General features: G+C 68.4%; 446 protein-coding genes, 4 tRNA genes, 3 pseudogenes and 2 riboswitches (2 of these 455 running past the window's edge). Of the genes and pseudogenes, 171 read left to right on the plus strand and 282 right to left on the minus strand.

The window, feature by feature from the left end; translation table 11 throughout:
• A protein-coding gene (locus FHU38_RS15930; RefSeq protein ID WP_208416597.1) for an SDR family NAD(P)-dependent oxidoreductase crosses the window boundary here: on the minus strand, positions 1-394 show its 5' end (the start). It extends 515 nt beyond the left edge of the window; the window shows 394 of its 909 coding nt (coding positions 1-394); the start codon lies at positions 392-394; its stop codon lies beyond the left edge, outside the window.
• Positions 395-542: 148 nt separating this feature from the next.
• On the opposite strand from FHU38_RS15930, the gene FHU38_RS15935 reads away from it, so the two are divergent.
• Positions 543-962, plus strand: coding sequence for a MarR family winged helix-turn-helix transcriptional regulator (locus FHU38_RS15935; RefSeq protein ID WP_167172233.1), 420 nt, complete (start codon positions 543-545; stop codon positions 960-962).
• A 25-nt stretch (positions 963-987) separates the two neighbouring features.
• Here FHU38_RS15935 and FHU38_RS15940 read toward each other — a convergent pair whose 3' ends face one another.
• Positions 988-2,478 carry an aminotransferase-like domain-containing protein gene (locus FHU38_RS15940; protein WP_167172235.1) on the minus strand — a complete coding sequence of 497 codons (1,491 nt, stop codon included), beginning with the start codon at positions 2,476-2,478 and terminating at the stop codon, positions 988-990.
• 89 nt (positions 2,479-2,567) lie between these two features.
• Here FHU38_RS15940 and FHU38_RS15945 point away from each other — a divergent pair, with 89 nt between their 5' ends.
• Positions 2,568-2,792 carry a hypothetical protein gene (locus FHU38_RS15945; RefSeq protein WP_167172237.1) on the plus strand — a complete coding sequence of 75 codons (225 nt, stop codon included), beginning with the start codon at positions 2,568-2,570 and terminating at the stop codon, positions 2,790-2,792.
• Here FHU38_RS15945 and FHU38_RS15950 read toward each other — a convergent pair.
• The gene (locus FHU38_RS15950) at positions 2,780-3,556 is read right to left on the minus strand and encodes an NAD(P)H-dependent oxidoreductase (protein ID WP_167172239.1); all 777 of its coding nucleotides are present in this window, start codon (positions 3,554-3,556) and stop codon (positions 2,780-2,782) included. The genes FHU38_RS15945 and FHU38_RS15950 overlap by 13 nt on opposite strands.
• 70 nt (positions 3,557-3,626) lie before the next feature.
• Here FHU38_RS15950 and FHU38_RS15955 point away from each other — a divergent pair, with 70 nt between their 5' ends.
• From FHU38_RS15955 to FHU38_RS15965, 3 genes are all read left to right on the plus strand, one after another.
• Positions 3,627-4,628 (plus strand): GlxA family transcriptional regulator, encoded by a 1,002-nt coding sequence (locus FHU38_RS15955; protein WP_208415699.1) that lies wholly within the window; start codon positions 3,627-3,629, stop codon positions 4,626-4,628.
• 118 nt (positions 4,629-4,746) lie between these two features.
• Positions 4,747-5,718 carry a sigma-70 family RNA polymerase sigma factor gene (locus FHU38_RS15960; protein WP_167172243.1) on the plus strand — a complete coding sequence of 324 codons (972 nt, stop codon included), beginning with the start codon at positions 4,747-4,749 and terminating at the stop codon, positions 5,716-5,718.
• A gap of 62 nt (positions 5,719-5,780) precedes the next feature.
• Positions 5,781-6,860, plus strand: a complete 1,080-nt coding sequence (locus tag FHU38_RS15965; protein ID WP_167172245.1) for an ATP-dependent DNA ligase — start codon at positions 5,781-5,783, stop codon at positions 6,858-6,860.
• Positions 6,861-6,905: 45 nt separating this feature from the next.
• Here the strand turns inward: FHU38_RS15965 and FHU38_RS15970 are convergent, their stop codons facing one another.
• Complete coding sequence (locus FHU38_RS15970) at positions 6,906-7,343, minus strand: type II toxin-antitoxin system VapC family toxin (RefSeq protein WP_167172247.1); 438 nt, start codon at positions 7,341-7,343, stop codon at positions 6,906-6,908.
• A complete protein-coding gene (locus FHU38_RS15975) occupies positions 7,340-7,582 on the minus strand; it encodes a type II toxin-antitoxin system VapB family antitoxin (protein ID WP_243852270.1) in 243 nt (80 codons plus the stop codon). The genes FHU38_RS15970 and FHU38_RS15975 overlap by 4 nt, the downstream gene beginning before the upstream one ends.
• 85 nt (positions 7,583-7,667) lie before the next feature.
• On the opposite strand from FHU38_RS15975, the gene ligD reads away from it, so the two are divergent.
• A complete protein-coding gene (gene ligD / locus FHU38_RS15980; RefSeq protein WP_208415700.1) occupies positions 7,668-8,750 on the plus strand; it encodes a non-homologous end-joining DNA ligase in 1,083 nt (360 codons plus the stop codon).
• Positions 8,751-8,763: 13 nt separating this feature from the next.
• Here the strand turns inward: ligD and FHU38_RS15985 are convergent, their stop codons facing one another.
• The 3 genes from FHU38_RS15985 to FHU38_RS15995 all read right to left on the minus strand — a co-directional run bounded on the left by FHU38_RS15985 (position 8,764) and on the right by FHU38_RS15995 (position 10,811).
• A complete protein-coding gene (locus FHU38_RS15985; RefSeq protein ID WP_167172251.1) occupies positions 8,764-9,165 on the minus strand; it encodes a ChaB family protein in 402 nt (133 codons plus the stop codon).
• Positions 9,166-9,244: 79 nt separating this feature from the next.
• On the minus strand, positions 9,245-10,588 hold the full coding sequence (locus tag FHU38_RS15990) for an erythromycin esterase family protein (RefSeq protein ID WP_208415701.1): 1,344 nt from the start codon (positions 10,586-10,588) through the stop codon (positions 9,245-9,247).
• Positions 10,581-10,811, minus strand: a complete 231-nt coding sequence (locus tag FHU38_RS15995; RefSeq protein WP_167172254.1) for a hypothetical protein — start codon at positions 10,809-10,811, stop codon at positions 10,581-10,583. Before FHU38_RS15995 ends, FHU38_RS15990 begins: the two co-directional genes overlap by 8 nt.
• A 55-nt stretch (positions 10,812-10,866) precedes the next feature.
• On the opposite strand from FHU38_RS15995, the gene FHU38_RS16000 reads away from it, so the two are divergent.
• Positions 10,867-11,946 carry an isocitrate/isopropylmalate dehydrogenase family protein gene (locus FHU38_RS16000; RefSeq protein ID WP_167172256.1) on the plus strand — a complete coding sequence of 360 codons (1,080 nt, stop codon included), beginning with the start codon at positions 10,867-10,869 and terminating at the stop codon, positions 11,944-11,946.
• On the opposite strand, the gene FHU38_RS16005 is transcribed toward FHU38_RS16000, so the two are convergent.
• Entirely contained in the window at positions 11,947-12,528 is a 582-nt protein-coding gene (locus FHU38_RS16005; protein ID WP_243852271.1) for a ClpP family protease, read from the minus strand. It abuts the gene before it with no gap.
• Positions 12,529-12,710: 182 nt separating this feature from the next.
• Here FHU38_RS16005 and FHU38_RS16010 point away from each other — a divergent pair, with 182 nt between their 5' ends.
• Complete coding sequence (locus tag FHU38_RS16010) at positions 12,711-13,475, plus strand: tyrosine-protein phosphatase (RefSeq protein WP_167172258.1); 765 nt, start codon at positions 12,711-12,713, stop codon at positions 13,473-13,475.
• Positions 13,476-13,692: 217 nt separating this feature from the next.
• Here FHU38_RS16010 and FHU38_RS16015 read toward each other — a convergent pair whose 3' ends face one another.
• Both FHU38_RS16015 and FHU38_RS16020 read right to left on the minus strand, forming a co-directional pair.
• A complete protein-coding gene (locus FHU38_RS16015; RefSeq protein ID WP_167172260.1) occupies positions 13,693-14,598 on the minus strand; it encodes an SDR family oxidoreductase in 906 nt (301 codons plus the stop codon).
• Between the two features lie 2 nt (positions 14,599-14,600).
• The gene (locus FHU38_RS16020) at positions 14,601-15,374 is read right to left on the minus strand and encodes an SDR family oxidoreductase (protein WP_167172262.1); all 774 of its coding nucleotides are present in this window, start codon (positions 15,372-15,374) and stop codon (positions 14,601-14,603) included.
• A 77-nt stretch (positions 15,375-15,451) separates the two neighbouring features.
• Between FHU38_RS16020 and FHU38_RS16025 the strand changes: the two genes are divergently transcribed.
• The 4 genes from FHU38_RS16025 to FHU38_RS16040 are packed head-to-tail and all read left to right on the plus strand — an operon-like array spanning position 15,452 to position 18,880.
• Positions 15,452-16,210 carry an enoyl-CoA hydratase family protein gene (locus FHU38_RS16025; protein ID WP_167172265.1) on the plus strand — a complete coding sequence of 253 codons (759 nt, stop codon included), beginning with the start codon at positions 15,452-15,454 and terminating at the stop codon, positions 16,208-16,210.
• Entirely contained in the window at positions 16,210-17,073 is an 864-nt protein-coding gene (locus FHU38_RS16030; protein ID WP_167172267.1) for a CoA transferase subunit A, read from the plus strand. The genes FHU38_RS16025 and FHU38_RS16030 overlap by 1 nt, the downstream gene beginning before the upstream one ends.
• Complete coding sequence (locus FHU38_RS16035; RefSeq protein ID WP_167172269.1) at positions 17,070-17,819, plus strand: CoA-transferase subunit beta; 750 nt, start codon at positions 17,070-17,072, stop codon at positions 17,817-17,819. The genes FHU38_RS16030 and FHU38_RS16035 overlap by 4 nt, the downstream gene beginning before the upstream one ends.
• A 14-nt stretch (positions 17,820-17,833) precedes the next feature.
• Positions 17,834-18,880 carry an NAD(P)H-dependent flavin oxidoreductase gene (locus tag FHU38_RS16040; protein ID WP_208416602.1) on the plus strand — a complete coding sequence of 349 codons (1,047 nt, stop codon included), beginning with the start codon at positions 17,834-17,836 and terminating at the stop codon, positions 18,878-18,880.
• A 58-nt stretch (positions 18,881-18,938) separates the two neighbouring features.
• On the opposite strand, the gene FHU38_RS16045 is transcribed toward FHU38_RS16040, so the two are convergent.
• From FHU38_RS16045 to FHU38_RS16060, 4 genes are read right to left on the minus strand one after another with little or no spacing between them, the layout of a single operon-like run.
• Positions 18,939-20,090, minus strand: a complete 1,152-nt coding sequence (locus FHU38_RS16045) for an acetyl-CoA C-acetyltransferase (RefSeq protein WP_167172273.1) — start codon at positions 20,088-20,090, stop codon at positions 18,939-18,941.
• Positions 20,083-20,736, minus strand: coding sequence for a TetR/AcrR family transcriptional regulator (locus FHU38_RS16050; RefSeq protein ID WP_167172275.1), 654 nt, complete (start codon positions 20,734-20,736; stop codon positions 20,083-20,085). Before FHU38_RS16050 ends, FHU38_RS16045 begins: the two co-directional genes overlap by 8 nt.
• Positions 20,737-20,748: 12 nt before the next feature.
• Positions 20,749-21,525 carry an SDR family oxidoreductase gene (locus FHU38_RS16055; protein ID WP_167172277.1) on the minus strand — a complete coding sequence of 259 codons (777 nt, stop codon included), beginning with the start codon at positions 21,523-21,525 and terminating at the stop codon, positions 20,749-20,751.
• A complete protein-coding gene (locus FHU38_RS16060) occupies positions 21,522-22,676 on the minus strand; it encodes an acyl-CoA dehydrogenase family protein (RefSeq protein ID WP_167172279.1) in 1,155 nt (384 codons plus the stop codon). The genes FHU38_RS16055 and FHU38_RS16060 overlap by 4 nt, the downstream gene beginning before the upstream one ends.
• Before the next feature lie 80 nt (positions 22,677-22,756).
• Between FHU38_RS16060 and FHU38_RS16065 the strand changes: the two genes are divergently transcribed.
• From FHU38_RS16065 to FHU38_RS16085, 5 genes are read left to right on the plus strand one after another with little or no spacing between them, the layout of a single operon-like run.
• A complete protein-coding gene (locus FHU38_RS16065) occupies positions 22,757-24,316 on the plus strand; it encodes a FadD3 family acyl-CoA ligase (protein WP_167172281.1) in 1,560 nt (519 codons plus the stop codon).
• Complete coding sequence (locus FHU38_RS16070; protein ID WP_167172283.1) at positions 24,313-25,182, plus strand: enoyl-CoA hydratase; 870 nt, start codon at positions 24,313-24,315, stop codon at positions 25,180-25,182. Before FHU38_RS16065 ends, FHU38_RS16070 begins: the two co-directional genes overlap by 4 nt.
• A 2-nt stretch (positions 25,183-25,184) precedes the next feature.
• Positions 25,185-26,330 (plus strand): acyl-CoA dehydrogenase family protein, encoded by a 1,146-nt coding sequence (locus tag FHU38_RS16075; protein ID WP_167172285.1) that lies wholly within the window; start codon positions 25,185-25,187, stop codon positions 26,328-26,330.
• A complete protein-coding gene (locus FHU38_RS16080) occupies positions 26,327-27,346 on the plus strand; it encodes an acyl-CoA dehydrogenase family protein (RefSeq protein ID WP_167172287.1) in 1,020 nt (339 codons plus the stop codon). The genes FHU38_RS16075 and FHU38_RS16080 overlap by 4 nt, the downstream gene beginning before the upstream one ends.
• Positions 27,346-28,383, plus strand: coding sequence for an acyl-CoA dehydrogenase family protein (locus FHU38_RS16085; protein ID WP_167172289.1), 1,038 nt, complete (start codon positions 27,346-27,348; stop codon positions 28,381-28,383). Before FHU38_RS16080 ends, FHU38_RS16085 begins: the two co-directional genes overlap by 1 nt.
• Positions 28,384-28,564: 181 nt before the next feature.
• On the opposite strand, the gene FHU38_RS16090 is transcribed toward FHU38_RS16085, so the two are convergent.
• The gene (locus FHU38_RS16090) at positions 28,565-28,951 is read right to left on the minus strand and encodes a VOC family protein (protein ID WP_167172291.1); all 387 of its coding nucleotides are present in this window, start codon (positions 28,949-28,951) and stop codon (positions 28,565-28,567) included.
• 115 nt (positions 28,952-29,066) lie between these two features.
• Here FHU38_RS16090 and FHU38_RS16095 point away from each other — a divergent pair, with 115 nt between their 5' ends.
• Positions 29,067-30,425 carry an HNH endonuclease signature motif containing protein gene (locus FHU38_RS16095; RefSeq protein WP_167172293.1) on the plus strand — a complete coding sequence of 453 codons (1,359 nt, stop codon included), beginning with the start codon at positions 29,067-29,069 and terminating at the stop codon, positions 30,423-30,425.
• Positions 30,426-30,433: 8 nt separating this feature from the next.
• Here the strand turns inward: FHU38_RS16095 and FHU38_RS16100 are convergent, their stop codons facing one another.
• The 5 genes from FHU38_RS16100 to FHU38_RS16120 are packed head-to-tail and all read right to left on the minus strand — an operon-like array spanning position 30,434 to position 35,244.
• On the minus strand, positions 30,434-31,609 hold the full coding sequence (locus tag FHU38_RS16100; RefSeq protein ID WP_167172295.1) for a lipid-transfer protein: 1,176 nt from the start codon (positions 31,607-31,609) through the stop codon (positions 30,434-30,436).
• A complete protein-coding gene (locus tag FHU38_RS16105) occupies positions 31,606-32,019 on the minus strand; it encodes a MaoC family dehydratase (protein WP_279590183.1) in 414 nt (137 codons plus the stop codon). The genes FHU38_RS16100 and FHU38_RS16105 overlap by 4 nt, the downstream gene beginning before the upstream one ends.
• The gene (locus FHU38_RS16110; protein ID WP_167172298.1) at positions 32,016-33,113 is read right to left on the minus strand and encodes an acyl-CoA dehydrogenase family protein; all 1,098 of its coding nucleotides are present in this window, start codon (positions 33,111-33,113) and stop codon (positions 32,016-32,018) included. Before FHU38_RS16110 ends, FHU38_RS16105 begins: the two co-directional genes overlap by 4 nt.
• On the minus strand, positions 33,113-34,081 hold the full coding sequence (locus FHU38_RS16115; RefSeq protein WP_167172300.1) for a bifunctional MaoC family dehydratase N-terminal/OB-fold nucleic acid binding domain-containing protein: 969 nt from the start codon (positions 34,079-34,081) through the stop codon (positions 33,113-33,115). Before FHU38_RS16115 ends, FHU38_RS16110 begins: the two co-directional genes overlap by 1 nt.
• On the minus strand, positions 34,078-35,244 hold the full coding sequence (locus tag FHU38_RS16120; RefSeq protein ID WP_167172302.1) for an acyl-CoA dehydrogenase family protein: 1,167 nt from the start codon (positions 35,242-35,244) through the stop codon (positions 34,078-34,080). The genes FHU38_RS16115 and FHU38_RS16120 overlap by 4 nt, the downstream gene beginning before the upstream one ends.
• Positions 35,245-35,339: 95 nt before the next feature.
• Here FHU38_RS16120 and FHU38_RS16125 point away from each other — a divergent pair, with 95 nt between their 5' ends.
• Positions 35,340-35,969, plus strand: coding sequence for a TetR/AcrR family transcriptional regulator (locus FHU38_RS16125; protein WP_167172304.1), 630 nt, complete (start codon positions 35,340-35,342; stop codon positions 35,967-35,969).
• Between the two features lie 41 nt (positions 35,970-36,010).
• Here the strand turns inward: FHU38_RS16125 and FHU38_RS16130 are convergent, their stop codons facing one another.
• Entirely contained in the window at positions 36,011-37,693 is a 1,683-nt protein-coding gene (locus tag FHU38_RS16130) for a class I adenylate-forming enzyme family protein (protein WP_243852272.1), read from the minus strand.
• A 21-nt stretch (positions 37,694-37,714) separates the two neighbouring features.
• Positions 37,715-38,863, minus strand: a complete 1,149-nt coding sequence (locus FHU38_RS16135) for a steroid 3-ketoacyl-CoA thiolase (RefSeq protein ID WP_167172306.1) — start codon at positions 38,861-38,863, stop codon at positions 37,715-37,717.
• A gap of 140 nt (positions 38,864-39,003) precedes the next feature.
• Here FHU38_RS16135 and FHU38_RS16140 point away from each other — a divergent pair, with 140 nt between their 5' ends.
• Positions 39,004-39,348: a hypothetical protein gene (locus FHU38_RS16140; RefSeq protein WP_167172308.1), complete on the plus strand. Its 345-nt coding sequence runs from the start codon at positions 39,004-39,006 to the stop codon at positions 39,346-39,348.
• Positions 39,349-39,360: 12 nt separating this feature from the next.
• Here FHU38_RS16140 and FHU38_RS16145 read toward each other — a convergent pair whose 3' ends face one another.
• The 5 genes from FHU38_RS16145 to FHU38_RS16165 all read right to left on the minus strand — a co-directional run bounded on the left by FHU38_RS16145 (position 39,361) and on the right by FHU38_RS16165 (position 46,137).
• On the minus strand, positions 39,361-40,710 hold the full coding sequence (locus FHU38_RS16145; protein ID WP_167172310.1) for a flavin monoamine oxidase family protein: 1,350 nt from the start codon (positions 40,708-40,710) through the stop codon (positions 39,361-39,363).
• A gap of 179 nt (positions 40,711-40,889) precedes the next feature.
• Entirely contained in the window at positions 40,890-42,338 is a 1,449-nt protein-coding gene (locus tag FHU38_RS16150; RefSeq protein WP_167172312.1) for an Nramp family divalent metal transporter, read from the minus strand.
• A gap of 244 nt (positions 42,339-42,582) precedes the next feature.
• Positions 42,583-43,425 carry a class I SAM-dependent methyltransferase gene (locus FHU38_RS16155; RefSeq protein WP_167172314.1) on the minus strand — a complete coding sequence of 281 codons (843 nt, stop codon included), beginning with the start codon at positions 43,423-43,425 and terminating at the stop codon, positions 42,583-42,585.
• Between the two features lie 119 nt (positions 43,426-43,544).
• Positions 43,545-45,218 (minus strand): LuxR C-terminal-related transcriptional regulator, encoded by a 1,674-nt coding sequence (locus tag FHU38_RS16160; protein WP_313886796.1) that lies wholly within the window; start codon positions 45,216-45,218, stop codon positions 43,545-43,547.
• A 61-nt stretch (positions 45,219-45,279) separates the two neighbouring features.
• Entirely contained in the window at positions 45,280-46,137 is an 858-nt protein-coding gene (locus FHU38_RS16165) for a formate/nitrite transporter family protein (RefSeq protein WP_167172318.1), read from the minus strand.
• A 312-nt stretch (positions 46,138-46,449) separates the two neighbouring features.
• On the opposite strand from FHU38_RS16165, the gene cynS reads away from it, so the two are divergent.
• On the plus strand, positions 46,450-46,899 hold the full coding sequence (cynS, locus tag FHU38_RS16170; RefSeq protein ID WP_167172320.1) for a cyanase: 450 nt from the start codon (positions 46,450-46,452) through the stop codon (positions 46,897-46,899).
• Positions 46,900-46,932: 33 nt separating this feature from the next.
• On the opposite strand, the gene FHU38_RS16175 is transcribed toward cynS, so the two are convergent.
• The 7 genes from FHU38_RS16175 to FHU38_RS16205 all read right to left on the minus strand — a co-directional run bounded on the left by FHU38_RS16175 (position 46,933) and on the right by FHU38_RS16205 (position 53,017).
• Complete coding sequence (locus tag FHU38_RS16175) at positions 46,933-47,640, minus strand: alpha/beta fold hydrolase (RefSeq protein WP_167172322.1); 708 nt, start codon at positions 47,638-47,640, stop codon at positions 46,933-46,935.
• A complete protein-coding gene (locus tag FHU38_RS16180) occupies positions 47,637-48,503 on the minus strand; it encodes a class III extradiol dioxygenase subunit beta (RefSeq protein ID WP_167172324.1) in 867 nt (288 codons plus the stop codon). The genes FHU38_RS16175 and FHU38_RS16180 overlap by 4 nt, the downstream gene beginning before the upstream one ends.
• A complete protein-coding gene (locus FHU38_RS16185) occupies positions 48,496-48,840 on the minus strand; it encodes a protocatechuate 3,4-dioxygenase (protein ID WP_167172325.1) in 345 nt (114 codons plus the stop codon). The genes FHU38_RS16180 and FHU38_RS16185 overlap by 8 nt, the downstream gene beginning before the upstream one ends.
• A 2-nt stretch (positions 48,841-48,842) precedes the next feature.
• Complete coding sequence (locus FHU38_RS16190) at positions 48,843-49,730, minus strand: bifunctional 5,10-methylenetetrahydrofolate dehydrogenase/5,10-methenyltetrahydrofolate cyclohydrolase (RefSeq protein WP_167172326.1); 888 nt, start codon at positions 49,728-49,730, stop codon at positions 48,843-48,845.
• Between the two features lie 9 nt (positions 49,731-49,739).
• Positions 49,740-50,609, minus strand: a complete 870-nt coding sequence (gene purU / locus FHU38_RS16195) for a formyltetrahydrofolate deformylase (protein ID WP_167172328.1) — start codon at positions 50,607-50,609, stop codon at positions 49,740-49,742.
• Entirely contained in the window at positions 50,606-51,490 is an 885-nt protein-coding gene (locus FHU38_RS16200; protein ID WP_167172330.1) for a methylenetetrahydrofolate reductase, read from the minus strand. The genes purU and FHU38_RS16200 overlap by 4 nt, the downstream gene beginning before the upstream one ends.
• 180 nt (positions 51,491-51,670) lie before the next feature.
• Positions 51,671-53,017: a bifunctional folylpolyglutamate synthase/dihydrofolate synthase gene (locus FHU38_RS16205; protein WP_167172332.1), complete on the minus strand. Its 1,347-nt coding sequence runs from the start codon at positions 53,015-53,017 to the stop codon at positions 51,671-51,673.
• 227 nt (positions 53,018-53,244) lie between these two features.
• Between FHU38_RS16205 and FHU38_RS16210 the strand changes: the two genes are divergently transcribed.
• The 3 genes from FHU38_RS16210 (at position 53,245) to ligM (ending at position 56,148) form a co-directional block, all read left to right on the plus strand.
• Positions 53,245-53,967 carry a PIG-L deacetylase family protein gene (locus FHU38_RS16210; protein WP_167172334.1) on the plus strand — a complete coding sequence of 241 codons (723 nt, stop codon included), beginning with the start codon at positions 53,245-53,247 and terminating at the stop codon, positions 53,965-53,967.
• A complete protein-coding gene (locus tag FHU38_RS16215) occupies positions 53,964-54,659 on the plus strand; it encodes a 4-carboxy-4-hydroxy-2-oxoadipate aldolase/oxaloacetate decarboxylase (RefSeq protein WP_167172337.1) in 696 nt (231 codons plus the stop codon). The genes FHU38_RS16210 and FHU38_RS16215 overlap by 4 nt, the downstream gene beginning before the upstream one ends.
• An 85-nt stretch (positions 54,660-54,744) precedes the next feature.
• On the plus strand, positions 54,745-56,148 hold the full coding sequence (gene ligM / locus FHU38_RS16220) for a vanillate/3-O-methylgallate O-demethylase (RefSeq protein WP_167172339.1): 1,404 nt from the start codon (positions 54,745-54,747) through the stop codon (positions 56,146-56,148).
• Between the two features lie 64 nt (positions 56,149-56,212).
• Here the strand turns inward: ligM and FHU38_RS16225 are convergent, their stop codons facing one another.
• Positions 56,213-56,710, minus strand: a complete 498-nt coding sequence (locus FHU38_RS16225; RefSeq protein ID WP_167172341.1) for a DinB family protein — start codon at positions 56,708-56,710, stop codon at positions 56,213-56,215.
• A 33-nt stretch (positions 56,711-56,743) separates the two neighbouring features.
• Positions 56,744-57,205, minus strand: a complete 462-nt coding sequence (locus FHU38_RS16230; RefSeq protein ID WP_167172343.1) for a hypothetical protein — start codon at positions 57,203-57,205, stop codon at positions 56,744-56,746.
• A 98-nt stretch (positions 57,206-57,303) separates the two neighbouring features.
• On the opposite strand from FHU38_RS16230, the gene FHU38_RS16235 reads away from it, so the two are divergent.
• Positions 57,304-58,071, plus strand: a complete 768-nt coding sequence (locus FHU38_RS16235; protein WP_167172345.1) for a TetR family transcriptional regulator — start codon at positions 57,304-57,306, stop codon at positions 58,069-58,071.
• A gap of 15 nt (positions 58,072-58,086) precedes the next feature.
• Here FHU38_RS16235 and FHU38_RS16240 read toward each other — a convergent pair whose 3' ends face one another.
• Together FHU38_RS16240 and FHU38_RS27440 are read right to left on the minus strand one after the other, a co-directional pair.
• Positions 58,087-58,635 (minus strand): DUF1772 domain-containing protein, encoded by a 549-nt coding sequence (locus FHU38_RS16240; RefSeq protein ID WP_167172347.1) that lies wholly within the window; start codon positions 58,633-58,635, stop codon positions 58,087-58,089.
• Between the two features lie 105 nt (positions 58,636-58,740).
• Positions 58,741-59,094, minus strand: a complete 354-nt coding sequence (locus FHU38_RS27440) for a response regulator transcription factor (RefSeq protein ID WP_313886797.1) — start codon at positions 59,092-59,094, stop codon at positions 58,741-58,743.
• A gap of 95 nt (positions 59,095-59,189) precedes the next feature.
• On the opposite strand from FHU38_RS27440, the gene FHU38_RS16250 reads away from it, so the two are divergent.
• Positions 59,190-59,393 (plus strand): hypothetical protein, encoded by a 204-nt coding sequence (locus FHU38_RS16250; RefSeq protein WP_167172349.1) that lies wholly within the window; start codon positions 59,190-59,192, stop codon positions 59,391-59,393.
• A gap of 101 nt (positions 59,394-59,494) precedes the next feature.
• Positions 59,495-61,069 carry a GMC oxidoreductase gene (locus FHU38_RS16255; protein WP_167176157.1) on the plus strand — a complete coding sequence of 525 codons (1,575 nt, stop codon included), beginning with the start codon at positions 59,495-59,497 and terminating at the stop codon, positions 61,067-61,069.
• A gap of 22 nt (positions 61,070-61,091) precedes the next feature.
• Here the strand turns inward: FHU38_RS16255 and FHU38_RS16260 are convergent, their stop codons facing one another.
• Positions 61,092-61,262: a hypothetical protein gene (locus FHU38_RS16260; protein ID WP_208415704.1), complete on the minus strand. Its 171-nt coding sequence runs from the start codon at positions 61,260-61,262 to the stop codon at positions 61,092-61,094.
• Between the two features lie 571 nt (positions 61,263-61,833).
• On the opposite strand from FHU38_RS16260, the gene FHU38_RS16265 reads away from it, so the two are divergent.
• Positions 61,834-63,945, plus strand: coding sequence for a PQQ-dependent sugar dehydrogenase (locus FHU38_RS16265; protein WP_167172351.1), 2,112 nt, complete (start codon positions 61,834-61,836; stop codon positions 63,943-63,945).
• A 128-nt stretch (positions 63,946-64,073) separates the two neighbouring features.
• On the plus strand, positions 64,074-65,582 hold the full coding sequence (locus tag FHU38_RS16270) for an alpha/beta hydrolase family protein (RefSeq protein WP_167172353.1): 1,509 nt from the start codon (positions 64,074-64,076) through the stop codon (positions 65,580-65,582).
• A 31-nt stretch (positions 65,583-65,613) separates the two neighbouring features.
• Here FHU38_RS16270 and FHU38_RS16275 read toward each other — a convergent pair whose 3' ends face one another.
• The 17 genes from FHU38_RS16275 to FHU38_RS28020 all read right to left on the minus strand — a co-directional run bounded on the left by FHU38_RS16275 (position 65,614) and on the right by FHU38_RS28020 (position 83,022).
• Complete coding sequence (locus tag FHU38_RS16275) at positions 65,614-66,951, minus strand: flavin-containing monooxygenase (RefSeq protein WP_167172355.1); 1,338 nt, start codon at positions 66,949-66,951, stop codon at positions 65,614-65,616.
• A 14-nt stretch (positions 66,952-66,965) separates the two neighbouring features.
• A complete protein-coding gene (locus tag FHU38_RS16280; protein ID WP_167172357.1) occupies positions 66,966-69,251 on the minus strand; it encodes a DUF1989 domain-containing protein in 2,286 nt (761 codons plus the stop codon).
• A gap of 3 nt (positions 69,252-69,254) precedes the next feature.
• A complete protein-coding gene (locus FHU38_RS16285) occupies positions 69,255-70,229 on the minus strand; it encodes a heme-dependent oxidative N-demethylase family protein (RefSeq protein WP_243852274.1) in 975 nt (324 codons plus the stop codon).
• On the minus strand, positions 70,226-71,185 hold the full coding sequence (locus tag FHU38_RS28015) for a PDR/VanB family oxidoreductase (RefSeq protein ID WP_208415705.1): 960 nt from the start codon (positions 71,183-71,185) through the stop codon (positions 70,226-70,228). The genes FHU38_RS16285 and FHU38_RS28015 overlap by 4 nt, the downstream gene beginning before the upstream one ends.
• Positions 71,182-71,691: a dimethylamine monooxygenase subunit DmmA family protein gene (locus FHU38_RS16295; RefSeq protein WP_167172359.1), complete on the minus strand. Its 510-nt coding sequence runs from the start codon at positions 71,689-71,691 to the stop codon at positions 71,182-71,184. Before FHU38_RS16295 ends, FHU38_RS28015 begins: the two co-directional genes overlap by 4 nt.
• A gap of 7 nt (positions 71,692-71,698) precedes the next feature.
• Complete coding sequence (locus FHU38_RS16300; RefSeq protein WP_208415706.1) at positions 71,699-72,058, minus strand: cupin domain-containing protein; 360 nt, start codon at positions 72,056-72,058, stop codon at positions 71,699-71,701.
• Positions 72,059-72,102: 44 nt separating this feature from the next.
• Positions 72,103-72,351: a DUF4381 family protein gene (locus tag FHU38_RS16305; protein WP_167172361.1), complete on the minus strand. Its 249-nt coding sequence runs from the start codon at positions 72,349-72,351 to the stop codon at positions 72,103-72,105.
• A gap of 2 nt (positions 72,352-72,353) precedes the next feature.
• Positions 72,354-73,772, minus strand: coding sequence for an ammonium transporter (locus tag FHU38_RS16310; RefSeq protein WP_167172363.1), 1,419 nt, complete (start codon positions 73,770-73,772; stop codon positions 72,354-72,356).
• Positions 73,773-73,889: 117 nt separating this feature from the next.
• The gene (locus FHU38_RS16315; protein ID WP_167172365.1) at positions 73,890-75,095 is read right to left on the minus strand and encodes an NAD(P)/FAD-dependent oxidoreductase; all 1,206 of its coding nucleotides are present in this window, start codon (positions 75,093-75,095) and stop codon (positions 73,890-73,892) included.
• The gene (locus FHU38_RS16320) at positions 75,092-76,417 is read right to left on the minus strand and encodes an FMN-binding glutamate synthase family protein (RefSeq protein WP_167172367.1); all 1,326 of its coding nucleotides are present in this window, start codon (positions 76,415-76,417) and stop codon (positions 75,092-75,094) included. The genes FHU38_RS16315 and FHU38_RS16320 overlap by 4 nt, the downstream gene beginning before the upstream one ends.
• Before the next feature lie 29 nt (positions 76,418-76,446).
• Complete coding sequence (locus tag FHU38_RS16325) at positions 76,447-77,151, minus strand: glutamate synthase (RefSeq protein WP_167172369.1); 705 nt, start codon at positions 77,149-77,151, stop codon at positions 76,447-76,449.
• Positions 77,139-78,032, minus strand: a complete 894-nt coding sequence (locus FHU38_RS16330; protein WP_167172372.1) for a glutamine amidotransferase — start codon at positions 78,030-78,032, stop codon at positions 77,139-77,141. Before FHU38_RS16330 ends, FHU38_RS16325 begins: the two co-directional genes overlap by 13 nt.
• A 52-nt stretch (positions 78,033-78,084) precedes the next feature.
• A complete protein-coding gene (glnT, locus tag FHU38_RS16335) occupies positions 78,085-79,443 on the minus strand; it encodes a type III glutamate--ammonia ligase (protein ID WP_167172374.1) in 1,359 nt (452 codons plus the stop codon).
• 114 nt (positions 79,444-79,557) lie between these two features.
• On the minus strand, positions 79,558-80,220 hold the full coding sequence (locus FHU38_RS16340) for a helix-turn-helix domain-containing protein (RefSeq protein WP_167172376.1): 663 nt from the start codon (positions 80,218-80,220) through the stop codon (positions 79,558-79,560).
• Positions 80,221-80,365: 145 nt separating this feature from the next.
• Positions 80,366-81,358, minus strand: a complete 993-nt coding sequence (locus FHU38_RS16345; protein ID WP_167172378.1) for an NAD(P)/FAD-dependent oxidoreductase — start codon at positions 81,356-81,358, stop codon at positions 80,366-80,368.
• 104 nt (positions 81,359-81,462) lie between these two features.
• On the minus strand, positions 81,463-82,338 hold the full coding sequence (locus FHU38_RS16350; RefSeq protein WP_167176165.1) for an NAD-dependent protein deacetylase: 876 nt from the start codon (positions 82,336-82,338) through the stop codon (positions 81,463-81,465).
• A gap of 279 nt (positions 82,339-82,617) precedes the next feature.
• A complete protein-coding gene (locus FHU38_RS28020; protein WP_313886798.1) occupies positions 82,618-83,022 on the minus strand; it encodes a 3'-5' exonuclease in 405 nt (134 codons plus the stop codon).
• Positions 83,023-83,088: 66 nt separating this feature from the next.
• Here FHU38_RS28020 and FHU38_RS27455 point away from each other — a divergent pair, with 66 nt between their 5' ends.
• Together FHU38_RS27455 and FHU38_RS16360 are read left to right on the plus strand one after the other, a co-directional pair.
• Positions 83,089-83,931 carry an ATP-grasp ribosomal peptide maturase gene (locus FHU38_RS27455; protein WP_243852275.1) on the plus strand — a complete coding sequence of 281 codons (843 nt, stop codon included), beginning with the start codon at positions 83,089-83,091 and terminating at the stop codon, positions 83,929-83,931.
• Complete coding sequence (locus tag FHU38_RS16360) at positions 83,928-85,121, plus strand: methyltransferase domain-containing protein (protein WP_167172380.1); 1,194 nt, start codon at positions 83,928-83,930, stop codon at positions 85,119-85,121. Before FHU38_RS27455 ends, FHU38_RS16360 begins: the two co-directional genes overlap by 4 nt.
• Before the next feature lie 106 nt (positions 85,122-85,227).
• On the opposite strand, the gene FHU38_RS27460 is transcribed toward FHU38_RS16360, so the two are convergent.
• Positions 85,228-86,055 carry a hypothetical protein gene (locus FHU38_RS27460; RefSeq protein ID WP_243852276.1) on the minus strand — a complete coding sequence of 276 codons (828 nt, stop codon included), beginning with the start codon at positions 86,053-86,055 and terminating at the stop codon, positions 85,228-85,230.
• Positions 86,056-86,212: 157 nt separating this feature from the next.
• On the opposite strand from FHU38_RS27460, the gene FHU38_RS16370 reads away from it, so the two are divergent.
• Positions 86,213-87,544: a helix-turn-helix domain-containing protein gene (locus FHU38_RS16370; protein WP_167172381.1), complete on the plus strand. Its 1,332-nt coding sequence runs from the start codon at positions 86,213-86,215 to the stop codon at positions 87,542-87,544.
• Positions 87,545-87,579: 35 nt separating this feature from the next.
• Here FHU38_RS16370 and FHU38_RS16375 read toward each other — a convergent pair whose 3' ends face one another.
• On the minus strand, positions 87,580-87,810 hold the full coding sequence (locus FHU38_RS16375; protein ID WP_313886799.1) for a DUF6188 family protein: 231 nt from the start codon (positions 87,808-87,810) through the stop codon (positions 87,580-87,582).
• Positions 87,811-87,823: 13 nt separating this feature from the next.
• Between FHU38_RS16375 and FHU38_RS16380 the strand changes: the two are divergent.
• Positions 87,824-88,111 (plus strand): annotated as a pseudogene (locus FHU38_RS16380) (Cmx/CmrA family chloramphenicol efflux MFS transporter); the annotation flags it as partial.
• A 354-nt stretch (positions 88,112-88,465) separates the two neighbouring features.
• On the opposite strand, the gene FHU38_RS16385 reads toward FHU38_RS16380, so the two are convergent.
• A complete protein-coding gene (locus FHU38_RS16385) occupies positions 88,466-90,100 on the minus strand; it encodes an acyl-CoA synthetase (protein WP_167172385.1) in 1,635 nt (544 codons plus the stop codon).
• 150 nt (positions 90,101-90,250) lie between these two features.
• Here FHU38_RS16385 and FHU38_RS16390 point away from each other — a divergent pair, with 150 nt between their 5' ends.
• Both FHU38_RS16390 and FHU38_RS16395 read left to right on the plus strand, forming a co-directional pair.
• Complete coding sequence (locus FHU38_RS16390) at positions 90,251-90,916, plus strand: TetR/AcrR family transcriptional regulator (RefSeq protein ID WP_167172388.1); 666 nt, start codon at positions 90,251-90,253, stop codon at positions 90,914-90,916.
• Positions 90,917-91,023: 107 nt separating this feature from the next.
• Positions 91,024-91,872, plus strand: coding sequence for an SDR family oxidoreductase (locus FHU38_RS16395; protein ID WP_167172389.1), 849 nt, complete (start codon positions 91,024-91,026; stop codon positions 91,870-91,872).
• 10 nt (positions 91,873-91,882) lie between these two features.
• On the opposite strand, the gene FHU38_RS16400 is transcribed toward FHU38_RS16395, so the two are convergent.
• Both FHU38_RS16400 and FHU38_RS16405 read right to left on the minus strand, forming a co-directional pair.
• Positions 91,883-92,707, minus strand: coding sequence for a maleylpyruvate isomerase family mycothiol-dependent enzyme (locus FHU38_RS16400; protein WP_167172391.1), 825 nt, complete (start codon positions 92,705-92,707; stop codon positions 91,883-91,885).
• A 106-nt stretch (positions 92,708-92,813) separates the two neighbouring features.
• The gene (locus FHU38_RS16405; protein ID WP_167172393.1) at positions 92,814-93,416 is read right to left on the minus strand and encodes a TetR/AcrR family transcriptional regulator; all 603 of its coding nucleotides are present in this window, start codon (positions 93,414-93,416) and stop codon (positions 92,814-92,816) included.
• Between the two features lie 235 nt (positions 93,417-93,651).
• Between FHU38_RS16405 and FHU38_RS16410 the strand changes: the two genes are divergently transcribed.
• The 4 genes from FHU38_RS16410 to cbbX all read left to right on the plus strand — a co-directional run bounded on the left by FHU38_RS16410 (position 93,652) and on the right by cbbX (position 98,323).
• Positions 93,652-95,085, plus strand: coding sequence for a DHA2 family efflux MFS transporter permease subunit (locus FHU38_RS16410; RefSeq protein ID WP_167172395.1), 1,434 nt, complete (start codon positions 93,652-93,654; stop codon positions 95,083-95,085).
• Between the two features lie 378 nt (positions 95,086-95,463).
• The gene (locus FHU38_RS16415) at positions 95,464-96,912 is read left to right on the plus strand and encodes a form I ribulose bisphosphate carboxylase large subunit (protein ID WP_167172397.1); all 1,449 of its coding nucleotides are present in this window, start codon (positions 95,464-95,466) and stop codon (positions 96,910-96,912) included.
• A gap of 11 nt (positions 96,913-96,923) precedes the next feature.
• Complete coding sequence (locus FHU38_RS16420; RefSeq protein WP_167172399.1) at positions 96,924-97,355, plus strand: ribulose bisphosphate carboxylase small subunit; 432 nt, start codon at positions 96,924-96,926, stop codon at positions 97,353-97,355.
• A complete protein-coding gene (cbbX, locus tag FHU38_RS16425) occupies positions 97,352-98,323 on the plus strand; it encodes a CbbX protein (RefSeq protein ID WP_167172401.1) in 972 nt (323 codons plus the stop codon). The genes FHU38_RS16420 and cbbX overlap by 4 nt, the downstream gene beginning before the upstream one ends.
• Positions 98,324-98,387: 64 nt before the next feature.
• Here cbbX and FHU38_RS16430 read toward each other — a convergent pair whose 3' ends face one another.
• The 17 genes from FHU38_RS16430 to rpe all read right to left on the minus strand — a co-directional run bounded on the left by FHU38_RS16430 (position 98,388) and on the right by rpe (position 117,240).
• Positions 98,388-98,750 carry an NADH-quinone oxidoreductase subunit A gene (locus FHU38_RS16430; RefSeq protein WP_208415708.1) on the minus strand — a complete coding sequence of 121 codons (363 nt, stop codon included), beginning with the start codon at positions 98,748-98,750 and terminating at the stop codon, positions 98,388-98,390.
• 13 nt (positions 98,751-98,763) lie between these two features.
• Positions 98,764-100,236 (minus strand): NADH-quinone oxidoreductase subunit NuoN, encoded by a 1,473-nt coding sequence (nuoN, locus tag FHU38_RS16435; RefSeq protein WP_167172405.1) that lies wholly within the window; start codon positions 100,234-100,236, stop codon positions 98,764-98,766.
• A gap of 64 nt (positions 100,237-100,300) precedes the next feature.
• A complete protein-coding gene (locus FHU38_RS16440; RefSeq protein ID WP_167172407.1) occupies positions 100,301-101,806 on the minus strand; it encodes an NADH-quinone oxidoreductase subunit M in 1,506 nt (501 codons plus the stop codon).
• A 5-nt stretch (positions 101,807-101,811) separates the two neighbouring features.
• Positions 101,812-103,680: an NADH-quinone oxidoreductase subunit L gene (gene nuoL, locus FHU38_RS16445; protein WP_167172409.1), complete on the minus strand. Its 1,869-nt coding sequence runs from the start codon at positions 103,678-103,680 to the stop codon at positions 101,812-101,814.
• Between the two features lie 17 nt (positions 103,681-103,697).
• Entirely contained in the window at positions 103,698-103,997 is a 300-nt protein-coding gene (gene nuoK / locus FHU38_RS16450) for an NADH-quinone oxidoreductase subunit NuoK (protein WP_167172410.1), read from the minus strand.
• Entirely contained in the window at positions 103,994-104,674 is a 681-nt protein-coding gene (locus tag FHU38_RS16455; protein ID WP_167172412.1) for an NADH-quinone oxidoreductase subunit J, read from the minus strand. The genes nuoK and FHU38_RS16455 overlap by 4 nt, the downstream gene beginning before the upstream one ends.
• Positions 104,671-105,195 (minus strand): NADH-quinone oxidoreductase subunit NuoI, encoded by a 525-nt coding sequence (gene nuoI / locus FHU38_RS16460; RefSeq protein WP_167172414.1) that lies wholly within the window; start codon positions 105,193-105,195, stop codon positions 104,671-104,673. The genes FHU38_RS16455 and nuoI overlap by 4 nt, the downstream gene beginning before the upstream one ends.
• A complete protein-coding gene (nuoH, locus tag FHU38_RS16465) occupies positions 105,188-106,408 on the minus strand; it encodes an NADH-quinone oxidoreductase subunit NuoH (RefSeq protein ID WP_167172417.1) in 1,221 nt (406 codons plus the stop codon). The genes nuoI and nuoH overlap by 8 nt, the downstream gene beginning before the upstream one ends.
• 218 nt (positions 106,409-106,626) lie before the next feature.
• On the minus strand, positions 106,627-109,020 hold the full coding sequence (locus FHU38_RS16470; protein WP_167172419.1) for an NADH-quinone oxidoreductase subunit G: 2,394 nt from the start codon (positions 109,018-109,020) through the stop codon (positions 106,627-106,629).
• Complete coding sequence (gene nuoF, locus FHU38_RS16475; RefSeq protein ID WP_167176173.1) at positions 109,020-110,294, minus strand: NADH-quinone oxidoreductase subunit NuoF; 1,275 nt, start codon at positions 110,292-110,294, stop codon at positions 109,020-109,022. The genes FHU38_RS16470 and nuoF overlap by 1 nt, the downstream gene beginning before the upstream one ends.
• Before the next feature lie 20 nt (positions 110,295-110,314).
• Positions 110,315-110,899, minus strand: coding sequence for an NADH-quinone oxidoreductase subunit NuoE (gene nuoE, locus FHU38_RS16480; RefSeq protein ID WP_167172421.1), 585 nt, complete (start codon positions 110,897-110,899; stop codon positions 110,315-110,317).
• A complete protein-coding gene (locus tag FHU38_RS16485; protein WP_167172427.1) occupies positions 110,896-112,233 on the minus strand; it encodes an NADH-quinone oxidoreductase subunit D in 1,338 nt (445 codons plus the stop codon). Before FHU38_RS16485 ends, nuoE begins: the two co-directional genes overlap by 4 nt.
• Positions 112,233-112,937, minus strand: a complete 705-nt coding sequence (locus tag FHU38_RS16490; RefSeq protein ID WP_167172429.1) for an NADH-quinone oxidoreductase subunit C — start codon at positions 112,935-112,937, stop codon at positions 112,233-112,235. Before FHU38_RS16490 ends, FHU38_RS16485 begins: the two co-directional genes overlap by 1 nt.
• Complete coding sequence (locus tag FHU38_RS16495) at positions 112,934-113,485, minus strand: NuoB/complex I 20 kDa subunit family protein (protein WP_167176170.1); 552 nt, start codon at positions 113,483-113,485, stop codon at positions 112,934-112,936. The genes FHU38_RS16490 and FHU38_RS16495 overlap by 4 nt, the downstream gene beginning before the upstream one ends.
• A gap of 115 nt (positions 113,486-113,600) precedes the next feature.
• Complete coding sequence (locus tag FHU38_RS16500) at positions 113,601-114,545, minus strand: phosphoribulokinase (RefSeq protein WP_167172431.1); 945 nt, start codon at positions 114,543-114,545, stop codon at positions 113,601-113,603.
• On the minus strand, positions 114,530-116,551 hold the full coding sequence (tkt, locus tag FHU38_RS16505) for a transketolase (protein WP_167172433.1): 2,022 nt from the start codon (positions 116,549-116,551) through the stop codon (positions 114,530-114,532). Before tkt ends, FHU38_RS16500 begins: the two co-directional genes overlap by 16 nt.
• Positions 116,548-117,240 carry a ribulose-phosphate 3-epimerase gene (gene rpe / locus FHU38_RS16510; protein ID WP_167172435.1) on the minus strand — a complete coding sequence of 231 codons (693 nt, stop codon included), beginning with the start codon at positions 117,238-117,240 and terminating at the stop codon, positions 116,548-116,550. Before rpe ends, tkt begins: the two co-directional genes overlap by 4 nt.
• A 137-nt stretch (positions 117,241-117,377) precedes the next feature.
• Between rpe and FHU38_RS16515 the strand changes: the two genes are divergently transcribed.
• Both FHU38_RS16515 and FHU38_RS16520 read left to right on the plus strand, forming a co-directional pair.
• The gene (locus tag FHU38_RS16515) at positions 117,378-118,040 is read left to right on the plus strand and encodes a response regulator transcription factor (RefSeq protein WP_313886800.1); all 663 of its coding nucleotides are present in this window, start codon (positions 117,378-117,380) and stop codon (positions 118,038-118,040) included.
• Complete coding sequence (locus FHU38_RS16520; RefSeq protein WP_167172437.1) at positions 118,037-119,227, plus strand: GAF domain-containing sensor histidine kinase; 1,191 nt, start codon at positions 118,037-118,039, stop codon at positions 119,225-119,227. The genes FHU38_RS16515 and FHU38_RS16520 overlap by 4 nt, the downstream gene beginning before the upstream one ends.
• Here the strand turns inward: FHU38_RS16520 and FHU38_RS16525 are convergent.
• From FHU38_RS16525 to FHU38_RS16560, 8 genes are all read right to left on the minus strand, one after another.
• Positions 119,217-119,903 (minus strand): HAD-IA family hydrolase, encoded by a 687-nt coding sequence (locus FHU38_RS16525; protein WP_313886801.1) that lies wholly within the window; start codon positions 119,901-119,903, stop codon positions 119,217-119,219. The genes FHU38_RS16520 and FHU38_RS16525 overlap by 11 nt on opposite strands.
• Before the next feature lie 16 nt (positions 119,904-119,919).
• Complete coding sequence (locus tag FHU38_RS16530; RefSeq protein WP_313886802.1) at positions 119,920-120,945, minus strand: class I fructose-bisphosphate aldolase; 1,026 nt, start codon at positions 120,943-120,945, stop codon at positions 119,920-119,922.
• Entirely contained in the window at positions 120,942-121,973 is a 1,032-nt protein-coding gene (gene glpX, locus FHU38_RS16535) for a class II fructose-bisphosphatase (protein WP_167172441.1), read from the minus strand. Before glpX ends, FHU38_RS16530 begins: the two co-directional genes overlap by 4 nt.
• A gap of 56 nt (positions 121,974-122,029) precedes the next feature.
• Positions 122,030-122,935 carry a LysR family transcriptional regulator gene (locus tag FHU38_RS16540; RefSeq protein WP_167172443.1) on the minus strand — a complete coding sequence of 302 codons (906 nt, stop codon included), beginning with the start codon at positions 122,933-122,935 and terminating at the stop codon, positions 122,030-122,032.
• Between the two features lie 63 nt (positions 122,936-122,998).
• Positions 122,999-123,343: a HesB/IscA family protein gene (locus tag FHU38_RS16545; RefSeq protein ID WP_167172445.1), complete on the minus strand. Its 345-nt coding sequence runs from the start codon at positions 123,341-123,343 to the stop codon at positions 122,999-123,001.
• The gene (locus tag FHU38_RS16550; RefSeq protein WP_167172447.1) at positions 123,340-123,702 is read right to left on the minus strand and encodes a thioredoxin family protein; all 363 of its coding nucleotides are present in this window, start codon (positions 123,700-123,702) and stop codon (positions 123,340-123,342) included. Before FHU38_RS16550 ends, FHU38_RS16545 begins: the two co-directional genes overlap by 4 nt.
• Positions 123,703-123,808: 106 nt before the next feature.
• Entirely contained in the window at positions 123,809-124,768 is a 960-nt protein-coding gene (locus FHU38_RS16555; RefSeq protein WP_167172449.1) for an ACP S-malonyltransferase, read from the minus strand.
• A gap of 4 nt (positions 124,769-124,772) precedes the next feature.
• Positions 124,773-125,555, minus strand: coding sequence for an SDR family oxidoreductase (locus FHU38_RS16560; RefSeq protein WP_167172451.1), 783 nt, complete (start codon positions 125,553-125,555; stop codon positions 124,773-124,775).
• Positions 125,556-125,823: 268 nt separating this feature from the next.
• On the opposite strand from FHU38_RS16560, the gene FHU38_RS16565 reads away from it, so the two are divergent.
• Positions 125,824-126,903: an Mrp/NBP35 family ATP-binding protein gene (locus FHU38_RS16565; RefSeq protein ID WP_167172453.1), complete on the plus strand. Its 1,080-nt coding sequence runs from the start codon at positions 125,824-125,826 to the stop codon at positions 126,901-126,903.
• Here the strand turns inward: FHU38_RS16565 and FHU38_RS16570 are convergent.
• The 22 genes from FHU38_RS16570 to FHU38_RS16675 form a co-directional block, all read right to left on the minus strand.
• Positions 126,886-127,557: a Rieske (2Fe-2S) protein gene (locus tag FHU38_RS16570; RefSeq protein WP_167172455.1), complete on the minus strand. Its 672-nt coding sequence runs from the start codon at positions 127,555-127,557 to the stop codon at positions 126,886-126,888. The genes FHU38_RS16565 and FHU38_RS16570 overlap by 18 nt on opposite strands.
• Complete coding sequence (locus FHU38_RS16575) at positions 127,557-128,066, minus strand: DsrE/DsrF/DrsH-like family protein (protein ID WP_243852278.1); 510 nt, start codon at positions 128,064-128,066, stop codon at positions 127,557-127,559. The genes FHU38_RS16570 and FHU38_RS16575 overlap by 1 nt, the downstream gene beginning before the upstream one ends.
• Before the next feature lie 68 nt (positions 128,067-128,134).
• On the minus strand, positions 128,135-128,272 hold the full coding sequence (locus FHU38_RS16580) for a hypothetical protein (RefSeq protein WP_167172457.1): 138 nt from the start codon (positions 128,270-128,272) through the stop codon (positions 128,135-128,137).
• A gap of 13 nt (positions 128,273-128,285) precedes the next feature.
• Positions 128,286-128,741 carry a glycine cleavage system protein H gene (locus tag FHU38_RS16585; RefSeq protein ID WP_313886803.1) on the minus strand — a complete coding sequence of 152 codons (456 nt, stop codon included), beginning with the start codon at positions 128,739-128,741 and terminating at the stop codon, positions 128,286-128,288.
• A 5-nt stretch (positions 128,742-128,746) separates the two neighbouring features.
• The gene (gene gcvH / locus FHU38_RS16590; RefSeq protein WP_167172461.1) at positions 128,747-129,184 is read right to left on the minus strand and encodes a glycine cleavage system protein GcvH; all 438 of its coding nucleotides are present in this window, start codon (positions 129,182-129,184) and stop codon (positions 128,747-128,749) included.
• Positions 129,185-129,189: 5 nt separating this feature from the next.
• The gene (locus FHU38_RS16595) at positions 129,190-129,471 is read right to left on the minus strand and encodes a hypothetical protein (RefSeq protein WP_167172463.1); all 282 of its coding nucleotides are present in this window, start codon (positions 129,469-129,471) and stop codon (positions 129,190-129,192) included.
• Entirely contained in the window at positions 129,468-129,905 is a 438-nt protein-coding gene (locus FHU38_RS16600; protein ID WP_167172465.1) for a hypothetical protein, read from the minus strand. Before FHU38_RS16600 ends, FHU38_RS16595 begins: the two co-directional genes overlap by 4 nt.
• Positions 129,902-132,106 carry a heterodisulfide reductase-related iron-sulfur binding cluster gene (locus FHU38_RS28025; protein ID WP_167172467.1) on the minus strand — a complete coding sequence of 735 codons (2,205 nt, stop codon included), beginning with the start codon at positions 132,104-132,106 and terminating at the stop codon, positions 129,902-129,904. Before FHU38_RS28025 ends, FHU38_RS16600 begins: the two co-directional genes overlap by 4 nt.
• A 3-nt stretch (positions 132,107-132,109) precedes the next feature.
• Positions 132,110-133,075: an electron transfer flavoprotein subunit alpha/FixB family protein gene (locus tag FHU38_RS16610; protein ID WP_167172469.1), complete on the minus strand. Its 966-nt coding sequence runs from the start codon at positions 133,073-133,075 to the stop codon at positions 132,110-132,112.
• A 7-nt stretch (positions 133,076-133,082) separates the two neighbouring features.
• Positions 133,083-133,847, minus strand: a complete 765-nt coding sequence (locus tag FHU38_RS16615) for an electron transfer flavoprotein subunit beta/FixA family protein (protein WP_167172477.1) — start codon at positions 133,845-133,847, stop codon at positions 133,083-133,085.
• A 13-nt stretch (positions 133,848-133,860) separates the two neighbouring features.
• Positions 133,861-134,949 (minus strand): radical SAM protein, encoded by a 1,089-nt coding sequence (locus tag FHU38_RS16620; protein ID WP_167172479.1) that lies wholly within the window; start codon positions 134,947-134,949, stop codon positions 133,861-133,863.
• A 14-nt stretch (positions 134,950-134,963) separates the two neighbouring features.
• A complete protein-coding gene (locus FHU38_RS16625) occupies positions 134,964-136,076 on the minus strand; it encodes a lipoate--protein ligase family protein (protein ID WP_167172481.1) in 1,113 nt (370 codons plus the stop codon).
• A complete protein-coding gene (locus FHU38_RS16630) occupies positions 136,073-137,056 on the minus strand; it encodes a radical SAM protein (RefSeq protein ID WP_167172482.1) in 984 nt (327 codons plus the stop codon). The genes FHU38_RS16625 and FHU38_RS16630 overlap by 4 nt, the downstream gene beginning before the upstream one ends.
• Positions 137,053-137,532, minus strand: a complete 480-nt coding sequence (locus FHU38_RS16635) for a glycine cleavage system protein H (RefSeq protein WP_167172484.1) — start codon at positions 137,530-137,532, stop codon at positions 137,053-137,055. The genes FHU38_RS16630 and FHU38_RS16635 overlap by 4 nt, the downstream gene beginning before the upstream one ends.
• Positions 137,529-138,350 carry a lipoate--protein ligase family protein gene (locus tag FHU38_RS16640; protein ID WP_167172486.1) on the minus strand — a complete coding sequence of 274 codons (822 nt, stop codon included), beginning with the start codon at positions 138,348-138,350 and terminating at the stop codon, positions 137,529-137,531. Before FHU38_RS16640 ends, FHU38_RS16635 begins: the two co-directional genes overlap by 4 nt.
• Positions 138,340-139,638, minus strand: a complete 1,299-nt coding sequence (locus FHU38_RS16645; RefSeq protein ID WP_167172488.1) for a (Fe-S)-binding protein — start codon at positions 139,636-139,638, stop codon at positions 138,340-138,342. Before FHU38_RS16645 ends, FHU38_RS16640 begins: the two co-directional genes overlap by 11 nt.
• Positions 139,639-139,641: 3 nt before the next feature.
• Complete coding sequence (locus tag FHU38_RS16650; protein WP_167172490.1) at positions 139,642-140,370, minus strand: hypothetical protein; 729 nt, start codon at positions 140,368-140,370, stop codon at positions 139,642-139,644.
• 15 nt (positions 140,371-140,385) lie between these two features.
• The gene (locus tag FHU38_RS16655) at positions 140,386-141,450 is read right to left on the minus strand and encodes a CoB--CoM heterodisulfide reductase iron-sulfur subunit A family protein (RefSeq protein ID WP_167172495.1); all 1,065 of its coding nucleotides are present in this window, start codon (positions 141,448-141,450) and stop codon (positions 140,386-140,388) included.
• A 33-nt stretch (positions 141,451-141,483) separates the two neighbouring features.
• Positions 141,484-142,674 (minus strand): heterodisulfide reductase-related iron-sulfur binding cluster, encoded by a 1,191-nt coding sequence (locus tag FHU38_RS16660; protein WP_167172496.1) that lies wholly within the window; start codon positions 142,672-142,674, stop codon positions 141,484-141,486.
• Positions 142,671-143,384 (minus strand): 4Fe-4S dicluster domain-containing protein, encoded by a 714-nt coding sequence (locus FHU38_RS16665; protein WP_313886804.1) that lies wholly within the window; start codon positions 143,382-143,384, stop codon positions 142,671-142,673. The genes FHU38_RS16660 and FHU38_RS16665 overlap by 4 nt, the downstream gene beginning before the upstream one ends.
• A 12-nt stretch (positions 143,385-143,396) precedes the next feature.
• Complete coding sequence (locus FHU38_RS16670; protein ID WP_167172500.1) at positions 143,397-143,780, minus strand: DsrE/DsrF/DrsH-like family protein; 384 nt, start codon at positions 143,778-143,780, stop codon at positions 143,397-143,399.
• Positions 143,781-143,790: 10 nt separating this feature from the next.
• Positions 143,791-144,036 (minus strand): sulfurtransferase TusA family protein, encoded by a 246-nt coding sequence (locus tag FHU38_RS16675; protein ID WP_167172502.1) that lies wholly within the window; start codon positions 144,034-144,036, stop codon positions 143,791-143,793.
• Between the two features lie 143 nt (positions 144,037-144,179).
• Here FHU38_RS16675 and FHU38_RS16680 point away from each other — a divergent pair, with 143 nt between their 5' ends.
• Positions 144,180-144,533 carry a hypothetical protein gene (locus FHU38_RS16680; protein ID WP_167172504.1) on the plus strand — a complete coding sequence of 118 codons (354 nt, stop codon included), beginning with the start codon at positions 144,180-144,182 and terminating at the stop codon, positions 144,531-144,533.
• Positions 144,534-144,537: 4 nt separating this feature from the next.
• On the opposite strand, the gene FHU38_RS16685 is transcribed toward FHU38_RS16680, so the two are convergent.
• Together FHU38_RS16685 and FHU38_RS16690 are read right to left on the minus strand one after the other, a co-directional pair.
• A complete protein-coding gene (locus FHU38_RS16685) occupies positions 144,538-144,855 on the minus strand; it encodes an ArsR/SmtB family transcription factor (RefSeq protein WP_167172506.1) in 318 nt (105 codons plus the stop codon).
• Positions 144,856-144,920: 65 nt separating this feature from the next.
• Positions 144,921-145,250 carry an ArsR/SmtB family transcription factor gene (locus FHU38_RS16690; RefSeq protein ID WP_167172508.1) on the minus strand — a complete coding sequence of 110 codons (330 nt, stop codon included), beginning with the start codon at positions 145,248-145,250 and terminating at the stop codon, positions 144,921-144,923.
• Positions 145,251-145,659: 409 nt separating this feature from the next.
• Between FHU38_RS16690 and FHU38_RS16695 the strand changes: the two genes are divergently transcribed.
• From FHU38_RS16695 to FHU38_RS16705, 3 genes are all read left to right on the plus strand, one after another.
• A complete protein-coding gene (locus FHU38_RS16695) occupies positions 145,660-146,787 on the plus strand; it encodes a winged helix DNA-binding domain-containing protein (RefSeq protein ID WP_167172510.1) in 1,128 nt (375 codons plus the stop codon).
• On the plus strand, positions 146,762-147,235 hold the full coding sequence (locus tag FHU38_RS16700) for an LLM class flavin-dependent oxidoreductase (RefSeq protein WP_167172512.1): 474 nt from the start codon (positions 146,762-146,764) through the stop codon (positions 147,233-147,235). Before FHU38_RS16695 ends, FHU38_RS16700 begins: the two co-directional genes overlap by 26 nt.
• A gap of 289 nt (positions 147,236-147,524) precedes the next feature.
• On the plus strand, positions 147,525-147,899 hold the full coding sequence (locus FHU38_RS16705) for a hypothetical protein (RefSeq protein WP_167172514.1): 375 nt from the start codon (positions 147,525-147,527) through the stop codon (positions 147,897-147,899).
• Between the two features lie 316 nt (positions 147,900-148,215).
• On the opposite strand, the gene FHU38_RS16710 is transcribed toward FHU38_RS16705, so the two are convergent.
• The gene (locus FHU38_RS16710) at positions 148,216-149,070 is read right to left on the minus strand and encodes an SDR family oxidoreductase (RefSeq protein WP_167172516.1); all 855 of its coding nucleotides are present in this window, start codon (positions 149,068-149,070) and stop codon (positions 148,216-148,218) included.
• A 330-nt stretch (positions 149,071-149,400) separates the two neighbouring features.
• On the opposite strand from FHU38_RS16710, the gene FHU38_RS16715 reads away from it, so the two are divergent.
• The 19 genes from FHU38_RS16715 (at position 149,401) to FHU38_RS16805 (ending at position 171,122) form a co-directional block, all read left to right on the plus strand.
• Entirely contained in the window at positions 149,401-149,781 is a 381-nt protein-coding gene (locus tag FHU38_RS16715) for a VOC family protein (protein WP_167172518.1), read from the plus strand.
• Positions 149,782-149,921: 140 nt separating this feature from the next.
• The gene (locus FHU38_RS16720) at positions 149,922-150,383 is read left to right on the plus strand and encodes an ester cyclase (RefSeq protein ID WP_167172520.1); all 462 of its coding nucleotides are present in this window, start codon (positions 149,922-149,924) and stop codon (positions 150,381-150,383) included.
• A 16-nt stretch (positions 150,384-150,399) separates the two neighbouring features.
• Positions 150,400-151,224 carry an SAM-dependent methyltransferase gene (locus tag FHU38_RS16725; protein WP_167172522.1) on the plus strand — a complete coding sequence of 275 codons (825 nt, stop codon included), beginning with the start codon at positions 150,400-150,402 and terminating at the stop codon, positions 151,222-151,224.
• Positions 151,225-151,328: 104 nt separating this feature from the next.
• The gene (locus FHU38_RS16730) at positions 151,329-151,787 is read left to right on the plus strand and encodes an ester cyclase (RefSeq protein WP_167172524.1); all 459 of its coding nucleotides are present in this window, start codon (positions 151,329-151,331) and stop codon (positions 151,785-151,787) included.
• 43 nt (positions 151,788-151,830) lie between these two features.
• Positions 151,831-152,307, plus strand: a complete 477-nt coding sequence (locus FHU38_RS16735) for an ester cyclase (protein WP_167172526.1) — start codon at positions 151,831-151,833, stop codon at positions 152,305-152,307.
• Between the two features lie 126 nt (positions 152,308-152,433).
• A complete protein-coding gene (locus tag FHU38_RS16740) occupies positions 152,434-153,051 on the plus strand; it encodes a flavoprotein (RefSeq protein ID WP_167172528.1) in 618 nt (205 codons plus the stop codon).
• Between the two features lie 42 nt (positions 153,052-153,093).
• On the plus strand, positions 153,094-154,080 hold the full coding sequence (locus tag FHU38_RS16745; protein WP_167172530.1) for an ATP-binding cassette domain-containing protein: 987 nt from the start codon (positions 153,094-153,096) through the stop codon (positions 154,078-154,080).
• Positions 154,077-154,898: an ABC transporter permease gene (locus tag FHU38_RS16750; protein ID WP_167172533.1), complete on the plus strand. Its 822-nt coding sequence runs from the start codon at positions 154,077-154,079 to the stop codon at positions 154,896-154,898. The genes FHU38_RS16745 and FHU38_RS16750 overlap by 4 nt, the downstream gene beginning before the upstream one ends.
• A gap of 96 nt (positions 154,899-154,994) precedes the next feature.
• Positions 154,995-155,339, plus strand: a complete 345-nt coding sequence (locus FHU38_RS16755; protein WP_167172535.1) for a hypothetical protein — start codon at positions 154,995-154,997, stop codon at positions 155,337-155,339.
• 469 nt (positions 155,340-155,808) lie between these two features.
• The gene (locus FHU38_RS28200; RefSeq protein WP_390623324.1) at positions 155,809-156,687 is read left to right on the plus strand and encodes a DUF1702 family protein; all 879 of its coding nucleotides are present in this window, start codon (positions 155,809-155,811) and stop codon (positions 156,685-156,687) included.
• A 355-nt stretch (positions 156,688-157,042) separates the two neighbouring features.
• Positions 157,043-158,617: a CRTAC1 family protein gene (locus FHU38_RS16765; RefSeq protein ID WP_313886805.1), complete on the plus strand. Its 1,575-nt coding sequence runs from the start codon at positions 157,043-157,045 to the stop codon at positions 158,615-158,617.
• Positions 158,614-159,621 (plus strand): enediyne biosynthesis protein UnbU, encoded by a 1,008-nt coding sequence (locus FHU38_RS16770; RefSeq protein ID WP_208415711.1) that lies wholly within the window; start codon positions 158,614-158,616, stop codon positions 159,619-159,621. The genes FHU38_RS16765 and FHU38_RS16770 overlap by 4 nt, the downstream gene beginning before the upstream one ends.
• Complete coding sequence (locus FHU38_RS16775; protein ID WP_167172541.1) at positions 159,618-165,116, plus strand: type I polyketide synthase; 5,499 nt, start codon at positions 159,618-159,620, stop codon at positions 165,114-165,116. The genes FHU38_RS16770 and FHU38_RS16775 overlap by 4 nt, the downstream gene beginning before the upstream one ends.
• 29 nt (positions 165,117-165,145) lie before the next feature.
• Complete coding sequence (locus FHU38_RS16780; RefSeq protein ID WP_313886806.1) at positions 165,146-165,529, plus strand: acyl-CoA thioesterase; 384 nt, start codon at positions 165,146-165,148, stop codon at positions 165,527-165,529.
• Positions 165,529-166,965: an MFS transporter gene (locus FHU38_RS16785; RefSeq protein WP_167172544.1), complete on the plus strand. Its 1,437-nt coding sequence runs from the start codon at positions 165,529-165,531 to the stop codon at positions 166,963-166,965. The genes FHU38_RS16780 and FHU38_RS16785 overlap by 1 nt, the downstream gene beginning before the upstream one ends.
• 328 nt (positions 166,966-167,293) lie before the next feature.
• Positions 167,294-168,427, plus strand: coding sequence for an FAD-dependent monooxygenase (locus tag FHU38_RS16790; RefSeq protein WP_167172546.1), 1,134 nt, complete (start codon positions 167,294-167,296; stop codon positions 168,425-168,427).
• Between the two features lie 195 nt (positions 168,428-168,622).
• Positions 168,623-169,456, plus strand: coding sequence for an SRPBCC family protein (locus FHU38_RS16795; RefSeq protein WP_167172548.1), 834 nt, complete (start codon positions 168,623-168,625; stop codon positions 169,454-169,456).
• Between the two features lie 22 nt (positions 169,457-169,478).
• The gene (locus FHU38_RS16800; protein ID WP_167172549.1) at positions 169,479-170,324 is read left to right on the plus strand and encodes a helix-turn-helix domain-containing protein; all 846 of its coding nucleotides are present in this window, start codon (positions 169,479-169,481) and stop codon (positions 170,322-170,324) included.
• A 111-nt stretch (positions 170,325-170,435) separates the two neighbouring features.
• Positions 170,436-171,122, plus strand: a complete 687-nt coding sequence (locus FHU38_RS16805; RefSeq protein WP_243852280.1) for a winged helix-turn-helix transcriptional regulator — start codon at positions 170,436-170,438, stop codon at positions 171,120-171,122.
• A gap of 357 nt (positions 171,123-171,479) precedes the next feature.
• On the opposite strand, the gene FHU38_RS16810 is transcribed toward FHU38_RS16805, so the two are convergent.
• Both FHU38_RS16810 and FHU38_RS16815 read right to left on the minus strand, forming a co-directional pair.
• Entirely contained in the window at positions 171,480-172,745 is a 1,266-nt protein-coding gene (locus FHU38_RS16810) for a KR domain-containing protein (RefSeq protein WP_167172551.1), read from the minus strand.
• Positions 172,745-173,968, minus strand: a complete 1,224-nt coding sequence (locus tag FHU38_RS16815) for an ABC1 kinase family protein (RefSeq protein WP_167172553.1) — start codon at positions 173,966-173,968, stop codon at positions 172,745-172,747. Before FHU38_RS16815 ends, FHU38_RS16810 begins: the two co-directional genes overlap by 1 nt.
• 283 nt (positions 173,969-174,251) lie before the next feature.
• On the opposite strand from FHU38_RS16815, the gene FHU38_RS16820 reads away from it, so the two are divergent.
• The 6 genes from FHU38_RS16820 to FHU38_RS16845 all read left to right on the plus strand — a co-directional run bounded on the left by FHU38_RS16820 (position 174,252) and on the right by FHU38_RS16845 (position 182,225).
• Positions 174,252-175,571, plus strand: coding sequence for a HEAT repeat domain-containing protein (locus tag FHU38_RS16820; protein ID WP_167172555.1), 1,320 nt, complete (start codon positions 174,252-174,254; stop codon positions 175,569-175,571).
• A gap of 30 nt (positions 175,572-175,601) precedes the next feature.
• Positions 175,602-176,255, plus strand: coding sequence for a DUF6073 family protein (locus tag FHU38_RS16825; protein ID WP_208415713.1), 654 nt, complete (start codon positions 175,602-175,604; stop codon positions 176,253-176,255).
• Positions 176,256-176,473: 218 nt separating this feature from the next.
• Positions 176,474-177,802 carry a cytochrome P450 gene (locus FHU38_RS16830; RefSeq protein WP_167172557.1) on the plus strand — a complete coding sequence of 443 codons (1,329 nt, stop codon included), beginning with the start codon at positions 176,474-176,476 and terminating at the stop codon, positions 177,800-177,802.
• 201 nt (positions 177,803-178,003) lie between these two features.
• Positions 178,004-180,121 carry an SRPBCC domain-containing protein gene (locus tag FHU38_RS16835; RefSeq protein ID WP_167172559.1) on the plus strand — a complete coding sequence of 706 codons (2,118 nt, stop codon included), beginning with the start codon at positions 178,004-178,006 and terminating at the stop codon, positions 180,119-180,121.
• 20 nt (positions 180,122-180,141) lie between these two features.
• A complete protein-coding gene (locus tag FHU38_RS16840; protein WP_167172561.1) occupies positions 180,142-181,413 on the plus strand; it encodes an ABC1 kinase family protein in 1,272 nt (423 codons plus the stop codon).
• The gene (locus tag FHU38_RS16845) at positions 181,410-182,225 is read left to right on the plus strand and encodes an AraC family transcriptional regulator (RefSeq protein ID WP_167172563.1); all 816 of its coding nucleotides are present in this window, start codon (positions 181,410-181,412) and stop codon (positions 182,223-182,225) included. The genes FHU38_RS16840 and FHU38_RS16845 overlap by 4 nt, the downstream gene beginning before the upstream one ends.
• On the opposite strand, the gene FHU38_RS16850 is transcribed toward FHU38_RS16845, so the two are convergent.
• From FHU38_RS16850 to FHU38_RS16860, 3 genes are all read right to left on the minus strand, one after another.
• On the minus strand, positions 182,185-182,766 hold the full coding sequence (locus tag FHU38_RS16850; RefSeq protein WP_167172565.1) for a DUF5655 domain-containing protein: 582 nt from the start codon (positions 182,764-182,766) through the stop codon (positions 182,185-182,187). The two genes, FHU38_RS16845 and FHU38_RS16850, sit on opposite strands and share 41 nt — an antisense overlap.
• Entirely contained in the window at positions 182,750-185,284 is a 2,535-nt protein-coding gene (uvrA, locus tag FHU38_RS16855; RefSeq protein ID WP_313886807.1) for an excinuclease ABC subunit UvrA, read from the minus strand. Before uvrA ends, FHU38_RS16850 begins: the two co-directional genes overlap by 17 nt.
• Positions 185,285-185,410: 126 nt before the next feature.
• Positions 185,411-185,842, minus strand: coding sequence for an ester cyclase (locus FHU38_RS16860; RefSeq protein WP_167172567.1), 432 nt, complete (start codon positions 185,840-185,842; stop codon positions 185,411-185,413).
• A gap of 170 nt (positions 185,843-186,012) precedes the next feature.
• Here FHU38_RS16860 and FHU38_RS16865 point away from each other — a divergent pair, with 170 nt between their 5' ends.
• Complete coding sequence (locus FHU38_RS16865) at positions 186,013-186,387, plus strand: VOC family protein (protein WP_167172569.1); 375 nt, start codon at positions 186,013-186,015, stop codon at positions 186,385-186,387.
• Positions 186,388-186,759: 372 nt separating this feature from the next.
• Here the strand turns inward: FHU38_RS16865 and FHU38_RS16870 are convergent, their stop codons facing one another.
• Positions 186,760-187,920, minus strand: coding sequence for a cytochrome P450 (locus FHU38_RS16870; protein WP_167172571.1), 1,161 nt, complete (start codon positions 187,918-187,920; stop codon positions 186,760-186,762).
• A 402-nt stretch (positions 187,921-188,322) separates the two neighbouring features.
• Entirely contained in the window at positions 188,323-189,849 is a 1,527-nt protein-coding gene (locus tag FHU38_RS16875; RefSeq protein ID WP_313886808.1) for a DUF1349 domain-containing protein, read from the minus strand.
• A 132-nt stretch (positions 189,850-189,981) separates the two neighbouring features.
• Here FHU38_RS16875 and FHU38_RS16880 point away from each other — a divergent pair, with 132 nt between their 5' ends.
• The 3 genes from FHU38_RS16880 (at position 189,982) to FHU38_RS16890 (ending at position 192,451) form a co-directional block, all read left to right on the plus strand.
• Complete coding sequence (locus tag FHU38_RS16880) at positions 189,982-191,160, plus strand: sensor histidine kinase (RefSeq protein ID WP_167172576.1); 1,179 nt, start codon at positions 189,982-189,984, stop codon at positions 191,158-191,160.
• On the plus strand, positions 191,157-191,837 hold the full coding sequence (locus FHU38_RS16885) for a response regulator transcription factor (RefSeq protein ID WP_208415714.1): 681 nt from the start codon (positions 191,157-191,159) through the stop codon (positions 191,835-191,837). Before FHU38_RS16880 ends, FHU38_RS16885 begins: the two co-directional genes overlap by 4 nt.
• A gap of 380 nt (positions 191,838-192,217) precedes the next feature.
• Positions 192,218-192,451, plus strand: coding sequence for a hypothetical protein (locus FHU38_RS16890; RefSeq protein WP_167172578.1), 234 nt, complete (start codon positions 192,218-192,220; stop codon positions 192,449-192,451).
• Positions 192,452-193,105: 654 nt separating this feature from the next.
• On the opposite strand, the gene FHU38_RS16895 is transcribed toward FHU38_RS16890, so the two are convergent.
• Positions 193,106-193,288, minus strand: coding sequence for a MerR family DNA-binding transcriptional regulator (locus tag FHU38_RS16895; protein WP_167172580.1), 183 nt, complete (start codon positions 193,286-193,288; stop codon positions 193,106-193,108).
• Positions 193,289-193,420: 132 nt separating this feature from the next.
• Here FHU38_RS16895 and FHU38_RS16900 point away from each other — a divergent pair, with 132 nt between their 5' ends.
• Positions 193,421-193,633: a hypothetical protein gene (locus FHU38_RS16900; RefSeq protein WP_167172582.1), complete on the plus strand. Its 213-nt coding sequence runs from the start codon at positions 193,421-193,423 to the stop codon at positions 193,631-193,633.
• A 308-nt stretch (positions 193,634-193,941) separates the two neighbouring features.
• Here FHU38_RS16900 and FHU38_RS16905 read toward each other — a convergent pair whose 3' ends face one another.
• From FHU38_RS16905 to FHU38_RS16940, 8 genes are all read right to left on the minus strand, one after another.
• Entirely contained in the window at positions 193,942-195,078 is a 1,137-nt protein-coding gene (locus tag FHU38_RS16905; RefSeq protein ID WP_167172584.1) for a phage major capsid protein, read from the minus strand.
• A complete protein-coding gene (locus FHU38_RS16910; RefSeq protein ID WP_167172586.1) occupies positions 195,071-195,640 on the minus strand; it encodes an HK97 family phage prohead protease in 570 nt (189 codons plus the stop codon). The genes FHU38_RS16905 and FHU38_RS16910 overlap by 8 nt, the downstream gene beginning before the upstream one ends.
• Before the next feature lie 108 nt (positions 195,641-195,748).
• The gene (locus FHU38_RS16915) at positions 195,749-195,943 is read right to left on the minus strand and encodes a hypothetical protein (protein ID WP_167172588.1); all 195 of its coding nucleotides are present in this window, start codon (positions 195,941-195,943) and stop codon (positions 195,749-195,751) included.
• Between the two features lie 96 nt (positions 195,944-196,039).
• Entirely contained in the window at positions 196,040-196,705 is a 666-nt protein-coding gene (locus FHU38_RS16920) for a helix-turn-helix domain-containing protein (protein WP_167172590.1), read from the minus strand.
• Positions 196,705-197,244: a hypothetical protein gene (locus FHU38_RS16925; protein ID WP_167172593.1), complete on the minus strand. Its 540-nt coding sequence runs from the start codon at positions 197,242-197,244 to the stop codon at positions 196,705-196,707. The genes FHU38_RS16920 and FHU38_RS16925 overlap by 1 nt, the downstream gene beginning before the upstream one ends.
• Positions 197,241-197,516, minus strand: a complete 276-nt coding sequence (locus tag FHU38_RS16930) for a hypothetical protein (RefSeq protein ID WP_208415715.1) — start codon at positions 197,514-197,516, stop codon at positions 197,241-197,243. The genes FHU38_RS16925 and FHU38_RS16930 overlap by 4 nt, the downstream gene beginning before the upstream one ends.
• Positions 197,517-197,932: 416 nt before the next feature.
• Positions 197,933-198,883, minus strand: a complete 951-nt coding sequence (locus FHU38_RS16935; RefSeq protein WP_167172595.1) for a tyrosine-type recombinase/integrase — start codon at positions 198,881-198,883, stop codon at positions 197,933-197,935.
• A 74-nt stretch (positions 198,884-198,957) separates the two neighbouring features.
• Positions 198,958-199,034, minus strand: a tRNA-Ile gene (locus FHU38_RS16940).
• A gap of 193 nt (positions 199,035-199,227) precedes the next feature.
• On the opposite strand from FHU38_RS16940, the gene FHU38_RS16945 reads away from it, so the two are divergent.
• Complete coding sequence (locus FHU38_RS16945; RefSeq protein ID WP_167165481.1) at positions 199,228-199,404, plus strand: hypothetical protein; 177 nt, start codon at positions 199,228-199,230, stop codon at positions 199,402-199,404.
• Here the strand turns inward: FHU38_RS16945 and FHU38_RS16950 are convergent, their stop codons facing one another.
• Positions 199,405-199,872 (minus strand): MarR family winged helix-turn-helix transcriptional regulator, encoded by a 468-nt coding sequence (locus FHU38_RS16950; protein ID WP_167172597.1) that lies wholly within the window; start codon positions 199,870-199,872, stop codon positions 199,405-199,407.
• Between the two features lie 120 nt (positions 199,873-199,992).
• Here FHU38_RS16950 and FHU38_RS16955 point away from each other — a divergent pair, with 120 nt between their 5' ends.
• From FHU38_RS16955 to FHU38_RS28030, 3 genes are all read left to right on the plus strand, one after another.
• Positions 199,993-201,285: a chloride channel protein gene (locus FHU38_RS16955; protein ID WP_243852281.1), complete on the plus strand. Its 1,293-nt coding sequence runs from the start codon at positions 199,993-199,995 to the stop codon at positions 201,283-201,285.
• Positions 201,286-201,314: 29 nt separating this feature from the next.
• Positions 201,315-202,829, plus strand: a complete 1,515-nt coding sequence (locus FHU38_RS16960; RefSeq protein WP_167172601.1) for a serine/threonine-protein kinase — start codon at positions 201,315-201,317, stop codon at positions 202,827-202,829.
• 118 nt (positions 202,830-202,947) lie between these two features.
• Entirely contained in the window at positions 202,948-204,486 is a 1,539-nt protein-coding gene (locus FHU38_RS28030) for a 5-oxoprolinase subunit B/C family protein (RefSeq protein ID WP_167172603.1), read from the plus strand.
• Positions 204,487-204,898: 412 nt separating this feature from the next.
• Here FHU38_RS28030 and FHU38_RS16970 read toward each other — a convergent pair whose 3' ends face one another.
• The 4 genes from FHU38_RS16970 to FHU38_RS16985 are packed head-to-tail and all read right to left on the minus strand — an operon-like array spanning position 204,899 to position 208,148.
• Positions 204,899-205,162 carry a hypothetical protein gene (locus tag FHU38_RS16970; RefSeq protein ID WP_167172605.1) on the minus strand — a complete coding sequence of 88 codons (264 nt, stop codon included), beginning with the start codon at positions 205,160-205,162 and terminating at the stop codon, positions 204,899-204,901.
• A 30-nt stretch (positions 205,163-205,192) separates the two neighbouring features.
• Positions 205,193-206,086 carry a 5-oxoprolinase subunit C family protein gene (locus FHU38_RS16975; protein ID WP_167172607.1) on the minus strand — a complete coding sequence of 298 codons (894 nt, stop codon included), beginning with the start codon at positions 206,084-206,086 and terminating at the stop codon, positions 205,193-205,195.
• 51 nt (positions 206,087-206,137) lie between these two features.
• A complete protein-coding gene (locus FHU38_RS16980) occupies positions 206,138-206,911 on the minus strand; it encodes a LamB/YcsF family protein (protein ID WP_167172609.1) in 774 nt (257 codons plus the stop codon).
• 10 nt (positions 206,912-206,921) lie between these two features.
• Entirely contained in the window at positions 206,922-208,148 is a 1,227-nt protein-coding gene (locus tag FHU38_RS16985; protein ID WP_167172611.1) for an NRAMP family divalent metal transporter, read from the minus strand.
• A gap of 309 nt (positions 208,149-208,457) precedes the next feature.
• Between FHU38_RS16985 and FHU38_RS16990 the strand changes: the two genes are divergently transcribed.
• Both FHU38_RS16990 and FHU38_RS16995 read left to right on the plus strand, forming a co-directional pair.
• Positions 208,458-209,429, plus strand: coding sequence for a sigma-70 family RNA polymerase sigma factor (locus FHU38_RS16990; protein ID WP_167172613.1), 972 nt, complete (start codon positions 208,458-208,460; stop codon positions 209,427-209,429).
• 98 nt (positions 209,430-209,527) lie between these two features.
• Positions 209,528-210,145, plus strand: coding sequence for a hypothetical protein (locus tag FHU38_RS16995; protein WP_208415716.1), 618 nt, complete (start codon positions 209,528-209,530; stop codon positions 210,143-210,145).
• Between the two features lie 22 nt (positions 210,146-210,167).
• Here FHU38_RS16995 and FHU38_RS17000 read toward each other — a convergent pair whose 3' ends face one another.
• Positions 210,168-210,524 carry a DUF1918 domain-containing protein gene (locus tag FHU38_RS17000; RefSeq protein WP_313886809.1) on the minus strand — a complete coding sequence of 119 codons (357 nt, stop codon included), beginning with the start codon at positions 210,522-210,524 and terminating at the stop codon, positions 210,168-210,170.
• A 109-nt stretch (positions 210,525-210,633) separates the two neighbouring features.
• Between FHU38_RS17000 and FHU38_RS17005 the strand changes: the two genes are divergently transcribed.
• Positions 210,634-211,935, plus strand: coding sequence for a phosphoribosyltransferase family protein (locus FHU38_RS17005; RefSeq protein ID WP_167172615.1), 1,302 nt, complete (start codon positions 210,634-210,636; stop codon positions 211,933-211,935).
• 9 nt (positions 211,936-211,944) lie between these two features.
• On the opposite strand, the gene FHU38_RS17010 is transcribed toward FHU38_RS17005, so the two are convergent.
• On the minus strand, positions 211,945-213,630 hold the full coding sequence (locus FHU38_RS17010; protein ID WP_167172617.1) for a BCCT family transporter: 1,686 nt from the start codon (positions 213,628-213,630) through the stop codon (positions 211,945-211,947).
• A 284-nt stretch (positions 213,631-213,914) separates the two neighbouring features.
• Positions 213,915-213,987: transfer RNA gene (locus FHU38_RS17015), tRNA-Asn, on the minus strand.
• Positions 213,988-214,147: 160 nt separating this feature from the next.
• Between FHU38_RS17015 and FHU38_RS17020 the strand changes: the two genes are divergently transcribed.
• Entirely contained in the window at positions 214,148-214,411 is a 264-nt protein-coding gene (locus tag FHU38_RS17020) for a hypothetical protein (RefSeq protein WP_167176197.1), read from the plus strand.
• Positions 214,412-214,415: 4 nt separating this feature from the next.
• Here FHU38_RS17020 and FHU38_RS17025 read toward each other — a convergent pair whose 3' ends face one another.
• Genes FHU38_RS17025 through dnaG form a run of 3 tightly spaced genes read right to left on the minus strand, consistent with a single transcriptional unit; the run spans position 214,416 to position 217,650 of the window.
• On the minus strand, positions 214,416-215,180 hold the full coding sequence (locus FHU38_RS17025) for a trans-aconitate 2-methyltransferase (protein WP_167172619.1): 765 nt from the start codon (positions 215,178-215,180) through the stop codon (positions 214,416-214,418).
• Positions 215,181-215,195: 15 nt separating this feature from the next.
• Positions 215,196-215,717 (minus strand): hypothetical protein, encoded by a 522-nt coding sequence (locus FHU38_RS17030; RefSeq protein ID WP_167172621.1) that lies wholly within the window; start codon positions 215,715-215,717, stop codon positions 215,196-215,198.
• A 4-nt stretch (positions 215,718-215,721) separates the two neighbouring features.
• Positions 215,722-217,650 (minus strand): DNA primase, encoded by a 1,929-nt coding sequence (gene dnaG / locus FHU38_RS17035; RefSeq protein ID WP_167172623.1) that lies wholly within the window; start codon positions 217,648-217,650, stop codon positions 215,722-215,724.
• Positions 217,651-217,659: 9 nt separating this feature from the next.
• On the opposite strand from dnaG, the gene sigJ reads away from it, so the two are divergent.
• Positions 217,660-218,601: an RNA polymerase sigma factor SigJ gene (gene sigJ / locus FHU38_RS17040; RefSeq protein ID WP_167172625.1), complete on the plus strand. Its 942-nt coding sequence runs from the start codon at positions 217,660-217,662 to the stop codon at positions 218,599-218,601.
• Here sigJ and FHU38_RS17045 read toward each other — a convergent pair.
• The 9 genes from FHU38_RS17045 to FHU38_RS17085 form a co-directional block, all read right to left on the minus strand.
• On the minus strand, positions 218,582-220,375 hold the full coding sequence (locus FHU38_RS17045) for a glycosyl transferase (protein WP_167172627.1): 1,794 nt from the start codon (positions 220,373-220,375) through the stop codon (positions 218,582-218,584). The two genes, sigJ and FHU38_RS17045, sit on opposite strands and share 20 nt — an antisense overlap.
• On the minus strand, positions 220,372-221,487 hold the full coding sequence (locus FHU38_RS17050) for a serpin family protein (RefSeq protein ID WP_167172629.1): 1,116 nt from the start codon (positions 221,485-221,487) through the stop codon (positions 220,372-220,374). Before FHU38_RS17050 ends, FHU38_RS17045 begins: the two co-directional genes overlap by 4 nt.
• 9 nt (positions 221,488-221,496) lie before the next feature.
• Positions 221,497-222,783: a deoxyguanosinetriphosphate triphosphohydrolase gene (locus FHU38_RS17055; protein WP_167172631.1), complete on the minus strand. Its 1,287-nt coding sequence runs from the start codon at positions 222,781-222,783 to the stop codon at positions 221,497-221,499.
• 46 nt (positions 222,784-222,829) lie between these two features.
• Complete coding sequence (metX, locus tag FHU38_RS17060; RefSeq protein ID WP_167172633.1) at positions 222,830-224,032, minus strand: homoserine O-acetyltransferase MetX; 1,203 nt, start codon at positions 224,030-224,032, stop codon at positions 222,830-222,832.
• Positions 224,029-225,327, minus strand: coding sequence for a bifunctional o-acetylhomoserine/o-acetylserine sulfhydrylase (locus FHU38_RS17065; protein WP_167172635.1), 1,299 nt, complete (start codon positions 225,325-225,327; stop codon positions 224,029-224,031). The genes metX and FHU38_RS17065 overlap by 4 nt, the downstream gene beginning before the upstream one ends.
• A 107-nt stretch (positions 225,328-225,434) precedes the next feature.
• On the minus strand, positions 225,435-226,070 hold the full coding sequence (locus FHU38_RS17070; protein ID WP_167172637.1) for a YdcF family protein: 636 nt from the start codon (positions 226,068-226,070) through the stop codon (positions 225,435-225,437).
• Positions 226,071-226,072: 2 nt separating this feature from the next.
• The gene (locus FHU38_RS17075; RefSeq protein WP_167172639.1) at positions 226,073-227,473 is read right to left on the minus strand and encodes a glycine--tRNA ligase; all 1,401 of its coding nucleotides are present in this window, start codon (positions 227,471-227,473) and stop codon (positions 226,073-226,075) included.
• Between the two features lie 99 nt (positions 227,474-227,572).
• Positions 227,573-228,229 (minus strand): class F sortase, encoded by a 657-nt coding sequence (locus tag FHU38_RS17080; protein WP_167172641.1) that lies wholly within the window; start codon positions 228,227-228,229, stop codon positions 227,573-227,575.
• A 6-nt stretch (positions 228,230-228,235) separates the two neighbouring features.
• Complete coding sequence (locus tag FHU38_RS17085; protein WP_167172643.1) at positions 228,236-229,450, minus strand: hypothetical protein; 1,215 nt, start codon at positions 229,448-229,450, stop codon at positions 228,236-228,238.
• A gap of 159 nt (positions 229,451-229,609) precedes the next feature.
• Between FHU38_RS17085 and FHU38_RS17090 the strand changes: the two genes are divergently transcribed.
• On the plus strand, positions 229,610-230,005 hold the full coding sequence (locus FHU38_RS17090; RefSeq protein ID WP_167176200.1) for an ArsR/SmtB family transcription factor: 396 nt from the start codon (positions 229,610-229,612) through the stop codon (positions 230,003-230,005).
• Positions 230,002-230,451 carry a Fur family transcriptional regulator gene (locus FHU38_RS17095; RefSeq protein WP_167172645.1) on the plus strand — a complete coding sequence of 150 codons (450 nt, stop codon included), beginning with the start codon at positions 230,002-230,004 and terminating at the stop codon, positions 230,449-230,451. Before FHU38_RS17090 ends, FHU38_RS17095 begins: the two co-directional genes overlap by 4 nt.
• 31 nt (positions 230,452-230,482) lie before the next feature.
• Here FHU38_RS17095 and FHU38_RS17100 read toward each other — a convergent pair whose 3' ends face one another.
• The 4 genes from FHU38_RS17100 to era form a co-directional block, all read right to left on the minus strand.
• On the minus strand, positions 230,483-230,893 hold the full coding sequence (locus FHU38_RS17100) for a hypothetical protein (RefSeq protein ID WP_167172647.1): 411 nt from the start codon (positions 230,891-230,893) through the stop codon (positions 230,483-230,485).
• Positions 230,890-231,726 (minus strand): isoprenyl transferase, encoded by an 837-nt coding sequence (locus FHU38_RS17105; protein WP_167172649.1) that lies wholly within the window; start codon positions 231,724-231,726, stop codon positions 230,890-230,892. The genes FHU38_RS17100 and FHU38_RS17105 overlap by 4 nt, the downstream gene beginning before the upstream one ends.
• Entirely contained in the window at positions 231,671-232,522 is an 852-nt protein-coding gene (gene recO, locus FHU38_RS17110; protein WP_167172651.1) for a DNA repair protein RecO, read from the minus strand. Before recO ends, FHU38_RS17105 begins: the two co-directional genes overlap by 56 nt.
• 68 nt (positions 232,523-232,590) lie before the next feature.
• Complete coding sequence (gene era, locus FHU38_RS17115; RefSeq protein ID WP_208415717.1) at positions 232,591-233,568, minus strand: GTPase Era; 978 nt, start codon at positions 233,566-233,568, stop codon at positions 232,591-232,593.
• A 194-nt stretch (positions 233,569-233,762) separates the two neighbouring features.
• On the opposite strand from era, the gene FHU38_RS17120 reads away from it, so the two are divergent.
• Positions 233,763-235,034 (plus strand): IS110 family transposase, encoded by a 1,272-nt coding sequence (locus FHU38_RS17120; RefSeq protein ID WP_243852283.1) that lies wholly within the window; start codon positions 233,763-233,765, stop codon positions 235,032-235,034.
• 17 nt (positions 235,035-235,051) lie between these two features.
• Here FHU38_RS17120 and FHU38_RS17125 read toward each other — a convergent pair whose 3' ends face one another.
• The 6 genes from FHU38_RS17125 to FHU38_RS17150 all read right to left on the minus strand — a co-directional run bounded on the left by FHU38_RS17125 (position 235,052) and on the right by FHU38_RS17150 (position 239,347).
• Positions 235,052-235,387, minus strand: a complete 336-nt coding sequence (locus FHU38_RS17125; RefSeq protein ID WP_167172656.1) for a cytidine deaminase — start codon at positions 235,385-235,387, stop codon at positions 235,052-235,054.
• Positions 235,380-236,720, minus strand: coding sequence for a hemolysin family protein (locus tag FHU38_RS17130; RefSeq protein ID WP_167172658.1), 1,341 nt, complete (start codon positions 236,718-236,720; stop codon positions 235,380-235,382). The genes FHU38_RS17125 and FHU38_RS17130 overlap by 8 nt, the downstream gene beginning before the upstream one ends.
• Entirely contained in the window at positions 236,717-237,268 is a 552-nt protein-coding gene (ybeY, locus tag FHU38_RS17135) for an rRNA maturation RNase YbeY (RefSeq protein WP_167172660.1), read from the minus strand. The genes FHU38_RS17130 and ybeY overlap by 4 nt, the downstream gene beginning before the upstream one ends.
• Entirely contained in the window at positions 237,265-238,332 is a 1,068-nt protein-coding gene (locus FHU38_RS17140; RefSeq protein ID WP_167172662.1) for a PhoH family protein, read from the minus strand. The genes ybeY and FHU38_RS17140 overlap by 4 nt, the downstream gene beginning before the upstream one ends.
• 95 nt (positions 238,333-238,427) lie before the next feature.
• A complete protein-coding gene (locus tag FHU38_RS17145) occupies positions 238,428-238,793 on the minus strand; it encodes a histidine triad nucleotide-binding protein (protein ID WP_167172664.1) in 366 nt (121 codons plus the stop codon).
• 59 nt (positions 238,794-238,852) lie between these two features.
• Positions 238,853-239,347, minus strand: a complete 495-nt coding sequence (locus FHU38_RS17150) for a MarR family winged helix-turn-helix transcriptional regulator (RefSeq protein ID WP_167172666.1) — start codon at positions 239,345-239,347, stop codon at positions 238,853-238,855.
• Positions 239,348-239,478: 131 nt separating this feature from the next.
• On the opposite strand from FHU38_RS17150, the gene FHU38_RS17155 reads away from it, so the two are divergent.
• Positions 239,479-239,865, plus strand: coding sequence for a DoxX family protein (locus FHU38_RS17155; RefSeq protein ID WP_167172668.1), 387 nt, complete (start codon positions 239,479-239,481; stop codon positions 239,863-239,865).
• Between the two features lie 452 nt (positions 239,866-240,317).
• On the opposite strand, the gene FHU38_RS17160 is transcribed toward FHU38_RS17155, so the two are convergent.
• From FHU38_RS17160 to FHU38_RS17175, 4 genes are all read right to left on the minus strand, one after another.
• Complete coding sequence (locus FHU38_RS17160; RefSeq protein WP_167172670.1) at positions 240,318-241,070, minus strand: 16S rRNA (uracil(1498)-N(3))-methyltransferase; 753 nt, start codon at positions 241,068-241,070, stop codon at positions 240,318-240,320.
• Positions 241,070-242,227 (minus strand): molecular chaperone DnaJ, encoded by a 1,158-nt coding sequence (dnaJ, locus tag FHU38_RS17165; RefSeq protein ID WP_167172672.1) that lies wholly within the window; start codon positions 242,225-242,227, stop codon positions 241,070-241,072. Before dnaJ ends, FHU38_RS17160 begins: the two co-directional genes overlap by 1 nt.
• Before the next feature lie 25 nt (positions 242,228-242,252).
• Positions 242,253-243,278 (minus strand): heat-inducible transcriptional repressor HrcA, encoded by a 1,026-nt coding sequence (hrcA, locus tag FHU38_RS17170; protein WP_167172674.1) that lies wholly within the window; start codon positions 243,276-243,278, stop codon positions 242,253-242,255.
• 163 nt (positions 243,279-243,441) lie between these two features.
• Positions 243,442-244,764, minus strand: coding sequence for an aspartate aminotransferase family protein (locus FHU38_RS17175; protein ID WP_167172676.1), 1,323 nt, complete (start codon positions 244,762-244,764; stop codon positions 243,442-243,444).
• Between the two features lie 158 nt (positions 244,765-244,922).
• Here FHU38_RS17175 and FHU38_RS17180 point away from each other — a divergent pair, with 158 nt between their 5' ends.
• Complete coding sequence (locus FHU38_RS17180; RefSeq protein ID WP_390623300.1) at positions 244,923-245,297, plus strand: SSI family serine proteinase inhibitor; 375 nt, start codon at positions 244,923-244,925, stop codon at positions 245,295-245,297.
• 115 nt (positions 245,298-245,412) lie between these two features.
• The gene (locus tag FHU38_RS17185; RefSeq protein WP_167172678.1) at positions 245,413-247,515 is read left to right on the plus strand and encodes a catalase; all 2,103 of its coding nucleotides are present in this window, start codon (positions 245,413-245,415) and stop codon (positions 247,513-247,515) included.
• Positions 247,516-247,544: 29 nt separating this feature from the next.
• Here the strand turns inward: FHU38_RS17185 and FHU38_RS17190 are convergent, their stop codons facing one another.
• Both FHU38_RS17190 and FHU38_RS17195 read right to left on the minus strand, forming a co-directional pair.
• On the minus strand, positions 247,545-248,777 hold the full coding sequence (locus FHU38_RS17190) for a serine hydrolase domain-containing protein (protein WP_167172681.1): 1,233 nt from the start codon (positions 248,775-248,777) through the stop codon (positions 247,545-247,547).
• A 64-nt stretch (positions 248,778-248,841) separates the two neighbouring features.
• Positions 248,842-249,594, minus strand: a complete 753-nt coding sequence (locus tag FHU38_RS17195) for a siderophore-interacting protein (protein ID WP_167176206.1) — start codon at positions 249,592-249,594, stop codon at positions 248,842-248,844.
• 301 nt (positions 249,595-249,895) lie between these two features.
• Here FHU38_RS17195 and FHU38_RS17200 point away from each other — a divergent pair, with 301 nt between their 5' ends.
• Both FHU38_RS17200 and FHU38_RS17205 read left to right on the plus strand, forming a co-directional pair.
• Positions 249,896-251,605 (plus strand): GMC family oxidoreductase N-terminal domain-containing protein, encoded by a 1,710-nt coding sequence (locus FHU38_RS17200; protein ID WP_167172683.1) that lies wholly within the window; start codon positions 249,896-249,898, stop codon positions 251,603-251,605.
• A 13-nt stretch (positions 251,606-251,618) separates the two neighbouring features.
• Positions 251,619-252,242, plus strand: coding sequence for a TetR/AcrR family transcriptional regulator (locus FHU38_RS17205; protein ID WP_167172685.1), 624 nt, complete (start codon positions 251,619-251,621; stop codon positions 252,240-252,242).
• A gap of 195 nt (positions 252,243-252,437) precedes the next feature.
• Here the strand turns inward: FHU38_RS17205 and FHU38_RS17210 are convergent, their stop codons facing one another.
• The 4 genes from FHU38_RS17210 to FHU38_RS17225 form a co-directional block, all read right to left on the minus strand.
• The gene (locus FHU38_RS17210) at positions 252,438-253,376 is read right to left on the minus strand and encodes an SMP-30/gluconolactonase/LRE family protein (RefSeq protein ID WP_167172687.1); all 939 of its coding nucleotides are present in this window, start codon (positions 253,374-253,376) and stop codon (positions 252,438-252,440) included.
• Positions 253,377-253,386: 10 nt separating this feature from the next.
• Positions 253,387-254,049, minus strand: coding sequence for a histidine phosphatase family protein (locus tag FHU38_RS17215; RefSeq protein ID WP_167172689.1), 663 nt, complete (start codon positions 254,047-254,049; stop codon positions 253,387-253,389).
• A complete protein-coding gene (locus FHU38_RS17220; RefSeq protein ID WP_167172691.1) occupies positions 254,049-254,807 on the minus strand; it encodes an SDR family oxidoreductase in 759 nt (252 codons plus the stop codon). The genes FHU38_RS17215 and FHU38_RS17220 overlap by 1 nt, the downstream gene beginning before the upstream one ends.
• 82 nt (positions 254,808-254,889) lie before the next feature.
• Complete coding sequence (locus tag FHU38_RS17225; protein ID WP_167172711.1) at positions 254,890-256,095, minus strand: S8 family peptidase; 1,206 nt, start codon at positions 256,093-256,095, stop codon at positions 254,890-254,892.
• A 417-nt stretch (positions 256,096-256,512) separates the two neighbouring features.
• On the opposite strand from FHU38_RS17225, the pseudogene FHU38_RS17230 reads away from it, so the two are divergent.
• Positions 256,513-256,797: pseudogene (locus FHU38_RS17230) on the plus strand (hypothetical protein); the annotation flags it as partial.
• Between the two features lie 19 nt (positions 256,798-256,816).
• Here FHU38_RS17230 and FHU38_RS17235 read toward each other — a convergent pair.
• Together FHU38_RS17235 and FHU38_RS17240 are read right to left on the minus strand one after the other, a co-directional pair.
• Positions 256,817-258,436 carry an acyl-CoA synthetase gene (locus tag FHU38_RS17235; protein ID WP_167172713.1) on the minus strand — a complete coding sequence of 540 codons (1,620 nt, stop codon included), beginning with the start codon at positions 258,434-258,436 and terminating at the stop codon, positions 256,817-256,819.
• Positions 258,437-258,591: 155 nt separating this feature from the next.
• A complete protein-coding gene (locus FHU38_RS17240) occupies positions 258,592-259,482 on the minus strand; it encodes an Ig-like domain-containing protein (protein WP_167172715.1) in 891 nt (296 codons plus the stop codon).
• Between the two features lie 262 nt (positions 259,483-259,744).
• Between FHU38_RS17240 and FHU38_RS17245 the strand changes: the two genes are divergently transcribed.
• Entirely contained in the window at positions 259,745-261,415 is a 1,671-nt protein-coding gene (locus tag FHU38_RS17245) for a bifunctional 3'-5' exonuclease/DNA polymerase (RefSeq protein WP_167172717.1), read from the plus strand.
• Between the two features lie 16 nt (positions 261,416-261,431).
• On the opposite strand, the gene hrpA is transcribed toward FHU38_RS17245, so the two are convergent.
• Both hrpA and FHU38_RS17255 read right to left on the minus strand, forming a co-directional pair.
• Positions 261,432-265,322: an ATP-dependent RNA helicase HrpA gene (gene hrpA / locus FHU38_RS17250; RefSeq protein ID WP_167172719.1), complete on the minus strand. Its 3,891-nt coding sequence runs from the start codon at positions 265,320-265,322 to the stop codon at positions 261,432-261,434.
• Between the two features lie 48 nt (positions 265,323-265,370).
• Entirely contained in the window at positions 265,371-266,534 is a 1,164-nt protein-coding gene (locus tag FHU38_RS17255; protein WP_167172721.1) for a lactate 2-monooxygenase, read from the minus strand.
• Positions 266,535-266,636: 102 nt separating this feature from the next.
• Here FHU38_RS17255 and FHU38_RS17260 point away from each other — a divergent pair, with 102 nt between their 5' ends.
• The 3 genes from FHU38_RS17260 to FHU38_RS27480 all read left to right on the plus strand — a co-directional run bounded on the left by FHU38_RS17260 (position 266,637) and on the right by FHU38_RS27480 (position 268,336).
• Positions 266,637-267,668 (plus strand): DNA polymerase III subunit beta family protein, encoded by a 1,032-nt coding sequence (locus tag FHU38_RS17260; protein WP_167172723.1) that lies wholly within the window; start codon positions 266,637-266,639, stop codon positions 267,666-267,668.
• Between the two features lie 11 nt (positions 267,669-267,679).
• Positions 267,680-268,054: a hypothetical protein gene (locus FHU38_RS27475; RefSeq protein WP_313886810.1), complete on the plus strand. Its 375-nt coding sequence runs from the start codon at positions 267,680-267,682 to the stop codon at positions 268,052-268,054.
• 72 nt (positions 268,055-268,126) lie between these two features.
• Positions 268,127-268,336 carry a hypothetical protein gene (locus FHU38_RS27480; protein WP_243852286.1) on the plus strand — a complete coding sequence of 70 codons (210 nt, stop codon included), beginning with the start codon at positions 268,127-268,129 and terminating at the stop codon, positions 268,334-268,336.
• 16 nt (positions 268,337-268,352) lie between these two features.
• Here the strand turns inward: FHU38_RS27480 and FHU38_RS17270 are convergent, their stop codons facing one another.
• Positions 268,353-270,962 (minus strand): LuxR C-terminal-related transcriptional regulator, encoded by a 2,610-nt coding sequence (locus tag FHU38_RS17270; protein ID WP_167172725.1) that lies wholly within the window; start codon positions 270,960-270,962, stop codon positions 268,353-268,355.
• Positions 270,963-271,171: 209 nt separating this feature from the next.
• Here FHU38_RS17270 and FHU38_RS17275 point away from each other — a divergent pair, with 209 nt between their 5' ends.
• The 3 genes from FHU38_RS17275 (at position 271,172) to FHU38_RS17285 (ending at position 273,519) form a co-directional block, all read left to right on the plus strand.
• On the plus strand, positions 271,172-272,224 hold the full coding sequence (locus tag FHU38_RS17275) for an LCP family protein (protein ID WP_167172727.1): 1,053 nt from the start codon (positions 271,172-271,174) through the stop codon (positions 272,222-272,224).
• Between the two features lie 147 nt (positions 272,225-272,371).
• The gene (locus FHU38_RS17280; protein WP_167172729.1) at positions 272,372-273,145 is read left to right on the plus strand and encodes a GAF and ANTAR domain-containing protein; all 774 of its coding nucleotides are present in this window, start codon (positions 272,372-272,374) and stop codon (positions 273,143-273,145) included.
• Positions 273,146-273,159: 14 nt separating this feature from the next.
• A complete protein-coding gene (locus FHU38_RS17285) occupies positions 273,160-273,519 on the plus strand; it encodes a response regulator transcription factor (RefSeq protein WP_167172731.1) in 360 nt (119 codons plus the stop codon).
• Positions 273,520-273,540: 21 nt separating this feature from the next.
• On the opposite strand, the gene FHU38_RS17290 is transcribed toward FHU38_RS17285, so the two are convergent.
• Entirely contained in the window at positions 273,541-274,740 is a 1,200-nt protein-coding gene (locus FHU38_RS17290) for a PucR family transcriptional regulator (RefSeq protein ID WP_167172733.1), read from the minus strand.
• 159 nt (positions 274,741-274,899) lie between these two features.
• On the opposite strand from FHU38_RS17290, the gene FHU38_RS17295 reads away from it, so the two are divergent.
• Positions 274,900-276,150, plus strand: a complete 1,251-nt coding sequence (locus FHU38_RS17295) for a Bcr/CflA family multidrug efflux MFS transporter (protein ID WP_167172735.1) — start codon at positions 274,900-274,902, stop codon at positions 276,148-276,150.
• Between the two features lie 36 nt (positions 276,151-276,186).
• Complete coding sequence (locus FHU38_RS17300) at positions 276,187-276,486, plus strand: YrhK family protein (protein WP_167172737.1); 300 nt, start codon at positions 276,187-276,189, stop codon at positions 276,484-276,486.
• A gap of 11 nt (positions 276,487-276,497) precedes the next feature.
• Here the strand turns inward: FHU38_RS17300 and FHU38_RS17305 are convergent, their stop codons facing one another.
• On the minus strand, positions 276,498-277,718 hold the full coding sequence (locus tag FHU38_RS17305; protein ID WP_167172739.1) for an NAD(P)/FAD-dependent oxidoreductase: 1,221 nt from the start codon (positions 277,716-277,718) through the stop codon (positions 276,498-276,500).
• A 188-nt stretch (positions 277,719-277,906) separates the two neighbouring features.
• On the opposite strand from FHU38_RS17305, the gene FHU38_RS17310 reads away from it, so the two are divergent.
• Positions 277,907-278,152 (plus strand): hypothetical protein, encoded by a 246-nt coding sequence (locus tag FHU38_RS17310; RefSeq protein WP_167172741.1) that lies wholly within the window; start codon positions 277,907-277,909, stop codon positions 278,150-278,152.
• A gap of 30 nt (positions 278,153-278,182) precedes the next feature.
• Entirely contained in the window at positions 278,183-278,845 is a 663-nt protein-coding gene (locus tag FHU38_RS17315; protein ID WP_167172743.1) for an O-methyltransferase, read from the plus strand.
• Here FHU38_RS17315 and FHU38_RS17320 read toward each other — a convergent pair.
• From FHU38_RS17320 to FHU38_RS17380, 13 genes are all read right to left on the minus strand, one after another.
• Positions 278,809-279,897, minus strand: coding sequence for an ABC transporter ATP-binding protein (locus tag FHU38_RS17320; RefSeq protein ID WP_167172745.1), 1,089 nt, complete (start codon positions 279,895-279,897; stop codon positions 278,809-278,811). The genes FHU38_RS17315 and FHU38_RS17320 overlap by 37 nt on opposite strands.
• Entirely contained in the window at positions 279,894-281,372 is a 1,479-nt protein-coding gene (locus FHU38_RS17325) for an ABC transporter permease (protein WP_313886811.1), read from the minus strand. The genes FHU38_RS17320 and FHU38_RS17325 overlap by 4 nt, the downstream gene beginning before the upstream one ends.
• An 83-nt stretch (positions 281,373-281,455) precedes the next feature.
• Positions 281,456-282,481 carry an iron ABC transporter substrate-binding protein gene (locus FHU38_RS17330; protein WP_167172747.1) on the minus strand — a complete coding sequence of 342 codons (1,026 nt, stop codon included), beginning with the start codon at positions 282,479-282,481 and terminating at the stop codon, positions 281,456-281,458.
• 14 nt (positions 282,482-282,495) lie between these two features.
• A complete protein-coding gene (locus FHU38_RS17335; protein WP_167172749.1) occupies positions 282,496-285,057 on the minus strand; it encodes an AMP-binding protein in 2,562 nt (853 codons plus the stop codon).
• Between the two features lie 151 nt (positions 285,058-285,208).
• A complete protein-coding gene (locus FHU38_RS17340; RefSeq protein ID WP_313886812.1) occupies positions 285,209-285,961 on the minus strand; it encodes a FadR/GntR family transcriptional regulator in 753 nt (250 codons plus the stop codon).
• 86 nt (positions 285,962-286,047) lie between these two features.
• Positions 286,048-287,310, minus strand: coding sequence for a serine hydroxymethyltransferase (gene glyA, locus FHU38_RS17345; RefSeq protein ID WP_167172751.1), 1,263 nt, complete (start codon positions 287,308-287,310; stop codon positions 286,048-286,050).
• 1 nt (position 287,311) lies between these two features.
• The gene (gene gcvH, locus FHU38_RS17350) at positions 287,312-287,683 is read right to left on the minus strand and encodes a glycine cleavage system protein GcvH (protein ID WP_167172752.1); all 372 of its coding nucleotides are present in this window, start codon (positions 287,681-287,683) and stop codon (positions 287,312-287,314) included.
• 21 nt (positions 287,684-287,704) lie between these two features.
• On the minus strand, positions 287,705-288,808 hold the full coding sequence (gene gcvT, locus FHU38_RS17355; RefSeq protein ID WP_167172754.1) for a glycine cleavage system aminomethyltransferase GcvT: 1,104 nt from the start codon (positions 288,806-288,808) through the stop codon (positions 287,705-287,707).
• 10 nt (positions 288,809-288,818) lie between these two features.
• Positions 288,819-291,686, minus strand: a complete 2,868-nt coding sequence (gcvP, locus tag FHU38_RS17360; protein WP_167172756.1) for an aminomethyl-transferring glycine dehydrogenase — start codon at positions 291,684-291,686, stop codon at positions 288,819-288,821.
• A gap of 48 nt (positions 291,687-291,734) precedes the next feature.
• Positions 291,735-291,830: riboswitch (glycine riboswitch) on the minus strand.
• Positions 291,831-292,053: 223 nt separating this feature from the next.
• A complete protein-coding gene (locus tag FHU38_RS17365; RefSeq protein ID WP_167172758.1) occupies positions 292,054-292,821 on the minus strand; it encodes a 3-oxoacyl-ACP reductase in 768 nt (255 codons plus the stop codon).
• The gene (locus FHU38_RS17370) at positions 292,821-294,188 is read right to left on the minus strand and encodes an aldehyde dehydrogenase family protein (RefSeq protein ID WP_167172759.1); all 1,368 of its coding nucleotides are present in this window, start codon (positions 294,186-294,188) and stop codon (positions 292,821-292,823) included. The genes FHU38_RS17365 and FHU38_RS17370 overlap by 1 nt, the downstream gene beginning before the upstream one ends.
• Positions 294,185-294,901 (minus strand): gamma-glutamyl-gamma-aminobutyrate hydrolase family protein, encoded by a 717-nt coding sequence (locus FHU38_RS17375; protein ID WP_313886813.1) that lies wholly within the window; start codon positions 294,899-294,901, stop codon positions 294,185-294,187. The genes FHU38_RS17370 and FHU38_RS17375 overlap by 4 nt, the downstream gene beginning before the upstream one ends.
• Positions 294,882-296,246, minus strand: a complete 1,365-nt coding sequence (locus FHU38_RS17380; RefSeq protein ID WP_208415720.1) for a glutamine synthetase family protein — start codon at positions 296,244-296,246, stop codon at positions 294,882-294,884. The genes FHU38_RS17375 and FHU38_RS17380 overlap by 20 nt, the downstream gene beginning before the upstream one ends.
• A gap of 180 nt (positions 296,247-296,426) precedes the next feature.
• Between FHU38_RS17380 and eat the strand changes: the two genes are divergently transcribed.
• On the plus strand, positions 296,427-297,866 hold the full coding sequence (eat, locus tag FHU38_RS17385) for an ethanolamine permease (protein ID WP_167172763.1): 1,440 nt from the start codon (positions 296,427-296,429) through the stop codon (positions 297,864-297,866).
• Between the two features lie 44 nt (positions 297,867-297,910).
• On the opposite strand, the gene FHU38_RS17390 is transcribed toward eat, so the two are convergent.
• Positions 297,911-298,681 (minus strand): GNAT family N-acetyltransferase, encoded by a 771-nt coding sequence (locus FHU38_RS17390; protein ID WP_167172766.1) that lies wholly within the window; start codon positions 298,679-298,681, stop codon positions 297,911-297,913.
• A 422-nt stretch (positions 298,682-299,103) separates the two neighbouring features.
• Between FHU38_RS17390 and FHU38_RS17395 the strand changes: the two genes are divergently transcribed.
• A complete protein-coding gene (locus tag FHU38_RS17395) occupies positions 299,104-299,562 on the plus strand; it encodes a methyltransferase domain-containing protein (RefSeq protein WP_167172768.1) in 459 nt (152 codons plus the stop codon).
• A 57-nt stretch (positions 299,563-299,619) separates the two neighbouring features.
• Here FHU38_RS17395 and FHU38_RS27770 read toward each other — a convergent pair whose 3' ends face one another.
• Positions 299,620-300,849, minus strand: a complete 1,230-nt coding sequence (locus FHU38_RS27770; RefSeq protein ID WP_279590185.1) for a helix-turn-helix transcriptional regulator — start codon at positions 300,847-300,849, stop codon at positions 299,620-299,622.
• 272 nt (positions 300,850-301,121) lie between these two features.
• Between FHU38_RS27770 and FHU38_RS17405 the strand changes: the two genes are divergently transcribed.
• From FHU38_RS17405 to FHU38_RS17415, 3 genes are all read left to right on the plus strand, one after another.
• Positions 301,122-302,810, plus strand: coding sequence for a bifunctional metallophosphatase/5'-nucleotidase (locus FHU38_RS17405; protein ID WP_243852288.1), 1,689 nt, complete (start codon positions 301,122-301,124; stop codon positions 302,808-302,810).
• 76 nt (positions 302,811-302,886) lie between these two features.
• Positions 302,887-304,221, plus strand: a complete 1,335-nt coding sequence (locus FHU38_RS17410; RefSeq protein WP_167172772.1) for a YncE family protein — start codon at positions 302,887-302,889, stop codon at positions 304,219-304,221.
• Positions 304,222-304,335: 114 nt separating this feature from the next.
• Complete coding sequence (locus FHU38_RS17415) at positions 304,336-305,991, plus strand: multicopper oxidase family protein (protein ID WP_167172774.1); 1,656 nt, start codon at positions 304,336-304,338, stop codon at positions 305,989-305,991.
• Positions 305,992-306,026: 35 nt separating this feature from the next.
• Here FHU38_RS17415 and FHU38_RS17420 read toward each other — a convergent pair whose 3' ends face one another.
• The 9 genes from FHU38_RS17420 to FHU38_RS17460 all read right to left on the minus strand — a co-directional run bounded on the left by FHU38_RS17420 (position 306,027) and on the right by FHU38_RS17460 (position 318,817).
• Positions 306,027-307,244 (minus strand): CaiB/BaiF CoA transferase family protein, encoded by a 1,218-nt coding sequence (locus FHU38_RS17420; protein ID WP_167172776.1) that lies wholly within the window; start codon positions 307,242-307,244, stop codon positions 306,027-306,029.
• A complete protein-coding gene (locus FHU38_RS17425; RefSeq protein WP_167172778.1) occupies positions 307,241-308,689 on the minus strand; it encodes an amidase in 1,449 nt (482 codons plus the stop codon). Before FHU38_RS17425 ends, FHU38_RS17420 begins: the two co-directional genes overlap by 4 nt.
• 85 nt (positions 308,690-308,774) lie before the next feature.
• A complete protein-coding gene (locus tag FHU38_RS17430; RefSeq protein ID WP_167172780.1) occupies positions 308,775-309,914 on the minus strand; it encodes a barbiturase in 1,140 nt (379 codons plus the stop codon).
• A gap of 24 nt (positions 309,915-309,938) precedes the next feature.
• Positions 309,939-310,901, minus strand: a complete 963-nt coding sequence (locus FHU38_RS17435) for a carbamate kinase (RefSeq protein ID WP_243852289.1) — start codon at positions 310,899-310,901, stop codon at positions 309,939-309,941.
• Positions 310,902-311,000: 99 nt separating this feature from the next.
• Positions 311,001-312,944, minus strand: coding sequence for a hydantoinase B/oxoprolinase family protein (locus FHU38_RS17440; protein WP_167172784.1), 1,944 nt, complete (start codon positions 312,942-312,944; stop codon positions 311,001-311,003).
• Positions 312,941-315,064 carry a hydantoinase/oxoprolinase family protein gene (locus tag FHU38_RS17445; protein ID WP_167172785.1) on the minus strand — a complete coding sequence of 708 codons (2,124 nt, stop codon included), beginning with the start codon at positions 315,062-315,064 and terminating at the stop codon, positions 312,941-312,943. Before FHU38_RS17445 ends, FHU38_RS17440 begins: the two co-directional genes overlap by 4 nt.
• Positions 315,065-315,270: 206 nt before the next feature.
• A complete protein-coding gene (locus FHU38_RS17450; protein ID WP_167172787.1) occupies positions 315,271-315,906 on the minus strand; it encodes an SRPBCC family protein in 636 nt (211 codons plus the stop codon).
• Complete coding sequence (gene cutA / locus FHU38_RS17455) at positions 315,903-318,293, minus strand: aerobic carbon-monoxide dehydrogenase large subunit (protein ID WP_167172789.1); 2,391 nt, start codon at positions 318,291-318,293, stop codon at positions 315,903-315,905. Before cutA ends, FHU38_RS17450 begins: the two co-directional genes overlap by 4 nt.
• Complete coding sequence (locus FHU38_RS17460; RefSeq protein ID WP_208415721.1) at positions 318,290-318,817, minus strand: (2Fe-2S)-binding protein; 528 nt, start codon at positions 318,815-318,817, stop codon at positions 318,290-318,292. The genes cutA and FHU38_RS17460 overlap by 4 nt, the downstream gene beginning before the upstream one ends.
• A 194-nt stretch (positions 318,818-319,011) precedes the next feature.
• On the opposite strand from FHU38_RS17460, the gene FHU38_RS17465 reads away from it, so the two are divergent.
• On the plus strand, positions 319,012-320,283 hold the full coding sequence (locus FHU38_RS17465) for an IS110 family transposase (RefSeq protein ID WP_243852283.1): 1,272 nt from the start codon (positions 319,012-319,014) through the stop codon (positions 320,281-320,283).
• A gap of 17 nt (positions 320,284-320,300) precedes the next feature.
• Here the strand turns inward: FHU38_RS17465 and FHU38_RS28035 are convergent, their stop codons facing one another.
• From FHU38_RS28035 to FHU38_RS17480, 3 genes are all read right to left on the minus strand, one after another.
• Positions 320,301-321,185 (minus strand): FAD binding domain-containing protein, encoded by an 885-nt coding sequence (locus FHU38_RS28035; RefSeq protein ID WP_167172791.1) that lies wholly within the window; start codon positions 321,183-321,185, stop codon positions 320,301-320,303.
• Complete coding sequence (locus FHU38_RS17475; RefSeq protein ID WP_167172793.1) at positions 321,182-322,576, minus strand: uracil-xanthine permease family protein; 1,395 nt, start codon at positions 322,574-322,576, stop codon at positions 321,182-321,184. Before FHU38_RS17475 ends, FHU38_RS28035 begins: the two co-directional genes overlap by 4 nt.
• 143 nt (positions 322,577-322,719) lie before the next feature.
• Entirely contained in the window at positions 322,720-324,375 is a 1,656-nt protein-coding gene (locus FHU38_RS17480; RefSeq protein WP_167172796.1) for a PucR family transcriptional regulator, read from the minus strand.
• Between the two features lie 83 nt (positions 324,376-324,458).
• Here FHU38_RS17480 and FHU38_RS17485 point away from each other — a divergent pair, with 83 nt between their 5' ends.
• From FHU38_RS17485 to FHU38_RS17500, 4 genes are all read left to right on the plus strand, one after another.
• Positions 324,459-325,304, plus strand: a complete 846-nt coding sequence (locus FHU38_RS17485; protein WP_208415722.1) for an oxamate carbamoyltransferase subunit AllH family protein — start codon at positions 324,459-324,461, stop codon at positions 325,302-325,304.
• On the plus strand, positions 325,301-326,773 hold the full coding sequence (locus FHU38_RS17490; protein WP_167172798.1) for an FdrA family protein: 1,473 nt from the start codon (positions 325,301-325,303) through the stop codon (positions 326,771-326,773). The genes FHU38_RS17485 and FHU38_RS17490 overlap by 4 nt, the downstream gene beginning before the upstream one ends.
• Positions 326,770-328,206, plus strand: coding sequence for a YlbE family protein (locus tag FHU38_RS17495; protein ID WP_167172800.1), 1,437 nt, complete (start codon positions 326,770-326,772; stop codon positions 328,204-328,206). The genes FHU38_RS17490 and FHU38_RS17495 overlap by 4 nt, the downstream gene beginning before the upstream one ends.
• A 227-nt stretch (positions 328,207-328,433) precedes the next feature.
• On the plus strand, positions 328,434-329,705 hold the full coding sequence (locus FHU38_RS17500; protein WP_243852283.1) for an IS110 family transposase: 1,272 nt from the start codon (positions 328,434-328,436) through the stop codon (positions 329,703-329,705).
• Between the two features lie 304 nt (positions 329,706-330,009).
• Here FHU38_RS17500 and FHU38_RS17505 read toward each other — a convergent pair whose 3' ends face one another.
• The 5 genes from FHU38_RS17505 to FHU38_RS17525 form a co-directional block, all read right to left on the minus strand.
• On the minus strand, positions 330,010-331,119 hold the full coding sequence (locus FHU38_RS17505) for an NAD(P)-binding domain-containing protein (RefSeq protein ID WP_167172802.1): 1,110 nt from the start codon (positions 331,117-331,119) through the stop codon (positions 330,010-330,012).
• A gap of 46 nt (positions 331,120-331,165) precedes the next feature.
• On the minus strand, positions 331,166-331,855 hold the full coding sequence (locus FHU38_RS17510) for an SRPBCC family protein (protein WP_167172804.1): 690 nt from the start codon (positions 331,853-331,855) through the stop codon (positions 331,166-331,168).
• A gap of 105 nt (positions 331,856-331,960) precedes the next feature.
• A complete protein-coding gene (locus FHU38_RS17515; RefSeq protein WP_167172806.1) occupies positions 331,961-332,815 on the minus strand; it encodes an FAD binding domain-containing protein in 855 nt (284 codons plus the stop codon).
• Entirely contained in the window at positions 332,812-335,247 is a 2,436-nt protein-coding gene (locus tag FHU38_RS17520; RefSeq protein ID WP_167172808.1) for a xanthine dehydrogenase family protein molybdopterin-binding subunit, read from the minus strand. The genes FHU38_RS17515 and FHU38_RS17520 overlap by 4 nt, the downstream gene beginning before the upstream one ends.
• Complete coding sequence (locus tag FHU38_RS17525) at positions 335,247-335,783, minus strand: (2Fe-2S)-binding protein (RefSeq protein WP_167172810.1); 537 nt, start codon at positions 335,781-335,783, stop codon at positions 335,247-335,249. Before FHU38_RS17525 ends, FHU38_RS17520 begins: the two co-directional genes overlap by 1 nt.
• A gap of 290 nt (positions 335,784-336,073) precedes the next feature.
• Here FHU38_RS17525 and FHU38_RS17530 point away from each other — a divergent pair, with 290 nt between their 5' ends.
• Both FHU38_RS17530 and FHU38_RS17535 read left to right on the plus strand, forming a co-directional pair.
• The gene (locus FHU38_RS17530; protein WP_167172812.1) at positions 336,074-336,508 is read left to right on the plus strand and encodes a helix-turn-helix transcriptional regulator; all 435 of its coding nucleotides are present in this window, start codon (positions 336,074-336,076) and stop codon (positions 336,506-336,508) included.
• A gap of 39 nt (positions 336,509-336,547) precedes the next feature.
• The gene (locus FHU38_RS17535; protein WP_390623301.1) at positions 336,548-336,979 is read left to right on the plus strand and encodes a VOC family protein; all 432 of its coding nucleotides are present in this window, start codon (positions 336,548-336,550) and stop codon (positions 336,977-336,979) included.
• Between the two features lie 45 nt (positions 336,980-337,024).
• Here FHU38_RS17535 and FHU38_RS17540 read toward each other — a convergent pair whose 3' ends face one another.
• The 3 genes from FHU38_RS17540 to FHU38_RS17550 all read right to left on the minus strand — a co-directional run bounded on the left by FHU38_RS17540 (position 337,025) and on the right by FHU38_RS17550 (position 340,198).
• On the minus strand, positions 337,025-338,149 hold the full coding sequence (locus tag FHU38_RS17540) for an XdhC family protein (protein ID WP_167172814.1): 1,125 nt from the start codon (positions 338,147-338,149) through the stop codon (positions 337,025-337,027).
• Positions 338,142-339,254 carry a vWA domain-containing protein gene (locus FHU38_RS17545; protein ID WP_167172816.1) on the minus strand — a complete coding sequence of 371 codons (1,113 nt, stop codon included), beginning with the start codon at positions 339,252-339,254 and terminating at the stop codon, positions 338,142-338,144. The genes FHU38_RS17540 and FHU38_RS17545 overlap by 8 nt, the downstream gene beginning before the upstream one ends.
• A 68-nt stretch (positions 339,255-339,322) precedes the next feature.
• Positions 339,323-340,198: an AAA family ATPase gene (locus tag FHU38_RS17550; protein WP_167176220.1), complete on the minus strand. Its 876-nt coding sequence runs from the start codon at positions 340,196-340,198 to the stop codon at positions 339,323-339,325.
• A 193-nt stretch (positions 340,199-340,391) separates the two neighbouring features.
• On the opposite strand from FHU38_RS17550, the gene FHU38_RS17555 reads away from it, so the two are divergent.
• From FHU38_RS17555 to FHU38_RS17580, 6 genes are all read left to right on the plus strand, one after another.
• Positions 340,392-341,528 carry a sensor histidine kinase gene (locus FHU38_RS17555; RefSeq protein ID WP_167172818.1) on the plus strand — a complete coding sequence of 379 codons (1,137 nt, stop codon included), beginning with the start codon at positions 340,392-340,394 and terminating at the stop codon, positions 341,526-341,528.
• Entirely contained in the window at positions 341,521-342,633 is a 1,113-nt protein-coding gene (locus FHU38_RS17560; protein ID WP_167172820.1) for a hypothetical protein, read from the plus strand. Before FHU38_RS17555 ends, FHU38_RS17560 begins: the two co-directional genes overlap by 8 nt.
• Complete coding sequence (locus tag FHU38_RS17565) at positions 342,615-343,304, plus strand: response regulator (protein WP_167172822.1); 690 nt, start codon at positions 342,615-342,617, stop codon at positions 343,302-343,304. The genes FHU38_RS17560 and FHU38_RS17565 overlap by 19 nt, the downstream gene beginning before the upstream one ends.
• A 331-nt stretch (positions 343,305-343,635) precedes the next feature.
• Positions 343,636-344,673, plus strand: a complete 1,038-nt coding sequence (locus FHU38_RS17570; RefSeq protein ID WP_167172824.1) for a hypothetical protein — start codon at positions 343,636-343,638, stop codon at positions 344,671-344,673.
• Between the two features lie 19 nt (positions 344,674-344,692).
• Positions 344,693-345,862: a hypothetical protein gene (locus FHU38_RS17575; protein WP_167172826.1), complete on the plus strand. Its 1,170-nt coding sequence runs from the start codon at positions 344,693-344,695 to the stop codon at positions 345,860-345,862.
• Positions 345,855-346,319 carry a hypothetical protein gene (locus FHU38_RS17580; protein WP_167172828.1) on the plus strand — a complete coding sequence of 155 codons (465 nt, stop codon included), beginning with the start codon at positions 345,855-345,857 and terminating at the stop codon, positions 346,317-346,319. The genes FHU38_RS17575 and FHU38_RS17580 overlap by 8 nt, the downstream gene beginning before the upstream one ends.
• Here FHU38_RS17580 and FHU38_RS17585 read toward each other — a convergent pair.
• The 10 genes from FHU38_RS17585 to FHU38_RS17630 form a co-directional block, all read right to left on the minus strand.
• Positions 346,301-346,924: a nucleotidyltransferase family protein gene (locus FHU38_RS17585; RefSeq protein WP_167172830.1), complete on the minus strand. Its 624-nt coding sequence runs from the start codon at positions 346,922-346,924 to the stop codon at positions 346,301-346,303. The genes FHU38_RS17580 and FHU38_RS17585 overlap by 19 nt on opposite strands.
• Complete coding sequence (locus FHU38_RS17590; protein ID WP_167172833.1) at positions 346,921-347,727, minus strand: IclR family transcriptional regulator domain-containing protein; 807 nt, start codon at positions 347,725-347,727, stop codon at positions 346,921-346,923. Before FHU38_RS17590 ends, FHU38_RS17585 begins: the two co-directional genes overlap by 4 nt.
• A gap of 29 nt (positions 347,728-347,756) precedes the next feature.
• Complete coding sequence (gene pcaC / locus FHU38_RS17595) at positions 347,757-348,143, minus strand: 4-carboxymuconolactone decarboxylase (RefSeq protein WP_313886815.1); 387 nt, start codon at positions 348,141-348,143, stop codon at positions 347,757-347,759.
• On the minus strand, positions 348,140-348,910 hold the full coding sequence (gene pcaD / locus FHU38_RS17600) for a 3-oxoadipate enol-lactonase (protein WP_167172835.1): 771 nt from the start codon (positions 348,908-348,910) through the stop codon (positions 348,140-348,142). Before pcaD ends, pcaC begins: the two co-directional genes overlap by 4 nt.
• Complete coding sequence (locus FHU38_RS17605) at positions 348,907-350,244, minus strand: class-II fumarase/aspartase family protein (protein ID WP_167172836.1); 1,338 nt, start codon at positions 350,242-350,244, stop codon at positions 348,907-348,909. Before FHU38_RS17605 ends, pcaD begins: the two co-directional genes overlap by 4 nt.
• Positions 350,237-350,794 carry a protocatechuate 3,4-dioxygenase subunit alpha gene (gene pcaG / locus FHU38_RS17610; RefSeq protein WP_167172837.1) on the minus strand — a complete coding sequence of 186 codons (558 nt, stop codon included), beginning with the start codon at positions 350,792-350,794 and terminating at the stop codon, positions 350,237-350,239. Before pcaG ends, FHU38_RS17605 begins: the two co-directional genes overlap by 8 nt.
• A gap of 124 nt (positions 350,795-350,918) precedes the next feature.
• Complete coding sequence (pcaH, locus tag FHU38_RS17615) at positions 350,919-351,656, minus strand: protocatechuate 3,4-dioxygenase subunit beta (RefSeq protein ID WP_167172839.1); 738 nt, start codon at positions 351,654-351,656, stop codon at positions 350,919-350,921.
• 16 nt (positions 351,657-351,672) lie between these two features.
• Complete coding sequence (locus FHU38_RS17620; RefSeq protein WP_167172841.1) at positions 351,673-352,860, minus strand: thiolase family protein; 1,188 nt, start codon at positions 352,858-352,860, stop codon at positions 351,673-351,675.
• The gene (locus FHU38_RS17625) at positions 352,857-353,588 is read right to left on the minus strand and encodes a CoA-transferase subunit beta (RefSeq protein ID WP_167176224.1); all 732 of its coding nucleotides are present in this window, start codon (positions 353,586-353,588) and stop codon (positions 352,857-352,859) included. Before FHU38_RS17625 ends, FHU38_RS17620 begins: the two co-directional genes overlap by 4 nt.
• Before the next feature lie 44 nt (positions 353,589-353,632).
• On the minus strand, positions 353,633-354,460 hold the full coding sequence (locus FHU38_RS17630) for a CoA transferase subunit A (RefSeq protein WP_167172843.1): 828 nt from the start codon (positions 354,458-354,460) through the stop codon (positions 353,633-353,635).
• Between the two features lie 197 nt (positions 354,461-354,657).
• Here FHU38_RS17630 and FHU38_RS17635 point away from each other — a divergent pair, with 197 nt between their 5' ends.
• Positions 354,658-355,632 (plus strand): 2-hydroxyacid dehydrogenase, encoded by a 975-nt coding sequence (locus FHU38_RS17635; RefSeq protein ID WP_167172845.1) that lies wholly within the window; start codon positions 354,658-354,660, stop codon positions 355,630-355,632.
• A gap of 2 nt (positions 355,633-355,634) precedes the next feature.
• Entirely contained in the window at positions 355,635-356,777 is a 1,143-nt protein-coding gene (locus tag FHU38_RS17640; RefSeq protein WP_167176226.1) for a glycerate kinase, read from the plus strand.
• Here the strand turns inward: FHU38_RS17640 and FHU38_RS17645 are convergent.
• The 4 genes from FHU38_RS17645 to FHU38_RS17660 form a co-directional block, all read right to left on the minus strand.
• Positions 356,767-357,951, minus strand: a complete 1,185-nt coding sequence (locus FHU38_RS17645) for a zinc-dependent alcohol dehydrogenase (RefSeq protein WP_167172847.1) — start codon at positions 357,949-357,951, stop codon at positions 356,767-356,769. The two genes, FHU38_RS17640 and FHU38_RS17645, sit on opposite strands and share 11 nt — an antisense overlap.
• A gap of 353 nt (positions 357,952-358,304) precedes the next feature.
• On the minus strand, positions 358,305-358,598 hold the full coding sequence (locus tag FHU38_RS17650) for a HesB/IscA family protein (RefSeq protein ID WP_009153390.1): 294 nt from the start codon (positions 358,596-358,598) through the stop codon (positions 358,305-358,307).
• A gap of 88 nt (positions 358,599-358,686) precedes the next feature.
• Positions 358,687-359,340, minus strand: coding sequence for a UdgX family uracil-DNA binding protein (locus FHU38_RS17655; RefSeq protein ID WP_167172849.1), 654 nt, complete (start codon positions 359,338-359,340; stop codon positions 358,687-358,689).
• A complete protein-coding gene (locus FHU38_RS17660; protein ID WP_167172851.1) occupies positions 359,337-359,795 on the minus strand; it encodes a hypothetical protein in 459 nt (152 codons plus the stop codon). Before FHU38_RS17660 ends, FHU38_RS17655 begins: the two co-directional genes overlap by 4 nt.
• A gap of 270 nt (positions 359,796-360,065) precedes the next feature.
• On the opposite strand from FHU38_RS17660, the gene FHU38_RS17665 reads away from it, so the two are divergent.
• From FHU38_RS17665 to FHU38_RS17685, 5 genes are all read left to right on the plus strand, one after another.
• Positions 360,066-360,485 carry an anti-sigma factor antagonist gene (locus FHU38_RS17665; RefSeq protein WP_390623302.1) on the plus strand — a complete coding sequence of 140 codons (420 nt, stop codon included), beginning with the start codon at positions 360,066-360,068 and terminating at the stop codon, positions 360,483-360,485.
• A gap of 245 nt (positions 360,486-360,730) precedes the next feature.
• Positions 360,731-361,096 carry a YidH family protein gene (locus FHU38_RS17670; RefSeq protein WP_167172856.1) on the plus strand — a complete coding sequence of 122 codons (366 nt, stop codon included), beginning with the start codon at positions 360,731-360,733 and terminating at the stop codon, positions 361,094-361,096.
• Entirely contained in the window at positions 361,093-361,392 is a 300-nt protein-coding gene (locus FHU38_RS17675) for a DUF202 domain-containing protein (protein ID WP_167172857.1), read from the plus strand. The genes FHU38_RS17670 and FHU38_RS17675 overlap by 4 nt, the downstream gene beginning before the upstream one ends.
• Positions 361,393-361,601: 209 nt before the next feature.
• Complete coding sequence (shbA, locus tag FHU38_RS17680) at positions 361,602-362,243, plus strand: RNA polymerase sigma factor ShbA (protein ID WP_167172860.1); 642 nt, start codon at positions 361,602-361,604, stop codon at positions 362,241-362,243.
• Between the two features lie 711 nt (positions 362,244-362,954).
• Positions 362,955-363,467, plus strand: coding sequence for an ANTAR domain-containing protein (locus FHU38_RS17685; RefSeq protein WP_167172862.1), 513 nt, complete (start codon positions 362,955-362,957; stop codon positions 363,465-363,467).
• Here the strand turns inward: FHU38_RS17685 and FHU38_RS17690 are convergent.
• From FHU38_RS17690 to FHU38_RS17700, 3 genes are all read right to left on the minus strand, one after another.
• Entirely contained in the window at positions 363,464-364,450 is a 987-nt protein-coding gene (locus FHU38_RS17690; protein ID WP_167172865.1) for a TIGR03557 family F420-dependent LLM class oxidoreductase, read from the minus strand. The two genes, FHU38_RS17685 and FHU38_RS17690, sit on opposite strands and share 4 nt — an antisense overlap.
• A 39-nt stretch (positions 364,451-364,489) precedes the next feature.
• On the minus strand, positions 364,490-364,789 hold the full coding sequence (locus FHU38_RS17695) for a WhiB family transcriptional regulator (RefSeq protein ID WP_009153380.1): 300 nt from the start codon (positions 364,787-364,789) through the stop codon (positions 364,490-364,492).
• A gap of 75 nt (positions 364,790-364,864) precedes the next feature.
• Positions 364,865-365,056, minus strand: a complete 192-nt coding sequence (locus tag FHU38_RS17700; protein ID WP_167172867.1) for a hypothetical protein — start codon at positions 365,054-365,056, stop codon at positions 364,865-364,867.
• Positions 365,057-365,121: 65 nt separating this feature from the next.
• On the opposite strand from FHU38_RS17700, the gene FHU38_RS28040 reads away from it, so the two are divergent.
• Entirely contained in the window at positions 365,122-366,147 is a 1,026-nt protein-coding gene (locus FHU38_RS28040; protein ID WP_167172869.1) for a sodium:calcium antiporter, read from the plus strand.
• Here the strand turns inward: FHU38_RS28040 and FHU38_RS17710 are convergent.
• Complete coding sequence (locus FHU38_RS17710; protein ID WP_167172871.1) at positions 366,111-367,631, minus strand: flavin-containing monooxygenase; 1,521 nt, start codon at positions 367,629-367,631, stop codon at positions 366,111-366,113. The two genes, FHU38_RS28040 and FHU38_RS17710, sit on opposite strands and share 37 nt — an antisense overlap.
• Positions 367,632-367,706: 75 nt before the next feature.
• Here FHU38_RS17710 and FHU38_RS17715 point away from each other — a divergent pair, with 75 nt between their 5' ends.
• On the plus strand, positions 367,707-368,405 hold the full coding sequence (locus tag FHU38_RS17715) for a TetR/AcrR family transcriptional regulator (RefSeq protein ID WP_167172874.1): 699 nt from the start codon (positions 367,707-367,709) through the stop codon (positions 368,403-368,405).
• Positions 368,389-369,564 (plus strand): saccharopine dehydrogenase family protein, encoded by a 1,176-nt coding sequence (locus FHU38_RS17720; RefSeq protein ID WP_167172876.1) that lies wholly within the window; start codon positions 368,389-368,391, stop codon positions 369,562-369,564. Before FHU38_RS17715 ends, FHU38_RS17720 begins: the two co-directional genes overlap by 17 nt.
• 12 nt (positions 369,565-369,576) lie before the next feature.
• Here the strand turns inward: FHU38_RS17720 and hemW are convergent, their stop codons facing one another.
• The 6 genes from hemW to FHU38_RS17745 form a co-directional block, all read right to left on the minus strand.
• Positions 369,577-370,788 carry a radical SAM family heme chaperone HemW gene (gene hemW, locus FHU38_RS17725; protein WP_167172878.1) on the minus strand — a complete coding sequence of 404 codons (1,212 nt, stop codon included), beginning with the start codon at positions 370,786-370,788 and terminating at the stop codon, positions 369,577-369,579.
• A gap of 39 nt (positions 370,789-370,827) precedes the next feature.
• Positions 370,828-371,409, minus strand: a complete 582-nt coding sequence (locus FHU38_RS27490; RefSeq protein WP_243852290.1) for a hypothetical protein — start codon at positions 371,407-371,409, stop codon at positions 370,828-370,830.
• A complete protein-coding gene (locus FHU38_RS27495; RefSeq protein ID WP_243852291.1) occupies positions 371,358-372,056 on the minus strand; it encodes a methyltransferase domain-containing protein in 699 nt (232 codons plus the stop codon). The genes FHU38_RS27490 and FHU38_RS27495 overlap by 52 nt, the downstream gene beginning before the upstream one ends.
• A gap of 96 nt (positions 372,057-372,152) precedes the next feature.
• Positions 372,153-373,085, minus strand: a complete 933-nt coding sequence (locus FHU38_RS17735) for an ArsA family ATPase (RefSeq protein ID WP_313886816.1) — start codon at positions 373,083-373,085, stop codon at positions 372,153-372,155.
• Positions 373,076-373,348: a cory-CC-star protein gene (locus FHU38_RS17740; protein ID WP_167172880.1), complete on the minus strand. Its 273-nt coding sequence runs from the start codon at positions 373,346-373,348 to the stop codon at positions 373,076-373,078. The genes FHU38_RS17735 and FHU38_RS17740 overlap by 10 nt, the downstream gene beginning before the upstream one ends.
• Positions 373,345-375,075: a carbon starvation CstA family protein gene (locus tag FHU38_RS17745; RefSeq protein WP_167172883.1), complete on the minus strand. Its 1,731-nt coding sequence runs from the start codon at positions 375,073-375,075 to the stop codon at positions 373,345-373,347. Before FHU38_RS17745 ends, FHU38_RS17740 begins: the two co-directional genes overlap by 4 nt.
• Before the next feature lie 87 nt (positions 375,076-375,162).
• Here FHU38_RS17745 and FHU38_RS17750 point away from each other — a divergent pair, with 87 nt between their 5' ends.
• The 9 genes from FHU38_RS17750 (at position 375,163) to FHU38_RS17790 (ending at position 383,292) form a co-directional block, all read left to right on the plus strand.
• Positions 375,163-375,963 carry a hypothetical protein gene (locus FHU38_RS17750; protein ID WP_167172885.1) on the plus strand — a complete coding sequence of 267 codons (801 nt, stop codon included), beginning with the start codon at positions 375,163-375,165 and terminating at the stop codon, positions 375,961-375,963.
• Between the two features lie 291 nt (positions 375,964-376,254).
• The gene (locus FHU38_RS17755; RefSeq protein WP_167172888.1) at positions 376,255-377,937 is read left to right on the plus strand and encodes a nitrite/sulfite reductase; all 1,683 of its coding nucleotides are present in this window, start codon (positions 376,255-376,257) and stop codon (positions 377,935-377,937) included.
• A complete protein-coding gene (locus FHU38_RS27500; protein WP_167172890.1) occupies positions 377,934-378,107 on the plus strand; it encodes an Insertion element protein in 174 nt (57 codons plus the stop codon). Before FHU38_RS17755 ends, FHU38_RS27500 begins: the two co-directional genes overlap by 4 nt.
• On the plus strand, positions 378,104-378,808 hold the full coding sequence (locus FHU38_RS17765; protein WP_167172891.1) for a phosphoadenylyl-sulfate reductase: 705 nt from the start codon (positions 378,104-378,106) through the stop codon (positions 378,806-378,808). The genes FHU38_RS27500 and FHU38_RS17765 overlap by 4 nt, the downstream gene beginning before the upstream one ends.
• Before the next feature lie 90 nt (positions 378,809-378,898).
• A complete protein-coding gene (gene cysD, locus FHU38_RS17770) occupies positions 378,899-379,819 on the plus strand; it encodes a sulfate adenylyltransferase subunit CysD (protein WP_167172893.1) in 921 nt (306 codons plus the stop codon).
• Complete coding sequence (locus tag FHU38_RS17775) at positions 379,819-381,099, plus strand: sulfate adenylyltransferase subunit 1 (RefSeq protein ID WP_167172895.1); 1,281 nt, start codon at positions 379,819-379,821, stop codon at positions 381,097-381,099. Before cysD ends, FHU38_RS17775 begins: the two co-directional genes overlap by 1 nt.
• A gap of 9 nt (positions 381,100-381,108) precedes the next feature.
• A complete protein-coding gene (locus FHU38_RS17780) occupies positions 381,109-381,903 on the plus strand; it encodes a sirohydrochlorin chelatase (RefSeq protein ID WP_167172897.1) in 795 nt (264 codons plus the stop codon).
• Between the two features lie 236 nt (positions 381,904-382,139).
• Positions 382,140-382,394, plus strand: coding sequence for a hypothetical protein (locus FHU38_RS27505; RefSeq protein WP_243852292.1), 255 nt, complete (start codon positions 382,140-382,142; stop codon positions 382,392-382,394).
• Positions 382,395-382,521: 127 nt separating this feature from the next.
• A complete protein-coding gene (locus FHU38_RS17790) occupies positions 382,522-383,292 on the plus strand; it encodes an enoyl-CoA hydratase family protein (RefSeq protein ID WP_167172899.1) in 771 nt (256 codons plus the stop codon).
• 4 nt (positions 383,293-383,296) lie between these two features.
• Here FHU38_RS17790 and FHU38_RS17795 read toward each other — a convergent pair whose 3' ends face one another.
• The 3 genes from FHU38_RS17795 to FHU38_RS17805 are packed head-to-tail and all read right to left on the minus strand — an operon-like array spanning position 383,297 to position 384,307.
• Positions 383,297-383,668 (minus strand): barstar family protein, encoded by a 372-nt coding sequence (locus FHU38_RS17795; protein WP_167172901.1) that lies wholly within the window; start codon positions 383,666-383,668, stop codon positions 383,297-383,299.
• Positions 383,665-384,087, minus strand: coding sequence for a ribonuclease domain-containing protein (locus FHU38_RS17800; protein WP_167172903.1), 423 nt, complete (start codon positions 384,085-384,087; stop codon positions 383,665-383,667). The genes FHU38_RS17795 and FHU38_RS17800 overlap by 4 nt, the downstream gene beginning before the upstream one ends.
• A 13-nt stretch (positions 384,088-384,100) precedes the next feature.
• Entirely contained in the window at positions 384,101-384,307 is a 207-nt protein-coding gene (locus tag FHU38_RS17805; RefSeq protein WP_167172905.1) for a hypothetical protein, read from the minus strand.
• Positions 384,308-384,339: 32 nt separating this feature from the next.
• On the opposite strand from FHU38_RS17805, the gene FHU38_RS17810 reads away from it, so the two are divergent.
• Positions 384,340-385,305, plus strand: coding sequence for a zinc-binding dehydrogenase (locus FHU38_RS17810; RefSeq protein ID WP_167172907.1), 966 nt, complete (start codon positions 384,340-384,342; stop codon positions 385,303-385,305).
• A 111-nt stretch (positions 385,306-385,416) separates the two neighbouring features.
• Complete coding sequence (locus tag FHU38_RS17815; RefSeq protein WP_167172909.1) at positions 385,417-386,394, plus strand: alpha/beta fold hydrolase; 978 nt, start codon at positions 385,417-385,419, stop codon at positions 386,392-386,394.
• Between the two features lie 131 nt (positions 386,395-386,525).
• Here the strand turns inward: FHU38_RS17815 and FHU38_RS17820 are convergent, their stop codons facing one another.
• Entirely contained in the window at positions 386,526-387,578 is a 1,053-nt protein-coding gene (locus FHU38_RS17820; RefSeq protein ID WP_167172911.1) for an NAD(P)H-dependent flavin oxidoreductase, read from the minus strand.
• Positions 387,579-387,795: 217 nt separating this feature from the next.
• On the opposite strand from FHU38_RS17820, the gene FHU38_RS17825 reads away from it, so the two are divergent.
• Complete coding sequence (locus FHU38_RS17825) at positions 387,796-388,011, plus strand: hypothetical protein (protein WP_009153354.1); 216 nt, start codon at positions 387,796-387,798, stop codon at positions 388,009-388,011.
• 83 nt (positions 388,012-388,094) lie between these two features.
• Positions 388,095-388,541 carry a pyridoxamine 5'-phosphate oxidase family protein gene (locus FHU38_RS17830; RefSeq protein ID WP_167172913.1) on the plus strand — a complete coding sequence of 149 codons (447 nt, stop codon included), beginning with the start codon at positions 388,095-388,097 and terminating at the stop codon, positions 388,539-388,541.
• Between the two features lie 9 nt (positions 388,542-388,550).
• On the opposite strand, the gene lepA is transcribed toward FHU38_RS17830, so the two are convergent.
• A complete protein-coding gene (lepA, locus tag FHU38_RS17835) occupies positions 388,551-390,413 on the minus strand; it encodes a translation elongation factor 4 (RefSeq protein ID WP_167172915.1) in 1,863 nt (620 codons plus the stop codon).
• 111 nt (positions 390,414-390,524) lie between these two features.
• On the opposite strand from lepA, the gene FHU38_RS17840 reads away from it, so the two are divergent.
• On the plus strand, positions 390,525-391,124 hold the full coding sequence (locus FHU38_RS17840; RefSeq protein ID WP_167172917.1) for a class I SAM-dependent methyltransferase: 600 nt from the start codon (positions 390,525-390,527) through the stop codon (positions 391,122-391,124).
• Positions 391,125-391,232: 108 nt separating this feature from the next.
• On the opposite strand, the gene FHU38_RS17845 is transcribed toward FHU38_RS17840, so the two are convergent.
• Complete coding sequence (locus tag FHU38_RS17845; RefSeq protein ID WP_167172919.1) at positions 391,233-391,616, minus strand: VOC family protein; 384 nt, start codon at positions 391,614-391,616, stop codon at positions 391,233-391,235.
• A gap of 263 nt (positions 391,617-391,879) precedes the next feature.
• Between FHU38_RS17845 and rpsT the strand changes: the two genes are divergently transcribed.
• Positions 391,880-392,140 carry a 30S ribosomal protein S20 gene (rpsT, locus tag FHU38_RS17850; protein ID WP_009153345.1) on the plus strand — a complete coding sequence of 87 codons (261 nt, stop codon included), beginning with the start codon at positions 391,880-391,882 and terminating at the stop codon, positions 392,138-392,140.
• Positions 392,141-392,195: 55 nt separating this feature from the next.
• On the opposite strand, the gene holA is transcribed toward rpsT, so the two are convergent.
• Positions 392,196-393,176, minus strand: a complete 981-nt coding sequence (gene holA / locus FHU38_RS17855; RefSeq protein WP_167172921.1) for a DNA polymerase III subunit delta — start codon at positions 393,174-393,176, stop codon at positions 392,196-392,198.
• Positions 393,177-393,286: 110 nt separating this feature from the next.
• Positions 393,287-393,419, plus strand: a riboswitch (SAM riboswitch).
• Positions 393,420-393,432: 13 nt separating this feature from the next.
• Between holA and thrC the strand changes: the two genes are divergently transcribed.
• The gene (thrC, locus tag FHU38_RS17860; RefSeq protein ID WP_167172923.1) at positions 393,433-394,698 is read left to right on the plus strand and encodes a threonine synthase; all 1,266 of its coding nucleotides are present in this window, start codon (positions 393,433-393,435) and stop codon (positions 394,696-394,698) included.
• 179 nt (positions 394,699-394,877) lie between these two features.
• On the opposite strand, the gene FHU38_RS17865 is transcribed toward thrC, so the two are convergent.
• The 7 genes from FHU38_RS17865 to nadD all read right to left on the minus strand — a co-directional run bounded on the left by FHU38_RS17865 (position 394,878) and on the right by nadD (position 401,816).
• Positions 394,878-397,262, minus strand: coding sequence for a ComEC/Rec2 family competence protein (locus FHU38_RS17865; protein WP_167172925.1), 2,385 nt, complete (start codon positions 397,260-397,262; stop codon positions 394,878-394,880).
• Entirely contained in the window at positions 397,259-397,942 is a 684-nt protein-coding gene (locus tag FHU38_RS17870; RefSeq protein ID WP_390623325.1) for a helix-hairpin-helix domain-containing protein, read from the minus strand. Before FHU38_RS17870 ends, FHU38_RS17865 begins: the two co-directional genes overlap by 4 nt.
• Before the next feature lie 473 nt (positions 397,943-398,415).
• A complete protein-coding gene (locus FHU38_RS17875; protein WP_167172927.1) occupies positions 398,416-399,312 on the minus strand; it encodes a DegV family protein in 897 nt (298 codons plus the stop codon).
• Between the two features lie 9 nt (positions 399,313-399,321).
• On the minus strand, positions 399,322-400,092 hold the full coding sequence (octT, locus tag FHU38_RS17880) for a diglucosylglycerate octanoyltransferase (RefSeq protein WP_167172930.1): 771 nt from the start codon (positions 400,090-400,092) through the stop codon (positions 399,322-399,324).
• A 2-nt stretch (positions 400,093-400,094) separates the two neighbouring features.
• Positions 400,095-400,706 carry a histidine phosphatase family protein gene (locus FHU38_RS17885; RefSeq protein WP_167172932.1) on the minus strand — a complete coding sequence of 204 codons (612 nt, stop codon included), beginning with the start codon at positions 400,704-400,706 and terminating at the stop codon, positions 400,095-400,097.
• On the minus strand, positions 400,703-401,140 hold the full coding sequence (gene rsfS / locus FHU38_RS17890; protein ID WP_167172934.1) for a ribosome silencing factor: 438 nt from the start codon (positions 401,138-401,140) through the stop codon (positions 400,703-400,705). The genes FHU38_RS17885 and rsfS overlap by 4 nt, the downstream gene beginning before the upstream one ends.
• A 76-nt stretch (positions 401,141-401,216) precedes the next feature.
• Complete coding sequence (gene nadD / locus FHU38_RS17895) at positions 401,217-401,816, minus strand: nicotinate-nucleotide adenylyltransferase (RefSeq protein ID WP_167172936.1); 600 nt, start codon at positions 401,814-401,816, stop codon at positions 401,217-401,219.
• 184 nt (positions 401,817-402,000) lie between these two features.
• Between nadD and FHU38_RS17900 the strand changes: the two genes are divergently transcribed.
• Both FHU38_RS17900 and FHU38_RS17905 read left to right on the plus strand, forming a co-directional pair.
• Entirely contained in the window at positions 402,001-404,148 is a 2,148-nt protein-coding gene (locus tag FHU38_RS17900; RefSeq protein ID WP_313886879.1) for a RecQ family ATP-dependent DNA helicase, read from the plus strand.
• Between the two features lie 112 nt (positions 404,149-404,260).
• The gene (locus FHU38_RS17905; RefSeq protein ID WP_167172938.1) at positions 404,261-405,541 is read left to right on the plus strand and encodes an MFS transporter; all 1,281 of its coding nucleotides are present in this window, start codon (positions 404,261-404,263) and stop codon (positions 405,539-405,541) included.
• Between the two features lie 21 nt (positions 405,542-405,562).
• Here FHU38_RS17905 and proB read toward each other — a convergent pair whose 3' ends face one another.
• The 5 genes from proB to FHU38_RS17930 all read right to left on the minus strand — a co-directional run bounded on the left by proB (position 405,563) and on the right by FHU38_RS17930 (position 411,875).
• A complete protein-coding gene (gene proB / locus FHU38_RS17910) occupies positions 405,563-406,678 on the minus strand; it encodes a glutamate 5-kinase (RefSeq protein WP_167172940.1) in 1,116 nt (371 codons plus the stop codon).
• The gene (obgE, locus tag FHU38_RS17915; RefSeq protein WP_167172942.1) at positions 406,668-408,134 is read right to left on the minus strand and encodes a GTPase ObgE; all 1,467 of its coding nucleotides are present in this window, start codon (positions 408,132-408,134) and stop codon (positions 406,668-406,670) included. Before obgE ends, proB begins: the two co-directional genes overlap by 11 nt.
• A 115-nt stretch (positions 408,135-408,249) precedes the next feature.
• Positions 408,250-408,507, minus strand: coding sequence for a 50S ribosomal protein L27 (rpmA, locus tag FHU38_RS17920; RefSeq protein WP_009153330.1), 258 nt, complete (start codon positions 408,505-408,507; stop codon positions 408,250-408,252).
• Positions 408,508-408,522: 15 nt separating this feature from the next.
• The gene (rplU, locus tag FHU38_RS17925; RefSeq protein ID WP_040926200.1) at positions 408,523-408,837 is read right to left on the minus strand and encodes a 50S ribosomal protein L21; all 315 of its coding nucleotides are present in this window, start codon (positions 408,835-408,837) and stop codon (positions 408,523-408,525) included.
• 110 nt (positions 408,838-408,947) lie between these two features.
• Positions 408,948-411,875, minus strand: a complete 2,928-nt coding sequence (locus tag FHU38_RS17930) for a translation initiation factor IF-2 N-terminal domain-containing protein (protein WP_167172944.1) — start codon at positions 411,873-411,875, stop codon at positions 408,948-408,950.
• 476 nt (positions 411,876-412,351) lie between these two features.
• On the opposite strand from FHU38_RS17930, the pseudogene FHU38_RS17935 reads away from it, so the two are divergent.
• Positions 412,352-413,767: pseudogene (locus FHU38_RS17935) on the plus strand (S8 family peptidase); the annotation flags it as partial.
• On the opposite strand, the gene FHU38_RS17940 reads toward FHU38_RS17935, so the two are convergent.
• Genes FHU38_RS17940 through FHU38_RS17950 form a run of 3 tightly spaced genes read right to left on the minus strand, consistent with a single transcriptional unit; the run spans position 413,765 to position 416,317 of the window.
• Entirely contained in the window at positions 413,765-414,592 is an 828-nt protein-coding gene (locus FHU38_RS17940) for an ABC transporter permease (RefSeq protein WP_313886818.1), read from the minus strand. The pseudogene FHU38_RS17935 and the gene FHU38_RS17940 overlap by 3 nt on opposite strands.
• Before the next feature lies 1 nt (position 414,593).
• Complete coding sequence (locus FHU38_RS17945; protein ID WP_167172949.1) at positions 414,594-415,406, minus strand: ABC transporter permease; 813 nt, start codon at positions 415,404-415,406, stop codon at positions 414,594-414,596.
• On the minus strand, positions 415,403-416,317 hold the full coding sequence (locus FHU38_RS17950) for an ABC transporter ATP-binding protein (RefSeq protein ID WP_167176234.1): 915 nt from the start codon (positions 416,315-416,317) through the stop codon (positions 415,403-415,405). Before FHU38_RS17950 ends, FHU38_RS17945 begins: the two co-directional genes overlap by 4 nt.
• Positions 416,318-416,449: 132 nt before the next feature.
• Between FHU38_RS17950 and FHU38_RS17955 the strand changes: the two genes are divergently transcribed.
• Positions 416,450-417,379: a dihydrodipicolinate synthase family protein gene (locus FHU38_RS17955; protein ID WP_167172951.1), complete on the plus strand. Its 930-nt coding sequence runs from the start codon at positions 416,450-416,452 to the stop codon at positions 417,377-417,379.
• A 36-nt stretch (positions 417,380-417,415) separates the two neighbouring features.
• On the opposite strand, the gene ndk is transcribed toward FHU38_RS17955, so the two are convergent.
• The 4 genes from ndk to folC form a co-directional block, all read right to left on the minus strand.
• A complete protein-coding gene (ndk, locus tag FHU38_RS17960) occupies positions 417,416-417,826 on the minus strand; it encodes a nucleoside-diphosphate kinase (protein ID WP_009153323.1) in 411 nt (136 codons plus the stop codon).
• Positions 417,827-417,876: 50 nt separating this feature from the next.
• Positions 417,877-419,433: an alkaline phosphatase D family protein gene (locus FHU38_RS17965; RefSeq protein ID WP_167172953.1), complete on the minus strand. Its 1,557-nt coding sequence runs from the start codon at positions 419,431-419,433 to the stop codon at positions 417,877-417,879.
• A 78-nt stretch (positions 419,434-419,511) separates the two neighbouring features.
• On the minus strand, positions 419,512-419,925 hold the full coding sequence (locus FHU38_RS17970) for a DUF4233 domain-containing protein (RefSeq protein WP_167172955.1): 414 nt from the start codon (positions 419,923-419,925) through the stop codon (positions 419,512-419,514).
• Positions 419,922-421,400, minus strand: coding sequence for a bifunctional tetrahydrofolate synthase/dihydrofolate synthase (gene folC, locus FHU38_RS17975; protein WP_167172957.1), 1,479 nt, complete (start codon positions 421,398-421,400; stop codon positions 419,922-419,924). The genes FHU38_RS17970 and folC overlap by 4 nt, the downstream gene beginning before the upstream one ends.
• A 168-nt stretch (positions 421,401-421,568) precedes the next feature.
• On the opposite strand from folC, the gene FHU38_RS17980 reads away from it, so the two are divergent.
• Positions 421,569-421,760 carry a hypothetical protein gene (locus FHU38_RS17980; protein WP_167172959.1) on the plus strand — a complete coding sequence of 64 codons (192 nt, stop codon included), beginning with the start codon at positions 421,569-421,571 and terminating at the stop codon, positions 421,758-421,760.
• On the opposite strand, the gene FHU38_RS17985 is transcribed toward FHU38_RS17980, so the two are convergent.
• Together FHU38_RS17985 and FHU38_RS17990 are read right to left on the minus strand one after the other, a co-directional pair.
• Positions 421,741-421,932 (minus strand): ferredoxin, encoded by a 192-nt coding sequence (locus FHU38_RS17985; protein WP_167172961.1) that lies wholly within the window; start codon positions 421,930-421,932, stop codon positions 421,741-421,743. The genes FHU38_RS17980 and FHU38_RS17985 overlap by 20 nt on opposite strands.
• A 189-nt stretch (positions 421,933-422,121) precedes the next feature.
• Entirely contained in the window at positions 422,122-424,752 is a 2,631-nt protein-coding gene (locus tag FHU38_RS17990) for a valine--tRNA ligase (RefSeq protein ID WP_167172963.1), read from the minus strand.
• 84 nt (positions 424,753-424,836) lie between these two features.
• On the opposite strand from FHU38_RS17990, the gene FHU38_RS17995 reads away from it, so the two are divergent.
• Entirely contained in the window at positions 424,837-425,274 is a 438-nt protein-coding gene (locus tag FHU38_RS17995; RefSeq protein WP_167172966.1) for a MarR family winged helix-turn-helix transcriptional regulator, read from the plus strand.
• On the plus strand, positions 425,274-426,479 hold the full coding sequence (locus FHU38_RS18000; RefSeq protein ID WP_208415728.1) for an MFS transporter: 1,206 nt from the start codon (positions 425,274-425,276) through the stop codon (positions 426,477-426,479). The genes FHU38_RS17995 and FHU38_RS18000 overlap by 1 nt, the downstream gene beginning before the upstream one ends.
• Here the strand turns inward: FHU38_RS18000 and FHU38_RS18005 are convergent.
• The 3 genes from FHU38_RS18005 to FHU38_RS18010 form a co-directional block, all read right to left on the minus strand.
• On the minus strand, positions 426,472-427,146 hold the full coding sequence (locus tag FHU38_RS18005; RefSeq protein ID WP_167172968.1) for a GOLPH3/VPS74 family protein: 675 nt from the start codon (positions 427,144-427,146) through the stop codon (positions 426,472-426,474). The two genes, FHU38_RS18000 and FHU38_RS18005, sit on opposite strands and share 8 nt — an antisense overlap.
• 116 nt (positions 427,147-427,262) lie before the next feature.
• Entirely contained in the window at positions 427,263-427,391 is a 129-nt protein-coding gene (locus FHU38_RS27795; RefSeq protein ID WP_279590285.1) for an MFS transporter small subunit, read from the minus strand.
• A complete protein-coding gene (locus tag FHU38_RS18010) occupies positions 427,388-428,755 on the minus strand; it encodes an L-lactate MFS transporter (protein WP_167172970.1) in 1,368 nt (455 codons plus the stop codon). Before FHU38_RS18010 ends, FHU38_RS27795 begins: the two co-directional genes overlap by 4 nt.
• Positions 428,756-428,879: 124 nt before the next feature.
• Between FHU38_RS18010 and fdhD the strand changes: the two genes are divergently transcribed.
• Positions 428,880-429,707 (plus strand): formate dehydrogenase accessory sulfurtransferase FdhD, encoded by an 828-nt coding sequence (gene fdhD, locus FHU38_RS18015; RefSeq protein WP_167172972.1) that lies wholly within the window; start codon positions 428,880-428,882, stop codon positions 429,705-429,707.
• The gene (locus FHU38_RS18020) at positions 429,707-430,666 is read left to right on the plus strand and encodes an alpha/beta hydrolase (RefSeq protein WP_313886819.1); all 960 of its coding nucleotides are present in this window, start codon (positions 429,707-429,709) and stop codon (positions 430,664-430,666) included. The genes fdhD and FHU38_RS18020 overlap by 1 nt, the downstream gene beginning before the upstream one ends.
• 6 nt (positions 430,667-430,672) lie before the next feature.
• Here the strand turns inward: FHU38_RS18020 and FHU38_RS18025 are convergent, their stop codons facing one another.
• From FHU38_RS18025 to FHU38_RS18060, 8 genes are all read right to left on the minus strand, one after another.
• Positions 430,673-431,605 carry a sensor histidine kinase gene (locus FHU38_RS18025; RefSeq protein ID WP_167172977.1) on the minus strand — a complete coding sequence of 311 codons (933 nt, stop codon included), beginning with the start codon at positions 431,603-431,605 and terminating at the stop codon, positions 430,673-430,675.
• Between the two features lie 73 nt (positions 431,606-431,678).
• On the minus strand, positions 431,679-432,017 hold the full coding sequence (locus FHU38_RS18030; RefSeq protein WP_167172979.1) for a hypothetical protein: 339 nt from the start codon (positions 432,015-432,017) through the stop codon (positions 431,679-431,681).
• 28 nt (positions 432,018-432,045) lie between these two features.
• On the minus strand, positions 432,046-433,335 hold the full coding sequence (gene clpX, locus FHU38_RS18035) for an ATP-dependent Clp protease ATP-binding subunit ClpX (protein ID WP_167172981.1): 1,290 nt from the start codon (positions 433,333-433,335) through the stop codon (positions 432,046-432,048).
• 174 nt (positions 433,336-433,509) lie between these two features.
• Complete coding sequence (locus tag FHU38_RS18040) at positions 433,510-434,139, minus strand: ATP-dependent Clp protease proteolytic subunit (RefSeq protein ID WP_167172983.1); 630 nt, start codon at positions 434,137-434,139, stop codon at positions 433,510-433,512.
• 26 nt (positions 434,140-434,165) lie between these two features.
• Complete coding sequence (locus tag FHU38_RS18045; protein ID WP_009153305.1) at positions 434,166-434,765, minus strand: ClpP family protease; 600 nt, start codon at positions 434,763-434,765, stop codon at positions 434,166-434,168.
• 119 nt (positions 434,766-434,884) lie between these two features.
• Positions 434,885-436,330, minus strand: a complete 1,446-nt coding sequence (tig, locus tag FHU38_RS18050) for a trigger factor (protein WP_167172985.1) — start codon at positions 436,328-436,330, stop codon at positions 434,885-434,887.
• A 146-nt stretch (positions 436,331-436,476) separates the two neighbouring features.
• A complete protein-coding gene (gene nhaA / locus FHU38_RS18055; protein ID WP_167172987.1) occupies positions 436,477-437,841 on the minus strand; it encodes a Na+/H+ antiporter NhaA in 1,365 nt (454 codons plus the stop codon).
• 99 nt (positions 437,842-437,940) lie between these two features.
• On the minus strand, positions 437,941-438,225 hold the full coding sequence (locus FHU38_RS18060; RefSeq protein WP_167172989.1) for a DUF3040 domain-containing protein: 285 nt from the start codon (positions 438,223-438,225) through the stop codon (positions 437,941-437,943).
• 179 nt (positions 438,226-438,404) lie between these two features.
• Between FHU38_RS18060 and FHU38_RS18065 the strand changes: the two genes are divergently transcribed.
• From FHU38_RS18065 to FHU38_RS18090, 6 genes are all read left to right on the plus strand, one after another.
• Complete coding sequence (locus tag FHU38_RS18065; RefSeq protein ID WP_390623303.1) at positions 438,405-439,475, plus strand: sensor histidine kinase; 1,071 nt, start codon at positions 438,405-438,407, stop codon at positions 439,473-439,475.
• Positions 439,472-440,248, plus strand: a complete 777-nt coding sequence (locus tag FHU38_RS18070; RefSeq protein WP_167172991.1) for a LytR/AlgR family response regulator transcription factor — start codon at positions 439,472-439,474, stop codon at positions 440,246-440,248. Before FHU38_RS18065 ends, FHU38_RS18070 begins: the two co-directional genes overlap by 4 nt.
• 58 nt (positions 440,249-440,306) lie before the next feature.
• Complete coding sequence (locus FHU38_RS18075; RefSeq protein ID WP_167172993.1) at positions 440,307-440,690, plus strand: hypothetical protein; 384 nt, start codon at positions 440,307-440,309, stop codon at positions 440,688-440,690.
• A complete protein-coding gene (locus FHU38_RS18080) occupies positions 440,687-442,462 on the plus strand; it encodes a sodium/solute symporter (RefSeq protein ID WP_167172995.1) in 1,776 nt (591 codons plus the stop codon). Before FHU38_RS18075 ends, FHU38_RS18080 begins: the two co-directional genes overlap by 4 nt.
• Before the next feature lie 69 nt (positions 442,463-442,531).
• Positions 442,532-442,876: a DUF485 domain-containing protein gene (locus FHU38_RS18085; RefSeq protein ID WP_009153297.1), complete on the plus strand. Its 345-nt coding sequence runs from the start codon at positions 442,532-442,534 to the stop codon at positions 442,874-442,876.
• A complete protein-coding gene (locus FHU38_RS18090) occupies positions 442,873-444,480 on the plus strand; it encodes a solute symporter family protein (RefSeq protein WP_167172998.1) in 1,608 nt (535 codons plus the stop codon). Before FHU38_RS18085 ends, FHU38_RS18090 begins: the two co-directional genes overlap by 4 nt.
• Before the next feature lie 233 nt (positions 444,481-444,713).
• On the opposite strand, the gene FHU38_RS18095 is transcribed toward FHU38_RS18090, so the two are convergent.
• A tRNA-Pro gene (locus FHU38_RS18095) sits at positions 444,714-444,787 on the minus strand.
• Between the two features lie 80 nt (positions 444,788-444,867).
• Between FHU38_RS18095 and FHU38_RS18100 the strand changes: the two genes are divergently transcribed.
• A tRNA-Gly gene (locus FHU38_RS18100) sits at positions 444,868-444,941 on the plus strand.
• A gap of 68 nt (positions 444,942-445,009) precedes the next feature.
• Here the strand turns inward: FHU38_RS18100 and FHU38_RS18105 are convergent.
• Together FHU38_RS18105 and FHU38_RS18110 are read right to left on the minus strand one after the other, a co-directional pair.
• Entirely contained in the window at positions 445,010-445,456 is a 447-nt protein-coding gene (locus tag FHU38_RS18105) for a nuclear transport factor 2 family protein (protein WP_167173000.1), read from the minus strand.
• Positions 445,453-446,334, minus strand: coding sequence for a TIGR03619 family F420-dependent LLM class oxidoreductase (locus FHU38_RS18110; protein WP_167173003.1), 882 nt, complete (start codon positions 446,332-446,334; stop codon positions 445,453-445,455). The genes FHU38_RS18105 and FHU38_RS18110 overlap by 4 nt, the downstream gene beginning before the upstream one ends.
• Positions 446,335-446,672: 338 nt before the next feature.
• Here FHU38_RS18110 and FHU38_RS18115 point away from each other — a divergent pair, with 338 nt between their 5' ends.
• Together FHU38_RS18115 and FHU38_RS18120 are read left to right on the plus strand one after the other, a co-directional pair.
• A complete protein-coding gene (locus tag FHU38_RS18115) occupies positions 446,673-447,200 on the plus strand; it encodes a C40 family peptidase (RefSeq protein ID WP_167173005.1) in 528 nt (175 codons plus the stop codon).
• A gap of 72 nt (positions 447,201-447,272) precedes the next feature.
• On the plus strand, positions 447,273-448,043 hold the full coding sequence (locus FHU38_RS18120) for a hypothetical protein (RefSeq protein WP_167173007.1): 771 nt from the start codon (positions 447,273-447,275) through the stop codon (positions 448,041-448,043).
• Between the two features lie 3 nt (positions 448,044-448,046).
• Here the strand turns inward: FHU38_RS18120 and FHU38_RS18125 are convergent, their stop codons facing one another.
• Both FHU38_RS18125 and FHU38_RS18130 read right to left on the minus strand, forming a co-directional pair.
• Positions 448,047-448,856, minus strand: coding sequence for an Fpg/Nei family DNA glycosylase (locus FHU38_RS18125; RefSeq protein WP_167173009.1), 810 nt, complete (start codon positions 448,854-448,856; stop codon positions 448,047-448,049).
• Positions 448,856-449,329 carry a ribose-5-phosphate isomerase gene (locus FHU38_RS18130; protein ID WP_167173012.1) on the minus strand — a complete coding sequence of 158 codons (474 nt, stop codon included), beginning with the start codon at positions 449,327-449,329 and terminating at the stop codon, positions 448,856-448,858. Before FHU38_RS18130 ends, FHU38_RS18125 begins: the two co-directional genes overlap by 1 nt.
• 181 nt (positions 449,330-449,510) lie before the next feature.
• Here FHU38_RS18130 and FHU38_RS18135 point away from each other — a divergent pair, with 181 nt between their 5' ends.
• Positions 449,511-450,266: an MBL fold metallo-hydrolase gene (locus tag FHU38_RS18135; RefSeq protein ID WP_167176240.1), complete on the plus strand. Its 756-nt coding sequence runs from the start codon at positions 449,511-449,513 to the stop codon at positions 450,264-450,266.
• On the opposite strand, the gene FHU38_RS18140 is transcribed toward FHU38_RS18135, so the two are convergent.
• Entirely contained in the window at positions 450,252-450,875 is a 624-nt protein-coding gene (locus tag FHU38_RS18140; RefSeq protein ID WP_167173014.1) for a mycothiol-dependent nitroreductase Rv2466c family protein, read from the minus strand. The two genes, FHU38_RS18135 and FHU38_RS18140, sit on opposite strands and share 15 nt — an antisense overlap.
• Positions 450,876-451,034: 159 nt before the next feature.
• On the opposite strand from FHU38_RS18140, the gene pepN reads away from it, so the two are divergent.
• Complete coding sequence (gene pepN / locus FHU38_RS18145; RefSeq protein WP_167173016.1) at positions 451,035-453,599, plus strand: aminopeptidase N; 2,565 nt, start codon at positions 451,035-451,037, stop codon at positions 453,597-453,599.
• A 61-nt stretch (positions 453,600-453,660) separates the two neighbouring features.
• Here the strand turns inward: pepN and FHU38_RS18150 are convergent, their stop codons facing one another.
• From FHU38_RS18150 to FHU38_RS18165, 3 genes are all read right to left on the minus strand, one after another.
• Complete coding sequence (locus FHU38_RS18150) at positions 453,661-454,158, minus strand: DUF5130 family protein (RefSeq protein ID WP_313886821.1); 498 nt, start codon at positions 454,156-454,158, stop codon at positions 453,661-453,663.
• Positions 454,145-454,384, minus strand: coding sequence for an aa3-type cytochrome oxidase subunit CtaJ (ctaJ, locus tag FHU38_RS18155; RefSeq protein ID WP_167173019.1), 240 nt, complete (start codon positions 454,382-454,384; stop codon positions 454,145-454,147). Before ctaJ ends, FHU38_RS18150 begins: the two co-directional genes overlap by 14 nt.
• Positions 454,385-454,992: 608 nt before the next feature.
• Positions 454,993-455,706: an HNH endonuclease gene (locus FHU38_RS18165; protein ID WP_313886822.1), complete on the minus strand. Its 714-nt coding sequence runs from the start codon at positions 455,704-455,706 to the stop codon at positions 454,993-454,995.
• A gap of 187 nt (positions 455,707-455,893) precedes the next feature.
• Here FHU38_RS18165 and FHU38_RS18170 point away from each other — a divergent pair, with 187 nt between their 5' ends.
• Together FHU38_RS18170 and FHU38_RS18175 are read left to right on the plus strand one after the other, a co-directional pair.
• Complete coding sequence (locus FHU38_RS18170; protein WP_167173023.1) at positions 455,894-456,889, plus strand: mechanosensitive ion channel family protein; 996 nt, start codon at positions 455,894-455,896, stop codon at positions 456,887-456,889.
• A 31-nt stretch (positions 456,890-456,920) separates the two neighbouring features.
• Positions 456,921-457,252 carry the 5' portion of a globin gene (locus tag FHU38_RS18175; protein WP_167173026.1) on the plus strand. 70 nt of this gene lie beyond the right edge of the window, so 332 of the gene's 402 nt are visible here — the first part of the coding sequence; its start codon is at positions 456,921-456,923; its stop codon lies off the right edge, out of view.

The following is a 457,252-nucleotide window of genomic DNA, read 5'->3' on the forward strand; positions in this document are numbered from 1 at the left end:
CCTGCTCCCTCATCTGCCGTGCTGCCGCGCGGGCGCAGGTGAAGGTGCCCCTCAGGTGGACGTCGACGACGGTGTCGAAGTCGTCGTCCGACATCTTCCACAACACCTTGTCCCGCAGCACACCGGCGTTGGTGACGAGCACGTCGAGGCGGCCGAACTCGGAAACGGCGCGGGCGACGAGTGCCTCGGCGACCTCGGTGCCGCCCACGGCCCCGACCTCGGCGACGGCGATGCCGCCCGCGGCGGTGATCTCCTTGACGGCGGAGTCGGCGGTGGCCTCGTCGACGTCGTTGACGACGACCTTCGCACCCGAGGCCGCGAGTTCCTTGGCATAGGCCAGCCCGAGCCCACGACCGCTGCCGGTGACGATCGCGACCTTCCCGGTGAGGTCCATCGGAGACATCCCTTCCATCAGGTTTCCTGATATAAAGGTGTACTCATCAATCGTTATGGTTGTCAACCATTGTTTCCGTCATGTGGTTTGCTGGCAGAATGTGGTGACACCATCTGGACGAGGAGGAGCCATCGCCACCGCGGAGTCGATGCCCGAAGCCGTCCCGTCCGGCAGAGTCGGGTTTCTGCTTGCCCGCGCGGGCGGTCGCGCCATCCGTAATCTCAACCGCGCGCTGGAGCCGTTCGGCCTGCGCAGCAGGCACTACACGGTGTTGTCGGCCTCGGCGGAGCAGGGCGGGCTCTCACAACGTGAGCTCGGTGAGGTGCTCGGGGTGGACCCGAGTGCGGTGGTCGCGCTCGTCGACGATCTGGAACGTGCCGGCCTGGTGCGTCGCGACGCGCACCCGGACGATCGGCGCACCCGTGTCGTCGTCGTGACCGAGGCAGGCATGTCCACCCTTGACACCACCCGCGAACTGGCCAGAGGTGTCGACGACGACCTGCTCTCCGCCCTCAGCGACGACGAGCGCAGGACGCTGGAGCGGTTGTTGCTGCGGTTGGCCTCCTGACCGCGCCGCCTGCCACCCGCTCGCCTCAGACAATGGGGCAAAGCGGGGTCTCCTCGCGCGGCCCGTGCCTGCGCAGTTCGGTCCACGCCAGCGCCAGCCTGTCCACCAACTCCTCCAGTTCCCGCTGCGGGCGTGGGAACGGAATCCGCAGGTGATCGTCGTGCGCGCCGCTGGGGTCCATCGTCGAGCCCGGGATCACCTCGACGCCGTGCCGTAGCGCCAACTGCGCGAACACGTCGGCGCTGCTGCCGCCGGGAAGCCGCACCCACAACGACGAACCGCCGTCGGGGTGGCGCCAGGTCCACCCTGCCAGCCGGTCGGCCAGCAGCCGTTCCAGCAGCGCGCACCGCTGCCGCCGCAGCACCGCCTGCCGCTCACCGATCTCCTCCATGCGCGGCACCAGCCGGGCGGCCACCGCCTGCTCGAATACCGGACTGCCGAGATCGGCCAGCGCCTTTCGGCGAGCGCAACGCTCGATGATCCCGACCGGACCACGAATCCAGCCGATGCGCAAACCGCCCCAGATTCCCTTGAACGACTCCACCGTCAGCATCTCCGACCCGCCGCCGGCGTATGCGCCAAGCGGCGCGGGCAGTGGCGCGGTTCGCGACAGGTTCTGTCCGGCGTAGGCATTGTCCTCCACCACGGCGACGCCGTGCCGGGAGGCGAGTTCGGCGACCGTACGCCTGCGCGCGGACGACATCAGCACGCCTGCCGGGTTGTGGAACGTCGGCATCACATAAAGCAGCGCCGGCTCGTGTTCGGCCAGCGCGGCAGCCAACCCGTTGGGGTCGATCCCCTCCTCGTCCAGCGGGACCGCCACCAGGTTCACGCCTGCCTCACGGAAGATGTCCAGGCACGGCGACCAGCTCGGCGACTCCGTCACCACGGTGGCTCCTGGCCGCAGGTAGACCTGGGACAGCAGCACGAGCGCCTGGTGCGCGCCAGTGGTCACCAGTACCTCGTCCGCGGTGGTCGGCAGCCCGAAGTGGGTGTAGCGCTCGGCGACCGCCTGGCGCAGGGCGGGCAACCCGTGAGGGTGATACCCGGGCTCGGACAGCAACTCGTCCAGGTCTTCGGCGACCACCTCCCGCATGGCCTGCCCGACCTCTGCGGCAGCCTCGTCCGCGGCGCACGCCAGTGAGATCGTCGGACCGGGGCCGTCGATCAACCGCTGGAAGATGGCCGTGCCCTGGCCGCCCCTTACCCTCCCGTCACCGCGCGGGCCCCTGTTCCGCCCGTTGACCCGTGTGCCGCTGCCGCGCCTGCGGTCGAGTACGTCACGGGCGCGCAACTCGTCGTAGGCGGCCACGACCGTCGACCTGCTGACCGCGAGCGACCTCGCCAGCTCTCGCTCCGAAGGAAGCCGCTCCCCCACTTCCAGGGCGCCTTCCTCGGCGGCGCGAGCGAGCGCGTCGGCGAGCTTGCGGTACAGCGGGCCGGGCCCGGTACTCCACTCGCCGAGCAACGCCGCCAACGCGGCGCCCCGCTGAAATCGATCCACTTCCCCGCGCATTGGCCCTTCCTCGGAGTCCAATCTCCGCAGGAGTCTAAGAGGCATCGATCCAATCGCGAAGTGGACTGCCCATAGAAGAGGTATCTCTCATGCTCACCGCGTCGTTCATCCTCGTCGTCGCCGCCATGCTCGCCGGGATCGGCAGGGCCGTGTGGTTGCCCGGCCCCGCACCGGACGTGGAACCGCGGCTGGCGCGGGACGTCGTCGCGGGTCTGCTGGTGCTGTGGCAGGTGGGAGCCGCCCACGCCGAGCGCGTCGAGCACTACACCGCCGAGTTGAGCGGCAGGCCTGCCACGCGGCTTCAGCCCTGGTGACGGGAGTGGATGGACACGCCGGTCTCGCCGGGAGCCAGGTGCGGACGCAACACCAGGTCTGCGTCGTAGTCGCCACCGTTCTCGTGCCGAAACGGCAGACCGGGCAGCTCCTCCAGTTCCGCCAGCCGTTGCCGCAGCCGCTCCGCGGCGGCCGCGAAGTCCGCCTCGTCCGCCCGGTCAGCTCCGTAGACCGCCAGCGGTGGCAGTGCCTCGATACCGGAGTAGAAGAAGATGCCGTGGTGCACGCCGAAGAGCACCTCGCACAGTTCACCGTGGATGCCTCGTGGCCCGAATGACGACTCGCGCGCGCCGATCGTGGTGAGCACCATCGCCCGCTTGCCCGCCAGCCCGCCGTCACCGTAGCGCATGGTGCGGCCGGTGACGGGGTCGGCGACACCGAAGGCGAACCCGTTCACGAAGATCCGGTCGAACCAGCCCTTGAGTATCGCGGGCATCCCGAACCACCACATCGGAAACTGCACGATGAGGGTGTCGGCCCACCGCACGGCCTGCTGCTCGGCACGAATGTCGGGGCTGAGCCGGTTGGCGGCGTGCGCTTGCCTGGACACCTTGCTGACGAGCAGGCGTTCGTCGGGGTCGTGGCCGTAGTCGCACGGCTGCACCACCGGGTCCCACTTCATCGCGTACAGATCGTGCACACGGACCTGGTGTCCCAACTCGGTCAACGTTCGCACACCGTCGTTCTTCAGCGCCGCATTGAGCGAGCGCCGTTCCGGGTGAGCGAAGAGCCACAACACGTTCATGCCTCGATCATGTGCTCCGGCTGCCTCGCGATCGAGTGGCCCGAAAGCCAACCTATGCAAGAATCGGGCCATGAGCCGGTCGCACCGTGTCGCCGTACTGGCCCGCCACGGCGTCATGCCGCTGGAACTGGGTCTGGTGCACCAACTGTTCGGCGCCGCCCGCTCACCGGACGGCGAGCCGCTGTACGAGGTGGTGACCTGCGCGCTCACCCCCGGTGAGGTGCGCACCGACGCGGACTTCACCGTCACGGTGACGCAGGGTCCGCAGGCGCTCGCGCTCGCCGACACCGTGGTCATCCCGGCCACCCACGAGCCGGACGAGACCGAGCTTCACGGCAGACTCGGCCCCGCGCTGGCGGCGGCGCTGGCGCTCGTCCGGCCGGGCACCCGGATGGCGTCCATCTGCACGGGCGCGTTCGTGCTGGCCGCGGCGGGCTTGCTCGACGGTCGTCGCGCCACCACTCACTGGCTTTCCGCCGAGTCGTTCCGGCGGCTGTTCCCGTCGGTGGAACTCGATCCGGACGTGCTCTACACCGACTCCGGTGACGTGCTCACCTCCGCGGGCGAGGCGGCAGGGATCGACCTGTGCCTGCACCTGATCCGGCGCGATCACGGGGCGGCCATCGCCAACGAGGTCGCGAGGCGCACCGTCGTGCCCCCGCACCGGGAAGGCGGGCAGGCACAGTACGTCCAGCGGCCAGTGGCCTCGCCCCGCGAGTCGTCGACAGGGCGGGCACGGGCGTGGGCGCTGGCGAACCTCGACCAGTCGCTGTCGCTGCCCGACCTCGCCTCTATCGAGTCGATGAGCACCAGAACCTTCACCCGCCGGTTCCGGCAGGAGGTCGGCATGTCGCCGTTGCGGTGGGTGACGCAGCAACGCGTGGAGCGGGCACGGCAGTTGCTGGAACGCACCGACCTGCCGATCGACCGGATCGCGGCACAGACCGGCTTCGGCACCGCCGCCTCGCTGCGGCAACACCTGAACGCGGTGCTCGGCGTTTCCCCGAGTGTGTACCGGGGCACGTTCCGAGGAGTGCGCGTGGCGGAACAAGCCACGACTACACGGCGTTAATCAGATAGGTGGACTCTCCATCCAGCGACTGCCCCCATGACGGTGGTGAGCTCGCAAGCCTTCTCACGGAACGTGCCCGCCCTCGGACGCGTTGCTTCACCAGAAAGAGGGTGACGAATTGGCTAACGCCTCGACGACCGCGACCCGTCCCCGTTCCCGAGGTGCCACCGAAGAGCCTGACCTTGTCCGCTACTACCTCGACGAGGTGGGAGCGACCCCGCTGCTCACCGCGACCGAAGAAGTCGATCTCGCCAAGCGGATCGAGGCCGGTCTGTACGCTGCCGAGCTGCTGCGGCAGGCCGAGGACGGCGAGCTTGACCTGACGGCCCGCCACAGGCGTGACCTCGAGGTCATCGCCCGCGACGGTGTCCGTGCCAAGGATCACATGGTGCGCGCCAACCTTCGGCTGGTGGTCACGGCGGCACGCAAGAGCCGCAACACCTCGCTGCCGCTGCTCGACGCGATCCAGGAGGGCAATCTGGGGCTGATCCGCGCGGTCGAGAAGTTCGACTACCGCAAGGGCTACAAGTTCTCCACCTACGCCATGTGGTGGATCAGGCAGGCCGTGCAGCGCGGCAACGCGTTCCAGAGCAACACCATCCGGTTGCCCATGCACGTCGGCGAGCAGGTCGCCAAGCTCGACCGGCTGGAACGCACCCTGCAGGCCAGCGGCGACCACGAACCGACGGTGGAGGAGATCGCCGCCGCCGCCGAGATGCCCGTGGACAAGGTGGTGGCACTGCGCCAGGCGGGCAAGTCCACGGTCAGCCTCGACACGCCGCTGGACGAGAACGGTGACCTGAAGCTGGGCGACCTCGTCGCGGACACCACGGTGTCCGCCGTTGGCGAGGGTGTGGAGCGGCAAGCACTGCTCAACGAGGTACACACGGCGTTGGACAGCCTGCCCCCGGGTGAGGCCACGGTCGTGTCGCTGCGGTACGGGTTGCGGGACGGGCACCAGCACACCGTCGCGGAGATCGCCGAGCGCCTCGGCATCACGCGCAAGCGGGTGCGCACGCTGGAGCGCAAGGCACTGGAGCTGCTGCGCGAACCCCGTCGGCGCGCCGCGCTGTTCGACTGGGCGAGCTGACGCGCCCAGCCGAACAGCACAGTGGGGTGCCAAGCGTTGTCCCAGGTCATAGGATCGCTTGCGTGGACCTCCCCGTAACGCCGCCGGTGCGGCCGATGCTGGCCGCACTGGTACGTGAACTGCCGAGGGCGCCGGAACTACGGTACGAGCCCAAGTGGGACGGGTTCCGCTGCGTCGTGTTCCGCGATGGCACCGAGATCGAGCTCGGCTCCCGAAACGACCGGCCGCTGACCAGGTACTTCCCGGAACTGGTGGGGTTACTCGCCGACGCGCTGCCGAAGCGTTGTGTCGTGGACGGTGAGATCGTGCTGGTGACCGACGCGGGGCTGGATTTCGACGCGCTGCAAAACCGCCTGCACCCCGCGGCGTCCCGGGTGCGCAAGCTGGCCGAGGAAACCCCGGCCAGCTTCGTCGCGTTCGACCTGCTCGCGCTCGACGACCGCGACCTCACCGCCGCGCCGTTCGACGAACGGCGGCGCCTGCTCGAGCAGATCCTGGACACCGCGCCCGCCCGCGTGCACCTGACACCCATCACCAGCGACCCCGATGTCGCACTCGACTGGTTCAACCGGTTCGAGGGCGCCGGGTTCGACGGGGTCATGGCCAAGGCGGGCCCGAAGCCATACGAGCAGGATCGCCGCTCGATGTGGAAGGTCAAGCACGAGCGCACCGCCGACTGTGTGGTGGCGGGCTTTCGTTGGCACAAGGACGGTCAGGGAATCGGCTCGCTGCTGCTCGGGCTGTACGACGACGAGGGCACGCTGCACCACGTCGGTGTGGCGAGCAGCTTCGCCGCAAAGCGGCGCAAGGAACTGGTCGAGGAGCTGGCTCCGCTGCGGGAGGGGGCACTGCGGGAGCACCCGTGGCGTGACTGGGCGCAGGCGGCAGGCGAGGAAGGCGGCCGGATGCCTGGCGGGCTGAGCCGGTGGAGCGCGGGCAAGGACCTGTCCTGGGAGCCGTTGCGGATCGAACTGGTCGCCGAGGTGCGATACGAACACGTGCAGGCGGGCAGGCTTCGGCACGGCGGCAGGTTGGTCCGGTTCCGGCCGGACCGCAGGCCCGAGTCGTGCACCTACGCCCAACTGGAAGAGGTCCCGCCCGCCGAGTTGGAGGCGTTCTTCGACGAGGTGCGCGCCGGGTGAACGCGGCACGCGGCAGCGGACCCCGCGGCACTCAGTCGAGCGGACTCAGTCCAGCAGGGGGTTTCGCACCTTGACGGCACTGGTGAATCGGCTGAAGTCCCGGTCGGCCGACCACAGTTCACGTACGCCGTGCGCCACACAAAGCGCGGCGATTCGTGCGTCGTGGACCATGGGTCCGGCCACTCGTCCGCTGAGCAACAGCGGCGCGAGCTGGTCCCAGTAGCCCACCGGTTCGCGCAACACGGTCAGGGTCGGGGCAGCCAACCACGCGTTGACCTGCGCTACCGCCTGTTCTTGGGTGCTCGGCGGGTCGTAGATCTTCGGGTGCGTGCTGATGGCGTAGAACTCGTGCAAGCACGCCCAGGGAATCGCCCACGCCGACCGCCCTTCCGCGAGTTCCTTCACCAACTTGGCCGCGGGCGGGTGGAACTCGGCATCCCGCCGGTGTGCGTAGACGAGGATGTTCGTGTCCAGCGCGATCATGCCGACCGGCCGTAGATGACGTCTCTGATGTGTTCCCACCCCGCCCCACGGAACTCCGGCCGCAAACCGCGGCCGTCGACGCTGGCGTCCTCAAGCGTGAACCGCGATTCGCCGGTGCGTTGCTGGACGACGGTACGCAAGCCGCTCTCGATCAAGTTTCGCAGTGTCGTGCCTTCGCGGCGGGCGAGATTCTGCGCTTCCCGCAGTAGCTCGTCCGGAAGGTTCACCGTCGTCTTCATATGGCTGACCATACCATCCGAGCCATACAGCTGTAGAATTCCATCTTGCGGCCTTGCGTGGCTGGTGACGCAGGGATCGAGCGATATGCTGAATGCTGTGCCAGATGACGACGATTCACCGGAATCCGGCGCGGCAACCGGGCCGCGGCGCCGGGGTGCGCGCGGGAACGACGGCGTAGTAGTGGACGTCGCAGGCACACAGGTCAACATCTCAAGTCCCGGCAAGGTGTTCTTCCCCCAGCACGGCGAGACGAAGCTCGACCTGGTGCGCTACTACCAGGCCGTCGCCACACCACTGCTCGCCACGCTCGGAGGCAGGCCACTGCTCATGGAGCGCCACCCCAACGGCGCGGGCGGCAAGTCGTGGTTCCAGAAGCGCGTACCATCCTCCGTGCCGGACTGGTTGAGAACGACCGTGGTCGCCACGCCGAACGGCACCACGAGCGACGCGCTCGTCGCCGCCGACCTCGCGCACGTGCTGTGGGCGGTCAACCTCGGTTGTCTTGGCTTTCACGTGTGGCCCTACCACGCGGACGCTCCACAGATCACCGACGAGCTGCGGGTCGACCTGGACCCCTCCCCCGGGACCACGTTCGCCGATGTGCGGCACGCCGCCGTGTTGGCGCGGAGCCTGCTGCGGGAACTCGGCATCGAGGCTTTCGTCAAGACCACCGGTTCCCGAGGACTGCACCTGTACGTGCGACTTGAGCCGCGCTGGGACAGCTACCAGGTACGCGCGGGTGCCGTCGCGCTCGCCCGCGAGCTGGAACGCCGCCACCCTGAGTCGGTAACGGCGCAGTGGTGGAAAGAGGAGCGCGGCAGCCGGGTGTTCGTCGACTTCAACCAGAACGCGCCGCACAAGACGGTGTTCGGCGCCTGGTGTGTGCGCCCGCGCGTCGGTGGGCAGGTGTCGGCCCCGATCCGCTGGGACGAACTACCCGACATCGATCCGGAACGACTGACGATCGCGTCGGTACCCGCGCGGCTGGAGGCCGACGGCGATCCGTGGCAGGAAATGTACGAGCGCCCGCAGTCACTGGAACCGTTGCTGGAGCTGTCACGTCGGGACATGGACAGCGGGCTCATGGACGCACCATGGCCACCGGTGTATCCCAAGCAGCCCAACGAGCCACCCAGGGTCGCGCCCAGCAGAGCCCGACGCGAGTGAGCCGCAAGCCCCGCTACTTCTTCCTGGCCTTGGCCGTGCGCCTTCCGCTGGCCTTGCGCAGGGCGTCGACGAGTTCCTGCTTGTTCATCGAGCTGCGACCCGAGATGTCGAGCTCCCTTGCCCTTTCGTAGAGGTGCTGCTTGCTCGCGCCAGCGTCGACACCGCCCTGGGTCCTCGCAGGACGCTGGCCCGCACCACGCTTGGCCTGCTCGTCCGACGGTCCCTTGCGTTCCTTGGGCTCCCAGTGGTCGCCGACCTTCTCGAACGAGTGCTTCAGTGCCGCGAAGGCGGTCTGGTGGGCCCGCCTGCCCTCGCCGTAGGTCTCGACAGCCGAGTCGTGTGCCTTGATCCAGGTGCGCTGCGCCTTCTTCGGCGAGCGCTCGATCGTGCTCGGCAGCTCCTGACGTCCCGGCACGGCTACTCACCTCCACAACTCGATTCCTCACTCGGCCGGTGGTTTACCGCGTCACGGCGTGTCCAAACCGTTCAACCGTTCACCTGCCGCTGGGGTAGGTCCGTGCCGCCTCGGGAACGGGTTCGCGCTCCAGCGGCCGCAGCGGTGTGAGCGCGGAGGTCGAGTCGCAGTGCACCAGCGCGTCGTAGCGCTCGGCGAGCACCGTGGGCACGTAGTTGCCCGCCCGCTCGGCCTGCGGTCGGTACACCACACCGATGGCCCTGTGGTCACGTACCTGCCGCAACCACTCGTGCGAGCCGGCGCCGAAGACGAACAGTGAGTCTCGCTCTCCCACCGCCTCGTGCAGGAGTGCCTCCGTGCTGCCCGGCCTGGCGTCGGGCACGCGCATCCGTCGTGGCGGGGAGCCCCAGCTGTCCGCGGCGACCACGCTGCCGTGGTGGGTGGAGAACCCGACGGCCACCACGTCGTTGGCGGGGTGCCGCTCGCGCACGAGTTGGCCGAGGTTGACAAGGCCGGCCCGCTCCATGTCGGTGGCCCTGGCGTCGCCGATGTGACTGTTGTGCGCCCACACGACCGCCTTCGCACCGGGACCGTACACCCGCATCAGGCGCTCCAGGGTGTCTACCATGTGGCGGTCGCGCACGTTCCACGAAGCCGGACCGCCGGAAAGCAGCTCGCGGTAGTAGCGTTCGGCGCCCTGCACGATGCGGGCGTTCTGTTCGGCGACGAACCGCTCGTCCAGACCGGGCAGTGGTTCCTCGTCGCTGTCGCGCCTGAGTTCGGTGAGCAACCGCACCACCTCGTCGGCGCACCCGTCTGGCACCACGGCGATCCCACGTCCGTGGGCGACGGGGTCCTCGGGGTCCTCGCCGTAGGCGTCGAAACACCGCATCGCCGCGCGGGCCGCCTCGACCTGATCGGGTTCGTGCTCCGACAGGTAGCCCAGCACGGCCCGCAGTGAGTCCCACAGGCTGTAGACGTCGAGGCCGTGAAAGCCAACCGGAAGGTCGGCGAAGCGACTGGCGTTGAGCAGCCGCAACCAGAGCGCGAAGTCGGAGACCTCCTCGTTGGCCCACATCCACCGCGGCCACCGCTCGAAGGTCGCCAACACCTCTTGCGGGTCCGAAGGTGCACCGGGCGTACCGGCGAGGCTGCGGTGCAGGCGGTGGCAGTCGGGCCAGTCGCCCTCAACGGCCACGAAGGAGAATCCCAGCTCTGTGATCAGCCGCTTCGTCAGCTCCGCGCGCCAGCGGTAGAAGTCCGACGTGCCGTGCGAGGCCTCTCCGAGGAGCACGTAGCGCGCCGTGCCGATCCGTTCCACCACCGGGTCCAGGTCGTCGACCCGGCGCAACGCGATCGCTTCCCGCCGCACGCCGTCCACAGTGGAGCTGCGGCTACCCTTCGCGCTCGTGCGGTCACCCATCGTCGTCGAGGTTGGCCTGCTCGGCCGCGATCCGCCGCCACGATTCCACCTCGGCCAGCAGCCCGTCGAGGGTCTCCACGGCCGAAGCGGGCCTGCCCTCCCGCAGTTCCCGCTCCGCTCTGCCGCCCGCCTCGGCGAGCCGCTCAGCCAGCCCACCCGGCGCGACGACGCTGTCGTGCCGCCAGTCCTCCGGACGTACCGGGGCGGTCTCCCACTGGTTCATCGTTACGGTCAGTGCCCCATGCCCTCACCGACTAAACCTCATATATTGCCCGACTATGGGACGTCACCGGATCGCACTCATTCGAGGCGACGGCATCGGGCCGGAGCTGATGGACGCCGCGCTGCGCGTGCTCGACGCGGCGAGTGAGGTCGGCGGCGTCGAACTGGAATACGTCGAGGTCGACGCGGGCGCCGACACCTACCGGCGCACGGGGGCCGGGTGCTCCTCGGCGGACGTCGAGCGACTGCGACACGAGGTGGACGCGACGTTGAAGGGTCCGGTCGGGCTGCCTGACATGCGGTTACCCGACGGCACCGAGGCCGGGTTGCTCGGTGGCATCCTGCGCACCGGACTCGACACCTACGCCAACGTCCGCCCCGTCCTGCTGCTGCCGGGGGTCACCTCTTGCCTTTCGGGTAGGAAGGCGGGCGACATCGACTATGTCATCGTGCGCGAGAACACCGAGGGCCTTTACGCCTCGCGCGGCAAGGGCGTCGGTAACGAGTGGGCGGTGGCCGACACCCTGCTGGCCACGAGGGAAGGCACACTGCGTGTCGCGCGCAAAGCCTTCGAGATCGCCGCGGGCCGCGACGGCGCGCCAGGGGATGGCGTGCGAAGAGTGACGTGCGTGGACAAGAGCAACGTGTTGCGCAGCCACGCGCTGTTTCGCCGACTCGTCACCGAGGTCGCAGAGGACTGGCCCGGCATCGAGGTGGAGTACCTCTACGCCGACGCCGCGGCACAGGCGCTCGTGCTGCGACCCGAACACTTCGACGTGCTCGTGATGGAGAACTTCCTCGGCGACGTGCTCAGCGACCTCGGCGGAGCCACGGTCGGCGGCATCTCGCTGTGCCCCTCAGGGAATGTCGGTGCAGGCGCGGCCTATTTCGAGCCGATCCACGGCAGCGCGCCGTCACTGGCGGGCAGGGGCGTGGCCAACCCGGTCGGGCAGTTGCTTGCCGCCGCGATGATGCTCGACCACCTCGGGGAGCACACCGCCGCCGTGGCCGTCCGGTCGGCGGTGTCCGCCGCGCTTGCCGACGGCACCGCTCGTATCGAGCAGGACGGCTCGGCCCGGGGTGGGGCCGACACCGTCGCCGACGCGGTGGTCACCGCACTACGCGCGGGCCGCTGATCACCTCACCACGTGGTCGACGAAGCCGTAGTCGCGTGCCTCATCGGCGGTGAACCAGCGGTCCCTGTCGGCGTCGGCGAGGATGCGCTCCAACGGCTGGCCGGTCTGGCTCGCGGTGAGTTCGGCGATGTGGCGCTTCATGGCGCCGAACACGTCCGCCTGGATGCGAATGTCGGTGGCGGTCCCCTTGATGCCCGCCGAAGGCTGGTGCATCACCAGCCGGGCGTTGGGCAACGCGAACCGCTTTCCCGGCGTTCCCGAGGACAGCAGGAACTGTCCCATGGAGGCGGCGAAGCCCAGCGCCCACGTGGACACGTCGGGTTCGATGAGCCGCATGGTGTCGTAGATGGCCATCCCCGCGGTCACCGAACCGCCGGGCGAGTTGATGTAGAACTTGATGTCACGCTCGCTGTCCTCGGCGGCCAGCAGCAGCAACTGGGCGCAGATGCGGTTGGCGACCTGGTCGTCCACTTCGGAACCGAGGAACACGATCCGCTCGGTGAGCAGGCGTTCGAAGACGGGCTCCTGGGATTCGGAGGTTCCCGCCGATCGCAGTGACGGTGTTCGCAGCAGAGTGCTCATGTCCGCGACGCTAGCCTTAGCTGGGCCCGTTGTGGGCGTCGTTCGCCCACGGCGGAGCGTGCAGGGCGGTTGCGCTGTGAGCGGACACACCAACAGCCGGCGATGCTCACCCCCTGCGCAGCGGTTGTGATATAGGCGAAAAGGGCTCGGCGTGCGTGACCTCGTGCTGGGAGACTTGACCTGTGCGATGGCTGAAGCTTGAGGGTGCGGTGAATGTGCGGGACCTCGGTGGCATCCCCACCGAGGATGGTGCGACAACCGCCCCCGGCCGGTTGTTACGGTCGGACAACTTGCAGGACCTCTCCTCCGGTGACGTTTCCTACCTGCTTGGCACCGTTCGGCTGAGCACGGTGGTGGATCTGCGTACCAAGGCCGAGCTGCACGCGGAGGGACCCGGCCCGCTGACCAGGGTGGAGCAGGTGGTGCACGAGCACCACTCGCTGCTGCCCGAGCACGCCTGGAACGCCGCGGCCGAGGCGCTGCTGGTGCGTCGCCGCATGGAGGTGGAGCGCTACAGCGGTGACCCCGCCTGTGCCCACTACCTCGGCTACCTGGAGGAGCGCCCTGACAGCGTGGTCGGCGCGCTACGGGCGGTCACCCGGTCGCACGGTGCGGCGCTGGTGCACTGCGCCGCGGGCAAGGACCGCACAGGGGTGGTGGTCGCGTTCGCGTTGTCGGTGGCGGGAGCTCAGCGCGACGAGATCGTGCGCGACTACGCGGCCACCGGTGAACGGATCGCCGCGATCCTGGAGCGGCTGCGCGGGTCGGTGACCTATGCCAAGGACATCGACCGGGTACCGCTGGACAAGCATGTGCCGCGCGCGGAAACCATGGCGGAGTTCCTCGACCACATCGACAAGCGTTATGGGGGCGTGCCGGACTGGCTCGGCGAACACGGCTTCGCCGACGACGAACTGGAAGCGCTACACCGCAAGCTGCGGGACTGACCCCACCGTCAACCCCGCGAGTCCCCCGCTCAGGACCGCGAGTTCTGCACTCTCGCCCGCGAGTCCCTCAGTGCGGGCAGCGAGTTCCGCATTGCCAACGGCGAACCCGGCGAAACCCACCTGGCTGGGCCGCCCACCTGCGTTGCAGGAACGCAGAACTCGCGGGCAGGAACGCAGAACTCGCGGGCAGGAACGCAGGACTCGCGGGGTGGGTGGGTCAGGCGCCGTAGACCGGTTCCGGCTCCGGGGCACGCTCCAGCAGGCGGGCGACGACGGGGCCGAGCTCGGCGGGCTCCCAACGTGCTCCCTTGTCCTCCGAGGGGCCGTGCCGCCACGACTGGGCCAGCGACACCTGACCGCCTTCGACCTCGAAGACCCTGCCGGTCACCTTCGCCGACTCCTCGCTGCCCAACCACACCACCAGCGGTGACACATTCTCCGGCGCCATCGCGTCGAACCCGTCCTCAGGTGCGGCCATGTCCTCGGCGAAAGCCTGCTCGGTCATGCGCGTGCGCGCCGCGGGCGCGATGGCGTTCACCGTGACGCCGTAGCGAGCCAGTTCCGCGGCGGCCACCACGGTCAACCCCGCGATACCCGCCTTCGCCGCCGAGTAGTTGCCCTGCCCCACGCTGCCGAGCAGCCCGGCGCCGGAGCTGGTGTTGATCACCCGTGCGCTGGGGGTACGGCCCGCCTTGGCCTCGGCCCGCCAGTACGCGGCAGCGTGCCGCAGGGTCGCGAAGTGCCCCTTCAGGTGCACCCGGATGACCGTGTCCCACTCCTGCTCCGCCATGTTCACCAGCATCCGGTCGCGCAGGAAGCCCGCGTTGTTCACCAGCACGTCCAGCCTGCCGAACTTCTCGACGGCCGTGTCCACCAGTCGCTGCGCACCTGCCCAGTCGGCGATGTCGTCGGTGTTGGCCACGGCCGAGCCACCCGCGGCCTCGATCTCGGCGACAACCTGCTCGGCCGGGCCGCCGGAGCTGCCGCTACCGTCCAGCCCGACACCGATGTCGTTGACCACCACTCGGGCGCCTTCGCGGGCGAACGCCAGCGCGTGCTCGCGCCCGATGCCCCTGCCCGCGCCGGTGACGATCACGACCCGGCCTTCCACGATTCCTGTCACCGTCACTCCTTGTCATGTCGTGCGTTGGCGGCGGCGAGGAACGAGGGCACCTCTCCCCCGCCGTGTACCGCCAGCGTCGCGCCGCTGACGTAGGACGCCAGCGGGGAAGCCAGGAACGCCACGCAGGCACCAATCTCCTCGGGCTCGGCCAACCGTCCGAGCGGGACGGTCGCGCCGACGGCCTCGACTCCCTCGTTGTCGCCGTAGTGCAGTTCCGCCTGTTCGGTGCGCACCATGCCGACACGCAGGGCGTTCACCCGTACCTTGGGTGCCCACTCCACGGCCAGGCTCGCGGTGAGGTTGTCCAGTCCGGCCTTTGCGGCCCCGTACGAGGCGGTGCCCGGGGACGGTCGCGCGCCGCTGACGCTGCTGATGTTGACGATCGCGCCTCCGGACTCCTGCCGCTGCATCACCGCGTTGGCGCAACGTGCGACGGACAGCGGGGCGAGCAGGTTCAGGGCGACGACCTTGGCGTGGAAGTTGGCCGAGGCGGTAGCGGCGTCGGCGAACGGCGCACCACCGGCGTTGTTCACCACGATGTCGAGCCGCCCATGCTGCTCTGCGATCCGCTCGACCAGCCGCTCGACATCGGCGGGCTCTCGCACGTCGCACCGCTGGAACTCCACGCCCCGATCGAGCCGCTCCGGATCCCGGCGCGCGCAGGTGATGACCGTGGCGCCCGCATCGAGCAGAGCCCCGGTAATGCCTGCCCCTACGCCACGGACACCTCCGGTGACGAGCGCCACCGCGCCGTCAAGGCGCAAGTCGAGCGCCACGCCATTCCTCCTTCCGGCCTGTACTCGCGCCAGGCACACTGCTAACTTACCAAGCAAGTGCTAGGTTAGGAAGGCGTATGGCAGACGTCATCTCCACGAACCGCGTGGAGCCGGGAATCGCAGTGGTGACAGTGAATTCCCCTCCGGTGAACGCCCTCACCGTGCAAGGCTGGTTCGACCTCGCCGAGGCGATCACCGCGCAGGGCCGCGACCCGGAGTGCCACGTCGTGGTGCTGAGAGCCGAGGGACGTGGCTTCAACGCGGGCGTGGACATCAAGGAGATCCAGGCGGATTCCGCGTACGGGGCGCTGATCGGCGCCAACCACGGTTGCGCGGCCGCGTTCGCCGCCGTGTACGACTGTGCGGTGCCGGTGATCGCAGCGGTGCACGGGTTCTGCCTCGGCGGCGGGATCGGGCTCGTCGGCAACGCCGACGTCGTCGTCGCCTCCGACGACGCGACGTTCGGGCTGCCGGAGGTCGACCGTGGCGCGCTCGGCGCTGCGACGCACCTCGCCCGCCTCGTGCCGCAGCACCTGATGCGCACGCTGTACTACACGGCGAGCACGGTGGACGCCCACCAGTTGCACCACCACGGCTCGGTGTACCGGGTGGTGCCGCGCGCCGAACTCGACGAGGCCGCGCTTGCGGTGGCAAGGCAGATCGCCGACAAGGACACCAGGGTGATCCGCGCCGCCAAGCAGGCCCTCAACGGCATCGACCCACAGCCGGTGCACCGCAGTTACCGGTACGAACAGGGCTTCACCTTCGAGTTGAACCTGGCCGGTGTCTCCGACGCCGCGCGCCAGGACTTCCTCGACAACGGCAAGGGAGAGTGATGGCGGACAAACGGATGAGCGCCGACGAGGTCGTCGCCGAGCTTTCCGACGGCATGACCATCGGCATCGGCGGTTGGGGTTCGCGGCGCAAACCGATGGCGCTGGTGCGGGCCATCCTGCGCTCGTCGCTGACCGACCTCACCGTCGTCTCCTACGGCGGGCCCGACGTCGGGCTGCTCGCTTCCGCGGGTCGGATCCGCAAGCTGGTGTTCGGATTCGTGACGCTGGACTCCATCCCGTTCGACCCGTGGTTCGGCCGCGTGCGCGAGAGCGGGCAGATCGAGGTAACCGAGTACGACGAGGGCGTGTTCGGCACCGCGCTGTCGGCCGCCGCGCAGCGACTACCGTTCCTGCCCACCCGTGCCGGGCTGGGTTCGGACGTCATGCGGCTCAACCCGCAGCTGCGCACCGTCAGCTCCCCCTACCCCGACGGCGAGGAGCTGCTCGCCGTGCCACCGCTTCGGCTCGACGCCGCGCTGGTGCACCTCAACCGCGCCGACGCCCGTGGCAACGCGCAGTACCTCGGCCCTGACCCCTACTTCGACGACCTGTTCGCGTTGGCGGCCGACCGCTGCTTCGTCTCCGCCGAGCAGGTGGTGGACACCGCCGAGCTCACGGCTACCGCGCCGGTGCAGAGCCTGCTGCTGAACCGCTCCGCCGTGCACGGTGTGGTGGAAACCCCACGCGGGGCGCACTTCACCAGCGCCGCGCCCGACTACGGCCGCGACGAGAAGTTCCAGCGGCACTACGCCGAGTCCGCGAAGGACCTCGAGGTCTGGCCCAGGTTCGTCGACCGGTTCCTCTCCGGAGACGAACGAACCTACCTATCCGAAGTGGACAAGTTCACCCGGGAGGCGGCATGACGAACGCGACACGTGCCGAGGTCGCCGCGGTGGCCTGCGCGGAGCTGTTCCGGGGCGACGGTGAGATCGTGGTGAGTCCGATGGGCCTGCTGCCGTCGCTTGGAGCGCGGCTTGCCAGGCTCACCTTCGAGCCCGACATCCTGCTCAGCGACGGCGAGGCCTACCTGCTGGCCAGCACGCCAGGTGTCGGTGAGCCGATCGTTGAAGGCTGGCAGCCGTTCCGCAAGGTGCTCGACACCGTGGTGCCACACGGCAAGCGGCACGTGGTGATGGGAGCCAACCAGGTCGACCGCTACGGCAACCAGAACATCTCCGCGATCGGGGACCACGCACGGCCCAAGAAGCAGTTGCTCGGCGTGCGTGGCGGGCCGGGAAACACTGTCAACAATCGCACGAGTTACTGGGTTCCCCGACACAGCACACGGGTGTTCACCGAGCGGGTCGACGTGATCTCCGGCGTTGGCTACGACAGCGCACGCGCTGCCGGGCCGAGCGCACGCAAGTACCACGACGTCTACCGGGTGGTTACCAACCTGGCCGTGCTCGACTTCTGCGGGCCGGACAACGCGATGCGGCTGGTGTCGGTCCACCCCGGCGTTTCCGTGGACGAGGTGGTCGCCAACACCGGCTTCGAACTCCACACCGGCGACGTGGCAGAGACCAGGCTGCCCACCGACGAGGAGTTGCGGCTGCTGCGTGAGGTGATCGACCCCAAGTCCACTCGGGATCGTGAGGTGCCGTCGTGACCACCGCAGCGACGCTGCGGACCCCGCTGACCGAACTGATCGGCGTGCGGCACCCGGTGGTGCAGACCGGAATGGGCTGGGTCGCGGGGCCACGCCTGGTGTCGGCCACCGCCGAGGCGGGAGGGCTCGGCATCCTGGCCTCGGCCACGATGACCTACGACGAGCTGGAGCCCGCGGTCAAGGAGGTCAAGGGTCGCACCGACAAGCCGTTCGGGGTGAACCTGCGGGCGGACGCCGAGGACGCGGACCGCAGGGTCGAGCTGCTGATCAGGGAGCGGGTCAAGGTCGCCTCGTTCGCGCTCGCCCCGCGCAAGGAGCTGATCGCGAAGCTGAAGGACGAGGGCATCGTGGTGGTGCCCTCGGTCGGCGCGGCAAGGCACGCCGAGAAAGTCGCCTCGTGGGGCGCGGACGCGGTCGTGGTGCAGGGCGGCGAGGGCGGTGGGCACACCGGTGGCGTGGCCACCACGCTGCTGCTGCCCTCGGTGCTGGACGCGGTGGACATTCCGGTGGTCGCGGCGGGCGGCTTCTTCGACGGGCGCGGCCTCGCCGCCGCGCTGGCCTACGGCGCGGCTGGTGTGGCCATGGGCACCCGGTTCCTGCTCACCAAGGAGAGCACGGTGCCGGACGCGGTCAAGCGCGCCTACCTGGAGCGGGGTCTCGCCGACACCGTGGTGACCCGCAAGGTCGACGGAATGCCGCACCGCGTGCTGCGCACCGACCTCGTGGACTCCCTCGAACGCTCGGGCAACGTGACCGGACTGCTCAGGGCGGTGCGCAACGCCGCGAGATTCCGCAAGCTCACCGGAGTGTCCTGGCGGTCCATGGTCACCGAAGGACTCGCGATGAAACGCTCGGGAGACCGGACGTGGGCGCAGGTACTCATGGCCGCCAACACGCCGATGCTGCTGCGGGCCGGGCTGGTGAAGGGCGACACCGACGCGGGCGTACTCGCCTCCGGCCAGGTGGTCGGGATGCTTACCGACCTGCCCAGCGTGGCCGAGTTGATCGAAGGGATGGTCACCGACGCCCGAGCACGCATCGCCGAACTGGGCAAGCTGTAACGACGGCAGGCACCGCCCGTGCCCCGCGAGTGGTCCTCGCCGGGCACGGGCGGGTTAATCACAGCCGCTCGATGATGGTCACGTTGGCCGTGCCGCCGCCCTCACACATCGTCTGCAGGCCGTAGCGGCCGCCTCGGCGCTCCAGTTCGTGCAGCAGGGTGGCGAACAGCTTGGTCCCTGTGGCGCCGATGGGGTGCCCCAGCGCGATTCCGCCGCCGTTGACGTTGACCCTCATCGGGTCCGCGCCCATCTCGTCCAGCCACGCGAGCACGACGCTGGCGAACGCCTCGTTCACCTCGAACAGGTCGATGTCGTCCACGGTGAGCCCTGCCTTGCGCAACGCGAACCTCGTGGCGGGAATGGGGCCGGTGAGCATCCACACCGGATCGGCCGCGCGCACCGCCAGGTGGTGCACCCGCGCCTTCGGCGTGGTCCCGGTTTCCTTCACGAACGCCTCGGAAGCCAGCAGCGCGGCACTGGCACCGTCGGAGATCTGGCTGGCCACGGCCGCCGTGATCCGCGAACCCGGGCTCAGCGGCGAAAGTCCCGCCATCTTCTCCAGGCTGGTGTCCCTGCGCGGACCCTCGTCGTACTTGAGATCACCGAAGGGCACGGTTTCGGCGTCGAACCTGCCCTGGTCGATGGCGGCGATGGCGCGCTGGTGGCTGGTGTAGGCGAACTCCTCCATCGCCTCCCTCGAGATGTCCCAGTGTTCGGCGATCATCTGCGCGCTCTGGAACTGGGAGATCTCGGCACTGCCGTAGCGCTGCTGCCAACCCTTCGAGCCGGAGAACGGGTCGTCGATGCCGTACTCCCGCCCGGCCAGCATCGCCGCGCTGATGGGGATCTGGCTCATGTTCTGCACGCCGCCTGCCAGCACCAGATCCATCGTGCCGGACAGCACGGCCTGCGCGGCGAAGTGCACGGCCTGCTGGCTGGAACCGCACTGCCGGTCCACCGTCACGCCGGGAACGTGGTCGGGCCTGCCCGCTGCCAGCCACGCGGTGCGCGCGATGTTGCCCGACTGCGAGCCGAGTGTGTCGGTGCAGCCGAGAATCACGTCGTCGACCCGCTCGGGGTCCACCCCGGTGCGATCGAGGATCGCGTTGATGACGTGCGCGCCGAGGTCGGCGCTGTGCACGGCGGAAAGGCCACCGCCGCGCTTGCCGACCGGCGTGCGCACCGCGTCCAGAATGTATGCCTCAGCCATGGGTCTCTCCCGTTTTCTTGGTCCGCCTGCGGCGGGTGGCGATCCCGTCGAGCAGGATGCCGAGGTATTGCTGCGCCACGTCGTCGGCCGAGAGGGTGCCCGCCGGGTTGTACCAGCGCACCGCCACCCAGACCGTGTCACGGATGAAGCGGTAGACCAGTTCCACGTCGATGTCCTCGCGGAACACGCCCTGCCGCACCCCGTCGGTGAGGATCTTGCGCCAGAGGTTGCGGAACTCCACGTTTCGCTCGTCGATATAGGCGAAGCGCTCCAGATGAGCCAGGTGTTTGGCCTCGTTCTGGTAGATCGCCACCTCGGCCGGATGGTCGCGAATGGACCGGAACGAGGCGGCCACCACCGCTTCCAGCGTGTTTCGCGGTCCGAGGTCGGCGGCGACGATCCGCGCGTAGGTGTCGAACAGCTCGTCGAGGAACCCGCGCAGAATCTCGTCGGCCATCGACTCCTTGGAGTCGAAGTGGTGGTACAGGCTTCCCGAGAGGATTCCGGCGGCGTCGGCGATGTCGCGCACCGTCGTGGAGACGTAGCCGCGGTCGGCGAACAGGCGCGCGGCCAGTGCCAGTAGTTCGGCGCGCCTTCCGGACCCGTTGTTGCCCGCCTGTCGCTTCTTCACGGTTCTCGTGTTCATCCGACCCGTCCCCTATGCATGCTGACTGCTCACCGAGATCACCTCGCCGGTCAGGTACGAGGCGTAGTCGCTGGCGAGGAACACCATGACATTCGCCACCTCCCACGGTTGTGCCGCCCTGCCGGAGACTTCCCGCTCGGTCAGGTCCGCCAGCAGCTCCTCGGAGGTCACTTTGGCGAGGAACGGGTGCATCGCCAGGCTTGGTGACACCGCGTTGACCCTGATTCCGTGCTCGGCCACGTCCACGGCGGCACACCGGGTCAGCGCCATCACAGCTGCCTTGGCGGCAGCGTAGTGCGACTGATCCGCCTGCGCCCGCCAGCCGATCACCGAGGCGTTGTTCACCACGGCTCCGCCACCGCCCTGCTCGACGAACTGGCGCAGCGCCGCCCTCGTCATCCGGAACGTGCCGTTGAGCGTGACGTCGAGCACGCGAGACCACTGTTCGTCGGTCATGTCCAGGATCGACGTGCTGCCGCCGAGACCGGCGTTGTTGATGAGCACGTCGATGCGGCCGAACCGCTCCACCGCGGCGGCGATCAGTCCCCGCACCTGCTCCTCGTCGGTGACGTCGCAAGGGAAGGCGTGCACCTCACCGTACTCGGCGAGGCTCTCGGCCTTCTCCGCGAGCCGCCGCTCGTGCCAGTCACTGATCACCACCCTGGCGCCCTCCTCGAGGCTGCGCCGGGCCACGGCCGAGCCGATGCCCGTGCCCGCGGCGGCGGTCACCACGACCACCTTGTCGCGCAGCAGTTCGCGCCCCTGCGGGTAGTCCGGCAACGGAATCACTGTCGCTTCTCCCTCGGCAGGCCGAGCACCCGCTCGGCGATAATGTTGCGCTGGATCTCGTTGGAGCCGCCGTAGATGGTGTCGGCTCTGGTGAACAGGAACAGCCGCTGCCACTCGTCCAGTTCGGGGTCGGCCACCAGCCCCGCCGCACCGCGAACCAACATGGCCAGCTCGCCGAGCTCTCGATGCCAGTTGGCCCACACGAGCTTGGACACCTCGGCCACGCCGGGCGCGGGGTCCCCGAGTGTGCGCAGCGCATGCGCCCGCATCACCTCCAGCCCGGCCCACGCCTGAGCGAGGCGCTGGTCGACGATCGGGTCGTCGGCGGCGCCGGTTCGCCTGGCCAGGTCGGTCAGCGCCGCCAGCTCGCGCCGGAAGCCGACCTGCTGGCCCAGCGTGGCCACGCCACGCTCGAAGCCGAGGGTGCCCATCGCGACACGCCAACCCTCGCCGGGCTCGCCGACCACCAGGTCGGCGGGAGTGCGGGCGCCGTCGAAGAACACCTCGTTGAACTCCGAGGTGCCGGTGAGCTGCTGGATGGGCCGTACCTCGATGCCGTCCTGCCGCATCGGCACCAGCAGGTAGGAAAGGCCGCCGTGCCTGGTGGAGCCGGGTTCGGTGCGGGCGAGCACGAAACACCAGTCCGCGACGTGGGCCAGCGAAGTCCACACCTTCTGCCCTCGCAGTACCCACTCGTCGCCGTCCAGGCGTGCGGTGGTGGAAACGGCTGCCAGGTCCGAGCCCGCACCCGGCTCGGAGTAGCCCTGGCACCACAGCTCCTCCACCGACACGATCTTGGGCAGGAACCGGCGCTGCTGCTCGGGGGTGCCGAAGGCGATGAGCGTAGGGCCGAGTAGTTCCTGGCCGAGGTGGCTGACCTTCGCGGGTGCGTTGGCTCTGGCGTACTCCTCGTGGAAGATGACCTGCTGTTCCAGCGTCGCCCCCCGGCCACCGTGCTCGACCGGCCACCCGACGCAGGTCCATCCCGCCGCCGCGAGGTGCCGCTCCCAGGCAAGGCGTTCCTCAAATGCCTCGTGCTCCCGGCCGGGACCGCCGAGCCCCCGCAGCGCGGCGAACTCGCCCGTGAGGTTCTCGGCCAGCCAGGTCCGCACTTCGTCGCGAAACTCGCCGCCCGACGCCGTGTCGGACACTCGAAGACCTCCTCGGGATGTTTTCAACGCGGCCGTTGGTGCGTAGGCTACCCTACCAAGCACTTGCTAGGGAGGTTCTCGTGGAAACGGCACCAGCCACGGTTCCGGCGGCACTAAAGCGGGCGGCGCGGGAGTTCGGCGACCGGGAGGCCGTGGTCAACGACTCGGTGCGGCTGCGTTACGCCGAACTGTACGAGCAGGTCCGCCGATTCGCGACCGTGCTGTCCCGCCGCGGTATTCGGCCGGGCGACCGGGTGGCCATCTGCTCACCCAACACCTACCACTGGGTGGTCGCCTCGCTGGGCATCCTCTACGCGGGCGCGACCGTCGTCCCCATCAACACCCGCTTCACCGGCCCGGAGATGGCCGACGTCATCTCCCGCGGCGGTGCGCGGGGGCTCGTGGTCGCGGGTCCGTTCCTCGGCATGGATCGGCTGGCAGAGCTACGCAAGGCCGGGATGGGTGAGCTGCCGCTCGTCGTGCGAGTTCCGGTGGAGGGCGAGCCGGAACCGACCGACGGCGTCGTGGACTGGCGCGACCTGCCGCGGCTGACAGCCGACGCCGATGCCGCTGAACTGGCCGAGATCGATGCCCGCGCGGAGGCCGTTGCCCCCGACGATGTCGCCGACATCCTGTTCACCTCGGGCACCACCGGGCGCAGCAAGGGCGCGATGACCAGCCACCGCCGCACCATCGGCGTCGCGCGGGCCTGGGCGGAATGCGCGACCCTCTGCGACCAGGACCGCTACCTGATCATCAATCCGTTCTTCCACAGCTTCGGTTACAAGGCGGGCATCCTGGCGGCTCTGCTGCGTGGGGCCGCGATGCTGCCGCAGCTCACCTTCGACGTCGAGGCCACGATGCGGCTGGTCGAGCGGGAGCGGGTCACGATCCTTCCGGGAGCGCCCACGATCTACCAGGTCATGCTGGACGCGCCCAGCCGGTCTCGGTACGACCTCGACAGCCTGCGGGTCGCGGTCACCGGCGCCGCCACGGTGCCGGTCGCCCTGGTGGAGCGCATGCGTGCCGAGTTGAGCTTCGACATCGTGCTCACCGCATACGGGCTCACCGAGGCCGTGGTGGCCACGATGTGCAGGCCCACAGACGATGCCGAGACCATCGCCCGCACCTCCGGCAGGGCCACGGCAGGCTTCGATATCCGCATCGCGGACAACGGCGAGATCCTGCTGCGCGGGCCGAACATGATGCTCGGCTATCTCGACGACCCAGTCGCGACACGGGAGGCCATCGACGCCGAGGGCTGGCTGCACACCGGTGACGTGGGTCGGCTGGACGAGCGCGGCTACCTCACCATCACCGACCGGCTCAAGGACATGTACATCTGCGGCGGCTTCAACGTCTACCCGGCCGAGGTCGAGCAGGTGCTGGCCAGGCTCGACGGAGTGGCCGACTCCGCCGTGGTCGGCGTGCCCGACGCGCGGCTGGGTGAGGTCGGCAAGGCCTTCGTGGTGCGCAGACCGGGGGTGACGATGTCCGAGGAGGACGTCATCGACCACTGCAAACGCGAGCTGGCCAACTTCAAGGTGCCCCGGCAGGTGGAGTTCCGCACGGCGTTGCCCCGCAACCCTGCGGGCAAGGTTCTCAAACGCACGTTGCGGGACGAGGAGGCAAAACGATGAGCGCGCAAACCGATGAAGCCGAAGCGGAGGTCGTGCGTTACGAGCGCCGCGGCGCGGTGGCCGTGGTGACGATGAACCGGCCGCAGTACCGCAACGCGCAGAACTCCGCGATGACCTACGCGCTGGACGCCGCGTTCACCCGCGCCGTGGAGGACGACGAGGTCAAGGTGATCGTGCTTGCGGGTGAGGGCAAGCACTTCTCGGCGGGGCACGACATCGGCACCCCTGGCAGGGACGTGGACGCGCACTTCGAGAACAAGGCCGTGCTGTGGTGGGACCACGTCGGCAAGCAGGGCGGCGACCAGCGCTTCGCCCGCGAGTCCGAAGTGTACTTGGGGATGTGCAGGCGTTGGCGGGAGATTCCCAAGCCGATGGTCGCCAGCGTGCAGGGCGCCTGTATCGCGGGCGCGTTGATGCTGGCCTGGGTGTGCGACCTGATCGTCGCCTCCGACGACGCGTTCTTCTCCGACCCCGTGGTGCGCATGGGGATTCCCGGCGTCGAGTACTTCGCCCACCCCTGGGTACTCGGTCCACGCGCCGCCAAGGAGGTGCTGTTCACCGGCGAGCGCTTCAGCGCGCAGCAGGCCAAGGAGTGGGGCATGCTCAACCGGGTCGTGCCAAGGGACGAGTTGCACGAGCAGACCCTCGCGCTGGCCGAGCAGATCGCGCGGATGCCGTCGTTCGGGCTCGCGCTGACGAAGAAGGCCGTCAACCAGGCCGAGGATCTGATGGGCATGCGAGCCGGCATGGACTCGGTGTTCGGGCTGCACCACTTCGCCCACGCGCACAACGCCGAGGTCTACGGGGGCGACTCCCTGGGTGGCCAGGACGCCCGTTCGATGCGCGACGCCAACAAGAAGAGCTGAGCATGGACCTGGATCTCGACGAACGGACGACGGCATTCCGGGACGAGGTACGCGCCTGGTTGGCGGAAAACGTTCCGAAACGCCCGCTGGCCTCCTTCGACACCGCCGAGGGGTTCGAGCAGCACCGCCGCTGGGAAGCGAAGCTGGCCGACGCACGGTTGTCGGTGGTGTCGTGGCCGCGAGAGTACGGCGGCCGGGATGCGAGCCTGCTCGAATGGGTGCTGTTCGAGGAGGAGTACTACGCGGCGGGCGCGCCGGGCAGGGTTGGCCAGAACGGCATCTTCATGCTCGCGCCGACCTTGTTCTCCCACGGCACCCCCGAGCAGCGGAAGCGCATCCTGCCCGCGATGGCTCGCGGTGAGCAGGTGTGGGCGCAGGCGTGGTCGGAGCCGGAAGCAGGTAGCGACATCGCCGCCCTGCGCAGCACCGCCACCCGTACCGACGGCGGCTGGCTGCTGTCGGGGCAGAAGGTGTGGAGTTCCCGCGCCACCTATGCCGACCGCGCGTTCGGGCTGTTCCGCAGCGACCAGGACAGCGAACGCCACCGTGGGCTCACCTACGTGATGTTCGACCTGCGGGCCGATGGGGTGCGGGTGCGCCCCATCCCGCAACTGGACGGTGAGCCCGGGTTCGCGGAGATCTTTCTGGACGAGGTGTTCGTGCCCGATGCCGACGTGATAGGCGAGCCGGGCGAGGGCTGGCGGGTCGCGATGACCACCGCGAACAACGAGCGCGGGCTGTCGCTGCGCTCCCCTGGCCGGTTCCTCGCCGCCGCGGACCGATTGGTGCGGCTGTGGCGGGAAACCCATGGTGACACCGAGACCGCGCTCGCGGCTCGGGTCGCCGACGCATGGATTCAGGCGCGGGCCTACCAGCTCTACACCTTCGGCACCGTGACGCGGCTGGCCGAAGGCGGCGAGCTGGGGCCGGAGTCGAGCGTGAACAAGCTGTTCTGGTCACACCTCGACGTGGGTCTGCACGAGACGGCGCTGGAACTGCTCGGCCCGGACGCCGAACTGAGCGGCAAGACCGGCTGGCCGGAGGGCTGGCTGTTCTCGCTGGCCGGCCCGATCTACGGCGGCACCGACCAGATCCAGCGCAACGTGGTGGCCGAGCGGCTGCTGGGACTTCCGAGGGGACAACGGTGAGATTCGCGCTATCGGACGAGCAGCGCCAGTTCGCGGAAAGCATCGACCAGTTGCTGTCCGCTTCGGACCCGGCCAAGGCCAACCGGGCATGGGCACAGGGTCAACACGAGCCCGGGATGCGGATCTGGCAGGCGCTGGCTGAGCTGGGTGTGCAGGCGCTCATCGTCCCGCAGCAGTGGGGCGGGATCGAGGCGACGCCGGTGGACCTGGTCGTGGCTTTCGAGCGGCTCGGCTACCACGCCGTGCCGGGTCCGTGGGTGGACACCGTCGCGGCGCTGCCCGCGCTGCTGCCGGAGGACCATCCGCTGGCAGAGCGGTTCCTTCCTGGTGTGGCATCCGGCGAGACGCTGGCCTCTCTCGTGCTGCGACCCCACGTGCCGTACGCACTCGACGCCGACGTCGCGCAGGCTCGGCTGCTGCTGGACGGGGCGGCACTGCGGCGGTTCTCCCCTGGCCAGGTGCTGTCATCGATGGACGGCTCGAGGCGGCTGTTCGAGCCGGTCCCCGGAGCCGAGAACGAGGCCGACACCGGAGCCGACACCGGAGCCGGCACAGTCACGGCTGAAACGGAGGCCGCCTTCGACATGGGCGTGCTGGCGACGGCGGCGCAGTTGCTCGGCGCGGGCCAGTGGCTGCTGGACGCGTCAGTGACCTATGCCAAGCAGCGCAAGCAGTACGGCCGCGAGATCGGCCAGTACCAGGCGATCAAGCACCTGCTTGCCGACGTGGCCACGGAGCTGGAGCTGGCAAGGCCGCTGGTGCACGCCGCGGCGATTGCCCTGGGCGGCGACACCGCGGCCAGGGACGTGTCGGCCGCGAAGGTCGCGTGCGCGCGAGCGGCTCACCTCGCCGCCCGTACCGGATTGCAGGTGCACGGGGCGATCGGCTACACGGCCGAGCACGACCTGGGGTTGCGGCTGACGAAGGTGCGGGCCCTGGTGTCGGCGTGGGGAACCCAGGCCGTGCACCGCACCAGGGTGTTGCGCGGCATGCCGGAGCACGGGCGGGTGGGCTGATGTCCCTCACACCAACCGAGGAGCAGGTTGCCCTCGCCGAGACGATTCGAACGCTGTTGCGCAAGACCGAGCCTGAGGATGCCTGGTCACTGCTGTGTGAGCAGGTCGGGGTGTCGGGGTTGGCCGTTCCGGAGAGCTACGGCGGCGCGGGAGCGGGCCCTGCCGAGTTGGCCGTAGCGGCGCTGGAGACGGGCAGGGAGCTCACTCCCGCTCCCCTGCTCGGTTCGACCGTGCTCGCCACGCAGGCTCTGCTGGAGTCAGCGGACGAGTCGGCCTGTGAACGGCTGCTGCCACCGATGGCCGAGGGCAGGAGCGTCGCCGCGCTCGCGTGGACGGGCGCCGAGGGACGCTGGGACCCTCGGACGGCTACGTGTACCGCCGATGGCGCCGTTCTGGAGGGGACGGTGCACTTCGTGCTCGACGGCGACACCGCCGATGTGCTGCTCGTCGTCGCCCGCGTGGACGACGAGCTGGCGCTGTTCGAGGTGGAGCCCTCCGGGCAGGGGGTGAGCCGCAGGCATACGCCCACCATGGACGCCTCACGCAGGCTCGCCGAGGTGACGCTGACGAGGGCCGTCGGGCGCCGAATTGGCACCGGCGACTTCCGACCCGCGCTGCACCGCGTGCGTGATCTCGCCTGCGCGATTCTGGCCGCGGAGCAGGCGGGAGCGGCCGAACGAGCCTTGGAGATGACGGTGGCCTACACCAAGGAACGTGAGCAGTTCGGCCGCCCCATCGGCGGTTTCCAGGCGCTCAAGCACCGCATGGCCGACATGTACGTGCTCGTGGAAACCGCCCGCTCCGCCGCGCTGGCCGCCGCGACATTCGCCGAAGACCGCGAGCGACTCGCCGCCGTGGCGAAGGTGCACTGCTCGCGGGCGCTGTCGACCGTCGCGGCGGAGATGATCCAGCTACACGGCGGCATCGGGATCACCTGGGAACACCCGGCACATCGCTACTTCAAGCGCGCGCACTCCAGCGAGCAGCTGCTCGGCAGGCCGCACGAGCACCTTGCCAGGGTCACCGCCCGTCCCTGAGGTCAGCGCGCTGGGTTGTCGCCGCCGTGGCGACACAGCGCTCGGCCGAGCCCATGCTGCCCGCATGGCCCTTGCCATCACTGCCGCGCGAGGCGCTTGCCCAGATGCCCCCGCACTGGAAGCAGCCGACGCAACGATCGACCGAAAAGTCCTAACGGGACGATTCATCGTAGGGCACCGATCAGGGTTGGCGATCCGCGAGAACACAGAACTCGTTGCCCTCCGGGTCGGCGAGCACGACCCAGCTTTCGTCGCCCTGTCCGACGTCGACGGTTCGAGCACCCAGATCGAGCAGGCGGCCGACTTCTTCCTCCTGGCCTCTGTCGGTCGGGTTGAGGTCAATGTGGAGCCGGTTCTTGACGGTCTTGCCCTCTGGCACGTACGCGAACGTCAACGTCGGTGGCACCGGGCCAAGGCGGCTCCTGCCTTCGGGTACCGCGGCTGAGCCGATGGTGACGATTCCGTCCTCTTCGGCCTGGATCTGGTAGTCGAGCACCGAGCACCAGAACCGGGCCAGACCGCGGGGATCGGCGCAATCGATCGCGAGTTCGGTGAACTTGCTTGTCATGTCAGGCCTCCCAGTCAGGTATTGAGTCCACACTAACCGCCGTGTTGGGCGACGAGAGCCGTTGCCACCCGATCGTGTCGAACATATGTTCGACTCCCCGTGCTAGCTTTGCTGTGTGTCCGATACGCATTCCTTTGAAGCGACCGCCTCGCCCGAGGCCGTTGCCGGACTCGCCGACGGCGAGCTCCTCACAGCGCTGCGAGAGCTCGAGGTGTTGAGCCGGCGGGTATACGCCGCCTTGCTGCGGGTGATCGCCGAGATCGAATCGCGGGGAACGGCTCAGGCACTGGGCTACGCCGGAGCAGGCGCTCTGCTGCGCGATGTCGGCAACCACAACCCCGGCCACGTCCGACGGCTCCTCGCGCACACCCGTGCGCTCCACCGCTTGCACACGCCATCAGGCACACGAATCGAGGCGAAACTGCCGCACGTCGCGGCGGCGCTGGGGGAAGGCGAGCTTGGCGCCGAACACGTCGAGGCGATCCGGGCGGCGCTGGAAGCACTGCCGTCCGCGGTATCCACACCAGACCGCGCGATCACCGAATCCATTCTGTGCGAGGCAGCGACCAGCAGCGAGCCGCGGATCGTCACCAAGCTTGGGCGTGAGATCCGCGCGAGACTCGACCCGGACGGCGATCGGCCTGCCGAAACGGAACTGACGAGACCGGATCGTTGGCTGGAACTGCGTCCGCGTCCCGATGGTGGCGTCACGGGCATGTTCGGACTTGATCCAGAGGCTGGCGCATTGCTGACCGCGCTGCTGTCACCCCACACCGCGCCTCGCGTCGACGAGCAGGGACCGGACCGACGCGACCGTGACGAGCGCTACGGCGACGCCCTGGTGGACGTGCTGCATCTGGCCGCGCGCTGTCCCGAGGCGCCAAGCGAAGCGGGAGAACCGGTGACCCTACCGGTCACCACTCACCTCAGTGAGCTGCGGCAAGGGATCGGCCGGGGGCTGGTGGACGGTCACCCAAACCTGCCCGTGGCGCAGCTCCGGCGTATGGCCTGTGACTGCAATGCCTTGCCGGTTGTGCTCGGCAGTCGGGGAGAGACTTTGGACATCGGGCGTGCGAGCCGCACCGTTCCTCGCCGAATCCGCCGCGCGCTTGTTCATCGGGACGTCGGCTGCACCTTCCCCGGATGTGACCGGAAAGCAAAATGGTGCCAGGCGCATCACATCGTTCACTGGGCGGACGGTGGCCCCACGGCCCTGCACAACCTCGTCCTCGTCTGCTCGGCACACCATCGCGTGCTGCACCACACGGACTGGGAGGTCACCCTGATCAACGGGAGGCCTTGGTACCTACCACCCTCCTACGTCGATCCCGGTCGCCTACCTCGCCGCAACACACTGCACACGGTCCGCGCCGGTGCTGGGCCGCTGCCTTTCCGGCCACCCAACGACAAGGCTTCCTGCTACGGAGGGATTCACGAACCCGTTCACGACAAGAAAGAGGTGGCGCTCCAATGAACCCACACTCACACGTCCGCACTCAGGATGAGGCCGCTGGTCGGCACTCCGGTGCCCGCCGTGACCACAACGTTCGACACTTTGTCCGGCTGGTTCACCGAGGTGCCCCTGAGCAGCCGCACCGCCTCGGCGATGCCGTTCATCCCGTGCAGGTACGCCTCGCCCAACTGGCCGCCGTGAGTGTTGCACGGCAGCCTACCGCCGAGTTCCAGGTTGCGGTCGGCGACGAAGTCCTTGGCCTCGCCCCGCCCACAGAATCCCAACTCCTCCAACTGCGGAAGCAGCAACGGTGTGAAGTGGTCGTAGAGGATGGCCGCGTCGATGCTGTTCGGGCTCAGCCCACTCTGCTCGTAGAGCTGGGTGCCGACGAGTCCCATCTCGGGGATGCCGGAGATGGACGGGCGGTAGTAGCTCGTCATCATGTGTTGGTCCACGCCGGAACCCTGGGCCGCCGCGGCGATGTAGGCAGGTGGCTGCGGCAGGTCGCGGGCCCGCTCCGCGGACACCACCACGATCGCCTGCCCACCGTCGGTTTCCTGGCAACAGTCCAGCAGGTGCAGCGGCTCGGCGATCCACCTGGACGCCTGGTGATCGGCGAGGGTTATCGGGCGCTGGTAGAACCACGCCGCGGGATTGTTGGCCGCATGCTTGCGCATCGCGACCGCGACCCGCCCGAAGTCCTCGCTGGTGGCCCCGTACTCGTGCATGTAACGCCGCGCGAACATCGCCACCCACTGCGCCGGGGTGGAAAGTCCGAACGGGGTCATCCACGAGTAGGCCGCACGGTCGGCACTGCTGCCCAGCGGACGGTCAGCCTGGCCGAGCCCGTAGCGTTCCCCCGAGCGTTCGTTGAAGGCTCGGTAGCACACCACGACCTCGGCGACGCCGGTCGCGATCGCCATCGCGGCCTGGGCGATGGTTCCGCAGGCGGCGCCGCCGCCGTAGTGGACCCGAGAGAAGTGCTTCAGTTCCCCGATGCCGGTGTTACGGGCAATGTGGATCTCGGAGTTGGTGTCGGCCGTGAACGTGACCAGACCATCCACATCGGATGGTTCAAGTCCCGCGTCCGCGATGGCGGCCAGCACTGCCTCACATGCCAGCCGCAGCTCGCTACGGCCGGAGTTCTTCGAGAACTCGGTGGCTCCGATACCCGCGATCGCGGCGGCGTTGGAGATGCCGGTCACGCTGTCACCTCCTTGGCGAAGAACACCGAGACGGTGCCTTTCACGTGCGTGCCGAGACTGTTCTCGCCACGCACCGAGATCTCCACCGAGCCCGCGTCCTTGCCGGTCACCTCGCCGGTGAGCGTCATGGTTTCGCCGGGATAGTTAGGCGCGCCGAGGCGAATCTTGATGGCACGTACGGTCGCTTCGGGGCCAGCCCAGTCGGTGACGAACCGGCTGACCAAACCGTTGGTGGTGAGGATGTTCATGAAGATGTCCTTCGACCCACGCTCCCGCGCCAGTTCGGGGTCGTGGTGCACGTCCTGGTAATCCCTGCTCGCGATGGCGGTGGCCACGATCAGGGTGCGCGAAAGGGGGATCGCCAGTGCGGGCAGGGAGTCGCCCACCGCCATGTCGGAGTAGCTCGTCATGCGGTGGTCACCTCCGTGGTGGCCAGCACGGAGCCGAGCCGGGCGAGGTCGGCGCTCGGGCCGCCGAGGGTTCCGGCGATCTGCTTGCCCCACAGATAGTGGCGGTGCACCGGGTAGTCGATATCGACGCCGATGCCACCGTGCAGGTGCTGCACCCGATGCACCACCTGCTGGCCCGCGTCCGTGGCCCACCACTTGGCGACCAGGGCGACGCGCTCGGCGGGTTCGCCCGCATCGAGGTGGGTCGCCGCGTTCCACATGGTGACGCTCATGGCTTCGATGTCGATGTAGCAGTCGGCGAGTTGGTGAGCCACCGCCTGGAAGGTCGCCAGTGGCCTGCCGAACTGCTTGCGTTCGCTGAGGTAGCTCGCCGCGTGGCGCAGTGCGCCTTCCGCGACGCCGAGTTGCACTGCGGCGAGCGCCACATACGCGCGGTGCAGCGCGTCATGCAAGGCTGCGGGTTCCCCGACCGCATGCGCGGGTGCACCGTCCAGCCGTAGGTGTCCGCACGGCTGGTGGCTCGTGGTGTCTGCCGCCTCCCAGCTCAGCCCGGGGGCGGCGGGGTCGACGAGGAACAGCCTGGCGCCTTCGTCACCGGTGGCTGACACGAGAATCGCCCGCGCCCCCTCCGGCACGGGAACCGACGCCTTGTTTCCCGTCAGCGACCACCGGCTGCCTGCGCGCTCGGCGACGCACTCCGGGCTCGCCGGGTCAGCGGCGCCGAACTCCTCCAGCGCCAGCGTGAGCCTCGCCGAACCGTCCGCCACTGAGGACAGCAACTCGCGCTGCTGCTCGCTTCCGTGCGCGGCGAGCACCAGCGCGGCCACGGCCGAGGGCCACAGCGGAACTGGGGCCACCCGCTTTCCCTGCTCCTCAAGCACGACGCAAAGCCCGCCCATACCCAGGCCCGCGCCGCCGTGGACCTCCGGCAGTGCGATGCCGAGCAGACCCGCTTCGGCGAGTGAGTGCCACAGCTTCTCGTCCATCCCGGTGCTCTCGACGGCACGGACCCGTTCCGTGGTGGCGGTGTCGGTGAAGATCTCCGACGCGAGATCCCTCACCGCCGTGAGTTCCTCGCCCAGGGTGAAGTCCATCAGCCCTCCTTGCCAACGTGCGCCGAGCCCGGCGCCACGGGCCGGAACACCGGAAGCGTCAGTTCGTCGTCCGCGTCGAGCCATTCGAGCCGCACCGGCATGCCGATCTCGACCTCCTCGGGTGCGATGCCGACCAGGTTGGTGATCAACCGGGTGCCTTCCACGAGTTCGACGACCGCGACGATGAGCGGGTACTCGAACGCGGGGTGCTTGGGATGGTGTGCCACCACGTAGCTGTAGACGGTGGCCTGTCCGCTCGCCCGCACGGTGTCCCAGTCGAACGAACCACACTCGGGGCAGCACGGCCCTGGCGGGTGGCGCAGCGAATCGCAGGAGGTGCAACGCTGGATCAGCAGCCGGTGCTCGCGGCAGGCGTCGAACCAGAACACGTTGTCCTGGTTGAGCGCGGGGCGTGGCCGCGGTACCGAGGGTTCGTCGCGCTCGGGCTCGTCCGCGGGACGGAATCGCAACAACCGCCACCGTTGCGTAGCCACGACCGCGCCTGCGTCATCGGTGTAGGTGCGCAGACTGGTGAGGAAGTGGCCGGTTCCCAACGCCGTCCGCTTCTGCGGCGACACCGACTCCAGCGTCTCAGACACGCTCACCCGGTCACCGGGAATCAGCTCGCGGAAGAACTCGAATTCCGAGTCGGTGGCCACCACCGAGGTGAAGCCCGCCTCGTCGAGCAACGCGAACAACTCCGCCTGAGCATCCGTTCCACTGCTCGGTGCCTGGGTGGCCGCGTAACCGCGCATGGTCCAGGCCTGCATCATCGCCGCGGGCGCGACCACGTCCGGGCGGCCGGTGGCGCGGGCGGTGTGGGCGTCGAGGTAGATCGGGTTGGCGTCGCCCATGGCCTCGACCCAGTGCCGGATCATGGGCACGTTGACCTCGTCCTGCGCGCGCTGCACCGGACGCAGCTCGCGGCCGACGAACGACCGCAGCCGCTGCTCGAACGTCTCGCTCATGCGCCACGCCCCAGCCGAGGCAGGCCGAGCCCCTGTGCCGCCACCATGTCGCGGAGCACCTCGTTAACCCCGCCGCCGAAGGTGTTCACGATGCCCTGCCGGGAGAGCTGCTCGACCTGTCCGGACAGCACAGCACCAGGGGATTCGGGCCGGACCCGGCCTGCGGCGCCGAGCACCCCGAGCAGCAGCCGCTGCACCTCGATGTGCGTCTCGGTTCCGTAGACCTTCGTGCCGCCCGCCTCCGCGCCGGAGAGCGTTCCATCGCCCGCCGACCGGACCATCTTCCAGTTCATCAGCTGCATCGCCTCCAGCCGCGCGTGTGCCCTCGCCAGGTCCTGCCGCACCCACGGGGTGTCGATCGCGCCGTTGTCCTTCGCCCAGGCGAGCACCCGCTCCCAGAGTGCGGTCATCCGCCCACCCAACGCGGCAAGTCCCACCCGCTCGTGGTTGAGCTGCGTAGTCATCAGCTTCCAGCCACGGTTGACCTCGCCGACCAGATAGCTGTGCGGAACGCGAACCCCGCTGTAGTAGGTGGCGGTGACCGTCATGCCACCGACAGTCCGGATCGGACTCCAGGAGAAGCCGGGGTCCGCGGTGTCGACAATGAGGATGGAGATGCCCTTGTGCTTCGGCGCTTCCGGATCGGTGCGACAGGCCAGCCAGATGTAGTCGGCCGTGTTGGCACCACTTGTGAAGATCTTGCTTCCGTCCACCACCCAGTCATCCCCGTCACGCACCGCCCTGGTGGTCAGTGACGCCAGGTCGGTACCCGCGGCCGGTTCGGTGTATCCGATCGCGAACACGATCTCGCCCGCGAGGATTCCTGGCAGGAATCGCCGCTTCTGCTCAGGCGAGCCCTGCGCCATCAGCGTGGGCCCGACCGTGTTCACGGTGACGAACGGGAACGGCAGCCCGGCGCGCTGTACCTCGTCGAAGAAGATGAACTGGTCCTCCATCGACCGTCCCCGGCCGCCGTACTCGACTGGCCAGCCGATGCCGAGCCAGCCGTCGGCACCCAGCCTGGCCACCACGTCCCTGAAGTACTGACCGCCGACACCTTCCTCGCCCGCGCGGCGCCGCACTTCCTCGGGGAACAGCCCCGCGAAGTAGGACCTGAGTTCGGCGCGTAGCCGACGTTGCGCCGGTGTCTCGCGCAGTTGCATGTGCTCTCCGCCGTTGGTGAGTGAACGAGGTTCAGACAGCAGTCTGTCACTCGCATAGACACTTGTCTAGGCTCGTGGTCGAATAGGGTGTGGCCATGTCAAAGCACAGTTCCGCGGGCGGTACCCGGGTGGTACGCAGGGTGCTCTCCAGCAACCAGGCGGCCACCCGGGACAAGCTCATCGACGCGGCGATCGAGGTCGCCACCGAAAGCGGTTACGAGGGCGCGGGCGTTCGGGAGGTCGCGGCCCGTGCCGGAGTGTCGCCCGCCACCGCCTACCAGCACGTCAGCTCCAAGGACCAGTTGCTGATCGAGGCGCTGCTCGCGCTCGGTGACCGCGTCACCGAGAACGTGCGTGCCCGGCAGCCCTCCAGCAGCGATCCCGCGGGGCGGTTGATGGAGGTGTTCGCACGCATCATGCGGCAGGCGGCCCAGAAACCGCTGCTGTACCAGGCTCTCTTCCGGGCCTACGTCGGCGGCTATCCCGCGGTGGCGGGATCTGACGACTCGATCGGCTTCGGACCCGAACGTGCCGCGTGGATCGGGGCCGCACTGCGGGCGGGCGGCAGCGGTGGGTACGGCGACGCCGAGATCGACTCCGCAGCCCGGGTGCTGAGCACGATGTTCCTCGGCGCGATCGTCGGCGTCGCCGCGGGCCGTGACGCCGACGAGGTGACCGACATCCTGCGCGAGGCGGTTCACCGCCTGCTTCCGGACAGGACTTGACGGAACGAGGCTGCCGTAGCCACTCCACCCACTCCTCGCGGTTACCCGTCATCCACCACCTGGTGTTCCATGCTGTCGCGCACGCGGTGGCGCTCCACCTTGCCGGTGGCGTTGCGCGGCAGCGGCCGGGTCGTCAGCAGCCATCGCGTCGGTACCTTGTAGCGGGCCAGCCGTTCCGCCACGAACGCCGACAGCTCGGCCTGCCGCGCGGCGCCGGGTTCGGTTAGTACCACCACAGCCGCGACTACCTCCCCGAGGTCGGCGTGCGGCAGGCCGAGCACCACGCTCTCGGCGACGCAGGGATGCTCGGCGAGCGCGTTCTCGATCTCCACCGGGTAGACGTTCTCACCGCCGCGCAGGATGAGGTCCGCACGCCTGCTGCTGATCCGGAGGTGGCCGTCGGCGAGCATGCCGAGATCGCCGGTGCGCAGCCAGCCGTCCGGCCCGATCGCGGCAGCGGTGGCCTCCGGGTTGTTCCAGTAACCGAGCATCACCTGCGCGCCCCGCACGCAGATCTCGCCCTCCACGCCGTCGGGAACACGGTTGCCCTTCGCGTCGCGGATCTCGACGTCCACATTGATCACCGGCGTACCCACCGAGTCCGGATACCGTGCGAGGTCGGCGGCGGTGGCCAGCGTCGCAGCCGTGGACGTCTCGGTGAGCCCGTATGTGGTGCCCAGCGACGGCGCGGCGTGCGGCAACAACTCGCGCACCCTTTCCATCAGTGCGGGCGAGGACGGCGCGGAGTTCAGTGACAACGCGGTGAGGCTGGACAGGTCGTAACCGGAAAGGTCGCCGTGCTCGATCAGCCGGTTCGCCATCGTGGGCACCGCACCCCAGTTGGTGACGCGCTCCCGTTCTATCAGCCGCAGCACCCGCTCTGCCTCGAACCGTCCGGTGTAGATCACCGCGGTTTCGCCCGTCACGAGCCGGGGCACCGCCAGGTTGTGCAGCCCCGCGATGTGGAACAGCGGCGTGACGAGCAGGAAGCGACGGCGTGCCGGTGGCCTGCCGAGCGCCTCGGCGAGCGCGTCGTTGAACAGGTGGTAGTCGCAGGCGGCCAGCACATTGCGGTGGGAGTGAACCGCGCCCTTCGGGCGGCCGGTCGTGCCCGAGGTGTACAGGATCACCGCGGGGTCGTCCTCCGCGATGTCGCAGTCGGGCAGTTCCGCGTCGGGGGTTTGTGACGCCAGCGCAGGAATGTCGGTCTCCACCGAGAGCACGGTCGCGTCGGTCTGGCCGAGCAGTTCCCGCCGCCTGGCGTCCGCGACGATCACCGATGGCGTACTGTCGGCGAGCCCATATCCGATCTCGCGCGCCGACCACAACGAGTTCATGCCCACGGTGATCGCGCCGAGGGTGGTGGCCGCCCAGAACGTCGTGATCCATTCCGCGTTGTTCGCGGACAGGATGGCGACCCGGTCACCCTTGCCGATGTGATACCGCGCGCGCAATGCCAGTGCCAGCGAGGCCACACTCGCGTGGTGCTCGTCGAAGGTCCACCGGCCTTCCTCACAGACCAGGTATTCCGTGTCGCCGTGCCGCCTGGCGGTCAGCAGCAATTCACGCAGCGAACGCGGGCGACTACGAAAGACCCGCATCCGCCTGCCGAGCACCTCCTCCTCGACGACCTCGAAGCGACCGCCCGGTGCGGTCAGCGACGCCACCGCGGCATCGCGAGCCTTCCCCGGGTCAGCAGCGTTGCCGTTCATAAGTTCCCGCATCGAGGAGCGGCACGCGCTCGCTCACATCCGCTCGATGATGGCGCCGGTGGCCAGCGCACCGCCCGCACAGATGGCGATCAGAGCCGTCTGCTTGTCCCGCCGCTCCAGTTCGTCCAGAGCGGTGGCGATCAACCGGATACCGGTGGAACCGACGGGGTGGCCGACGGCGATCGCTCCGCCGTTGACGTTGAGCAGGTCCGGGTCGACGTCGTGCACCTGGCGCATCGACATCGGCACCGACGCGAACGCCTCGTTGACCTCGACCAGATCGATGTCGCCGATCTTCATGCCCGTGCGGTCCAGCACGCGTTGCGTGGCACGGACGGGCCCGTCGAGGTGGTAGTACGGCTCCGCGCCGACGAGGCACTGCGCCAGGATGCGCCCCCGCGGGCGAAGACCGAGTTCCTTGGCCCGGTCGGCGTCGGCCACCATCGCCACGCTTGCTCCGTCGGAGACCTGCGAGGATGTTCCGGCGGTGTGCAGGCCGTCGGGCAGTACCGGCTTGAGCCCGGCAAGCGCGTCCATGCTCGTGTCGCGCAACCCCTGGTCGCGCGTGACGCGGACGGGATCACCACCGTCGGGTGGGGCAGCCGTCACCGGGATGATCTGCCGATCGAGCCGCCCTTCGTCCCAGGCCTGCCTGGCCAGCCGCTGTGAACGCACCCCGAAGGCGTCCAGATCCTCGCGGCTGAATCCGCGTCGCGCGGCGATCCGGTCGGCGGCCCCGAACTGGTTGGGCATGTCGATGTCCCAGGAGTCGGGCTTGGGCATGCCGGCCTCGCCGCCCACGTTGGCGCCGAGCGGCACCCTGGACATCATCTCCACACCACAGGCCATGCCGACCTCGATCGCGTCGGTGGCGATCAGTCCGGCGACCAAGTGCACGGCGTGCTGGGCGGAGCCGCACTGCGAATCGATGGTGACCGCGCCGGTCTCCTCCGGGAGTCCGGCGTGTAGCCACGCGGTACGTGTGACGTTGCTCGCCTGCTCCCCCGCCTGCGTGACGCAGCCTCCGATGATCTGTTCCACGGCACCGGGATCGACATCCAGCCGCTGCAGCAGGCCGCGCTGCACCATGCCGAGCAGTTCGGCGGGATGCAGGCCGGAAAGCCAACCCCCTCGCTTTCCGAACGGCGTGCGAGCGGCGTCGACAATGACCGGGGTTCCCATGGCGTACTCCTGCGCTCAACGCCGGCCGGGTTCGTGCGGCCGGACACCTGCGGATCGGGGCGGTCGAACGGTACCGCTCCAACAACCAAGCAAGTGCTAGGTTTCCAACATGTGCCCGGCAAGTCAAGGTTGGAGTCGCGGTGAGTGAACTCGACTTCGCATCCCGACAGGGTGCGGCCGCCGACGCGGGCGAGTTGCGCGTGACCCCTGGCGCGGTCACCGGACTCGTCGACCGGCTGGCCAAACCGGGTTCGCACGCAGGGAACCGGACAGTGGTGACCGTCGCCGCATCCTCATCGTGCCCTCGGCCGAGGAGCTGGGCACCCAGCTCGCGGGCGCGTCCCGGCGGCATACGGGCCGCCGTCCAGGAACTGCTCGACGGCTACGAACCACCGCAGCAGGAAGCCATCGCCACGTTCCTGACGGGCCTGACCGACATCCTGCGGGAGCAGACCGCCCGCCTCACGGCAGCTGAGGGCGAGTGAACCTACCCGCCCTTAGCTCTCGACCTGACCCAGGATCTCCGCGGCCGCCCTGCGGCCGGACTCCACGGCGCCGTCCACGTAGCCTGCCCACCTGGTCGCCGTCTCGGTACCGGCCCAGTGCAGCGGGCCCACGGGCCCCCGCAGCCACTGGCCGAACCGCGTGAGCGTCATCGGCGTGGCGAACGCGCCGTAGCAGCCGCGCGTGTACTCCTCCGCCGCCCAGTCCCGCTCCACGTAATGCGCGGGCCGGAGGGCGTCCGGCCCGAAGTAGGCGGCCAGATCGTCCAGCACCGCCTCCCGCCTTGCCTCGGCGTCCATACGGGCAGCCACCTGGGCATGGCGTGCCTCAAGGAAGCCGACCAGCACGGCCGGGCCACCGTCGGGCCGGCCACCGTCGAACACGGTGCCGAGCATGCGCCGGTCGCTGTTGGCCTGCCCGGAAAGGCCCCGCTGCCGCCAGAACGGCTCGTCGTAGACAGCGTTGACCTTGATGGTCCACCCCATCGGCATGCGCTGCAGCAACTGTGCACGCTCGGCGGGCAGTTCCGGCTCGAACCGGAGCCGGGCGGCCAGCGGCGGCGGCACCGCTACCACCACCTGCTTGGCCCGCCACTGCCGCCTGCCCGCACGGACCCGAGCCCCGTCGTCGGTCCAGCGAATCTCGGTCACCGGTGCCGAGAGCACGACGCGCTCACCGAGTTCGGCGGCCATCGCGGTGGCGACACCCTGCATGCCACCGGTGACCCGATCCTGCTGCGCACCACCTGTGGTGTTGATGAGCGAATCGATTCCGCCGCCGGAGTGCAGGTAGAACTGTGCCCACAGCGCCGAGATCTCCTCCGGGTCGGCACACCACACCGCCTCGGTGACCAGCCGGAAGAACGCCCTGCCGGTGGCGGTGCGCACGTTGCGGCGCAGCCAGGTGGCCAGCGTCTGCCCGTCGGTACGCGCGGCGCCCTGTGCCAGCCAGGGTGACTCCAGCGGCACCCGGCGCGCCGCCCGGTCGAGCCGCGCCTGCGCCTGCGCGATGTCGGCGAGCACCAGCGGGTTCAGCCTCGGTACCCGGCCCCGGTACCGAAGCGTGCGACCACCGAGCTCGGCCACCTTCAGCCCGGTGTCGTAGGTCGGGTAGGTGTCGAGCCCCAACTCGTCCAGCAGGCGCCGTAGCCGGTCCTGGCCAGGGCCGATCCACTGGCCGCCGACCTCGACGAACTGCTCGGTGCCGGGCAGGCGCGCGTTCAGCACGCGGCCACCGACCCGGTCACGCGCTTCGGCGACCACGACGTCCTTGCCTGCCGCCACCAACTCGCGGGCCGCGGTCAGCCCCGCGATGCCCGCACCCACGATCACGACATCCGGCACCGTTCACCCACCTCGTTCCCACGGCAACGCCGGTACCACTATGCCGTATCCCGCCTCGCGGACCCCGCCACCTCCGCGCGAACTCAGTTGAGCAGCCCCACCGCCCACATAAGCATGATCAACACGATCCAGATCACCAGCGCGACCAGGACGCGCAGCCACAACCGTTTCAGCACCGATCACATTCCGAGGTTGTCGAGCACGAGCAGCACCGAGAGGAAGCCGAAGAACAGGAAGGAGATCCCGAGCACGGCAAGCCGCACACCGCTGATGCGCAACGGTTTCGGCAACGCCTTCCGGTTCAGCAACATGAGCAGTCCGGAGTAGATGAACATCTGCACGCCCGCGATGGACGAGGAGATCACCACGAGCAGGAACGGCTGGTCCACACCGGACATCAGGATCACCGAGCCGACCAGGATCATCAACCACACGAACGCCGCGTAGATCTTGCTCTCCGACCAGAACTGGCTGTCCTTGAGCGCGTTCACCTTGAGCTGGTCGGCCACGAGCCTGCAGGTGTAGTCGATGATGCCAAGGTTGGTCGAGAACAGCGCCACGGTGGCGGCCGCCCAGAACGCCGTGCCGAACCACGGTGCCACGCTGTCCTGCAGTGCCTGGCCCTCAACTCGCAGGAAGTCCAGATCCTGGGCCCCCACTTCGCCTACCGGCAGCGTCGAGTAGGCCAGCACCGACAGGATCACCAGTGAAAGCACACCGATCACGAAGAAGGTGATGAACTGCTCGATGTTCGCGACCTTCCACCAGCCGCGCCAGCGGCGCATGTTCTCCTCATCGGTCGGGAACATGTAACCGATCGAGGGTCGCGCCTCCTCGTGCCCGGTGATGGGCGAGACGATCCTGGGCATCCGCAGGCCCATTCCCATGCCCTTGTCCCGGATGTAGTTGCTCTGCACGAGGTTGTTCGCGCCACCGGCACCCGCGAACGCCAGCGCGCCGAGCAGCAGCGCGATGCTCAGGCTTTCGTGGCCGAGCGGGAAACCCATGTCCCCGACGCCCTCGGTGACCAGGGCGCTCCACGCCTCGCCGGTCGTGGCAACCGGGATCGCGACCACCACGAACAGCATGATCAGCCCGACCAGCACACCCTGGATCTTCTCGACCCACTGGTAGACCACCGGCGAGAGTGTCAGCGTGATACCGATCGCGATCAGCGCGGCGATCGTCATCGGGACGACCGGAGCATCCTCGCCCAGGCCGAGCGCGAACGACGCCGTCGTCGACGCACCCGTGGCCCACCCCGGCCAGAAGTTCTGCAACAGCGCGAAGACGATGAACAGCCACCACCACGGCTTCCACAGCCGGGCGAAGCCGGTGATCGCCGATTCGCCTGTGGCCAGCGTGTAGCGCTCGATCTCCATGTTCAGGAAGAACTGGATACCGAACCCCACGACGGCCGCCCACATGAAGACGAATCCGATCTGGGACGTGATGTAGGGCCACAGCACCGCCTCGCCGGAACCGATCGCGGTCGCGAGGATGATGACGCTCGCCCCGGTGATCCTGCGCAATGGCACGGGTTCCGGAAGATCCCGGAACTCCACTGCTGGCAGGTACTTGCTCGGAAGTGTCGTTTGGTCTCGCCCGGGACCAGTCTTCTCCGCCATACGGCTGCCTCATCTCGCCGTCGAGATTCACTTTGAGCCGGGAGCGCAAGCGCCCCGATAGAGTGACGGTCGTCACCCAGTGGTGTCAATAGCGATCTTGACTGACTTGCCCGGTAACCCGAACGGTGGTCTAGGCCGATCGAGTCACCCAGGCGGGGCCGGCAGCGTTGGCTCGCAGGGTCGGTTCACTGTCCTTGTCACTGTCCTTGTCACTGTCCTTGTCACTGTCCTTGTCACTGCCCTTTCACTTCGTGCCGGTACCGACGTTGATTCTGGTGTGCAGCACCGCCTCGGGCGCTCCACCGGAGCGTTCGCGAAGCACGCCATCCAGTACCCGCAGCACGTCGGCACGTTGCTGTTCGGTCAGGTCGGCGACCAGCCGGGCGCCGATCGGATTGCTGGAGGTCACCACGTTCCACAGCCGAGCGCCGGACTCGACCGTCAGCCGCCAGGTGATGGTTCGCACGGAAACGTCGCGCAGCCCGGCAGCGACCAACCGACGACGCAGCACACCGGGTCGCGCCAGCTGGAACGGCGGTGGTGGCGGGTCCGTCGGCAGACCGGCGAAGTCGGGCACCACCGCGCGGATCGCGCTGACGAAGAAGCCGAGGAACTCGGCCTCCCGCAGGTCGCCGAACGCGGAGACCAAGACCGTGCCGCCCGGCCGCGTCACGCGCGCCAGCTCAGCGAGCCCGGCGTCGACATCATCGAACAGCGACACCCCGTGCTGCGAGACGGCCACGTCGAAGCTGTCGTCGGGCAGATCGAGCGACTGCCCATCCATGATGGCGGTGTCGATACCCGTGACGCCCTCCGCTCGCGCACGCGCGGTGAGCCTTTCGAGCATCTCCTTGGAGATGTCGACGGCGAGCACCCGCGCGCCGCGCCGGGCGGCGGGCAGGCTCAGTGCACCGCTGCCCGAGGCGACGTCCAGCAGCCGGGTTCCCGGACCGACGCCGAGCGTACGGATGATGTCCTCGCCGTGGCGGGCGTTCTCGGGGGTGACGTAGCGATCGTAGCCGGACGCGATCCAGTCCCACGCGTCCCGCTGTGTCGTACGCGTCTGCGGTGTAGTTCGTGTAGTCATCTGTCGTTCTCCTTCCGGTACGGATTCCACGATCGTCGCTCGCCGGATGCGGGGTCCACATCGGTCGCGCCAACCAAATCCGCACCGAAGCGGGATGGGCAATTCTGTGTAGGCGCGGCCTATGCGAGGTCGTGACGGAAGGCGTAGGCGGTGGCCGCCGCGCGGGAGGACACCTCGAGCTTGCCGAAGATGTTGGCCAGGTGCCTGGCCACGGTCTTCTCGCTGAGCACCAGCGAGCGCGCGATCTCGGCGTTGGTCGCGCCGGTGGCGACCAGCCGCAGCACCTCCAGCTCACGCCTGGTCAGCGGGCCCCGCTCTCGCCTGGAGAGCTCGCGCACCCGCGCCAGCGCGGGTGCGGCACCCACTTGCTCGAATACCCGGCGGGCCGCGTCCAGCTCCAGCTCCGCGCTGTCGTGGTCGGCCAGTTGCCGGTACGCCTGCGCCATCCGCAACCGAACCCAGGCGGCCTCGTAGGGCAGATCGAGCCGCTGCCACGCGGGCCAGGTTCGCCGAAGTTCCGCGCAGGCCGCGGCCGGGTCGCCCGCACAAAGCGACACCGAGCCGCGCGCGTAACCCACCACGGCTCGCAGGTACGGCATGTCGAAGGCCCCAGCAATGTCGGCGAGCTCGGCCGCGGCGGACCTGGCAGAGGAAACCTCCCCAGCCGCGAGCATGATGTCGACGTGGGCGAGCAGCACCCTCGCGCGCTCCGCGGTGCCGCGTGCCTCCTCGACCGCCGTGCGGATCGCCGCGAGCGCGTCGCTTGTGCGGCCCTGCGCCAGCCGCAACAGCGCCAACCCCGGCTGCACCGAGTGGCCGGATGCGCTGGCCCTGCGGTAGCTGCGCTCGGCCTCGTCGAACTCGCCGCGTAGCCGCAGCAGCTCGCCCAGCTGGTAGTAGGCCATTCCGAGTGCCGGGTCGCCCGGCGGGTCGGCCAGCCGCTCGCAGGCGCGCCGGACCTCCGCCATGGCCTGCGACCACTCGCCGCGCGCCTGCATTATCTCCGAGCGGTGCACAAGACACTGCCCTCGGTAGGCTTTTAGGTCAGGCTGCTCAGCACACCAGCGGCTCAGCGCGGCCGTCCACTCCCTTGCCCGGCTCAGGTCGAAGATCTTGCGGTAGGTGAGGATCACCGCGCAGTAGATGATTCCCGATGGAATCGCCGACACCTCTTCCGCGGTGACCGCGACCATCGCCTCGTCAAGCAGACCGGTACCGGTGGAGAGTTGCCCGCCGAGGATGAGCGCCTGCCCCCTGCCGAGGTTTCCCAGCGCACGCAGGTCGGGGTCACCGAACCGCTCGGCCGTTCGCACCACCTCGGCGAACGCGGCCTCCGCCGTGGCCTCGTCGCCCCGCTCCAGCGCTTCCAGCCCGGCGGGGATGCCCAGGTAGCCGCACTCCACGCAGTCGCCCGCCTCGCCCGCGAGCCGCCGCGCCCGAGCCAGCCAGCCGCCGCCCCTGGCGTGCTCGCCGCGCTGCAGGAGCGTGACCCCCAACCAGAACGCCGACCGGGCGGCGCCGGCGGGCGCGCCTTGTCCCGCCCAGGCCTGGCTCGCCGATTCCCACGCTGCCGCGGCGGTGGCCTCCTCGCCGGTGAGGAAGGCGGCGACAGCGAGCCGGTCAAGGTCATGAGCGGCCAGCGGCCTGCGATCTCTGGCCGCCGACAGGTGCCTGCGGGCCTCACCCCATGCCCCGCGCAGATAAGCGGTGCGGCCCAGCGCGAGCGGGTCGTCGGGGACCTTGACGGTGAGCTGAACCGCGGGGCGGAAACCGCTGTGCCTTCCACCGGTCACCTCCCCAGTCTCGCGCATCACCGCAAGCCGGGGAAGTGCCGTGGCCGATCGTTTCCGCTGGTCAGGCGTTCACCTTGGCGGGCAGTTCCGCCGCGGGTTCGGAGGGCACCTTGCGGCTGCGCGGCGCACCGGTGCGAGCGTGAGTGGCGTACAGCGTGAGTCCGACGAAAGTCAGGCCGCCGACGAGGTTGCCGACCACGGTGGGGATCTCGTTCCACACGAAGTAGTCGGCGATGGAGAAGTCGCCACCGAGCATGAGACCGGAGGGGAACAGGAACATGTTGACCACCGAGTGCTCGAAGCCCATGTAGAAGAAGACCAGGATGGGCATCCACATCGCGATCACCTTGCCCGACACCGAGGTCGACATCATCGCGGCGACCACCCCGGTGGAGACCATCCAGTTGCACAGCACACCCCGGATGAACAGGGTCAGCATCCCGGCGCCGCCATGCTCGGCGTACCCCACGGTCCGCGACGAACCGATCTCGCCGAGCTTCTGTCCGACCTCGTTGGGGTCCATGGAGAACCCGAACGTCACGATGACCGCCATCATCAGCGCCACGGTGAGCGCACCGGCGAAGTTGCCGACGAACACCAGCCCCCAGTTGCGCAGTACCGAACGAACCCGCACGCCAGGCCGCTTGTCGATCAGCGCGAGCGGCACCAGTGTGAACACGCCGGTGAGCAGGTCGAAGCCCAGCAGGTAGAGCATGCAGAACCCTACGGGGAAGAGCAGCGCGCCGACGAGCGGCTGTCCGGTCTGCACGGTGATGGTCACCGCGAACGCCGCCGCCAGTGCCAGGATCGCACCCGCCATGTACGCACGGATGACGGTGTCACGGGTGGACATGAAGACCTTCGACTCGCCTGCGTCGATCATCTTCGTGGCGAACTCAGACGGATTCAGATATGACATGAAGTAGCTCTTTCGCAGCAGGGGCTGGGGACGTCGGCCTCGAAGGCCCGAGACTCAACCGGGTACGCAACGAAAGTCTCGGTAGCCGAAGTTTCCGGCCTGTGACGGGGCTGCGAGCATCGGGTCACATCGGCCTCACAGTGCGCCCGCGGGCTGCTCGGCTCGTGTTGCGGCGCTGTGACAGGCAGGCGTCGGCCGCGAGAACCCACCGTGCGGATGTGAACTTCTCGTGTCGGCGGCGGCGCGCGGATGGCTTCGCGCCGGGTCGGCGGCGAGTCTGGGGGCACTCACCCGCCCGAAAGGAGCACGCCGATGACCCCGATCATGAGCAAGTCCGACGCGGCCGAGTTGATCGTCGCCGCGCGAACCCGGCGCGGCATCTCCTGGTCGGAGATCGCGGACAAGCTGGGCGCGCCGGTGGTGTGGACTACCGCGGCACTGCTCGGTCAGCACCCGATGACCCAGGAGCAGGCGCGGCAGGTCTGCCAGTTGCTGGGCCTGGACGAGCCGGTCGAGGAAAGCCTGCGGTCGCAGCCCTACCGTGGCGGCGGCAAGGAGGTGCTTTCCGACCCCACGATCTACCGCTTCGTCGAGGCGCTGGCGGTCTACGGGCCCGCGTTGAAGGAACTGATCCACGAGGAGTTCGGCGACGGCATAATGAGCGCGATCAATTTCCGGGTCGACCTCGCCCGCAGGCCTGACCCCGACGGCGACCGGGTGGTCGTCACCTTCGACGGGAAGTTCCTCGACTACAAGTGGTGAGGCCGGGCCGGTGTCGCCGGCCCGGCGCCTTGGCTACGACCCCGCTACCGACAGCAACAGGTCGGCGAGCTCCTTCGGTGCGGTCACCATCGCCTCGTGGCCGGTACCGATGTTGTGCACCGGCCAGTCACGCGACGCGGCCCGCTCGGCGTGCGGCTGGAACGCCCGCATCCAGTCGACGCACTCGATGAACTCGGCGGGAACGCCGCGCTCCGCTCCGCTCAGCCGCAGCGGTTCGGTGTAGGTCAGCCACGGGTGCGGCGTCAGCCGCGGCGTGAGCCATTCCAGGTCCGCCTCCTCACTGACCCCGAGCACGCTCAGTGAGCGCACCGGGATGAGCCAGCCGAACCCCGGCCCGGCCACCGATTCCCGGTAGTGCCCTGCGATGGTCTCCGGCAGCAGGTCGATCGCCGCGTCCGCGTCGTCCCCTACGAACGCGTCGAGATACACCCGCTTGGCCAGCCGTGTTGGAACCCGGTCGGCGACACCGGTGACGACCTGCCCCGCGTAGCTGTGCCCGACCAGCGTGACATCGGTGAGGTCGTATGCCTCCAGCAACGCCACGACGTCCTGAATGTGCGTGCTCAACCCGACCGAGGGGTTGAGCAGGTGCGCACGGTCGCTCACCCCGGTGAGTGTCGGTGTGTGGACCTCGTACCCGGCCGCACGCAGCGTCGGCGCGACGCGCTGCCACACCCAACCGCCGTGCCAGGCGCCGTGAATCAGGACGAAACTGCTCATGCGGGTGCTCCATCGCCGTCGCCGAGGTCCTCGAACAGCGCCAGCGCGGCCGCGGTGTTCGACGCGGGGACATGGTAGGTGTCGTGCACGCGCAGGATCTTGTCGCTCAGCGCGCCGCGCATCACCAGCCACATGATCAGCTCGATGCCCTCGGTGCCCGCCTCCCGGACGTAGTCCTCGCGCGTCAACGCGGCGAGCGCCTCCGGGTCACCCTCCACGGTCTCCAGGAACATCCGGTCGAAGCGCTCGTTGATCAACCCGGCTCGCGCGCCCGCCAACTGGTGCGACATGCCGCCGGTACCGAAGACGGCGACCTTGAGGTCCTGAGGGAACGACCGGATGGCCCGACCGAGTGCCTTGCCGAGCGCGTAGCAGCGCGCCGCGGTGGGCTGCGGGTACTGGATGACGTTGACCAGCACCGGCACCACAGCGCACGGCCACGCCTCACCCGGGTCCGGGTAGGCCACCGAAAGCGGCACCGTCAGCCCGTGGTCGACGTCGAGCTGGTGGATGGTCGTGATGTCGAACGAGGAGTCGACGAGTTCGGTCACCAGGTGCTCGCTCAGCTCGGGCGCACCGGCCACCGGCGGCACCGGCCTGCGGCCCCAGCCCTCGTCTGCGACGGCGTAGGACTCGGCGGTGCCGATCGCGAACGTCGGCACCATGTCGAGGTCGATGGAGTTGGCGTGGTCGTTGTAGACGATCACCGCCACGTCCGGCCTGTGCTCCGCCAGCCACCGCCGCGCGGGCTCGTACCCGTCGAACAGCGGCTTCCAGTAGGGATCCTCGGTCTTGTGGTTGTCCATCGCCGCACCGATCGACGGCACGTGCGAGGTGGCGAGTCCCCAGACGACCCTAGCCAAATTTCCGCCCTCCCGAACGCATGGCCGCGGTGAACTCCTCGGCCGACATCCCGGTGAAGACCCCACCGAGGTACTGCATCGACTTGTTGTCCAACATGGCGAGCTTGAACGTGTAGAAGATCGAGCCGCCGAGTTCGAGCATCGCGGTCCAGTCCCGTTCGAGGACGGCCTTCTTCTGCTCCGGTGTCAACCCGTAGGCGTCGCAGTAGGCGGCTTCGTCCTCGCTGAACCGCCTGCGGTTCTCCTCGTCCTTCAACGAACCGCACAACCGGTTCAGCGCATATCCCCGCCTGCTGGCCCGCAGGTCCAGCACATAGTTGTCACGGGCCTTGGTCATGCTCACTCCCTTCCGGAACCGATCGTGGTCAGTTCGGGGTCCGCGCGGCGCGCGGCTTCGTGCTCACGCGCCGCGCGGATGGTCTGGTCGAGCAGGGTGGCGATGGTCATCGGCCCTACCCCGCCTGGAACGGGAGTGAGGTAGGACGCGCGCCGTGCTGCCGCCTCGTACTCCACGTCGCCTGTGTTGTCGGCGTATCCGGCGTCCACGACGACGGCGCCTTGCTTGATCCAGTCCCCCCGGATGAGTCCGGGCCGCCCGACGGCGGCGACCAGCACGTCGGCCCGCGCCACGTGCTCGGCGAGCTCGGTCGTGCGGGAGTGGCAGTAGGTGACGGTCGCGTCGCGACCGAGCAGCAGCATGCCGACGGGCCTGCCGAGGATGGCACTGCGGCCAACCACCACGGCGTGCTTGCCCGCGAGCGGGATGTCGTAGGCATCCAGCAGCGCCATGATCCCGCCGGGTGTCGCCGAGTTGAATCCTGCTTCGCCGAACGACATGGTGGCGAAGGAGGTGCGGGTGACGCCGTCCACATCCTTGGCCGGGTCGATGGCCTCGAAGGCGGCGCGCTCGTCGAGGTGGCCTGGTACCGGGTGCTGCAACAGGATGCCGTCCACCTCGGGATCGGTCGACAGCTCCCGCAGGTGACCCACCAGTGTGGCGGTGGTGATGTCACTGCCGAGCCGCACCTGCCGCGAGCGCATACCGACCTTCGCGCAGCGGTTCGCCTTCATCCGCACGTAGGTGTGAGAGGCCGGGTCGTCGCCCACCAGCACGGTCGCCAGCATCGGCGCCCGGTCGAACGACCCGACGAAGTCGGTGACCTCGCGGCGGACCCGGTCGAGGATGGTGGCGGCCACGGCTCGCCCGTCGAGAACTTGTGCGTTCACTGCCGACTCCTAGAACACCACGGTCGTGTTGCCGTCACGGATGACCCGGTCCTCGCAGTGCCATGCCACGGCGCGCGAGAGCACGAGTCGCTCGACGTCGGCGCCCTTGCGCTGCAGTTCGCGTACCGACTCGTCGTGCGAGACACGGATCACGTCCTGCTCGATGATCGGTCCCTCGTCGAGGTCCTCGGTCACGTAGTGCGCTGTCGCGCCGACGAGCTTCACGCCACGCTCCTTGGCCCGCTGGTAAGGACTCGCGCCCATGAACGCGGGCAGGAACGAATGGTGGATGTTGATGACGGGAACGCCGACCTCCTCCAGGAAGTCGCCGGAGAGGATCTGCATGTAGCGGGCGAGCACGACCAGGTCCACATTGCCCTTGAGCAGGTTGAGCTGTTCCTTCTCGGCGGCGGCCTTGTTGCCCTTCTCCACGGGTACGTGGAAGAACGGGATACCGAACCCGCGCACGTCGTCGCTGAGGTCGGAGTGGTTCGACACCACCATCGGGATGTCGATGCCGAGCTCCCCATCGCGTTGCCGCCACAACAGGTCGAGCAGGCAGTGGTCGGCTTTGGACACAAAGATCGCGACCCGTTTCCTGCGTTTCGCCTCGACCAGCCGGAACTGCAGCCCCAGTTCCTCACCCAGCTTGGCCTCCAGTGCCTCGTTGAGGCTTTCCAGCTTCGCAGAAAGGTCCGGCAGGTGGAAAACCGACCGCTGGAAGAACCTGCCACCGGAAGGATCACTCGAGGACTGGTCGAGCGAGACGATGTTCGCACCGTGCTCGGTGAGGATTCCCGAAACACTGGCGACGATCCCGGGCCGGTCCGCACCCTGCACGATCAACCGACCGTAGTCGGCGTCGTCACGCTGCTTCATGAACGATCCTCCTTTCCGGACAACGAAGCCAACAACTGCTGCCGCCACCGCTCGGTCCCGCGCAGTTCATTGAACGTGAAGATGTGCAGTCCGCGGATGTTGCCACCCGACTTCGGCGCCGACGCGGCGAGCCGCTTGGCGAGCCTGGTGGGGTTGTAGCCGCCCGGCAGCAGGAACCGCCACAACAGGTTCTGCTGCTTGCGCAGGAAGCGCGCCGACTGCCCCAGCCCGATCCCCGCGGAGATCCGGACGAGCTTCTGCCGGTTCACCGGGCCGGGAATGCCTACGTGGACGGGAAGGTCGATGCCCGCAGCCGCGATGCGCCCCGCCCAGGAGGCGGTTGTGTTGGCGTCGAAACAGATCTGGGTCAGGATGCGGGTCGCCATCGGTGCCTTCTGCTTCAGCGCGAGCTCGATCGACTCGTCCGGGATGATCGAGTGCCCTTCGGGGTAGCCGCCGATACCGACCTGTTCGAACGGGTGCCGCACGGCCTCCATCGCCTGTAGCAGCGAGTGGGCGTCCGGGTACGGCCCTGCCGGTTCCGGCGCATCACCACCGACCACGAACACCGACCGCGTACCCGCCGAACGCAACCGGTCGACCACCTCCGCGACGTGGCTCTCGCCGGTGAACTGCCGCGCGGGCAGGTGAGGTGCCACCTGGTAGCCGTGCCGCAGCAACTTCTCGGTGAGTCGCAGCGTCGTGTCGATTCCCTTTGCCTCGGTGACGGTCACGGTCAGCGGAACGTCGGTCGGCACGTGCGAGAGCACGGCCTGCTCGGTGTTCTTGAACGGCATCACTTCGTAGCTGATGTTGCGCACCAGTTCGGCGAGCTGCGAACGCCGGCCGCGCGGGCCGGCAACCTCCTGCTGGGTGGTCATGGTTTCCTCGTCTGTTCGCGCGGGCCTCGATGCTTCACGTGGCGGGCACCGCGGGCACCGCCCTGTCTTCAGTAGACCCGAAGGGCACGGTGCTTTTCGTGCGGCATCGGGGCTGAGTTGACCGCGACAAATGACCGATAACGCAGCGGCAACCTCGCCGGACGGGGAAGCAGGGCATCGTCATGGCGACTCCACGGAGCGCGTGACTCTCCCGGCTTCGGCGACGGCGTGGAAGGAGCCGGTGACGATCACCGGCAGGTCCGGTTGCGATATCGCCACCGCGCGGCGCAGCGCATCCGGTAACGAGGGCGCCACGATCACGCGCACGCCCTCGTGCACGGCGGCCGCGGCAACCTGGGCGGCGGGTGCGGGCACGGTTGGCCCCGCGTGCTGCCCCCCGGTCCGGAACTGGGCCGCCACCACGGCACTCGCGTTGCGGGCGAGCGCAGCGACGCCCGCGAGCAGGTCCTTGCCCTGCTTGCAGGCCAGCACCCACACCGGGGCACGACCAGGCCACCGCCGCTCGACGGTATCGGCCAGCGAGGCGAGCTTCATCGCGTTGTGCGCACCGTCGAGGATTACCGGGTGGCCGTGCCAGTGGCGGCGCTCCCACCTGCCGGGCAGGCGGGCCTCGCGCAGCGCCTGTTCGGTTCGCCGCTGCTCCAGCCGCCAGCCGTCCCTCGCGGCGAGGTGGCGCACCGCGCGCACGGCGAGCCCGGCGTTGGTCCTCTGGTGCTCACCGGGCATCGCGAGTTGGAGCCCGGCGGGCAGGCACGCCGCCAGTTCTGCTGAGGCGAGCTGTTCCAGTCGGCAGTCGCGCAGCGCCGCCTGCGTGTCGAGGGTGGCAGCCACCTCGGGAGCGCCACGCGACGCGAAGGCCGTGCCTGCACGCGGCAGGATGCCCGCCTTCTGCCTGGCGATCTCGGGCAGCGTGTCGCCAAGCACCGCCGTGTGATCGAGCCCGATGGCGGTGATGACGGCCAGCTTGTCCGACCGGGTCACCGTGTTCGTCGCGTCGTGCGACCCGCCGAGCCCGGTCTCGATCACCGCGTAGTCCACGGCACGCTCGCTGAACAGTCGAAACGCCGCCACGGTCGCGGCCTCGAACATCGTGACCTGGCCCAGCGGGCCCTGGCTGACGACGCGCTCCTGCTCGCGGACGGCGTCGAGCGCCGCCGCGACGGCGTGGGCCGGCGCGGGCCGACCGTCGAGCAGAAACCGCTCCAGCAGCGTGTGCGCGTGCGGGGAAAGGTAGGTGCCGACCCGGTGGCCGTGCGCGCGCAGCAGCGCCGTGATGAACGTCGAGACCGAGCCCTTGCCCGCGGTTCCGGCGACGTGCACGGTGCGCATCGAGTCCTGCGGGCTGCCGAGCATGCTGAGCAGCATCGTCGCCCTGCGGCGGCCCACCCCCGCGGTCATCACCGTGCCGCTCGACGAAGGCAGCTCGGTGAGCAGGTAGCTGGCCACGTCGTCGAGGTCGGCGATGGGCGCACGCGCTGCGCGCCGCGTGGTCTCCGTGGCCGTCATCGCCCCTCCGGCGGTTCGGGAAAGAGGTGGGGATTTCGCCCTGCGGCTACGCTATGTTCTTGTCAGCTCGCCCCGGCACGGCCTGATGACCGCCGTGGAATGGACACTCGGCCGGATCGGCTACGTCAAACGACGTATCACAGACAGGGCAGCGGGACGTCACGATCGCCGCCGCGCGCTCCTACTGTCCTCGGTAACGGCCGAGGACTGCAGAGGAGATGCCGGGGATGAGTTCATTGCTGGTGGTCAGCGCCCACGCGGGTGACTTCGTGTGGCGGGCGGCAGGAGCTATCGCGCTGGCGACGGCTCGTGGTGACCGTGCCAAGGTGCTGTGCCTTACCTACGGCGAGCGTGGCGAATCGGCGAAGGCATGGCGTGAAGGCAAGCAACTGGAGGAGATCAAGCAGCTCCGCCGTGCCGAGGCCAGCAACGCCGCCGAGGTGCTCGGCGCCGAGATCGAGTTCCTCGACGCGGGCGACTACCCGCTACTGGAGACGCCTGAGCTGATCGACCGGATCGTGCGGGTGTACCGCGAGGTCGAACCGTCGGTGGTGCTGACACACCCACTGGCCGATCCGTACAACCAGGACCATCCCGCGGCGGCGCGCATGGCTTTGCAGGCTCGGGTGCTCGCGCAGGCCGTCGGCTACGACGCGCCGGGCGAGCCGCTCGGGGCACCGCCGGTGTTCTTCTTCGAGCCGCACCAGCCCGAGCAGTGCGACTTCAAGCCGGATGTGCTGCTGGACATCACGCCGGTGTTCGACGCCAAGCGCAAGGCGATGGAATGCCTGCCCGCACAGCAGCACATGTGGGACTACTACACCGACCTCGCCAAGCGCCGCGGCGTGCAACTCAAGCGCAACGCCGGCCCGAACCTCGGGCTGCCGCACAACACCATGGGCGAGGCCTACATGCGGCTGTATCCACAGGTGACCGAGGTGCTCGCATGAGAAACGTCGTCGTCACCGACCCGCCGAAGGCGGATCTGGACAAGGTCACGAAACTTGCCGAGTACGGCGTGGCGACGGTGCACGAGGGTTTGGGACGCACCGGTTTCCTCGGCACCGGGTTGCGCCCCACCCACCTCGGCTCCCGCATCGGCGGCACCGCCGTCACCGTGCTCTCCTGGCCGGGCGACAACCTGATGATCCACGCGGCTGTGGAACAGTGCGGCCCCGGCGATGTGCTGGTGGTGACCACGACCTCGCCGTGCAGCGACGGCATGTTCGGTGAGCTGTTCGCCACCGCGCTGCAACTTCGCGGCGTGCGTGGACTGGTCACCACCGCCGGCGTTCGCGATGTCGCCGAGCTGCACGCGATGGGCTTCCCGGTGTGGTCTGGGGCAGTCAGTGCACAAGGGACTGTGAAGGCCACGGCGGGCTCGGTCAACGTGCCCATAACGGTCGGCGGCCAGCTCGTGCGCCCTGGCGACGCGATTCTTGCCGACGACGACGGCGCGATGGTCGTTCCCCGGCAGGACGTCGACCGCGCGCTCACCTCGGCGCAGGCACGCATCGACAAGGAAGAAGCCACCCGGCAGGCGTTCCGGGATGGACAGCTCGGCCTGGACCGCTACGGCTTGCGCGCCAAGCTGAGCGAACTCGGTGTCGAGTACATGACCGCCGAGGAGTACGGGAGCTGACCCAACTGGCGACACCGCACCTGCTTACCCACGACCATCTTGCTCTGCTGTCCCGGCGACGGCGCCGATCGAGAACAGGAATGAAATGAAAGCGAAGAATCTGCAGGAAGTACTGGACCAGGCGGGCAACACCGTGGAGCTGCTGCGCAACTCGCAGCTCGGTGCCTACATCTACCCCGTGGTCCCCTCGGAGTTCACGAACTGGCGCCGCGAGGTCAAGGCCTGGACGAAGACGGCGGTGCTGTTCGACCAGACGCACCACATGGTGAACCTGTTCATCTCCGGACCGGACGCACTGCGGCTCATCTCTGACACCGGAATCAACAGTGTCGAGAAGTTCGAAGTGGACAGTGCGAAGCAGTTCGTCCCGGTCTCGCCGGAGGGTGGAGTCATCGGAGACGGAATCCTGTTCCGGCTGGCGAAGGAGGAGTTCGTCTTCGTCGGCCGCGCGCCAGTGGCGAACTACCTGACCTTCCGCGCCGAGACGGGTGGTTACAACGTCGATGTCCGCCGCGACGAGCGCTCTCCCTCGCGGCCCTACGGCAAGCCGGTGACACGCGACGTGTGGCGGTTCCAGATCCAGGGCCCCAACGCGTGGCAGGTCATCGAGAAGGTCAACGGCGGCCCGGTCGAGAAGGTTCGCTTCTTCCGCATGGGATACATGAACATCGCGGGCGAGCGCGTTCGCACCCTGCGGCACGGCATGGCGGGTGCGCCCGGCCTGGAGATCTGGGGTCCTTACGAGAGCTACTTCAAGGTTCGCGACGCGATCCTGGAGGCCGGCCGCGAGTTTGGCATCGAGCCCGCCGGTGCCAGGGCATATTCGTGCAACACCCTTGAGTCCGGCTGGATCCCCTCTCCGCTTCCGGCCATCTACTCCAGTGAGGAGCTGCGCCCGTACCGCGAGTGGCTTGCCGCGGAAAGCTACGAGGCGAACAACGCGCTGGCGGGCAGCTTCGTCTCCGAAAAGATCGAGGACTACTACCTCAATCCGTGGGAACTCGGCTACGGCTCGTTCGTGAAGTTCGACCACGACTTCATCGGGCGAGATGCGCTGCGGGCCATCGACCCGGACAAGCAGCGTCGCAAGGTGACGTTGGCGTGGAACGCCGAAGACGTTGCCAAGCTGCTCTCCTCGCCGGTTGACCCGGATGGCCCCGGCTACCAGTTCTTCGACCTGCCCAACGCCAACTACGGTTCGTCCAACTTCGACTCCGTGCTCGACGCCGACGGGAATCTGATCGGGTTGTCGCTGTTCACCGGCTACAGCGCCAACGAGCGCGCGGCGCTGTCGCTGGCGACGGTGAACCCGGACGTGCCGCTCGGTGCAGAGGTGCGGGTGACGTGGGGCGAGCCCGACGGCGGCAGCCGCAAGACGACAGTGGAGCCGCACGAGCAGCTCGCCGTGCGTGCCATCGTCAGCCCCGCGCCGTACTCGGTGATGGCACGGGAAAGCTACCGGCCGGGCTGGCGCACCACCACGGCCTGACGGTTTCGGTGCCCTTCGTGGGTGGCGATCGACGCGCCCAGCTCGGTCGCCACCCGCGGGCCTACTACTGCGCGAGGATCTGCTCTCGCAGGATGTCGGCGTGCCCGCAGTGCTGGGCGAGTTCGCGAAGCACGTGCAGGTAGACCCAGCGAAGCGGTAACGGGCCGCGCCGGTTACCGTGCACCAGGTCGTCCAGCTCCAGCGCCGCCGTCGCACGCCGCGAGGCCTCACACGCCTGGAGATGCGCACGCTGCACGACCGCGATGGTGTCCTGCTCTTCGAGGACGAACGACTCGTCCGGTGTCGCGGGAATTCCGATCTCGGCGCGCGACCGGCAGGTGATGGCCTCGTCGAACCAGACCTTCTCCACGAAGGTCGCGTGCTTGACAAGCCCGAGCAGTGTTGTCCGTGACGGCACCAACGAGCGGCGAGCCTGTTCCTCCGTCAGCCCTGCGAGGCAGCCGTTGAGCAGCTCGCGATGCTCGTCGAGGAAGGCCTCGAACTGAGCGCGGATGGGCAGGCCGGTCATTACTTCCCGCAACGTCCCCGGGTCACCTGGCATGTGCGAATCATGCCAGACGACGCCGCGACCGGTTCACCACACGAGCAACTCGTGGCGCAGATTGCCGGTCGCCGCGATGGTGGCGAGCACGGCCGCGAGGCTGGGCAGCCAGCGCTGTCTCGGGTCGGGCTGGACCCGCCAGCGCGCGAGCGCGTTGGGGTTGTGCTCGTCGGGCAGCGGCACCGTGGACCCGGCGGGAAGCACCTGTACGCCCTCCGGAAGTGGCGCTTCGGCCACCGCGAAGTCGTCGGTCTCGACGAGTAGCACGGTGACCATCTCCCGCCGCGTCGGCAGGGTCAGTGCCGGACCGTCGCAGCCCTGCCTGGCGAGGCTCGCCAGCACGGCATCCGAGATCCGCCTCGGCACCACCACGGCGCCCACACCCGAACCGGTCACGAGCCGCAGCCCGCCACGGTCCCACTGCACCGGCCAGCCGAACGTGCCCCGGTAGTCCACCCGAGGCTGCTGCGGGGCCGTACCCACCTCCTGGCTCATGGCGTTCCTCTCTCCTGCGGCACCTCGTCGTCCACAACGATGGCATGCTAGTGGCACTGAGTGCCATTAGCAATGGTGCGCCTGCTACGTTTGTGAATATGGGCGCCGAAACACCGACAGCACCGCGCCAGCGAGCGGGCCGCACCGTTGCGGGCCGTCGCAGGCTGCGGCGGGCGCTGACCAGGGCCGCGATCGACCTGTTCCTCGAGCGAGGCTACGACGCCACGACCGTCGACGACATCGCGGCGGCGGCGGGCGTGGGACGGCGGACCTTCTTCCGGTACTTCCGGTCGAAGGAGGACGCCATCTTCCCCAACCACGACGAACTCCTGATCGACATCGAGCGCAAACTCGCCGACACCGACGAGCGGCGTGACCCGCTCCACGCGGTGTGCGAGGCGGTGCGGCTGGTACTCGACTTCTACCTGGACGACCCGGAGGTCTCACTGAAGCGCTACGCGCTCACCCGCACGGTGATGTCGTTGCGCGACAAGGAGGTCGCCAGTGTCGACCGCTACCAGCGGGTCTTCACCCGGTACCTGCGGGCCCGCTTCCACGCGGCGGGCGACCCGCTCGCGGAGATGCGGGCACCGATCGCAGGCGCGGCCGTGGCCGCGGCACACAACCACGTGCTGCGGCAGTGGCTGCGCGGCGACGGCGCCGTGGACGCCCACGCCCTCGCCGACAAGGCGTTCGCCATGGTCATCGACGCGTACTCCCCCTGCCCACGCGCCGATGGCGGGGCAGCCGAGAACGGCGAGGACACGGTGGTCGCCATCCTGCGCACCTCGACGCCTCCGGCCGAGGTCGCGCGGCTGATCGATGCCTCGCTGCGCCAACAAAGCGATCAAGGCGACCCGCTTTAACGGCACGCCGTGCCGTTAAAGCGGCTGCTCCTGAGACGCCGTCGTCCGATCGCGTTCCACGGTTGTCACACCCACGGAGCCGGGCGAGCGCAGCCACCGGATGAGCGCGGTGAACATCAGTCCCGCGGTGAGCGCGCCACCCGCGACCCGCGCCCAGTGACCTGCGACGAACTCACGCGCGGTGGCGCGCAGGAACTCCGCCGAGTGCTTACCGGCTGGGTCCACGAACATGATCTCGTTGCGCGGCCAGAACCAGACCATGGAGAACAGCAACTCGAAGCAGAGGTAGGCGACCGCCGCACCGATGACGTACCAGCGGATGGTCCTTCTTCGCCGGGTCAACAGCACCGTGACCGTTCCGGTAAGGATGATGAGAAACCCTAGTGGTGGAAAGAAGTCCGACGGACTGCCCTCGACCATGAACTCCCGCGCCCGCACCAGCGATCGCGGCGGGTCGTGGAAGATGTTCGGGTAGAGCAGGAAGGTCTCACCCAGGATGGCTCCGAACGAGATCGTCGTGGCCACGGTGAGCCCGATCAGCAGCGCAGTGACGAGTTTCCGCATGACCGAAACGCTATGCCGCCTCGCCTCGCCCGCCATCCCGCAGCAATCGTCGCCGATGTCGCAGTCCGGCGAACCAACCGTGCCCCGACCATCGACGCACGACGACTATCCCAACGCCCTCGGTTGCCGTGCGAGTCGTTCGGTCGCCCAACCGGTTCCTCCGGGACTCACCAATCCGCTCTCGTAGGCGATCACGACGAGCTGGGACCGGTCGCGCGCGTTCAGCTTGGAAAGCCGCCGGGAAACGTAGGTGCGAGTGGTCGCGGGCGACAGGAACAGTGCCTTCGCGATCTCCTGGTTGGACAGTCCGCTCGCGACCTGCTTGAGGACTTCCTTCTCCCGCTCGGTCAGCTCACGCAGCCGATCAGCGGAAAGCGAAGGCCGTGGCGCTTCGGCCAGTGACCGCAGCACCGTCCGCGTGACGGTCGGCGACGGCAGCGAGCCGCCCCCGGCGACCACGCGAACCGCCTTCCTGAGCTCATCCGGCGATACGTCCTTGAGCAGGTATCCCGACGCGCCTCGGGTGTGTCGGGTTCAGCCAGACTCCCCGGCCGGTGCTCACACTCGCTGTGGCGGGCACCGTTCACGGGGTCGTGCTCGTCGCGCAGTCGTTGACGCTCGGATCGCCTCCCGGCGCCGTCGATGGTGGCATGGCGGCCGTGGTGGCCCTGTTCGAGATCGCGCGTTCCGCACTGCTCGGCATGCTCGCCGGACTGGCGGCCATGGGGTTGCAGCTTGCAGGCGGAGGCCGCCGTTGAGCGTGCGGATCGGTGGAGTGCACAGCTCACCGATTGTTGACGGCTGACTGGTCAACTGTCTATGTTGGCTCGGCACCGAACCAAGATCACGTAGGAGCATGATGTCCGCATTCAGCCGTCGCCGCCTGCTCTCCGGTGCCGCCGCCACCGCCGGGCTGGCCGCGATGCCGATCTCGGCCTCGGCCTCCACCCGGGTTCCGGTGACCCGCGAGGAACACCGCGTGGTCATCGTCGGCTCGGGATTCGGGGGCGGCGTCACGGCACTGCGGTTCGCGCAGGCAGGGGTTCCTTCGCTGGTCCTCGAACGCGGAATCCGGTGGCCGACCGGACCAAACGCCGAGACGTTCCCGCGCGTGACCACATCTGCGGACAAGCGGATGTTCTGGCTGGGGTCGGGCCCTTCGCTGTTCGGGATCTCCGTGCCGCCCTTCGAGCGCTACACCGGGTTGCTTGAACGCGTTCCCGGCCACGGGATGGACATCATGTGCGCCGCTGGCGTTGGCGGCGGCTCGCTGGTGTACCAGGGCATGACCCTGCAACCCAGCCAGGAGGTGTTCAACGCCAACCTGCCCGAGCGGCTCGACTACTCACGCATGGACAGCGTGTACTACCCCAGAGTCGCGCGCATGCTGCGGTTGGAGACCGCGCCCGACGAGTTGGTCAACAGCAAGACCTACCTGCCTTCGCGCATCTTCGCCCGCAACGTCGAGCGCGCAGGATATGCGCTGGAGAAGGTCCCGATGCCGATCGACTGGACCTACGCGCTGCGCGAACTGGAGGGCGACATGAAGCCCTCCTACACCAACGGGGACTCTGCTTTCGGGGTCAACAACGGCGGAAAGCACTCTGTCGACGTCACCTACGTGGCGGCTGCCGAGGCCACCGGGCTCGCGCGGGTCGCGACACTGCACAACGTCACCGATGTCGCGATGGCGCGAGACGGTCGCTGGCAGGTGTTCGTGGATCGCATCAGCACCGACGGGACCGTGCTCGAAAAGAAGATCATCACGGCGAAGGCGCTGGTGATGGCGGCGGGCGCCGCCAACACCACCAAGCTGCTGATGCGGGCAGGAGCCAAGGGTGCGATCCCCGACCTACCCGACGGCCTTGGCACCAACTGGGGCTCCAACGGCGACCGCATCTACTTCTGGACGAATCTGGCCGACGACTTCGGAACACCCCAGGGTGGGCCGGTTGTGTACTGCAGCAAGGAATGGGACGACCCCGGCACGGCCAACACGATCATCCAGGCCTCGATCCCGCCGCTGCCCAATATCCGCTCCACGATGCTGGTCGGCTACGGCGTCAGCGAGGGCCGAGGCCACTTCGTGTACGACTCGGTACGTGACGACGCCGTGCTGCGATGGCCCTTCGACGGCGACGGTGTGCTGTACCAGCGCATTCAGCAACGGGCCTCGGACATCGTCGGCCCGGGGTCCACGCTGCTCGACACCACCGCCGTGTACCCCTCCACCTGGCATCCGCTTGGCGGCGCCTCGATGGGCACGGTGTGCGACCTCGCGGGCCGGGTGCTCGGACACCGCGGCCTCTACGTGCTCGACGGCGCGTTGCTGCCGGGCAACGCCGCCGCATGCAACCCGTCGATGACGATCGCCGCCGTGGCCGAGCGGGCAACCGACGAACTGATCGCCGAGGACGCGGGCGTAGTGTTCTGACGGTGAGCGTGCCCGCGCACCGCTAGCCGTGATGTCCACGTAGGAGCGAAGCGACGACCCCACCGTCCACCAGCAGATCGGCGCCGGTAATGAACGTGGCTCGCTGGCCGAGCAGGAACTCGGCCGCGTCGGCATGCGTGTCCGGCCGCGAACCGATCCCGCGCGAGTGAATCGGGTCGCCGTTCGATCCCACGGCCCTGCCGGGTATTCAGAACGGCACAACGTCGTCCACTGCCGCTGTCCATCCACATTGGTCATGGTCACGTTCACGCGTTCCTGGCTGACTCTCGGCTCACCGGCCAGCAGCCTCGTCGAAGGTCCGTCAGTGGAACGGGCGGCGCGGTCGGGATCCGAGGACCCGTGACGGTAGCGAAGCGATGCCGTCATGGCCGCTAGCAACTCCGCCAGATGCATCCATGTGGCCGCCATACCCCGCCTTCAGCACATCATAAACAATTGTCCGTTGACTCCGATCAAAAGTCAGCTTACTGTTCGATGCGGCGAAGACACCGGTGCATCGAGGCGTTGGGCGGCAATCCCGCCGGCTCCTCGATCGGAACAGGCTGGGGGCCACCGCGTGAAAAGGACTCGATGCGGAGTACCGAAGCTTCACCGTCGACCTCGTCCGCTGCGTCGCCCCGACGGTTACCGGGCGCTTGGCAGCGGCCTCACCTGGCGGACCCTCGGTCGGACCTGCGCACCGACGTGATCGCTTCCACCCACATCCCCATCCCCACCGAACCCTTGCAGAGAGGTAGGTGACCATGCGATTACCGCGCATGGTGGCACTGGTGGCCGCAGTGGGCACGGCACTCGCCGTCGCACCGGCGACCTCGGCGGCACAACCCGCACCGCCGGCCGATACGGAGTTTCAGAAGGTCACGCTCAACGACAGTCCCGGCGAACCCATCGATCTCGCGGTGGTGCCCGACGGCCGGGTGCTGCACACCACCCGTGCCGGCCAGTTGTGGCTGCACGACCCGCGAACCCGCCTGAACACGCTGGCGGCGGAACTGAACGTCTACACCCACGACGAGGAAGGGCTGCAAAGCGTCGCGGTCGATCCCGGTTTCGACGGCAAGACCAACAGGTGGGTGTACCTGTACTACGCGCCTCCGATGGACACCCCGCGCGACGACCCCTCGACCCCGGACGTCAACGAGGGTGACGCACCGACCAGCGGCAACCCTGCCGACTTCGAACCGTTCAAGGGTGTCCAGCGGCTGTCGCGATTCCAGTTGGTTGGCAACAAGCTCGACCTCTCCAGCGAGCAGCAGATCCTCGAGGTAGCGGAGGACCGGGGCATCTGCTGCCACGTCGGCGGTGACATCACCTTCGACGGGCAGGGCAACCTGTACCTTTCCACCGGCGACGACACCAACCCGTTCGAGTCCGACGGATACGCTCCTATCGACGAGCGAGCCGACCGCAACCCCGCGTTCGACGCCCAGCGCAGCTCCGCCAACACCAACGATCTGCGCGGCAAGGTGTTGCGGATCCGGGTGCAGCGGGACGGCTCCTACACCATTCCCGAGGGCAACCTGTTCGAGCCAGGAACACCGAAGACCCGTCCGGAGATCTACCTGATGGGGCTGCGCAACCCGTTCCGGATCGAGGTGAACAGCGACGGTGACCTCTACGTCGCCGACTACTCCCCCGACGCGGGCTCCGCCGACCCGCAGCGCGGTCCCGCCGGGCAGGGACGCTGGTTCGTGGCAAGCGAGTCCGGCAACTACGGCTGGCCCTACTGCGTCACGCCGGACATGCCCTACATCGACTACGACTTCGCCACGCGGGAGTCAGGCGAGGCGTTCGACTGCTCGGCGCCACGCAACGACTCTCCGAACAACACCGGCCTCACCGAGCTGCCACCGGTGGAGCAATCCGATGTGTGGTACGGCTACGGCGCCTCGGAACGGTTCCCCGAACTCGGTACCGGGGGCATCGGACCCATGGCGGGACCCGCGTACGACTACGACGCTGTCGACCGGCGTGGCAAGAACCCGGCGGCCTGGCCGAAGTACTACGACGGCATGCCGTTGTTCTACGAATGGACCCGCGACTACATCAAGGGGTTCCGCCTCGGCGAGGACGGCGAGGTGGCCTCCATCGAGGACGTGCTTCCGTCGATTCCGGTGTCCGGACCGATCGACATGGAGTTCGGCCCTGACGGGGCGCTGTACGTGCTCGAGTACGGCAAGGGCTACTTCGCGGAGAACCCGGGGGCGCAGTTGGCTCGCATCGACTACATCGGCCCGCGTGGCAACCACACGCCCGTGCCGAAGGTAGCGGTCGACACCGACAACGGGCGTACCCCGCTGACGGTCTCCTTCTCCAGTGACGGAACCCAGGACCCCGACGGTGACCGACTCCGCTACGAGTGGGATTTCGACTCCGACGGCCGGGTGGACTCCTGGCAGGCCAACCCGACACACACCTATCAGGAGAACGGCGTCTACACCGCGACGCTGAAGGTGACCGACGTCGGCGGCAAGCATCGAGGCCGGTCGGCGTCGGCTGAGGTCGACATCGTGGTGGGCAACGAGGCACCGGTGGTGGAGTTCGTCAGCCCCACCGACGGGCAGTCCTTCACCTGGGGTGACCTGATCGAGTTCGAGGTGTCGGTGACCGACGATCAGCCGGTGGACTGCTCGCGCGTCGAGGTGACCTACATCCTCGGCCACGACGAGCACGGGCACCCGCAGACCACCGCCTCCGGTTGCACCGGCTCGATCGAGACCACGGTTCCGGAGGGGCACGACCCCGCGCACGACGATCTGGCGGGCGTGTTCCACGCGACCTACACCGATCCGGGCGGCGATGGGGTGCCTTCGCTGTCCGGTGAGGCCGAGGTCGTTCTGCGACCCACACAGTGAGAACCGGCCCGTGGTGCCCCGCCCGGCGGCGGGGCACCACGGGTCTTTCCCTGAGCCGGACCGAACCCCTTTCGCGCCGCCGTCGTTGATGAGCACACGACGCGACGGTGCGAGCGGGAGGACTGCGGATGCGCACAACCAGCCTGGCGGCGGTGGTCGCCCTGACCGCCGGGATCGTGCTGGCAGCACCGGTTTCGGCCGGTGGCGAGCCTTCCGGGCCGGATAACGTCTGCATCCCCAGCGTGCCGGAGACCGACGTGCTCGAACCCGGCCCGGTGGACATCTGCGTCAGCGTGTTCAAGCCGGCGGACGCGTCGAGGGACAACCGGGTCCCCGTGTTGCTGCACAGCCACGGCTGGGGCGGCAGCCGCACCTCCGCGCCAGGCTCGTTCCAGCGTTACCTCGACGCGGGCTTCGGCGTGGTCAGCATCGACCAGCGTGGGTTCGGCGAGAGCGGCGGCAAGGCACACGTGGAGGACCCCGCCTTCGAGGGCGCGGACGTCATCGCCGTCGTCGACTACGTCGCGAGTCTGGACTGGGTGAAGCGCGACGGCCCCGACGACCCGGTGCTCGGCGCGATCGGCGGCTCCTACGGCGGCGGCTACCAGTTCGTGGGCGCGTTCACCGAACTCATGCTCACCGGCCGCACGCGCTTCGACGCACTCGCTCCGCAGATCACCTGGTACTCACTCAACGAAAGCCTCGCGCCGAGCGATGTGGTGCGCACCGCATGGACGGGCCTGCTCTATACCGCGGGCCTCGACGCGCACACCTCTACCGTCCACACCGGATTCGCCGAGGGAATGGCCACCGGTGACTGGCCCGCGAGCATGGCTGAGTTCTTCGGCGACAACGGGCCCGCCTTCCACGTCGAGCAAGGCGGGAAGCTGGACATTCCGGTACTGCTGCGGCAGGGCATCAGTGACAACCTCTTCCCGCTGGACCAGGCGATCAAGAACTTCGACACGGCGCTGACCGACCGCGCCCGCCGCGACAGCCTGCTCATCGGCTACAACGGCGGGCACGCGCTGCCGAACGTCCTTCCCGTCGGCACCGCCGTGTCCGGCGACGCGTGTTCGGCGCGGCTCAGCGGAGCCGGTTACGACGAGCTGGAGCTGCGGTTCTTCGCCGAGAACCTGCTGGGCGCGCCGCGCGAGCTCACCGGCCACGGCCGCTACCACCTGATGACCGCCCGCGGTGACTGCCTCAGCGTGGACTCGGTCGCCCCGACGGCGCGGTACTCGCTGCCCGACATCACCACCACGACGGCGGCGGGCGTGCCGCAGGCCATCAAGATCGCCGACGGCCCGCTGACCATCGCGGGCACCTCGCGCCTCGACGCGCTGGTCACCGCGCTGGGTGTGGACAGCAGGGCGTTCTTCGCGCTCAGCGCCGGCACCTCACCGCTGGACGCGCGGGTGATCCAGAACAACGTGCTGCCGCACCGCGAGGAGAGCCTGAACCTCGGTACCAGGCGCCAGATCGAACTGCCCTCGGTCGCCGCCACCGTCAAGGAAGGTGAGTCACTGTTCCTCACGGTGAGCCCGACCTCGGACATGTTCGCGCTACACGGCAGCCGCACGCCCGGCGCAATGGTGCTCAAGGACGTGGCGGTGAACCTACCGGTCGTCAGCTGACGCGGGTGAGGCCAACCGCAGGCCCGCGGATTCACGGGCGGAGGAAACGTGCCTGCGAGTCGTCGAGTTCGTTCCACCACGGCGTGTGGTGCAGCGGCGCCACCGTGCCGGTGCACGGCGAGCGGAACGAGCGGTCGCGGTAGCCGGTGATGCTCTCGTCCTTGTGGTGCTCCCAGGCGACGAAGTGCTCACGGACCAGGTCCAGATCGAAAGCGGGGTAGTCGGTGCGCCCGCACAGGTCGGCGACGTAGTCGGTCTGAAAGGCGATGTCGTCCATCGGACCCGTGAGCGTGTTCTGGCGGTCGAGCCAGCCCGCTATGTCGGCCTCCATCTCGGCGGCGGGTGGCAGGGCGATTCGTCCGAGCACCACGTCCCTGGCGAAGAACGCCTGCGCGTCGAACATCGTGAAGGTGTAGTACTGATCCTGCATCGCCAGGTACAGCAACCTGGGGTTGGCCGTGGACACGACACCCTTGTACAGCCCCGCCGGGTACAGCACGTTGGGGGTGCGCAGCCGGAGTTCGTCTCGCAGGAACGGGAAGTGGTGCCGATACCCGGTGCACATGATGATCGCGTCCACGGCGCAAGCCGTGCCGTCCACGAAGTGTGCCGTGCGGTCCTGCACGCGGTCGAGTGCGGGAACCTCGCGTATCCCGGCAGGCCAGTCGAATCCCATCGGTCGGGTGCGGTAGGAGATCGTCACCGAGCTAGCGCCGTACTTCAATGCCTGCAGGGCGATGTCCTCGGCCGAGTAGCTGCTGCCGAGAACGAGCAGGTCGCGTCCCGCGAACTCGCTCGCGTCGCGGAAGTCGTGGGAGTGCAGCACCCGGCCGGGAAACGTCGAGAAGCCCGGGTATTCGGGAACGTTCGGTGTGGAGAAGTGCCCGCTGGCGACGATGACCCAGTCGAACGTCTCCGTCCGCGTCACCGCGTCCGGACGAGTCTGCGAGGTCACGGTGAAGGTTTCGGTGGCCTCGTCGAAGTCGACCCAGCGAACCGCCGTGTCGAACCTGATCCGGGAGCGGATGTTGCTCTTCTTCGCTCTGCCGGTGATGTAGTCGTAGAGGACCTCGCGGGGTGGGAAGGACGGGATCGGCCCACCGAAGTGTTCGTCGAAGGTGTAGTCGGCGAACTCCAGACACTCTTTGGGGCCGTTGGACCACAGGTACCGGTACATGCTGCCGTGCACCGGGTCGCCGTACTCGTCCAGCCCGGTGCGCCAGGTGTAGTTCCACAGCCCTCCCCAGTCGCTCTGCTTCTCGAAACAGACGACCTCGTCGACGGCGGCGCCGTCGAGCCGGGCTTGCTCGAACGCGTGTAGCTGGGCCAGGCCGCTGGGCCCGGCGCCGATGATCGCGACGCGGGACATGGATGACCTCCTGGTCAGGATCGCGGGCGGGTCTTGCCCGGGTCGTAGAACGGGATCGGCACGACTTGTGCCGCTATGCGTTTGCGCAGGCCGTCGAGCTTGCCGACGGCCACGGCCGTGCCGGGCTCGGCATGCTCCACGGCGATCCGGCACAGTGCGATGTTGGCGCGCAGCACGGGCGAGCGTGCCGCGCTGGTGACGACACCAACGTTGTGGCGTCCCACGCGCACGCTGTCACCGTGCGCCGCGGGTTCGTTGCCTTCCAGTTCGAGGCCGACGAGCACCCGCTGCGGGTTGGCCTCGCGGGCGAGCAACGCCTGCCTGCCGACGAAGTCGTCGGGCTTGGACCGCAGTGGCACCGTGAAGCCGATGCCTGCCTCGAACGGGTCGGTCCGGTCGCAGAACTCGTGCCCCGCGAAGGGCAGTGCGGCCTCGATCCGCAGGGTGTCCAGGGCGGTGAGCCCCAGCGGTACGAGGCCGTGTCCCGCGCCCGCCTCCCACACGGCGTCCCACAGCGCGGGCGCGTCGCTGGGATGCACCCACAACTCGTAGCCGAGTTCACCGGTGTAGCCGGTGCGCGAAACCAGCAAGGGCGGGCCGAACTGGTCACCGACGCGGCCGATGGCGAAGCGGAACCAGGCCAGCTCGGCGAGGTCGGGCTCGTGTCGCGGGGTCCAGACGACCTCGGCGAGCAGGTCCCTGCTCGCCGGTCCCTGCACGGCGATGTTGTGCAGTTGGTCGGTCGAGTCCTTGACCCACACCCGGTCCAGCTCGAGCCGGGTGGCCTGTTCACGCAGCCAATCGCCGTCGTAGGCGTCGCCGCCGACGAAGCGGAAGTTGTCCTCCCCCAGCCGGAACACCGTACAGTCGTCGATCATGCCACCGGTGTCGTGGCACAGTGCCGAATAGCCGACCTGGCCTCGCGCGAGCCTGCGCACATCTCGGGTGAGGGTGGCCTGCAGCAGCGCCTCCGCGTCGGGACCGAGGATCTCGAACTTGCGCAGTGCGGAGAGGTCCTGCACGGTCGCGCGCTCGCGGCACGCCCAGTACTCGGCTCTGGGCCCGTGGTTGTCGAAGCTCTCGGGCAGCCAGTAGCCGCGGTAGTCGGTGAACCGGCGCGTCAGTCTCTCCGTTCTCGGCGCGAAGCCGGTGCTCCTGGTCAGGGTGGCGGGTTCCTCCGGTGTCACGCGGTGTCCGATGGCCATGGAGAAGGTCCTCCTCGCGTCGTAGACCCGGATGTGCACGTCGGTGGGCACCCAGGAATTGGCGGGATCGATGTCGTCCGGGCAGGCGGAGGAAGCACACACCAGGTCGGTCATGGCGCGCAGCAACACGTGGTCGCCCGGGCGCGACCACGGCTCGTCGAACACGAACAGGTTGTCGTCGTCGAATCGGGTGTTGTAGAAGAAGTTCAGTGCGGGCCAGCCCGCTCGTGCGGCGATACCGTACTTCGCCAGCCGAGCGTTGAAGTTGTCCGTGCAGTTGACGTGCCCGGGGTAGCCGAGGTCCTCGTAGTACTTCGCCGTGCAGGCCAGGCCGAACGCGTCGTGCCGCCCCACCGTGTCGCGCACCACCCGCACGAGTGGCTGGGCCCGCGCGTCGAAGAACACGCTCGCCTGTCCCGGCCTCGGGTACGCCGTACCCGTCACGGACCGGGTCGTCGTGGCATCCAGGCCCTGTTCCACGCCGTCCTGCAACCGCCTGGCGCTAAAGGCGAGGAAGTCGGAGCACTGTCCACCCTCGACGTCGATCACCTGGATGTACTGACCTTCCCTGACCTCGTAGTCCAGCGCCGTGGCCGCGTCCACCCGCAGGTCGAGCAGCGGCTCCGCCAGCGGCTCGGGAAGCACGGGCTCGGGCTTGCCCCGGAGAGTCGATCTGTGCACCTCCAGCAGCAGGTCCGAGGGCGGGTTCGCGAACCGGTCGTCCACCCGCATCGGGGTGGCTGGTGCGGCCACCACCACCGCGCACGGGTGGTCGGCCACGAACGCTTCCCTGGCACCCGCGGGCGAGGAAGCGCCGAACAACCGCGTGGCCGCGACCCGTAGCGGGTCGAGGCCGTGCTCGGCCAGCAGCGCGGGCACCGTGCTCTCACCACGCCGTGCCAGCTCCCGCAGCACCGTGGCAGGCTCGTCCGGCCGCACCCCGAGCGCCGCACCGTCGCTGAGGACGGTCAGTTCCGCCGGCTGCCTGCCGTGCCGGTCGACGATCTCCAGCCGGTCGCCACCGTGCAGCCGCAGTGCCGTGACGGCGCCCGGCCGCACCCGAAAGGTCTCCGCCGGCTGCCCTTGCGAGCGCATCCTTCAGCCCCCGGCCAACCAGTGTGCGGCGGCGTCGCGGTAGTGGCTCAGCCCCTTGTACTCGGTCAGGTCGTCAGGTAGTTCGGCCAGCACCGAGGCGAACCGGCTTCGCCACGCCGGGACCCGCGCGAGGTCGGTCAGCGAGAGCAGGTAGGTGCGGATGAGAAACAGGATCGCCCCGCTGCGGGGCAGCCGCAGCAGATGCTGCACCTCGACGCGCAGGTGCAGCCGGTCGGGCAGGGCGGGATCGGTGACGACGAGGCGGCGGTCGCGCCCCCACTCGGGGTAGGTCTCGGTGGAGGTGTCCAGCCGCCGGTCGACCGTCATCGTCCAGTTGGTGCGCCGGTACTCCTGACCGGCTTCGAGCCGCATCAGGAACCGCTCGGCCCTGGTGATCACCCGTTCCTCGTGGACTCGGGGAACGGGGCCGTGTATCTCGAGGAAGCGCATCCCGACGTCGAAGCCCAGTGACCAGTCGGCGGCGAACGTGACCAGCCCGGCATCGGCCCACAGCGCGTCCTCACGCTGGTCCAGCAGCACGATGTCCTCCTGCGCCTGGCTGCCCGCGAACAGCAGCGGGTCGCAGGGCAGCGAGTCCTCCTCGCCGAGCACGAACTCCTGTTTCACCCCGAGCAGGTCGTTGCGCCACCGGTAGGTGGTGCCGTCTCGATGCAGGCTCATCTGCCCGGGGTAGGTCGCCGCCAACTCGCCGAGCACGGTGAGCAGCGCGTCCCAGGTCGCGACCCGCATGTGCGGCAGCACCGTGCACCGGCTGGGGTCGCGCCGCAGGATCCGCTCCCGTTCGGTCAGTTCCGCCTCGTAGGTGGCATCGAGGTCGAGCACGTGCTCGCCCCACCCGCCTGCCTCCGTGGGTACGAACTGGCGAGCGGGCTCGACATTCGTGCTGTAGCGGTAGGTGTCCTCCCGAAACGGGAACGGGAATCGCGCGAGGTGCGACGAAAGCATCGTGTCCGTCATAGGTCGAGCTCCAACTCCTGGTCCAGACATCGCGAAACGCAGCACATAACCGTGTCGGCGGCCGCTCGTTCGGCTTCGGACAGGTACAGATCCCGGTGCAGCGGCCGTCCCCGCACCACACTCACCCGGCATTCGCCGCAGACGCCCTGCCTGCACATGTTGGGTACCGGGGTGCCCGCCTTCTCAAGTGCTTCGAGCAGGCTCACGCCCGAGGGCACGCTCACCCGCGTCCCGGACCTGGCGAGTGTGACGGTGAACGGCGCGCCCGGGTCGAGTTCCGCAGCGGAGAACCGCTCAACGTGCACCCGGTCGGCAAGCCAGCCCGCTTCGGCGGCGCCTGCCCGCACGTCGTCGAGCATTTCACCGGGCCCGCAGGCGTACAGGTGGGTGCCGAGTGGGCTCGCACGCAACTCGGCCCGCACGGCACGGGTGAGATCGGCTCGCCCGGTGTACTCGCGCAACCGATCGCCACACAGCCTTCTCAACTCGGCCACGTGTGCACCCGCTCCGGGCCGGTGGGCGTAGTAGAGCCGGAACGACCGGCCCCACTGCCGCGCGGCGCGCACGTGGGACAGCATCGGCGTGATGCCGATGCCACCCGCGACGAGCAGGTGGTGGTGCGCGCTCGCCGCCGGGGGGAACGCGCTGCGCGGCCCGCTCACCCTCAGCACGTCGCCGACCTCGATGCCGTGCAGGAAGACCGATCCGCCGTCGCCGCCGGGGCAGCGCAGTACCGAGATCGTGTACTCCTCGGGCTCGATACCGTCGCCGGTCAGCGAGTAGGCGTTGCGCCGGTCGCCGCAGTCCACCACGACGTGACTGCCGGGAACGAACGGCGGCAGCCCGCCACCGTCCGCCCTGCGCAGGCGCAGCATGCGAATGTCCGCCGCTACGTGTTCCGCACCCGCTACCCGCAGCAGTAGGCCCTCGTCAGTCCTGCCGTCACGCTCGTTCACACCGCCTCCGCGTCAGCCATGTATCCCAGGTACGCGCTCCCGCGCCGGGAAACGTGGTGGTGGATCACGAGCGTGCACCCGCATCCCCGGCACCCGAATGTCTCTCCCACCGCGCACCCGGCTAAGGTCGTCTCCTTACAATGTGGACAGTGGACGCGCTTGAGCGCGGTGCTCGTCGCGTGCGCGCGTATCTCGGCTGGCACGGCGCCGTGACCCAGTGCCACCGAGCGAGCGAGGAGTACGTCGGCCTCCGGGCCGGCCAGCAGCAGTCGCCAGCCGACCCGAGCCGCGCGCAGTTGTTCACGCAGCGCCGACAGCGTCGTGTCGTCGGCACCGTCCGCGTAGCGGACCCAGACCGGCCTGCCTGCGCCGAGTTCGGCGACCCAGGCCGACGCGACGGCTCCACCGTCCTCACCGAACCCCAGCACCGCGTAGGACGTCCCGGTGTCGTCGACGGCGGGCGGTGTCGCGTCCCACTTCGGCACGCTCGTGTGCGATTCCGCCATGACGCGCTCAGGGGGCGAAGTCGCGATGGCCGGTGTAGAAGCCAAGCGCCCGCTCCGGTGTCTCGAACACGACGGTGGCGCCCTTGGGAAAGAACAGTACGTCGCGCGGTTTCGCGTGCACGACCTGCCCGGTGGCCTTGTCGGTGAGCTTGAACTCGCCCTCCAGCACGATCTTCATCTCGTCGTAGGTGTACTCGTACACCAGCGGCTGGGACGCGAACAACTCGAAGAAGCCGGCACACAGCTGCGCGCCCCCTGGGTTCTCGTGGACGTCCCCGATGAAGGCTTCGCACCCGTCGATGTTCATGCTCGGCAGCTTGACCGCGCCGCCCTCCACCTTGCGGATGGGTCCTTGTACGGCTTCCATGTCTGTCCTCCTTCGGTGGTCATGGGTTCCTCATGCCGTTCGGCTCACGGTTGTTCGGCCGTCACCAGCGTCCGAGACTCCTGCTGCCGAGGCGCTTCGGGTTCGGCCTGCTCGCTCACCGAAAGCGCCGCCAGCGCGTGCCGGTACTCGCGGTTCTCGTTGCGTACCTGCCAGATGTGGAACCAGATCCAGGCGAGGACGGTGATGGCCACCAGTGCGATCTCCGAACCGGGGAAGGGGAACAGCGAGCTGATCGGCTCCAGTTCGGCGTAGGATTCGATGCCGGTGCTCATGGTCAGGACCTCCTGTCTTCACGTGCCGTGGCGCCGAGGAGCGCTTCCAGCTCCACGTCGTCGAGCCTGTTGTTCGGGGCTGAGAACTCGGGGTAGGCGTCGTCGTATCCGTGGGTGTCCAATCCGGCCAGTTCGACCTTCCTCGGCACGCGCAGCAGGCCGAACTTGTCGAGCAGCTTCGCGACGGCGAACGTGGGCAGGAAGCCGAGCACCCAGAACATGATCAGGGCTCCGATCAACTGGCCGAGCGGGTTGATCACCGGCCAGCCGTCCGCGTTGCTGCCCAGCCAGGCACTCACTCCCTCGACCGGCGCGGCGGCCGGATATCCCCACAGCACGAAACCGGCTATCACCAGCGCGAGGAACCCGGTGTAACCGTGTACGGCGACGGCACCCACCGCATCGTCGATCTTGAACCGGCGCTCGACCCAGTGGTGCAGCTTGAACGCGATGAACACGCCCACCGCGCCGATCAGCATCGCCTGCAGCGGGTGGTAGAGGTCGTTGCCCGCGGACGCGGTGATGATGCCTCCGAGCGCGCCGGAGAACGTCCACAACACACTGCCCTTGCTCAGCACGAACCCGACCGCCATGCCACCGATCAGCGACATCAGCAGGTTGAACGAGTTGCCCGACAGCGTCGTGGGGGTGCCGTAGATCGTGGTCGCCGCGAACAGCGGGTCGGAGTCGCTGCCCACGTTGATGATGGGGATGTTGCACGCGGCGTAGAAGCCCCAGAAACCCACGAGGATGATGAACAGGCCCACGCCGGTCAGCCACACGTTGTGCGGCTTGATGTCCCTGACCTCACCTCGCGGCCCGAACTTGCCGATGCGCGGGCCGAGTACGACGAGCATGCCGAGCGCGGCGCCACCCGCGACGGCGTGGATCACGCCGGAGCCGTATGCGTCGTGGTAGCCCATGGTCTGTACCAGCCAGCCGGTCGCGCTCCAGCCCCACGCGCCGCCGATGACCCAGGTGACGGAGCCGACCAGGACGGCCATGATGAGAAACGCGCCGGTGCGTGCCCGCTCGATGATCGCACCGGAGACGATCGAGGCGGCTGTCCAGGAGAACAGCAGGAACGCCGCCCAGAAGACGCCGGTGATGTTGTCGTCGAGGTTCGGCGCCAGCAGCGGTGACCACGGGGTGGCGTCGGCCGCGGCCTCGCCGATCCCGCCGGTGATACCGGGACCGTTTCCGACGGCGTAGTACAACCACCAGCCGAAGAGGAAGAACGTCACGGTGACCACCGGGATCAGCATCACGTTCTTCATCAGTGTGTGCTGGAGGTTCTTGCGCCGGGCCGTGCCCACCTCGTACAGGGTGAACCCGACGTGAATCAGGAACATGAAGACGATCGTCAGCCAGTAGTAGAACTCGGTGAAGATCGTGGTGAGGGCGGTGAGTTCACTGTCCACGGGCCAGCTCCTCGTCCACTGTCAGTAATCTTTGTCGCATATCAGGAGACCTCGCGGGCATTTCGAACGGAACCTTCAGCCGTAAAGCTTGCGTTAAACCAGAACCGGAAACTTGCGTCAACGCAGTTGCCCAGCACCGACATACGGGTGCGGGCTCGTCAACGGCGCTCCCTCGCCGAAGCGCTCCAGCCGGAAATCCGCCGCCGGTACTGCGGGATCGGTGGAGTCGCCTCGGTGAACCAGCTCAGCGACCAACTCCCCCACCGCGGGGGAAATCTTGAAGCCGTGCCCGCTGAATCCGGCCGCGACGACCAGACCGTCCACTTCGGTACGGCTGATGACGGGGTTGAAGTCGGGCGTCACGTCGTAACACCCGGCGTAGCTGCTCGCGAGCGCCGGATCGGGCAGTCCTGGCAATCGCAGGGCAACCTTGCCGACGGCCGATTCCAGGAAGCCGGGATCGGCGCGATCGGAGTACCGGTCGGGGTCGGCGGGCTCGAGTGTGCCGAGATCGCTGTTGCCCACCAGCAGTTCACCCGTCGGCTCCGGGCGGATGTATTGCAGCGAGACCAGATCCGAGAACACGGGCGCGCCTGCGAGGTCGGCACCGGCTCCGGGCCGGATCAGTATGAGTTGCTCGCGATGCACGGTGATCGGCAGTTCGATGCCCAGCGGGCTCAGCAGCGACACCGACCACGGGCCTGCCGCGACCACGACCGAGCCGCTCGCGATCGTCTCGCCGCCCGCAAGCCGAACACCGCGCGCCCGGCCCGAGGAGGTCAGGATCTCGCTCACCGCGCTGCCCTGCCGGATACGCACCCCGTACCTGCGCGCGGCGGCGGAGAAGCCCTGCGCGGTGCGGTAGGCGTCACCGTGCCCACCGCGGGGCTCCCAGCCGAATGCCGCGAAGTCGGTAAGGTCGGCGGAGGGCCACAGCTTCGCCACCTCGGCACGGTCGATGCTTTCGGTGTCGATGCCCAACCTCCGCTGCGCCGCGAGATTGGCACGTAGGGAGTCCACATCGCGCTGCCCGACGCCGACGACGTATCCGGTCCGCCGAAAGCCGACGTCGACGCCGAGTATCTCCTCGGCTTCCTCCAGCACCGGCAGCGACTTCCAGGCCATCGCCGCCAGCGAGGGCACGCCGTAGTGGCACCGGGCGATGCCGCTGGACTTGCCGGTACCGCCGGAGCCCACCGTGTTCCGCTCGCACACGACCACATCGGTGATCCCGTGCCGGGCCAGCGCCCACGCCGCGGCCGTGCCCTCGATGCCTCCGCCGACGATCACGACGTCGGCGGACTCGGTCGCGGTGGTGGTCACCACTCACCTCCGGGAACCCACGACGTGCCCGCGAGCGGTACCCGCGCCATCGCGGCGGCCTCGACGGTCAGCGCCACGAGGTCCTCCGGCTCCAGATGCAGCAGATGTGACTTGCCGCAGGCCCTGGCGAGTGTCTGTGCCTCCATGGTGAGCACCCGCAGGTAGTTCGCGACCCGCCTGCCGCCCTCCACCGGGTCGAGCCGCGCTGCCAACTCCGGGTCCTGTGTCGTGATCCCCGCCGGGTCGCGGCCGTCCTGGTAGTCGTCGTAGCAACCGGGCGCCGATCCCAGGTCGGCGTAGGCCGCCGCGTGGCGCGGGTCGTTGTCGCCCAGCGCGATGAGCGCCGCCGTGCCGATCGCGACCGCGTCGGCGCCAAGTGCCAGCGCCTTGGCCACGTCTGCGCCGGTCCGGACCCCACCGGAGACGATGAGCTGCACCTTGCGATGCACATCGAGTTCCCGCAACGCCCGCACCGCCTGCGGAATCGCCGCGAGCACGGGGATGCCGACATGCTCGATGAACACCTCCTGCGTGGCCGCGGTGCCGCCCTGCATCCCGTCCACGACCACGACGTCGGCCCCGGCGGCGACCGCGAGCTTCACGTCGTAGTAGGTACGCGCGGCGCCGACCTTGACGTACACCGGCTTTTCCCAGTCCGTGATCTCGCGCAACTCAAGGATCTTGATCGCGAGGTCGTCCGGCCCGGTCCAGTCCGGGTGCCTGCACGCGCTGCGCTGGTCGATGCCCGGCGGCAGCGTCCGCATCGTGGCCACCCTGTCGCTGATCTTCTGCCCGAGCAGCATCCCGCCACCACCGGGTTTGGCGCCCTGCCCGAGCACGACCTCGATGGCATCGGCCTTGCGCAGGTCGGCGGGGTTCATCCCGTACCGGGATGGCAGGTACTGATACACCAGGTGCTTGGACTGGCCACGCTCTTCCCGCGTCATGCCACCGTCACCGGTGGTGGTCGAGGTGCCGACCTCGCTGGCTCCACGTCCCAGCGCCTCCTTCGCCTGTGCCGAAAGCGCCCCGAAGCTCATCCCCGCGATGGTCACCGGGATGTCGAGGTGCAGCGGGAACCGCGCGTTGCGGGTTCCGAGCACCACGTCGGTGTCGCAGCGTTCCCGGTACCCTTCCAGCGGGTAGCGCGACATGCCCGCACCGAGCAGCAGCAAGTCGTCGAAATGCGGCACGCGCCGCTTCGCTCCGCCACCGCGAATGTGGTAGACGCCGGTCCGCGCTGCCCGCTGGATGCCCGCGATCGTCGCCGCGTCGAATGTCGCGGACGGGCGCAGGCCGAACGCGGAATGTTCGCTGGTCATCTGCATCCTTTCTGCATCCTCAACGGCGATCAGTACGCCGCCGAGTTGTGTGCGGCGAAGTGGTACAAGGTGCGCGCGGAGCCGTACCGGCGGAATTCGGCGGGGTCATGGTCCAGCCCAGCCGCGGCCAGCAGGCCCGCCAACTCCTCCCGATGTCGCGGCAGCAGCGGTTTCTCCACGCAGTCGGCGCCGAGCGTCTTCACCGCGCCTCGCACGTACAGCCGCGCCTCGTAGATCGAGTCGCCGAGACCGTCGCCCGCATCGCCGCACACGACGAGCCTGCCCGCCTGCGCCATGAACGCACTCATCGCGCCCACATCGCCACCGACCACGATGTCGATGCCCTTCATGGAGATGCCGCACCGCATCGACGCATTGCCCTCGACGACCAGCAACCCGCCGTGGCCGGTGGCGCCCGCGGACTGCGAGGCGTCCCCACGCACGCGGACCGTTCCGGACATCATGTTCTCGGCCACCCCAACCCCGACGCTTCCGTGCACGGTTACCGTGCCGCCGTCGTTCATGCCCGCGCAGTAGTAGCCGGCGTGCCCGTACACGTCGACGGTGACCTCGCCACGCAGCCCGGCCGCGATGGCGTGCGCGCCACGGGGAGCGAGCACCCGATACCTGCTCGCCGTCGGGTTGTGCAGTTCGGCGTTGAGCCACCGCACGGAGGTCTCGGCGAGATCCACCGCGACGGCGCTGGTCACCGAATCACCCGTCACCGCTGCCATGCGTACACCCTTTCCGGTTCGGGTTCGTAGATCCGGGCACCTTCCACCCCGGGAAGCCCTGCCAGCGCTCGAAACTCCGACGCCATCGCTACCCAGGATTCGGTCTCGGCGATGATCGCGGGTTTGCAGGCGATGGCGTCGCGCACGACGGCGAAACCGTCGCCGGTGGTGGCCAGCAGCGTGTAGAACCCGTCGAACCGCTCGCACAGCAGGCGAAGCGCCTTGTCCAGATCATCGCCCTGCGCAAGGCGTGCCGCGACGAACCGGGCCCCGACCTCGGAGTCGTTGTCGCTGTCGAAGTGCACGCCCAGCGCTCGCAACTGCCCTCGGATGGTGGCGTGGTTGGCGAAGGAACCGTTGTGCACGAGGCACTGGTCCTCACCGACCGAGAACGGGTGGCAGCCCTGCGCTGTTACCGCGGACTCGGTCGCCATGCGGGTGTGTGCGAGTCCCTGCCAGCCGCTCGCGCCCGCGAGATCATAGGTCCTCGCCAGCTCGCGAGGGTTTCCGGTTCCCTTGTAGACGGTGAGATCCGTACCGCTGCTCACCACGACGGCACCGGGCGCGGCGGCCCGCACCGCCGAGACCAGTTCGGCCGGGCTGACCGGTGCCGCGACGACACTGGTGTCGCCCGCCGTCGTGACCAGCACGTCCGACACTCCGGGCAGCTGTTCGCCGACGGCTTCGGCCAGGCCCGGCCGGGTGTCCAGTACGGACACCGCGGCGTGGCCGTCGGGGCAGCGGCGACGGTCGCCGTATACGGCGACCCCAGCAGAGTCGGGGCCGCGTTCTGCGACCTGACACAGCATCGTTTCGAGCAGGACACCGAGCCGAGGGAACAGCTTCGGATCGCGCAGGTGCAGCCCCACGATCCCACACACGGGCACATCCCCTTTCCAGGAACAACCGAACCGGTCCGGCCTGCGGCCGGGCTCAGAAAGCGGTGAGGTAACGGTCGATTTCCCACGAGCCGACCGTGTTGTGCCAGTCGAAGAACTCCTGGCGCTTCAATGCGGTGAAGTAGTCGCACACGCCCGGCCCAGCGGCGTCCAGGGCCGCCGCCATCACCGGGTCCGCTGCCAGCGCTTCGACGGCGTGCAGCAGCGTGGGCGGCAACTGCGGCCGGACCGCCTCGGTTCGACCGGGTGCACCAGGGTCACGATTGCCCGCGATGCCGTGCAGCCCCGCAGCCAGGGCCGCGGCTGCCGCGAGGTAGGGGTTGGCAGAGCCGTCCGCGCCGCGCAACTCGACGCGATTGTCGTCCGGCACGCGCACGAAGTGGGTGCGGTCGTTGCCGCCGTAACTGACGTGCCTCGGCGACCAGGTGGCTCCGGAGCGGGTTGCGACGGCACCGGTTCGCTTGTAGGAGTTCACCGTGGGGGCCAGCAACGCCTGCATACCGGGCGCGTGGTCCAGGATTCCGGCGAGGAACGAGTAGGCCAGTGTGGACAACCCGAGGCCGCGAGCGTCGTCGGAGTCGGGGAACAGCGGGGTGCCGTCGCGCCACAGCGACAGGTGCAGGTGCAGCCCGCTGCCGGTGCGGTCGGCGAACGGCTTCGGCATGAACGTGGCGGTCATGCCTCGCTGCTCGGCCAGCACTGAGATCAGGTACCGGGCGGTGATGACCCGGTCGGCGGTGGTGAGCGCGTCGCTGAAGGTGAAGTTCTGCTCGAACTGACCGTTGGCGTCCTCGTGGTCGTTGGCGTAGTTGCCCCAGCCGAGTTCGTTCATGGCCGCTGACACGGCCGTGAGGTGCTCATACATCCGGGTCAGCCCGCGTGCGTCGTAGCACGGCCGCGCGTGGACGTCTCGGTCGTCGGCAGGCGCGAGGTGTCCGTCCGAATCTCGGTTGACCAGGAAGTACTCCACCTCGCTTCCGACGAACAGTTCGAGCCCGTCGGAGAGGGCGCGGTCGAGGACAGCCTTGAGGATCACCCTCGGCGCGAACGGCCACGGCTTGCCTTCGACGTGCGGATCGCAGTGCACCAGCGCCATGCCTTCGCGCACCCACGGCAGTGGCGTGTAGGAGGCGAGGTCGGGCACGGCGATCAGATCGGGGTCGCGCGGTTGCTGCCCGATGGCGCCGACGGCGTAACCGGCGAACCCGACACCCTCGTGTTGCAGTTCCTCCGCGGCTTCAACCGGCACCAGCTTCGCGCAGGGTTTCCCTGTCAGGTCGACGAACAGGGCCAGCAGGAACTTCACGCCGTCGGCTCTGGCTAGCGACGCCAGGTCAGGGCTCGCCATGGGGGCAGGGGCGAGGCCGGACGGTGGCGCGGTGTCGAGCGTCATGGCGCCTCCCTCAGATCAGGAACGTTGTAGAACAAGATGAAACTCAGTCTCACCCTAATAAACGCCCTGCGGGTTGCGCCGGTGTTAAGTCGTGTAACGAGTGGCTTGTCCGGGTCAGCGTTCCCGGTCGCCGTAGGCCACCACGGACAGGAAGCGGATCGGCAGCTTCACCAACTCTCGCGGACCGTGCACGCCCTCGCCATCGAGTTGTAGCGCGTCGCCGGGCCGCATCGGGTAGGCGTTGTCACCGTGCCCGTACACCATCTCGCCCTCGAGCATGTAGAGCAGTTCGGTACCTGGATGTTGAAACAGCGGGAAGACCTCACTCTGCTCGGTGAGCGTCACCAGGTGGGCCTCCATCCGCTTGTGCGGCCCGCGCAGACCGCCGAGCAGAACGTAGTCGTGGCCGACCCGCGTGCCGCGAGCCACGATCCGGCCTCCCGAACCGGCTGGGGTCCAGACGGCCTCGCGACCGGTGTCGGCACCGCGAAACAGCGCGGTGACCGGAACATCGAGCGCCGAGGACAGCCGGGCGAGCGTGGTGAGGCTGCACGAGGTCTGGGCGTTCTCGATCTTGGAAAGCATCGCCTTTGAGATGCCTGCCCGCAGTGCCATCTCGCCGACGGTGACCCCTCGGGCCTGCCGGTAGCTGCGCACCTGCTCGGCGATCACCCGCTCCAGCGCGCCCTCTTCAGGTGGTGGATGCACGATCTCCCGAGCCGCGGGCCCATGGCCCGCGGCTCGGTCGTCGCGCTCACCATCTTCCGTCGTGCTCATCCCGCCTCGCTCGGTCACCCTGGTTTCCTGCTGAGATCATGCCGCTACCGCAGGGGGCTGGACCAGCCGACCCGAGCCGGATCAGGGACGAGCACGAAAACCGCAGTCGACTCCTCGATCACGCGGTAGCAGCGGCGGGTCACGCTTACCGCTGGGCCGCCGAAGCCGACGACCGGATCACACGCAGGGTCCGCACGGCGCGTTCGGTCTCCTCGGTGACCAGGTCGGCGTTGAGCTGAGCCGCCGCCGCGCTGCCCGCTGCGGCGGCCATGCCGACCTGGGCCATGGGGTCACTGACGTTGCCCGCCACCCAGACACCGGGCACGTCGGTGCGCCCGGTCGCATCCGCGGCGAGCGACTCGCCCATCGGGCGCGGCACGGGGTGCAGCCCCAACTCGGTGAGGAAGCCGGCGCGCGCCACCATTCGCGGCGACACCGCGACGAAATCAAGTTCCACCACGGACCCGTCACCGAGTCGCACGCCGAGGAGTGTGTCGTCGACGATCTGCAGTGCCACCACCTCGCCGTCGATCGTGGCGATTCCGCGTGCTGCCAGCTGCTCGGCCTGTTCATTGGTCACCGGCCTGCCCCGCGAGAAGAACCGGACGTGCTCGCTCCACTGGCGCAGCAGCAACGCCTGGTGCACCGACATGGGTCCGGTGGCGAGCACGCCGATCGTGCGGTGTCTGGCCTCCCAGCCGTGGCAGTACGGGCAGTGCAGTACGTCGCGGCCCCAGCGTTGCGACAGTCCCGGGATGTCCGGCAACTCGTCCGCCAATCCGGTGGCCACCAGTAGGCGCCGTGCCCGGGTCTGGCTGCCGTCGGTCAGCCTCACGACGAAAGAGGTCGCCGCGCCCTGCCCGTTCTCGTCGCGGCGAACGGTCTCGACCTCACCGGGCACCACCTCGCCGCCGTAGCGACGCACCTCCGCCCGACCGCGCGCCAGCAGCTCCGCCGGCTCGGTTCCCTCGCGGCCGAGCAGGCCGTGCACCCCGGCGGCCGGTGCGTTGCGCGGGCGGCCCGAATCCAGCACCACCACCCTCCGCAGGGCACGGGACAGCGTCAACGCACCGCTCAGCCCCGCCGCACCACCTCCGATCACCACCACGTCATAGCTGTCACGCAACCGATCGACCATGCGAGATCACCTCCACCGGCAACGATCCGCCCACCGCGCGAAAGGTGACAAGAATTCTTGCCGATTCGGCAAAAATGACCACGGATGCGCGCCGGAGCCGGTTGTCAGGCGCAACCGAGCCGGCCGGCCACCTCGGTGAGCGCCTGCCCCAAGGGCAGCTCCACGCGGAGCCGGGCGTGGCTGTCGCCGCGTGTCTCCCCCTGGTTCACGATCAGCACCGGCTTGCCCTGCTCCGCGGCACGGCGGACGAACCGCAGTCCGGACAGCACCGTCAGCGAGGAACCCAGCACCAGCACGGCGCTGGCTTCCTCGATCAGTTCGTAGCACCGTCGCACCAGCGGGCGCGGCACGTTCTCGCCGAAGAACACCACGTCCGGCTTCAGCACACCGGACCCGCACGCGGCACACGGCACGAGCCGGAACTCCCGCACAACGTGCTCGGCAAGGTCGACGTCACCGTCGGGGTTGAGCTTCGTCGCCTCGGCGCGGAAGGACGGGTTGGCCTGCCGCAGGCGTCGATCGAGCTCGTGCCGTGCGCTGGTTCGGCGGCAGGAAAGACACACGACACGGGCGAGGCTGCCGTGCAGTTCCGCCACTGCGCTGGCTCCGGCCCTCTGGTGCAGGCCGTCGACGTTCTGCGTGATGATGCCCGACAGGTAGCCGCCCGCCCGCAGCGCAGCCACCGCGTGGTGGCCCGCGTTCGGCCTGGCGCGTGCGACCGTGGCCCAGCCGAGGTGGCTGCGGGCCCAGTACCGCCGCCTGCCTTCCTCGCTGCCTACGAACTCCTGGTAGGTCATCGGCGAGTGCCGCCGCAGCGTCCCGCCTGCGCCCCGGTAGTCCGGGATACCCGACTCGGTGGAAAGGCCCGCCCCGCTGAGCACGACCACCCCACGCTCCCCCACCACCCGCGCGACCTCGTCCAGCTCCGTGGTGACGGGCGCGGGCACACCGCTCGGTGTCCAGCTAAGGGTCGGCCTCATCCGCACGGTTTCCAGCCTACGGGGCAACCGCGCCCTGCTCCCTGGGCACGACGCGATCGGGCAGGCGCAGCCGCGCTCCAGTGGTACACGTCGAGCCGACGGCCCGCCAGGCTCACGACGAACTCCTTGCCGGGATGTCGTGATGGCCGCGCTTGATCGTGCCGCCTTCGCCGAACGTGTACCGCCCCCGTTGACCGGCACCTGAACTGGGTTCAGGAAAGACTTTCTGCAGACCCCGCCAAGCTTCGGCCGATGTCCGACAGTATGGAAGCGGTCGTGCTACCCGGCACCGTCGGTCGGCAGGAACGGGCTGGGAGTCCCGCTGTAGGACACCGCGAGACGCTCCCTCGCTCGCGTGCACGCCACGAAGAGCGGGCAGCGTTGCTGCAAGAGATCGCTTTCGTGCTGCAGGCTGTCCACCTCCGCCGGGGTCACTTCCTTGGCGAACGGAACGGCGCCGGCCGTGACCCCCAGGACGGCGACGCAGCGAAACTCCAGTCCCTTCATCGCGTGCATGCTGGCCAACCGCACTGCCACGACGTCGGCACCCGGACGGTCCCTGACCTTCACCGCGGGGATTCCCTCGGCCGTGAGCTGCTCGCGGACCTTGTCCTGCAGGAGGTTGAACCGGGTGCAGACGGCGATCTCGTCGGGCCGAACACCCTGATCGAGCCAATCAGCCACGCGTCGCACCAGCGCGGTGATCTCCTCCTGTTCGTTGGCGTATCCGATGACTTCGGGCCGCGTGCCGTGAAGCAGCGACCGGTACCCGGTGAGGGTGTCGCTGCCGTCACCGAGCAGCGCGCCGTCGAGCTGACCGACATCGCCTCGATTTGGTATCGCGACCCGTCGGCCTTTGCGTTCCCGGCGACGCTGACCGAGGTCGAGCGCGCCTACGCCCACCGCGAGGCGCGGCTCGGCTTCGGCGGCGTGCTGGCCGCGCTGCCGGTGGGCTGGGTCAACCACCCCAACCGGGCCGCGGACGCGATGTTCAAACCCCTCCAGCTCGCTACCGCCGCGGCCTGCGGTCTGAATGTCGCACCGACCCTGGTCACCAACTCGCCGGCGGCCGCGTCCCGGTTCGCCCGCGAGCACGGCGCCGGCGACACGATCTGCAAGTCGTTCGGTCCGAACACCATCACCGAAGGCGGCCAGCTCAAGATCGCCTACACCCGCCGCCTGGACGAGACCGACCTCGGCGAGCTGGACGGGGTCGCCTCGACCGCGACCCAGCTGCAACGCTGGGTGGACAAGACCCACGAAGCACGGGTGATCGTGATCGGCGAGCGCATGTTCACCATCGCGATCACCGCGGACTCGCCGGCGGCGCGGGTGGACTGGCGGGCCGATTTCACCGCGTTGCGCTACCAGCTCGTCGACACACCGCCGAATGTTGAGAAGGGCCTGCGCCGCTACCTGGATACCCTGGGTTTGGCCTACGCCGCAGTGGATTTCGCCATCTATGCCGAGGGGCGATGGTGGTTCCTGGAATCGAACAGCTCCGGCCAGTATGGCTGGCTGGAAGCCCAGACCGGGGCACCGATCACCACGGCCCTAGCCGCCCTGCTCACCCACCCAAGGGGACGCCCGTGACCACAACGAACACCACCACTGACGTCGAGTGGGAGTCGCACGCGCAGCGGCTCACCGACGAGTTGGCCGCGGCGGGCAAGCTCACCGACCCGCGTCTGGTCGACGCCGTCCGAGCGGTTCCCCGGCACGCGTTCGTCCCCACTTACCACCAGCAGACCCCGGACGGCAGCTGGGCGCAGCGCGCCAGCGTCGACGACCTCGCCGCCGTCTACGCCAACACCGCGCTGATCACCGCGCTCGCCCCGACCGCGACCGGCGGCACGACGGTGCTGTCGTCGTCGACCCAGCCAGGGTTGATGACCCGCATGATCGAAGCTCTGCACCTCACCGACGGTTCGCGGGTGCTGGAAGTCGGCACCGGCACCGGCTACAACGCCGGCCTCCTGGCGCACCGGCTCGGCGATGAGCAGGTCTACTCGGTCGACGTCGAGGGCGACCTCGTCGAGCTGGCCCGCCAGCGGCTTGCCGGACTCGGCTATTACCCGACGCTGGTCGCCGGCGACGGAGCGGCCGGGCTGCCGGAACACGCGCCGTTCGACGCGATCATCGCCACCTGCGCCGTCCCAGCGATCCCGCGGGCCTGGGTCGAGCAGGTCCGGCCCGGCGGGGTGATCCTGACCGACCTCAAACCCGCGCCCGGCGCAGGCAGCCTCGTCCGCATCACCCGCACCGCCGAGGACCGCGCGGAAGGCCGGTTCGACGCGACCTACGCCGCGTTCATGGACCTCCGGCACACGCCAGGCGACAACCCGGCCGGATTCCGCGTCGAACGCGACCACGACCAAGCCGAACACCGCACCACCAGCCTCGACCCGAACACCCCCTGGAACTCGCTGCTGGTCTGGTTCCTCGCCTCCTTCGAACTCGGTGCCGAGATCGCCTACGGCTACACCCTCCCCGAGGGCGGCGCCATTCCCGCCTACAGCGGCGCCCCACCGACCGCGTCCTGGATCGCCACCCCGGACGGCTCCTGGGCCGAGATCGCCCTCGCCACCCAGAACGGACAGCATGAGGTCGCCGAAGGCGGACCCCGCCGCCTCTGGCGCTTCGTCGAGCAGGCACACCGCACCTGGACCGACCTCAGACGGCCCGGCTGGGACTCGTTCGGGCTCACCGTCACACCCGACACCCACACCGTCTGGTTCGACCAGGCCGACGGCGAGCACACTTGGCGGCTCGCGCCCCGTTGATCGGTCTCAGCAAGATCGCGCTGATCGCCGATCCTCGGCGAAGGACATCACCGCATCTTCCGAAACGTCTGGCTGCCATTCGTGCCCTCCGCCTCCACCCGGGTGGTCAGATATCGGCGCCGGACCGCTGTGCCGAGAAGCCGTACGCCTGTGCGATCGCCTCCTCGATGTCGCGGCATTCGATCCCGCCTTTCTCGGCAACCGTGAACCCGAGTTCCAGCAGGCGCAAGGCGATGGAGCGCAGCAGCGCAAGGACGCCGGTGTCGCCGCTGTCCTTGCGGCGGTAGAGGGCTTCGGTTTCGCTGTCGACGGCGCGCGCTATGCGCAGCAGCGCGGCGGGTAGGTCGACGTGCGCCGGTGGTCGCAGTGCCCGGATGGCGGCCGCGCCGGGTTCGTTGGTCGCGACATGCGGCTGCCGCGCCGCCCGCAGCAAAGCGGCGGCCGCACACGGATCGCCTTCGCGCAGGAGGAGCCGCTCAATCAGCTCCGCTTGAGCAGGCACGAGCGAGACGGACAGTTCCGCGGTCGCGTTGTCGTAAAGCACGGCGGTCGATCCGTTGCCACTCATCGGGATTCCCGCCTCGCGCTGCCGCCGCCGGGTAGCTCGTGGGCGAACATGCGCCACGCGAGTGCCTGGACCCTCGTAAGCTGCGCTACGGATCGCGCGGGTGTCGTCGGGCGCGGCCTCGTACAGGTGCAGCAGCGTGCCGATGGTGCGGTGCACGTGCGCCCACAACTCATACCGCTCGCCGACACCGACATCCCGATCCGGCATGGTCCGGTCCGGGCGACACGTTTCGAGGATGCCCCGCGCCCGGTCGTGGAGGTCCTCCAGCTCACCGTGGGTGCGTTCACACATCTGGGCGAGCACGTCCTCGATGTCGTGCCACTGCCGGTGGGACAGTTTGGGTCGGGTGGCGAGTGTGTTGGCCATAGCGCCTGCCTTCCTTCGGTTCGCGGCCGGATCGACCGACAGCACCATGGAATGTGCCCGGGTGGGTGCGACATCCCGCGGCGGCGATACACACCGAGCTTCACACCCATTACTCTCGGGATTCAGGCCTGATCACCGCACAGGGAGCGGAAAGCCGATGGCACGCGAACCGCACCAGATAGCTGAGTTGCGCCGGGAACTGGGCGAACGCCTGTCGGCCTTCCGCAAAGCGGCGGGTCTCACGCAAGGCGAGTTCGGGCGGCTGACGCACCGGGACCGAAGCTCGGTCAGCCACATCGAGAACGGGCGCGCGCAGGCCGACGAGCGGTTCTGGCGGCTGGCGGACGACCGGTTCGGCGCGAGGGGTTCGCTGTTCGCCGCGTTCGAGGAACTCGAAACGGCCAGGCGTGACCACGCCGAGCACGCGAAGTCCCGGGAACGGCGTGAGTGTAGGGCGAAGGTCGAATCGCTGGGCCCGTTGCGCACACAACCGTGGGCGCCGCCGGAATCGCGAGATCTCGACCGCGTGGACGACGAACTCGCCGCGCTGGAACTCGCGCGCCGGGTCGAGGCCAGCGACGTCGGCGATTCGACACTGACCGCGCTGGAACACACCTTCGACGAACTAGCGATGTCGTACTGCAACACGCCACCCGCCGTGTTGCTGGAGCGTTTGCGTACCCATCTGGCTTACGTGGAGCGGCTGCTGGACGCGCGCGCTACCTTGGCGCAACACCGGCGGCTGCTCGTGGTCGGGGGCTGGCTGTCGTTGCTTGCGGCGACCGTGCACATCGACCTCGAACACACTGCCGCCGCTACGGCACGGTTGCGGACGGCCGTCGCACTGGCCGAGCAGGTCGGGCACGACGAGATCCGGGCGTGGAGCTACGAGACCGAGGCGTGGCGGATGCTCACCGATGGCGACTACCGGCGAGCGCTGGAGCTGTCGCGCCGGGCACGGCACGCAGCGCCGCCGGGCAGTTCCATCGCCATCCAGGCCACGGCGCAGGAAGGACGGGCCCTGGCCCGCCTCGGGCAACGGCGCGAGACCTACCGAGCGATCGAACGCGTGCACGAGTTGGTGTCACCGCGTAAGCGTCCTGACCAGCCGGAACACCACTACCGGTACGACCCGAACAAGTCCGTCTCCTACACCGCGACCACCCTGGCGTGGGCGGGTGATCCGGCCGCCGAGGAGTACGCGCGGGAGGTCATCGCGCGGCTGTCGCCGAGCGAGGATGTCGGCAGGTGGCCCCGCAGGGTCGCCGCCGCGAACCTGGATCTGGCGTTGGCGCTGGTCGCCGCCGACCGGCCGGACGAGGCATGTGACGCCACCCGACGCGCGCTGCTGTCGGGGAAGGTGGTGCCGTCCAATCGCTGGCGGGCCGCCGAAGTGATTCACGCGGTGGAAGCCCACGGGTTACCGGAAGTCACGGAAGTACGGGAGCTGTATGAGGAAACGCGACGACCGTTGACCGATCCACTTTGAACGACGTCCGGCTCGCGAAAAGCGGGCCGTGGCTGTCAGCTCTCGTCACCGCTCCATACCGCCAACTCTCCGCCTGGCATGCAGACCACCTTCATTCCGCCTGGCCCTGCCAGCGCCCACGATTCGTATTCCTCGTCCGAACCGACGTGAACGTGCGTGCCGTCCGCGAAAGACACCAGCAGCCCGCCGGATTCGTCTGTGGCCGCCGACTTCACGGTTCGGCCCTGCAACGTGGCCAGAACCGCGCGACCCCGGTCGGGATCCACACCCGGCGAGATCGGGATCGGATCCTTCCTGGGAGTCAGGATCGCGGGGCGCCTGTCCGATCAGCGTCCGGGCCAACTCATCGCGGCCTGCGGCCTCCTGGCGCTGCTCGGCTGGATCACGCTCGCCGCCCTGGCCAACCGCCCGGTCGCATTGCTCGTGCTGGTACCTGTTCAGGGCGCGTTCTCCTTCGCCTTGGGCAGCACCTTGATCGCTCGAGTGATCTACGAGGCATCAGGCGCTCCCACCATGGGTGGCTCCTATGCGACCGCAGCCCTCAACCTTGGTGCGGCTGGCGGCCCGAATATCGAAGGCCGACAACGCCTCATCGAACGGTGGCCGGACCCGACCGATCACCCACGCCGCCGCTGAAACGGGCATCTCCCAAGCCTGCGCCAGCGAGTGGGTCAACCCGCTGGCGCAGGCTCGGCGAAGCCGGTCCGCCGGACTGAGGCTCGCTCCCATAACACAGCCCAACAGCAACCCCAACCTGGGAGGTAGCACAGGTCGAGACCTGGTGACGGGACCACAAACGGCCCGCGCAGAGGATCACCGAAGAGCTGTCCAGCCACGGCGTCACCACCGATCGCCGCACTCACCCGTCACCAGAATCGGCTTGGTCCGGGCCGCCGTCGGTTTCTTGACCAACCGTCAGAACTACGCCGGTTTGCCTGCCTGGTAGCGGGCGAGTTCGCGTTTGAGGATCTTCCCCGTGGGGTTGCGGGGCAGCTCGTCCAGGAAGAGCACCTCACGGGGCACCTTGTAGCGGGCGAGGTTGGCTCGCACGTACTCCTTCACGTCGGTCTCGGTCAGCGTCGCGCCCTCACGGGCGACGACGAACGCACGCAACCGCGCGCCGTAGTCGTCGTCGGGCACGCCCAATGCCGCCGCCTCCACGATGTCGTCGTGCCGGGCGAGCAACTCCTCGACCTCGCCGGGGAAGACGTTCTCGCCACCGGAGACGATCATGTCGTCGTCGCGGCCGTCGATGTGCAGCAGGCCGTGTGAGTCGATGTGGCCGACGTCGCCGGATGACATCAGGCCACCGATGACCTCCTTGGTTCCACCCCCGGTGTAGCCCTCGAACTGGATGGCGTTGCCCACGAAGATGCGACCGGTCCGGCCGTTGGGTACCTCGTCGCCGTGCTCGTCGAGGATCTTCACCGTGGCACCACGCACCTGCCTGCCGACGCAGCCCGGTTCCACGCGCAGGTCCCCGGGTGTCGCCACCGTGGCGTAGGCGACCTCCGTGGAGCCGTAGAGGTTGTAGATCACGGGGCCGAAAGCCGCCATGGCGCGCTCGCACAGCGACGCACCCAGTTGCGACCCGGCGACGAAGGCGACCCGCAGCGACGGCGGGCGGGCAAGGTCGGGGTCGGCCTCGATACGTTCCACCATCCGTTGCAGCATCACCGGCACCACGACCATCGCGGTGGAGCCGTGCTCACGCACGCTGCGCAGTGTGGCCAGCGCGTCGAAGCGGCGGCGCAGCACGAGCGTCGTGCCCAGCGTGATGTTGAGGATCGAGTGCGCGAATCCGAGGGTGTGGAACAGCGGGGCGCAGCACTCGGTGACTTCCCTTGCGCGGAAAGGCACCCTCGATAGCAGCGCGCCCACGGGTGCGAGGGAATGCGGGTCGGGGCGCGGCGCCCCCTTCGGCGTCCCCGTCGTGCCACTGGTCAGCAACACCAGCTTCGGGCCCTGCTCCGGCGCGGGAGGCGCAGTGGTCGCACCCCCGGCGATCAGCGCGTCCAGGGTGTCCGGCCGCTGCTTGTCGGCCCATGCCAGGAACCGGCCGCGTGGCGGGTCCACACCGGACAGCACCGCGCTGTACTCCTCGTCGTGGACAAGCAGATCGGTGCCCTCGCGTTCGGCGACCTCGCGGATCTGCGGACCGGCGAAGTCGGTGTTGAGCAGCAGGATTCGCGCCCCGCACCTGGCGGCGGCGAACACCGCCTCCAGGAACCCCCTGTGGTTGCGCGCGAGGATCGCCACCCCCTCCCCCGGGCGCAGGCCCCGGTCACGCCACGCGTTGGCGAGCGCGTTGATCCGGGCGTCGAGCTCAACGAAGGTGAGTGTGCCCCGCTCGTCGACGAGCGCGGGGAAGTCCGGGTCCCGCAGGGCGGCCAACGCCGGCAGCGCGCCGATCGTGCCGTACCGCGCGAAGGCCTTGACCATGCCCGCGACGCTGCGCGGTGACCGGATTCGCAGCGCACCGCTGCGCGCGCACAGCCGCACGTAGGCGAACTCGTCTGCCGCACGCCCGCTCAGGTTCTTGAGCTGATTGATCATGTAGCTGATCCCCTTCCAGGTGGCGCGGCGCGAGCTTCGACCGCCATAACAGTCTGGACGGACTGTTTTCAGCCGGTAAGCCTGCCCCAGCCGCATGCCGGAGCGCAAGCTCTACTTGACCGATAAACAGTCGGCTCGTACGGTAAGTTGGTGGCTCAGCCGAAGGTGCACCGCACCCAGGAGGAACGCCGCACCGCGACTCGCAAACGCATTCTGGACGCGGCGGTGGAGTCACTGCTCGAACGCGGCTATGCCGCCACCACCGTCGCCGAGGTGCAGGAACGAGCCGGCGTCGCGCGCGGAACACTGCTGCATCACTTCCCTGCCCGCGCCGACATCATGGCCGCCGCGATCAGGCACATCGCCGATCAGCGGGTGGCGCGCGTGGAGCGAGAACTGGCTCTCATCCCCGGCGACGAGGAACGGTTGACCGCGCTGGTGGATCTTGCATGGCACGACCTCAACAGCCCGATGTTCTTCGCGGCGCTGGAACTGTGGGTCGCGGCAAGGACGGAGCCCGACCTGCGCGCGGCGCTAGCCCCTGTTGAGCACGAGTTGTTCGCCCGCATCCACGACAGCATGTTGCGCGTCGCGGGCACCGATCCGGCCGACCCTCGGCTGCCGACCCTGGTTCAGTTCACGATCGACATGCTGACCGGACTGAGCATGTCGACGATCCTGAGCAACGACCTCGGCGCCAGGGAGCTCCTGCTTCGCCGGTGGAAGACGGCGCTGGGCATCCTCATCGGCGAGCTGGACGCGGGAGAACTGACCCGGCATAGCCGGAAGTCGCGCACCCGGCGCCGGCAATCTTGACAGGACACCCTGTCGAAATCCAGACTTGGCTGAACTGACAGACTACCCTGTCAGTTGTTCACGCGGGCGCCCTTGGGGATCGACCTGCTCCGCAAAAGGAGGAAGGGATGAACGGCAGGGCACGTCAGGAGCTGCGTGGAAAGGTCATCGCGATCACCGGTGGTGCCCGCGGCATCGGCCTGGCCACCGCCACGCGGCTGCACCGGCTCGGCGCAGCCGTCGCGATCGGTGACGTCGACACTCCCCGGGTCAAGGCGGCAGGCGAGGAGCTGGGCCTTGCGATGCATGGCGAACTCGACGTCACCGACTCCCGCTCGTTCGAGGAATTCCTCGACCAGGTCGAGCGCGAGTTGGGTCCGATCGACGTTCTGGTCAACAACGCCGGGATCATGCCCGTCGGACCGGTGGCGCAGGAGCCCGACACCGTCAGCAAGCGAATACTCGACATCAACGTCTACGGCGTGATCCTCGGTAGCAAGCTCGCCCTGCGGCGAATGCTCCCGCGCGGAAGCGGACACATCATCAACCTCGCCTCACTGGCCGGTGAGACCTTCCTACCGGGACTTGCCACCTACTGCGGCAGCAAGGCAGCCGTGATCGGCTTCACCGAGGCGGCCAGGCGCGAGCATCGCGGCACCGGTGTCCGGTTCTCCGCGGTGTTGCCCACGTTCACCAATACCGAGCTCGCCGCGGGAACCAAGGGAGCTCGGGGTATGCGCAACGCCACCCCGGAGGCCGTCGCCGAAGCCGTGCTGAATCTGATCGTGAAGCCGAGGCCGCAGATACGGGTAACGCCCACCTCGGGCGCGATGTCGTTGAGCCAGCGATTCATGACGATCCCGGTCGCGGACTTCCTCCTGCGGGCGTTCGGAATGCATGACGCTTTCACGACCAAAGTGAACCTCGAACGCCGTCGTGCCTACGAGAGCCGCGCACGAGGTGACGAAGAGAGCTGACCAGCCACGCTCAGATCGTGAACGCCAGGTTGCGCACCACCCGCTCGCCGAGTTCGTTGTCTCCAGACATCTCTACTTCGGACAGCCGCTCGGCGGCGGGTACCCTGCCACCGGCCAGCCGGGCGAACAGTCCCGAGCCCAGTCGCAGCGTGACGGTGGCGGGCCCGGACAGTTCGGGTACCACCGCCGCCTTGCCGTTGACGGCGACGTGCACCGTGCGCCGCAACGGGCCGGTGAACTCCAACGTCACGGTCGCTCCTTCCGGGGCACCGGCGCGCTTGCCGACGAGGTAGCCAAGCGAATCCACGAACTCGTCGAAGACACACTCGGCGCACGGCCCGGCCTCGTATCCCGGCAAACCCACGGCGTCACGGATGTCCAACTCGTGCAGCCAGGTGTCGAACACGCGGATTCGCATGAAGCGCCCATAGGTGCGCTGCCCGACCGGAGTCCAGGACGGGGCGTCGAAGTCGGCCTTGGTGAGCGAGTTCAGCGCGGCCCGGCGCCGGGCGACGACTTCGCGGAAGCGCTCCAGCACCCGCTTCGGGCTCCAGTCCCGCATGTGCCGCACCCAGCGCTCGTTGAACGCCGCGATCTCGTTTCGCACATGAGGGAACTCCCCCACGTCGACGTCGGGTTCCGGCGTCTGCTCGCCGAGCAGTGAGGCCTCGGTGCCGATCACATGGGCCACGACGTCGCGCACGGTCCAGCCGGGCAGGCTGGTCGGTGTGTCCCACGCGGTCTCCGGCAGCGAGGCCAGCAGTTCGTCCAGCGCCGCCCATTGCTCGTCCAGCGCCTTGACGAGGACGTTCCTGTCGAGATCAGCGGTCGTCATGAGTGGCCTCCTGTCGGTTTCGGCACTTCGATGATTCGGCCCCTGTTCACGCTGACCCACGGACACATCGGATCGAAGTGGAAATCGACCTCGGTCGGTGTCGCTGTCATACCGCACCCTCCCGCAGATGTACGTCGATCAGGTCGCGCAGCGCCTGCGAGACGCTGGCAGAGGAAAGGCCACCGACCTTGGCAAGCAGAATCTGACCCTGCGCGAGGGCAAGCATCGAGTGTGCGAGCCGGTCGGGGTCCACGCCGTCGCGCAGCGCGCCCGCTTCTCGCGCCCGGTGGCAAAGTTCTGCGAACTCGCGCTCCCAGCGACCGAACGCCGAGGCGAGCCGATCCCGCAACCCCTCATCCACTGTGGATAGCTCAGCCGCGAGGTTGCCGAACGGGCAGCCTACGATCCTGCCGAACTTCTCCTCGAAGCGAGACTGGATCGCGCCGACGGCGTCGGCGACCCCCCGCAACCGCTGCGCCGGACCGCTGCCGGAGTTCGCGCGTAGTCGGGCGACGAGCGCGTCGGTGTGCAGGTCGATGACGGCCTTGGCCAGCTCCGCCTTGGAGGGAAAGAAGTGGTAGAAGCTGCCCTTGCGGACTTCGGCCGCTGCGCACAACTCGTCGACGCTCACCGCACCGTAACTACGAGAAAGGAACAGCCGGGCCGACGCGCGCACGATCCGCTCGCGGGAGTCGCTGGTCCGGCCCATCCCCGCACGCTAATCGATAGTTGACTGGTCGGTCAACAACTTCGGAGCCAGGAGTGATCGTTCTTGGTCTCTTCGCCCACCGGCCGAAATTCGCGTGAGATCGGCGAGCCGATGCGAAAGACTCGGCTCGACCGATGAGTTTTGTCGGTGCCGCCGTATATACCGGTGTCACGAACGAATCCCCGCCGTCGGCCGCTGGCCGCGGCGACCGTGCCCGAAACCGCGAGGTGTTGTCATGTCAACTGCCGTCCAGGAACCACCCGCCGTCAAGGCGGGCCGCACCCCGAAGGTGGTGCGGCTGCTGGTACTGGCCACCTTCGTGGTGATCCTGAACGAGACCCTCATGATCAACGCCATCCCGCGGTTGATGGATTCGTTGCACGTCACCGAACAGGCGGCGCAGTGGGTGTCAACGGCGTTCATGCTCACGATGGCCGCCGTGATTCCGGTCACCGGCTGGTTCCTGCAGCGAGTCACGATCCGGCAGGCTTACACGATCGCGATGAGCGTTTTCATGGCGGGCACGGCGCTTTCGGCGATCGCGCCGTTCTTCGCCGTGCTACTGCTTGGCCGGATCGTGCAGGCCTCGGGAACGGCCGTGATGATGCCGCTGCTGATGACCACGTTGATGACCGTGGTGCCGGAGGGAGACCGGGGCAGGGTAATGGGCAACGTCACACTGGCGATCTCGGTAGCTCCCGCGCTCGGGCCCGCCGTGTCCGGGTTGATCCTGCAACTGGGTTCCTGGCGACTGCTGTTCGTGGCGGTACTGCCGATCGCCGCCGCGGTTACCGTCTTCGGCCTACGCAGGATGGACAACATCAGCGAGCCGCGGGTGAGCTCGATCGACTGGTTGAGCGTGGCGCTGGCGGCGCTCGGCTTCGGCAGCCTGGTGTACGGCCTGAGCCTGTTCGGCGACAGGAGTGGCAATGTCGGACTGGGCATCGGCATCGCGGTCGCTGGGGTCGCCACGGTGACGGCTTTCGTGCTCCGGCAGCTCAAGCTGCAGCGCAGCGGCGTGCCGCTGCTGGATCTGCGAACCCTGCGGCACCGCACCTACGGGCTTTCGCTGGCCATGCTTTCCATCGGGTTCCTGACGATGCTCGGGTCGATGATCCTGCTGCCGCTGTATCTGCAGAACCTGCGCGGGATCAGCCCGCTGGAGACCGGCTTGCTGCTCATGCCGGGTGGGCTGGCGATGGGTCTGCTGGGGCCGACCGTGGGCAAGCTGTTCGACCGGTTCGGCAGCCGCCCGCTGGTGCTGCCCGGGTCGATCGCCATCGTGCTCGCCCTCGGTGGCCTCACCCAGATCTCGATGACGATGCCGTACTGGCAGGTGCTCGCGATTCACACGTTGCTGATGTTGGGGCTGGCTGCGACGTTCACCCCGACCTTCACGCTCGGCATGGGTGCGCTTCCCTCACACCTGTACTCCCACGGCAGCTCGATGCTGGGCACCCTGCAGCAGGTCGCCGCCGCGTTCGGGACCGCACTCGTGGTGACGGTGATGTCCGCTCGCGCGGCGCAACTGGCCGGCAGCGGTATCGCGTCGGTACCCGCGCAGGTGAGCGGGATGAAGCTGGCGTTCGGCGTCGTGGCAGCACTGGCCGTGGTGACGGTCGTGATCGCGGCGACGCTCCCCCGCCGGGCCGCCACCGCGCACTCCTGAAACCCTCAGGGCAGCGCCGGCGCGGTACTCCGGGGCCGCGTCGGCGGCCACCGGTCGCGCCGGCCATGATGGATGACGTGTTCACCGCGGCCGACGTCCCCATCACGCGATGGGACGCCGGCCGCGACCGCGCCGTCGTGGTCGGCTCCTGACCAGCTCGAACACATAGGGCGACGGTGTGCTCGCCCTGCGCAGGAACGAGCCGGGCTGACTTCGTACCCGCTCGATCTCGGAACGCTTGATTCCGGATCAGCCAGTTACTTACATATAGCAACTATCAACCTTACACTCAACTTTCGCGGCAATTACTCGCTAGTCCTTTCATGCTTGCGCCGCGACGATGGTGATGCGCGAACACCACCATCGAGAGGAGCGAGGATGGCCTCGGAGGAAACCAAGACCGAGCGATGGGGAGCGGGGGTCATCCCGTATGCCGAGATGGGCTACTGGCAGCCGGACTACGAGCCCAAGCCCACGGATGTACTCGCCGCGTTCCGGATCACGCCCCAGGACGGCGTGCCTCCGGAGGAGGCGGGCGCCGCGGTGGCGGGTGAGTCCTCGACGGCAACCTGGACCGTGGTCTGGACCGACCGGCTCACCGCATACGAGCAATACCAGGGCAAGTGCTACCAGGTCGACGCGGTGCCGGGCAGGCCGGGCGAGTACATCGCCCGTATCGCCTACGACCTCGATCTGTTCGAGGAAGGCTCCATCGCGAACCTGACCTCGTCGATCATCGGCAACGTCTTCGGCTTCAAGGCGCTCAAGGCTTTGCGCCTCGAGGATATGCGGATCCCGCCCCACTACACGAAAACGTTCCAGGGCCCCGCTCACGGCGTGGTGATGGAACGCGAGTATCTCAACAAGCACGGTCGCCCGCTGCTTGGTGCCACCGTCAAGCCGAAACTCGGTTTGTCCGCTCGCAACTACGGTCGTGTCGTCTACGAGGCGCTGCGCGGCGGGCTCGACTTCACCAAGGACGACGAGAACATCAACTCGCAGCCGTTCATGCGCTGGCGCGACCGATTCCTCTTCTGCATGGAGGCGGTGAACCGGGCACAGGCCGAGACCGGCGAGATCAAGGGCCACTACCTCAACGTCACGGCCGCCACCATGGAGGACATGTACGAGCGGGCCGAGTTCGCCAAGGAACTCGGCAGCGTCATCGTGATGATCGACCTGACGGTCGGGTACACCGCGATCCAGTCGATGGCCCGCTGGGCCCGCCGCAACGGGCTGATCCTGCACCTGCACCGGGCAGGCCACGGCACCTACACCCGGCAGAAGTCGCACGGTGTGAGCTTCCGGGTCATCGCCAAGTGGATGCGGCTGGCCGGGGTGGACCACATCCACGCGGGCACGGTCGTGGGCAAGCTGGAAGGCGACCCGAACACGGTGGCCGGCTTCTACGACACGTTGCGCCTGGACAAGATCGCGGCCGACCCGGTCAAGGGGCTGTACTTCGACCAGGACTGGGCGTCCATGCCCGGCGTCATGCCGGTGGCCTCGGGCGGCATTCACGCCGGGCAGATGCACCAGCTGCTGCACTACCTCGGCGAGGACGTGGTCCTGCAGTTCGGCGGCGGAACCATCGGGCACCCGATGGGCATCGCCGCGGGCGCCACCGCCAACCGGGTCGCGCTTGAAGCAATGATCAAGGCTCGGAACGAGGGACGCGACTACCTGGCCGAAGGCGAGGACATCCTGAAGGCGGCGGCCAAGCGCAGCCGCGAGCTGGATATCGCACTGTCCACCTGGGGCGACATCACCTTCGACTACGCCTCGACCGACACCCCCGACGTCGTCGAGACGCCGACGGCCCTGTGACGGAGGAGACCATGCGCATCACCCAAGGCACCTTCTCGTACCTGCCCGATCTGACGGACGAGGAGATCTCGGCGCAGATCCAGTACGCACTGGACAACAGCTGGCCGCTTTCGGTCGAGCACACCGACGACCCGCACCCACGCAACCACTACTGGGACATGTGGGGCCTGCCGATGTTCGACCTGCACGACGCGGCGGGCGTGCTGTACGAGGTGAACGAATGCCGCCGGGCGTTCCCCGACCGCTATATCCGCGTGAACGCCTACGACGCGTCGTACGGCCGGCAGACCACGGCGCTGTCGTTCATCGTCAACCGGCCCTCGGACGAGCCCGGCTTCCGGCTCGACCGCCACGAGGACTCCGATCGCCGCCTGCGCTACACACTGCACCCCTACGCGCTGGACGCGCCCGCAGGTGACCGGTACCGGAGCCAGCCGCGATGAGTGCCACCCGTGGCTTCGCCATGCCCCGCCTGCCGCAGGAGCGGCAGGCGGGGCATGGGGCGGCAGAAGAGTGGAACGAGGAAGCGCCAGAGCCGCCGCTGCCGGCTGCGGCGACCATCGACCTCGGCGCCGAACGCAAGTCATCCAATGTAGACGAGGTGCTCGATACTCTCGATTCGGAGCTCGTCGGACTGGCTCCGGTGAAGGCGCGGGTACGGGAGATCGCCTCGCTGCTGCTGCTCGACCGGGTACGCCACCGGTTCGGCCTTTCGTCGACCCGGCCCAACCTGCACATGTCCTTCACCGGCAGTCCCGGCACCGGCAAGACGACGGTGGCCATGCGGATGGCCGAGCTGCTGCACCGGCTGGGCTACCTCGACCGGGGCCACCTCGTCGTGGCGACCCGCGACGACCTTGTCGGGCAGTACATCGGGCACACCGCGCCGAAAACCAAGGAAGTCCTCAAGCGCGCGATGGGCGGTGTGCTGTTCATCGACGAGGCCTACTACCTCTACCGCGCCGAGAACGAGCGGGACTACGGCCAGGAGGCCATCGAGATCCTGCTACAGGTCATGGAGAACCAGCGTGACGACCTGGTCGTCATCCTTGCGGGCTACGAGGACCGGATGGACACCTTCTTCAACTCCAACCCGGGAATGAGCTCGCGCATCGCTCACCATCTCGAGTTCCCGGACTACGAGTTGGACGAGTTGACAGCGATCGCACGACTCATGGTGGAGCAGGAAAACTACCGCTTCTCCCCCGCGTCCGAGGCCGCCTTCCGCGACTACCTGGAATCGAGGATGCGGCAGCCGCGGTTCGCCAACGCGCGCAGCGTGCGCAACGCGCTGGAACGCGCCCGCCTCCGGCAGGCCCGCCGGCTGTTCGACGGCGAGGCACGCACGTGTGGCAAGCAGGAGCTCATGACGTTCGAACCCGATGACTTCCTGGGGCAACCGCAGCGGTGAGCCGCCGCGGCGGGGGGGCGAAAGCCCCCGCCGCGGCGGCTTTCCAATGGCGGCGTGGCGGGGCTCAATCCCACTCGAGCCCACCACGCCGCCACACGTACGTGTAGGCGACCAGCACCGGGACGAGGAACAGCCCCATCTCCACCAGCCCGAACAAGCCGAACGCGGTTGAGTTCACCGCCCACGGGTACAGGAACACGATGTCAACGTCCAGCAGGATGAACAGCATCGCCGTGACGTAGAACCGGATCGGGACCCGCTGCCCCGGCCGGGAGGCGACCGGTTGCACACCGCACTCGTAGGGGTCAAGGCCAGGACCGGTGGTGCGGCGCGGGCCGAGGACGCGGCTGGCCACCACCGACACGATCGCGAACCCCGCCGCGAGCACACCCAGCACCACAATCGGCAACCAAGGGTTCACCGACATCACCTCGTTTCACTCACTGGAGGAAGGAAGCGGCCTGCGTCGCGAGGCCGAGCAGGGGCCCAGGCAACACCCCGGCTCCGACGGTCACCAGGCCGGCCGCCACGATCACCACCGCGACGAGCGGGCTCGGCCTGCTGATCGCCGCGCTGCCCGCCCTGGGCTCGTGGAAGTACAGCAGCACGATCACCTTGGCGTAGAGGTAGATCGCGACCGCGCTGGCCAGCGCCGCGATGACCACGGCGACGCTGCCGCCTGCCGCGACCGCGGCCGAGAACACCGCGAACTTGCCGACGAACCCGCTGGTGAGCGGAATTCCCGCGAGGCCGAGCAGCAGCAACGCGAAGATCGCCGCGACGATCGGCGAGCGCCTGCCGAGTCCGGCCCACGAGGACAGCCGGGTCACCTCGCCCGCCTCGTCACGGACCAGCGTGACCACCGCGAACGCGCCGAGCGTGCCGAACCCGTAGACCGCGAGGTAGAACAGCGTGCCTGCGATACCGGACCGGCTCGCGGCCACGACGCCCAGCAGCATGAATCCGGCGTGAGCGACGGCGGAGTAGGCGAGAATGCGCTTGATGTCCTGCTGGACGACCGCGATCACCGCGCCCAGCACCATGGTCAGGACAGCGACCACGGTCAGCACCGGCCGCCATTCCCGTTCCGCACCGCCGAACACCACGGTGAACAGGCGCAGGAACGCGCCGAACGCACCGATTTTGGTCACCGCCGCGAGCAATCCCGTCACGGGCGTGGGCGCACCCTGGTAAACGTCGGGCACCCAGCTGTGGAACGGCGCGGCACCGATCTTGAACAGCAGGCCGACAGCGAGCAGGGCCATGCCTGTCAACAGCAACGGCCGGTTCGCGCCACCCGCCGCGACAGCGGCACCGATGTCGGGAAAGGAGACCGAGCCCGCGAACCCGTACACCATCGCCGCGCCGTAGACGAAAAACGCCGCAGAGAACCCACCCAGAACGAAATACTTCAGCGAGGACTCGTGCGCGACCTTGGCGCGGGTGCGGGCGAGCCCGCACAACAGATAGAGCGGCAGCGACAGCACCTCGACCGCGACGAACATCGTCAGCAGGTCGTTCGCCGCGGGCAGCAGCAGCAGGCCACCGGTGGCGAACAGAGTCAGCGGCAGCGCCTCGCCGGGGGGTGGTTCACCGCGCCGACCCGCGATCAGCAGCACCGCGAGGATCGCCAGTACGAGCACGACTCCCTGCATGAACAGCGCGGGCCCGTCGACCGCGATCGAGCCCGCGGCGGTCGTGGTGCCGGTGTGAGTGCCGCGCGCGACCACGACCACCAGGCACACCAGGGCGCCGACGAGGCCGGCTGTCGCGAGTGGCAGCTGGCCTCGGTGCCTGGCCGTACGGGGCGCGAAGGCGGTCAGCAGCACCCCCAGCACGCCGGTGGCGAACACCACCAGCATCGGCGCGACGGCGAGGTAGTCGATATCCGGGGCGGTCACGGCAGCCGTCATCTCGCCTCCTGTGTCCTGAGGGGCACCCGGTCGGCCCGACGAACGAAGCCGCGCGATTGTGTGTTCATCGGGCCTCCGGTGGGGTGGCGACGCCGGTCTGCTGGACGGTCCCCGCGACCACCGGCTCGATCACGTCGAGCACTGGTTCGGGGTACAGGCCCAGGCCGAGGATCAGCGCCAGCAGCGGCGCGATCACCCAGCGCTCGCCGGCCCTGAGGTCGGTCACCCCCTCGTTCCCCGGCCGCAGGTCGCCGGTCATCGTCCGCTGGTACAGCCACAGCACGTACACGGCCGCGAGTACCACTCCCCCTGCTGCGATCACCGCCGCCGCCGGGTACGCGGTGAAGGTGCCCACCAGCACGAGGAATTCGGCCACGAAGCCGGAAAGGCCGGGTAGCGCCAGCGTGGCAAGGCCCGCGAACAGGAAGGTGCCAGCGAGCACGGGCGCGAGCTGCTGCACGCCACCGTAATCCGCGATGAGATCCGAGCCACGTCTGCTGATCAGGAACCCGGCGATCAGGAACAGTGCCGCGATGGAAAGCCCGTGGCTCACCATGTAGAAGGCGGCACCGGCCTGACTCTGCGGGGTCATCGCGAACACCCCGATCGTGATGAACCCGAAATGGGACAGGGAGGTGTATGCGATCAGCCGCATGATCTCCGTCTGTCCGATCGCGACCAGCGCGCCGTAGCCGATGCCGATCACGCTCAGCACGACGACGAGCGGGGTGAAGAATTCCGAAGCTTCCGGGAACAGCGAGAGGCAGTACCGCAGCATGCCGAACGTGCCGACCTTGTCCAGGATCCCGACCAGCAACACGGCCGCGCCCGGTGTGGACTCGGTGACCGCCGAAGGCAGCCAACTGTGCAGCGGCCACAGTGGAGCCTTGATCGCGAAGGCTACGAAGAACCCCGCGAACAGCAGGCGCTCGGTAACCGGGTCCAGCCGCAGCGTGCCGTCCCGCACCGCCGCCGCCAGCGTCGGGAAGTCGAAGGTGCCCTGCGGTAGCTGCTGGGCGGACACCACGTACAGCCCGATCACGGCCACGAGCATCAGCAGACCGCCAGCGAGGCTGTAGAGCAGGAACTTCATCGCGGCCGCCGACCGCGACCGGCCGCCGTATCGGCCGATGAGGAAGTACATCGGGACGAGCATCGCCTCGAACAGCACGTAGAACAGGAACACGTCGGTGGCTGCGAAAGCGCCGATCGCCGCGGTCTCCAGCGCCAGTGCCAGCGCGAGGAAACCCCTGCCCGTGCTCGCGCTGGCGGCGATGACGATCGGCGTGAGCACGGCCGTCAGCGCGACCATGGTCAACCCCACGCCGTCGACGCCGAGTCCGTAGGAGATGCCGAAGCGCGGAATCCAGGGATGCTGCTCGGCCAGCTGGAAACCCGGCTCGCCCGCACGGAACCCGGTAGCCGCGACCGCAAGCAGCGCCACAGCGGCCAGCGCGAAGGTCAGCGCCACACGCCGCGCCAGCCGGTCGGCGCCGCGCGGAAGTACCGCGACGACCACCGAACCGACGAGCGGAACGGCGCCCACCGTGGTCAGCCAGGGAAAGCCCATCGAACTCACCACCCCACCAGGAACGCCGCGATGAGCAGGGTCGCGCCGCCGAACACCCACAGCGCGTAGCCGCGCACGTAGCCGGTCTGTGCCGTGCGCAGCACAGCCGCGCCGCGCGCGACCGTGCCCCCGACCCCGGTGACGGCGCGGTCGAGATCCCGCTCGGCCGGACCGGCGAGCCAGCTCGCGAGTGCCCGGCCCGGCCGCATCACCACGGCTTCGTTGAAAGCGTCGCCGTAGAGGTCCCGCCGCGCGGCCCGCACGAGCCACGACCCAGCCTGCCGAGTGGGCCGGGCGTGCTGCAACCAGGCCACCGCGACGCCTGCGGCGACGACCGAAAGGACCAGCGCCGTCCACCCCCAAGCGGCGTGCGGCGTGCCGGCTTCGACCGGTTCACCGAGCACGGGGGCGAGCCAGCCCGCCATCCGGCCACCCAGCCAGAGCAGCAGGCCCGCGCCAGCCGAGCCGAGGGCGAGCACCACCATCGGCACGAGCATCGTCGGTGGCGACTCGTGTGGGTGCGTCTGCCTGGCCCACCGCCGGGGCCCGAAGAACGTCAGCAGCAGCACCCGAGTCATGTAGAAGGCGGTGAGCCCGGCACCGGCCAGCGCCGCGGTGCCGAGGACCAAGCCCAGCGGGCCACCGGTGCCGAAGGCGACCTCGATGATGGGGTCCTTGGTGAAGAAGCCCGAAAACGGTGGCACCCCGATGATCGCGAGGTATCCCGCGCCGAACGTGACGAACGTGGCGGGCAGCGCCGCGCGCAGCGCACCGTAGCGGCGCATGTCGACCTCGTCGTGCATCGCGTGCATGACCGATCCCGCGCCGAGGAACAGGCCCGCCTTGAAGAACCCGTGAACGACCAGGTGCGTGATCGCGAGGACGTAACCGGCAGCACCCAGCCCCGCTGCCAGCATCATGTACCCGATCTGGGACATCGTCGAAGCCGCCAGCGCCTGCTTGATGTCGTACTTCGCGCAGCCGATGATCGCGCCGAACAGCAGCGTGGCCGCACCGACCAGCGCGACGGCAAGCCGCGCGTCCGGTGCCGCGGCGTAGATCTCGTGCGAGCGGGTGATGAGGTAGACCCCCGCGGTGACCATCGTGGCGGCGTGGATGAGGGCCGACACCGGGGTCGGCCCCTCCATCGCGTCCAGCAGCCACGACTGCAGCGGCAGCTGGGCGGACTTCCCGCACGCCGCGAGCAGTAGCAGCAGGCCGATAGCGGTCGCGGTGCCGCCGTTTGATCCGGCTGCCGCGAACACGGTGTCGAAGTCCAGCGAACCGAATGCGCCGACCATGAGCATCATCGCAACGAGCAGCCCCAGGTCGCCGACGCGGTTGACCACGAACGCCTTCTTCGCCGCCACAGCGGCGGCCGGTTTGTGCTGCCAGAACCCGATCAGCAGGTACGACGCCAGGCCGACACCCTCCCAACCGATGAAGAGCACCACGAAGTCGTCGGCCAGCACCAGCAGCAGCATCGCCGCCACGAACAGGTTGAGATAGCCGAAGAACCGGCGGCGGCGTGGGTCGTCCGCAAGGTAGGCCACGGAGTAGATGTGGATGAGCGCGCCGACCCCCGTGATCAGCAGGACGAACGTCAGCGACAGTGGATCGAGCAACAACCGAACGTCCACCCGCAACTCGCCGACCGAAAGCCATGTGAACAACGGCGTGTGCTGAACCCGCTGATCCGGGGCTAGGCCGGTCTGGCCCAGCGTGGCGGAAAGGCCGACGATGAAGGCGGCCAGCACCGTCGCCACCCCAAGGTAATGGCCCCACCGGTCCGTCCGCCTACCACCAAGCAGCAATACCGCGGCGCCGAGGGCGGGATACGCGACGATGAGCCAGGCAGCGGATTCGGACAGCATCTCTGTCACCACTTCCCTCAGTGCCTGAGCAGGTTGGCGTCGTCGATCGAGGACGACCGGCGGTCACGGAAAGCGGTCATCACGATCGCGAGGCCCACCACGACCTCAGCGGCGGCGACGACCATGATGAAGAAGGCGAACACCTGGCCGTCGAGACCGTTGTGCATCCGGGAGAACACGACGAACGCCAGGTTTGCCGCGTTGAGCATCAGCTCGACGCACATCAGCACCACGATCGCGTTGCGCCGCGTGAGGACGCCGACAGCACCAAGTCCGAACAGGACAGCGGAAAGGTAGAGGTAGCTCTCCGGGCTCATCGTTGCCCCCGCCGTCCCGGCACGGAGTTCCACGCGGGCTCCCCGTCCGGCAGCAGCGCGGGCACATCCACCGAGTTACGGCCGGCGTAGACGCCCGGCGGGGGAAGCGGACTGACCTGACCACCCCGCGCCAGCGCGCGGATGCGCCTTATGGACAGTTCGCGTTGCGTCATGCGGGTGCCGCCGCGGTGACCGGTCAGCGCCATCGCGCCCAGCGCCGCGGTAATCAGCAGCGCGCTGGTCACCTCGAAGGCCCAAACGTAGCGGGTGAAGATCAGCGTCGCGAGGCCCGGTACGTCGCCACCGGCCGGTGTGGCCGTTCCGGCGGGCTCCAGCATCACCTCACCCAGCCCGGCCACAACCAGCACGCCGAAGGCCAGCCCGGTGAGCACGGCCGCGACCCGCTGCCCGCGCAACCGCTCCACCAGCGACTCGGCGGTGTCGACGCCGACCATCATCACCACGAACAGGAACAGCATCATCACGGCACCCGCGTAGACCACGACCTGCACCACGCCGAGGAAGACCGCGCCGTGCCCGATGTAGAACACCGCGAGGCCGAGCATGACCAGCGCCAGCAGGAGTGCGCTGTGCACGGCCTTCGCCGTCACCAGCATCCCGGCTGCGGCGAGCACGGTGACCGGGGCGAGAATCCAGAACACGATCACTTCGGTCATCGGAGGCTCCCGTCCCCCGCGCGCACCCGGTCCGCGTAGTAGTCGGCGGCGGTTGTGCCGGGAGCCATCGGATGCGGCGGTGCGACCATGCCGGGGCTCAGGTCGGCAAGTAGCTGCTCCTTGGTGAACACCAGCTCGTCGCGACCGAGGTCGGCGAGTTCGAACTCGGTGCTCATGGTCAACGCGCGGGTGGGGCATGCCTCTACACACAGTCCACAGAAGATGCAACGCAGGTAGTTGATCTCGTATCGGCGGCCGTACCGCTCACCCGGCGAGTACCGCTCGGAGTCGGTGTTGTCCGCCCCCTCCACGCGGATCGCGTCCGCAGGGCAGGCCCACGCGCACAGCTCGCAGCCGACGCACTTCTCGAGCCCGTCGGCGTAGCGGTTCAGGACGTGGCGGCCGTGAAAACCGTCCGGCAGCTCCTTGCGCTGCTCGGGATAGAACTCCGTGTTGGGCTTTTTGAACATCGCGGAGAAGGTGACACCGAACCCCGCGACCGAGTCGAGGAACTTACCCACGTCCAGCCTCCTTCAGGTGCGAGCGCGGCAGTGGCGGGACCGGGAACCCGCCGTCGCCGGTGTCATCGATGTCCAGGCGTGCCCGGCCGCGGCCGCGGCGCGATCCCAGCGACACGGCGACGAGCAGCAGCACCGCCACGGCACCGGCGATCAGCAACGGGGTGGTGCCATCCGCTGGATCGCCAAGGGTCCGCACGGCGGCCACCACCGCGATCCAGGCGAGCGAGAACGGGATCAGCAGCTTCCAGCCCAGTGTCATGAACTGGTCGTAGCGCAACCGGGGAAGTGTTCCGCGCAACCAGATGAACACGAACAGCAGCAGCAACACCTTGCCCAGCAACCACAATGCTGGCCAGGCGCCGCGATTGGCCCCTTCCCACAACGAGATCGGCCACGGTGCCCGCCAGCCGCCGAGGAACAGCGTGCTGGCCAGCGCGGACACGGTGACCATGTTGATGTACTCCGCGAGCATGAACGTCGCGAACTTCAGCGACGAGTACTCGGTGTGGAAGCCACCGACCAGCTCTCCCTCGGCCTCCGGCAGGTCGAACGGCGCCCGGTTGGTCTCCCCCACCATGGCTACGAGGTAGATCAGCAGTGAAGGCGCGAGCAGCACCCCGTACCACAGCCCGTCCTGGGCCAGCACTATGTCCGATGTAGACATCGATCCGGCGATGAGGAAGACGGCGACGAAGGACAGCGCCATCGCGATCTCGTAGGAGAGCACCTGGGCGGTGGAGCGCAAGCCGCCCAGCAGCGGGTAGACCGAGCCGGAGGACCAGCCTGCCAGGACGATGCCGTAGACGCCTATCGACGTGGCGGCCAGTACGAACAGCACGCCCACCGGCAGATCCGTTAGCTGGAGCACGGTGGTGTGCCCGAACACGGTCACCTCGGGCCCGAACGGGATCACCGCCATGGAAAGGAACGCGCACGTGCCGGCGATCACCGGCGCCAGCACGAACACCACGCGATCGGCAGCGCGCGGGGTGATGTCCTCCTTCAGCGCCAGCTTGAGCCCATCGGCCAGCGACTGCAGCGTCCCCCACGGCCCGACCCGGGTCGGGCCGACCCGCATCTGCATGTAGGCCACGACCTTGCGCTCGTAGACGACGCAGAACAAGGTGATGAGCAGCAGCAGGACGAAGATCACGAGCGCCTTGCCTGCTACAAGCCACCACGGGTCCCGCGCGAGTAGTTCCGCCGCTGTCATCGGGCCTCCGGTTTCTTGCGGGACACCCGCACCCGGTCGGCCCAACGAACAAGGCTCCGCGATTGTGTGTTCATCGGGCCTCCGGTTTCTTGCGGGACACCCGCACCCGGTCGGCCCAACGAACAAGGCTCCGCGATTGTGTGTTCATCGGGCCTCCGGTTTCTTGTGGGACACCCGCACCCGGTCGGCCCAACGAACAAGGCTCCGCGATTGTGTGTTCATCGGGCCTCCGGTTTCTTGTGGGACACCCGCACGTGCGCACCCGTGGTGGCCCCGAGCGTCTCGTGCACGGTTGAGCCCGGCGAGTTCTGCGGGACCCAGACGACCCGCTCGGGTAGGTCGGTGACGGCAAGCGGCAGGTTCAGCGAACCCCGTGAGGTGGAAACCGTGACCAGGTCACCCTCCGCAGCCCCGATCTCGGCCGCCGTCGCGGCCGAAAGACGAGCCACCGGGCGGCGCGCCGCCTCGGCCAGGTTCTCGTCCCCGTCCTGCAGGCGGCCGTTGTCCAGCAGCATCCGCCAGGTGGCGAGCACGGCCTGCCCGGCGGGAGGGGATGTCGCGGGGCGCGCGGCGGGGACCGGCTCGAGCCCGGGGCGCTGCCCGGACCACGAGCCAAGCCGTGCCAGCTGTACGCGCGCCGCGTCACCTGTGCCCAGGTCGGCATCAGCCCGCGCCGCGATCGCCCCCAGCACCCGGTGGTCCGCCCACTGACCCCTGTCCCGCACCGCCGCCTCGAACGGGCGGTGCCGGTTCTCCCAGTTGACGAACGTCCCGGACTTCTCACCGGACACGGCGACCGGAAAGACGACGTCGGCTCGCTCGGTGACGGCACTCGCACGCGTCTCCAGGCTCACCACGAACGGTGCCCGCTCGATGCCACGCAACGCCGTGAGCGGGTCGCGCAGATCGCCGGGCTCGACCCCGGCCACGAGGAGCGCGCCCAGCTCACCACGCTCGGCCGCCGCGAGGATCGCCTCGGTGTCGCGACCGGGCTCGGCGGGCAGTTCCTGCACACCCCAGGCGCGAGCGACCTCCGCGCGTGCAAGCGAATCGGCCACCGGCCGGCCGCCGGGCAACACCGTGGGGAACGCGCCTGCCTCCAGCGCGCCCCGGTCGCCCGCCCTGCGCGGCACCCAGCCCAGCGAGGCCCCGGTCACTCCGGCCAGCCGGGCCGCCGCCGTCAGCGCGCCCGCCGAGTTCGCGAGCCGCTCCCCCACCAGAATCACCGCGCCTGGCTGGTACAGCGCCCGGCCGGGCTCGTCCCCCGCCAGCGTGTCGAGAACGGCTGCTTCCTCGCCCGGCGAAGCCTTCAGCAGTGTGCCGGTCAGCTTCTCCAGCCCATAGCTGGCGAACGGCGCGATCGAGAATACGGAAAGGCCCGCCCGCACGCCCTTGCGCAGCCGCAGGAACACGATCGGCGCCTCTTCCTCCGGTTCGAGTCCAGCGAGCAACACGGCCGGGGCGCGCTCCAGATCCGCGTAGGTGGGGCCGAGCGGGCGGCCCGCGACCACCGTGGCCAAGAAGCCCGTCTCCTCCGGCGAGAGTGGCCGGGCGCGGAAGTCCACGTCGTTGGTACCGAGCACGATCCGCGCGAACTTCGCGTAGGCGTAGGCGTCCTCCAGCGTCAGCCGCCCACCGGTGAGCACGCCCGCGTTGCCGCGCGCGGCCCCCAATCCCTCAGCTGCGGCCGCGAGCGCTTCCGGCCAGGACGCCGGTTCGAGCCGGCCGGTCCCCCGGTCGCGCAGCAACGGCGTGGTGAGCCGGTCGGCGGCCGTGGCGTGCCGAAACGCCCACCGCCCCTTGTCGCAGTTCCATTCCTCGTTGACCGCCGGGTCATCGCCCGCGTTGTGCCGCACGACCTCACCGCCACGGGAGTCGGCGCGGATGGCGCAGCCCGCGGCGCAGTGCTCGCACACCCCTGCCTTCGACACCAGGTCGAATGGTCGGGACCGGAACCGGTACGAGGTCGCGGTGAGCGCGCCGACCGGGCAGATCTGCACCGTGTTGCCGGAGAAGTAGGAGTCGAACGGCCGGTGCTCGCCGACCCCGATCTGTTGCTGGCTGCCACGCTCCATCAGTTCGATCATCGGATCGCCCGCGATCTGCTCGGCGAACCGCGTGCAGCGCGCGCATTGCACGCACCGCTCGCGGTCCAGCAGGATCAGGCTGGAGATCGCGACCGGTTTCGGGAACGTGCGCTTTTGCCCGGTGAATCGGGACCGCGCGTTGCCGCCCGTCATGGCCTGGTTCTGCAACGGGCACTCTCCACCCTTGTCGCAGACCGGGCAGTCCAGTGGGTGGTTGATCAGCAGCAGTTCCAGAACGCCGCGCTGCGCGCGGTCGGCCATCGCTGAGGTGAGCTGCGTGTGCACGACCATGCCGGGTGCCACCGCCGTGGTGCAGGCGGTCACAGGTTTCGCCTGCCCGGCCACCTCGACGAGACACTGCCTGCAGGCACCCGCCGGTTCGAGCAGCGGGTGGTCGCAGAACCGGGGGATCTCGACGCCGAGCAACTCGGCTGCCCTGATCACGAGCGTCCCCGCCGGTACGCTGAGCTCGGTTCCGTCGATGGTCAGGGTGACCAGTTCGGTCTCCTGTGCGGTGGCCGTCATCAGCGGGCTCCTTCGTCGGAGAAGAGCACGCTGCGTTCGGCAGGGAACGGGCAGCCACCCAGCCGCAGGTGCTCGGAATACTCGTCGCGGAAGTGGGTCACCGAGGAGACGATCGGGCTGGTGGCGGCGTCGCCGAGCGCGCAGAACGAGCGGCCCGCGACGCTGGCGCACACGTCGAGCAGTTTGTCCACATCGTCCGCGCCCGCGGTGCCGCGCTCCAGCTCTTCGAGGATGCGCACCATCCAGAAAGTGCCCTCGCGGCACGGCGTGCACTTACCGCACGACTCGTGCTCGTAGAACTGTGACCACCGCAGCACCGCACGCACGACGCAGGTCGTCTCGTCGAAGATCTGCAGCGCCTTGGTGCCGAGCATCGACCCCGCAGCCGCGACACCCTCGTAGTCCAGCGGGACGTCCAGGTGCTCGTCGGTGAGGATGGGTGTTGACGAGCCACCGGGCGTCCAGAACTTCAGCCGATGCCCGCGCCGGACACCGCCCGCGAGCGTGAGCAGGTCCCGCAGCGTCACCCCGAGTTCAGCCTCGTACTGGCCGGGCCGCGTCACGTGCCCCGACAGCGAGTACAGCGTGAAACCCGGCGATTTCTCGCTGCCCATCGAGCGAAACCACTTCGCGCCGTCACGCAGGATCGCGGGCACGCTCGCGATCGTCTCCACGTTGTTCACCACGGTCGGGCACGCGTACAGACCCGCGGTCGCCGGGAACGGCGGGCGCAGCCGTGGCTGTCCCCGCCGACCTTCCAGCGAGTCCAGCAGCGCGGTCTCCTCGCCGCAGATGTAGGCGCCCGCGCCCGCGTGCACCATGATGTCAAGAGAGAATCCCGAGCCCAGGATGTTCTCGCCGAGGTAGCCCGCCTCTCTCGCCTCGGCGACGGCAGCGTGCAGCCTCCGCAGTACCGCGACGACCTCGCCGCGCACGTAAATGAAGGCGCGCTCGGCGCGGATCGCGTACGCGGCGATGGCGGCGCCCTCGATCAGCTCGTGCGGGTTGGCCAGCAGCAGCGGCACGTCCTTGCAGGTGCCCGGCTCCGACTCGTCGGCGTTGACCACCAGGTAGTGCGGCTTGCCGTCGCCCTGCGGGATGAAGCCCCACTTGACGCCGGTCGGGAATCCCGCGCCGCCGCGACCGCGCAGGCCGGAGTCCTTGACCAGCGCGATCACGTCGTCCGGCGTCATCGCAAGGGCCTGCGCCAGCGCGCGGTAGCCGCCGTGCCGCCGGTAGGTGGCCAGCGTCCACGACTCCGGTTCGTCCCACATGCGCGTGAGTACCGCCGCCGTCACGGTGCTTGCCCTTCGGCTGTGAAACCGGCCAGGATGCGCGCGTTCTGCCGGAACGTACACAGTGGTCCTTCCCCACGCGAGGGGAATACCGGACGTCCTGCTCGGAGGTCATCGACGAGCCGCCGCGCCGTCGAGACGGACATGTTGTCGAAGAACTCCCAGTTGACCATCACGACGGGCGCGTAGTCGCAGGCCGCGTTGCACTCGACCGACTCGAGTGTGATGGAGCCGTCCTCGGTGGTGCCGTCCTCGCCGGGCCGAAGGTGTTCGCGTAGCGCGGCCAGGATGGCGTCGCCGCCCATGATCGCGCACAGCGTGTTGGTGCACACGCCCACGAGGTGCTCGCCCGCAGGGGCCCGGCGGTACATCGTGTAGAACGTCGCGACCGCCCGCACCTCGGCGGTGGTGAGCCCGAGCAGGCGAGCGCAGAACTCGATGCCGTCGGCCGAAACGTGACCCTCGACCGACTGCACCAGGTGCAGCAACGGCAGCAGTGCCGACCGGGGCCGCGGGTAGCGCTCGATGATCGCTTTGGCGTCCTCCTCCAGCGTCGTCCACGTGGGACGATCCGTCGTGGTCATCGGTCGGCACCTCCCATCACCGGGTCGATGGAGGCGATCGCCGCGATCACGTCGGCGACCATGCCGCCCTCGCACATCGCCGGAACGGCCTGCAGGTTGACGAACGAAGGGTCGCGCAGGTGCACGCGGTAGGGCCTGGTGCCGCCGTCGCTGACCGCGTGCACGCCCAGCTCGCCGCGCGGTGACTCCACTCCCACGTACGCCTGGCCCTCACGCACCCGAAAACCCTCGGTGACCAGCTTGAAGTGGTGGATCAGCGACTCCATCGACTCGCCCATGATCTGGCGGACGTACTCCAGGTCGTTGCCGAGCCCGTCCGCACGCACCGACAACTGCGCGGGCCAGGCGATCTTGCGGTCGGCCACCATCACCGGCCCCGGCCGGAGCAGGTCCAGGCACTGCTCGACGATCGACAGCGACTGCTTCATCTCCTCCAGCCGCACCAGGAACCGGCCGTACGCGTCGCAACTGTCCGAGGTGGCCACCTCGAACTCGTAGTTCTCGTAGCCGCAGTACGGTTGGCTCTTGCGCAGATCGTGCGGCAATCCGGTGGCGCGCAGGATGGGCCCGGTCACTCCGAGCGCCATGCAGCCTGCCAGGTCGAGGTAGCCGACGTCCCGCGTGCGGGCGGAGAAGATGCGATTGGTTGTGCACAGGTCGTCGTAATCGCTGAGCCTGCCGCGCATGATCTTCACGAACTCGGCGATCCGCTGTTGCGTCCCCTCTGGCAGGTCACGTGCCACCCCGCCGGGCCGGATATAGGCGTGGTTCATCCGCAGGCCGGTGATGAACTCGAACAAGTCCAGCACCAGTTCGCGTTCCCGGAAGCCGATCGTCATCACGGTGAGCGCACCGATCTCCATGCCCCCGGTGGCGATACACACCAGGTGAGAGGAGATCCGGTTGAGTTCCATCAGCAGCACCCGGATGACGCTGGCGCGCTCCGGTACCTCGTCGGTGATGCCGAGCAGCTTCTCCACGGCGAGGCAGTAGGCGACCTCGTTGGCGAACGGCGCCAGGTAGTCCATGCGCGTCACGAAAGTGACGGCCTGCGTCCAGTTCCGGTACTCCAGGTTCTTCTCGATCCCGGTATGCAGGTAACCGATACCGCACCGGGCCTCGGTGACGGTCTCCCCCTCCAGCTCCAGGATCAGCCGCAGCACTCCGTGCGTGGACGGGTGCTGCGGCCCCATGTTGACCACGACCCGCTCGTCCGAGGTCTCGCCCGCGGCTTCGACGACGGTATCCCAGTCACCGCCCGCGACCGTCAAGTCCGCCGGCCGCTCCTCGGGAAATGGCGCCTGCTCGGTCTCGGAGAATTCCAGTGTGGACATCAGTGGTAGGACCTCCGCTCGTCGGGCGCGGGCACGGACACACCCGGGTACTCGACGGGAATCCCGCCGAGGGGGTAGTCCTTGCGTTGCGGGTGGCCTTCCCAGTCGTCGGGCAGCTGGATGCGGGTCAGTCCGGGGTGCCCTTCGAATACGATCCCGAAGAAGTCGTAGGTTTCGCGCTCGTGCCAGTCCGCGGTCGGGTACACCGCGACGATCGATGGAACGCGAGGATCGCCGTCGGGACACGACACCTCGACGCGCAGCCTGCGGTTGTGTGTGATGGAGAGGAAGTGGTAGACCGCGTGCAGCTCGGCACCCTCGTCGTGCGGGTAGTGCACACCGGACACCGAGCAGCAGAGCTCGAACCGCAGCCGGGGCACATCCCGCAGAGCGGTCGCGACCGGAAGGAGCCACTCGCGCTCCACGACCAAGGTCAGCTCGTCCCGGTCCACGACGACCCTCGGCACGGCGGCGGCTAAGGAGAGGCCGTGTTCGGAAAGCGCGGCGGCCAGTTCGTCGGCGACCTCGTCGAACCAACCGCCGTAGGGGCGCGGGGTGCCCTCGGGTTGCCGGATCGTGCGGCGCAGCCTGCCGTAGCCGGAGGTATCGCCCGGACCGTCCGCACCGAACATTCCGGCGCGCACGGCCATGACGCCGGTTTCCTCTTCCTGGCGCGGGGAGGCGCCGCCTTCGCCGCCGCTCATGTCGCCGATCCAAGCGTTACCCCGACCGGTGCCGCCAGCGCGGCGGCGCCGACCGCCTCGGCGATACGCTGCCGGTTGCTGCCAAGCGGCATGTGCTGGATTTCCTCGTGTAGCTTGAGGATCGCGTGCATGAGCATCTCGGGCCGGGGCGGGCAGCCGGGCAGGTACACGTCGACCGGCACGACATGGTCGACGCCCTGGACGATCGCGTAGTTGTTGAACATGCCGCCCGACGAGGCGCACGCCCCCATCGAGAGCACCCACTTCGGGTTCGCCATCTGGTCGTACACCTGGCGCAGCACCGGGGCCATCTTCTGGCTCACCCGTCCCGCGACGATCAGCAGGTCCGCCTGGCGCGGCGACGCGCGGAACACTTCCATTCCGAACCTGGCCAGGTCGTAGCGTCCCGCTCCGGTGGCCATCATCTCTATCGCGCAGCAGGCCAGCCCGAACGTAGCAGGCCACAACGAGTTCTTCCGCACCCACCCCGCGAGCTTCTCGACGCCGGTGAGCAGGAATCCGCTGGGCAGTTTCTCCTCAAGGCCCATCTCACCCGCCACCCTGCCCAGACTCGATTGGCGGTCCACAGCGGACGGAGGTTGCCGCGTGGATTGGTCGTCCGAACCGTGCCTTCATCGCGGAACTCCTCAGCGCTCTAGATGGTCAACGAGCGGGGTCGAGCAGGTGGTACAGCAGCAACAACTGCGTGATCGCCAGCGGCTCGCTCCGCACGCCACCGCCGAGACTGCCGAGCGTGTCAGGTACCTCTCCCGGGTCCACGCCGAGCCGTTCCCAGATCGCCTTCTCCACGACCAGGCTCTCTTCCCTCGGCGCGTACCCGTGAATGTGCAGGGTGTCCACGGGGCGACCACCCGAATCCCTGGTGAGCTTGAGATGGATGGCTCGCTGCTCGCTGTCGCCAAGCACCCGGCTCAGGTCGAGGTGGTTGATCGTGGGCCGCAGGATCAGCTCCGCGGAAAGCGGAGTGCCTGGCGGGTCCTGCCTGCCCTCGATCGGGGCGAACCGGACGACGATGTCTGCGTGTGCCCGCTGCGGGCGGATGAACTCGGCCGATTCCGGCTCTCGCCGCTCGAGCTCGGCGAGCACGGCCTCGGCCTGGTACCCCCGCTTCTCGGTGTCCCGCTTGATCTTCCACTGCCTGCGGATCTCCTCTGGCGGGTCGAGGTAGATCATGATGTCGAAGCAGGCGCGAGCCAGCTTGGTGTGCAACGGAAGCAGACCCTCGACGATCACGAACTCCCGAGGCCGCACCAGTTCGGGCCGGGTCAGCTGGCCGGTGTTGTGGTCGTAGACCGGTTTGAGGATCGGTCGACCGGTCGCGAGCAGCTGCAGGTGCTGCTCCATGATCTCGACGTAGTTGCAGTCCGGGTGCAGCGCCGTGAACGGCAGTCCCTTGCGCTCCTGCCGATCGTAGCGATGGTAGTCGTCGACGCACATCGTCGTGACCCGCTCCGGACCCAGCGCCTCAGCCAGCCCGGCTGTCAGCGTGGTCTTCCCGGCCGCGCTGTCCCCGGCGACAGCGACCATCACCGGCCGAGAGGCCGGGTCGTTACCGATGCGCTCGATCTGAATCAGCTTGTGCGGCATACCGGCTCCCGTCCCATCTTCCGCAAGGCGGTCTCCACGACGGCGGCGACCGTGAACCCCAATTCGGCATATACGGTCGGGCCAGGAGCACTGGCACCGAACCGGCGCAGGCCCAGCACCGCGTCGCCGGGGCGGGCCAGTGCGTGCCAACCGGTCGGCACACCCGCCTCGATCCACACGGCCGGGCACTCCGGCAGCTGGAAGTCGCCCTCGGCCAGCGCCTGCTCGAAGCGCTCCCGCCAGGGCACCGAAAGGACCTCGACCGCGATGCCCTCGCCCGCCAGCGTCTCGGCCGCGGCGAGCGCCAGTGTCACCTCTGACCCGGTCGCGGCCAGCACGATCTCGGGAGCCCGCGCGTTCGTCCAGACGGGACGCGCGCCCGTGCGATCGAGCAGGTTCTCGTCAGGCAGATCCAGCACGGGTAGGTCCTGGCGGCTGAGCACGAGCGCGGTGGGCCCATCGGTGCGCTCCAGCGCCAGCCGCCAGCATGCCGCGGTCTCGTTGGCGTCGGCGGGCCGCAGTACCGCGAGGTTCGGAATCAACCGCAGCGACTCGAGTTGCTCGATCGGCTGGTGGGTGGGGCCGTCCTCACCGACGACGATGGAGTCGTGAGTGAACACGAACACCACCGGCAGGCCCATCAGTGCGGCCAGCCGGATCGACGGCCGCAGGTAGTCGGAGAACACCAGGAAGGTACTGCCGTAGCCGCGGAACCCGCCGTGGAGCGCGAGGCCGTTCAGCACCGCGCCCATCGCGTGCTCGCGGATGCCGAAGTGCAGGTTGCGGCCGAGCTGATCGGCCGAGGTGACGTCGCCGCCACCCGGGATCGTCGTGTTGGTGGAGGCGGCCAGATCGGCGGACCCACCCACCAGCCCGGGAAAGGCCGCCGCCACCGACTCGAGCACGGCGCCCGACGCCTTCCGGGTGGCCAGCTTGGTGCCCGGCTCGAACACCGGCAGCCACCCGCTGAGGTCGGCGGGCGCTTCGAGTGGCGTCGAAGGGTCCCATAGCGTGGCCAGTCCGGGGTGCTCCCGCGCCCACAGCAGGCGGCGCTCCGTCCAGGCGAACCGCTCGGCCTGCGTGCGGGCCGCCAGTTCAGCGCACCGCTTGCCAACCTCGGCCGGTACGTGGAACTTCTCCTCCGGCCAATCGTGGGCCGCCCGGAGCGTGGCGATCCGCTCCTCGCCCAGTGGCGCGCCATGTGCCTTGCTGGTGCCCGCGACACCGGGTGCGCCGTAACCGATGGTGGTCCGCACGGCGACCAGGCTGGGCCGGTCCTCCTCGGCGGCCGCCTCAGCGAGTGCCGAGATCACCGCCGGGCCGTCGTTGCCGTCGGCGACCCGCGCGATGTGCCAGCCGTAGGCCGCGAACCGGGCGAGCACGTCGTCGGAGCAGCTCTGGCTCGCGGGCCCGTCGATCGTGACGTCGTTGTCGTCAAAGACGACCGTGAGCCTGCCGAGACCGAGATGTCCGGCGAGCGAGGCGGCCTCGTGGCTGATGCCTTCCATCAGGTCGCCGTCCCCAGCCAGCACCCACGTACGGTGGTCGACAACGGTGTGCCCGTCGGTGTTGGCGCGCGCGGCGAGCATCCGCTCGGCCAGTGCCATGCCGACCGCGTTCGCCATGCCCTGGCCGAGCGGCCCGGTCGTAGTCTCCACCCCGGGCGTGTGGCCGTACTCGGGATGCCCGGGTGTACTCGAACCCCACTGGCGGAACCGGCGCAGCTGCTCAACCGGCAGGTCGTAGCCGAACATGTGCAGCAGGGCGTACAGCAGCATCGAGCCGTGCCCGGCCGAGAGCACGAACCGATCGCGATCCGGCCACTCCGGCTCCGTGGGGTCCTGCCGCAGGAAACGCGACCAGATCGCCCATGCGGGCACCGCGGCGCCCATCGGCAGCCCGGGGTGTCCGCTGCGAGCCTGCTGGACCGCGTCGGCCGCCAGCATACGAATCGTGGTGACGGCGAGGTCGTCGACCTCGTCCCATCGCTGTTGCAGGAAGTTCATGCCGCTTCCTCGCTCGCCGTTGCCAGCTGTCGCAGCCGGGCCAGTTCCTCCGACATCGCGTTAGGCCTGCGGTACAGCGCGGACCCGATACAGAACGTGGTGGCACCGGCGCGCGCCGCGCCGGCGATGGAATCCGGCCCGATCCCGCCGTCCACCTCCAGCTCGATCGGCCTCCCCGCTCGATCGATGAGCGCTCGCGCCTCGGCGATCTTCGACTCCATCGTGGATAGGTAAGCCTGGCCGCCGAAACCGGGATTGACTGTCATCACCAGTACCAGGTCCACCAGATCGAGCACGTGGGCCACGGCCGAAAGCGGTGTCGCCGGATTCACCGCCACACCGGCACGCACGCCCAGTTCAACTAGCTGCGTCAGGGTCCGGTGCAGGTGCGTACAGGTCTCCGCGTGGACGATCACGATTTCGCACCCGGCCTCGACCCAGCGTCGCAGCAGCGGTTCGGGCCGCTCGACCATCAGGTGTGCCTCGAATCCGATGTCGACCACGCGGCGCACCGACGCGATTACGTCGGGCCCTACCGTCAGATTCGGCACGAAAGCACCATCCATGACGTCCCACTGGATGCGGTCGATTCCGGCATCCTGGAGCGCGCGGCATTCCTCGCCCAGCCTGGCGAAATCCGCGGGCAGGATCGAAGCCACAATGCGCGGTCGCGATGGGATCGGCTGCATTCTCCGCAAAACCTCCCGAGTCGTTGTCAGCCGAAGTTAAATCGCGGGCACCTGCCCCCGATCCCCCCGCATGGGGGTGGCCGAGGGGGAGATCCAAGGAACAGGGCGGATGGCCGAGCAGCGCGTAGACTCCTGACGTGCACAACCAGCCGTTGCGAATCCTTGTGGTCGACGACCACGCCATGGTTCTGGAGGGACTCAAAGCGGTCCTGGGACGTTTCCGTGGCCGGGTGCGGATCGTCGGGCAGGCGCTCGACGCGAACGAGGCGCAGTCCCTGGTCGCCGGCCTCGATCCGGACATCGTCGTGGCCGACGTGCGGCTGCGCGGCTCGATGAGTGGGCTGGATCTGTGCCGGAGGCTGCTGGAGAAGGACCCGGACCGCAAGGTGGTCCTGCTGAGCGCGTACGACGACGAGCAGTACCTCTTCCAGGCCATGCGAGCCGGCGCGGCGGGCTACCTGCTCAAGTCGGTCGCCGGCGAGGAACTGGTCCGCCAGCTCGAGCTCGCCGCCGACGGCGAGAAGGTCGTCGATCCCATCATGGCCGGGCGGGCCGTCACGTCCGCGGCCAGGCTGCAGGCAGGCGAGTTCTGGCCGGGTGCGCATCTGTCGCTCACCCAGCGGGAGAGCGAGGTGCTCGGCCACCTGGTCGCCGGGCTTTCCAACCGCGCGATCGCCGCCAAACTGGTGCTCGGCGAGGAGACGATCAAAAGTCACGTACGGGCGATCTTTCGCAAGCTCGACGTGAACGACCGGGCAGGCGCTGTCGCCATCGCGTTGCGCGAAGGGATCTTTCAATGACCTACAGTCTCGGCCTCGCCGACCCGGAGCGCGAGAACGCGCTGCTGGTCGGCATCATCGAGGCCATCTCCGCCGGACCGGAGCTCACGCTGCTCGCGGCCAAGGTGGCACCGCTGATCACCGCCGCGAGCAACACCGACGTGTGTTTCGTGCACGTGCTCGACGACACCGACCGGTCGATGACCCTGCTCGGCGCCACGCCGCCGTTCGACGAGCAGGTCGGCGCGGTACGGCTGCCGCTCGGCGAAGGCATCACGGGCTGGGCGGCGAGTCACGGCGAACCCGTGGTGATCGTCGAGCACAAGGAACGTGATCCGCGCTACCGGTACTTCCCGCAGCTGCGCGGTGAGGACTACACGTCGATGGCGTCGGTGCCGATGGCGAGCAAGCCAGGAGGCCTGGTCGGGGTGCTCAACGTGCACACCCGTGCCCGGCGCGATTTCACCGACCGCGACGTGCGGCTGCTCACCTCGATCGGCAGCCTGCTCGCCGGCGCGGTCCACCAGGCCCGCCTGCATCGCAGGCTGGCCGCGCGCGAGCGGGCGCACGAGCGGTTCACCGAGCAGGTGATCGCGGCGCAGGAGACCGAGCGGCGCAGGCTGGCGGCCGACATTCACGACGGCATCACCCAGCGGCTGGTCAGCCTGCGCTTTCACCTCGACGCCGCGGCGGGCACGTTGACCGAGGAGTGCGGGTTCGCCGCCGGGCAGGTCGAGCGGGCGCGTGAGCTCGCCGATCTCACGTTCGACGAGGCCAGGGCGGCGATCAACGGCCTGCGGCCGCCGGTGCTCGACGACCTCGGGCTCGCCGACAGCCTCGCGAGCCTGGCCCGTTCGCTCGACGAGTTGGACGTGGTGGTGGACGTCGACAACTGCGCGCTGCCGGACCATGCCGCGATCGCGTTGTACCGGATCGCGCAGGAGGCACTGCAGAACGTGGTCAAACATGCCCAAACCAGGGCGGTGCGCCTGACCCTGCTGCGCGATTCCAGCGAGGTTGTGCTGCGGATCACCGACAACGGGCGCGGTTTCGACCGGGACGGCATGTCCTTCGGCGACGGCCTGTCCGCGGGCGGCTACGGGATGGTCAGTATGGCCGAGCGCGCGGAGCTCATCGGTGGCAGGCTGGCGGTCGCCTCCCGGCCGGGGGAGGGCACCACGGTCACCGCGCGGGTCCCTATCCGGTAGCGCGCGACCCGGCGAGCAGCGGGGCCGCCGGATCCGCTCGCCACGCCGCGAATCCCCGATACACGGCCGCCGCGCCGGTGAAGTCCTCGTGACGTGTGTAGTCGTTGGTCACCACCACGCACCGCAGGCCCGCGGCGACCGCGGCCCGCAGGCCGTTGCCGGAGTCCTCCACCGCCATCGCGCGGGACGCGGGCAGCCCCAGCCGGTTAAGGGCCTCGACGTAGGCCGCGGGGTCCGGCTTGAGCGTGCGGACCTCCGAGCCGGTCACCACCACCTCGAACAGGTCCTGGCCGAACAAGCGCCGCAGCAACGGCTCCACCCAGTCGCGGGTTCCGGTGGTCGCGACGGCCAGCCTCATCCCCTGGGCCACCAGCTCCCCCAGCAGTTCCCTGGCACCGGGCCGCGCGGCGATCTCACCGCCGGACACGAGACTTCGCATCCGCTCGGTCTTGTCGCGATGCAGCCGTGCGGCGAGGTCGGCGGCTTCGCTCGGGTCATGTCCCCGGCTCTCCAAGTAAGCGGCGAGCCTGCGACGCCCGCCGGTGATCGCGAGCAGCCTGCCGTACTCCTCGACATCCCAGCGGTAGGGCAGGCCGTTCGCGGCGAAGGCCGCGTTGAACATCGGCCGGTGCCCGTCGCGCTCGCTGTCGACCAAGGTGCCGTCGACGTCGAACACGACCGCTTCACATGGCTCACGCGACATGGTCGCGTGCGGCAGCCTCGCCGTCGTCGCCGGTCAGCGCGGCCGAGTTGCAGTTCACCCGGTGTGCCAGCGCCTCCTGCCCGGCCGCGACCCGATCCGGGCTGCCCTGCCACGCCGCCAGCGCCGGGTCTACCAGCGCCCTGCCGAAGGAGAACGTCAGCGGCCACGGCACGTCGTAGCCCTGCATCGCGGCAAGGTTGTCCGTCGCCTGCTCGGCAGGCTGCCCGCCGGAGAGGAAGGCGATACCAGCGACCTCCTCCGGGACGGCGCCGCGCAGCGTGTCGACGGTGGCCTTGGCGACTTGGTCGGGTTTCGCGACCTCACCCGAGGACTTGCCCGGCACCACCATGTTCGGCTTGAGCACGATGCCGTCCAGCTCGACGCCTGCCTCGCGCAGCTCGGCGAACACCTCGTGCAGCGTCGCCGCGGTCGCCGCGGCACAGGCCGCCATGGAATGGTCACCGTCCATCAGCACCTCTGGCTCGACGATCGGTACCACACCGGCTTCCTGGCACAGCGCGGCATAGCGGGCCAGCGCGTGCGCGTTCGCCCGGCGTGCCCTGCCGCTTGGTTTGCCGTCGCCGATCACGATCACCGCGCGCCACTTGGCGAACCTGGCACCGAGCGCCGCGTAGTCGCTGAGCCGCTCGCGCAGCCCGTCCAGTCCCTCCGTGACCTTCTCCCCCGGCGCCGCCGCGAGCGGTTTGGCCCCGGTGTCGACCTTGATGCCAGGCAGCAGTCCGGTGTCGGCGAGCGCGACCGGGAACGGCTTGCCGTCCGATGTGGCCTGCCGGAAGGTCTCGTCGCACAGGATCACGCCGCTGACGCCCTGGTTGAGGGCTGGTGTCGTGACCAGCACCTCCCGGTAGGCGCGGCGGTTCTCCTCGGTCGGCTCGACACCGGCCTTTTCCAGCCGCGCGGACATCGTCGCGATGCTCTCGTCGGCGGCCAGGATGCCCTTGCCGGGGGCCACCATCTCGGCGGCGGTGGCGGCCAGTTCGGCTTGCACGATCACGCGCTGATCTTCCTTTCCTCCAGGGAGTGGTGATAGTCGACGACGCTGTAGGTACCGAGGCGGTCGAGCTTGTGCTCGCTGATCACCAACCGCACGGTGCCGCTGCGAGCACGCATCACCAGCGACTCGGTAGTCGCGGCCTGCCGTTCGTACCGGACGCCGCGCAGCAACTGGCCATCGGTGACCCCGGTGGCGACGAAGAAGGCCTCCTCGCCCGCCACCAGGTCGTTCGTGGTCAGCACCCGGTCAATGTCATGCCCGGCGCTCAGCGCGCGCTCGCGTTCCTCCTCGTCGCGGGGAGCCAACCGGGCCTGGATCACGCCACCGAGGCACTTCAGCGCGCACGCCGCGATGACACCCTCGGGGGTGCCGCCGATTCCGAGCAGCAGGTCGATGCCGGTGCCCTCGCGCGCGGCCATCACCGCACCGGCCACGTCACCGTCGGAAACCAGTCGGATGCGGGCACCGGTCGCGCGCACGTCGTCGGCCAGCCTGCTGTGCCGTGGCCGGTCGAGCATGCACACCGTCACATCCTTGGGTTCGCTGCCCTTGGCCTTGGCGACGGCGCGCACGTTGTGTGCAACCGGGGCCTGGATGTCAACGGCGTCCGCCGCTTCGGGCCCGGTGACGAGCTTGTCCATGTAGAACACCGCGGAGGGGTCGTACATCGTGCCCGCCGGGCTGACCGCGAGCACGGAAATCGCGTTGCCCATGCCCTTGGCGGTCAGCGTCGTCCCGTCGATGGGATCGACCGCCACGTCCCACGGAGTCCCGTCCGGGGTGCCGATCCGCTCGCCGTTGTGCAGCATGGGCGCCTCGTCCTTCTCGCCCTCGCCGATCACCACGACACCGCTGATCGGCAGCGTGTCGGTCATCGCGCGCATCGCGTCGACAGCCGCGCGGTCGGCCCCGGTCTTGTCGCCCCTGCCGACCCACCGGCCCGCGGACATCGCGGCCGCCTCGGTGACTCTGACCAGGTCGAGCGCGAGATTGCGATCCGGCGCCTGCCGCGCTGGACTGTCCGTCACGAGGCCCTCCTTCTGTGGCGATGCCGTACCTGCACCGTAGGAGCGCCACGCGCCGATCAGCTCCCCCCATGGGTGGAACGTGCGGGGGAGTCGGGGGACCGCCACGCGCCTCCGGCGAGCAGATGCGCCACGAGCAGCTCAACACTGGCCGGGACCCGGCGGTGGGTCACGACGTGCCAGGGCCTGTGCAGCGGCGTGCCGGGTAGCGGCACGGTCTCCAGGTCGCCGGCGGCGAGCTCGCGCTCCACCGCGTCGCGGGACACCAGCGTGACGCCGAGCCCCGCGACCGCACCGGCCACGACCGCACCGTTGGAGCCCAGCGTCAGCCTCGGCGGGTCCAGTTCAAGCCCATCGAGCAACGCCTCGCAGGTCGAGCGGGTTCCCGAACCAGCCTCCCGCATCAACCAGGTGGCGGCACCGGCATCGAACGTCGCGGCGACGGGTGGGGCAGCGACTGCGACGAGATCGTTGGAGCGCTCGGCGCGGATCACCAAATCGTCGGTGCCGCGCGGTGGCCGCCCGGCGATCACGAGGTCCGTCTCATGCCGATCCAGCAACGCCCACACGTGCTCGCTGGTGCCCACGTCCAACCGCAGCTCCACGTCCGGGTACCGGGTGCGGAAACCGGCGAGGGCCGCGGGCAGCAGGTGGTCGGCCGCGGTGGTCACCGCCGCTAGCCGGATACGTCCGTGCGCCGGGTCCAGGTCACCGCGGGCCGCGGACAGCGCCTCGTCGTGCAGCCCGAGCATGGCACGGGCGTATCCGGCGAAGGTCTCCCCGGGCGGGGTGAGCCGCAGCCCGCGCCCGTTGCGCTCGAGCAGCGGCACTCCTACCTCGTCACTGAGCGCGCCGATCGCCGCCGACACCGCGGACTCGGTCAGCACGAGTCGGGCCGCCGCGGCCCGCACCGAGCCGGTGTCGGCCACCGCCACGAAGGCCCGCAGCCTCGCTGTGGTTGTCATTCAACCGTCCTACCCGGTCACCGGCCCGTGGTGCCACCGGGCACCGCTGCGCCGGACGGCGCGTCAGTGGAACGAGTCGCCGCAGGCGCAGGAACCGGATGCGTTCGGGTTGTCGATGGTGAACCCCTGCTTATCGATGGCATCGACGAAATCGATGACCGCGCCAGCCAGGTACGGGGCGCTCATCCGGTCAACCGTGACCCGCAGCCCGTGGTAGTCGTGCACCAGGTCCTCCTCGAGGCTCCGGTTGTCGAAAAACAGCTGGTATCGCAAGCCGGCGCAGCCTCCAGGCTGCACCGCGATGCGCAGCGACAGGTCGCCGCTCCCTTCCTCCCTGGCAAGCAGGGCCTTGGCCTTCCCTGCCGCCGCCTCGGTCACGGTGAGGTCGGTCAGTTGCTGCTGCGTCATGCCACTCCTTTCCCAGCGACCGCGTGGCTCGACGCGAGCCGACGGCGCGCCGCCTCCATGTCGACGGCTCGCACCTTCGCGATCAACTCCTCCAATAACGGCTCGGTCGGTACGACCGGGCAGGTGTACAACACGATTCGCTCGCGGACGATCATCAGCGTTGGCAAGGTCGAGATACCGAACGCGCGGCCGAGTTCGGGTTCCGCCGTGATGTCGACGGTCCCAAACGCCAGGTCGGGATGCCGCCGCGCCGCGCGGAAAAACGCGGCGGTCACCGGCGAACAGGAGTCACCGAACTCGATGAAGAGGATGTCCGCACTCGTTCCGAAGGCAGCGAAACCTTCGGTCGTCACTCTCACCGGGACCATGTATACCTCCGTCCCATACGGTGCCCGGTACGGTACCTGGATCCGTCCGATCGCACACCCCCTCGCGGTCGCGGGCTGCGCGACGTCCCTCGAACTGTCACGCGAGGACCTGGTCGCCCTCGCCCGCGGGCAAGGGCTGATCCGCGCTCCCGCCCGGTCCCACGGTCGGCGCCGGCACAGGTTCGACGAACTCCACGGGCCCGCCGCGCCTGGCGAGCCCGCGCAGGATCGTGCCGGGGCCCGCGTCCCACAGCTCCTGCACGCCGAGCCGCGCAACGGTCTCCATCACCTCGGTCCAGCGCACCGGCAACACCAGTGCCTTCGCGAGCAGTTCGCGAAGGTCCGCCGGATCGTCGTGTGGTTCACCGTCGACGGACGAGACGACCGTGGTCCGACCCGGCGCGAACTCGGTCGCCCGCAACGCTGTCCGCCACCCCGGAAGGGCGCCGACCATGAGCGGAGAGTGGAAGGCACCGTCGATGGGCAGCGTGACCACCCGCGCGGCCGTGGCCTCCGCATGCTTGATCGCCAGCAGGACCGAGGCCCGATCACCGGAGAGCACGACCTGCCGCCGGGCGTTGACGGCGGCGACTTCCAGGACACCGGCGCTCTCGCCGATCACCTGCCTGCGCAACAACTCCACCGCGGCCGGTTCGAGCCCGACCACCGCGGCCATCGCACCGGGCCGCTCCAGCTGCACGGCACGGCAGAGCCGCCCACGCGCCGCGGCGAGCCGAAGCCCGTCCTCCGGGCTGATAACACCGGCGTAGGCCAGCGCGGCCAGTTCGCCGAGACTGTGTCCAGTCACGAGGGGAACTTCGGCGGCCGGGCCGAGCCTGGCCAAGGCCGCGACGAGCCCCGCGACGTAGATCGCCGGCTGTGCCGCTCGGGTATCGGTGAAGTCGAGGGCAGGCAACGCCCGCACCCGCAGCATCTCCAGCAACTCGGCGACCAGCGGCTGCGTACCGTGCCTGCTCAGGCTCGACAGCACGACTTGCGGCCGCATCCCCTGCCCGGCGAACGCGACGCCGGGCAGCTCGGTTCCGCTGCCAAGCATCGCTTCAGCCCCCCGGCTCGCCCGCGAACAGCGCGGTGCCCAACGACAGCCCGCCATCGGCGACCAGAACCTGGCCGGTGACCCAACTGGCAGCCGATGACACCAGGAACAGCACAACCTCGGCGAGCTCACTTTCGGTTCCCAACCTGCCCAGTGGTGTGGCGGCGCGGATCGCCTTCCTGACACCGGCCGCGGGCGCGAACGAGCGGAGCGCCTCCCCCTCCAGCGGCCCGGCCGACGCCGTGTTGACGCGGATGCCGCGCGGCCCGTACTCGGCGGCCAGATAGCGCGTCAACGCCTCGACCGCGGCCTTGGTGGTGCCGATCGCGGCATAGTTTCCCGCCGCCAGGCTCGCCCCGAGAGAAGACAGGTTCACGATCGCGCCACCATCGGACATCTGGGCCGCGGCCAGCTGTGAACACCACAAGGTCCCGTTGAGATTGGTATCGACCGCGCGCGCCCAGTCCTTCTCCGCGAGCTGGTCGATCGGGCCGAACGCTCCCGAGGCCGCGTTGTTGACGAGTATGTCCAGCCGCGCGTGCCGCTCGCCGACGGTGTCGAACATGCGCGAGATCGAGCCGTGCCTGCGAACGCTGCAGCGGATCAGCTCGGCCGAGTGGCCGCGGGCCGTCAGCTCGCGCAACGTCCGCTGCGCGGCCTCCTCCGCGCGCAGGTAGTTGATCACGACGTGCGCCCCACGGGTGGCGAGCCTGTCCACCACCGCCCTGCCGACCCCGTGCGCGCCTCCGGTCACCAGCGCCACCTTGCCGGTCAGGTCCCGCACCATGTGCCTCCGCCGTTGCGACCTGCTTGTCGCGGCAAGCTCGGTTCCCCTATGCTTACTTATATAGTTATATCCGAACTTCTCTTATTTGTGATGCCTGACAAGGGAGTCAGATGTCGACGAGCGGTACGCGGGAACTGCCCCTCGAAGAGCTGGGGATCAGGTTCCCGCTCCGAGCGTTTCCAGATCACGGTGGAATTCGCGATCAGGTGTGGCACCACAACAACAAGGTCGCCGAAGTCCGGCGCTCCACACGGGAAGGAGCCAACCGATGATCACGCGGGAAAGCATCCTCGACGCCCTTCGCGACGTCGACGACCCGGAGTTGCATCGATCGATCGTCGACCTCGAGATGGTGCGCGAGATCGACATCGACGGCACCGAGGTCACCGTCCACTTGGCTCTGACGATCGCCGGATGCCCGCTACGCGACTACTTTCACCGCGTGGTGCCGGAACGAGTCCAAGCAGCGTGTCCAGAGGTCACCGCCGTTCGGGTGGAGCTCACGGCCATGACGGAGGAGGAGCGCTCCCGGGTGGTCGGCGGGGTACGGGTCACGGTGCCTCGGATCGGCGAAAGCGGATCGAACACCCGAATCATCGCCGTGGGCAGCGGCAAGGGTGGTGTCGGCAAATCCACCGTGGCGGTGAATCTGGCGACCGCACTCGCGGCGCACGGGCACCGCGTCGGTCTGCTCGACGCCGACATCTGGGGATTCTCCGTTCCGCACATGCTCGGCGCTACCGGGCGGCCCACCGTTGTCGACGATCTCATCATGCCGCTACAAGCACACGGGCTGGCCGTGTTGTCGATCGGCAACTTCGTCCCGGAGGACGGCCCCGTGGTCTGGCGGGGCCCCATGCTGCACAAGGCGCTGGAGCAGATGCTCGGTGACGTCCACTGGGACGACCGGGACTACCTGGTGGTCGACATGCCTCCCGGCACCGGAGATGTCTCGATCTCGCTGGCACAGTTCCTCCCCAACGCTGACTTCCTGCTCGTCACAACGCCACACGAAAGCGCGGAGCGGGTCGCGTTGCGCGCGGGCCGGATGATGACCAAGGTCGGGCTGCGGCTGGTCGGCGTGGTGGAGAACATGGCGAGCTTCGTCTGCGGTGACTGCGACCGGGAGCACGATCTCTTCGGCACCGGCGCTGGCACCCGGCTCGCCGAACTCCTCGACACTCCCCTGCTCGCTCGCATCCCGCTGGAGCCGGCCTTCGCCACGACCGGAACGCCCACCGTGCTCGCGCACCCTGAATCGGCCGGGTCAACCCGCTTCGCGGAGCTGGCCGAGACCATCTCCGCGAAGCCGAGCCTGTTGCACCGACCGCTACCGCTGTTCACCTGACGGCAGGACGAGGAAGACCTGGCCTCCTTCCCGCGCCACCGTGAAGATCTGCGCCTCCGAGTCGGCCGGGCCCCGGCACCGCTCGCCGGTGCGGACGTCGAACTGGCTTCCGTGCCGCGGGCAGGTCAGGACCGCTCGGTCGAGTTCCCCTGTGGACAGTTGCGCACCCGCGTGCGGGCACCGGTCGGCTATCGCGTAGAGCCTGCCCGCAACCTGGTACACCGCGACAGGCCCGACCGGCGTTTCGGGAACGCGGCAAACCAGCCCGAGCCTGCCCGCGGCGTCGGCCGCGTCGAGCAGCGGAAATCGGCGGTGCGCGAGCCCACCAGCCAGCCGCTCGGCCAGCCTCGCCCCGACCGCGCCTCGGTTGACCACCACATCGCAACCCGCCCGCTGAGCGGACCGCCACAACTGCTGATCAGGGAAAGCCGAGTAGCCGAGAATGACCGTCTCCGGCCATCGCTCGTGCCACTCCCTGACCGTGTCGAGAGCATCGGGTTGGTCCAGTTCGAGCACGGCCGCGGTCGGCCGGGCGTCCGGATCGGACGTCCGGCCGACCGAGAATCCGTGCTCCTCGGCGATCCTGGCGACACGTCTGGCCACCAGCGCGTCCTGACCGTGCAACAGGATCTCTTGTCGGGCTCCGTCCGTCATCAGATGAACAGCGTGATGTCGGCCTTGGCGGCCATGTCGATGAAGCTGGCCGCACCCAGCGTCGGCTGCAGTCCCTCGACGAAGTCCTCCTGCTTCAGCCCGTAGAGATCCATCGTCATCTGGCACGGATGCATCCGGACCCCCACCGAGAGCGCCATCTCCAGCAGCTCTGTTGGCGTAGCCACCTTGTACTGCTTCGCCAGCTTCTTGATCATCATCGTGCCCGCGCCGCCGAAGTGGATCTTGCCCAACTTCAGGTGGTCCGTTCCACCCCGGTCGACAAGCGACTCCGCCTTCTGCATCCAGTTCGTCCCGGTCACGCGCTTGTCGTTGCGCTGCAACACCCGCAGGCCCCAGAAGGTGAAGAAGACGTCAACCTCCAGACCCGACGCGGCACCGGTGGTGGCCAGGATCAGGGTGGGCCACACCCGGTCCAGGTCACTGCTCCAGCACACCATCGCGAGCCGCTTGGCCCGCTCCTCCACCTCGATATCGTCCTCGGCCATCATTCACCTCTCAGTTCTGATTTACCGACCTCCCGGCCCGGGTCGTGATCACGGCTCGTACCGGACGTTTCTCACATGCGCTGGATCAACCAGGCCACACCCTGAACCAGCCGAAAGACCAGGTATCCGGCGAATACCAGTGCAACCACCAGCCACCAGGCGGACACCCGGCGCCCGCCGTGGTCGGTGCCCTCAGGCACACCGCTCATCACGCGGCTCCTCTCATTCCGCACACCGGTAGCAGTGGATGTCGTGCTCTGCCAGAAAAGCCTGGTAGGCCTGCAATGCGGCTTCACCGTCGAGCAGGTGTGCACGCTCCTCGTCGAACCGCTCCGGACGCAACCGTGCTATCCAGCCCGCGCCATACGGGTCCCGGTTGGCCACCGCGATGTCCTCGGCGAACGCCTCCTCGTTCGCCGCGACCAGCTTTCCGGTCAGCGGCGTCGGAAACGGTCCCACCCACTTCGCGCTCTCGATGGTCGCCACCGAGCGGCCGCGTGCGAAATTCTTACCCACACGCCGCCAGGTGACCTGCACCATCCGGCCACCCATCGTCTGCGCCACGTCGGTCATGCCGAGCACCACATCGTCTCCTTCGGGCCGCACCCAGACATTCATTCCCACGTCGTAGAGCAGGTCGTCCGGGATGACACAGCCGCGCCACACGACATCGCTCACCGCACTCACCCGTCACACGAGATGCCCTCGGCGTCCAGGAACCGCTGGTAGGCCTCGATTCCCTCCGGACCGGTCACCAGGTCCGCGGAATCCGCGGCCCAGTCGCCGGCACGCAGCTTCGCCACCCATCCTGCGCCGTAGGGGTCGGAGTTGATCTGCGCGGGCGAGCTCGTCAGGCTCTCGTTCACCTCGACGATCTCGCCCGAAACCGGAGCAGGCACTGGGCCGACCCATTTCCCACTCTCTACCGTCGCGACGTTTCGTCCCTTGCGGACCTGTTTTCCTGCCTTCTTCAAGGTCACCGAGATGATCGTCTTCGCGAGGTTCTGCGCGACGTCGGTCATCCCGACGATGACCAGATCACCTTCCGGGCGCACCCAGATGTGCTTCTCCACGAGGTAGTACAGGTCCTCGGGGAGGTTACAGTTCTTGACCACCGTCACCGTTCTCAAGCTCCCGTCTGCTGTGCCGGGTGTTCGGCCACCAGGTGGTGGACGAGCATGTCGAGTGCCACCATGCGAATCTCGGCGCCGAACTCCTCGAGGAACCGGGGATCGCGCGTGCCCTTGCGAACGCGGTGCTCGTAGCTCTCGCCACAGACCGGGCAGGTCACCTCGTAATACTGAGTCCCGTTGCGTTCCTTGGTTCCTACGGCGTCGGGGTGCTTATCCGCGAGATGCGCATGCAGTGAACGCGGTGCTCCCTCGAACGCGCACCAGGGGCAGTTCATGACACCACCGCCCCGGCCGCGCTGCTGGCCATCAGGTGCACCAGCGAGACGATCCCGTGCCCGGTCTCGGTCAACCGCACCAGGTCGCCGTCGAGTTCGCGACTAACCAGCCCTGCCTGTACCAGGTCGTTGACCACTTCCCAGGCCACGATCCTCGCGCAGGACAGCAGGTCGGCCAGTTCGGCGGTCGTGACGGCACCATCGGTGAGCCGTTCCAACACGCGCCAGCCCGCCGGGTCACACGCGGCGCGCAGGGTACGCAGCACCAGCGCCACCGTGGCATCGGCCGCCGTCGCCTCGTCCACCGCGCCGGGGGCCGACCCCTCGCCGCCGGGGCGGAAGGCGAAACTGTCGTGGCGCCGCAGCGCGGCCCGCAGCGTGTTCAGCCGGTCGCCGATACTCTTCCCGATCAGTTCGGGGTCGAAACCGTTCACGATGTGGCAGCCTCCAGCACGTCGGGTGCCGCAGGGCGGCGCAGCGCCTCCCGCACCAGCAACGTGACGTCTCGCACCGCCAGCCGGTCCTCGTTGCGGGTGGTCTTCACCGCGTCGGAATACATCGTCACGTCCTTAGGGCAGGAGACGACGAAGTAGTCCACACCGAGTTCGATGGCCTCCCGGATGCGGTTCTCGCTGGGGCGTTCGGCAAGGGCACTGTCGTCCATCCAGATTCGCCCACCGCCCGCGCCGCAGCAGAAGGTGTTCGCACCGTTGCGCGGCATCTCGACCAGCTCACAACCCAGCGCGCGCAGCAACCGCCGGGGAGCGTCCACCACGCCGTTGTAGCGGGCGAGGTAGCACGGGTCGTGGTAGGTCACCCGGTAGTTCAACGGTTCCACCTCGATGGCACCCGACTCGACCAGGTCGGCCAGCAACTCGGTGTAGTGCCACACCTTGTATCGGGCACCCCGCGCCGGATACTCGTTGCGCAAGGTGTTGAGCGAGTGCGGGTCCGTGGTGAAGATCTCCTCGAAGTTCGCCTGCTCCAGCGCCGAGACGTTGTGCTCGGCGAGCATCTCGAACAGGCCCTCCTCTCCGGTTCGCCGAACGTCGTTGCCCGCGTTACGCTCACCGTCGTACAGCAGTCCGAAGTTGACACCCGCGCCGTGCAGGATCTCAGCCAGCGCACGCGAGTTGTCCTGCAACCGGTCGTCGAAGCTGGCGAAGTCGCCGACGAACCACAGATACCGCACGGGTTCCTTGCGCGCGTCGGGGATCTTGAAGTCCAGCCCCTTGGTCCATCGGGCGCGCATCCGCGCGGATTTGCCGAAGGAGTTGCCCTGGGTGGACAGGTTCTTGAGTGCTTGCTGCAGGGTGGGGTCCATCTCCCCCTCGTCCACCAGGCCGCGCCGCAGCTGCACGATGGTCGGCACGTGCTCGATGCCCACGGGGCACACCTCGACGCAGTGCATGCACGTGGTGCACGCCCACAACGTCTGCGACGGCACGACGTCACCGGCGATCCTGGCGTCGGCACCGGCGGTGAGCGGGCCCGAGGCGTCGCCGCGAGTCTCCCTGTCGAGCAACGTCATGCCGCCCGTCTGGGTGTCCACCCACTGTCGCAGGTCCAGTATCAGGTCGCGAGGTGACAGCGGGGCGCCCGCCGTGCGCGCGGGGCACACCTCGTGGCAGCGCCCACACTTGGTGCACGCGTCGAGATCGAGTAGTTCCTTCCAGGTGAAGTCGGAAAGCTCCCGGTAGCCGACATGGTCGGTTTCCGCCGGTGCGGGCAACTCACGGGCCGTCGAGCGCTCGTGCACCAGCAGGTTCGCCGCGTCCAGCAGCATGTGCATGGCCTTGGAGAACGGGATGTAGACGACGAAGCCCAGCGCCAGCACCGCGTGCACCCACCACTGCGCAAGGTGCGCCGAATTACCGGCCTCTGGTGACATTCCCAGCCCCGAGAACAGCCGTGCCATTATCCAGCCGATCGGCGACCACACCTCGAACGAGGGGAATCGCGCGCCGACAATCCGGAATGCCTCCAGCAGGTAGCCGGTCACCAGGATGGCGGCGAACAGGCCGATGAAGACCCAGTCCCCCGCGACGATACGCGAGCGGGAGTAGCCGCCCTCTGGCTTCTCGGCACGCTGGTAGTCCAGCTTGCGCGGGCGCAGCAGGCCGCGGCGTACCGCCATGTAGGCCAGCCCGAGCACGGCGGTGAGGCCCATCGTGTCGAGAATGACCGAGTAGCCGATGTAGAACGGGCCGTTGAAGAAGCTCACCTCGCGGTCGGAGAACAGCTTCGAGGCCTTCCGCACGATGTCGTAGTCGATGGTCAGGATCACCGTGCCGATGAACAGCGTGATGAATCCCCAGAAAATGAAGAAGTGCGCGATCCCGACCGCGCGGTCGCGGCGACCCACCGAGGTGTTCGCCGCCACCGCGCCGACCGACCAGTTGTCACCCCGGCGCCGCACACCCTGCGCAGGGCTGGTGAACAGCGCCTTCCACAAGGTCGACATCCGGCCGGCCGGACGCCCTTGCCGGTATTTGCGCACACGCCGGTAGAAACCCCAGAAGAATACGACGATGGTGACCGTGGCGAGGACGTAGAACACGGCCTCGCCCACCACGCCGATACCCTGGAACACCGGCCGGGTCTCCTCCCCGGCGGCGAGAGCGTCCGAAACCACTCGTCACTCCTTGATCTTGTCCACCAACGCGGGCACCAGGTCGAAGAGATCTTCGGCCGAGCCGTAATGCGCGACATCGAAGATCGGGGCGTTCTCGTCGGTGTTGCAGGCGATGATCAGTTCGGCGTCGCGCATACCCTCGAGATGCTCGGGCGCTCCGGAGATGCCGAACGCCAGGTATGCCTTGGGCTTGACCTTCAACCCGGACTTGCCGACCTGGCGGGTCTTCGGCAGCCAGCCCGAGTCGATAACCGGGCGCGACGCCGACAGTGGCGCGCCGAGCGCGTCCGCGAGCTCCTGCACCAGTTCCAGATTGTCCTGCGAGTCGATGCCGCGGCCCACCGACACGAGCAGTTCGGCGTCGGTGATGTTGACGTCGCCGCCTTCGGGCTCGATCACCCGTGCCAGGCTCATCCGCAGCTTCTCCAGCTCGTCCGGCGGCGCCGCGGTGACGACCTCCTGGGAGGCGGCCGGTTCCTGCCCTGCCGCCGCGGGGAAGGCACCGGCCAGCACGGTGCAGACGCCGCGCTCGCCGGCGAGTTCCACCTCCGCCATGACCTTTCCGCCCATCACCTGGCAGGTGGCCACCAGCGTGTCGCCCTCGGCCTTCAGGTCGCCGACGTAGGCGGCCAGCGGGGCGTCCCACAACACCGACAGTGCCGCACCGAGGTCAAGGCCCACCGTCGCGTTGGACAGCAGCACCAGGCGCGGGGCGCGCTCGGCGAGCACGCTCAGCAGTGCGGTTTCGTAGCCCTCGCAGGTGTAGTCGGCCAGTGCCGGGTGGTCCATCGACACGACGACATCGGCACCCCCCACTTGCGACACCAGGTCCGAGGGCCCGAACAGGGCCACCTCCGCCTTGCCGCCCCAGGCCGCCGCCAGTTCCTTCGCCTTGCCCAGCAGCTCGTAGCTGCTCTCGGAGAGCTGCCCGCCGACGTGTTCGGCGAGCACAAGAACGTTGTCACTCATGATTCCCTCACGCCTTGACGATGCCGCGCTCGCGCAGCAGTTCGATGATCTTGGCGGCCACGTCTTCGGTATCCCCTGACAGCATCTCGGCGTGGCCGGTCGCCTCTGGTGGATACATCCGCCGCACCGACAGTCCGGAACCGGTTGGCTGTGCCGCCACGGTCACCTCACGTACACCGCCCGCCTGCATCGCCTGTCGAATGCGGGTGATGGGCGCATAGCGGGGTGCCTCGCGAGACGCCTGCAGGCCGATGACCGCGGGCGTGGGCAGCTCCAGCTCGTGCGAGCGGCCACCGGCGAACTCCTGGCGGACCACCAGGTTGCCGTCCCGCACGCGCAGCTCGGCCACGACCGAGACGTGCCGCTGCCCGAGCCGCGCGGCGAGCATCGGAGCCAGCTGGCCGTCGAGGTCATCAGGCGCCTGCACGCCGGTGATGACCACGTCGGCGGGTTCCTCGGCCAGGTAGGCGGCGAAGACCGCGGCGCGCGAGTGCGTGTCCTGCCCGCCGCCTTCGAGCTTGACGGCGCCGTCCGCGCCCTTCGCGATCGCCGTGTACAGCGCCTGGTCGATGTCCGGGTCGTCGGCCAGTCCTACGGCCACCACCTCGGCGCCCGTCTCGTCCTTGACGAGCAAGGCCTCCTCCAGTGCCTGGTCGTCCCATTCGTTGAGCACGAACTTCAGGAACTCGCGGTCGATGTCGGTCTCGTCGGGAGTCAGCTCGATCTCCTCGACCAGATCCGGAACCGCTTTCATGGCAACGACAATGCGCACGTTCTCACCTCTCTCACTGCAGGACGTCGTCCAGCCGCAGCTGCTGTCGGATCTCGGCCAGGTCGTCGGCGGTCGGGACGAACGGGTAGTCGCGGAACGGCTCGCTGGGTCGATAGGAGCCATACGGCCTGGTACAGCCCGGCTCGCCGTTCTCGCCGGGACAGCCGTTGGTAACGAACGGGATACCGGTGTCCACAACGGACTCCAGTCGATCCTGGCCGCCGTCGATGTGCAGTAGGTTGCCTTCGGAGTCGAACCGGAACGCGTCCAGGCCGTAGCCTTCGGACTCCACAAGATGCTTGGCCAACTGTACCCGCCGCCAGCGCCGGATCGGCGACTTCGGGTGATCCGCCATTCGCGAGTCCGGCTCGGGGTTGAAGCAGAACAGGTAGGCGAAGATCTCCCGCTCGCGCAACTGGACGAACAGCCGGATCAGATCCTCGTCGGCCTCCCCAAGCCCGACCAGCGTGTGAACGTTCACCTTCCACGGGCCGAAGATCTCGCGCGAGTCGGTGACGATCTCCCAGTACTTCTCCCAGCTCAGTCTGCCCGCGGGAACGTTGGTGCGCAGGTTGCGGAACAGCTCCTCGGTCACCGCGTCCAGCCCGATGCCGATCATGTCAACGCCGAGCGCCTTGAACCGCTCGAGCCGCTCCCGGTTGAGGGTCGGCGGCGCCACCAGGATCGACAGCGGGGTCCGCACTCCGGCCACGATGCGCTCGGTGATGTCGCAGGTGTCGGCGTAGGCGTGCCCGTGGGTGACCATCGAGATGCACAGCCGGGTCAGCTTCTCCTCGTGCTCGACCATCCTGGACACGAGGTCGTCGGTGCGCACGAGCGGCCACTCGACACGGATGAAGGACTTGTCGTTGTAGTCGCCCGGCCGGGTACGCGCCAGGCCGCAGTAGCCGCAGTCGGAACGGCACCCCTCGTCGTAGTTCAGCAGCAGGTTGATGCCGCCGAAGTCGAAGTCCCGAGAGAACCGCCCTGACCGAAAGCGCAGCGCGATCGCGCTCGCCATCGAGATGCGGACCCACTCGGGGCTGTTCTGCTCCGCCGCGGCGGGCGCCGGCGAAGGCAGAACGGGAAGCTGACGGCCCATCGACTCGGCCCCTTTCACTTCGATTCTGGGAAATAGCAGGAACCAGCGGAACGCACGGGAGCGGCGGCTGCCAGCTTCCCGGCCTGCCGCCCGGCGATCAGTACGGTCTCGGCCAGCCGGTCGGCGGCCACGCCCAGCGCCCGGTCGGCGCCGGAAGCGGACACGATCCGGCCGACCGCCGCGGGGTCGAGCCGCTGCCAGCGCAGCTGCGACTCCAGCCTGCCCACCGCGGGCGGCAGGATCGCGAAGTCCCCCACCACAACCGCGCTCTTGACGAGATCGCCGTGGGTGGAGAGGTAGATCCGCAGTAGACCCTCGGGTGTCTTCAGCAAGGCCGAGCCGCTGCCGTCCGGAATCGCGCCCTGCTCCGAAAGCCAGGACGACTCCCGGTACCTGTCGCGGGCGAGTTCGGCCGCGCGGTCCAACTCGGCCTGCTCGGCCGAGCCGGGCACCAGCTCGACGCCGAACGCCTTGGCGAAGCCGAGCGCCGCGAACTCACGCACCGTGGAGCCGTCGTGTGCCTGCCCGGTCTCGCGCGTCACCGTCGTCACCCGCTCCCCCACGGCGGCGACCGCCTTGTCCGCCAGCTTGGCCGCGGGTATGCGCAGCACCTCGAGCATGAACTCGATGTCGAGGTCGGCGAGCACGCTGGCGTGGAACAGCATGCCACCGCGCTCGTCGATGTATAGGCCGAGCCCGGCGATCTTTCGGCCACCGGCCTCCAGGTCGTTCTTGCCGCGAAAGGTGGCGGTGATCCCGAGTTCGGCCAGGCCCGCGCTCACCGCGGCCGAGCACTCCTCGATGATCTCGCGAGGTCGCTTGTCGACCGGCGCGCGGTCGATCAGCGCCACCCCGAGCTGGCCCGCGCCCATGATGATCGCGCCACCGCCGGTCGGGCGGCGGCTCACCTCGGTTCCGGTGCGGCGGCAGGCGTCCAGGTCGACCTCGGCGGCCAGGTTCTGGTAACGCCCGATCAGTGCGCAGTGATCGCGGTAGGTGTACAGCCGCAGTGTCGGCGGGCGGGCCGGTTCATCGCGGGCGTATCCTGCCATCAGCGCCTCGTCCAGCGCGAGCCCCTCGGCGGCACCGGCGGCGTCGTCGCTGAGCAGTCTCCATCGCGTGATCACGAAGCCACCTCCACCGTGCGGTAGGCGACATCGGAGTCACCGGTCCACGTCAGCGAGCAGCAGTACTCGAACAGCCGAGGTTCCAGCCCCCGCGACTTCGCGTAGGCGATCGCCCCGTCCGCGGGGTAGGCGATGCCGTTGAGGCCCAGGTCGATGGCCGCCTGGTCGAGTTCGGTCTTCACGGGTCCCAGCGGCCGCGCACAGCCGAGGTTCACCGTGGTCGCGGGCGCGGCAAGCCGGGTGGCCCTGAAGAACTCGGTGACGTCGGCGACGGGTGGCGGTGGCAGGTGCGCCATCGGGGTGCCCACCAACGGCACCAGCACGACAAGGATGATGGTGGACACCGGATGCCGGGTGATGATGTCCAGCGCCCGGTACTCGCCGAGAAACCGGCCGTAGTGCAGGCCGAGCACGATGTGCGGGATGATGCGCAGCTCCCGCTCGGCCAGCAGCCCCAGCGCCCGGTCGAAGTCGGAGACGGTGAGGTCCAGGTGGTAGACGTCCCGGATCGTCTCGTCGGCGCCGATGATGTCGAGCATCACCCCGTCGACGCCCGCGTCGGCCAGCCCGGCGGCCAGCTCCGGCGAGACGACTCCGGAGTGGACGATCACCTTCATCCCGAGCTCCTCGCGGATGCGCGGGATGTGCCGCAGGTGCGGCAGCAGCGGAACCCCGCCGGAGCGCGTCGAGCCGCCGGAGACCAGCAGTCCCTCGCTGCCCTGCGCCCGCAGCCGCCGCGCCAGCGCGTAGAGGTCCTCGTCGGCCTTCACCGACACCATGCCCTCAAGCACCTTGCTCTGGCAGTGGTCGCAACTGAGGGCGCAGGCCGAGCCGGTGACCGAAACCGGCAGGAAGCGGCGCGGGTTGCTCGGCTGCCATTCCTCGGTCTGCCAGCGTTTCAGCCCCGGCGCGAAGAAGTCCATCACGTCCGGAAAGTGGGCCTGCCGTACCGCGAAGGGGCTCGCCGTCTCGGTCGTCATTCGGCGATCACACCCCGCAGCCGGTAGTCGTCCACCTTTCGCGCGAACCAGTCCTTGATCTCCTCGGGCTGCGACAGCAATGCCGAGAACTCGGCGGCCTCGTCGTGGGCCAGCTCCAGCAGCCATCCCGCCGCGAACGGATCGGACTCCACCAACCCCGGGTCGGCGAGCACGGCCTCGTTGACTGCCAGCGTGGTGCCGGACAGTGGGCTGACCAGCGGTCCGACGAACTTCGCGGCCTCCAACTGCCCGAACGCCTTGCCACGCACCAGCCGTTCGCCGGGTTCGGCGAAGGACAGCTGTGCGAGGGTTCCGCTCGTCTCCACACCGAGCGGGTCCAACCCGAGACGCAGTTGGCCCGGTGCGGTCGGCTTCGCCCAGACATGCGTCTCGGGGTCGTACATCCGGTCCATGGCCAACGGGTAGCCACGGATCTCGACCAGCGCGTCACCGCCGGCGATGTGGGTGTTCGTCATGACTGGCCCTTCTCTTTCGTCGTGCCGACCCAGACACCGGCCCTGATCTTGATTCCGTCCGGACGTCTCGCCGCCCGAGAGCCCGGTCCTGCTGTCCACTCCTCGCTGGTGAACCGGGCGTCCAGTTCGGCCAGTGCCGCGCGTTCGCCGCCGGTGAGCTCACCGGGTCGGGGCTGGAGTCCGAGCGCGTCGGCGTAGGCCCGCACCGCCGCCTCCTTGAAGACCGCCGGGTCCGCGGGTGTTGCCGCGACGTAGCGGCGCATCAGGCGCAGCACCTCGGCGCGGTCGACGCCGTCCGGCAGCCGTAGCACCGAGGTCGCCCGCTCGTGGTCGAATCGCTCGATGAGGTTCCCGCACACCACGACGGCGTCCTCGATCTGGCCCGCGCCGTGCCCGCAGATCTTGCGGTCAACCACGCTGATCTCGTGACTGTCGTCCAGTTCCGCCTCCACACCGGCGGCCCGGTAAGCGGCGACGGCGGGCGTGAGCAGGTCACGGATCGCGACCGACCGCGCCGGTGAGACGCTGCCCTGTGGCAAGCAGATCTGGAAGAACAACTGGTCGGGGTCGAGATAGACGGGCCCGCCACCGACCATCCGGCGGTAGATCGGCAACCCTTGTGCCGCGCAGTACTTCTCGTCCACCTCGTCCAGCCGCCGGTGGTATCCGAGGCACACGTAGGGCTCGGCGGGCCGGACGAAGGAAAGCGTCGGCGGGGCTCCCTCCGACACGCCGTAGGCGACCGCATGCCAGAGCGTCTGCGAACGCAGCGCGGACACCCTGCCGAAGTCGATCACCCGCAGGCCGCTACCTCCCATGCTCCATCGCCTCGTCGATGAGTTCGATGATGTCGCGGACCTTCAGGTGAGCGTTTCCGGTGGACTTCGCCGCGTCCTCGAACCGGGAGACCTCGTACGGGCAGCACACCACGAGCATGTCGGCGCCGGTCTCGGCGGCCTCCCGTACGCGCCGTTCCGACAGCCGCTCGCTGGTGTAGTCGCGGGTGAAGCCGTCAAGCCACATCCCGCCGCCGCCACCGCCGCAGCAGTACCCGTTCTGCCTGCACCGGCCCATCTCACGCAGCTCGATACCGGGGATCGCGTTGATGAGGGTGCGCGGGGCGTCGTACTCACCGTTGTGCCTGCCCAGGTAGCACGGATCATGGAAGGTCACCGTGTACGGCAGTTCTTTCGCCCAGGTGATCCGGTCGACCAGCGGCGCTAGCAGTTGCGTGTAGTGCAGTGCGTCGAACTCGTGGCCACGCTTGGGATATTCCTTGACCAGCGCGTTGAAACCGTGCGGGTCCGGAGTGACGATCCGGTTGAACTCGTACTTCGCCAGTGTCGCCGTTACGTCCTCGACCAGTGCGTCGAACAGGCCCTTCTCCCCCGCCAGGCGCTGCGAGTCGCCAAGGGTCTTCTCCTCGTGCCCGAGAATCGCCCAGTCGATGTCCAGCGCGTGCGCTACCCGCGCGAAGGCACGTGCCGCCTCCTGGCCGCGCGGGTGATAGCTCCAGTAGTCCTCCACATAGAACAGCACGTCCACCGGTCCGGGTTCCTTGGGCAGGATCCGTACCGGCACACCGGCGTCGCGCGTCCACTGTGCCCTCCGACGGGGGTTCTCGCCGAGCGCGTTGCCGTAGCGGAACGTCTTCTCGAACACCTCCTGCAGCTCGCCAGGAACGTTGCCTTCGGTGAGCGCGGCCTCCCTGGCTGCCGGCATGATCTGGATCATGTCGACTTCCTTCGGGCAAACACGCAGGCAGTTCCCGCAACTCGTGCACAGCCACAGGTCTGGATCGGACAACAGGTCGAAACCGGTCTGCACCTTTCGGTGCAGCTTGCGCGGCCCGTACTCACCGACCACGTCGACCGGGCAGACCGGAACGCACTTGCCGCAGCCGTAGCACCACTCCAGCGACTCGGCACCGGGTAACTCGGCGAGCTTGGCGAAACCATCCGGTCCGTGCTCGGTGAGCACGCGGGGTTCGAACATCCGGTTCCACATCGCCGGCAGCTCGACCTCCCGACCGGAGATCGACGAGGCGACGGTGGCTTGTTCCTTCTCGATTGCGCGGGGCGGAACCTTGCGCCCGGAGATGGGCATGGTTCAGACCTCCAGACGGTAAACGCCAAGCAGGCGGCGGACAAGGTCGGGCAGCGGCGGCACCACTCGGTTGAACTCCTGGGTCATGCGCATCCGCAGCACGGTGTAGAGGTAGATGCCGTAGACGGCGGCGAGGAAGACGTCGGTGCCGAACAGTCCCGGACCCGCGGTGGTGAATCCTGCTGCCTTGCCCGTCTCGTCGACGAACGCCATCGCCTGCCCCACCGAAAGGTAGGTTTCACCGCGTGAGGAAGCGCCCTGCAGGTCGACGTCGTCGGTGACAACCAACCGCAGCGCGCCGGTCTCGACGGCTGGATCCCACACCCAGCGGGTCCATAGCCAGTAACGATCGGGGAAGGTGAAGTGCAGCAACTCCCCCGGCAGGTCGAACCCACGATCCGTGCACGGAGCCAGTACGGCGTCGAACCGCTCGAATCGCCGCGCCAGCCCGCCCTCGGAGTACAGCAGGTCGTCGATGGCCGCCGCGAGCCGGTTGGGGGTGACCGCATCCAGGATGCTGTCGGCCTGGCGCCGCGTGCCGAACACGTTGCGCAGCACGAGGCGCAGGCCCGCCCGGTCCAGGGCGGCAGGCTCGGACAGCAGTTCACGCATCAGCTCCGACTTGCGCTCGACATCGGCTGCTATGACCTGGAGTTCGGCCATCGGCATCCGGCCGGATATCTCGCGCACGAACTCCTGCGCGCTGGGAGTGTCGACCACGGGACCGGGCATCGCGGACTCCTCGGCTCAGCTCGCGGGCGCGGCCGCGCGCGAACGGACGAAGGAAACCGCCCGCATCGCCGCGTTGGAGGCCGACGAGACAGTGTCCTCGAGGTCGGCCGGACCAAGCGCGGCGCCACAGGCGAAGATCCCCTCACGGTCGGTCGACACCGGATCCAGTGGCGCACCGGGCGAGTCGATGAACCCGTACCTGTTCTGCCCGACGCCGAGCAGCTTGGCCATCTCCCGCGTGCCCGCCGAGGGTTCCATGCCCACCGAGAGCACGACCACGTCCATCGGGATCTCCATCGGGCGGCCCATCGTGGTGTCCTCGCCACGCACGATCAGCTGGTCGCCCTTGGGCAGCACCTCGGTAACGATGCCCTTAACGTACTGGACGTGGTGTTTCTCCTGCGCGGGCCAGTAGATCTCACTCTCCCAGTACCCGTACATCCGCATGTCGATGTAGAAGATGTAGACCTTGCAGTCCGGGAGGAGTTCCCGCACCTCGATCGCCTCCTTCGAGGCGACTCCGCAGCAGACCTTGGAGCAGTACTCGTTGCCGATCTGGCGGTCCCGGCTGCCGACGCACTGGATGAAGCACAGCCGCTCCGGCGGCTTCCCGTTCGACGGCCGGACCACGCGGTGCTCCTTGAGCATCGCCTCGAGGTCCTGGAGCGCGATCACGTCGGGGAACTCGTAGTAGCCGTACATCTGGGTTTCCCGGCCGGGATCGAAGTGCTGGAACCCGGTCGCGACCACGACGGCACCGCAGTCGACGCGCTGGGCGCCGTCCGGGCCGTCCACAGCCAACGTAAACGCACCCGGCTCGCCCTCGATGCCGGTCACACGCGTGCTGAGTCGTACCTCGGCGAGCGGGTGCGAGGTGACCAGTTCCGCCATCCGTCGCATTTGCGGCTCAGCCGCCTCGCCGTGCGGGGTGAGGCCCGCGTAGTTCTCCGCGATCGGGGTACCGCCGAGAAAATCGCGTTGCTCGATGAGCACGACCTTCGCGCCCACTTCGGCAATGCCGTGTGCGGCGCGCAGGCCGCCAGGTCCGCCGCCGATGACGGCCACCGTGTCCGATGCCATCTGACCTTCCTCGGGTTCGTTGTGCCGGCGCGCTCAGTCGACGTCGTCCCAGTCGAGGTAGCGTTTGTCGCCCTTTTCCAGTTTCTTGAGACCTTCCTGGAACTCCGCCCAGGCCTGCTCCCAGTCGATGCCCATCTTTTCCAGCAAGGGCCGGTAGTCCGCGGAATGCCAGTGCAGCTGGCAAACCTTGTACGGGTGCGCGCCCATCGCCAGTGCCGCGAACTGGGCCTCACTCATCACGGCGACCCCGACATTGCGTTCGTGCGCCTTGGCCGCGAACTGGCTCTTGTCCAAAGTGGTCACGCATCCGGTGTCGTGAGTCAGCACGACATCGGGGTCGGCCTCCTCCTTCATCACCTCGATCTTGCGCATGGTCGCGAAGGATCGGGTGAAGTCACGCTGCACGAGGATGTGCCGGAAGCCGAAGCCGCAGCAGTCGAACCAGGTGGAGTACTCGCGGACGTCGGCGCCGAGCCGCTCCGCCAGACCGGTCACGACGGCCGTGCGCTGGCCGCCGTAGACGTCCGGATCGTAGATCGCGTCGCCTTCGACCAGCTTGTAGTAGTGGCACGCCGGATGCACCGTGACCCGGACGCCGGAGAGATCCCTGGTCTGCAACGCGGCGATCTCGTCACGCATCGCGTAGAACCACTCGGAGTAGTGGACAAGCTCCTCGGGGAAGACGAGGTCCTTGCCGAGCTTGCCCATGATCTCCCGCACCTCGGTGCGCAACTCGGGGTGCGTCAGTAACTCCTCGCGCACCTCCTTGTAGTGCCCGTAGGAGGTTCCGCAGTGAACCAGCGGGAAGTATCCGGTCTCCTGCGCCGCGGCGAAGTTTCGAACCGCGACAGCCGCCTGGGCGGCCACGTTGGACGTGGCACTGGCGTAGTAGTTCCACGCGGTGCACGAGGTCTGGTCGCGGGGGTCGTGGTAGTCGTACCCCAGCTTGCGCATCACCCAGAAGATCGAGGTGGAGTAGCCGGGGATGTGCCCGCACTGGCCACAGGACTTGTGGTGCCAGAGGTGTCCTTTCTGGATCCGCTTCTCCCTGCCGTACTTGGTCGGAACCGTGACGACATCGCCCTGGATCTTCTGTACGACGAGCTCGCCCTGCTCCTCCAGCCTCAGCAGCTCCGCCGTCGGATCTTCCAGCGCTCGGTGGTCCTCGCCGCGCTCGAAACGCTCCTTCTTGCGTAACAACGCTTCGACCGGAATCGTGGTCATAGCTCTATACCTTCCTCTTCGAGGCGCTCCTCCATCACGTCTTGCAGGATCGAATGCAGGCTGGTGTCGACGTCGGCGATCATGTCCAGCGCCCCGGTGTGCAGCCAGATCAGGTAGAGCTCCACCAGCGTCTTGTCCGAGACGTCCCACCCGGTGCTCGTCGTGTGCAGTGTTTCCGACGGCAGCGCGCGACGCCACAGATCCAGGTTGTTCGAAACGTCGCCGGTCTCCGGGCCCCAGTCGGGGAACGCGTCGGGCTGGAGCATGTCCGGGGAAACCTGCGTACCGGTTGACATGATCTTGTAGATGATCCGTGAGTAGCCTTCGAGCGCTTCCTTGGCGGAGGCAAGCCCGTTGTTGATAGCGACCTCGCGCATGATCGTGATGATTCCGCCGGGGTTGTTGCCACGTGGGCAGCGCAGGCAGGAGAAGCACTGGGAGCACTCCCAGATGTCTTCCTGCATCTGCTGGTAGACGAGTTCCACGTCCTCACGGGCGGCGGCCTGCGCGACGCGCCGTGGACTGAAGTCGTAGAACCTGGCGGATGGACAGGCGGCTACGCAGATGCCGCACTCGTAGCAGCCGTAGAGGTAATCGGAAAAGCGGATGTCGCTCTTCACCTCGTCGAACAGCCGCGCCTTCTCCTCGTACGACACGTCCGGGTAGCCCGCGACGGTCGGAGACTTGTAGTAGCTCGGTGCTTCGGTCACGACCACTGTCCCCTAGAAGCTGATTACCGCGTCGGCGTTGATCGCCAGGTCGTTGAAGGCCGCACCGCCGATCATCTCGACCCCGTCGATCAGGCTGTCGAGTTCGAGATCGTTGAGGTCGAGCGACGGTTGGCAGACCAGCAGCCGGACGCCGAGCGTCGTGGCCTGGTCGATGAAGTGACGCAACGGCTGCCCTCGGTCGCCCTTGGGGCCGATCTTGTCGACCACCTCACGCTGCAACAGGGTTGGGCCGTACATCGTGAAGTAGATCATCACTTCACTGTCCATCGCGGCTGCGGAGGCCGCGAGGAAGAACGGTGTCGCCGATCGCCCTGGATCATCGACGCCGTGCGTCTGTACGTAAAGGATCTTGCTGTCGAATTCTTCCGACCACATGGGACTCTCCTCACTTCACCCTGCGGATGAGGACATGGAAAACGTCCCCGTCCTTGCGGACGTCCAGCAGGTCGTTCCCGGTGCGGCCCGTCCAGGCACGCATGTCGGGATCGACCCCGGGGTCGGTGGCGAGCAGTTCCAGAACCTGGCCGGCGGAGATGCTTTTGATCGCCTGAGCCGTCTTGATCACAGGAAGCGGGCACTGCATGCCCGTGCAGTCGAGTACTTGATCGGCGGTCGGCAGGGACTCGGCCACGGTATCGTCTCCTCATTGAGATCGAAACCACACGCGTGATTGCAACCACACATGTGAGCTTGCTTATATACTGATATGCGACACCTACTTCTGTCCAGACCTTCGCCCGAACTGGTTTCATCGGACCTGCTGAGCGCCGTGATATGACCATCACTGACCTGCACTGCGATCACTGCGACCGCTTCGTTTCCGCGCCGGACGCGGGGGTGCGCTTCGTCTACCACCCGGGACGAGCGCAGTTTCGCGACAGCTCGGGGCTGCTCTGCGCCCCGTGCTGGGACGAGCTCGAGCAATGGCTCGGTCAGGACCGGCCGCTGCGGCAGTGCGCGGTGTGCCGCGAGCAGGTGACGCGAGAGCAGAGCCTGCACGTACACCGGGTCGACGATGCCCAGGCCTGGCGGCTGTGCGGGCGGCACACCGTGGAGTTCCTCAACGGCCTGCGCACGGTCGAACCGAAACTCGACTCAGCGACGTTCCGGTTCCCGGCGCAGGAGTAGGAGTTCAGTCCTCGGGCCGGTCCTGGCAACCCTGCTCGCGCATGAACTCGCAGAGCAGGTCGACAGCCTGCACGATCTTGTGGCTGGTCAGCGCGTAGTAGACGTTGTTGCCGTCGCGTCGGGCGGTGAGGATGCCCCGATCGCTCAGCATCCGCAGGTGCTGGCTGGCGTTCGGCTGCGAGGTGCCCAGCGCGTCGACGATCTCGCCGACCGTCCGGTGACCGTCCCGCAGTTCCTCGATGATGGATAACCGCATGGGCTCCGCGATGGCCTTGCACACCCGCGCGTACAGCTCATACATCTCCTGCGCTTCGACGTGCATGCGCCACCTCCTGGCTTCGCGGAAACACTACCGGCGCAGCTGGCGGACCCTGCTCGGTCCGGGGGTCATCCTGCCAGGTTCACGCCGCCGTGCACACCAAGTTCCTCGGCCATGAACTCGCGTAGCAGGTCGACGGCTCGCACGACCTTCTTGCTGGTCAGGGTATAGAAGATGGTGCTACCAGCGCGTTGAGTCGTTACGATTCCGCGGTCGCGCAGCAGCGCCAGATGCCTGCTGGCGTTGGGCTGGGAGATCTGCACCTTTTCCGCGATCTCGCCGACCGAGCGCCTGCCGTTCCGAAGCTCGTTGATGATGAGCAGCCGTGTCGGGTCGGCGAGCGCCTTGCAGATGCGGGCATGCAACTCAGTGAGCTCACCCTGGTTCGTATGTCTCACACCAGCTCCATCCGCTCGCGGGCACCAAGGCCGCGCAACAGCCCTCCTGCTGACAGGTTACCTGAGCATGCCGCACAACCGATGCGTGCAGATGCCGCTTCACCTGCGACGCCGACTGGCCGAAGCACGCCACCGCGCGACAACGTCAGCTACCAACCTGGTTCGCCGGGAGTTCGTCATCTGGCCACTTTGCGAGGATTGAACCTTGGACAACAGCTGCTTACCCCCGGTAACCGGCCTGCCCGCAAGGTGAGGCCACTGCGGCGACGGAGGTCGGTGACGCCTGGGAGCGCTGGTCGAGACCACTGCGCCGCGAGCTGACGCGCGCCTTCTCGACCGCAGGGGATTGCCCGAACAGTCCTGGGGAATCCGGCCAGAAACCGTCCGTTTCCGCTGGGACGGTAGTGGAATGCCAGGCAACGAGGTTCTCAACAGCCGAGCGCTCAACCGCGCCACGCTCGCGCGGCAACTGCTGCTCGACCGCGCCGACCTGCCCGTGCTCGACGCGGTCACGCACCTGTGCGGCCTGCAGGCGCAGGAACCGCAGGAGCCGTTCATCGGGCTCTGGTCGCGGCTGCGCGCGTTCGAACCTACGATGCTGTCGGATCTGCTGATCGGGCGGAGCGTGGTGCGAACCCACCTCATGCGCCACACCATCCATCTGGTCGACGCCCGGGACGCACTGGCGTGGCGAGCGCGCCACAGCACCATGCAGTGGCAGCGGGTGCTCGGGGTATACCGCCGCGAACTTGAGGGGGTGGACCCCGACGAGTTCGCTGAGGCGGCGCGGGAGGTTCTGGCCGACGGTGAGCCCCGCACGATCGCCGAGCTCGGGCGCGCGCTCGCCGCTCGCTGGCCTGCTAACGGGCCGAGGGCGCTGGGTGAGTTGGCGCTGGCACTCGTTCCGATGGCGCAACTGCCACCGCGTGGACTGTGGCGCACGAAGGCAGGGGCGCGCAATCTCCCGCTTGCCACCTGGCTGGGCAAGGAGATCGATCCGCCGTCGCCGGAGGGTGCCGATCAGGTCGCTGCCGAGCTGGTGCGGCGCTATCTGACCGCGTTCGGCCCCGCCGCCACCGCCGATCTACGCACCTGGAGTGGCCTCGCCGGGCTACCGGCAACGGTGGCCGCGATGCGCGAGGAGTTGGTCAGCTTCCGCGACGAGCGCGGTCGGGAACTCCTCGACCTGCCCGACGCGCCCCGGCCCGACCCGGGCACGCCCGCTCCGGTGCGGTTCCTGCCGGCTTTCGACAACGCGATCCTCGGCTACCACGACCGCGGCCGGATCGTCGACGACGAGAACCGTGGCCTTTCGGTTGCCGGCGCCAGGGTCGTGCTCGTCGACGGCCTGGTCGCCGCCACGTGGAAGGTGGAAGCGGACCCCGAAGCGGATCCCGCTGCGGACGCAGTGGTCGTCACCCCGCTGCGCCGGTTCTCCCGAGCCGAACGCACGGCGGTCGCCGAGGAGGGCCGACAGTTGGCGGGGTTCCTGACCGACTCCGGCAGCCACCGTGTACGGGTCACCGACCGGGAGTGATCACTCGTTCCACGGCCTGCCCGGCAAGTGCGGTAAGGACCGCGCCGGGGCTCCGCACCCGCTGCCGGCGAACTTGCTGCTTCCTCAATGGATCGCCACCCACTGGCCCAAGTATGAGGAGGGTGGGCGAAGCGTCGGTGGCACCGCCGATCGTGCCGACTGGCGGGTGGCCCGCACGGTGTTCGTCGCCGACGATGAGGAAACCGCGCGCTCGTACGGCAAGGGCCACAAGGACAGCCCTTACCGCTACTACTACGGCAAGATGCTGCACAAGATGCGCATTCTTGGGAGGCTCAACCCGTTCAAGGAGGACCAGGACATGCCCGACGAGGACGTGACGCTTGAGCGAGTGCTCGATGCGCTGGTCATCGCCGGCACTGCTGAGCAGGTGGCCGACCAGATCTCCAAGCTCAACGACGAGGTGGGCGGGTTCGGCGAGTTGGTGTAAATGCGGGGCTCGACTGGCTCGACCCGGCGCTGGCTCGCCGATCCATGGAACTCATGGCTCAGTCCGTGATGCCGAAGGTGGAAGTGTGAACGAGGTTCCGGCGTCGAACTCCCGAAGGTTTCCGCTGCCACCAGCGGATACGTGGTCGGCTGAGACGCGGCAGGCCATCCACCGTGTTGTGAACGGCCCTCGGGGCGCCCTGCTCGGGCCTTTCGTCCCGCTGGCGCGGTCGGCGGGGTTGCTTGACTCGGTGCAGGCGGTTGGAGAGTTTCTCCGCTATCGATCAGGCTTGCGCGGCAAGGTACTGGAGACGCTGGTGCTGACGGTCGCGGCTCGCTGGAACGCCGCTTACGAGTGGAGCCACCATGCGCCAATCGCCGCTGCTGCCGGGGTGGCACCGGAGTGCGTCGAGGCGATCCGGCAGGGGCGGGAACCACGGGGCGACGACGAGGTGGCTGCCGTGTGGGCCGTCGTGCAGGAGCTCAGCACCATCGGGGATCTCGCTGAGAAAACCTACCGTTCGGCGGTGGACCGGTGGGGCGAGCGGCAAACCGTCGAGCTAATCACTGCTGCGGGCTACTACACCATGCTCGGGTGGATCCTGAACGTGGCGCAGGTAGTGCCGGAGGAGCAAGACGACGAGAACGGCAAGGGCTCATCTTGACGTTGCGACGGATCGTCATGCTGCCCCCGCTGGGGAGCAGTCGAGAGTTCTGGGATCTCGTCTATCCGGACGGTCTGCCGGAAGGTGATTTCGCCGTGGACCTGCCAGGGCACGGCGCGGCGGCCACCGAACCGAGTGCGTACCGAACGGCGTGCCAGGTACTCGAGCAAGGCGTCGAGACTGTGTGGCTTCATGGCAAGCATGGGGCCGCCATCGAGGACAACGCCGCCTTCGGTCGCGTCGTCGAGGCGTTCGCAGCGCGTGCCACGATCGCGCCGCGCAGCCGGATGGCCGCGCGGGTTGCGCCGGCAGTTCGTCAGCGGAACACGTCGGCGTTGGCCTTCGCCCAGTCCTCGAAGGTGCGCGGTGCACGGCCGGTCAACTCCGCGACACATGGTGACACGTGACCGTGTACCCCGCTCTCGTCCGCCATGTGCCGCATGATGCCGTCGACCATGCCGGGTGGGTAGCCCTCGTTGAGCCACTCGGCCCGAGCCACGTCCGGAGGAACGTTGATGGTCCGGATCTCCTTGCCGGTGACCTTGGCGATAACCGCGGCCTGTTCCTCGATACTGATGGCCTCTGGTCCGGTCAGCGAGTAGGCCTTGCCCTCGTGCCCGTCCGAGGTGAGCACGGCGACCGCGGAGGCGGCGATGTCCAGCGGATCGATTGGTGCCTGCTTGATGTGCGCATACGGCTCGCGCACGTAGCCCTCGTTCTTGACGGTCTCGGCCCAGGACAGCGCGTTGGTCATGAACTGGCCCGGCCGCAGGAAGGTCCACGGAAGTCCGGACTCGCGCACGGTCTGCTCACCCCGGCGGTGGAAGCTGGTGTGCGCGTCCTCCGCGCTCTCGTCCACCACCGCGATCACCGACATCCGGACGAGCAGCTGTACACCGCTCTCTTTCGCCGCCTCGATCACGTTGCCGTCGTAGGTACCTGTCTCCGGCGCACCGAACGTCGGCAGCAGCACGAACGCGCGCTCGACACCGTCGAAGATTCCCCGCAAGGTCTCGGGCTTGCTCAAGTCACCGCCCACGACGTCGACATCACCGGAGAACCGGCTTCCCTTCGGGTCACGAGTCAGCGCGCGCACCTGCTGCCCCGCTTCCACCAACTGGGCGACGACCTGGCCGCCAACCGGCCCGGTCGCTCCGGTCACCAAGATCATGTAAACCCTCCATCAGGCTGCAGCACAGTGAACGTCCCGGCCCCGCGCAGCGCGAAAGAGCCCCGGATCCTGGCCGAACCGAATCGCTCCTGCTGAGTCGACGGCGCCCACCGGCGGCCGGTCACCCAATTCGCACCGTCGGTGCACGCGTCGTAGTCAACCTACCGGATGCTCTATCACCACACATCGGAAAATTTCTTCGAGATTGCGCTTGTCGGGGTCGAAGCAACGAATCGGTCGCGTCGACGTGCTGTCGCACGGCTTCGCTGTGGCAGGCTGGACACGCACCGTGGCGTACAGCCCATTATCGAACGCGACAACGGAGGGCACGTGATCTCCCACATTTCCCAAATCGGTGTCTACGTGAGTGACCAGGACGAGGCGCTCCGCTTCTATACCGAGAAACTCGGGTTCGAGGTACGTGAGCTGCAGGAGGGATCCGGCTTCAAGTGGATCGAGGTCGCGCCACCGGGGGCCCAGACGACCATTTCCCTTGCCACCAAGGACTTTCCTGTCGGCGAGAAGTCCAAGGTGGGCAGGTACACCGACATCGCGTTCGAGACCGAGGACATCCAGGCGATGTACGAGACCTACCGGGAGCGGGGGGTGCGGTTCACCAAAGAGCCGGAGCTGCAACCCTACGGCAAATGGTTCGCCGCCTTCCTGGACCAGGACGGCAACGAGTTCTTCGTGTTCCAGCCCGAGCGGTAACACATCGCTTCCGGTCCCGGCGACCTTCGGCGCCGGGACCGGCCGTATGGCAAAGCCGAAGAAGTCACCGCGTCCTCCGCATTCCTATGCTGAGCCGGCACCCCGCGCCGACAACCCACATTCCGGCAGGAGGACACGGGATGACCGACACGTCGACGAGCCTTGCGCAGCGCAACAAGGACCTGGTACGCGAGTTCCAGGCGAACTGCATGCATGCCCAGCGGTTCGATCTGATGCCTGACTATCTGGCACCAGACCTGGTCATCCACCTGCCCACTGGACTCGTGCAGCAGGGAAGGGAGAATGCGTTCTCCTGGTTCCGCGAGTGCACCGAATGGTTCACCAGCAGGGGCATCGAGGTAAAGATGATGCTCGCCGATGAGGACACCGTGTTTCAGCTGATCGAACTGCACTTCGAACACACCGGGGATTACCTCGGAGTCCCGGCGTCCGGCAAGCTCCTCTCCGTTCCGGGCCTGGCCGCCTTCAAGATCCGGAACGGTCTCATCGCCGAGCACTGGGGCCTCTACGAGATGGACAGCATCCCGCGACAGCTCGGGTTAACGCCCGAACAGCTCGCTGCGCCGTGGCGACAAGACTGAGCCGGAGGGTACCGAGGTGACCACCGCTGCGTTCGTCCCCGAGCAGTCCGACGTGATCGCGTTCTACGACCAGGCCGGCCCGATGATCAGCATGCTGGCCGGCCGCAACTCGCACAGCGGCTACTGGCGAGGGGATGACGATGACAACTCGTTGCCCGCCGCCACCGACACGCTGACCGACGTGGTGATCGAGCACCTCGATGTCACCGCGGGGCAGCGCGTGCTCGACGTGGGTTCCGGCCTTGGCGGCCCCGCCGTCCGGCTGGCCCAGTCGACCGGCGCCGAAGTGGTCGGCATCGAGCTCAGTCGGAACCTGATCGAAGAATCCACCGCATGGGCGCACGCGGAAGGTGTGGCCGGGCAGGTTCGCTTCGACTTCGCCGACGCCATGGCGGAGCTGCCGTTCGAGGAAGGCGGTTTCGACGCGGTCATGGTGATCGAATCCTTCGTGCACATGTCCGACCGCGCCGCGGCGTTCCGGCAGATCGGGCGTGCGCTGCGTCCGGGAGGGCGGCTGGTGTTCACCGACTTCTACGAGAAGCGGCCGTTCACCGGCGAGCGGCTCGCCATGAACGAGATGTTCCGCCGGGCCATGCTGAACAGCCCGTTTCCCCGGCTCGAGGACTACCCCGCGATGCTGCGACCGGCAGGCCTCTACCTGACCGAGTATCTCGATCTTAGCGACCGCGTCGCCCGGTACTATCCGGAACTAGCCAGCAACCTTCGTGAGTTGGTCGGAGCGCTAGGCCAGGAGGGCATCGCGGCGTTGGAAGCAGTGTGCCGGAACTGCATGGCCACCGGCGAACCGAACTATCTGCTGATGACCGCCGTCCGCGAATAGCGATAGCACGCCCGGCGCGGAATAGCAAGGCCAAAGAAGTTCCTTCTGCCTTCCCGTACGGACAATGGATATGACGACATCCACTCCAACGTTGAGAGGTCGCCGTGGACGTTACCGATGTGGAAGATCTTGCGCGCCAAACGGAACGGACAAAGCGTGTCGCACGGGAGTTCTTCGAAACGTGCAACACCCATGATCTCGACCGGATCTTGGATTTCTTCCACCCCGATATCATCCACCACGCGCGGCTGTCGGATTACCCCAAGGAAGGCATCGCGTTCGTCTACAAGCTAACCCTCGATGCCTTTCCTGACCTGCGGTGGAACGTCGTAGAGATGATCGCCGAGGGTGACCGGGTCTCCACTCTCATCCGCTATGAAGGCACGCATCGTGGCGACTACCTCGGCCAGACGAACACCGGCAAGAAGGTGAGCTTCTTCTCGATCAACATCGCGCGCGTGCAGGGCGATCAGTTCATCGAACATCGCGGCGTGCTCGACGAACTGCATCTGCTCACCCAGATCGGCGCGCTTCCCGAGCCCTATCTAGCCCAGATGTCGTGACAAAAGTTACCGGAAACCATCGAATAGAGGTGTATTCAGAAAGATGTCTCAGGTTCTGTTATCGAACACAGCGACAACCCAGATCACCGATGAGGACATACGGCGACCGGTCGACGGCTTCGTCGCCGCCGTGAACGCGGGCGACATGGACGCCGCGATCGCGTACCTCGCCGACGACGCCGTCCACCACGGGCGCATCTCCAACTACCGTCCCGAGGGCGTCAAGGTCCTGTTCAACCTGCTCCGCGGCGTGCTGCCGGACCTGCGGCTGGATATCCGGGACGTGCGGATCGAAGGCAACCGGGTGATCTCCCGTGTGGTCGGCTCCGGCACGCACACCGGTTCCTACCTCGGCAAGGCTGCCACCGGAAGGCCGATCGTGTGGGAGACCGTCGACATCGCCACCGTCGCCCCGGGCGGCAACGGCTCGTCGAGCACGATCGTCGAGCGGTACTGGGACGTCTTCGCCGACCCGTACGCATGGAACGAGATCGGCTTCATCCCGGCGATCATGTGCTGAACGATCGAAGGCTCGGCTGACCAGAGGTGCGGGTGCCGGGTGGGGCCGCCGATCCGACCACACCCTGCCCGGCCCAAGCACCTGCCGATACAACGACAACCACGAGACCGAGATGGGGCTGCGGACATGGGCGTGCCGAAATCCGACCACGACGACCGCCCATCCGCACTGCTGTGCGACCGGCTCCTGCTCGCGGTCACCGGCTCACCCGCGGCACTGTCCATGCCGCAGACCGTGTTGCTGATGCGCCAGTCCCTTGTACACGACATCCGGGTGATGATGTCCCGGTCCGCCTGCCGATTCCTGCCCCCCTACACGATGCGGCTCTTCGCGGGCAGCTGGGTGCACACCGAGACTCACAAGGCTACCGAGGACGCACCGATCCCCCACCTTTCCCTTACCGAGGGAATCGACCTGTTGCTGGTCATGCCCGCGACTGCGAACGCGATAGCGAAAGCAGCCCACGGAATTTGCGATGATTTGATCTCCACGGCCATTGTCGCCAGCCCCGCGCCGGTGGTGCTGGTACCCGCGATGAACGAGGCCATGTGGCGCAGCAACGCAGTACGCCGTAACGTCGAAATGGCAACCGCTCTCGGTTACACCGTCATCGATCCGGCGATCGGTGTCCAGTTGTCCGACACGAGATCGGCAACCGGGGTGATGCCACCGCTGGAACACATCCTGGACCAACTGAACTCGACCGTGTCGTCCGCGAAGCAGCCCGAGGGAGCCGTTTCTTGACCGCAGCACCGAACGTACGGTCCGCCACCGGAGTTGGTATTGGTGGGTGACGCCATCCTGGCAGAAGATCTGCGTAAGCGATTCGGGAATTTCGTTTCACTCGACGGGCTGAGCCTGCGCGTGGAAGAAGGCTCGGTACTGGGACTGCTAGGCCCGAACGGTGCGGGGAAAACTACCGCCGTCCGAATACTGACCACCCTGCTCCAGCCCGATTCCGGAAGGGCGGAGGTTGCTGGTTTCGACGTACTCACCGCGCCGCGCCGGGTTCGTTCGCTGATCGGCCTGACCGGCCAGTTCGCGGCGGTGGACGAGTTGCTGACCGGCGCGGAGAACCTCGAACTCGTCGGCAGGCTGGCCCGGCTGACCCGAGCGGATGCCCGGCGCCGCGCCTGCGAACTGCTGGAGCGGCTCGACCTCGGCGAGGTGGCCGGAAGGCAGGTGGGCACGTACTCGGGCGGTACCCGGCGCAGGCTCGACCTGGCCGCGAGCATCATCAGCAGGCCGCGGGTGCTGTTCCTGGACGAACCGACGGTCGGTCTCGACCTGCCGTCCCGGTTGAACATGTGGTCGGTCATCGACGAACTTGTGTGGGACGGGATGACCGTGCTGCTGACCACGCAGTACCTGGAGGAGGCCGATCGGCTCAGCAATCAGGTCACGGTGATCAACGAAGGCAAAGTCGTCGTCGCGGGCACTCCAGAGGAGCTGAAGGCACGGGTCGCAGGCCGGCATGCGGTCGCCAGGCTGGCCGATCCCGCACAGCTGCCCGCCGCGGCGGCGGCGATCCGGGCCGCCGGCGGCCAGACCGAGCCGGTGACCGACGCGGACACGGCGACGGTTAGCGTCGCCCTGGGGCCGGCTGGAGACGAAGCGATCCCTGGCATGCTGGCCGCCGTGCACAACGCCGGCGTCCAGGTGGCCGATTTCGCCGTCCGTCAGCCCACACTGGACGACGTGTTCCTCTCGGTGACCGGAACCTCCGCCGCCGAAACCGCCAAGGTCACGGCGAACGGCGAGGAATCCCGGTGAGCGCGGAGAGCAGGACCACCTCCGGATCGATCGCAACGGCCGTCGCCTGGTGGTGGACCGATGCCTGGCTGCTGGTCGTGCGCAACGTGCGGACCACCCTGCGTACCCCGGACACCATCTTCGCGATGACCGCGATGCCAGTGCTGTTCTACGTGTTCTTCGGTTTCGTGCTCGGCGGGACGATGAACATTCCCGGCGAGGACTACACGCAGTACCTGTTCCCCGGGCTGCTGGTCGCGACGATCACCTTCAGCACCGTGCCCGCGGTGATCGGCGCGGTGTCCGCCGACCTGCGCAACGGGATCATGGACCGGTTCCGCGCGCTGCCGATGAGCCGCTCGGCCGTATTGGTCGGCCGTACCGCAGCGGACAGCGTGCGAAACCTGATCGGCATCGTGGTATTGGTGATCCTCGGCCTGTTCACCGGCGTCGACCTGAGCACCGGACCCGGCTACCTCCTTGCCGGCCTCGGCCTCTTGCTGCTGTACGGCTTCGCCATCGCATGGATCGCGGCCTTCATCGCGATCGCCATGCGTGGCGCGGAGACCGCGCAGATGATCGGGACCGCGGTGGCCGGACCGGTCGGTTTCGTCAGCTCGCTGTACGCCAACCCGGCGGCGATGCCCGCCTGGCTCGGCGCGTTCGCTGAGTACAATCCCGCCAGCCACACCGGGAACACGTTGCGCGACTGGCTGGACGGGACGCCCGCGGGCTCCACGCTGTGGCTGGCCGTCGCCTGGCTGGCCGGTATCGTCCTGGTGCTCGGTTTCCTTGCGGTGCACCAGTTCCAGCGCACCGCGGTGCAGTTCACTCGCTAGGAACTGTTGCAGAAGTGTGCTCGCCGGGGCAACGCGAAGGTGTCCGGGCTGAGAACAAGATCGCTGCTCTGCGTGAGCATCTCATCGTAGTGCCCGGTGCACGCCGCCCAGCGCGAGACACGACACCCGATCACCACGATCCTGCTGGCAGGCCAGGACACCAGTGCCAAGGCGATCGCGGTGGACGGCAAGACACTGCGCGGAACCTGTGATGGCATCGGGCAGCGCGGCGTGCACCCGCTCGCGGCGATGACCCACGAAAGCGCGATCGTGCTGGCTCAACCAGAAGTAGGCCGCAATACCCATGAGATCGCCTGCTTCCGGCCGCTGTCTATTCTGGACATCAACACGACTGGCGTCGTGGTGACCGCCGACGTGGTGCACGCCCTTCGATTGACGTGGGACCAGACGCTGCACGCTACGGATCCGTCCGTGCCCTGACCCGTCAGAGTCCAACACACCCCCGGCGGCGCCTGGCACATCCTGCAAGGCCTCCCAGACGGCGCCATCGTCCAAGTGGACCAACTCGACGCCCCCGCCAACTCTTCACCACCAGCGCATGGCTACCACCCCACATTGACACCAGCCGAATAGACACGAACAGCTACATGACGTCGTCGCGATGCCCGCCATCCGGGTGTCTTTCCTTGACTAGATCGACAGCTTTGTGGGAAGTTATTAAGTGAAACTGGGGAGGTTTTCGGTCATTCCGGAAATGCATGCTAGCACGTGGTGAGTTTTGTATACCTTAACAAAACGTTAGAGCCTGAGTACTCACGACTGTACGGTTATCGAATTGGGTGGCCTTCGTCCTTCCTGGAGTGGCACTGGAATGGATTCCATCATCGGCCGACCCGCGACTCGATCCGCTTGGTGGAGTGAATTGTTTCGATTTGAACTTCCGCTCAAAATGGCCGACTTCGACCGGCGTGGATTCCGTACCGATCGGCCGCATCAGCGTGAGCTGCTGGAACGTCACGCGAGGTACTTTCTAACCGGCTTCAACATCGCAGTCCGACACTGGCGCAACCCCCATTCCACTCTTGCTGAGCTTCCACCGGAAGAAAGGGGCTTCGCATACGAAGGCGCGGCGATGCATGCCGCACTTCGAGATATGTTCAGTTTCGGTCGCGCGCGAGCGTTCGCCCGCTTGAGCGCGGGTAGGGGTAACAGGTACATCCATTTGATCCACGTCGGTTATGGGTGGGCACTCGCACCTGCCCGGCTGTCACTCCCGACGCTGGTACCGGATACACCCCTACTTCGCTGGCTGGCCTTGGACGGGGCTGGCTTCGCGGACACGTTCTTCGGTGGGTTGGCCACGTTGTACCGGTGCTGCCAGCGCGGCCCCACCCCGCGATCGAGCGTCCGGATCGCCGGCTGCGGTCGCGCACTATGGTTCGTTCAATCCGGGGATGTAGCGGGAGTTACCCGAGCGATCGCGCAGGCACCCGAACCCGCCCGTCCGGACTTGTGGTCAGGGATCGGCCTTGCCATGTGTTATGCCGGCGGAGCCGATGAGGAAGCGCTCGAGGAATTGGTGCGGGCCAGTGGTCCCGCACGCGGGCACCTGGGGCAGGGTGCACTCTTCGCCATTGCCGCGAGATTCCGGTCAGGAATTGTGCCGGAATACACCGAGAAAGCCTGTCGGAAGCTTTTCTCGGTAACTCCAGAAGAGGTCTCGAAGTGGACCGATGATGCCGCGTCCGGACTATTCGAAGTGGCGGAGTTGTCGGGTTACACCGAGTGGAAGTCACGGTTGCGGGTAGTGGCGGTACAGAAATTGTAACCGAACAGAGGGGAAGCGAGGTCATGTTGTCATGCCGACTTTGGCGCGTAGGGCGGTACTGTTTGTCGTCGCCCTTTCGCTGTGTGTTGGCGTCGGTGTAGTTACCGCGCGGCCGAGTCTGAGTGATGATGAGTTGCAGGATCTGGCGAGTGGGTTCGGCTTCGAGCAGATCGCTCTCAACTCAGCGCCACCTAATGCCAGGTCCGAGCGCCAGGTACAACCTTCGCTCGAACGAATTCAGGGTTGGATCTCGGCGGTCGGAGCCGCAGTTTCCCTGACCGATCTGCGCGGTCTCGGCCGCTCCGCGGATGCCTGCCTTGTCGACCCACGCGATGACTCCGTCACCGTTTTGCCGGTGCCCACCGGCGGTGGCCCAGCCTATCCACAGTTCGCTTTGGACCCCGCGCCGCTGCCCTACGACCACACGATGGCCCCGATGGGTTGCGTGCCCGCCGACCTCAACGAAGACGGCAGTCAGGACCTGCTCGTCTACTACTGGGGACGATCTCCAGTCCTTTTTGTGAACCACGCCGCACCTGGACACAATCCGGCCGCGAGCGACTTCCGCCCGGTTGAGCTGGTGTCGCCGATGCAGGTGTGGAACTCCAGCGTGCTCAACGTGGGCGATGTCGACGGGGATGGGCATGTGGACATCCTGGTCGGAAACTACTTCCCGGATGGCGCCATGGTGCTCGATCCGAATGCCACCGAAGACAGCCGGATGTTCATGCAGGACTCGATGGGCAACGCCCGCAATGCCGGCGTGAACAGGCTGCTGCTGACCCGCCCCAGCGGTCAACGGTACGGAGCGCCGGTCGTTACGGACGCGAGCAACGCGCTTCCCGACCACTCGGCACGTTCCTGGACACTGGCCATCGGCTTACAAGACCTTACCGGCAACGGCGTTCCTGACATGTACCTCGCCAACGACTTCGGGCCCGATCAGCTCCTGGTGAACGAATCCACGCCCGGCCGTGTCCGGCTGACCGAGGCAAGGGGATCCCGTGACCTGCTCACCCCACGCTCGGAAGTGTTGGGACACGATTCCTTCAAGGGAATGGGCGTGACGTTCACCTACCCGTCCGGTGAGGGCTTGCCGATGATGGCGGTCAGCAACATCACCACGCCGTATGCCTTGCACGAATCCAATCTCGCTTTCCTTCCGACAGGGCATGGCGAGGACCTTTTCGCCGGGAAGGCACCTTACGACGAGCAGAGTGAAGAACTCGGCATGGCGAGGACCGGCTGGGCCTGGGACATCAAGGCGGGCGACTTCGACAACTCCGGCACCGACGAGTTGGTGCAGACGACCGGTTTTCTCAAGGGCGACACCAGTCGCTGGGCCGAGCTGCAGGAACTCGCGATGGGTAACGACGAACTGCTGCGGTATCAGCAGTCGTGGCCGGTGTTCCGTGCCGGTGACGACCTTTCCGGTCACCAGCACAACCCCTTCTTCACGCGCACTCCGGAAGGCAAGTACGCGGATATCGCCGAGCAACTCGGCATCGCCGATCCGTACGTCTCCCGCGGCCTCGCGTTCGGCGACGTGGATGGCGACGGCAAGCTCGACGCGCTGGTCGCCAACCAGTGGGAGGACTCGGTGTTGCTGCGCAACACCTCACCTAGCCCGAACCGTTCGGCAGACCTCAAACTGGTACGGCCCGGTGCCGGAGGTGGCGAAGTGACCGCGATCGGCGCGCAGGTCGAACTGCGCAGCGGAAACCTCAAGCAGAAGACCCAACTGTTCCCCGCCAACGGGCACGCAGGTGTGTCGGCGGGCGAAGTGCATCTCGCACTGCCGGACGGTACGCCGGGCAGGGCGACGATCACCTGGCGAGACGGCACCGCCATGCACCGTGCCGACATTGTGGTGACTCCCGGCCACCACACCGTTGCGCTCAATCCCAACGGAACGGCGGTACTGCGATGACGACGACCGAATCAACACGTGAGGATGGCACCGCGACTGAAGCGGTCGTGACCGTTCCACAGCAACGAAAGGAACCATCCGGCAAGCCGCCGGTGGACAAGCGAATCAAGGCGCTGCGGCGGTTCGCCCTCTCTATCACCGCTTTCAACCTGGTCGGCCACCTCGTGCTCGGCTTTGAGCAGTCGCCGATCACGCCGTTGCTCGCGCTCGTCGTCAGCTACGCGACAGCGACCCTGTTCGAGTGGTTGGACTGCTGGGCCCAGCACCGCAAGCCCGAGTATCTCGGCGGGGCCGGAGCACTGGTGAACTTTCTGTTGCCGCCGCATATCACCGCGCTGGCGTGCGCGATGCTGCTGTACGGCAACGCCTCGGTGTGGCCGTACGTGCTGGCGGTGGTGGTCGCCAACGCGAGCAAGTACCTGATACGGCTCCGGGTCAAAGACAAGCTCCGTCACGTGCTGAACCCGTCGAACACCGGCATCGTGGTAGTGCTGCTGCTGTTCCCGTGGGTCGGGATCGCGCCGCCGTATCATTTCACGAACAACGTCGGTGGCGCGATTGACTGGCTGATCCCCTTCGCCATCCTGATGCTCGGCACGATGCTCAACGCAAAGCTGACCGGTAAGATGCCGCTGATCGTCGGCTGGGTGGGTGGTTTCATCGCACAGGCCGTGCTGCGTTGGCTGATCTTCGACCACGCACTGGTCGGCGCGCTCCTTCCGGTCACCGGCGTCGCGTTTATCCTGTTCACCAACTACATGATCACCGACCCCGGCACGACTCCGGTGAAGTCCCGCAATCAGTTGGTCTTCGGCCTCACGACGGCCTTCGTGTACGGCACACTGGTGCTGAATGGTGTGGTGTTCGGGTTGTTCTTCGCCCTAGTGATCACCTGTGTGCTACGCGGCCTGGTCCTGCTCGCCGGCAAGCTACGGCCGGAATTCAAACCGGCCGAAGCTGCCACCCAGGCCCCCGCCCCAGCCAATGCCGGAGGGACACCATGAGTGGGCACGCTATCGCTATCGTAGGTATGGCGTGCCGGTACCCGGACGCGACCACGCCCATGGAGCTGTGGCAGAACATGCTCGCCCGCCGCCGGGCGTTTCGGCGGCTACCCGAGTCCCGGCTCCCCGCCGTATATCTGGGTACCCGGGACGAGCCCGATCTCGCATACGTCACGCGTGCGGGAGTGCTGCGGGACTGGGATTTCGACCGGCAACGCTTCGGCATTCCCGGGCCGCTGTACCGGGCGGCCGATCAGACGCATTGGCTCGCCTTGGAGACGGCTGCGGGCGCGCTCGAAGATGCCGGCTTTCCCGAAGGTAACGGCCTCGACCGCGACGCGGTGGGTGTGGTGCTCGGCAATTCGCTGGCCGGCGAGTTCAACCGCGCGGCCACGGTCCGGCTGCGGTGGCCGTTCATCGCCGATGCCGCCGCCACCGCGCTGACCGAGGCCAGCGCGCCCAGTGAACTGACCCGCGCCGTCCTACAGCGACTTGAGCAACTGATCAAGTCCCCTTTCCCTGAACCGGGGGACGAGATGCTGACCGGGACACTGGCGAACACCATCGCCGGCCGGATCTGCAACCAGTTCGACTTCCATGGCACTGGGTACACAGTGGACGGTGCGTGCTCCTCGAGCCTGCTCGCGGTGATGACCGCGGCCAGGGCGCTTGCCGCGGGAGAACTCGACTTCGCACTTGCCGGTGGGGTGGACATGTCCATCGACCCGCTGGAACTGGTCGGGTTCTCGAGGCTGGGCGCGCTCGCGGACGGACAGATGCGGGTATACGACGAGAACCCGACCGGGTTCCTGCCCGGCGAGGGCTGCGGCGTTGTCGCGTTGATGCGCGCCGAGGAGGCCGAACGCCGCGGACTGCGCAGCTACGCCCGGATCCTCGGCTGGGCTTCCTCGTCCGACGGTACCGGTGGCCTCAGCCGCCCGGAACGGGCGGGCCAGGTGCTCGCCCTGTCGAGGGCCTACCGAGCGGCTGGCGTCCGCGCTGGCGACGTCGGGCTGATCGAGGGACACGGGACCGGTACCGCGGTCGGAGACCGGGTCGAACTGGAAGCACTGACCAGCGTTCGCGGCCAGGCCGGGCCCGCGGCGCTGAGCACGATCAAAGCCAACATCGGGCACACCAAGGCCGCGGCTGGCGTCGCTGGGTTGATCAAAGCGGCGCTGGCCGTGTTCCACCGGGTGCTGCCACCGGTGACCGGTTGCGAGCGACCACACCAGCTACTGCAAGGCAAGGACCCGTCACTGCGGCTGCTGGCGGAACCCGAGCCGTGGCGAGATCGGATCCCGCTCGCCGGCGTGTCGTCGATGGGCTTCGGTGGCATCAACGCACATCTCGTACTCGAGGGGGTCGCGCGCCGTCCCTCGGCCGCGCTGTCCGCGATGACCCGACGATGGTCCGCGCGGCCGCCCGGACCGGAGATCGTGTATCTCGATGCGGACGAGCCGCCGGTGCTTGCCGAGCGCCTCACTCGGCTGGCGGCGGCCGCGCGGTCGCTGAGCAAGGCCGAACTCGCCGATATCGCAGCCACCGCATGGCGAAACAGCGATGCAGGCCGCGTCCGTGCCGCCCTGGTCGCGGAAACCCCCGATCGGCTCGCGAACGCGGCAATGGCGGCCGCTGCGGCGGTCCAGGAGTGGTCGGGTGAGCCGCGCCACGACCAGCAGCGGGGCTATGCCGTCGGCTCCAACGTGGCGTTGCGCGTCGGGCTGCTCTTCCCCGGGCAGGCAGCCCCGGTGCGGATGACACTACCGAACTGGGCGGAATCACTCGCCGTGCCCGCCTTACCCGAGTCGGTAGCGGGGCGAGACGCCGACGCGGACACGGCGGTGGCCCAGCCCGCCATCGTGCGGCAGTCGCTTGCCGGGCTGGCCTGGCTGCGCGAACTCGGTGTCGAGCCGGTCGCCGCCACAGGGCACAGCCTCGGCGAGATCACCGCGTTGCACTGGGCCGGTGCGTACTCGGCGGGCGCCGCGCTCGAACTCGCCGGTGTGCGCGGGCGGATCATGGCCGAATACGGCATCGGTGGAACGACGATGGCGAGCCTGGCCGTCTCCGAGGCCGGGCTCGGCACGCTGCTCGAGGGCACCAAGGTGGTGGTGGCCGGGTACAACGCGCCGGACCACCTCGTGGTGTCGGGGCGTCGGCGAGAGATCGACGAGGTGCTGGCGCGGGCACGGCGCGCCGGGGTGGCCGCGAGCGAGCTACAGGTCTCACATGGCTTCCACAGCCCGGCGATGCGCCCGGTCAGTACGCCATTGCGTAAAGAGCTCGCCCGGCTCCCGATCGCCGCGGCCGAAGTACCGATCATCTCGACCATCACCGGCGGCGAATTGACGGCAACCGGCGATGAGCTGGCTGAGCTACTCGTCGGCCAGCTGACCCAGCCGGTCCTCTTCGCGCAGGCGGTCCGCGCGCTTGCCGAAGGCTGTGACCTGTTGTTGGAGGTCGGTCCCGGCACGATGCTGACCACCCTGGTGGAGGCCAACGCGCTGCGGGTGCCCGCGGTGAGCATGGACACTGGCGGAGACCCCTACCGGCACGCCTTCACCACTGCGCTGCTGGCCGCCTGCGCGGGCGCGGACCTGGAGCCGTGGTTCGCCGGCCGGGGCTTTCGCACCCTGCACTGGGACGCGACCCCGCGGTTCGTCGCCAACCCGTGCGAGAACCGCGCCGGCTGGGTCGAGGCCGCGGAACTCTCGATACCGCGGCAGGAGAAGGAGGAAGAACCCGTCGCGGCGGTGCGGGTGGATTCGGACGACCCGCTGACCGCGGTGACCGAGTACCTCGCGACAACCCTGGAACTACCCGAGAGTTCGATCACCCCAACCAGCTCACTGCTCGGCGACCTGCACCTGAACTCGCTGCAGGTCGTGCACCTGGTCAGCAGCGTAGCCAGCGCGATGGGGAGGAAGCCACCGGACACCGCGCTGCCGCTGACTGATGCCACGGTGGGGGGCATTGCCAGCGTACTGGCCGAGCTTCCCCGTGCGCAGGAGGAACCGGACTCGGTGGCGGGGGTAGCCCCGTGGGTGCGTCCGTTCGAGCAGTACTGGTCACCTTTCGTTCCGGGCGAGGCCACGCCGGTGCGGTGGACCGTATACGCACCGGAGGGACACTGGCTGCACGAACTGGACGGAACCGACCAGGACGCGGCAAGTGGAGTGGCGGTCGCGCTGTCCGCGCAGGACGGGGTCGGCGAGATCGCCGCGCTGCTCAACCGGGTCGCTGACACCGTTCCTGACCGGCTCCTTGTTGTCCACTCAGGACACCCAGCCGCGGCGGGTATCGCAAGGAGCGTGGCCGTCGAACTCGAGTCCTGCGAGGTCGTCGTGGTCGATGTGCCCGGGGAGCGGACCCGGCTGGATCCGGCGGTGCTGACCGACCGCCGGCACGGCCGCTACCTCGAACTGCGCTGCGGCGCTGACGGGACGATCGAGCGAACCGAGATGTCGGCGAGAAACCGCGGCACCGGGGCGGCGGCCGCGCTCGGCGCGGGTGATGTGTGCCTCGTGACCGGCGGCGTCCTCGGCATCACCGCGTACTCCGCGGTCGCGCTGGCCGAGCGCACCGGCTGCACGCTGGTGTTCGCCGGCCGCTCGCCGGTGGAGGACCCGAAGGTGGCGGACGCACTGCGGACTATCAGGGAGCGTGTCGACGCGCATTACGAGAGCTGCGACGTCGCCGACGCGGACGCGGTGGCCGGGCTACTGGCCTCGGCTGGCCGGTTCGGGCCCGTGCGAGGCCTGATCCATGGAGCGGGCCTGAACGAGCCGCGCCGGATGGGTGACATCACGGCCGAATCGCTCGACACCACGTTGCGGCCCAAGGTCACCGGGCTCAGGACGCTGCTCGACGCAGCGGGCGGCGAACTGCGGCTCGTGCTCGGGTTCGGGTCGATCATCGGGCGGCAGGGCCTTTCCGGGCAGGCCGAGTACTGCATCGCCAACGACTGGCTCCGCGTGGATCTGGAGCGATGGAGCGCCGCGCACCGACATTGCCGGACCCACGTGCTGGAATGGTCGGTCTGGTCCGGCACCGGCATGGGCGTGCGTCTGGACGTGCTCGACTACCTGCGCCGGATCGGCATCGAGCCGATCCGGCCCGAGGACGGGGTTCGGGCGCTGTTCGAGGTGCTCGACGATCCGGAAGCGCCGGTGGCAGTGCTGCTGACCTCCCGGTTCCCGGCCACGGCCACGCTGCCGATGCGCGAGCCTGCGGGCCCACCCCCGCGGTTCGCGGAGCGCCAGCTCGTCCAGGTACCGGGTGTCGAGACAGTGCTGGAGGCCAAGCTCGCCCTGGGCTCCGACCTCTACCTGGACGATCACCGGGTGGATGGGACGGCGGTGCTGCCCGCGGTTGTCGGCATGGAAGCGATGGCGCAGGCGGCATCGCTGGTCGACGGCACGAGCCGCCCGCTGTCGCTGCGCGAGGTCAGGTTCCGTTCACCGGTGACCGTGGACGACCGGCACGGCAGGGCGATCCAGCTCGCCGCGCTCAGCGGCGCGGACGGGGTGGACGTCGTGCTGCGCGACGACACCGATCGGTTCGCAGGCGACCGGTTCACCGGGAAGGTGGCGGCCGAGCTGGCGCCGCCGGAGCCGAGGGACTCGGCCGAGCCGCTGACCGGGACCAGCCCGTGGTATGGCACGGTGTTCTTCCATCGTGGACGGTTTCGGCGGGTGGCGGGATACGAGCGCCTTTCCGCGTTCACGGTGGAGGCTTGGCTGAACGCCGTTGAAGATGCTCCGTGGTTCTCCCAGTTCCTCAGCGGGCAGCTGCTGCTCGGCGATCCCGCGGCGCACGATGCCGCTCTGCATGCGTTGCTCGCGTGTGTGCCGCACCGGCAGGCATTGCCGATCGGGGTCGACCGGTTCACCATATGGCAGGAACCGGCCGGGCCGTTACGGGTCATCGGCACGGAGACGGGGCATACCGCTGACGAGTACCGCTTCGATGTCGAGCTGCTGCGCCCGGACGGGGACGCGGTAGCGCACTGGCACGGGCTCGAGTTACGGGCGGTCGGACCACGAGCCTGGCCGGACGGGCTGCCGACCAGGCTGGTCGGACCATGGCTGTCCAGAAGGTTGATCGAATGCGGCATCGACGACCGCCTCGAACTGAGCACCATGCCCGGCCCGGACTCCCCCATCCGGCTGGACACTGACGGGCCGAGCTGGGCCGTGCTGCCCGCGGACGACGATACCGAACTCGACCCCGTGGACCGGAAAGTCGCCGACCTGCTCGGCGACAAGACCGGCGAGGACGTCACGTTGACCAACGCGCGGGTCCGGTGCGGCTTGGCCGCGCTGCACGGGCTCGGCCAGCACGACGGCGCGCCGATGCGGATAGACCAGATCACCGAGGACGGCATCGTGGTCGCGCGATGCGGCAGGGCACGGGTCCTCACCGCGAGAATCCGGCCGCTCGAGTCCGGAGTGCTCGGGGCCATCGCACTGGCCGACTGGAAGGCGTCATGATGGCGCGCTCCTACCGGCACCGGCACGTGGTGACGCTGGACGAAACCAACCTCGTCGGCAACGTGTACTTCGCGCACTACCTGCACTGGCAGGGGCACTGCCGGGAGATGTTCCTCGCCGAACACGCTCCCGGCGTGCTCCGTGCCTTACAGGATGGCGAACTCGCGATGGTGACGGTGTCCTGCGCGATGGACTACTACGCCGAATGTTTCGCCTTCGACAAGATCGACATCGCAATGACGTTACACGCCGCATCGGGCAACCGGATCGTGATGGACTTCGATTTCCGCCGCGGGTCCTCGCTCACCGCGCGCGGTACCCAGACGGTCGCGTGCATGCGGCGAAGCAACGGCGTCGTGCAGCCCACGGAAATTCCCGCCGATCTGGCCAATGCATTGGCGGTATTCCAGTGATGGCGGCTCGCACGAACCTACTGCTGCTCGCTGGGGCCGCGCTCGTCCTCTTCGCGTCGGTGCTCGGGTTCGTCAGTGCGTTCACCATGGACGATATGCCGGGCATGTCGATGCCGGGCCAGGCGTCCGGTGCGAGCAGACCGCTGTCCGGGATGCCGCTCAGTCACATGCCGGAAATGTGGGTGGCGGCCGCCGGGCTGGTGCTGACCATCGCGGTGGTGTTGCGTGCTCGCGTGCCGCGCGAGCACGCGGCGAGCCTGCCAGGCGGGCGAAAACGGATCACCGTCGCGGTGATCGGCACGGCGGCACTCACCATTGACATCAGCAAGACCTCCACGCTGGGCTTCGTGATTCCCGGTATGCGTGATGAATACGGGCTGGAGGCTGGCAGCGCGTCGTTGCTCGCGGTCGCCGGGCTTGCAGGCACGGCAACCGGTGCGTTCCTGTTCGGCGTGCTCGCCGACCGGCTGGGTCGCCGCGCGGCCTACCTCATCACCACGCTGGGCTTCACCGTGACCAGCATGTGCGGATCAATGCCGAACTTCGCCGGAAACCTGGTGATGTGCGGATTGATGGGGGTGGCCGTCGGCGGAATGGCACCACTGCTGATCACGCTGCTGACCGAGTCGATGGGCGGCCGGACCCGCAGCTCCGTCGTGGTCGCCCTGTCCGTGGTTGCCACCGCCGTCGGGTACCTGGTCGCGGCCGGCTCGGCGTTGTGGCTGGAGCCCGTATTCGGCTGGCGCGTGCTGTGGCTTATCGGCGTACCCACCGGGATCGTCCTTGTCGCGTTGACACCGTTGGTCCCCGACTGGATCGCGCCGGCAGCGCGGGCCGAACGACCGCGGCCCGAGCATGCCAGGGTGCTGACCGGCGGGTTGCAGCGGATGTACGCCGTGGTGATCGGCGTGCTGACTTTCGGCCTCACCACCTGGGTGCCGACGCTGGCGCGTTCGGGTGGTCTCGACGTGGGTGCCGCGAACCTGTTGCTGACCCTGGCGGCGGTGGCCATGGTGCCGTGCGCGGCACTCATCATGCTGCTTCATCACCGATTCGGACCGGTACTACTGACCGTGGGGCTGGCCACGGTGACCGCGGTGCTGCTACTGATCCTCAGTGGCACCGGGGCGGTGTCCGCGATCAGCTGGGTCTGTGCCGCGGCACTGGTCTCCGCGCTGTTCTCGGTGAACACCATGGCCGCCCTCTTTCTTCCGGTCGCCGCGGCTCTCGCGGACGGCCACGGGCGTGGGCGCACGACAGGGACGATCTCGCTGTACAACCGGCTCGGCGGGCTGTGCGGGCCACTGCTGCTTGCTGCGCTGGTCTCATCGGTATCGGAGGTGCTGATCGCGGTGGCGGCGCTCGCGTTGTTCTGCGCCGGTGCCGCCTGGGTTATCAGCCATCGTCGCCGCGCGGTACTGGCCGAAGGAAGTTGACAGCCCGGGCATTCCGGCTGAGGACAGCATTTCGGTGGTTCCGCCGGAGCGCTCCGGCGCTGCGGTGCAAACTCCACGGTCTCTACCGCCGGTTGCGGATTACTTAAGGAAGCTATACCGATATGCTTTGTGATACCGCACGGCCGCTTCTTGATCTGATGCTGTCAGACCCATCGTCGGCACGCACGGCCGCCCTGCCCGGCGGGCCCCGGCGGTCCGTCGAAGTTCAGCCGCAGTGGGCATGTCCGTGGGCAAGACGGGAGAAGGTCCGGTTGGCGGGGTTCCGGGATAGTGCTCAACAGGTGCGCGGTTCCAGAGGGGAGGCGCGGTGGTCCAGGTACGGCGAGTGATCGTCATCGGAGCCGGGCCGGCCGGGCTGGCGACGGCGATCGCGCTCGAAAGGGCGGGTGTGCACGCCGAGGTCTACGAGCGGGCGGAGCATTCGCGCAGTGTCGGCACCGGGCTCACCCTCTGGCCCAACGGGCTCGCGGCGCTGGACACCTTCGGGGCCGGAGACGCGGTACGGGCATGCGCACTGGCCGCCGACGGGATTGCCATGCGCGCGCACACCGGTCGCGTGCTGTACGAGATTTCCGGCCGGGCGCTGGATTCGATCGGCGGCCGTGGCGTCGCCGTACATCGGGCGGACCTGATCGCCGCACTCACCGGGCCGCTGGCTCCGGACCGGGTGCGTTTCGGGATGCGGTGTATCGGAGTGCGCACCGAGGGCGGGCGAGCGCTCGCCGAGTTCGCCGACGGAAGCACCGCCGAAGCCGATCTGGTCGTCGGTGCCGATGGGATCTCTTCCACCGTGCGGTCGGCGGCTGGGTTGTCGGCGCCGCCGCGGTTCGCCGGCAGCACGGTGTGGCGCGCCGTCATCGGGTTCGCGCTCCCACCCGCTCCCGGTCTGTTGACCTTTGGCCGATCGAGCCAGTTCGGCATATGGCGGGTTCCGGGTGACCGCGTCTACTGGTTCGCGTCCGGCCCGGCGCGACGCGGTCGGCACCGGACTGGTGAGTCGCGGCCCGCGGGGATGTTCGAACGATGGCATACGCCCATTCCGGAACTGCTCGCTTCCACCCCGACAGAACGGATCACGGTCACCGACCTCTACGACAGCGCGCCGCTGCATTCCTGGAGCAGCGGGAGGGTGGTGCTGGTCGGCGATGCCGCGCATCCGAGCCTGCCGAACATGGGGCAGGGAACCTCACAGGCGTTCGAGGACGTCGCGGTACTCGTCGATCGCCTGGTACACGAGCCGGATATCCGCAGCGCGTTCTCCGCATACGAGGTACGAAGGCGCGGAAGGGCCCGCGCGGCCTGGGCGCAAGCCAGGGCACTCGCCCGGATCGGAGGCTGGAACAATCCGCTGGCATGCTGGCTGCGCGAACGTATGTTGGCGGTGGCACCCGAACGCGCCCAGCTACGGCAATTGGAGCGCCTGTTCTCGTTTTCCGTCTGAGTTCCCTTCCGCAACCGGGAGGTGTGCGGGTGGGGCAGACCAATTCGTACGGTCGTGCGATGGCACAGCCGTCGAGCGGCCGGTATATTACTACCATAAGATATGGTCATCTCGACGGTTTCGGACGGTCAGGATCAATGTGCGGCCCGGCCATCGGAGGACACAGTGGACGATCTCGAACCCGGAAGTTCGCCGATGGCGACCGCTGAATCAGACGTTGTCCGCGTCAGCATTCACACCCGGCGCCCGGTCTCGGACGTGTGGTCCGCGCTGGCCGAGCCGCATTCGCTTGGTCGGTGGTTCGGTGAACTAGACCAGCCGTGGCAGGAAGGCCGCTCCGGCCGGATCGAGTTCGGCGACGGTGACTTCTTCGAGGTGACCACGAACGAGATCGTCGAGCGGCGGCTCATCTGCTTCGAATGGCGCTTCCTCGGTCTCGGTCCGCTTTCCCGGATACGGTGGACGATCACTGACCTCGATGGGCAGGCCAGGGTCATGGTCGAGGACGGCGATCCGACCCGCACCAAGGCCGAGGCCGACCAGCTGGTCGAGGGGTGGACCGACTTCTTCCAGCGGCTCGGTAGTTATCTCGAAACGGGGCAGTCGACGCGGTACGAATGGCGGGACGAGATAGACGGATCGGTCGACCTGCCCGCCGGCTCGTCCGATCCACTCGAGGCGGAGACGCTGCTGCGCTGGCTTCCGGTGGCGAGTGACGGTTTCAGGCCGAGCTGGTTTTTCATCGTCGACGAGGAGGGCCCGCGCCGATTTCCGATTACCGACTGGAATCCCGGAGCGGAGAAGCTGACGTTCGCGGTCAACGTCGCCGCCGGTGCGCCCAGCACCTTCTGTACGGTGACCGTCGAACCGGTCGGCGCGGGCACGGGTGTGCGCAGGCTTCGGTTCGAGCACACCAACTGGCGCGGACTGGGGATTCCGGACAGGAAGGCACTCCTGTTGCGGCGGCGGTTCATCATGTCCTGGATCACGGCACTTGAACACGCGCGCCATCACGCCTCGGCGCAGTAGTAACTGAACTGGGGGAATTCCGATGAAGTCGGAACCACTTTCGTTGCACACCGAGGGGTATTCCACCGAGCACGTCTCCGACGACCGTATCGCCGCAGTGCTGCGTTCGGTGCGAAGCATGCGGGAGAATATCGGGGACGAGCACTCCCTACGCAATCTCGCGCAGTCCGCCCTCCTCAGCCCGTACCATTTTCATCGGGTATTCCGGCAGGTGACCGCGTCTACCCCCGCCCGCTTCGTCGCCGCGTGCCGGATGGAGGAGGCGAAACTACTCCTGGCGAACAGTTCCGACAATGTCACCGACATCTGCATGCAGGTCGGATACTCCAGTCTGGGCACGTTCACCTCCCAGTTCAGCCGCCTGGTCGGCATGTCGCCGCGCCGGTTCCGCCGGCTCATGTCCACCTTCTCGGCCGACTCGTGTGCCGATGTGCTCGCGGCGTGCGGTCCGACCGTGTCGCCACCGGAGCGGACCCAGGTCACCGGTGTGATCGACGGTGATTCCGATTGCGGTCCGCTGGCCGTCGTCGGATTGTTTCCCTCCGGGATTCCGCAGGAGAGTCCGGCGGCGTGCGCGGTGGTCCGGGTATCGGGGGTCGTCGCCTTCGACGGGCTTCCCGACGGCACCTACTACCCGCTCGCGGTAAGTTTCCGTTCCTCGGCTACCGTCGCCGATTCCATCGGTGACGCGTCGGTGGACCATTGCCTGATCGGGGTCAGCTCGGCGCGGGTCCGGATCAGCGGCGGCCGTGCGGTCAATCGTGATTCTTTTCCATTGCGGTTGCGGCGCAGGCGGCCGATCGATCCACCGTTGGTGCTGGCCCTGCCGCTGCTGCTGGCGGCGGGTCGTCCGAATGCCGCAGCCTGACGGTCAGCGCGTTACGGAATGGTCTATCGAGACTCGTCAGCAATACCACATCCCGGGTAGACTTTGTTGGTTGTCAGATTTCTTTACCTGCAGGACTGTCAAGCGGAGTCGATGATGTCGGAGAAGCGCAACTACGGTCAGTTCTGTGGGCTGGCCGCGGCGCTGGACGTTGTCGGTGAACGGTGGACGCTGCTGATAATCCGGGAGCTCCTGGTCGGTCCGGCGCGGTTCAGCGAGATCGCCGACAACCTGCCCGGCATCGGGCCCAACCTGCTCACCGAGCGGCTGCGCTCGCTGACCGAGTCCGGAGTGATCGAGACCGCGCCGGTGCCGGGGGACGGGCGCGGCAGGCGGTATCTGCTGACCCCGTTCGGTGCCGCGTTGCTCCACCCGTTGCTGCACCTGGCCAGGTGGGGAATGCACTTGCTGACCGAGGACGACGCCGCGGCCGGCACAACTCGGTCGAGCTGGGGTTTCCTTGCTGTGCAAGCGATGATCGATCCGGACCAGGTGCCCACGGTGGACGAGAGCTACGAGTTCCGGGTTGACGACGAGGTGTTCCACCTGGAGGTACGGAACGGTACCGCCACCGCCAAGCGCGGTGCGGCCGAGGACCCGGTGCTGGTAGCCACCACCGATGCGTCGACCTTCGTGCGAATCGGCGCTCAGATGCTTGCCCCGTTCGACGCCGTGGTCGCCGGCGAGTTGAAGATCAACGGTGACTCGCGCGCGGTGCAACGATGTACCCGGCTGATCGGCCTGTCCAACACGCCGACTCCGATGCGCGAAACAGCCTGAGCGATCAGTAACTGAGGCTTCCGATCTGGCAGGAAGCGAGCAGCACTCCCCTGCCGAGGAAACCGCCCTGGCTCAGTAAGGTAATGAGCGTCGGACCTTGCGTTAGTTCCGTTCATTCCATGTCTGCCTGAGGACATTGACATCGGGATTCGGGACGGGGCCGGGTGGGACGATGGCCAAGTTCGCCGACCCCAATGGCACCTAACGGACGCTGTGCGGCGTGCAGCCAGTAGCCATCCGTCCTTTCACGACATGTTCGCCTGCGCGCCGCACAGGTGGCATCGGTGTTGCCGACCTGGTTCATCCGGACGGAGCGTTCCTTCCATACGGAGGTGTGTGCGCGACCGTAGCGGGCGGTCAGGCCGAGTTCTTCCTCGTTCTTGCTCGCTCCCTGCCGTGCAGCAGCAGGGCTGTCGCCGCACCCTCCGGCCAGCTCAGTAATCGCGGCAGCGTGGCCATGCCCGCACGCAGGGATACCGGCACCATGCCCATCCTGCGGGCCTGCGACACCGCGCCAGCGCCACTGGCCATCCCGGCTCCGCTCCACAGCGACCACTGTGCGGCGACCGTCGCGCAGCCCGGTAGCTGCGCCGCCTGCTCCAGGGTGGTTCTGCGTAGTAGCTCGTTCGCCAGCGCGTAGCAGCCGAGGCTGCGGTGGGCGTGCTCGGCGGTGATCGAACCGAAGGTGATCAGTGACCGCAGGTCAGCCGAGGGCACGGCCGCCAGCAGGTTGCGTAGGCCCGCCACCTTCACCCGCTGCGCGGCCAGTAGTTGATGGCTGGTGCAGCCTTCGACCGGTCCGCCGTACAGCACCCCGGCGCAGTGCAGCACGGCCCGCACCGGTGGAAGTATTCCCAGCGTCCCGCCCAGGGTGTCGACGCTCCGTTGCCGGTCGGTGAGGTCGAGCTGAAGCACCGTGACGCCGGTGCGGCTCGACCGCAGCCGGGTGAGATGCCGTGCCGCGGGCCCGGCCAGCTCGGTGGGGGCGAGCCGATCCACCAACACCGGATGCAGGCCGGTGCGGTGTGCCAGCACGCTCGCGGCCCGTAAGCCGAGGCCCCCGAGCCCTCCTGTCACCAGCACCGATCCGGGCACCCGCGGAGGTACCGGATCCGGAAGCCGGACCGGTTGCCACTGCGTCCTGGTGATCCGTCCGGTGTTGTCGATCTGGAACTCGTCGTTACCGTCCCGCTCGGCTCCGGCCAGTGTCACCGCGATCCGCACCGCCCGCGCGGAGGGGTTGCGGCAGAGCTCTATCGACCGGACGTCCAGCCGGGGATTCTCCACCGCGGCGGACCGCAACAGGCTCGCACCACCGGCCCCGAGGTGCACCAGTGCCAGCCTGCCACCGTCCCTCCTCGCGGCCGCGATGCCGTTCAGCAGGTGTGCGTTGTCCGTCCACCCGAACTCACCGCCGAGTAGAACGGCGGTGCCAGTGGTTCCGGCGGGCTCGCCTTCCGGAGTGAGCCGGGGCGGGGCCGAGCGGCTGGCGAACTCGCTCGCCGCCGGATGGCCAGGATGGCCGAGGAGTTGCCAGCAGCGCCGGACGAACCGGCCCGTCGGCACCGGCTGCCTGACCGCGGCGAGTACCGTGATGCCGTCAACCCCCGAGCTGGCAACCATTATCTGCGTAGCGCGGTGAGCAGGGTCGGGATGGCCTCGGCCTGGAAGTCGACGTCCACATCGAGCTCGTTGATCATCCCCTCCAGGACGAGCAGGGATACCAGCGGGAAGACGAACTCGGGTGCTGCCGCGATGCCGGAGCGACGTTGCAGGTCGAACAGCTTGGTGGCGAACGGAGCGAGCCGGAACTGGCCGGCCGTGCGGCGATGCGCGGATGCGACCAGATCGCGGATACCGGCGCGGAAGGAGTCCAGATCGGCTCCCGGCGGTACGTGCTCACTACTGCGCAACACCACCTCGGCGCATTCCTTGCCCCGGCCCATGGACATGTTCAGGAAGAACTCGGCGAACAGCCGCTTGACGTGCGACTCCAGCGGTACCACGAAGCCCGCGTCCAGCAGCACCACCTCGGCACTCCTTGTCAGGTAGAGGTTCCCCGGGTGCATGTCACAGTGCACGAGCCCGTCGAGGAACAGCATCTGGTAAACGCCGTGCAGTACCCTGCGGATGAGTTCCCTTCGTTCCTCCCTGGTCATTTCCCCTGGACCGAACCGGCCCAGCCCCGGTACGTATTCCATCACCAGCACGCCATCGCCGCTGACCTCGCGCAGCGGTTCGGGAATCCGGAAGTAACGCAAACCCGTCAGGTTGCCGCGCAGCGCGGCCAGCGCCGTTGCTTCGGCCGCGAGGTCCAGCTGCCGCAGCACGGCGAACCCGAGCTGGGTCACCATGCGCCGGGCGGGGACCTTGCGCATGCCCGGCATCCACTCCATCATCCGCGCGCCCGCGGCGAGAAGGGCGAAATCGGCGCGCATCCGCTCACTGATGCCCGGACGCCGCACCTTCACCGCGACCTGGCGACCGTCGTGCAACCGGGCGCGGTACACGCATGCGATACTGCCGCTGGCCACGGGGGTCCAATCGAATTCGGCGAACGGTAAGGCATTCGCCGTCCGGTACGCTCGCCGTACCGCGCCCTCGGCTTCCTCGTGGCGCATCGCCGGCACCCGGTCGTACAGCTGGGCGAGGGTGTCGCATACCTCCGGTGCCAGCAGATCGCGACGAGTGCTGAGCAACTGGCCGCCCTTGACGAAGGTCGGTCCGAGATCCACCAGCATTCTGGCCAGCCGTCCCCGACCGTTGTTCTCCGGGTCGGGGAATCGCGTGCCGGCTCCCCGCAGCGCTGCGAGCCCGCCCGCGCAACCGTGCCGGATCGCCGTCATGGTCCAGACACCCAGCCGGCCGGCCAGCGTTGCCCACCCGGGGTTGGAAGGTTCGCCGACGTACAGCATTCCCACAGTGGCCCCCAGCCTGACGACGTCGCGGAATCGCTTATCCGATATTGGCCCGTGGCAACGGTTTTGATCCACCGCCGTCCGAGTGACTCGGACAAGTCAATATAGATCAGTTAAGTAAACGGCCCGCAAGGCAAGCTGCGAGAAGGAGCGGTAAGGCAATCGCCATATCTTGTTGATACCGATCTACGCAGACGGGAAGGAAGCCGCGATGGCTATCGACCTTTGCAACAAATCGCCGGACTCGCTCGCGGAACGCGAGCCTGGCTCATGGGCCGACGTTGTCCCGTCGGAGCCGGCTCTGCTGGAGGATCTCGGCACCGAACAGCGTGAAGCACTCAATTTCGCGTACCGGACCACTCTGAGCAATGTGGACCCCCGCTTCGTCGCGGGTGACCCCGCGGCGTGGGCGAGTGACTTCGGCTACGCACTCGACCGGGTAGCCATCCGGCTGGACAACCGGAGCAACGACGAACTGCGCGAGCAGGCGTTGCGGCACCCGGACCCGGTCATGCGTGAGCAGGCGCTTTTCGAGTATGCCGACCGTGACCACGGGGACGCGATCGAGCTCCTCGAGGAGGCGGTCCGTTCGGACAGGGATCGCGAGGTGCGCTGGGACGCGCTGTGGGCGATCGAGAAGCTGGGCGGCGCGCGGGCGGTCAACACCCTGCAGAAGTTCCTGAACGACTCCGATCCGGAAATCGCCGAGTGGGCAAAGCTGTTCATCAGCGAGCTGCAGTCCGGTGACCCAGCCTTCGACGGCAGGGCCGGTCTCTACACGCCGGGCCGCACCTTCGACGAGACCATCTACCTGCTGATCCACTGCGATCTGTACGTGCGCCTTGACGACACGAACACGCACTGGGGCAAGATCTCGCTCGCTCCGCAGGGTCTGGCGCGGATCTACGGGCAGGCGCACGCCTGCCCGAACGTGGCGACGAGGGAGCGGCAACTCGTGATCGCCAAGACGATCTCCGGCTTGCACAAGGATGGCTCGCCGCACTGCGACAACTACCTGTTCCGTGGTTTCACCGACCGTACCCGCCGGGACCGTGGCAACTTCTTCTTCGAATCGCTGGTGCCGCGGACCTTCTTCAAGTCCGGCAGGGCCGACGACCCGAGCGCGGGTGTACGTCAGGCCAACATCGGCTTCGCCCGGTACGGGACGTGGCACCTGGAGCCGAAGTTCCAGGTGCGCGAGGAGGCCGCCATCCGGTACGTGCGCGGTCGCTTCCAGGGCTGGGGCTACGTCAACCTGGCCCGGATCGCTGGACGGCCGCTGGAGGAGGTGCTGACCCCTGGTAACGGTGTGCTCTCTACGCTGCACGATCCTGAAGTCGGCCCGATGACCAACGCGTTCATCCTGGGCACCTTCAAGGGCAAGCTGAACGACTGGGACGGCGACGGGGCCATCGACCTCAACTCGCGCGACGTTTACTCCACAGTAGACGGGGAGATCGACTCTGACCAGGACGGCGTCGCCGATCACCCCGGCCAGACCTGCTGTGACTACACGAGCCAGCTCCCGTAACTCGACGACACTCGGGCAAGAAAGGGAACCATGTCTACTCCAATGAAGCAGCCGTCCGTGGTCTACGGTCGTCCGGTCACGACCGAGGGTGTGCCGAACGTCTACGCGGGCGCCACCGTCGTACCGTGGACAGCGCCCGACCCTGGCATCGACAACCTCGGTATCAACTCGATCGACACCTTCGCCGTTCCCGGCGTCGGTGAGTACACGGTTGCCTTTGACGGCTATGTGCGGGTGGTGCGTTCCGAGCCGACCTCCCGCGAATGGTCCAAGGCCGAAGTCTATACCAACCTGATCGAGATGAAGATGGTCGGTGAGTGCGAGGAGCTCGGTAGGATCACCGTCACGCTCAACTCGGACTGCCTCTCCACCGGCCAGATCCGGACACCCTTCGACCCGTACGCGGGCGAAGGGCCCTCCGCGAAGGCGTGCCGGATGGCCGTCGGTGCGATCTTCGACATGCCGAAGTTGGGCATGAAGCTTGTGAACAAGGAGCCGATCATCCTGACGATCGATGACGTACGGCAGATCCCGCCGGCCGGTGCGCCAGGCAAGGGGCAGATCTACCGGATGCTGCCTCTGCACGACATCAACAACCTGGACGACGAGCCGGTCGCCTACGTGACGAGCCTGCGGTTCAACATGGGCGGCTACCTCACCCCCGAGGAGCTCGCCGCCAAGTAGCCTGGTTCTGCTTCGGCATTCAGCACGTGTTCGGAGAACGCGCGTCACGATCGGCTCGGCGGGGCTCCGACTCGAGTGCCGCTTCACTGCGCGTTATCCACTCCCGGCAGGCAGCCGGGTTCGTTCTCGAACACGCCCCAGCACGGAGGATGGGTGGTCCACGTCCTGGACCACCCATCCTCCTTCCAGTTCTTCCGTACCAGGTGAAGGAGCGCGCGGTGACCGAGGCGGCACGAATCGGTGAACTCCGGACCCCGCCGATGGTCAGAGGGCTTCCGTTGCTCGGCAGCTTTCTGGAATGGCGAAGGGACCACCTCGGCGTCTTCCTGCGCGCCTACCAGCGACACGGACCGGTTTTCGGCATCCGGCTCGGCCCGCAGAAGGGTGTCGTGCTGGTCGGCCCGAAGTATCACGAGTTCTACTTCCGGGAAGTAGATCGCACGCTGTCCGTGCCCGAACTCTACCGGTTCGTGGTTCCGATGTTCGGCGACGTGATGATGGCGGCCACAGACACCGACCGCAGGCGCCGCCACGTCGCGCTGCTGCAGTCGGCCTTTCAGGGTGGAAGGCTGGCCGGCTACACCGAGGTGATGGCCGAGGAAGTGGATGTGTGGTTGGCCGGGCTCGGCGATTCCGGGGAGTTCGAGCTGTGGGATACGTTCGAGCCGCTGGTGATGCGGATCGCAGCCGCGGCATTGATGGGGCCGGAGATTCGCGCCAAGGTGGAACAGTTCCGCCCGCTTCTGGTGGACCTGGCGCGGGGGATGGAATTCATCCTGCCGCCCAACCTACCCTTACCGAAGTTCTACCGCAGGGATCGGGCGCGCAGGCTGCTCACCGAGATGCTGCGTCCGGTCCTGGCGCGGCGGCGTAGGCATCCCGACCGGTACGACGACTTCCTGCAGACCCTGGTCGACGACGCGGAGCTGCGTGCCGAGGGCGACGACGTCCAGGTGGGCATGGCCCTGTGCACGATCTTCACCGGGTACATCACCACCGCTGCGCAGGCCTGCTGGACCCTGGTGCAACTGCTGCGGCACCCTGACTACCTGCGATCCGTTGTGGACGAGCTCGATGCCGGAACCACTGCCTGCCCGCGCGCGGGCGTCCGGCCCGCGCCACGCCTGGACTGGGCGACCAAGGAGTCGGTTCGGCTGAATCCGGTGATGAGTCATTACGCGCGAACAACGGCGAAGGAGTACGTGGTCGACGGCTACCGAATCCCGCGCGGCTGGCTGACCATGCTGTGTCCCGGGGTGGCGCACCGGCTTCCCGAAGTGTTCACCGATCCTGACCGCTACGACCCGGAGCGGTTCTCCCCGCAGCGCGCCGAGGACAAACGCAACCCGAACGCGCTGATCGGTTTCAGCGGCGGTTTCTACCGATGCCCCGGGCAGGCGTTCGGCACCAGCGAGATCGGCATTCTGCTGGCCGGCCTGATCACCCGGTACGAGCTTACCCCGCTGCCCGAGGACGTCCCCGCCGACTTCGACCTCGGTGTCACCAAACCCAAGTCACCCCTGCGAATCCGCTACCGTCGCCGCTAGCTACCACGCGCGTTCGTTCGATTGAGGAACGGGCTCCGCGCGGCCAACGAGTGTTCCTGACCGGCAGGCTCGCGTGCAGGAGAGCAACACGGCCGCGGACGTGTTGGCCGCTCGTTCCGGAACCGCAAGTCCGGAGAAGTACCGGAACCCACGCGAGCTCTACATTTCTGGTACCGAATCACCGGCGAAAGGGTGGCAGAGATGCCGGTCGGAGACATGAACTTCGCCGGAATTCCGGCGGTACCGGAATTCGATCTCAGGGCCGAGTCCGAGGAATTCTCCCCGCTTGGTGGAGTCGCCTACCCGGTCGCCCAGGACCGCTGGGAGCGACTGGTCACGATGGCCCCGATCCCGGCTCCCGCTGAGCGGGTATGGGCGGCGCTCACCGGTCCGGAACACGTCAAGGAGTGGCTTGCCGCCTGCCGTGGTCAGTGGGCCGAGCGCGGCCGAGAGGCCACATTGGACTTCGAAGATGGCGAGTTCTTCTACTGCTTCACCAAAAAGTCCGCCCCGCCGACCACCGGTAGGCCGGGGACGCTGAGTTACCTGTGGCGCTGGGTCGGCGTCGGTCCGGCCAGTGCGGTGACCTGGACGCTTACCCCGCAGGGTGGGCAGACCGTGGTCACCGTGGTGGAGGAGGCGACTAATCCACCGTCGGACTGGCGATCATGGAACGGTATGGGCTGGCCCGGCATTCTTGACCAACTCGCCGGGTACCTGCGCACCGGCATCAACACCCGGTGGCCGTGGCGACGGATGGGCCCCTACCTGCAGATCCCGCTGCCGGTCATGCCTTTCCCCGCCTGGGAGGCGTTGACCAGCCCCGGCGCCGTCCAGTACTGGCTCCAGCGCACCACCGGTTCGCTGGCCGTCGACGACACGATGACCCTGATGATGGGCGACGCGAGTGGGGCCATCCAGCTGCGCGTCACCAAGGCGGTAGATGCCGCGCAGGAGTTTCCCTCCTACCTGCCCTACCTCGAGTTCGAGCTGCGCCGCCCCAGCTGGACGCAGTCACTCGGCGGCCGGATGTGGATCGAGCCGGCAGGGCTGAACGCGAGCCTGCTCCAGGTTTTCCACTACGACTGGGAACGCCTGGACATCCAGGATCCGATCAGCGAGCGCAAACTACTGACTGAATTCTGGCGCAACGCCGCAGGGCGAGCGCAGCTGCTGTTCCGGGAACAGGCGCTCCCAGCCGGACCGCACGGTTGGTCGATGGGCGGTGGCGCCCCGGAGACCAACGGGCAATCCCCGGGATCCGATGTGGACATGGGCGCGGTGATGAGTTTCGCCGGGAAGGCGATGGACGACCTCGCCGGTGCCATGTCGAGCATGCTCGCGGTGCTCGGCGTACGGCTCGGTCTTTTCGGCGCGCTGGCGGCCGGACCGGCCGGCGCGGACGAGCTCGCCGAGCGGGCCGGGCTCGCGCCGAGGTACGTCCAGGAGTGGCTATGGGGTATGCACAGCGCGGGCTACCTACGCTTCGACGGGACCACCGACCGGTTCACCCTGCCTGCCGAACACGCCGCGGTGGTTGCCTCCCCGACATCGCCGTTCTCACTCGCTGCGGGATACGAGCTCGTCCCACCGATGGCCGCGATGCTGGACGAGGTGGCCGAGGCGTTCCGCACCGGGCAGGGCATCGGGCACGAGCGGTACCCGGATTCCATCTACGCCGCGATGGAGCGGATGAGCGCCACCTGGCTGGACGGCGCGCTGGTCGAGCAGTGGCTGCCTGCGGTCGACGGGCTGGTGACAAAGCTCGAGCGCGGTGCGCGTGTGGTCGATGTCGGCAGCGGTGGCGGGCGCGCGATGATCACGCTGGCCCGCCGTTTCCCCTCCTCCCGGTTCGACGGCTACGACCTTCACGCGCCGAACGTGGAACGGGCGCGGGCGGCGGCGGAGGAGGCCGGGGTCGGCGAGCGGGTGCACTTCCACGACGCCGACGCCACCGGTTCCGTGTCCGGCCCGCTCGATCTGGCAACGCTCTTCGACGTCCTGCACGACGCACCCGATCCCGAGGCACTGCTGGCGGCGGTGCACTCGGCGCTGGCCCCGGACGGCGTGGTGCTGGTCCTGGAGAGCGCGTCCGCCGATGCGGCCAGCGACAACACCGGAGCCGCGGGCGCGATCCTGTACGGCACCAGCACCCTGTACTGCGTGCCGACCGCGCTCGCCGACGGCGGCCCCGCGCTCGGGACCCTCGGCCTCCCGCACACCGAGCTGACTGCCCTGGCGGAGGCTGCCGGTTTCGGCGCGGTGGGCGAGCTGCCGGTCCAGAGCCCGATGAACGCGTTGTACGTGCTCCGCAAGTAACCACCCCGAGGGGAACCATCGTGAACGCAGTCAGCACCGTGGACCACCCGCGCTCGGTCGCCGGGTGGCGGCTCATCCTCCGATTCCTCGCCATCTCCGGTGTCGCGCTGCTCGGCGTGCTGTGCGCGGTACCGGTACTGCTGTTCGGACTGCTCACCGGCGGCCCGAAACGAGCACGGCGGCTCGGGTCACGCCTGCTGGTGTGGATCCTGCAGCTGCTCGGCCCGACCTTCGTGAAGTTCGGGCAACTGGCCAGCACTCGCAAGGACACCATGCCCCCGCTGCTGTGCGAGGAGCTGAGCAACCTGCACGACGCGGTGCGGCCGATGTCCAAGCGTCAGCGCCGGCGGGCGCTGCGCACGGCCAACATCGCCGAGCTGACCCAGGTTGACGCGAAACCGGTGGCGAGCGGCAGTATCGCCTGCGTGTACCGGGGCAGGCTGGCGGACGGCCGGGTGGTGGCGGTGAAGCTGAAGCGGCCGAGCGTCGACGACCGGATGCGCGCCGATCTCACTCTGGTAGAGGGCATGGTGCGGCTGGCGCAGCGGATGCCGAAACTGCGTGGCATGCCGCTCGCGGATCTGGTCGGCTACATGAGCAGGGCGATCCTCGGGCAGCTGGACTTCGGCCGGGAGGCCCGCAACATCCGCAAGCTTCGGGACAGCCTCTCGGTCGTGCCGCAGATCCACGTTCCCGCGGTTTATCCGGAACTGTCCACGGAGAACTGCTTGCTTTTCGAGTACCTTCCCGAGTTGAACGCGAACACCCCGGAGACCCTTCCGGCGGAAACCCGGGCCAAACTGGCTGGGCGCGCGTTGCAGGCGGCCAGCCGGATGATGTTCGTCGATGGGTTCGTACACTGCGACCTGCACCCAGGGAACCTGTACCTGACGCCGGACGAGCGGGTGGTCATCCTGGACGCCGGCTATTGCGTGCAGCTTCCACCGCGGGTACGGGACCTGATCGGCGAGTTCTTCTTCGCACTGCAGGCCGGCAACGGCCGGCGCTGCGGCGAGATCGTGCTGGAGAGTGCGGTGGATCCCGACCGGGCCGACCGGGGCCGGTTCGTGGCTGAGATGGCCGAGGTCGTCGGTGAGCTCGCCGGTCCTGGCAACCGGTTCGACATGGCGGTCTTCGGCGACGCGGTATTCACCCTCCAGCAGAAGCACGGCATCTACGCGGCCTCGGATTTCGCCTTCCCGTTGATGTCGCTGAACGTGCTGGACGGCACAGTGCGCAGGCTCTCGTCTGATGTGGACTTCCAGCGCGTCGGGACTCCCACCGGGCAATGATCTCCAGGGTTGCCAGCGTCGCAGTGTACGTGCGAGACCAGCACAGCGCGCTGGACTTCTACACCAGGGTGCTCGGTTTCGAGGTGGTCTCGGTCGAGGGCGGCCGGGCCGAACTGGAGCCCGCGGGCGGCTCGACCAGCATCGTCCTTCTCACGGGGGAACGTGCGGACAGCTGGCCGGGCGCGGTGTACTCCTGCGCCGACATCGTGGCCACCTACGAGTCGCTGCGGGCGAGCGGCGTCCAGTTCGCTGAGCCGCCCACTCGCCACCGCGGCGGGGTGATGACCACCTTCACCGACGTGGACGGCAACGCTTTCGTGCTGAGCGAGACCGGTACGCGGCAGCGCGTCACGCGGCCACTGGACGGCGGGTACGCGCTGGCTGTGGTGCGCTTCGGGCGGGAGCTGATCGATCGGGACTTCCACCGGGACATCCGGATCGCCATGATCGCCAGCGACGCCGGGCTGTCCCCGTTCCAGTTCATCCGGCTGTTCAAGAGGACCTACGGCGAGACCCCGGGGCAGTACCTCAAGCGCGCCCGGATGGAACGGGCGCAGTGCCTGCTGCGGTACAGCCGGATCGCCGTCGCGCAGATCGGCCACCGGGTCGGCTACCGGAGCCCCGGCACGTTCAGCGACCGTTTCCGCAAGCTGGTCGGGCTCTCTCCATCGGAGTACCGCAGGAAGTACTACGTGGAGCTGTCCGGATCCTGGGCTCCGTGGTACTTCGCGGCCATGTGGGCGAGGCGCTCGGCGCTGAGCGAACCGTCCGCTACGAGTTCGCCTCGTAGCAGCGACACAACAGGTCGGTGACCTCGCCGTCGACCTCATCCACCGAGCTCAGCGCGATTCGCACGGTGCCTTTCGGCAGGCTCTTGGCGGCCAGCAGCCTGCCGCCCGGCCTGGCGTCCGGCAGGTTCAGCCCGACGTCCACCCTGCTCTTCGTGCTGGCCTTGACGATGGCGAAGGTCCGCTTCGGCGACACCAGGGAGATGTAGGTCTTGCGGGCCTGCACGGTGACGTCACCGACGGACAGCGCGGCGTCCAGCACCGCATCGCAGATCGGCCGCAACTCGGGGCGGTCGGTGTACTGCTCGTCGATCAGCTCCTGCGGCTTGGTGAGCATGAACTCCGGGTAGCCGTATCGCTCGTAGACCAGCAGGTCCTGGGAATAGCCGCCGACACCCTGCTCGGCCAGCCAGGAACGCAGCCCGGGCTCGCTCGCCGGGTTGGCTTCGCGGACTCGCTCGTTCCACTCGGTGAGGTCGGCGCCGGTGCGTTCGCGCAGGCGCTCGGCGGCCTTCTCCATCATCGATTCCCAGCCGACCACTTTCCTGTCATCGCTTTGAGTCATACGTGTTATACCCTCCGCAATCGGTGTCCGTGAAGTTACTGAACGGTGGTACCCGTACACACGCATCCCGCAGATATCGCGCGGTCACGCTGCCCGGTGTGGCAACGATCTCCTCGGGAGTCCCGGTTGCGACCAACCGCCCGCCGCTGCTGCCGCCGCCGTGGCCCAACTCGATCACCCGATCCGCGCTCGCCGTGACGACCACGTCGTGCTCGACCACCACTACGGTGTCGCCCTTGTCCACCAGCCCGTGCAGCACACCAAGCAGCCTGCGCACGTCCTCAGGGTGCAGCCCGGTGGTGGGCTCGTCCAGCACGTACAGCGTATGGCCGTTCACCTTGCCGGACAGTTCGGCAGCCAGCTTCACTCGCTGCGCCTCACCACCCGAAAGCGACCGCGCGGGCTGGCCCAGCCGCAGGTAGCCGAGCCCTACCTCAGTCAGCGCGCGCAGCGGGCGGGCCACCGCCGCGGTGTCGCCGAACACGTCGAGCGCGGCGTGTACCGGCAGGTCCAGCACATCGGCGATGGTGAGGTCGCGGTAGGTGACCCGCAGGGTGGCTGCCTGGTACCTGGTGCCGTCGCAGGCGTCGCACACGACCTCGATGTCCGGCAGGAACCGCATGTCGATGCCGACCACACCATCACCCGCGCAGGTCTCGCAGCGCCCGCCCGCGGTGTTGAAGGAAAAATGGCCTGGCCGCAAGCCAAGTTCCCGCGCCAGCTCGGTGCGCGCGAACAGGGTGCGGATCGGGTCGAAGGCCCCGGTGTAGGTGGCCGGATTGGACCGTGGAGTGCGGCCGATGGCCGACTGGTCGACGCGCACCACTCGGCTCACCAGTTCGGTGCCGTCCACCCGCCGGTGCTCACCGGGGACCACCGGCTCGTCCTGCACGGCCCTGGCCACCGCTCGGTACAGCACCGTATCGACCAGTGTGGATTTACCTGAGCCGGAAACGCCGGTGACCACGGTGAAGCAGCCGAGTGGAAACTCCAGGTCCAGGTCGCGCAGGTTGTGCTCGGATGCCCCGCACACGGTCAGCACCCTGTCCGGCTCCGGGCTCCTGCGATACGGCCGCGGCGGGACCCGCAGCCGCCCGGAAAGGTGCCCGCCCGTGAGTGACTCCTCGTTGCCGAGCAGCTCCGGCAGCGGGCCGCTGTGCAGCAGCCTGCCGCCCGCCTCACCCGCACCGGGGCCGAGGTCGACCACCCAGTCGGCCGCGCGCACCACCTGCTGGTCGTGCTCCACGACCAGCACGCTGTTCCCCTGGTCGCGCAGGGTGCGCAGGCTTCCCAGCAGCCGGTCGACATCGGCGGGGTGCAACCCGCTGGTCGGCTCGTCCAGTACGTACAGCAGGCCGAACAGCCCGGTGCCGAGTTGCTGGGCCAGCCGCAGCCGCCGGGCCTCCCCTCCGGAAAGCGACGGGGTGCCGCGGTCCAGGGTCAGGTGGTCGAGACCAACCTCGATCAGGTGTTCCAGCCGGATCGACACATCCCGCATCACCTGCTCGGCCACTGCCCTGCGGTCGGCTTCCAGTTCGAGGCCGCTGAGAAAGTCCAGCAGCTCGGCGACCGGGCGCGTGCACAGCTCACCGATCGCGGTGTCCGGTCGGTCGGGGACGAGACGCACCGACCGCTGTGCCGCGTTCAGTCTGCTACCGGCGCACGCCGGGCACCGCACGGTGCGGAGGTAGCCCCCAGCTCGATCCCGGCCGCCATCGGCCTGCCGGCGCAACCAGGGGACGAGCCCGTGGAATACCTGGTCACGCCTACGGGGCCCGGTGGTCGCGCCACTCAACGGGGCCACCGGCTCGCTGGTGCCCTCCAGCAGCGTGTGCTGTACCTGCCTGGGCAGTGCCTGCCATGGCACGTCCACGTCGGCGCCGAGGTGGCGGGCCATCGCCATGGCCAGCGCGTGCTGCGGCTCGGCGGACGGCCCGCGCCACGGGGCCAGCGCGCCCTGGGCCAGGGACAGCTCAGGCCGAGGGACGAGCAGGTCGCGGGCCACCTCCCGACAGGTGCCCAGCCCCTGGCAGTCAGGGCAGGCACCGTGCGGCAGGTTGAAGGAGAACGCGCGAGGGCTCAGTTCCGGCACCGGCGCGCCGGGAGCGGCGTAGCCCACCCTGGCATAGAGAACCCTGAGCAGGTCGTAGATGTCGGTGGCGGTGCCCACGGTCGAGCGCGGGTTGCTTCCGGCGCCGCGCTGGTCCAGCGCCACGGCCGAGCAGAGGCCCTCGATCGCGTCCAGATCGGGCTTGTCCAGCTCGCCGAGCAGTTGCCGGGTGAAGGCGGACATCGAGTGGAGCTGCCGCCGGCGGCATTCGGCGTAGATGGTGTCGAAGGCCAGTGTTGACTTGCCGGAACCGGACAGTCCGGTGAACACCACCAGGCTGCGGTGCGGTAGCCGTACTACGAGTTCGGCCAGGTTGTGCTCGCGCGCCCCACGGACGATCAGCCAGTCCGGCAGTGGCCGGCCGGCAGCGGGTGAGTCGGGGTGGCAGCCAGCTGTCTCGGTTTCCACCGCGTCGGTTCGCCCTCCTGCGAGCTGCGTACAGTCCTACCCGGCATTCGATTGAGCGCGCGACCTCCGGCCGGTAACGCGCCACGGATCAGCTCGTCCACGCACCCTAGTTCAATTCAACAGGTCCTACGCCAGAATAGCCGTGAGCAGCTTGTCCGGCACCGCTCCGAGCTGATTCAGGAAGTGTAGTTCGTCCATGATGTTGCGGTGCTCGACGATCTTCCCATCGACGATCCGCACCTGTCCCATGACCTGAACCTTGACCTTCCGCCCGGTCGCCGGGATTCCCTGGAAATCTTCCCGGTGGGTGCAGGTCGCCGTCATTCTGGCGAAGAGGTCCTCGCCGTCCACGGCCAACTGCTCGATGTGGAAATGGAGGTCGGGAAATGCCCTGCGGAACCCGCCCATCAGCTCGGCCACCTCATCGCGCCCGTAGGTGCCGAAACGTCCGTAGTGCACCATGTCGGGTGACCACACGGCGAGTATCCGTTCCTGGTTGCCGGCATTCATCGCATCCACGAAGTCCCGGAAGAACTTCTTGGTCTCCTCAGGCGACATCCACGCACACCTTTCTTGGGTTCAGGTGCAGGCTACTCGAAAGGCCTGGTTCCGGACTTCTTCGATATTGCTTTGAATGATGCGCTCCGCAATTTGAGAGAAGGTCTGTTCTGGTAGGACATTCTAGGCTGCTACCGGCATGAATAATTGTTCGACCACGGGAGGGAATCGTGCTCAACGAGCTCGGCAGTGTGACTATCTTCGTCACTGACCAGGACAAGGCGCGCGAGTTCTACACCAGTAAGGTCGGTCTGGAGGTTCGCCGTGACGAGAGTTTCGGACCGATTCGCTGGCTGGAGGTCGCCGTTCCCGGCTCCGCGACGTCCATCGTGCTCTTCCCGCAGGACAACCCTGTGTACCAGGAAGACCTGATGCGCGAGTTCACCGGCTTGCAGTTCCTTACCGAAGACATTCAGTCGACCTACGAGCAACTGAGCGGTCGTGGGGTGCCCTTCACCCAGCCTCCGATGCGGATGCCGTTCGGCTGGACCGCCGTGTTCACCGACGAAGACAAGAACCAGTTCTCCCTCCTTCAGCCCTCCTGAACCCGGCGGTGAGTGAGGTGATCTCAGCGGCTTGCACCTCACCATCAGCCCACGCCCCTTGACACTGGCGGTGTGCTCGCCCAAACCGATCACTGGAGCAGAGTTTGCCGCGCAGGACCAGGTACATCACACCGTCGCGTTCAACAGCAGGCTGAGGTAATGGGCGAGAGCACGAGGCACGTCGAGCATGACACGACAGGCGATAGGTAGGGCATTCGGACGAAGATCACTTTGGCGACGTTCTACCAAGGACTCCACGCCCATCACCCACCGGATCCCCTTCCACCAACAGACCAGGCACCCAACTTGCTGAGGTCACCGCAATGACCCCGTTCATTGCGAGATTCGCAATGAACGGGGTCACTCTCGCGGTCAGCGGGTCCAGGTGACCGGAACGGACTGGACGCAGCGGATCATCGGCGCGGGAAGGTGGTAGTCGGGTTCGTAGCCCTCCCGCAGCGCGAGATTGGGCATCCGGTCCAGTAGTGCCTCGAGACCGATCCGGATCGCGGTCCGAGACCAGCCGGCGCCGACGCAGTAGTGGATTCCCCGCCCGTGGGCCACGTGCTTGGCCCCGGTGGAGCTGACCCCGCGGCGATCGACGTCGAAGGTGTCCGGGTTGGGGAAGTCCGCCGGGTCCCGGTTCGCCGCGACATAGGAGACGATCACCGTCGAGCCCTTCGGGATCAACACGCCGCTCAGTTCGACGTCCTCGGCGGCTTCCCTCGACAGCCACTGCACCGGGCCGTCCATTCGCAACCCCTCCTCCACCGCGTTTTCGACCTGGGTGCGGTCATCCACCAGCCGCTCCCACAGCTTCCGGTCGCTCAGCAGCAGGTACAGGATGTTCGCCAGCCCCTCAGTGGTGTTGCCGAAGCCCGCGCCGTAGAGCTCCATCAGGCCCCAGACCAACTCGCTCATGGTCAGCTGGGAGCCGTCCTCGGTCCGCGCGTGCACCAGCTCCGAAGCCAGGTCGTCCCGCGGGTTCGCGCGCCGGTCCTCGAACAGCGCCTCCAGGTAGCGCTGGTACTCGACGATCTCCTTCGCAGCGGCGCGCTGGTCTTCCAGCGGGTGCCCCGGTATGAACACCTTGACCCAGAGCTTGTCCCAGTACTTGATCTTTTCGTGGTCCTCGGCCGGGACGCCCATGAAGTCGAGGATCGCGCTGTTCATCAGCGGCTCGGCGTAGTCGTTGAAGAACTCCGCCGAGCCCCGCTCGATGAGGGTGTCGATGACCGCGTCGGCCTGCTGCCGGATGCGCGGCTCCCACCGCTTGATCCGCCCTGGCGTCCAGGCCGACTGAATCAGTGCCCGCAACCGGGTGTGCCCCGGCTGGTCCGACTCGTAGAGTGTCTTCGCCTTTGGAATTCCTGCGGCCAGTTCCTCCTGGACTTCGGGCGGATCCTCGGGGCCGGTCTTGTTCCCCGACGGAAAGAGATCAGGGTGTTCGAGGACGTACGCGAGATCCTGATAGGTGGTCACCACGAAGACCTTCGCGGATTCGTCGCTGACCATCCACATGTCCGAGGACATGGAACTTTCGAAGATCGGACACTCACTGCGCATCCGCCGGTAGAAGGAATGCGGATCCGTAGTCATTTCCTCGTTGAACGGATTGAATTCTACGGGGGCTTGGCTGGTCATAGTGCTCCCTGGGCAGGCGACTGGGACAGCCGTGTCGCTCATCAATGAATTTCGTCCACGGTGCACGCAAACTGCGGAGGCAAGGGGACAAATATTCGCGAGCACGTCTCGACAAAAGGTTACGGAGAGCCGAGTCGAGGTCCTTCTCCTGGATTGCTTCCCTGCCAGCACCTCTCGATGGCAGGTTCAGCCGTTCACAATCCAGTCATGCGCCCCGAGTCCGTCGCCCGGTGGCGCCAGATCAACCCGGAACCAAGGCCGGCGGTCGGCTGCTGAACACAGCGGTGGTTGTCACCTCCAGTTCGGTTTCGGCGATGACGCGACGGGTGAGCGACGTAGCCGGAGGACGACGAGACCGAGCAGGGCTGCGGTGTAGCCGCAGAGAACGGCGAGCCCGGCCCACCCGGGCAGCGGGAAATAGCCTGCCGATGGCGCGTAGTGGGCGACTACCTGTGGGAACTTCTCGCTGGTCTGCTGGACGGCGAAGCCCGCGGCTGGAGTCAGGCGCAGCAGCCAGTCGGCCACGGTGCCGGGCAGGAGCGGAAGCGCGGCCATGATGTAGGGGACGACGATCGCGGCGATCGCGACGAGGCTCACCACCCAGGCACGTCGGAACAGTGCGCCGAGGGCGAGCGTGAAGAGGGCGGCGACGGCGACTAGCCCGGCTACGCCGACGATGACCCGCAGTTCCGTGAGCGTGGACACCGGACGGACATTGCCGCCGTTGGCGCGCAGGATCGCCACGCCGACCGGTAATGCCACGCCCGCGACGGCGAGCCCGGTCAAGAATGTCACGACACCGATGACGGCGGATTTCACTGCCACAGCCCGGGTGCTGAGCGGTAGAGCGCCGGTCGTACTGGGTCGGTGCCCTCGGGTCATGAACCGGGCCACCACGATGATCACGATGGTCAGGCCGATGGCCAGGCCGATCAGGGTGTCCTCGACGTCGTAGCCGGCGACGGTACCGATCGGCCCGATATCGCCGGACCCGGTGACGGTGAACGTGCCGTTCGACGTGACGAGTCCGGGCGCCCGATGCTCGCGCTCCCACTCGGTGTGGCCCATGTCGCCCACCGGCTCGCCGCGCCATGCGGCGTCGGCCACGCCGCTAAGGGTGACGTTGTCGAAGGTGGCGGTGGCCTGCGTGAAGCGCACCTCCGAGGCGCTCGCCCCAAGGCCGGCGGGCCTGAGCGTAAGGTCTCCCGGAGACGCGGCGAACAGTCCTACCTGGACCGTCTCGGAAAGCCCGGCGAGATGAGCCGTGCCAACCTGCGTCCAGTGGGCACCGTCGGCCGACTCGTAGCCGGTGACGGTGTCGCCGGAGCGGGTCAGCCGTAGCCAGCGCGGTGCCTGTGGCGACACGCCGCCGGGGAGGCCGGCCGTGTCGTGGACGTAGTCGGACTGCATCCGCACACCGTTGCCGCCGGTGACCATGAGCGCCGCGTAGGAGGAGCCCTGCGTGACACCGTCCTTGATCATGATGCCCGCTTTCGCCCACGGCACGAGACCGGGCACGATCTCGTCGTGGTTCGGCGGCGGGTAGGTGATGATGCCCGTCATCGAGGTCATCCGGACGGTGATGCTGCCGTCGCCGGCGAGTGGCCGGTGCCCGAAGTAGAACGTGTCGCTCACCGCTTCGCCCCGCGGTCCCACCGGGTCGGTGGGACAGGCGACCTCGACGGTCCCTTGGCTGCAGGTGGAGCGGTTGCTGAACGCGAAGAGCAGTCCGAACAGGATGACGACCACCGCCGCGACAGCTAGCGCGACGATCCGGCCCCGACTGCGGAAGGTAAGCCACTCCTGGCGCGCCGCCACGGTGAAAGGTTGGTTGATTGATTGCACGCGTCCGGTTCTACGGACCGGGCCCTAACACCGTCCGAACCACCGCTGTCATGCCGCTGTTAGGTCCCGTACGGCATCCTGGAGGCCGCATACCGGGGAGAGGACATGGACAAGCTACGGCGTCTGACGCGACAAGCGCGGACAGTACGACTGCGGTTCACCCTCCTTTACGCCGGCCTGTTCCTCGTGTCCGGGATCGTTCTGCTGGTGCTGACCAACCTGCTGGCCGGGGAGCGAGTGGCCGTGACCGCGCCGGTGCGGTCTCTGCCCGCCGAGCAGACCAGCCTTGCCGCCGCGCAGGAGCTCATCCACGGACTGCGGGCCCAGCTGTCAGAACTGGAGGCGGCGCGGTCGCGTCAGCTGCTGGCCGGCTCGTTGATCGCGCTCGCCGTGATGGTCGTGGTCTCGGTGGTGCTGGGCAGGATCGTCGCCGGCCGGGTGCTGCGCCCGCTGCGGACCATCACCGCGGCCACGCGGCAGATCTCCGCCGAGAACCTGCACGAGCGGCTGGCAGTGCCGGGCCCGGCCGATGAGGTCAAGGACCTCGCGGACACCGTTGACGACCTGCTGGAGCGACTGGAGGCATCCTTCGCCGCCCAACGCCGGTTCGTGGCCAACGCCTCGCACGAGCTGCGCACCCCGCTGGCGACCATGCGGGCGTCGTTGGACGTGGCCGTGGCGAAACCCCGAGCCTCAGCCCAGACGATCACACTGGCCAACCGGTTCCGCACCGAACTCGACCGGGTCGACCGCCTCCTGGAGGGCCTTCTCGTCCTCGCCCGTGCGCAGCACGACGTGCTCGACGACGAAACTCCGGTCTCACTGCGTCATCTGGCGTCCGCGGCCCTGACAGCACGCGCCACCAACATCGCGGAGAAGAACCTGACCCTCGACGACGGCGACCTGCGGGACACCGCCTCGATCCACGGCAGCCCCACACTGCTGGCAAGCATGGTGGACAACGTCATCGACAACGCGATCGTGCACAACCAGAACGGTGGCTGGATCCGGGTCGCAACGGAAGACGGGCACGGCACCGTGGCACTCGTCGTGGAGACGAGCGGTGCGGTTCTCGACCAAGAGCACGTCGACCGCCTCACCCAACCGTTCCAGCGACTCGTCGCCGACCGGACCGGCTCGGAGCGCGGCTCCGGACTTGGCCTGTCGATCGTCGCGGCCATCACCGACGCCCACATCGGCCGCCTGCAACTGCACGCACGACCGGCAGGCGGGCTGCGCGTCGTCATCTCGTTGCCACGGACCGCGGAACGAGTTCCGGCATGAGGATCCTAGTGGTCGAAGACGCACGCTCACTGGCCGATGTCCTGGCCGAGGGCCTCCGGGACCAGGGCATGGCCGTCGACATCGCCCACGACGGCGTGGCCGCCGTCGCCAAACTCGACCTCAACCCCTACGACGTGATCGTGCTCGACCGCGACCTGCCCGGAATCCACGGGGACACCCTTTGCCAGATGATCACCGAGCGAGAGGACCGCGCGATGGTCCTCATGCTGACCGCGGCGGGTTCCCCCGGAGACCGGGTCAGCGGCCTCACCCTCGGAGCCGACGACTACCTCGCCAAGCCCTTCCACTTTCCCGAACTCATCCTGCGAGTACGTGCGCTAGCGCGCCGACGCCCAACCGCCCGCGCCCGCACCTTGCGCGGGGCAGGCATCGAACTCGACCCCGCACGCCGCACCGCCACCCGCGACGGCCGGCAGCTCGACCTCTCGGTCAAGGAATTCGCACTCCTGGAAGCCCTCCTACAGGCCAGCCCGGACTACCTCAGCACTGAGAACCTGCTCGAACAGGTCTGGGACGAGAACACCAACCCGTTCACCAACACCGTCACCGTCACTATCGGCAGGCTGCGCCGCAAACTGGGCAAACCCGCGATCATCACCACCTCGCACGGCGTCGGTTACCGCATCGCCGATCCGGCCGACCACAGTGACAGCTGACCGAAGCGGTCAAGCGGTCCCACCCAAGACGGCCGACGCTGGACACGGCCGATGACAAAGCACGACAGAGTTCGCGCAATGCCACAACTGACAAGGCTCCATCGGTAACCCCCAGGAGGCGAAGCCACAGGTCAAACGAACCGGAGGGCTACCGATGCTACGGTCGAGTGGGCCGGGCGGGGCTCGAACCCGCGGCCAAGGGATTATGAGTGGTAACGGCGTTAACGGTGTGCTGACCTGCATAAACGCAGGTACACACTAAGCACGAACCACCTAATCCCTTTCACTTGAGAGACCTCCGGGGAGTCCATAGAGGACGGCCCCGGTCGGTGACTGCCACACCGGATCCGGGGCCTTGATCGGAAGGTGGTTTCCGACCCGTGGGTAACCGTATCGTCGTGGCCGGGTGTGTCGCACTGGCCACCCTCACCACCCTTCTCGCTTACCGGTGGCGCTGCATCGCGCGCCGCGAAACCAGGACGCACCTCGAGTTGCTGACCGCGATCCGGTTCGCGCCTGCCACGCACCCCGAGGTGGCCGCGATGCTGCGGGAACGCTGCGCGGCGCTGCTCGCGGCCGTCGACGAGCACACGGCCGGAGGTGAACAGCGATGAGCGCCACCCCCGAGCAACCCATCCACGCGATGCTCACCGAACTCGCCGACGACACCCCCGTCGACCGCGACGAGCTCGTCGCGCTGCTGCAGGCGGTGACACGCACCTAGCGGGTGTCCCCGCAGCATCACCCACCCCCTTACCGGGGTGGCTGGTGCTGTCGGCGCAACCGCACCGACACCCCCGTTTACTCGGCACCGTCCACGGGGACAGCAACGCCACCAGCGCGGCCGCGACGGCGGTACACGCAGGCGGTAAGACGGGCCTCCTCGTAAGCCACCCTGGCGAGGACAGGGCACCCGACCGCAGGCCACGGACACGGGCGACACATCCGGCACCCCGCGCGTCCCAGCGACACGCGGGCGGTAGTGCTGGGCGGGATATGAATGGTGTGGGTTTGTCCCGACAGGGACCAAGGGGGGAGCCCATCAGTGTGCCCGCAGCCAGCCACAACGGCCTACGCAGGGAAACACTCCGTAAGATAGGTGTCACCGAGAGCAAGGCGACTGTGGCCGATCGGCCACAGTCGCCTGACGTTCCGCAACTATCCAATACAGACGGTGTGCGGCCTACGCGCGCGCGGGCGCGAGTTCGTGACGCCACGAAATCGCCAGCCAAGGGTGGGTGCGGCCTACGCGCGCGCGGGCGCGAGGCTCACGGCTGCTCATCGCGCTGCCGCGCCCAGTGGCCGCCGAGCTGCCGCCGTAGATCCGACATCAGCCACCGCGCCTGGCCACCCGGTGTCGTGTAGAGCGGCGTGACCTTCCCGTCCTGCCACCACCGCAACAGCGTCGTGCGGTGCACGCCGAGCAGGCGCGCGGCATCACCCGATCCCACGGGACGTTCCTCGCGTGCCACGGATGCAGCATTCCCGCTGGTAAACAGCCTATCCAGCCGTAAGCAGCCGATCCTGTCGCATGCAGCCAATGCATCCGTTACGGTGTGCGTGACCACCACCGGGGAGACACCATGATCGGCAAGGATCGGGAACTACTCGCGCGCCTGGCCAAGACCAACCGCGCCCTCGCCGCGGCCACCGTCGAACTCATGCAGCACCAGGACGGCGGCGAACTACCCGCCGAAGGGTTGCGTGCGCTGGCCGACCACCTGGCGCCGCTCGTCGACGAGCTACGGCAGCGCGCCGACCAGCTCGACGCGGCCGTGGTCGAGGTCGAGTCGTGAACCGGCTACCACGCGGCGACCGGTGGCTCGTCGCGCTGCTCGCCGTCGCGACCGTGGCGGCCGTGATCGTCGCGGTGAACGCGACCCTCGGCGCCTACTGCGGCTGAGCGCAACCACCCCCGACACCTGCACGCATGCGCAGCCATGAATACGCCAGCGGGAGTCCGAAACCCCCAGAACTCAGCGCAAAAAAAAGGACAGAAGGACGGGGGTGTCCGCGCCACCCTGACCAGGGAAAACGCCGGGTCCGTGACCTGCGTAAACGTGTTGTCGCCGGTCACGGACCCGTTTCGTCACGCGCAGACTGGCTACGGTGTGACGACGTCCTGCATGACGGCGAATCCGGTGGTGAGGGTGACGCCGTACCCGGCGACGGTGTAGGTGGCGACCGTTTCCACCCCGGTCTTGACGTCGACCTGGGTGGCGGTGCTGAGTCCGACCGCTTCGAAGTAGCGGGCACCGACCCGCAAGTTCGCCACCGTCATGAACCCGGTGGACACTGCGTTGCTCGGGTAGACCAGTGCGCCGGAGAAGCGCTGGAATCGTTCGGCGATCGTCGACCCACCGGTGGGGGACACGTCCTGCAGCAGGTGCACATCGTCGGGGTGGGCGAGGATCACCAGGTCGGCGGGGTCGTCGGAGGCGGTGTTGGCCTGGACTTGCGCCATGGCCTTGCGGATCTGCGCGGGAACATCGGCGGCGAAGGCCACCGCGGTTCCGGCGGCTGTCTCGACCGCGTCGATGAGGACCTGGTCGAGGTCGAGCGCGATGCCTACCCGGTGCATTCCGGTGATGGCGGCCGCGTCAGCCCCGATCAGCGCCTCGCGGGACATGTCGGTCCACCTGCCGAACCGGCCCAGTGTGACCGAACCGGCCGCGGACGATGCGTATTCGGTCAGGCTGGCCGCTTCGGCGGTCACCGGCTGCGCTGTGGGCAGGGTGAGCTGCGGGAACTGGGCGAGCACCGCTTCGACGGGCTGGCGTGGCACACCGGCGACTTGTGACAGCAGGCGCGGCCCGGTGAGCACGTTGGCGCCCCACGCTCTCGGCGCGCCGTGCGTGGTGGTGGTGATGGTGGCGAACCGGGCTCGGGGGTCGGCGGCCCGGACCCGCAGGGGTTCGTGGGCGTCGATCGCGGCCTGCAGGGCGGTGAGGGCTTGCGCGGTGTAGGCCAGCGGGTGCGGCGATTCCTCGGCGAACAGGCCGTTGTGGTGTCCGCTGGGGGTGTTCGGCTCCATCGGCAGCGGGCGCCGTGTGGGGTCGACAATGTCTGGCCGCTGGTCCTGCTCGTCGCGTAGCCGGTCGAGTTGCTGCTCGATCTCGGAGAAACGCGCCGTGGCTTGCTCGCTGAGCGGCCCGTCACCGGCGTCGGCGATCAACTGCCGCGCCTCCACGATCAGCCGCTCACGCTCGATTTCAGGGGCCTTTTCGGGTGCCTCAGACATAGATCCATCCCTTCTCCGCCAGGCGTAGCCGCAGCCGCGCCTGCTCAGCGTCCAATGTGGGTTCGGGTTCGTCGCCGCTGTCGCGGGTGAATCCGGCCGCGGCGAAGGCCGGCTCGTTCACGAGGCTCACCTCGCGTAGCCGGGCTTCGGAGTGCAGCAGGTGCCCCTGCTGGTCCTCGCTGTACCGCAAGGGGTCCACCCCGGCCGACAGGCCCCGGACGTAGCCGTCGCGCACGAGCTGCAGCGCCTCGTCGCCGGATGCGGTGCGGGCGAACTCGAACGCCACCCGCAGCCCTTCGGGGCCGTCGTCGAAGTCGACCGCCCGCCCGATCGGCAGGCGACGGACGTCGTGTTCGACGAACAGCTTGACTTTCGAGCCGCGTTCGCGGATCGAGCGGGAGAACGCTCCCGGCTCGAATCGGTGCCGCACCGCCATCCCGCCGAACTCGGCGGGGTGGCTCACCTGCCCGTAGGGCACGGCCAGGCCGCGCAATGTGCGGGAGTCTTCGCCGTCGTCGAGGGCGAAGTCGGCGGTGAAGATCAACAGATCGGGGGCGCTCATGCCGGGGTCTCCAAGACAGCGACGGGGAACCGTTCGCCGCATGGCGACCCTTCCGTCCGGGTGGCCCGGTGCAACCGGGTTCTGGCGCTGGGGATGCCGAGCGCGCGCTCACCGTTCATCGTAGATCACCGCTGTCCCGGCCGCTTCCCAGAACCCCGGCGTGTAGTCGGGGTGATCGTGGGGGAAGCGCTTGGCTCGTTGGTCGCAGGGTGCGTGCGCGATCGCGTCGGTGAGTTGTCCGGGTTGGCGGGTTGCGCCGCACACCATGCAGCGCGGACCGGCCGCGTTCTTCGTGGTCGTCATGATCGTTTCCTTCCTGGTCGAGGTGGTCGGCGACGAGTGCGGCGGCGTCGGCGAGCTGGCGCAGTGCGTCGGCGAGCAGCGCCGCCTGCTCGTGCGTCATGCGGTTTCCCTTCGGTAGCGCGGTGGTCCGCTCGTCGGCCGGAACTGTTCGGGGTTGTCGTCGAACGCCTTGCGGACGTAGCGGGTCGGTGCGGCTACCTGCTTGCCGCGTAGGAATCCGGTCACGGTCTCGGTGATGTCTCGGCGGTCGTAGCGTCGTCGTCCGTCGATCTGTTCGAGTCCTGCGGCGACGTAGTCGATCGCGTCGGTGTAGGTCTCGCGCGCGCGTGAAGGTTCCTGACGTGTTCCTGAAGGTTGGGGGGTCATAGCTGTGACCCCCTTTTGAACGTCAGATGACCCCCTTTCGACGTCAGATGACCCCCTTTCCGTCTCAGAAAGCGGGTCACAGCTATGACCCCCTTTCTGGTCGGAATGAGGGTCATAGCTGTGACCCCCTTTCGCGGGGAAGCGGTACACCGTGGCTTGGCCGCGGTAGCCACCTCCGACGCGTTCGAGTAGCCCCCGCTGAACGAGCCCGCGTAGCACGCGCTTGGCGGTCTCCGGGCTCGCGCGCATCCGGCGCGCGATCTCCGCGCGGCTCGGCCATCCGGTACGCGTGTGGTCGTTCGCCCGGTGCGCGACGGCGACGAGCGCGAGCACCTCACGCGCGGTGAGGTCGGCCGGTGTCTCGTCGAGCGCCTGCTCGATCAGCTTGATCCCCACTACCGGCCCTCGTTGTCCTCGCGGCGCTTGGCCTCGGCCGCGATCGCGACCAGCTCGGCGCGGATCCAGCTGGTGTTGGCCGCGCGGACGTGCTCGCGGCGACACGACATCCGCCGGTCACCAGCACACACCCGGCAGGCCAACTCCGGCAGGGTGCGCGGCGGCACCCACCCGTTCCATCGCGACGGCTCAGACAGCCGCAGAGCGGCTTTCAGCCGGTCGGCGAGGTCCGGGTGCCGCAGCACCCGGTTGCGGCGCTCCTGGTTGCGTGTGTGCTCGGTATCGCGCATGGCGACGGCTTGGCGGACGCGGTGCTCGACGTTGGCGCGATGCTGCTCGGGGGTGTAGCCGCGGTGGTTCTTCTCCGCGGCGAGCAGCTCTCCATAGACCTGTCCCCACAGGGTGGTCTTGCCGCGCTTGCCGACCCAGTGCACACGCCGCTTGTCGGACGCGTCGGCTACGCTGGCCTCGGATCGCCACCCGATCTGTGTGTCGCCCGCCTCGGTTCGCCCGCCGGGGCGGGCTTCTTCTGTCCTCACGCAGCCCCGCCCTTGGCCTTGCCTCGGCGGCTGCTGCGCGCGCGGGCGGACTTCAGCGCCAGGCTGGTGAAGTAGGCCTTGCGGGCGTGTTCGGCGCGGCGTGCCCGCTCGGCAGGGTCGAGCACCCGGTCGGGGTCGACCTCGTTCTCGAAGCGGTCGTTGAACGCCTTGCGCGCGGGTGCGGTGTTGGTCTTGCCCTGTGCGTGGAGTGAGTGAGCGCCGAGACGCGCGCGCAGGATGGTCCAGTCGCTGGGCTGGGGTGGGTGTGCCACGATGGAACACGCTCCTTCGGGAGTGAGCCCACCTGTTGGTGGGGTGCTGGCCCGACCCCCGGTGAGTTTGGCGACCTAGCGGGGGTCGGGCTCTTTCAATTTCTGAACGCGACGAACACTATCAGGCGATGTGCTTTGTGTTGCCGGTGCTCCCATTTCCTAGCGTGTCGTGGCCGGGTTGTTCTGGTTAGTCGACGTTGGCGCCTATGGTGCGCCGTGGTCCACAGTGGTGCGAGCGTCTCACCTGTTCAGGTGGGGTAGCCAGAACTAGTCAGGCATTGTCAGGCATGGTTTCGCAGACCCGATGTCTCAAGATGTCCATCGGTGACCAGTCAATTCGGGTCAAATCCAGTCACAGCATTTTGCAGAATTTCGCAGAGTCGCGCGGGGTGACCAGCAAGAATGCTTTTCGACGCTCACAGCTGATCACCAAGACCCATCCGCCGATGCGCCTCCCGCGCCCGCTCGTCGGCGGCCGAAGCGCCATAGCGGCCGACCATCTCCCGCGACCGCCACCCAGCCAACCGCATCAGGTCCTGCTCCTGGCCGCCGTCGGCCAACCACCGGTGCGCGAAGCTGTGCCGGAACCGGTGCGGATGCACGTTCGGCACCCCCGCATCCTCCGCGCGCCGCCGAAGCACCTGACGGATGCCGTACTCCTTCAGCGGCCCCTTGCGGCCGATCCACAGTTCATCGCGACCGGCCGCAGGCTTCTGCCGCGACCGTGCCCGCAGGTAGCGGCGCAGCGCCTCACCGGTCTTCGAACCGAACGGCACAGCCCGAGCACGGCGACCCTTGCCCATCACGTGCGCGACGTCCGCGTCGAAGTCGATGTCGTCGACCCGTAGCGGCGCGATCTCGCCGATGCGCGCCCCGGTGTCGATGAACATGCGAACGAGCGCCTCGTCGCGGCGCTGCTCGAACGTCTTGCCCTTGCAGGCGTTCACCAGCGCGCGAAGCTGGTCCTCGGTGAGCACGTCCACCGGCTGTTCCGGCACGGCCGGTGGGGACATCTTCGCGAACGGCGACGCCTCGATCTCGCCCTCAACTTCGTCGAGCCAGCGGAAAAGCTGCTGCAGGGACCGGTAGTGCTTGGCGATGTTGGCCGCCGACAGCGGCTTGCCGGTGCGCTTGTGTGGTCGCTCTTGCAGGTGCACGAGGTAGTGCTCGATGTGCTCGCGGGTGATCGCGCTGGCGCTGGTCGGCATCCCACTGTCGAGCAGGAACGCCAGGAACTCCTGAGCGATCAGCAGGTAGCTGTTGATCGTCGACGGCGCCTTGTTCGCGGCGCGCAGGTGACGTTTCCAGTCGGGCAGGAGTTCGCGGAGATCGTCGAGCGGGACAGCGGCGGTGTCGGGAGTCGTCATGCCACGAAAGGCTAGCCGCCAAGTCCCTTGCGATCCAAGCGCTGTGCGGGATAGGGTTCCGGCATATTCCCTGGTGGTGGGCCGGGTCGGACTCGAACCGACGGCCAAGGGATTATGAGTCCCCTGCTCTAACCTACTGAGCTACCGGCCCTGACCGGGTGGATCCGGTCGTGCGGTCTCTGATGTGCCGCTTGTCGCACTATATAGCTCCGCCACTCTCCTCTGTCGATCGCCACGCCCTACCCCTGCCGTGGCGGCTAACCTCGAACTTGTCGTTGACAAGATTCCCCAACTGTCAGGCAATCTATCCAGCGACAAGTTTCGGGTCTGAAACGGGAGAGTTCATGGGTCCGCTGCTCGCCCTCGTTGGCATCACGTTGCTGCTCATCGTGCTCGGCAGACGTCGCTGGCACGTTGCGTTGCGCGGCGGACTCGCCGTCATGTTCACCATGGCCGCCACGCTCGCCGTACTCCACGCCTACCGTCCACTCAGGACAACGCGCCGGGCGGCGGTGGGATAGTCAGACCCACACGACCTCGCCGTGAGCCGTCACCGAGGGCTCGTTTCCGGCCTCGGCGAATGCCGACAGCGCCCGCACCAAGCCCCGCCGAGCCTCCGCGGGCATGCGCTCGACGATACGGCTCACCTCGGCCCGCCTGCGCTCGGTGACGGCTCGCACCACCGAGGCACCGACCTCGGTGAGGCCCACGAGCAGCTCCCGCCGGGAATCGGGATTGGCCTGCCTGCTGACCAGCCCACTGACCACCAACCGGTCCACCATCCGCGTCGCCGTGGACGGGTTGACCCCCAGCTGCTCGGCCAGCGTGGTGAGTTTGCTGCGCCCGCGGCTCTCCAGCACCACAAGCAGCCGGAACTGGGGAATCGTGATCGAGTCGTCGACCGCGGCGATCGACCTGGCCGAAACCGCCACGAGCAGTCTTGATGCGGTCAGCACGGCATCGGTGATCGTGTCGACATCCTCTGACATGCCTCCGTTGTACCGCACCACCACTACTGCTGCACTGGACAAGTGTTGCATAATGCAATGATGTCTCGCGGCTTGATCTGGTTACGGCAAAGCTCGTCAGGGTTGGCCACACTCTCCGTCATGATCGGCGCGGCGGCGGGTCTCGGTGCGATCGCGTTCCGCTGGCTGGTCGAATCGTTCACGTGGCTGTTCTCCGGTCACGCCGACTACTCGGTGGCGGGCGGCGAAGCGCACCCTTGGCTGCCCGCACTTGGCCCGTGGTTCCTGCTGCTCGCGCCCACACTCGCAGGCCTGCTGTACGGCCCGCTGGTACACCGCTTCGCCCCCGAAGCACGCGGGCACGGTGTCCCGGAGGTGATGTACGCGGTCGCGGCACGCGGCGGCGAGATCCCGGGCAGGGTGAGCGCGGTCAAGGCGATCGCCTCGGCACTGTGTATCGGTTCCGGCGGCTCGGTCGGCAGGGAAGGCCCGATCGTGCAGATCGGCTCAGCGCTGGGGTCGGCGTTCGGGCGGGCGATGCGGCTGCCCCGTTCCCGGCTGCGTGTCCTCGTGGCCTGCGGCGCGGCAGGTGGCATCGCGGCCACGTTCAACGCACCGTTGGCGGGCCCGTTCTTCGCGATGGAACTGCTGCTGCGCGACTTCGCCGCGGAATCGTTCGGCGCGGTGGTACTGGCCAGCGTCACCGCGAGCGTGGTCGGCCGCGCCGTACTCGGCGACGAGGCGTTCCTGAACCTGCCCAGCTTCACCCTGCACCACCCGGTGGAGTACCTGCTGTTCGTCGTGCTGGGTGCGCTGATCGGCGCGATCGGCGTGCTGTTCGGCCATGTGCTGCACGCGGTGGAGACGCTGTGCGACCGGATATGGCGCGGACCGGAATGGCTTCGCCCCGCCGTTGGTGGCGTCGCGGTAGGCGGGCTGCTGTTGGTGCTGCCGCAGCTGTACGGCGTGGGCTATCCGGTGCTGCAGAACGCCTTGGGCGGCGAGTACCTGCTGGGTTTCCTGCTGATCTTGCTTGTGGGAAAGATGCTGGCGACCAGCCTCACCATCGGGGTCGGCGGGTCGGGGGGCGTGTTCGCGCCGTCACTGTTCATCGGTGCGATGGGCGGAACGGCCTTCGGCATCGTGGTACACACCTGGCTTCCGCAACTGACCACAACCCCTGGCGTGTACGGGCTGATAGGCATGGGCGCCGCCTTCGCGGGCGCGGCACACGCACCGATCACGGCTGTGATCGTGCTGTTCGAACTCACCGGCCAGTACACGATCATCCTGCCGCTCATGACCGCGATCGTCGTGGCCACACTCGTCGGCAGGGCGCTGTCGACCGACACCATCTACACGCGAAAACTGCGCGGGCGCGGCATCGAGGTCGAGGCCGGCACGGCACCCGCATCCGCTCACCGCCTACCCTGATCGGGTTGCGCGAGGCGAGAGGATGATCCGTGAGCGAGGTCGGTGATCTCCTGGCGGGCCGTTACCGGCTGCGTCGGCATGTCGGCACCGGGGCTATGGGCGTGGTGTGGGAGGCCGCCGACGAACGACTCGGCCGCACGGTCGCGGTGAAGCAGCTGCTGATCCAGCCGGGGCTCGACGCCGCGGGCGCGGAGGAGGCGAGGCAACGGGCGATGCGGGAGGGTCGCATCGCCGCGCGGCTACATCATCCGAACGCCATCGCGGTGCACGACGTCACCGAGGACGCCGGGCTTCCGTTGCTGGTCATGGAGTTCTTCCCGGCACGCACACTCGCCGACGTGCTGGCCCGCGAAGGCGCGTTGAACGCAGTCGACGCCGCGCGGGTCGGCACCCAGGCCGCGGCCGCGCTGGCTGCGGCACACCGCGCAGGCATCGTGCACCGCGACGTCAAACCGGCCAACGTGCTCATCGCCGAGGACGGCACCACCAAGCTCGCCGACTTCGGCATCTCGCACGCGGGCGGCGACATCTCGGTGACCAGGGCGGGCGTGGTCGCGGGCACCCCCGCATACCTCGCACCGGAGGTCGCAAGGGGACAGCAACCCAGCACAGCCTCCGACATCTACTCCCTCGGCGCGACCGTCTACACAGCCGTGGAGGGCTCTCCGCCGTTCGGCGACGACGAGACGAACCCGCTGGGAGTGCTGCATCGGGTCGCCGCGGGCGCGGTACCGCCGCCGGGCCGAGCGGGTGTGCTCACCCCTGTGCTGCTCGGCATGCTCGCCGACGACCCACGGCTGCGCCCCACCGCAGAGCAGGCTCGCGAAACGATGCGGGCGATCGCCTCCGGACAAGCCCCTGATCTCGACCGCACTCAGCCGATACCGGCGGTGACAGGTTCCCCCACGCAGGCACTGAGCCGCGCCAATGCGGGCGGCACGCGCCTCGACATGAGCCCGGCCGTCGGCAGCGAACCGGTGCGGCGGCGAACCAGACCCTGGGCCTACGCCGCGGCGGCGATCGGCGCGGCGTTGCTCGTGACGCTTGTGCTCACCCTGACCAACGGCGACGACGCACCCTCCAACGCGACCGCCCGGCAGCCGACCACCACCGCACCCACCTCCACCACGCGATCGCTCACCCCTGCCGAGATGGAGGCCGTGGTGGCGGACTTCTACGCGCAGCTTCCGGACAACACGGACGCGGCGTGGGCGCATCTCGGCCCCGAACTTCGAGCCGAGGGCCGCGACGACTTCGACGCGCGCTGGACACGAGTCAAGAAGGTCACCGTCGTGTCCGCGCCCCGCTCCACCGGTGACGACACCGTTCATGTCGGCGTGGACCTCGCCATGCGTGGAGGGGCCACGATCACCGAGTTCCACCAGTTCGAGTTGATGGTGCTGGACAACGCCGTGGTCATCGGCACCGACACCCTGCTGCACCGGCAACGTACCGCGCCACCCCAGTCGGACAAGGACGGCGAGGGCAACAAGGACGAGGAGAAGAGCAAAGGCAAGGACGACAAGAAGGACGAGGACGGCTGAGGCGCTGACGCGTGCGAGCCTGCTCGTGCAGAGTTCAACCTGACCGACGAATTGTTGAACAATCCTCTCGTTGTGCTAAGTTGTTGAACAACTAGCGGCTCAACGGGCGGAGTGAGGGATGCGAGTTCACCCCTACGGCGAGCAGGCTCTTCTGGTCGACGTCGCCGACTTCGAGACCGTTCTCGGACTGCATGCCGCTCTCACCGAGAATCCTCCGGCAGGGGTGACCGACCTCGTGCCGGGCGCCCGCACCGTGCTGGTGTGCTACGAGCCCTGGGTGACCGACGCCTCGACGCTGACCCGGCGAATCCAGGCCACCACACCAGTCACTGTCGAGCCGCCCGAGGGTGACCTGGTGACCCTTCCCGTGGTCTACGACGGAGAAGATCTCGCGGAGGTGTCACGGCTGACCGGTCTGGGCATCGACGAGCTGATCGCCGCACATGCGGAACCGGAGTACGTCGTGCGGTTCGGCGGGTTCGCCCCCGGCTTCGCCTACCTGACCGGCCTGGACCCACGGTTGCACGTGCCGAGAAGACCGAACCCCCGGCCGAGTGTGCCCCCCGGTGCCGTCGCGGTCGCCGACGCCTACACCGGTGTCTACCCGCAGACCGGACCCGGGGGGTGGCAACTGCTGGGGCGCACCGACGTGGCGCTGTGGGACCCCCACCGGCGGCCGCAGGCCCTGCTGCGCCCTGGAGCGCGGGTGCGTTTCGACCGAGTCACACACCTGCGTACTGATGTGTCCACATCGCACCGATCGCGGCGGATTGTGGGCACACCCGTCCCCGGCGATTCGGTGATCGAGGTCGTCGAGGCGCGTGGCATGTCGACCGTGCAGGATCTGGGCAGACACGGCATGGCAAAGCTGGGAATCGGGCATGCCGGTGCGGCCGACCCTCGCTCGGCCAGGCTGGCCAACCGGCTCGTCGGCAATCCCGACGGCGCCGCGTGTCTGGAGGTGACGTTCGGTGGGCTCACCCTGCGGTTCCACCGCGCGGCCAGGGTCGCCGTCACGGGTGCCCCGTGCCCCATCAGTCGTGAAGGCTACGGCGAAGCGATGAACACGCCCTTCGCCGTGGCAGCGGGCGAGCAGGTGGTGATTGGCAAACCAGCCACGGGAGTACGTACCTACATCTCCGTGCGCGGCGGAATCGGCGTGCCACAAACGCTCTCGTCACGCTCGACCGATGTCCGGGCAGGCTTGGGTCCCACACCACTGACCGCGGGTGATGTCCTTCCCATCGGGACCGACCAGCTCCAGCACCAACCCGCCTACACCACCGCGCCGGTTGCCGATCCGCCGGGCAGCAGCCTGATCGTGCGCATCACCGCCGGACCACGAGCGGAATGGTTCGCGCCCGATGCGTTGGACGTCCTGCAGGACGCCACCTACGTCGTCTCGCAGGACAGCGATCGAACGGCCGTCCGGTTGCGAGGACCTGCCCTGCGGCGATCGATTCACCGTGAACTCCCCAGCGAGGGCATGGTTCCCGGCGCCATCCAGGTCCCGCATTCCGGACAGCCGCAACTTCTGCTCGCCGACCATCCGGTGACCGATGGCTACCCCGTGCTCGCCGTTGTCACCACGGAAGATCTGCCCGTGGTGGCGCAGGCCAGGCCCGGCCAGCACGTGTCCTTCCAGGTCGTGAACTGAACTTCTTCCCCGCTGTCCTCACTGTACCGAGCGCGCGGGATCAGGAGGTTGCCGTACCGTTGCCGTGGCAGCTGGTTCCGTGCCGTCGATCTACCTGCTGACCTGCGAAAACGTAACCGAGTAGCCGATTTTCGTTGTCAGAGCGGTGCAAGCGACTACCGGGACAATTCTTGTCATGGCGATAGGAAAGGTCAAGTGCGGAGTATGTGGTGACGGCAGCGGCTGGTTACTCGAGACCGTGATAGACGCCGAAAACGGTATGGTGACCTCTCGCGAGGTGCCGTGCGATGCGTGCCTTGTCCACTCCCGGCCCATTCCCGACAGGCAGGTCCGGCACCACAGTGGAATCCGGGGTCGCGCGATGTCGTGGCTACGCAGGCGAGTGGGCTCGCGGACCTAGCGGCCGAGCGGCTCAAGCTGGACCGCGCTCGGCGTGCCGCGCACCCTCCGTGGTGAGCCGAGCCCGCACCCGCTCGCCGAATCGCCCGACTCGGTGCTGACAGATCAGCCCGTCACGGACGAGCCTGCGGGCACCGAACTGATCGCACCACGCGACACCGTCCACAAAGAAGTCCGGTGCGCTGCCACAGGAGAGTTCCACTCGACCGGAAGCCACGGCACGCAGCAGTTCCCGGTCCCGGTTCGTCAGATCACGACGTGAGGCGGCTTCCGGCATGTCCGGCTTCCTCCAAGCTGGCTCGGTGGATCAGGCGGCTCGCGCGGCCTGCGCTGCAAGTGCGTCGAGGGCGACGAAACGCAGGTGCTGTCCCGGCCTTGCCTGCGCGGCTTTGTCGAGATCGGCGGAGAGCACCGTAGCGATGGCGGGAAAGTCACCCAGCACCGGATGGTTGACCAGGGACAGCGTCGGTTTACCCGAAGGCGGAACGAGCAGGCCGCCCGCTACCAGTCCCTCACTGGGCAGGTCGCCGTGCCGAACCCGGGTGAGAGCCGGCCCGTCGAGCCGAACGCCGATCCGGTTGGTCTCCGAAGTGACCACATAGGATTCGGTGAACAGTCTCGTCAGGGCGGACCTGGCGAACCAGCTGTCCCTCGGGCCGGGGACAACCCGCAACACCAGGTCGTCGGTGTCGAACCGCTGCGACGGCCTTCCTTCCATGGGCCGGATCGCGGGTTCGGGGCCGACCGGCAGTCGCACCCCCGGTGCGAGCGGAGCCGGACCCAGCCCGGACAGCAGGTCGGTGGATCGGGAACCGAGGACGGGTTCGACATCGATGCCGCCGCGTACCGCCACATAGCTGCGCAGGCCACGCCGAGCGGCCCCGAGCCGAAGAGTGGCTCCCGCCGCGAGGCTGATCAGCGTGTTCATGGCTTGGCCGCATCCGCCCGCCGTGAGCTCGCACGGCGCGCCCGTGACGGCCACGGTAACGGCGCTTTCCGCCCGCAGCTCCAGACCACCCAGCGTGGCCTCGATGGCGGCGGCATTCTCGTCGTTGCCAACCAGCCGGTTGGCCAACCTCAGCGAGCCACGATCGGCCGCGCCGCTCTCCCCCACTCCTGTCGCGGCGTATCCGGGCCTTCCGAGGTCCTGGATCGTCGACAATGGACCGCTTCGCAAGATCTCCAATGTCGCACCCACCATGTCTCCTGGTTCCCTTATCTCCTTGGCTACCTGCCGCCCGGGCTTGGTCCTTCAGTTCACGACCGCGACCGTGGCGGGAGCGAACGGTTTCAGTCCCACCCCACCAGCGGTGAGCGCGGCCCGGACCTCCTTCGCGATTCCCACGGCGCCGGGACTGTCGCCGTGCACGCAGATCGATCCGGCGCGAACAACGAGCTGACTGCCGTCGATCGCCTCGATGGGTTCCCCCCGCGCGATGCGAAGGCAGCGCCGCGCGATCTCCTGCGCGTCGTGCAGTACCGCACCGGGCTGCCTGCGGGAAACCAGCTTCCCGTCCGGTGTGTAGGCCCGGTCGGCGAACGCTTCGTGCACGGTGCGCAGTCCCGCCTGTTCGGCCCAGCCGAGCCAGTCGGAACCGGCAAGGCCGAGCACCACCAGCGAGGGGTCGTACTGGCGCACCGCCTCGATCACCGCGAGCGCCTGCTCCTCGTGCTCGGCGATCGCGTTGTAGAGGGCACCGTGCGGCTTCACATAGGTCACCTCGGTGCCCACCACGCGCGCCAGTCCCGACACCGCACCGATCTGGTAGATCAGGTCATCGATCAGTTCGACGGGGTCCATGTCGATGAACCGGCGCCCGAAGCCCGCCAGGTCGCGGTAGCCGACCTGAGCGCCGATCGCCACCCCGTTCTCGGCCGCCTTCTCGCAGGTTCGGCGAATCGCACCCGGGTCTCCCGCATGGAAGCCACAGGCAACGTTGGCGCTGGTGACGATGTCGAGCAGCGCCGCATCGTCACCCAGCGTCCAACGTCCGAAGCCTTCCGCGAGGTCCGAATTGAGATCCAACTGCCGGTCCTCAGCTCCAGAGTGCGGTGATGCCACTGAGTGCCTTCCAGCCCAGGTACAGCGTGAGCAGCCAGGTCACCACGCCGATGCCCATCAGCCACTTCGGATAGTTGTAGCCACCCAGCAGGTCCCGCCGCCTCGCCGCGACCCACATCAGCACACCGAAGCCCACCGGCAGGATCAGACCGTTGAGCGCGCCCGCGAGGATCAACAGCGTCGTCGGCGCCTGCTCCATCAACAGGAACGCGGACAACGAGATCGCGATGAAGGCGACGACCAGCCAGTTCCGGCGACGCTCCAGTGCGGGCGAGAACGAAGCGATGAACGAAACCGAGGTGTAGGACGCACCGATCACCGATGTGATGGCCGCACCCCAGAGGATCATGCCGAACAGGCGCAGCCCGACCTCGCCCGCGGCGTGCTGGAACGCGTCGGCCGTCGGGTTGCCGTCTCCGAGCGTGACGCCCGCGGCCACCACCCCCAGGATGGCGAGGAACAGCACGATCCGCATGACACCGGTGACCAGCAACGAGACAACCGAGCTGCGGCTGACCTGAACGACCTGCTCCGGACCCTTCACCCCGGCGTCGACGAGCCGGTGCGCGCCCGCGTAGGTGATGTAGCCACCGACCGTGCCACCGATCAGCGTGGTGATCGCCAGGAAGTCGACCTCGTCGGGGATCACCGACTGGCGCATGGCCTCACCGACGGGAGGGCCCGAGGCGATCGCGACGTAGATGGTCAGCGCGATCATGAATACGCCGAGCACCACCACGATGCGGTCCATCGCCACGCCGGCCTTCTTGCTCAGGAAGATCCCGATCGCGATGATCGCGGAGATGGCTCCACCGATCTTGACGTCCACACCGAACAGCGCGTCGAGACCGAGCGACGTGCCCGCGATGTTGCCGATGTTGAACACCAGGCCACCGAAGACGACCAGGGCCGCCATCACGAACCCGAGCCCGGGCAGCACCCGGTTGCCGAGCTCCTGGGCTCGCATCCCCGACACACCGATCACACGCCACACGTTCAGCTGCACCGCGATGTCGATCAGGATGGACAGCAGGATCGCGAACGCGAAGGCGGCGCCCAGTTGCACCGTGAACGCCGTCGTCTGAGTGATGAAGCCGGGGCCGATAGCGCTGGTCGCCATCAAGAAGATCGCACCCAGCAGGGTCCCCTTGCTCACACCTGACCGTGGCTTTTCCACGGTCGAGTCAAGTTGTTCCGCCATGAGAGAACTCCGATCTGTGCAGTGCGACACAAGGTATGAGTTGTTGAACAATTCTGCAAGAGCCTTGTGCAACGTCTTGGTTAACTCCAACTCGTGACCGCCAGCGACCTGCGGCGGTCGGGTTCAACGGGCGGTACCCGTAGTCGTCCCGCACTCGCGACGACCGCGATGACCGCTAGCAGTGGATTCGGCCCGAAGCGCGCCGGTTCCGCCTCGGCACCCGACTGCCAGCGCCAACCGCAAAGCTCGACCGCGGAAGTGGGTTGTTGCCCGGCACAGCGTGAAAGGTGTGAGGCAGGTGACCACTCGGTGAAAACGGCCGAGGTGGAAGGCACCACCGACAACGACCCGCCTGGCCGACACAGCCCAGGCACCGGCCTGCTGGCCGACTACCTGGAACGCATCGGCCGCACGAGGCTGCTCACACGCGAAGAGGAGATCCAGCTCGCGAAACGGATCGAGGCGGGTCTGTACGCCGAGCACCTACTCACCCAGCACCCCGACGACCACGACGCCGGAACCCGGGTAGCGCTGCTGGCCGTGGTAGAGGACGGCGCGGCGGCCACCCGGGAGATGCTGGAGGCCAACCTGCGACTGGTTGTCAGCGTCGCCAAGCGATACGTCGGCCACGGCATCCCGCTGCCCGACCTGATCCAGGAGGGAAACATCGGGCTCATCCACGCCGTGCGCAAGCACGACTACAAGCTCGGTTTCAAGTTCTCCACCTACGCCACCTGGTGGATCCGGCAGTCGATCACGCGTGCCCTGACCGACCAGTCGCGGTTGATCCGGTTGCCTGCACGCGTTGTGGACCAACTGAACCGCGTCGCCAGGGCACGCAGAGACCTCGTGGTGCGGCTGGGCAGGCAGCCACAGGCGGAGGAGTTGGCTCAGGAAAGCGGGATGACCGTACTCGACATCATCGAGTTGCAGGGCTACGACCAGGAACCCGCGAGCCTCGACGAGCACATCGGCGAGGACGCCACGACCAGCCTCGCCGACCTGCTCCGGCACCACGAGCACAGCGATGACCTCGCCGACAGCGTGTCCTACCGGCTGCTGCGCGCTGACATCAACGCCGCGCTGGCGACACTGCAACCCCGCGAACGCGATGTCATCAGCCGCCGGTGCGGGTTGGACGACGGACGCCAGCGCACGCTGGAGGAGATCGGGCGCGAGTTCGGGGTGACCAAGGAACGGATCAGGCAGATCGAGCGCCGCACCCTGCGAAAACTGCGCGAACCCGAGCGCTGCGAGCGCCTTCACAGGTACGTCTCCTGAGCTGCGGGCCCGCAGGCGGGACTTTCGGCCCTTCCCCTGCCACCGCGACGACAGCGAACCTTCGGGTCACCTCACAACGCGGTTTGAGGGAGGCAGCCATGCCCACCACCCAAGAACGGCGAGCCACGACGGAATCGACCATGCTCGCCGACCGGTTCGCCCCGCGCTACGACGTCATACAGACCGAGCACGTCGTGGTGGACGCCAGCCCCGAGCGGGCGTACGAGTTCGTGCGGGCGCTCGACTTCACCGATGTCCACACCACGCTGGTGGACGCGGTGCAGTGGCTCCGAGCGCTCCCGCAACGCTGGCGCGAGCGCAAGCACGGGCCACCGCGCACGCCCACTCGGATGACCTTCGACGACATGGCCACGGGCTCGGACTGGGTAATCCTCGGTGAGACACCCGGCAGGGAGATCGCTGCCGGTGCCGCGGGCAGGTTCTGGAAACCCGTTGTCGAATGGCGTCCCGTCGAGGCGGAACGCTTCACCGAGTTCGCGGAGCCGGGCTACGGCAAGATCGTCATGTCACTTTCGACCCGGCCGTACGGCGAGAACAGCTCGCTGGTCAGCTACGACATCCGCGTCATACTCAACGACACCCTCAGCGCGGCGAAGTTCAACGTGTACTGGAAGACCATCGCGCCGTTCGTCAGGGCGATACAGAAGGCGGTACTGAACACCGTGAAGCGCGACGCGGAACAGCAGGCCAAGTAGCCGCCGAAACCCGCGCGGGGCCTCACCCCGCCGCATGGCGTCGCAGATCGCGCTGCTCCAGGATCACCCGCTGGGTCTCCTCGATGCGATGCCGTTGCTGCTCGTCGGCGGCGGCCTTCTCAGCGGCCGAGAGCACCACCGCGTCCGGGCCAGGGTAGATCAGTGTCACGTGGTCGTCCCGAAGCCATCGGACCAGGTACGGAGGCGCGCCGTCGTTGCCCCTGACCTCGACGATGAACCCGAGTTCGTCGACGCTACCCACGACAGAACCCTTGATCAGCAACCAGTCGCCCGCTCGCGCCCGCATGGCCTCTCCCATCGTGCTGGTCGCGGCACACTCGTCAGGCTCGACGGCGAGCCCGCGGCCCGCGGAGAGCACCGGTCTCGGCTGCTCCCGCCACACAACCGAGTGGAGGCGGCGACACACCCCGGGCAACAGGGTCCAAGGTCCCTTTGCCCGGCCCGTGACAGCACAACACCATCGGCCCATGCCTTTCATCGACCGAACAGACGCCGGGAAGCGGCTCGCCGAACGCCTCGACGAGTTTCGCGGGTCCGACATCGTGGTGCTGGGACTGCCGAGGGGCGGGGTGCCGGTCGCCTACGAGGTGGCCATGGCGCTGGAGGCACCACTGGACGTCATCGTTGTGCGCAAGCTGGGTGTGCCGTTTCAGCCGGAGCTCGCTATGGGGGCCATCGGCGAGGACGGCGTGCGCGTCGTGGACACCGAGACCATGCATGCCTGTCAGGTGACACCCTCGGAGCTGCACGGCATCGAGGCAGGCGAGCGGGCGGAACTCGAACGCAGGGCACGCCGGTTCCGCAGCGGCAGACCGAGGGAGTCGTTGCGCGGAAGGACCGCGATCGTCGTTGACGACGGCGTCGCTACCGGCTCCACGGCGCGCGCGGCCTGCCAGGTCGCGAGGGCGCAGGGCGCGCAGCGGATAGTGCTGGCCGTGCCGGTGGGTGCGCCCAGTGCCATCGCGGCGCTGCGGGACGAGGCCGACGTCGTGATCTGCATCGAGCAACCGCCGTGGTTTCGGGCCGTGGGCCAGTGGTACGGCAACTTCCGGCAGACCACTGACGACCAGGTGTTGGAGTTGCTGCGCAGGGCGGCGCGCCGGGACACCTCGATCACCGTCGCCAACCCGCCCGTCAGCGACGAGGAGGTGGAGGTGCTGGCGGGCGACGTCCCGCTGGAAGGCCATCTCACCGTGCCGGAGAACTGTCCGGGCGTGGTGTTGTTCGCGCACGGCAGCGGTAGCGGCAGGCACAGCCCCCGCAACCGACACGTTGCCGCTGTGCTCAACGAGGCAGGCATCGGCACTCTGCTGTTCGACCTGCTGACACACGACGAGGAGTTGGACCGACGCTACGTGTTCGACATCGAGCTGCTGGCCGACCGGCTGATCGAAGCGACCCGGTGGCTGCGCGACCAGCCGGGGTTCGAGCGCACGCCGATCGGCTACTTCGGCGCCAGCACCGGTGCGGCAGCCGCGCTGTGGGCCGCGGCCGACTCTCGCACCGACGTGGCCGCGGTGGTGTCGCGGGGCGGCAGGCCCGACCTGGCGGGCAAACAGCTACGCGCGGTCGGCGCCCCCACGCTGCTGATCGTCGGCGGCCACGACCACGTGGTACTGGACCTCAACCGCGCGGCGCAGGCCGAACTGCACTGCGAGAACGAGCTGGCCGTCGTGCCGAGGGCTACCCACCTGTTCGAGGAGCCGGGGGCGCTGGACCACGCCGCGCAGCTGGCGCGCGGTTGGTTCCTCGGGCATCTCGCGGCTTGACTCGTTCCCTCAGTCGGAGCGACGCCGTGCCTCCAGGACCACCCTGGCGCGGCGCGGTAGCAGCTCCTCCTCCGGCACGTCCTGCTTGATCGCCTTCACCAGGCAGTACATCGTGAGGTAGGCGATCACGAAGAACGGCAATCCGATCACCGTGACGACCTGCTCGAGCGCTTGCAGCGCCTCCTGGCCGGTCGCGGCGATGAGGGTCGCGGCGACGACGCCCTCCAACACCGCCCAGAACACCCGCTGCCGCGTGGGCGGGTTGAGTGTGTTGCCGGAGGTGAGCATGTCCACCACCAGCGACGCGGAGTCCGACGACGTGGTGAAGAAGATGACCACCACGAACACCGAGAGTGCCATGACGAACTCGGTGGCCGGGAAGTTCTCCAGGAACGCGAACAGCGCCGTCGCGGTGTCGCCCTGCTGGACGACGGGGCCGACGAGCGAACCAGGGTTCTCCCATTCGATGTTGATGGCCGAGAGACCGAAGACGCTGAACCAGACCAGGGAGAAGGCCACCGGGGCGCCGAGCACGCCCAGCACGAACTCCCGGATGGAACGACCTTTGGAGATGCGGGCGACGAAGATCCCTACGAACGGCGCCCAGGTGATGGTCCACGCCCAGTAGAACACCGTCCAACTGCCCTGCCAGCCCCAGCCGTCGGCGGGCAGCGCGTCGTTCCAGAACGACAGCGGGACGATCGCGCTGAGGTAGGTGCCCGCGCTTTCGATCACGCCGCGCAGCAGGAACACCGTGGACCCGGCCAGGAGCACGAAAAGCAAAAGACCCACCGCGAGTCCGATGTTCAGATTGGACAGCCACTTGATGCCCTTGTCCAGGCCGAGCACCACCGAGATCGTCGCGATGGTGGTGACAACGGCGATGATGGCGATCTGAGTGGACTTGCCGATCTCGATGCCGAACAACCCGTTGAGCCCGCTGTTGATCTGTAGCGTGCCGAGTCCGATAGAGACGGCCACGCCGAACAGCGTGCCGATCACCGCGGCGATGTCGACGGCCTTGCCGATGGGTCCGTTGATCCGGTCGCCGAGGATAGGCTGGAAGATGGAACTGACCCGAAACGGCAGGCCCCTGCGGTAGGCGAAGTAGGCGAACGCCAGCGCGGGCAGGGTGAAGATCGCCCAGGTGTGGAAACCGAAGTGGTACATCGTGAACCCGATGGCCTCGTTCGCGGCATGCTCGCTGAGTGGGCCCGCTGCGCCATCCGGAGCGGGCAGTTCGCGCAGCCGCTGCGCGAACTGCTCCGAGTTCCCCGCGGACTCGCTGAGGTCGGCGACCTGCCCGTTGAGCCCGGAAAGCGGTGGGTTCGCGAAGTGGTTGATCGGTTCGGCGACCCCCCAGAACATCAGGATGGTGCCGATCCCGGCCGCGAACAGCATGCCGAACCACGCGATGTTGCTGTACTCCGGTCGCGCGTCCTTGCCACCGAGCCGCACGTGGCCGAACCGGCTGAACGCGATCCACAGCAGAAAACCGAGGAAGGACGTGACACCGAGGATGTAGAACCAGCCGAGGTTGGTCTTCACCGCATCCGACGCGCCGCGGAAGGTCCGGTCGACCTCGTCGGTGAACAACACGGACAGTCCCACGAAGACGATCGCCAACGCCGCCGATGTGAAGAAGATGGTCGGGTTGGTCTTCAACCCCAGCGCGCGTTGCAGTTTGTCGAGCATGATCGTCTCCCTCCGTATAGCCTCGGCAAGCTATCCGCGGAAGATCATCCTGTCAATCGATCACCGGATTACCCGGTTTGATGTCGCTCACTGACGGAGCTGGTGGACTGTCGTTGACGGCAGTTGCCTCCAGCTCCACCAGCACACCGGAAGGCATCGACTGGCCCGGACCGATCGTCAGCGAGCGGATGGCCGACCGGAGGAACAGCCGGTTTCGAGGGGAAGGATGTCAATCGTGGCGGCAACAAGGCCCCCAAATGACCTTGGGGGCCTTGCTTGTGCTGCTCCCCCGGCTGGACTCGAACCAGCAACCCTTCGGTTAACAGCCGAATGCTCTGCCAATTGAGCTACGAGGGACCGCTGTCAGCGCCCGGATCGCTCCGGGCCAACGGCTTCATACTCTAGCCCATTCCCGATCAGCCTCGCGCACCACCCCCGGGTCATCACCGCGAAGCGCGGGATGCGCCGGTGCGGGACAATGAGCGAAGTGGCCCCGCTCAGAGGAGGCATGAGCAAAATGAAGACGTTCCTGTTTGGCGCGGCCGTCGGCTATGTGCTGGGCGCGCGAGCCGGCCGGGCCCGATACGAGCAGATCGTGCGTACCTACCGCAAGCTGTCCGACCACCCTGCCGTGCAGGGCGCGGCAGGCGTCGCCAGGGCGAAGGTGGGCGAGAAGGTCGGCGACAAGCTGCCGTTCAGCCAGCGCTCGACACGGTCGACACCCGAACCCCATGGCACTGACGGCCACGCCACCGCGCAACCTTCGGGTGGCAGGACCTGAGCCGCTAGGGCACGCACGCGACGACGAACACCCTGCGAAACGGCAGCCACGTGGTGCCGTCACCCCTCGATGGGTATGCCTGGGCGAGCAGCGGGGCCAACTGTTCGCGAAAGGCCACCCACTCGTGCTCCGCCAGCGCCGCCCTGACCGGCCGCAGCGCCGTGCCGCTGACCCACTCGAGCACCGCGTCGTCGCCGGTCAGCCGCTGGATGTAGGTGGTTTCCCACGCGTCCACCTGGCAGCCCAGCTCGGCGAACAACTCCGCGTATTCCATCGGGTCGGCTACGGCATCGTTCTCCAGCAGTGGCGCCCCCTCCAGCCTTGGCGCCCACCTCGGGTCGCGCGCCACCTGCCGAGGCAGGGTGTGGGAGGGGGCGTCGAAGTTACCGGGTAGTTGCGCCGCCAGCCACGCCCCGGACGGCAACCGCCCCGCCCAGCGCCTCAGCAGCTCACGATGACCCGGCACCCACTGCAGGACGGCGTTGCACACCACGACGTCGGTGTCGGCTGCGGGTTCCCATTCGGCGACGTCGGCGATCTCTGCCTTGACACCCGACCGCCTCGCGGCGGCCACCATCTCCGGTGAGTTGTCGATCGCCTCGACCGACGCCTGCGGCCAGCGGCGCGACAGCGTTTGCGTCAGGTTGCCAGGACCACAGCCGAGATCGACCACCCGCCGTGGCCGCGTCGCCGCCACCCGTGCGAGCAGGTCGAAGAACGGCCGCGCGCGCGGCTCACTGTAGTCGAGGTACTTGCCGGGATCCCACACAGTACGAGCGTACTGCTACTGCGGCCCGCCAGCCAGTTTTTCGGCCGCCTCCTGTGCCATGTCCGCCAGCGCGGTGACCTCTGCACCAGGGTCGGGCCTGACCTGCAACACCACGCCGTCGGCGCCGGGAACCTTCCTGAGCACGAACCACGCACCGCCACCGGGCAGTTCCTTGCGGTAACGCGAACGGATAGAACCCTCGACCCGTTGCCGCACCAGGTGCGGAATCCGCCCCGGTCGGGGAAGCACGAGCCGGGCGGGCTCCCGGTCGGCCAGCACCAGCGCTCTGCCTGCCTGCCCGGTCACCTCGGCCTCGGTGACGGTCAGCGCGTCCCCGCGCCACACCGCCTTGCTGACGAGGTCCCAACCGATACGCCGCTGGCCACCGCCGTCGGGCACCCACAGGCCCAGCGCCGTCACCGCCAGGTACCCGCCCGTTCCCACGCGCGTCCAGGCCAGCACGTGTTCGTCGGCGGCCAGTCGGGTGCCCAGCTCCTCCGGCAGCCGCTCGCCCAGCACCCTGCGCAGCCAGCCCATCGGCTCAGTCCATCCCTCCGACGGCCTGCTCGCGCAGTGCCTTGCGGTACTGCTCAAGGGCCACCAGGTCACCGAACAGCGCCCGGTAGTCGTCGGCAGCCTCCACCGGCGACAGCCGCTGCAGCTTGGACTTCAACTCCCCGATCTGGCGCCCCACCAGGTTCTCCTGCACCGCCGCGAGCATGCTCGACACGTAGCGCTCGTCGGCCTCACCGTTGGACTCCAGCGGCTCGACGGCCAGTTCGGACAGCAGTGAGCTCACCGTCCCCTGTGGAGCATGCTGGGTGGCCGCGTCGATCAGCGCCGGACCGGTGAGGCCCGAGCTCGCCCCGCCCGCGGCCATGATCGCCTTGTGCACGGCGACGTAGGCGGGGTGGGTGAACGCGTCCTCGGGCAGCGCGTCGTACTCCGGACCGGCCAGCGCGGGCTCCTGCAGCGCAACCTTCAGCGCCTCCCGCTGCGCACGCAACCCCGGGTGCTTGGGGTCGGGCCGCTCCAGGTCGCCTCCCTCGGCGGCGCCGTTTCGGGACTCCCTGCGCCTGCCGTTGGCCTTCACCGGCGCTCCCGCGCTCTCCCGCACACGCCGCACCACCATCGCCTCGTCCTGCCAACCCACCCACCAGGCGAGCTTGGTGGCATAGCCGTCGCGCTTGGCGCGGTCCTTGATCTGCGCCACCAGCGGTACGGTGCGTTGCAGCGCTGCCACCTGACCGTCCACGGAGTCGAGGTCGTAGTCAGCCAGCAGGCTGCGGATCGCGAACTCGAAAAGCGGGATGCGCCGCGCCACCAGATCGCGAACGGCCGCGTCGCCCTTGGCGAGCCGCAGCTCGCAGGGGTCCATACCATCGGGCGCGATGGCGATGTATGTCTGGCCCGCGAATGTCTGGTCGCCCTCGAACGCCTTCAACGCCGCCTTCTGCCCGGCCTCGTCACCGTCGAAGGTGAAGATCACCTCACCACGGAAGGCGTCGTCGTCCATCATCAACTGGCGCAGCACCCGCATGTGCTCCTCGCCGAAGGCCGTACCCGATGAGGCCACGGCCGTCGGCACACCCGCCTCGTGCATGGCCATCACATCGGTGTAGCCCTCCACCACCACGACCTGGTGCCTGCGCGCGATCTCACGCTTGGCCAGGTCGAGCCCGAACAGCACCTGTGACTTCTTGTAGATCGGGCTCTCGCTGGTGTTCAGGTACTTCGCCTGAATGGGGTCGTCGTCGAAGATCCGGCGAGCACCGAAACCCACGATGTCGCCACCACGGTCCTTGATCGGCCACACCAGCCTCCGGTGGAACCGGTCGATCGGCCCCTGCCGACCCTCCTTGGAGATTTGCGCCTTGTACAGCTCGGCGAGTTCGAAGCCGCTGGTCAACAGGTGTTTGGTGAGCCGGTCCCAGCCGCCGGGCGCGAAACCGCAACCGAACCTGGCTGCGGCGGCGGAGTCGAACCCTCGCTCGGTGAGGAACTCCCGCGCCGGCCTGGCCTCCGGGGTGGCCAACTGCTCGGCATAGAAGGCCTGGGCCGCCTTGTGCACCTCGACCAGCCGCATTCGGGTGCCCCGGTCGCGGCGAACACTGCCACCACCACCCTCGTAGGTCAGGTGCACGCCCACCTGGTCAGCCAGCCGCTCGACCGCCTCCACGAACCCGAGGTGCTCGATCTGCATGACGAACTTGATGACGTCACCACCGACGCCGCAGCCGAAGCAGTGGAAGGTGCCGTGCGTCGGCCGCACGTTGAACGAGGGTGTCTTCTCCTCGTGGAACGGGCACAGGCCCTTAAGCGCGCCACCACCCGCCCTGCGCAGCGCTACGTACTCACCGACGACGTCGTCGATCCGACTGCGCTCCCGCACCTGCGCGATGTCGCTTTCCCGGATCCGTCCCGCCACGCGCCCCACTCTAGGACACCCACGCCCCGCCGGTTCGGCCATACTCGGCCCATGTCACTCGAGACACTCGCGAGTGAGTTCGCGGGCCACCGCTCCCACCTGATCGCGGTGGCCTACCGGCTCACCGGGTCGCTGGCGGACGCCGAGGACGCCGCGCAGGAGGCGTGGCTGCGGCTGAGCGGCCTGTCGCGCGAGAAGTCGGAGCAGATCCAGGATCTGCGGGCCTGGCTCACCACCGTCGTCGGGCGGCTGTGCCTCGATCGGCTGCGCTCCGCCACCGCGAGGCGCGAGCGCTACGTCGGCGAGTGGCTGCCCGAGCCGATCGTGACCGACCTCGACGCCTCGATCGGCGAGGACCCGCTGGACGCGGTGGTTCGCGACGACGGCGTGCGCATGGCGGCGATGGTGTTGCTCGACCGGCTGACGCCGCAGCAGCGCGTGGCGTTCGTACTGCACGACGCGTTCAAGGTGTCGTTCGCCGAGATCGGCGAGATCCTGGGCTGCACGCCGCAGGCGGCAAGGCAGCACGCCTCACGCGGCAGGCGCGCGCTGGCCGACGCCGAACCGCCGCCCCGCGCGTCACTGCAAGAGCAACGGGAGGTGTTGGAACGCTTCACCGCCGCCGTGCTCTCCGGCGACCTGCACGCCGTGGCGCGGGTGCTGCACCCCGACATCGTGCTCATCGGCGATTCCGACGGCAAGGGCAGGACCACCCGCCGGACCATGGTCGGTGCCGACAAGTTCCTGCGGTTCTTCGCCGGGCTGCGGCGGATGTACCCGCCGGACGCCTTCGCCGCCACCCGGCCCGTGCTTGTCAACGGTGACCTTGGCATGTACCTGCCCGCCCAACCCGGTGGCGAGCACTACCGTGACGTCGATGAACACGTACAGGCGATGACGGTGCACGACGGGCGCATCGTCGCCGTCTACGACATCGTGAACCCGGACAAGCTGCGGCACCTGCCCGCTTCCGTCACGCGTGCGGGCGGGTGAGGTCGGAGGTATCCCAGACCCACACGTCCCTGACCACATGCGGGGCGCGGCCCAGCAACCGCTCGACGGTGTCGCGAAGCGGCTGCTGGTTGGGTGCCCGCACCGGCAGCACCATCACGTCGGCCTTCCAGTACCGCAGGTCGCGCAGCAGGTCGACCCGCTGCTCCTGGTTGACCCTCGCGGCGACGCCGTCCTCTGCGACGTCCTCCAGCAGTACCGAGGTGGGCCGCCGGACCGCGCCGTAGGTACCGCGGCCGTCGGTGGCCGGACCCACGAAATAGCCCTCCGCCAGTGGGAACTCCAGGCCGGCTTCGACCTGCCAGTGCAGCGGGTCGGCATCACCCGCGTCCGGCAGCGGCACCACCACCACGGAGCCGCCGGGGCCGACATAGTCGCGCCAGGACCCGGCGGCGAAGAACGCCGGTGTCTGCTCACGCTGGCGGACCTGTAGCTCCGTGGGGACGATCGGCACGAGCGCGAAGGTGAGCGCGCTGAACCACACGATGCGCACGGCGTAGCGCCAGTCGGGCGCGGCCGGCCAGCGCAGCACCCGTTCGGTGGCCATCGCCAGCAGCACGCCGATCACCGGCACGCAACCGAGCGCGAACCGGGACTCCAGCACCGACTCGAACAGCGGCGCGTCGAACAGCAGCAGCCAGGGTCCCGGCAACGAGGTCGCGGTGCCGTTGACCACGAGCAGCACACCCGTCGACAACCACGCCATGCCGAACATGGCGACGGCCAGCGCCCTCGCCACGACCACCCGCCACAACCCCACCGTGACGACAAGCATGAGCAGCACCAGCGGCCAGCCGAAGAACGCGTTCTCCTCGGTACGGTTCATCGACAGCTCGCGTGCCGAGTCCGGCCCGCCCGCCAGCGACTCCGTGGCGAACGCGGTGAAGGCCGCGGCGTCGTTGCCACGCAGGCCGTGCTCGAGGCTCTGGTAGCTTTGCGGGCCGAAGAACTGCCACCACAGCGGCACCGCGACCAGCGCGAGCGACACCGCCGCGGCCACGCCGAGCCCGGCCGCCAGCGGCTTGGCCATGGCGGCGGCCTGCTCGGGCCGCATGAGGGCGTAGGCCATGGCGAAAACCACGAGTGTGGTCGCCATGATCAGCAGCGGTTCCTCGCCAAGGAAGACCTGGTAGGCCACCAGCAGGCCGAGCAGCACGCCGCCGCGCACGACGTGCTCTCCTCGCGCCAGCTTCACCAGCCGCAGCACGATGAACGGCAGCACGAACAGCACCACGAAGTTCGGGTGCGCGTTCGCGTGGGAGATGATCGGCGGGGCGAACCCCGCGAAAGCCGCCCCGATCGCGGCGCCGGTGCGGGTGCTGACCAGGTGCCGCGACAACACCCAGTACCAGGCCGCGGCCGTACCCGCCAGACCGCCGGTGAGTGCCAGCGCCCAGGTGACCGTTGGGCCGAAAAGCAGGGTCACCGGCGCCAGCGGCACCCCGATGCCGAGCATGACCGTGTTGGCCATGAGATTCACGCCAAGCGGGTGGTTCTGCAACGCCGAGAACAGCGGGTTCTCCAGCTTGGCCACGGAGTCGGCGGTGACCGCGAAGAACCACTCCCACATGTTCTGGTCCTGCACGCTGCTGGCCAGGTAGCCGTGCTCCAGGTCCAGCCACAGTGGACGGTATAGCAGGAAGGCGGCCACCGCGAAGCCAAGCAGCACGACCGCGTCGACGAACCGGATTGGCACGCGGGCGCCCGTGGGTCCGGGTGTCCCTAGCCGGGGCACCCGCTGTGTCGTTGCCGTCACGGTTCGACGACCCTCGAAAGGAAGTAGCAGGCACCCGTCCCCGCGTGCCGCACCAGCAGCAGGAACGGGCGATCGACCACTACGGTCACGGGTTCACCCACTGGCATCGACACCAGCCGCATCGTGACCGCCGTGGCCGCGGCACCTTCGAGCCCGCTCTCGTCCACGCGGAGCACGGCCTGGTGCGAGACGTCCGAAACAAGCAGCCGAGGGTCGTCGCTCAGCGCGCCGAAGTCGGCAGCGGGTTGGAACATGGTGTGCACCCCGAGTGCGCGCAACGCCGGTTTGAGCGCGCTGCGCACGTCGAGCGACAGCCTCGGCAACGCGAGGTTCACCATCGTCTCGCGCTTGGCCGAGAGCAGGCCCGCCAGCGTTTCGGCGTCCAGTGTGGACTCCTGCTCCGCAAGCGGGCGCTCGGGTAACAGCACGATCGCCTCGACGCCACCAAGCGCGGGTAACGCCACCAGCCGCCAACCGTGGCCCGCTGCGTAACCGAGCCGCTCGACCTGCCGCATCATCGGCACCCGCCGAGTGCGGGCGGGTGCGTGGAAGTCACCGTCGGCCGTGTTGGTGGCCGCGAACGGGAACGTCCACGCCACCCGCAGGTACAACGCGTTCACCAGGCTGGCGACGGTGTCGGCGCCGATGCTGCCCGACGGCAGCAACTCCGGAATCAGGTCGTGGGTGGCGCGCGCCACGTCGGCGTTGATCGTGCGGCGGGCACCTTCTGGGTCGTCGACGAACGGCGCCGTCGCGACACGCCCTGACGGCCAGTCCGCCAGTTCCTCGGTGAATCCGGGGTTGAGGGCCAGCCGCTGCCACACCCACAGCGTGTTCGACACGGCCAGCTCAGGCTGCTCCCCGCCGGTGTGCGCGGTCAGCACGGCGGCCTTGCGCAGCAACTCCGCCTGGTCCGCGACACCATCGACGGTGCCCGCCACCACCGTGGCGGCCTCCTCGGCGGTTATCCCTCTCGCCGCGCGCGTCACCAGTGCCAGCGCGCTCGCCGCCGAGTACGGCGAGAAGCACGAGTCGGCACCGTCTCCGGCGATCTTGTCGTGGACGGCGAGCGCGAACCGCAGGTGTGTGGTCTCCGGTGAGCTGGCAGGCATTCTGTGACGTTACCGCGCCGGTCCATAGCCTTGGGCCACGTACCTGGCATGCCAGGCGCGGGCCTGCGCATCGGTCAGCGAGGCCACCTGATCCACCACCACCCGCAGCCGGGCGGGGTCGTCGGCCGCGGCATCCCACGCCGGGCGCAGCATCGGGTCGAGCGCGTCGGGAGACCGTGACGGCAGTGCCGCCACCAACTCCGCGAGCAGTTGCCGCTGCCGCTCCTGCAACGCGAGCCTGCGCCGGTCGCTCATCACATACCGCAGTGCCAGCGCCTTCAGCAGGGCCACCTCGGCGGCGACCTGGTCGGGCACGGTGAGGTCGGCGGCGTAGCGCAGCAGCGGTCCCTCCCCGTGCGCGGCGCGGGTACCGGTCACCGCCGCCGAGGCGAACCGGCCGACGAGTTCACTGGTCAGCCGCTTCAGCGCCACCTGCGCACGCAGCGAGGAGTCGTAGGGATTCTGCACCAGCGCCGCGACGACGGGCAGCCGCAGCAGCTCGGCGGCCGCGTCCTCCAGTGTGGACACCGAGCGATCGCAGAAATGCTTGGCCGCCAACTCGGCGGCCGCCGCGCGCTCCTGCGGGTCGGCGAGCACCCCCAGCGAGATGCGCCCGGCGAGCACCCCGTCCTCCACGTCGTGCACCGAGTACGCGACGTCGTCGGCCCAGTCCATGATCTGCGCCTCCAGGCATGTCCTGTGCGCGGGAGCGCCCTCGCGCAGCCAGGTGAAGACCTCGAAGTCGTCGGCGTAGACACCGAACTTCGGCGACGCGGCTTGCCTGCGCCACGGGTACTTGGTGGCCGCGTCCAGGCACGCTCGCGTGAGGTTGAGGCTCGCCACCTCGGAATCGTCGCCGAGCACCTTCGGTTCGAGCCTGGTGAGGATGCGCAGCGTCTGCGCGTTGCCCTCGAAACCGCCGCAGGCCCGCGCGGCCTCGTCCAGCGCCGACTCGCCGTTGTGCCCGAACGGCGGATGCCCGATGTCGTGGGCCAGCCCGGCGGTGTCGACAAGGTCCGGGTCGGCCCCCAGGTCCTCGGCGATACCGCGGCCGATCTGAGCGACCTCGAGCGAGTGCGTCAGCCGGGTGCGCGGCACGCCGCTGACCTCGGCGCCCTCCCCCGGCCCGACGACCTGGGTCTTGCCTGCCAGCCTTCGCAACGCGGCCGAGTGCAGCACCCGCGCCCGGTCCCTGGCGAACGCCGAGCGCGTGTCACCACGCGAACCCGGCAACGCGGCGCCCTTGGGCGGTTCGGCGAATCGGCGTTCGCGGTCGTGGGCCGTGTAGCCGTCCATCGCAGCCAGCGTAGCGGGCACCGGCCGCGTCGGTGCCCGGCGACGATCAGCCGAGCAGTTCCTTGACCAGCCCGGCGACCTGGCTGGTCTCGATGAGGAACGAGTCGTGCCCGTACGGCGAGGACAGCCGCGCGTAACGCGCGTGCGCGATGCCCTCGGCCAGTTGCCTCGCCTGCTCCTCCGGGTAGAGGCGATCGCTGTCCACCCCGACGGCGATCGTGCGCGCGCTGACCCTCGCCAGCGCCTCCCCGACCCCGCCTCTGCCCCTGCCGACGTCGTGGTCGTTCATCGCCTTGGTCAGCAGCACGTAACTGGCGGCGTCGAAGCGACGCACCAGCTTGTCGGCGTGGTGATCGAGGTAGGACTCGACGGCGAACCGCTCGTCAAGGTCGTCACCGTCCGGGTTCTGCAGGTCACGCCCGAACCGTGCGTTCAGTTCCGGCTCGCTGCGGTAGGTGACGTGCGCGATGCGGCGCGCCACGCCGAGCCCTCGATGCGGCCCCTCACCGGGGCCCGCATCGTGGTAGTCACCGCCACGCCAGCCCGCGTCGGAGACGATGGCGTGCAGTTGCGGCGCGGCCCACGCGATCTGGTCGGCCGAGGAGGCGGCCGGGCAGGCGAGCAGCAACAGCGACGCCACCCGGTGCGGCTCGCTCACACCCCATTCCAGCGCGCGCATCCCGCCCATGGAGCCGCCAAGCACGCACGCCCACCGCTCGATGCCGAGCGCGTCGGCGAGCGCCGTCTCGGCGGCGACCTGGTCGCGGATGCTGACCTTCGGAAACCGACTGCCCCAGTGCCTGCCGTCAGGGGCACGCGACGCGGGGCCCGTCGAGCCCTGACAGCCGCCGAGAACGTTGGGAACCACGACGAACAACTCGTCGGTGTCCAGCGCCTTGCCCGGACCGATCAGCCCGTCCCACCAGCCCGCGGTGGGGTGGCCCGCTCCAGCGGGCCCCGCCGCATGGCTGTCGCCGGTGAGGGCATGCTCGACCAGCACGGCGTTGGAACCGTCGGAAGCGAGCGTGCCCCAGGTCTCGTAGGCGAGCTGGCAGCCAGGAAGGGTCGCGCCGAACTCGAGCGGCAACGGCGCTTCGTGCCGCAACCACAGCCGGTCGCCAGCAGGATCGCCCTCCTGCCACGCACCGGTGGCGGGAGGGGGGTCCTGGTCCGGCGGCGGGGTCGGCGAGGTCGGCGAGGTCGGCGAGGTCGGCGAGGTCGGCGAGGTCGGCGAGGTCGGCGAGGTCACAGCACCGCCTTCGCCGCCCTGAAGCCGGCTTCCAGGTCCGCCTTGAGGTCCTCCACACCCTCGATGCCGACGGCGAGCCGGACGAGGCCGGGCGTCACCCCGCTGCTGAGCTGTTCCTCGGGGTTGAGCTGGCTGTGCGTAGTACTGGCCGGGTGCACGATGAGGCTGCGCACGTCGCCGATGTTGACCAGTTGGCTGTGCAGCTCCGTGCCGTCGACGAACGCACGGCCCGCCTCGACCCCGCCGCGCAGTTCGAACGACAGCACCGCGCCAGCGCCCTTGGGCAGGTACTTCCTCGCCGCCTCGTGGTGGGGGCTGGACGGCAGGCCCGCGTAGTACACCCGCTCCACCTCGTCACGCTGTTCCAGCCACTCCGCCAGTGCCTGCGCGTTGGCCACGTGACGCTCCATCCGCAGCGAGAGTGTCTCGATGCCCTGCAGGATGAGGAAGCTGTTCAGTGGGGCGATGGCGGCGCCGGTGTCGCGCAGCCACTGCACGCGAGCCTTCGCGGCGAAGGCGCCGGGACCCAGCGCCTCCCAGTACCGCAGCCCGTTGTAGCTGGGGTCGGGCTCGGTGAAGCCGGGGAACCGATCGGCGTGCGCACCGAAGTCGAACGTCCCGCCGTCCACAAGCACGCCGGCGACGGTGGTGCCGTGCCCACCGAGGTACTTGGTCGCCGAGTGGACGACGACGTCGGCGCCGTGCTCGATGGGCCGCAGCAGGTACGGGGTCGGGACGGTGTTGTCCACGACCAGCGGCACACCCACCTCGTGTGCCACGTCGGCCACGGCGCGCACGTCGAGCACGTTACTGCCCGGGTTGGCCAGCGTCTCGGCGAAGAACAGCTTGGTGTTGGGCCGCGTCTCGGCCCGCCAGGATTCCAGGTCGTCCTGATCGGACAGGAAGCTGACCTCGACCCCCAACTTCGGCAGCGTGTAGTGGAACAGGTTGTAGGTGCCGCCGTACAGCGCAGGGCTGGACACCACGTGGTCTCCCGCGCCCGCCAGGTTCAGTATCGCCGCGGTGGTCGCCGCCGACCCGGACGCGAACGCCAGCGCTGCGACCCCGCCTTCCAGCGCGGCCACCCGCTGTTCGAGCACGTCCTGGGTCGGGTTCATGATCCGGGTGTAGATGTTGCCCGGCTCTGCGAGGCTGAACAGGTCCGCGCCGTGTTGGGTGTCGCGGAAGACGTACGACGTCGTCTGGTAGATCGGGGTGGCCCTCGCACCGGTCGCGGGATCGGGCTGCGCGCCCGCGTGGATCTGCTTGGTCTCGAACGACCACGCTTCGGTCATCGACTGGCTCCTTCTGCGGCTGAAGCGGGTGGGCCTGACCTCGACGTTAGTGACCGCGCGAGAAAACGCCCAGCTTCTCCCAGCCAGTGGGACCGCTTCGGTGCTGGTCAGCTCAGCCCGGCCCCACCCATCGTGTCGGCGGATTCCTTGGACATCCGGTAGTACAACAGCGCGGCGGTCTCCCGGAAGATGTAGCGCGCCTGTGTCTGCCGTGTCTGCACGATGGGGCCGCTGTGCGTCGGTGAGGTCCACGCCCGCAGCCCGGCGTCCTCGGCCATGATCCTCGCCCGCAACGAGTGCCACGGGTCGCTGACGATCACCACGGTGCTCCAGCCGCGGGCCCGCGCCTCGTCCGAGACGGCGCGCAGCGAGCGGAGCGTGTCGCTGCCCTTGCCCACGGCGACTACGGCCGACGGCGGCACGCCGTGTTCGGCCAGCCACCGTGCCCCGGCCTGCGCTTCGGTGAACGTGTCACCGACGCGGCTGCCCCCTGAGGTCAGGATGTGTGAGGAGACGCCGTCGGCGTAAAGCTGCCTTGCGTGCTCCAACCGCGCCTCGAAGATCTTCGACGGTGTGCCGTTGTACTGTGCGGCGCCGAGCACGACGATGGCGTCGACCTGCGGACGCTCATCGGCCCGCGCGACCTGCCACACCCGGAAGGCCGTGCCGCCGACCACCAGCAGCCCGACCAGCACCGCGCCGAGCACCAGCCTGCCGAACCAGCGTGGGACAGCGGCGGGCAATGTCAGCACCCGATCAGCCGCGCGGCCAGGTAGGACTCCAGCTTGTCAATGGCGACGCGCTCCTGCGCCATCGAGTCGCGCTCGCGGACCGTGACGGCCTGGTCCTCCAGGGTGTCGAAGTCGACGGTCACGCAGTACGGCGTGCCGATCTCCTCCTGCCTGCGGTAGCGCTTGCCGATGGACTGGGCGTCGTCGAAGTCGACGTTCCAGTGCTTGCGCAGCGCCGCGGCGAGGTCGCGGGCCTTGGGCGTCAGATCGGCGTTGCGGGAAAGCGGCAGTACCGCCACCTTGTACGGCGCCAGCCTCGGGTCCAGTTTGAGCACGGTGCGCTTGTCGGTACCGCCCTTGGCGTTGGGCACCTCGTCTTCGGTGTAGGCGTCGATCAGGAACGCCATCATCGGCCTGCCGACCCCGGCGGCCGGCTCGATCACGAACGGCCGGTAGCGCTGCCCCGATGCCTGGTCGAAGTACGAGAGGTCGACACCGGAGTGGTTGGAGTGCGTGGTGAGGTCGAAGTCGGTTCGGTTGGCGATGCCCTCCAACTCGCCCCACTCCTGGCCGGAGGAGAACCCGAAGCGGTACTCGATGTCCACGGTGCGCTTGGCGTAGTGCGACAGCTTTTCCTTCGGGTGTTCGTAGTGGCGCAGGTTGTCCCTGCTGATACCCAGGTCGACGTACCACTGCGTGCGCAGGTCGATCCAGTACTGGTGCCAGCGCTCGTCCTCACCGGGCTCGACGAAGTACTCCAGTTCCATCTGCTCGAACTCCCGGGTCCGGAAGATGAAGTTGCCCGGGGTGATCTCGTTGCGGAACGACTTGCCGATCTGACCGATACCGAACGGTGGCTTCTTGCGCGAGGTGGTCTGCACGTTGAGGAAGTTCACGAAGATGCCCTGGGCCGTCTCCGGCCTCAGGTAGTGCAGGCCTTCCTCGGACTCCACGGGGCCGAGGTAGGTCTTGAGCATCATGTTGAACTCGCGCGGCTCGGTGTACTGCCCGCGGTTGCCGCAGTTGGGACACGGCACGTCGGAAAGGTCGCCCTCCGCGACCTCGGTGCCGGTGCGCTCGGCGTAGTCTTCGGCCAACTGGTCGGCGCGGAACCGGTGGTGGCAGGAAAGACACTCCACCAGCGGGTCGTGGAACGCGTTGACGTGGCCGGAGGCCACCCACACCTGGCGCGGCAGGATCACCGACGAGTCCAGACCCACCACGTCGTCGCGGGACTGCACCATGGTCTTCCACCACTGGCGCTTGATGTTGTCCTTCAGTTCCACACCAAGGGGCCCGTAGTCCCACGCCGACCGGGTGCCGCCGTAGATCTCCCCGGAAGGGAAGACGAAACCACGGCGCTTGCACAGGTTGACGACGGTCTCGATGGTGTTGGCGGGCTTGTTGGCGGGCACTGAACGCTCCGGGGCATGCGGAATCGACTATGACTGTGAGCTACCAGCGTATCCGGCAGCCGGGATACCACGCCCGGGAGGTTGGCCTCACCACCGGCTTCAGGGACGGGTGAGCAACTCGGCCGTGACGATGCGGTTGTCCACGTAGCCCTGGCCCGAACTGGTGTACTCGCCGCCGCACGTGACCAGCACGAGCCGGTGCGGGCCCTGCTGGGAGAACAACCTGGGCGCGTGCCGGGGCAGTTCGTCCTTGTGCAGGGTGAGGGTGTCGACGATCCGGTACACCCAGCGCCCTCCCGTGGCATCCCGCACGGTCACCCGCTGCCCCGGCCGGTCACGCCACAGCTCGGCGAACGGCCCGGTGCGACCGCCCCAGTTCACGTGTCCCGACAGCAGTGCGACACCACGTTCGGCACCCAGCCCGGCTCCCCACCACGTGGCTTCGTCGAGGTCGTCGGGGATCGGCAGGGTGCCGTCGGCCGTCAGCTCGCGCCGCACCAGCTCCGCGGTGCCGCCCCGCGGCAGCCGCACCGTGCCGGGTGGCTGCCCTTCGCTTGTCGCCACGCGGGTGGCGGAAGTCGTCGGGGTGAGCTCGACGGCAGGGGGCGCCGTGGTGCCCGGCGCGGCGGCAGCCTGCCGGGGGGTCGGCGCCGCACCGGGAACCACGGTGGGTGCCGCCAGCAGCAGGGCGGCACCCGCGACGAACGCGGCGACCGCGAGCGCCGCGACGGCGACCGCGAGCCTGCGGGCACGCATTCGCGGCTACTCCTCCCCTCGCCCGGCAGGGGTGCCGCGCCGACGGGCGAGCAGCAGCGCGAGCGCACCCAGCGCCACGCCGCCGCCGAGCAACCCCACGCCGAGCGGCGCGGTGTCGACGGTCGAGGCCGCGGACTGCTGTGCGGGTTGCCGCACACCCGCCGGGATCGTCAGCGGGACGCTGGGCCTGGTCGATCCGCCTGCCGTGTCGCGTGCGGTGAAGTCGGACGGCACCGAGCAGCTCACGCCGCCGAGCACCAGTTTCGTCCGGATCTGACGCGCCTGGGCCTGATCGCTGGACCGTGCTGTCGAGGTACCGATCGACGGCGAACTCGTCGAGGTCTCGGTGTCGCCGGTGGCGATGGCCGGGGTAGTCGGGGTAGCCGACGTGAGCCCGGACTCCTGCGACTCCTCGGACTCCTGCGACTCCTCGGACTCCTGCGACTCCTCGGACTCCTGCGACTCCTCGGACTCCTGCGACTCCTCGGACTCCTGCGACTCCTCGGTCTGCTGCGACTCCCCTGCCGGCTCGACGTGGGTCACGATCTCCACCAGCCAGCCCGCGACCGCGGTGACGTCGCCTTCGCGCCACTCGTCCTGGCGAAGCAGCTGATCGAACGACGTCACCCTGCGGATCGTGAGGTCGGAGGTCACCGTTGCACCGTCGCTCGCCACCTCGATCGGCGGCCCGAACGGCAGGCCCTCGCGCTTCACGACGCCGTCGCCTTTAGGGAGGGCCACGGCACGCAACTGCCCATCACGGGTGAGCAGCGAAAGCCGATCGGCCGTGGTCCGCTCCCGCACCCGGTCGGGGGAAAGGCATTCGACCTCACTTCGAGCCGCTCGTAGCTTCAGCACGGTCGTGTCGGAGCCTCGGTCGGTGAGCACGAAATCCGCCTCCGCTGCCGCGGCGGGCACGTAGGTGTCGCGCAGCGTGGCCGTGATGTCGTGCCCGCCAATCCGCAACAGGAAGTTCGGCCCCGCCGCGTCACGTTCGGCATCGGACTGCGGCAGGCGCGACCGGTTCGGCGACAGCCGTGAGGTACCCGGCAGCAGCGGCGAGCGCTGCGTTTCGCTGATGACCGAACCACCACCCGCACCATTGCCGTCGTCGACGACCGCCAGCGCCGCCGCGTTGGCGTAGCCGACGGGACCGGTGTGCTCGTCGACCCCCTCGGTGCCGTACGCGGTACCCGGTACGGCCGCGAACGCCACCGCCACGACGGCACAGACTGCTGGCTTCGTAACGTTGCGAACCATGCTTCCCCTCGGTGCTTCCACGTCGCCGCGCGGATCATGAGCCACTGTCCCGCCCGCCGGAGCACTAGGATGGTAGAGCACATCCCCAACCGCTGCTTCACGACAAGGCTGGAGATCGACATGGCGACGGTTGGCTCGCAGGCACCCTCGGCACTCCCCGGAGGACCCGAGGGGCACGAGCACTCACCCGCGCGGCAGCCACCCGCCGCGGTCCCCGCGCCACCGACCGCTACCCTTGCCGCTTCCGGCGAGCTGTTGCGCGCGCTGGCGGCCCCGGTGCGCATCGCGATCGTGCTCCAGTTGCGCGCCGGTGAGCGGTGTGTGCACGAGCTGGTCGACGCGCTGGACGTGACGCAACCGCTGATCAGCCAGCATCTGCGGGTGTTGAAGGCCGCAGGAGTGGTACGCGGCGAGCGGCGTGGCCGCGAGGTCGTGTACCACCTCGTGGACGATCACCTGGCGCACATCGTCGTCGACGCCGTCGCACACGTGCAGGAGGGTGCGCGAAACGAATGAGCTGGGCAGTGACACGCGACACCGCACCCGTTCCCGGGCGCAGGGCGACCCGCCAGCGCGCGGCCGTGGTCGAACTCCTCGGCGAGATCGACGACTTCCGCTCGGCGCAGGAACTGCACGACGAGCTGCGCAAACGCGGCGAGGGCATCGGGCTCACCACCGTGTACCGCACCCTGCAGTCGCTGTGCGAGGCCGGGGAGATCGACGTGCTGCGCACCAGTTCCGGCGAAGCGCTCTACCGAAGGTGCTCCGCGCACCACCATCACCACCTGGTGTGCAGGCACTGCGGCTACACCGTGGAGGTGGAAGGACCCGCGGTGGAACGGTGGGCGGAGAAGATCGCCACCGGCAACGGGTTCTCCGAGATCAGCCACACCGTCGAGATCGTCGGGACCTGCGCCAGCTGCGGGCCCGAAGCCGCCACCGGAGACGGGACACCCGGCTAGTGCACGGTGGTCCCCCGCCACGCCGAGGGCGTCACGAGCCGAGCAGCTCGCTGCGGACCTGGGAAGCCGTGGAAACCACGAGCATCAGCAGGGTGCCCAGCGGCGTGGCATCCAGCCCCTGCGCGGGAAACGCGTAGCGCAGGGTCAGGTCCATGCCCCGCTCGGTGTGGACGATACCGAGCGTGCCGAACAGGCCCTGCCCAGCGCGCTCGGCGACCGAGGCGGCCAACGTGGGTTGGTCGGGCAGATCCCAGGCCACCACGCAGGTCAGGCTGAGTACCTCGAGTCCTTCGGCGAGCCGCATCGCCTGCACCACGCAGGGCACGTCGGCGTGTGAGAAGGTCAGCGTCCCGTCGTCGTCGGTCCGTACTTCGAGGAAACGTTCCAGCGCGAGCCGCGCAGAGGTCAGCAGTTCCGCGGTGTGAGCCGCCTCAGACGTCATCGTTTTCCTCCCTGCGCACCGGCTTTCACCGCGGCATCGACCGCGGCGCCGAACCGGCGGTCGCGTTTGGCGTACTCGACGCAGGCGTCCCAAAGCTTCGTGCGGTCGAAATCGGGAAAGAGCGTGTCCTGAAAGACGAATTCCGCGTAGGCGGACTGCCACAGCATGAAGTTGGACGTGCGCAGCTCGCCCGACGGTCGCAGGAACAGGTCCACGTCAGGCATTTCAGGCTGGTACAGGTACTTCGCGATCGTGCGCTCGTCCACTTTGTTCGGGTCCAGCTTGCCTTCGGCGGCGAGCACGGCGATGCGCCTTGCGGCGTCGCCGATCTCGGCCCTGCCGCCGTAGTTCACGCACATCGTCATGTTGAGTCGAGTGTTGTGTTTGGTCTTCTCCTCGGCGGCCTGCAACTCCTTGACCACGCTTTGCCACAACCGGGGCTTGCGCCCTGCCCAGCGGATGCGCACGCCGATGGAGCCGAGGTAGTCGACCTGCCTGCGGATCGTGTCACGGTTGAAGCCCATCAGAAAGCGCACCTCCTCCGGACTGCGCTTCCAGTTCTCGGTGGAGAAGGCGTAGACCGACAGCCACTTGACTCCCAACTCCACAGCGCCGCTGGCGACATCGATCATCACCGCCTCACCGCGCTTGTGCCCCTCGATGCGGGGCAACCCTCGCTGGTTCGCCCACCGACCGTTGCCGTCCATCACCAGGGCCACATGATTGGGCACCAGTTCCGGTGGAATTCGCGGCGGGCGCGCCCCCGACGGATGCGGGTCAGGCTCCCGCAACTCCATCCGCGGTTTCGCGGCCTCGCGTCCCCTGCGCCGCACGTGTTACCTCCGTATCGCCGGACACCGGGTCCGACCCTAACCTGCCCGTGATCGGGGCCTCGCGGGCACGGCGTTCCACGAGCGGCAGCGACTTCAACTGCCGCTCCAGATGCCACTGCAGGTGCGCCGCGACAAGGCCGCTGACATCGCGCCGGACACCCGCGGCGCTCTCCTCCGCCACCGGCCAGTCACCGTGCAACAGCGCGGCGAGCAGCACCAGTACCTCCGGCGACGGGTGCACGGAACCGGGAACCCGGCAGCGCGCGCACAGCGAACCGCCCGCCTGTATGTTGAACGCCCCGTGCGGTCCAGGCTCGCCGCAGCGGGCGCACTCGGTGATGGCCGGTGCCCACCCCGCGAACGACATCGCACGCAGGAAGAAGGCGTCCAGCACCAGCGAGGCGTCTCGCTGCCCGCCAGCCAGTGCTCGCAAAGCACCGGTGACCAGCAAGTACAGCTTCAGCACCGGCTCGCCTTCCTCGGCGGTCAGCCGGTCGGCGGTTTCGGTGATCGCGCTGGCGGCCGTGTAACGCTGGTAGTCGCCGACGATCGGCAACGCGAACGCGTCCACCGTCTCGACCTGCGTGATCACGTCGAGCGTGCGTCCGGTGTAGAACTGCACGTCCACGTGCCCGAACGGTTCCAGCCTCGCCCCGAACCGGGAGGTGGTCCGCCGCACTCCCTTGGCAACCGCGCGCACCTTGCCGTGCCTGCGGGTCAGCAGCGTGATGATGCGATCGGCTTCCCCGAGCTTGTGCACCCGCAGCACCACGCCGGTGTCCCGATAGAGACTCACCCGTTCAGTTTCCCACGTGCGCCGAGGCCCTTCAGCAGCGTCGGAGCAGCACTTCGGCGAACGGTTCGCTAGAAACCCAGCTTGCGCAGTTGCTTGGGGTCGCGCTGCCAGTCCTTGGCCACCTTGACGTGCAGGTCGAGGTACACCCTGCTACCCAGCAGCGCCTCGATGTGTCTGCGCGCCTTGGCCCCGACCTCTTTCAGCCGCGCCCCTCGGTGCCCGAGAACTATGCCCTTCTGGCTGGGCCGCTCCACGTACAGGTGCGCGTATACGTCCACCAGGTCGTCGCGGCCCTCGCGGGGGTGCATCTCCTCGATGGTCACCGCGATGGAGTGCGGCAACTCGTCGCGCACGCCTTCCAGCGCCGCCTCCCTGATCAGCTCGGCGACCAGCGTCTGCTCCGGTTCATCGGTAAGGTCACCGCCCGGATACAACTGCGGGCCCTCGGGAAGCCGGGCCACCAGCAGGTCGGCGAGCTTGTCGACCTGGAAGCCGTCGACTGCGGATACGGGCACCAGGTCGGCGAAGTCCATCACCTCCTGCAGCGCGACGAGTTGCTCCGCGACGCGCTCCGGGGTGACGAGGTCGGTCTTGGTGACGATGCCGAGCACCGGGGTCCTTCGCGCGATCTTGGCCAGTTCGCCCGCGATGAACCGGTCACCCGGACCGACCCGCTCGTCGGCGGGCACGCAGAATCCGACGACGTCCACCTCCGACCACGTGGAACGCACCAGGTCGTTGAGCCGCTGGCCGAGCAGCGTCCTCGGCCGGTGCAGACCGGGCGTGTCGACGATGATGAGCTGGGCGTCCTCACGGTGCACGATGCCCCTGATCGCGTGCCGGGTCGTCTGCGGCTTGCTCGAAGTGATCGCGATCTTGGAACCGACCAGCGCGTTGGTCAGCGTGGACTTGCCCGCGTTGGGCCTGCCGACGAAGCACGCGAAACCCGAGCGGTGCACCGCTGTCCCGGTCGCGTCATGCCCGGTCGCCTCTGCGGTGCCTGGCCCGGCCGTGCCCCCCTCGCTGATACGACTACCTTCGTTCATGGCCGGGACCTCCGGGGAACGCTTTGTTCGCTTGTCCTGCGAGGACTGTCGTGAGACGGCGTCCCTGGAGGTTTCAGCCGGAGGCTTGTCATCTCGGAAGGTGTCGTCCCGGTGAGGACTGGTTTATCAGCACGATGCAATGCCTCCCGCTCCGGTTGTCGTGTCCATAGACGGGAAAGGAATCGACGCACTTGTTGGGAGTTGGTATCGACTGGGCGGAGTCGTTTCACGATGTCGCGCTCGGCAGACCTGATAATGGGATCGTCGAACAGTTTCGTATCGACCACACCGCGGCCGGTGTGGGCCGGTTGATCGCTCGGTGCTTGGAGTTGGAAACCGACCCGGCTGATGTGCGTGTTGTGTTGGAAACCCGGCACGGTGTATTGGTCGAGGCATTGACCGACGCGGGGTTTACCGTGTTGCCGGTCAACCCTGACCTGGTCGCCCGCCGTCGTGGCCCGGCGAAGAAGAAAGACGACGCCGAAGACGCCCGGATCTGTTGTTTGCTGGCGTTGGATCAGTTTCTGGAATTGCGGAAGTTGATCCCGCACGGCAATCTGGCTGGCGAATTGCGTTCGATCGCCCGCGATGACGAACGAGCGGCCCGGGACCAGCGGCGGCTGCTCAACCGTCTTCGCGCCGATCTGCTGGCCACTTTCCCGGCCGCGCTGACCATCGCCGGTGACGATCTGGGCAGCCCTGTCATGCTGAAACTGCTGGCCACCTGGCCCACACACGCCCAACTCGCCGGCGCCGGTACCGACGCGATCGAGTCCTTCGCGCGGTCTTCCCGACACGGCTGGCCGGACCGGTTCGCCGCCCGTGTTGCCGACGCCCTCACCGTCGAGCAACTCCCGGTTCGCGATTACCTGATCCGCGCGAAAGCCACCACAATCTCGTTGACCGCGACCCAGCTTCTCGCGTTGCGTGAGGCTCGGAAATCGTGGGAACGCCGCATGGCAGAACTGCTCCTCGGCGACACCCGGTACGGCCGCGCCAAACAACCCAGAAATCCCGATCCGGGAAAAGCGATACCGGGCGGTGACATCTACCTGAGTTTCCCCGGACTTGGGGACATCCTCGCCGCCCGGATCGCCGGAGAGATCGGGGATCACATCGAGCAATTCGACACCCCGAACGGGCTGCAATGCTACGCCGGAACCGCACCCGTAACCCGACGATCCGGCCGCAGCGAGCTCGTCATCGCCCGCCGCCTGGCCCATAACCGATATCTCGGCACCGCCGTGCACCAATGGGCCTTCTGCACCCTCACAACCTCGACCTGGGCGCGCGAGTTCTACGACCGGAAAATCACCGCCGGAAAAGCACACCACAGCGCCCTGCGCGCCCTCGCCAACCGCTGGCTGGAAATCCTCTGGCACTGCCTCACCAAAGGCATCCGCTACGACGAAGCCGTACACATACGCAACCGATCCAAAACCCTCCAAACAGCTACCGCCGCCTGAGGTTGACAGAAGGTGTCTCACCGGATGGTCTCCCGCAACTCCCCCGCCGCGTCGGCCCGCAGTATCGGCGCGTCGGGGGTCAGCTCGCGCACGGCACGCACCGACAGGTCGCCGACCGCGGCGGCGTCGGTCACCACGGCGGCCGCTTCCAGTCCCTCGGCTCCGCTGGACACCGCGGCCGCCACGGCGGCCTGCAGTGCCGTCAACTTCAGCGAAGGCAGTTCCACGGTGGCCGCCGCGTATGTGCGGCCGTCGACGTCGCGCACGGCGGCGCCTTCCTCGGCCTGCACCCGCGCCCGTGCGGAGCGCGCGAGGATGATGATCTTCTCGTCCTCGGGGTCGAGGTCAGGCATGTTCGACTCTCCTGTCGCGTTCGTCTTGCTCGTCGGTTCGGGTCGCGGTGTTCGGGCCGATCCGGTGCCCATCGGCCGTGCGGACGACAACCGTGGTGATGCGCATCCGGCCCCTGCGGTCCTTGCCACCCTCCGCCCGTAGCCGAAGGCCCTCCACCTCGGCCTCGGCGCCGGGCAGCGGTACTCGGCCGAGCCGCTGCGCCAGCAACCCGCCCACGGTTTCCACGTCGTGGTCGGACAGGTCCACCCCGAACAACTCGCCGAGATCGTCGACACCAAGCCTTGCCGACACGCGCACGACATGGTCGTCGACCACTTCCACCGGAGGGGTCTCCTCGGTGTCGGACTCGTCGGTGATCTCGCCGACGATCTCCTCGATGATGTCCTCGATGGTGAGCAGGCCCGCCGTGCCACCGTACTCGTCGACGGCGATCACCATATGGGTACGCGACACCTGCATCTCCTTCAGCAGGTTGTCCAGCCGTTTGGAGTCCGGCACGAACGTGGCCTGGCTCATCAGCTCACTCACCTGCCGCGCGGTGCCCCCGTCAGCCATGGAGGCACCGACCAGGTCTTTCAGGTTGACGATGCCGACGATGTCGTCCACCGACTCTCCGATCACCGGCAGCCGGGTGAAACCCGTGCGCATCGACAGCGCCAGCGCCTGCCTTACCGTCTTGCCCTGCTCGATCCACACGATCTCGGTGCGCGGCACCATCACCTCACGCGCGACCGTGTCCCCCAGTTCGAACACCGAGTGGATCATCTCGCGCTCGTCGGTGCCCACAACGCCGCGTTCCCCCGCGAGATCGACCAGCTCGCGCAACTCGTCCTCGGTGGTGAACGGTCCCTCGCGGAATCCCCTGCCCGGTGTGATGGCGTTGCCGAGCACGATGAGCAGCCTGCTCAGCGGGCCAAGCACCTTACCGAGCACCCGCACCGGACCCGCTACCGCGAGACCGACGCGGTAGGGGTGCTGCCTGCCGACGGTGCGTGGACCGACGCCGACGATGACGTAGCTCACCAGCACCATGACCAGACCCGCGACCAGCACGGCCAGCCATACCTGGTCAAACCAGCGCAGGCTGACAACCGTGACGAACACGGTCGCGGTCAGCTCCGCGCCCATCCGCAGCAGCAGGAGCAGGTTGATGTGTCTGCTGCGTTCCTTCAGCACGGCCACGAGTTGCCTTGAACCGGCCCGGCCCGCACGCACCAGCCCCTCGGCGCGAGCCAGCGACGCGGTGCTTACGGCCGCGTCCGCGGCGGCGAAGCTGCCGCCCAGCAGCACCAGCAGGACGGCGACGACCAGGAAGGTGGCCGAACTGCTCACGGCGCCTCCGGCTCCGGCCTTCCGTCGAGTCCCGCAGCACCGAGCAGCCGCTCGTCGTTGTCGCGCTGCGCGTCGCGGCGCTGCACCTGGGCCACGGCCGCGCGGAAGTCGCCGAGGATGCGCTTCTGCAGCGCGAACATCTCCTGCTCCTCGGCGGGCTCCGCATGGTCGTAGCCGAGCAGATGCAGCACACCGTGCACGGTCAGCAGGTGCAACTCGTCAAGCAGCGAATGGCCCGCCGAGCGCGCCTGCTCCTTGGCGAACGCGGGGCACAGCACGATGTCGCCGAGCAACGCGGGCGAGGCCTCGGCCGCGTCGGGGCGCCGGGTGGACTCCAACTCGTCCATCGGAAACGCCATCACGTCGGTGGGCCCTGGCAGGTCCATCCAACGCTCGTGCAGTTCCTCCATCACGTCCAGTGTCACGAGCAACACCGACAACTCGGCCAGCGGGCTGACCTCCATCTGGTCGAGCGCGAACCGGGCGGCGGACACGATCGACACCTCGTCGACGTTGACCCCCGACTCGTTGGCGATCTCGATGCTCACCTGCGCCCCTGCCCACCGACCACGTGACCGTTGCCAGACGCCTCCTGCACCGCGTGCCACTTCTCGTAGGCATCGACGATGTCGCCCACCAGCTTGTGCCGCACAACGTCGTGGCTGGTGAGCGTGGCGAAGTGCAGGTCAGCGACTCCTTCGAGGATGTCACGGACAACCCGCAGCCCGCTTCGCTGCCCGCTGGGCAGGTCCACCTGCGTGATGTCGCCGGTGACCACGATCTTCGAGCCGAACCCCAGCCTGGTCAGGAACATCTTCATCTGCTCCGGCGTGGTGTTCTGCGCCTCGTCGAGGATGATGAAGGCGTCGTTGAGGGTGCGGCCACGCATGTAGGCCAGCGGGGCGATCTCGATGGTGCCCGCCTGCATGAGCCGGGGGATCGACTCCGGGTCCACCATGTCGTGCAACGCGTCGTACAGCGGCCGCAGGTATGGGTCGATCTTCTCGTACAGCGTTCCCGGCAGGAAGCCCAACCGCTCACCGGCCTCCACGGCGGGCCTGGTCAGGATGATCCGGTTCACCTGCTTGGCCTGCAGCGCCTGCACGGCCTTGGCCATCGCCAGGTAGGTCTTGCCCGTGCCCGCGGGACCGACACCGAAGACGACCGTGTGCTTGTCGATCGCGTCGACGTAGCGCTTCTGGTTCAGCGTCTTCGGCCGGATGGTCCGGCCGCGCCGGGACAGGATGTCCATGCTGAGCACGTCAGCGGGAGACTCGGAGGCGCCCGCGGAGAGCATGGCGACCGTGCGCCGGACCGTGTCCGGCCCGACCTGCTGGCCGCGGTCGGCGAGGGTCACCAGTTCGGCGAAAACGCGCTCGGCGAACGCCACGTCGGCGGGGTCGCCGGTCAGGGTGATCTCGTTGCCCCGCACGTGCACATCGGCGTCGAGAAGCTCTTCCGCGGCGCGGAGGTTCTCGTCACGAGTCCCGAGTAGCACGAGCGCTGCGGTGTCGGGGACCTCGAAATTCGACTGTGCCCGCTGCGCTGGGGTCGCCGCGGCTTGTGCGGCTTCTGCGGCTTGTGCGGAATGCTGCGGAACGGTTCCGGCCACGTGGCCTCTGGCCTGCTTTCTGCGCGGCTGCGCTGCTCGTGTTACTGGTCTCGCGTGTCGATGTTATCGGCATCCGCACCTGCGGGCAGGTGCGTTTATCCTGACGCACCCGTATAACGCCCGAAGAACCCGAGCTGTTCCCCTCCGAGCACGTGTGCGTGCACGTGAAATACGGTCTGACCTGCGTCCGCGCCGGTGTTGAACACGACACGGTAGCCATCGCCCAGCCCCTCCAGCTCCGCCACCCTGGCCGCTGTGGCCACCACGTCGGCGAGCAACTGGGGATCGGCGGCGGCGAGTTCGGCCACGTCTCGGTACCGGGTCTTGGGCACGACGAGAACGTGGGTGCTGGCCTGCGGGTTGATGTCACGGAACGCCAGCGTCGTCTCGGTCTCGTGCACGATGTCGGCGGGCAGTTCCCTGGCGATGATCTTCTCGAACAAGGTCTCCGCGTCGCTCATTGCTCTCCCACCTTCCGCAGGCGACGTGCGGCATGGTACGTGATCAACACCGCGCGCGCTCAGACCCGAGACCGGCACGGGGGACACGGATCGGTATCCAGGCCCTGCTGCAGCGCCATCCGTTCGAGCAACGCGGTCAGCCGGGTACGTTCTCCCGCGTCGAGCGCGGCGCAGATGTCGTCCTCGTGTGCGGCCGCGGCCTCTCGCACCCTGGCGAGCAGCGTGTGAGCCTTGCCGGTTAGGTGCAGGGCGTGGTTGCGACGGTCCTTGGGACACCGCCGCCGGTCCACCAGGCCCCTGGCGTCCAGGCTGTCGATGAGCGCGACGACCCGGCTGGGCACCACCCCCAACTCGGCGGCCAGCGAGCGCTGGCTGCGTCCTGGCTCGCAGGCGATCATCCGCAACAACACGATGTCAGGAAGTGTCAGGCCCAGCTCACCAGCACGTTCGGCGAACCGGCTCCGCGCATGCGCACCGAGCTGGGCGAGCAGGAAGGCCGCGGTCCTGGTCGGGAAATCCGCGACCGCCGCCCGGTCTTCGTCCGCCGTGGTCACGCAGCGCACCCTACCGTACCGGTGAGTAACCCAACCGTAGCCGAGGCGCCCCGAACCTGCCTCGCGCGCTGTCACGTTACTCGGCCACGCCGTGTCTTGAGGTTGAACACCAAACCGGCAAGGGAGGACTCATGGACCTCGCACTGTGGATCTCCGCAGGGCTGCTCGCCGCCGTCGCACTGGTCGGCGGTATCAGCAAGACCTTCGTACCCAAGGAAAAGCTGGCGGGAGCCGCGGGCGGGCGCTGGACCGCCAACGCGAGCCGCGGCTTCATCAAGACCCTCGGCGTCCTGGAGTTGCTGGCCTCGGTCGGGCTGATCCTGCCCGCCTTGGTCGACATCGCACCGATCATGGTGCCGGTAACCGCCGTGTGCTGGGCGTTGCTGATGGTCGGCGCGGTAAGCACCCACGTGCGGTACCGCGACGGCGCGAAGTTCGTGGTGGCGACCTCGGCCTATCTCGCCCTCGCCGCGTTCGTCGCGTGGGGACGCTTCGGCCCGGAGTCCTTCATCGCCTGACCGACGCCCCCGACGAAGCCGTGAACAGCCTGGGCATGCGAAGCACCGTACCGGGGAGTAACCATTCTGTGCCGTGAATTGCCGTCGTCGCACGCACTATCCGAACGACCCATAACCCGCGAGGAATGTTCATCATGGTGAACCATTCGATTTATGGAATGAATTCCGCTCGCCTCGACCTTCTGAACACAGTGGACTACTTGAGCGTAGGTAAGGGTTGCGGCGAACCAGTTTGAGGCGCCGCGGGGCGGTGAAGCCTGGGGGTCGCTTCACCCGCCGCCGCGGCTCCGCCGGACCGAGGGGGAGGTGTCCGGCGGGGTCGTCGACACCCGAGAACTTCTCGCGTGCCCGATCGTGGCAAGAGTACGGGCAGCGACGGCAGTGGCGCCAGGAAACGCGTCGAAAAGCGGAGAAAATGTCGCGGGCGTTTCAGTCGAATGCGTCCGTTCGGCCTATCGCCAGCGCGCGGTCAGGGCACCGAGCGCACCCAGCGCGACGGTGGCGGCCGTGGACGCGCGCAGCACAGTCGGGCCCAGCCGCGCCCTGATCGCGCCCACGGCGACCAGTGTGTCGACCTCCTCCTCGGTTACGCCACCCTCCGGCCCCACCACCAGGACAAACTCGCCGCGCTCCGGCAGCTCAACCTCGGCGAGGGTCCGCTCCGCGCCCGCGTCGAGCACCACCGCACCCGCCGCCCGCGACACCAGCTCGGCGAGCCCATCGGTGTCCACCGGTTCGCTCACCGTCGGCACCCGGCCACGACGCGCCTGCTTCGTGGCGACTCTGGCCGCGTTGCGCCAGCGGCCCAATGCCTTGGCGCCCCTGGCACCCTCCTCCCAGCGAGCGATGCTGCGCGCCGCACGCCAAGGTACGACCGCATCCGCGCCTGCCTCGGTGGCCAACTCGACGGCCAGCTCACCTCGGTCACCCTTGATCAGCGCCTGCGCGACCGTCACGAGCAGCGCGGGAGGCTGCTCCAGCCGCCGTCGCGTCACCAGCAGCTCCAGTGAGGGAGCCCTGCCAGGCCTTATCGACTCCACGACACACTCGGCGAGGGCGCCCTCGCCGTCACACAGCGCCAGCCGCTCCCCCTGCCGCATGCGTCGCACGGTGACGGCGTGGCGTGCCTCCTCGCCGTCCAGCACCGCATGCGGGCCCTCGGGCAGCGTCGCCACCAGGAAGACCGGAGGCGTCGCGTCGGGCATCAGCGGCTCTTGGCGCGCAGCTTCGAGAACAGGCCGCCCTGCTTGTGGCCGTTGCCCGCCAGCGACGGCGCTTCCTCACCACGGATCTGCGCGAGCTGACGCAACAACTCCGCCTGCTCCTCGTCCAGCTTGGTCGGCACGACGACATCGATGTGCACGTGCAGGTCACCCCTGCCGTCGACGCGGCCGGACGAGCGCAGCCTCGGCATGCCCATGCCGGTGAGCAGCAACTCGGCGTTCGGCTGGGTCCCCGGCTCGATGTCGATGTCCTGCACCCCGTCGACGAGGGTCTCCAGCGGAACGGTGGCACCGAGCGCGGCACTCGTCATCGGGATGCGCAGATGACAGTGCAGGTCGTTGCCCTCCCTGACGAAGACCTCGTGCGGAGCCTCGTCGATCTCCACGTACAGGTCACCCGCGGGGCCACCGCCAGGGCCTACCTCGCCCTGCCCGGAAAGCCGGATGCGCATGCCGTCGCCAACACCCGGCGGGATCTTCGCGGTCACGTTGCGCCGCGCCCGCACCCGGCCGTCACCGCCGCACTGCTGGCACGGGTCGGTGATGACCTCGCCGAAGCCGCGGCACACCGGGCACGGCCTCGCGGTAACCACCTGCCCGAGGAAGGAACGTTGCACCGACTGAATCTCGCCCTGCCCACCGCAGGTGTCGCAGGTGGTGACGGTGCCACCCTCCGCGGTGCCCGCGCCGCGGCAACGGTCGCACAGGATCGCCGTGTCGACGGCGATCTCCTTGTCCACGCCCGTCGCGCACTCCTCCAGTGTCAGGCTCAGCCTGATCAGCGCGTCCGAGCCCGGCTGAACACGGCTGCGCGGACCCCTGCCCCTGCCACCACCGGTGGCGGCGCCGAAGAAGGCATCCATGATGTCGCCGAGCCCGCCGAAACCAGCGAAAGGGTCGCGCCCGCCCGCGCTCGCGCCGTTGTCCAGCGGGTCGCCACCGAGGTCGACCACCTTGCGCTTCTGTGGATCGGACAGCACCTCGTAGGCGGTGGTGACCTCGCTGAAGCGGTGCTGCGCGTCCTCGGACGGGTTGACATCAGGGTGCAGCTCACGCGCGAGCTTGCGGTATGCGCGCTTGATCTCCTGATCGGTCGCGTTCTTCGACACCCCGAGGATGCCGTAGTAGTCCCTGGCCACCGTCTTGCCGTCCTCCTAGAAACGCCTACTTGCCGGACAGGATCTGGCCCACGTAGTTGGCCACAGCACGCACCGCCGCGATCGTGCCCGGATAGTCCATCCTGGTGGGGCCGACGACACCCATGCCCCCCATCAAGATCTCGTCCGAGCCGTAGCCGATCGACACCACCGACGTACTGCGCATCTGCTCGTCCTCATTCTCCTCCCCGATCCGCACCGTGATCGCACCGGGGTTACGCGCGGCGGCGAGCAGTTTCAACACCACCACCTGCTCCTCCAGGGCTTCCAGCACCTGCCGCAGCGAGCCAGGGAAGTCGGCGACGTTGCGCGTCAGGTTGGCGGTACCACCGAGCACCAGGCGTTCCTCCGGGTGCTCCACCAGGGACTCCACGAGCACGGTGCACACCCGTGTCATGGCGTCCCGCAGTTCGGTTGGGGCGTGCTCGGGCAGTTCGGACACCTTCGCGGCGGCCTCGGCGAGCCGGTGCCCCTGCAGCGCCGAGTTCAGCACGTCACGAAGCCGGGCCACCGAATCGTCGCTGATCACGTCCCCGAGGTCGACGATCCGCTGGTCGACGCGGCCGGTGTCGGTGATGAGCACGAGCATGAGCCGGGCAGGGGTGAGCAGGACCACCTCCACGTGCCGCACCGTGGAGTTGGTCAGTGTCGGGTACTGCACCACCGCCACCTGCCGGGTCAGCTGTGCCAGCAGCCGCACCGACCGCCTGAGGACGTCGTCGAGATCGAGCGCACCCTCTAGGAACTGCCCGATCGCCCGCCGCTCGGCGCTGGAAAGCGGCTTGACCTCGGAAAGTTTGTCCACGAACAGCCGGTAGCCCTTGTCCGTGGGGATACGGCCCGCGCTGGTGTGCGGCTGGGTGATGTAGCCGTCCTCCTCGAGGGCGGCCATGTCGTTGCGAACGGTGGCACTCGACACGCCCAGGTTGTGCCGGTCGACCAACGCCTTCGAACCGACCGGCTCGTGGTTGGACACGTAGTCGGCAACGATGGCGCGCAACACCTCGAAGCGACGCTCGTCAGCGCTGGCCACCGGCGTCTCCTCTCGTCGTCAACTCGACCTGCCCATGCCTGGCTGACGACGAGTTTACGTTCTTACAGCCGCTGTGGAGCAGTCCCTGCGCACGGCAGCGGGCTCCGTGTGCCACCACGCCCGGCAGCACCGGTGATCTCGCTCACAGAACAGTGGGTGAAGGTCAGCGGTCCGGCCGGTGAGTTTCACGGACTTCCCGGTCGGCCACGGCGACGGACTCACCGAGTATTCGCAGCGCTTGCCCGGTTTCCTCGGCCGTCAGCGTCATCGGCGGCGCGAGCCGGATGACGTTGCCGTGCAACCCACCCTTGCCCACCAGCAGGCCGCGCGACTTGGTCTCCTCCAGCACGATTCCCGCTGCCCGCTCGCTGGGTTGGCTGCCGCCGGGTACGACGAGTTCAAGGCCGATCATCAATCCCTTGCCTCGCACATCGCCCACCACGGCGTGCGCGTCGCCGATGTCGCGCAACCCGCGAAGCAGCCGCTCGCCGAGTTCGGCCGCGTTGGCCTGCAGGTCGTTGTCCAGCAAGTAGTCCAGCGTCGCCATGGCCGCGGCCGTGGCGAGCGGGTTGCCGCCGAAGGTGGAGATGGAGTTGGCCCGAAGGCAGTCCATGATCTCGCGGCGGGCGATCACCCCGCCCATGGCGAGGCCGTTACCGACGCCCTTGGCGAAGGTCATGATGTCCGGTGTCACGCCGTGGGCCTCGATGCCCCAGAAGTGCTCGCCGGTACGCCCCCAACCGGTCTGCACCTCGTCGGAGACGAGCAGGATGCCCTCCTCGTCAAGGACCTGCTTGAAGGCTTTGAACAACCCGTCAGGCGGCACGTTGAACCCGCCCACACCCTGGATCGGCTCCGCGATCAGCGCGGCGACGTCGCCCGAGGTCGTGGTGGCCAGTACGTCGCGCAGGTCCTGGACACAGGCGGCGATGTACTCGGCGTCGGAGTAGCCGGAGAACGGCCCTCGGTAGCGGTAACCGCCGTGTACGTAACTCACCTTCACGGGAGAAAGCGAACTGGCCGACCAGCCCCGGTTGCCGGTCACACCCACGGTGCCGAAGGCTCTGCCGTGGTAGGAGTTGCGCAGCGCCAGCACCTGATTGCTGCGGCGGTACTGCGTCGCCAGCATGAGCGCCGTCTCGTTGGCTTCCGTGCCGGAGTTGGTGAAGAACACCTTGGCGTCGGGGATGCCGGACAGCTTCGCTATCCGCTCGGCAAGCTCAACCTGGTTGCGGATGAGGTACAGCGTGGAAGTGTGCAGCACTCCGGTGTCGAGCTGGGCTCGCACCGCGTCGGAGACCTCGGCGATGTCGTAGCCCAGCGCGTTGGTGAGGATGCCCGCGAAAAAGTCCAGGTAGCCGCGACCCCGCGAGTCGGTCACGTGCCGCCCGCTCGCGCGGACGATCTCGATGGGGTCGGAGTAGTACAGCGTCAGCCATTCCGGCAGCACGGCCCGATGCCTGCCCAGCAGGTCCGATTCGGTCATGCGGTCGAGTCTCACCGCACACCGCACACCGCGCCAGGTACGAAGCCGACGCCCGCGCCCTCGTCACTGCCCGTGCACGTGCCCTTCGCCCAATCGGGGATGATCATCACCTGTCGGAGTAACAAAGGTTCCACCGTTCGCGTGCCGATAGCCGAAACATGTCCATGATCGCTGCTGGGTCGCTCGCCGCGTGCACGCTCACCGCGCTGTGCGCGGGCGGGCTGGCCCTACCCGCCGAGTCGTCCCTGTCCCTCTCCCTGCGCGGCACCGACGGTGTGACCCGCTCCGTACACCTGACCTGTGAACCCGACGCGGGAACGCACCCGAGGGCCCAGCAGGCCTGTGCCGCGCTCGATGCGGCCGACGGCGACTTCGATCGGCTGCCCGCACTCCAGCGGCAGTGCACGATGATCTACTCCCCGGTGCGGGCGGAGGCGCGCGGCCACTGGCAGGGTGAGCCGGTTCGTTTCACCACCGAGTACTCCAATCCCTGCTTCGCAGGCGCTCGCTCCGGTGGGGTCTTCGGCTTCTGAACAGCTCTGTCGGTTGTCGCCGCTCGCCGCCGGATGCCGTCGTTTGTCACCGCCATGGCGGGGTAGCCGAACTCGCGAAGGCTCCCCGACGCATCGACCAGGGAGGCAGCCCGCCATGGCGCAAGAACCTCGTGATGACAAGGATCGACAACTCGGCGATTTCCGGGTCAACGACGACGACACCCTGCTGACCACACAACAAGGAGTTCGGGTCGACCACACCGACGACTCGCTCACGGTGGGCGAGCGCGGCCCGACCCTGCTCGAAGACTTCCACTTCAGGGAGAAGCTCACCCACTTCGACCACGAGCGCATCCCAGAACGCGTGGTCCACGCCAGGGGCGCGGGCGCCTACGGCCACTTCCAGCCCTACGACGACTGGCTCGCCGAATACACCATGGCCGATTTCCTTCGCGACCCCGCCAAGCGAACCCCGGTGTTCGTGCGGTTCTCCACGGTCGCCGGATCTCGCGGCTCGGCCGACACCGTGCGCGACGTGCGCGGGTTCGCGACGAAGTTCTACACCGACGCGGGCAACTACGACCTCGTCGGCAACAACATGCCGGTGTTCTTCATACACGACGGGATCAAGTTCCCCGACTTCGTCCACGCCGTGAAGCCCGAGCCGCACAACGAGATCCCGCAGGCTCAGTCGGCGCACGACACGCTGTGGGACTTCGTCTCCCTGCAACCGGAGACGATGCACATGATGATGTGGCTGATGTCCGACCGGGCACTGCCCCGCAGCTACCGGATGATGCAGGGCTTCGGCGTGCACACGTTCCGGCTGGTCAACGCCGACGGCAGGGGCACGTTCGTGAAATTTCACTGGAAGCCACTGCTCGGCACACACTCGCTGGTGTGGGACGAGACGCAGAAGGTCGCGGGCAAGGACCCCGACTACAACCGTCGCGACCTGTGGGACGCCATCGAAGCCGGACAGTACCCCGAGTACGAACTGGGCGTGCAACTTGTCGACGAGGCCGACGAGTTCGCGTTCGACTTCGACCTGCTCGACGCTACCAAGTTCATCCCGGAGGAACAGGTTCCGGTCAGACCCGTCGGCCGCATGGTGCTCGACCGCAATCCGGACAACTTCTTCGCCGAGACAGAGCAGATCGCCTTCCACACCGCCAACGTGGTACCGGGGATCGACTTCACCAACGACCCGCTGCTACAGGCCCGCAATTTCTCCTACTTGGACACTCAGCTCATCCGGCTCGGTGGGCCGAACTTCGCGCAGCTCCCGGTGAACCGGCCGGTGGCCGAGGTGCACAACAACCAGCGTGACGGATACGGCCAGCTGCGGATAAACCGAGGGCAGACGTCGTACTACAAGAACACCCTCGGCGGCGGCTGCCCCGCGATCGCCGACGGCAGCGCCTTCTCGCACTATGCCGAGAAGGTCGAGGGCCACAAGATCCGCAAGCGCAGTGAGAGCTTCAAGGACTACTACTCGCAGGCCACGCTGTTCTGGAACAGCATGTCCGAGGTCGAGGCCGAGCACATCGTCGCGGCCTTCCGGTTCGAGTTGGGCAAGGTGGAGCACAAGCAGATCCGGGCTCGGGTCGTGGAGCACCTCAACCGCGTCGATCATGACCTGGCCGTTCGGGTGGCGAGGGGCGTTGGCGTGCAGCCGCCCGCCGACGAGGTCACGCCGAACCACGGCCGTTCCTCACCCGCGCTGTCCCAGCTGAACGCGCCGATGGACCGCGCCGACACCCGCAAGGTCGCCGTACTGGCCGCCGAGGGCGTTGACGGTCCCGGCACGCGCCGCCTTGTCGAGGCGCTCGACCGGCACGGTGTCGTCGCCGAGGTGCTCGCACCTGTCGACGGGGAGCTACCGGGTGCCGACGGCGGTGTTTCCGCGGACTGGGCGTTGAACACCATGGCTTCGGTGCTGTACGACGCCGTTGTGGTGGCATCCGGGCCGGACAGCGCCGCCACGCTCGCGCGTGACGGCTACGCCGTGCATTTCGTGACCGAGGCCTACAAGCACGCCAAACCGGTCGCGGCATTCGGGTCCGGCTTGGAGCTGCTGCGCACCGGCGAGATCATCGAACGACTCGCCGACAGCATTGAGGTGGTGGACGACCGTGGCGTGATCACCACGACCGCGGAGGGCAACGCGCTTCCCGACGACTTCGTCACCCGGCTCACCGACCGGCTCGCCCGCCACCGGGCCTGGGAACGGGCGACCGAGTCCGTGCCCGCATGAGGCATGCGTGAGGCCCGGCCGAGGTCTGGTCAGACCAGCGCCTGGTAGACGAGCTGGCGCAGCTGCTGGCGAAGCGGGTAGGTGCTGGACGGCATGAGCTGGGTGAAGAACAGCACGGTCAGATCCTCCGCAGGATCCACCCAGAACGCCGTGCTCGCCGCACCACCCCAGGCGAATTCGCCCTCGCTGGACAGCGTCTTGGCCTTGGCCGGGTCACGCAGTACCGAGAACCCCAGCCCGAACCCGAACCCGTTGAACGGGATCTCGGCGAACAGCGGCCGCCCGAACTGCTCGAGGTCGACATCGCCGGGTAGGTGGTTTCGGGTCATCAGGCGCACGGTGCGCGGGCTGAGCAGCCGGGTGCCGTCGAGCTCGCCGCCACGCAGCAGCAGTTGCGTGAACCGGTGGTAGTCGGCCGCGGTGCCCGCCAGTCCCGCTCCGCCCTGCAGGCACGCGGGCTTCTTCTTGATCGCGTCTGTGAAGGTGTCGTTGCGCTTCGCGCGGCGGGTAACCGGGTCGGGCACGTACAGCGCGGCCAGCCGGTCCACGGCGGCACCGTCGACGTGGAAGGTGGTCTCCGTCATCCCGAGCGGGCCGAGGATGCGCTCGGCGAAGAACCGGTCGAGCGGCATTCCGGAGACGACCTCCACCAGCCTGCCGAGTACGTCGGTTGCCACCGAGTAGTTCCATTCGGTGCCCGGCTGGAACAGCAGCGGCAACTCGGCCCAGGCCTCGCTGCACGCGGCCAGATCCTTGCCCTGCGGTGTGCTCCACTCGAAGCCCGCGGCCCGGTAGAGCCCGTCCACCGGGTGTGCGTGGTGAAAGCCGTACGTCAGCCCCGCCGTGTGAGTGAGCAGGTGCCATACCCTGATCGGCTCGGTGGCGGGTTCGGTCACCGGGCGCAGCGCCGAGCCCTTGACGTACACCTGCGGCTCGGCGAGCTCGGGCAGCCAGCGGTGGATGGGATCGGTTAGTTCGAACTCACCTTCCTCGAACAGCATCATCGCGGCGACCGAGGTGATGGGCTTGGTCATCGAGTAGATGCGCCACAGAGTGTCGACCTCCACCCCGAGCCCGGCCTCCAGATCACGATGCCCGTAGCTGGAAAGGTGCGCGATCTTACCGTGCCGCGTCACGACGGTGAGCCAGCCGGGCAGCAGGCCCTCGTCGACGTAGCGCGCCATCCGGCGATCGATGCGGCTCAGCCGCTGGGCGTCGAAACCGAGTTCCCCGGCGTCAGCCTCCACCGCGAGGTTCGTCATGGCGTCAGTTCTACCGCCTGCGGAGCCGACAGTGTTAGCACCAGGTCAACATCGCTCCCGGTTGTCAGGCCATGAATTCGGCCTTCTCCGCACGCCACGCCTCGTCCGTGCGGCCGCGCCGCCAGTAGCCCGAGATGGAAAGCGCTTCCTTGGGCACTCCCCGCTCGCTGAGCAGGTGACCGCGCAGTTCTCGGACCAACCCGGCCTCGCCGTGCACGAAGCCCTGCATCGTCCCCGGCGGGAAGTCGAGCGCGCGCACGGCGGCGACCAGGTCGTCACCCGCGTCACGGTGCAGCCAGCTGATCTCCGCGGCACTCTTGGTGGCCAGCGGTTGCTCCTCCAACCCGTTCTCGACCAACAGCAGTGCCAGCACGCGAGCATCGGCGGGCATCGCCTCGAGCGAGGCCGCGATGGCCGGGAGGGCCGCCTCGTCGCCGACCAGCAGGTGCCAGTCGGCCTGCGGGCTGGGCGCGTATCCCCCGCCCGGACCGGCCACCAGCACCTCGTCGCCTGGTTCGAGACTCGCCGCCCACGGACCCGCGAGTCCCGCCTCGCCGTGGTACACGAAGTCGATGACAAGCTCGCCCGCCACCGGGTCGTAACCGCGCACCGTGTACGTGCGCTGCTTCGGCCACAGCTCGCGCGGCAACTCGGCCTTGATCACTCGAAGGTCGAACGGCTCGGGATAGGTCACGCCGGGGACGGGGAACAGCACCTTGACGTAGCTGTCGGTGAAGCCGTTGGGAACGAACGTCGCAAGACCCTCGCCGCCGGAAACGACCCTGATCATGTGCGGCGTGAGCCGTTCGGTTCGCATTACGCGCAACCGGCTGACCGGCTTGCCGCCGCCGCGCTGCCTTGGTTGCCCGGACTGCCCGGACTCCGTGCGATCCGCCATGCGGGCCTCCTCGGCTTGGCTCAACACTGGCAAGTTAAGGCTAACCTCACTCACTCTCGCACAGCCACCAAGGACACGGAAGAGTGGCGAGTAGCCGTCAGGGTTGCCCACACGCTACTCACCGCGACCAGGTGAAGGAACCTTGTCCGCACACCGGCATACGCCCCGCTCCGCGGCGGCCACTCTTGACAGCTTGCCAACAAGCGACCACCGTGATCGCATGGCGCAGTTCGACTACGACGTTTTGGTGATCGGTTCCGGCTTCGGTGGCAGCGTGAGCGCGCTACGACTGACCGAGAAGGGGTACCGAGTCGGCGTGCTCGAGATGGGCAGGCGCTTCGCCGACCACGAGTTCGCCAAGACCTCCTGGCATGTCCGCGACTACCTGTTCGCGCCCAAACTGGGCTGCACGGGCATCCTGCGCATCACACCGTTGCCGGACACGCTCGTGCTGAGCGGCTCTGGCGTCGGCGGCGGCTCGCTCGTATACGCCAACACGTTGTACGAGCCGCCGGACGCGTTCTACGCCGACCGGCAGTGGGCCGGCATCACCGACTGGAAGGCCGAGCTGGCCCCCTTCTACGACCAGGCCAAACGGATGCTGGGTGTCACCAGGTACCCGCTGAGCACGCCCGCCGACGAGGTGATGCGTGACGTCGCCGAGGACATGGGCATCGGGCACACCTACGGCCCGACCCCGGTGGGGGTCTACTTCGGCGACAACGGCCTCAATCCCGGGCAGCAGGTGGCGGACCCGTTCTTCGGCGGGATGGGACCGCAGCGGCGGGCCTGCACCCACTGTGGTGAATGCATGACCGGGTGCAGGCACGGCGCGAAGAACACGACGGTCAAGAACTACCTGCATCTCGCGGAGCGGGCGGGCGCGAAGGTGCACCCGCTGACGACCGTGCGCGAGGTGCGGCCACTGGCATCCGGTGGCTACGCCGTCGCCTGCGTCCACACCGGACGTCCCTGGCGCAGGCGCACCTTCACGGCCGAGCAGGTGGTGTTCTCCGCCGCCGCGCTCGGCACCCAGCGGTTGCTGCACCGGATGCGCGACCGAGGCATCCTTCCGGGACTTTCCCCACGACTGGGCATGCTCGCCAGGACCAACTCCGAGGCCGTGCTCGCCGCGCGGACCACCCGGCGCGACACCGAGTTCCATCGCGGGGTAGCCATCACCTCGTCGATCCATCCCGACGACGTCACCCACGTCGAACCCGTTCGCTACGGCAAGGGCAGCAACCTGCTCGGCCTCATCGGCGCCGTGCTCACCGACCCGGTCGAGGGCAAACCGCGCTGGCTGGCGGGACTTCGCGAGATGCGCCGCAACTGGCGCAAGCTGCCCGCGCTGCACAATCCGAGGCACTGGTCGGAGCAGACAATCGTACTGCTGGTGATGCAGTCTCTCGACAACTCGATCACCACCTTCACCCAGCGGGGACTGTTCGGCAGGCGGATGCGCACCAGGCAGGGCATCGGCGAGCCCAACCCCGCCTGGATTCCCGAGGGTCACGAGGTCGCCCGGCGCGTGGCGGACAAGATCGACGGCTTGCCTGGCGGTGGCTGGAACGATCTGTTCAACATGCCGATGACCGGACACTTCATCGGCGGCTGCGCCATCGGGGACTCGCCCCGCACCGGGGTCGTGGACGCCTACCAGCGGCTGTACGGCTACGAGGGACTGCACGTCGTGGACGGCTCCGCGATCTCCGCCAACCTCGGCGTGAACCCCTCGCTCACCATCACCGCGCAGGCCGAGCGGGCCATGGCACTGTGGCCGAACAAGGCCGAGCGCGATCCGCGACCGCCGCTCGGCTCCGCCTACCAGCGGGTAGACCCGGTGGCCCCGAAACACCCGATCGTGCCCGAGGCCGCGCCTGGCGCCCTGCGGCTGCCTGTCACTACGGCAGAACGCAAGCAGACGTGAGAAACTGCACAACATGACGACGGAATCCATGCCGAAATGGCGAAGGCTGGAACCGGATGAGCGCAGGGAACAGATCTTCACTTGCGCGGCCGAGCTTTTCGGTGAGCGACCCTACACCGATGTGTCCACGTCGGATATCGCCGCGCGCGCTGGTGTCGCGCGCGGCCTGATAAACCACTATTTCGGCACGAAACGCGAACTCTATCTAGCAGTTGTGAAACGCGCGCTCACCGTGCCGCACGTCGCCGTCTCACGGCTGCCGGAAGGGTCGCTGGAGGAACGGACGAAGGCGGCCGTCGACTGGTTCCTCGACATGGTCAGCAAGCAGGAGAAGCTGTGGCTGGCCGCCATCGCGCCCGAGGGCATCGGCAGGGACGTCGAGGTCGAGCGGATCGTCGACGAGGCTGACCGCACCGCGGCCGACCGGGTACTGGAGGCGATGGGATTCTCCCGCGACGACGCGCACTGGGAGCAGTTCAACGCCGTGGTGCGTGCCTACGGCGGCATGGTGAAGGCCGCCGGCCGGGAGTGGCTCGTGCAGGCGGCGCTGGACCGCGCGCAGGTGCACGCACTGCTGAGCCAGGTACTGCTCACGCTCGTCAGGGACGTGCTGCCGCGGGTCTCCGAACAACCGTGAAGGCCGCTGTCGCCCTGCGGCGGCCTTCACTTCTCGGGGCGGTCGATACGGCATGCGCCGATGGATTCCGCTCACTCACCGCGCGGAAAGTGAGGGCGCGGGAAGTGAGAAAGCACCACACAGCAACCGAATCTCGTGAGAACTCCCCACGGTCGGCGCGGGAATCGAGGCGCCGACAAAGTCACGCCCGCGCGGTCACCGCCGTGCCGCCGCGGCAACCTCGGTGACGACGATACGGTTGCCCTCCAGGCTGCCGAAGTAGAGGCTGCCCGCCATTTCTCTCACGCCGGTGAGGAGCCGGAAGCCCTCGATCTCGCCGCCGATGTCGTGCACGATCTCGCCTTCGGCGGAGACGCCCAGTACCCCGCAGGTGGGCCGGGGCGATGGCTGCAACGAGGTCGGCAGGCCACGCACGACGCGGCGCAGCGCGGCCGGAAGCCTGCGTACCAACTCCAGTGAGGCGACCTTGGGACTTGCCTGGGTGACCCAGATCAGCCCGTCGCTGCCGGTGGAGATGTTGTCGCAGAAGCCAGGCAACTCGTCGACGAGCAGGTCAGTGGCACCGTGGCGTCGTGGGTCCAGCCACACCCTGCGCACCCGGCAAGCTGATGTCTCCGCGACGGCGACGAACGACTCGTCCGGCGCGAGCGCCACGCCATTGGCGAATTGCAGACCGGCCGTCAGGACGTCCACCACGCCGTCGGGCGTGCGCCGCAGCAGCCTGCCGGTTCCCGTCTGCTCGATCAGGTCGTCGCGCCAGTTCCCGATCCCGAACCGGGTCGACGAGTCGGTGAAGTAGACGGTTCCCTCGCTGTCGACGGCGGCGTTGTTGCAGAACGTCAGGCGCTGCCCCGCTGCCTCGACCACCAGGGTGCGCACCGCGCCGTCGGAAAGCCGCACCGACAGCAGGCCCCGCACGGCATCGCAGACGACGAGTTCGTCCTCGCCCAGGAACTCCAGCCCCAGCGGCCTGCCCTCGGTGTCGGCGACGGTGTCGATGCGCCTTCCTTCGTCGTCGACACGGATGATGCGACCGTCCTCGAGTCCGGTGTAGACGCGGCCGAGCGAGTCGACCAGCACGTCCTCCGGCCCGACACCGTTGACCGGGATGGTCCGCACCTCGCCGAAGCCCATCGTCGCCTCCCTACCGGTAGCTCAGTAGCCCCGCCGCCTCGCCGTCGAAGTGCCCGTGTTCGTTGAAGGAAAGCATGGTGGTTCCGGAACGGCCGGTGACGATCTTAGTGATCCCCGCGTTGACGGTAACCCGGTTCAACGACAGCAGGCCGACCTCGGGCACCCCTAGCAGCACTCCGCACAGCGTGGAGATGACGCCGCCGGAGGTGAACACTACGGCCTGCTCACCCTTGCCGAGTACGGAAACCAGGTCGTCGAGCGCGCCGGTGACCCTGGCAAGGAATCGTGGCCACGACTCCGCGCACGGGCTCGACTCGCCCGCCGCCACCCACTTCGCCAGCGCGCCCTCGAGCGCGGCCTGATACGCCCTCGGATCGGCGCTGTCCTGCGCGGCCCCGCCACCGTGGTGTGCGGCGATGTCGACGTGGTCGTACTCGTTCCAGCGCGCGTCCCGCGCCACGGTGGGAGGCGAGGGCAGTTGTGCCAGCGCCGCGTCCGCGGTCGCCCGCTGCCGAGAGAGGCTGCCACAGCGCGCGTGGCTGAGGGCCGCCTCCCTGCGCACGAGTTCCCGCCCTGCCAGCCGGGCCTGCTGCTCGCCACGGTCGGAGAGCACGTCGTAGTCTGCCGCGCCGAAGGAGGCCTGCCCGTGGCGCACCAGGTACACAACGCCCATCAGCGAATACCGATCCGTCGCAGCATGCCCGAGGGAAGGATACGGACGAGCACACTCAGCGGTGCCCACGGCCAAGCAGGCACGTAGGCCTTCGCCGGTTCCCGCTCGATCGCCCGCACCAGTGCCCGCGCACCCCGATCGGCGCTCGCGAGCATCGGGGTCCTGCCCGCCCTGCCGGTCATCTCCGACTCGATGTAGCCGGGCAGCAGCGTGGTGACGCGGATGGCCGTCGGTAGCGTGTCGACACGGATACCGTCGGCCAGTGCCGACAGCCCCGCTTTGGACGCGGCGTAGGCGGTGAGGTTACCCGGCATGCCGCGCAACGCGCTGAACGACGACACCACCACGAGATGCCCCGCTCGCTGCTCGCGAAAGCAGCTCATCGCCGCCTCACACTGCGCCAGCGCCGCGATGAGGTTGGTCAGCATGGTCTGCCGGTTGGCGGTGAGGTAACCGGTGCCCACCGGCTGGCCCTTGCCGAGCCCGGCATTGACGATCACTCGGTCGATCGTGCCGAGTTCGGCGCGGAACTCGTCGAACACGGCGAAGACGCGGTCGTGATCGTTGACGTCAAGGTCCCTGACGACAACGCGGATGCCGGGATGGGTCCGGGCGAGTTCGGCGGCGAGTGCGGCCAGCCGGTCGGTGCGCCTGGCGCACAGGGCGAGGTTCCGGCCGAGCGCGGCGAACCGCCTGGCCATGCCTTCGCCCAACCCCGAGCTGGCGCCGGTGATCACGATGTTCTGGCGCACGGACATGCCTCGACCCTACCGGGTGGTAACAAGCCGGTGGCCCGGCGCGTCACACGCCGGGCCACCGGACCGCACGGAGTGGGCGGTGTCAGTTACCGGTGTAGAGCAGCCGGTTCGGCGTGCCGTCACCGGGGTTGGTGATCTTGTCAGGAGTGGCCGCCGAGGTCAGCGCCTCCGCCACCTGATCCGGGGTGGCATCGCCGTGCTCAGCCAGATACAGCGCCGCCGCTCCCACGACATGTGGCGTTGCCATCGAGGTGCCGCTGATGGTGTTCTCGCCACCGTCGAGCCAGGCCGAGGTGATGTCCTCACCCGGCGCGTACAGGTCAACGACGTCGCCGTAGTTGGAGAAGCTGGCCTGCGCGTCCCGCTCGTTGCTGGCCGCGACGGTGATGGCCTCCTCGACGCGGGCGGGAGAGGTGGTCCCCGCGTCGGTGGACTCGTTGCCCGCGGCGACACCGAAGGTGACGCCTGCCTCGATGGCGCCTCGCACAGCGGTGTCGAGTGCGTCGTCTGCACTGCCACCGAGGCTCATGTTGGCCACGGCGGGTCCACTCGCGTTCTGCGCGACCCAGTCGATCCCTGCCACGACCTGCTCGGTGGTGCCGCTGCCGTTGGCGTCCAGCACGCGCACCGGCACGATCCGCACCCCCTTCGCGACCCCGTACTCCTCGCCTCCGATCGTGCCCGCGACGTGCGTTCCGTGGCCGTTCTCGTCGCCTGCGTCCTGGTCGTTGTCGATGAAGTCCATGCCACCGCTCACGCGGCCGCCGAAGGTGCTGTGGTCGGCGTCCACACCGGTGTCGATGACATAGACGGTGACGTTGTCCGCCTTGGTGGCGTACTCGTAGGAGTCGTCAAGCGGCAGGTCACGCTGGTCGATCCGGTCCAGACCCCACGACGGCGGCGAAGGCTGCGCGTCCATGGTGTGTATCCGCTGGTTCTGCACGACGTAGGCGACGTCGTCATCCGCGGCGATTCGTTTGGCCTCGGTCTCGCTGGCGTGTACCGAAAACCCGCTCAACGCGTTGCTGAACGTCCGTCCGACCTCGGCTCCGTATTCCTGTGCCAGCGTGTGAGCTCGCGCTGTCGCGGCGCTGCGCGCCGTCGTCGTCGCGCCGTCCTTCAGCACGACGAGATAGCTGCCCGCCACCGCGTCGGCGGTGTTCGCGGAACGGATCTGTCCCTGCGCGGCCTGCGCGGGTGCGACGCTCGCGGCGATCACCCCGGTGACGGCCGTGGCTGCCACGATTCCCGCCGTCAGCTTCCGATTCGATGTGCCCGGATTCGGCATCGGCTTCCTCCCTGATCCCCGGCAACGGCGTGAATCATGAAAGCTGGGCGGCAACATCCGGGCAATGATTCACATTTACCAGTACTGGGCCATTTGGCGGAGCACGACTGAACGTGCTCACCTCGAAGGCCCGAGGAAAGGCGGTGCCACACATCGAGACTTCTTTCGGATTTGTCCAAACCGTCCGGTTCGCGCTGCGGCTCGTCGGACAGTGGCTCGTCGGACAGTCCTAAAAGGCTCCCCTATCGCCAACCGCGGCAGGGGTCAAAGCAGCGGGCGCGGATGCCTTCCCGCCGCCACTCCAGAACCCGACCACGAGCCTCGGCTGGGTAACCGCTCGACCGGCGAGCGTCGCCCGGATCACCCGGAAGTGTTACACATGGCTGCTAACATTTGCCGCATCGTTATGATCACGCGATGCCGGGGGGCATGGGTATGGGCGAAACGGTGTTCTCGGATGCGCTCAGGACGGCCATCGCGACAAGCGGGCTCAGCCTCGACCGCATCCAGGCCCGGCTGCACGCCCGTGGGGTCTCGGTAAGCGTGACCGCGCTGAGCTACTGGCAGTCGGGTAAGCGGCAGCCGGAACGGCAGAACTCGCTGTTCGCGGTGCGAGCGCTCGAGGACATTCTTCAGCTTCCGGCGGGCTCGCTGCTCAGCCTGCTCCCGCCCCCTCGCCCCAGAGGGGTGGCCTCTCGCCGGTTCCGGAACTGAACCGGCGCTACGGAAGCTTGTCGCGCAACACCTTGCCGGTGGCGTTGCGAGGGAGCTCAGGCAGGAACTCCACGTCCCTGGGGACCTTGTACCTGGCGAGGTTGCGGCGCACGTGCTCCCGAACGCCTTCGGCGTCCAGTCGCGCGCCCGCGGCGGGCACCACGTAGGCCTTCAACCGCTGCCCGAACTCCTCGTCCTCGACACCGACCACGGCCGCCTCCACCACGTCGGGATGCTCGACGAGCAGGTTCTCGACCTCTACCGGGTAGACGTTCTCACCGCCCGAAACGATCATCTCGTCATCTCGGCCGTCGATGAACAGCAGCCCGTCGGCGTCGAAATGCCCGACATCGCCGCTGCTGAGCAGACCGTCGATGACCTCCTTGTGCCTACCGTCGGTGTAGCCCTCGAAAGCCAGTCCGCTGCCCACGAACACCCGGCCGGTCACGTAGGGACGGGTGATGCGCCTGCCGCTGTCGTCGTAGAGCGCGACCCGGCAACCGACCGGTGGCCTGCCGACGGTCCCGGGAGCCCTGCGCCAGTCCTGCGGCGTGGCCACCGTCGCCACCGCGACCTCGGTGGAGCCGTAGAGATTGTGGATCACGTCGCCGAAGATCTCGGTCGCCCTGTTGCCCACCTCGGGTGACAGCGCTGATCCCGCGACGAAGATGATCCGCAAGCTGGAGGTGTCGTAGCGGCCGATCACCTCAGGGGCGAGATCGATGATGCGACGCAGCATCGTGGGCACAAGCACAAGTGCGGTGCAGCGGTGTTCGGCGATACCGCGCAGCGTGGCCTCGGGATCGAATCGACGGCGTAGCAACACCTTGCAGCCCAGCGCGAGCGACAGGATGAACTGCGAGATGCCGGTGCCGTGGAACAGCGGCGCGCCGAGAAAGGTGGCTTCGCCGACCCGAAGCGGGATGCGGTCCAGGAACTGCGCGGAGTCCAGCGCGGAGATCTTCGGCCGTGGTGCACCCTTGGGCGTGCCGGTCGTGCCGCTGGTCAGCAGGATGAGCCCACCGGGCTTCGCGGGTACCGGCATGGCCGTGTCGTCGGCGGTCGCGATCACCTCGCCCAGCGTCGGAGTGCCGGAGGTATCCGTGTCCGCCCAAGCGAGGAAGCGGTCCACGCCGGTGATGCCGCTCAGTACGTCGCTGAACTCCTCGTCGTACACCAGTACCGTGACCTTCTCCCTCGCCGCGACGTCGGTGAGTTGCGGCTTGGCGAATCCGGTGTTGAGCAGCAGCAGCGGCGCGCCGAGTTTGCCCGCCGCGAGCATGGTGAGCACCAGCCACCTGTGGTCGCGGCACAACGCGGCGATAGCAGAGCCCGGCCGCACACCCCGCTGTGACCAGGCACGGGCCAGTGCGTTGGACCGGCTTTCGAGTTCGGCGAAGGTCAACGGGCCACGCTCGTCGACTATGGCTACGGCGCGGGGATCGCGGCGCGCCGCGATACGGACCGCACCGGCCAGCGGCCCGAACCGGCGGGTGGCAAGCAGCGATCCCACGATCACGTCGACCCGGGGCAACGGCACCAGTCCGGCCCGCCACAGCACTTCGACACTGCGGGCCCTTTCCGCGACCTGATTCACCAGCCGCACCATGCTGGTCGCCATCCGCATCCGCCGGACACCTCCTCGCGCTCGACGGACATTAACCTACCCGCTAGTAGGTTAAGCGTCGAGCACCCGTTCCCCGCTGCCACACGGCGAAAGGGCCGTGGTGTGCGATGGCCAGCACACCACGGCCCTTCACAACTGGCCGCGCCGCTTTCGGATCACAACTCGGCGCACTGGCCGGTGCTGCTGCCGTAGACGGTGTTCGGTTCGCCGCTGTTGGTGGGCGGCGGTGTGTTCCCGGTGCACGCAAGGCTGCCGAAGATCGTGTTGGCTGTGACCTCGGTGGCATCGGGGTTGTCCGGCGGCACGGAGATGGTGGTGGTGTTGTCGGTAAGCGTCACGCTCCCGAGAACGCGATTGTCGTCGAGTTCGAGGTAGCCGGTGTTGTTGGTGAAGCCTGCCCCGCCGAAGATGTTGTTGCCCTCACACGGGATGCCGGCATCGGTGTCGCCGATCTGCACGACACCGTCCATCCCGCTGACCGACAGCCTGCCGAGCACGGTGCTTTCACACATCCGCAGACCGGTTCCACCGGTGGCGGTCACGGCCCCGATGATGCGGGCACCCTCGGCGTTCAGCGCGCCGGCGCCACTGATGTTGACGGAGCCGAGCACGATCGTCCCCGGAAGTAGCGTCGTGGGTTCGGTGATGTCCACCGAGCCGGTCACCGGCCCCGATTCCTCGGCAGCGACAGTGACGACAACGGGGTCCGATGTGGACGCCGCGCAGGAGGCGTCGCCGCCGTAATCGGCGGTGATGCTGTGGGCGCCGGGCGCAAGCCCGTACACGGTCAACACAGCGGTGGCGGTGTCCGGGTCAGCCGGTTGCAGCATGGCGTCGCCGAGGCTGCCGCCCTCGGTGGTGAAGCCGGCGGTCCCGCCGGGTTGAGCACCGGCGCAGGTCACCGTGGCGGTCAGGGTGACGGGATCGCCGAAGGTCGGTGAAGGCGGCTCCGCCGTCAAGGTGGTGGTCGAGGTCGCCGGTTGCGCCGCGGCCTGCGGGACCAGGACAGCGGAGAACGCACCGAACAGCACTGCCACACCGGCCACGACCGACCCGACCCGCCGGACGCCCCGGCGCGGGTTTCTTCGCGTTGCCGGGAATCCGGTTCCTGCTGGCGTAACTCTCACGAAATGACTCCTCCCGCCTCAGCCGGAAGCTCCCGAGGCATTCACTTTCCGTGACAAATAGAACTCGCACAGTAAAACCCTGGCCCGCGGGCAGCGCACACCCACGAACCCCACCGTGCGATGCGCGATGCCCGCCCGGGTGAGGAGCCGGACTGTCGGTGGGTGCGCGCACAATCAGGTCGTGCTGGTGATCGTCTCGCGGGAGGCCGGCGGCTATGCCGTGCGTCCGCTCGGCGGCCGGGAAGCCGTACCGGAGCACATCGGCGCGGCCGAGTTCACCGAACTCGCGACACGTTGGGAGCGTGAGTTCGCCCCGAGGTGGGTGTTCACCTCCGTGGAGCGCGATTACACGCCGTTGGCGGCCCACGGTGTGCGGTTGGGACGCTGCCACGACCTCGCACTCGCCGAGTACCTGCTGCTGGCACACGAGGGGCTGCACGAGCAATCACGCGGGCTCGCCGCTGCCTACGCCAGGGCCAACGGCCTGCCCACGCCCGCCGAGACCGGGCGCGACCACCTGGAAGCAGGATCCCAGCCCACGCTGTTCGACCCGACCGACCCGGGCCTGCCCGACGGCGTGAGCACGCTCGACGCCGCGGAGCAGGTACTCGCCCGCCAACGCGAGCGGATCAGCGCTTTGCCGCGTCCTGACCGGATGCGACTGCTCGTCGCGGCGGAGTCGGCCAGCGCACTCGCCGCCGCCGAGATGTCCGCCGACGGGCTACCCTGGCGCGCCGACGTACACGACCGGCTGCTCACCGAACTGCTCGGCGAAAGAGCCGCGAGTGGCCAGCGGCCGAGGCGGCTCGCCGAGTTGGCCCAACGCATCCAGCAGGCCTTCGGCGGCAGACCCGTCAACCCCGACCATCCCGGCAGCGTCGTGCGCGCCTTCTCGCACGCGGGTATCGAGGTGCCCTCGGCTCGGGCGCACGTGCTGCGCCGGATCGACCATCCTGCGGTGGCGCCGCTACTGGAGTACAAGGAGCTGGCAAGGCTGCACTCGGCGCACGGCTGGGCCTGGCTGGACCAGTGGGTGCGCGACGACCGGTTCCGACCGGTGTACGTGGTCGGCGGTGTCGTTTCGGGACGCTGGGCCAGCAGGGGCGGCGCGGCGCTGCAGATCCCGAAGGTGCTGCGAGGCTGCGTGCGGGCCGATCCCGGATGGAAGCTGGTGGTGGCCGACGCCGCGCAGCTGGAGCCGCGCATCCTGGCCGCGCTCTCCGGCGACCGGGAGCTGGCCCGGGTGTCCGAATCCGCCGACCTGTACACCAGCTTGGCGACGGCCATGTTCGCACGCACTCCGGGCGCCGAGGACAGGCACCGGGCGAAGATCGCGATGCTTTCGGCCATGTACGGATCGACGGCGGGCGAGGCCGCCTCACTGCTGGCGCTGCTGCGGCAACGGTTCCCAACCGCGGTGTCCTATGTAGAGCATGCCGCGCTGGCAGGCGAGCGGGGCGAGTTGGTGCGCTCCCGTCTCGGTCGCACGTCGCCGCCGCCGTCGGCCGCGTGGCGGGCACTCACCGGCAGCGGCGCCGACGAGGCGAAGGCACGCAGGGCAGCCCGTGACTGGGGCCGGTTCACCCGTAACTTCGTGGTGCAGGCCAGCGCCGCCGACTGGACGGCGGTGCTGCTGGCGGCACTTCGCCGCAGCTTGCCCACACCCGCACACCTGGTGTTCTTCCAGCACGACGAGGTCCTGGTGCACTCCCCCACGGAACTGGCCCACCAGGTCGGCGCCGCGCTCGACGACGCCGTCGCCGAGGCGACGGCGCTGGTGTTCACAGCAGCGTGCCCGGTGCGCTTCCCGATGCCCACCGATGTGGTGGACCGCTACGACGAGGCCCGCTGAGTCGCCAGTGCCTGCCTCATGCCGCCGCTTCGTCGAGCGCACGCAGCACCCGCTTCACCGAAACCGGGTAGGCGGTGCGCAGTGTCTGCGCGAAGAAACTCACTCGCAGTTCCTCGATCATCCACCGGATGCGGCCCAGTTCCGGCGGCGGCTGCGCGCCAGGAGGTAACGCGCCGAGCGCGGCCCGGTACTCGTCGTTCAGCCACGCGATCTCCCGCAACCGTCGCACGTCGCCCGCGGGGTCGGTCGGCAGTTTCTCCAGCCTGCGCTCGATCGCGCGAAGGTAGCGCACGAGGTCGGGAAGCCGGTCGTAGCCCGTCCCAGTCACGAAGCCGGGATACACCAGCGCCGCGAGCTGAGCCCTGATATCCGCCAGCGACTCCTCCAGTGCCGCTCCACCAGCCTGCTCCAGCCTGCTCTCGGCATCGTGTGCCGCGCGCAGCGCGTGCTCGACCTCTCGCGCCACGGCGAGCACGGCGGAATTCAGTTGGGTGCGCACCGATTCCAGCAACGCCGCGAATCCCGCTTCGTCCCACGCGGGCCCGCCCGCGTCCGCCACCAGCTTGTCCACCGCACAGTCGACGCAGTCCTCCAGCAGCGCGGCGACGCTGCCGTGCGGATTGCGGGTCAGCACGAGTTTGGACTCGTTGCTCAGCCCGCGACTGACGTACTTCATTGGTGAGGGCAGGTTGAGCCGCAGCAGCCGCCGCGTGCCGTCCCACATCGCCGCCTGTTGCTGACCGGGTGTGTCCAGCATGCGTACGGCGACGGTGTCGCCTTCGTCGACAAGCGCGGGGTAGGCCTTCACCCGGTGTCCGCCCCGGTTCGCCTGGAACACCTTCGGCAGCTCGCCGAAGGTCGGCGAGCGCAGCCCGCAACGTTCGATGGTCTCGCCCGCTTCGGAGATCGTCTCGCGCAGTAGGTCGCCGAGCCGGTGTCGCAACCGCTCAAGGTCCTTGCCCTCGGCGACAGTGCGTTCACGCTCGTCCACGATCCGGAAAGTCATGCGCAGGTGGTCGGGCACGGCCGAGAACCGAAACTCCGCCACGGGAACCGCTACGCCCCGCAGCGACTCCAGCTCCTCGCTGAGCACCTCAAGCAGCGGCCCGTCCTGCGGTGCGATTCGCGAGAGCAGCTGCCGTGCGGTGTCGGGAGCGGGAACGAAGTTGCGCCGCAACGCCTTCGGCAGTGACTTCAGCAGCGCGGTAAGCAACTCCTCCCGCAGCCCTGGCACCTGCCATTCGAAACCCTCGGTGCTCACCTGGTTCAGCACGGCCAGCGGGATGTGCACCGTGACGCCGTCGGCCTGCGTGCCGGGCTCGAACTGGTAGGTCAGCGCGAACCGCAAGTCGCCCTGCGTCCAGCTGTCGGGATAGTCAGCGGTGCTGACCTGTTCGGCGGTGGCGTTGACGAGCATCGCCTTCTCGAAGTTCAGCAAGTCCGGCTGCTCGCGCCGGGCCCGCTTCCACCACGAGTCGAAGTGTCGTGCCGACACCACATCGGAGGCCACGCGTTCGTCGTAGAAGGCGAACAGCGTCTCGTCGTCGACCAGGATGTCCCTGCGGCGGGCGCGGTTTTCCAGGTCCTCGACCTCCTCCAGCAGGGCGAGGTTGTCGTGGAAGAACTGGTGCCGGGTTTCCCAGTCGCCCTCCACCAGCGCGTGCCGGATGAACAGCTGCCGCGAGATCTCGGGGTCGATGCGCCCGTAGTTCACCTTGCGCCCTGTCACCAGCGGTATGCCGTAAAGGGTGACGCGCTCGTACGCCATCACCGCGCCCTGCTTGCGTTCCCAGTGTGGCTCGGAGTAGGTGCGCTTCACCAGGTGCCCCGCCAGCGGCTCGACCCACTCAGGTTCGATCCGCGCGTTGACCCTGGCCCACAGCCGCGAGGTCTCCACCAGCTCCGCGGAGGCGATCCAGCGCGGTTGCTTGCGAAACAGCGCCGAGCCGGGGAACACCGAGAATCGCGTACCGCGCGCGCCCAGGTAGTCGCCCTTGGCGGGATCCCTCAGCCCCACGTGGGACAGCAGTCCGCTCAGCAGCGCGGTGTGGATCTGCCTTGGCTCCGCCGCAACCGAGTTCAGTGTGGCGCCGAGCGGTTTGGCGAGCTGGCGCAGCTGGCCGTAGATGTCCTGCCACTCCCGCACCCGCAGGTAGTTCAGGTACTCCGCGCGGCACAGTTTGCGGAACTGGTTGTTCGACAACGCCTTCTGCTGCTCGCGCAGGTAGTCCCACAGCTTCAGGTAGGAGAGGAAATCGGATTCGGGGTCGGCGAAGCGGGCATGCGCCTGCCTTGCCGCGTCCTGCCGGTCTGCGGGCCGCTCACGCGGATCCTGAATGGACAGCGCGGCAGCGATGATCATGACCTCGCGGACACAACCGTTGCGGTTGGCCTCCACGATCATCCTGGCCAGTCTCGGGTCGACGGGAAGCTGGGCGAGCTTGCGACCGGTGTCGGTGAGCTTGTCGCCGGATCGCTCCAGCGCGCCGAGTTCGCGCAACAGCTGCACGCCCGCGCTGACCTGGCGGCGGTCGGGTGGCTCGACGAACGGGAACCGCGCCACGTCACCGAGCCCCAGTGAGGTCATCTGCAGGATCACCGATGCGAGGTTGGTGCGCAGGATCTCCGGCTCGGTGAACTCCGGCCGCGATTCGAAGTCCTCGCGGGAGTAGAGCCGGATGCAGATCCCGTCCGAGGTGCGACCGCAGCGACCCTTGCGCTGGTTCGCCGAGGCCTGCGAGATCGGTTCGATGGGCAGCCGCTGCACCTTGGTTCGGTGGCTGTAGCGGGAGATGCGTGCGGTACCCGGATCGACGACGTACTTGATGCCGGGCACCGTCAGCGAGGTCTCGGCCACGTTGGTGGCCAGCACGATCCGCCTGCCTCGGTGCGGCCGGAAGACACGGTGCTGGTCGGCTGCCGAAAGCCGCGCGTACAGCGGCAGGATCTCGGTGTCGGGAAGGGACAACCCGGAAAGCGCCTCGTGGGTGTCGCGGATCTCCCGTTCGCCGGAGAGGAACACCAGGATGTCGCCCGGTCCCTCCGCCGTCAGTTCGCGCACAGCGTCCCCGATGGCCTGTACCTGGTCGCGGTCGGGATCGGCTTGGGGATCGTCGGGGTCGACGACGGGCCGGTAGCGCACCTCTACGGGATAGGTGCGTCCCGACACCTCCACGACGGGTGCGTCGTCGAAGTGCCGGGAGAACCGCTCCGGGTCGATGGTCGCCGACGTGATGATCAGCTTGAGGTCAGGTCTGCGGGGCAGCAACTGTTTGAGGTATCCGAGCAGGAAGTCGATGTTGAGACTTCGCTCGTGTGCCTCGTCGATGATGATCGTGTCGTACTGGCGCAGCATTCGGTCGCCGGTGATCTCGGCGAGCAGGATGCCGTCGGTCATCACCTTCACGAGGGTGCCCTCGCCAGAGGCGTCGGTGAATCTCACCTTGTGACCGACCACGTCGCCCGGTTCCGTGCCCAGCTCGGCGGCGATACGCTCGGCGACCGTGCGCGCCGCCAGCCTGCGCGGCTGGGTGTGCCCGATCTGGCCGCGCACACCCAACCCCAGCTCGAGGCAGATCTTCGGCAACTGCGTTGTCTTGCCCGAACCGGTCTCCCCCGCCACGATCACGACCTGGTTGTCGCTGATCGCTTCCGCGAGTTCGTCGCGGTGAGCGCTGACCGGCAGCTGCTCGGGGTAGGTCAGCCGGGGTACCGACTCCCTGCGCAGCCGCACCCGTTGCGCCGCCTTGTCGATGTCGGCCTCGATGTCCGCCATGATCCGGTTCGCCGCCGCGCCCTTGCGGGTCTTGCGGGCGCCCTCGATGCGACGGCGTAGCCGATGCTCGTCGCGCAACATGAGCTCGGGCAGGCGGGACCGCAACTCGGTGAACGGGGAAGCAGTAGACATACCGCCCTCCAGCTTAACCGGGCGGGCAGGTGGCCCGCGCCGGCGCCGTCAGGCCCTGCGCAGGGCGGCGGCGGTGAGATCGGCCAGCCGGCGATGTCCCGACAGCGCCATCGTCAGGTCCAGGTCGGCAAGCACGCTGCGCAGCACGTGCCGCACCCCGTCCTCACCCCCGTGCGCGAGCCCGTAGACGTACGGCCTGCCCAACAGCACCGCCTTGGCGCCCAATGCAAGCGCCTTCAACACATCGGCTCCCGTACGTACCCCGGAATCGAACAGCACCTCGATGCGGTCACCCACCGCCGTGGCGATCTCGGGCAACACCTCCAGCGAGGCCGCCGCACCGTCCACCTGCCGGCCGCCATGGTTGGACACCACGATGCCGTCCATGCCCGCGTCGACGGCCCGCCGGGCGTCGTCGACGTGCTGGATGCCCTTCAACACGATGGGCCCGTCCCAGTGCTCGCGCAGCAGCGGAAGCGCCGACCAGTCACGGTCGGTGCCGGTGATCATGGAGATCCAGCGCAACACCGCCGTCGGCGTGTCCTCCTCGGGCGGCTTTTCGAGCAGTTGCCGAAACGCCGGGTCGGAGAACGCCACCGCCATGCCGAGGCCACGCAGGAACGGAAGGTAGCCCGCGTCGAGGTCGCACGGCCGCCAACCCAACGTCCAGGTGTCGAGTGTGACCACGAGCGTGGAGAACCCGGCCGCGCGGGCGCGGGCGAGGATGCTGCCGCACACGTCGGAGTCGCTGGGCCAGTACAGCTGGAACCACCTCGGCCCGTCACCACTGGCCTGCGCGACATCCTCGATGCTGGTGGAGGAGGCCGTGGACATGACCATCGGTACGCCCAAGGCCGCGGCGGCCCGCGCGGTGGCCGACTCGGCGTCGGGGTGCACGATCGACTGCACGCCAATGGGAGCCAGCAACACGGGAGCGGGCATCGGGGTGCCGAGCACCGTGGTGGCGAGCTCACGTTCGGTGGCATCGGTCAGCATGCGGGGAACAAGCTTCCAGCGGTCGAACGCCTCGCGGTTGGCGTGCATCGTGGCACCCGAGCCCGCGCCGCCTGCGACGTAGGAGAACGCCTCCGGCTCCAGCACCTGCGCGGCCGAGTCCTCCAGCTTCGTGGCATCGGTGGAAAACGGTGGTTTCGCTCCGCCGTAGCCCTGCAGGTAAAGCTCGTTCTGGTAGTAGCCGAACCGCTCGGGCACCGATGCCTCCCTGTTCGCCGTCACAGCCGCCGTGCTCGCGGCATCCTACGCGGACACCTCGCCGTTGACCTTCAGGTCGGTCGAAGGCCCACAATCCTTCGCATGCACAACATCGGCGCCTTCGCGCGCAGGGTGGGACTCACACCAAGCGCGCTGCGCTTCTACGACGACTGCGGGCTGCTGCGCCCCGCGCACGTGGACCCGGTCACCGGGTACCGCTACTACGAACCCACGCAGGAGGACCGCGCGGTGCTGGTCCGCAAGCTCAGGGCCGCCGGGCTGTGCCTTGCCGACGTGGCGGCCGTGCTCGACGGACCCTGCGACGTCGCCCGTGAGGTACTGCGCGGGCACGAGCGCAGGCTGAGGGAGGACTCCCAGGCGGCGCGGGCCGCGCTGCGCGAGGTGGTGAGCTCGTATCTGCCCGCAGGTCGCACGGAGGTCACGGTGGACGGTGCCGAGCTGGCGGGCGCGGTGCGTCAGGTGGCGCCGTCGGCGGCACGGGACCCCGGACCCGCGCCACTGAGGTGTGTGCTGTTCGAGATCACCGACACCGAGGTGCGGCTGGTGGCCACCGACCGCTACCGCCTCGCCGTCCGCGAGCTCGCATGCGGCTGGGTCGAGGGGCCGCCCGCCAAGGTGCTGTTACCGGTCCCCGCACTGCTGGAGGTGGCGACCTGGGCCGCGCGGGAGAGCGAGGTGCGGCTGACCGTAGCCGAAGGCAACCTCGAGCTTTCCGCGCCGGGGTCGTGCTACCCACTCCCGGCCGGAACCGGCGAGTTCCCGGCCTATCGCGACATGATCGCGGCGCTGGCCCCGCCGAAGCAGCGGGTGCTCGTTGACCGGCGAGCCCTGCGCGACGCGCTGGGCACGGCCGAGGCACCCACGGTGCTGCGTCGCGGTGACGGTGACGGCGGCGGTGAACTCGTCGTCGGCACCACGGCGCTGCCCGCCGTATGCCCCGAGGGGCTGCGCATCGCGTTCGACCCCATGGTGCTCGGACCCGCGGTCGAGGCGAGCGTGGGACCAGACGTGCTGCTGGAGATCGACGCCGCCGACCGGCCCGTACTGGTGCGCTCGGCCGACCAGGGCAGCTTCAGCACGCTGCTCATGCCCGTCGCCGATCCGCAGCGCTGAAGGAGACCCGAGTGGATACCAGCAACGCTGTCGTGCGGTTGTGCTCGCAGGGCATGCTGGCCGAGGCGCGGGGCCTCGACGCCGACGCCCGCGCACTGTTCGAGCAGGCATGGGAGCTGGCGGGCGACGACTACGAGGCGTGCGTCGCCGCCCACTACCTCGCGCGCCACCAGGACGGCCCCGAGGCCACCCTGCGCTGGAACGAGACGTGCCTGCGACACGCGGACAAGGTCGGTGACGAGCGAGTCGCGGGCTTCTACTCCTCGCTGCACGCCAACATAGCCCGCTCGCACCGCACGCTAGGAGACACACCCGCCGCGCGGCGCCATTTCGAACTCGCGGCGGAGCACCTCGCCGCCGTGCCGCAAGGGCCCTACCGCGACTGACTGCGCTACAGCGTCGCGGAGGGGCTTCGCGACACCGGGCCGCCTGCCAGGACCGGTCACCCCAGGGTCACGGTGCTGCTCGATGGGCTGCTCAGCGGTTTCTGCGCCCGCAGGGACCTGCGTTCACTGTGTCTGCTGCTGCCCGCCTACCTCGGCGACCTTGGGGGTGACGACGACGCCGAGCGGCTGGCCACGCACGCCAGGATGTTGCATGCCGAGAGGCGGCTGCCCGAGGACGCGCAGGCCGCGTTGAGCGAGGTGATCGAGGCGTTGGCCGGGTGAGCCGGACGTGGCGGCCTCACAGCAGGCCGGTTCGCCGCGCGACCTGTACCGCCTGCCTGCGCGTGGTGACGCCGAGCTTGCGGTAGATGTTGCGCAGGTGGGTCTTGACCGTGTTGGCCGACACGTACAGGTTCGCGGCGATCTCTTCCACAGTGCCCATCGAAGGCAACTCCGTCAGCAGCGCCAGCTCCCTGGGTGTGAGCTCGACCGCCACCTCCTGCCGGGCCGGGGTGAACCCAGAAAGCACCTCGCCGACGAACGGCTCCAGCACGCCGAAGCGTCCGGCCTGCGCCGCGAGCAGGTCGCGCACCCGGGAACCGGCCTCGTGAAACGGCCGCAGCGCGCGCGAAGGGGCCGCCAGTTCCAGAGCCGAGGACAGTCGTTGCCGTGCCAGGTGGCTGTCTCCGGCTCGGTCGGCCAGCGAGGCGGCCAGCAAGTGAGCTTCGATGTCGCTGTCGAGCAGCAGGAAGGTCCCGTCCCGCAGCAGCCGGTCCACGTGAGAGCGTGCCGCGGTGACCCGACCGTGGTGCGCGTGGTTCCTGGCACGCATCAACGCGATCTCCCCAACATCACCCAGGTGGGCGGTGGCCCGCCGATGCGCCTCAGCCGCCCAGTCGGGCCTGCCCAGCCGCAGCGCCATCCGGTGCTCGGCAGTCGCCGCGCGCGCCACCAGCGTTCGCTGCGGGGTCTCGGCCGACTCGACGGCGTTCCAGCAGGTGCGCAGGCCGGCCAGCGCGGGTTGCGGGTCGGTGGTAGCGGCCACGATCGCGACGATCGACCGGACGGTGAGGTCGAGCATGCGGTCGTGCCCTCGGCCGGTGAGGCGGGCGGCCGACTCCGCGTGCGCTCGCGCCGCGTCGTCGTCGAGTTCCTGGTGGGCACCCCACGCGGCCATCGCGTGGCCGAGGGAGTCGGCCGCGGTGCCGGTGAGGTCGTGGGCTCTGGCGAACCCGCACGCCTCATCCGCCCAATCGCGCATGGCCGGGTAGTCCGCCGCCGCGGCGGCCGTCGCGGCGAGGTGGGCCAGGCAGTGCAGTTCCAGCTGGTGGTAGCCGCGCTCACGGGCCTGCCGCAGCGTGTGCTCCAGGTCGTCGGCCGCCTGCCGGTGGCAATCGAACCACAGCCGTGCGGTGCCGCGGTTGACCAGCGCGAGCGTGCGCAGGTCCGGGGAGGTGATGTGGTCGAGTTGGCTGTCCAGTGCCTCGACGTGCGAGGTGAGCCTGCCCGTCAACCTGCAGTGATGGGCAAGCGCCACCAGCGCGAGCGCATACGTCTGACGGTCGCGGCTCAGCGCTTCGCCTTCGGCCAGCCTCGCCAGCCGCGCTTGCGCCCCTCTGCGGTCACCGCCTGCCAGGTCGGCCATGGTGAGCACGAGATCGACGTCGGCGCGCTGTGTCACCGGTTGCGGCAATGTGGCTGCCCGCTGCCGTAACGCGCCGCCGCCGCCCCGCAGCAGCAGTGTGGGTCCGTGCCGCACCACCAGCTCCGCCAGTAGTTCCTCGTCGGCGGCCTCGGCGGCGTGTCGCATCGCCGTGAGCGGTTCGCCGTGTCCGGCGAACCAGGTCGCCGCGGCGCGGTGCAGTGGAGCGACGCAGGCGATGGAGCGCGAGCGAAGCGTGGCGCGGAGGTGACCGCGCAACAGCGGGTGGCAGCGCAGCCAGCCGCCCACACTGTCGTCGCGGGTGAGCAGTTGGGTGGTCCGCTCGATGCGGTCCAGCAGGTCGCCCGCGTCGTCGCGATCCGCGAGCCGCCCTGCCAGCTCGACGGTGAACCGCTCGCACACGCTGGTTCGCAACAGCACGTCGAGTTGCTCGGCTGGTAGCTCGGCGAGCACTTCCTGCGCCAGGTAGTCGGCCACCGCGCGGTCGTACTCGGCCAGCGCGTCGATCGTGGCGGTGTGCTGGGAGGAGTCCGCGAGCGCCAGCGCGGCCATGCGCACAGCGGCGGGCCAGCCCTCGGTGCGGCGCATCAGGCGAGTCAGGTCCGCATCGGTCAGTCGCACGTCGTGCTCGGCGAGCACGGCCGCGGTCTCGCATTCGGACAGTGCCAACTCGCGGTGGCCGAGCTCCCGCAGTCTGCCTGCCACACGCAGGCGATGCAGCGGCAGCGCGGGCCGCCGCCGGGTGCTCAGCAGCAGCCTCGGTCCGTCGGGCGCGGCCAGCAACAGTGACTCCAGCTCACGCCAGGCGTCTTGTTCGGACAGCAGGTGCGCGTCGTCGAGCACGAGGAACGACCTGGTGTGTCCGGTGACCTCCCCGGTCTGCTCGGTGATCCCGCGTGGACCCCTGGGCCAGGGCACCAGCCCGCCGCCTGCGCCCGCCTGGCCACCGCTACGGCCGTGTTGTTCGTCCACACCCAGCGCCGCGAGCACCGCTCGGCGCAGCGCGCCCGGGCGATTGTCGCCGCCGTCCACACTGATCCAGGCCACCTCGCCCGCCCGCTGCCGGGCCCACTCGGCCAGCAGCGTCGTCTTACCGAAGCCAGGCGGCGCGCACACCACCGTGACCGGAGACGCCGCGTCGAGCAGGCGTTCCAGCCGCTGCCTGCGCACCTGCCCACTCGGCGCGGTAGGGCAGGCGAACTTCGCGGCGAGCACCGGGCTCGACTGGCTGATTTCCACCGACATCACAGCCAGGTTACGAGAACCACGGGGGTGCGACGACCGCCATTCCACGCGCCGTGTCGCAAGATCTATCGGACGAGTGACCCCGGACCGGGTACCGGACGTGCCGCGATGCGGATTGCGCATTCACCCGCGGCGGATGAGGCGCCGACCGCTCGGCCGCTGCGAGTGTTCGACAACGACGACCCACGTTCGCAGAGGGAGAGTCGTTGGTGGACGAACACGGCGAGCAGGAGACCACTCGACAACGCTCGCCGCTGCGACGCGCGGGCAAGCTGCTACTCACGCTGACGCTGATCGCTCTCGCGTTCGCGGGCCTGGCGGCCGGTGCCGTCGTCGTGCTGTCCGACCGGCTCGCGGGCCAGGTAGAGCGCTTTCCCGGCGTGTTCAGCGAGCTCGACCCCGAGCAACGCCCACCGCAGACCCCGATGATGACCTTCCTGCTCGTCGGCACGGACAGCCGCGCGGGCCAGCCGACGACGGGGGCAGCCGCACCCGGCACCGAATTCACCCCAGGGTCACAGCGCAGCGATGTCGTCATGCTCGCCCAGGTCAGCGCCGACGGTTCCCATGCCGGGGTGGTGTCGCTGCCAAGGGACAGTTGGGTGGATGTCCCCGGGCACGGCACGACGAAGCTGAACGCGGCCTATTCGTTGGGAGGCCCGGGTCTGCTCGTACACACCGTCGAATCGCTAACCAAGATCAGGGTTGACCACTTCGCCGTCATCGACTTCAGCGGCTTCCGTGCCCTCACCGACGCCGTCGGCGGTATCAACGTCAACGTGGCAAGTCCGGCGACCACGGAGGGGTTCCGGTTCCACGCGGGCCCCAACCACCTCGACGGCCCCGCCGCCCTGGCATACGTCAGGCAGCGCAAGAACCTTCCCGGCGGGGACCTGACCAGGGTGCAGCGCCAGCAGAGCGCGCTGCGGGCGCTGCTGGAGTCGGCCGTGTCCGGCGGCATGCTGTCAGATCCACTTCGGACATACCGGTTCCTGGACACGCTCACCCACTGGGTGAGCGTGGACGACACTCTCACCAACAGCGCACTGCGCTCGCTGGCACTCGACCTGCGCAGCCTCCGCCCCGGCAACATCACCTTCCTCACGGCGCCGGTGTCCGGACTCGGCCAGGAGGACGGCCAGTCCGTGGTGTACCTGGACTCCCGGCGAGCACCGAGGCTGTGGCGCGCGCTCGCCGCCGGGAACCTCGAACACTACGTGCGGCAGTTCCCCGACAGCAGGCTCGGAAGCTCCACCCGCTGAGCCACGCGGCCGGGTGAGCGCCTCCTCCGGACCAGGTGAACCGACGTCGCCACGGGTTCTGTGTTCGGGCGACCGCGCCGATATGCGGGCTGGACCGACGCTCCATTCCGAATCGGAGGGAGCAGCGACGATCGCAGGGAGGTGTCCATGCACCGCGAGGTGGCTTTGGCCAGCGCGTTCGCCGCGCTCGCCGACGCGGGTATCGGGGGGCTCGACGAGACCGAGTACGCCCACGCACTCGCGCTGCGCTGCCGCGACCTGCTGGCCGTGGACGAGGCCGCGGCGTTACTGGCCGATGAGCGGTTACGAGTGCAGGCGCTGGCGGCCACAACGGACACCGCGCGGGAGCTGACGATCTTGCAGGCCGACACCGTCGAGGGCCCGGCCGTGGAAAGCCTGCGCTCGGCGATGTGCTCCGGCTCGGCGGACCTGCGTCACGAGTCACGCTGGGCAGCGTTCACCGCCTCGGCACTCAACACCGGCTTCACCTCGGCGCACACCCTGCCGCTGTGCGGCAACGGGCAGGTCGTCGGTGCGCTGATGCTGCTGCGCCACGGTGAGGGGTCACTGGCCGACACCGACCGCGCCATCGGGCAGGCACTGGCCGACACCGCCGCTGCCACGGTGCTCTCCCGGCGGACACTGGGCTCGACGCAGCAGCTCGCCGGGCAGTTGCAGACCGCCCTGCACACCAGGGTGACCATCGAGCAGGCCAAAGGTGTGCTGGCCACCCGCCTCAACAGCGACCTCGAGTCGGCCTTCGAGGTGATGCGCTCCTTCGCCCGCCGCACCCGGCGCAGGCTCGCGGGCGTCGCGCAGGACGTGATCGACGACGCACCGTCGGTGCGGCACCTCGCGACCGCCGAAGCGCCGCGACGTGGCAGGCAGCACGAACCGCGCCCCTACAGCGACGCCAGCTGAGCGGGCGGCGTCCGGTGACGACAAGGGTGCTCGCGCTGGAGAACGACCCCGGTGCCGCGCTCGCGCTGAGACTGACCTTCGAACGCGCCGGCTACGAGGTCGTGCTCTCGTTCGACGGCCAGTCGGGTCCGCGGATGGCAGGCGAGCAGCGGCCCGACCTGGTCGTGGTGGACTCCGAACTGCTTGGCACCGACCCACGGCCGCTGCTCGACCGCATCCGCGACAAGGCCGGGGTGCCGATGTTGCTGCTCACCTCGGCCAACCTCGCCGAGAACGGGTACGAGGGGGTCGATGGCTGGCTCGCGCGGCCGTTCACGAGCGGGGAGTTGCTCGCGGAGGTCGAAGCGCTGCTGCATCCCGCGGGTAATGATTGAGGATCGACGCAGAGCGCGCCCTCAGCGCTCCACCGACGGTTTGCCTGTCGTGATCTCGTGGGCCAGCACAGCAAGGGACAGCGCCAGCCCGGCCCTGTGGTCGTGCAGCGACGTGCCAAGCAGACCCTCCAGCCTGCGCAGGCGGTTGAGCACGGTGTTGCGGTGGCAGTACAGCCGCGAGGCCGTCGCGGCGGCGGAGCGGTTGGTCTCCAGCCACACCGCAAGGGTGGGCAGCAACACGTCGCGCTCACTCGGCGTCAACCGCAGCAGCGGGCCGAGCACACCCCGCAACAGCCGCTCGGCCAGTTCCGGTGATCGGGCCACCAACGCCTCCGGCAACCGCTCGTCGAGCACGGCGAACCCGGCTTCGCAGGCAGGCAACGTACGCAGGGCCAGCAGCGCGAGGTCGTGACCGACGCCGACCTCGGCAAGGCCCGCAACGGCGGGACTGACACCGACCCCGGCCCGGACGCCGCCACGCAGCAGGTCCAGCACGGTCGACGGCTCCCGTCCCTGTAGCGCGACCAGGCCAACCGTGGTGCGGTCCCGTGGCTGCCACACCGATCTCACCCCGTAGCTGGCGAGCGCGTCCTGCGGCATCGCCAGTCCCGGCATGCCGTCGGCGGCCATGCTCGCCACGAACACGAGGTAGTCGCTCCGCCCAGGCAGCCCCAACTCGGTGGCGGCCCGCTGGGCGAAACCCGCGTCTCTGCCGCGGCCCCGCAGCAGGTCACCGACCAGCGCGTGCCTGCGATGGTCGTCCAGCCTGCTCAGTTGCAGCTCGGTTTCCCGGTAGGCCTGCGCGACCGCAGAGGAGGCCTCGTCGACCACCGTCCACACAGTGGTGGCGACGTCGAGTAGCTGATCGCGATCCACCCGATGATCTTCCTTGCCGGTGCGGACGAGGCCGCGCCACAGCACCCTGCCGCCGAGGCGGAACGACCGCAGCACCGAGTCGAGCGGCACGCGCTGCTCCGCTCTCCGCGAACCCGTGGTCCGCGCGGCGTCCAACGGCTCGTCACCGGAAGGCACCGTGTCACCCAGCAGCTGCAGGATTCGCTCCAGGTTGGTGCGGCAGGAGCGGCGTAGCTCGGCGAGCGTCACCAGTGCGGCGTCATGGTAGCCGGGATTCTCGGCAAGGATGTCCGCCACGAGTTCGTCCGTGAGCTCGTCGAGCCGCGTGATCAGCGCACGCGCCAACTCCTCGGCGAGATCAGACACCTTCGTCTCCTCGGTTGCAGCGACCGGTCAACCGTAGGACACCGCCGCCGGGTGACCGAGGGCACGTCCACCATGCCGAGAATCACGACCACTTCATGGAATAGTTAGTACCGCTACGCAAGTTATTCTGTCCGTCGGGCGAGCGGACTGGAGGCGGCATTGAGCACGGACACGGCAGTCAGCGGGACCGGGCAGGCCACAGTCGCCGAGCGCCGCGGCAACCGCACCGCCAGGTACGCGCTCATCCTGGGTGGGCTGACAGCGTTCGGCCCGCTGTCCGTGGACATGTACCTGCCCGCTCTCCCCACGATGACCCAGGACCTGCACAGCACCGACACGGCGCTGCAGCTCACCCTGGCCGCGTTCATCGTCGGGCTGGGTGTTGGGCAACTGGTCGTTGGCCCGCTCTCCGACGCGTGGGGGCGGCGCCGACCGCTGCTGGTCGGCATCGCGGTTTTCGTGGTCGCGTCGGTGCTGTGCGCCATCAGCCCTTCGGCAGAGGCACTGATCGCGGCGCGCACGCTTCAGGCGTTCGGCGCCGCGGCCGGAGTGGTCATCGCGCGCGCGACGGTGCGTGACCTCTACTCCGGCATCGCGATGGCGCGGTTCTTCTCCATGCTCATGCTCGTCACCGGACTGGCGCCGATTCTCGCGCCCGTCATCGGAGGCCAACTCCTCGCCGTGACGTCGTGGCGCGGGATCTTCTGGGCGCTGACCGGCTTCGGCGTGCTACTGCTCACCGTCGCGGCCTTCGCACTGCCGGAACCGCTGCCGCCGAGCAGGCGCAGGCCCGCCCGCTTCGGGTCCGTCATGCGCACCTACGGTGGTCTGCTGAGCGACCGACTGTTCCTCGGCTACGCACTCGCCATCGGCATGGCGTTCGCGGGAATGTTCACCTACATCTCCGGTTCGTCGTTCGTACTGCAGGGTGTCTACGGGCTGTCCCCTGTCGAGTACAGCATCGTTTTCGGGGTCAACGGGCTCGGCCTCGTGACGGCAAGCCAGGTCAACGGCCGCATCGTCGGCCGGTTCCAGCAGCGTTCGCTGCTGCTCACCGGTCTGCTGGCCACCATGGCGGGTGCGCTGGGCATGGTGGCCGCCGCGGTGTTCGGGCTCGGACTGGCGGGCCTGCTGCCCCCGCTGTTCGTGTTGGTCTCCTCGATCGGGTTGATCATGCCCAACGCGACCTCGCTCGCGCTGGCCGACCACCCGCATACGGCGGGCTCGGCCTCGGCGTTGCTGGGAGTCGTGCAGTTCCTCGTAGGAGGCGCCGCGTCACCGCTGGTCGGCGCGTTCGGGGAGGGCTCGGCGGTCCCGATGGCCACGATCATGGCCGTGTCCGGGCTGCTCGCGCTGGCCAGTTTCGGTGTGCTCACCCGCCGCTACCCCACCGCGCCGCGGCCCGCCTGACGTGCGGCCCGCAGGCGGGCGATGCACGGTGAGTTGATGGCGAGAAGCGAGAACTCCGAGGACGACTCCCAGGTGCTGCTGAAGTTCGGGCACGAGGAACTGCTCGTGCGCCAGCGCTACGAGGTACTCAGCATCGGCAACGACATCCTCATCGCACTGTGGTTCGCCGTGGGCAGCGTGCTGTTCCTCTCCGAGTCCACCACCACGGCCGGGACCTGGCTGTTCCTGCTCGGCAGCATCCAGCTGTTCGTACGGCCGGTGATCAGGCTCAGCAGGCGGGTGCACCTACGCAGGCTGCGCCCCGGTATGCCCGGCGAGACCGCAAGGGACTTCTGAACCGCTGATGGCTACTCGAAGCGGCCGAGATCGTCCTCCCGCAACTGCCGCGCCGACACCGCGGCACGGTCGTCGACCAGCGCCTGCAAGGCGTCGCCTTCGTCCCAGGAGTTGACGTTGAGCGCTGCCCGCACCCGGCCCTCGCGCAACCAGAACGCGATGAACTCGCGGGAAGCGAGGTCTCCGCGCACCACGAGTTCATCGGCGTCGGGGTCGGCGAGGCCGCGATACTCGCACCCGAGGTCGTACTGGTCTGTGAAGAAGTACGGCGTGGCCAGGTACGGCTCGTTCTCACCGAGCAGGTTGCGGGCGACGTGCGCGCCCTGGTCCTTGGCGTTGGCCCAGTGCTCCACGCGAACCCGATGTCCGTAGCGTGGGTGCGGGTGTGAGGCGATGTCACCGGCAGCGAACACGTCCGGCGCCGCCGCAAGCCCCTCGTCCACCGCGACGCCACCGTCGGCAGCGAGGTCCAGACCGGCGGCCTCGGCAAGCTCTACCCTGGGCCCCGCTCCGACGGCGACCAGTACGAGATCGGCAGCGAGTTCCTGACCGTCTCGCAGTCGCACCCCGCGCACACCGCCGGAGTCCCCGGTGAACTCGGCGATCGCGGTGCCCAGCCGCCATTTCACCCCGTGTTCGGCGTGCAGGTCACGGAACACGGCGGCCACCTCGCCGCCGAGCACGGGCAGCAGCGGAAGCTCGGCCTGCTCCACCACGGTGACGTCGGCACCGTGGGCGCGTGCGGCCGCGGCGGCCTCGGTACCGATCCATCCCGCGCCGACGACCACCACCCGGACGCCCTCGCCGAGCGCGGCTCGTAGCGCGAGCGCGTCGTCCAGCGTGCGCAGCGTCCTCACCCCAGGCAGGTCGGCTCCCGGCACGGCAACGTGGCGCGGGCGGGAGCCCGTGGCCAGCACCAACCGGTCGTAGCGATGGTTGCCGCCCTCGTCATCCGTGATCAGGTGTTCGGCCGGATCGACCCGCTCCACCCGCACCGAGGTGCGCAGATCGATGTCGTGCTCGGCGTAGAAGCCCTGGTCGCGCACCCACTCCGGCTCGTCGGTCTCGCCAAGCAGCACCGACTTCGACAACGCGGGTAGCTCGTACGGGCGGTGGGACTGCTCACCGAACAGCGTCACCTCGCCGCGGAATCCGCGTTCTCGCACTTCAGCGGCGGCCGTGGCGCCCGCCAGTCCAGTTCCGACAATGATGATCCGCTCCGGCTCGGGCATCGATCCCTCCGTTGCGCCTGGTGAACTACCCGGACTTGAGACTACAGTTCGCAGCTACCACAACGACACAAAGTGATACGAGGTGAAGTCGTTCGCGGGCAACCGTCATCAGCCCGCGACAGCGTCATCGTATTCAGCACACTGACACGCACACCAGAGCAACACCGGGATAACGAGGGGCGGTCGACGTGGTGGTGCGCGATGAATGGGCGATCTCCTGCCGAGATCTCGCTGGGCGGCGGCGGGAGGTCACCGTGCTCGTTAGCAGTGACCGGGTGGTGCTGATCGCACCGCCGGGCGAGGCGGCGGTGCTGACCCCGTTGGACGTCGGGCGGCTGCGCGCCGCCCTTCGCGACGCCGTTGTCAGCGTCGGCGCGTCCGCCGCAGGCGAGGACTCCGAGGAGGGTGACGACAGCGAGCTCGGGCCCGCGTAGCCGTATCCGACCGCCTAAGGTCTACAGACCATGACGGCTGGCCAGTGGACCGCGGTGGACGACTACTTCAACACCCACCTATTAGGCGCGGACCCGGCACTGGACGCGGCAGCGGAGGCCAGCGCGGAGGCGGGATTGCCCGCCATCGCGGTCGCCCCCAGCCAGGGCAAGCTGCTGTATCTGCTCGCGAGGACGTCCCGCGCACGGTCGATACTGGAGATCGGCACGCTCGGCGGCTACAGCACGATCTGGCTGGGCAGGGCACTGCCCTCGGACGGCAAACTGATCACGCTGGAGGTCGACGAACACCATGCCGAGGTGGCGCGGGAGAACATCGACAGGGCCGGGCTGGCGGCGCGGGTCGACATCCGCGTCGGCAAGGCGCTCGACACCCTGCCGTCGGTCCGCGAAGACAGCCCGTTCGACCTGGTGTTCATCGACGCGGACAAGCCGAACATCGCCGAGTACTTCAGGTGGGCGGTGGAGTTGAGCAGGCCGGGAACCGTCATCGTGGTCGACAACGTCGTCCGTGGCGGTGAGGTCGCCGACGCGGGCAGCGAAGACCCGGCGGTGCGCGGTGTGCGGCACCTGATCGAGCTGCTGTCGACAGAGCCGAGGGTGGAGGCCACCGCGTTGCAGACGGTGGGCGCAAAGGGCTACGACGGGCTCGCGATCGCGTTGGTCACCGGCTGATCAGCTGCCGGGAAGAACCGGGCCGTTCCCGACACACTCACCGAAACGGCATCGCCTCTGCTCGCGGGAAGCGGGCCCTGCACGCGACAGCGCACGTGGTGCCCGTCGCCGAGCCGCAGCAGCACGGTGGCGTCGTGGCCGTGGAAGAGCACGTCGGTAACCATGGCTGCGACACCCTCACGACCGGTTCGGTCGATGCGTACCTGCTCCGGCCGCACGAGCACGGTGCCGCGCCGGGAACGCTCGGTCTCGCCGGAACCCGCCACACCCTCGGCGGTCACCGTGAGCCTGCCCAGTGGGGTGTCCACGGCACCGTGGCCGGGTCGCCCGTCGAACACCACCGCTTCGCCCACGAACAGCGCCACATCCAGGTCGGCGGGTTCGAGGTACACCTGCTGCGGGGTGCCCAGTTGGGCCACGACCCCGTCGCGCAGCACGGCCACCAGGTCGGCCATGCCGAGCGCCTCCTCCTGGTCGTGGGTGACCAGCAACGCGGTCGCGCCGGAGGCGCGCAGCGCCGCCCGCACGTCGGTCCGCAGTTCAGCCCGCAGCGCTGCGTCGAGGGAGGAGAACGGCTCGTCCATCAGCACCACACCCGGTCGCGGAGCCAGTGCCCTAGCCAGCGCCACCCGCTGCTGCTGCCCACCTGACAGTTGCGCGGGCATCCGCTTGCCGTACCCGGCGAGCCCGACCAGTTCAAGCACCTCTTCCACGCGCCCTTCGCGGCGCTGGGCCCTGGAAAGGCCGAATCCGACATTGGCGGCGACGCTCAGGTGAGGGAACAGCGCGCCCTCCTGCGGAACCAGCCCGATGCCCCTGCGCTCGGGAGGCACGTGCACACCGGGGGCGGACAGCACTCGGTCTCCCAGCGCGACGCGGCCTTCCCGCAGCGGGTGCAATCCGGCGAGCACACGCAGCAGCGTGGTCTTGCCGCAGCCGGAGGGTCCCAGTACGGCGGCCAGCGCGCCCTGCGGCACGGCGAGATCGAGGCCACGAAGCACGGGTTGGGGTCCATAGCCCGCGACGAGGCCCTCGACGGTCAACCGGCTCATCGCCTACCCCCTTGCCGAAGGAATTGGTCGAGCAGGACGGCGGGCACCGCCGCCACGACGAGCAGCACAGCCGCGTACGGCGCGGCCGCGGCGAAGGCGCCGATCTCGGTGCTGCTCCACAACTCGGTGGCCAAGGTGTCCGTGCCGGTCGGCCGCAGCAGCAGCGTCGCGGGCAACTCCTTGGCGCTGGTGAGGAACACCAGCGCGGCGCCTGCCAGCACTCCGGGTGCCGCGAGCGGCATCGTGACGAACAGTTGGGTCAGCAACCTGCCTCTACCGAGCGAGCGTGACACGTCCTCGAGCACGGGCGGTGCCTGTGCCACGGCGGTACGTACGGCACCCACCGCCAGCGGCAGGAACAGCACCGCGTACGCGAACGCCAGCATAGGCGTGCGCTGGTACAGCTGAGGCGCGACCCTGATACCGAAGAACACCAGCGCGAGCCCGACCGTGATTCCGGGCAGCGCGTGGCCCGCGAAGCTGGCCAGTTCCACACCGCGGGAAAGCCTGCCCTGGTGTCGCGCGGCGAGCACCCCGACGGGAATCGCCAGCACCACCGTCAACAACGCGCCCGCGCCCGCGACGGTGACGGTGCCCAACGTGGCCGACACGAGGTCCGGGACGTCCACGCCTGCCGAGCGGCCGACGAACAGCCAGCGCACCAGGCTGAACACCGGCACACCCAGCGAAAGCACCAGCAGCAGCACCACACCCAGCAGCGCGGGAATCCGGGCCCTTCCGAGGCGAACCGTTGCCGAGGGCCGCGCGGCACCACGGGCCGAGCGCACCGCGGCGGCGCCCCTCGCTCGCCGCTCGCCCACGGTGAGCAGCAGCGCCAGCACCACCAGCACGCAGCCGAGGATCGCGGCGGGCGTGCGATCGAAAGTGGCCTGGTAGCTGGTGTAGATGCCCAACGTGAACGCCTCGAACCGCATCAGCGACACCGCGCCGAAATCGCTGAGCACGTACAGCGCCACCAGCAGCGTGCCCGCCGTGGCCGCTGGACGGATGTGACGCAGGGTCACCAGCAGGAACGTCCTGGGTGCCGACTTGCCCAGCGAGCGCGCCACCTCCTCCAGCGCGGGATCGGCGGTGCGCAGTGCCGCGGCGACAGGCAGCAGTACGTAGGGGAACGACACCAGGGTCAGCACGACGAACGCACCAAAGAAGCCGGAAAGGTCGCGCCACTGCGCGATCCAGGTGAACGCCGCGACGTAGGAGGGCACGGCGAGCGGCAGCACCAGCAACACGGCGGCGACCCGCCTGCCCGGTAGGTCGCTGCGCACCGCCAGCCACGCGCCGAGCACCCCGAGCACGAGGCAGGCTGCCGCCACCGCGGCGGCGAGCGCGAGGCTGCGCACCGCCAGTTCCAGCGTCCGCTGCTGCCACAGCACCCGCCACACCGTGTCCGCGCCCGCCTCGAAGGCCCGCACGACGAGGTAGGCCAGCGGGGTCAGCGCCGCGACCGCGGCCACGATCGCGGCCGCGGTCAGCAGTGGCGCCGATCGCGTAGCCCGCCCCTCGCCGGGGCGGGTGGTGCTCGGGATGCTCGTGATGCTCAGGACAGCCCCGCCTCCTGCAGCATCCGAAGCGTCTGCTGCAACGTCGAAAGCCGCGACAGATCAAGGTCCGGCGACTGGATCTCGGTCAGCGGCGGCAGGTCGTGCTCGCTGGAACTCACGCCTTCGACGACGGGGTACTCCGCGGTCTCGTCGGCGAAGTAACGCTGCGCTTCCTCCGACAGCAGGAACCGCACGGCCTTGCGCGCGGCCTCGTCGGAGTCGTTGCCCGAGAGCACGCCCACACCCGCGACGTTCACCAACGCCAGCGGGTCGTCACCGCCGACGAAGTGCAGCTGCGCGTTCACCCCGTTCTCGCCCTGCTCGGCGATTCGCTCGTACCAGTAGTAGTGATTGATCAACCCCATGGCGACCTGGCCCGAGTCGACCGCGTCGAGCACCGCGAGGTTGTTCTTGTACCGCTGCGGTTCGTTCGCCGCGAAGTCGTTCAGCCACTGCCGTGCCGCCTCGTCGCCGCGCAACACCCGAAGCCCGGTGACGAAGGCCTGCCAGGAGGCGTTGGTGGGTGCGAAACCCACCTTGCCGCGCCACTTCGGGTCCACGATGTCGTCCACGCTGCGGGGCAGGTCGGCCTCGCTGACCTGGCCAGGGTCGTAGGCGACCACCCGAGCGCGGGCCGAGGTGGCCACCCAGGTGCCGTCGTCGGCGCGGTACTGCTCCGGCACCAGCCCCAGCACATCCTGCGGCAGCCGCTCGAGCCTGCCCTGCTCCGACAGCGCGCCGAGCGCGCCCGCGTCCTGTGAGAAGAACAGGTCGGCGGAGGTGCCCTCGCCTTCCTCGAGAATCTGCGCGGCCATCTCGGCGCTGCCGCCGTAGCGCACCTCGACCGGCATCCCGGTGTGCCGTTCCAGGCGATCAAGCAGACCGCCGACCAGCCCCTCGTGGCGACCCGAGTAGACCACCAGCGTGTCGGGGCCCGCCTGGCTGTCACCGCAGGCCACAGCAAGCGGAAGGACGACGACGCCGAGCAGCGCCGCCGTCGTCACCCGGTGACGGAATCGCACAGTTCCTCCTCGCTTCACGAAGCCACCTTCGGCAACGTCTTCGGGGTGGTTGGGCAGGTTTTCGGGCACGACACCGCGCTGGATCCGCGCGCGGCCCGGTTGCCCACCAGCCGCACGGCTGACTCCACCGCCAACCACGTCACGACTCCCACCGCGATGCTGGTCGCGAACACCACCGACGGCGGCAGGTGGGTCAGCAGCCCAGGGTAGACGGCGTAGTGGGTCAGGTAGATCGCCAGTGACGCACCCGCGATCACCGTCAACAACCGCGCCAGTGACCTCGGCAGCGAGATGGTGGGCACGGTCAGCAGCAGCACCAGCCCGCCGACCACGATGCCGTCACGCACCGGGTCGCCGAAGTAGCCGGGAACCAGCAGCAGCCCCAACAGCACGACCACGGCCTTCCTTCGCGGGGTGTCGGCTCGCAGCGCGAGCCAGCCGAGCACGAAGAACCACAGCGCGCCGTGCAGGCTCATCGCGTGGTCGAAAGGCTGGCCGACTCCGGCGAGACCGAGGTTGAGGGCGAGCGCGACCGCCAGCACGACCAGCGGGAACCGAAAGGGGTGACGTCGCTGCGCTGCGCGCACGGGAGGGATGGCGAACAGCAGCCCGAACACCAGCAGCGCCTGCACCAGCACCTCGATGAACCAGTACCCTCTGGCGACCTGCCCGGGAACGTAGTTGCTGAGCAACGCGACGTTGGCGGCCCCGACATCGGGTTCGGTGAACGCCCGTACCCCGAGCCACAGCATCGAAGGCACGGCGACGCGTGCCGCGCCGCGTAGTACACGACCCGCGACGCCGGGTTCGCCGTCGGCCAGACCGAACCTCGCGAACGTCCAGCCCGCGAGCACCAGCAGCAGGTGGGCGCCGCCCATGATCCCGAAGAAGCCGACGTGGGTGCCGACGACCAGCACGATCGCCAGCGCGCGCAGCACGACGTTGGTCTCAAGCGCGGGAAACCGCCTGCGGCGCGGTTCGAGCCGCTCCAGCTCGCTCACCGGCAGGTTCGGCCAACCGTCTGGCACGGTGCCGAGCACCTTCTCCAGTTCGGTGGCCATGCGCACGTAGGTCAGCGAGTCGCCGCCGAGGTTGACGAACGTGACGTCGTCGGCCACGTTCGCGATGCCGAACACCCTCGCGAACACCTCGCGCAGCGCGGTAGGTGTCTGCTCCAGCCCGGCATAGTCGATCTTGCCGTTGGCCAGCCGGGGAAGTTCGTCGACGGCAAGCACCCGCACGGCAGCCACCGGTAGCCCGAACCGGTCGCGCACAAGGCGTCGCACCGCTTCGGCATCCTCCGCGCCGCCGGTGACCGCCACCAGCAGGCCGTCGTCGGTGCCGGTGCACGCGCCCACGTAGCCCGCCCGCGCCAGGGTTCGCTCCACATGGTCGAGGTCGATGCGCAGCCCGAACGGTTTGATGAAGCGGCTGGCACGACCGACGATCCGGTAGAGCCCTTCCTGAGTGCGCCGCGCGATGTCGCCGGTGGCCAGCTCCCGCACCGTGCGGCCGAGCGCGAGATCGTCGGGCGACTCGGCGTAGCCGAGCATGACGTTGGGACCACGGTAGACCAGCTCACCTTCCTCGCCGTCGCCGGTTGGGCGCGCGTCGGCCAGCCGGAACGACCCGCCGGGGATGGCGACGCCGATGGTGTCCGGGTGCGAGAGGGCGAGCTCGGGCGGAAGGTAGGCCATGCGTGCGGTGGCCTCGGTCTGGCCGTACATGACGAACAGCCGCCAGCCGTCACGCTTCCCCAGCTCGGCCAGTCGGCGCACCCGGTCGGGCTCCAGCCGCCCGCCCGCCTGTGTCACGTAACGCAGGCTGGGCAACTCCATGCGGTCGAACCCGATGGTTTCGAGCAGTTCGAAGGTGTAGGGCACGCCGTGCAGGCTGGTCGCGCCCCACTGCCGCGCCAGCTGCCAAAAGCTTGGCGCCACCACGGATTCGCCGGTCAGCAGCAGCGCGGAGCCGCGCAGCAGGTTGCTGTTGACCACCGACAACCCGTAGCTGTAGTGGATCGGCAGCGAGGTGATCGCGCGGTCGGTGTCGCGGATGTCCAGGTAGGACGCGATCGCCTCGGCGTTGGCCCGCACGTTGTGCGCGGAGAGCCGGACGAGTTTGGGCGAGCCGGTGGAGCCGGAGGTGGAAAGCAGCAGCGCCAACTCCGGGTGCAACTCGTGGGCGGTGTGCTCGCGTCGCTGGACCAGCCGCCAGGCGCGGCCGTCCGGCCGCAGCACCACGTCGGGGTCGTATGCGGACACCATGGCCTCGACGCGGTCGTCCTGGGGAGAGGTCAGCAGCACCGGGTGCCCCGCCGAGAGAGCCGCAAGGTAGGCCACGAGCGGCTCGATGTCGTTGGACGCGGCGATCAGCACCAGCCGACGAGCCGTTGTCGTGCCCGTCAGTCGCACGCGCATCGCGTCGACCCGGTCGGCCAGCTCGTGGTAGGTCAGTGGGGTCCCGTCGGGGGCTACAACGGCGAGTCGGTTACCGTGTCGTCGCAGGTTCGAGGCGAACGGCACGGCCATCTGGGCGGGGCCGGTCGCCTGCGGTGCGACGACATCCAGTGTCACGGCTCGTGCTCACTCCCGATCGGGTCGACCATCCCCGTGCCGACAAGCCAAGCCTTCCCAAAATTAGGGAAGCCTTGCCTGAGCATAACCCCGAGGATGGGTGACAACCAAAGTGAGCAAGGCCACTGCCGGTAATCGAGCCGAAGACCGGTCATTGCAGGAACCCACGCAACAGTGAGGCTGTGCCCTCGACATGCTCGATCATCGCTGCCCGCGCGGCGGCGGAATCGCCGGCGAGTATCGCCTCCACCACGGCCTCGTGCTGGTTGTTCGAATGGTCGAGGTTGGGTTCCAGCAGCGGGATCTCGTCCAGCAGTTCGTTCACCCGCATCCGCACGTCGGCCAGCGCCGAGGTCAGCGAGGCCGAGCCGGTGACCTCCGCGATCGCCAGGTGCAGGCGCGAGTCCCTGCGCCGGTAGTCGGACACGTCGGCCGTGCACGCCTCGGCCAGCGTGGCTGTGAGGTGTCTGCGATCGGCCGGGGTCAGCGAACGGGATGCCGCAAGCTCGGCGGCACCGGTTTCCAGCACGTACCGAAGGCCGAGGGTGTCCTCCAGCGCACCCTGGTCGGTCAACCGACCGCCGGCGCGCGGTGCGGGCAGGCTCTCCTTGACGAAGGTGCCGCCGTAGCGGCCGCGCCGCGACTCCACGTATCCGGCGTCGGCCAGCGCCCTGATGGCCTCGCGCAGCGTCACCCTGCTCACGCCGAGCCGCTCGGCCAACTCGCGTTCCGACGGCAACCGCTCCCCCGCGCCCACGACACCGAGCCGCACCGCCTGCAACAACCGCTCCACGGTCTCCTCGAAGGCGTTGCCCGCGCGGACGGGGCGAAACAGCGCGTCCCCCGCGCTGGCACCGGCCACGGCGGGGACCGCTCGCGGGTCCCTGCCGAGCCCAGTGCTCACGGCCGCCTCCTGCCGATACGGTGTCCTGCGGCGAGTGTATGCCCCGCACGCGGGCAGGCCGGTGAACGAGTCACCGATGACGGCCGCTACGTGTACAGCGGATGCTTGTCGGCGAGGAGGCTGACGCGCGAACTCAACTCCTGCCGCGTAGCCTCATCGAACTCGGGCAGCAGCGCGCGGGCGATGACGTCGGCGACCTCGGTGAAGTCGTCCGAGCCGAAGCCACGGGTGGCCAGCGCAGGGGTGCCGATCCGCAGGCCCGAGGTCACCATGGGCGGGCGGGGGTCGAACGGCACGGCGTTGCGGTTGACCGTGATCCCGATCGAGTGCAGCCGGTCCTCGGCCTGCTTTCCGTCCAGTTCGGACTTCACAAGGTCGACGAGTACGAGGTGGACGTCGGTGCCTCCGGTGAGCACCCGAACGCCCGCGGCGGCGCAGTCGGGTTCGCTCAACCGCTGCGCGAGCAGCTTCGCGCCCTGCAAAACGCGCTGCTGGCGATCACGGAACTCGTCGCTCGCCGCGATCTTGAGCGCCACCGCCTTCGCGGCGATCACGTGCTCCAGCGGGCCGCCCTGCTGGCCGGGGAACACCGCCGAGTTCAGCTTCTTGGCATGTTCCTCGCCACACAGGACGATGCCGCCGCGCGGGCCGCCGAGCGTCTTGTGGGTCGTGGTGGTGACGATGTCGGCGAACGGTACGGGATTGGGGTGCAGGCCCGCCGCGACCAACCCCGCGAAGTGAGCCATGTCGACCATCAGCTTCGCGCCAACCGAGTCGGCGATGCGCCGGAACTCGGCGAAGTCCAGTTGCCTCGGGTAGGCCGACCAGCCCGCGATGATGAGCTTGGGCCGATGCTCCGTGGCCAGCCGTTCCACCTCGGCCATGTCGATCAGCCCGGTCTCGGCGTCCACGTGGTAGGCCACGACGTTGTAGAGCCTGCCGGAGAAGTTCAGGCGCATGCCGTGTGTGAGGTGACCGCCGTGCGCGAGGTCGAGACCGAGGATGGTATCTCCCGGCTCAAGCATCGACACCATCGCCGCCGCGTTGGCCTGGGCACCGGAGTGCGGCTGCACGTTGGCGTGCTCGGCGCCGAACAGCGACTTCGCCCGCTCGATCGCCAGGTTCTCCACCACGTCGACGTGCTCGCAACCGCCGTAGTAGCGACGGCCGGGGTAGCCCTCGGCGTACTTGTTGGTCAGCACTGAGCCCTGCGCCTGCAGTACCCCGGCGGGCGCGAAGTTCTCCGAGGCGATCATCTCCAGCGTCGAGCGCTGCCGGGTCAGCTCGGCGGCCACCGCCTCGGCGACTTCGGGGTCGACAGTGGACAGATCGGCGTCGAACGAGCTCATGTCAGCCCTCCTGGATTAGCGCGGCGTAGGCGTCGGCGGCGAGCAGTTCGGGCACGCTGCTCGCGCGCACCCGCAACAGCCAGCCCGCATCGTAGGGGTCGGCGTTCACGGTCTCCGGTTTGTCCACGACGGACTGATTGACCTCGACAACCTCTCCCGTCACGGGCGAGTACAGGTCGCTGACCGACTTGGTCGACTCGATCTCGCCGCAGACCTCGCCCGCCGTCACCTGGTCGCCGACATCGGGTAGTTGCACGTACACCACGTCGCCGAGCGAGTCGGCGGCGAAAGCCGTCACGCCGATGGTCACCACCTCGTCGCCGCTGACCCACTCGTGTTCACGGGTGTAGCGCAGGTTCTCCGGGATGCTCATCAAAACCCTTTCGGCTTGTTTCTAGGTGGTGGAACGCTTGTAGAACGGCATCGGGACGACCGTCACCGGCTGGGTTCGTCCCCTGATGTCGGCGCCCAGTTCGGTGCCGGGCTCGGCGAACTCGCGTTCGACGTAGGCCATCGCGATCGGGTAGCCCAGCGTCGGCGAAAGCGCCCCGCTGGTGACCTCGCCAACAGCCCGCTCGCCGTGCAGCACACGGTAGCCGTGCCGGGGCGCGCGCCTGCCCCCGCCGCGCAAGCCCACCAGCACGCGGTCGGGTTCGGGGGCCTTCTCCAGCGCGGCCCTGCCAACGAAGTCACCGGGCTTGTCGAACTTCACCACCCGGCCCAGGCCCGCGTGCATCGGCGTCAACTCGGTACTCAACTCGTTGCCGTACAGCGGCATCCCCGCCTCGAGCCGCAGCGTGTCGCGGCACGCCAGACCGCTCGGCAGCAGGCCGTGCGACTCGCCCGCCGCCGCCAGCGACTGCCACACCGCCACCGCCTCGTCGGCGTCGGTGAACACCTCGAAGCCGTCCTCACCGGTGTAGCCGGTGCGGGCCAGCAACACCTCGTGCTCACCGACGCGGGCGGGCATGCTCGCGTAGTACTTCAGTCCGGAAAGGTCCGCACCGGTAGCCGTTGCCACTATCGCGGGCGAGTGCGGGCCCTGCACGGCGATCAGCGCGGTCTTCACGGACCGATCGTCGACCTGGGCGTCGAAGCCACCTGCCCGCTCCCGCAGCCGATCCGCGACCACGGCCACGTTGCCTGCGTTGGCCACCACGAGGAACCGGTCGTGCTGGAGCCGGTAGACGACAAGATCGTCCAGCACCCCGCCGGATTCGTCGCACATCATCGTGTAGCGGGCGCGGCCGACCCGCACCGCGGACAGGTTGCCGACCAGCGCGTAGTCCAGCGCGCCCGCCGCCTGCGGACCGGACAGCTCGATCTCGCCCATGTGGGAGAGGTCGAACTGGCCCGCCGCCTCGCGCACGGCCCTGTGCTCGGCCAGTTCGCTGGAGTAGCGCACCGGCATCGACCAGCCCGCGAAGTCGGTGAAGGACGCACCGAGTTGGAGATGTACCTCGTGCAGCGGAGTCTTGAGAATCTTCGGAGTCTTCACCGGGCTCGCCTCAGCTCTCGTAGGTGGCGATGGGCGGGCACGAGCACACCAGGTTGCGGTCGCCGTAAGCGCCTTCGATGCGCCGCACCGGCGGGAAGTACTTGCCCTTGACCGCCCTGTTGCCGGGGTAGGCGGCGAGCATCCGGTCGTAGGGCAGCTCCCACTCCCCCGCGAGTTGCTCCGCCGTGTGCGGTGCATTGCGCAGTGGGCTCTGCTCGACGCTCCAACGTCCGGAGGCGACGTCGTCGATCTCGCGCCGGATGGCGATCATCGCGTCGCAGAACCGGTCCAGCTCGGCGAGATCCTCGCTCTCGGTCGGCTCCACCATCAGCGTGCCCGCCACAGGGAACGACATCGTCGGGGCGTGGAAGCCGTAGTCGATCAGTCGCTTGGCGACGTCGTCCACGCTCACTCCGGTCTGCTTCGTCAGCTGGCGCAGGTCCAGAATGCACTCATGGGCCACGAGCCCGTTCTGCCCGGTGTACAGCACCGGGTAGTGCGGAGCGAGCCTGGCAGCGACGTAGTTGGCCGCGAGCACGGCGACCTGGGTGGCGCGGGTCAGCCCCGCCGCGCCCATCATCCGTACGTAGGCCCACGAGATCGGCAGGATCGACGCCGAACCGAACGGGGCGGCCGAGATGGGCCCCACCCCCGTGCTCGGACCCGCGGCAGGGTGCAGCGGGTGGTTGGGTAGGTAGGGCGCCAGGTGAGAGCGCACCGCCACCGGCCCGACCCCGGGACCGCCACCGCCGTGCGGGATGCAGAACGTCTTGTGCAGGTTCAGGTGCGACACGTCGCCGCCGAACTCGCCCGGCTTGGCGAGCCCGAGCAACGCGTTGAGGTTCGCGCCGTCGACGTAGACCTGGCCGCCACCCTCGTGCACGATCCTCGCCAGCTCACCGATGCCCTGCTCGTACACCCCGTGGGTGGAGGGGTAGGTGACCATGATGGCCGCGAGCGTCTCGCCGTGTTCCTCTACTTTGGAACGCAGGTCGGCGAGGTCGACGTCGCCGTCGGCCGTGCACGCCACCACGACGACCCTCATCCCGGCGAGCACCGCCGAGGCCGCGTTGGTGCCGTGCGCGGAGGAGGGGATGAGGCACACGTCGCGGTCCGGTTCACCGTTGGCGCGGTGGTAGGCGCGAATGGCGAGCAGCCCGGCCAGCTCGCCCTGGCTGCCCGCGTTGGGTTGCAGCGAGACACTGTCGTATCCGGTGACCTCGGCCAGCCACGTGGACAGCTGGTCGATCAGTTCCCGGTAGCCCTGCGCGTCCTCCTCCGGCGCGAAGGGGTGCACGTCGCTGAACTCCGGCCAGGTGATCGGCTCCATCTCCGTGGTGGCGTTGAGCTTCATCGTGCAGGAGCCGAGCGGGATCATGCCACGGTCCAGCGCGAAGTCGAAGTCGGCGAGCCTGCGCAGGTAGCGAAGCATCGCCGTCTCGCTGTGATAGCGGTGGAACACCTCGTGGGTGAGGTACTCGCTGCCGCGCTCAAGACCGGCGGGCAACGCGGTCGACGTCGCCGACGGCTCGGCGGGCTCGGTGGCCACACCGAAGGCCGTGAGCACCGCGCGCAGCACGCGAGCGTCGGTCTTCTCGTCGCAGGCCACGCGTACGTGATCGGCGTCGGCGAGCCCGAGGTTGACACCCTGCTGCCTCGCCGCCGTGACCACGGCGGCCGCCCTACCCGGCACGTGGGCGAGCACGGTGTCGAAGAAGCGGTCGTGCACCACCTCGACACCGCCTTGGCGCAGCGCGTCGGCGAGCGCGGTGGCGTTGCCGTGCACCCGCTGCGCGATCCGGCGCAGCCCGTCGGGGCCGTGGTAGACGGCGTACATCGAGGCGATCACGGCGAGCAGCACCTGCGCGGTGCAGATGTTGCTCGTCGCCTTCTCGCGACGGATGTGCTGCTCACGAGTCTGCAACGCCAGCCGGTAGGCGGGGGCGCCCGCCGTGTCGATCGAAACGCCGACCAGCCTGCCCGGCAGCGAGCGCTCCAGCCCGGAACGCACGACGAGGTAACCGGCGTGCGGGCCGCCGTAACCCAGCGGAACCCCGAACCGTTGCGTGGTGCCCGCCGCGAGGTCGGCGCCGAACTCGCCGGGCGGCGTCACCATGGTCAGCGCCAGCAGGTCGGCCGCCACGCAGTACAGCGCGCGAGCCTGCTTGGTGGCCTCGCCGATCCGCGAGTAGAAGTCGGGGTCGCGCAGCACTCCGGAGGCGCCCGGATACTGCACGACGACACCGAAGAACTCCTCGGGCAGCCCCTCGGACAGGTCGCGCACATCCACCTCAATGCCGACGGCTTCTGCACGGGTACGTACGACCGCGATCGTCTGCGGCAGGCACTCCGCGTCGAGCACCACGGTGTTCGACTTGGCCTTGGCGACACGTCGCATCAGCAGCACGGCCTCGGCCACGGCGGTGGACTCGTCGAGCAGCGACGCGTTCGCCGTGTTGAGGCCGGTGAGGTCGGCGACCATGGTCTGGAAGTTGAGCAGCGCCTCGAGCCTGCCCTGCGAGATCTCCGGCTGGTAGGGCGTGTAGGCGGTGTACCACGCCGGGTTTTCCAGCACGTTGCGCCTGATCACGGCGGGGGTGATGGTGTCGTGGTAGCCGAGGCCGATCAGCTGTGTCATCGGCCGGTTGCGCCGGGCCAGTGCCCGCAGCTCGGCGATCGCCGCCTCCTCGGAGGCGGCGGCGGGCAGGCTCAGCTCATCCTCGGAACGGATGGCCGAGGGCACGGCGGCGGCGACCAGCCCTTCAAGGCTGCCGTAGCCGCATTCGGCCAGCATCTTGGCCTGCTCGGACTCGCTGGGCCCGAGGTGGCGGGAGGCGAACGCGCCGGGGGCTTGTGGGTTAGGTGACAGCTCTGGCATCGGGAGCTCCTTCGCGCGCGTACGACAGGCATACCCGTCCGTACTGGGAACTCCCCCTCTGTCATGGCACCTGAGAGTTTCACCGTGCGTGCACGGCTTTCACCTTGGGTGAGGCTTTCGAGCCTGCTTTCCAGAGTGGCCTCGCCGAAAGCGGTAGCGGTACCTGAGAGATTGTGGGGCGTTTGCTCCTTCGGTGCCCCGCTGGCTACACGGGGGCTCTCCCGCTCCGGCTCGTACGGCCGACGTATTCGGTTATGGACAAATAACGTACGCGACGCTCGGCCATCCGTCCACCACGCCGAGCGAACAGTGACACAGCACGCGTCGCCACGCGCCAGGCGAACCATGGCGCGTGGCGCGAATGCGTTCACAGCGGTGTGACGTAGGCACCCGCGATGCCACCGTCGACGAGGAACTGCGACGCGGTGATGAAGGAGGCGTCGTCACTGGCCAGGAACGCGACGGCGGCGGCGATCTCCTCCGGCTCGGCGAACCGGCCCATGGGCACGTGCACCAGCCTGCGGGCCGCGCGCTCGGGGTCCTTGGCGAACAACTCCTTCAGCAGCGGAGTGTTCACCGGCCCCGGGCACAGCGCGTTGACCCGGATGCCTTCGCGCGCGAACTGCACTCCCAGTTCACGACTCATCGACAGCACCCCACCCTTGGATGCGGTGTAGGAGATCTGCGAGGTGGCAGCTCCCATCACCGCGACGAAGGACGCCGTGTTGATGATCGAACCCCGGCCCTGCGCGCGCATGTGGCCGATGGCGTGCTTGCAGCACAGGTAGACCGAGGTCAGGTTCACCTCCTGCACCTTGCGCCAGGCGTCCAGCCCGGTGGTGAGGATCGAGTCGTCCTCCGGCGGGGAGATACCGGCGTTGTTGAACGCGATGTCGACCGAGCCGAAACGCTCGACGGCGGTGGCGTACATGGCCTCCACCTCGCTTTCGACCGTGACGTCGGCCTGCACGAACTCGCCGCCCACCTCCTGCGCCGCCGCCTTGCCAGCGGCGACGTCCACATCGCCGATGAGGACCTTGGCCCCCTCCTGCGCCAGCCTGCGGGCTGACGCCAGCCCGATCCCGCTTCCGCCGCCGGTGATGACGGCGACCCTGTCCTGCAACCGCTTGCTCATCAATTCCCCTCCGTGCTGATGAAGACGTTCTTGGTCTCGGTGAACGCCTCGACCGCGTCCGGGCCGAGTTCCCTGCCGAGGCCGGACTGCTTGAAGCCGCCGAACGGTGTCCAGTACCGCACCGACGCGTGGGAGTTGACCGAAAGGTTGCCCGCCTCGACACCGCGGCTCACGCGCAGCGCGCGGCCGACATCGCTGGTCCAGATCGAGCCGGAAAGCCCGTACTCGGTGTCGTTGGCGAGCGCGATCGCCTCGGCTTCGTCGGAGAACGGCACGACCGCCACGATCGGGCCGAAGATCTCCTCGGTCAGCAGCGGGTCGCGCGGCGATCGCGGCGTCACCACGGTGGGCGGGAACCAGAACCCCGGCCCGTCGGGCGCGCTGCCGGTGAACGCCACCGGCGCGGCACCGTCGAGGTAGGCGGCGACCGAATCCCGGTGCTCGGCGGAGATCAACGGACCCATCTCGGTGCTGTCCTCGCCCGGATCGCCGACGACGACGCCCTTGACCGCCGGTTCGAGCAGTTCCATGAAGCGGTCGTAGACCTCGGCCTGCACCAGAATCCGGGAGCGTGCGCAGCAGTCCTGGCCCGCGTTGTCGAACACCCCGTAGGGAGCCGTGGCCGCGGCGCGTTCCAGGTCGGCGTCGGCGAAGACGATGTTGGCGTTTTTGCCGCCCAGCTCCAGGGTCACCCGCTTCACCTGCTGCGAGCACCCCGCCATGATCTGCTTTCCGACCTCGGTGGAGCCGGTGAACACCACCTTGCGCACCGCGGAGTGCTCGACGAACCGACGCCCCACCACCGAGCCCTTTCCGGGCAGCACCTGGAACACGTCCTCGGGGATGCCCGCCTCCCTCGCCAGCTCGGCCAGCCGCAGCGCGGTCAGCGGCGTCAGTTCGGCGGGCTTTAGCACCACGGTGTTTCCCGCCGCGAGCGCGGGCGCGAAGCCCCAGCCCGCGATGGGCATCGGGAAGTTCCACGGCACGATCACGCCGACCACACCGAGCGGCTCGGCGAAGGTGATGTTCACTCCGCCCGGCACGGGGATCTGCTTGCCGATCAGCCGCTCCGGTGCCGCCGCGTAGTAGTGCAGCACGTCGCGGACGTTGCCCGCCTCCCAGCGCGCGTTACCGATCGGGTGCCCTGAGTTGGCCACCTCCAGCCCGGCGAGGTTCTCCAGGTCGGCGTCCACGGCGTCGGCGAAGCGGCGCAGCAGCCGCGCCCTGTCGCCAGGAGCGACCGCTCGCCACGACGGCAGTGCCGCGCTCGCCCGTTCGATGGCCGCGTCGGCTTCTTCGGCGCTGGTCAAGTCCACCGTGCGGATCACTTCCGCGGTGGCCGGGTTGACCACATGGCATGCTGTCATCGCTTGGCAGCCTCCTTCACCAGCGCCGCGAACAGGCGCACATCGTCACCGGTCTGCTCGGGGTGCCACTGCACGCCGACCACGAAGGGTTCACCTGGCAGCTCGACCGCCTCGACCGTGCCGTCGGCCGCCCAGCCGACCGCGCGCAGCCCCGTGCCGAGCCGGGCCACGGCCTGGTGGTGGTAGCACTGGCAACTGGTGCGCTCCCCCAGGATCGTGCCGACGCGGCTTTCCGGTTCCAGCCGCACCTCGGTGGTGCCGTAGACGCCGGGAGCGGGCTGGTGCCGCGTGGTGCCGGTGTGTTCGGGCAGGTGCTGGGTGAGCGTGCCGCCGAGCGCCACGTTGAGCAGTTCCATCCCCCGGCAGACGGCCAGCACCGGTACCGACCGCTCCAGCGCTGCGGAAAGCAGGGGGAACTCGGCGGCGTCTCGCTCCGGCCGCGTCACCGTCGCCGGATGTGGCTCGGCGCCGTAACGGGCCGGGTCCACATCAGCCCCTCCCGCGAGCACGAGACCGGACACGGCGCCGATCGCCGCGAAATGGCCGACACCGAGTGAGGGGAGCAGCACCGGAACGCCACCCGCGGCCAGCACGCGGTCGACGTAGGTGCGGTGCAGCAACACAGCGTCGGTGTCCCACACCCCCCACCTGGCGCGCTCCACATAGGTGGAGATACCGATGAGGGGACCGTGGTCAGAGCCGCTCGAAGCCACGAATGCGCTCCCAGTCGGTGACCGCGGCATCGAAGGCGGCCTGCTCGATCCGCGCCGCGTTGAGGTAGTGCTCCACCACGTCGTCACCGAACGCGGCGCGCGCCACCTTGCTGTCCCGAAGCGACTCCGCCGCGTCGCGCAGCGTCGAGGGCACGGTGGGGGCGTCGGATTCGTAGGCGTTGCCGGTGTTCTCCGGTTCCAGCGGCAGTTCGTTGTCGATGCCGTGCAGGCCCGCGGCGATCAGCGCGGCGACCGCCAGGTAGGGGTTGACGTCGCCGCCGGGTACGCGGTTCTCCACGCGCAGCGAATCGCCGTGGCCGACCACGCGTAGCGCGCAGGTGCGGTTGTCGGTTCCCCACGCGACGGCGGTGGGTGCGAAGCTGCCCCGCGCGTAGCGCTTGTAGGAGTTGATGTTGGGCGCGAAGAAGTAGGTCAGCTCCCGCAGGCAGGCCAGTTGCCCGGCCAGGAAATGCCGCATGAGCGGGGAGAAGCCGTGCTCGTCGTCCCCGGCCAGCACGGCCTCGCCGTCGGTGGAGCGCAGGCTGATGTGGATGTGGCAGGAGTTGCCCTCACGCTCGTTGTACTTGGCCATGAAGGTCAGGCTCTTGCCCTCCTGCGCGGCGATCTCCTTGGCACCGACCTTGTAGATGCTGTGGTTGTCGCACGTGGACAGTGCGTCGGTGTATCGGAAGGCGATCTCGTGCTGCCCGGGGTTGCACTCGCCCTTGGCGGACTCCACGTACATCCCGGCGCCCGCCATCGCGTTGCGAATGCGGCGCAGCAGCGGTTCCACCCTGGCCGTTCCCAGCATCGAGTAGTCCACGTTGTACTGGTTGGCCGGGGTGAGCGCGCGGTAGCCGCGCTGCCAGGCCTGCTCGTAGGTGTCGTCGAAGACGATGAACTCCAACTCGGTGCCCACGAACGCCGCGAGCCCCCGCTCGGCCAGCCGGTCGAGCTGGCGCCGCAGCACCTGCCTCGGCGAGACGGTCACCTCACCGCCCTCGACCCACTCGACATCGCACAGCACCAGCGCGGTGCCCTCATGCCACGGCAGCAGGCGCAGCGTGGCCAGGTCGGGCCGCAGCACGAAGTCGCCGTAGCCGCGGTCCCAGGAGGAGATGGCGTAACCGTCGACGGTGTTCATGTCGACGTCGACGGCCAGCAGGTAGTTGCAGGCCTCCGTGGCGTGGTCGATGACCTCGTTGAGGAAGTAGTCGGCGGCGCAGCGCTTGCCCTGCAACCTGCCCTGCATGTCGGTCATCGCGACCAGCACGGTGTCGACGGTGCCCTCGGCCACGAGGTCGCGTAATGCGTCGAGGGTGAGCATGCCGTGACTGTTTCTCATCGAGACACCCTCTCGCAGCGCCTGAACTCTTTCAAAGGATCGATGCTGATCCATTCAGACCATTTCGTACTCCGCGCAGGGACGCTCGTCAAGCCCTTGACAAAGCCGATCGGGTGCATGACCCTCAGCGCACTTAAAGGACTGGCACGACATCCATTGAAAACCTGCCGAGGAGGCGTCGTGGCCGAGCACGTCGAGTACGACCAGGTTGACGACAACTACCTGAGACAGCGCCAGCTCAAACGCGGCGCCGCGGGCTGGCTACTGCTGGCCGGCCTCGGGGTTTCCTACGTGATCTCCGGAGATTTCGCGGGTTGGAACTTCGGCCTTGCCGAGGGCGGCTGGGGTGGGTTGCTCATCGCCACCGTGCTGATGGCGATCATGTACGGCTGCATGGTGTTCGGCCTCGCGGAGATGTCGTCGGCAATGCCGGTGGCCGGTGCGGGATACGGTTTCGCCCGCCGTGCGCTCGGCCCGCTCGGCGGGTTCGCCACGGGAGTGGCGATCCTGATCGAGTACGCCATCGCACCGGCCGCGATCTCGATCTTCATCGGCGGCTACATCGAGACCCTCGGACTGTTCGGCATCACCAACAGCTGGCCGGTCTTCCTCGTCTGTTACATCATCTTCATCGGCATTCACCTCTACGGCGTCGGCGAGGCGCTGCGGCTGATGTTCGCGATCACGGCGGTGGCCGTGGTGGCGCTGGTCGCGTTCGTGGTCGGCATGGTGCCGAAGTTCGACGTCGACAACCTGTTCGACATCGTGCCGGACGACGCCGTCGCGGGTGCGAGCAGTTTCCTGCCGTTCGGCATCACCGGCGCCATGGCCGCACTGGTTTACGGCATCTGGTTCTTCCTCGCCATCGAGGGCGTGCCGCTCGCCGCCGAGGAAGCGCGTGACCCGAAGAAGGACATGCCCCGCGGCATCATCGCGGGTATGGGGGCGCTGGTGGTGTTCGCCGCGCTGATCCTGCTGATCGCGCCCGGTGCCGCCGGGTCGAGTGCCATCGCGTCCTCGGACAACCCGCTGCCCGAGGCCGTGCGCGCCGCCTACGGCGGGGACAACTTCCTCGCGCAGTTCATCAACTACGTCGGTCTCGCCGGGCTGATCGCGAGCTTCTTCTCGATCATCTACGCCTACTCCCGGCAACTGTTCGCGCTGTCCCGCGCCGGGTACCTGCCGAGGTGGCTGTCGAAGACCGGTGCGCGCAAGACTCCCTACCTCGCGCTCATCGTGCCCGGCACGGTCGGGTTCATACTCGCAGCCGCCACCCAGGACGGCGCGCTGCTGATCAACATCGCGGTCTTCGGCGCCACCGTGTCCTATGTGTTGCTGAACCTTTCCCACATCGTGTTGCGGGTGAAGGAACCGGGAATGGAGCGGCCCTACCGCACCCCTGGTGGCATCGTGACGACCGGCGTCTCGCTGGTGCTCGCGGTGGCGGCGGTCATCGCCACGTTCGTGGTCGACGAGATCGCGGCGGCCATCACGGCGTGCATCTTCCTCGCCGCGATCGCCTACTTCTGGTTCTACAGCAGGCACCGGCTCGTCGCGGCGGCACCCGAGGAGGAGTTCGCGGCCATCAAGCAGGCGGAGTCCGAACTGGAACGCGACTGACGACGTCGTCGGGGTCGGCCGCGGCTTGCGGCCGACCCCGACTGTCAGGTCGCGACCCGGTAGTGGTATCCGCTGACCTCGCCGAATCCCATCCCCTCGTACAGCCGCACGGCCGCCGCGTTGTCGCGCTCGACCTGCAGGTACATGTGGTCGGCTCCGTTCGCCTCCGCCCACCTCGCCAGTGCGGCGAGCACGCCACGGGCCGCTCCCCTGCCGCGCGCCCGCGCTCGGGTGGCCATCCCGAACACCCCCGCCCAGCCGGTGTCGACGACCGCGCGGCCGACCGCGACGACCTCGCCCCCGGCGAGCACGCAAGCGTATGCGGAAAGAGCGAGCGCACGCCGAAGCAGCTCCCACTCGCCACGAGGATCGGGGTCTGTGCCGGACACGGCATGCCAGGTCTCGAACCAGGCGCGGGTGGGTCGCTCCTCCAGCCGCAGGCACGGCGAGCCGGATTCGGCGCGCTCCAGTACCCGGCAGGTCCGCGCCGCCCGCAACGACATCAGCCCGTGCCGCCGGTACCCACGTTCGGCCAGCAGTTCGTCAAGCCCTTCGGGAGCCGCCCTGGCGGTGATCTGGAACCGGGCTTGTGCGCCCCGGTCGGCGTAGTACCGCTCCACCTCGGTAACCCTGGCCGCCAGCTCGCCTGGCCCGTCGGCGATCCCGTGGGGCAGTACCGTTCCCACCCACCACGCACAGCCCGGCGCGTGGCGCAGCCACCACCCTCCAAGACGTTCGACGTGTTCGGCCGGGAGAGCACGCGCCGCCCGCTCCTGCAGCCCGGCCGCGAGCGTGGGTTCGGATCCGCTGGACACCCACCCATCCTGCGACACCGGCCCAAACACTTATTCCCGCCAAGCACCCGTGACGGCACGTCCAAGCCGCGGAGGCCCGTCGAGGGGCGCCAGTCCAAGTCACCGGAGCCGAGGTTCTGCCGCAGACACACCGGCACAGCACCCACTCCCACGGATCTCCACCGCGGAAATGATCGAACTGGGCAGGCAGAGCGATCGGTTGCGGGCCGAGGGCTGAGCGAGGAGGCGGCGATCGTCATGACCAGCGGCCGGGAGGCGCTGGGCTGTTGCTGCCGCGCGATCCTGGACACGTTCCGGGATACGGCCGGGTGGCTGCGGGAAACGGGCGCGCTGACACGCTGGCCGTACGGCCCGTGAAACCCGGGCAGACGGCGAAGGGCGGCCTAACATGTTCCTGTGAACTCAGGGCTGGGCCAGGCAGTATGAGCGGACTGTCCGCACGGCTGGCCGCCATCGTCGACGCGCTGCCGCTCGTGCCGGGGATGCGCGTCCTGGAGATCGGTGGCGCTCCCGGTGCCGCGGCGAAGGCCGTCGCCCGGCGGATAGGCGGGACAGGCGGGAAGACCGGCGGCCACGTGCTGATGATCGACCGCTCGGCCAACGGAATCGCGCTCACCAGGCAGAACGCGTCCGCCGAGATCGAGGCGGGCATTCTCAGCATCCGGCAGGTCGCCGCGGAGGAGTTTCACCTGCTGCCCGGTGAGCGTCCGTTCGACCTGGCTTTCGCCGTTCGGGTCGGCGCCCTCGACGGACGCCACCCCCGTGCCGGGCAGGTCGCACTCCGGCGCATCGCCGACGCTCTCACCCCCGCCGGGCGGCTGTTCATCGATGGCGGCGACCCGCTGCGTGAACTCCAACTCCCGCCACGCGACGGTTCCTGACCGGCAGCCCGCTCCCCGACGGCGGCCTCGGCGCGATCGACGTGCGGGACCTGGCCGCTACGGCGTGGTCTTCTCCTCCACATGTCCACCACGCAGGCCACCGTCGTCCGCGACACCGGAGGAGGCCGTGACCCGGCGCGACCCATTGCCCTGGGAGAAGTCGCCGCGACCTGCCACTTCAGCCTGCCGATGTCGCGCCGGTGAGGCGACCGGGGTCGGCGACTCGTAACCCGCGGAGAGCGAAGGATGCCATGAACTGATCACCTCAGCCGTCCAGCCGGGGCCGCCCTTGCTCGGGTCCGTCGGGTCCGGAGGCGCTTGCCTTGGCAGTCGGTGCGTCGGCTTGGCTCGCTGTGCCAGGAAGTCGGTGGCGAACGCGACAAGCTCCGCCTTCGTGCCCAGCCCGAGCTTGCGTCTCATGTTGTGGGCGTGGTTGCGAACGGTGCTCTCAGTGACGAAGAGCTCCGAGGCGATCGCCGCGTAGGTTCTGCCCCTGCCCAGCAGTTCGAGTATCTCCATCTCCCGCCGGGTCAGGCCCAGGTCCGTACTGGTCGACGCGAGCAGCTCCGCGATCTGATTCGCCAGCGCACGCCGGTAGATCGACCCGTCCTCGCATATCTCGCGGAGCGCGGCGTGCACATCCGTCGCGTTCGGCGCGTCCGCGGGAACGCCGTAGCGGACGAGGATCGTCTCAATCGTCTCGCGGAACCCGTTCGCGATCCTGCGCCGTTCCCGAAGAACCGCCCTGCGGGCACGCTCATGGACGCGAACCTCCCGCGAAAAGGCGACCAGCAAAACCACGAGCGAGGACCACAACAGCAGCAGGGACGGTCGTGGCTGGCCTTCCGCGAGCACGTTGGCCTGCAGGTGTACCCGCAGCATGAGCACCCCGAAGAAGACGACCATCCCCAGCAATGCGCCGAACAGCCCATAGTGCACCGCCAACCGGAATACCAAGAAGGGAAAGAACGCGACCGGCATCGCCTCCGGGTCGAACGCGAAGAGGAGGAACAGCAGCCAGGCGATCGCGGCATCGGCGAGCAGTGCCCCTGTCCGCAACCGGTAGGCAGCGCCGAGATCGCGCACCTGGGCGAGCCGACGAGAATCATAGACGCTCAGTCCGACGGCCACCCCTGCCAGCACCACGGCACCCACCCGGCTCAGCGGGTCGAAAACCAGCGCCATACCGAGGACCAGCAGCGCGGCAAGGTAACGGACACGACAGAGCAGCCGCTCGCGCTCTCGCAGGGACTGCACCTCGGGATCGGTGACGCTGAGATCGCTCATGCCCTGCCCTCTGCCGTAGAGGAAACCCAAAAGACCCTAACCGCGACCGCGTCCAGCGGCAAGGACAACATGTGTCTAGAGAACCCGGACACGACGTCCATGGATACCCGACCCGTCACTCCGACACCGTGAGCCGACTGTGCCGCCGAGAAACCGGTGGCGGACCCGGAGAAGCGGAGGACGGCGCGATGCGTCACCAGCACGACAGCAACGACCCCACTGGCCGAGCGCCCAGGGCGGACGGTGGGCCCGGCGACGGCCGCGGATCACCGATGGGCCGCCGGAGCCTACTCAAGGTGCTCGGCGCGACGGGACTCGCCGTCGGGCTCGGCCCTGTGGTCGCCGCACACGCGGGCGAGGGACCTGCTGCCAGGCAGGCGATGAGCCGAAGCCGTGCCGTCGCGAGCGGGGCGGCGACCCACCTGACGATCTTGCAGACCGCCGACTTCCACGGCCAACTCAAGACGCACGACGAGTTCTTCTGGGAGAACGACCGTCCCGTGTTCCGCCGAACCGGAGGCTTCACCCGGATCAAGACCCTCGTCGACCAGGTACGGGCGGAGAACCCCGGCGGGACCGTCCTGGCCGACTGCGGTGACTGCTTCCAGGGCAGCGGCTACGCGGCGCTGAGCCGGGGCGAGGTGATGGCCCCGATCATGCGCGAAATGGGCTACGACCTCGTGCTCCCCGGCAACTGGGAGGTCGTGTACGGCAAGGACCAGTTACTGAAGGTGATTAACGATTACGGCTCTCCCGTCGTCTGCACCAACATGTTCCACGACGAGAACGGGCAGCCAGGCGACTTCCTGTTCAGGCCCCACCACGTGCTGGAGGTCGCTGGCACGCGTATCGGGGTGATCGGCTTCAACGAACCTCTGGTGCCCGTCCGCCAGGACCCGGAGTACAGCGTCGGCATGAAGTTCACCTTTCCCGAGCACAACGCGGCCGAGCACATCCGCATGCTGCGCGAGGACGAGGGCTGTTCCCTCGTACTGGCCATGACCCACATGGGCATCGCGCAGCAGGTGGGTCTGGCTTCGCAGGACTACATGGCCGGCGTCGACTACATCCTTGGCGCCGACACCCACGAGCGCATCCGCAATCCCATCCAGGGTGACCAGTGCCGCGTCACCGAGCCGGGCGCGTTCGGGTCGTTCGTCGGGCGGCTGGACCTGGTAGTGGAGAACGGCAAGGTCCGGGAGCAGGGCTACGAGCTGATGGAGGTGGCGCAGAGCCGCTACTCGGAGGAACCGCGCATGCGGGCAACCGTCAGCAGGGCGGCCGGACCGTACGCGGCCCGGCTGGAGAAGGTGATCGGCCATACGAGGACCCCGCTCATGCGCTACTACATCCTCGAGACGCCGATGGACAACATGATCACCGACGCGATGTATGAGAAGGCGCGCCCGGACGTCGCGCTGTCCAACGGATTCCGCTTCTGCCCACCGCTGGTGCCGGGGCCGAGCGGCCTCGCCGCCATCACCGAGGACTACCTCTGGAGCATGCTGCCCGTCAACGCCGGAGCCCAGATAGCCGACGTGCAGGGCTCCCTGTTGAAGCCATGGATGGAGAAAGAGCTCAACAACGTCTTCGCCTCCAACCCGACCGAGCGTTTCGGGGGCTGGGTGGTCCGGATGCGCGGTATGGAAGTGAACTTCACCGCGAGCAAGCCGTTCGGTGAGCGGGTGAACTCGATCAAGATCGGTGGTGAGCCCGTCGACCCGGACCGGGTGTACCGGGTGCTGGCCTGCGAGCGCGGTGGCGACCCTGCGGACGTGCTGTGCCGCATCAAGGGTGTGCAGAACAAGACCACGCTCGATTTCACGCTTCACGACGCGGTGCGTGAGTACTTGCGAAATCACTCCCCGATCTCCCCTCGGCAGGAAGGCAGGGTCACCGCCACGGATTTGCCGCCAACTTCGCTCGGGCAGTTCCCCGGCACCGACTACGAGTTCCGCTGAGCCGTCCGCTCGCGGACAGACCAGACCCGGGAAGAAATGGAGGAACACCATGAAAACAGCGGCCAGAGGTCGCCGAATGCCGGGACGGAAGGGAACACGCGCTGCGCTCGCCTGCGCGGCGGCGGCGGTGATGCTCGTCGCGCCCCTTGCCGCCTCGGCTGCCGGGGAACCTGAGATCGACCTCGCAGCGGACAGGTTCGACCTTGCCCCCAGGATCTACACGGTAACTCCGTCCTCGGAACCCGGCGCGATCAACGGGCCCTCCAGCGTCAAGGTCTGGGATGCCGACACGAACAAGTTGATCAAAGAGGTGCCGGTTCCCTCCGACAGGGCGGACGGCCTCTCCAGGCCACACCACTTCATGGCCGTACCTGGACGCAACTTCGCGTTCGTGATGGCGTTCGCGCCGTCCTCGTCCATCAAGGTCTTCGACATGGTGACCAACGAGTTCACCAACGAGATCCCCACCGGACTGGGAGCGCGACACCTCGAGTTCGACCCGAACGGCGCGATCGCCTACAGCGCGAACTTCGACGGTGACAGCATCAGCGTGATCAATATCAACGCGCAGAAGACCATGGCCACCATCCCGGTCGGTGATCGGCCGAATTACGTCGAGCACGTTCGGACCAAGAACGGGCCACGACTTTTCGTGAGCAACTTCGGCGAGGACACCGTCACCGTCATCGACGCGGACACCTACCAGGTCGTCGACACGATCACGGTAGGAGACGGGCCGTTCAACATGGCCGAAACCTTCGACCACAAGTCGCTCGTCAGCGCCGATGCCCGCAGTAACACCGCGACATTCGTCGACGTCAATACCCTCGAAGTGACCGACCAGATCGACATCGAGGGCGAGCACCGCACCGACCTCCCGGCCTCCGCGTTCCAGCGATTGAACCCGCGGATCACTCCCGACGGGAAGTGGCTTCTCATCGGCAACCAGGACGCTTCGGCCGTCAGCGTCATCAACATCGAAGAGCGCAAGCTCGAGAAGCTGATCCCCGCCGGATTGGGCGCCGACATCGCCTTCTTCCCGAAGGGTCCGGCCGAAGGGTACGCGTTCGTGACCAACCGATACGACAACTTCGTGACGGTGGCCAAACTGAACGGCGACGACCCGCCGACGTTCCACAAGAACATCCCAACGGAGAAGATCGGCTCCCACTATTCCACCTTCACCGAGGACTGGAGCCAGGGAATCGTCTCCGAGCGTCCAGGGCGCGCGTACTCGGTCATCGACATGACGAAGCTGGAGGAAACCGCGAACGTCTGGGTTGGTGGCACCCCCGGCCCGTCCGAACCCGACTCCAGCCAGGACTACACCAGGGCCGGTCCCGACATGGCGGTGTACGTCTGGTTCGACAGGGGCAAGGCGATGGTGCACCACGAAAGGGGCGAAGTCTGAGCTAGCGCGCGGCCTGGGGTCGCTGGGAACAGCAACCCCAGGCCGCGCCCACTGCGCAGGAAGGAACCCGATGACAGGGACGCGGAAAAACCACGACTACCCACGGAGTGCCACATGCTGACCCGGCGCGACCTGCTGTGTACGGGCTCCGGTGTGGCCGCGGCGATGCTGCTGAGCCAGCGCGAAGCACTGGCTCGCGGGGCCGCCGCCGCACGACTGCCCCGCTTCGTCGACCCCCTCGCCGTACCCCCCACCGTGCGAGCAGGTCACGACGGGGGTATCCGGATGACGATGCGCCCCGGACGGCAGCGCGTGCACGCGGCACTGCCGGACACTGCGATCTGGGGATTCGACGGCGGTGAAGGGCCGACGTGGCCCGGGCCAACCATCGAGGCAGCCCGCGACATTCCACTGTGGATAGCCCAGCACAACGCGCTCGGCAAGGAACACCTGTTCCACGACTCGGTTGACCCTGCGACCTGGCACGGGCCGTTCCCCGAGTTCGACGGGCGCGAACTCGGTCAGGAACAGGTGGGCACGCCGCGGGCTGCCACCCACCTACACGGCGCGCGGGTGGCACCCGGTGACGACGGCTTCCCCGACGCGTGGTCGCTGCACGGTGAGACGATCACCTACCGCTACCCGAACCGGCAGCACCCGCTCAGCCAGCGCGCCCCCGCGTTGTGGTACCACGACCACGCCGTCGCGATCACCCGGCTGAACGCCTACGCCGGGCTCTCGGGCTTCTACCTGATCCGGGATCCACTCGAGGAGGAACTCGGCCTGCCCGTCGGGCTTCCCTACGAGTTGCCGCTGATGATCCAGGACCGCGACTTCCACGAGGACGGCACGCAGGCTTACCCGGCTGCCCCGTGGGTCGGGAACGTGCAGGGCGCCGTCGCGGTCGTCAACGGCACCGCGTGGCCACGCCATGACGTGGACCGCGGGGTCTACCGCCTGCGGCTGCTCAACGCCGCCCAGCACCGAATGTTCCACCTGGCCTTGGACCATGGCACGTTCACCGTGCTCGGTACGGACGGAGGACTGCTGGCCAAACCGGTGGCAGGTGTGCGAACGGTGGCGCTGGCCCCTGCGGAGCGACTCGACGTCCTCGTCGACTTCTCCTCCGCTCCCGCGGGCGCGAAGGTACGCCTGCTCAACGTCGCGCCCGAGTCGAACCCACCAGGGCCGCGGATCGACGAGATCATGCGGTTCGATGTCGGCCAGCAGCGGGGGCACAGACCGGGACTGCCGGGGCGCCTCGACCCGTGGTTCGAGCGGCTCGACCCGCGGCAGGCCCGGGTGCGGCGGCGCATGCTGATGCAGCGGCTACGGCCGGACCGTCCTGCCTCCACCGGCAACCCGTGGCTGCTGTGGTATCACGACCCGACGGTCCCGCCTGGTACGTACCCGGCCGTCGGCGACGGCTGGCGCCCAGGGTTCTGGAGCGACCCGGCGTTCGTCCGCCCCCATGCCGGTACGACGGAGGTCTGGTCGATCAGCAACCCGGCACCGGTCGCGCACCCGATCCACCTGCACCTCGTCCAGTTCCAGATCCTGGCCCGGCACAACTCCGCCGACCGGCGCCGTCCCGCCGCGTACGAGGGCGGCTGGAAGGACACCGTGTCGATCGGTCCACACGAAACCGTGGACCTCGTCGCCCGCTTCGACCTTCCGGACGCGACGCCAACCCCCGCCCCGTACCCGTGGCACTGTCATGTGCTCGAGCACGAGGACAACGACATGATGCATGCCTTCACGGTGGTCTGATCCGGCAGCGTCCGGCAGCGCGGACACGCCGAGGGTCACGGTGCCGCCTCGTCGAGCCAGGCTCGGACGCGGTCGCGGTCCGCGTCCAGCACCGGCGGTGCCGCGTGCCGGTCGCGGGTCACCTCCGCGCCCGCTGTGTCGAAGAACCGCAGCGGCGGTCCCGGCAGCGTGACGGTTCCGAGCGTGTCGTGCTCGACGTCCACCACCAGTCCCTGGCTGCGGGTCTGCTCCCACTCGTAGACCTGGTCGATCGTGCGCACCCGCCCGGCGGGTATTCCCAACTCGGCCAGCCGGGCGAGCAGGTCAGCGGCCTTCCACGTCGAGAACGTCCGCTCGATCAGCGCGACGAGTTCGGCGTGGTTGGCCACCCGGTCAGCGTTCGTCGCGAACCGGCCCCCGTCCGCGTCGAGGCCGAACCCCGAGCAGAACCTGCTCCACAGGTCCGCACTGCCCACGGCGATCTGCACCGAACCGTCCGCACAGCGAAACAGCCCGTACGGGGCGATGGAGGGGTGGTGGTTTCCCTGTGCCCGCCCGACCTCACCCGCGACGGTCCAGCGAGTGGCCTGGAAGGCGTGTACCCCGACCCCCGCGGCGAGCAGCGAGGTACGGACCACCCTGCCCTTGCCGTCGCTGCCGCGTTCCAGCAGTGCGGCGAGCACGCCGTACGCGCCGTACATCCCGGCGAGCAAATCGCAGATCGGGGTGCCGAACTTCTGCGGCTGGTCCGGGTCGGGTCCGGTCAGCGACATCAGCCCGGCCTCGCCCTGCGCGATCTGGTCGTAGCCCGCTCGCCCGCCCTCCGGCCCGTCGTGGCCGAACCCGGTGATGGACAGGATCACCAGTCGCGGGTTCAGCCGGTGCAACTCGGCGAAGCCGAGGCCGAGCCGGTCCAGCACCCCGGTGCGGAAGTTCTCCACGAGCACGTCCGCCCGCGCGATCATCCGAAGGAGCGTGGCGTGGTCGTCGGCGTCCTTGAGGTCGAGCGCGATCGATTCCTTGTTGCGGTTGGCGGAAAGGAAGTATGTCGACTCCTCGGCCGTGCCGCCGTCGTGATCCGGCCGCACGAACGGTGGCCCCCAACCCCTTGTGTCGTCGCCACGTCCGGGCGCCTCCACCTTGATCACGCGCGCTCCGAGGTCGCCGAGCATCATCGTCGCGTGCGGGCCCGCCAGCGCGCGGGAAAGGTCCACCACGACCGTGCCGGACAGCGGGCCGGTGCCGCGCCCTGCCTGCTGTGTCGCCGTCGTCAAGGGGTGCTCCCGTGTGGATCGTCGGTGTCCACCGGCAGATCGGGGCCGCGCAGACCCGTTCCGGTGGCGGACTCGAACGCATGCGCCAGTTGCAGTACGCCGAAGTCGTCCCCCGGGCGGCCCACGATCTGCAGGCCCACCGGAAGACCGTCGTCGGTAAACCCGCACGGCACCGAGGCGGCGGGCAGTCCGGTCGCGGAAATCCAGTAGCAGGACCGCATCCAGTCCAGATAGGTCTGCGACTCCACCCCGGCCACCTCCGGCGGGTAAGGAAGCTCGACATCGAACGGTGGGACGGGCGAGACCAGGGTCACCAGGAACTCGTGGCTGTCTAGGAACTCCCGGATTCGGTGGTACAGCGCGATCCGCCGCTGCTGCGCGCGGGCCAGGTCCTCACCGGTCAGCCGCTGCCCGACCTCGATGTTCCAGGCGGCGCTTTCGCCGAACCACTCCGGATGCTCCCGGTACAACTCGCCGAGGCTCAGCGCGTAGTACCAGGCACGCCAGGTTCGGAACGCATCCTCGGCACCGGTGAGGTCCGGGTCGCGGTCAACCACCCGGCAACCAAGCGCTGCCAGCGCCTGCCGGCCAGGTCGCATCGCCCGCAACACTCGCTCGTCCACGGGCAGGCCGCCAAGGTCGTCGCTCCACGCCACTGACGTGCCGGTGAAATCCCGGTCGAGCGGTTCGGCGAACCGCGCCGCCGGAACGTGGTGGGACAGCGGCGAACGCGGGTCGGGTTCGGCGAGCACCCGCATCAGCAGCGCCACGTCGGCGACCGTTCGCGCCATCGGCCCGGCCACGCTGAGGGTGAACATCGGGTCCGCGGTCGGCCACATCGGCACCCGGCCGAGCGATGGCCGCAGCCCCACGACGTTGCAGAAACTCGCCGGGTTGCGCAGTGACCCGCCCATGTCCGTGCCGTCGGCGATGGGAACCAGCCTGGCGGCCAGCGCCGCAGCCGCTCCCCCGCTGCTGCCGCCCACGGTCTTGGTCAGGTCGTAGGGGTTGCGCGTGGCGCCGAACAGCGGGTTGAACGTCTGTGACCCGGTGCCCCACTCCGGTGTGTTGGTCTTGCCGACCGTCACGGCTCCCGCCGAGGTCAGCCGTTCCACCACGATGCTGTCGAAGTCGGGGACGAACCGCGCCCTGGCGGGGGATCCGTAGGTCGTACGGATACCCTTGGTCTCGGTCAGGTCCTTGTGGGCGACCGGGAGCCCGTGCAGCGGGCCGAGTGGCCCGCTCCTCATGATCGCCTCGTCCGCGGCCCGCGCCGCACGGTTCGCGTGCTCGCGTGCCACGGTGACGATAGCGTTGACCTTCGGGTTCACCGCGTCGATGCGGTCCAGGTGGGCGTCGAGCACTTCCCTGGCCGACACCTCACGGCGGCGCAACATCCCGGCCAGCTCGGTGGCCGAGCGCAGGCACAGTTCTGCTTCTGACATGGCTTCTCTCAACGTCTACATCGGAGGGTTATGCCCCGGTCGGGCCCGCCGTGGGTGGCGGGCCCGACCGCGGTGGCGGGCGTCGTCAGCCGCGTGGAGCGCGGTAGCCGGTCGGTTCGGCACCGAGGTCGACGATCGCCGCCACCGTTCCACCCCCGGAAGGTCCCTGGTGGACGGCCGAGACGGAAACGAAGACTGCGGGGTCACCGGTCACGGCGGCGGTGACCCCGCCGACGCAGGCCTTGATCTGGCGGTGCCAGTGCACGTCGGAGTCGTCGAGCATCGCGTTGCGCCGCCCGCGTACCATGCCGTCCGGTGAAGCCTCGCATTTCAGGAACACGTTCACCAGCCGACCGTCCAGGTCGGTGTGCTTGGGGCTGGCGGGCAGGGTGAGCCCTGCGTCGCGGATGGAATCCCAGATGCCGTCCTGATCCAGCGCATCGCGCATCACCGAGTGGCCGATGCGGTAGCGGCCTCCAACGCCCCTGGCGTTGCCGACGACCACGATCTGCGCCCTGTCCAGCTCCACACCCGAGGAGCAGGAAGCCACCTTGGAGTACAGCTCGCGGTTGTGCATGACTTCCTCGTCACTCGGCATGTCGATCTCGCCGAGCGCCACCGCGATGCCGAGTGCCGTGGTGCCGTTGGACAGGTCCATCGACTCCAGCGTGTGCTCGGTCCACACCGACTTTCCCCGGCTCTTGGCGTCGCGAATCGTGTCGATGGTCAGCAGCGGCGTCTTCGTTTGCACATAGTGGACGTCGTCGGGGTCGGTGATACCCGCGCGGGCCATGGCTTCCTTCACACCGGCCGCGACCTTCTCGATCATCGGGCGGCGGCCGATATCCTCGGGCAGCAGCTGCTCGCTCATCGCGAACCCGACGGTCAACCGTGGTTCGTCGGTCGGCTCGGCCTTCCCGTCGGCAACGGTGGCGAAGATCGTCGCGTGCGGGCTGATCACGCCATCAGTTCCACCCGACCACACGATCGGGACCTGCCTGACCTCATCCATCGACCGGATGCCCTTTTCCACGAGCACCTCGCGGAAGGCGCGGTCGGCGATGATACGGGTGAAGTCGTTCACCCCACCGTTGCCCTCGGTCTTGCCGATGATGGCGATGACCCGGTCGGCCTCCAGCACGCGCTCGTCGATCAGCTTGGCCAGCTCGCTCGCGTCGGCGACCGAGTGGATCGGCACCTTGCGTACTTCGATCGCGGGTGGCATGTCTGCTTCCTTCCTTTGAGATGTTCAGGCGGAACGCGCGCCGGTCTCGGCCGTGCCGGGAACGACATGGGTACCCACCGTGCCGTCGAGAGCGTCGGCCAACCGGTGCAGCGAGGTGATGATTCCGCTGCCCGCTGCCCGCTCGGCGAACCGGACGACCGCCTCAACCTTGGGGCCCATGGACCCTGCCGCGAAGGCGTGTTCCTCGGCGATCTCGCGCAGTCGCGCGCTGCTGACTCGGCCGATCGGGGTAGCGGCGGGCGTTCCCCAACCCGCCACCACCGCCTCCACATCGGTGGCGATCACCAGCACGTCGGCGCCGATCTGCTCGGCGAGCAGCGCGGCGGTGAGGTCCTTGTCGATGACGGCTTCCACACCGTGCAGGGTGCCGTCCTCGGCCCGCATCGTGGGAATCCCGCCGCCGCCGGAGCACACCACGACGTAACCGGCCTCCAGCAGCGCTTCGGCCGCGGGCAGGTCCAGCGCCTGCCGTGGTCGCGGTGAGGCGACTACGCGCCGCCAGCCACGTTGTGGCACCTCGACGAAGCGCTGCCCGTGCGCTTTCAGCTTCTCGGCCTCGGCTCGCGAAAGGTAACGCCCGATGGGCTTGCTGTAGGTGCGCATACCCTCGTCGTCGGGATCGACGAGCGTTCGCGAGACCAGCGCCGCCGTCCGCCCGTCGAGCCCGCGCACCGACAGCGCCCGATCCAGCGCGTTCAGCAAGAGCATGCCGATGGTGGCCTGCGTCTGCGCCCCACACCAGTCCAGCGGCACCGGGGCGACCACGCCGGCCGCGAGCTCGTTCTTGACAAGCAGGTTGCCCACCTGGGGCCCGTTGCCGTGGGTGAGCAGCACCTGGTGGCCCTCGGCGACCAGGTCCGCGATCGGCTCCGCCGCCTCGGTGATGGCCGCCCGCTGGTCCTGCGGGCGCGCCTGCCCGTCCGCGGCTGTCATGGCGTTGCCGCCGAGCGCGATCACGATCCGCATGGCTTCGACACTAGGGCTGCCGTCGCCCCCGATCATTGGCAAGTCCGCACAGCGAACCCGCCGATATCCGACAGAAGCTGCCATCGAGGTCGGCTCCCGTCAGTTCCGGTCGACGTCGGCGCCGGTTTGCCCGCCGCTGAGCCGCGCGTAGCCGGGTCCCCGGTCGAAGAACGCCGGCCCGTTCGTCTGGCCACGCATCCGGTCGCGGTGCCGCCGGGTGGCGGCCTCGTCGTAGCCGACCGTGTCGTCTTCCAGCGATCCGGTGAGCACCACCCCGTAGTCCGAAAGTGCGGCTGCCCAGGACACCTTGCGCCACACCACATCGCGGACAACGAGTTCGGGATCGCGCTGCAGCGGGTCGCCCCAGCCTCCGCCACCCGTCGTGCGTATCCGGATCACCTCACCGGCCCGAACCGGTTCGGCGTCGGCCAGCGCGTCGACCTGCCGCTCGTTCGGCCCACCCGGGTCGATCGTCACGTCGAACGGCTTTCCAGCCTTGCCTCCCTTGACACCCCAACAGGACAGAATGGACCGATCGGCGATCGACATGAAATGCGCGTCGCGAAGCATCCGGATGTGCTTCTCGTAGCCCAGCCCGCCACGGAACTCTCCCGCGCCGCCCGAGTCGACCGCCAGTGACAGCTTCTCCACCAGGAACGGGAAGCGGGACTCCGTGAACTCCGTCGGCAGGTTCCGGGAATCCGGAACGACATGGATGGTGTCCTCGCCGTCGGCGTAGGGCCTGCCGCCCGAACCGCCGCCGAGCACCTCCCGCATCAGGTAGGGCCGCCCCTCACGGTCCTGCCCGTACACGCCGGTGTATCGGATCGTCTCCTGGTCAGCGGGCATGTCACCGTCCACCGCCTTGGCCACCACCCCGGCCAGCACCCCGAGCAACCGCAGGATGACGAACGTTCGCGCGTTGGTCGGCGCCGGGAACACCGGCGTCAGCAGCGTCCCTGGCGGCGGGAACCGCATCTCGATCAACGGCACGATGCCCTCGTTGACGTCCAGTTCGGCCATCCGCTCCGGGGTGTCGGCCAGGTTGCGCAGGATCGGGGCGAGCCACTTCTTCAGAAACACCCCGTCGGAGTAGTCGCCACAGTGGTTGATGGGACCCTTCGCCTGCGGTGAGGTGCCCGCGAAGTCGATGATCAGCCGCTCGCCCTCCGGGTCGTCGGGCGCGGTCCTCGTCAGGGTGATCCGCTGCCGGTGCAGCTTGGGCTCCTCCACGCCGTCGTGCTCGGCGTAGTCCTCCCACACCCAGGAACCGACCGGGATCTTGGAGAGGATCTCGCGCCGGTAGGTCTGGGTCGTGCGGTCGATGACGGCGTCGAAGCAGGCCTCCACGGTGTCGCGGCCGTAGCGGTCGAACAACTCGCCCAGCCTGCGGGCCCCCATCAGGCAGGCCGCGCACTCGGCGTCGAGGTCGGCCGCCAACGACTCGGGCATGCGCGAGTTCCTCGTCATGATGGAAAGCGCCGCGCGGTTGGGTTCGCCCTGCTCCCACAACCGGATCGGCGGCACCATGAGGCCTTCCTCGAACACGCTGGTGGCCTGGCTCGGCATCGAGCCGGGCACCGCGCCACCGATGTCGTCGTGGTGGCCGAACGCCTGCACGAACGCCACCACCTGTGGCCCGGAACCGCTGTCGTGGAAGACGGGCACTGTCACGCACAGGTCGGGCAGGTGGCCGATCCCGCCCTCGGAGCGGTAGACGTCGTTGTGGAAGAACACATCGCCCGGCTTCATCTCCTCCAGCGGAAAGTCACGTGCCACCGGATGCACCAGCGCGCTGTAGGACCGGCCGGTCAGCTTGCGCAGCAGCCGGTCGTGGATGCCTGCCCGGAAGTCGTGCGCGTCGCGGATCATCGGACTGCGTGAGGTCCGCGCGATCGCGGTCTCCACCTCCGTCTCCACCGAGGCGAGACTGCCCTGCACGATCTCGACCAGCACCGGGTCGGCGCTCGCGCCCGCGTCCGACGTCAGGGTGCCGAACGGGAACCGGGTCGGTGCTCTGCGGCTGTCGGTGGTGGTGTTCATGCCTGCCCCTCCCGGGTCACGATGATGTTGAGGTACTGGTCGATGCGGGCGGTGAAGCCGGGGTGCAGCGGTACCGTCGCGCCGAACTCCTCCACGATCGCGGGACCGGAGACGACCTGCCCCGGCCGCAGGTCCGGCCGCCAGTAGACGGGCGTGTCGAGGTAGCCCTGCCCGGCGTCGAAGCACACTCCTCGCCGGGAGCGTTCCTCGGGCACGCCGACGTCGGCGGCGATCTCGTGTGCCACCAACCGTGGCCGCCGGATGGCGCCGACCCCGGCGACACGCAGGTTGACCCACTCGACCTGCTGGCTGCGGTCGGTGGCGAAGTCGTAGCCGTACAGCGCGCGGTGCTCGACGTGGAAGCGGCGGGCGACCTCCTCGATCAGCGCCTCGTCGACCGGCCCTTCCGGCACGGGTACCCGGACCTCGAAGGCCTGCCCGAAGTAGCGAACGTCGGCGGTGCGCACGAACTGGTGCTCGGCCTCGGCGAAGCCCTCCTTGAGCAGCGCCGCCCGTGCCTGCTCGGTGAGTTCGGCGTACACGGTGGACAGTGCATCGGGGGTGAGGGCTTCCTGCAGGCACACGTGGGTTCGCACATAGTCGTTCTTCACGTCCACGGTGAGCAGGCCGAAAGCCGAGACGTTGCCGGGGTTCGGCGGAACCAGCACTGCGGGCAGGTTCAGGATGTCGACGAGCCTGCACAGCAGCAGCGAGCCCGAGCCACCGAACGTGGTGAGGGTGAAGTCGCGGACGTCGAGCCCGCGTTTGACGGTGATCTGCCGCAGCGCGTTGGCCTGGTTCCAGGCGGAGATCTCCAGCACGCCGGTGGCGCACTGCTCCACCGTGAGCCCCAGTTTGTCCGCCAGCGCCCGCAGCCCGGCGCGGGCGGCCTCGACGTCGAGCGGGATCTCCCCTCCGAGCAGGTGTGCTGGGATGCGGCCGAGCACCACGTGGGCGTCGGTGACGGTCACGTCGGTGCCACCCTTGAGGTAGCACAGCGGCCCTGGGTCGGCCCCCGCCGAGTGTGGGCCGACCTTGAGGTTGCCCTCGGGGGCGAGCCAGGCGATCGAACCGCCGCCCGCGCCGACCGTCGCCACGTCGATCATCGGGATCTTGCACGGGTAGACCCCGACGCTGCCCTCGGTGGTCAGGGTCGGTTCGCCGTCGATGACGACCGAGACATCGGTGGAGGTGCCGCCGCCGTCGCAGGTGACCACCTTGTGGAAGCCCGCCGTCTGCGCGATGAGTGCCGCACCGAGCGCACCAGCGGCGGGACCGGACAACACTGTGGTGATCGGCTGGTGCACCACTTCGTCGGCGCTCAGCACGCCACCGTTGGACTTCATCACGTACAGTGGCGGGCCGGCCTCGCCCTCGGAGGCGGCGTAGGTGTCCAGCCTGGTCTTGATGTTGTTGACATATCGGGACAGCTTCGGCTTCACCGCCGCGTCCACGAGCGTGGTCATCGACCTCTCGTACTCGCGGTACTCACGCAGCACCTGCGACGACACCGACACCACAGCGTCGGGGTGCTCCTCGGCCAGAACGGCCCGCATCCGTTCCTCGTGCTCGGGATTGGCGTAGGCGTGCAGGAAGCACACGCCGATCGCCTCGATCCCGCGCGCCCGAAACCAGCGAGCGACCTCACGGGCCGCCGACTCGTCGAAGGGCCGGATTTCCGCGCCGGTGTGGTCGAGCCTGCCCGGCACCGAACGCACCAGATGACGCGGGACGATCCGCTCCGGCTTGACCCAGAAGTAGGAGTTCCCGTAGCCGTCCGGCACGCTCTGCCTGGCGATCTCCAGTACCGCCTCGTAGCCCTCGGTGGTGATGAACCCGAGCTTGTCGACCTTGCCCTCAAGCAGCTGGTTGGTGGCCACCGTGGTGCCGTGGCTGACAGCGCTGATCGCGGCGCCCTGATCCGGGTGACCCAGTTCTTCCAGGCCATTCAGTATGGCCAGCACCTTCTCGATGCCCGTCATGAACCCGTCCGCCGGATTGTCCGGTGTGGACGGTGTCTTGGTGACGGTCAACTTACCGGTCGCCTCGTCGAAGGCGACCACGTCGGTGAAGGTGCCCCCGGTATCCATCCCGATACGGATGCGGCGCTGCTCACTCATGCAGCAGATTCAAACCTGCCCAGCCACCTCCGACTATGGCACTATCTCCCATCGAGAGGGCGAATCATTGGCATACCCTGCCGAACTGACCGGGTTTGGCTCTGCTGCGGCAGGCCACCCGTCGCCGCCTGTACTAACGTCCGCGAAACGACGTGCGCCACCGCCGGACCGTGCCGGCGGCGGCGCGAGCCTGGAGTCGATGCGTGCTACCCCCGGCACCTCCTGCCTGCCAACGAGCCCGCGAACACTCCGAGCAACACCAGCCCCGCACCGAGTGCCACACCTTTGAGGAACGACTCCGGCTCCGCCGCCGCCGGTGCGGGCGCGGTGAACACCGTGGAGCCCGGGGAGACGAGCTGCCCCGGCTCGCTGACCGCCTCCGCCGGTGCCCCGCGCTGCTCGGTGCCCGCCAGCACACCGTCCACGGCGTTGAAGAACTCACCGGCCAACCGCTTGCTGACCGAGGTCAGCATCCGCTGGCCTACGCCGCCGATCATCCCGCCGACCACGGCGTCGGCGTCGTAGGACAGCGAGGTGGTGCCGTCGGGATTGTCCGCGAAAGCCACCTTGACGTCCGCGCTGATCGTGCCGGGGGCACCCGTGCCCTGTGCCGACAGCACCAGCGACCGGTGCGGGTCCAGATCACGCAGGCTGCAGGCGCCCGCGTAGGTCCCCTTGATGGAAGCGACACCGGCCGTGACGGTCATCGAGTAGGAGTTCTCCCCCGTCGTTTCCAGCCGCTCACAGCCGGGGATGGTGCGGACCAGCACCGCCGGGTCCAGCAACGCGTCCCAGACCTGCTTGACCGGGGCGTTCAGGGTGGCCTGTCCGGCGATTCTCATGACGTGGTGCGTCCTTCCTTATGGCGAAGCCGAAGGTGATACAGCTCCGAAGGCGAGATGGGCATCGAGGTGATCGGCAGCCCCTCGGCGTCCTCGATCGCGGAGGCGAACACCGCCGAGCACGGGATCACTCCCGCCTCCCCCGCGCCCTTGATGCCGAGCGGGTTGAGCGGTGATGGGGTTTCCAGGTGGTCGATGTCGATGGACTCCGGGACCTCGGTGACGAACGGCATCAGGAAGTCCATGAACGACGCGTTAAGCAACTGCCCCGAGGAGTCGTAGGCCATCCGCTCGTACAGCGCGCCGCCGACCCCCTGCGCGACGCCGCCGTGAATCTGCCCCTCCACGATCATCGGGTTGATCAGCGTGCCGCAGTCGTGCACCACCGCGTATCGCAGGATGCGGATCTCGGCGGTGTCGGGGTCGGTCTCCACGATCGCGGCGTGCATGCCGTTGGCGAACGTGGACTGTTGCGGCGAGTAGAAGTCGGCGCCCTCCAGACCGGGCTGGTCGTCCTCGGCGATCGGCGGCCGGTCGGCGTTGCCGACGGAGAACTGCGTCGCCGCCTTGGACGCCTCGTCGAAGGCATACCGCAACGGGTTGGAGAGCACGGCAACCGTGCCGAGCTCCATCCGCGAATCCGGCGCGCCCTTCACCCGCACCACCCCGTCGACGAGCTCCAGGTCGTCGACCGACGCCTCCAGCGCCTCCGCCGCGATGCGCAACGCCTTGGCCTTCACCTTGCGCGCCGCCAGCGCGGCCGCCGAGCCACTCATCACCGCCGCACGCGAGGCGAAGGTGCCCACCGCGTAGGGCATCCGGCGGGTGTCGCCGGTGACGACCTCGACGTCCTCGAACGGCACGCCCAGCTCGTCGGCCACCACCTGCGCGAACGCGGTGTGGTGTCCCTGCCCCTGCGAGGTCAGTCCAATAGCGACCTTGACCTTGCCCGACGTCTCGACCTGGATGTGCGCGCCCTCGTACGGCCCGACACCCGTGCCCTCGACGTAACAGGCGAGGCCGATGCCGACCCTGCGCCCCCGCGCGCGCAGCTCGTCCCTCATGGCTTCGAAGTCGTCCCAGCCGATGAGCTTCTTCAGCTTCTCCAGCGAGGCGGGGAAATCGCCGGAGTCGTAACGCAGCGGCCTTCCGTCCTGAAAGGTCAGTCCGTGGTCGTAGGGGAACTCGTCCGGCTGGATGAAGTTGACGGCACGCACCTCGGCGCGGTCCTTGCCGAGGTGCGCCGCGATCGCGTCCATCGTCCGCTCCATCACGTACACCCCCTGCGGCCTGCCCGCGCCGCGGTAAGGCGTCACGACCACCGTGTTGGTGTAGAGGCTTTCAAACACCACGCGATAGTTGTGCGGCTTGTACGGCCCCAGCAGTTGGGTTGACGTGATGATGGGAACGATCAGCCCGTATGGCGTGTAGGCGCCGTGATCGTGCCAGAACCGCACGGAAAGTCCCCGCAACCGGCCCTCGTCGTCGAACCCGACCTCGACCTCGTGGTGCTGGCCACGCTCGTGCGCCGAGGAGATGAAGTGCTCGCGGCGGTCCTCGGTGAACTTCACCGGCTGCCCCAGCGCCATCGCGGCCATCGGCACCAGTAGTTCCTCCGGCCAGGGATGCAGGATCTTCACGCCGAACCCGCCGCCGACATCGGGGGTGATCACATCCACCTGTGCCAGGTCAAGACCCAGTTTCGCCGCGACCGCCGCACGTACCCCGGTGGAGGTCTGGGTCGAGCTCCACACCTGGAGCCTGCGCGCATCGGTGTCCCACCTGGCCACCGTGCCGCGGCCTTCGAGCGGCATCGACGCGCTGCGCTCGATGTCAAGTTCGAGGGTGAGCCGGTGCGGGGCCGCCTCGATCGCCGCGCCGGCGTCACCCACCGACTGCTCCATCCTGGCCGCCACGTTGCCCGGCACGTCCGGATGCACCAGATGCTCGGCGGCACGCGCCGCCTCCACCCCCACCACCGGCGGCAGCGGCTCGTAGCTGACCCTGATCCGCGAAACGGCATCCTCCGCGATGTAGCGGTCGCGGGCCACCACGAAGGCGATCGCCTCGCCGACATGGTTCACCTCGTCCTTGGCCAGCGCGTACTGCGCGCGGCCGTGGGTGAGTGTCGGGTGTGGAATGAGCACCGGCAGCGGTTGCGCCATCGGCCCGGTCAGGTCCTCGTAGGTGTAGACCGCGACGACGCCGTCGATGTCAAGAACCGGGTCGACGTCGATGTCGACGATGCGCGCGTGCGCGTGCGGGCTGCGCAGCACGGCGGCTTCCAACGCACCGGGCAGCAGGTCGTCGACGTACTGCCCGTTTCCCGTGACCAGCCGGTCGTCCTCGACCCTGCGGACCTTCTCCCCCATCATCCGCGTGGTCACTTCAGCTCCTCATTCCCGTCGCCGGTGCCCTCCGCCAACTCGGCGGCCCGGCCCACCGCGGCGACGATGTTCTGGTATCCGGTACAGCGGCACAGGTTTCCGGCGATCATCTGCCTGGCCTCCTCCGTTGTCGGGCGCGGATTCTGCGCCAGCCCCGCCGTGATCGTGGTGAGAAACCCCGGGGTACAGAACCCGCACTGCAACCCGTGGCACTCCTTGAACGCTCGCTGCACCGGACCGAGTGAGCCGTCCGGCTCGGTGAGTCCTTCCACGGTGGTGATCCGGTAGTCCTGCGCGGAGACCGCGAGCAACAGGCACGACCGCATCGGCCTGCCGTCGACGAGCACGGTGCACGCGCCGCACACCCCGTGCTCGCATCCGACGTGCGTACCGGTCAGCCGCAGGTCGTGCCGCAGGACATCGCTGAGCAGCCTTCTCGCGGGCACGGACACCTGCCGGATGACTCCGTTGACATGCAACGAGATGTCGTAGGTCTGCTCGCTGATACGACTACCTTCGTTCATGGCCGGGACCTCCGGGGAACGCTTTGTTCGCTTGTCCTGCGAGGACTGTCGTGAGACGGCGTCCCTGGAGGTTTCAGCCGGAGGCTTGTCATCTCGGAAGGTGTCGTCCCGGTGAGGACTGGTTTATCAGCACGATGCAATGCCTCCCGCTCCGGTTGTCGTGTCCATAGACGGGAAAGGAATCGACGCACTTGTTGGGAGTTGGTATCGACTGGGCGGAGTCGTTTCACGATGTCGCGCTCGGCAGACCTGATAATGGGATCGTCGAACAGTTTCGTATCGACCACACCGCGGCCGGTGTGGGCCGGTTGATCGCTCGGTGCTTGGAGTTGGAAACCGACCCGGCTGATGTGCGTGTTGTGTTGGAAACCCGGCACGGTGTATTGGTCGAGGCATTGACCGACGCGGGGTTTACCGTGTTGCCGGTCAACCCTGACCTGGTCGCCCGCCGTCGTGGCCCGGCGAAGAAGAAAGACGACGCCGAAGACGCCCGGATCTGTTGTTTGCTGGCGTTGGATCAGTTTCTGGAATTGCGGAAGTTGATCCCGCACGGCAATCTGGCTGGCGAATTGCGTTCGATCGCCCGCGATGACGAACGAGCGGCCCGGGACCAGCGGCGGCTGCTCAACCGTCTTCGCGCCGATCTGCTGGCCACTTTCCCGGCCGCGCTGACCATCGCCGGTGACGATCTGGGCAGCCCTGTCATGCTGAAACTGCTGGCCACCTGGCCCACACACGCCCAACTCGCCGGCGCCGGTACCGACGCGATCGAGTCCTTCGCGCGGTCTTCCCGACACGGCTGGCCGGACCGGTTCGCCGCCCGTGTTGCCGACGCCCTCACCGTCGAGCAACTCCCGGTTCGCGATTACCTGATCCGCGCGAAAGCCACCACAATCTCGTTGACCGCGACCCAGCTTCTCGCGTTGCGTGAGGCTCGGAAATCGTGGGAACGCCGCATGGCAGAACTGCTCCTCGGCGACACCCGGTACGGCCGCGCCAAACAACCCAGAAATCCCGATCCGGGAAAAGCGATACCGGGCGGTGACATCTACCTGAGTTTCCCCGGACTTGGGGACATCCTCGCCGCCCGGATCGCCGGAGAGATCGGGGATCACATCGAGCAATTCGACACCCCGAACGGGCTGCAATGCTACGCCGGAACCGCACCCGTAACCCGACGATCCGGCCGCAGCGAGCTCGTCATCGCCCGCCGCCTGGCCCATAACCGATATCTCGGCACCGCCGTGCACCAATGGGCCTTCTGCACCCTCACAACCTCGACCTGGGCGCGCGAGTTCTACGACCGGAAAATCACCGCCGGAAAAGCACACCACAGCGCCCTGCGCGCCCTCGCCAACCGCTGGCTGGAAATCCTCTGGCACTGCCTCACCAAAGGCATCCGCTACGACGAAGCCGTACACATACGCAACCGATCCAAAACCCTCCAAACAGCTACCGCCGCCTGAGGTTGACAGAAGGTGTCTCACCCGACCACCTCCGCTTGCCTGGCACGGGAATCGTCGTAGGCGGCCCGCACCACCCGGCGGGTGAGCACCCGGGCAAGCTGGCCGCGGTAGTCGGCGCTGCCGTGGATGTCGTCCACCGGGTCGAGCGAGGCGGCCGCCAGTTCGGCCGCGTCGGCCAGCGCCCGGTCGGTGAACTCACCCGAGGCGAACACCTCCGACAGTTCGACGACGGTCGGCACCTCGCACACCGAGAAGTAGCCCGCGCGGACCGACGTCACGCGGCCGTCCGGCGCCGAGCAGACGACGGCGGCCACGCCGCACAGTGCGTAGTCGCCGTGCCTGCGCGCGATCTCGTCACAGCCGACGCCGCACCGCTCGCCCAGTGAGGGGAAGAAGGCTTCGGTGACAAGTTCGTCCTTGCGAACGGTGGACTCCAGTGGCCCGGCGAACAGCTCGTCGGCCGGGATGGTGCGAGTGCCCCGCGTGGACGCGGCCGTCACGTGCCCTTCGAGCAACCGCAGCACCGTCGGCATCTCGGCCGCCGCGTCGGCGTGCACGATGGAACCCACCGTGGTGCCCCTGTTGCGGATGGCCGGATGCGCGACCAGCCGCAACGCCTTGGACAGCAGCGGCTGCACACGCCGGGCCTGCGGATGCGCCTCGACGTCGGCGTGCCTGGCCACCGCACCGACGCGCACCCCCGAGCTGTCCCAGGTAATCCGGGACAGCTCGGCGATGGCGTTGATGTCGACGAGCATCCCAGGGGAGGCCAGTCGCATGGACAGCAACGGGATCAGGCTCTGGCCGCCGGCGAGAACCTTCGCGTCGGGATGGGTCGCCAGTAGCTCCAGCGCAGCCGCCAGCGAGGTGGGGCGGGCGAACTCGAACGGAGCAGGCTTCACTTCGGACCCACCGGGTCTTCCGCCGTCTCGTCCGAGGCGAGCTGCTTGCTGCGGCCCTTAACCAGGTGGAAGTACACGATCACGAGGATCGTGCCCAGCGCGATGCCGCCGAGTTCGAAGTTCTCGGTGAAGGTCAGGCTCACCCCGCCGATGCCGGCGATCAGCCCGGCCGCCAGCCCGATGAGGTTCACCGGGTTGCCGAAGTCGACGCGGTTCTCCACCCAGATCTTCACACCGATCAGCCCGATCATGCCGTACAGCACCAGGGTGATCCCGCCGAGCACGCCACCGGGGGTCGCGTTGACCACGGCGCCGAACTTCGGTGACAGCCCGAGCAGGATGGCCACACCGGCGGCGGCGTAGTAGGCCGCGGTGGAGTACACCCGGGTGGTGCCCATGACGCCGATGTTCTCCGCGTAGGTCGTGGTTGGCGAACCGCCGAACGCGCTGGCCAGCGCGGTGGCGAGCCCGTCGGCGCCGATCGCCCTTCCCATGTACGGGTCGAGGTCGTCGCCTGTCATCTGCGCCACGGCCTTGACGTGGCCCGCGTTCTCGGCGATGAGCGCGATGACACCTGGCAGCACCAGCAACACGAACGTCAGCGAGAACGACGGTGCGTGCACCACGGACACCCCGTCGGCGAGCTGCCCACTCGGCAGTCCGAACCAGTCCGCCTGCTGAACCTGCTCCCACGAAACGCGGTTGTGCGGCACTGCCTCGCCGTCACTCGTGGGCAACACCGAGGTAATCTGCCCGAAAACACTGTCCGCCAACCAGGACATGACATAGCCGAACACCAGCGCGAGGAACACCGCGATGCGAGACCAGAACCCGGGCAGCAGCACCGCGGCCAGCACCATGAATGTCGCGGTCAACAGCGCGATCCACTGGTCCTGATGCCAGTAGACGTCCGCGACCACCGGGGCGAGGTTGAAACCGATGAGCATGATCACCGCGCCGGTGACCGCGGGGGGCAGCACCTTGTGCAGGATGCGCGACCCTCCGAAATGGATCAGCAGGCCGATGGCTGCGAGCACGAGGCCGCCGACCATGATCGCCCCGGTGACATCGGCGGAGTCACCACCCTGCGCGCGGATCGCGGTCACCGCCGCCACGAACGAGGCGCTGGTGCCCAGGTAGCTCGGCACCCGGTTCCGCACGATCAGCAAGAACATGATGGTGCAGATACCCGAGAACATGATCGCGAGGTTGGGGTCGAGACCCATCACCAACGGGAACACGAACGTGGCACCGAACATGGCGACGACGTGCTGGGCACCCAGCCCCACGGTGCGTCCCCAACTGAGTCGCTCCATCGGGCCCACGGCGGCGCCAGGTGGCGGAGCCTTCCCGCCGTGGACAACTTTCCAGCTGAACATGGATTTGGTCACGACATCTCCTCGACGCTGCGCTGGCCGAAAATTTTGGGCTGACGCTAATGCTGCGGATCACACACCAGCACTGTCCACATCTGCCGAACAAGCGGCCGTGGCACTGGCACACCTTGCTGGCGGGGCCCGGCGGGCGACCCGGCTCATCGCGCGGAGTCGCGATGCAGGTCGAGCACCTGCAGCGCCACCGCGGCGTTGAGCCGCAACAACGGGTCCGTGGTGAACGGGCCGAGCATCGTCTGCAGCTTGCTGATGCGGTATCGCATGGTGTTGTAGTGGAAGAACTGCTTGCGAGCCGCCTCGGCCACGTTGAGATTGGTGTCGAGCAGTACCTGCAACGTTACCCGTAGATCAGCCGCCTCCGCGGTGTCGGCGGCGAGCTCGCCGAGCACGTCGTGGGCGAACTCGTGCAGCTCACGGGGATCGGGCACCAGTGCTATGAGCCGGTGCAGGCCGAGGTCGTCGAACCAGGTGGTGCAGCGCCCCCCGCTGATACGCCTGCCGACCTGGATCGCGCGCCGCGCCTGGTTGTACGCGGTCGGCAGGTCCTTCACCGACGACACCACGCGGCTGACCCCCACCGAGAACGGCCGCCGCCCACCACCCCTGTCGCCCGCGACCTCGTCGACCAACCGGTCCACCGCGGCACGGGGCGAATCACCGGTCACCGACGTCGGCAGCAGGCTCACCACCTCGGTGGAGAAGTCCACGGTGGAGATCGACCGGTCCCACGACTCGCACACCTTCCGCCAAGCCGCGGCGAACCGTTCCTGCCACAACCGGCGGGTGCTGTCGGACACCGGTTCCTCGGCCGGGTCCGCGGGGTCCATCTCGGCGCAGAGCACGGCCATCGGCCGATCCAGTTCCCAACCGAAGGTGCGGGCGTGTTCGACGACGAAAGCCTCGTCCCCTGCGCGATCGAGGAACACGTCGCGCAGGAAGTCGCCTCGGTACTTGTTCTCCACCACGGCCACCGCCTGCTGCCGGGTGAGCAGCAACGCGACGATGATCGCGGTGCGTTCCAGCGCCTGCACATCGTCGTACCCCAGCGCGCGCTCGGGGGCGACACACACCAGCCGAGCGAGATCGGTGCCGCCCGCGGGTACCGGCAGCACCCGCGCCTCACCGTCGGCGACCGGATGCGGACCCATCCTCAGCCGCTCGACGCGGACCCGACCGGAGGAGTCGATCAGATCGAGTCGCACGAGCTGGTCGCGCACCGCGTCGTCGAGCGCCCCGCCCCACTCTCGCCCGTCGGTGGAGGTCACGACGATGCCCACGCCGAGCACCCGTGCCACCTCGGCGCTGATCCGGTTCAGATCGGCGCCGTGCAAAACCAGTTGGGACAGCGTCGTATGCAGGGTGTCCGCGCGGGCGAGCGCATCGTCGTGCCGGTGTCCCAACTGCGCGAAGGCCTGCACGATGAGATCGTCGAAGGCCAGTTCCCTCGGCAGGCCGAGTACGGGGAAATCGAGTTCGTCGGCGGCGGCGAGCGCGTCGGCCGCGACGGAATCGAGGTAGCGGCCGAGCTTGACACCGATCCCGGCCAAGTTGTTGGCGTGCAGCCCGGGCAGCAGTTCGGTGAGAGTGACGCCGGGGTCACCGTCCCCGGCCGCGAGCGGGTATCCGGTTGTGACCAGCAGTTCGTGCGGCTTCACCCAGTCCAGCACATCAGGGACCTCCATGACGTTGACCGCGGACACCGGACGGTCAAGTCCGGCGGCTCCTGCCAGCACGATGGTCCCGTCCAAACAACTCAGTGTGAGCAGTTCCCGCAACGGCAGGAAATACCGGCGCATTGGCATCTCCTGCCGTTGATCAAGGCTAACGTTGGCAACACTCACCATTCGGGGTACCGTACCGAACGACTAGCGTCCGAGGAATGCTCACGTCGCATCACGTTTCGGCCACAACCCGGATCAGGGCGGCCGCTACCTTGCGTGTTCGCGACGTGCTAGCGGGCCCCGTGCGCGCCGCCACCGTGGTGCACGCGGGCCGAGACGCGGTTTACCTCGATGTCGACAGCTTCTGCCTTGGCGTGCTGTCCCGGTCCGCTACCGCGGTGCCCTGTGGACTGCGCACCACCCTGACGTCACTGGCCGACGGCCTCGCCACGCCGACACCCCCCGGATCGCGGGCACAGGTCGGCGGCGGGTCGCTATTGCTGGGCGACGCGCGGCTGACCGTGGGCAGAGTGGTCGAGGCATCGGTACCGGCGCTGCCTCCCGCGGCGGCACGGCGAGCGGCACGGACACTCGCGAAGGTTTGCCCACCATTGCCGCACACCCGCGAGGAGTTGCCCGAGGCCGCACTGAGGCTGCTCGGCGACGGTGACCCCGCCGCGGTGCCGCTGCTGCTCGGTCGCGGCAGCGGGCTGACACCGCTCGGTGACGACGTGCTCTGCGGCTGGCTCGCGACGGTGGCTGCCGGTGTCCTAGGTGGACACGACCCCAGCGGGGCGCGCCCGGTTGCGGCCGCAGTCGCGGCGCTGGCCGCGCATAACACCACCACGCTCTCGGCGACCCTGCTCGACTGCGCCGCCCGCGGCGAGGCGCTGCCACGGTTTCGGCGGCTGGTGGCCGACCTCGCCTCGGCAGACCCCGGCGCGGCCGCCGGGCTGACAGCGCTGCTGGAGGTCGGCCACACCTCCGGCCACGGCCTGGCGCTGGGCCTGCACCTCGCGCTTGACCCGCTCCAGCGTTTCCCCACCGAAAGGACCCTCGTGTGACCGGTGTTGCCCACGTCGAGCTGCGCCCCGGCGCCTACGCCGACTCCGTGACCCTGCTACAGGTGAGCCGCCAGGTCACCGCGTTGCCAGGGGTTATCGCCGCCCAGGTGGTGATGGCCACCCCGCTCAACATCGAGGTGCTCGCCTCGATGGGCTTCCAGGTACCCATGACGACGCCCAATGACATGGTCGTCGCGCTTCGCCTGGCAGACGAGGCCGCACTGCCGACGGCGCTGGCCGCCGTGGAATCGGCACTGTCGGCCCCCCGAGGCGGGAGCGACAGCACCGAGCGGGCCGCCGCACCGCGTACGACGCGGTCCGCGCTGGCCCGCTCGGGCGCCGAGCTGGCGCTGGTGTCGGTGCCCGGCCAACACGCGTTCGTCGAGGCGATGGATGCCCTCGACACCGGCCACGACGTACTGATTTTCAGTGACAACGTGCCGCTGGAACAGGAACTGATTCTCAAGCGCACCGCGGCCGATCGCGACCTGCTGGTGATGGGACCCGATTGCGGCACAGCGGTGGTCGGCGGTGTCGGCCTCGGCTTCGCGAACACCACCCGCCCAGGTCCGGTCGGGTTGGTCGCCGCCTCCGGAACCGGATGCCAGCAACTGCTGTGTCTGCTCGATGCGGCGGGCGTCGGAGTCTCCGCCGCGCTAGGCGTCGGCGGCCGCGATCTCGGCGACGAGATCGGTGGACTGTCCACAATGGCAGCGCTGCGCAGGCTGGACGCCGACCCCGCCGTCGAACTGATCGTGGTGGTGTCGAAGCCTCCCGCACCGAACGTCGCCGACACCGTGCGCGCCTTCGCCGACGAGCTGAACACCCCGGTGCTGCTCGCCCTGCTCGCCCCCGGCGAGGCGGACCTGACCGTCTCGGCGGAAGCCGCGCTTGCCGCGCTCGGCAGGCCGACACCCCGCTGGCCGCGCTGGGGCAGGCCGTCCGCACCGGCCGGGGGCCGATACCTGCGTGGCCTGTTCGCGGGCGGCACGCTGTGCGACGAGGCGATGCTCATCGCGAGCGAGACACTTGGCCCCATCCACAGCAACATCCCACTCGAAGCCGGACCCGCACTCGACGGCGCCTTCACCGCCGAGGGACACAGCATGGTCGATTTCGGCGACGACGCGCTGACCAGAGGAAGGACGCACCCGATGATCGACCCGACGCTGCGGCTGGAGCAACTGGCCAAGGCCGCCGCCGATCCGGAAACCGCCGTGGTGCTGCTTGACGTGGTACTCGGCCACGGCGCCGAGCCCGATCCCGCTGGCGCGCTCGCACCCGCCATCAGATCGGCACGGCTGCGCAGGGAAGTGCCGGTCGTCGTCGCCTGCGTCGGTACCGAATCGGACCCGCAGGGACTGCACACGCAGGCGGGCGCGCTGGCCGAGGCGGGCGCCGAGGTCTACCTGTCCAATGCCCACGCCACGCGACGTGCCGTCGAGCTGGCCACCGGAGGTGCCCGATGAACCGCCCCACCCAGGCCCCGTCCGCGGTCGTCACCGCCGGAGCCGAGCTGTTCGCCACCGCGCTGTCCGATCAGGCGGTTTCGGTGTCGCAAGTGGACTGGCGGCCTCCGGTCGCGGGCACCGAGAGGGATCTGGCCACGGTCATGGCCGACCCGCTGCGCCTCGCCGCGAACCAGCGCGCGGCCGAGGCCATGCTCGATGTGCGGGCGATGCTGGTGGACGTGGTGCCCGCGAGCAAGGCGCTCGGCCTCGAACGCGGCCACTTCCTGCACGCCGGACCACCCATCGGCTGGGACCGCGCCTCCGGCCCGCTGCGCGGTGCGTTGCTCGGCGCCGCCGCGCTGGAAGGGATCGTGCCCGAACCCGACGAAGCCGCCACGCTGCTGGAAACCGGCAGGTTGACGTTCGAGCCGTGCCATCACCGAGGCGCGGTGGGGCCGATGGCCGGTGTGGTGTCACCGTCGATGTGGATGTTCGTGCTGGAGGACCCCGGTTCGGGGCGGCGCACCTACTGTTCGCTGAACGAGGGGCTCGGCAAGGTGTTGCGCTACGGCGCCTACGCACCCGACGTGCTCGAACGGCTGCGCTGGATGGGCAACGTCCTCGGGCCCATGCTGCGCGACGCCGTGCGCGCCACCGGCCCGATCGACATCACCGGCATCCTCACGCAGATGGTGCAGATGGGCGACGAGGCACACAACCGCAACCGGGCGGGAACCCTGATGCTGCTGCGAGACCTCGCGCCCGCACTGGTGTCCTCCGGCCACCCCGGGGCCGACGTCGCCGACGTGTTCCGGTTCGTCGGCGGCAACGACCACTTCTTCCTGAACTTGGCGATGCCCGCCTGCAAGCTCGCGCTCGACGCCGCCAGGGGCATCGAAGGCTCGACGATGGTGGTCGCGATGGCCCGCAACGGCACCGACTTCGGCATCCAGGTAGCCGGCACCGGCGACCAGTGGTTCACCGGACCGGCGCAGCTGGCCGACGGACTGTTCATCGGCGACTTCGGGCCGCAGGACGCCAACCCCGACATCGGTGACTCCGCGATCACCGAGACCGCCGGCCTTGGCGGGTTCGCCATGGCCACCGCCCCACCGATCGTCCGGTTCGTCGGCGGCAGCGTCCCGCAGGCACTGGCCACCACGCGACTGATGTACGAGATCACCCTCACCGAGAACCCTCGCTGGAGCATTCCGATCCTGGAGTTCAGGGGCACGCCGACCGGCATCGACGTCAGTCTGGTGTGCCGTACCGGCATCCTGCCGCAGATCAACACCGGGATGGCAGGCAGGCAGCCTGGCGTCGGTCAGGTGGGAGCCGGGCTGGTCAAGCCACCCGCGGAGATCTTCCCCGCCGCGTTGGCCGCACTGGCCGAGCGGACTCGCGCACGGGCAAGCGAATCAGGCATGCCTGCTGCCAGGGCCGGGGTCTAGCGGGGGCTCGCTGATACGACTACCTTCGTTCATGGCCGGGACCTCCGGGGAACGCTTTGTTCGCTTGTCCTGCGAGGACTGTCGTGAGACGGCGTCCCTGGAGGTTTCAGCCGGAGGCTTGTCATCTCGGAAGGTGTCGTCCCGGTGAGGACTGGTTTATCAGCACGATGCAATGCCTCCCGCTCCGGTTGTCGTGTCCATAGACGGGAAAGGAATCGACGCACTTGTTGGGAGTTGGTATCGACTGGGCGGAGTCGTTTCACGATGTCGCGCTCGGCAGACCTGATAATGGGATCGTCGAACAGTTTCGTATCGACCACACCGCGGCCGGTGTGGGCCGGTTGATCGCTCGGTGCTTGGAGTTGGAAACCGACCCGGCTGATGTGCGTGTTGTGTTGGAAACCCGGCACGGTGTATTGGTCGAGGCATTGACCGACGCGGGGTTTACCGTGTTGCCGGTCAACCCTGACCTGGTCGCCCGCCGTCGTGGCCCGGCGAAGAAGAAAGACGACGCCGAAGACGCCCGGATCTGTTGTTTGCTGGCGTTGGATCAGTTTCTGGAATTGCGGAAGTTGATCCCGCACGGCAATCTGGCTGGCGAATTGCGTTCGATCGCCCGCGATGACGAACGAGCGGCCCGGGACCAGCGGCGGCTGCTCAACCGTCTTCGCGCCGATCTGCTGGCCACTTTCCCGGCCGCGCTGACCATCGCCGGTGACGATCTGGGCAGCCCTGTCATGCTGAAACTGCTGGCCACCTGGCCCACACACGCCCAACTCGCCGGCGCCGGTACCGACGCGATCGAGTCCTTCGCGCGGTCTTCCCGACACGGCTGGCCGGACCGGTTCGCCGCCCGTGTTGCCGACGCCCTCACCGTCGAGCAACTCCCGGTTCGCGATTACCTGATCCGCGCGAAAGCCACCACAATCTCGTTGACCGCGACCCAGCTTCTCGCGTTGCGTGAGGCTCGGAAATCGTGGGAACGCCGCATGGCAGAACTGCTCCTCGGCGACACCCGGTACGGCCGCGCCAAACAACCCAGAAATCCCGATCCGGGAAAAGCGATACCGGGCGGTGACATCTACCTGAGTTTCCCCGGACTTGGGGACATCCTCGCCGCCCGGATCGCCGGAGAGATCGGGGATCACATCGAGCAATTCGACACCCCGAACGGGCTGCAATGCTACGCCGGAACCGCACCCGTAACCCGACGATCCGGCCGCAGCGAGCTCGTCATCGCCCGCCGCCTGGCCCATAACCGATATCTCGGCACCGCCGTGCACCAATGGGCCTTCTGCACCCTCACAACCTCGACCTGGGCGCGCGAGTTCTACGACCGGAAAATCACCGCCGGAAAAGCACACCACAGCGCCCTGCGCGCCCTCGCCAACCGCTGGCTGGAAATCCTCTGGCACTGCCTCACCAAAGGCATCCGCTACGACGAAGCCGTACACATACGCAACCGATCCAAAACCCTCCAAACAGCTACCGCCGCCTGAGGTTGACAGAAGGTGTCTCACGAGCGAACCGCCCTTTCCGGAAGTTGCCGCACCTGGGGCAACACTCGGTGAACGCCTACTCCATATTGGCGCTGGACACGGTCCCTCAGTAAGGGGGCGACGGCGGTCGGTTCCGAGTCAGTGATGCGTTGGCGGCGAGAACTACGGTCTGAAGAATCCCGAACGGTTCCGAGATCGATCGGAAAGCCATGGCAGCGACCAGGAATTCGAACCGAGGAAAGCGATGGGCTCGCCGAGCACTGCCGGTCATGATGGTCACTTGCGGTTCAGCCTAGTCGTTGCGTCAGGCCGCGCTGGCCGAGCGGGCTGGCCCGCGAGTGACCGGGTCGAGCGGCTGACCCAGCTCCGCCAGCAGGTCCCGCACGGCCGCGCGCCCGGCCCGGTTGGCTCCGATCGTGCTGGCCGAGGGGCCGTAGCCAAGCAGATGCAGTCGCGGCAGCGTGGCCACCCTGGTGCCGTCCATCCGGATACCGCCACCGGGTTCGCGCAGCCGCAGCGGGGCGAGGTGGTCGAGGGCGGAACGGAAACCGGTGGCCCACACAATGACGTCGACACGCTGTTCGGTGCCGTCGGCCCATCGCACCCCGTCCGGGGTGACGCGCTGGAACATCGGCCTGCGGTCGAGAACTCCCGCCCGCAGCGCTGCCTCCACCTCGGGGGTGAGTTGCAGGCCGGTCACACTGACCACGCTGCCCGGGGGTTTGCCCTCGCGCACCCGCCGGTCCACCTCCGCCACCACGGCGCGGCCGAACTCAGGCGTGAACTCCTGCTCGCGAAACACCGGCGGCCTGCGCGTCACCCACGTCGTCTCGGCCGCCACCTCGGCGATCTCCAGCAGCAGCTGCACGGCCGAGGTGCCCCCGCCGACCACCACGACCCGGCGGCCCGCGAACTCCCGCGCACCGGTGTAGTCGGCGGTGTGCGGCTGAGGACCACGGAACGACTCCACGCCCGGGTAGTACGGCCGAAACGGCTTATCCCACGTTCCGGTCGCGTTGAGGACGCCACGCGCCAGCCACGAATCGGTGGCGCTTTCCACCAGGAAGCGACCGTCTTCGGTCAGGCGGACAGACCGGACGTCGACGGGTCGACGTAACGGCAGGTCGAAGGCGTGCTCGTAGCGATCGAAGTAGGCAGGCAGCACCTCCGACACCGGCAGTTCCGGGTCGACGGCTCCCAGCGCCATGCCGGGCAGGTCGTGGATGCCGTGCACCTTGCCCATCCGCAGCGAGCGCCAGCGGTACTGCCAGGCACCGCCGGGACGCTTGCCGTGGTCGAGCACGACGAAACCCGATTCGCCGGACACTCCGGCCCGGCGCAGGAAGTAGGCGGCGGACAACCCGGCCTGCCCCGCACCGATGACGGCGACGTCGATCTCGTGGTCAGCCCGCATGCCAGGTGCAACGCGGCCGGGGCCGTGCCACTTCCCGTGGCAGCCGTCAGCGGCGGCGAATGGCGCGAATGATCGCGATGATGGCGAACAGCGCGGCCAGACCCGCGACCACCGGGGCCAGCCGCTTGGCTACCGAGGCGCCCGCGTAGTCGAACAGGTCGATGGCCTCCGCCTGCTGGGGCTCCCCCGTGGGCTTGACGGACTCCAGCTTGGGTTTGCCCGGCTCCGTGGTGGGCGCCGTGGTGGGCGCGCCCGCTGCCGGCTCGGGCTCGGCGGGCGCCTCCTCCTTACCCGTGGCGCCGAGCGTGTCGGCGAGGTTCGCGGCGAAGGTATCGAGGATCTTGCCACCCACCTCGGAGATCATGCCCCGGCCGAACTGGGCGGGCCTGCCGGTGACATTCAGGTCGGTGGCGACGCTTCCCTTGGTGGAGTTGCCCTCGGCGGTCAGCGTCACCGTCACCGTCGCCGCCGCGGTGCCCGCACCGCGCGCGTCCTTGCCCGAGGCCTTGATCAGGAGCTTCCTGGCCTGCTCGTCCTTCTCGACGAACTCGCCCGAACCCTTGTACAGCAAGGAGACCGGCCCGAGCTTGACCTTCACCGTGCCCTTGAAGTTGTCACCCTCGACGGAGCTGAGGGTGGCTCCGGGCATGCATGGCGCCACGCGTTCCGGGTCGAGCACCGCCTTCCACACCTCGTCGATGGGCGCCGGAACGGTGAACTCGTGGTCGAGCCGCACGGGCCGACCTCCTTTCTACGTCCTCACGTACTCGGAGGCGAGAGACACCCCCAAAGGCCACTCTAGTTGGGTCGGACGCGACCATGGTGACCTTGGGGGCACGTGTCACCCCGCCATCGCCGAACTGATCGCTCTTCCGGTGAGTACCCTCGCGAGCTGCTGTCGATACTCCACGTCGGCGTTGCCGTCGACCGTCGGGTTCGTGCCCTCGGCCGCGTGCTGTGCCGCCGCCCGGATCGTCTCCTCCGTGGCGGGCTGCCCGACAAGGGCCTGCTCGACCGCGCTGGCCCGCACCGGCACCGAGGACATGTTCGTCAGCCCGATCTTCGCCTCCGCGATGGTGCCACCTTCGGTGCGTACGGTGGCAGCGACGGCCACCATGGACCAGGCCTGCGCCACCCGGTTGAACTTCTCGTAGTGCGCATGCCAGCCGGTGTGCTTCGGCACCCTGATCTCCACCAGGAGTTCCTCCGGCCGCATCGCGGTGGTGAAGAAGTCCTGGAAGAACTCCGTGGCGGGGATCGTCCGCCTGCCGTCCATGCCGGCAACCACCATCTCGGCATCCATCGCGAGCGCGGGCGCGGGAAGGTCACCGGCCGGGTCGGCGTGTGCGATGGAACCACCGAACGTGCCCCGGTGCCGCACCTGCGGGTCGGCCACCGTGTCGGTGGCCCTGGCCAGCAACGCGGCGTGCTCGGCGATCAGCGGGTCGCGCTGCACGTCGTAGTGCGTGGTCATCGACCCGATCACCAGCGAGTCGCCATCCTCGCGGACCCCGCGCAACTCGGGAACGCGGTTGAGGTCGATCAGCGTGGTCGGCGCGGCCAGGCGCATGCGGAGCACGGGGAGCAGGCTCTGCCCGCCCGCCAACACCTTGGCGTCCTCCCCCGCTTCGGCGAGGGCACGCACCGCTTCGTCCACGCTGGACGGAGCGACGTAGTCGAACGGAGCGGGGATCACTGCGCACCTCCAGAGTCGATGGAACCGAGGCCGCCGCCTGCTTCCGCACCCGGGCCGCCCGCTGCCTTCTCGCCGGTTCGGATGGCCTTCCACACCCGCATCGGCGTGAGCGGCATCTCGATGTCGTTGACGCCGAAGTGCCGCACCGCGTCGACCACCGCGTTGACCACGGCTGGTGTGGACGCGATGGTGCCGGCCTCGCCGACGCCCTTGACACCGAGCGGGTTGGTGGTGGACGGGGTCTCGGTGCGGTCGGTGGTGAACGACGGCAGGTCGGCCGCGGACGGCAGCAGGTAGTCGGCGAAGGTGCCGGAGGTCAGCGTGCCACCCTCGTCGTAGACGGCTTCCTCGAACAGCGCCTGCGCGATGCCCTGCGCGAGGCCGCCGTGGATCTGGCCTTCCACGATGAGCGGGTTGACCACGGTGCCGACGTCGTCCACGCACACGTACGACCGCAGGGTGACACGCCCGGTCTCGGTGTCCACCTCGGCCGCGCACAGGTGCGTGCCGTGCGGGAAGGAGAAGTTCTCCGGGTCGTACACTGCCTCGGAGTCCAGTGACGGCTCCACACCGTCGGGCAGGTCGTGTGCCATGAAGGCGGCGAAGGCGACGTCCTGGATGCCGGTGGAGCGGTCCGTGCCCTTCACGGTGAACTTGCCACCGGAGAACTCGAGGTCGTCCTCGGAGCACTCCATCATGTGGGCGGCGATCCGCCTCGCCTTGGCGATCACCTTGTCGGCGGCCTTCACCACAGCGATCCCGCCGACAGCCAGCGAGCGGGAACCGTAGGTGTCCAGCCCCTTGGGTGAGGACTGGGTGTCGCCGTGCAGCACCTCGACGTCCTCGAACGGCACGCCGAGCTGATCGGCCACGATCTGGCTCCACGCCGTCTCGTGACCCTGCCCGTGCGCCGAGGACCCGGTGACGACCTCGACCTTGCCGGTGGCGAGCATCCGGATCGCGGCGTGTTCCCAGCCGCCCGCACCGTAGTCGAGAGAGCCGAGCACCCGCGACGGCGCGAGCCCGCACATCTCGGTGAAGGTGGAGATACCGATGCCGAGTTGCACCGGGTCGTTGCGCTCCCTGCGCTCGCGCTGCTCGCGGCGAAGCCCTTCGTAGTCGAAGAGTTGCATCGCCTTCTCGGTGGCGGCCTCGTAGTTGCCCGAGTCGTAGGTCAACGTCGAGACCGTCGTGTACGGGAACTCGTCGTGCTTGATCCAGTTCTTCTCCCGCAGCCGCATCGGGTCCATGTCCAGCTCGGCGGCGAGTTCGTCCATCATCCGCTCGATCGCGAAGGTGGCCTCCGGCCTGCCCGCGCCGCGGTAGGCGTCGGTGAGCGCCGTGTTGGTGAACACGTTCGTGCAGGCGAAATGGTAGGCCGGGATCTTGTAGATCGCGTTGAACATGAAGGCACCGAGGATCGGCACGCCGGGTCCGACAAGCCCGAGGTAGGCCCCCATGTCGGCCATCAGCTCGACCTTCAGACCGGTGATCGTGCCGTCCCGCTTGGCCGCGATGGTCAGATCCTGGATCTGGTCGCGGCCGTGGTGGGCCGCCATCATGGTCTCCGACCTGGACTCGGTCCACTTCACCGGCCTGCCGAGTTTCTGCGCCACCAGCAGCGACATGATCTCCTCTGGCAGCACGGCGATCTTGCCGCCGAACCCACCACCGACGTCAGGAGCGATCACCCTGATCTTGTGCTCGGGAATGCCGAGCGTCAGCGCGGACATCGTCTTCAGGATGTGCGGGATCTGGGTGGCGGACCACATCGTCAGTTGCGCCGCCGTCGGGTCCACCACGCACGAGCGTGGTTCCATGAACGCGGGGACGAGGCGCTGCTGGCGGAACCTGCGCTTGAGGACCACCTCGCCTTCGCTGATCGCCTGTTCCACGTCCTCGCCCGAGCCCGCTTCGGCGGAGTCGAACTTCCACAGCGCGTTGCGGTTGGTGCCCAACTCCTCGTGCACAAGCGCAGCGCCCTCGGCGAGCGCGTTCTCCAGACCGAGCACCACGGGAAGCTCGTCGTACTCCACGTCGATGGCCTCGAGTGCGTCCTCCGCCTCGCCTGGGGTGCGCGCGACGACAACGGCCACGCCCTCGCCCGCGAAGTTGACCTGGCCCTGCGCCAGCACCGGCCTGCGGGGTGACTTCATGTCCGGGGTGACGGGCCAGGCACACGGCATCCCGATCGCGCCTGCAGGGTCGAGGTCGTCGCCGGTGTAGACCGCGATGACGCCAGGCATCTCCTTGGCGGCGGAGGTGTCGATACTGACGATCTTGGCGTGCGCCATGGTGCTGCGCAGCACGGCAAGATGCACCATCCCCGGCAGCGTGATGTTGTCCGTCCAGCGGGTCCGGCCGGTGATCAGCCGAGCGTCTTCCTTGCGCAGCCTGGCCCTTCCGACCTCCGGCTCGATGGTCGAGGTCATCACTCACCACCCCCGCCGATGCCCGACGCGGTGCCGGTCGGCTCGCCGACGCGCTCGGCCGCGGGCCCCGCCCCCGGACGCATGTGCCGTGCCGCGTCCTGTACCGCGCGCACGATGTTCTGGTAGCCGGTGCACCGGCAGAGATTGCCCTCCAACCCTTCACGCACCGTTTGTTCGTCCGGGTCCGGGTGGTCGGCGAGCAGGTCGATCGACTGCATGATCATCCCTGGCGTGCAGTACCCGCACTGCAGCGCGTGGTTGTCGTGGAACGCCCGCTGTACCGGGTGCAACTCGCCGTCGCGGGCGAGGCCCTCGATGGTGGTGACCTCGCTGCCATCGGCCTGTACGGCCAGTACCGAGCACGACTTCACGCTGTGCCCGTCCAGGTGCACGGTGCACGCCCCGCAGTTACTGGTGTCGCACCCGACCACGGTGCCGACCTTGCCCAACTGCTGCCGCAGGTAGTGCACCAGCAGAGTCCGGGGCTCGACGTCGTCGGTGTAGCTGGTTCCGTCGACTGTGACGGTGATGCGCATTGGGCCTCCTGTGGTGGCTCGGCCCGCGAGGCGGGCCGGGGAACGGCCGTGGCCGACCACCGCGAAGCGGTGATCGGCTTCACAACAAACCCTGCTACTTCCCGGCCCCCGGGACAACCCCCCGTCTGGAGAGGCGATGCCGCTTCCCTCGATCGATACCGAGGTTTTCAGCCCAGCGGCAAAACCCGCATGTCGAAGGCGTGTCGGTGGTTGCCTTTCGCCCGTTGGTCTTGTCCGTGCCTGCCGGTGCTCGAAGGTGCTTGTCGGTCCCCTCGGCGATACTCGCCAGCATGGCGAACCACCCCATCGCGCGGCACGTGCTACGCGCCAAGGACCTCGCCGACGCGTGGTACTTCGAGCCGCTGACCGTTGCCGACCTCGCGCGCGCGGCAGGACTTTCCCGGGCACACTTCAGCCACGAGTTCCGCAAGGCGTTCGGTGAGTCGCCACACGCCTACCTGCTCACCCGGCGCCTCGAACGTGCCGCCGCCATGTTGCGCACCACCGACCGCTCGGTCGCCGAGATCTGCCACGACGTCGGCCTAAGCAGCGTCGGCTCGTTCACCGCCAGCTTCACCCGCACCTACGGGATGTCGCCCACCGCCTACCGCAAGGCGTTCCCGCCCGCCGCCGACCTCGCGCGCGTTCCCGGCTGTCTGGTGCGCGCCTACGGGCGCCCGCGACTCCGGACGTTTCGAGAAGACCGCGGCGCGGCGGCGTCGTAGCGTCAGCGCGAAGCGAACCGGCAGGCGAATGCGAGGAGAATGATGCTCAAGATCGGCAGCATGCAGGTGTGGGTGCACGACCAGGACGAGGCGCTCCAGTTCTACACCCGCAAGCTCGGTATGGAGGTGCGCTCCGACGTCACCGTGCCCGAGCTGGGCAACTTCCGCTGGCTCACCGTGGGGCCGGTGGGGCAGCCGGACATCTCGATCGTGCTGATGCCTATCCCAGAGCCACCCATGATGGACAAGGAAACCGCCGATGCCGTGCGCGAACTGATGTCGAAGGGTGTCGGGGCCACGATCTTTTTGACCACCGACGATTGCAGGAAGGCTTACGAGGAACTCTCCGCCCGCGGTGTGGAGTTCGTCGAACCGCCCGAGGAGCGCCCGTACGGCATCGATTCCGGATTCCGCGACGTCTCCGGCAACCACATCCGGCTCACGCAGGTGTACGACAACTTCGGGGGTTGAGCACCCGGGGTCGTGGGGCCGCCACGCCACCCCACGACCCCGGCTTCAGCGTTCCTGTTCGCTGTGGATGCGCCCGTCCAGGTCGGCGAGGCGCCTGCCGCCGCCACCCCATCGCAACGCGATGATCTCGGCCGCGATCGACACGGCCGTCTCCTCCGGCGTGCGCGCACCCAGATCCAGCCCGATCGGCGAGGCCAGCCGCTTCAGTTCGGCGTCGGTCATTCCGGCCTCACGCAACCTGCGCATCCGGTCGTCGTGCGTGCGGCGCGAGCCCATGGCTCCCACGTACCCGACGTCGAGCCGCAGCGCCAGTTCGAGCACCGGCACGTCGAACTTCGGGTCGTGGGTGAGCACGGTGATCACCGTGCGACTGTCGATGCGGCCCGCCTCGATCTCCTTCTTGAGGTACCGGTGCGGCCAGTCGACAACCACCTCGTGCGCACCGGGGAACCGGCTCTTGGTCGCGAACACCGGCCGCGCGTCGCACACCGTGACCTCGTAGCCGAGGTAGCTGCCCAGCTGCGCCATCGCGGCCGCGAAGTCGATCGCACCGAACACCAGCATCCTCGGCGCGGGCTCGAAGGAGTTCACGAACACCGCCATGCCCTCGCCACGGCGCTGGCCGTCGGGACCGTAGTGCAGGGTGCCGGTGCGGCCACCCGCCAGCATGCCGCGCGCGTCGTCCACGACGGCCGAGTCGATGCGGTCGGAGCCAAGGCTGCCCACCACGCGATCCGGCCACACCAGCATCCGCCTGCCCAGCAGCGCGGCGTCGGTGTGCTCGACGGTGGTCACCACAGCGACCGGCCTGCCCTGCCGCACCGACTCCATCAGCTCGGGCAGCTCCGGCATGGATTCGCGGTCGATGCGCTCCACGAAGATATCGATGATTCCGCCGCAGGTGAGGCCGACGGCGAACGCGTCGTCGTCACTGACCCCGTAGCGCTGCAGCACCGGGCTGCGCTCGGCCACCACCTGCTTGGCCAACTCGTAGACCGCGCCCTCGACACAGCCTCCTGAGACGCTGCCCACCACGGAGTCGTCCTCGCCGACCAGCATCGATGCTCCCGCCGCACGCGGCGCCGACGAGAACGTCGCCACCACGGTGCCCATGCCCACCGTTTCGCCCGCCGACCAGCGGCGGTACAGCTCCTCCAGCACGTCATGCATCACGGATCTCCCCGAGCAGTCGTTCCAAAGTGGCCAGGCTGTGCCCAGCCAGCAACCGGTCCACGTGCGGGAGCGCGGCGGCGATACCGGACTGGACGGGAGCGTAACCGTCCTTGCCCGCGTGCGGGTTCACCCAGAACACCGCGTGCGCCAGCCGTTTCAGCCTCGCGGTCTGCTCACCGAGCAGTGTCGTGTCGCCGCGTTCCCAGCCGTCGGAGAACAGCACGACGGCCGCGCGCCGCGCCAGCCCCCGCTGACCCCACCGGTCCAGGAAGGCCCGCAGGGTGTCCCCGAGCCGGGTGCCGCCCGCGAAGTCGGGCACGGCCTCGCCCGCGCTGAGCATGGCCCGCTCTGGGTCGCGCTGGCGCAACTGCCTTGTCACCCGCGTCAGCCGGGTGCCGAGCGTGAACACCTCCACGTTCGCGGGCGAGCCGCGCACCACGACGTGGGCGAACCGCAACAGCGAGTCGGCGTAGGGCTTCATCGAGCCCGACACGTCGATGAGCAACACCACGCGCCGGGGCCGGGGTCCGTGCCGCGAGTAGGCCAGTTTGCCCGGCTCGCCACCCCGGGCGAGCATCGCGCGCAACGTGCGGCTGGGGTCCAACCTGCCTCGCTTGGCGGGGCGGTACCGCAGGGATGACCGTCTTGGCGGCACCGGGCGCAGGGTTTCCAGCAGTTCGCGCAGGTGCTTGCGCTCGGCGGTGGTCAGCTCGCCGAGGTCACGCTCGCGCAGCACCTCGGTGTCGCTGGCGGCGACGCTGAGCTGCTCACCGGACTTCTTGTCGCTCGAACCGCCACCCTGCTCGGTGGCCAGCGCCGCGATCCTGGGCTGCTTCGGCGGCTGCGACCTGCGGTGTTGCCGAACCGGCGGTTCGGTGCTGAACCAGCTGGCGAACGCCTGGTCGTAGCGGGGAAGGTCGTCGGGGTCGGCGCACAGCGACAGCCTGCCCGCCCAGTACAACTGGCCGGGGTCGGCGACGTCGAGCCGCTCCACGGCAGCGAGGTAGGCCTGCACCCGGTGGGCGTCGCACGGCAGCCCCGCCTCTCGCAGCGCCGCCGTGAACCCGACGAGGCCAGGCAGCGGATCGGCGGAGGTGGTCATACTCCCATTGTGCCCCCGATGTCGGGGTACGCCGCACGGTCCAGCGCCATGAACCTCGCCATGAGCCCTCAGGCAAGCAGCGCGTCCAGCTGAGCCCGCACGCGGTCCAGATCCTCGCTGTACTTGAGTACGGCACCGAGAGTGATCGCGGCTGATTCGGCGTCCAGTTCGTCGCGGCCGAGTGCGGCGAGCGCCTGCGCCCAGTCGATCGCCTCGGCTACGCCCGGTGGCTTGAGCAACTCCATCGCCCGCAACCGCTGCACCGCCTCGGTGACCTGCTTCGCCAGCCGCTCTCCGATACCGGGGATACGGCTGCGCAGGATCGCCACCTCGCGCTCGAGCCCCGGGTGTTCCAGCCAGTGGTACAGGCAGCGGCGCTTGAGCGCGTCGTGCACCTCGCGGGTGCGGTTGGACGTGAGGATCACCAGCGGCGGCACCTCGGCGCGTACCTCCCCGTACTCGGGGATGGTCACCACGTTCTCGTCGAGCAGTTGCAGCAGGAACGCCTCGAACTCGTCGTCCGCGCGGTCGATCTCGTCGATGAGCAGCACACACGGCGCGGCTTTTAGTGCCCGCAGCAGTGGCCTCGCCAGCAGGAACCGCTCGGTGTACAGCGACTGTTCCGCCGTGTCGACATCGAGTCGCCCGCCCTCCGCGGCCTCCAACGCCCGCAGATGCAGCAACTGCCTCGGAAAGTCCCATTCGTACAGCGCCTGCGCGGCGTCGATACCCTCGTGGCACTGCAACCGGATCAACGGCATCCCGAGCGCTTCGGCCAACGCCACCGCGAGCGAGGTCTTACCTGTTCCTGGCTCACCCTCGCAGAACAGCGGCCTGCGCATCCGCAGGGCGAGAAACGCGGCCGTCGCCACGCCGGGATCGGCGAGGTAGCCGCTGCCCTCCAACAACTGCGCCAGCTTCTCCGGGGAGCTCACCTGGTTCATGCTCTCAGCTGTCACGCCTGCCAGCCTACGGGCTGAAGTGTGGGGCAACGACCGGCCGGAGGGCGGTCCGTCCCCGCCTGCCGGCTCCCCAGTTGCGCCATCTCTCCATAGTTGTCCGAAACCGGCCGACCCGTCACCGCGGTTTCGGTAACGTCACCGGCCACGTTGCCGGTGAGGTGGGCGGGCAGGCGAGGTGACACGAGAAGCTGGGGATTCGGCGCGGCTGCTGTGGCGGTTCGGCCGCCGCTACGCTGCCGCGCTGCGCATCGCGACCCTGGTGCCGATCGCCACGATCGCGCTCCTGCGGGTCTCCCCGGAACGGTTCGTCCCCACGGCGGCGGTCGTGGCCGTGGCCGCCGCGTGGACGTGCGGGTACGGCTGGTGGCTGCTGGCAGCGAGCGGGCGGACCGGGCCACTGCCGGTCGCCCTCGACACCACCGTGCTGCTCGCCGCGAGTTCGAGTGTGTTCTTCACGGGCGCTCTGGAGGACACCAATGCCGGCTGGTTGCGGCTGCTCGTCACGTTCGCGTGCGTCACCTGCCAGTGGCACACGTCATGGGCCGCCGGTGCCGCCATGGCGGTCGCCGTCGATGGCGGGCAACTCGCCATCCTCGCGGTGGCTGGGGCCAATGCCGCGGCGGTGCGCGCGCTGGCCTGGGCGCTGGTCGGCGCCGCCCTCTCCCGCATGGCCTGGGTGCTCGTCGAACGCGCCGCCCGAAGGGCCGACCGGATCGCGGCCGAGGCGGAGCGGACCCGCCGCGAGGCGGTTGTCTCGGAGGCCGTACGCGCCGAGGAGCGAGAGTTGGCCAACGCGCTGCACGACACCGCCGCTACGACCCTGCTCATGGTCGGTATGGGGCAGGTCAGCACCGACTCAGGCTGGCTGGCGGCGCAGGCACGCCGCGACCTCGACCGGCTGCGTTCCGACGCCACGCAGGCACCAGAACGGGCCGACCTGATGGAGCTGCTGCGCGCGAACGTGGAGGCCGTGCAGCTCACCGCCGACATCAGCGGCCCGGACAGCCTGCCGTTGCCCCACGACCTGGCAAGGGCGATCGCGGACGCGGCAGGAGAGGCGCTGCGAAACGCCCGCCGACACGCGGGCACCGACCGCGTGGCCTTGCGGCTCAGCGGGGACGCGGCCGCGCTACGACTCGACATCGCTGACGAAGGCATCGGCTTCGCACCCGCCGGCGTGCCGCCGACCCGTCGCGGGCTGCGGCAGTCGATCCAGGACCGCATGCGCCTCGCGGGCGGCTCGGCGACGATCACCTCCGCGCCCGGCAGGGGCACTCTCGTCCGGCTGAAATGGCCCGCCGACCATGACTGAGCACAGCAGCGCCGCCGAAACGCGCGCCACCTTGCAGCGCGGCCTGCGGATCGCGACGCTGGCCGTGTCCTCGGCGATCGTGTGCGGACCCGGCCTTGCCAACCTGTTGCGGCATCTGGACCGCTACGAGTTCCCGGCCGCGCAGCTGGCGGCCTTCGCCTCACTGCTGGTCGTCCTTGCCTGCGAGGCGGTGCTGCTGAGCCTCGGGCGCCCGTGGGGACGGCTGCGGCTGCCCGCCGTCGGCCTCGTCCTGGCCGCGTCCGCGCTGTCCTACCTGGCCCTGCCCGAGGGCCGCACGTCGACCACAGTGGATTGGATCTTCGGTGCCGCCAACTGGGCAGGGCTGGTCGTGTTGCTCGACCGTCCCTTTCGTAGCCTGCTCGCGTTCCTCGCCGCGCACGAACTGACCGCGCTGGGCCACCTGCTCCTGCTCGACGAGCCGAGCGGGGCGGCACTGCTGCGGTTCGCCACCGGGTCCGTGAACGTGGTCGGCTACCCGCTGTGTGTCGCCGTGATGGCCATCGCGCTGCGCGGGATAGGCACGGCGGCGGCGCGGGCCACGCGGCAGCTCGAGCGGGTTCGGACAGCGGAGGCCATCGCCGTGGAATCCCACCGACGTCGCGGGGAGCGCCTCGCGGCATTGTCCGGCACCACCGTGCCACTGCTTCAGGGGCTGGCCGAGGGGTCGCTTTCGCCCGAGGACGGTGACGTCCAGCGGCACTGCGCGATCGAGGCCGCCCGCATGCGCAGACTGTTCGCGGAGATCGACACCGTCGCCGATCCCCTGCTGCACGAGCTGCGGCACTGCGCCGACATCGCCGACCGCTTGGGAGTGGAGGTGGAGTTCGACGCGCGCGGCCACTGCCCCGAGTTGGCCGTGGCGGTCCGGCGGGATCTCACCGAGGCGGCACTGACCGCGCTCGCCACGGCGGTCTCGTGGGCACGCGTCACCGTCATCGGTGAGCCGACGCTGGTATCGGTCAACGTCGTGGCGGACTGCGCGGAGGTCAACCCGCCCACACCGGCCACGGCGGACGTACGGATCGACACGTTCCGCGACAGCGGCACGACCTGGATGGAGGCCACATGGCGGCAGGTGCGCTGACCGACAGACCGATCACCGCGGTGATCGTCGATGACCACGCCGCGATCGCAGCGGGCGTGTCGGCCTGGTGTGCACGCGCGACACCGCCGATCGAGCTTGTCGACGCCGAGGGAAAGCTGGCGTGGGTCTGGACGGGCCCTGGCGCGACCGCGGACGTGGTGATATTCGACCTGGAACTCGTTCCGGGCAGGCCCGACTTCGGCGAACTGCGCAGGCTGGTGGATCACGGCCGTCGCGTGGTCGTCTACTCGCAACACGCCGACGGCGCGACCGCTGTCAAATGCGTCGATCTCGGCGCACTCGCATACCTGACCAAGCGGGAGGGTCCGGAACACCTTGTGCCCGCCGTGCGGGCCGCGGCGAACGGCATGCCCTACACGGCACCGTCGCTGTCCGGAGCCCTCATGTCCGACGACACTCCCCACAGACCGCGTCTTTCGCCGCGCGAGACCGAGGTGTTGCGAGCCTGGTTCGCCTCCTCGTCCAAGGAACTCGTCGCCGCCAAGCTCAACATCACCGTCAAGACCGTGGATACCCACATCGCGCGGGTTCGGGTCAAGTACGCCAACGCGGGCCGCTCGGCAAGCACCAAGAGCGACCTCGTCAGCAGAGCGCTCGACGACGGCATCATCACGCTCGCCGAGCTCAACCGAACCGTGACCTCGATGTAGGGCGTTCACCCGACACAACATCGCGTCCGGACTCCTTAGCCTGGCTGTCGACCGCGGTGAGGGCGCAGGGGGCATTGACTGGCCCCGCCGCGCAGGTACCTGTCGGCCGAGGGGTGGCAGGTACCCCTTTCTTTCCCTGGGGGCAGGGCGGAGGACATGAGATCGAGCATCACGGCCGTGGCGGCTGCCTGCGATGAAGCGTGGGTGAGGTGAATCACCAGATGCCCCAGCAGCACCCGCGACAGCCACGGCAACGTCCGAGCGCCACTACGGACCGCCCGAGATTTCTCCAGGCAGCCGGCAGCTGAACAACACAACGAGGGGGTTTGTCATGAGGTCGTCCCTTCGCCTGGTCGCCGTATTGGGCATCGCCGGGCTGTTCGCCTCCGCAGGCTGTGGGGGCGACGACCCGCCGCGGCCCGGGGCAGGACTCGGCGGAACCGCGGGCATCACACCGAGTCTCAAGCCACTGGAACCGACCACCGTGCCGGTCGAGGGTGACTTCGACGAGTGCGGCCTCGTCGACATCACCGACCTCGCCGCCGTGATGGGCGTCGACACGCTCTATGTCACGTCGCGGGAGATGCTGCCCGAGGCCGACGGCGGGCGGCTGGCGGGCTGCTCCTACTTCACCGAGGACGTGCCCGGCATTGTCGGGATGACGATCAACACGGTGGCCGGTACGGACAGGCAGCGATTCTTCGCACCGTTTCGGGAACGGCAGGCCGAGTCGCAGACCAACTTCGGCGACTACTCGGAGGTGGTGGCCTACGAAGCGGGCTCGGTGCACTTCCGGGAGCTCAGGGCGATCCAGGGCACGACAGGCGTGCACGTCAAATACACCTACAACGACTCGCCAGGTGGCATGCCGAAGCTGGAGACGCAGCAGCTCGCGCAGGTGCTGGGTGCGACCATGCTGTCGGTGCTGAAGAAGCTGCCCAACGACCTCGCGATCGCCGACGGCACTCCCGAGGGACCGTGTGCGGGCGTCGATCTCGCACAGGCGTCGCGGGTCCTCGGCGACGAGTTGACGGCTGCAAGGACCGTGCTCGGCAGCGCGGGCGCGGTGAACTGCCAGTTCGCGGGCGACGACGCGAACCTCGGGATCGTGGTGATCACCGACCCTGCCCGGGTGCGGAGCATGCGCGCCCCCGCCGAACTCGTCACAGTTGCCGACCTCGGAGAGGGCGCGCTCGTGCGGATACAGGACAACGACGAAGCGCAAGGTCCACTGGAGGCGACGGTCAACCTGGCCGATCGCGTGCTACTCCTCATCGCCGACTACGGCTCCGCGGCGGGGACCGTCAGCACTCCCCGGCCCGAGGACGTCGAATTGGTCCGGACCATTACCCGCGCCATGGCCGGCTAGCGGAAGGGGGCACGGACAGATGCCTGAAGGGTTTTCCGTCGATCCGCACTGGGTGTCGGGCTACGGCATCCTGCTCGACGAAGAGCACGGCAACATCGATGACATCCGGTGGTACGCGGAGTTGTACGCGTTTCCGCACTCGGCCGCCTACACCGGGCTCATGCAGTCGTTAGCGACCCCGGTCGCCGCGTACGCCAACTCGCTCGTCGACCGGCTGACGACCCGGTCGTGGACCATCGAGAAGACCGCGACCGAGCTGCAACGGGCAGCCTGGGCCTATCTCGACAAGGAAGAGGAGCACACCCAACAGCTGAGCGGGCAACTACAGGTCGACCGCGATTCGAACGCCGAGTCGTATCCGGCAAGCGGCCCTGACCTTCCCGAGATCGAGATCCCGGAGCAGGACTACTCGCTTGCCTTCGAGGAGCTGTCGTGGCTTGTCGCAGGGGTCGACTGGTTCCTCTCGGAACAGCTCGGCTGGTCGGTCTACCAGGACGTCATCACCGAACTGCTCGGCAACTGGAAGGCATTGGACGCCGAGGGCGATGCGCTGATCAATATCGGCGACGCCACCGACGTCGTGGCCTCCTCGATCAAGGACGGCTGGTCCACGCTGGACGAGTACTGGGACGGCGGCGCCGCCCAGGCCTGCGGCAGCTACGTCGGCGCACTCACGGAGGCACTCGGCATGGAGGGCCCGCTCAATCGCACGGTGGGCGACCTCTACAAGCTCATCGCCGCCGAGGTCGAGAACACGATGCTGGAAATCGCCAGAGCCCTCAAGCTCCCGACCAAGGACATCGCCATCGAACTCGACGCATACGGCCAGTGCCAGGTCGCCGAGGCCACCGAGGACGCGCTGCACCGAGCGAAAGAGCTGCTGACCGCCGCCAAGCACCTCTACGAGTACGCCCAGAACCTGATCAATGCCATCAATTTGGTGGTCGAACGGGCCACCGAGTTCCTGGAGAGTGTGCGGAGTGTGGAGGGGGTCTCAGCACTGGACGAGGACGCGGTCCGGAACCTGTCGCAGCTGTCGGGGCACCTTTCCAAGGAGCAGGCCGACCAGCTGGACGAGACAGTGGCGGACCTGACGGACCTGGTGGAGTTGGCCCAGACCGACAACTGGAGCGAGGCACCGGACGACGCCTTCTCCGTCGGCGACGACCCGGAGCGTGCCGGTGCGTGACAGCGACGACGTGCCCGCGCACGTGCGAGACGCCGTGCGGCGGGTGACCGACGAGATGGACGAACTGCGTACCAGGCGGATTCGCTTCCGCGACACTGCCGCGGAACACGCGGCGAAGCGGGATCGCCCGGAGCCGCCAGAGCCCGCCGAGGCGTTGCGCGAGGCCGCGTTGCGCCGGGACGCGCCCGTCGAACTGGTGCGGCTCGCCAGGGCGGTGCGCGAAGGACGCACGAGCTGGCAGGCGATCGTCTCCGGCGACGCGGGCAGCCTTCCGGAGTTCATCGCCCTGCGCACCAGGGCTCGCAACGGCATCAACCGCATTCTCGCCGAGGGTCTCCTGCACCGGGGCGACCTGCCGGAGCGAAGCCAGTCAGCTGACCCACCCGGTCACGAGCATGGTTGCGCGGGCGACGACGAGGGCGACCTCTTCACCTCCGTCTACGACCGGCGACCGTGATTCGGACGGGGCCGCGGCGGATCGGGAAGGTCGGCCGGGGTGTCGACATCCGTGCCCGCACCGATGTCGCCGCACTCGACGAGGCGGACGTCGTCGCGCCCGGCCAGCCAGCGGCGCGCGCCCCGGTCGCCTTCCGCGGTCGCGGCGACCGCCGACCACCAGCGACGGCCCAACAGCACCGGATGCCCCGGCACGCCGCCGTAGGCGGCGCGTGCGACGACATCGGGCGCGGCGCACGCACCCAGTCGTGCGATCACATCAGCGCCCACTCCGGGCAGGTCAACCAGATGGATCAGTGCCGCGTCCGGTGCGGGCGCGAGCCCGGCCAATGCGTCGAGCCCGGCTCGCAGCGAGGCGCCCATGCCCTCCTCCCATCCCACCGCCTCGACCACCAGCGCGCCGTCAGGAACGAGGGGCCGCGCCTGCTCCGCGCGGGCACCGAGCACCACCACGACCGGGTCACAACCGCCATCGGCCAGGATGCGGGCGGCACGGGAAACCAGCGGTTCACCGCCGAACCGCACCAGTGCCTTGGGCCTGCCGAACCGCCTGCCCTCGCCCGCCGCCAGCAGCAGCCCCGCCGTCGATGTGGACACCAAGTTCACGACACCCTGGTCGAAGGGGCGACGGCGAGGTCTGCCTCGATGTGCTTGGCCGCGGTCAGCAGCGGAGGCAGCAACCGCGCCAGCACCGACTCGGCCGAGGTGCGACTGGCGTGCGTGGAGAGGTTGATCGCGGCCACCACCTTGCCTTCGCGGTCGCGGATCGGGGCGGCCACAGAGCGCAGCCCCTCCTCCAGTTCCTGGTCGACCAGTGCCCAGCCCTGCTCGCGTACCGCGTCCAGTTCCCGTCGCAGCGCCGACGGCGAGGTGATGGTGCGTGGCGTGAGTTGCTCGAACCGGGCCGCCCGCAGATAGCGCTCCAGTTCCTGCTCGTCGAGCCCGGCAAGCAGCACGTGCCCCATCGATGTCGCGTGCGCGGGGAAGCGGGTGCCCACGTTGATGCTCAGCGCCATGATCCGCGACACCGCGACCCTGGCCACGTAGACGATGTCGGTGTCCTCCAGCACCGAAACCGAACTCGACTCTTGCACCTGCGCCGAGAGCCGCTCCAAGTGCGGCTGCGCCACCTCGGGCAACGAAAGGCTCGACAGGAACGCGTAGCCCAGTTCCAGCACCCGAGCGGTCAGCGAGAAGTACTTGCCGTCAGTGCGGACGTAGCCCAGATCGGCAAGCGTCAGCAGGAAGCGGCGCGCGGCGGCGCGCGTCAGACCGGTGGCCTTGGCGACGTCGCTCAGCGTCAGCTCCGGCGCGCCCGCGTTGAACGCCTTGATCACGGCGAGCCCGCGCTCCAGCGACTGCACGTGGTGCGTGCCACGGCCACTGTGCCGCACGCTGCCTTCGTCCATACCCGCCAACCTATCCGCACCGGGTGCGGTCAGCTCTCACCCATCTCCGAAAGCGTGCGCTGCGCGATGGCGAAGGCCTCGTTGGCCGCGGGCACGCCCGCGTAGACGGCCGTGTGCAGCAGCACCTCCGAGATCTCGGCAGGGGTGAGGCCGTTTCCGATGGCCGCTCGCACGTGCATGGCGATCTCCCCGTGGCTGCGCAGCGCCGTGAGCACGGCCAGCGTGAGGCAGCTGCGGGTCTTGCGGTCAAGGCCGTCGCGGGTCCACACCGAGCCCCACGCCGCGCGGGTGATGTAGTCCTGGAACGGCTTGGTGAACTCGGTGGTGCCCGCGACGGCTTTGTCGACGTGGGCATCGCCCAGCACCTCGCGGCGGACGGTCATGCCCGCCTCGAACAACTCGTCGGACTCGCTCACCGGTTCCCCTTCAGGTGGTCGAGGATGAGCGAGGTGAACCGCTGCGGCTGCTCGACGTTGCCGAGGTGGGCCGCGTGCGCCACCACCTCGAACCGGGCGCCGGGGATCGCCTCGGCGATCGGCCTGCCGTGCTCCTCCGGCGGCGTGGCCGGGTCGTCGGCACCCGCGATCACCAGGGTCGGTGCGGTGATCTTGGGCAGGTCGTCAAGCAGGTCCATGGACCCGATGGCAGCGCAGCACGCCGCGTAACCCTCGGCGGATGTCGCAGCGGTCATGTGGTGATACTCGCGAGCGAGCCGCGGATTGTCCGCCAGCCACCGCGCGGTGAACCAGCGCTGGATGCTGCCGTCCGCGATGGCCGACATGCCATGGGCGCGTGCCTGCTCAGCACGCTCGGCCCACATCTGCGGCGTTCCCAACCGGGCGGACGTGCAGCACAGCACGAGCCTGCCGATACGGTCGGGGTGGTTGACCGCCAGCCACATGCCAGTCATCCCGCCCAACGAAAGACCGACGAACGCTGCTCGCTCGACACCGAGCCCGTCCAGCAGCTCCACCACGTCGCCGCCGAGATCGGCGAGCGAACACGGCCGGTCCGGCGCCGGGGTTCTGCCGTGTCCCCGCTGGTCGTAGCGCACGACGCGGTAACCGGCGTGTGTCAGCGCGGGAACCTGCGGCTCCCACATGCTCAGGTTGCTGCCGATCGAGCCGGACAGCACGACGACCTCGCCGTCCTGCGGGCCCTCGACAACGTGGTTGACCCTCACACCTCCTCCTTTCGGGCGCGGTGCGCGGCCAGCGACCGCTCCACGAAGACCACCGCACTGCCCAGGTACCCGGACGGGTCCAGCAACTCGTCGATGCGCGCCCGCGACAGCTGTGCCGCCACCAGCGGGTCCGCCGCCAGCAGTTCGGCGACCGTTCCCTCGCCGTCCAACGCCCGGCGGCAGCACCCGGTGACGGCATCGTGTGCCGCCAGCCTGCCCACACTCGGGGCCAGCTCGGTGGTGACGCGCTCGGCCAGCAGGACACCGCCACCGCGGTCGAGGTTTTCCCGCATCCGGTCCGCGTCCACCCGCAACCGCTCCAGGCTGGTTCGCAGCCAGTACACCGCCGAACCGCACACCCGCCAAAGCTGCGTCAGCGGCTGCCACTCCGCGTGCCACGCACCCGCCGCGCGCTGGTGCTCCTGCTCCATCGTGGCGAGCAGGTCGGCCACCAGCCCCGGCGCCTGCTTGGCGCACGCCAACGCCGACACCGCGGCCACCGGATTGCGTTTGTGCGGCATGGTGGACGAGCCACCGCTGCCCTCGGGACCCTGCTCGTGCACCTCCCCGACGTCGGTCTGCGCGAGCAGCACCACGGAGCGGGCAACCGCCGACACCGCGCCCGCCACCTCGCCGAGCGCGCAGGCCAACTCGGCGACCGGCGTCCGGTCCGTGTGCCACGGCAGCACCGGCTCCGAAAGGCCGAGCCTGCGGGCCAGCGCTGCGAGCACTTCCGGCCCGGCGGTGCCCAACGACGCCAGCGTGCCAACCGCACCGCCGAGTTGTGCGGGCAACCGCACCGCCCGCAACCGCCCGCCCGAGGCGTCAAGCGCGGAAAGCCACCCCGCCGCCGTGAAGCCGAACGTCACCGGCAGCGCGTGCTGCGAGAGCGTCCGTCCCACCTGGACGGTCTCGGCGTGCTCCGCCGCCAGCCGCGCGGCGGCGGCCGCGGCGGCGTCAAGCTCGCCGAGCAGCGACTCCAGCGCACGGGCCGACACCAGCATCGCCGAGGTGTCGAGCACGTCCTGGCTGGTGGCACCGGCGTGAACGTGCCGCGCGGCCGCACCGCCGACCCGCTCAGTGAGCGCGCGCACCAACGGCCCGGCTGGGTTCCCGATGCCGGTCGCGGCGTTGCCCAGTTCCGCGATGTCGAAGGAAGCGTCCTGGCACACCTCACCGATGCGCCGCGCGTGGGCCGGGTCCAGCAGCCCCACGTCAGCCTGAGCGCCCGCCAACGCGGCCTCGAAATCGAGCATGCCGTGCAACCATGCCGCGTCGTCCACCTGCCCGGAAACCGGGCCCGCCGCGAGCACCGGGTCGAACAGCTCAGACATCGAAGAACACTGTCTCGCCCTCACCTTGAAGCCGCACGTCGAAACGGTAACCGTCAGTGGTCTTTTGTGCGAGCAGGGTGTGCCTGCGTTCCTCCGGCACCGAGGCCAACACCGGGTCGGATGCGTTGGCCTCGGCGTTGTCCGGGAAGTAGATGCGGGTGACAACGCGGTGCAGCAGACCACGCGCGAACACCGAGACGTCGATGTGCGGAGCCTGCCCCGGCAACGCGCCAGGCAGCTGCGTGAGAATGCCGTACTCGCCGTCGTCGGTGGTGGGGCAGCGCCCGAACCCCCGAAAGCCCGGCTGGGCACCCCTCGGGTCGTCGGGGTGGTCGAAGCGGCCGTGCGGGTCCGCCTGCCATGTCTCGATCAACGCGTCCGGAATCGGGGCACCGGCACCGTCGGTGATGACCCCGCGAATCCACACCGCGCCCGGCGTGCCCTTTGCGACAACCGTGGGGCCGTCCTCCCAGGGCAGACCGATCGCGAGGTAGGGGCCGACGGTCTGGGAAGGCGTGCTCCCGAGCTTCGGGGTTGCAGCGTGGCTCACTCGTCCTCCTCTGTCTTTTGCGGGACACCCGCACCCGGCAGGTTCTGCGGGACACCCGCACCCGGCAGGTTTCGCGGGACACCCGCACCCGGTCGGACTTCATGAGCCCAAACAAGAGCGTGGCTCACTCGTCCTCCTCGTTCTCGAACGGTGTCGCCTCACGGCCGCGCACCACGATGTCGAACTCGAACGCCAGCGCCCACTCGGGCATGGAGCGGCTGTGGTCGTAGCGCGAGATCATGCGCTGCCGCGCCTTCTCGTCCGGCACCGAGTTGAAGATCGGGTCCTGGAAGAACAGCGGGTCGCCGGGGAAGTACATCTGCGTCACGAGGCGTTGCGTGAACGCGGTGCCGAACACCGAGAAGTGGATGTGCGCGGGCCTCCAGGCGTTGTCGTGGTTCTTCCACGGGTAGGCGCCAGGCTTGATCGTGACGAACTCGTAGCGACCATCGCTGTCGGTGATGGTCCGGCCGACACCGGTGAAGTTGGGGTCGATCGGGCTCGGCCAGTTGTCCCACACGTGCCGGTACCGGCCACCCGCGTTGGCCTGCCAGACCTCGATGAGCGAGTCCGGGATCGGCCTGCCGTCACCGTCCAGCAACCTGCCGTGCACGATGATGCGCTGGCCCTGTGGCTCACCCGCGTGCTGGCGGGTCAGGTCGTGGTCCAACTCTCCCAACCTGCCGGGACCGAGCAGAGGGCCGGTGACCTCGGTCAGCTTGTGCGGCAGCAGCACCAGCGGCTGCTTGGGGTGCCGCAGCCCGGTCGACCTGTAATCGGGCGAGTCCAGCGGCGGGTGGGTGCCTTCGGGGTCCCGCCGGTATTTCGGCAGGATGAGCCCTGACTCTGTTGACGCGGTCAAAATCGAACCTCCTTGTTCACGCCTCCAGCACGACGGCCAGACCTTGGCCGACGCCGATGCAGATGGCGGCGAGACCCCAGCCACCGCCCCGGCGCCGCAACTCGTAAGCCAGCGCGCCGAGGATGCGTCCGCCGGACGCGCCGAGCGGATGCCCGATGGCGATCGCGCCACCGTTGACGTTGACGATCTCGGGATCGACCCCCGGCCAGTCGGCGAGCACCGCCAGCGACTGCGCGGCGAAGGCCTCGTTCAACTCCACCACCGACAGGTCATCGAAAGTGATGCCCGCGCGTTCGAGCGCGATCTCGGCGGCACGGACCGGTCCGATCCCGAACACGTCGGGGTCAACGCCCGCCGCACCCCTGCCGGCGATGCGCGCCATCGGGGTGAGTCCCAACCGCCGCGCCCCCGCCTGATCACCGAGCAGCACCGCGGAGGCACCGTCGTTGAGCGGCGAGGAGTTGCCCGCCGTCACCGTGCCACCCTCGCGGAAGGCCGGCTTGAGCTTGGCCAGCTTCTCCAGCGAGGAGTCGGCCCTGATGCCCTCGTCGCGCCGCAGGTCGGTGCCGGGAACGGGCAGCACGTGGTCGTCGTAGAAGCCGCTGTCCCATGCCTTGGCCGCGCGCAGGTGACTGCGCAAGGCGAACTCGTCCTGCTCCTCGCGCCCGATGCCGTAGCGCTGCGCGAGCAGTTCGGTGCTCTCGCCAAGCGAAACCGTCCACTGCCCTGGCATCCTCGGGTTCACCATGCGCCAACCGAGCGTGGTGGAGTACATGGTCTCGTGGCCGTTGGGAAACGCCTTGCCTGGCTTGGGCAGCACCCACGGGGCGCGGCTCATCGACTCGACGCCGCCCGCCACCACCACGGATGCGTCGCCCACGGCGATCTGCCTGCTCGCCTGCATCGCGGCGTCGAGACCGGACCCGCACAGCCGGTTCACGGTACTGCCGGGAACCACGGTCGGCCAGCCTGCCAGCAGCGTGGCCATGCGGGCGACGTTGCGGTTGTCCTCCCCCGCACCGTTGGCGTCGCCGAGGATCACCTCGTCCACGACGGCGGGGTCCAGCTCCGCCCGCTTCGCCAGCTCGGTGAGCACGTGCGCGGCGAGATCGTCAGGCCGGACGCCGGATAGCGCGCCGCCGTAGCGGCCGAACGGCGTGCGCACGGCATCGAGCACGTAGACGTCGTTCGCCTTGACGTTCACTTCGATGCCTCCTTCAGCGCACGCAGGTTCGCCAGTTCCTCCGCGGTCGGCGCCTCGGTGTTGGACAGCTCGGGCGAGACCTTCAGCTCCCACCCGGTGGCCTCGCGCACCTGCTCCACCTCGACGCCCGGGTGCAGCTGGCTGAGCACCAGTTCCGAGGTTTCCGGGTCGGGACGCAGCACGCCGAGATCGGTAATCACCAGGGTAGGTCCGGCGCCACGCAGCCCGAGCCGCTCGCGGTCGCCCTTGCCGCGGCCGTGCCCGACCGAGGTCACGAAGTCGACCTGTTCGACGAAGCTGCGCTTGCTCTGCCGCACGACCACGAACACCTCCCGGCAGGAGGCCGCGATCTCCGGCGCGCCCCCCGCACCCGGCAGGCGCACCTTGGGATTGGCGTAGTCGTCGCCGATCACGGTGGTGTTGATGTTTCCGAACTTGTCGAGTTGGGCGGCGCCGAGGAAACCGATGTCTATGCGGCCTGGTTGCAGCCAGTAGTTGAATACCTCGGGCACGCTGATCACCGCGTCCGCCGTCTCGGCGAGAATGCCGTCACCGATGGAGGCGGGCAGCCGGTCGGGTTTGGAGCCAAGCGTGCCGGACTCGTAGATCAGCACGAGGTCGGGAGCGTGGGTGCGGCGAGCGAGGTTGGCCGCCGTGGACGGCAGCCCGATACCGACGAAGCAACGCTTGCCGCCGGTGAGTGCCCGCGCGGCGGCGATCGACATCATCTCGTCGGAGGTGTAGGTCGGCACCGCCGGTCGCGTCGTAGTGGTCACCTCGTCTTCACCTCCGTGCCTGCTGCGAACACCTTCTCGCGAACCCATTCCTGGAACGAGTCCCTCTTTCGCCCAATGGAATCCCATTCCTCGTAGTAGGCGTTGTCGCGCTCGTAGTAGCCCTGTGCATAGGAGGGGTGCGCTCCGTGCGGCACCTCGGCCACGCACGTCACGGCCCAGCTAGGCAGGATGACCTGGCCGGGTACGGGCTCGAGTTCGTCGACGACCTCCTCGACCGTGACGAGGCTGCGACGGGACGCGAGCACGGCCTCCTTCTGCACGCCGACGAGGCCCCACATCTGCACGTTGCCCGCGCGGTCGGCGCGTTGCGCATGAATCACCGCGACATCGGGGTTCAGCGCGGGTACCGCGGCCAGCCGCTCGCCGGTGAACGGGCACGTGATCTGCTTGATCGTGTCGGTGTGCTTGGGCAGGTCGGTGCCGGAGTAGCCGCGCAGCACGGCGAACGGCAACCCGGAAGCACCAGCCACGTAGCGGTTGGCCATGCCGGCGTGACTGTGCTCCTCGATCTCCAGCGGCACCGGCCAGCCGTTCTGCACCGCGTCGCGGAACCGGTGCAGCGAACCGACGCCCGGGTTGCCGCCCCAGGAAAACACTAGCTTGCGCGCACATCCGGCGCCGATCAGCTGGTCATAGATGATGTCGGGTGTCATCCGCACCAACGTCAGGTTCTCGCGCCCCTGGCGGATGATCTCCTGACCCGCCGCGTGCGGGATCAGGTGAGTGAACCCTTCCATGGCGACCATGTCGCCGTCGTGCACCAGCCTGCCGACCCCGTCGGCGAGCGAGACGATCTCAGCCACGATGCCATACCTTTGTTCGCAATCCGCACACACGTTCTGTATATGAACATAGCCAGCGCCTCCTGGCCCGTCAACGCGACCGCCACCTGGCAATCGGGGCATTCCCATCGCGGTGATCACAACTAAGGTGAGGCGACAACCGACAACCGACAACCGACGAACGCGGTCCGGAACCGGTAACGCTTTGGGAGCGGCCAATGGCAGACGCATCGCCTCGAATCGTGGTGACGAGGGAAATCCCGCAAGCGGCGCTGGACCTGCTGCGCGAGATCGGCGACGTGTGGTGGCCGCAGCCGGACAAGGCACTCTCCCCTGGCGAGCTTCACCAGGTAATCGCGGGCGCCGACGCGGTTGTCAGCACACTCCAGGATCGCGTCGATGCCGCGTTCGCCGACGCGGCGGGACCGCGACTGAAGGTGGTGTCCACCGTCGCCGTCGGTTACGACAACATCGACGTCCCCGCACTGACCTCCCGAGGCATCGTCGTCACCAACACCCCCGGGGTGCTCACCGACGCCACCGCCGACCTCGCGTTCGGGCTGCTGCTGGCCGTCACGCGCAGGCTCGGAGAGGGTGAGCGGCTGCTGCGCTCGCGCACACCCTGGTCGTTCCACCTCGGGTTCATGCTCGGGTCGGGGTTGCAGGGCAAGACTTTGGGCATCGTCGGCCTCGGTCAGATCGGGCGCGCGATGGCCCGCAGGGCGCTGGCCTTCGGCATGGACATCCGCTACAGCGGGCGGCGCAGAGCCGACGAAGCGATCGAACGTGAACTGGGCGCCACGTATCTGTCCTTCGAGGAACTGCTGAGCAGTAGTGACGTGGTTTCGCTGCACTGCCCGCTGACGCCGCTGACCCACCACCTCATCGACGCCGACGCACTCGCGAGGATGAAACCGTCCGCCTACCTGATCAACACCACTCGCGGCCCTGTGGTGGACGAGTCCGCGCTCGCGAAGGCGCTCGCCGACGGCACTATCGCCGGTGCCGGGCTCGACGTCTTCGAGAACGAGCCCGAGGTCCACCCCGACCTTCTGGAACTGGACAACGTCGCGCTCGCTCCCCATCTCGGCTCGGCGACGGTCGAAACGAGAACCGCGATGGCCACCCTCGCCGCTCGCAACGCCGTAGCCGTGCTGACCGGTACGCAGCCGCCGACCCCGGTGCGGGGGTGAGTGTGGTGCGTGTGGTGGTGGCTCCGGACAAGTTCAAGGGCAGTCTGACCGCCGTCGAGGCCGCCGAGGCGATCGCCCAAGGCGTCCGTGCGGCGGACCCGGCTGCCGAGGTGACGCCGTGCCCGGTCGCAGACGGCGGCGAGGGCACCCTCGACGTGCTGTTCGCCGCAGGCGCCAGGCGCGTGGACCTGCGCGTGAGGGGTCCGCTGTCACAACGGGTCGACGCCTGGTATGCCGTGCTCGACGGCACCGCCTACATCGAGTCGGCCCGCGCCTGCGGCATCGAGCACGTCAAACCGAGCCCGCGCACGGCGCTGGCCGCGCATACCTACGGCGTCGGCGAGCTGATCGCACACGCGCTCGACTCCGGCGCCCGCCGGATCGCGCTCACGGTGGGCGGCACGGCCAGCACCGACGGCGGCGCTGGGATGCTGCTGGCACTCGGAGCGAGGATTCTCGACGCCGGCGGCGAGCAGGTGGGTCTTGGCGGAGGCGCGTTGCGCGCGGTGACCGAAGTGGATCTCACCGGAGTGCGCGACCGGCTCGGCGACACGGTGGTACGGGTGGCCACCGACGTGACCAACCCGCTACTGGGGCCAAGGGGCGCCGCGGCGGTGTTCGGACCACAGAAGGGCGCTACACCCACCGAGGTCGGCGAACTGGAGACAGCGCTGACCGCGTGGGCAGGGGCACTGCGGCGGGCGGGCGCGCCCGCCATCGCCGACCACCCGGGAGCAGGAGCGGGCGGCGGAGTGGCAGGCGGGGCCATGGCAGCTCTGGGCGCGCGGGCCGAGTCCGGTTTCGACCTCGTCGTCGAGCTCACCGGGGTTGAGGACGCGCTGCGAGGCGCGGATCTGGTGATCACCGGCGAGGGCTCATTGGACAGCCAGAGCCTGGACGGAAAGGCACCGGCCGGGATCGCGGCACGAGCCCGCGCGAACGGCATCGCGGTGCTGGCACTCGCAGGCAGGATCACGCTCACCGCCGACGAACTCGCGGCGGCCGGAATCACGGCCGCTACCGCTCTTGTCGACCACGCGCCGTCGGTGCAGCACGCCCAACGCCACGCGTTCGGACTGCTTCGCGACCAGGCCACGGCACTCATGCGCGCCTGGCTCGACCGCGACCGAGAGGCTACGGCTTGAGCACGACCTTCACCGCACCGTCCTGCTTCTTCTGGAACATCTCGTAGGCGTGCGGCGCCTCTTCCAGCGGCAGCAGGTGGGTGGCCAGGTCCTCGACGCCGAGCGGGTCACCGTCACCGGTCAGCAGCGGCATGATGTCGTCCACCCACGCCCGGACGTTGGCCTGCCCCATGCGCAACTGCACCTGCTTGTCGAACAGGTTCATCAGCGGCATCGGGTCGATCATCCCACCGTACACACCGGACAGTGAGATGGTTCCGCCGCGCCGCACAACGTCGATGGCCAGGTACAGCGCGCTCAACCGGTCGACGCCTGCCCGCTCGGTGAGCTTGGCCGCCACCGCACTCGGCAGCAGGCTGACCAGTTGTTGCGCCATGCCCGCCATCGGCGCACCGTGGGCCTCCATCCCCACCGCGTCGATCACCGAATCGGTGCCCCTTCCGTCGGTGCGGTCGCGGATGGCGTCCGCGATGTGCTTGTGCTGGCGCAGGTCCATCGCGTCAACGCCGTAGCGCCTTGCCAGCGCGAGCCGCTCGTCCACCAGGTCGACGCCGATCACCTTGCCCGCGCCCCGATGTTTCGCGATGCGCGCCGACATCTGGCCGATCGGGCCGAGCCCGAGCACGGTTACGCTGCCACCCTGTGGAATCCCCGCGTACTCGACCGCCTGCCATGCGGTGGGAACCACATCGGACAGATAGAGGAACCGCTCGTCCGGCGGCCCTGAAGGCACCTTGATCGGACCGAACTGCGCTTGCGGCACCCGCAGCCGTTCGGCCTGCCCACCGGGGACGTGGCCGTAGAGCTTGGTGTAGCCGAACAGCGAGCCGCCCTTGCCGTACTCGCGCACCTGGGTCGTCTCGCATTGCGAGAACAGCCCCTGGTCGCAGTAGAAGCAGTGGCCGCATGCGATGTTGAACGGCACGACGACCCGATCTCCGCTGGTGATTCCTTCCACGGCGGAGCCGACTTCCTCCACCACCCCCATCGGCTCGTGACCGAGGATGTCGCCCTGCTCCATGAAGCTGCCCAGCACCTCGTACAGGTGCAGGTCGGAGCCACAGATTCCGCTGGAGGTCACCCGGATCACCGCATCGGTCGGCTCCAGCAGGCGTGGGTCCGCGACGTCCTGCACGCGGACGTCGCGCTTGCCCTGCCAAGTCACGGCTCGCATCGACATTCCCCTTCCCTAACGGGTTCGAGTCGCAGCTGGTTCGTCGGTCTGAAATTCGTCACCGTCAGCCGACTCGCGCACCTGCCGGGCGAACCAGGCACATGCCGTGCGAGTAGATCCACTAAGGACAGGGATGAAGGCGGCGGTCACCTAGGGTCAGGTGAGGCCGCCGTGGTCGATGGCCGGCTACGGCACGGCCGACTTCGGGCGGGGGAAGCGAACCGGGTCACCGGGCACGGAGCGTGGCGGCGGGCCACCGCGCTCGGCCACCACCAAAGGAAGGCCGCGGCTCGGTCATCGGTGGTCACCTCCTTGGCTGCGGCGTACCACCGATGACCAGCGGCCAAACGGTGTCAGCCCTCCTGTTGCATCACTGCGAAGTTGAGCTGGCCCTGCTCGTCCTGCTGGACATCGAGGACCTTGTCGTCCAGGAACGTGGCCGCCTGCGGCTCCAGGAAAACCCTGGCCCCGCTGTCGGTGCCCAGCACCTGGTCTCCGTCTTCGGGCGCCGGTGCGATGGAGAGCGCGAGCTGCGCGCCCGACTCGTTTTCCTCGCGTACCGCGAACCGCAGCCCGGCCGCTTGCTGGCCGTCCTGCGACGTCAGTGCACTGATCGCCTCGGCGGCAGCGTCGGTCATGGCGAGCATGTCGGTGTTTCCCTTCGGTTGCTTGCAGCTGCCACCCTCCACCGTAGGCGTGCCCGCTCGAAAGCGCTGCCCCGGCCACGCAGCCGGGTCAGATCGCTTTCGCCACCACCCGCAGATCCGCGGCGAGCTCGGCGTACCCTCGCCTGCGTTCCTCGTCAGGAGCACGCAGCACAGCGGAGGGGTGAACCGTGGCGAGCGCCGCACTCACACCGCCAGGGCGGCCAGGCAGCTCGAGCAGTTCCCCCCGCCGCGCGCTGACTCGAAAGTCGAAGCCGAGCAGTGACTGCGCCGCTGTCGCGCCAAGGCACACGACGACCTCCGGCCCGACCACCTCCAGCTCGGCGAGCAGCCACGGCTTGCATGCCACGATCTGCGACCTGGACGGCTTCTTGTGGATCCGTCGGTTGCCCCGTTCGGCGGGTGTGAAGCGGAAGTGCTTGACGGCGTTGGTCACGTACACGGCGCCACGGTCGATACCGGACTCCTCCAGCGCACGGTCGAGCAGCCCACCAGCGGGACCGACGAACGGCTCGCCCGCGCGGTCCTCCCGGTCACCGGGCACCTCGCCGACCAGCATCACCCGCGCGTTCTCCGGCCCAGCTCCGAACACCGCCTGCGTGGCATCCCGGTACAGGTCGCAGCCTTGACACCCGCGCGCGGCCTTCCGCAGCGCGGCCAGGTTCCTTCCAGCGGGCAGGTAGTGTTGCGCCCCCTGTAACCCACCGGGTGAGCGCGCGCTCACTCGCTCTCCGGGTTGCGGATGGAATCGGCAACCGAGCCCCCTGCCTCGTCGGCGCCCTGCCCCCGACGCGCGGTCTCGCTGTCCGGTTCGATCGGCTCGTCGTAGGGCGGCATCCGCTCGGTTGTCTCGGTGAGATAGTCCACAGTGTCGTCCAGCTCCTCACCAGACGTGTCACCGATCGGGCGCTCGGGCACGCTCGGCTCCTCGACGTCCGGCCGCTCCTGGCGCACCCGCTGCTCCAGCGACTCGCCCTCCCGCTGCTCGGCGGGCGTCATGCCGTAGCGGGTGGCCTCGCTCCAGCGCTCGGGAGGCTCAACACCCTCCTCGAGCGGGTCGACGCGTATGCGGTCCTCGTCGAGGTCCTCCGCGCTGCTCAGCGCCGCGGGATCGGTTTCGGCGCTGTCCGGGGCGCCGGTGTCCTGTGGAGGGGTGACCGGATCGCTACCGTCGCTCATTCAGCTCCCTCCCTACAGCTGCCAACGGCTGAGGTAGCGCTGTACCCAGGCGCGGCGCTGGATAAACAGCTTGACCAGGCAAAGTCGGCGTGAAGCCACACCGCGACTCGCTTGCGTATACCGTGGGAAGCTTCCTACCGTGGAAGTGGCGGTTGAGCAGACAGCCGCACGGGGCGGGCATTGACTACCCGGCGCTACGCGAGACCCCCGCGCTGACGCTCTCCGCAAAGCCCGCCTGCGCCCCTGCCCGAAAGCTACGGAGGGACGACAGTGCGTAGCAAAGATCAAGAAATCATGACCACTCAGCCGACCGCGAAGACCCTGCCCGGTTCACTTGACACACACGGCATGCATATCGAGGCCGAACAGCGGTCGAGTGACGTGGTACTGGTGCGGGTGTCGGGCGAGGTCGACCTGCTCTCCGCTCCAGAACTCCGCCGCTGGGTCCGGGAGGCGATCAGTCCCGACATCGGTGTCGTACTCGAACTCGACGGCATCGGATTCCTCGGCTCAGCGGGCCTTTCGGTACTGGCCGAACTCTCTGAGCAGGCCGACCGCGAAGGTCTGCGGTGGGCGATCGTCGCCACCAAGCGGGTGGTGTTGCGCCCGCTCGAAGCCACTGGACTGGTCAGCCAGATGTCGGTGCACGGCAGCACCGAGGACGCGATCAATGCGCTGACCCGCCGGTAGCACGCAACAACTCGGCGACCTCGTCACCTTTTGCCGGTATGTCCAAATTCACAATGTCGTGAAGTCCTGACGGGTCGCCGGGCACGGTCCGTATCCACCGCCAGGCGGCACCAACCGTGCCCGCGCGGGTCCGGTTCCGTCGTTGTGACAGATGCCGCGCGACCCTTTCCACCAGCACACCCGGCGGTATGGTTCAGTCCTGCCGCACAGATCGAGGGCGTGGCCCGTGGGACGAGGGTGATCAGGTGAGCGACAACGCACCCGCCGAGCAAACCGAGCAGGCCGAGACCGAACCGGACTACCGATTCACACTCGCCAACGAGCGCACCTTCCTCGCCTGGATTCGCACGTCGCTCGGCCTGGTCGCGGGTGGGGTCGCGGTGCACCAACTGGTTCCCGGGCTCGCGCCGGCTCCCGTACGCAACTCGCTGGCGGGCATACTGATCGCGCTGGCCGCCGTACTGTCGGCGACCAGCTACCCGCACTGGCGCAGGGTTCAGCTCGCCATGCGGCGCGGCGGGCCGCTACCCCGCAGCCCGCTGACCATCCTGCTGGCCGCGGGCGTGCTCGTGATCAGCGTGTTCGCCGCCGTGCTGGTGATCACGGAATGACCGACGGGCTGCAACCCGAACGCACCGGCCTCGCCTGGCAGCGCACCGCGCTCGCCGCGGGAGCCGTCACGCTGATCCTGATACACAACGCCTCCCGCTCGGGGTGGGGAGCGTTCACCATCCCGGCGGCGATCTTGGGCACGGCGGCAGCGCTGCTGGCCATCGGCGGCACCATCCGGGAACGCGCGTTCGAACGCGGCGACACCACCTCACCGTCGAGGGCCACCCTTCCCGCGCTCGTCGCCTTGCTCATCACCGCGGCAGCCGTCGCCAGCTTCACCACCCTGTTGCTCTAGTGCTCGTTCACGGGGTGTTTTCCAAACGAGACCGGGAAAGTTTTTGTTGATATCTGGATAACCCGGTCGAAGCCGCCTAGGATCACACACAGTGGTCAACGGACTGGCTGGCTCCCCCGCACCTCTTGTTCGTGGCCTCGCCCCGCAAACACCGGCTGCCCTCGCCCCGGCGGTGGCCGCGAATCTTCTTCATGGCTTGGGAGCCGGCTATGGACAGTGTCGTTATCGCGACCGAAAGCATCCCCACCCCTACCGAGCAGTTGCCGCGGCAGCGCGACAATCCGCTGCGGCGGCCCGACATCGACCGTGTGGTCTCCGAGGCGGTACAGGGTGACTCCGCAGCTGTTCGTCAACTGATCGCCCTGATCACGCCGATCATCACGCGCTACTGCCGAGCCCGGCTCGGTCTGCGCGACCTTGCCTACGTCTCGGCCGACGACGTCGCGCAGGAGATCTGCTTCGCCGTACTGCGTGCCCTGCCCAACTACCAAGATCGTGGTGGGTCGTTCCTGTTCCTGGTGCACGCCATCGCGTCCAACAAGGTATCGGACGCATACCGGCTGCTCTCCCGTGACCACAGCGAGCCAACGCCAGAGGTACCCGAGCCGATCGTCAGGGACAACGAACCTGAGCGCCATGCGCTCAACACAGACCTTGGGCACCGGCTCAACCAGTTGCTGGCTCGGCTGCCATCGACCCAGCGCGAGATCCTCATCCTGCGCGTGGTGGTCGGGTTGTCCGCGGCGGAGACGGCGCAGGCACTTGGCCTTTCCCCTGCCAACGTGCGCACCTCCCAGCACAGGGCACTGACCCGGCTGCGGGCACTGATCAGCCTGGAAGGCGAGTTCTGACGGGTTTCCCGGCGGCCCGCCGAAAAGACACCGGGTGCATACCGTGGCAGGGTCTGATGAACGACCAGCTCATCGCACATTTCAGGGCGCACTGCTTCCGACTGGATCACCTGTTCGACGAACGGTACAGGGCAGCGAGCAAGCGCGTGGAAAGCCTGCGAGCTCCCACGACAACCCGCTGTGGCGCCCCTGGCTACGGCTGGCGTTTCCGCAAACGGCAGGGGCCAGCGTAGCGAGCAGCACACCTGCCAACCGCGTACCAGCCCTGCGCGACTAGGTAGGGAGCATCCCTATCCCAGGCAGTCGAATCCCAACCCCGCTCGCTGCCACCGGCGAACCCGCCCATGGCCTGGCGTAGCAGGGCGGTCCCGTTTGACGATGCCGGGAACACGAAGGGTGTCCGACTCCGTTCTGAGGGGCGGCGTCAGCACATGTTCGCACGATCTTTAGAGTTGTCTCGAAGCGGTTGAGCAGACAGCCGCAGCGCGCCAGGCACATCCGGGAGGGCGACGACAACGCCTGGCGCTCGCGCGAAGCGAGAATGCTGTGTGCCGCGCCACCGCGATCTTCGACGCTGGTCGCCGCCGCTTCACGGCGTCCTGGGCTTCGCGCGCGTTGTCGCGCCTGCAGACAGAGGGAGCCGCTATGAAGCCAGAGCAGAACGTGCCAGTGTCGCCTCGCGACCGCGCACGCTGAACAGGCGGGACGCGCGTGGGCCACACCACGGAAGACCGGCAGTTCGCTGGGGAGGACGACCTGCGTAGCCAGGTGGCGCGCCTGCAGGACGAGCTCACCGGGCTGCGTCGAGCACTGCGCACCCGGGCGACCATCGAACAGGCGATGGGAGTACTCGTCGTCGCGCACCGCTGCTCACCGCAACAAGCTTTCCGTGTGCTTGTCCGGCTGTCGCAGCAGCACAACATCAAACTGCACCGAATCGCGCAGGTGCTCGTGCGGCTGGCCTCCCGGGTCGAACCCGCACAGATCGAACCTCTGCTGCGCCGCGCGGTGGACACCGGCTCGGTGCCGGTGGAGGCGGCGCTGACCACCTCCGACCCCGAACCCGGCACCGACCAGATCGTGCTCGACCTCGCCCGCAGACTCGTCGACGCCAAGGAGACCGACGAGATCGAGCGAACGATCACCGCCCTGTACGAACTGCTGGTGGAACGGGGGTGGGTTCCCCCCTACGACGTGCTGGCCAGCCTGACCGTCGAGGCCTAGTTCCTCGGTGCCGCCTCCCGCAGCGCGGGCAGCACACTGCGCTTGGCGGCATCGAGGAACTCGTCCTGGTGCTGTCCACCGATCTGCACGAGCGCCAGATCCGTGAACCCCGCCTCCCAGAACGGCCGAGCGGACTGGACCACCCGCTCCACGTCGGAACCGCACGGGATGGCCGCAGCCACGTCGTCCTTCGTCACGAACTGGGTGGCACCCGCGAACGCCGCCGTGCCCGGCAGTTCGGCGTTGACTTTCCAGCCGCTGCCGAACCACCTGAACTGCGCATGGGCCCTGTCCACGGCGGCCGCCCTGTCGTTGTCCCAGCACACCGGCAACTGCGCGATCTTGCGGCTCGGCTCCTCGCCCGCGTCCGCCCGCCGGGCGTCCCAACCACGGCACAGCTGCGACTGCGGCTGTACCGCGATCATCGCGTCGGCCATCGGGGCGAACCGGCGCACCGACTGCTCGCCGGAAACCGCCACCCCGATTGCAGGCCGCACCGGCGGCAGATCCCACAGTTTGGCCGAGTCCACGCGGTAGTGATCGCCGGAGAAGTTGGTGTAGCCGCCGTCGAACAGTGAGTGGATGATCCGCACCGCCTCGCCGAGCATCTCGTGTCGCACGTTCACCGGCGGCCACCCGTTCCCGACGATGTGTTCGTTGAGGTTTTCCCCCGCTCCGAGGCCGAGCAGGAATCTGCCGTCCGACAGCAACTGGACCGTCGCCGCCTTCTGTGCCACGACGGCCGGGTGGTAACGCATCGTCGGACACGTCACGAACGTCGCCAGCTCCACCCGGTCGGTCACCTGCGCCACCGCTCCCAGCACGCTCCATGCGTAGGGTGAGTGGCCCTGCGAGTCCAGCCACGGCGAGTGATGATCGCTCATCACCTCGAAGTCGAAACCGGCCTGCTCGGCCGCCGACGCGTGCCCCACCAGCTCACGCGGGCCTGCCTGCTCGGTGAGCAGCGTGTATCCGAAACGCACTACTCCCCCTGTTCGGTCGGCGTCTCGTCAACGACAGCTTCAGCTCGCGGTGGGCTGCAGCTTCTTGCGCCTTGCGATCGCGTCCCTGCGCTCGGTCTCGTCAAGGCCTCCCCAGACCCCGAACGGCTCCTGAACGGTCAGCGCATGGTGCCTGCACTGCACGATCACCGGGCACGTGCGGCAGATTTCCTTGGCCCGTGCCACCCTGTCGGCACGGGCGAACCCACGTTCCCCGTCCGGGTGGAAGAACACGGAGCTGTCGAGGTTGCGGCAGTTGCCGTGTCGCTGCCACTCCCAGACCTCGGCGACAGGAGTGGGCAGGCGGGACGTGTCCGCCATCGGTGTGATCACCTCCGTGCTCTCGATGAACCGCGTTGCTGCGGCCGTGTACCCCGGTTGCGAGAACCTCACACCTCAGGTAGCCGGGCGGTTCTCGTCTTCTTCGTCCAGCGGGACCGGTACGGCCTGCTCGGCGACGTCGGCGGGGTTGGCCTCGAACGGAACCCGCATCCCGGCCCGGTCCACATCCCCCTCGTCGCCGCCGCCCACCGGTTCGCGTTGCTCATCGGCATCCGCATCGGGCACCAGGTCGTGGTTCTCGGTCATGATCGGATACGTACCCGCCCTCGCCGGTTTCCAATCCGATCGCCTCGGGGTACACCACGGCCACCGTGAACGTGATCAACAGCACCTGGCCGGTCGCCCCGTCGGTCGTTGTCCTCGCCGTCGCCGCCGCCGTCATCGGGATCTTCGGCGTGCGGCTGGCGAGAGTTGTCGACCGCCTCGCCGACCACACCGGCCTCGGTGAGGCGATAGCGGGCATGGTGCTGCTCGCCGGATCTACCTCGCTGGCGGGACTGGTGGTGAGCATCCTCGCCGCGACATCGAGCAACGCCAGCCTCGCCATGAGCAACTCGGCGGGCGGCATCGCCGTCCAAACGGCGTTCATCGTGGTGGCTGACCTGGCCTACCGCAGGGCGAACCTGGAACACGCCGCCGCCTCACTCGCGAACGTGTTCAGCAGCCTTGTGCTGATCGTGATGCTGGCGATCGTGCTGCTCGGTACCACCTCCCCGGACTGGGCACCGCTGGGCGTGCACCCGGCGACCGTGCTACTGGTGCTGTGCTACCTCTACGGCCTTGCGCTGACCCGCAAGGTCGGCCAGGACCCGATGTGGCGCCCCACTCGAACATCGGCGACCCACGAGGACACGCCGGACCAGGCGGACTCGACCGAACGACTTCCCGTGCTGTGGGCCAAGTTCGCGGCGCTGGCCGGGGTGATGCTGGTCGCGGGCTTCGGCGTAGGGCGGGCCGGGGTGTCGCTCAGCGAGCACGGCGCGCTGTCAGGAACCGCGGTGGGGACGCTGTTGACCAGCGTGTCCACCTCACTGCCGGAGCTGGTCACCACCCTGGCGGCGGTGCGGGCGGGTGCGCTCACTCTGGCTGTGGCGGGCATCGTCGGTGGCAACACGTTCGACCTGCTGTTCATCGCCGCCGCCGACATCGCCTATCCCGGCGGCTCGCTGTACCACGCCCTCACGCGCACGGACGAGTTCGTGCTGGCGTGGACGATGCTGCTGGTCGGGATCATCGCGGCCGGGCTCATTCGGCGGCAGCGAGGCGGGATCGGGTTCGAGGGGATCGCCGTCCTGCTGACCTACGTCGCGGGGGTCGTGGTGGTGTCCATCGGCTGAGGAACGCGCGCCGCCCCTGATGTGTGGAAGTGGAAGTCGCCGGGGTCCACGCGGCGGGTGCGCAGCCAGTACCGCCAGGTGAAACCGGGCCAGATGGTGCGGTTGACACCTCGGGAGTCGAGGTACCAGCTGCGGCACCCGCCCGTCGACCACACGCCCCTGGCGAGCTGGCGCTGGATCTGGCTGTTGAACCGGCGCTGCGCTCGCTCACGTACCTCGATGGCGGCGGCTCCGCGCAGCCCCGTGAGCCGGATGGCCTCCGCCACGTAGCGGATCTGCGATTCGATCATGAACACGACCGAGTTGTGCCCGAGCCCGGTGTTGGGTCCCAGCAGCAGGAACAGGTTGGGGAAGCCCGCCACGGTGATCCCGAGGTGGGTCTGGATGCCCTGCGAACGCCACAACGTCGCCAGGTCGCGGCCGTTGCTGCCCCGTACGTCGAGGTGCTCCAGCGCCTCGGTGACCTTGAAGCCCGTGCCGAAGATGATCGCGTCGACCTCTCGCTCGACACCGTCGCCGTCCACGATTCCGGAAGCGCTGACCCGGCTGATACCCGTCGTGACAAGCTCGACGTTGTCCCGGGTGAGCGTGGGGTAGTAGGTGTTGGAGCCCAACACCCGCTTGCAGCCGAGGGTGTAGTCGGGCGTCACCTTCCGTCGCAGCCGCGGGTCTGGGATCTGCCGCTCGATGTGCCGTTTCGCCAACCGCTCACCGAGTTGCAACAAGCCGGGACGGCCGTTGAACCCCACGGCGAAGCTCTCGTTGAGCCAGTACAGCGCCGCACGGTATGCCGCCAGGGTGGCCGGGAAGCGACGGAACAGCCGCTTGCGACGCTGCGGAATCTCGCCCTCCGGCCTCGGTAACACCCACGGCGGCGTTCGCTGGTACACGTCCAGCCGTGCCACGCGGGGCGCGATCTTGGGCACGAACTGCACGGCGCTGGCACCGGTGCCCACCACCGCCACCCGCTTGCCGTCGAGCGGGTAGTCGTGTTTCCAGCGGGAGGAGTGGAACGTGGTGCCCGCGAAGTCCTGGAGGCCGGGTAGCGCGGGGACGTTCGGTACGTGCAGCGCGCCCGTGCCGTCGACGAGGAAGGTGCCGCTGAACTCCTCGCCACCGGCGGTGCGCAGTCGCCAGCGGCAGGCATCGTCGTCCCAGCGGGCGCCGGTGACCTCGACTCCGAACCGGATGTGCTCGGCGACGCCGTGGTCGTCGGCGAGCCTGCGCAGGTATCGCCAGATTTCCGGTTGTTCGGAGAACGATCGGCTCCAGTCCGGGTTCTGCGCGAAGGAGAACGAGTACATGTGCGAACGGATGTCGCAGGCACAGCCGGGATAGGTGTTGTCCCGCCAGGTCCCGCCGAGGTCGTCGGCCTTCTCCAGGATCACGAAGTCGTGCCTGCCCGCCTGTTTCAGCCGGATGGCCATGCCGAGGCCGGAGAACCCCGAGCCGATGATCACCACTCCGGTCGCCACACCGTCCATGACCGCACCGCCTCGTCGGGGCCCGTACTTTACCGGTTACCGCCGGTATCCGTTACCTGGCGTACTATCCGGCTCGTGGCAGAAGGTGTCAACCGCCGGGACGGTCGAGCGGAACGGTGGCGCGACCACCGCGCGGCCCGTCGTGCTGCCTTCGTCGATGCCGCGTTCCGCGCGCTGGACGAGCACGGCCCCGACGCCGGAATGGCACACCTCGCCAGCGCGGCCGGGGTGTCGAAGCCACGGCTGTATCGCCACTTCGCGGACAAGGCCGACCTCGTCGCCGCCGTGGCCGAGCGGGTCGTGTCGCTGGTGTGGTGCCGCCTCGAGCCCGCACTGCGAGAACCGGCGCCACCACGCGTGCGGGTACGCGAGGGGGTTCGCGCCTATCTCGGCGTCGTCGCGGAGCACCCCAACGTCTTCCGCTTCCTGTGCCGCCACCGCTACGCCGAGCAGGCCTCCAGGGACCGCCGGGTCGCCGCCACGGTGATCGCCACGATGCTCTCCGACCAACTGGACGGCTTCGGTATCGAGTCGGAGGGCGTGCGGCCGTGGGCACACGGCCTCGTCGGCGCGGTGGAGGCGGCGGGCAGCTGGTGGCTCGACCATCCCGGGATGGACATCGAGCAGGTCACCGACTACATCACCACGCTCGTGTGGGGCGCGCTGGAAGCCGCGCTACGGGAGGAAGGGGTGCCGCCCGGCGGCGGGTTCCACGGCACCGGCAACACACCGCAACCGGCGAGAGGAAGGCAGGCGCATGGCAGCCGATCGTGAACACGACCTGGTGTTGTTCGGGGGCACGGGCTTCACCGGCACGCTGACGGCGGAGTACCTGGCGCGCCACGCACCCGAGGAATGCCGGTGGGCGCTGGCCGGCCGCAACCGGGGCAAGCTCGAGGCGCTGCGCGACCGGCTCGCCTCGATCAACCCCCGGTGTGCCTCGCTTGCGCTGCTGCACGCAGACGTCACCGAACCGAAGTCGCTGGCCGAAGTGGCCGCGTCCGCCCGGGTCGTGGCCACCACGGTTGGCCCGTACCTGCACTACGGCGAACCGCTGGTGGCCGCGTGCGCACGGGAGGGCACCGACTACGTCGACCTCACCGGCGAACCCGAGTTCGTCGACCGCATGTACCTGGCCCACCACGAAACCGCACGCGAAAGCGGCGCTCGCCTGGTACACGCGTGCGGCTTCGACTCGGTACCGCACGATCTCGGCGTGTACTTCACCGTGCGGCAGTTGCCCGCGGGCGTGCCGCTGACCGTGGAAGGTCAGGTGCGGGCGCGCGCCGAGTTCTCAGGCGGGACCTACTCCTCAGCGCTCACCGCGTTCTCCCGCGCTCGGCAGATGGCGCGAACGGCAAGGCAGCGCAGGGCGATCGAGCCACGCGCCGAAGGCAGGCGGGTCCACCTGCCCAGTTGGCCGCCGAGCAGGGACAGCGACACCGGCAACTGGCTGGTTCCGCTGCCGACGATCGACCCGAGCGTCGTCGGCCGCTCCGCCGCCGCGCTCGATCGCTACGGCCCCGACTTCACCTATCGGCATTACGCGGCGGTGAAGCGGCTGCCTACGGTCATAGCGGCGGGGCTGGGACTCGGGACGCTCGCGCTGCTGGCGCAGGTGCCGCCCGCTCGCCGGACGCTGGCAGGGCTGCGCAAGCCCGGCGAGGGGCCCAGCCAGCACAAACGGTCGCGGTCGTGGTTCAGCGTGCGCTTCGTCGGCGAAGGCGGCGGTAAGCGCGTCGTCACCGAGTTCGCGGGTGGTGATCCCGGTTACGACGAGACGGCGAAGATGCTCGCCGAGTCGGCGCTGTGCCTGGCCTTCGACGACCTGCCCGACACCTCCGGCCAGGTCACCACCGCGGTGGCGATGGGCGACGCGCTGCTGGATCGCCTCACGGCCGCGGGCATGACGGTAAGGGTGGTCAGCCGGTAGCGAGGCGCACGATCACGGCGTCACCAACCTCCGCACCACGGCGTCGGCGAGCAGCCTGCCCGCGTCGGTGAGTACGGCCCTGCCCCGCCGCAACGCGGGCGACTCCAGCAGCCCATCGGCAGCGGCGGCGCGGGCCTGCCGGACTCCGGCCTCGTCGAGCGCGTCGAACGGCAACCCGTCGGCCAGCCGGAGTTCGAGCATGACCCGCTCAAGGTAGCGATCGGCAGCCGTGAGTTCCTCGCTACCCGCTACCGGCGGCTGTGCCCGCTCCAACAGTGCCGCGTACCGGGCCGGGTGCTTGACGTTCCACCAGCGCACCCCTCCGACGTGGCTGTGCGCGCCAGGGCCCGCGCCCCACCAGTCGCCGCCCAGCCAGTACCCGAGGTTGTGCCTGCACCGTGCCCGCGGGGAGGCCGCCCAGTTCGACACCTCGTACCAGCGCAGTCCCGCCTGCCGCAGGGTTTGGTCGATGAGTTCGTAGTCGGCGGCGAGCACGTCGTCGTCCGGTGCGGGCAGCTCGCCCTTGCGGACCCGTCTGGCCAGCGCCGTGCCCTCCTCGACGATCAGCGCGTAGGCGGAGACGTGGTCAACCCCGGCGCTGAGCACGGCATCGAGGGAGGCGCGCAGATCCTGGGTGCGCTCCCCCGGTGTGCCGTAGATCAGGTCGAGGTTGACGTGCTCGAAACCGGCAGCGCGTGCCTCTCGCGCGGCCGCGACGGGGCGGCCGGGAGTGTGCACCCGGTCGAGTGCGCGCAGCACGTGCGGCGCGGCCGACTGCATACCGAGCGACACCCGTGTGTAGCCCGCCTCACGGATGCCAGCGAAGAACTCCGAGGAGGTCGACTCCGGGTTCGACTCCGTGGTCACCTCCGCACCCTCGGCCAGCCCGAAGGAGTCGCGCACCGCGTCGAGAACGCGGCCCAACCCCTCGGCACCGAGCAGCGAGGGTGTGCCACCACCGACGAACACCGTGTCGGCGCGGGGCGGCGAGCCCAGCATCCGAGCGGCAAGCTCCAACTCGCGCCGCAGCCCCGCCAGCCACGAGCCGGGTGAGGCGGCCGAACCCAGCTCGCCTGCGGTGTAGGTGTTGAAGTCGCAGTAACCGCAGCGGGTCGCGCAGAACGGCACGTGCACGTACACGCCGAACGGCCGCTGCCCCAGGCCACGCAGCGCGGACTCGGGCAACGTGAACACCGGCGCGGAGCTTGCGGGGACCTCGACCACGCCTTCCAGTGTGGCACTGCCCCAACCGCGGTCGTCCGCCTATCGCCAGCCGACCGTGATGGGCCTGTGGGGCCGGTCGAGGAAGAACCGGCAGAGGGCCGGATCGGTCGAGCCCGCTGCGGAGGCGGGGATCTCGAACCAGACCTCCCGGTTTCGGTGTCGCTCGCTCCAGACGCGAACTTCCCCGGCGACGCGGGTAGCGAGGTCGGCTCCACTGTCGCCGTGGCCGATGACGCCGACCTCCATGATCCGGCCGCCACTCGAAGTGTGTCCGACGGCACGCCACGTCAGGTAGGCAAGCTCCCGATCGCCGGGCACGGCCGTCGTCGCCTTCTCGAACATCGGCTCGATCAGCCCGGCATCGATCGCGGATCGCTCCACCGAGATCGCGCACAGGCCGGTTTCGAAGACACACGAAAGCCACAGATTGAGCCATTCCACCGACTGCATGGGCCCGAAGGTGACGCCGGTCCATGCCTCGAACCGGGGTCGGGCGAGCACCCCAAGCAGGCAGGCAGGGTCGATGCGGTGCTCGCCGTAAAGCCGCAGCTTCACCGCCGCGTCGGCGGTCAGCGGTATCCACCACCGCGGGTCGTCGGCGATTCCCTCCCGCAGCGGCACGAATCCGCACATCTGACTGTCCACGCCGCGCCAGCCGCCTTCGTCGTCCCGCTCGAACGCGATCGAGCGGGAGACGCTACCTCGGATTCGCAGCGGCACCACCAGCCTGCCCCGGGGCGCGAGTTGCTCGAGCCAGGCGTCCGGGATGCCGTAGCCCCCACGGTGGCCAGGATGCGGTCGAACGGTGCGCCGGGCCGGTGGCCGAGCGCGCCGTCGCCGAGCACCACCTCCACGTTGCCCACCCCGGCGGCGGCCAGTCGCCGCCGGGCGTGGTCGACCAGGTCGGTGTCGACGTCGATCGATGTCACATGCCCGGCAGGCCCTACCAGGTGTGCGAGCAACGCGGCGTTGTAGCCGGCACCGGCACCGATCTCGAGCACGCGCTGACCGGGCTTGATGTCCAGCTGCCCGAGTTGAAGTGCCACGATCGAAGGCTGCGACAGGCAGCTCAGCACCTGCCCGTCGGCGGCTCGTTTCGTCACGACTATCGCGTTGTCGTACGCCTCCCGCAGGGTGGCGTCCGGCACGAAGTGGTGGCGCTCCACCAAACGCAGCGCGCGTTCGACGTCACGGCCCACCACGTAGCCCTCGGCTTCGATCTGCTTGACCATCGCGTCCCGCAGGGACTCGGGGGAAGTCGCGTTCATCGGAACCTCTCGCTCAACGGCGATGCCGATTCTGGCTCAGCACCGGCGACAACTGGCGAAGCGTCGACTCGCAGGGCAGCGCCGCCCCCAGAGAAGTCAGGAATCCATTCCCGCCCGGTCGAGCAGGTCGGCCAGGGTCTCCAGCTCGCCCAGTCCGGTGAGCGCGCCCGCCAGCAGCGGCACCTCGATCACGCCAGCACCGTCGAAGCGCTCCCGCACCCGAGCCAGCACCTCCTGCTGCTGCCCCCTTCGGCGAGCGAGCACCCCGGTCTCCTCGGCGGGAAGCACCCGGTTGACGATCACGGCCGCGAGCCGCATCCCGCCCTCGACCAGGGTGTCGGCCGCGCGCAGGGTCTCGGCGAGCGGCAGGTACTCGGGCACGAGCACGAGGTGCACCCGCGCGTCGGCGGCCAGCCGCTCGCGCATCCACTCCATCCGCGCTCTGCGGGCATGCAGCCGTTCCAGCAGCGGGTCGGGCTCGTCCCTGGTCTCGGCCAGCATCCCTGCCACCAGCCGGTCGATGCGACCGGCCTTCTCCCGTTGCCGGGCCAACCCCTCGATCCACGGGGTGAGCAGTTCGGGCAAGCTGAGCAGCCGCAGCATGTGTCCGGTGGGTGCGCTGTCCACCACCACTCGGTCCCAGCGATCGCCGAGGCCCTCGACGAGTTCGGTGAGCCGGTCCAGCAGCGCGGACTCCAGCGTCCCGGGAGCCTCGGCAGCCCGCGCGAGGTGCCGCTCCACGGCGGGCAGCACCTCCAGCGGCACGGCGTGCCTGGCGTCCTCCGCGATCTCGGCGACACGCCGCTGCGCCTGCCGCTCCCCGCTGATCTCGGCCGCCCACAGGCCCGCCGCGACCTCGGTCGGTTCGTCGGATACCGGTGTCGCCAGCGCGTCACCGAGCGAGTGAGCGGGGTCGGTGGACACCACGAGCGTCCGGTGTCCCTTGCGTGCCTGCGACAGCGCGTACGCCGCCGCCATGGTGGTCTTGCCGACGCCGCCCTTGCCGCCGAAGAAGCGGATCAACAACACACCCCGGGATCTCCGAAACTCTCCCTGCCCATGCGCCGATGCCACTCGTGCACATCGACGACCAGGTAAGGGATGAGATCCAGTGTCTCGTATGCGACGGGATTGTCCACGCCGAGTGACTCCAGCATCACCAGGGCGCGCAGTGTGTCCTGCTGCTTGCGGGCCTCCCGCCGCAGCCCCTGCCGCCAGCGGGCGACGAAAACCTGGTCGTGGCTGGTCTCCACCCGTCGCCAGGTGGAGACCAGCCAGGACCTGACACTCACCTTTCCGGTTCCGGCTCCGGCTCCGGCTGCGGGGCCGGCGCCTCGGTGCTGGAGGTCCAGCTCTTCCACAGCGCGATCGCGGCCTCGACGATCAGCCAGATCGCCAGCAGGAAGATGATCGCGTCCAGCGGCGCGAGCACCCACTGCTTCTCCTCGATGAAGTTTGCGAGGTTCTCCACGAGCGCCCAACTGGTCATCGCCAGCAGGAACACCAGGGGAATGAGCACGGCAAGCGGGTTACGCCGGTTCCTGGTCACCCAGACCGCGATGACGGCGAGCGCCAGACCAGCCGTGAGCTGGTTGGTGGTGCCGAACAGTTGCCACAGCACTCCGAAGGTGTATCCCGCGTCGCCCCCGCCCGGCAGCAACGCCATCACCAGCGGCACGAGCACCGCGATCGCCGTCGCGACCGTGACGTTGCGTGAGATGGCCCTCGCACCCGCGATCTCGGCGATCTCCTGGACGATGTAGCGCTGCAAGCGCACGCCGGTGTCCATGGTGGTGGCCGCGAAGCTGATCACCACGATCGCCGCGAAGATCACGCCGATCGACGTGGGCACCCCGATGTTGCTCGCGAAGTTCGCGATGCCCTGCACGAAGTTGCCGGCCGCGCCACCGGAAGCGGTCGAGAAGTCGGCGTAGAGCTCGTCCCACTCCGCCGTTGTGGCCACCACGCCCGCGGTGGCGGCCAGGATCGACGCCGTGGCGAGCGAGCCCTCGCCCACGGCACCCATGTAGCCGACATAGCGGGCGTCGGTCTCCTTGTCGAGCTGTTTCGATGTCGTCCCCGACGACACCAGGCTGTGGAACCCGGAGATGGCCCCGCAGGCGATGGTGATGAACAGGAACGGGAACCAGCTCGGCGAGCCCTCCGGGGTGTCGTTGAACGCGGGGGCGACGATCTGGTCCATCCCGACGGCGATGCCGAGGCCAACCACACCGAGCGCGATGAACAACTGGTGGGAGTTGATGTAGTCACGCGGCTGCAACAGCACCCACACCGGTAGCCGCGAAGCGATGAAGGTGTAGGCGAACAGCAGGATGACCCAGATGTTGCGCTCGGTGAACAGCCCGTCCTCGGCTGCGATACCGGCGAGCGAGATCGGCAGCACCTGACCGAGCAGGATGGACACGTACAGCAGGATGACGCCGACGATCGAAGGGAGCAGCGCCGCGCTGCGCGTGCGGTAAATGTACTGGCCGATCCCGATCGCGAGCGGGATCTCCAGCAGGATCGGCAGCACCGCCTCCGGGTTGGCGACGAAGAGGTTGCCGATCACCACGGCGAACACCGCGTTCACCAGGGTGAGCAGGAAGAAGATGATCAGCAGGAAGAGGGTGCGCGCCCGCTTGTTCACGACTTCCTTGGCCAGCGTGCCGATGCTCTTGGCCCGGTGCCGCACGGAGACCACCAGCGCGCCGAAGTCGTGCACGCCCGCGGCGAAGATGGTGCCGAGCACCACCCACGCCAGCGCCGGACCCCAGCCCCAGAACACGGCGATCGCGGGTCCAACGATCGGCGCCGCACCGGCCACCGAGGTGAAATGGTGACCGAACAGAACGTGCTTGTTGGTTGGCATGAAATCGATCCCGTCGCGCATGCTGTGCGCGGGGGTCACAAAAGCGGGATCGAGGGCGTACACCTTTTTGGCAAGGTACGCCGAGTAGTAGCGGTAACCGAAATAGAACAGGACGGCTACAGCTAGTGCGACGACGATGGCTGGCATGCCGACTTCTCCACGAACACCGTTAGCGGGGCTTCTGACGGACAGGCACGGTAACAGCGACTTGACATTCTGGTAAGGGCTACGTTGATGAACGCACTTATTCCGTTATGGCGGCGAGCGATCACGGCCGAGGTTTGCTGGCTCACGGCCGAGGGCGAACCGGCCGCGCTGGCGGCCACCCCGCTGCTGGACCGCGACGTGCCCTGCGTGGCGTTGCCCTACGCCCGCGCGGGCGAGGTGGCACGCCTGCGAGACGCCGAGCAGGTCGCCTTCGCCGTCACCGACTCGCGATCGCTTCGTCCCGGCGTGCCTGCGGTGGCGGCGGTGGGATCGGTCAGTGTCCTCGACGACACAGAAGGTGACCACTTCGTCGTCGAGTTGCTGAAGCAGGAACTGGTCAAGTTCCCGCCCTCGCGAACGCTGGCGGACAGCCCGCTGCTGTGCAGGGAGAACTGGTGGTGGCTGCCGCGGCTGATCATCCGCCTGGAACGGGTGACCCAACTGCTCGAACTACCGCCGCGCACCAACCCGGCACGGCACGGGCTGTTGGTACGCGAGCGAGACGCGACGCTGGCGCCGGGAGTGGTCGAGGTGCTCGACGGGCAGCTCGACCGGGTCCCGCTGCGCGACGCCGGAGGAAACGACCTGCGCGGCGACGGCGGCCCGGCGCTGGTCTTCGGCTACGACTACTCGATGCCGGACCTGGAACGCTGGGAGACGTGGTCGCGCGGCGGCAGGCTGCTCGGCGACGAACTCGTCGTCGAACAGCGGTCGGGGTCGCCCGAAGCCGACCTGTCCCCGCTGTCGCTGCGCAGCCGTGTGCGCAGGCAGCGGGAGCTGTCGCGGGAATGCAAGCGCAACATTGTAGCGGTACAGCGGCGCGGGTGAGTCCAGCTTTCCCAGCATGCGGGCGGCCGTGGACCATGTTTCGGGCACCGTGGCAGCCTGACCCGGTGACTACAGCAGGTGTGTGCCTCGTGGTGCGGCGCCACGTCGACTACCTGCGCGTCTCCAGCAGTCTCTGCCGGCGCTGACTTCGCGCGCCGATTGCCTTCGACCGGACAAATCGGACGCCGAACGTGCCGCGACTGCCTTTCGAACGGGCTAGGACACCCTCGCCCGCCGCGGTGACGCACGGCGTCCGCCACATGCACCCACCGCCGCAGGAGGACGAGACAGATGGCCCCCAACGCAGGCCACACCGCGAAGACCAGACAGCGGCGCGGCGAGGGCCAGTGGGCCCTCGGCTACCGCGAGCCGCTGAACCCCAACGAACGCTCCAAGAAGGACGATCCGCCGCTCAACGTACGAACCCGCATCGAGAACAACTACGCACACCGTGGCTTCGACGCCATTGACCCCGGTGACCTGCGCGGGCGGTTCCGCTGGTTCGGCCTGTACACCCAACGCAAACCCGGCATCGGCGGTGGGAGGACCGCGGTGCTGGAGCCGGAGGAACTCGACGACCGCTACTTCATGCTGCGGGTACGCATCGACGGCGGCGCGCTGACGACCGAGCAGTTGCGGCTGCTGGGCGAGCTGTCCCAAACCTACGCCAGGGATACCGCCGACATCACCGACCGGCAGAACATCCAGTACCACTGGATCTCCATCGAGGACGTTCCCACGATCTGGCGGAAGCTGGAGTCGGCAGGCCTGACCACGATGGAGGCCTGCGGCGACAGCCCGAGGGTGATTCTGGGCTCGCCGGTGGCGGGAATCTCGGCGGACGAAGTCATCGACGCGACCCCGGCCATCGAGGAGATCCGCCGCCGCTACGTCGGTGACCCCAGCCTCGCCAACCTGCCGCGCAAGTTCAAGACCGCCATCTCCGGCCAGCAGGACGTCGCACACGAGATCCACGATGTCGCGTTCGTCGGGGTCGAACACCCCGATCACGGTCCTGGTTTCGACCTGTGGGTGGGCGGCGGGCTGTCCACCAACCCGATGCTCGCCGTGCGACTGGGGGCCTGGGTGCCACTTGCCGAGGTACCCGAGGTGTGGGCCGGTGTCGTGAGCGCCTTCCGCGACTACGGATACCGCAGGTTGCGTTCCCGCGCCCGCATCAAGTTTCTGGTCAAGGACTGGGGTGCGCAGCGCTTCCGCGAGGTGCTGGAGCGCGAATACCTCGGCCGCGCACTGCTCGACGGTCCTCCACCTCGAGTTCCCGAACACCCTGTCGATCACGTGGGGGTTCACCCTCAGGTGGACGGCAGGTACTACGTCGGTGGCGCCCCGGTGGCGGGCCGGGCGTCAGGCTCGATGCTGATCGCGACCGCCAAAGCCGCCGAGCGCGCGGGCGCGGGCCGGGTTCGACTGACACCGCAGCAAAAACTTGTGGTGCTGGACGTGCCGCACGGCGAGGTCGAGGGACTGCGCGCGGAGTTGTCCGAAGCGGGCCTTCGTACCGATCCCTCACCATGGCGGCGGGGCATCATGGCCTGCACGGGTATCGAATTCTGCAAGCTCGCCATCGTCGAGACCAAGGCGAAGGCCAACGCACTGGTCGCTGACCTGGAACGCAGGCTGGCCGACATTACCGGCGGCATCGAGGACCCGGTAAGCATTCATCTCAACGGCTGTCCCAACTCCTGTGCCCGTATTCAGGTCGCCGATATCGGTCTGAAGGGCCAGATCGTCACCGACGCCGAAGGCAGGCAGGTGGAGGGATTCCAGGTGCATCTCGGCGGTGGTCTTGGTCTTGACGCCGGGTTCGGCCGCAAACTTCGCGGACACAAGGTCACCGCCGCCCAACTGACGGACTACGTGGAACGGGTGGTGCGCAACTTTGTCACCCAACGACAAGAGGGAGAGCGGTTCGCGCAATGGGCCGCGCGCGCGGAGGAAACCGCACTGACATGACGGATTCCGCACCGAACTTTACGCCCAGCCGCGCTACGCCCTTCTACTGTCCGTACTGTGGCGACGAGGATCTCCGACCGCGGGACAACGCCGCCTGGCTGTGCACGTCCTGCCGAAGGGTGTTCTCGGTGACATTCGTCGGTCTGCATATAGCGGAGGTGAGTCGATGACCGCGGCGGCTTCGACCGAACAGTTGAAAGCCACGGCGGCCGAGGCTGGCAGGCGACTCGCGGACGCGAGCGCCGAAGAGGCGCTGCGGTGGGCGGTCGAACGGTTCGGCGACGACCTCATCGTCGCGTCGAACATGCAGGACGCGGTGCTTATCGATCTCGCGGTCAAGGTGAAACCCGATGTGTCGGTGCTTTTCCTTGACACCGGCTACCACTTCGCGGAGACGATCGGCACCCGCGATGCGGTCGACACCGTTTACCCACACATCCGAATCGTCAACGCATTGCCCGAGCAGACGGTGGCGGAGCAGGACTCCGAGTACGGCCCGAAACTGCACGATCGCGACCCCAACAAGTGTTGTCACCTGCGCAAGGTGGTCCCGCTGCGTGCGACGCTCGCGCGATACTCGTGTTGGGTGACAGGGGTGCGCAGGGTGGACGCGCCGACCAGGGCCAACACCCCGATCGTCGGCTGGGATGAGCGCAACGGGCTGGTGAAGGTGAACCCCATCGCGGCATGGACTGACGAGGAGTTCGACGACTACCTGTCGCGCAACGGGATACTACAGAACCCGTTGGTCGGTGAGGGCTATCTCTCGATCGGCTGCGCACCGTGCACGGCCAAGGTGGCACCGGGCGCCGACCCGCGCAGCGGTCGCTGGGCGGGTCAATCGAAGACCGAATGCGGGTTGCACGGCTGACCATCGGCGCGAACGCACGACTCGGCGATGCCGGTTTCCGCAGACCAGCACTGGGAACGAACAGCGAGCGAACGGCTGAGAAAGGACGTCATGACCACACTGGAGACCGCGGCCGACGCGGCACGGGACAACCTGACCGCCCTTGAGTCGGAGGCCGTTCACATCTTCCGCGAGGTGGCGGGCGAGTTCGACCGCCCAGTGATTCTCTTCTCCGGCGGCAAGGACTCCACACTGCTGCTGCACCTGGCCATCAAGGCGTTCTGGCCCGCTCCCGTACCGTTTCCGCTGCTGCACGTGGACACCGGGCACAACTTCGACGAGGTCATCGAGTTTCGGGACAAGGTCGTCGAGACCTACGGGCTTCGGCTGGTCGTAGCGCGGGTTCAGGACTGGATCGACGACGGAAGGCTCACCGAGCGGCCCGACGGCACCCGCAACCCCCTACAAACCCAACCACTGCTAGACACCATCACGGAACACAAGTTCGACGCGGTCTTCGGCGGTGGCAGGCGTGATGAGGAACGCGCAAGGGCCAAGGAACGCATCTTCAGCCTCCGCAACGCCTTCGGCCAGTGGGACCCGCGCAGGCAGCGCCCCGAGTTGTGGAACCTTTACAACGGCAGACACCGTCCCGGCGAACACGTGCGGGTCTTCCCGCTGTCGAACTGGACTGAGGCCGACGTGTGGAACTACATTGCCCGCGAGGGCATCGAGTTGCCCTCGATCTACTACGCCCACCGGCGCAAGGTGTACCGCAGAGACGGTATGTGGCTCACCGAAGGGCCGTGGGGTGGTCCGCGCGACGGTGAGGTCGTGGAGGAACTGATGGTGCGCTACCGCACCGTCGGCGACGGGTCCTGCACCGGCGCGGTCGAGTCCGCAGCCACCACAGTGGAAGAGGTCATCGCCGAGGTACAGGCCAGCAGGCTGACTGAGCGCGGGGCGACCAGGGCGGACGATCGACTTTCCGAAGCCGCCATGGAGGACCGCAAGCGGGAGGGATATTTCTGATGTCGGGCCTGCTCAGGCTTGCCACCGCGGGAAGTGTGGACGACGGGAAGTCCACGCTCGTCGGACGGCTGCTCTACGACACCAAGTCGGTACTGGCCGACCAACTCGACGCGGTGCGGCGCGCCAGTGTCGATCGCGGCCTTTCCACGCCCGATCTGTCGCTGCTCGTCGACGGTCTGCGCTCGGAGCGGGAACAGGGCATCACCATCGATGTCGCCTACCGCTACTTCGCCACCCCCAAGCGCAGCTTCGTCCTCGCCGACACTCCCGGCCACGTGCAGTACACCCGCAACACCGTGACCGGTGCCTCCACCGCCCAGCTCGCGGTGCTGCTCGTCGACGCCCGCAAGGGTGTGGTCGAGCAGACCAGGCGGCACGCCGCCGTGCTGGCGCTGCTCGGGGTGCCCCGCCTGGTGCTCGCCGTGAACAAGGTCGACCTCATCAACTACGACGAGGCGTCCTTCACCGTGATCGCCAAGGAGTTCGGGGCGCACGCGTCGTCGCTTGGCTACGAGGAGGGCTCGGTTCTGGCCATCCCGGTGTCGGCGCTGTTGGGTGACAACGTCGCCACCAGATCGGAGAACACTCCGTGGTACCAGGGCCCGACGCTGCTAAAACACCTCGAGAACGTGCCCGTCGCTCCCGACCCCCACGAAGCGGCGTTCCGATTCCCGGTGCAGTACGTCATCCGTCCGCGCACAGCCGAGTTTCCCGATTACCGGGGCTACGCCGGCCAGATCGCCGCGGGCACGGTACGACCGGGAGACGAGGTCGTGGTGCTGCCGCAGGGCCTTCGTACCCGGGTGGACAGCGTCGATACACCCCGTGGCGCGTTGCAGGAGGCAGGCGCGGGATCGTCCGTGACGGTGTTGCTCACCGACGAGCTCGACATTTCGCGTGGCGACCTCATCGCCTCCGCCGAGCAGCCACCCGAGGTGACCGATGAGCTCACCGCGACGCTGTGCTGGCTGTCGAGCAAGTCGCTGCGGCAGGGGGCCCGGGTGCTGCTCAAGCACGGCACGCGAACGGTGCAGGCGCTCGTCGACGATCTTCGTTCCCGCTTCGACGAGCAGAGTCTATCCACAGTGGACGAACCGCGATCGCTGGAACTGAACGAGATCGGTGGTGTCCGGCTTCGGCTGTCGGAGCCGCTTCCACTGGACGACTACAGCAGCAGCCCGCGAACCGGCGCGTTCCTTGTGCTGGACCCCGGCGACGGTGACACGCTCGCGGCCGGGCTGGTCGGCGAGCGGTTCTCAGCGCTGGCCTGCGGGGAGTGACCCACGGCGGTGGCCGAGGCCGACAGCCCGCCTGCGCTACTTGCCGTCGCGCATGGCAGCAGGGACCCGCGTTCGGCGGCCACGGTGCGGGCATTGGTGACCGCCGTGCGACTCGCCGCGCCGGGTACCGAGGTGCGCGAGGCGTTCCTCGACCTGTCGTCGCCGAAGGTCGGCGAGAGGTTGGCCGAGCTGCACGCACGCGGACAGCGGCAGGTGGTCGTCGTTCCGCTACTGCTGGGCAGCGCCTACCACGCACGGGTGGACCTGCCGGCGCTGATCGCCACGGTGACCCGGCGCCTGCCCCTGCTGCGGGTGTCGGTCGCCGACGTGCTCAGTGCCGATCCACTGCTGGAGTCGGTGGCGCTCGACCGGCTCACCGCGACGGGTGCCGAACTGGCCGACCCCGAACTCGGGATCGTGCTCGCCGCTGTCGGTTCCTCACACGTGAGCGCCAACGCCGCCGTTAGCCGCCTCGCCAGGCGCTGGCATCGCGCACACGCCTGCGCGGTAGCACCCGCCTTCGCCAGCGCCACCCTGCCCGATGTGCCCTCGGCGCTCGCCCGACTACGGGCCCGTGGTGCGCGGCACTTCGCCGTCGCATCGTGGTTCCTGGCGCCGGGGTTGTTGCCGGACCGGGTGAACTCCCTGGCCAGTCAGGTGGCACCGGGTACCGCGCTGGCCGCACCGCTGGGAGCCGACCCGCGTGTGGCCCGAGTGGTGCTGGACCGCTACCGGGCTGCTCTTGCCGCGCTCCGCCAACCCGGAGGCCTGTCCAATGAATCAGACGTTTGCATGTCTAGGTAGATAGCCAGCCAAGGTCCTCAGCATCGCGAGAAAGGTTGCGCGAAAGAGCGGCCATACCCTCGAACGGATCGAGGGCGGAGGAAAAGGATCACCCCGAACCAACCGGGAACTGTCGTGGACAGTACTGCGAAGCATCGAGAACGTGCTCGCACCCCTGTTCTGCGACAACTGGAGGGAGGAGAAATGAGCGAGGCATCTCCCGTCTATCACGTCACGGTCACTCGCGAGGGCAAGCTGTGGGTCGCGGTCGTGCGGGACTCGCCCGCGGGCGCCACCGAGGTCAGTCACATGCCGACCTGGAGCCGGAGGTCCGTGACCTCATCGCGGGACTTGAGGATCGCGACCCGGACGACTTCGAAATCGCATGGCACTACCGGCAGGGCGAGCGCGACCCCAGCCCGGTGGTCGATGAACTCCGACAGCGAGAAGCGACGGCAGCCGAAGCCGTGTTGAGTCGCGACAGGGCCCGGCTCGAGGCGATCAGGCAGTGAGGGACGCGGGACTGAGCCTGCGCAGCATCGCCGAGTTGCTCGGACTGTCCCATCAGCGGGTCCAGCAACTCGCCAGCGCTGACGCCGGGCGATCCGACGACAAAAGGCCGTGTGCCAGAGTGTGAGCATGGCTGACGAACTGGTTCGCTACGGGGTGACAGGCGGTGTCGCCACCCTCACGCTCGACTCTCCGCACAACCGCAACGCACTTTCCGCACAGTTGCGCGCGGAACTCAGCGCTGGCCTGGAAAGGGCGATCGCCGACGACGAGGTCCGAGTGATCGTGCTCGACCACACCGGAAGCGTCTTCTGCGCGGGTATGGACCTCAAGGAGGCGCGCGGCGCGAGCGCCAAGGAGCAGGGCGTCAACGACTTCCCCGCCATCCTCGAGCGCATCTGGACCAGCCCGAAGCCCGTCGTGGCCAAGCTCGCCGGACCCGCACGAGCGGGCGGGGTCGGCCTCGTCGCCGCCGCTGACATCGCGGTGGCGGCCGAGAACGCCACGTTCGCCTTCACCGAGGTCCGCATCGGGGTGATCCCGGCGATCATTTCCGTCACGGTGCTGCCGAGACTGAACGCCAGAGCCGCTCACGAGTTGTTCCTCACCGGTGACACCTTCGACGCCAACCGCGCCGCGGCGATCGGCCTCATCAACGCCGCCGTCGCCGCCGATGAACTCGACGGCGCGGTACAGCGCTACGTGGCTTCCCTCACCCTCGGCGGGCCGAAGGCACTCGCCGCGACCAAGGAGTTGTTGCAGCGCGGAACGGCCGAGGGCATGGCTGAGACGTTCGAGTCCCTGCTCGCCACGTCGGCCCGGTTCTTCGCCAGTGACGAAGGGCAGGAAGGTATCCAGGCCTTCGCGCAGAAGCGCAAGCCCAACTGGGTACCCCAGTAGCGGCTCAGTCGGCCAGTACGACGGTGAGCGTGCGCCCGTTCGCGCGCTCACCTCTGGGAGCCATGGCTCGCTGGGCATCGGAGAGCACGCTGTGCACCGCGAGATACGCCTTCGGGTCTGCCTGTTTGAGCAGGTCCGAGGAGCGCCAGATCAGCACGTGCTCGCCGGAAGGCAGCCACGACAGATCCGTAAGGCAGTCGTAGAGCGCGTCGAGGTTACGACCGAAGTAGTCGGGGAAGGACAGCACGGTGGCGATGGCGTCCAGCGTGCTCTCCTTGTCGATGTGTTCGGAGGTGTCGAGCACGTGGGCATGCGCGCCACGAGCGCGCGCCTGGTCGGCGACCGTCCTGGAGTCGGGCCTGGGCTTGACCGTCATCGCTGCGTGTCCACCACGACGAAGGACACGTAGTGATCGCCGGTGTAGTACACCTCTTCGTGCTGCCCTGTGACGAGCCCGCGCGGTCCCCGGCCGTCCGTGCCGGGCAGGTCGACCGTGTACTGCTTGTAGTGGCCAGCTGGCATCTGAGGCAACGAACTCTCCCTATTACCGAATGTCGTGCCGTCGGTGTCCGGATGCGGGAACGGCCCTCCGCGCTCGATCAGCGTCCACGTGCGCTCCGCCTGCGGCGGCGGACTGGACAGCGGCGCCACCTCGAGGCCCGAATCCGCGCCCGGGAGGCTACCCGTGCCGTGCCTCGGCTCGCCAACCGCCAGCACATCCTTCACCAGCCATCCTGCGATCACCAGAAGGATCAAGCCGATCAGCGCAGCACTGATGCGCCTGCGAGACAGCATTTCGTCCGCTCCCCTAGGACGGTCTGTCCCACTGCCGGGTGCCTTCCCGCACCCGGGAAATCCGATGTGCCATGACACCGACCGCCCGATCGATCAGCAGGGCGAGACCGGCGCCCAGCGGCAACAAGACAGCCATGACCAGCACGAACTGCGCCGGGAACCACTGCTGCGCCAACCACAGCTCAAAGCCGTCCCACCAGCGGGCCACTCCGTCGAACACAACCAAGAGGGTACGCCAGGTAGGTTGGCGCCATGTTCGCCGTCTACGCCAAGGAACCCAACGCCGACGATCCGTTGTCCTCGCTCGTCGTGGGCGAGCGCCCCGACCCCGAGGTGCCGCAAGGTTGGGTGCGGGTCTCGATGAGGTCGGCCAGCCTCAACATGCACGACATCTGGACGTTGCGCGGGGTCGGGATCAAGCCTGACCAGTTCCCCATGATCCTCGGGTGCGACGGGGCGGGGGTGCTCGACGACGGTACCGAGGTGGTCATCCACTCGGTCGTCAACGATCCGTCCTGGCACGGGGACGACACCCTCGACCCCAAACGGACCCTGCTCACCGAGAAGTACCAGGGAACCTTCGCCGAGTCCGTCGTGGTGCCCTCCCGCAACGTCGTACCCAAGCCAGAGGGGATGTCGTTCGAGGAAGCGGCCATCATGGGCACCGCGTGGCTGACGGCCTACCGGATGTTGTTCGTGAAGTCAGGCCTGCGGCCGGGACAGACGATGCTGGTACAGGGTGCCTCCGGTGGGGTGGCCACCGCGCTGATCCAGCTCGGCAAGGCCGCGGGCATGCGAGTGTGGGCCACCGGTCGTACGGAGGACAAGCGTGCGCTGGCCGAGCGGCTCGGCGCGCACCAGACCTTCGAATCCGGCGCACGACTGCCGGAACGTGTCGACGCGGTATTCGAGACCGTGGGTAAGGCCACGTGGTCACACTCGGTGAAATCGCTGAAACCAGGCGGGATCATCGTGGTGTCGGGGTCGACCAGTGGCCCTGACCCGAGCGCGGAACTACAGCGGGTGTTCTTCCTACAGCTTCGTGTGACAGGGTCGACCATGGGCTCAAGGGACGAGTTGCGGGACCTGCTGTCGTATGTCGATCTCGCGGGAATCCGTCCTCAGATCGGAGCACGGCTGCCGCTGCGGGAGGCGGAACAGGGCTTCTCCGACATGCTGCACGGCGCCACCGCAGGCAAGATCGTCTTCACGCTGTGACCAGGAACAGCAGCCCTACCTGCGGAGATACCTTGTTGACACTCGGTCGATACGCTTCCGTGTCCCGGAAGACACACGTGTAAACCGCCACGGGTGGGCTAATCTGTATCCATGATCGCGGCGTCGCGGGAGGGTTCATCGGCGAACCCGCGAGTGCCCGGTCCGGTCGTCCGGTCCGGGTACCGCGAGTTCGCGGGTGTGCGTACCCGCGTGCTCGAAGTGGGTCCGCGGCCCACCGGCAGGCAGCGCCGTTCCCGCCGATCGCGCACCGACCGGCCCCGCCTTGTACTGCTGCACGGCTACTGCGACAGCGCGGACACCTGGTCACCCGTGCTCGGCGAACTGGCCGCCGCCGGGCACGAGGCGATCGCGGTCGACCTGCCCGGTTCCGGAGAGGCCGACGCGCTCCGTCCGGGACCCATCCTTGCGCAGCTCGACGCGTTCACCTCCGCGCTGGTCGAGGAGGAGTCCACACGCGGTGGCGTGGTCCTGGTCGGCAACTCTCTCGGTGGCACGATGAGCCTGCGTGCCGCCCAGAACCCTCGGCTTCCGGTGTCAGGGATCGTCTCGATCGCGGCCCCCGGGTTCGTCGACACGTGGCTGATCCGCACGGTGGCGCGCTACCCGCTGCCGCTACGGGTGGCCTCACTGCCGCTTCCCATTCCTTCGTTCGTCGTCCGCGCTGTGGCCGAACAGGTGGTGCCACGGCTGCTGTACGCCGACGCCGAAGCCGCCGAGCGGACCCACGTCCGCCGCTTCACCGAGCTGTTTCCCGACTACCGCTCCGCCACCGACCGGCTGCGGGAGGCACGCAGGCTCGTCGCCGAACTCGAACAGGCCTACGAGCTGGACCGCGTCAGCGCCCCACTGCTGGTGGTGGCCTGCGGCAAGGACCGGCTGGTGAGCTCGGCCTCCGGCAGGCAGTTGCACTCGCTCGTCCCGCACAGCAGGCTCATGGTTCGCCAGGACTGGGGTCACTGCCCCCAACTCGACGACCCCGCGGCGGTAGCCGACCTGCTCACCTACTTCGTCGCGGCCTCCGGCACATCAGGGCAGGTGTCGCGCCAGGGCGAAGCCGCCGCCGGATAACCTCAGCAGCCGCAGCGCCGCCTCAGCACAAGCGCGACCCCTGGGAGGGCTCGGCCGGTGCCAGGTAGCCCGCCGAGCCGGTCGCCGCTGCGGTTGAACAAGCAAAGTGGACTGTAAGTTCCGGCAGCGGCTCAGCCGAACCGACCCCCGGCGCGCTGCAGCGCCTCCCGTGCCTGGAGGCGCAACAGTTCGATGATCTCCTCGGCCGGGCCGCTGCCCGCCAGCGGATAGGTCTGGCCCGCCCACATCGACATCGCCTCGGGGTCTCCAGCCGAACCAGCGGCCGCCCTGATCGGCCTTGTCAGCCGGTGCAGCTGCGGGTATGCGGCGGGCGCGTGCTCGGTGTGTTCACGCAGGAACCGGTTGACCAGCCCCCTGGCGGGTCTGCCCGTGAAGGCTCTGGTGAAGGCCGTCGACCTACCCGCGTCGGCAAGCGCGCGCCGCAACGTGGGGTTCGTGCCAGCCTCGTCGGCACGCAGGAACGCCGTGCCCAGTTGCGCGGCTATCGCACCAGCGGCTACTACAGCGGCGACATCGGCACCGTGAACGAGGCCGCCCGCGGCCACCAGCGGCAGGTCCGTCACCGCGGACACCAGCCGCAACGCCGCCAGCAGTCCGTACAACGGCCCTCCCGCAGGGTCGGCGGCGTCGTCGGTGAACACACCCCTGTGCCCGCCTGCCTCGAACCCCTGCACACACAACCCGTCGGCGCCCGCCGCGGCGGCCTGCCGCGCTTCGTCCTGGGAGGTCACCGTCACCAGCACCGCGCTTCCCGCGCCGTGCAGCCGCTCGATGTCCGCCTTGATCGGGACACCGAAGGTGAACGACACCACCGGCGTCCCGCGTTCCACGACAAGGTCCAACTTCGCGGAGTAGGCGTCGTCGTCCCACCTTGGCGTCGCGGGGTTGGCACCGTAGCGTTCGGCCTCCTCCCGCATCCTCGCGGCATAGGGCTCGATGTCCACGGTGGATCGAACTCCGGGCACGAACAGATTCACCCCGAAGTCTCCGTCGGTCAGCGCGCGCAGCCGGTCGATCTGCTCGGCGAGTCCGGCGGCACTGAGGTAGCCACCCGCGAGGAAGCCGAATGCTCCGGCCCTCGTCGCCGCCGCCACGAGTTCCGGTGTGGTGGGCCCGCCCGCCATCGGAGCGACGATCACGGGGACGCGCAAGCTGTCGAACATGCGCCAAGGGTACGAACCGGCTCGCCACGCGCACGACGTGGTTACCTGCGCCGAGACGAGCCCGGAGGGCACGAACCTCGACGTTGTACCCGACAGGGAGTCTTCTTAGCACGATTCAGCGATGATAGGCGTGCCAAGTTGTTGCTCCGTTCGGCCGAGTGCACTGTTCCATACGTACGCGATGGAACTCGCGGAAACCGAGAGGGAGAGGAAAGCCATGACCGAAATCCAGGAGACCACGAGGAGCACGGCGAAGCGCTGGGCAATGCGCGGTACGGCCGTGAGCGCGCTCTCCGCGACGCTGCTGGCCGTCTTCGCCGGTCAGGCGTCCGCGGCGGTCGTCGAACTCGGCCCCATCGCGGATGCCCTCGACGCCACGGTCCAGGACCTGTCGACGCGCCTCGTCGCCGCACTCGCGGTTCTCCTCGGCTGACCGAGACAAGACCTGCGCCGCGTGGCCGGAATCAGCTCCGGCCACGCGGCGCAGGTGTCTGTAGGAGTAGATACCGTGATCCCATGCCTGTAGATCTGGAACGTCTCCGTCGGCTCGCAGCGGCCGAACAGGGCCTGGCGACCGTCGCTACCGTGCGACCCGACGGCACCGTGCACGCCTCCGTGGTCAACGCGGGAGTGCTCGACAACCCGGTCACCGGACACCTCAGCGTCGCGATGGTGATCCGGGGAAACGCCCGCAAGCTCGAACTGTTCCGGACCCACGGGCACGCCACCGTCGTCTTCCGCCGAGGCTGGGAGTGGGTCTCGGTGCAGGGCTCGACACACCTCATCGGACCGGACGACCCCGACCCCGACTTCCCCTACAGCGAACTCCCGCAACTGCTCAGGGACATCTTCACGGCGGCGGGTGGAACTCACGACGACTGGGACACCTACGACAAGGTGATGGCGGAGCAGCGCCGCACGGCCGTGTTCGTCGAACCGGCCAGGCTCAGCGGAAACCCTTGAGTCCCACGCTCACTTCTTGCCCTTACCACCCTTGTCGGTGCCGTCGTCGGCCGACAGTGCCGCCACGAAGGCCTCCTGCGGCACCTCGACCCTTCCAACGGTCTTCATCCGCTTCTTGCCTTCCTTCTGCTTCTCCAGCAGCTTGCGCTTACGCGAGATGTCGCCGCCGTAGCACTTGGCGAGCACATCCTTGCGGATGGCGCGGATCGTTTCCCTCGCGATGATGCGTGAACCCACCGCCGCCTGAATCGGCACCTCGAACTGTTGCCGGGGAATGAGCTCGCGCAGGCGCGTCGCCATCTTGTTGCCGTAGGCGTAGGCGGCGTCTTTGTGGACGATGGCCGAGAAGGCGTCCACCGGCTCGCCCTGCAACAGGATGTCCACCTTGACCAGATCGGACACCTGCTCGCCCGCCTCCTCGTAGTCGAGCGAGGCGTAGCCGCGCGTGCGGGACTTCAGCGAGTCGAAGAAGTCGAAGATGATTTCGGCCAGCGGCAACTGGTAGCGCAGCTCGACCCTGTCCTCCGACAGGTAGTCCATCCCGAGCAGTTGGCCACGCTTGCCCTGGCACAGCTCCATGATCGCCCCGATGAACTCCGAAGGTGCGATGACGGTGACCTTGCTGACGGGTTCGTGCACCTCGGCGATCTTGGCGCCGGTCGGCCAGTCCGAGGGGTTGGTGACAACGTGCTCGGTACCGTCCTCCAGGTACACCTGGTACACCACGTTCGGAGCGGTGGCGATCAGGTCCAGACCAAACTCCCGCTCCAGCCTGGCCCTGGTGATCTCCAGGTGCAGCAACCCGAGGAAGCCGCACCGGAAACCGAATCCGAGCGCGACGGAGGTCTCCGGCTCGTAGCTCAGCGCGGCGTCGTTGAGTCGCAGCTTGTCCAGCGCGTCCCGCAGATCCGGGTAGTCGGAACCGTCCACAGGGTACAGACCCGAGTAGACCATCGGCCTCGGCTCGCGGTAACCGGCGAGCGGCTGGGTGGCCCCACCGCGTTCGGAGGTGACCGTGTCACCGACCTTGGACTGCCGGACGTCCTTCACTCCGGTGATGAGGTAACCGACCTCGCCGACCCCAAGCCCCTTGCTCGGCTTCGGCTCCGGCGAGATGATCCCGACCTCCAGCAGCTCGTGCGTGGCGCCGGTGGACATCATCCTGATGCGTTCCCTCGGCGTGATCTTGCCGTCGAAGACCCGGATGTAGGTGACCACGCCACGGTAGGTGTCGTACACGGAGTCGAAGATGAGCGCTCGCGCCGGCGCGTCCGCGTCCCCTCGCGGCGGCGGTACCTGCCGGACCACCTCGTCCAACAGGTCGCGCACGCCCTCACCCGTCTTCGCCGAGACCCGCAGCACGTCGCCGGGCTCGCAACCGATGATGTGCGCCAACTCGGCCGCGTACTTGTCGGGTTCCGCGGCGGGCAGGTCGATCTTGTTCAGCACCGGGATGATGTGCAGGTCCTTCTCCAGCGCGAGATACAGGTTGGCCAGTGTCTGCGCCTCGATCCCCTGAGCCGCGTCCACCAGCAGGATCGCGCCCTCGCATGCCTCGAGCGCCCGCGACACCTCGTAGGTGAAGTCGACGTGGCCGGGGGTGTCGATCAGGTGCAGGACATGGTCCTCCTCGCCCAGCCGCCAGGGCAGCCGCACGTTCTGCGCCTTGATCGTGATGCCTCGCTCACGCTCGATGTCCATCCGGTCGAGGTACTGGTCCCGCATCGACCTCGCCTCGACGACGCCCGTGAGCTGCAGCATCCGGTCGGCCAGGGTGGACTTGCCGTGGTCGATGTGCGCGATGATGCAGAAGTTCCTGATGAACTCCGGGGGCGTGAAGGTGGTGTCGGCGGACGGACGCTTCTGTGTCACTCGGTACCTCGGGTCGTTCGCGGGCGATAGCTCCATGTTCCCATGCCCCGGTGGCGGCAATTCCGGGTCATCCCCGATGCGAGCCGCTCGCGGTCGTGCTGATCTCGAAGAATGAGTTCTTTCGCAGACGTGCTCGACCGGACGTTCGGACACCCGCGCGGCCTGCTCGGCAGGCTCGGCGGCGCCGTCATGGCACGTGGCAACGCCGCGACGGAACGTCACGTGGTGTCGGTGGCCAACCCAGCGAGCGACGAGACCGTGCTCGTGATCGGGCCGGGACCGGGTGTCGGCCTTCGTGCGGCGGCGCATCGTGCCCGGCTGGTCATCGGGGTCGACCCGGCCGAGGAGATGCTTGCCATGTGCCGTGCCAGGTGCTCGGAAGCGGTCGAACAGGGCACCGTGGAGTTGCGTGCGGGCACCGCCGCCGCCACGGGGCAGGCCGACGAGTCCGTTGACGTCGTACTGAGCGTGAACAACGTGCAACTGTGGGACGACCGGGACGCCGCGCTGGTCGAGTTGCTGCGCGTGCTTCGACCCGGCGGCCGCCTCGTACTGTCCGCGCACGAGAGGTGGCTGCCGGTACCACGCCAGGAACTGGGTGCCGAGTTCGAGGCCGAAGGCTTCACCGGCGTGCAGACCTGGGTGTGGCAGCCACCCGGCGTGGCGGCGAGCAGGGCTGCGCAGCTGCGCGCCTACAAGCCCACCCGGTGAGCAGGGAGGGCTCCTACCGTCGTGTTGCCGACCTTGCGCAGTGGCTTCGCGTGTCGCTGTGGTGTCGACGACCGCACCACTCGCACGCCGGTAACACACGTCGAGGTGTCACGCGGGTTCACGGACATCCACGCGCAGCGGGTGCTCGGCGGGAACCTCCACCAGCACGATGCGCGTGCCGTCGGGATCGCGGATCCAGGCCTCGTCGAGGCCCCAGGGCTCCCGCTTGGGCCCGGAGAACGGCTCCACGCCACGTTGCCGCAGTTCGGCGAGGGTCGCGGCCAGGTCTCTGACCTGCAGCCACAGTGCCATGTCGGCGGTGGGGCCTGCCTGGCCGCGCCCGACGATCTCCAGGAAGCCACCGCCGAGGAAGAACACCGTCCCTCCCGGGAACTCGCGATATACCGCCAGCCCGAGCGTGTCGCGGTAGAACGCGGTGGTGGCCTGCGGGTCCGTTGGATGCAGCAGCACCCGGCTACTCAGCACGTCCATGCGACTACCGTCTCACGCCGACGAGTGCATGTGGCGGAGACGCTCATCATCGAACCGGTCGGTCAACGGTGGCAGGCGACCGGGCCGCCGGCTGTACGGCTGCGGTGCCGAGGGGGTTGCATCATGGCGTTCACCTGTCACTTGTTAGGCTGGTCAACCGTCGCCGTGTGGCATTCCGCCAGGGAGGAAGCCCGGCCGAGTTCGGTCGGGGCCACGAGAACACGGCTCGGAGTTCTTCCGCCGAAACACGAAGGAGCGCCCGCGTGGCCAACATCAAGTCCCAGATGAAGCGCATCAAGACCAACGAGAAGGCACGTCTGCGCAACCAGTCGGTGAAGTCGGCGGTCAAGACCGCGATCCGGAAGTTCCGCGAGGCCGCGGACGCCGGCGACCGCGACAAGGCCCTGGAGTTGCAGCGTGTGGCCGCTCGCAAGCTGGACAAGGCTGCGACCAAGGGCGTCATCCACAAGAACCAGGCCGCCAACAAGAAGTCCGCGATGGCGCGCAAGGTCAACTCGCTCTGAGCGCCCGCATCGCCTCACCCCCGGTGACGTTGTCACCGGGGGTGAGTTTTGTGCGCTACCGGCGATGCCGTGCGGCCACGATGTCCAGCACGGCGCGCTCGACGGCGTAGTCGGGATCGGCGGCCGCGCCCTTCACCTCGGCATTCACCCGGGCGACAATACGCATGGCGGCCGCGAGACCGCTCGAACTCCACCCACGGGACTGGCCTTGCGCCTTGCGGATCTTCCACGGCGGCATACCCAGTTCACCGGCGAGCTGGTTCGGGTTACCCCTGCCCGCCGCTGACACGCGGGCGATGGTGCGCACGGCGTCGGCCAGCGCGTCGGCCACCAGCACGTGTGGCACGCCGATCTGCTGCGCCCACCGCACCGACTCCAGCGCGGCCGCCCGATCACCGGAGACTGCCTTCTCTGCCACCAGGAACCCGGTCACGTCGGCCTTGCCTCTGTGATACCGACGCACCGCCGCTTCGTCGATCGACCCACCGGAGTCCGCAACGAGCTGTGCCGCGGCCGACGCCAGCTCACGCAGATCCGAGCCGACCGCGTCGATCAGCGCGACGACTCCGCCCGCGTCGATCCGCCCGCCCGCCCTGCGCACCTCGCCACGCACGAAGGCCTCACGCTCGGCAGGCTTGGTGATCTTGGCGCACTCGGTCACCACCGCCCCAGCCTTTCGCAGCGCGGCAGGCAGCGACTTGCCTGCCTTGCTTCTGCCACCTCCGCTGTGCAGGACCACGAGCACCACGCCGTCCACGGGGTCCGCGACATAAGCCAGGATCGCGTCGGCGATCTCCTGGGAGCTGTCCTGTGCCGTGTCCAGTACGACCACCCTGCCCTCGGCGAACAGCGATGGGCTCACCAGCTCGGCCAGGCCGGATGGGGTGAGGTCCGATACGCGCATTCGGGTGATGTCGGCAGCGGGGTCGGCCAGGCGTGCCGAGTCGAGCGCCGCCCGCACAGCCCGCTCGACAAGCAGTTCTTCGTCACCGAGCACGAGGTGCAGCGGCGCTGGAGTAGTGGCTGGCGCGGTCACGACTCGATCCTGCCACGGTGACCTAGCCCGCATCGGCATGGCAGGAGCTGATCGACATGCCGTAAGGTGTGAGCCGAACCGCGCGGCCCGGCCGGCGGACAACCGAATACCGCTCATCCAGAGGGGCAGAGGGAACGGCCCGAAGAAGCCCCGGCAACCGGCGTCAGCCTGTCATCTCGATTCCGCGAGGTAGCTGGCGATCACGGTGCCAATTCCGACCCGTACCCGCGGGACAGATGAGGAAAGGAACCTCGCGATGACAGCAGCCGTCGAAACGACCACCACCGGCCGCGCCGTGGATCTCGGCCCCGCCGTGGAGCTCGTCTCCAAGGAGGAAGGCCACCGCCAGCCACTCGCCCCCGAGTTCGTCTCGGCCGAGGACTTCTCGCCGCTGGAGGTTGCCTACGACTTCGGCAGGGTCCGCCGGGAGGACATCGAGGCGGGCCCGCGCAACATCTGGCGCTACAAGAAGCTGCTGCCGGTGCCGTCGAACGTGGAGGAGATCCCGAACACCGAGCCTGGGTGTACCCGGCTGGTTCGAGCCGACCAGTTGGCGAAGGCGCTGGGTGTCCGACGCATCTGGGTGAAGGACGACACCGGCAACCCGACGCACTCGTTCAAGGACCGCGTGGTGGCCGTCGCGCTGGCCGCCGCGCGCGAGTTCGGCTTCGACACTCTCGCCTGCCCCTCCACCGGCAATCTGGCCAACGCCGTGGCCGCCGCGGCGGCCAGGGCGGGCTGGCGATCGGTGGTGCTGATCCCGTCCTCGCTCGAGCGGGCCAAGATCCTCACTACCGCCGTGTACGACGGCGCTCTCATCGCCGTCGACGGCAACTACGACGACGTGAACCGGCTCGCGACCCAGCTCGCCGCTGAGCACGAGAACTGGGCTTTTGTCAACGTCAACGTGCGGCCCTACTACTCCGAGGGCTCCAAGACCCTCGCCTTCGAGGTTGCCGAACAACTCGGATGGCGCCTGCCCGAGCAGATCGTCGTACCGATCGCGTCAGGCGCACAGCTGACCAAGGTCGACAAGGGTTTCCGCGAGCTCGGCGAGCTCGGCCTCGTCGAACCGACGCCGTATCGGGTCTTCGGCGCGCAGGCCACCGGTTGCTCGCCGGTCTCCGCCGCCTTCCGGGACGGCCACGATGTCGTGCAGCCCGTGCGGCCCGACACCATCGCCCGTTCTCTGGCGATCGGCAACCCCGCCGACGGCCCCTACGTTCTCGACACCGTCCGCCGCACCGGCGGTGCCATCGAGGACGTGACCGACGAGGAGGTCGTCGAAGGTATCCGGTTGCTGGCTCGCACGGAGGGCATCTTCACCGAGACGGCGGGTGGGGTGACCGTGGCAACCGCCAAGAAGCTCATCGAGGCCGGGAAGCTCGATCCCGACGCCGAGACCGTGCTGTTGATCACCGGCGACGGCCTGAAGACCCTCGATGCCCTCGAGAACCGCATCGGCCCCAAGGCCACGGTGGCCCCCAACGCCGCCGCGGTGCGAGAGGTGCTGGGCGAGTAAGGACCCGACAACACCCGTTGAGGCACGCCCTCCGGCATGGCCTCCCCGGACACGGCTTTGCCCGCAATGAGCGGCCCTCTCCGGCTAGGGCAGCGGCCGTCTGGCAGGGCAGCCGTCCCGGCGAGCACCACGCGGCCCCTCCGGTCTTTCAGGCCGCCCGGTGAGCGGCAGCCCACAGATCACCGGGATTGACCACGCCGCACCACAGCCGGTTGCCCGTCGATACCGACAATCGCCGTGTCACCTCCGGTGTCCGTACGGGCGATGAGTGCACCGCGACTCGCGGCATCGCGCAGCGTGCCCGGGTTCGGGTGACCGTAGGTGTTGTCCGCCCCCACACTCACCAGCGCGATTCCGGGTGCCACCGCCGAGAGAAACGGCGGAAGGCTGTACCGGCTGCCATGGTGAGGGATCTTCAACACCTCCGCACGCAGATCCGCTCCGGAAGCGAGTAGGTCCGCCTGCGCGGCCAACTCCACATCCCCGGTCAGTAGCACCCGACCCGCCGCCGTTGTGGCGCGTAGAACCACCGAACTGTTGTTGACCTCCGTTCCGTCGTCGCCTTGCTCGGAGGGGACATAACGCGGCCCTAGGACGTCCAGCCGCAGTCCCGGCCAGCTGAGCCGATCGCCGATGCCGACTCGCACCACTCGGGTGCCATGTGCCGAAGCTCGGTCCACGACATCGCGCCATACCCAGTCCGGGGTCCGGCCGGGCCCGACGGCGATCGCCCCAACCGCCCGGCCGTCGAACACCGCCGCCAACCCACCGACATGGTCGGCGTGCAGGTGACTCAGCACCACCAGCGGTATCCGTTCGACACCGAGGCGGTCCAGACACCGGTTCATCGGCCCTGGCTCCGGTCCGGTGTCCACCACCACGGCCCGGTCCTGTTCCCCTGTCGCGAGCACGATGCCGTCGCCCTGGCCAACATCGCACGCCACCAGTACCCAGTCACGCGGCGGCCACGGCGACGCCACCAGCCGCGCCGGGATTAGCAGCAGCAACGCGACAAAAGCCACCACGAGCGCGGCGCGCACACCCCGGTGTCTCAGCGCGACTACAAGCAGCACCACCACACCGAGTGCCAGCACTCCACCCCACCAGCCGGGCGGCCACGGCAACACCGCACCCGGGATCGCCGCCGCACGCCTGGCGACGCTGACCAACCAACTCACTCCCGGACCCGCCAGGTACACCAATGACTCAGCACCGGAACTCCACATCGGCGCCAGGGCCGCCGCCAGGACACCCAGCACCGTGATGGGCGCGACCACCGGGGTCGCCACGACGTTCGCCGCCACCGAGACCACACTCACCTCGCCCGCCATTCCGGCGATCACCGGAGCGGTGACGAGGAACGCCGCGACCGGCACAGCGATCCCCTGCGCCAGACCGACCGGCACGCCCCTACGGCACAACCCCGATGCCCAGCGTGGCGCCACCAGGACGAGACCCGCCGTCGCGACGACCGACAGCGCGAACCCCATGCTCGTCGCCAATGCCGGGTCGTAGAGCACGAGAACGCACACCGCCGCACCCAACGCAGGCAGGGCTGAGCCCTGCCTGCCCAGCACCAGCGCCAACAGTCCAACCGCGCCCATGAATCCGGCCCTGAGCACACTGGGCTCGTAACCGACCAGGACCACATAACCGACCAGTGCGACCGCCGCCCCTCCGGCCGACGTGAACGGTCCCAGCCGACACCACCTCGCCAACAGCAACACGGCTCCGCAGACGATGGCGACGTTGGTGCCGGAAACCGCCGTAAGATGCGACAGCCCGGCGGACAGGAACTCCTCCTCCACGATGCCGGGAAGCCCGCTGGTATCACCGACAACCAGCCCCGGCAACAACCCGGCTGGCTCCGTCGGGAGGACCTGGCTCGCCGATCGAAGCGACGACCTGACCGACTCGGCACCACGCTGCCACCAAGCCGCCGCCGTGAGGTGCCGCGGTGGTCCCCGAACGTGGACGACGGCGGCCGTCAGTTCGCCGTGCCTGGCGGGTGCAAGGGTGCCGCGCAGCGTGCCGCGCTGGCCGGGGAGTGCACTCGACCAGCCAGTCGCGGGCGCTATCAGTAGCACCCTGCCTGTCGACGCGACCGGGCTTCCCGCGACAGCGGCTCGTTCCACATCGGCGGGTATGAGCACCGAGCGCGCACCGGCACGCCTGTTGGCGTAACCGGGCGAACGCAACGGGCGGGGACGTTCGGTCAGCGTGACGTGCAGTTGCGCGGACGGGCCCCGCCGCGCCGCCTCACGTAACGGGTCGTGCTCGCTGATGTGAAGCCGCACGCTGGTCGGCCCCGCGGTGAGCAAGCCGCACACGAACAACGCACCCACCGCACCAAGCCAGTGGTGGGACCCGGTCCCTTGCCGGGTGAGCCGCCAGGCCAGCACGCCCGCGCCCACGGCAGCGAGTACTCCGCAGGCCGCTGCCGCCCACCACGTCCACAACAGACCGACCAGCGTCGAGACCCACACGGTGACAGCGGCGGGCACCAGCCTCGGGTCGTGCAGCGGGGGCGCCATGGACGCGCCTACGGGTGGAAGCTGGCTCATCGGACCGTCACCTGCTCGCGAAGATCCGCGAACCGCTTCTCCCCGATCCCATCGATCTCGCGAAGCTGTTCCACGGCTGTGAAGGGACCGTTGCGTTCCCGCCAGTCGAGGATGCGTTGTGCCGTCACCTCGCCCACGCCGGGCAGAGTTTCGAGTTGCCGCTGATCCGCGGTATTGAGGTCCACCTTCGTCGAGGTCGCCTGCCCGTCTCCTTCCGGACTCGGCGCGGGTTGTCTTGGTATCCCGGGCGGCACGGGCACACCCACATACAGCTGTTCACCGTCGGTGAGGCGTCGAGCCAGATTGACCGTGAGCAGGTCGGCATCCTGGCTGGCACCCCCGGCCTGGTGAATGGCGTCGGCGACCCGCGAACCGGGCGGGAGTGTGACCAGACCTGGGTTGGCGACCTTGCCGACAACGCTGACCACCAGAGGCTGCGAGGAAGCTCCCGCCTGCTCGTCGCCCGCTCCGGCTCTCGATGCCTGTCGCGGCGCGCTGCTGGTCGGGTTTTCGTTGGCTACCGGCAGCGGAGGCGGTCGTTCGGGCTCAGGCCGGCCCGCGACGAGCACGGCGGTGACCGCCACGACCGCGACCACACCGACGAGTGCGGCCAAGATGGCTACCCGGCGCGGATTGACGCCTGACGCACCGGGAAGTCCGCCTGGAAGCCAGCGCCGCACCAACCTGCCGGGGGCACCCGGCATCGCGTGCCGCGCTGCCCCCGAGTCTCCCTGCTCAGCGGACACCTGAGCCACCAGCTGAGCCAGCCTGATCCTCGGCGTCGGATATTCGGTGCTTCCAGGCGGGATTCCGCCGGGCTCGGTTGCCAGCTCATCCTGTCCCCTCTGCCGCGCTTCGCGTGTTTGGTCGAACACGTTTTCGAAACTAGGACGAGTGAGTTGTATGCGGTGGCGGCGAATCGCGGGGCCTGTGGACAACACCAGTTGTGTGGACAACTGCCGCGCGGGGCGAAGTCGTCGCGGGTAACGAGCTGATCTCGACTCGGGCACCCACCGGAACAGTCATCGGATAAACGCGAACCCGGGAGCGAAACACATCGAGAGGACGCCATGAACCAGCCATATCCGGCACCGCAGCCTCTCGGCCTCGCACCTGGCAGCACCACCAGTGGCCCGGCCGGGTGGGCGTGGAGCTACTGACCGGCCGCTCTGAGGGGCTTCTGCTCATCGGTCGGCGCGACATCGCCCGGCGGGCGCTGCACCACCACTCCGAGCACACCTGGACCGGTGTGCGCGCCGACAACAGCTCCCAGTTCGGACACCACGCAACCCCTGGACCGGGGCAGCCGCTCCTCGAGCCGCGTCGCCAACTCCGCGGCGCGCTCGGGGGAGGCAAGGTGGTGTACGGCCAGTTCGACTGTCTCCTCGCCCGCCGCCTGCACGGCGAGGTCGACCAGTCGAGTCGTCGCTCGGTTCATGGTGCGGACCTTTTCCAGCGGCCTGATCTCACCCTCCTGCATCCGCAGCACGGGCTTCATCGCCAACGCGGTGCCAAGCAGCGCGGCTGCATGACCGATCCGCCCACCGCGCCGCAGGTACTCCAAGGTCTCCACCACGAACAGCGTCTCCGACCGGTTCGCAGCCGACATCGCGGCGGCCTCGACGGCCTGCCCCTCCGCACCGTTCGCGGCGGCCGTGGCGGCGTGCAGGACCGCGAAGCCCAGACCCATCGCGGTACTACGGGAATCGACTACTCGTACCCGGTCAGGCCCGACCTCCTGAGCGGCGAGCACCGCCGCCTCCCAGGTGCCGGACAGCTTCTTCGACAAGTGCACAGACACCACGGTGTCAGCGCCTTCGGTCAACGCCTCGCGAAACACCGAGGCGAACTCCGAGGGTGTCGGCCGGGAGGTCGTGACGATCCTGCGTTGCCCGAGTGCCTCCGCCAGAGCGACCGGGCCAACCTCGACATCGTCCAGAGCTGATACCCCGTCGATGAGGACATGCAGCGGGACGACGCGGATACCGTGCCTCTCGGCGAATCCTTCCGGCAGGTGGGACGTGGAATCCGTGACAACGGCGACCGGCACGCGGCCAGCCTACGTCCCGGACGGCTCGGCGGCGCGAGACGGCTCGCCCGCCACGTCGAGCAGTGGCCGCAGCAGCTCGGCCATCGCCGTACCGACCACCGCATGGCCTTCCCAGCCCCAGTGCATCCCGTCCGGGTTACCCCGTCCGGCCAGCACGTGCGGCCCCACCACGGCCGCGACGTCGAGCACGGGAACCCCGCTCGTGCGCGCCCATGCCGCCACGGCCGCCTCGGTCGCCGGGCGCACGGTGTGCACGTATCGGTACGACGGCGCGCGGTGCACCGACGGCAGCCATACCACCACCGGCAACGACGGCCGCAGGATGCGCAGCGCTCCCACCGCCGTTCGCAGGTAGTGCACGGTGAGATGGGTAGGCAGCGCCGCGGGCCGTCCACCCGTCGCAACGGAGAGCACCGGCTGCGCGGCCAGATAGGCCTTGCGAGCGGCCCGGCGTAGCCGGTCGGGGCGCAGGTAGCGCAGTCCGGTGCGCAGGTAGGTTGGCAGCGGGGAAGGCAAAGTGTCCATGCTGCCCACCGCGAGCACCACCGCATCGGCCGTGTGCAGTTCCGCCCACACCCGCGGGTCGCCCGTCAGCGACCACCACGCGTCACGTGCGGTCCAGCCTGCTCCCGCGACGAGGTCGGCGTCGCCGCCAAGGGCCCGCGCGGCGACGTTGGGCCACAGTCGAGGCTCGTCGGCGGCGTAACCACCGTCAGGGCCGTGGAAGCTCAACGAGTCGCCGAAAACCAGCAATCGGGGCCGTCGCGGCACAACTGCCATGGCTACCCGGTCATCCCGGCGTTGTAGGCGTGCAGTCGCCAGAACTGCTCGCGCCTGACCAGATCGACCCAGTGGCAGTTCGAGATGCCGCCAAGCGAGGGCCACAGTTGGATGGGCAGGCCAAGTAACCGAGCCGTCAGCGCGATGATCAGCCCGCCGTGCGCGGCCAGCAACACCGTGTGGTACGCATCGTCGCCACTGATCAGGTCATCGACCACCTCGTAGGCGCGGGCGGCTACATCGACCCGGGATTCGCCCCCTGGCGGCGCCCAGGTGGCGTCGGCGCGCCAGCGGTCCCGCTCCCCCGGCGCACGTTCGTCGACGTCGGCGCCGGTGAGTCCTTGCCACTCACCCAGGTGTGTCTCGCGCAGCCGCTTGTCGATGCGCAGCGGCACGCCGATGGCCTCGGTCAGCACGGTGGCGGTGTCGGTGGCTCTGCGCAGGTCGGAGGCGATGACCAGGTCCGGCTCGAACCTCGCCAGCGCGGGAACGGCGAACCGGGCCTGGTTCCAGCCGACCTCGGTCAGCGCCGAGTCCAGATGGCCCTGCATGCGGCCGACGGAGTTGAAGTCGGTCTCGCCATGCCGCCAAAGAACCAGCCGCCGCAGGCTCACGGGGCACTCGATCCCGCGTCGCCATCACCGTCGGTGTCGTCGGTGTCCTCGGTGTCGTCAGCCGCGCGGTTTTCGCCGAGGCCAGGCACCTCGATGCGGGGGCAGTCCTTCCACAGCCGCTCCAGGCCGTAGAACGCGCGCTCCTCCTCGTGCTGCACGTGCACAACCACGTCCACGTAGTCGAGCAGGACCCAACGCCCTTCCCTGGCGCCTTCCCTGCGCACCGGCTTGTGCCCGGCGATACGCAACTTCTCCTCGACGTTGTCGACGATGGCACCGACCTGGCGCTCGTTGGGCGCCGATGCGATCACGAACGCGTCGGTGATCACGAGGCGGTCAGAGACATCGAGCACGACCACGTCGGTCGCCTTCTTGTCCGCCGCCGCGTGCGCGGCCGCGGTCGCGAGGTCTTGTGCTCCGGCCGTCGCTACCACGGTGCTCCTTCGAAATCGAACGTACGCTCGCAGCAGCGTACCCGCAGGCACCGACGAGCTACCCGGCTCGTCACGGCTACCGAACCGACAGCCGGCGGTACAGGTGCCGCTTGTCGATGTACCTGACCACGCCGTCGGGCACCAGGTACCACACCGGTTCCCCGTGCAGCACACGTTCGCGGCAGGCGGTCGAGGAGATGGCCATGGCGGTGACCTCGACGAGGCTGACCTTCCCCTTCGGTAGGTGGTTGTCGTCGAGGTGATAACCGGGCCGGGTGACCCCGATGAAATGCGCGAAGGTGAACAGTTCGTCGGCGTTACGCCAGGTGAGGATCTGCTCCAGCGCGTCGGCACCGGTGATGAAGAACAGGTCGTCGTCGGGGTATTCGGCGCGCAGGTCGCGGAGGGTGTCCACCGTGTAGGTCTGGCCGCCGCGGTCGATGTCGACCCTGCTGACCGAAAACACCGGATTGGAGGCGGTGGCGATGACGGTCATGAGGTAGCGGTCCTCGGCCTTGGAGACGATGCGGTCGACCTTCTGCCACGGCTGCCCTGTGGGTACGAAGATGACCTCGTCGAGGTTGAACCGGTACTGCACCTCGCTGGCGGCGACGAGGTGTCCGTGATGGATGGGGTCGAACGTGCCACCCATGACACCGATACGACGTGCGGCCATGAAGAACCACCCTATATCCGGCCCCCAGCACGAGCGGCGCGGATACGCGCGGGTCCACACCGCTGCCACTACCACCAGGCACAACAAAAGTGATGTAGGTCACATTACATGGTGAGCGGTTCCGCTCGCACACCCGCGAAGAGGACAGCAGGAGACCGATCCGGTAGAGCTTGACGGCGTGGACATCGACGTGGGCACCGAAGCCGGGATCGACGCGGGCACCGACACGGGCGACACGGCTCGCCAGCGGGCACAGGCGCTGCTGCGCGAACTCGCCGGGCAGCAGGCCGTGCTGCGCGAAGATCAGTGGAGGGCAATCGACGCGTTGGTCAACCAGCAACGGCGTGCCCTCGTGGTGCAGCGCACCGGGTGGGGCAAATCGGCGGTCTACTTCCTGGCGACAGCGTTGCTGCGCGAACGGGGCTTCGGCCCAACCGTCATCGTGTCGCCATTGCTCGCCCTGATGCGCAACCAGATCGCCGCCGCCTCCCGCGCGGGCATCCACGCCGCGACCATCAACTCCGCCAACCAGGACGAGTGGGCCCAGATCGAGACGGACATCGCCGAGGCGAAGGTCGACCTGTTGCTGGTCAGCCCGGAGCGACTGAACAATCCCGACTTCCGCGACGCGGTGTTGCCCAAACTCGCCGCCACGGCGGGCCTGCTCGTGGTGGACGAGGCACACTGCATTTCGGACTGGGGCCACGACTTCCGCCCCGACTACCGCAGGTTGCGCACCTTGCTGGGCGAACTCGCCGAAGGGGTGCCGGTGCTGGCCACGACCGCCACCGCCAATGACAGGGTCGCCACCGACGTGGCTGAACAACTGGGTATCGGCAGCCGCTCCGGCACCCTTGTGCTTCGCGGCCCGCTTGACCGGCGGAGCCTGCGGCTCGCCGTCGTATCACTGCCGACCGAGGCCGCGCGCCTGGCATGGCTCGTCGAGCATCTGAAACAACTCCCGGGTTCTGGCATCGTTTACACGCTGACCGTCAGTGCCGCACACGACGTCGCCGCGCTGCTGGCCGACCACGGTTACGATGTCGCCGCCTACACCGGCAGAACCGAACCCACCGACCGGCACGCCGCCGAGGACGACCTGCTCGCCAACCGGGTCAAGGCTGTTGTCGCTACTTCGGCGCTCGGCATGGGATTCGACAAACCCGATCTGGGCTTCGTCGTACATCTGGGTTCTCCTTCCTCGCCGATCTCCTATTACCAGCAGGTGGGTAGGGCCGGACGCGGAGTGCGGCATGCCGAGGTGGTCCTGCTGCCCGGCAAGCAGGACAAGGACATCTGGGCGTATTTCGGCTCGCTCGCGTTCCCCGACCGGGACCGCGTCACACAGGTGCTCGACACGCTGGCGAGTGCGGGAAGGCCGCTGTCCACAGCGGCCATCGAGCCGACCGTGGACCTGTCGCGCTCGCGACTGGAGATGGTGTTGAAGGTTCTGGATGTCGACGGTGCGGTACGGCGGGTACGCGGCGGGTGGGAGGCCACGGGCACGCCGTGGCACTACGACGGCGAACGTTATGAACGAGTGCGACAGTCGCGTGCGGCCGAGCAACAGGCCATGCTCGGCTACCTGGACACCGACGGCTGCCGGATGGAGTACCTGCTGCGCCAACTCGACGATCCGCATGCGGAGCCCTGTGGCCGCTGTGACAATTGCACCGGTCGGTACTGGACCACCGAGGTAGCTGCCGCCGTCACCGCCGCGACACAGCAACGACTTGTCAGGCCCGGTGTCGAGTTGGCGCCACGCAGACAATGGCCTACCGGCATGGCGGCGCTGGATGTGCCGCTGTCCGGCCGAATCCCCCGCGCCGAACAGGCACAGCCGGGCCGCACCCTCGGCAGGTTCACCGACATCGGCTGGGGCCCACGGCTGCGCGAACTGGTCGGCACGGGCGCCGAGGATCGCGAGCTACCCGATGAGGTGTTGCAGGCCTGTGTTTCGGTCCTGGCCTCCTGGGACTGGCAGCAACGTCCGGCTGCCGTGGTCGCCATCGCGTCGCGGAGCAGGCCACGGCTGGTCACCAGCCTCGCAGGCAGACTCGCCGAAATCGGCAGGCTGCGCTTCGCAGGCACCATCGAGCATCGCGAGGCAGCGCCACCGCGCAGGTCCAACAGCGCACGTCGGCTCGCCGACCTGTGGCGAGATCTTGTCGTGCCGCAGGATCTGCGGGCGAGCGTGGCAACCGCGGCCGGGCCTGTGCTGCTGGTGGACGATGTGGTGGACTCCGGATGGACCATCACCCTGGCCGCTCGTCAGTTGCTTGAGGCAGGCGCTCTCGCGGTGCTGCCGTTCGCGCTCGCGTCCACCGGGTAGTCGAAGTCGTTTCGCCATCCGGAAAGCCGAGCGCATGGATGTGGGAAAACTTCCGCCCCGCTCAATGTTGTGGCACAGTTCCACTCTCCCGACAGACACGCGGAGGGTCGACATGGTTGAGTCGAACGTCGGTGCGCCCGCTGTCCACCGACTCCCGGTGCGCAAGCTGTTCGCGGCCAGCGTGGGAAACGCGCTGGAGTGGTTCGACTGGACCATCTACGCCACGTTCAGCATCTACTTCGCCACCGCCTTCTTCCCCGGTGAGCTGGCGCAGATCAACACCTTCGCCACCTACGCGCTGGCCTTCTTCTTCCGCCCGCTCGGCGGCATGCTCATCGGCCGGTTCGCCGACCTCAAGGGTCGCAGGCCCGCGATGATCTTCACTATCGTGCTGATGGCGGGCGGTTCCGCGCTGATCGGCCTGCTCCCCACCTACGAGCAGATCGGCTGGCTGGCGCCGCTCATGCTGCTGCTTGCCCGCATCGCACAGGGACTGTCGCTCGGCGGCGAAGTATCGAACGCATCCGCCTACCTCGGCGAGATCGCGCCCCCCGCACGGCGAGGGCGATACTCGTCGTTCTTCTACATCTCTACCGGGAGCGCGGTGCTGCTGGCCTCGGTGCTGGGCTTCGTGCTCGCGCGCACGATGGACGATGCTCAACTGCAGTCGTGGGGCTGGCGGCTCCCGTTCCTGCTCGGCGGGGTGCTGGGCGTCATCGGCCTGTGGCTGCGGACCAGCCTGGAGGAGACCGAGCAGTTCAAGGAGAACAAGACCACCGCCCGCAGGGTCAGGCACCCACTGATCACCACATTGCGCGCACACCCGAAGGCTGTTGGGCAGCTGGTCGGCTTCACCATGCTGTCCACACTGTGCTACTACACGTTCTTCAGTGCTCTGACACCGTTCGCCGTGGAGTCACGCGGCGCCGACGACGTCGATGTCTTCCTCGCCCTGTCCATCGCCACAGCGATCTTCGTCGCGCTGCAGTACCCCATGGGCGCGCTGTCGGATCGCTTCGGCCGCAAACCGCAGCTCATGGTGTGGTCGGCCGCGATGGCGGTCCTCATCGTCCCGTTGTCGACGCTGGTGCGGCCGGGTCTGCTGAACCTCCTGGTGGTGTTCTGCGTCGGGCTGAGCCTGTACACCGCGATGACCTCGATCGCACCCGCGATCATGAGCGAGCTGTTCCCCACGTCGCTGCGCGCGCTCGGTATCGGTGCCTGGTACAACCTCACGGTCGCGACCTTCGGTGGCACGGCACCGCTGGTGATTACGGCGCTGGCGAACGCGGGCGCGGCCGGAGCCTTCTTCTGGTACGTAGCCGCGGGCTCCGCCGTGGCGTTCCTGGTGATCCTGAGCCTGCCGGAAACCAACCGCAGCGAACTACGCTGAGCGGGATCGCGAGCCGACCGGTCAGCGACCGCGCAGCGGCACCAGATCGTCGGCGTGTACGACCTCGCGACGCTGGTCGGGCGGCAGCTCGTATGTGGACCTGCCGATCAGGTCGGGCAACTCGGTGACGTCGAAGGCGACGACGCCACGGGCCACCACCTCCTGTGCCGGGTCGACAAGGTCCACCACGTCGCCTGCCTGGAAGTCGCCGTCCACCCCGGTGACACCCGCGGCCAACAGCGAGCGCCGGTTGCGTACCACCGCCGCCACCGCACCGTCGTCGAGGTGGAGCCTGCCTCGCGACCCCGCCGCGTATCCGAGCCAGAACCTGCGCGCCGACAGCCGGGCGCCGGCCTGCTGGAACGCCGTGCCGACATCGGCCTCCCCCAGCGCGCGCGCGGCCTCGGCGGCCGCCGCGATAAGCACGGGAATTCCCGCGGCCGCGGCGGTGCGAGCAGCGGCGACCTTGGACATCATGCCGCCCGTGCCAAGCCCGGAACTCGACATCCCCACCGCCAGGCCGTCGAGATCGGATTCCGACCTCACCTCGGCGATCTTGCGCGTGCCGCCCGCACGCGGATCGCCGTCGTAAAGAGCGTCCACATCGGACAGCAGTATCAGGCCGTCGGCGCCGATGAGGTGGGCCACGAGCGCGGCGAGCCGGTCGTTGTCGCCGAACCGGATCTCCTCTGTGGCCACCGTGTCGTTCTCGTTGACCACCGGCACCGCACCCAGCGCCAGTAGCCGGGCGAACGTCCGCTCGGCGTTGCGGTAGTGCGCCCTCCGCACCACGTCGTCGGAGGTGAGCAACACCTGGCCAACCGTGCGCGAGTAGCGACCGAAGGATTCGGCGTAGGCATGGGCCAGCGCGAGTTGGCCGACACTGGCGGCTGCCTGCTGAGTGGCCAGATCGCGCGGGCGGGCACCCAACGACAGCGGCGCCAACCCCGCCCCGATCGCACCCGAGGAGACGAGCACGATCTGGGTCTGTCTGCCCAGCCGGCCGGCGATCGCATCGACCAGCGCGTCCAGCCTGGCGATGTCCAGCCCGTCCCCGGTCGTGGTCAGCGCCGAAGAGCCAACCTTGACGACCAGGCGCCGCGCGAGCGCGATCGCGCGCCGGGCCTCACTCGTCATCGATGTCCTCTTGGGTGTCCGCGTCGGGCTCAGGCAGACCCTCGCGCCGGATACGACGTGCTTCCTTGCGTTGCGCGGCGGTGATCCTGCTCCGGTCGGCCAGCCTCGGGTCGCTGCCCCTTCCGGCGAGCACTCCAGCGACACCGGGCGTGGACGGCTCCCAATCGAACGTCACGTCCCCGATCGTCACCGGGCTTCCTGGTTCGGCACCCTGGCGGGCGAGCTCGTCCTCGACGCCGAGCCGGTTCAACCGGTCGGCCAGGTAGCCGATGGCCTCGTCGTTGCCGAAGTTGGTCTGCCGCACCCAGCGTTCCGGCCGCGTGCCCCGGACGATGAAGCCACCCGGCTCGTCGGGGTCGGGCTCCACCGTGAAGCCGCCGTCGTCGACGGCCTTCGGGGTGAGCACCACCTTGGTCGGCGTGGGCGGCGGCTGCGCGGCGCGGTAGGCGGCCACGATCTCGCCAAGCGCGAAGGTCAGCTCGCGCAGGCCCTTGCGGGTCACGGTCGACACCTCGAACACGCGCAGGCCGCGAGCCTCGAGGTCCGGCCGCACCAGCTCGGCAAGCTCGGCGGCCTCCGGTACGTCCACCTTGTTCAGCACCACCACGCGAGGCCTCTGCGCCAGATCCCCACCGAGTGCGGGCGTGTAGCGCGCGAGTTCGGACTCCAGTGTGTCGACGTCGCTGATCGGGTCGCGGCCCGACTCGTATGTCGCGCAGTCAACCACGTGCACCAGCACGGCACACCGTTCGATGTGCCGCAGGAAGTCCAGTCCCAGGCCCCTGCCCTCGCTGGCGCCAGGGATCAGCCCGGGCACATCCGCCATCGTGAAAACCGTGTCACCCGCGGTGACGACCCCGAGGTTGGGTACCAGCGTGGTGAACGGGTAGTCGGCGATCTTTGGCCGCGCGGCGGACAGCACCGAGATGAGCGACGACTTGCCCGCGGAAGGAAAGCCCAACAGCCCCACATCGGCCACCGAGCGCAGCTCCAGCACCAGGTCCCGGGTCTCCCCCGGTTCACCGAGGAGCGCGAACCCGGGGGCTTTGCGAGCGCGCGAGGCCAGCGCGGCGTTGCCGAGACCCCCTCGGCCACCCTTGGCGGCGACGAAGCGGGTGCCCGCGCCGACCAGATCGGCCAGCACTTCCCCGTCCTCGGTCAGTACGACGGTGCCGTCCGGAACGCTCAGCTCAAGCGACTCCCCCGCCGCTCCGCTGCGGTTGCTGCCCTGTCCCTGCTTGCCATTGCCCGCGCTGGCATGGGGACGGAAGTGGAAATCGAGCAGGGTGTGCACCCCCGGGTCGACGACCAGTACCACGTCTCCACCGTTGCCGCCGTTGCCACCGTCGGGTCCGCCCAGTGGCTTGAACTTCTCCCGGTGCACCGAGGCGCACCCGTTGCCGCCGTTGCCTGCGGCAACGTGGATCACCGCGCGGTCGACGAATCGGGACGCCATCGTGCTGCCTCTCTCGTGGACGGAACTCTTTCCCCTGTCACAGCAAAACGAGGGGCGGGGCCGGATGTGTTCCGGACCCGCCCCTCGTTCTGGGTTCGCGTGCTGGCCGGGCCGGTCAGGCCTCGGCCGGCACGATGTTGACCGTCTTGCGGCCACGCTTCGTGCCGAACTGGACCGACCCCGCGGCGAGTGCGAAAAGTGTGTCGTCGCCACCACGGCCGACGTTCACACCCGGGTGGAACTTGGTGCCGCGCTGACGAACCAGGATCTCGCCTGCCTTGACGGCCTGACCGCCGAACCGCTTGACGCCGAGGTACTTCGGGTTGGAGTCACGGCCGTTACGAGAGCTGGACGCGCCCTTCTTGTGTGCCATGGCTGGTCAGGTTCCTTACTTGTTGATGCCGGTGACCTCGACGCGGGTCAACCGCTGCCGGTGACCCTGCCGCTTGTGGTAGCCGGTCTTGTTCTTGAACTTGTGGATGCGGATCTTGGGGCCCTTGGTCTGCTCGACGACCCTGCCGGTGACCGAAACCTTCGCCAGCGTGTCGACGTCCGTCGTGACCTCGTCGCCGTCGACCACGAGGACGGCGGGGAAGGTGTGCTCGGTGCCCGGCTCGCCCTCGAGCTTCTCGACCTCGACGACATCGCCAACGGCGACCTTGTACTGCTTGCCGCCGGTCTTGACGACTGCATACGCCGACACGGAAGTCTCCTGGTTACTCGACTGTGGGTTTGGGGCTCATGAGGCCCGCTCCGATCGCGGGCCGTCATACAGGTTACTGGTCGGCTCCGACCTGCACCTCACGGGGGTGGTCATGAGCCGTTCTCCTGCGCGTGCACCGGTGGGCCCGCGGGCCGTGTGGCCGCGCGGCGTGGCCTGCGTGTGGTGGTGCGGGTAGCGGGCACCGGAACGGACGACCCCGCCTCGGCTTCGGCCTGCGCCCCCGGTTCCTGCTTCGCCGGGGCTTGCGGTTGCGTCGGGGCTTGCGATTCCGCCGAGGTGGTGCCCGGCCCCGGCTCGGCGGTGTCCGATGGGCTCGGTCGGGTCTGCTCCAGGGGTGGTGCCGTCTCCCGCTCGGGTGCCGCTGAGGTGGACTCAGGGCTGCGCTGCGGTCTGACCGCCCGCCGGTGCCTGGCCCTGGACTCCTTCGCACGCTCACCAGCGGCCTCGGGCTCGGTCGTCTCCCCCTGCGGTTCGTGCCCGTGAGCGTGGCCGTTGAGCTTCGGAGCTTGCTCGCCCTGTCCACCTTCGTCGGACTTGCCAGCCGACTTGGAGGCGTTGGCCATCGCCTGCACCGCCGACACCACGGACTCGCGCTGTTCGGGCGTCGGGCCCTGCTCCGCGGGCTTCGGCTCGGCTTCCTCGGCCTTGGCCTTGTTTCGTGACCGCCGCGACTGGCCGCCGCCCCCGCCGCCTCCGTTGCCGACACCACGCTGCGGTTCCGACGAGACGATCACGCCACGGCCCTTGCAGTGCTCACATGTCGTCGAGAAGGCCTCCAGCAGCCCGGTGCCCACGCGCTTGCGGGTCATTTGCACGAGGCCGAGCGAGGTCACCTCGGCGACCTGGTGCCGGGTGCGGTCCCTGCCGAGGCACTCGGTAAGCCTTCGCAGCACCAGGTCTCGGTTTGACTCCAACACCATGTCGATGAAGTCGATCACGATGATGCCGCCGATGTCGCGCAGCCGCAGCTGGCGCACGATCTCCTCGGCGGACTCCAGATTGTTACGGGTGACCGTCTCTTCAAGGTTGCCACCGGAACCGGTGAACTTGCCGGTGTTGACGTCGATCACCGTCATCGCCTCGGTGCGATCGATGACCAGGTACCCGCCCGAGGGCAGCCACACCTTCCTGTCCAACGCCTTGGTGAGTTGCTCGTCGATGCGGTAGTCGGCGAAGACGTCGCCCTTGCTCGCATAGCGCTTGAGGCGGTCGGAAAGGTCGGGGGCGACGTGATCGACGTAGGCGTGGATGGTCTCCCACGCGGTGTCGCCCTGCACCTCCAGCCTGGCGAAGTCCTCGGTGAACAGGTCCCGCACCACCTTGACCAGCAGATCGGGCTCCTCGTAGAGCAGCGCAGGCGCGCCGGACTTCTTGCCGGAGGCGGAGTCGGCCCTCTCCTTGATGACCTCCCACTGCGCCTTGAGCCTGCGCACGTCCCTGGCGAGTTCCTCCTCGCTGATGCCCTCCGACGCGGTCCGGATGATCACACCCGCGTCCTCGGGCACGATCCGCTTGAGGATGTCCTTGAGCCTGCGCCGCTCGTTCTCCGGCAGCTTGCGAGAGATGCCGGTGGCACCACCGGCCGGGACGTACACCAGGAACCGCCCCGGTAGCGAGATCTGCGTGGTGAGCCTGGCGCCCTTGTGCCCGACCGGGTCCTTCGTGACCTGAACCAGCACGTTGTCGCCGGTGGCGAGCGCCTGCTCGATCTTGCGGGCCTTGCCCTCCAGCCCGGCGGCGTCCCAGTCCACCTCACCGGCGTAGAGCACGGCGTTGCGGCCCCTGCCGATGTCGATGAACGCCGCTTCCATCGAGGGCAGCACGTTCTGCACCCGGCCGAGGTAAACGTTGCCGACGATCGAGCCGCTACCCGAGGAAGTGACGAAGTGCTCGACGAGCACACCGTCCTCCAACACGCCGATCTGCGTGGAGTCTCCCCGTTCGGCGACGACCATGGTGCGCTCGACCGATTCCCGCCGGGCGAGGAACTCCGCTTCCGACAAGATCGGCGCGCGCCTGCGCCCTGCCTCCCTGCCGTCCCTGCGCCGCTGCCGCTTGGCCTCGAGCCGGGTCGACCCACGCACGCTGCGGACACCGTCGCGGGGCTCGGTCTTGGCTTCGGTCTTGGCTTCGGTCTTGGCTTCGGTCTTGGAGTCACGGACGTGGGTGACCGTGTTGGGCGGGTCGTCCGAGGTCGCCTCGGTGGTGTCGTCCTCACCGCTCTTGCGGCGGCGGCGCCTGCGCCTGCGCTTGCTCGCCGACTCCGGCTCCTCCGCCTCTCCACCGTCCTCCGGCTTACTCGGGGCGGCCTCGGCCTTCTCCTCTTGCTGCTTCTCCTCGCCACCTGCCGCGGTATCGGGGCTCTCCTGCTGCTCGTCGGCGAGTTCCTCGCCACCCTTGCCTCGTCCCCTGCCTCGGCGTCCGCGACGGCGCCGCCTGCGGCCGCCGCCCTCGCCAGACTCACCGTCGTCGTCGGACCTGCCGGACGGTTCCTCCCGGGTCTGCCCGGCCTCCTCGTCCTCCTCGGCCTGCTGCGGCTCGGGGCGCGACGGCTGCTCGGCCGCGACGGGCTCCGGCGGCAGGAAGACCGGGGACGGTGCCGCGAACACCGGGGTGGCAACCGGCTGCGGTGGCGTGCTCGGCTCTGGCGGAGCCACCGGCGGTGGTGTCGCGGCGACAGGCGGCGGCTGCGAGGACACCAGCTGTGCTGTGTCTTGCGTCTCACCGGGCTCGGCGGTCGCCTCGGCCGCGGGTGTGGCCGTCTCGGCTATGGCACTGTCCAGCACCCCGAGCGACTCGGCCACCTTGAGTGCCACGTCCTTGTGAACGCCTGACTGCGGGCTGCGAACCTCCTCGCCAAGGTCGGCGAGCTTCGCCAGCACCTCGCGGCTGCTGGCACCGAGTAACTTCGCCAGGGCGTGGACCCTGATCCTGTTCGGCAGTTCCGCCAGCGCAGCGGCTGTGGATGTGGCGGTAGTCCCGCCAGTGTTCTCGGCGGGTGTCTCCGCGTTCGACATACATCTCCTCCGCCCCCGGGCGCGTTCAACACGCGGCCGCGCAGGGGCCGTTTCCTGTTTTGTACCGCCGTGGTGGGCTGCACCGCCGACGGGAATCCTTGCCTCTCGCGCCGCCGAGGTGCCGGGTGACCGGCACACCGCCGACGGCAGGTCCCACGGTGCCGCGCCAAGCGAGTCCGCGCGTTCGACGCCTCCCATGTCGTCCAGCCGCCCGGCACCTTGCGCGCGGCGGCGACGACCTTCGACTCTTTCAGCACGTCACCGGGCCACCAGTCGCTGCGCCCCACCCGTACGGCGGTGGCAACGGCTCGGCAGCCAACACCCAGTATCCCACACGGCGAGCACGTCATCGCGCGCTTGGTGGCGAGCCCCTCTCGGCCGGGGGAACTTCCGATTCCGGCTTGTCCCTCCCCTGCCCGCTGGTTAACGTGCGCCCCGGCAGGGAAAAGCCGAGTCAGTGGCAGACGGAGGCCGGCGTGCGCGGGCGTGGCAGCGTGGTTCTCGCGTGTGTCACTCTCGCGCTCAGCGGCCACCTCGGTGTGACAAGCGCCACGGCCGCTCCGGCGAGTCCCTGCGACTTGGACGGTCCGCGACTGCGCTACGTCGTCCTGTTCGACAAGGGCACCACCGCACCCGGCGCGCAGGAACAGGTCCGGGCCGCGTGCGGCACCGTCACCGGCTACTACCCGGAGATCGCCGTCGGAGTCGCTGTGTCCTCCACCACGCTGTTCGCCGAGCGCATCGGACCGGACAGGGCGTTCAGCGCGGAAGCGGCCCGGCTCGCGCGGCGCGGCACGTGGTCCGCGCTGCCCAGGAACGCCCCGCGGATACCGGCCCTTACCGGCATGGACGTCGCCACCGACGACCGCACCGCCGAACAGTGGAACCTGCGCGCGATCAACGCCACCGCCGCGCACAACGTCGACGTGGGTAACCGGGATGTCGTCGTGGGCGTCCTGGACTCCGGGATCGACCCCACCCATCCCGACCTCGCGGGCACGGTCGACGCGGACTTGTCGGCGGGTTGCCTCTCCGGCTCGCCGGACCGCGCCCGCTCGGCGTGGGAGCCGACAACGTCGGCGCACGGCACTCACGTCGCGGGCATACTCGCCGCCGCGGACGACGGCCGGGGCGTTACCGGGGTGGCCCCTGGCGTGCGGCTGGCATCCGTGAAGGTCATCGACGAACACGGCTACGTCGATCCCGAGGCCGCCGTATGCGGGCTGCTGTGGGCCGCACGCAACGGCATGCAGGTGGCCAACAGCAGCTTCCTGGTGGCACCGTGGCCGACATCATGTGCCTCTGGCAGCGGACAGCAGGTAGTGCACGAGGCGCTGGCCAGGGCAGTGGAGTACGCAGAAGCGGCGGGCACGCTCACCGTGGCGGCGGCGACCAACGAGGGCGTGCAGTTGACCCGCTCCAACCCAAGCGGTCTCGCGTCCGAGTCGGACAGCAGCACCTGCGAGGCACTACCGGCCGGGCTGCCGCAGGTGATGGCCGTCTCCTCGGTCGACCGCGCAGGCCTCAAGGCTCCGTACAGCTCGCACGGGCTCGGCGTGATCGACCTCACCGCCCCCGGCGGCGGCACCGACGACTGCGTGCTGTCGACGGTGCCGTCCGGATACGAGTCGATGTGCGGCACCTCGATGGCGGCACCTCACGTGGCAGGGGTGGCGGCGCTGCTGGCTTCCCGGCTGCCCGGCGCGACACCCCAGCAGTTGCGCGCGGCGCTGACCGGGCAGGCCTCGCCACTGGGGTGTCCCACCGACTACGACTTGGCGGGCGACGGCACTCAGGACGCCTACTGCACCGGCTACAGCGGCTACAACAGCTTCTACGGGCACGGCATGGTCGACGCGCTGGCCACCGTGTCGGCGGTGCCCGCAGGCTCAGCGCAGCAGCAGGCGGTGCAGCCTGCGCGACGTTCCGTAGAGCCCGAGTACCGCCAGCACGAGCAGGTACGCGAGGTGCCCGAGCATCGAGACGTCGAGCACGCCGACGGACAGTCCCCTGGTCAGTTCGACGCCGTGATACAGCGGGAGGCACTGCACGACTACGCGCAGCACCTCGGGATAGACGGTCAGTGGGTAGAAGGTCGTTGAGAACAGGAACATCGGCACCACTGCGAGCTGGATGAAGTCGAACTGCGACGGCGATCGCAAGAACGTGGCGCAAGCCATACCGGCCGCGGCGAACGCGAAGGACACCAGCAACGCCACCGGCACGAGCAACAACGCCCAGGGCGAGACCACAAGCCCCATCCCGGTCATCACGCCGAAGAACGCCAGCGCGTAGAGGCCACCCCGCAACACGGCCCAGCCGATCTCACCAAGCGCGATGTCGAACGGTCCGATGGGCGTCGCCAGCATCGCGTCGTAAGTCCTGTCGTACCGGAACTTGAAGAACACCCCGAAGGTGGAGTCGAACACCGCGCCGTTCATCGCCGAGGCCGCGAGCAGGGCAGGGGCGACGAACGCGACGTAGCTCATCGGCTGCCCATCCGGGCCGGTGACCTCGGCGACCAGCCTGCCGAAGCCGATCTGGAACGCCAGTAGGTAGAACAGCGGCTCGACAAACCCGGAAAGGAACACCAGCCAGCCGCGCGAGTAGGTCAACGCGGAACGTTCGATGATCGCCTTCGCGCGGCCGGAGTACAGCCCGGGCGGCAACACCCGCGGCAGCAGACCCCGGCCGGGTCTCGACTCCAGGACCGTCACGCTAGCTCGCCAACCTTCGGTAGAAATAGTGCCGCGCGAGCAGCCCACCGACGGCGAACATCGCCACCAGATAGGCGACATGGCCGAGCGCGGGCAGCACCTCCAAGCCGCCCAACGTGACGCCGCGAGCGAGTTCGTTGCCGTGCCACAGCGGCGAGATCCACGCCAGCCAGCGCAGCGCCTCCGGGATCTGGCTGATCGGGAAGAACGTCCCGGAGAACAACATCATCGGCATGACCACGAACCGGAAAATGGACGTGAACCGCGTGCCCTCGTCGTAGGTGGTGGCCGCGATGGCCATCACCACCGCGGCGCACGAAAGACCGGTGGCCACCCCGACCAGCAGCACCAGCAGCACGCCCGCGTTGAGCCAGGCGCCGAACGCCCACGCCACCAGGACGTAGACGCTACCGGCGAGGAACAGTCGAAGTCCCACCCAGATCAACTGCCCACCCAGCAGCTGGCCTGGGCTGACCGGGGTGGCGGTGACGGCGTGGTAGTCCTTCTGCCACTTGAAGCCGGACAGCACCGGAAAGCTGGACTCCCCGATCGCGTTCTGAGCCGCGCCAGCCACCAGCAGCGCCGGCGCGACGAAGTGTAGGTAGGAGAACCCTGCGGTGGCAGCACCCGGCTGCACCTGAGAACCGAAGCCGACACCCATCGCCAGCAGGAACAGCAGCGGTTGCAGCCCAGAGGAGTACAGGTTCGACGTCCAGTAGCGCCGATACCAGACCCAGTGGCCCTCAACCCGCAGCCACGCGGCCCGCCACGAGCCGACAACCCGCCCGGTCGCGCTGGTGCTCGCCACCGTCATTCCGCCAGACTCCGTCCGGTCAGCCGCAGGAACACGTCCTCCAACGTGCTGCGGCGCACCAGGCTGGACACCGGCCGCAACCCCCTCGCGTGGGACTGCTGCAGCGCGGTCTCGCCCTCGTCGGTGTAGACGAGCACCCGGTCGGGGAGCACCTCTATGCGCTGTCCGAGGTCGCTGACCTGCCCCGCGGCGGTCTCCTGCTCGCCGGGAAGGAAGCGCATCTCCAACACCTCGCGGGTCGAGTAGCGCTCGATGAGTCCGGACGGAGAGCCCTCTGCCACGATGTGCCCGCCGTCCATCACGACGAGGCGGTCGCAAAGCTGCTCAGCCTCGTCCATGTAATGGGTAGTGATGATCAACGTCACGCCGGTGGACTTGAGCCGGAACAGCCGGTCCCACAGCAGGTGCCGAGCCTGCGGGTCGAGTCCCGTCGTCGGCTCGTCGAGCAGCAGCAGCTCAGGATCGTTCACCAGTGAGCGCGCGATGGTGAGCCGCCGCTTCATCCCACCGGAGAGCGGCTCCACCTCGTCGTCAGCACGGTCGGTGAGCTGGGCGAACTCCATCAGCTCCTGGGCCTTGGCCCGCACGTGCGCCCGCGAAAGCCCGAAGTAGCGGCCGTAGACCTGCAGGTTCTGCCGCACCGTCAGTTCGGAGTCGAGATTGTCCTGCTGCGGCACCACCCCGATGCGAGCACGGATGCGAGGGCCATCGCGGTCGGGGTCCATGCCGAGCACCCGCAGCTCACCCTCCGAGCGCGGCGACACGCACGCGATCATGCGCATGGTCGAGGACTTTCCCGCACCGTTGGGGCCGAGAAAGCCGAACGCCTCCCCCTGCCTGACGTGCACATCGATGCCCCGCACGGCTTCGAAGCCGCCGAAGCGCTTCACCACCGCCTTGGCTTCCACCATCGCTGTGTCGTCGTCCACGTCACGGACCCTGCCACGACCCTCCGACAGAAATCGAGTTGTTTTGCCCCCGCCGCCGCAAAGCCCATCATCGTTGCGACAGGGCGGCCGAGAACCAAGGGAAGGACGGGACCAGTGACCAAGGAGTTGACGAAGTCCGCACTGCACGGTGTCATACCGCCGCTGGTGACCCCGCTCGACGAACAAGGCGAGGTGGACAGGCGCTCGCTGGAACGTGTGGTGTCGGACCAACTGGACGCCGGGGTGCACGGCGTGTTCGTCGGCGGATCGACCGGCGAGATCGCACTGCTGGACACCGCGCGGCGCACGGCTGCCATCGAAGTGGTGACCGGCACGGTGGCCGGGGCGGTACCGGTACTGGCGGGAGCCGTGGACACCGGGACTTTGCGGGTGGTGGAGCACGCGCGGCAGGCGGTGCGGCTCGGCGCCGACGCCGTGGTGGTGACAACCCCGTTCTACATCCGGCCACACCGCGACGAGATCGTCGAACACTTCCGGCAGGTGCACGCGGCCGTGGACGCACCGGTGATCGGCTACGACATCGTCAGCGCGACCGGTTCGCGGCTGACGGCCGACATCGTGGCCGAGTTGGCGAGCTCGGGCCTGATCGCGGGTCTGAAGGACTCCAGTGGGGACCTCGCGAGCTTCCGCGAGATCCTGCGCCGCACGGAGCTGCCCGCGTTCACCGGTTCCGAGTTACTCGCCGACACGGCGGTTCAACTCGGCGGCGCCGGAATCGTGCCGGGACTGGGCAATGTGGACCCGCACGGTTATGTGCGCCTTTACCGCGCCGTGCGGGAAAGCGACGTCGAAGCCGCCTCAGCCGAGCAGGACAGGTTGGCCCGGCTGTTCGCCATCACGTCGGTGGCCGATCAGAGGCGGATCGGGCTCACCGCGTCGGTACTCGGCGCGTACAAGGCGGCGATGGCGCTGCGTGGCCTGATCGATCACCCTGGCACGCATCCGCCGTTGCTGCCGCTGAACGAGGCCGAGACGCGGACGATCGCGGACATCCTTTCCGATACCGGCCTACTGGGGTCGTGAGACGGCGGTGCTCGCCTCACGACCCCGGCGCGGCGGTCAGAGGTCGGGGAACCAGAGCTTCAACTCCCGCTCGGCCGACTCCGGCGAGTCGGAGCCGTGCACCAGGTTGAACTGCGTCTCGAGCGCGAAGTCGCCTCGCAGCGTGCCGGGGGTGGCCTTGTCCACCGGGTCGGTGCCCCCGGCCAGCTGCCGAAACGCCGAGATCGCGCGGGGGCCTTCCACGGCGATGGCCACGACCGGACCGGAGGTGATGAACTCGAGCAGTTCGCCGAAGAAGGGCTTGTCCTTGTGTTCGGCGTAATGCTCCTCGGCCACCGACCGCTCGACGGCGCGCAGGTCCATCGCGGCCAGGGTCAGCCCCTTGCGCTCGATGCGCGAGATCACCTCGCCGACGAGGCCCCGCTTGACGCCGTCGGGCTTGACCAGAACCAACGTGCGCTCACTCACAAGCTGTTACTCCTTCATTGACTGCTGTCGGATATGCCGGTGTGGGCAGCCTAACCGTCACCTTCCCGACGGCGTGGCCGCAGGGTCTTCGACCACAACGCCGCACCGGTTCCGTCACGCAGGTCGACCGTCAGCTCTCCGGTGGTTGCGTTCACGTTCACCTCGCCGAAGTGCTGGTAGCCGTCCATCGGTGAAGTGTTGGGCTTCGGCGGGGCGTGTACGAACACCGCCTCGGGTCCGAACGTGGGATCGAGGCTGTTCGGCCCGAACGCGCCCGCGTTGAGCGGACCGGACACGAACTCCCAGAACGGCTCGAAATCACCGAAGGCGGCCCGGTCGGGCGAGTAGTGGTGCGCGGCCGTGTAGTGCACGTCGGCCGTCAGCCACACCACGTTGTGCACCCGACGCCTGGAGATCTCCGACAGCACCCAGGCGAGTTCGCTCTCACGCCCGCCGGGGGCACCGGGCAGTCCGTTGGACACACCCTCCATGTCGCTGCCGTCGGGTACGACGAGCCCAACGGGCAGATCCGCCTGGATGATCTTCCAGGTGGCCTTGCTGCTCGCCAGTGCGCGCACCAGCCAGTTCGCCTGCCTGCTGCCAAGCACCGATCCCGGTCGCGTGGGGTCGGAGGTGTTGGCGTCCTTGTAGCTGCGCATGTCCAGCACGAAAATCTCGACAGGGCCGTAGCCGAAGCTGCGGTAGACCCTGCCGTCGACGGCCGCCTTCGCGTCGATGGGCTGCCATTCGTGGAAGGCCTGGAACGCCCTTCGCGCCAGCACATCCACCCGCTTCTCGGTGTACTGCGGTAGGTCGAGAATCTCACCGGGATACCAGTTGTTCACGACTTCGTGGTCATCCCACTGCACGTAGCTGGGCACGGCCGCGGCGAAGGCACGCACGTTCTCGTCGAGCAGGTTGTATGCGAACTGCCCACGGTACTCGTCGAGAGTCTGCGCCACCCGCTCCTTCTCCGGCGTGACGATGTTGCGCCAGCTGCGCCCATCCGGCAGCGAAACGGTCTCGCTGAGCGGCCCGTCGGCGTACACGCTGTCGCCGTTGTGCAGGAAGAGGTCCGGCTGCCGAGCGGCCATCGCGGCATACGCCGTCATGCCACCGATGTCGGGGTTGATGCCCCAGCCCTGGCCAGCGACGTCGCCCGACCACACCAGCCGCACGTCGTCGCGGCGGGTCGGCGCGGTGCGGAAGCGGCCGGTCAGCGGCTCGCTGCTGACCCGCCCGTCGAGGTCCTCGGCGGTGACCCGGTAGTGCACCTCGGTGCCCCTCGGCAGCCCGGTGAGGCGCACCTTGCCGGTGCCGCCGGTACGCGGGGACAGCACGGGACCTCGCACCACGCGCGCCCCGCGGAAGGAGGGCTCGCGCGCGATCTCGACCACCATGCGGGACGGGCGATCGGCCCTGGTCCACACGATCGCCGAGTGTGACGAGATGTCGCCGGACTGCACGCCATGCGTCAACCGGGGGCGGCCCGCCCGGATGAGCGCGGCGGCCGGTGTCGCGCCGAGTACGCCGGTAGCCACGGCGCCCGCGCCAAGCACGCCTGCCTTGAGCACGCCTCGACGGCGAAGAGGGTTCTGTTCACTCATACCGAACATCTATCCGGCCGACCGGGCCAGTGGGACAACTACAGGGGTCGGCACGGTGAACTGCCGCGGACCTGTCGTTCAGGAATCCTGCCGCTGGCCCGGTAACCGCCCCTGCGCCATGCGAGTGGCGACGTCGTGGCGCAGCCACATCAGCCACAACCACACGGCGAGGAAGAGCACTCCGATGACCGCCACCGATGGCAGTGCGACCACGAACGCGATCAACCCCGCTTGCAGCGCCAGGATCACCCACATCGACCAGGGTCTGCGCAGGATGCCGCACGACAGCAGGAGCGCGACGGCGATGCCGATCACCGTCCAGCCCTGCAAACTGCTGATGCCCGCGCCGAGTTGCGCGACAACCGGCAACGCGAGCCCCACCACGATCGCCTCGATGACCAGGATGCCCACCTGCACTCCGCGGAAGGACTTCATCGGGTCCTTGGCGGGTGGCGCGGCGGCCTCCGTGCCGGAGCTGTAATCCTCACTCATTCCGGCTCCTTGCCGAACAACGTACGTGCCTCGCCGACGGTCACCACGGACCCCGTGATGAGCACGCCGCCACCGGCCAACGGCTCCTCCGGGTCGTCGGTCTGCTCCACCAGTGCGACCGCGGACTCGATCGCCGCGTCCAGCACGGGCTCCACGGTCACCCGTTCCTCGCCGAAGACCGAAACAGCCAACCCGGCGAGTTCGTCGACAGGCATGGCACGCGGTGAGGAACTCGCGGTGACCACCACCTCCGACACCACGGGCTCAAGTGCCTCCAGGATGCCGAGCGCGTCCTTGTCGCGCAGCACACCGATCACCGCCGCCAACCTGCGGAAGGCGAACTCGGCGTCGATGGTGGCGGCCAGCGCCGCCGCCGAGTGCGGGTTGTGGGCGGCGTCCAGCAGCACGGCGGGAGCGGCACGGACACGTTCGAGTCTGCCCGGTGTGCGCACCTCGGCGAAGGCCTCGCGCACCGCTTCCACCACCAGTTGCCGGTCCTTGCCCGCTCCGAAGAACGCCTCCACCGCGGCCAGCGCGAGTGCGGCGTTGGCCGCCTGGTGCGCACCGTGCAACGGCAGGAAGACCTCGTCGTAGACGCCTCCGAGACCCTGCAACCGCAACAGTTGCCCACCGACGGCCACGTCTCTGGACAGCACGCCGAACTCGCTGCCCGCCCTGGCGACGACGGCGTCGACTTCAACGGCACGTTCCAGCAGTACGCGTTCGGCGTCGGGGTGCTGTTCGGCGAGCACCGCGATTGCGCCGGGTTTGATGATCCCGGCCTTCTCACCGGCTATGGACGTCAGCTCGCTGCCGAGGTACTCGGCGTGGTCGAAGTCGATCGGGGTGAGGACGGCCACCTGCCCGTCGGCGATGTTCGTGGCGTCCCAGGAGCCACCCATCCCGGTCTCCAGCACGGCGACTTCCACCGGGGCGTCCGCGAAGGCGGCGAACGCCATTCCGGTGAGCACTTCGAACTTGCTCATCGGCGGCTCGTCGGGGCCACCCGCCTTGTCGACCATCGACACGAAAGGCGCGACGTCGCGGTAGGTGTTGACGTAGGTCTCCGCCGAGATCGGTGCCCCGTCGATGCTGATGCGCTCGGTGACCAACTGCAGGTGGGGGCTGGTGTAGCGGCCGACCCGAAGGCCCATCCTCGTCAGCAGGGCCTCGATCATCCGAGCCGTCGAACTCTTGCCGTTGGTGCCTGCGACATGCACGACGGGATACGTCACCTGCGGATCACCGAGCAGGTTGGCCAGTGCCCTGATGCGCGTCAGCGACGGCGCGATCTTGGTCTCCGGCCAGCGCTTGTCGAGCTCGGTCTCGACGGCCCTCAGCTCCTGGCGTGCCCGCCGTTGGATCGCGGCCTCGTCGACCGGTTCCAGTTCCGACTCGTCGTCGGGCAACGGGCCGGCGATGAAGTTGTCCCCTGCCGACAGCTCCGGGGGAAACTCCTGGTCGTCGGACGGCACGCACACTCCCAAACGGTTCGACTGGCTACGACCGAGTCTACGTGCGGCCTCACTAGCCTGGCCGCGTGCCCTTCGACCACAACGACCGTTACCACCTGCTGCTGCTGCGACACGTCCCGCCCGGAGCGACCACCGCACTCGAGGTGGGCCGCCGCGGCACCGGTCAACGTGGTAGCGCGGGCGGCGGTGCGCGCGGCCGAGGAGCTGGGCGGTGGGCCGGACCCAGTGCCCTCGCCCCCGGTGCACGAGGAGACCATGTCGCTGGCCCAGATCAGGCGAGACGCGGCCCGACTGCTACCCGGTAGTCGAGTGCGGGTCCTGGCGTTCTGGCGCTACCTGCTCACGTATCGCGCAGCCTGAGCGCTCCTGACGGGCACGAGTCCACGGCCTCCTGCACGGCTTCGGCGTTGCCGGGTCCGGGGTTGTCGGCACGCACCACCACGATTCCGTCGTCGTCCTGGTCGAACACGTCCGGCGCGGTCATCGCGCACAACCCGGCGGCGATGCAGATGTCTCGGTCGGCTTCGATCACGGTCCCTGCCTACCACGGGAGCGCGAACCCGCGCACCCTCACCCCGCGAGTCCCCCGCTCTCGCCCGCGAGTTCCCCGCTCTCGCCCGCGAGTTCCCCATTCGCGACAGAGGCGGGGCGCGGTCCCGAACGCAGAACTCGCGGTCCCGAACGCAGAACTCGCGGTCCTGGGCGGGGGACTCGCGGCGGGTCAGGCGGGAAGGCTCGACAGCCTGGTGTTGATGCGCTCGATATCGGCTGCGGCGGTATCCCGGCGGGCGCGAATCTTGTCCACCACATCCGCGGGCGCCTTCTCCAGGAACGCCTGGTTACCCAGCTTGCCCTCGGTCTGCTTGAGCTCCTTCTCCGCCGCCGCGAGGTCCTTCAGCAAGCGCTTGCGTTCCGCTGCCACGTCGATCGCGCCCGAGGTGTCCACCTCGACGGTCACCATGCCCGCTGACAGCGCCACCTCCAGCGACGCCGTGGCCGTGAACCTCTCCCCCGGCTCGCTCAGCCGCGCGAGTGCGCGCACCGACTCCTCGTGTTCAACAAGCGTCGCGAAGCCGAGCCCGACCAGCCTGGTCGCCACCCGTTGGCCTGGCTTCAGTCCCTGGTCGGAACGGAACCGGCGAATCTCGGTGACCAGCTTCTGCACGCCTTCGATACGGGCGTCGGCCTGTGGATCGGGCGACGGCAGGCCCAGCTCGGCCGGGACCGGCCAGCTGGCGATCGCGAGCGACTCACCACCGGTCAACGTGGTCCACAGTCGCTCGGTGATGAACGGAATGAACGGGTGCAGCAGCCGCAGCACGGTGTCCAACACGTGCCCGAGCACGAGCCTGGTCGAGTCCGCGTGTTCGCCCGCGAGCTGCACCTTGGCCAGCTCCAGGTACCAGTCGCACAGCTCGTCCCAGGTGAAGTGATAGAGCAGGTTGGTCGCCTTGGCGAACTGGAAGTCCTCGATCAGCTCGTCGGCTTCGGAAACGACCGTGCCGAGCCTGCCCAGTATCCAGCGGTCGGCCTCGGTGAGTTGGTCCGCACCAGGCAACGGCTGTTCGACGCTCGCACCGTTCATGATGGCGAACCGGCTGGCGTTCCACAGCTTCGTGCAGAAGTTGCGCGAACCGGCCGCCCATTCCTCGGCCAGTGCCATGTCGGCGCCGGGGTTGGCTCCCCTGGCGAGCGTGAACCGCGTGGCGTCCGCGCCGAAACGGTCCATCCAGTCCAGCGGGTCGATCACGTTGCCCCGCGACTTCGACATCTTCTTGCCGCTGGCGTCGCGGATCAGGCCGTGCAGGTAGATGTGGTCGAACGGTTGCACCCCGTCCATGGCGTACAGCCCGAACATCATCATCCTGGCAACCCAGAAGAACAAGATGTCGTAGCCGGTGGACAGCACGCTGGTGGGATAGAACTTGGCCAGGTCGGCGGTCCGCTCCGGCCAGCCCATCGTTGAGAACGGCCACAGCCCCGAGGAGAACCAGGTGTCCAGCACATCCGGGTCCTGCTGCCAGCCGTCACCGGTCGGCGGTTCCTCGTCGGGGCCGACACAGACCATCTCGCCGTTCGGGCCGTACCACACCGGGATGCGGTGGCCCCACCACAGTTGGCGAGAGATGGTCCAGTCGTGCATGTTGTCGACCCAGTCGAAGTAGCGCTTGGCGAGTTCGGGCGGGTGCACGAGGGTGCGTCCATCACGCACGGCCTCGCCCGCGGCACGTGCCAGTGGCTCGACGCTGACCCACCACTGCAGCGACAACCTCGGCTCGATGACGGTGTCGCAGCGGGAACAGTGGCCGACCGCGTGCACGTAGGGCCGCTTCTCCGCGACAATCCTGCTCTGCTCGCGCAGCGCGGCGACGACGGCGGGCCGTGCCTCGAACCGGTCCATGCCCTCGAACGGCCCCGGCACGGTGATCACCGCCCGTTCGTCCATGATGGACGGCATCGGGAGGCCGTGCCGCCTACCGATCTCGAAGTCGTTGGGGTCGTGCGCTGGCGTCACCTTGACCGCACCGGAGCCGAACTCGGGGTCGACGTGCTCGTCGGCGACGATCGGGATGCGACGGCCGGTGAGCGGCAGTTCCACCTCCGTGCCGACGAGATGGCTGTAGCGCTGGTCTTCGGGGTGCACGGCGACGGCCGTGTCGCCGAGCATGGTCTCGGCACGGGTGGTGGCCACCACTATGGCGTTGTCGCCCTCGCCGTAACGGATGGAGACCAGTTCGCCGTCGTCGTCGGAGTGGTCCACCTCGATGTCGGAAAGCGCGGTCTGGCAGCGCGGGCACCAGTTGATGATGCGCTCGGCACGGTAGATGAGGTCGTCGTCGTACAGCTTCTTGAACATCGTCTGCACGGCGCGGGAGAGACCGTCGTCCATGGTGAAGCGCTCGCGCGACCAGTCGACGCCGTCACCGAGCCGCTTCATCTGGTCGAGGATCTTGCCGCCGTACTCGGCCTTCCACTCCCAGACGCGCTCGACGAAGCGCTCCCTGCCCAGGTCGTGTCGCGACATACCCTGGTTCGCCAGTTCACGCTCGACGACGTTCTGGGTGGCGATGCCCGCGTGGTCCATGCCCGGCAGCCAGAGCACCTCGTATCCCTGCATGCGCCTGCGCCGGGTGAGGGCGTCCATCACCGTGTGGTTGAGGGCGTGGCCCATGTGCAGGCTGCCGGTGACGTTGGGTGGCGGCAGCACGATCGTGAAGGGCGGCTTCCGCGATGTCGAATCCGCCTCGAAATAGCCTGCGGCTACCCAGCGCTGGTAGATCCCGGCCTCCTCGTCGGCCGGGTTCCAGGCGCTGGGCAGGTCGGTTTGCTGCTGAGCCGCGTTCTCCGTCACAGCCGACAAGTCTACGAACCCGCTGTGCCGACCGTGCACGGCGCTCCGATGCACAGGCAAGACTGCACAGCCTAGGCTGATGTTATGACTGGTGTTCCTCCTTCGGTTGCCGAACTGGCCGGGCAACTGCGCGGCGCGGTCGGGCAACTGCTGCGACGTCTTCGCCAGGTCGACAACGCGGGCGTGCTCACCCCTGCCCAGTCGGCCGTGCTCGGCAGGCTGCACAGGGAGGGGCCCACCACGCAGGCCGAGTTGGCCGCCGCCGAACACGTCAGGCAGCAGTCGATGTCGGCCACGCTGGCGGCCCTCGACGAGTTGGGCTACCTGAACCGCAGCAGAGACCCCGACGACGGGCGCCGCACCGTGATCTCGCTTTCCGAACTGGGCACGAAGACGGTGCTCGGCGTGCACCAACACCGCGACGAGTGGCTGGCCGCCGCACTCGCCGAGGACTTCACGCAGCAGGAACGGGACCGGCTGGCCGAGGTGCTGCCGCTGCTGCGCAGGCTCGCTCAGCGTTGATGACCACCACGACCAAACCCGCCATCGGGGCTCGTCTGGTAGCCCCGCTGGTGGCCAGCGCGGTGCTCAACCCGATCAACTCGACGATGATCGCGGTCGCGCTGGTCCCTATCGGCCGGACGTTCGACGCCGGACCCGCCGAAACGGCGTGGCTGATCACCAGCCTCTATCTCGCGACCGCGATCGGTCAGCCGATCGCGGGCGTGCTGGTTGACAAGTGGGGACCGCGCCGGGTCCTGCTCGCGGGTGCGGCCGCCGTCGCCGCGGCGGGGCTGGCAGGCACGTTCGCGCTTTCCCTCGACTGGCTGATCGGCGTGCGCATGCTGCTTGGCTTCGGCACCTGCGCGGGCTTTCCCGCCGCGATGGCCGTACTGCGCAGGCAGTCCGATGCCACCGGGGCGGGCGTGCCCGCGGGCGTGCTGGCGGTGCTGTCGATCTCGGCCCAGACCATCATGGTCATCGGCCCCACGCTCGGCGGCGCACTGATCGGCTTCTTCGGCTGGCCCGCCATTTTCGCGGTCAACATTCCGCTGGCCGTGGGCGCCATGGTGCTGGCGTGGCTGTGGCTGCCGTCCGATCGGCGGGTGCCCGGCGCGCGATCTCGCCTCGACGTGCGCGGGGTGCTCACCAACGGCCCCATACTGCGTACCTATCTTCGGCAGGCCCTTGCCTTCCTGGCGATCTACACGATCATGTTCGGCTACGTGCAGTGGCTACAGGCCGACCGGGGATTGTCGGAGGTCGCCGCGGGCCTGCTGCTGCTTCCGATGTCGGTGGTCGCGATGACTGCCGCCGCCCTTTCCGGGCGCGCGAGCGGACTGCGCGCACGCCTGGTGCTGTCGGTGCTGGCGCTGGCGGGAGGGTCCGGGTTGCTGCTGCTCGTGCAGCCGAGTTCGTGGACCGGGATGCTCGTCGCGGTGGCGGCGATGTTCGGCCTCGCACAGGGCCTGACGAGCGTGACCAACCAGACCGCGCTTTACAGCCAGGCAGCCGCCGGGTTGATCGGGACGGCCAGCGGGTTGTTCCGCACCGCCCAGTACATCGGCGCCATGGCTTCGTCGGCGCTGATCGCGGTGTGCTTCGGAGAGCACCCCAGCGCGGCGGGCCTGCACCGGATGGCGGCGGCGCTGCTGCTGATCGCCGTGGCCCTGCTGGTGGTGACGCTGATCGACCGTGGCCTGCGACAACGGTCGCGGACTACGTAGCGCCGGTGACGATCGTCGGGACGAACAGCGCGGCCATCACGGCGGAGGTGATCTCCTCGACGGCCCTGCGCAGTGCGTCGCCCGCCCAGTTGCCCTCGGCGATCTCGGTGGCCCTTCGCTCGACGAGCCGTGGGTCCCTGCCGCCGACAACCTGCTTGGTGACACCCATCCCCGCGAGCAACGCGACGAGCGCCGTCGTGCGTTCGTTGGGCTGCTGCCCGTCGACAAGTACTCGGTTGAGCTCCGCCCTTGTCCGCTGCTCGTGTCGTGAGTCTTGAGCGGGCCACCGCGTGGTGGGGAACAGCCCCAGTACCCTGCCCTGCTCCCGCCGCAGGATCCCCCGTTGCACGAGTCCGTCCAGCAGCCGCTGCGAGAGCCCGCCCTTGGTAAGTGGGCCGATGACGTCCTTCGGCTTCTTTCCCTCCAGTTTGGACAGAGTGGCGAGCGACTCGTCCAGCGTCGCCTCGCCGGTGGGCGTACTGTCCCGGATCACCAGTCTGCCGGACTTGCCGTCATCGGCATCGGTTGTCACATCGATGCGACCGAGCATGGCCAACTCGATCAGCACCGCCCCGGCCATGGAGTAGTCGAGATTCGAGACCCCGTCGACGGGCTTTCCTGCCTTGTCGTCGAACAGCAGCAGTAGCAGGTCTTCGGCGATGAGCATGCCGCAAAGCCTAGCCGGGCCCGGCAGCTCGCGCCGTCACGCGAAGGGACCACCAGCAAACACCGGGTGAGCACCCCCGTGGCGGTCAAGCTGCCAGGCCCGAGGCGACTACCGCGTCAACCGCCGATCAGCTGCAACACCTTGCGGACGAGTTCATACACCCCGTAGGCGAACGGCAGGCCCACCCAGGCCCACACCAGGACCAGCAGCCCCGCTCGGCGTTGAGACGTCGTCTGCTCGCTCACTGCGACTCCTTCCGGGACAGCTGCGGGGTATCCTCCACCGGCTCGTGGAACTTCGGATCGACCGGCCTAACCAGTTCATTGGCCACGAAACCGACGATGAGCAGGCTCATCATGATGAACAGCGACGTGGTGTAGAGCGCTGGACCAGTCTTGCCCGCCGCCTCCTGGCTGTCGGCGATGGCATTGATGATCAGCGGTCCCAGCACACCCGCCGTCGACCATGCGGTGAGCAGCCTGCCGTGGATGGCGCCGACCTGGTAGGTGCCGAACAGGTCCTTCAGGTACGCGGGGATGGTGGCGAAACCACCCCCGTAGAAGGAAAGGATCACCATGGCGCTGAGGATGAACACGATCTTGGAAGAGTTCGTCGTCAACGCGATGACCAGGTACAACAGCGCGCCGACACCGAGGTAGAACCGGTAGATGTTGCGCCTGCCGACAATATCCGATGTAGACGACCAGACGAAGCGGCCCAGCATGTTGGTCAGCGACAGTAGCGCCACGAATCCCGCGGCCGCGCCCACACCGACGGGCACCGACGTCTCGGCGAAGAAGTCACGGATCATCGGCGAGGCCTTCTCGAGAATGCCGATGCCCGCCGTCACGTTGAGGCACAGGATGAGCCACAACAGCCAGAACTGCGGCGTGCGCAGCGCGTTGTTGGCCGACACGTTGCCCGTGGTGACCATCGCGTTCCCGCTGTCACCGTTTCCGGGTTTCCATCCCGCGGGACGCCAGCCCTCCGCCGGAACCCGGACGAGCAGCACGCCCATCGACATGAACACCGCGTAGACCACACCGTGAACGGCGAACGTGGTGGCGATCCCTGCGCTGTCGGTGCCGAAGGACTCCAGCATCTGGCTAGACCACGGCGACGCGATCAGCGCGCCACCACCGAAACCCATGATGGCGATACCCGTGGCCATGCCAGGCCGGTCGGGGAACCACTTGATCAGCGTGGAGACCGGCGAGATGTAGCCGATTCCGAGCCCGACCCCACCTACCACCCCGTAGCCGAGGACGACCAGCCAGTACTGCGAGCTCGCCGCGCCGAGCGCCGAGATGAGGAACCCCGAGGAGAAGCATGACATCGCCACGAACATGGCCCAGCGTGGCCCGTTGCGCTCGACCAGCGTCCCGCCGAAGGCCGCCGACAGCCCGAGCATGACGATGCCGAGTTGGAAAGGTAGAGCACTCTGCGTTCCGCTCAGCCCGAGCGTTTCCTCGAGCGGAGGTTTGAACACGCTCCAGGCGTAGACCTGCCCGATCGCCAGGTGCACGGAGAGCGCCGCGGGTGGGATGAGCCAGCGACTCCAATTCGCTGGTGCGATGCTGTGGGAACGGTCAAGGAAGCCGAGTGCCACTCCGACACCTCCGTAGACTGAATACTGTCTAACTGTATGCGTATCGCGCCGGCGAATGTATACAGCAACGCCACGGACACAGCAAGTACCTGTCGAATATTGGGATCGCGAGGAGTGGTGCCCCATGGGCCGAGTCACGGTACGCAGGCCGGTGCGGATGTTGACCTCGCACGGCATGCGGCGCAGGCCGGACGCGCTCGCCGCCGAGGAGCCGCTCGAGATCCGGGTCTCCGGAAAGCCACTCGCCGTCACCATGCGCACCCCTGGACACGACGTCGAACTCGCGCACGGCTTCCTGCTCTCGGAAGGGGTCATCGGTGCCAGCGAGGACGTCGCGCTCGCCCGCTACTGCGACAGCCTCGACGACCAGGGCCGCAACACATACAACGTGCTCGACATCGCGCTCGCCGACGGGGTACCGCCACCCGAGACCGGCGTCGAGCGCAACTTCTACACCACCTCTTCCTGCGGCGTGTGCGGCAAGGCCGCGCTTGCCGCCGTGAAACTGAGGACCAGGTATTCGCCGTCCGGTTCGCCGTTCACCATCACCCCGAACCTGCTGGCCGAACTGCCGGACGTGTTGCGTGCTCGGCAGCGGGTCTTCGCGGCCACCGGGGGCCTGCACGCGGCCGGGCTGTTCACGTCGGACGGCTCCTTGCTGACCGTGCGGGAGGACGTCGGCAGGCACAACGCCGTGGACAAGGTGCTGGGGTGGGCGCTGCTGGAGCGCGGGGTCCCGCTGGCGGACTGCGGGCTGCTGGTCTCCGGCCGCGCCTCCTTCGAACTGGTGCAAAAGGCAGCCATGGCGGGTATTCCGATGCTCGCGGCGGTCTCCGCACCGTCGTCGCTTGCTGTCGAACTCGCGGAGGAGAACGGGATGACGCTCGTCGGGTTCCTACGAGGACAGAGCATGAACCTTTACACGGGCGAAAAGCGGATCATGGAAGGCTAGTGCCGTCCTGGTTCGACAACGAGCTTGCGGGGTGGTGCGTGTCCGCCGCGGACACCGACGAGCCGAAGCGGTACCGGATCGGCAGACGTGGTCTGCTGCTGGGAGCACTGGGCGGGATCGCGGCGGGCGCGGCGTCCTTCAACGCGGGTTCCCAATCACTGGACTGGGCGTTACGACGTTCGATCACCCTGTCCTCCCCGCTGTCGGGGACCGGTTTCACCCGGCTGGAACGGGTTTACTCGCGTGCTCGCGGCCGCTGGGTCGAGCTGGCGCTGACACTGCCGACCCGGAACCCACCGGCAGGAATGCCGATCTCTCTGCTGCTGCACGGCCGCCACGGGTCGGCACGCACGGCGGCGCCGGAGGGGCTGGCCCAGTGCCTGGCCGGCGCGGTGGCACGCGGAAGGGTGCCTCCGTTCGGCTTCCTCGCCGTCGACGGCGGTGACAGCTACTGGCACGAGCACAGACCGGGCGACGACCCCATGGGCATGCTGCTGCTAGAGGTGCCGAACTGGCTGAAGGAACTGCGCCTTTCCGGGGAGGGTGGAATCCCGTTCGCGTGCGCGGGCATTTCGATGGGCGGCTTCGGCTCGCTGCTCTATGCCAGGCACCGTGCGCAGCGGCGCAGCCGGCTAAGGGCGGTCGGTGCCATCTCGCCCGCCCTGCTGACCAGTTGGCAGCAGATGCGCAAGCGCCGCGCCTTCAACGGGCCCCTCGATTGGGCATCGATGGACCCGCTGCGGCACATCCAGGACATTGGCGACGTGCCGATAGGCGTGTGGTGTGGCACGCAGGACCCGTTCATCTCAGGGACACGCCGGTTCATCAGCGCGACCAATCCCGAAGTGGCGTTCATAGCCGAGGGCAAACACAACGGGGAATTCTTCAGCCGGGTCGCACCCGGGCTGGTCGCCTTCCTCGGCAGGCACGCCCCTAAGCCCGTTCGCCAGGGGTCCTGAGCGCGATCAGAGGCGCAGGTAGACGCGGGTGGTGGTGCCCTCGGGTGTCGAATGGGTGCGAACCAGGTCGACGACCTGGTGGACGAGCAGCAGGCCTCGGCCGCCTGCCCGGTGCGGGCTCACGGGCCGCCGCCCGGCAAGGGGATCTTTCAGGTGCCCGCGGTCGTGGACCTGCGCGACGACATGATCTTGCTCGCGCCACACCCACAGCGTGCCCGTGCCGCCACCGTGCTGGACGCTGTTGGCACACAACTCCGCGACGGCAAGTGCGAGGTCGTCCAGCCGGTCCTCACTGAGGCCGAACGCGGCACCACGGGCGACCGCGAAGTGCCGGGCCTTGGTGAGGCTGCCGAGGTCGAACGGCAGCTCCTCGGCGTCGCTCGGGGCTGTCAGCGGCAGGTTGTATCGCGATAAGGCACCATCGGGCGCGTATGCCTTGCTGGCTCGCGTACCTGACTCGTCCGCGATTATCGGGTGGGTTGCGTGCGCGTCTGCAATTGCCTGTGCGGACAGCCGCGAGGCGTCGTAGGGACAGAGAATGTTCGCCGCCGACCCGGCGAAGGCGGCGTTGAGCAACGCTTCGTGCTGGACGCAGGCCGCGTACTCCTCGTTCGAGCGTTCCGGCCAGATCGGCTCGCCTACGATTCGGACATTGCTGTGGTGAGCGTCGGCGAAGTCGTGCAGAACTGAGGGGATGAGGCGACCGGCGTTGCGGCCGACGTCCGTCATGTCCAGCAGGCGGACCTGCCGCGCCGCCGAACCCAGCGCGGCCTCGATGCGATCCAGGTTCGGCCCAGGCACCACGACGGCGACCGGCACCCCTGCGTCCAGCCCGTCCAGCACGAACGAAACGGTACTCGCGAGATAACCAGGGCCATCGTGATAAAGCAGCGCTTGATGCGAGAATCCACCCGCACCCAGCTCGCCTATCGCTGTCACTACAACCGTGTCCCAATTCGGTCGACGCTCTTTAACCCAAACGGGCTATCCACAGAACCCGGCAGGCAAACCTTCACTGGAGAATACGGCCCACAAGCGCCACAAGCCATATACAGACGGCGACGCTCAAGAGCAGCAGCATCACCCACCAGAGGAGACTCCGATCGCTCGAAGCGTTGCGGGCTCGCCACGCGGAGTAAGCAGCGACGGCCAGTGGCAGCAACGGCACCAACGGCAGGGCAGACATTCTGGTGATCGTCGCCAGCAAGCAGACGGCACCCAGCACCCCAAGCACCACGATGATGCCAAGGTGAGTACGCGGATGCCGCAACCGCCCTACCGCGACCATGTCCCGCCACAGCTCCGCGACCTCTGCACGCTCACTGTCGCGAGACTCCGGCGTCGGCATCATGGTTGCTCAGCGAGCCATGCGCACCGGCTCAGGCCGACTTCTCGCCGCGCTCTCGCTGCCGCCGTGACGGCTGACGCGACACGATCGTCGGGTTGACGTTCTCCCGGACGGTCTGCTCCGTGATGACGACCTTGGCCACGTCGTCGCGGCTCGGGATGTCGTACATCACCGGCTGCAGCACCTCCTCCATGATCGCGCGCAGCCCCCTGGCACCGGTGCCGCGCAGCAGGGCCTGGTCGGCGATAGCCTCGAGCGCGGTCTTGGTGAACTCGAGCTCGACGTTGTCCATCTCGAACAGGCGCTTGTACTGCTTGGTCAAGGCATTGCGCGGCTGGGTGAGGATCTGCACCAGCGAAGGCTTGTCCAGGTTCGTCACGCTGGCGACGACCGGCAACCTGCCGATGAACTCGGGGATCAGCCCGAACTTGATCAAATCTTCGGGCATGGTCTCGCTGAAGACGTCGCTTTCCTCGATCTCGCGCTTGGTGCGAATCTCCGCCCCGAAGCCGAGCCCGCGCTTTCCGATCCGGTCATTGATGATCTTCTCGAGGCCAGCGAACGCGCCCGCGACGATGAACAGCACGTTCGTGGTGTCGATCTGAATGAACTCCTGGTGCGGGTGCTTGCGACCACCCTGTGGCGGCACCGAGGCGGTGGTGCCCTCGAGGATCTTCAGCAGGGCCTGCTGCACGCCCTCACCGGAGACATCGCGTGTGATCGAGGGGTTCTCGGACTTGCGCGCGATCTTGTCGACCTCGTCGATGTAGATGATGCCCGTCTCGGCCCGCTTGACGTCGTAGTCCGCCGCCTGAATGAGCTTCAGCAGGATGTTCTCGACATCCTCGCCGACGTAACCCGCCTCGGTCAGCGCCGTGGCATCCGCGATGGCGAACGGCACGTTCAGCAGCTTCGCCAGCGTCTGCGCCAGATAGGTCTTGCCGCACCCGGTAGGGCCAAGCATGAGAATGTTCGACTTGGCCAGCTCCACGGGCTCGTCCTTGGAGTCCTTGGAATTCTTGCCCTCGGACTGGATGCGCTTGTAGTGGTTGTAGACCGCTACCGCCAGCGTCCGCTTGGCCTCGTCCTGCCCGATGATGTACTGCTCGAGAAACTCATGGATGTCGGCGGGCTTGGGAAGCTCGTCGAGCTTGACATCACCCGCCTCGGCGAGCTCTTCCTCGATGATCTCGTTACAGAGGTCGATGCATTCGTCACAGATGTAGACGCCAGGCCCGGCGATGAGCTTCTTCACCTGTTTCTGGCTCTTGCCACAAAAGGAGCACTTCAGCAGGTCTCCGCCGTCGCCGATCCTTGCCATGACCGCTGACCTCGTCCCCTCCGGTGCCCATGAACACCTGACTCGTGCGTTGCCACTGACGGTACCCGCCCAACGCGCCCGGCGGGAGCCTAAAGGCAATTCGGACGCGCGCGGGCCAACCCTAGTACCGCGGATGGGTGCGTGTCGGCAGCCGACACGCACCCATCCGGAACGTCAGGCTTCGGCGGATGCCTTCCGGTACGACAGCACCTCGTCGATGATGCCGTACTCCTTGGCCTCCTCCGGGGTGAGGATCTTGTCGCGCTCGATGTCGGCGCGGACCTCATCCGCCGACTTGTTCGTGTGCTTGGCCAGCGTGGTCTCCATCAGTCGCCGGACCCGCTGGATCTCCCTCGCCTGAATCTCCAGGTCCGACACCTGACCGTAGGCGCCCTCAGTGGCGGGCTGGTGGATCAGCACGCGGGAGTTGGGCAGGGCGAGCCGCTTACCCTTCGTCCCGGCCGCGAGCAACACGGCCGCCGCGGATGCGGCCTGGCCGAGGCAGACCGTCTGGATGTCGGGGCGCACGTACTGCATGGTGTCGTAGATCGCCATGAGCGCCGTGAAGGAGCCACCCGGGGAGTTGATGTAGATGATGATGTCGCGGTCGGGGTCCTCGTGCTCCAGGTGCAGCAGCTGGGCCATCACGTCGTTGGCCGACGCGTCGTCCACCTGCACCCCCAGCATGATCTGCCGCTCCTCGTACAACTTGTTGTACGGGTTGGACTCCTTGACCCCGTAGCTGGTGCGCTCCACGTAGGAGGGCAGCACGTACCGGGACTGCGGAAGATATGGACTGGTCATAGTGTTTTCGCTCCTGCCGTACCCGGTCAGTTGGAGTTCGAGTTCGGATGCGGGTGCTCGCGGGTCAGCACCTGGTCCACGAAGCCGTAGTCCTTGGCTTCCTCGGCCGTGAACCACCGGTCGCGGTCACCATCGGCAATGATCTGCTCCACGGTCTGGCCCGTCTGCTCAGCGGTGATCTTCGCCAGCTCGTACTTCCACTTGCTGAACACCTCGGCCTGGATGGCGATGTCGGAAGCGGTGCCGCCGACACCCGCCGAAGGCTGGTGCATCAGGATGCGCGCGTGCTGTAGCGCGTAGCGCTTACCGGGAGTACCCGAGGAGAGCAGGAACTGGCCCATGGACGCGGCCAACCCCATCGCATACGTGGCCACGTCGGGCTCGATGAGTTGCATCGTGTCGTAGATCGCGAAACCGGCCGTCACCGACCCGCCCGGCGAGTTGATGTAGAACCGGATGTCGGCCTGCGAGTCCTCGGCGGCCAGCAGCAGCAGCTGCGCGGTGATGCGGTTGGCGACCTCGTCGTTGACCTCGGAGCCCAGCACGACGATGCGCTCCTGAAGCAGCCGCTCGTACACCGAGTCGGTCAGGTTGAGCCCCGCTGTGCTGGTTCGCCCCTCTGGCATGTGCTGCGTCACGTCTGCCTGCCTTTTCAGGAGTCTGAGATCTTGTAACCGACCCTAACCAACTCGGGCGGCGCAGGATGCCTGACACCGCCCGAGTTCGCTCAGAGCATGAGAAAGGGTCACTTGTCGGAGCTGGAAGCAGCCTCTCCCGTGGTGCCCGCCTCGTCGGCATCACTCGACGGGGTAGCTTCGTCGCGCTCCTCGTCCTCGGCTGCGCCCTCGCCCTCGCCCTCGGTCTCGGTCTCGGCTGGACCGAACAGGTCCGTCAGGTCCACGGTGTTGCCCGCCTCGTCGGTCACGGTCACACCTCGCACCACCGAGGCGAGCGCCTTGCCACGACGGACGTCGGCATAGATGGCCCCCAGCTGACCGGACTGCTGTGCCTGCGAGACGTACTGGTCCGGGCTCATCCCGAACCGCTGGGCCTGGTAGACGATGCGCTCGGTGAGTTCGGCGTCGTTGACGGAGACGTCCTCGGCGTCGGCGACGGCGTCGAGCAGCAGCTGGGTACGCACGGACTTCTCCGCTTCCTTGCGCACCTCGTCCTCGAACTCCTCGAACGACTTGCCCTCGGACTCCAACGAACGCTTGAACGCTTCCTCGTCGTGGTCGAACGGGTGCACCGCGTCGTGCTTGCGGTTGGCGATCTCGGATTCCAGGATCGTCTCCGGAAGCGGAACATCCACTCGCTCGAGCAGCGCGTCGAGGACCTTGTCCCTGGCCTGCACTCCCTGCTGCATGCGCTTCATCCGCCGCAGCCGCTCACGCAGGTCCTCCTTGAGCTCCTCCAGGGTGTCGAACTCGCTGGCGAGCTGCGCGAACTCGTCGTCGGGCTCGGGCAGCTCCCGCTGCTTGATCGAGTTGACGGTCACCGTCACCTCGGCGTCCTTACCCACGTGCTCGCCCGCCAGCAGTTTCGTGGTGAAGGTCTTCTGCTCGCCCTCGTTCGCCCCGATAATCGCTTCGTCGATGCCCTCGACCAGCTGACCCGAACCGATCTCGTAGGAAAGCCCGCTGGTGGAAGCGTCGGGAATCTCCTCACCGTCGACGGTGGCCGACAGGTCGATGGAGACGAAGTCACCGCTTTGTGCGGGCCGGTCGACTCCGGTCAGCGTGCCGAAGCGGGCCCGCAGCTCGTCGAGTTGCTCGTCGACCTCCGACTCCTCGAGCTCCACGTCGTCCACCGTGACCGTGATGTCGCCGAGGTCGGGCAGCGTGATGTCGGGACGCACATCCACCTCGGCGCTGAACTCCAGCACATCGCGGTCCTCGAGTTTGGTCACCTCGAAGTCCGGCTGACCAAGGGTGCGTACGTCGCCGCTTCGAACGGCCTCGAGGTACTTCGCGGGGATGGCCTCGTTGACCACCTCGTCGAGCACAGGCGCACGGCCGATCCGGCTCTCCAGGACGCGGGCGGGTGCCTTGCCCGGACGGAAACCGGGGATCCGGACCTGCTGAGCGATCTTGCGATAGGCGCGGTCGAAGTTCGGTTTGAGCTCGTCGAACGGCACCTCGACATTGATCTTCACGCGCGTCGGGCTCAGCTGCTCGACGGTGCTCTTCAAGGTTTTCTCCTAGCCGGGACAGTGTCGGAATCTGGACAGGCTCCGCCCGACCATCGGCCTGCGGAACCGCAGTCCGAGTCTAGGCCAGTGACGTGGCTGCTGGAGCATGGGTCCGCCTGGACGAGGGGCCTTTACCGCGCTCCGGCTCACCCGCTCGAGCGTTCGGCGCCGGACGCCTCGTCGAGCGGGTTCCGCCGATCGGTTTCGCCCGAGGAGTCCGGTTCGTCCTCCTCGAACACATCCGGGATGCCGTCGAGGTCGGTGTCCCTGGTCTCCTTCTCGTAGACCCGCCGGTAGACCCGGTTGCGCAGTCGCAGGATGACCGTGGCGATCAGCGCCGCCAGCACCGACCCGGTGAGCACCGCGATCTTGACGTACTCGTCGCGCGCGGTGCCCGCACCGAAGGCAAGGTCACCCACCAGCAGCGACACGGTGAAGCCGATACCACCGAGGACGGCGAGACCGAGCACATCGACCCACGCGATGTCGCCGTCGAGTTCCGCCCTGGTGAACCGGCCCATGAGGTAGGTGGTCCCGAAGATGCCGATCGCCTTGCCCAGGACCAACCCCGCAACGATGCCGACCGCCACCGGGTCGGTGAGCGCGGTGCGCAGGCCTGCGAGCCCGCCGAAGGCGACGCCCGCGGCGAACAGGGCGAAGACGGGCACCGCCACGCCTGCCGAGATGGGCCGCCAGCGGTGTTCGAAGTGCTCGGCGAGGCCGACCGCCTCACCGCGCCTGCGCAGCGCGGGCACGGCGAAGCCGAGCAACACGCCCGCGACAGTGGCGTGCACTCCGGAGGCGTGCACCAGCGCCCACGCGACCACACCGAGCGGGATCAGCAGCCACCACGACCGAACCCGCCGCTGCACGAGCAGCGTGAACAGGCCCAGCGGCAGCAGCGCCAGCAGCAACGGCAGCGGCGCGAGGTCGTCGGTGTAGAAGATCGCGATGATCAGGATCGCCACCAGGTCGTCCACGACGGCCAAGGTGAGCAGGAACATCCGCAGCGCCGAGGGCAGGCAGCGGCCGACCACGGCGAGCACTGCCACGGCGAACGCGATGTCGGTGGCCGTCGGAATCGCCCAGCCGCGCAACGCCGAACTGTCGCCCAGGTTGACCAGGACGAAGATGAGCGCGGGAGCGACGACACCGCCGAGTGCCGCGGCCACCGGCAGCGCCGCCCGCCGGGGATCGCGCAGGTCGCCCGCGACGAACTCGCGTTTGAGTTCCAGGCCGACGACGAAGAAGAAGATGGCGAGCAGACCGTCGGCCGCCCACTGTGACAACGTCAGGTCCAGATGCAGCGCGTGCGGGCCGACGGTGAGTTCCCTCAGCCACGTGTAGGCCTGCGACCAGGGTGAGTTCGCCCACACCAGCGCCACGACGGCGCCGAAGAGCAGCAGCATCCCGCCGACGGTCTCCTGCCGGAGGATGTCGGCGACCTGCCGCCACTCGCTCCAGGACGCCCGGCGGAACAGTTTCGACCTGGCTGGGGACTCGATACTCATCTCGTCTCGTCAGACCCTCTCGCTCAGGCGAATGTTCCGGCGCGCTTCCCCATGATCTTACTGGCAGCCGACCAGCCGACGAGATTTCAAGATCAACTTTTACCGGAGCCGGCGCAGCCAGAGCCGCCAGATGAGCAATGTGGGGAGGCCGACTCCGACGATCGCGCCGACGATGCCGACCGGCAGCGAGCCGATCTCCGTGCCGATGGCGACGACAGCCAGACCGACGACGAAGCACACCAACAGCGCGACAACGGCCAGTGCGGTGGACGACAGCGCGAACGGGCGCAGCCGGGAAAGCCGCTGGGCAAGGCGCGGATCGTGCTGGGCCAGCCTGCGCTCTAGCTCGGCAAGCTGCCGCCGCTCCTCGTCCCGTAGCGCCATCGTGACATCACCACGGCAATTATGGGCCTTCACCACACTTCAGCACAGCCCGTAATGCCCGAAACCTACCCGTTGGCGAGTTCGGTGACGGTTCGTTTCCGTTCGCCCTTCCTGCCCTTCCCGCCGCCCGGCACGGCGGTTAGATTCGCAGGGACCCGTCGGCGCAGCTGGGAGCGAGCATGTCCATGCCTGCGGAGGACGGCCCGGCCAAGGGCATCCCCTGGTCGCGGCGCCTGCGCGATCCTGGCTCGATCCTGGAGACCGCGCGGCACGTCTCCGACGACCTGGTCGACGGCCTTTCCGGACCGAGGGTACGGGCAGCGGCACGCGGCATCCGCAAGCTCCTGGCGGCCGACGGCGTCGGCCTCGCCGATCTTTCCGGAAGCATGGTGCAGGCGGGCAGCCTGCCAGGCGACGTCGACACCGCCGCGCTGGTGGACGAGGTGTTGCACACCGAGAACCGGGCAAGGCGAGCTGAGGTCGTCGCACTTCCGCTGATCGTGCACGACGAACTCGCGGGCGTGCTGGTGGTCGCGGGAACCGCCCGGTTGACCGCGCTCAACGAGGTGGCGCAGCTGCTGGTCGCGGCGCTGGAACGGGGCAGGCTGGAGGCCTCCGCCGAGCACGCCGCCGAGGCCGAGTTGCGCGCGTTGCGAGCGGAGATCTCACCCCATTTCGTCTACAACGCGCTCACGGTCATCGCGGGTCTCGTACGGCCCGACCCCGCCCGCTCCCGCGAACTCATGCTGGACTTCGCCGACTACATCCGGTACAGCCTCGCCAGCCACGGCGAGTACACGACGGTCGCCGACGAGTTCCACGCCATCGAGACCTACCTTGCCCTGCAACGGGCTGTGCTCGGTGACCGACTCCGGGTGCAGGTGCGCGTCGCGCCCGAAGTGCTCGCCGTAGCCATCCCCTACCTCGTGCTGCAACCCCTCGTGGAGAACGCGGTCAGGCACGGCATCGAACGGCGGTCAGGCGGCGGTACCGTGCAGGTCCTCGGCGAGGCCGAGGGCACGGACTGCGTCATCAGCGTCGAGGACGACGGTGCCGGTATGGACCCCGAACATGCGAAGGCCCTGTTGGCGGGGGGTGGTGCGGCAACGAGCATGGGTCTTGCGAACGTCGACAGGCGACTGCGCAACGTCTACGGACCCTGGTTCGGGCTCGTCGTCGAGACGGCGCCGGACGAGGGCACCCGGGTCATCGTGCGAGTACCGAGATTCCAGCCGGGAGTGATGCCGTGACCGAGACAGGACAGGGGTTGCGGGTGCTCGCGATCGACGACGTACCGGCCGCGCTGGAGGACCTGTGCGGCATGCTGCGGGAAGCTCCGGAAGTGTCGGACGTCGTCGCGGCGGGCGATCCGCTTTCCGCACTGAAACTCCTGCGCAGCGACGAGTTCGACGCGGTGTTCCTCGACATCTCGATGCCTGGACTCGACGGTCTCGAACTTGCGGCGCTGCTGAGGAAACTGGCTACCCCACCCGTGATCGTCTTCGTCACCGCTTACGAGGAGCACGCGGTCGCCGCCTTCGGCATCGGAGCGGTCGATTACCTGCTCAAGCCGGTGCGAGCCGAACGCCTGGCCGAGGCGCTCACCAGGGTCGGCCGGTTCAGCCACAGCGAGGAGCCCAACCAGCAACGCGGCGCCCCAGACGCGATGGCGGCGCTGCCGGTGGAATCGGGCGGCCGCACCAGGTATGTGCCACGCAGGGACGTGCAGTTCGTCGAGGCGCACGGCGACTACGTGAGGCTGCACGCCCGTTCCGGTGTGCATCTGGTGCGGATGCCCATCTCGCGACTCGAGGAGTACTGGTCTGGCGCGGGTTTCGTGCGCACGCATCGCGGCTTCCTCGTCGCGCTCGCGGCGGTGCGCGAACTGCGCAGCGATTCCGTGGGTGGCCTGCTGGCACACACCGACCTCGGCGACGTGCCGGTGAGCCGCAGGCACGCGAGGGAACTACGGCAGCAGTTGCTGCGCGCCGCCCAGCGGGGCGAACTCGAACAACGGACCTGAGAATGCCGAACGCGCTTAGCCTTCGCCACCCCTGTGGCGCGAGACCGTGGTGGTCGCCGTGAGCACCACCCGAAGGGTCACGGTGACCAGCCCGCAGACTCGGCTGGCCCACTCAAGGAGGCGGTACCGGGCGCGATGGCGCCCCGCGACACTCGACCCCGCCGACGCTCCACGCGCCGTGGCGCTGTATCGCGCGCAGTCACGCAGGGCGGCGATCGCCCTTGGGTCGCTGTTCACGCTCGTGTTCGGACTTCCACTGCTGCTTTCCGCGCTGCCCTGGCTCGACCAGGTACGGCTGTTCGGCCTGCCGTTGTCGTGGCTGGCGCCAGTCGCGGTGCCGTTCCCGGCGATGGTGTGGCTGGCGTTTTGGCATCTGTGGCGGGCAGAGCGGGTGGAGCGCGAACCCGATCACCGTGACAGCCACGAGGACGAGCCCCGGTGATCGTCGCACTCGCTGTCGCGCCGGTGCTTGTGGTGACGCTGCTGATCGGGCTGCGTGGCGTCGCGGCCATGCGCACCACGTCCGACTTCCTCGTGGCATCGCGAAGGGTGTCACCGCTGCTGAACTCCGCCGCGGTGTCGGGTGAGTACCTTTCGGCGGCTTCGTTTCTCGGTGTGGCCGGCCTGATGGTGAAGGACGGCGTCGGTGCGTTGTGGTACCCGGTGGGGTTCACGGCGGGCTACATCGCGATGCTCGCGCTGGTGGCGGCCCCGATGCGCCGCTCCGGCGCGCTCACCGTGCCCGACTTCGCGGAGGCCAGGCTGGCCTCACCTTCGCTGCGGCGGCTGGCGGCTGTGGTCGTACTCGTCATAGGAGTGCTGTATCTGGTGCCGCAGTTTCGAACGGCGGGACTGGTGCTCAGTGTCGTCAGCGGGGCGCCGTACTGGGTCGGCGTCGCCATCGCGGGCGTGGCCGTCAGCGCCACCCTCGCGCTCGGCGGGATGCGCGCCGCGACCTACGTGCAGGCGTTCCAGTTCTTTTTCAAACTGGCCCTGTTCATCATCCCGGCGATCTGGCTGCTTTCCCAGGTGGGCCCCGAGGTGCGCGACCAAGCTCTGCACCCGGAGGAGTTCACCCACTTCACAGAGGACACGACGTTGACCTTCCGGGTGGGCGCGACCCTCGACGTCCCGGAGGGGGTGACGGTGGTCGAACCGGACGGCACCCGCACCCCGGTCGCCCCCGGCGAATGGCAGATCCCGGCGGGAAGCACCGTCGTGTTCCCCGAGGGCAGCAGGGCCCCGCAACTGCGGGGCGAGACCGCCCCCGGCGCGCCGGGCTGGGAACGCCCGCTGCTCGACCTCGCCGACACCGGCTACCCCCTGCTCGGGACGTGGGCCGTGCTCGTGGCGACCATGCTCGGCACGATGGGGCTGCCGCACGTGATCATGCGGTTCCACACCAGCCCGGACGGAAGGGCTGCCAGGCGTACGGCGGCGCTGACGGTGGCGTTGCTCAGCATGTTCTACCTCTTCCCCGGCATCTACGGGATGCTCGGGAGAGTCCTCGTACCGCACCTCTACCTGTCCGGCGCCACGGACAGCGCCGTGGTGGCGCTGCCCGCGCAGGTGGACCCCAGCACGACGGGGACGGTCTTCACCGGCCTGCTCACCGCGGGCGCGTTCGCGGCATTCCTGGCCACCTCGCTCGGGCTGCTGCTCGTCGTGTCTGGGGCGATCTCGCACGACCTCGTTCCAGGAGGGCTGCGGCAGCTCAGGGTCGCCGTGCTCGGTGCGGCGGCGATCGTCGTGCTGCTGGCCCTTCCCGCGGTCCGCTTCGACGCCGGGATGCTGGTCACCTGGGGATTCACGGTCGCGGCCTCGACCTTCTGCCCGCTGCTGGTACTGGGCATCTGGTGGTCCCGGCTCACCGCACCTGGTGCGATCGCCGGGGTCGCCACCGGTCTGGTCGCCTCCACCGGGGCCTTTCTGTTCACGGTTACCCAGCCGCCCGTCGACGGCTGGGTCGGCATTCTGCTGGTGCAGCCGGCGCCGTGGTCGGTGCCGCTGGCGTTCACCACGATGGTCGCGGTCTCACTGTTCGGACGCCCGCCACCCTGGTCGACAGCGGCCATGCTGCGGCTGCACCTCGACGAACAACGCCGCCTCCCGTTCGCCACCCGCTCCGCGGTCGTACGTGATCTGGGCCACTCGTCGTGGTCCGCCCGCCGCTCGTCTGCCGTTCGTCGCATCACGCGCCGATTGGTCCGCTGACGATTCCGGCATTTCGACGCCCTCCTTACTGTGGCGGCACGCAACACGCCTGTGACAAGGAGGTCAGGAGTGAGTACTACCGAGCCCTCGACCCATCCACCAGGGCCCAAGTCCTGGGCGGAGGTCCACGGGAGCGAGGAGTTTCGGCAGCTGCGCAAGCGCCTGCGAAGCTTCGTCTTCCCGATGACCGCGCTGTTTCTCCTCTGGTACCTGCTTTACGTGGTGCTGGCCGACTACGCGCACGGGTTCATGTCCACAAAGGTCGTCGGCAACATCAACATCGGGCTGATTTTCGGCCTGCTGCAGTTCGTGTCGACGTTCCTGATCACTGGGCTGTACGTGCGTTACGCCAACCGCAAGCTCGACCCCATCGCCGACAAGATCCGCGATGAGATGGAGGGGGAGCAGTCATGAGCACGCTGGCCCAGAGCATCGAAGGCAGCAACCCCGCGCTCAACATCAGCATCTTCGCGCTGTTTGTGATCGTGACGCTGGTGATCGTGTTCCGCGCCTCCCGCAACACGCGCACCGCCTCGGACTACTACGCCGCGGGCCGCGCGTTCTCCGGCCCGCAGAACGGCACAGCGATCGCGGGCGACTACCTGTCGGCGGCGTCGTTCCTCGGGATCGCGGGGGCCATCGCCGTGTACGGCTACGACGGGTTCCTCTACTCGATCGGGTTCCTGGTCGCGTGGCTGGTGGCACTGCTGCTCGTCGCGGAGCTGCTGCGCAACACCGGCAAGTTCACGATGGGCGACGTGCTGGCCTTCCGGATGCGACAGCGCCCGGTGCGCGCCGCCGCGGCGTCGTCCACTCTGGCCGTGTCGTTCTTCTACCTGCTCGCTCAGATGGCCGGTGCGGGCGCGCTGGTGTCCCTGCTGCTCGGCGTCGACAGCGACCTGGGGCAGGCCATCGTGATCGCCGTGGTCGGCGTTGTCATGATCACCTACGTGCTCGTCGGCGGTATGAAGGGCACCACCTGGGTGCAGATCATCAAGGCCGCACTGCTCATCGCGGGCACCTTCGTGATGACGGTGTGGGTGCTGGGCCGCTACGGTCTGAACCTTTCCGGACTGCTCGGTGCGGCCGCTGACGCCTCCGGCGACGGCGATGCGCTGCTCAACCCGGGTAACCGTTACGGCGAGAGCGGGACCACGCAGCTGGACTTCCTCTCACTCGGTATCGCGCTCGTGCTCGGCACGGCAGGCCTTCCGCACGTCCTGATGCGGTTCTACACGGTGCCCACGGCGAAGGAAGCCCGCAGGTCGGTGGTGTGGGCCATCGTGCTGATCGGCCTGTTCTACCTGTTCACCCTGGTGCTTGGCTACGGTGCGGCCGCGCTGGTCGGCTCGGACGCGATCAGCAACGCGCCAGGCGGGTCCAACGCCGCGGCGCCGCTGCTGGCGGAGGCCCTTGGCGGACCGCTACTGCTCGGGTTCATCGCGGCGGTCGCCTTCGCCACGATCCTCGCGGTGGTGGCGGGCCTGACGATCACAGCGTCGGCGTCGTTCGCGCACGACGTCTACGCGAACGTGATCAAGAAGGGTCAGGTGGACAGCAAGAACGCCGAGGTGCGCGTCGCGCGGATCACCGCTTGCGTGATCGGTGCCGTGGCGATCGTCGGCGGCATCCTCGCCAAGGACCAAAACGTCGCGTTCCTCGTCGCGCTGGCGTTCGCGGTGGCGGCGTCGGCCAACCTGCCCACCATCCTGTACTCGCTGTTCTGGAAGCGGTTCAACACCTCGGGCGCGTTGTGGTCGATCTACGGTGGCCTCGCGGTGACGATCGTGCTCATCGTGTTCTCCCCCGCGGTGTCGGGATCTGAGAACGCGATGATCACCGGCGTGGACTTCCACTGGTTCCCGCTCAGCAACCCGGGGCTGGTGTCCATCCCGGCATCGTTCCTGCTCGGCTGGCTCGGGACGGTGCTTTCGAAGGAGCACCTCGAGGACAAGTACATGGAAATGGAGGTGCGCTCGCTGACCGGGGCCGGTGCCGAGAAGGCCACGTCCCACTGACCGCGCGGGCGCGCGCGACAGGGCGGTTCCCCGCTTCCCAACCCGGGGAACCGCCCTCCCGCCCGCGAGTCCCCCGCTCCCGCCCGCGAGTCCCCCGCTCTCGCCCGCTAGTTCTGCACTCCGGACACTTCGACCCCACCCGCGACTACCTGCCACGAACCCCCACATAAAGAACGCCCGAACCCACACTCCGTGGGTTCGGGCGTCCAGGATGTCCTCAAGACATCACACCGTCGGGGTGACAGGATTTGAACCTGCGACCCTTCGCTCCCAAAGCGAATGCGCTACCAAGCTGCGCCACACCCCGTTCACCGCACCAGGGCGGTGTGCGACCACCTTAGCGGGTGCCGCTACACTACCGAAGCGGCCGGTTGCTCCGGCTCGCCCGCGGGCGTAGCTCAATGGTAGAGCCCCAGTCTTCCAAACTGGCTACGCGGGTTCGATTCCCGTCGCCCGCTCCACCAACCGCCCCTCCGTGCCACAACGGAGGGGCGGTCTTGTGCCGAAGTCCGACCGCGCGGTTTGCGCATCACCCATCCACCTGACGTGCCGTGGCCATGGCCCGCTCGGTCTCCCAGAACGCCCGCATCGAGAGGATGAGCCCAGCCGCGTCCACCCGGTAGACGAACACACCGTCGGTGTCCACCCGATAGTTGCCGGGAAGGTAGGTGGTGATCGTTCCGACGTTGGCCACCTCGTCACCGGCCGCGTGCGAATCGGCGATCACGAACTCGAACCGCTCCACGTTCGCGATGGTCTTGTCCCAGAAGGCGGAGATGCCGTCGGCGCCGTGGTGGCCCTTGCCCTCCTCGTCGAACATCGACGGTCCGACGGGGTCCTCCACGACGGCATCCGGATGGAACAGACTCAGCCACAACCCCTTGTCGCCTGCCACGACGGCGTTCATCGACCGCCATGCGGCCATCCGCGCGGCCGGTTGCCGCGCCTGCGGGTCCCAGCACACCGTGACACTCATGCGTCCCCCTCGAACTTCGCGATGTTCTCGTCGGCGAACCTGCGGATAGCGTCCTTCTTCTTCTCGATCGGCGCGTCGAAGCCCAGGCCCTCGAAGACCCACGGAACCGTGATCACGTCTGTCACGCCGATCTCCGCCTGCCTTCGGTAGCCGTCGAGGCCGAACTGGTCGACGCAGACAGCCTGGATCTCGAAGGGCTCCCGCTGCTTGCCGTACTCCTCCCGGAGCTGATGCAGGGTCTGGATCGTGGAACGCAGTTCCTCGAACGTCATCATCGCCGACGCCCAACCGTCACCGACCCGTGCGGCACGGCGCAGGGCGACATCGCTGTGGCCGCCGACGTAGAAGGGCACGCGCTGCCGCGGCGCGGGGCTCATCTTCAGCTTCCCGAAGTCGAAGAAGCGTCCGTGGTACTCGACCATCCCGCCGTCCAGGATCAGCCGAAGCACCTCGATCGCCTCGTCGACGCGCTTGCCCCGGTTGGCGTAGGGCACCCCGCACCACTCGAACTCCTCGGGCGACCAGCCAACACCGAGCCCGAGACCGAACCGGCCACCGGTGAGGTTGGCGACCGAACCGACCTGGCGGGCGAGCAGCACGGGATGGCGGGAGCCGAGTTTGAGCACCGAGGTGTAGAAGCGGACACGGCTGGTGGCCGCACCCATCGACGCCGCCGCGATCAACGGATCGACCCACGGTGTGTCCTCGTCCCAGAACCGGCTCCCGTCCTGGGTGTAGGGATACTCGGCCGAGACCGTCTCCGAATAGAAGAGCGAGTCCGGCAGCGCCACCGCGTGGTACCCGCACTCCTCCGCCGTTACCGCGAGTTCGGTTAGCTGGTCCAGCGGGCTCAGCGCGACCGACAACGTGAACTTCATGCGGCAGAACTATAACGTGTTCTAATTTCACTGGCCAGACCCAACCAACACCACCCGCCACCCTTGGATCGCTCCGTACTGTGACCGACCCCACTCGCTAAGTAGTGACATGGGTCACGTGCAGCCACGTTGGTTCCGTCGATCCGGGTCGCATTCGCGCTGCTCACCATTGCCGCCGTGGTCAAACCAGAATTTCGAGTTCCAGCAGGCACCGGGTGGCATCGACCCGTTTTCGATTCGCCCCGTGGCCGCCGTTCGTGTTTAGCGTTTTGCTGCCGCATCCGAACGGGCGCGGAAATCGCGAACGAGCAAATAGCTAACCCGAATTGGAGGAATCCGTGTTGACCACGTCGATACGAAAGTCGGTCACCGTTGTGAGTGTCGCCGCCGTGGCGATGCTGGGCTTCTCCGGCACCGGATCAGCCATGATGTCCGCCCAGCAGGGTGGCGGTGCCGCGGAAATCGCCCCAGTGGCGACACCGGCATCGGCGCACAAAACGACGGCAACGGTTCCGATCGCACAACGAATCGTCGATGTCGCGGCCTCGCAGGAAGGGAAACCCTATTCCTACGGAGCCAGCGGCCCTGGCAGTTTCGACTGTTCGGGCCTTGTGCAATGGGTGCACAGACAGGTCGGTATCGATTTGCCTCGAACCTCTCGGCAACAGCGGGCCGCGGTTCCACATATCGCGAAGGCGGATATGGCACCGGGCGACCTGGTGTTCTTCCACAACTCGGGTGGCACCGTGTACCACGTCGGCATTTACGCGGGCGGCGGCCGACTGTGGGCCGCACCCGAACCGGGTGACGTCGTGCGCTCGCAGAACATCTGGACTGACTCGTACACAGTGGGCCGCGCCTGGTGAGTCCGGTCGGGAACTCTTGCGATACTGTCCGCGTTGTCCGGTTCGTAGAGCGAAACAACCGGGGAGTAGCCCATGGAAACCACGATCTTCGTGGTCGTGTTGCTGCTGATCGTCGTGGTCGGCGGTTGGTACCTGGTGCGGTCGCAGGCCGAGGCCAAGCGGCGACGGTTGGAGGACACGAAGGCCGAGGCGCGCAGGTGGCTGGAACGGCTCGGCGGCCAGGTCCTCAACCTCACCGGCACCGACGCCGCCTCGCAGCAGGCCATCGCCGACGCGGCCGAGCGATACAACGCGGCGGGCTCGCAGATGGAGCAGGCGCAGACCGAGGAGCAGGCCCGGCTTGTACGGCAGACCGCGCTGGAGGGCCTGTACTACGTGAGGGCGGCCAGGACGGCGATGGGGCTGGACCCCGGCCCGCCGCTGCCGGAGGACCCCGAGCGCGAGCGCGCGGGCAAGGTCACCGAGCACCGTTCGGTCGACGTCCAGGGACACCACTACGAGGCGTCGCCGGAGCCGACCCAGGGTACCCCGCACTACTACCCCGGTGGCCGAGTCGCCGGTCGACCCGTTCCGCAGGGCTGGTACAGCGAGCCGTGGTGGAAGCCCGCACTGGTCGCGGGTGCGTGGGGCATTGGTTCCATGTTCCTGTTCAGCGCGATGTTCTCCGGAATGGCGGGTATCGCCAGTGCCTCGGCCTGGGAGTCCGGGTACGACGCGGGCCAGGAGGACGCCATGGAATCCGGTGACATGGGCGACGGCGGTGACATGGGCGGTGACGGTGGCGGCGACTTCGGTGGTGACTTCGGCGGCGGCGATTTCGGAGGCGACTTCGGAGGGTTCTGACCCTCACGCCGGTTGGCAGGCCGGGCACCAGTAGAGATTTCGGCCCGTCAGCTCCGTGTGCGCCACGGGTGTGCCGCAGACCAGGCACGGCTGACCGGTACGGCGGTAGACATACACCTCGCCACCGTGCCGGTCCTGCCTGGGCGCGCGACCGGTCACCTCGGGCAGATGCTCTTCGGCCACGGTGTCGATGCGTCCGCTGCGCACACCGGCCTCCATCAACCTCACGAGGTCGTCCCAGATGTCTCGCCACAGCGCCTCGTCCAAGTCACGGCCTGGCAGCATCGGCGCGACACCATGTCGAAACAGCACCTCAGCCCGGTAGACATTGCCAACGCCCGCGATCACGGACTGGTCCATGAGCAGCGCCGCCAGGCTGGTGCGGGACCGCGAAATCCGGTCCCCCGCGCGATGCGGCCGAGCATCTCGACGCAGTGGGTCGGGGCCGAGCCGGGCCTTGATCGCCTCAGCCTGTCCCTCGGTGAGCAGCTCACAGCGGTTGGGGCCGCGCAGGTCGGTCCAGTGGGTGCGGCCGACGAGCCGCATGCGTACCTGACCCACCGGCTCGGCCACGGGAAGCTGGGACTCGCTGAAGGTTCCGTACAGTCCCAGATGGACGTGCACCGTCCCGTGTGGCCCGTAGTTGTGAAACAGATGCTTGCCGTAGGCCTCGGCGCTGTCGAAGCGGCGGCCGTTGAGCAGCGCCGCCTCGGCAGCGAACCGGCCCTGCGGGCTTGCCACCTCCACCGGTGCTCCCGCGTAGCGGCGCTGGTGCAACCGTGCCAACCGGTGCAGGGTGTGACCTTCGGGCATCAGCCCTGCGGTAGTGCCGGCGCTGTCCCGGTGCGCTCGTAGTCGCTGATCTGCCGAACCCGCCTGCCGTGCCGCTCGTCAGGCGAGGGCAGGGTGGCAAGGAACGCCTCGACGATCTCGGTCGCCGCTTCCCTGGTGTGCATCCTGGCACCGACACCGATCAACTGCGCGTGGTTGTGCTCGCGGGTGAGCTTGGCCGTCTCCACACTCCACGCCAGCCCGGCCCGCGCACCGGGCACCTTGTTGGCGGCGATCTGCTCGCCGTTGCCGGAACCTCCGATAACGATGCCGACACTTCCCTCGTCGGCCACCACGCGGCGGGCGGTTTCGATGCAGAAGACCGGGTAGTCGTCAGCCGCGTCGTAGACATGCGGCCCGACATCGACAACCTCGTGCCCCTGCTGCTGGAGGTGAGCGACGAGATGCCCCTTCAGTTCGAAGCCCGCATGGTCGGATCCCAAGTACACACGCACGGCAGGCAGTCTGCCATCCCCGCGATGCCCGCCCTCGAGGCACCCGGCATGCTCCGCCGTAACCGGGCTCGAACGGCGCATGCGAGATCCTGCCGCGAAGCTGGCCCGGACACGGACCACACTCGCCCGCAAGTGAGATCGACGGTGGGTGATGGCGGGCTACTGTGGCGGTGTGGACGCTATGGGTGACGGGCGCTGGGTCGAGGTGGGTCCCGGTGTACTCGCGCGGCGGTACGAGGAGCTGGACCTCACGGTCGGGCTCGTCATCGGCGAGGATGCGTGCCTTGTCATCGACACCCGAGGTGACGAACGGCAGGGTGCCGAGCTCGCCGCGGCGGTCAGGGAGGTGACACCACACCCGTGGGCCGTCGTGCTCACCCACGCGCACTACGACCACGCCCACGGTCTTGCCGCGTTCCTGCCGTGCGAGGCGTGGGCTCACCCCGGTTGCCGCGCCGCCATGGCGGCGGACGGTGAGCAAGCACTCCCCCAGCAGCTCGTCACCGATGCGGCCGAGCTGAACGTGGGCGGGCGGCCGGTATCGCTGCGGCACTTCGGCCCTGCCCATAGCGACCACGACCTGGTGGTGCACGTACCTGACTGCGGTGTTGTTTTCGCGGGCGACCTGCTCGAACACGATCCCGGCGGATCATTCACCGCCGAGTCGTTCGGCTTCGACACCAGCCTGGCCACCTGGCCTGCCGCCGTCGAGCGCATCCTGGCGCTAGACCCGGCGGTCGTGGTGGCAGGTCACGGCGAGCCCGCCGGGCCGGGCTTCGCGGGGTTGTGCCATGACCAGCTCGCCACGCTGGCGACCCTTCGCCGCGAGGTCGAAGCAGGCGAACTGCCCCGAGAACAGGCGCTGGCCCGCTCACCGTTGCCTGCCCGGGTCACCCTGGCCGCGCTGGGGCTGAAGGCCCGCTCAGTCGAACCGTAGCTCTCGGTTCCTGGTCCGCTTCAGCTCGAAGAAGTCCGGATAACCGGCCAGCAGCCGGGCACCGTCGAAGACCCGAAGTGCGTCCTCCCCCCGTGGGACCGAGTTGAGCACTGGCCCGAAGAACGCGACGCCGTCGATGTGGATGGTAGGCGTGCCAACGTCCAGCCCGACCGGCTCCATACCTTCGTTGTGACTGGCGCGCAGTGCCTCGTCGTACTCGGTGGAGTGGGCCGCCTCCACCAGTTCGGCAGGCGCGTCCAGCTGCGCAAGGGCGCCCTTGAGAACCACATCGATGTCCTTGTTGCCCTCGTTGTGATAGCGCATGCCGAAAGCGGTGTAGAAGTCGCGCAGCACCTGCTCGCCGTCCCGCTGCGCCAGGGCGGTCGCCACCCGGACAGGGCGCCATGCCTGCACCATCAGCTCCTGGTACTCCTGCGGCAGGTCACGCCCTTCGTTAAGCATCGCCAAACTCATCACCCGGAAGCGCAGGTCCAACTCGCGCTGCCGCTCCACCTCGAGGATCCAGCGAGAGGTGATCCAGGCGAAAGGACACACCGGGTCGAAGTAGAAATCGACGCGGGTGCTGCCTGCTTGCCTGTCTGTGGTCATGCGATCTCCTGGTTGCGACGACTCAGCAGCGGGTAGGTACGTCCCTACAGGCAGCCAACACGGTCGCCACGCCGGTTGTTCCCTTCGCCAGCGCGGGTGCGCACGTGATTGGATGCGCTGAGCAGACCGTTCAACCAATCGACCAGCGCAGAGGTGCCAGTGCCCGCCCCAAACCTGACCCGTGAACAAGCCCAGCAGCGAGCCGAACTCCTGGACGTCGAGTCCTACGACATCGTGCTCGATCTCACCGACGGCCATGGCAGGCCAGGCGAGTCGACATTCGAGTCGGTCACAACCGTTCGGTTCGCGGCGGCACGTCCGGGCGCGCGGTCGTGGGTGGACATCGTCGCCGAACGCGTCTCCTCGGCGACACTGAACGGTGTCGATCTCGATGTGTCCGACTACGTCGAGGACAACGGCATCGCCCTGCCGGACCTGGCCGCCGCGAACGAACTGGTCGTGCGGGCCGATTGCAGGTACATGAACACCGGCGAGGGCCTGCACCGGTTCGTCGACCCGGTCGACGGTGGTGTGTACCTCTACACCCAGTTCGAGACCGCTGATGCGAAGCGCATGTTCACCTGCTTCGACCAGCCCGACCTCAAGGCCACCTACCGCCTCACCGTGGTAGCGCCGCGAGACTGGAAAGTGATCTCGAACGCCCTGGTCGAGTCGCGGGAGGACACCCCGGACGGCGCGGTACGGATCGTCTTCGCCGAGTCGGAGCGGATCTCGACGTATCTGGTGGCGCTCATCGCGGGGCCGTACCAGGAGTGGAACGACGAGTACTCCGACACCCACAGCACCATCCCGCTCGGCATCTACTGCCGCGCCTCGCTGGCCGAGTACATGGATGCGGAGCGGCTGTTCACCGAGACCAAGCAGGGCTTCGCCTTCTACCACGAGAACTTCGGGATACCGTATCCGTTCTCCAAGTACGACCAGCTGTTCGTGCCCGAGTTCAATGCGGGCGCGATGGAGAACGCTGGTGCGGTGACGTTCCTCGAGGACTACGTCTTCCGCAGCCGGGTAACGCGGTACGCCTACGAGCGCCGCGCGGAAACACTGCTGCACGAGATGGCACACATGTGGTTCGGCGACCTGGTGACCATGCGCTGGTGGGACGACCTGTGGCTGAACGAGTCGTTCGCGACCTTCGCCAGCGTGCTCGCACAGGCGGAGGCCACCGAGTACCGGGGCGCGTGGACGAGTTTCGCCAACATCGAGAAGTCCTGGGCCTACCGCCAGGACCAGCTCCCCTCCACCCATCCGATCGCGGCGGACATCGTGGATCTGCACGCGGTCGAGGTCAACTTCGACGGCATCACCTACGCCAAGGGCGCGAGCGTACTCAAGCAGCTCGTCGCCTACGTCGGTCTCGACAACTTCCTTGCCGGGCTCAGGGTGTACTTCCGCAAACACGCATGGGGCAACGCGACCCTCGCCGACCTGCTCGCCGCGCTGGAGGAGGCCTCGGGCCGAGACCTGTCGTGGTGGAGCGCGCAGTGGCTGGAGACCACGGGACTGAACTCGCTGCGGCCCCGCTTCGAGATCGACGAAGCAGGCCGGTTCACCTCCTTCGCCGTGTTGCAGGGCGGAGCGAAGCCCGGCGCGGGAGAGCTGCGCACCCATCGGGTAGCGGTCGGTGTGTACGACGACGACGGCACAGGCAGGCTGGTGCGCACCCGGCGAGCGGAACTCGACGTTTCCGGCGAGCGCACCGACGTGCCCGACCTCGTCGGGGTGCCGTCGGGCAAGCTGGTGTTGGTCAACGACGACGACCTCACCTACTGCACAATGCGGCTGGACAACGATTCGCTGGTGACGCTGATCGACCGCATCGCCGACATCACCGAGCCGTTGCCGCGCACGCTGTGCTGGTCGGCCGCCTGGGAGATGACCCGCGAGGCCGAACTGAAGGCCCGCGACTTCGTCACCCTCGTGCAGCGTGGGATTCACGGCGAAACCGAGGTCGGTGTCGTGCAGCGGTTGCTGCTGCAGGCGCAGACGGCGCTGAACTCCTACGCTCAACCGAGCTGGGCTCAGGAACGAGGCTGGCCTGCCTTCACCGCCCGGCTGCTGGAGCTGGCGCGCTCCGCCGAGCCGGGCTCGGATCACCAGCTGACTTTCGTCAACTCGCTCACCGGTTCGGTGCTGGATGACACCACCACCGCCGTACTCGCTGGGTGGCTCGACGGCTCTGACCGGCTCGAAGGGCTGGTGGTGGACACCGACCTGCGGTGGCGGCTGCTGCACGCGCTCGTGGCCCACGGTAAGGCCGGTCAGCCGGATATCGATGCCGAGCTGGCACGCGACGACACGGCGGCCGGTCGGCGGCATGCCGAACGCGCGACCGCGCTGCTGCCCACTTCCGAGGCGAAGGCACGTGCGTGGCAGCGTGCGGTTTACGACGACGAGCTGCCGAACGCGGTAAACGAGGCGATCATCGCCGGCTTCTCACACCCGGTGCAGAAGCAGCTGCTCGGCGATTACGTGGACAAGTACTTCGAGATGCTGGACGAGGTCTGGGCCAGGCGTTCCAGCGAGCGTGCGCAGCCGACCGTGGTGGGCCTGTACCCGTCGTGGGACGTCAGCAGGGACGGCGTCGCGGCGGCGGACGCCTGGCTGCAAGGCTCCCACGCCGCGGCGCTACGTCGGCTGGTGACCGAGGGCAGGGCTGGTGTGCTGCGGGCCCTTGCCGCCCGCGAGTTCGACGAGAGCTGAAGCTGATCCCGCGTCCGGGGTTCGCCGTTTTCGGCGTGGCCCCGGACAGCGGTTCGAGCTTTCAGCCGCGCGGGTCCGAGCCGGCCTGGTCGGCCATCATGCGCAATCCGCTGACCAGGCCACCGATCAGATCGCCTTCCTTGAAGGAAGCGACCATGCTCATGACCGCCAGCTTGGCTCCCCGGTCGGGCAACCGGTACATGGCCTCGGTACCTGTCACCACCTCGATCACGCGCTGACCGGGTGACACGGCGATCAGGACGGCGTTGTCGGCCGAATCCCCGAGTCGGGTGTGCAGCGACTCGGCCTGCGCACGGCTGTCGTCCCCCAACTCGCCGAGGTAGATGCTGAAGTCCAGTCCGGTCTCCCTGCTGGCCAACGTCAGCGCCTCGTCGAGCCTGGCAAGTTGCCGAGTGCTGAACGGACCGGACGGCCCAGAAGGTTCATACATCTGCGCGACCGAGATTCGACCACTCGCAGTAACGGCGGAACCCGGTTGCTGCTGCGTTCCCTCGAGCCCGGTCGACCGGGTCCCCCGAGTCAGCTCACCAGCTCCCACGGGCACCTCCTCGAACCTTCGACGTGCTTGCCGTCTCGTCTTCGACGTGGCGCTCACCAGCGCCTTCCGGGTTGGCAGTCCACCACATCGGCGGGTACTCCCAGGCCTGTCCCGGCCGGTACCTTGGCCTGCTCGCGAACTTGGACCGCAGCGTTACCAGCGTGAAAACGGCATACACTGCCAGCGGTATCGCGACGAAGACCAGCGTCGTCTCGAGGATGTTCACGGGCGCAGGGTATCCAACATGGGTGCCACCTATCTCACCTGCCACGGTGAAACACCACACGGTCGGCGGCCCGGTTCCCGGTCCCCCAGTTGGCACGCGCCCGCTCGCACGTTGGTTTGAAACCTTCCTCGCGAAAGGTCGCACAGCCACATACGGGCGGCGGCACCATGCGGGTCGGCCTTGTTCGTTTCCGAAGATCCTCGTAGTTTTTTCACCTGTACGGGTCTTGCGCCCTCCCCTCCCATCCCCAAAAGATCACCCACCGGTCACAGGAGGCCCCCGATGCCAACCATTTTGACCCCCGCTGAGCGCAATGGCTCCGACACTCCGTCACGCTTTGATGTGGCTGTTCGTCGTGGCACCCGTGTCACGCTCGGTACCCGAGTGACCTGTGGCACAAGGGTCACCCGTGGCACGAGAGTCACCTGTGGAACGGGCCTTACCCGAGGCACTCGCGTCACGGCAGGCACTCGCGTCACGGCAGGCACGCGAGTCACGCGAGGAACCAGGGTCACGCGAGGCACGCGAGTGACCGCGGGAACCCGGGTCACCCGCTGACGCTGGCCACGGACCGGGAAATCCGGCCCGCACCGGGCACGTCCCCCGCCCTACGCGGCGGGGGCGCCGAGGTACCGCTGCCACACCGGGTCCGCCTCAGTGGAGTGCGCGAGCAGCCGCCAGTGCGGACCGTGTGGCGCCTGCGGTACGACCCGAAGCCGCCAACCGAGTTCCGACAGGAGTTTGTCGGCCTTGCGGTGGTTGCACTTGGCACAACAGGCGACGCAGTTCTGCCACGAATGCGCACCCCCTCGGCTGCGCGGCACCACATGATCGATAGTCTCCGCACGCGCGCCGCAGTACGCGCACCGGAAGTGGTCCCGATGCATCAACCCCGCCCGGGTGAGTGGGACCTGCGCCCGGTACGGTACGCGGACGTAAGTGCTGAGGCGGATCACCGAAGGCACCTCCACCGTCATGGTGGCCGCGTGCAGGGTGAGTCCGGCAGGGTCTTCGTGCACCACCTCGGCCTTACCGCAGACGAGCAGCACGATGGCCCGCCGCAGCGGCAGCGCCGTGAGCGGTTCGAAGGTGGCGTTGAGTAGCAGCACGCGACGTTTGCCCCAGCCTGGAGTTCCTGCTGGATCGCGGGAACGCCGCTGCCCGTGGGAACGGGTGACGCGGCCGCCACGGGCCAGCGGGCCGACGGGCGTCGGCCCGTTCGGGCTCACGCTCACCGCCGGCGCGCGCAGCAGGGCCTCCGGCGCCTGCCCGGCCGGATGCCGGGCGTGGGCGCCGCGAGGGCTGGGTTGTCGGTCTGGCACGCGACCACCTCCACCGGTGCTGCCCTAGTCGACCACAAACCACACCCCGAACGCACGCGCGTTCGGCGACACGCCGTCTCCAAGTACGGTTGCGGAGGAACTGGACGTGGTCAACCTGCCCTAACCGACGCGGTCGTGGGATGGGCAAGTGGGCGGCGTCACAACCGGAAAGGAGCCTTGCCCAAAAGTGGAAGAGTTGCTCAGCGAGCCGCCGTCCTGCATCCAGGACGAGGGTTCCTGGTGCCAGCAGGTCTGGCAACTCACGAACAACGAATGGCTGGCCGCCTCGGCCGACTGGCTCATCGCCAAGCCGCTGGCGATCCTTTTGATCATCGCGCTGGCGGTGCTCATCCGGTTCCTGGTTCGGAAACTGATCGACAGGCTCACCACGGCGCCACGCGACTCGGACAACAAGTTGCCCGCCCTGCTGCGCCCGCTGCGCGAGCGCGCCCCCGAAGTGCTCGGACCGGTCGTACTGGAGCGAAGACGGCAGCGAGCCAAGACCATCGGGTCTGTACTGAAATCCCTCACCAGTTTCATCGTGTTCGGGCTCGCCTTCGTACTGATCCTTGGCGAGCTCGGGATCAACCTCGCCCCCATTCTCGCCTCCGCCGGCATCGTCGGTGTAGCGCTGGGTTTCGGTGCGCAGAACCTCGTACGGGACTTCCTGTCCGGCATGTTCATGATGCTGGAAGACCAGTACGGCGTCGGCGACATCGTGGACGTCGGTGAGGCCGTGGGGGCGGTGGAATCCGTGGGCCTACGGATCACCACACTGCGTGACATCAACGGCACCGTCTGGTACGTGCGCAACGGCGAGATCCTCAGGGTCGGCAACTCCAGCCAGGGACACGCGGTGGCACTGGTCGACATCCCGCTCGGCTACCACACCGACGTGGCCAAGGCCACTGCCGTGCTTTCCAAGGTCGCCGACGAGGCCGCGGCGAAGGATTCGATCGCCCCGGACGTGCTCGAACCACCCGAGGTGCTCGGTGTGGAGAACGTGACACCGGAGGGCATCGTGCTGCGCGTCACCATGAAGGTTCGGCCGGGCAGGCAGTGGGCGGTGCAGCGGGCACTGCGAGCCGAAATCATGAACGCCCTCGAACGTGAGGGCTTCGAACCTCCGCTCGGACGCTTCTTCCGCACCGGCAAGGGAAGCGCGGGCAGGACCGAATCTTGATTACGCCAGGCACAATGGAGAGGTGGCACAGGTGAGCAGTGACTCCGAGGCAAGCGACCCGCGCAACTTCTTCGAGGCCGTGGGCGGTGAACCGACGTTCCGCAAGCTGATCTCTCGCTTCTACGCCGAGGTCGCCGAGGACCCCGTGCTGCGTCCGCTCTACCCCGAGCAGGATCTCGGTCCCGCCGAGGAACGTTTGCGGTTGTTCCTCATGCAGTACTGGGGCGGGCCACACACCTACTCGGAGCAGCGGGGCCACCCACGACTGCGGATGCGGCACGTACCGTTCAAGATCGGCCCGACCGAACGCGACGCGTGGCTGCGCGCGATGCGTGTGGCCGTGGATGAGACCGGCGTGGAGGA

It is taken from the genome of Saccharomonospora amisosensis (assembly GCF_011761185.1).
GTDB classification, from domain to species: domain Bacteria; phylum Actinomycetota; class Actinomycetes; order Mycobacteriales; family Pseudonocardiaceae; genus Saccharomonospora_A; species Saccharomonospora_A amisosensis.

Bases quoted from the DNA above. Each gene is read 5' to 3' on its own strand.
- FHU38_RS15935 (WP_167172233.1), top strand. From the start codon at position 543: ATGCCCGAAGCCGTCCCGTCCGGCAGAGTCGGGTTTCTGCTTGCCCGC.
- FHU38_RS15940 (WP_167172235.1), bottom strand. From the start codon at position 2,478: ATGCGCGGGGAAGTGGATCGATTTCAGCGGGGCGCCGCGTTGGCGGCG.
- FHU38_RS15945 (WP_167172237.1), top strand. From the start codon at position 2,568: ATGCTCACCGCGTCGTTCATCCTCGTCGTCGCCGCCATGCTCGCCGGG.
- FHU38_RS15950 (WP_167172239.1), bottom strand. From the start codon at position 3,556: ATGAACGTGTTGTGGCTCTTCGCTCACCCGGAACGGCGCTCGCTCAAT.
- FHU38_RS15955 (WP_208415699.1), top strand. From the start codon at position 3,627: ATGAGCCGGTCGCACCGTGTCGCCGTACTGGCCCGCCACGGCGTCATG.
- FHU38_RS15970 (WP_167172247.1), bottom strand. From the start codon at position 7,343: ATGATCGCGCTGGACACGAACATCCTCGTCTACGCACACCGGCGGGAT.
- FHU38_RS15975 (WP_243852270.1), bottom strand. From the start codon at position 7,582: ATGAAGACGACGGTGAACCTTCCGGACGAGCTACTGCGGGAAGCGCAG.
- ligD (WP_208415700.1), top strand. From the start codon at position 7,668: ATGCTGAATGCTGTGCCAGATGACGACGATTCACCGGAATCCGGCGCG.
- FHU38_RS15990 (WP_208415701.1), bottom strand. From the start codon at position 10,588: ATGGGTGACCGCACGAGCGCGAAGGGTAGCCGCAGCTCCACTGTGGAC.
- FHU38_RS15995 (WP_167172254.1), bottom strand. From the start codon at position 10,811: ATGAACCAGTGGGAGACCGCCCCGGTACGTCCGGAGGACTGGCGGCAC.
- FHU38_RS16000 (WP_167172256.1), top strand. From the start codon at position 10,867: ATGGGACGTCACCGGATCGCACTCATTCGAGGCGACGGCATCGGGCCG.
- FHU38_RS16005 (WP_243852271.1), bottom strand. From the start codon at position 12,528: ATGAGCACTCTGCTGCGAACACCGTCACTGCGATCGGCGGGAACCTCC.
- FHU38_RS16025 (WP_167172265.1), top strand. From the start codon at position 15,452: ATGGCAGACGTCATCTCCACGAACCGCGTGGAGCCGGGAATCGCAGTG.
- FHU38_RS16030 (WP_167172267.1), top strand. From the start codon at position 16,210: ATGGCGGACAAACGGATGAGCGCCGACGAGGTCGTCGCCGAGCTTTCC.
- FHU38_RS16035 (WP_167172269.1), top strand. From the start codon at position 17,070: ATGACGAACGCGACACGTGCCGAGGTCGCCGCGGTGGCCTGCGCGGAG.
- FHU38_RS16045 (WP_167172273.1), bottom strand. From the start codon at position 20,090: ATGGCTGAGGCATACATTCTGGACGCGGTGCGCACGCCGGTCGGCAAG.
- FHU38_RS16050 (WP_167172275.1), bottom strand. From the start codon at position 20,736: ATGAACACGAGAACCGTGAAGAAGCGACAGGCGGGCAACAACGGGTCC.
- FHU38_RS16070 (WP_167172283.1), top strand. From the start codon at position 24,313: ATGAGCGCGCAAACCGATGAAGCCGAAGCGGAGGTCGTGCGTTACGAG.
- FHU38_RS16075 (WP_167172285.1), top strand. From the start codon at position 25,185: ATGGACCTGGATCTCGACGAACGGACGACGGCATTCCGGGACGAGGTA.
- FHU38_RS16085 (WP_167172289.1), top strand. From the start codon at position 27,346: ATGTCCCTCACACCAACCGAGGAGCAGGTTGCCCTCGCCGAGACGATT.
- FHU38_RS16090 (WP_167172291.1), bottom strand. From the start codon at position 28,951: ATGACAAGCAAGTTCACCGAACTCGCGATCGATTGCGCCGATCCCCGC.
- FHU38_RS16105 (WP_279590183.1), bottom strand. From the start codon at position 32,019: ATGACGAGCTACTCCGACATGGCGGTGGGCGACTCCCTGCCCGCACTG.
- FHU38_RS16110 (WP_167172298.1), bottom strand. From the start codon at position 33,113: ATGGACTTCACCCTGGGCGAGGAACTCACGGCGGTGAGGGATCTCGCG.
- FHU38_RS16115 (WP_167172300.1), bottom strand. From the start codon at position 34,081: ATGAGCGAGACGTTCGAGCAGCGGCTGCGGTCGTTCGTCGGCCGCGAG.
- FHU38_RS16120 (WP_167172302.1), bottom strand. From the start codon at position 35,244: ATGCAACTGCGCGAGACACCGGCGCAACGTCGGCTACGCGCCGAACTC.
- FHU38_RS16125 (WP_167172304.1), top strand. From the start codon at position 35,340: ATGTCAAAGCACAGTTCCGCGGGCGGTACCCGGGTGGTACGCAGGGTG.
- FHU38_RS16130 (WP_243852272.1), bottom strand. From the start codon at position 37,693: ATGCGGGAACTTATGAACGGCAACGCTGCTGACCCGGGGAAGGCTCGC.
- FHU38_RS16135 (WP_167172306.1), bottom strand. From the start codon at position 38,863: ATGGGAACCCCGGTCATTGTCGACGCCGCTCGCACGCCGTTCGGAAAG.
- FHU38_RS16150 (WP_167172312.1), bottom strand. From the start codon at position 42,338: ATGGCGGAGAAGACTGGTCCCGGGCGAGACCAAACGACACTTCCGAGC.
- FHU38_RS16155 (WP_167172314.1), bottom strand. From the start codon at position 43,425: ATGACTACACGAACTACACCGCAGACGCGTACGACACAGCGGGACGCG.
- FHU38_RS16165 (WP_167172318.1), bottom strand. From the start codon at position 46,137: ATGTCATATCTGAATCCGTCTGAGTTCGCCACGAAGATGATCGACGCA.
- cynS (WP_167172320.1), top strand. From the start codon at position 46,450: ATGACCCCGATCATGAGCAAGTCCGACGCGGCCGAGTTGATCGTCGCC.
- FHU38_RS16175 (WP_167172322.1), bottom strand. From the start codon at position 47,640: ATGAGCAGTTTCGTCCTGATTCACGGCGCCTGGCACGGCGGTTGGGTG.
- FHU38_RS16185 (WP_167172325.1), bottom strand. From the start codon at position 48,840: ATGACCAAGGCCCGTGACAACTATGTGCTGGACCTGCGGGCCAGCAGG.
- purU (WP_167172328.1), bottom strand. From the start codon at position 50,609: ATGAAGCAGCGTGACGACGCCGACTACGGTCGGTTGATCGTGCAGGGT.
- FHU38_RS16200 (WP_167172330.1), bottom strand. From the start codon at position 51,490: ATGACCACCCAGCAGGAGGTTGCCGGCCCGCGCGGCCGGCGTTCGCAG.
- FHU38_RS16205 (WP_167172332.1), bottom strand. From the start codon at position 53,017: ATGACGGCCACGGAGACCACGCGGCGCGCAGCGCGTGCGCCCATCGCC.
- FHU38_RS16210 (WP_167172334.1), top strand. From the start codon at position 53,245: ATGAGTTCATTGCTGGTGGTCAGCGCCCACGCGGGTGACTTCGTGTGG.
- FHU38_RS16215 (WP_167172337.1), top strand. From the start codon at position 53,964: ATGAGAAACGTCGTCGTCACCGACCCGCCGAAGGCGGATCTGGACAAG.
- ligM (WP_167172339.1), top strand. From the start codon at position 54,745: ATGAAAGCGAAGAATCTGCAGGAAGTACTGGACCAGGCGGGCAACACC.
- FHU38_RS16225 (WP_167172341.1), bottom strand. From the start codon at position 56,710: ATGCCAGGTGACCCGGGGACGTTGCGGGAAGTAATGACCGGCCTGCCC.
- FHU38_RS16230 (WP_167172343.1), bottom strand. From the start codon at position 57,205: ATGAGCCAGGAGGTGGGTACGGCCCCGCAGCAGCCTCGGGTGGACTAC.
- FHU38_RS16235 (WP_167172345.1), top strand. From the start codon at position 57,304: ATGGGCGCCGAAACACCGACAGCACCGCGCCAGCGAGCGGGCCGCACC.
- FHU38_RS16240 (WP_167172347.1), bottom strand. From the start codon at position 58,635: ATGCGGAAACTCGTCACTGCGCTGCTGATCGGGCTCACCGTGGCCACG.
- FHU38_RS16255 (WP_167176157.1), top strand. From the start codon at position 59,495: ATGTCCGCATTCAGCCGTCGCCGCCTGCTCTCCGGTGCCGCCGCCACC.
- FHU38_RS16265 (WP_167172351.1), top strand. From the start codon at position 61,834: ATGCGATTACCGCGCATGGTGGCACTGGTGGCCGCAGTGGGCACGGCA.
- FHU38_RS16270 (WP_167172353.1), top strand. From the start codon at position 64,074: ATGCGCACAACCAGCCTGGCGGCGGTGGTCGCCCTGACCGCCGGGATC.
- FHU38_RS16275 (WP_167172355.1), bottom strand. From the start codon at position 66,951: ATGTCCCGCGTCGCGATCATCGGCGCCGGGCCCAGCGGCCTGGCCCAG.
- FHU38_RS16280 (WP_167172357.1), bottom strand. From the start codon at position 69,251: ATGCGCTCGCAAGGGCAGCCGGCGGAGACCTTTCGGGTGCGGCCGGGC.
- FHU38_RS16285 (WP_243852274.1), bottom strand. From the start codon at position 70,229: ATGACGGACACGATGCTTTCGTCGCACCTCGCGCGATTCCCGTTCCCG.
- FHU38_RS16295 (WP_167172359.1), bottom strand. From the start codon at position 71,691: ATGGCGGAATCGCACACGAGCGTGCCGAAGTGGGACGCGACACCGCCC.
- FHU38_RS16300 (WP_208415706.1), bottom strand. From the start codon at position 72,058: ATGGAAGCCGTACAAGGACCCATCCGCAAGGTGGAGGGCGGCGCGGTC.
- FHU38_RS16305 (WP_167172361.1), bottom strand. From the start codon at position 72,351: ATGAGCACCGGCATCGAATCCTACGCCGAACTGGAGCCGATCAGCTCG.
- FHU38_RS16320 (WP_167172367.1), bottom strand. From the start codon at position 76,417: ATGACCAGCGAACATTCCGCGTTCGGCCTGCGCCCGTCCGCGACATTC.
- FHU38_RS16325 (WP_167172369.1), bottom strand. From the start codon at position 77,151: ATGGCAGCGGTGACGGGTGATTCGGTGACCAGCGCCGTCGCGGTGGAT.
- glnT (WP_167172374.1), bottom strand. From the start codon at position 79,443: ATGACGCTCGACACCGCGCCACCGTCCGGCCTCGCCCCTGCCCCCATG.
- FHU38_RS16340 (WP_167172376.1), bottom strand. From the start codon at position 80,220: ATGAGCACGACGGAAGATGGTGAGCGCGACGACCGAGCCGCGGGCCAT.
- FHU38_RS16345 (WP_167172378.1), bottom strand. From the start codon at position 81,358: ATGGTCGATCGGTTGCGTGACAGCTATGACGTGGTGGTGATCGGAGGT.
- FHU38_RS16350 (WP_167176165.1), bottom strand. From the start codon at position 82,338: ATGAGGCCGACCCTTAGCTGGACACCGAGCGGTGTGCCCGCGCCCGTC.
- FHU38_RS27460 (WP_243852276.1), bottom strand. From the start codon at position 86,055: ATGGCCAACACACTCGCCACCCGACCCAAACTGTCCCACCGGCAGTGG.
- FHU38_RS16370 (WP_167172381.1), top strand. From the start codon at position 86,213: ATGGCACGCGAACCGCACCAGATAGCTGAGTTGCGCCGGGAACTGGGC.
- FHU38_RS16385 (WP_167172385.1), bottom strand. From the start codon at position 90,100: ATGATCAATCAGCTCAAGAACCTGAGCGGGCGTGCGGCAGACGAGTTC.
- FHU38_RS16395 (WP_167172389.1), top strand. From the start codon at position 91,024: ATGAACGGCAGGGCACGTCAGGAGCTGCGTGGAAAGGTCATCGCGATC.
- FHU38_RS16400 (WP_167172391.1), bottom strand. From the start codon at position 92,707: ATGACGACCGCTGATCTCGACAGGAACGTCCTCGTCAAGGCGCTGGAC.
- FHU38_RS16405 (WP_167172393.1), bottom strand. From the start codon at position 93,416: ATGGGCCGGACCAGCGACTCCCGCGAGCGGATCGTGCGCGCGTCGGCC.
- FHU38_RS16410 (WP_167172395.1), top strand. From the start codon at position 93,652: ATGTCAACTGCCGTCCAGGAACCACCCGCCGTCAAGGCGGGCCGCACC.
- FHU38_RS16415 (WP_167172397.1), top strand. From the start codon at position 95,464: ATGGCCTCGGAGGAAACCAAGACCGAGCGATGGGGAGCGGGGGTCATC.
- FHU38_RS16420 (WP_167172399.1), top strand. From the start codon at position 96,924: ATGCGCATCACCCAAGGCACCTTCTCGTACCTGCCCGATCTGACGGAC.
- cbbX (WP_167172401.1), top strand. From the start codon at position 97,352: ATGAGTGCCACCCGTGGCTTCGCCATGCCCCGCCTGCCGCAGGAGCGG.
- FHU38_RS16430 (WP_208415708.1), bottom strand. From the start codon at position 98,750: ATGTCGGTGAACCCTTGGTTGCCGATTGTGGTGCTGGGTGTGCTCGCG.
- nuoN (WP_167172405.1), bottom strand. From the start codon at position 100,236: ATGACGGCTGCCGTGACCGCCCCGGATATCGACTACCTCGCCGTCGCG.
- FHU38_RS16440 (WP_167172407.1), bottom strand. From the start codon at position 101,806: ATGGGCTTTCCCTGGCTGACCACGGTGGGCGCCGTTCCGCTCGTCGGT.
- nuoL (WP_167172409.1), bottom strand. From the start codon at position 103,680: ATGCTGTCCGAATCCGCTGCCTGGCTCATCGTCGCGTATCCCGCCCTC.
- nuoK (WP_167172410.1), bottom strand. From the start codon at position 103,997: ATGAGCCCGGAGAGCTACCTCTACCTTTCCGCTGTCCTGTTCGGACTT.
- FHU38_RS16455 (WP_167172412.1), bottom strand. From the start codon at position 104,674: ATGACCGAAGTGATCGTGTTCTGGATTCTCGCCCCGGTCACCGTGCTC.
- nuoH (WP_167172417.1), bottom strand. From the start codon at position 106,408: ATGACAGCGGCGGAACTACTCGCGCGGGACCCGTGGTGGCTTGTAGCA.
- FHU38_RS16470 (WP_167172419.1), bottom strand. From the start codon at position 109,020: ATGACGGCCACCGCACAGGAGACCGAACTGGTCACCCTGACCATCGAC.
- nuoF (WP_167176173.1), bottom strand. From the start codon at position 110,294: ATGTGGGACGAACCGGAGTCGTGGACGCTGGCCACCTACCGGCGGCAC.
- nuoE (WP_167172421.1), bottom strand. From the start codon at position 110,899: ATGACCACGACGGATCGTCCCACGTGGACGACGCTGGAGGAGGACGCC.
- FHU38_RS16485 (WP_167172427.1), bottom strand. From the start codon at position 112,233: ATGTCCACACTGGAATTCTCCGAGACCGAGCAGGCGCCATTTCCCGAG.
- FHU38_RS16490 (WP_167172429.1), bottom strand. From the start codon at position 112,937: ATGAGCGGCGGCGAAGGCGGCGCCTCCCCGCGCCAGGAAGAGGAAACC.
- FHU38_RS16495 (WP_167176170.1), bottom strand. From the start codon at position 113,485: ATGGGCCTTGAGGAGAAACTGCCCAGCGGATTCCTGCTCACCGGCGTC.
- FHU38_RS16500 (WP_167172431.1), bottom strand. From the start codon at position 114,545: ATGCCGCACAAGCTGATTCAGATCGAGCGCATCGGTAACGACCCGGCC.
- tkt (WP_167172433.1), bottom strand. From the start codon at position 116,551: ATGAACTTCCTGCAACAGCGATGGGACGAGGTCGACGACCTCGCCGTC.
- rpe (WP_167172435.1), bottom strand. From the start codon at position 117,240: ATGCAGCCGATCCCATCGCGACCGCGCATTGTGGCTTCGATCCTGCCC.
- FHU38_RS16520 (WP_167172437.1), top strand. From the start codon at position 118,037: ATGACCTACAGTCTCGGCCTCGCCGACCCGGAGCGCGAGAACGCGCTG.
- FHU38_RS16540 (WP_167172443.1), bottom strand. From the start codon at position 122,935: ATGACAACCACAGCGAGGCTGCGGGCCTTCGTGGCGGTGGCCGACACC.
- FHU38_RS16545 (WP_167172445.1), bottom strand. From the start codon at position 123,343: ATGACGCAGCAGCAACTGACCGACCTCACCGTGACCGAGGCGGCGGCA.
- FHU38_RS16555 (WP_167172449.1), bottom strand. From the start codon at position 124,768: ATGCTTGGCAGCGGAACCGAGCTGCCCGGCGTCGCGTTCGCCGGGCAG.
- FHU38_RS16560 (WP_167172451.1), bottom strand. From the start codon at position 125,555: ATGGTGCGGGACCTGACCGGCAAGGTGGCGCTGGTGACCGGAGGCGCG.
- FHU38_RS16565 (WP_167172453.1), top strand. From the start codon at position 125,824: ATGATCACGCGGGAAAGCATCCTCGACGCCCTTCGCGACGTCGACGAC.
- FHU38_RS16570 (WP_167172455.1), bottom strand. From the start codon at position 127,557: ATGACGGACGGAGCCCGACAAGAGATCCTGTTGCACGGTCAGGACGCG.
- FHU38_RS16575 (WP_243852278.1), bottom strand. From the start codon at position 128,066: ATGATGGCCGAGGACGATATCGAGGTGGAGGAGCGGGCCAAGCGGCTC.
- FHU38_RS16580 (WP_167172457.1), bottom strand. From the start codon at position 128,272: ATGAGCGGTGTGCCTGAGGGCACCGACCACGGCGGGCGCCGGGTGTCC.
- FHU38_RS16595 (WP_167172463.1), bottom strand. From the start codon at position 129,471: ATGAACTGCCCCTGGTGCGCGTTCGAGGGAGCACCGCGTTCACTGCAT.
- FHU38_RS16610 (WP_167172469.1), bottom strand. From the start codon at position 133,075: ATGAGTGACAACGTTCTTGTGCTCGCCGAACACGTCGGCGGGCAGCTC.
- FHU38_RS16620 (WP_167172479.1), bottom strand. From the start codon at position 134,949: ATGGGCCGTCAGCTTCCCGTTCTGCCTTCGCCGGCGCCCGCCGCGGCG.
- FHU38_RS16630 (WP_167172482.1), bottom strand. From the start codon at position 137,056: ATGACGACCGAGACGGCGAGCCCCTTCGCGGTACGGCAGGCCCACTTT.
- FHU38_RS16635 (WP_167172484.1), bottom strand. From the start codon at position 137,532: ATGACGAACACCCACATCGCCGGCGGTGACGCGCTGGTCGAGATCCGT.
- FHU38_RS16640 (WP_167172486.1), bottom strand. From the start codon at position 138,350: ATGGGAGGTAGCGGCCTGCGGGTGATCGACTTCGGCAGGGTGTCCGCG.
- FHU38_RS16645 (WP_167172488.1), bottom strand. From the start codon at position 139,638: ATGCCCATCTCCGGGCGCAAGGTTCCGCCCCGCGCAATCGAGAAGGAA.
- FHU38_RS16650 (WP_167172490.1), bottom strand. From the start codon at position 140,370: ATGCCCGGTCCCGTGGTCGACACTCCCAGCGCGCAGGAGTTCGTGCGC.
- FHU38_RS16655 (WP_167172495.1), bottom strand. From the start codon at position 141,450: ATGGCATCGGACACGGTGGCCGTCATCGGCGGCGGACCTGGCGGCCTG.
- FHU38_RS16660 (WP_167172496.1), bottom strand. From the start codon at position 142,674: ATGACCACGATTCCGGTCGAAGCGTTGTTACGCAAGAAGGAGCGTTTC.
- FHU38_RS16670 (WP_167172500.1), bottom strand. From the start codon at position 143,780: ATGTGGTCGGAAGAATTCGACAGCAAGATCCTTTACGTACAGACGCAC.
- FHU38_RS16680 (WP_167172504.1), top strand. From the start codon at position 144,180: ATGACCATCACTGACCTGCACTGCGATCACTGCGACCGCTTCGTTTCC.
- FHU38_RS16685 (WP_167172506.1), bottom strand. From the start codon at position 144,855: ATGCACGTCGAAGCGCAGGAGATGTATGAGCTGTACGCGCGGGTGTGC.
- FHU38_RS16695 (WP_167172510.1), top strand. From the start codon at position 145,660: ATGCCAGGCAACGAGGTTCTCAACAGCCGAGCGCTCAACCGCGCCACG.
- FHU38_RS16710 (WP_167172516.1), bottom strand. From the start codon at position 149,070: ATGATCTTGGTGACCGGAGCGACCGGGCCGGTTGGCGGCCAGGTCGTC.
- FHU38_RS16720 (WP_167172520.1), top strand. From the start codon at position 149,922: ATGACCGACACGTCGACGAGCCTTGCGCAGCGCAACAAGGACCTGGTA.
- FHU38_RS16735 (WP_167172526.1), top strand. From the start codon at position 151,831: ATGTCTCAGGTTCTGTTATCGAACACAGCGACAACCCAGATCACCGAT.
- FHU38_RS16740 (WP_167172528.1), top strand. From the start codon at position 152,434: ATGGGCGTGCCGAAATCCGACCACGACGACCGCCCATCCGCACTGCTG.
- FHU38_RS28200 (WP_390623324.1), top strand. From the start codon at position 155,809: ATGGCCGACTTCGACCGGCGTGGATTCCGTACCGATCGGCCGCATCAG.
- FHU38_RS16770 (WP_208415711.1), top strand. From the start codon at position 158,614: ATGACGACGACCGAATCAACACGTGAGGATGGCACCGCGACTGAAGCG.
- FHU38_RS16775 (WP_167172541.1), top strand. From the start codon at position 159,618: ATGAGTGGGCACGCTATCGCTATCGTAGGTATGGCGTGCCGGTACCCG.
- FHU38_RS16785 (WP_167172544.1), top strand. From the start codon at position 165,529: ATGGCGGCTCGCACGAACCTACTGCTGCTCGCTGGGGCCGCGCTCGTC.
- FHU38_RS16795 (WP_167172548.1), top strand. From the start codon at position 168,623: ATGGCGACCGCTGAATCAGACGTTGTCCGCGTCAGCATTCACACCCGG.
- FHU38_RS16800 (WP_167172549.1), top strand. From the start codon at position 169,479: ATGAAGTCGGAACCACTTTCGTTGCACACCGAGGGGTATTCCACCGAG.
- FHU38_RS16805 (WP_243852280.1), top strand. From the start codon at position 170,436: ATGATGTCGGAGAAGCGCAACTACGGTCAGTTCTGTGGGCTGGCCGCG.
- FHU38_RS16810 (WP_167172551.1), bottom strand. From the start codon at position 172,745: ATGGTTGCCAGCTCGGGGGTTGACGGCATCACGGTACTCGCCGCGGTC.
- FHU38_RS16815 (WP_167172553.1), bottom strand. From the start codon at position 173,968: ATGACGGCGATCCGGCACGGTTGCGCGGGCGGGCTCGCAGCGCTGCGG.
- FHU38_RS16820 (WP_167172555.1), top strand. From the start codon at position 174,252: ATGGCTATCGACCTTTGCAACAAATCGCCGGACTCGCTCGCGGAACGC.
- FHU38_RS16825 (WP_208415713.1), top strand. From the start codon at position 175,602: ATGTCTACTCCAATGAAGCAGCCGTCCGTGGTCTACGGTCGTCCGGTC.
- FHU38_RS16835 (WP_167172559.1), top strand. From the start codon at position 178,004: ATGCCGGTCGGAGACATGAACTTCGCCGGAATTCCGGCGGTACCGGAA.
- FHU38_RS16845 (WP_167172563.1), top strand. From the start codon at position 181,410: ATGATCTCCAGGGTTGCCAGCGTCGCAGTGTACGTGCGAGACCAGCAC.
- FHU38_RS16850 (WP_167172565.1), bottom strand. From the start codon at position 182,766: ATGACTCAAAGCGATGACAGGAAAGTGGTCGGCTGGGAATCGATGATG.
- FHU38_RS16860 (WP_167172567.1), bottom strand. From the start codon at position 185,842: ATGTCGCCTGAGGAGACCAAGAAGTTCTTCCGGGACTTCGTGGATGCG.
- FHU38_RS16870 (WP_167172571.1), bottom strand. From the start codon at position 187,920: ATGTCCTCGGACATGTGGATGGTCAGCGACGAATCCGCGAAGGTCTTC.
- FHU38_RS16880 (WP_167172576.1), top strand. From the start codon at position 189,982: ATGGACAAGCTACGGCGTCTGACGCGACAAGCGCGGACAGTACGACTG.
- FHU38_RS16885 (WP_208415714.1), top strand. From the start codon at position 191,157: ATGAGGATCCTAGTGGTCGAAGACGCACGCTCACTGGCCGATGTCCTG.
- FHU38_RS16900 (WP_167172582.1), top strand. From the start codon at position 193,421: ATGATCGGCAAGGATCGGGAACTACTCGCGCGCCTGGCCAAGACCAAC.
- FHU38_RS16905 (WP_167172584.1), bottom strand. From the start codon at position 195,078: ATGTCTGAGGCACCCGAAAAGGCCCCTGAAATCGAGCGTGAGCGGCTG.
- FHU38_RS16910 (WP_167172586.1), bottom strand. From the start codon at position 195,640: ATGAGCGCCCCCGATCTGTTGATCTTCACCGCCGACTTCGCCCTCGAC.
- FHU38_RS16915 (WP_167172588.1), bottom strand. From the start codon at position 195,943: ATGACGACCACGAAGAACGCGGCCGGTCCGCGCTGCATGGTGTGCGGC.
- FHU38_RS16935 (WP_167172595.1), bottom strand. From the start codon at position 198,883: ATGACGACTCCCGACACCGCCGCTGTCCCGCTCGACGATCTCCGCGAA.
- FHU38_RS16945 (WP_167165481.1), top strand. From the start codon at position 199,228: ATGGGTCCGCTGCTCGCCCTCGTTGGCATCACGTTGCTGCTCATCGTG.
- FHU38_RS16950 (WP_167172597.1), bottom strand. From the start codon at position 199,872: ATGTCAGAGGATGTCGACACGATCACCGATGCCGTGCTGACCGCATCA.
- FHU38_RS16955 (WP_243852281.1), top strand. From the start codon at position 199,993: ATGATCGGCGCGGCGGCGGGTCTCGGTGCGATCGCGTTCCGCTGGCTG.
- FHU38_RS28030 (WP_167172603.1), top strand. From the start codon at position 202,948: ATGCGAGTTCACCCCTACGGCGAGCAGGCTCTTCTGGTCGACGTCGCC.
- FHU38_RS16970 (WP_167172605.1), bottom strand. From the start codon at position 205,162: ATGCCGGAAGCCGCCTCACGTCGTGATCTGACGAACCGGGACCGGGAA.
- FHU38_RS16975 (WP_167172607.1), bottom strand. From the start codon at position 206,086: ATGGTGGGTGCGACATTGGAGATCTTGCGAAGCGGTCCATTGTCGACG.
- FHU38_RS16985 (WP_167172611.1), bottom strand. From the start codon at position 208,148: ATGGCGGAACAACTTGACTCGACCGTGGAAAAGCCACGGTCAGGTGTG.
- FHU38_RS16995 (WP_208415716.1), top strand. From the start codon at position 209,528: ATGCCCACCACCCAAGAACGGCGAGCCACGACGGAATCGACCATGCTC.
- FHU38_RS17005 (WP_167172615.1), top strand. From the start codon at position 210,634: ATGCCTTTCATCGACCGAACAGACGCCGGGAAGCGGCTCGCCGAACGC.
- FHU38_RS17010 (WP_167172617.1), bottom strand. From the start codon at position 213,630: ATGCTCGACAAACTGCAACGCGCGCTGGGGTTGAAGACCAACCCGACC.
- FHU38_RS17020 (WP_167176197.1), top strand. From the start codon at position 214,148: ATGAAGACGTTCCTGTTTGGCGCGGCCGTCGGCTATGTGCTGGGCGCG.
- FHU38_RS17030 (WP_167172621.1), bottom strand. From the start codon at position 215,717: ATGGGCTGGCTGCGCAGGGTGCTGGGCGAGCGGCTGCCGGAGGAGCTG.
- dnaG (WP_167172623.1), bottom strand. From the start codon at position 217,650: ATGGCCGAACCGGCGGGGCGTGGGTGTCCTAGAGTGGGGCGCGTGGCG.
- sigJ (WP_167172625.1), top strand. From the start codon at position 217,660: ATGTCACTCGAGACACTCGCGAGTGAGTTCGCGGGCCACCGCTCCCAC.
- FHU38_RS17050 (WP_167172629.1), bottom strand. From the start codon at position 221,487: ATGCCTGCCAGCTCACCGGAGACCACACACCTGCGGTTCGCGCTCGCC.
- FHU38_RS17055 (WP_167172631.1), bottom strand. From the start codon at position 222,783: ATGGACGGCTACACGGCCCACGACCGCGAACGCCGATTCGCCGAACCG.
- FHU38_RS17065 (WP_167172635.1), bottom strand. From the start codon at position 225,327: ATGACCGAAGCGTGGTCGTTCGAGACCAAGCAGATCCACGCGGGCGCG.
- FHU38_RS17080 (WP_167172641.1), bottom strand. From the start codon at position 228,229: ATGCGTGCCCGCAGGCTCGCGGTCGCCGTCGCGGCGCTCGCGGTCGCC.
- FHU38_RS17090 (WP_167176200.1), top strand. From the start codon at position 229,610: ATGGCGACGGTTGGCTCGCAGGCACCCTCGGCACTCCCCGGAGGACCC.
- FHU38_RS17095 (WP_167172645.1), top strand. From the start codon at position 230,002: ATGAGCTGGGCAGTGACACGCGACACCGCACCCGTTCCCGGGCGCAGG.
- FHU38_RS17100 (WP_167172647.1), bottom strand. From the start codon at position 230,893: ATGACGTCTGAGGCGGCTCACACCGCGGAACTGCTGACCTCTGCGCGG.
- era (WP_208415717.1), bottom strand. From the start codon at position 233,568: ATGAACGAAGGTAGTCGTATCAGCGAGGGGGGCACGGCCGGGCCAGGC.
- FHU38_RS17125 (WP_167172656.1), bottom strand. From the start codon at position 235,387: ATGCCTGACCTCGACCCCGAGGACGAGAAGATCATCATCCTCGCGCGC.
- FHU38_RS17145 (WP_167172664.1), bottom strand. From the start codon at position 238,793: ATGAGCGACGCGGAGACCTTGTTCGAGAAGATCATCGCCAGGGAACTG.
- FHU38_RS17155 (WP_167172668.1), top strand. From the start codon at position 239,479: ATGGACCTCGCACTGTGGATCTCCGCAGGGCTGCTCGCCGCCGTCGCA.
- FHU38_RS17160 (WP_167172670.1), bottom strand. From the start codon at position 241,070: ATGCCCGACGCGACGCCTCCGGTCTTCCTGGTGGCGACGCTGCCCGAG.
- FHU38_RS17175 (WP_167172676.1), bottom strand. From the start codon at position 244,764: ATGACCGAATCGGACCTGCTGGGCAGGCATCGGGCCGTGCTGCCGGAA.
- FHU38_RS17180 (WP_390623300.1), top strand. From the start codon at position 244,923: ATGTCCATGATCGCTGCTGGGTCGCTCGCCGCGTGCACGCTCACCGCG.
- FHU38_RS17185 (WP_167172678.1), top strand. From the start codon at position 245,413: ATGGCGCAAGAACCTCGTGATGACAAGGATCGACAACTCGGCGATTTC.
- FHU38_RS17190 (WP_167172681.1), bottom strand. From the start codon at position 248,777: ATGACGAACCTCGCGGTGGAGGCTGACGCCGGGGAACTCGGTTTCGAC.
- FHU38_RS17195 (WP_167176206.1), bottom strand. From the start codon at position 249,594: ATGCGAACCGAACGGCTCACGCCGCACATGATCAGGGTCGTTTCCGGC.
- FHU38_RS17200 (WP_167172683.1), top strand. From the start codon at position 249,896: ATGGCGCAGTTCGACTACGACGTTTTGGTGATCGGTTCCGGCTTCGGT.
- FHU38_RS17205 (WP_167172685.1), top strand. From the start codon at position 251,619: ATGACGACGGAATCCATGCCGAAATGGCGAAGGCTGGAACCGGATGAG.
- FHU38_RS17210 (WP_167172687.1), bottom strand. From the start codon at position 253,376: ATGGGCTTCGGCGAGGTGCGGACCATCCCGGTCAACGGTGTCGGGCCG.
- FHU38_RS17215 (WP_167172689.1), bottom strand. From the start codon at position 254,049: ATGGGCGTTGTGTACCTGGTGCGCCACGGGCAGGCCTCCTTCGGCGCG.
- FHU38_RS17220 (WP_167172691.1), bottom strand. From the start codon at position 254,807: ATGTCCGTGCGCCAGAACATCGTGATCACCGGCGCCAGCTCGGGGTTG.
- FHU38_RS17225 (WP_167172711.1), bottom strand. From the start codon at position 256,095: ATGCCGAATCCGGGCACATCGAATCGGAAGCTGACGGCGGGAATCGTG.
- FHU38_RS17235 (WP_167172713.1), bottom strand. From the start codon at position 258,436: ATGCGGATGGCGACCAGCATGGTGCGGCTGGTGAATCAGGTCGCGGAA.
- hrpA (WP_167172719.1), bottom strand. From the start codon at position 265,322: ATGTCTACTGCTTCCCCGTTCACCGAGTTGCGGTCCCGCCTGCCCGAG.
- FHU38_RS17260 (WP_167172723.1), top strand. From the start codon at position 266,637: ATGCACAACATCGGCGCCTTCGCGCGCAGGGTGGGACTCACACCAAGC.
- FHU38_RS17270 (WP_167172725.1), bottom strand. From the start codon at position 270,962: ATGTCGGTGGAAATCAGCCAGTCGAGCCCGGTGCTCGCCGCGAAGTTC.
- FHU38_RS17280 (WP_167172729.1), top strand. From the start codon at position 272,372: ATGCACCGCGAGGTGGCTTTGGCCAGCGCGTTCGCCGCGCTCGCCGAC.
- FHU38_RS17300 (WP_167172737.1), top strand. From the start codon at position 276,187: ATGGCGAGAAGCGAGAACTCCGAGGACGACTCCCAGGTGCTGCTGAAG.
- FHU38_RS17305 (WP_167172739.1), bottom strand. From the start codon at position 277,718: ATGCCCGAGCCGGAGCGGATCATCATTGTCGGAACTGGACTGGCGGGC.
- FHU38_RS17315 (WP_167172743.1), top strand. From the start codon at position 278,183: ATGACGGCTGGCCAGTGGACCGCGGTGGACGACTACTTCAACACCCAC.
- FHU38_RS17320 (WP_167172745.1), bottom strand. From the start codon at position 279,897: ATGAGCCGGTTGACCGTCGAGGGCCTCGTCGCGGGCTATGGACCCCAA.
- glyA (WP_167172751.1), bottom strand. From the start codon at position 287,310: ATGAGCTCGTTCGACGCCGATCTGTCCACTGTCGACCCCGAAGTCGCC.
- gcvH (WP_167172752.1), bottom strand. From the start codon at position 287,683: ATGAGCATCCCGGAGAACCTGCGCTACACCCGTGAACACGAGTGGGTC.
- gcvP (WP_167172756.1), bottom strand. From the start codon at position 291,686: ATGCCAGAGCTGTCACCTAACCCACAAGCCCCCGGCGCGTTCGCCTCC.
- FHU38_RS17365 (WP_167172758.1), bottom strand. From the start codon at position 292,821: ATGAGCAAGCGGTTGCAGGACAGGGTCGCCGTCATCACCGGCGGCGGA.
- FHU38_RS17370 (WP_167172759.1), bottom strand. From the start codon at position 294,188: ATGACAGCATGCCATGTGGTCAACCCGGCCACCGCGGAAGTGATCCGC.
- FHU38_RS17380 (WP_208415720.1), bottom strand. From the start codon at position 296,246: ATGAGAAACAGTCACGGCATGCTCACCCTCGACGCATTACGCGACCTC.
- FHU38_RS17395 (WP_167172768.1), top strand. From the start codon at position 299,104: ATGAGCGGACTGTCCGCACGGCTGGCCGCCATCGTCGACGCGCTGCCG.
- FHU38_RS27770 (WP_279590185.1), bottom strand. From the start codon at position 300,849: ATGAGCGATCTCAGCGTCACCGATCCCGAGGTGCAGTCCCTGCGAGAG.
- FHU38_RS17405 (WP_243852288.1), top strand. From the start codon at position 301,122: ATGGGCCGCCGGAGCCTACTCAAGGTGCTCGGCGCGACGGGACTCGCC.
- FHU38_RS17410 (WP_167172772.1), top strand. From the start codon at position 302,887: ATGCCGGGACGGAAGGGAACACGCGCTGCGCTCGCCTGCGCGGCGGCG.
- FHU38_RS17415 (WP_167172774.1), top strand. From the start codon at position 304,336: ATGCTGACCCGGCGCGACCTGCTGTGTACGGGCTCCGGTGTGGCCGCG.
- FHU38_RS17425 (WP_167172778.1), bottom strand. From the start codon at position 308,689: ATGTCAGAAGCAGAACTGTGCCTGCGCTCGGCCACCGAGCTGGCCGGG.
- FHU38_RS17430 (WP_167172780.1), bottom strand. From the start codon at position 309,914: ATGCCACCCGCGATCGAAGTACGCAAGGTGCCGATCCACTCGGTCGCC.
- FHU38_RS17435 (WP_243852289.1), bottom strand. From the start codon at position 310,901: ATGCGGATCGTGATCGCGCTCGGCGGCAACGCCATGACAGCCGCGGAC.
- FHU38_RS17440 (WP_167172784.1), bottom strand. From the start codon at position 312,944: ATGAACACCACCACCGACAGCCGCAGAGCACCGACCCGGTTCCCGTTC.
- FHU38_RS17445 (WP_167172785.1), bottom strand. From the start codon at position 315,064: ATGAGTGAGCAGCGCCGCATCCGTATCGGGATGGATACCGGGGGCACC.
- FHU38_RS17450 (WP_167172787.1), bottom strand. From the start codon at position 315,906: ATGAGAATCGCCGGACAGGCCACCCTGAACGCCCCGGTCAAGCAGGTC.
- FHU38_RS17460 (WP_208415721.1), bottom strand. From the start codon at position 318,817: ATGAACGAAGGTAGTCGTATCAGCGAGCAGACCTACGACATCTCGTTG.
- FHU38_RS17480 (WP_167172796.1), bottom strand. From the start codon at position 324,375: ATGCGCCGGTATTTCCTGCCGTTGCGGGAACTGCTCACACTGAGTTGT.
- FHU38_RS17485 (WP_208415722.1), top strand. From the start codon at position 324,459: ATGCTCACGTCGCATCACGTTTCGGCCACAACCCGGATCAGGGCGGCC.
- FHU38_RS17495 (WP_167172800.1), top strand. From the start codon at position 326,770: ATGAACCGCCCCACCCAGGCCCCGTCCGCGGTCGTCACCGCCGGAGCC.
- FHU38_RS17505 (WP_167172802.1), bottom strand. From the start codon at position 331,119: ATGCGGGCTGACCACGAGATCGACGTCGCCGTCATCGGTGCGGGGCAG.
- FHU38_RS17520 (WP_167172808.1), bottom strand. From the start codon at position 335,247: ATGACCTCGACCATCGAGCCGGAGGTCGGAAGGGCCAGGCTGCGCAAG.
- FHU38_RS17525 (WP_167172810.1), bottom strand. From the start codon at position 335,783: ATGCGCATCACCGTCACAGTCGACGGAACCAGCTACACCGACGACGTC.
- FHU38_RS17530 (WP_167172812.1), top strand. From the start codon at position 336,074: ATGGCGAACCACCCCATCGCGCGGCACGTGCTACGCGCCAAGGACCTC.
- FHU38_RS17535 (WP_390623301.1), top strand. From the start codon at position 336,548: ATGATGCTCAAGATCGGCAGCATGCAGGTGTGGGTGCACGACCAGGAC.
- FHU38_RS17540 (WP_167172814.1), bottom strand. From the start codon at position 338,149: ATGCATGACGTGCTGGAGGAGCTGTACCGCCGCTGGTCGGCGGGCGAA.
- FHU38_RS17545 (WP_167172816.1), bottom strand. From the start codon at position 339,254: ATGACCACCTCCGCCGATCCGCTGCCTGGCCTCGTCGGGTTCACGGCG.
- FHU38_RS17550 (WP_167176220.1), bottom strand. From the start codon at position 340,198: ATGAACCAGGTGAGCTCCCCGGAGAAGCTGGCGCAGTTGTTGGAGGGC.
- FHU38_RS17560 (WP_167172820.1), top strand. From the start codon at position 341,521: ATGACTGAGCACAGCAGCGCCGCCGAAACGCGCGCCACCTTGCAGCGC.
- FHU38_RS17565 (WP_167172822.1), top strand. From the start codon at position 342,615: ATGGCGGCAGGTGCGCTGACCGACAGACCGATCACCGCGGTGATCGTC.
- FHU38_RS17570 (WP_167172824.1), top strand. From the start codon at position 343,636: ATGAGGTCGTCCCTTCGCCTGGTCGCCGTATTGGGCATCGCCGGGCTG.
- FHU38_RS17575 (WP_167172826.1), top strand. From the start codon at position 344,693: ATGCCTGAAGGGTTTTCCGTCGATCCGCACTGGGTGTCGGGCTACGGC.
- FHU38_RS17590 (WP_167172833.1), bottom strand. From the start codon at position 347,727: ATGGACGAAGGCAGCGTGCGGCACAGTGGCCGTGGCACGCACCACGTG.
- FHU38_RS17605 (WP_167172836.1), bottom strand. From the start codon at position 350,244: ATGTCTGAGCTGTTCGACCCGGTGCTCGCGGCGGGCCCGGTTTCCGGG.
- FHU38_RS17625 (WP_167176224.1), bottom strand. From the start codon at position 353,588: ATGATGTCGATCGCCGCCGCGCGGGCACTCACCGGCGGCAAGCGTTGC.
- FHU38_RS17635 (WP_167172845.1), top strand. From the start codon at position 354,658: ATGGCAGACGCATCGCCTCGAATCGTGGTGACGAGGGAAATCCCGCAA.
- FHU38_RS17645 (WP_167172847.1), bottom strand. From the start codon at position 357,951: ATGCGAGCCGTGACTTGGCAGGGCAAGCGCGACGTCCGCGTGCAGGAC.
- FHU38_RS17650 (WP_009153390.1), bottom strand. From the start codon at position 358,598: ATGCTCGCCATGACCGACGCTGCCGCCGAGGCGATCAGTGCACTGACG.
- FHU38_RS17660 (WP_167172851.1), bottom strand. From the start codon at position 359,795: ATGAGCGACGGTAGCGATCCGGTCACCCCTCCACAGGACACCGGCGCC.
- FHU38_RS17675 (WP_167172857.1), top strand. From the start codon at position 361,093: ATGACCGACGGGCTGCAACCCGAACGCACCGGCCTCGCCTGGCAGCGC.
- shbA (WP_167172860.1), top strand. From the start codon at position 361,602: ATGGACAGTGTCGTTATCGCGACCGAAAGCATCCCCACCCCTACCGAG.
- FHU38_RS17695 (WP_009153380.1), bottom strand. From the start codon at position 364,789: ATGGCGGACACGTCCCGCCTGCCCACTCCTGTCGCCGAGGTCTGGGAG.
- FHU38_RS17700 (WP_167172867.1), bottom strand. From the start codon at position 365,056: ATGACCGAGAACCACGACCTGGTGCCCGATGCGGATGCCGATGAGCAA.
- FHU38_RS17710 (WP_167172871.1), bottom strand. From the start codon at position 367,631: ATGGACGGTGTGGCGACCGGAGTGGTGATCATCGGCTCGGGGTTCTCC.
- FHU38_RS17720 (WP_167172876.1), top strand. From the start codon at position 368,389: ATGGCAGCCGATCGTGAACACGACCTGGTGTTGTTCGGGGGCACGGGC.
- FHU38_RS27495 (WP_243852291.1), bottom strand. From the start codon at position 372,056: ATGAACGCGACTTCCCCCGAGTCCCTGCGGGACGCGATGGTCAAGCAG.
- FHU38_RS17745 (WP_167172883.1), bottom strand. From the start codon at position 375,075: ATGCCAGCCATCGTCGTCGCACTAGCTGTAGCCGTCCTGTTCTATTTC.
- FHU38_RS17750 (WP_167172885.1), top strand. From the start codon at position 375,163: ATGAACGCACTTATTCCGTTATGGCGGCGAGCGATCACGGCCGAGGTT.
- FHU38_RS17755 (WP_167172888.1), top strand. From the start codon at position 376,255: ATGGCCCCCAACGCAGGCCACACCGCGAAGACCAGACAGCGGCGCGGC.
- FHU38_RS27500 (WP_167172890.1), top strand. From the start codon at position 377,934: ATGACGGATTCCGCACCGAACTTTACGCCCAGCCGCGCTACGCCCTTC.
- FHU38_RS17765 (WP_167172891.1), top strand. From the start codon at position 378,104: ATGACCGCGGCGGCTTCGACCGAACAGTTGAAAGCCACGGCGGCCGAG.
- cysD (WP_167172893.1), top strand. From the start codon at position 378,899: ATGACCACACTGGAGACCGCGGCCGACGCGGCACGGGACAACCTGACC.
- FHU38_RS17775 (WP_167172895.1), top strand. From the start codon at position 379,819: ATGTCGGGCCTGCTCAGGCTTGCCACCGCGGGAAGTGTGGACGACGGG.
- FHU38_RS17790 (WP_167172899.1), top strand. From the start codon at position 382,522: ATGGCTGACGAACTGGTTCGCTACGGGGTGACAGGCGGTGTCGCCACC.
- FHU38_RS17795 (WP_167172901.1), bottom strand. From the start codon at position 383,668: ATGACGGTCAAGCCCAGGCCCGACTCCAGGACGGTCGCCGACCAGGCG.
- FHU38_RS17800 (WP_167172903.1), bottom strand. From the start codon at position 384,087: ATGCTGTCTCGCAGGCGCATCAGTGCTGCGCTGATCGGCTTGATCCTT.
- FHU38_RS17810 (WP_167172907.1), top strand. From the start codon at position 384,340: ATGTTCGCCGTCTACGCCAAGGAACCCAACGCCGACGATCCGTTGTCC.
- FHU38_RS17815 (WP_167172909.1), top strand. From the start codon at position 385,417: ATGATCGCGGCGTCGCGGGAGGGTTCATCGGCGAACCCGCGAGTGCCC.
- FHU38_RS17820 (WP_167172911.1), bottom strand. From the start codon at position 387,578: ATGTTCGACAGCTTGCGCGTCCCCGTGATCGTCGCTCCGATGGCGGGC.
- FHU38_RS17825 (WP_009153354.1), top strand. From the start codon at position 387,796: ATGACCGAAATCCAGGAGACCACGAGGAGCACGGCGAAGCGCTGGGCA.
- FHU38_RS17830 (WP_167172913.1), top strand. From the start codon at position 388,095: ATGCCTGTAGATCTGGAACGTCTCCGTCGGCTCGCAGCGGCCGAACAG.
- FHU38_RS17840 (WP_167172917.1), top strand. From the start codon at position 390,525: ATGAGTTCTTTCGCAGACGTGCTCGACCGGACGTTCGGACACCCGCGC.
- FHU38_RS17845 (WP_167172919.1), bottom strand. From the start codon at position 391,616: ATGGACGTGCTGAGTAGCCGGGTGCTGCTGCATCCAACGGACCCGCAG.
- thrC (WP_167172923.1), top strand. From the start codon at position 393,433: ATGACAGCAGCCGTCGAAACGACCACCACCGGCCGCGCCGTGGATCTC.
- FHU38_RS17865 (WP_167172925.1), bottom strand. From the start codon at position 397,262: ATGAGCCAGCTTCCACCCGTAGGCGCGTCCATGGCGCCCCCGCTGCAC.
- octT (WP_167172930.1), bottom strand. From the start codon at position 400,092: ATGGCAGTTGTGCCGCGACGGCCCCGATTGCTGGTTTTCGGCGACTCG.
- nadD (WP_167172936.1), bottom strand. From the start codon at position 401,816: ATGGCCGCACGTCGTATCGGTGTCATGGGTGGCACGTTCGACCCCATC.
- FHU38_RS17905 (WP_167172938.1), top strand. From the start codon at position 404,261: ATGGTTGAGTCGAACGTCGGTGCGCCCGCTGTCCACCGACTCCCGGTG.
- proB (WP_167172940.1), bottom strand. From the start codon at position 406,678: ATGACGAGTGAGGCCCGGCGCGCGATCGCGCTCGCGCGGCGCCTGGTC.
- obgE (WP_167172942.1), bottom strand. From the start codon at position 408,134: ATGGCGTCCCGATTCGTCGACCGCGCGGTGATCCACGTTGCCGCAGGC.
- rpmA (WP_009153330.1), bottom strand. From the start codon at position 408,507: ATGGCACACAAGAAGGGCGCGTCCAGCTCTCGTAACGGCCGTGACTCC.
- FHU38_RS17930 (WP_167172944.1), bottom strand. From the start codon at position 411,875: ATGTCGAACGCGGAGACACCCGCCGAGAACACTGGCGGGACTACCGCC.
- FHU38_RS17945 (WP_167172949.1), bottom strand. From the start codon at position 415,406: ATGACGGTGGCGAGCACCAGCGCGACCGGGCGGGTTGTCGGCTCGTGG.
- FHU38_RS17950 (WP_167176234.1), bottom strand. From the start codon at position 416,317: ATGGTGGAAGCCAAGGCGGTGGTGAAGCGCTTCGGCGGCTTCGAAGCC.
- FHU38_RS17965 (WP_167172953.1), bottom strand. From the start codon at position 419,433: ATGAGTGAACAGAACCCTCTTCGCCGTCGAGGCGTGCTCAAGGCAGGC.
- FHU38_RS17970 (WP_167172955.1), bottom strand. From the start codon at position 419,925: ATGAGTGAGGATTACAGCTCCGGCACGGAGGCCGCCGCGCCACCCGCC.
- FHU38_RS17995 (WP_167172966.1), top strand. From the start codon at position 424,837: ATGACTGGTGTTCCTCCTTCGGTTGCCGAACTGGCCGGGCAACTGCGC.
- FHU38_RS18000 (WP_208415728.1), top strand. From the start codon at position 425,274: ATGACCACCACGACCAAACCCGCCATCGGGGCTCGTCTGGTAGCCCCG.
- FHU38_RS18005 (WP_167172968.1), bottom strand. From the start codon at position 427,146: ATGCTCATCGCCGAAGACCTGCTACTGCTGCTGTTCGACGACAAGGCA.
- fdhD (WP_167172972.1), top strand. From the start codon at position 428,880: ATGGGCCGAGTCACGGTACGCAGGCCGGTGCGGATGTTGACCTCGCAC.
- FHU38_RS18030 (WP_167172979.1), bottom strand. From the start codon at position 432,017: ATGATGCCGACGCCGGAGTCTCGCGACAGTGAGCGTGCAGAGGTCGCG.
- clpX (WP_167172981.1), bottom strand. From the start codon at position 433,335: ATGGCAAGGATCGGCGACGGCGGAGACCTGCTGAAGTGCTCCTTTTGT.
- FHU38_RS18040 (WP_167172983.1), bottom strand. From the start codon at position 434,139: ATGACCAGTCCATATCTTCCGCAGTCCCGGTACGTGCTGCCCTCCTAC.
- FHU38_RS18045 (WP_009153305.1), bottom strand. From the start codon at position 434,765: ATGCCAGAGGGGCGAACCAGCACAGCGGGGCTCAACCTGACCGACTCG.
- nhaA (WP_167172987.1), bottom strand. From the start codon at position 437,841: ATGAGTATCGAGTCCCCAGCCAGGTCGAAACTGTTCCGCCGGGCGTCC.
- FHU38_RS18060 (WP_167172989.1), bottom strand. From the start codon at position 438,225: ATGGCGCTACGGGACGAGGAGCGGCGGCAGCTTGCCGAGCTAGAGCGC.
- FHU38_RS18065 (WP_390623303.1), top strand. From the start codon at position 438,405: ATGTCCATGCCTGCGGAGGACGGCCCGGCCAAGGGCATCCCCTGGTCG.
- FHU38_RS18090 (WP_167172998.1), top strand. From the start codon at position 442,873: ATGAGCACGCTGGCCCAGAGCATCGAAGGCAGCAACCCCGCGCTCAAC.
- FHU38_RS18105 (WP_167173000.1), bottom strand. From the start codon at position 445,456: ATGAGTGTCACGGTGTGCTGGGACCCGCAGGCGCGGCAACCGGCCGCG.
- FHU38_RS18110 (WP_167173003.1), bottom strand. From the start codon at position 446,334: ATGAAGTTCACGTTGTCGGTCGCGCTGAGCCCGCTGGACCAGCTAACC.
- FHU38_RS18120 (WP_167173007.1), top strand. From the start codon at position 447,273: ATGGAAACCACGATCTTCGTGGTCGTGTTGCTGCTGATCGTCGTGGTC.
- FHU38_RS18125 (WP_167173009.1), bottom strand. From the start codon at position 448,856: ATGCCCGAAGGTCACACCCTGCACCGGTTGGCACGGTTGCACCAGCGC.
- FHU38_RS18135 (WP_167176240.1), top strand. From the start codon at position 449,511: ATGGGTGACGGGCGCTGGGTCGAGGTGGGTCCCGGTGTACTCGCGCGG.
- FHU38_RS18140 (WP_167173014.1), bottom strand. From the start codon at position 450,875: ATGACCACAGACAGGCAAGCAGGCAGCACCCGCGTCGATTTCTACTTC.